General features: G+C 70.1%; 408 protein-coding genes, 9 tRNA genes, 32 pseudogenes and 1 riboswitch (2 of these 450 running past the window's edge). Of the genes and pseudogenes, 300 read left to right on the top strand and 149 right to left on the bottom strand.

Going from position 1 to position 461,373, the window contains the following annotated elements; all coding sequences use genetic code 11:
* Both K9S39_RS34610 and K9S39_RS34615 read left to right on the top strand, forming a co-directional pair.
* Positions 1-488, top strand: partial view of a HelD family protein gene (locus K9S39_RS34610; protein WP_248867250.1) — the 3' end only. Its footprint begins 1,516 nt before the window's first position; only the last 488 of its 2,004 coding nucleotides appear in the window; its start codon lies off the left edge, out of view; it ends in the stop codon at positions 486-488.
* A gap of 25 nt (positions 489-513) precedes the next feature.
* Complete coding sequence (locus K9S39_RS34615; protein ID WP_248867251.1) at positions 514-702, top strand: hypothetical protein; 189 nt, start codon at positions 514-516, stop codon at positions 700-702.
* 652 nt (positions 703-1,354) lie between these two features.
* Here K9S39_RS34615 and K9S39_RS34620 read toward each other — a convergent pair.
* Positions 1,355-1,439 (bottom strand) — tRNA-Leu (locus K9S39_RS34620).
* A 383-nt stretch (positions 1,440-1,822) separates the two neighbouring features.
* Between K9S39_RS34620 and K9S39_RS34625 the strand changes: the two genes are divergently transcribed.
* From K9S39_RS34625 to K9S39_RS34635, 3 genes are all read left to right on the top strand, one after another.
* The gene (locus K9S39_RS34625) at positions 1,823-3,148 is read left to right on the top strand and encodes a M20/M25/M40 family metallo-hydrolase (RefSeq protein WP_248867253.1); all 1,326 of its coding nucleotides are present in this window, start codon (positions 1,823-1,825) and stop codon (positions 3,146-3,148) included.
* A 266-nt stretch (positions 3,149-3,414) separates the two neighbouring features.
* Positions 3,415-3,648: a chaplin gene (locus K9S39_RS34630; protein ID WP_248867254.1), complete on the top strand. Its 234-nt coding sequence runs from the start codon at positions 3,415-3,417 to the stop codon at positions 3,646-3,648.
* 235 nt (positions 3,649-3,883) lie between these two features.
* Positions 3,884-4,801 carry a chaplin gene (locus K9S39_RS34635; protein WP_248867256.1) on the top strand — a complete coding sequence of 306 codons (918 nt, stop codon included), beginning with the start codon at positions 3,884-3,886 and terminating at the stop codon, positions 4,799-4,801.
* Between the two features lie 244 nt (positions 4,802-5,045).
* Here the strand turns inward: K9S39_RS34635 and K9S39_RS34640 are convergent, their stop codons facing one another.
* The gene (locus K9S39_RS34640) at positions 5,046-5,234 is read right to left on the bottom strand and encodes a DUF5703 family protein (protein ID WP_018537156.1); all 189 of its coding nucleotides are present in this window, start codon (positions 5,232-5,234) and stop codon (positions 5,046-5,048) included.
* Between the two features lie 47 nt (positions 5,235-5,281).
* Between K9S39_RS34640 and K9S39_RS34645 the strand changes: the two genes are divergently transcribed.
* Entirely contained in the window at positions 5,282-5,983 is a 702-nt protein-coding gene (locus K9S39_RS34645) for a hypothetical protein (RefSeq protein ID WP_248867257.1), read from the top strand.
* 171 nt (positions 5,984-6,154) lie between these two features.
* On the opposite strand, the gene K9S39_RS34650 is transcribed toward K9S39_RS34645, so the two are convergent.
* On the bottom strand, positions 6,155-8,704 hold the full coding sequence (locus K9S39_RS34650) for a helix-hairpin-helix domain-containing protein (protein WP_248867259.1): 2,550 nt from the start codon (positions 8,702-8,704) through the stop codon (positions 6,155-6,157).
* The gene (locus K9S39_RS34655) at positions 8,701-9,684 is read right to left on the bottom strand and encodes an aldo/keto reductase (protein ID WP_248867260.1); all 984 of its coding nucleotides are present in this window, start codon (positions 9,682-9,684) and stop codon (positions 8,701-8,703) included. Before K9S39_RS34655 ends, K9S39_RS34650 begins: the two co-directional genes overlap by 4 nt.
* Before the next feature lie 127 nt (positions 9,685-9,811).
* Between K9S39_RS34655 and K9S39_RS34660 the strand changes: the two genes are divergently transcribed.
* Both K9S39_RS34660 and K9S39_RS34665 read left to right on the top strand, forming a co-directional pair.
* Positions 9,812-10,876 carry an LLM class F420-dependent oxidoreductase gene (locus K9S39_RS34660; RefSeq protein WP_248867261.1) on the top strand — a complete coding sequence of 355 codons (1,065 nt, stop codon included), beginning with the start codon at positions 9,812-9,814 and terminating at the stop codon, positions 10,874-10,876.
* Positions 10,877-11,491: 615 nt separating this feature from the next.
* A complete protein-coding gene (locus K9S39_RS34665) occupies positions 11,492-12,280 on the top strand; it encodes a ferritin-like domain-containing protein (RefSeq protein ID WP_248867262.1) in 789 nt (262 codons plus the stop codon).
* 91 nt (positions 12,281-12,371) lie between these two features.
* Here the strand turns inward: K9S39_RS34665 and corA are convergent, their stop codons facing one another.
* Positions 12,372-13,364 carry a magnesium/cobalt transporter CorA gene (gene corA, locus K9S39_RS34670; RefSeq protein ID WP_248867263.1) on the bottom strand — a complete coding sequence of 331 codons (993 nt, stop codon included), beginning with the start codon at positions 13,362-13,364 and terminating at the stop codon, positions 12,372-12,374.
* A 59-nt stretch (positions 13,365-13,423) separates the two neighbouring features.
* Here corA and K9S39_RS34675 point away from each other — a divergent pair, with 59 nt between their 5' ends.
* The 4 genes from K9S39_RS34675 to mshC all read left to right on the top strand — a co-directional run bounded on the left by K9S39_RS34675 (position 13,424) and on the right by mshC (position 17,066).
* Positions 13,424-14,122: a histidine phosphatase family protein gene (locus K9S39_RS34675; RefSeq protein WP_248867264.1), complete on the top strand. Its 699-nt coding sequence runs from the start codon at positions 13,424-13,426 to the stop codon at positions 14,120-14,122.
* A gap of 100 nt (positions 14,123-14,222) precedes the next feature.
* Complete coding sequence (locus K9S39_RS34680) at positions 14,223-14,813, top strand: DUF3090 domain-containing protein (protein WP_248867265.1); 591 nt, start codon at positions 14,223-14,225, stop codon at positions 14,811-14,813.
* Positions 14,777-15,715 carry an SCO1664 family protein gene (locus K9S39_RS34685; protein ID WP_248867266.1) on the top strand — a complete coding sequence of 313 codons (939 nt, stop codon included), beginning with the start codon at positions 14,777-14,779 and terminating at the stop codon, positions 15,713-15,715. The genes K9S39_RS34680 and K9S39_RS34685 overlap by 37 nt, the downstream gene beginning before the upstream one ends.
* A 121-nt stretch (positions 15,716-15,836) precedes the next feature.
* A complete protein-coding gene (mshC, locus tag K9S39_RS34690) occupies positions 15,837-17,066 on the top strand; it encodes a cysteine--1-D-myo-inosityl 2-amino-2-deoxy-alpha-D-glucopyranoside ligase (RefSeq protein WP_248867267.1) in 1,230 nt (409 codons plus the stop codon).
* A 493-nt stretch (positions 17,067-17,559) separates the two neighbouring features.
* Here the strand turns inward: mshC and K9S39_RS34695 are convergent, their stop codons facing one another.
* On the bottom strand, positions 17,560-18,516 hold the full coding sequence (locus K9S39_RS34695) for a PAC2 family protein (protein ID WP_319949601.1): 957 nt from the start codon (positions 18,514-18,516) through the stop codon (positions 17,560-17,562).
* 91 nt (positions 18,517-18,607) lie between these two features.
* Between K9S39_RS34695 and K9S39_RS34700 the strand changes: the two are divergent.
* A pseudogene (locus tag K9S39_RS34700) lies at positions 18,608-19,951 on the top strand (enolase C-terminal domain-like protein).
* A 351-nt stretch (positions 19,952-20,302) separates the two neighbouring features.
* On the opposite strand, the gene K9S39_RS34710 reads toward K9S39_RS34700, so the two are convergent.
* From K9S39_RS34710 to K9S39_RS34730, 5 genes are all read right to left on the bottom strand, one after another.
* Entirely contained in the window at positions 20,303-20,974 is a 672-nt protein-coding gene (locus tag K9S39_RS34710) for a FadR/GntR family transcriptional regulator (RefSeq protein ID WP_248867268.1), read from the bottom strand.
* 496 nt (positions 20,975-21,470) lie between these two features.
* Positions 21,471-23,075 (bottom strand): glycerol-3-phosphate dehydrogenase/oxidase, encoded by a 1,605-nt coding sequence (locus K9S39_RS34715; protein WP_248867269.1) that lies wholly within the window; start codon positions 23,073-23,075, stop codon positions 21,471-21,473.
* 12 nt (positions 23,076-23,087) lie between these two features.
* On the bottom strand, positions 23,088-24,638 hold the full coding sequence (gene glpK / locus K9S39_RS34720; protein ID WP_248867270.1) for a glycerol kinase GlpK: 1,551 nt from the start codon (positions 24,636-24,638) through the stop codon (positions 23,088-23,090).
* A gap of 49 nt (positions 24,639-24,687) precedes the next feature.
* Positions 24,688-25,482 (bottom strand): MIP/aquaporin family protein, encoded by a 795-nt coding sequence (locus tag K9S39_RS34725; RefSeq protein ID WP_248867271.1) that lies wholly within the window; start codon positions 25,480-25,482, stop codon positions 24,688-24,690.
* Between the two features lie 227 nt (positions 25,483-25,709).
* The gene (locus K9S39_RS34730; protein ID WP_248867272.1) at positions 25,710-26,474 is read right to left on the bottom strand and encodes an IclR family transcriptional regulator; all 765 of its coding nucleotides are present in this window, start codon (positions 26,472-26,474) and stop codon (positions 25,710-25,712) included.
* Positions 26,475-26,714: 240 nt separating this feature from the next.
* Here K9S39_RS34730 and metH point away from each other — a divergent pair, with 240 nt between their 5' ends.
* The 4 genes from metH (at position 26,715) to K9S39_RS34750 (ending at position 34,897) form a co-directional block, all read left to right on the top strand.
* On the top strand, positions 26,715-30,224 hold the full coding sequence (gene metH, locus K9S39_RS34735) for a methionine synthase (protein ID WP_248867273.1): 3,510 nt from the start codon (positions 26,715-26,717) through the stop codon (positions 30,222-30,224).
* A 248-nt stretch (positions 30,225-30,472) separates the two neighbouring features.
* A complete protein-coding gene (locus tag K9S39_RS34740) occupies positions 30,473-31,174 on the top strand; it encodes an HAD family hydrolase (protein ID WP_248867274.1) in 702 nt (233 codons plus the stop codon).
* A 373-nt stretch (positions 31,175-31,547) separates the two neighbouring features.
* Entirely contained in the window at positions 31,548-33,152 is a 1,605-nt protein-coding gene (locus K9S39_RS34745) for an ABC transporter substrate-binding protein (RefSeq protein WP_248867275.1), read from the top strand.
* A gap of 146 nt (positions 33,153-33,298) precedes the next feature.
* Positions 33,299-34,897, top strand: coding sequence for an ABC transporter substrate-binding protein (locus K9S39_RS34750; protein WP_248867276.1), 1,599 nt, complete (start codon positions 33,299-33,301; stop codon positions 34,895-34,897).
* Between the two features lie 111 nt (positions 34,898-35,008).
* On the opposite strand, the gene K9S39_RS34755 is transcribed toward K9S39_RS34750, so the two are convergent.
* A complete protein-coding gene (locus K9S39_RS34755; protein ID WP_018087782.1) occupies positions 35,009-35,680 on the bottom strand; it encodes a response regulator in 672 nt (223 codons plus the stop codon).
* Between the two features lie 18 nt (positions 35,681-35,698).
* Entirely contained in the window at positions 35,699-36,709 is a 1,011-nt protein-coding gene (locus tag K9S39_RS34760) for a RecB family exonuclease (protein ID WP_283113146.1), read from the bottom strand.
* 246 nt (positions 36,710-36,955) lie between these two features.
* On the opposite strand from K9S39_RS34760, the gene K9S39_RS34765 reads away from it, so the two are divergent.
* The 3 genes from K9S39_RS34765 (at position 36,956) to K9S39_RS34775 (ending at position 40,387) form a co-directional block, all read left to right on the top strand.
* Positions 36,956-38,203: a site-2 protease family protein gene (locus tag K9S39_RS34765; RefSeq protein ID WP_248867277.1), complete on the top strand. Its 1,248-nt coding sequence runs from the start codon at positions 36,956-36,958 to the stop codon at positions 38,201-38,203.
* A gap of 371 nt (positions 38,204-38,574) precedes the next feature.
* Positions 38,575-39,582, top strand: coding sequence for a tRNA (adenine-N1)-methyltransferase (locus K9S39_RS34770; protein WP_248867278.1), 1,008 nt, complete (start codon positions 38,575-38,577; stop codon positions 39,580-39,582).
* Positions 39,583-39,775: 193 nt separating this feature from the next.
* Entirely contained in the window at positions 39,776-40,387 is a 612-nt protein-coding gene (locus tag K9S39_RS34775) for a hypothetical protein (protein ID WP_248867279.1), read from the top strand.
* 88 nt (positions 40,388-40,475) lie between these two features.
* Here the strand turns inward: K9S39_RS34775 and K9S39_RS34780 are convergent, their stop codons facing one another.
* Positions 40,476-40,772 carry a ferredoxin gene (locus K9S39_RS34780; RefSeq protein WP_248867280.1) on the bottom strand — a complete coding sequence of 99 codons (297 nt, stop codon included), beginning with the start codon at positions 40,770-40,772 and terminating at the stop codon, positions 40,476-40,478.
* A 250-nt stretch (positions 40,773-41,022) separates the two neighbouring features.
* Between K9S39_RS34780 and arc the strand changes: the two genes are divergently transcribed.
* The 6 genes and pseudogenes from arc (at position 41,023) to prcA (ending at position 47,397) form a co-directional block, all read left to right on the top strand.
* Positions 41,023-42,789 (top strand): proteasome ATPase, encoded by a 1,767-nt coding sequence (arc, locus tag K9S39_RS34785; protein WP_248867281.1) that lies wholly within the window; start codon positions 41,023-41,025, stop codon positions 42,787-42,789.
* 274 nt (positions 42,790-43,063) lie between these two features.
* Positions 43,064-44,575 carry a depupylase/deamidase Dop gene (gene dop / locus K9S39_RS34790; RefSeq protein ID WP_406708068.1) on the top strand — a complete coding sequence of 504 codons (1,512 nt, stop codon included), beginning with the start codon at positions 43,064-43,066 and terminating at the stop codon, positions 44,573-44,575.
* 187 nt (positions 44,576-44,762) lie between these two features.
* On the top strand, positions 44,763-44,981 hold the full coding sequence (locus K9S39_RS34795) for a ubiquitin-like protein Pup (protein ID WP_136743834.1): 219 nt from the start codon (positions 44,763-44,765) through the stop codon (positions 44,979-44,981).
* Positions 44,982-45,386: 405 nt separating this feature from the next.
* Positions 45,387-45,479: pseudogene (locus tag K9S39_RS42530) on the top strand (endonuclease domain-containing protein); the annotation flags it as partial.
* Between the two features lie 91 nt (positions 45,480-45,570).
* Positions 45,571-46,416, top strand: a complete 846-nt coding sequence (prcB, locus tag K9S39_RS34805) for a proteasome subunit beta (RefSeq protein WP_248867282.1) — start codon at positions 45,571-45,573, stop codon at positions 46,414-46,416.
* Between the two features lie 69 nt (positions 46,417-46,485).
* Positions 46,486-47,397 carry a proteasome subunit alpha gene (gene prcA, locus K9S39_RS34810; protein WP_248867283.1) on the top strand — a complete coding sequence of 304 codons (912 nt, stop codon included), beginning with the start codon at positions 46,486-46,488 and terminating at the stop codon, positions 47,395-47,397.
* A gap of 366 nt (positions 47,398-47,763) precedes the next feature.
* On the opposite strand, the gene K9S39_RS34815 is transcribed toward prcA, so the two are convergent.
* Positions 47,764-48,912, bottom strand: coding sequence for a LacI family DNA-binding transcriptional regulator (locus K9S39_RS34815; RefSeq protein WP_406708069.1), 1,149 nt, complete (start codon positions 48,910-48,912; stop codon positions 47,764-47,766).
* A gap of 103 nt (positions 48,913-49,015) precedes the next feature.
* On the opposite strand from K9S39_RS34815, the gene K9S39_RS34820 reads away from it, so the two are divergent.
* From K9S39_RS34820 to K9S39_RS34870, 11 genes are all read left to right on the top strand, one after another.
* A complete protein-coding gene (locus tag K9S39_RS34820) occupies positions 49,016-50,275 on the top strand; it encodes an MFS transporter (RefSeq protein ID WP_248867286.1) in 1,260 nt (419 codons plus the stop codon).
* A gap of 9 nt (positions 50,276-50,284) precedes the next feature.
* Positions 50,285-51,646: a Pup--protein ligase gene (gene pafA / locus K9S39_RS34825; protein ID WP_248867287.1), complete on the top strand. Its 1,362-nt coding sequence runs from the start codon at positions 50,285-50,287 to the stop codon at positions 51,644-51,646.
* Positions 51,647-51,783: 137 nt separating this feature from the next.
* Complete coding sequence (locus tag K9S39_RS34830) at positions 51,784-52,821, top strand: FKBP-type peptidyl-prolyl cis-trans isomerase (RefSeq protein WP_248867288.1); 1,038 nt, start codon at positions 51,784-51,786, stop codon at positions 52,819-52,821.
* A gap of 57 nt (positions 52,822-52,878) precedes the next feature.
* A complete protein-coding gene (locus K9S39_RS34835) occupies positions 52,879-53,253 on the top strand; it encodes an FKBP-type peptidyl-prolyl cis-trans isomerase (RefSeq protein WP_248867289.1) in 375 nt (124 codons plus the stop codon).
* 135 nt (positions 53,254-53,388) lie between these two features.
* Entirely contained in the window at positions 53,389-54,405 is a 1,017-nt protein-coding gene (locus K9S39_RS34840; protein WP_248867290.1) for a helix-turn-helix transcriptional regulator, read from the top strand.
* A gap of 17 nt (positions 54,406-54,422) precedes the next feature.
* Positions 54,423-55,373: a helix-turn-helix transcriptional regulator gene (locus tag K9S39_RS34845; RefSeq protein WP_248867291.1), complete on the top strand. Its 951-nt coding sequence runs from the start codon at positions 54,423-54,425 to the stop codon at positions 55,371-55,373.
* Positions 55,374-55,464: 91 nt separating this feature from the next.
* On the top strand, positions 55,465-55,710 hold the full coding sequence (locus K9S39_RS34850; protein WP_248867293.1) for a hypothetical protein: 246 nt from the start codon (positions 55,465-55,467) through the stop codon (positions 55,708-55,710).
* A gap of 56 nt (positions 55,711-55,766) precedes the next feature.
* A complete protein-coding gene (locus K9S39_RS34855) occupies positions 55,767-55,970 on the top strand; it encodes a hypothetical protein (RefSeq protein WP_248867294.1) in 204 nt (67 codons plus the stop codon).
* A 222-nt stretch (positions 55,971-56,192) separates the two neighbouring features.
* Entirely contained in the window at positions 56,193-56,495 is a 303-nt protein-coding gene (tatA, locus tag K9S39_RS34860) for a Sec-independent protein translocase subunit TatA (protein ID WP_248867295.1), read from the top strand.
* A gap of 63 nt (positions 56,496-56,558) precedes the next feature.
* Entirely contained in the window at positions 56,559-57,521 is a 963-nt protein-coding gene (gene tatC, locus K9S39_RS34865; protein ID WP_248867296.1) for a twin-arginine translocase subunit TatC, read from the top strand.
* A 206-nt stretch (positions 57,522-57,727) separates the two neighbouring features.
* Complete coding sequence (locus K9S39_RS34870; protein WP_248867297.1) at positions 57,728-60,544, top strand: DEAD/DEAH box helicase; 2,817 nt, start codon at positions 57,728-57,730, stop codon at positions 60,542-60,544.
* 120 nt (positions 60,545-60,664) lie between these two features.
* Here the strand turns inward: K9S39_RS34870 and K9S39_RS34875 are convergent, their stop codons facing one another.
* Together K9S39_RS34875 and K9S39_RS34880 are read right to left on the bottom strand one after the other, a co-directional pair.
* A complete protein-coding gene (locus K9S39_RS34875) occupies positions 60,665-61,522 on the bottom strand; it encodes a siderophore-interacting protein (protein WP_248867298.1) in 858 nt (285 codons plus the stop codon).
* 49 nt (positions 61,523-61,571) lie between these two features.
* Complete coding sequence (locus tag K9S39_RS34880; RefSeq protein WP_248869097.1) at positions 61,572-62,486, bottom strand: 5'-3' exonuclease; 915 nt, start codon at positions 62,484-62,486, stop codon at positions 61,572-61,574.
* Positions 62,487-62,852: 366 nt separating this feature from the next.
* Here K9S39_RS34880 and K9S39_RS34885 point away from each other — a divergent pair, with 366 nt between their 5' ends.
* Together K9S39_RS34885 and K9S39_RS34890 are read left to right on the top strand one after the other, a co-directional pair.
* A complete protein-coding gene (locus tag K9S39_RS34885) occupies positions 62,853-63,287 on the top strand; it encodes a hypothetical protein (RefSeq protein ID WP_248867300.1) in 435 nt (144 codons plus the stop codon).
* A gap of 73 nt (positions 63,288-63,360) precedes the next feature.
* Positions 63,361-64,098, top strand: coding sequence for a helical backbone metal receptor (locus K9S39_RS34890; protein WP_248867302.1), 738 nt, complete (start codon positions 63,361-63,363; stop codon positions 64,096-64,098).
* Positions 64,099-64,165: 67 nt separating this feature from the next.
* Here K9S39_RS34890 and K9S39_RS34895 read toward each other — a convergent pair whose 3' ends face one another.
* Positions 64,166-65,305 carry a TDT family transporter gene (locus K9S39_RS34895; RefSeq protein ID WP_248867303.1) on the bottom strand — a complete coding sequence of 380 codons (1,140 nt, stop codon included), beginning with the start codon at positions 65,303-65,305 and terminating at the stop codon, positions 64,166-64,168.
* A 184-nt stretch (positions 65,306-65,489) separates the two neighbouring features.
* Between K9S39_RS34895 and K9S39_RS34900 the strand changes: the two genes are divergently transcribed.
* On the top strand, positions 65,490-66,377 hold the full coding sequence (locus tag K9S39_RS34900; protein ID WP_248869098.1) for a LysR family transcriptional regulator: 888 nt from the start codon (positions 65,490-65,492) through the stop codon (positions 66,375-66,377).
* Between the two features lie 375 nt (positions 66,378-66,752).
* On the top strand, positions 66,753-67,112 hold the full coding sequence (locus K9S39_RS34905) for an SH3 domain-containing protein (RefSeq protein ID WP_248867305.1): 360 nt from the start codon (positions 66,753-66,755) through the stop codon (positions 67,110-67,112).
* A 6-nt stretch (positions 67,113-67,118) separates the two neighbouring features.
* On the opposite strand, the gene K9S39_RS34910 is transcribed toward K9S39_RS34905, so the two are convergent.
* The 3 genes from K9S39_RS34910 to K9S39_RS34920 all read right to left on the bottom strand — a co-directional run bounded on the left by K9S39_RS34910 (position 67,119) and on the right by K9S39_RS34920 (position 70,432).
* Positions 67,119-67,817, bottom strand: a complete 699-nt coding sequence (locus K9S39_RS34910) for a gamma-glutamyl-gamma-aminobutyrate hydrolase family protein (protein ID WP_248867306.1) — start codon at positions 67,815-67,817, stop codon at positions 67,119-67,121.
* Between the two features lie 241 nt (positions 67,818-68,058).
* On the bottom strand, positions 68,059-69,546 hold the full coding sequence (gene eat / locus K9S39_RS34915) for an ethanolamine permease (protein ID WP_248867307.1): 1,488 nt from the start codon (positions 69,544-69,546) through the stop codon (positions 68,059-68,061).
* A gap of 151 nt (positions 69,547-69,697) precedes the next feature.
* Positions 69,698-70,432, bottom strand: a complete 735-nt coding sequence (locus tag K9S39_RS34920; protein WP_248867308.1) for a FadR/GntR family transcriptional regulator — start codon at positions 70,430-70,432, stop codon at positions 69,698-69,700.
* Positions 70,433-70,505: 73 nt separating this feature from the next.
* On the opposite strand from K9S39_RS34920, the gene K9S39_RS34925 reads away from it, so the two are divergent.
* The 4 genes from K9S39_RS34925 to K9S39_RS34940 all read left to right on the top strand — a co-directional run bounded on the left by K9S39_RS34925 (position 70,506) and on the right by K9S39_RS34940 (position 75,447).
* Positions 70,506-71,873: a glutamine synthetase family protein gene (locus K9S39_RS34925; protein ID WP_248867309.1), complete on the top strand. Its 1,368-nt coding sequence runs from the start codon at positions 70,506-70,508 to the stop codon at positions 71,871-71,873.
* A gap of 11 nt (positions 71,874-71,884) precedes the next feature.
* Complete coding sequence (locus K9S39_RS34930; protein ID WP_248867310.1) at positions 71,885-73,276, top strand: aldehyde dehydrogenase family protein; 1,392 nt, start codon at positions 71,885-71,887, stop codon at positions 73,274-73,276.
* The gene (locus K9S39_RS34935) at positions 73,273-74,073 is read left to right on the top strand and encodes a 3-oxoacyl-ACP reductase (RefSeq protein WP_248867311.1); all 801 of its coding nucleotides are present in this window, start codon (positions 73,273-73,275) and stop codon (positions 74,071-74,073) included. Before K9S39_RS34930 ends, K9S39_RS34935 begins: the two co-directional genes overlap by 4 nt.
* Before the next feature lie 90 nt (positions 74,074-74,163).
* Positions 74,164-75,447, top strand: coding sequence for an HAD family hydrolase (locus tag K9S39_RS34940; protein ID WP_248867312.1), 1,284 nt, complete (start codon positions 74,164-74,166; stop codon positions 75,445-75,447).
* An 82-nt stretch (positions 75,448-75,529) separates the two neighbouring features.
* On the opposite strand, the gene K9S39_RS34945 is transcribed toward K9S39_RS34940, so the two are convergent.
* Positions 75,530-76,786 (bottom strand): amino acid deaminase/aldolase, encoded by a 1,257-nt coding sequence (locus K9S39_RS34945; RefSeq protein ID WP_248867313.1) that lies wholly within the window; start codon positions 76,784-76,786, stop codon positions 75,530-75,532.
* Positions 76,787-77,018: 232 nt separating this feature from the next.
* Between K9S39_RS34945 and K9S39_RS34950 the strand changes: the two genes are divergently transcribed.
* The 4 genes from K9S39_RS34950 to K9S39_RS34965 all read left to right on the top strand — a co-directional run bounded on the left by K9S39_RS34950 (position 77,019) and on the right by K9S39_RS34965 (position 81,411).
* Positions 77,019-78,407 (top strand): hypothetical protein, encoded by a 1,389-nt coding sequence (locus tag K9S39_RS34950; RefSeq protein WP_248867315.1) that lies wholly within the window; start codon positions 77,019-77,021, stop codon positions 78,405-78,407.
* Positions 78,404-79,576 (top strand): type VII secretion-associated serine protease mycosin, encoded by a 1,173-nt coding sequence (gene mycP, locus K9S39_RS34955; RefSeq protein WP_248867317.1) that lies wholly within the window; start codon positions 78,404-78,406, stop codon positions 79,574-79,576. The genes K9S39_RS34950 and mycP overlap by 4 nt, the downstream gene beginning before the upstream one ends.
* 53 nt (positions 79,577-79,629) lie before the next feature.
* Positions 79,630-80,514, top strand: coding sequence for an SseB family protein (locus tag K9S39_RS34960; RefSeq protein ID WP_248867318.1), 885 nt, complete (start codon positions 79,630-79,632; stop codon positions 80,512-80,514).
* A 156-nt stretch (positions 80,515-80,670) separates the two neighbouring features.
* Positions 80,671-81,411, top strand: coding sequence for an MIP family channel protein (locus K9S39_RS34965; protein WP_248867319.1), 741 nt, complete (start codon positions 80,671-80,673; stop codon positions 81,409-81,411).
* Positions 81,412-81,515: 104 nt separating this feature from the next.
* Here the strand turns inward: K9S39_RS34965 and K9S39_RS34970 are convergent, their stop codons facing one another.
* Complete coding sequence (locus tag K9S39_RS34970) at positions 81,516-81,917, bottom strand: DUF1844 domain-containing protein (protein ID WP_248867320.1); 402 nt, start codon at positions 81,915-81,917, stop codon at positions 81,516-81,518.
* Between the two features lie 378 nt (positions 81,918-82,295).
* On the opposite strand from K9S39_RS34970, the gene infC reads away from it, so the two are divergent.
* From infC to K9S39_RS35020, 10 genes are all read left to right on the top strand, one after another.
* Positions 82,296-82,955, top strand: coding sequence for a translation initiation factor IF-3 (infC, locus tag K9S39_RS34975; protein ID WP_248869099.1), 660 nt, complete (start codon positions 82,296-82,298; stop codon positions 82,953-82,955).
* Between the two features lie 123 nt (positions 82,956-83,078).
* Positions 83,079-83,273 (top strand): 50S ribosomal protein L35, encoded by a 195-nt coding sequence (gene rpmI, locus K9S39_RS34980; protein ID WP_030017691.1) that lies wholly within the window; start codon positions 83,079-83,081, stop codon positions 83,271-83,273.
* 104 nt (positions 83,274-83,377) lie between these two features.
* Positions 83,378-83,761, top strand: a complete 384-nt coding sequence (gene rplT / locus K9S39_RS34985; protein WP_248867321.1) for a 50S ribosomal protein L20 — start codon at positions 83,378-83,380, stop codon at positions 83,759-83,761.
* A 106-nt stretch (positions 83,762-83,867) separates the two neighbouring features.
* Positions 83,868-84,722: a TrmH family RNA methyltransferase gene (locus K9S39_RS34990; RefSeq protein WP_248867322.1), complete on the top strand. Its 855-nt coding sequence runs from the start codon at positions 83,868-83,870 to the stop codon at positions 84,720-84,722.
* Positions 84,723-84,804: 82 nt separating this feature from the next.
* Positions 84,805-85,983 carry a sensor histidine kinase gene (locus K9S39_RS34995; protein ID WP_248867323.1) on the top strand — a complete coding sequence of 393 codons (1,179 nt, stop codon included), beginning with the start codon at positions 84,805-84,807 and terminating at the stop codon, positions 85,981-85,983.
* Between the two features lie 190 nt (positions 85,984-86,173).
* A complete protein-coding gene (gene pheS / locus K9S39_RS35000) occupies positions 86,174-87,298 on the top strand; it encodes a phenylalanine--tRNA ligase subunit alpha (RefSeq protein ID WP_248867324.1) in 1,125 nt (374 codons plus the stop codon).
* A complete protein-coding gene (locus K9S39_RS35005) occupies positions 87,298-89,847 on the top strand; it encodes a phenylalanine--tRNA ligase subunit beta (RefSeq protein ID WP_248867325.1) in 2,550 nt (849 codons plus the stop codon). Before pheS ends, K9S39_RS35005 begins: the two co-directional genes overlap by 1 nt.
* Positions 89,848-90,178: 331 nt before the next feature.
* Positions 90,179-91,423 (top strand): PP2C family protein-serine/threonine phosphatase, encoded by a 1,245-nt coding sequence (locus K9S39_RS35010; RefSeq protein ID WP_248867326.1) that lies wholly within the window; start codon positions 90,179-90,181, stop codon positions 91,421-91,423.
* Between the two features lie 192 nt (positions 91,424-91,615).
* Complete coding sequence (locus K9S39_RS35015) at positions 91,616-92,953, top strand: transcriptional regulator (RefSeq protein ID WP_248867327.1); 1,338 nt, start codon at positions 91,616-91,618, stop codon at positions 92,951-92,953.
* A gap of 48 nt (positions 92,954-93,001) precedes the next feature.
* Positions 93,002-93,532, top strand: coding sequence for an NUDIX domain-containing protein (locus K9S39_RS35020; RefSeq protein WP_248867328.1), 531 nt, complete (start codon positions 93,002-93,004; stop codon positions 93,530-93,532).
* A gap of 82 nt (positions 93,533-93,614) precedes the next feature.
* Here K9S39_RS35020 and K9S39_RS35025 read toward each other — a convergent pair whose 3' ends face one another.
* Both K9S39_RS35025 and K9S39_RS35030 read right to left on the bottom strand, forming a co-directional pair.
* Positions 93,615-93,872, bottom strand: a complete 258-nt coding sequence (locus K9S39_RS35025) for a hypothetical protein (protein WP_248867329.1) — start codon at positions 93,870-93,872, stop codon at positions 93,615-93,617.
* A 415-nt stretch (positions 93,873-94,287) separates the two neighbouring features.
* Positions 94,288-95,145, bottom strand: a complete 858-nt coding sequence (locus K9S39_RS35030) for a 3-hydroxybutyryl-CoA dehydrogenase (RefSeq protein ID WP_248867330.1) — start codon at positions 95,143-95,145, stop codon at positions 94,288-94,290.
* A 160-nt stretch (positions 95,146-95,305) separates the two neighbouring features.
* Here K9S39_RS35030 and K9S39_RS35035 point away from each other — a divergent pair, with 160 nt between their 5' ends.
* A complete protein-coding gene (locus tag K9S39_RS35035; protein ID WP_248867332.1) occupies positions 95,306-96,556 on the top strand; it encodes a glycoside hydrolase family 10 protein in 1,251 nt (416 codons plus the stop codon).
* A 70-nt stretch (positions 96,557-96,626) separates the two neighbouring features.
* Here the strand turns inward: K9S39_RS35035 and K9S39_RS35040 are convergent, their stop codons facing one another.
* Together K9S39_RS35040 and K9S39_RS35045 are read right to left on the bottom strand one after the other, a co-directional pair.
* Complete coding sequence (locus K9S39_RS35040) at positions 96,627-96,836, bottom strand: DUF1918 domain-containing protein (RefSeq protein WP_248867334.1); 210 nt, start codon at positions 96,834-96,836, stop codon at positions 96,627-96,629.
* Between the two features lie 352 nt (positions 96,837-97,188).
* A complete protein-coding gene (locus K9S39_RS35045) occupies positions 97,189-98,184 on the bottom strand; it encodes a DMT family transporter (RefSeq protein ID WP_248867335.1) in 996 nt (331 codons plus the stop codon).
* Between K9S39_RS35045 and K9S39_RS35050 the strand changes: the two genes are divergently transcribed.
* From K9S39_RS35050 to K9S39_RS35065, 4 genes are all read left to right on the top strand, one after another.
* A complete protein-coding gene (locus K9S39_RS35050) occupies positions 98,183-99,661 on the top strand; it encodes an aminotransferase-like domain-containing protein (protein ID WP_248867336.1) in 1,479 nt (492 codons plus the stop codon). The two genes, K9S39_RS35045 and K9S39_RS35050, sit on opposite strands and share 2 nt — an antisense overlap.
* Positions 99,662-99,833: 172 nt before the next feature.
* Positions 99,834-100,301 carry a GNAT family N-acetyltransferase gene (locus K9S39_RS35055; protein ID WP_248867337.1) on the top strand — a complete coding sequence of 156 codons (468 nt, stop codon included), beginning with the start codon at positions 99,834-99,836 and terminating at the stop codon, positions 100,299-100,301.
* A gap of 108 nt (positions 100,302-100,409) precedes the next feature.
* On the top strand, positions 100,410-100,979 hold the full coding sequence (locus K9S39_RS35060) for a histidine phosphatase family protein (RefSeq protein ID WP_248867338.1): 570 nt from the start codon (positions 100,410-100,412) through the stop codon (positions 100,977-100,979).
* A gap of 141 nt (positions 100,980-101,120) precedes the next feature.
* Entirely contained in the window at positions 101,121-102,035 is a 915-nt protein-coding gene (locus tag K9S39_RS35065; protein ID WP_248867339.1) for an ICP22 family protein, read from the top strand.
* A gap of 357 nt (positions 102,036-102,392) precedes the next feature.
* Here the strand turns inward: K9S39_RS35065 and K9S39_RS35070 are convergent, their stop codons facing one another.
* A complete protein-coding gene (locus tag K9S39_RS35070; RefSeq protein ID WP_248867340.1) occupies positions 102,393-103,064 on the bottom strand; it encodes a hypothetical protein in 672 nt (223 codons plus the stop codon).
* 102 nt (positions 103,065-103,166) lie between these two features.
* Positions 103,167-103,388, bottom strand: a complete 222-nt coding sequence (locus K9S39_RS35075) for a hypothetical protein (RefSeq protein WP_248867341.1) — start codon at positions 103,386-103,388, stop codon at positions 103,167-103,169.
* A 128-nt stretch (positions 103,389-103,516) separates the two neighbouring features.
* Between K9S39_RS35075 and argC the strand changes: the two genes are divergently transcribed.
* The 6 genes and pseudogenes from argC to secF (K9S39_RS35105) all read left to right on the top strand — a co-directional run.
* Complete coding sequence (gene argC / locus K9S39_RS35080; RefSeq protein ID WP_248867342.1) at positions 103,517-104,545, top strand: N-acetyl-gamma-glutamyl-phosphate reductase; 1,029 nt, start codon at positions 103,517-103,519, stop codon at positions 104,543-104,545.
* An 82-nt stretch (positions 104,546-104,627) separates the two neighbouring features.
* Positions 104,628-105,800: a bifunctional glutamate N-acetyltransferase/amino-acid acetyltransferase ArgJ gene (gene argJ / locus K9S39_RS35085; protein WP_248867343.1), complete on the top strand. Its 1,173-nt coding sequence runs from the start codon at positions 104,628-104,630 to the stop codon at positions 105,798-105,800.
* A complete protein-coding gene (argB, locus tag K9S39_RS35090) occupies positions 105,797-106,729 on the top strand; it encodes an acetylglutamate kinase (RefSeq protein WP_248867344.1) in 933 nt (310 codons plus the stop codon). The genes argJ and argB overlap by 4 nt, the downstream gene beginning before the upstream one ends.
* Complete coding sequence (locus tag K9S39_RS35095) at positions 106,726-107,958, top strand: acetylornithine transaminase (RefSeq protein WP_248867345.1); 1,233 nt, start codon at positions 106,726-106,728, stop codon at positions 107,956-107,958. The genes argB and K9S39_RS35095 overlap by 4 nt, the downstream gene beginning before the upstream one ends.
* Before the next feature lie 8 nt (positions 107,959-107,966).
* Positions 107,967-108,506: an arginine repressor gene (locus tag K9S39_RS35100; RefSeq protein WP_248867346.1), complete on the top strand. Its 540-nt coding sequence runs from the start codon at positions 107,967-107,969 to the stop codon at positions 108,504-108,506.
* Positions 108,507-108,633: 127 nt separating this feature from the next.
* A pseudogene (gene secF, locus K9S39_RS35105) lies at positions 108,634-109,271 on the top strand (protein translocase subunit SecF); the annotation flags it as partial.
* 67 nt (positions 109,272-109,338) lie between these two features.
* On the opposite strand, the gene K9S39_RS35110 reads toward secF (K9S39_RS35105), so the two are convergent.
* A tRNA-Pro gene (locus tag K9S39_RS35110) sits at positions 109,339-109,412 on the bottom strand.
* Positions 109,413-109,633: 221 nt separating this feature from the next.
* Between K9S39_RS35110 and K9S39_RS35115 the strand changes: the two genes are divergently transcribed.
* The 6 genes from K9S39_RS35115 (at position 109,634) to K9S39_RS35140 (ending at position 117,325) form a co-directional block, all read left to right on the top strand.
* On the top strand, positions 109,634-110,014 hold the full coding sequence (locus K9S39_RS35115) for a DUF488 domain-containing protein (RefSeq protein WP_248867347.1): 381 nt from the start codon (positions 109,634-109,636) through the stop codon (positions 110,012-110,014).
* 143 nt (positions 110,015-110,157) lie between these two features.
* On the top strand, positions 110,158-111,351 hold the full coding sequence (locus tag K9S39_RS35120) for an argininosuccinate synthase (protein ID WP_248867348.1): 1,194 nt from the start codon (positions 110,158-110,160) through the stop codon (positions 111,349-111,351).
* A gap of 82 nt (positions 111,352-111,433) precedes the next feature.
* Positions 111,434-112,864 (top strand): argininosuccinate lyase, encoded by a 1,431-nt coding sequence (argH, locus tag K9S39_RS35125; RefSeq protein ID WP_248867350.1) that lies wholly within the window; start codon positions 111,434-111,436, stop codon positions 112,862-112,864.
* A gap of 150 nt (positions 112,865-113,014) precedes the next feature.
* On the top strand, positions 113,015-113,566 hold the full coding sequence (locus tag K9S39_RS35130; protein WP_248867352.1) for a TetR/AcrR family transcriptional regulator: 552 nt from the start codon (positions 113,015-113,017) through the stop codon (positions 113,564-113,566).
* Positions 113,563-115,158 (top strand): MFS transporter, encoded by a 1,596-nt coding sequence (locus K9S39_RS35135; RefSeq protein ID WP_248867353.1) that lies wholly within the window; start codon positions 113,563-113,565, stop codon positions 115,156-115,158. Before K9S39_RS35130 ends, K9S39_RS35135 begins: the two co-directional genes overlap by 4 nt.
* A 124-nt stretch (positions 115,159-115,282) precedes the next feature.
* Positions 115,283-117,325 carry a bifunctional metallophosphatase/5'-nucleotidase gene (locus tag K9S39_RS35140; RefSeq protein ID WP_248867355.1) on the top strand — a complete coding sequence of 681 codons (2,043 nt, stop codon included), beginning with the start codon at positions 115,283-115,285 and terminating at the stop codon, positions 117,323-117,325.
* A 103-nt stretch (positions 117,326-117,428) separates the two neighbouring features.
* Here K9S39_RS35140 and K9S39_RS35145 read toward each other — a convergent pair whose 3' ends face one another.
* Complete coding sequence (locus K9S39_RS35145; RefSeq protein WP_248867356.1) at positions 117,429-118,097, bottom strand: lysophospholipid acyltransferase family protein; 669 nt, start codon at positions 118,095-118,097, stop codon at positions 117,429-117,431.
* A gap of 255 nt (positions 118,098-118,352) precedes the next feature.
* Here K9S39_RS35145 and K9S39_RS35150 point away from each other — a divergent pair, with 255 nt between their 5' ends.
* A complete protein-coding gene (locus K9S39_RS35150) occupies positions 118,353-119,507 on the top strand; it encodes a glycerophosphodiester phosphodiesterase (protein ID WP_248867358.1) in 1,155 nt (384 codons plus the stop codon).
* 220 nt (positions 119,508-119,727) lie between these two features.
* Positions 119,728-120,246, top strand: a complete 519-nt coding sequence (locus K9S39_RS35155) for a GNAT family N-acetyltransferase (RefSeq protein WP_248867359.1) — start codon at positions 119,728-119,730, stop codon at positions 120,244-120,246.
* Positions 120,247-120,356: 110 nt separating this feature from the next.
* On the opposite strand, the gene K9S39_RS35160 is transcribed toward K9S39_RS35155, so the two are convergent.
* Positions 120,357-120,809, bottom strand: coding sequence for a hypothetical protein (locus K9S39_RS35160; protein WP_248867360.1), 453 nt, complete (start codon positions 120,807-120,809; stop codon positions 120,357-120,359).
* Positions 120,802-121,170 (bottom strand): hypothetical protein, encoded by a 369-nt coding sequence (locus K9S39_RS35165; protein WP_248867361.1) that lies wholly within the window; start codon positions 121,168-121,170, stop codon positions 120,802-120,804. Before K9S39_RS35165 ends, K9S39_RS35160 begins: the two co-directional genes overlap by 8 nt.
* 134 nt (positions 121,171-121,304) lie before the next feature.
* Here K9S39_RS35165 and K9S39_RS35170 point away from each other — a divergent pair, with 134 nt between their 5' ends.
* The 9 genes from K9S39_RS35170 to K9S39_RS35210 all read left to right on the top strand — a co-directional run bounded on the left by K9S39_RS35170 (position 121,305) and on the right by K9S39_RS35210 (position 134,337).
* Entirely contained in the window at positions 121,305-121,952 is a 648-nt protein-coding gene (locus K9S39_RS35170) for an HAD-IA family hydrolase (RefSeq protein WP_248867363.1), read from the top strand.
* Positions 121,953-122,371: 419 nt separating this feature from the next.
* Entirely contained in the window at positions 122,372-123,448 is a 1,077-nt protein-coding gene (locus K9S39_RS35175) for a methionine ABC transporter ATP-binding protein (protein ID WP_248867364.1), read from the top strand.
* A complete protein-coding gene (locus K9S39_RS35180) occupies positions 123,445-124,191 on the top strand; it encodes a methionine ABC transporter permease (protein ID WP_248867366.1) in 747 nt (248 codons plus the stop codon). The genes K9S39_RS35175 and K9S39_RS35180 overlap by 4 nt, the downstream gene beginning before the upstream one ends.
* Positions 124,192-124,270: 79 nt before the next feature.
* A complete protein-coding gene (locus tag K9S39_RS35185) occupies positions 124,271-125,152 on the top strand; it encodes a MetQ/NlpA family ABC transporter substrate-binding protein (RefSeq protein WP_248867367.1) in 882 nt (293 codons plus the stop codon).
* 192 nt (positions 125,153-125,344) lie between these two features.
* On the top strand, positions 125,345-125,980 hold the full coding sequence (locus K9S39_RS35190; protein WP_248867368.1) for a GNAT family N-acetyltransferase: 636 nt from the start codon (positions 125,345-125,347) through the stop codon (positions 125,978-125,980).
* A 138-nt stretch (positions 125,981-126,118) separates the two neighbouring features.
* Positions 126,119-127,339, top strand: a complete 1,221-nt coding sequence (gene cbiE / locus K9S39_RS35195) for a precorrin-6y C5,15-methyltransferase (decarboxylating) subunit CbiE (RefSeq protein WP_248867370.1) — start codon at positions 126,119-126,121, stop codon at positions 127,337-127,339.
* A 236-nt stretch (positions 127,340-127,575) separates the two neighbouring features.
* Complete coding sequence (gene cobT, locus K9S39_RS35200) at positions 127,576-131,955, top strand: nicotinate-nucleotide--dimethylbenzimidazole phosphoribosyltransferase (protein ID WP_248867371.1); 4,380 nt, start codon at positions 127,576-127,578, stop codon at positions 131,953-131,955.
* Between the two features lie 193 nt (positions 131,956-132,148).
* Positions 132,149-133,393 carry a uroporphyrinogen-III C-methyltransferase gene (cobA, locus tag K9S39_RS35205; RefSeq protein WP_248867372.1) on the top strand — a complete coding sequence of 415 codons (1,245 nt, stop codon included), beginning with the start codon at positions 132,149-132,151 and terminating at the stop codon, positions 133,391-133,393.
* A gap of 53 nt (positions 133,394-133,446) precedes the next feature.
* Entirely contained in the window at positions 133,447-134,337 is an 891-nt protein-coding gene (locus K9S39_RS35210; protein WP_248867374.1) for a TrmH family RNA methyltransferase, read from the top strand.
* Between the two features lie 469 nt (positions 134,338-134,806).
* Here K9S39_RS35210 and K9S39_RS43170 read toward each other — a convergent pair whose 3' ends face one another.
* Positions 134,807-134,971: a hypothetical protein gene (locus K9S39_RS43170; protein WP_406708071.1), complete on the bottom strand. Its 165-nt coding sequence runs from the start codon at positions 134,969-134,971 to the stop codon at positions 134,807-134,809.
* Between the two features lie 93 nt (positions 134,972-135,064).
* Positions 135,065-135,952, bottom strand: coding sequence for a hypothetical protein (locus K9S39_RS35220; RefSeq protein WP_248867375.1), 888 nt, complete (start codon positions 135,950-135,952; stop codon positions 135,065-135,067).
* Between the two features lie 95 nt (positions 135,953-136,047).
* Between K9S39_RS35220 and K9S39_RS35225 the strand changes: the two genes are divergently transcribed.
* The 6 genes from K9S39_RS35225 (at position 136,048) to K9S39_RS35255 (ending at position 143,593) form a co-directional block, all read left to right on the top strand.
* Complete coding sequence (locus tag K9S39_RS35225) at positions 136,048-137,265, top strand: CapA family protein (protein ID WP_248867377.1); 1,218 nt, start codon at positions 136,048-136,050, stop codon at positions 137,263-137,265.
* Positions 137,266-137,444: 179 nt separating this feature from the next.
* Positions 137,445-139,739: a HAMP domain-containing protein gene (locus K9S39_RS35230; RefSeq protein WP_248869100.1), complete on the top strand. Its 2,295-nt coding sequence runs from the start codon at positions 137,445-137,447 to the stop codon at positions 139,737-139,739.
* A gap of 6 nt (positions 139,740-139,745) precedes the next feature.
* A complete protein-coding gene (pgsB, locus tag K9S39_RS35235; protein ID WP_248867378.1) occupies positions 139,746-141,065 on the top strand; it encodes a poly-gamma-glutamate synthase PgsB in 1,320 nt (439 codons plus the stop codon).
* Positions 141,062-141,544 carry a poly-gamma-glutamate biosynthesis protein PgsC/CapC gene (locus K9S39_RS35240; protein WP_248867379.1) on the top strand — a complete coding sequence of 161 codons (483 nt, stop codon included), beginning with the start codon at positions 141,062-141,064 and terminating at the stop codon, positions 141,542-141,544. Before pgsB ends, K9S39_RS35240 begins: the two co-directional genes overlap by 4 nt.
* Positions 141,545-141,568: 24 nt before the next feature.
* A complete protein-coding gene (locus tag K9S39_RS35245; RefSeq protein ID WP_248867380.1) occupies positions 141,569-142,654 on the top strand; it encodes a C40 family peptidase in 1,086 nt (361 codons plus the stop codon).
* Positions 142,655-142,957: 303 nt separating this feature from the next.
* Entirely contained in the window at positions 142,958-143,593 is a 636-nt protein-coding gene (locus K9S39_RS35255; RefSeq protein WP_248867381.1) for a hypothetical protein, read from the top strand.
* 129 nt (positions 143,594-143,722) lie between these two features.
* Here the strand turns inward: K9S39_RS35255 and K9S39_RS35260 are convergent, their stop codons facing one another.
* The 3 genes and pseudogenes from K9S39_RS35260 to K9S39_RS35270 all read right to left on the bottom strand — a co-directional run bounded on the left by K9S39_RS35260 (position 143,723) and on the right by K9S39_RS35270 (position 146,071).
* Positions 143,723-143,869 (bottom strand): hypothetical protein, encoded by a 147-nt coding sequence (locus K9S39_RS35260; protein ID WP_248867382.1) that lies wholly within the window; start codon positions 143,867-143,869, stop codon positions 143,723-143,725.
* Positions 143,866-144,683, bottom strand: a pseudogene (locus tag K9S39_RS35265) (IS5 family transposase). Before K9S39_RS35265 ends, K9S39_RS35260 begins: the two are co-directional and overlap by 4 nt.
* A gap of 47 nt (positions 144,684-144,730) precedes the next feature.
* Positions 144,731-146,071, bottom strand: a complete 1,341-nt coding sequence (locus tag K9S39_RS35270) for a serine/threonine-protein kinase (protein ID WP_248867383.1) — start codon at positions 146,069-146,071, stop codon at positions 144,731-144,733.
* A 629-nt stretch (positions 146,072-146,700) separates the two neighbouring features.
* Here K9S39_RS35270 and K9S39_RS35275 point away from each other — a divergent pair.
* From K9S39_RS35275 to K9S39_RS35285, 3 genes are all read left to right on the top strand, one after another.
* Positions 146,701-146,907, top strand: coding sequence for a hypothetical protein (locus tag K9S39_RS35275; RefSeq protein WP_248867384.1), 207 nt, complete (start codon positions 146,701-146,703; stop codon positions 146,905-146,907).
* 241 nt (positions 146,908-147,148) lie between these two features.
* Positions 147,149-148,147 carry a phosphotransferase gene (locus K9S39_RS35280; RefSeq protein ID WP_248867385.1) on the top strand — a complete coding sequence of 333 codons (999 nt, stop codon included), beginning with the start codon at positions 147,149-147,151 and terminating at the stop codon, positions 148,145-148,147.
* A 77-nt stretch (positions 148,148-148,224) separates the two neighbouring features.
* Positions 148,225-148,497, top strand: coding sequence for a TFIIB-type zinc ribbon-containing protein (locus K9S39_RS35285; RefSeq protein ID WP_248869101.1), 273 nt, complete (start codon positions 148,225-148,227; stop codon positions 148,495-148,497).
* A 152-nt stretch (positions 148,498-148,649) separates the two neighbouring features.
* Here the strand turns inward: K9S39_RS35285 and K9S39_RS35290 are convergent.
* From K9S39_RS35290 to K9S39_RS35310, 5 genes are all read right to left on the bottom strand, one after another.
* A tRNA-Val gene (locus K9S39_RS35290) sits at positions 148,650-148,721 on the bottom strand.
* Between the two features lie 39 nt (positions 148,722-148,760).
* Positions 148,761-148,832, bottom strand: a tRNA-Val gene (locus tag K9S39_RS35295).
* Positions 148,833-148,857: 25 nt separating this feature from the next.
* Positions 148,858-148,929 (bottom strand) — tRNA-Val (locus K9S39_RS35300).
* A 1-nt stretch (position 148,930) separates the two neighbouring features.
* Positions 148,931-149,004: transfer RNA gene (locus K9S39_RS35305), tRNA-Cys, on the bottom strand.
* Positions 149,005-149,039: 35 nt separating this feature from the next.
* Positions 149,040-149,112: transfer RNA gene (locus K9S39_RS35310), tRNA-Gly, on the bottom strand.
* A 177-nt stretch (positions 149,113-149,289) separates the two neighbouring features.
* On the opposite strand from K9S39_RS35310, the gene K9S39_RS35315 reads away from it, so the two are divergent.
* Genes K9S39_RS35315 through K9S39_RS35325 form a run of 3 tightly spaced genes read left to right on the top strand, consistent with a single transcriptional unit; the run spans position 149,290 to position 152,044 of the window.
* Positions 149,290-150,360, top strand: a complete 1,071-nt coding sequence (locus tag K9S39_RS35315) for a chorismate-binding protein (RefSeq protein WP_248867387.1) — start codon at positions 149,290-149,292, stop codon at positions 150,358-150,360.
* Positions 150,357-151,184, top strand: a complete 828-nt coding sequence (locus K9S39_RS35320) for an aminotransferase class IV (protein WP_248867389.1) — start codon at positions 150,357-150,359, stop codon at positions 151,182-151,184. The genes K9S39_RS35315 and K9S39_RS35320 overlap by 4 nt, the downstream gene beginning before the upstream one ends.
* Positions 151,185-151,216: 32 nt before the next feature.
* Positions 151,217-152,044, top strand: a complete 828-nt coding sequence (locus K9S39_RS35325) for a GNAT family N-acetyltransferase (RefSeq protein WP_248867390.1) — start codon at positions 151,217-151,219, stop codon at positions 152,042-152,044.
* Between the two features lie 86 nt (positions 152,045-152,130).
* Here the strand turns inward: K9S39_RS35325 and K9S39_RS35330 are convergent, their stop codons facing one another.
* Complete coding sequence (locus K9S39_RS35330; RefSeq protein WP_248867391.1) at positions 152,131-152,664, bottom strand: DsbA family protein; 534 nt, start codon at positions 152,662-152,664, stop codon at positions 152,131-152,133.
* 171 nt (positions 152,665-152,835) lie between these two features.
* Between K9S39_RS35330 and K9S39_RS35335 the strand changes: the two genes are divergently transcribed.
* Together K9S39_RS35335 and K9S39_RS35340 are read left to right on the top strand one after the other, a co-directional pair.
* Entirely contained in the window at positions 152,836-153,291 is a 456-nt protein-coding gene (locus K9S39_RS35335; protein ID WP_248867392.1) for a hypothetical protein, read from the top strand.
* Between the two features lie 68 nt (positions 153,292-153,359).
* Complete coding sequence (locus K9S39_RS35340) at positions 153,360-153,515, top strand: hypothetical protein (RefSeq protein WP_248867394.1); 156 nt, start codon at positions 153,360-153,362, stop codon at positions 153,513-153,515.
* 48 nt (positions 153,516-153,563) lie between these two features.
* Here the strand turns inward: K9S39_RS35340 and K9S39_RS35345 are convergent.
* Positions 153,564-154,124: pseudogene (locus K9S39_RS35345) on the bottom strand (CGNR zinc finger domain-containing protein).
* Positions 154,125-154,350: 226 nt separating this feature from the next.
* Positions 154,351-154,764 carry an SsgA family sporulation/cell division regulator gene (locus K9S39_RS35350; RefSeq protein WP_003959770.1) on the bottom strand — a complete coding sequence of 138 codons (414 nt, stop codon included), beginning with the start codon at positions 154,762-154,764 and terminating at the stop codon, positions 154,351-154,353.
* A gap of 190 nt (positions 154,765-154,954) precedes the next feature.
* Between K9S39_RS35350 and K9S39_RS35355 the strand changes: the two genes are divergently transcribed.
* The 4 genes from K9S39_RS35355 to K9S39_RS35370 all read left to right on the top strand — a co-directional run bounded on the left by K9S39_RS35355 (position 154,955) and on the right by K9S39_RS35370 (position 156,225).
* Positions 154,955-155,386: a TIGR02611 family protein gene (locus K9S39_RS35355; RefSeq protein ID WP_248867395.1), complete on the top strand. Its 432-nt coding sequence runs from the start codon at positions 154,955-154,957 to the stop codon at positions 155,384-155,386.
* Positions 155,387-155,439: 53 nt separating this feature from the next.
* Positions 155,440-155,511: transfer RNA gene (locus K9S39_RS35360), tRNA-Val, on the top strand.
* Between the two features lie 66 nt (positions 155,512-155,577).
* A complete protein-coding gene (locus tag K9S39_RS35365; RefSeq protein ID WP_248867397.1) occupies positions 155,578-156,039 on the top strand; it encodes an SRPBCC family protein in 462 nt (153 codons plus the stop codon).
* Positions 156,040-156,153: 114 nt separating this feature from the next.
* Positions 156,154-156,225 (top strand) — tRNA-Val (locus K9S39_RS35370).
* A gap of 195 nt (positions 156,226-156,420) precedes the next feature.
* Here the strand turns inward: K9S39_RS35370 and K9S39_RS35375 are convergent.
* Positions 156,421-157,146 (bottom strand): exonuclease domain-containing protein, encoded by a 726-nt coding sequence (locus tag K9S39_RS35375; RefSeq protein ID WP_248867398.1) that lies wholly within the window; start codon positions 157,144-157,146, stop codon positions 156,421-156,423.
* A 284-nt stretch (positions 157,147-157,430) separates the two neighbouring features.
* On the opposite strand from K9S39_RS35375, the gene K9S39_RS35380 reads away from it, so the two are divergent.
* The 5 genes from K9S39_RS35380 to K9S39_RS35400 all read left to right on the top strand — a co-directional run bounded on the left by K9S39_RS35380 (position 157,431) and on the right by K9S39_RS35400 (position 163,440).
* Positions 157,431-157,997, top strand: a complete 567-nt coding sequence (locus tag K9S39_RS35380; protein WP_248867400.1) for a DUF4365 domain-containing protein — start codon at positions 157,431-157,433, stop codon at positions 157,995-157,997.
* Positions 157,997-159,181: a hypothetical protein gene (locus K9S39_RS35385; protein ID WP_248867401.1), complete on the top strand. Its 1,185-nt coding sequence runs from the start codon at positions 157,997-157,999 to the stop codon at positions 159,179-159,181. Before K9S39_RS35380 ends, K9S39_RS35385 begins: the two co-directional genes overlap by 1 nt.
* Positions 159,182-159,283: 102 nt before the next feature.
* Entirely contained in the window at positions 159,284-161,263 is a 1,980-nt protein-coding gene (gene thrS, locus K9S39_RS35390) for a threonine--tRNA ligase (protein ID WP_248867403.1), read from the top strand.
* Between the two features lie 76 nt (positions 161,264-161,339).
* Positions 161,340-161,897, top strand: a complete 558-nt coding sequence (locus K9S39_RS35395) for an HIT family protein (RefSeq protein WP_248867404.1) — start codon at positions 161,340-161,342, stop codon at positions 161,895-161,897.
* A 424-nt stretch (positions 161,898-162,321) separates the two neighbouring features.
* Positions 162,322-163,440, top strand: coding sequence for a YncE family protein (locus tag K9S39_RS35400; protein WP_248869102.1), 1,119 nt, complete (start codon positions 162,322-162,324; stop codon positions 163,438-163,440).
* Positions 163,441-163,492: 52 nt separating this feature from the next.
* Here K9S39_RS35400 and K9S39_RS35405 read toward each other — a convergent pair whose 3' ends face one another.
* On the bottom strand, positions 163,493-165,172 hold the full coding sequence (locus tag K9S39_RS35405) for a hypothetical protein (RefSeq protein ID WP_248867406.1): 1,680 nt from the start codon (positions 165,170-165,172) through the stop codon (positions 163,493-163,495).
* A 125-nt stretch (positions 165,173-165,297) separates the two neighbouring features.
* Entirely contained in the window at positions 165,298-167,496 is a 2,199-nt protein-coding gene (locus K9S39_RS35410) for an elongation factor G-like protein EF-G2 (protein WP_248867407.1), read from the bottom strand.
* Positions 167,497-167,795: 299 nt separating this feature from the next.
* On the opposite strand from K9S39_RS35410, the gene pgsA reads away from it, so the two are divergent.
* The 15 genes from pgsA to K9S39_RS35485 all read left to right on the top strand — a co-directional run bounded on the left by pgsA (position 167,796) and on the right by K9S39_RS35485 (position 183,651).
* A complete protein-coding gene (gene pgsA, locus K9S39_RS35415; protein WP_248867409.1) occupies positions 167,796-168,452 on the top strand; it encodes a phosphatidylinositol phosphate synthase in 657 nt (218 codons plus the stop codon).
* Positions 168,449-169,408 (top strand): phosphatidylinositol mannoside acyltransferase, encoded by a 960-nt coding sequence (locus K9S39_RS35420; protein WP_248867411.1) that lies wholly within the window; start codon positions 168,449-168,451, stop codon positions 169,406-169,408. Before pgsA ends, K9S39_RS35420 begins: the two co-directional genes overlap by 4 nt.
* Positions 169,405-170,556, top strand: a complete 1,152-nt coding sequence (locus tag K9S39_RS35425) for a glycosyltransferase family 4 protein (RefSeq protein WP_248867412.1) — start codon at positions 169,405-169,407, stop codon at positions 170,554-170,556. Before K9S39_RS35420 ends, K9S39_RS35425 begins: the two co-directional genes overlap by 4 nt.
* Positions 170,557-170,633: 77 nt before the next feature.
* The gene (locus K9S39_RS35430; RefSeq protein ID WP_248867414.1) at positions 170,634-171,179 is read left to right on the top strand and encodes a hypothetical protein; all 546 of its coding nucleotides are present in this window, start codon (positions 170,634-170,636) and stop codon (positions 171,177-171,179) included.
* A gap of 167 nt (positions 171,180-171,346) precedes the next feature.
* The gene (gene pdxS, locus K9S39_RS35435) at positions 171,347-172,258 is read left to right on the top strand and encodes a pyridoxal 5'-phosphate synthase lyase subunit PdxS (protein WP_248867416.1); all 912 of its coding nucleotides are present in this window, start codon (positions 171,347-171,349) and stop codon (positions 172,256-172,258) included.
* A gap of 16 nt (positions 172,259-172,274) precedes the next feature.
* Positions 172,275-172,880 carry a pyridoxal 5'-phosphate synthase glutaminase subunit PdxT gene (gene pdxT, locus K9S39_RS35440; RefSeq protein ID WP_248867418.1) on the top strand — a complete coding sequence of 202 codons (606 nt, stop codon included), beginning with the start codon at positions 172,275-172,277 and terminating at the stop codon, positions 172,878-172,880.
* Positions 172,881-172,998: 118 nt separating this feature from the next.
* Entirely contained in the window at positions 172,999-173,751 is a 753-nt protein-coding gene (locus K9S39_RS35445) for a YebC/PmpR family DNA-binding transcriptional regulator (RefSeq protein WP_248867420.1), read from the top strand.
* A 271-nt stretch (positions 173,752-174,022) separates the two neighbouring features.
* On the top strand, positions 174,023-174,601 hold the full coding sequence (gene ruvC / locus K9S39_RS35450) for a crossover junction endodeoxyribonuclease RuvC (protein ID WP_248867422.1): 579 nt from the start codon (positions 174,023-174,025) through the stop codon (positions 174,599-174,601).
* A complete protein-coding gene (ruvA, locus tag K9S39_RS35455; RefSeq protein WP_248867424.1) occupies positions 174,598-175,218 on the top strand; it encodes a Holliday junction branch migration protein RuvA in 621 nt (206 codons plus the stop codon). The genes ruvC and ruvA overlap by 4 nt, the downstream gene beginning before the upstream one ends.
* A gap of 82 nt (positions 175,219-175,300) precedes the next feature.
* A complete protein-coding gene (gene ruvB / locus K9S39_RS35460) occupies positions 175,301-176,377 on the top strand; it encodes a Holliday junction branch migration DNA helicase RuvB (RefSeq protein ID WP_248867426.1) in 1,077 nt (358 codons plus the stop codon).
* A 162-nt stretch (positions 176,378-176,539) separates the two neighbouring features.
* The gene (gene yajC / locus K9S39_RS35465) at positions 176,540-177,064 is read left to right on the top strand and encodes a preprotein translocase subunit YajC (protein ID WP_248867428.1); all 525 of its coding nucleotides are present in this window, start codon (positions 176,540-176,542) and stop codon (positions 177,062-177,064) included.
* Between the two features lie 151 nt (positions 177,065-177,215).
* Positions 177,216-179,015 carry a protein translocase subunit SecD gene (gene secD, locus K9S39_RS35470; protein WP_248867430.1) on the top strand — a complete coding sequence of 600 codons (1,800 nt, stop codon included), beginning with the start codon at positions 177,216-177,218 and terminating at the stop codon, positions 179,013-179,015.
* A gap of 1 nt (position 179,016) precedes the next feature.
* On the top strand, positions 179,017-180,135 hold the full coding sequence (gene secF / locus K9S39_RS35475; RefSeq protein ID WP_248867432.1) for a protein translocase subunit SecF: 1,119 nt from the start codon (positions 179,017-179,019) through the stop codon (positions 180,133-180,135).
* Entirely contained in the window at positions 180,132-180,680 is a 549-nt protein-coding gene (locus tag K9S39_RS35480; RefSeq protein WP_248867433.1) for an adenine phosphoribosyltransferase, read from the top strand. Before secF (K9S39_RS35475) ends, K9S39_RS35480 begins: the two co-directional genes overlap by 4 nt.
* A gap of 262 nt (positions 180,681-180,942) precedes the next feature.
* Positions 180,943-183,651 (top strand): RelA/SpoT family protein, encoded by a 2,709-nt coding sequence (locus tag K9S39_RS35485; RefSeq protein WP_248867435.1) that lies wholly within the window; start codon positions 180,943-180,945, stop codon positions 183,649-183,651.
* 170 nt (positions 183,652-183,821) lie between these two features.
* Here K9S39_RS35485 and K9S39_RS35490 read toward each other — a convergent pair whose 3' ends face one another.
* Positions 183,822-185,051: a DUF349 domain-containing protein gene (locus K9S39_RS35490; protein ID WP_248867437.1), complete on the bottom strand. Its 1,230-nt coding sequence runs from the start codon at positions 185,049-185,051 to the stop codon at positions 183,822-183,824.
* A 249-nt stretch (positions 185,052-185,300) separates the two neighbouring features.
* Positions 185,301-186,128, bottom strand: a complete 828-nt coding sequence (locus tag K9S39_RS35495; RefSeq protein ID WP_248867438.1) for a peptidylprolyl isomerase — start codon at positions 186,126-186,128, stop codon at positions 185,301-185,303.
* A gap of 197 nt (positions 186,129-186,325) precedes the next feature.
* On the opposite strand from K9S39_RS35495, the gene K9S39_RS35500 reads away from it, so the two are divergent.
* The 4 genes from K9S39_RS35500 to K9S39_RS35515 all read left to right on the top strand — a co-directional run bounded on the left by K9S39_RS35500 (position 186,326) and on the right by K9S39_RS35515 (position 190,605).
* Positions 186,326-187,039, top strand: a complete 714-nt coding sequence (locus K9S39_RS35500; protein ID WP_248867439.1) for an MBL fold metallo-hydrolase — start codon at positions 186,326-186,328, stop codon at positions 187,037-187,039.
* A gap of 11 nt (positions 187,040-187,050) precedes the next feature.
* Positions 187,051-188,313 carry a histidine--tRNA ligase gene (gene hisS / locus K9S39_RS35505; RefSeq protein WP_248867440.1) on the top strand — a complete coding sequence of 421 codons (1,263 nt, stop codon included), beginning with the start codon at positions 187,051-187,053 and terminating at the stop codon, positions 188,311-188,313.
* A 174-nt stretch (positions 188,314-188,487) separates the two neighbouring features.
* The gene (locus K9S39_RS35510) at positions 188,488-189,138 is read left to right on the top strand and encodes a vitamin K epoxide reductase family protein (protein ID WP_248867441.1); all 651 of its coding nucleotides are present in this window, start codon (positions 188,488-188,490) and stop codon (positions 189,136-189,138) included.
* 96 nt (positions 189,139-189,234) lie between these two features.
* On the top strand, positions 189,235-190,605 hold the full coding sequence (locus tag K9S39_RS35515) for a replication-associated recombination protein A (protein ID WP_248869103.1): 1,371 nt from the start codon (positions 189,235-189,237) through the stop codon (positions 190,603-190,605).
* 286 nt (positions 190,606-190,891) lie between these two features.
* Here K9S39_RS35515 and K9S39_RS35520 read toward each other — a convergent pair whose 3' ends face one another.
* Positions 190,892-191,644 (bottom strand): DUF2470 domain-containing protein, encoded by a 753-nt coding sequence (locus tag K9S39_RS35520; protein ID WP_248869104.1) that lies wholly within the window; start codon positions 191,642-191,644, stop codon positions 190,892-190,894.
* Positions 191,645-191,826: 182 nt separating this feature from the next.
* Here K9S39_RS35520 and rpsD point away from each other — a divergent pair, with 182 nt between their 5' ends.
* Positions 191,827-192,438, top strand: coding sequence for a 30S ribosomal protein S4 (gene rpsD / locus K9S39_RS35525; protein WP_248867442.1), 612 nt, complete (start codon positions 191,827-191,829; stop codon positions 192,436-192,438).
* Positions 192,439-192,638: 200 nt separating this feature from the next.
* Here the strand turns inward: rpsD and K9S39_RS35530 are convergent, their stop codons facing one another.
* A complete protein-coding gene (locus K9S39_RS35530; RefSeq protein WP_319949602.1) occupies positions 192,639-193,307 on the bottom strand; it encodes a hypothetical protein in 669 nt (222 codons plus the stop codon).
* Positions 193,308-193,655: 348 nt separating this feature from the next.
* Between K9S39_RS35530 and K9S39_RS35535 the strand changes: the two genes are divergently transcribed.
* The 14 genes from K9S39_RS35535 to nusB all read left to right on the top strand — a co-directional run bounded on the left by K9S39_RS35535 (position 193,656) and on the right by nusB (position 207,526).
* Entirely contained in the window at positions 193,656-194,090 is a 435-nt protein-coding gene (locus K9S39_RS35535) for a DUF948 domain-containing protein (RefSeq protein ID WP_248867443.1), read from the top strand.
* 8 nt (positions 194,091-194,098) lie between these two features.
* Entirely contained in the window at positions 194,099-194,518 is a 420-nt protein-coding gene (locus K9S39_RS35540) for a DUF6167 family protein (RefSeq protein WP_248867444.1), read from the top strand.
* Positions 194,518-197,187, top strand: coding sequence for an alanine--tRNA ligase (alaS, locus tag K9S39_RS35545; protein WP_248867445.1), 2,670 nt, complete (start codon positions 194,518-194,520; stop codon positions 197,185-197,187). The genes K9S39_RS35540 and alaS overlap by 1 nt, the downstream gene beginning before the upstream one ends.
* Before the next feature lie 14 nt (positions 197,188-197,201).
* A complete protein-coding gene (gene ruvX, locus K9S39_RS35550; protein ID WP_248869105.1) occupies positions 197,202-197,666 on the top strand; it encodes a Holliday junction resolvase RuvX in 465 nt (154 codons plus the stop codon).
* Positions 197,667-197,794: 128 nt separating this feature from the next.
* Positions 197,795-199,435 carry an endolytic transglycosylase MltG gene (mltG, locus tag K9S39_RS35555; protein ID WP_248867446.1) on the top strand — a complete coding sequence of 547 codons (1,641 nt, stop codon included), beginning with the start codon at positions 197,795-197,797 and terminating at the stop codon, positions 199,433-199,435.
* Positions 199,436-199,445: 10 nt separating this feature from the next.
* Positions 199,446-200,291: a shikimate dehydrogenase gene (locus tag K9S39_RS35560; protein ID WP_248867447.1), complete on the top strand. Its 846-nt coding sequence runs from the start codon at positions 199,446-199,448 to the stop codon at positions 200,289-200,291.
* 210 nt (positions 200,292-200,501) lie between these two features.
* On the top strand, positions 200,502-201,689 hold the full coding sequence (gene aroC, locus K9S39_RS35565; RefSeq protein WP_248867448.1) for a chorismate synthase: 1,188 nt from the start codon (positions 200,502-200,504) through the stop codon (positions 201,687-201,689).
* A complete protein-coding gene (locus K9S39_RS35570) occupies positions 201,686-202,243 on the top strand; it encodes a shikimate kinase (RefSeq protein WP_248867449.1) in 558 nt (185 codons plus the stop codon). Before aroC ends, K9S39_RS35570 begins: the two co-directional genes overlap by 4 nt.
* Positions 202,240-203,331, top strand: a complete 1,092-nt coding sequence (aroB, locus tag K9S39_RS35575) for a 3-dehydroquinate synthase (RefSeq protein WP_248867450.1) — start codon at positions 202,240-202,242, stop codon at positions 203,329-203,331. The genes K9S39_RS35570 and aroB overlap by 4 nt, the downstream gene beginning before the upstream one ends.
* A 250-nt stretch (positions 203,332-203,581) precedes the next feature.
* On the top strand, positions 203,582-204,022 hold the full coding sequence (gene aroQ / locus K9S39_RS35580) for a type II 3-dehydroquinate dehydratase (RefSeq protein WP_248867451.1): 441 nt from the start codon (positions 203,582-203,584) through the stop codon (positions 204,020-204,022).
* 338 nt (positions 204,023-204,360) lie between these two features.
* Positions 204,361-205,266, top strand: a complete 906-nt coding sequence (locus tag K9S39_RS35585) for a Pro-rich N-terminal domain-containing protein (RefSeq protein WP_248867452.1) — start codon at positions 204,361-204,363, stop codon at positions 205,264-205,266.
* 83 nt (positions 205,267-205,349) lie between these two features.
* The gene (locus tag K9S39_RS35590) at positions 205,350-206,456 is read left to right on the top strand and encodes an aminopeptidase P family protein (RefSeq protein ID WP_248867453.1); all 1,107 of its coding nucleotides are present in this window, start codon (positions 205,350-205,352) and stop codon (positions 206,454-206,456) included.
* Between the two features lie 66 nt (positions 206,457-206,522).
* A complete protein-coding gene (efp, locus tag K9S39_RS35595; RefSeq protein ID WP_248867454.1) occupies positions 206,523-207,089 on the top strand; it encodes an elongation factor P in 567 nt (188 codons plus the stop codon).
* A 2-nt stretch (positions 207,090-207,091) separates the two neighbouring features.
* Positions 207,092-207,526 (top strand): transcription antitermination factor NusB, encoded by a 435-nt coding sequence (gene nusB, locus K9S39_RS35600; RefSeq protein ID WP_248867455.1) that lies wholly within the window; start codon positions 207,092-207,094, stop codon positions 207,524-207,526.
* A 245-nt stretch (positions 207,527-207,771) separates the two neighbouring features.
* Here the strand turns inward: nusB and bldD are convergent, their stop codons facing one another.
* Entirely contained in the window at positions 207,772-208,272 is a 501-nt protein-coding gene (gene bldD / locus K9S39_RS35605; RefSeq protein ID WP_248867456.1) for a transcriptional regulator BldD, read from the bottom strand.
* 221 nt (positions 208,273-208,493) lie between these two features.
* Here bldD and pyrR point away from each other — a divergent pair, with 221 nt between their 5' ends.
* The 14 genes from pyrR (at position 208,494) to K9S39_RS35675 (ending at position 225,135) form a co-directional block, all read left to right on the top strand.
* Positions 208,494-209,084, top strand: coding sequence for a bifunctional pyr operon transcriptional regulator/uracil phosphoribosyltransferase PyrR (gene pyrR / locus K9S39_RS35610; RefSeq protein ID WP_248867457.1), 591 nt, complete (start codon positions 208,494-208,496; stop codon positions 209,082-209,084).
* A gap of 101 nt (positions 209,085-209,185) precedes the next feature.
* Positions 209,186-210,178: an aspartate carbamoyltransferase catalytic subunit gene (locus tag K9S39_RS35615; protein WP_248867458.1), complete on the top strand. Its 993-nt coding sequence runs from the start codon at positions 209,186-209,188 to the stop codon at positions 210,176-210,178.
* Entirely contained in the window at positions 210,175-211,470 is a 1,296-nt protein-coding gene (locus K9S39_RS35620; RefSeq protein ID WP_248867459.1) for a dihydroorotase, read from the top strand. Before K9S39_RS35615 ends, K9S39_RS35620 begins: the two co-directional genes overlap by 4 nt.
* Positions 211,467-212,063 (top strand): PH-like domain-containing protein, encoded by a 597-nt coding sequence (locus tag K9S39_RS35625; RefSeq protein WP_248867460.1) that lies wholly within the window; start codon positions 211,467-211,469, stop codon positions 212,061-212,063. The genes K9S39_RS35620 and K9S39_RS35625 overlap by 4 nt, the downstream gene beginning before the upstream one ends.
* Complete coding sequence (carA, locus tag K9S39_RS35630; RefSeq protein ID WP_248867461.1) at positions 212,060-213,202, top strand: glutamine-hydrolyzing carbamoyl-phosphate synthase small subunit; 1,143 nt, start codon at positions 212,060-212,062, stop codon at positions 213,200-213,202. Before K9S39_RS35625 ends, carA begins: the two co-directional genes overlap by 4 nt.
* Positions 213,195-216,503, top strand: coding sequence for a carbamoyl-phosphate synthase large subunit (gene carB / locus K9S39_RS35635; protein ID WP_248867462.1), 3,309 nt, complete (start codon positions 213,195-213,197; stop codon positions 216,501-216,503). Before carA ends, carB begins: the two co-directional genes overlap by 8 nt.
* 56 nt (positions 216,504-216,559) lie before the next feature.
* Complete coding sequence (locus K9S39_RS35640) at positions 216,560-217,672, top strand: quinone-dependent dihydroorotate dehydrogenase (RefSeq protein WP_248869106.1); 1,113 nt, start codon at positions 216,560-216,562, stop codon at positions 217,670-217,672.
* Positions 217,669-218,517 (top strand): orotidine-5'-phosphate decarboxylase, encoded by an 849-nt coding sequence (gene pyrF / locus K9S39_RS35645; RefSeq protein ID WP_248867463.1) that lies wholly within the window; start codon positions 217,669-217,671, stop codon positions 218,515-218,517. The genes K9S39_RS35640 and pyrF overlap by 4 nt, the downstream gene beginning before the upstream one ends.
* A 216-nt stretch (positions 218,518-218,733) precedes the next feature.
* A complete protein-coding gene (locus tag K9S39_RS35650; RefSeq protein WP_248867464.1) occupies positions 218,734-219,057 on the top strand; it encodes an integration host factor in 324 nt (107 codons plus the stop codon).
* Positions 219,058-219,094: 37 nt separating this feature from the next.
* Positions 219,095-219,712 (top strand): guanylate kinase, encoded by a 618-nt coding sequence (gene gmk, locus K9S39_RS35655; RefSeq protein WP_248867465.1) that lies wholly within the window; start codon positions 219,095-219,097, stop codon positions 219,710-219,712.
* A 70-nt stretch (positions 219,713-219,782) separates the two neighbouring features.
* Entirely contained in the window at positions 219,783-220,055 is a 273-nt protein-coding gene (gene rpoZ, locus K9S39_RS35660; protein WP_005319902.1) for a DNA-directed RNA polymerase subunit omega, read from the top strand.
* A gap of 97 nt (positions 220,056-220,152) precedes the next feature.
* A complete protein-coding gene (coaBC, locus tag K9S39_RS35665) occupies positions 220,153-221,391 on the top strand; it encodes a bifunctional phosphopantothenoylcysteine decarboxylase/phosphopantothenate--cysteine ligase CoaBC (protein ID WP_248867466.1) in 1,239 nt (412 codons plus the stop codon).
* A 265-nt stretch (positions 221,392-221,656) separates the two neighbouring features.
* A complete protein-coding gene (gene metK / locus K9S39_RS35670; RefSeq protein ID WP_248867467.1) occupies positions 221,657-222,865 on the top strand; it encodes a methionine adenosyltransferase in 1,209 nt (402 codons plus the stop codon).
* Positions 222,866-222,996: 131 nt separating this feature from the next.
* On the top strand, positions 222,997-225,135 hold the full coding sequence (locus tag K9S39_RS35675; RefSeq protein WP_248867468.1) for a primosomal protein N': 2,139 nt from the start codon (positions 222,997-222,999) through the stop codon (positions 225,133-225,135).
* A 245-nt stretch (positions 225,136-225,380) separates the two neighbouring features.
* Here K9S39_RS35675 and K9S39_RS35680 read toward each other — a convergent pair whose 3' ends face one another.
* A complete protein-coding gene (locus K9S39_RS35680) occupies positions 225,381-225,929 on the bottom strand; it encodes a hypothetical protein (RefSeq protein WP_248867469.1) in 549 nt (182 codons plus the stop codon).
* A 269-nt stretch (positions 225,930-226,198) separates the two neighbouring features.
* On the opposite strand from K9S39_RS35680, the gene fmt reads away from it, so the two are divergent.
* From fmt to K9S39_RS35725, 9 genes are all read left to right on the top strand, one after another.
* A complete protein-coding gene (gene fmt, locus K9S39_RS35685; protein ID WP_248867470.1) occupies positions 226,199-227,134 on the top strand; it encodes a methionyl-tRNA formyltransferase in 936 nt (311 codons plus the stop codon).
* A gap of 145 nt (positions 227,135-227,279) precedes the next feature.
* Positions 227,280-228,713 (top strand): RsmB/NOP family class I SAM-dependent RNA methyltransferase, encoded by a 1,434-nt coding sequence (locus K9S39_RS35690; protein ID WP_248867471.1) that lies wholly within the window; start codon positions 227,280-227,282, stop codon positions 228,711-228,713.
* A gap of 84 nt (positions 228,714-228,797) precedes the next feature.
* Entirely contained in the window at positions 228,798-229,478 is a 681-nt protein-coding gene (gene rpe / locus K9S39_RS35695) for a ribulose-phosphate 3-epimerase (RefSeq protein WP_248867472.1), read from the top strand.
* Positions 229,479-229,663: 185 nt separating this feature from the next.
* On the top strand, positions 229,664-230,653 hold the full coding sequence (locus tag K9S39_RS35700) for a sugar-binding transcriptional regulator (protein WP_248869107.1): 990 nt from the start codon (positions 229,664-229,666) through the stop codon (positions 230,651-230,653).
* Between the two features lie 196 nt (positions 230,654-230,849).
* A complete protein-coding gene (locus tag K9S39_RS35705; RefSeq protein ID WP_248867473.1) occupies positions 230,850-231,329 on the top strand; it encodes a ribonuclease domain-containing protein in 480 nt (159 codons plus the stop codon).
* Positions 231,326-231,778: a barstar family protein gene (locus tag K9S39_RS35710; protein ID WP_248867474.1), complete on the top strand. Its 453-nt coding sequence runs from the start codon at positions 231,326-231,328 to the stop codon at positions 231,776-231,778. The genes K9S39_RS35705 and K9S39_RS35710 overlap by 4 nt, the downstream gene beginning before the upstream one ends.
* Before the next feature lie 285 nt (positions 231,779-232,063).
* The gene (locus tag K9S39_RS35715) at positions 232,064-233,527 is read left to right on the top strand and encodes a GuaB1 family IMP dehydrogenase-related protein (RefSeq protein WP_248867475.1); all 1,464 of its coding nucleotides are present in this window, start codon (positions 232,064-232,066) and stop codon (positions 233,525-233,527) included.
* Between the two features lie 374 nt (positions 233,528-233,901).
* Complete coding sequence (locus K9S39_RS35720) at positions 233,902-235,368, top strand: amino acid permease (RefSeq protein WP_248867476.1); 1,467 nt, start codon at positions 233,902-233,904, stop codon at positions 235,366-235,368.
* 10 nt (positions 235,369-235,378) lie between these two features.
* Positions 235,379-235,834: an Lrp/AsnC family transcriptional regulator gene (locus K9S39_RS35725; protein WP_248867477.1), complete on the top strand. Its 456-nt coding sequence runs from the start codon at positions 235,379-235,381 to the stop codon at positions 235,832-235,834.
* 32 nt (positions 235,835-235,866) lie between these two features.
* Here the strand turns inward: K9S39_RS35725 and K9S39_RS35730 are convergent, their stop codons facing one another.
* On the bottom strand, positions 235,867-236,154 hold the full coding sequence (locus K9S39_RS35730; protein ID WP_248867478.1) for a hypothetical protein: 288 nt from the start codon (positions 236,152-236,154) through the stop codon (positions 235,867-235,869).
* A 404-nt stretch (positions 236,155-236,558) separates the two neighbouring features.
* On the opposite strand from K9S39_RS35730, the gene K9S39_RS35735 reads away from it, so the two are divergent.
* Positions 236,559-237,539: a carbon-nitrogen hydrolase family protein gene (locus K9S39_RS35735; protein ID WP_248867479.1), complete on the top strand. Its 981-nt coding sequence runs from the start codon at positions 236,559-236,561 to the stop codon at positions 237,537-237,539.
* Between the two features lie 145 nt (positions 237,540-237,684).
* On the top strand, positions 237,685-239,379 hold the full coding sequence (locus K9S39_RS35740; protein WP_248867480.1) for a flavin monoamine oxidase family protein: 1,695 nt from the start codon (positions 237,685-237,687) through the stop codon (positions 239,377-239,379).
* Between the two features lie 164 nt (positions 239,380-239,543).
* Here the strand turns inward: K9S39_RS35740 and K9S39_RS35745 are convergent, their stop codons facing one another.
* The 4 genes and pseudogenes from K9S39_RS35745 to K9S39_RS35760 form a co-directional block, all read right to left on the bottom strand.
* On the bottom strand, positions 239,544-240,299 hold the full coding sequence (locus K9S39_RS35745) for a DUF5995 family protein (protein WP_283113147.1): 756 nt from the start codon (positions 240,297-240,299) through the stop codon (positions 239,544-239,546).
* Between the two features lie 338 nt (positions 240,300-240,637).
* Positions 240,638-240,953, bottom strand: a pseudogene (locus K9S39_RS35750) (nitrate reductase); the annotation flags it as partial.
* Between the two features lies 1 nt (position 240,954).
* Positions 240,955-241,349 (bottom strand): annotated as a pseudogene (locus K9S39_RS35755) (MFS transporter); the annotation flags it as partial.
* A gap of 148 nt (positions 241,350-241,497) precedes the next feature.
* Entirely contained in the window at positions 241,498-242,277 is a 780-nt protein-coding gene (locus tag K9S39_RS35760; RefSeq protein ID WP_248867481.1) for an SDR family oxidoreductase, read from the bottom strand.
* 280 nt (positions 242,278-242,557) lie between these two features.
* A riboswitch (FMN riboswitch) is annotated at positions 242,558-242,688 on the top strand.
* 181 nt (positions 242,689-242,869) lie between these two features.
* Here K9S39_RS35760 and ribD point away from each other — a divergent pair.
* The 10 genes from ribD to K9S39_RS35810 all read left to right on the top strand — a co-directional run bounded on the left by ribD (position 242,870) and on the right by K9S39_RS35810 (position 251,707).
* Positions 242,870-243,964, top strand: coding sequence for a bifunctional diaminohydroxyphosphoribosylaminopyrimidine deaminase/5-amino-6-(5-phosphoribosylamino)uracil reductase RibD (ribD, locus tag K9S39_RS35765; RefSeq protein WP_248869109.1), 1,095 nt, complete (start codon positions 242,870-242,872; stop codon positions 243,962-243,964).
* 1 nt (position 243,965) lies between these two features.
* The gene (locus K9S39_RS35770; RefSeq protein ID WP_248867482.1) at positions 243,966-244,628 is read left to right on the top strand and encodes a riboflavin synthase; all 663 of its coding nucleotides are present in this window, start codon (positions 243,966-243,968) and stop codon (positions 244,626-244,628) included.
* Complete coding sequence (locus K9S39_RS35775; RefSeq protein ID WP_248867483.1) at positions 244,625-245,278, top strand: nicotinamide mononucleotide transporter family protein; 654 nt, start codon at positions 244,625-244,627, stop codon at positions 245,276-245,278. The genes K9S39_RS35770 and K9S39_RS35775 overlap by 4 nt, the downstream gene beginning before the upstream one ends.
* A 151-nt stretch (positions 245,279-245,429) precedes the next feature.
* On the top strand, positions 245,430-246,719 hold the full coding sequence (locus K9S39_RS35780; RefSeq protein ID WP_248867484.1) for a bifunctional 3,4-dihydroxy-2-butanone-4-phosphate synthase/GTP cyclohydrolase II: 1,290 nt from the start codon (positions 245,430-245,432) through the stop codon (positions 246,717-246,719).
* Positions 246,720-246,791: 72 nt separating this feature from the next.
* Positions 246,792-247,277, top strand: a complete 486-nt coding sequence (gene ribH, locus K9S39_RS35785; protein WP_248867485.1) for a 6,7-dimethyl-8-ribityllumazine synthase — start codon at positions 246,792-246,794, stop codon at positions 247,275-247,277.
* A gap of 82 nt (positions 247,278-247,359) precedes the next feature.
* Complete coding sequence (locus tag K9S39_RS35790) at positions 247,360-247,632, top strand: phosphoribosyl-ATP diphosphatase (RefSeq protein ID WP_248867486.1); 273 nt, start codon at positions 247,360-247,362, stop codon at positions 247,630-247,632.
* Positions 247,633-247,689: 57 nt separating this feature from the next.
* The gene (gene hisG, locus K9S39_RS35795) at positions 247,690-248,538 is read left to right on the top strand and encodes an ATP phosphoribosyltransferase (protein WP_248867487.1); all 849 of its coding nucleotides are present in this window, start codon (positions 247,690-247,692) and stop codon (positions 248,536-248,538) included.
* A gap of 41 nt (positions 248,539-248,579) precedes the next feature.
* Positions 248,580-249,044 carry a PH domain-containing protein gene (locus tag K9S39_RS35800; RefSeq protein ID WP_248867488.1) on the top strand — a complete coding sequence of 155 codons (465 nt, stop codon included), beginning with the start codon at positions 248,580-248,582 and terminating at the stop codon, positions 249,042-249,044.
* 165 nt (positions 249,045-249,209) lie between these two features.
* The gene (locus tag K9S39_RS35805) at positions 249,210-250,589 is read left to right on the top strand and encodes a hemolysin family protein (RefSeq protein ID WP_248867489.1); all 1,380 of its coding nucleotides are present in this window, start codon (positions 249,210-249,212) and stop codon (positions 250,587-250,589) included.
* Positions 250,586-251,707 carry a hemolysin family protein gene (locus tag K9S39_RS35810; protein ID WP_248867490.1) on the top strand — a complete coding sequence of 374 codons (1,122 nt, stop codon included), beginning with the start codon at positions 250,586-250,588 and terminating at the stop codon, positions 251,705-251,707. The genes K9S39_RS35805 and K9S39_RS35810 overlap by 4 nt, the downstream gene beginning before the upstream one ends.
* 223 nt (positions 251,708-251,930) lie before the next feature.
* Here the strand turns inward: K9S39_RS35810 and K9S39_RS35815 are convergent, their stop codons facing one another.
* Together K9S39_RS35815 and K9S39_RS35820 are read right to left on the bottom strand one after the other, a co-directional pair.
* Complete coding sequence (locus K9S39_RS35815; RefSeq protein ID WP_248867491.1) at positions 251,931-253,847, bottom strand: AAA family ATPase; 1,917 nt, start codon at positions 253,845-253,847, stop codon at positions 251,931-251,933.
* A 555-nt stretch (positions 253,848-254,402) separates the two neighbouring features.
* The gene (locus tag K9S39_RS35820) at positions 254,403-254,987 is read right to left on the bottom strand and encodes a uridine kinase family protein (protein WP_248867492.1); all 585 of its coding nucleotides are present in this window, start codon (positions 254,985-254,987) and stop codon (positions 254,403-254,405) included.
* A 205-nt stretch (positions 254,988-255,192) separates the two neighbouring features.
* Between K9S39_RS35820 and K9S39_RS35825 the strand changes: the two genes are divergently transcribed.
* Positions 255,193-256,596 (top strand): peptidase C39 family protein, encoded by a 1,404-nt coding sequence (locus K9S39_RS35825; protein ID WP_248867493.1) that lies wholly within the window; start codon positions 255,193-255,195, stop codon positions 256,594-256,596.
* A gap of 4 nt (positions 256,597-256,600) precedes the next feature.
* On the opposite strand, the gene K9S39_RS35830 is transcribed toward K9S39_RS35825, so the two are convergent.
* From K9S39_RS35830 to K9S39_RS35840, 3 genes are all read right to left on the bottom strand, one after another.
* Positions 256,601-257,713 carry a tyrosine-type recombinase/integrase gene (locus tag K9S39_RS35830; protein WP_248867494.1) on the bottom strand — a complete coding sequence of 371 codons (1,113 nt, stop codon included), beginning with the start codon at positions 257,711-257,713 and terminating at the stop codon, positions 256,601-256,603.
* Between the two features lie 401 nt (positions 257,714-258,114).
* Entirely contained in the window at positions 258,115-258,993 is an 879-nt protein-coding gene (locus K9S39_RS35835) for a phosphotransferase enzyme family protein (RefSeq protein ID WP_248867495.1), read from the bottom strand.
* Positions 258,990-260,480, bottom strand: a complete 1,491-nt coding sequence (locus K9S39_RS35840) for a helix-turn-helix domain-containing protein (RefSeq protein ID WP_406708073.1) — start codon at positions 260,478-260,480, stop codon at positions 258,990-258,992. Before K9S39_RS35840 ends, K9S39_RS35835 begins: the two co-directional genes overlap by 4 nt.
* 331 nt (positions 260,481-260,811) lie before the next feature.
* Here K9S39_RS35840 and K9S39_RS35845 point away from each other — a divergent pair, with 331 nt between their 5' ends.
* The 13 genes and pseudogenes from K9S39_RS35845 to K9S39_RS35905 form a co-directional block, all read left to right on the top strand.
* Positions 260,812-261,357, top strand: coding sequence for an ATP-binding protein (locus K9S39_RS35845; RefSeq protein WP_248867497.1), 546 nt, complete (start codon positions 260,812-260,814; stop codon positions 261,355-261,357).
* Positions 261,358-261,588: 231 nt separating this feature from the next.
* Positions 261,589-262,890, top strand: a complete 1,302-nt coding sequence (locus K9S39_RS35850) for a hypothetical protein (RefSeq protein WP_248867498.1) — start codon at positions 261,589-261,591, stop codon at positions 262,888-262,890.
* On the top strand, positions 262,887-263,840 hold the full coding sequence (locus K9S39_RS35855) for a thymidylate synthase (protein WP_248867499.1): 954 nt from the start codon (positions 262,887-262,889) through the stop codon (positions 263,838-263,840). Before K9S39_RS35850 ends, K9S39_RS35855 begins: the two co-directional genes overlap by 4 nt.
* Positions 263,841-263,848: 8 nt before the next feature.
* Positions 263,849-265,567: a carbamoyltransferase family protein gene (locus K9S39_RS35860; protein WP_248867500.1), complete on the top strand. Its 1,719-nt coding sequence runs from the start codon at positions 263,849-263,851 to the stop codon at positions 265,565-265,567.
* Between the two features lie 116 nt (positions 265,568-265,683).
* Positions 265,684-266,616: a hypothetical protein gene (locus K9S39_RS35865; protein WP_248867501.1), complete on the top strand. Its 933-nt coding sequence runs from the start codon at positions 265,684-265,686 to the stop codon at positions 266,614-266,616.
* 96 nt (positions 266,617-266,712) lie between these two features.
* Positions 266,713-267,225, top strand: a complete 513-nt coding sequence (locus tag K9S39_RS35870; protein WP_248867502.1) for a P-loop NTPase family protein — start codon at positions 266,713-266,715, stop codon at positions 267,223-267,225.
* Positions 267,226-267,256: 31 nt separating this feature from the next.
* Entirely contained in the window at positions 267,257-268,099 is an 843-nt protein-coding gene (locus K9S39_RS35875; protein ID WP_248867503.1) for a class I SAM-dependent methyltransferase, read from the top strand.
* Complete coding sequence (locus tag K9S39_RS35880; RefSeq protein WP_248867504.1) at positions 268,096-268,860, top strand: phosphotransferase; 765 nt, start codon at positions 268,096-268,098, stop codon at positions 268,858-268,860. The genes K9S39_RS35875 and K9S39_RS35880 overlap by 4 nt, the downstream gene beginning before the upstream one ends.
* Positions 268,857-269,513, top strand: coding sequence for a histidine phosphatase family protein (locus K9S39_RS35885; protein WP_248867505.1), 657 nt, complete (start codon positions 268,857-268,859; stop codon positions 269,511-269,513). The genes K9S39_RS35880 and K9S39_RS35885 overlap by 4 nt, the downstream gene beginning before the upstream one ends.
* The gene (locus tag K9S39_RS35890; RefSeq protein WP_248867506.1) at positions 269,510-270,349 is read left to right on the top strand and encodes an aminoglycoside phosphotransferase family protein; all 840 of its coding nucleotides are present in this window, start codon (positions 269,510-269,512) and stop codon (positions 270,347-270,349) included. The genes K9S39_RS35885 and K9S39_RS35890 overlap by 4 nt, the downstream gene beginning before the upstream one ends.
* 30 nt (positions 270,350-270,379) lie before the next feature.
* Positions 270,380-271,375 (top strand): NAD-dependent epimerase/dehydratase family protein, encoded by a 996-nt coding sequence (locus K9S39_RS35895; protein WP_248867507.1) that lies wholly within the window; start codon positions 270,380-270,382, stop codon positions 271,373-271,375.
* 27 nt (positions 271,376-271,402) lie between these two features.
* Positions 271,403-272,524: an adenosylhomocysteinase gene (locus K9S39_RS35900; protein WP_248867508.1), complete on the top strand. Its 1,122-nt coding sequence runs from the start codon at positions 271,403-271,405 to the stop codon at positions 272,522-272,524.
* Between the two features lie 5 nt (positions 272,525-272,529).
* Positions 272,530-273,009, top strand: a pseudogene (locus K9S39_RS35905) (NUDIX hydrolase); the annotation flags it as partial.
* 170 nt (positions 273,010-273,179) lie between these two features.
* Here K9S39_RS35905 and K9S39_RS35910 read toward each other — a convergent pair.
* Positions 273,180-273,572, bottom strand: a complete 393-nt coding sequence (locus K9S39_RS35910) for a transposase family protein (protein WP_248869110.1) — start codon at positions 273,570-273,572, stop codon at positions 273,180-273,182.
* 52 nt (positions 273,573-273,624) lie between these two features.
* Here K9S39_RS35910 and K9S39_RS35915 point away from each other — a divergent pair, with 52 nt between their 5' ends.
* Complete coding sequence (locus tag K9S39_RS35915; RefSeq protein WP_454896039.1) at positions 273,625-274,494, top strand: FAD-binding oxidoreductase; 870 nt, start codon at positions 273,625-273,627, stop codon at positions 274,492-274,494.
* Positions 274,455-274,556: a BBE domain-containing protein gene (locus K9S39_RS43175; protein WP_351634878.1), complete on the top strand. Its 102-nt coding sequence runs from the start codon at positions 274,455-274,457 to the stop codon at positions 274,554-274,556. The genes K9S39_RS35915 and K9S39_RS43175 overlap by 40 nt, the downstream gene beginning before the upstream one ends.
* A gap of 115 nt (positions 274,557-274,671) precedes the next feature.
* Here the strand turns inward: K9S39_RS43175 and K9S39_RS35920 are convergent, their stop codons facing one another.
* The gene (locus tag K9S39_RS35920) at positions 274,672-275,094 is read right to left on the bottom strand and encodes a VOC family protein (RefSeq protein ID WP_248867510.1); all 423 of its coding nucleotides are present in this window, start codon (positions 275,092-275,094) and stop codon (positions 274,672-274,674) included.
* A 239-nt stretch (positions 275,095-275,333) separates the two neighbouring features.
* On the opposite strand from K9S39_RS35920, the gene K9S39_RS35925 reads away from it, so the two are divergent.
* Positions 275,334-276,353, top strand: a complete 1,020-nt coding sequence (locus tag K9S39_RS35925; protein ID WP_248867511.1) for an IS110 family transposase — start codon at positions 275,334-275,336, stop codon at positions 276,351-276,353.
* A 17-nt stretch (positions 276,354-276,370) separates the two neighbouring features.
* Here K9S39_RS35925 and K9S39_RS35930 read toward each other — a convergent pair whose 3' ends face one another.
* Entirely contained in the window at positions 276,371-277,072 is a 702-nt protein-coding gene (locus K9S39_RS35930; protein WP_248867512.1) for a class I SAM-dependent methyltransferase, read from the bottom strand.
* A 392-nt stretch (positions 277,073-277,464) separates the two neighbouring features.
* On the opposite strand from K9S39_RS35930, the gene K9S39_RS35935 reads away from it, so the two are divergent.
* The 19 genes from K9S39_RS35935 to K9S39_RS36025 all read left to right on the top strand — a co-directional run bounded on the left by K9S39_RS35935 (position 277,465) and on the right by K9S39_RS36025 (position 297,642).
* Positions 277,465-278,268 (top strand): SDR family NAD(P)-dependent oxidoreductase, encoded by an 804-nt coding sequence (locus K9S39_RS35935; protein WP_248867513.1) that lies wholly within the window; start codon positions 277,465-277,467, stop codon positions 278,266-278,268.
* 487 nt (positions 278,269-278,755) lie between these two features.
* Positions 278,756-279,580: an acyl-CoA dehydrogenase family protein gene (locus K9S39_RS35940; protein ID WP_248867514.1), complete on the top strand. Its 825-nt coding sequence runs from the start codon at positions 278,756-278,758 to the stop codon at positions 279,578-279,580.
* Between the two features lie 107 nt (positions 279,581-279,687).
* Entirely contained in the window at positions 279,688-280,191 is a 504-nt protein-coding gene (locus K9S39_RS35945) for a PhzA/PhzB family protein (protein WP_248867515.1), read from the top strand.
* Positions 280,192-280,329: 138 nt separating this feature from the next.
* Positions 280,330-280,956 carry an isochorismatase family protein gene (locus K9S39_RS35950; protein ID WP_248867516.1) on the top strand — a complete coding sequence of 209 codons (627 nt, stop codon included), beginning with the start codon at positions 280,330-280,332 and terminating at the stop codon, positions 280,954-280,956.
* Positions 280,953-282,872, top strand: a complete 1,920-nt coding sequence (locus tag K9S39_RS35955; RefSeq protein WP_248867517.1) for an anthranilate synthase family protein — start codon at positions 280,953-280,955, stop codon at positions 282,870-282,872. The genes K9S39_RS35950 and K9S39_RS35955 overlap by 4 nt, the downstream gene beginning before the upstream one ends.
* Positions 282,869-283,300, top strand: coding sequence for a hypothetical protein (locus K9S39_RS35960; protein WP_248867518.1), 432 nt, complete (start codon positions 282,869-282,871; stop codon positions 283,298-283,300). Before K9S39_RS35955 ends, K9S39_RS35960 begins: the two co-directional genes overlap by 4 nt.
* Positions 283,293-284,132 carry a PhzF family phenazine biosynthesis protein gene (locus K9S39_RS35965; RefSeq protein WP_248867519.1) on the top strand — a complete coding sequence of 280 codons (840 nt, stop codon included), beginning with the start codon at positions 283,293-283,295 and terminating at the stop codon, positions 284,130-284,132. Before K9S39_RS35960 ends, K9S39_RS35965 begins: the two co-directional genes overlap by 8 nt.
* The gene (phzG, locus tag K9S39_RS35970; RefSeq protein ID WP_248867520.1) at positions 284,125-284,817 is read left to right on the top strand and encodes a phenazine biosynthesis FMN-dependent oxidase PhzG; all 693 of its coding nucleotides are present in this window, start codon (positions 284,125-284,127) and stop codon (positions 284,815-284,817) included. The genes K9S39_RS35965 and phzG overlap by 8 nt, the downstream gene beginning before the upstream one ends.
* Positions 284,818-284,836: 19 nt before the next feature.
* Positions 284,837-285,358, top strand: coding sequence for a flavin reductase family protein (locus K9S39_RS35975; protein WP_248867521.1), 522 nt, complete (start codon positions 284,837-284,839; stop codon positions 285,356-285,358).
* 40 nt (positions 285,359-285,398) lie between these two features.
* Positions 285,399-286,007 carry a flavodoxin family protein gene (locus K9S39_RS35980; RefSeq protein ID WP_248867522.1) on the top strand — a complete coding sequence of 203 codons (609 nt, stop codon included), beginning with the start codon at positions 285,399-285,401 and terminating at the stop codon, positions 286,005-286,007.
* Positions 286,008-286,066: 59 nt separating this feature from the next.
* A complete protein-coding gene (locus K9S39_RS35985) occupies positions 286,067-287,722 on the top strand; it encodes an amino acid adenylation domain-containing protein (protein ID WP_248867523.1) in 1,656 nt (551 codons plus the stop codon).
* Positions 287,719-288,048, top strand: coding sequence for a phosphopantetheine-binding protein (locus K9S39_RS35990; RefSeq protein WP_248867524.1), 330 nt, complete (start codon positions 287,719-287,721; stop codon positions 288,046-288,048). The genes K9S39_RS35985 and K9S39_RS35990 overlap by 4 nt, the downstream gene beginning before the upstream one ends.
* A 5-nt stretch (positions 288,049-288,053) precedes the next feature.
* Entirely contained in the window at positions 288,054-289,103 is a 1,050-nt protein-coding gene (locus tag K9S39_RS35995) for a 3-oxoacyl-[acyl-carrier-protein] synthase III C-terminal domain-containing protein (RefSeq protein WP_248867525.1), read from the top strand.
* Positions 289,104-289,148: 45 nt separating this feature from the next.
* Entirely contained in the window at positions 289,149-290,345 is a 1,197-nt protein-coding gene (locus K9S39_RS36000) for a phenylacetate--CoA ligase family protein (protein WP_248867526.1), read from the top strand.
* Between the two features lie 42 nt (positions 290,346-290,387).
* Positions 290,388-291,920 carry a class I SAM-dependent methyltransferase gene (locus K9S39_RS36005; protein WP_248867527.1) on the top strand — a complete coding sequence of 511 codons (1,533 nt, stop codon included), beginning with the start codon at positions 290,388-290,390 and terminating at the stop codon, positions 291,918-291,920.
* Positions 291,920-293,365, top strand: a complete 1,446-nt coding sequence (locus tag K9S39_RS36010) for an aldehyde dehydrogenase family protein (RefSeq protein ID WP_248867528.1) — start codon at positions 291,920-291,922, stop codon at positions 293,363-293,365. Before K9S39_RS36005 ends, K9S39_RS36010 begins: the two co-directional genes overlap by 1 nt.
* 23 nt (positions 293,366-293,388) lie before the next feature.
* On the top strand, positions 293,389-294,636 hold the full coding sequence (locus K9S39_RS36015; RefSeq protein ID WP_248867529.1) for a 3-deoxy-7-phosphoheptulonate synthase: 1,248 nt from the start codon (positions 293,389-293,391) through the stop codon (positions 294,634-294,636).
* A 178-nt stretch (positions 294,637-294,814) separates the two neighbouring features.
* On the top strand, positions 294,815-296,101 hold the full coding sequence (hemA, locus tag K9S39_RS36020) for a 5-aminolevulinate synthase (protein WP_248867530.1): 1,287 nt from the start codon (positions 294,815-294,817) through the stop codon (positions 296,099-296,101).
* On the top strand, positions 296,101-297,642 hold the full coding sequence (locus K9S39_RS36025; RefSeq protein ID WP_248867531.1) for an AMP-binding protein: 1,542 nt from the start codon (positions 296,101-296,103) through the stop codon (positions 297,640-297,642). The genes hemA and K9S39_RS36025 overlap by 1 nt, the downstream gene beginning before the upstream one ends.
* A 293-nt stretch (positions 297,643-297,935) precedes the next feature.
* Here the strand turns inward: K9S39_RS36025 and K9S39_RS36030 are convergent.
* Positions 297,936-299,047: pseudogene (locus tag K9S39_RS36030) on the bottom strand (transposase); the annotation flags it as partial.
* A gap of 661 nt (positions 299,048-299,708) precedes the next feature.
* Between K9S39_RS36030 and K9S39_RS36035 the strand changes: the two are divergent.
* The 3 genes and pseudogenes from K9S39_RS36035 to K9S39_RS36045 all read left to right on the top strand — a co-directional run.
* Entirely contained in the window at positions 299,709-300,701 is a 993-nt protein-coding gene (locus K9S39_RS36035) for a DUF6192 family protein (RefSeq protein WP_248867532.1), read from the top strand.
* Positions 300,702-300,704: 3 nt separating this feature from the next.
* Entirely contained in the window at positions 300,705-301,205 is a 501-nt protein-coding gene (locus K9S39_RS36040; protein WP_248867533.1) for a hypothetical protein, read from the top strand.
* Between the two features lie 42 nt (positions 301,206-301,247).
* A pseudogene (locus K9S39_RS36045) lies at positions 301,248-301,895 on the top strand (IS5 family transposase); the annotation flags it as partial.
* 2 nt (positions 301,896-301,897) lie between these two features.
* Here K9S39_RS36045 and K9S39_RS36050 read toward each other — a convergent pair.
* Complete coding sequence (locus K9S39_RS36050; protein ID WP_248867534.1) at positions 301,898-303,481, bottom strand: class I adenylate-forming enzyme family protein; 1,584 nt, start codon at positions 303,479-303,481, stop codon at positions 301,898-301,900.
* Positions 303,482-303,872: 391 nt separating this feature from the next.
* Between K9S39_RS36050 and K9S39_RS36055 the strand changes: the two genes are divergently transcribed.
* Positions 303,873-305,003 (top strand): ISAs1 family transposase, encoded by a 1,131-nt coding sequence (locus K9S39_RS36055; RefSeq protein WP_454896049.1) that lies wholly within the window; start codon positions 303,873-303,875, stop codon positions 305,001-305,003.
* Between the two features lie 582 nt (positions 305,004-305,585).
* Here the strand turns inward: K9S39_RS36055 and K9S39_RS36065 are convergent.
* Positions 305,586-306,551 (bottom strand): helix-turn-helix transcriptional regulator, encoded by a 966-nt coding sequence (locus tag K9S39_RS36065; RefSeq protein WP_248867536.1) that lies wholly within the window; start codon positions 306,549-306,551, stop codon positions 305,586-305,588.
* A 96-nt stretch (positions 306,552-306,647) separates the two neighbouring features.
* On the opposite strand from K9S39_RS36065, the gene K9S39_RS36070 reads away from it, so the two are divergent.
* Positions 306,648-307,013: a VOC family protein gene (locus K9S39_RS36070; protein WP_248867537.1), complete on the top strand. Its 366-nt coding sequence runs from the start codon at positions 306,648-306,650 to the stop codon at positions 307,011-307,013.
* Positions 307,014-307,094: 81 nt separating this feature from the next.
* On the opposite strand, the gene K9S39_RS36075 is transcribed toward K9S39_RS36070, so the two are convergent.
* The 3 genes and pseudogenes from K9S39_RS36075 to K9S39_RS36085 all read right to left on the bottom strand — a co-directional run.
* Positions 307,095-308,081, bottom strand: coding sequence for a hypothetical protein (locus tag K9S39_RS36075; RefSeq protein WP_248867538.1), 987 nt, complete (start codon positions 308,079-308,081; stop codon positions 307,095-307,097).
* The gene (locus tag K9S39_RS36080; RefSeq protein ID WP_248869249.1) at positions 308,060-308,494 is read right to left on the bottom strand and encodes a hypothetical protein; all 435 of its coding nucleotides are present in this window, start codon (positions 308,492-308,494) and stop codon (positions 308,060-308,062) included. Before K9S39_RS36080 ends, K9S39_RS36075 begins: the two co-directional genes overlap by 22 nt.
* A gap of 18 nt (positions 308,495-308,512) precedes the next feature.
* Positions 308,513-308,629, bottom strand: a pseudogene (locus K9S39_RS36085) (hypothetical protein); the annotation flags it as partial.
* A 259-nt stretch (positions 308,630-308,888) separates the two neighbouring features.
* Here K9S39_RS36085 and K9S39_RS36090 point away from each other — a divergent pair.
* Positions 308,889-309,233, top strand: coding sequence for a plasmid pRiA4b ORF-3 family protein (locus K9S39_RS36090; RefSeq protein WP_248867539.1), 345 nt, complete (start codon positions 308,889-308,891; stop codon positions 309,231-309,233).
* Between the two features lie 60 nt (positions 309,234-309,293).
* Here the strand turns inward: K9S39_RS36090 and K9S39_RS36095 are convergent, their stop codons facing one another.
* A complete protein-coding gene (locus K9S39_RS36095; protein WP_319949603.1) occupies positions 309,294-310,706 on the bottom strand; it encodes an FAD-binding oxidoreductase in 1,413 nt (470 codons plus the stop codon).
* A gap of 45 nt (positions 310,707-310,751) precedes the next feature.
* On the opposite strand from K9S39_RS36095, the gene K9S39_RS36100 reads away from it, so the two are divergent.
* Both K9S39_RS36100 and K9S39_RS36105 read left to right on the top strand, forming a co-directional pair.
* Positions 310,752-311,765: a helix-turn-helix transcriptional regulator gene (locus K9S39_RS36100; RefSeq protein ID WP_248867540.1), complete on the top strand. Its 1,014-nt coding sequence runs from the start codon at positions 310,752-310,754 to the stop codon at positions 311,763-311,765.
* Positions 311,766-311,868: 103 nt separating this feature from the next.
* Positions 311,869-312,111 (top strand): annotated as a pseudogene (locus K9S39_RS36105) (transposase family protein); the annotation flags it as partial.
* Here the strand turns inward: K9S39_RS36105 and K9S39_RS36110 are convergent.
* The 3 genes and pseudogenes from K9S39_RS36110 to K9S39_RS36120 form a co-directional block, all read right to left on the bottom strand.
* Positions 312,110-312,789, bottom strand: a pseudogene (locus K9S39_RS36110) (transposase family protein); the annotation flags it as partial. The pseudogenes K9S39_RS36105 and K9S39_RS36110 sit on opposite strands and share 2 nt — an antisense overlap.
* Before the next feature lie 445 nt (positions 312,790-313,234).
* Entirely contained in the window at positions 313,235-314,782 is a 1,548-nt protein-coding gene (locus tag K9S39_RS36115) for a DHA2 family efflux MFS transporter permease subunit (protein WP_248867541.1), read from the bottom strand.
* A gap of 82 nt (positions 314,783-314,864) precedes the next feature.
* Positions 314,865-315,977: a ParB/RepB/Spo0J family partition protein gene (locus K9S39_RS36120; RefSeq protein ID WP_248867542.1), complete on the bottom strand. Its 1,113-nt coding sequence runs from the start codon at positions 315,975-315,977 to the stop codon at positions 314,865-314,867.
* A gap of 265 nt (positions 315,978-316,242) precedes the next feature.
* Between K9S39_RS36120 and K9S39_RS36125 the strand changes: the two genes are divergently transcribed.
* The 5 genes from K9S39_RS36125 (at position 316,243) to K9S39_RS36145 (ending at position 320,446) form a co-directional block, all read left to right on the top strand.
* A complete protein-coding gene (locus K9S39_RS36125) occupies positions 316,243-316,449 on the top strand; it encodes a hypothetical protein (RefSeq protein ID WP_454896537.1) in 207 nt (68 codons plus the stop codon).
* A gap of 170 nt (positions 316,450-316,619) precedes the next feature.
* Positions 316,620-317,132 carry a helix-turn-helix domain-containing protein gene (locus K9S39_RS36130; protein WP_248867543.1) on the top strand — a complete coding sequence of 171 codons (513 nt, stop codon included), beginning with the start codon at positions 316,620-316,622 and terminating at the stop codon, positions 317,130-317,132.
* Positions 317,133-317,380: 248 nt separating this feature from the next.
* Positions 317,381-317,881 (top strand): hypothetical protein, encoded by a 501-nt coding sequence (locus tag K9S39_RS36135; protein WP_248867544.1) that lies wholly within the window; start codon positions 317,381-317,383, stop codon positions 317,879-317,881.
* A 122-nt stretch (positions 317,882-318,003) separates the two neighbouring features.
* Positions 318,004-319,191, top strand: coding sequence for an MAB_1171c family putative transporter (locus K9S39_RS36140; protein WP_248867545.1), 1,188 nt, complete (start codon positions 318,004-318,006; stop codon positions 319,189-319,191).
* Between the two features lie 454 nt (positions 319,192-319,645).
* Positions 319,646-320,446 carry a class I SAM-dependent methyltransferase gene (locus tag K9S39_RS36145; RefSeq protein ID WP_109893298.1) on the top strand — a complete coding sequence of 267 codons (801 nt, stop codon included), beginning with the start codon at positions 319,646-319,648 and terminating at the stop codon, positions 320,444-320,446.
* 546 nt (positions 320,447-320,992) lie between these two features.
* On the opposite strand, the gene K9S39_RS36150 is transcribed toward K9S39_RS36145, so the two are convergent.
* Positions 320,993-322,245, bottom strand: a protein-coding gene (locus K9S39_RS36150) for an IS3 family transposase (RefSeq protein WP_248861262.1) whose coding sequence is annotated in 2 segments (ribosomal slippage) — positions 320,993-321,963 and positions 321,963-322,245 — 1,254 coding nt in all. Because the reading frame shifts where the segments join, the coding sequence is not laid out codon by codon here.
* 312 nt (positions 322,246-322,557) lie between these two features.
* Between K9S39_RS36150 and K9S39_RS36155 the strand changes: the two genes are divergently transcribed.
* From K9S39_RS36155 to K9S39_RS36165, 3 genes are all read left to right on the top strand, one after another.
* Entirely contained in the window at positions 322,558-323,115 is a 558-nt protein-coding gene (locus K9S39_RS36155) for an ATP-binding protein (protein WP_248867546.1), read from the top strand.
* Positions 323,116-324,089: 974 nt separating this feature from the next.
* Positions 324,090-324,827, top strand: coding sequence for a tetratricopeptide repeat protein (locus K9S39_RS36160; protein ID WP_248867547.1), 738 nt, complete (start codon positions 324,090-324,092; stop codon positions 324,825-324,827).
* 366 nt (positions 324,828-325,193) lie between these two features.
* On the top strand, positions 325,194-325,442 hold the full coding sequence (locus K9S39_RS36165) for an acyl carrier protein (protein ID WP_248867548.1): 249 nt from the start codon (positions 325,194-325,196) through the stop codon (positions 325,440-325,442).
* A gap of 559 nt (positions 325,443-326,001) precedes the next feature.
* On the opposite strand, the gene K9S39_RS36170 is transcribed toward K9S39_RS36165, so the two are convergent.
* Positions 326,002-326,415, bottom strand: a complete 414-nt coding sequence (locus K9S39_RS36170; RefSeq protein ID WP_248867549.1) for a pyridoxamine 5'-phosphate oxidase family protein — start codon at positions 326,413-326,415, stop codon at positions 326,002-326,004.
* Positions 326,416-326,462: 47 nt separating this feature from the next.
* Between K9S39_RS36170 and K9S39_RS36175 the strand changes: the two genes are divergently transcribed.
* Complete coding sequence (locus K9S39_RS36175) at positions 326,463-326,795, top strand: glycosyltransferase family protein (RefSeq protein ID WP_248867550.1); 333 nt, start codon at positions 326,463-326,465, stop codon at positions 326,793-326,795.
* A 25-nt stretch (positions 326,796-326,820) separates the two neighbouring features.
* Here K9S39_RS36175 and K9S39_RS36180 read toward each other — a convergent pair whose 3' ends face one another.
* Complete coding sequence (locus K9S39_RS36180) at positions 326,821-328,206, bottom strand: helix-turn-helix transcriptional regulator (protein ID WP_248867551.1); 1,386 nt, start codon at positions 328,204-328,206, stop codon at positions 326,821-326,823.
* Positions 328,207-329,312: 1,106 nt separating this feature from the next.
* On the opposite strand from K9S39_RS36180, the gene K9S39_RS36185 reads away from it, so the two are divergent.
* The 9 genes from K9S39_RS36185 (at position 329,313) to K9S39_RS36225 (ending at position 338,641) form a co-directional block, all read left to right on the top strand.
* Entirely contained in the window at positions 329,313-329,567 is a 255-nt protein-coding gene (locus K9S39_RS36185; protein WP_248867552.1) for a hypothetical protein, read from the top strand.
* A 2-nt stretch (positions 329,568-329,569) separates the two neighbouring features.
* A complete protein-coding gene (locus K9S39_RS36190; RefSeq protein ID WP_248867553.1) occupies positions 329,570-330,511 on the top strand; it encodes a hypothetical protein in 942 nt (313 codons plus the stop codon).
* A 52-nt stretch (positions 330,512-330,563) separates the two neighbouring features.
* Positions 330,564-331,661, top strand: coding sequence for a tyrosine-type recombinase/integrase (locus K9S39_RS36195; RefSeq protein WP_248867554.1), 1,098 nt, complete (start codon positions 330,564-330,566; stop codon positions 331,659-331,661).
* 65 nt (positions 331,662-331,726) lie between these two features.
* Entirely contained in the window at positions 331,727-332,830 is a 1,104-nt protein-coding gene (locus K9S39_RS36200) for a tyrosine-type recombinase/integrase (protein ID WP_248861903.1), read from the top strand.
* 15 nt (positions 332,831-332,845) lie between these two features.
* The gene (locus K9S39_RS36205; protein WP_248861904.1) at positions 332,846-333,616 is read left to right on the top strand and encodes a GNAT family N-acetyltransferase; all 771 of its coding nucleotides are present in this window, start codon (positions 332,846-332,848) and stop codon (positions 333,614-333,616) included.
* A gap of 99 nt (positions 333,617-333,715) precedes the next feature.
* On the top strand, positions 333,716-334,066 hold the full coding sequence (locus K9S39_RS36210; RefSeq protein ID WP_248861905.1) for a helix-turn-helix domain-containing protein: 351 nt from the start codon (positions 333,716-333,718) through the stop codon (positions 334,064-334,066).
* A gap of 104 nt (positions 334,067-334,170) precedes the next feature.
* Complete coding sequence (locus K9S39_RS36215; RefSeq protein ID WP_248861906.1) at positions 334,171-336,480, top strand: site-specific integrase; 2,310 nt, start codon at positions 334,171-334,173, stop codon at positions 336,478-336,480.
* Positions 336,481-336,603: 123 nt separating this feature from the next.
* The gene (locus K9S39_RS36220) at positions 336,604-336,927 is read left to right on the top strand and encodes a helix-turn-helix domain-containing protein (protein ID WP_248867555.1); all 324 of its coding nucleotides are present in this window, start codon (positions 336,604-336,606) and stop codon (positions 336,925-336,927) included.
* 346 nt (positions 336,928-337,273) lie between these two features.
* A complete protein-coding gene (locus K9S39_RS36225) occupies positions 337,274-338,641 on the top strand; it encodes a hypothetical protein (protein WP_248867556.1) in 1,368 nt (455 codons plus the stop codon).
* A gap of 29 nt (positions 338,642-338,670) precedes the next feature.
* On the opposite strand, the gene K9S39_RS36230 is transcribed toward K9S39_RS36225, so the two are convergent.
* The 7 genes and pseudogenes from K9S39_RS36230 to K9S39_RS36260 all read right to left on the bottom strand — a co-directional run bounded on the left by K9S39_RS36230 (position 338,671) and on the right by K9S39_RS36260 (position 345,879).
* On the bottom strand, positions 338,671-340,245 hold the full coding sequence (locus tag K9S39_RS36230) for an ATP-binding protein (protein ID WP_248867557.1): 1,575 nt from the start codon (positions 340,243-340,245) through the stop codon (positions 338,671-338,673).
* Between the two features lie 21 nt (positions 340,246-340,266).
* Positions 340,267-340,722 carry a DUF6238 family protein gene (locus tag K9S39_RS36235; RefSeq protein WP_248867558.1) on the bottom strand — a complete coding sequence of 152 codons (456 nt, stop codon included), beginning with the start codon at positions 340,720-340,722 and terminating at the stop codon, positions 340,267-340,269.
* 44 nt (positions 340,723-340,766) lie between these two features.
* A pseudogene (locus K9S39_RS36240) lies at positions 340,767-342,133 on the bottom strand (SCO6880 family protein).
* Positions 342,134-342,236: 103 nt separating this feature from the next.
* On the bottom strand, positions 342,237-343,628 hold the full coding sequence (locus K9S39_RS36245; RefSeq protein ID WP_248867559.1) for an SCO6881 family protein: 1,392 nt from the start codon (positions 343,626-343,628) through the stop codon (positions 342,237-342,239).
* Positions 343,629-343,659: 31 nt separating this feature from the next.
* On the bottom strand, positions 343,660-344,346 hold the full coding sequence (locus tag K9S39_RS36250) for a hypothetical protein (protein ID WP_248867560.1): 687 nt from the start codon (positions 344,344-344,346) through the stop codon (positions 343,660-343,662).
* The gene (locus tag K9S39_RS36255; protein ID WP_248867561.1) at positions 344,346-344,654 is read right to left on the bottom strand and encodes a DUF6112 family protein; all 309 of its coding nucleotides are present in this window, start codon (positions 344,652-344,654) and stop codon (positions 344,346-344,348) included. Before K9S39_RS36255 ends, K9S39_RS36250 begins: the two co-directional genes overlap by 1 nt.
* An 88-nt stretch (positions 344,655-344,742) precedes the next feature.
* Entirely contained in the window at positions 344,743-345,879 is a 1,137-nt protein-coding gene (locus K9S39_RS36260; protein WP_283113149.1) for a C40 family peptidase, read from the bottom strand.
* A gap of 609 nt (positions 345,880-346,488) precedes the next feature.
* On the opposite strand from K9S39_RS36260, the gene K9S39_RS36265 reads away from it, so the two are divergent.
* Entirely contained in the window at positions 346,489-347,238 is a 750-nt protein-coding gene (locus tag K9S39_RS36265; protein ID WP_248867562.1) for a DNA-methyltransferase, read from the top strand.
* 93 nt (positions 347,239-347,331) lie between these two features.
* Here K9S39_RS36265 and K9S39_RS36270 read toward each other — a convergent pair whose 3' ends face one another.
* From K9S39_RS36270 to K9S39_RS36335, 14 genes and pseudogenes are all read right to left on the bottom strand, one after another.
* Entirely contained in the window at positions 347,332-348,249 is a 918-nt protein-coding gene (locus K9S39_RS36270) for a DUF5655 domain-containing protein (RefSeq protein WP_248869113.1), read from the bottom strand.
* 92 nt (positions 348,250-348,341) lie between these two features.
* On the bottom strand, positions 348,342-350,756 hold the full coding sequence (locus K9S39_RS36275) for a tetratricopeptide repeat protein (RefSeq protein WP_248867563.1): 2,415 nt from the start codon (positions 350,754-350,756) through the stop codon (positions 348,342-348,344).
* 59 nt (positions 350,757-350,815) lie between these two features.
* On the bottom strand, positions 350,816-351,292 hold the full coding sequence (locus K9S39_RS36280) for a hypothetical protein (protein ID WP_248867564.1): 477 nt from the start codon (positions 351,290-351,292) through the stop codon (positions 350,816-350,818).
* 306 nt (positions 351,293-351,598) lie between these two features.
* A pseudogene (locus K9S39_RS36285) lies at positions 351,599-351,913 on the bottom strand (transposase); the annotation flags it as partial.
* Positions 351,914-351,980: 67 nt separating this feature from the next.
* Positions 351,981-352,835: an immunity 49 family protein gene (locus tag K9S39_RS36290; RefSeq protein ID WP_248867565.1), complete on the bottom strand. Its 855-nt coding sequence runs from the start codon at positions 352,833-352,835 to the stop codon at positions 351,981-351,983.
* A 17-nt stretch (positions 352,836-352,852) separates the two neighbouring features.
* Positions 352,853-355,642 carry a hypothetical protein gene (locus tag K9S39_RS36295; RefSeq protein WP_248867566.1) on the bottom strand — a complete coding sequence of 930 codons (2,790 nt, stop codon included), beginning with the start codon at positions 355,640-355,642 and terminating at the stop codon, positions 352,853-352,855.
* Positions 355,639-356,079, bottom strand: a complete 441-nt coding sequence (locus tag K9S39_RS36300) for a DUF6507 family protein (protein ID WP_248867567.1) — start codon at positions 356,077-356,079, stop codon at positions 355,639-355,641. Before K9S39_RS36300 ends, K9S39_RS36295 begins: the two co-directional genes overlap by 4 nt.
* 127 nt (positions 356,080-356,206) lie before the next feature.
* Entirely contained in the window at positions 356,207-356,518 is a 312-nt protein-coding gene (locus K9S39_RS36305; protein ID WP_248867568.1) for a pore-forming ESAT-6 family protein, read from the bottom strand.
* A 50-nt stretch (positions 356,519-356,568) separates the two neighbouring features.
* Entirely contained in the window at positions 356,569-356,901 is a 333-nt protein-coding gene (locus K9S39_RS36310; protein ID WP_248867569.1) for a hypothetical protein, read from the bottom strand.
* Positions 356,902-357,088: 187 nt separating this feature from the next.
* Positions 357,089-358,507 carry a DUF6177 family protein gene (locus K9S39_RS36315; RefSeq protein ID WP_248867570.1) on the bottom strand — a complete coding sequence of 473 codons (1,419 nt, stop codon included), beginning with the start codon at positions 358,505-358,507 and terminating at the stop codon, positions 357,089-357,091.
* Between the two features lie 82 nt (positions 358,508-358,589).
* Positions 358,590-362,560: pseudogene (gene eccCa / locus K9S39_RS36320) on the bottom strand (type VII secretion protein EccCa).
* A 35-nt stretch (positions 362,561-362,595) separates the two neighbouring features.
* Positions 362,596-363,774 (bottom strand): MinD/ParA family ATP-binding protein, encoded by a 1,179-nt coding sequence (locus tag K9S39_RS36325; protein ID WP_248867571.1) that lies wholly within the window; start codon positions 363,772-363,774, stop codon positions 362,596-362,598.
* Between the two features lie 62 nt (positions 363,775-363,836).
* Positions 363,837-365,177 (bottom strand): type VII secretion integral membrane protein EccD, encoded by a 1,341-nt coding sequence (eccD, locus tag K9S39_RS36330; protein ID WP_248867572.1) that lies wholly within the window; start codon positions 365,175-365,177, stop codon positions 363,837-363,839.
* Positions 365,178-365,352: 175 nt separating this feature from the next.
* Positions 365,353-365,631 carry a hypothetical protein gene (locus tag K9S39_RS36335; RefSeq protein WP_248869115.1) on the bottom strand — a complete coding sequence of 93 codons (279 nt, stop codon included), beginning with the start codon at positions 365,629-365,631 and terminating at the stop codon, positions 365,353-365,355.
* A gap of 415 nt (positions 365,632-366,046) precedes the next feature.
* On the opposite strand from K9S39_RS36335, the gene K9S39_RS36340 reads away from it, so the two are divergent.
* On the top strand, positions 366,047-366,967 hold the full coding sequence (locus tag K9S39_RS36340; RefSeq protein ID WP_248867573.1) for a phosphorothioated DNA-binding restriction endonuclease: 921 nt from the start codon (positions 366,047-366,049) through the stop codon (positions 366,965-366,967).
* Positions 366,968-367,387: 420 nt separating this feature from the next.
* Here K9S39_RS36340 and K9S39_RS43180 read toward each other — a convergent pair whose 3' ends face one another.
* Positions 367,388-367,561: a helix-turn-helix domain-containing protein gene (locus tag K9S39_RS43180; protein ID WP_406708183.1), complete on the bottom strand. Its 174-nt coding sequence runs from the start codon at positions 367,559-367,561 to the stop codon at positions 367,388-367,390.
* A 388-nt stretch (positions 367,562-367,949) separates the two neighbouring features.
* On the opposite strand from K9S39_RS43180, the pseudogene K9S39_RS36345 reads away from it, so the two are divergent.
* Positions 367,950-368,096, top strand: a pseudogene (locus K9S39_RS36345) (peptidase C39 family protein); the annotation flags it as partial.
* Here K9S39_RS36345 and K9S39_RS36350 read toward each other — a convergent pair.
* From K9S39_RS36350 to K9S39_RS43185, 3 genes are all read right to left on the bottom strand, one after another.
* On the bottom strand, positions 368,044-369,204 hold the full coding sequence (locus tag K9S39_RS36350) for a tyrosine-type recombinase/integrase (RefSeq protein WP_248867574.1): 1,161 nt from the start codon (positions 369,202-369,204) through the stop codon (positions 368,044-368,046). The pseudogene K9S39_RS36345 and the gene K9S39_RS36350 overlap by 53 nt on opposite strands.
* 532 nt (positions 369,205-369,736) lie before the next feature.
* Positions 369,737-371,155: a group II intron reverse transcriptase/maturase gene (gene ltrA / locus K9S39_RS36355; protein WP_248867575.1), complete on the bottom strand. Its 1,419-nt coding sequence runs from the start codon at positions 371,153-371,155 to the stop codon at positions 369,737-369,739.
* A gap of 126 nt (positions 371,156-371,281) precedes the next feature.
* Positions 371,282-371,518 (bottom strand): HNH endonuclease, encoded by a 237-nt coding sequence (locus tag K9S39_RS43185; protein WP_406708074.1) that lies wholly within the window; start codon positions 371,516-371,518, stop codon positions 371,282-371,284.
* A 293-nt stretch (positions 371,519-371,811) separates the two neighbouring features.
* On the opposite strand from K9S39_RS43185, the gene K9S39_RS36360 reads away from it, so the two are divergent.
* A protein-coding gene (locus K9S39_RS36360) for an IS3 family transposase (RefSeq protein WP_248861262.1) occupies positions 371,812-373,064 on the top strand; the annotation gives its coding sequence in 2 pieces (ribosomal slippage) (positions 371,812-372,094 and positions 372,094-373,064; 1,254 coding nt in all).
* Here the strand turns inward: K9S39_RS36360 and K9S39_RS36365 are convergent.
* Complete coding sequence (locus K9S39_RS36365; protein ID WP_248867576.1) at positions 373,048-374,439, bottom strand: reverse transcriptase/maturase family protein; 1,392 nt, start codon at positions 374,437-374,439, stop codon at positions 373,048-373,050. The two genes, K9S39_RS36360 and K9S39_RS36365, sit on opposite strands and share 17 nt — an antisense overlap.
* 1,007 nt (positions 374,440-375,446) lie before the next feature.
* Positions 375,447-376,256, bottom strand: coding sequence for an ISL3 family transposase (locus tag K9S39_RS36370; protein ID WP_248867577.1), 810 nt, complete (start codon positions 376,254-376,256; stop codon positions 375,447-375,449).
* Positions 376,257-376,408: 152 nt separating this feature from the next.
* Here K9S39_RS36370 and K9S39_RS36375 point away from each other — a divergent pair, with 152 nt between their 5' ends.
* Together K9S39_RS36375 and K9S39_RS36380 are read left to right on the top strand one after the other, a co-directional pair.
* Positions 376,409-377,011 carry an alpha/beta fold hydrolase gene (locus tag K9S39_RS36375; protein ID WP_248867578.1) on the top strand — a complete coding sequence of 201 codons (603 nt, stop codon included), beginning with the start codon at positions 376,409-376,411 and terminating at the stop codon, positions 377,009-377,011.
* Positions 377,012-377,087: 76 nt separating this feature from the next.
* A pseudogene (locus K9S39_RS36380) lies at positions 377,088-377,518 on the top strand (VOC family protein).
* 88 nt (positions 377,519-377,606) lie between these two features.
* Here the strand turns inward: K9S39_RS36380 and K9S39_RS36385 are convergent.
* The 5 genes and pseudogenes from K9S39_RS36385 to K9S39_RS36405 all read right to left on the bottom strand — a co-directional run bounded on the left by K9S39_RS36385 (position 377,607) and on the right by K9S39_RS36405 (position 382,034).
* Entirely contained in the window at positions 377,607-378,584 is a 978-nt protein-coding gene (locus K9S39_RS36385; protein WP_248867579.1) for an L-threonylcarbamoyladenylate synthase, read from the bottom strand.
* 184 nt (positions 378,585-378,768) lie between these two features.
* Positions 378,769-378,986: pseudogene (locus tag K9S39_RS36390) on the bottom strand (site-specific integrase); the annotation flags it as partial.
* Positions 378,987-379,018: 32 nt separating this feature from the next.
* Positions 379,019-379,660, bottom strand: a complete 642-nt coding sequence (locus K9S39_RS36395) for a carbonic anhydrase (protein WP_248867580.1) — start codon at positions 379,658-379,660, stop codon at positions 379,019-379,021.
* A gap of 296 nt (positions 379,661-379,956) precedes the next feature.
* Entirely contained in the window at positions 379,957-380,202 is a 246-nt protein-coding gene (locus K9S39_RS36400; protein ID WP_248867581.1) for a hypothetical protein, read from the bottom strand.
* 2 nt (positions 380,203-380,204) lie between these two features.
* Positions 380,205-382,034 carry a chloride channel protein gene (locus K9S39_RS36405; protein ID WP_248867582.1) on the bottom strand — a complete coding sequence of 610 codons (1,830 nt, stop codon included), beginning with the start codon at positions 382,032-382,034 and terminating at the stop codon, positions 380,205-380,207.
* A 103-nt stretch (positions 382,035-382,137) separates the two neighbouring features.
* Between K9S39_RS36405 and K9S39_RS36410 the strand changes: the two genes are divergently transcribed.
* From K9S39_RS36410 to K9S39_RS36420, 3 genes and pseudogenes are all read left to right on the top strand, one after another.
* Positions 382,138-382,659 (top strand): MarR family winged helix-turn-helix transcriptional regulator, encoded by a 522-nt coding sequence (locus K9S39_RS36410; protein WP_248867583.1) that lies wholly within the window; start codon positions 382,138-382,140, stop codon positions 382,657-382,659.
* 37 nt (positions 382,660-382,696) lie between these two features.
* Positions 382,697-383,263, top strand: a pseudogene (locus K9S39_RS36415) (transposase); the annotation flags it as partial.
* Between the two features lie 580 nt (positions 383,264-383,843).
* Positions 383,844-384,869, top strand: coding sequence for an SCO1860 family LAETG-anchored protein (locus K9S39_RS36420; protein ID WP_248867584.1), 1,026 nt, complete (start codon positions 383,844-383,846; stop codon positions 384,867-384,869).
* A gap of 231 nt (positions 384,870-385,100) precedes the next feature.
* Here K9S39_RS36420 and K9S39_RS36425 read toward each other — a convergent pair.
* Together K9S39_RS36425 and K9S39_RS36430 are read right to left on the bottom strand one after the other, a co-directional pair.
* Positions 385,101-385,235, bottom strand: a pseudogene (locus tag K9S39_RS36425) (ISAs1 family transposase); the annotation flags it as partial.
* Positions 385,236-385,656: 421 nt separating this feature from the next.
* Positions 385,657-386,136, bottom strand: a complete 480-nt coding sequence (locus tag K9S39_RS36430) for a hypothetical protein (RefSeq protein WP_248867585.1) — start codon at positions 386,134-386,136, stop codon at positions 385,657-385,659.
* Positions 386,137-386,709: 573 nt separating this feature from the next.
* On the opposite strand from K9S39_RS36430, the gene K9S39_RS36435 reads away from it, so the two are divergent.
* A complete protein-coding gene (locus tag K9S39_RS36435) occupies positions 386,710-387,657 on the top strand; it encodes a recombinase family protein (RefSeq protein ID WP_248867586.1) in 948 nt (315 codons plus the stop codon).
* A gap of 997 nt (positions 387,658-388,654) precedes the next feature.
* On the opposite strand, the gene K9S39_RS36440 is transcribed toward K9S39_RS36435, so the two are convergent.
* Complete coding sequence (locus tag K9S39_RS36440) at positions 388,655-389,239, bottom strand: hypothetical protein (RefSeq protein ID WP_248867587.1); 585 nt, start codon at positions 389,237-389,239, stop codon at positions 388,655-388,657.
* A 157-nt stretch (positions 389,240-389,396) separates the two neighbouring features.
* Between K9S39_RS36440 and K9S39_RS36445 the strand changes: the two genes are divergently transcribed.
* The gene (locus tag K9S39_RS36445; protein WP_248867588.1) at positions 389,397-390,374 is read left to right on the top strand and encodes a helix-turn-helix domain-containing protein; all 978 of its coding nucleotides are present in this window, start codon (positions 389,397-389,399) and stop codon (positions 390,372-390,374) included.
* A gap of 110 nt (positions 390,375-390,484) precedes the next feature.
* On the opposite strand, the pseudogene K9S39_RS36450 reads toward K9S39_RS36445, so the two are convergent.
* Positions 390,485-390,839, bottom strand: a pseudogene (locus K9S39_RS36450) (cytochrome P450); the annotation flags it as partial.
* A gap of 88 nt (positions 390,840-390,927) precedes the next feature.
* Between K9S39_RS36450 and K9S39_RS43190 the strand changes: the two are divergent.
* The 3 genes and pseudogenes from K9S39_RS43190 to K9S39_RS36460 form a co-directional block, all read left to right on the top strand.
* Positions 390,928-390,996 (top strand): annotated as a pseudogene (locus tag K9S39_RS43190) (hypothetical protein); the annotation flags it as partial.
* 35 nt (positions 390,997-391,031) lie between these two features.
* On the top strand, positions 391,032-391,175 hold the full coding sequence (locus K9S39_RS36455; protein ID WP_248867589.1) for a transposase: 144 nt from the start codon (positions 391,032-391,034) through the stop codon (positions 391,173-391,175).
* Between the two features lie 68 nt (positions 391,176-391,243).
* Complete coding sequence (locus tag K9S39_RS36460) at positions 391,244-391,909, top strand: hypothetical protein (RefSeq protein ID WP_248867590.1); 666 nt, start codon at positions 391,244-391,246, stop codon at positions 391,907-391,909.
* A 60-nt stretch (positions 391,910-391,969) separates the two neighbouring features.
* Here K9S39_RS36460 and K9S39_RS36465 read toward each other — a convergent pair.
* Both K9S39_RS36465 and K9S39_RS36470 read right to left on the bottom strand, forming a co-directional pair.
* A pseudogene (locus tag K9S39_RS36465) lies at positions 391,970-392,515 on the bottom strand (IS630 family transposase); the annotation flags it as partial.
* A 117-nt stretch (positions 392,516-392,632) separates the two neighbouring features.
* Positions 392,633-393,364, bottom strand: a complete 732-nt coding sequence (locus K9S39_RS36470) for a group II intron maturase-specific domain-containing protein (protein ID WP_248867591.1) — start codon at positions 393,362-393,364, stop codon at positions 392,633-392,635.
* Between the two features lie 116 nt (positions 393,365-393,480).
* Here K9S39_RS36470 and K9S39_RS36475 point away from each other — a divergent pair, with 116 nt between their 5' ends.
* The 3 genes from K9S39_RS36475 to K9S39_RS36485 all read left to right on the top strand — a co-directional run bounded on the left by K9S39_RS36475 (position 393,481) and on the right by K9S39_RS36485 (position 395,302).
* A complete protein-coding gene (locus K9S39_RS36475; protein ID WP_406708075.1) occupies positions 393,481-393,789 on the top strand; it encodes a transposase in 309 nt (102 codons plus the stop codon).
* A gap of 224 nt (positions 393,790-394,013) precedes the next feature.
* The gene (locus tag K9S39_RS36480) at positions 394,014-394,463 is read left to right on the top strand and encodes an IS3 family transposase (RefSeq protein ID WP_248867592.1); all 450 of its coding nucleotides are present in this window, start codon (positions 394,014-394,016) and stop codon (positions 394,461-394,463) included.
* A gap of 48 nt (positions 394,464-394,511) precedes the next feature.
* Positions 394,512-395,302, top strand: a protein-coding gene (locus K9S39_RS36485; protein WP_406708184.1) for an IS5 family transposase whose coding sequence is annotated in 2 segments (ribosomal slippage) — positions 394,512-394,842 and positions 394,842-395,302 — 792 coding nt in all. Because the reading frame shifts where the segments join, the coding sequence is not laid out codon by codon here.
* Positions 395,303-395,319: 17 nt separating this feature from the next.
* Here the strand turns inward: K9S39_RS36485 and K9S39_RS43415 are convergent.
* A pseudogene (locus tag K9S39_RS43415) lies at positions 395,320-395,563 on the bottom strand (transposase); the annotation flags it as partial.
* Positions 395,564-395,700: 137 nt separating this feature from the next.
* On the opposite strand from K9S39_RS43415, the pseudogene K9S39_RS36495 reads away from it, so the two are divergent.
* From K9S39_RS36495 to K9S39_RS36510, 5 genes and pseudogenes are all read left to right on the top strand, one after another.
* A pseudogene (locus tag K9S39_RS36495) lies at positions 395,701-395,871 on the top strand (IS5/IS1182 family transposase); the annotation flags it as partial.
* 98 nt (positions 395,872-395,969) lie between these two features.
* Positions 395,970-396,080: pseudogene (locus tag K9S39_RS43195) on the top strand (integrase core domain-containing protein); the annotation flags it as partial.
* Between the two features lie 18 nt (positions 396,081-396,098).
* Complete coding sequence (locus tag K9S39_RS36500; RefSeq protein WP_248867594.1) at positions 396,099-396,272, top strand: hypothetical protein; 174 nt, start codon at positions 396,099-396,101, stop codon at positions 396,270-396,272.
* A 22-nt stretch (positions 396,273-396,294) separates the two neighbouring features.
* Positions 396,295-396,498 (top strand): hypothetical protein, encoded by a 204-nt coding sequence (locus K9S39_RS36505; protein WP_248867595.1) that lies wholly within the window; start codon positions 396,295-396,297, stop codon positions 396,496-396,498.
* A 70-nt stretch (positions 396,499-396,568) separates the two neighbouring features.
* Complete coding sequence (locus K9S39_RS36510; RefSeq protein ID WP_319949605.1) at positions 396,569-397,978, top strand: glutamine synthetase family protein; 1,410 nt, start codon at positions 396,569-396,571, stop codon at positions 397,976-397,978.
* Between the two features lie 111 nt (positions 397,979-398,089).
* Here the strand turns inward: K9S39_RS36510 and K9S39_RS36515 are convergent, their stop codons facing one another.
* The 5 genes from K9S39_RS36515 to K9S39_RS36535 all read right to left on the bottom strand — a co-directional run bounded on the left by K9S39_RS36515 (position 398,090) and on the right by K9S39_RS36535 (position 401,782).
* Entirely contained in the window at positions 398,090-398,788 is a 699-nt protein-coding gene (locus tag K9S39_RS36515; protein ID WP_248867596.1) for an HAD family hydrolase, read from the bottom strand.
* 63 nt (positions 398,789-398,851) lie between these two features.
* A complete protein-coding gene (locus K9S39_RS36520; protein ID WP_248867597.1) occupies positions 398,852-399,532 on the bottom strand; it encodes a phosphatase PAP2 family protein in 681 nt (226 codons plus the stop codon).
* A 10-nt stretch (positions 399,533-399,542) separates the two neighbouring features.
* A complete protein-coding gene (locus K9S39_RS36525) occupies positions 399,543-400,478 on the bottom strand; it encodes a M56 family metallopeptidase (RefSeq protein WP_248867598.1) in 936 nt (311 codons plus the stop codon).
* Positions 400,479-400,605: 127 nt separating this feature from the next.
* Positions 400,606-401,223: a DUF5134 domain-containing protein gene (locus tag K9S39_RS36530; RefSeq protein ID WP_248867599.1), complete on the bottom strand. Its 618-nt coding sequence runs from the start codon at positions 401,221-401,223 to the stop codon at positions 400,606-400,608.
* Positions 401,224-401,395: 172 nt separating this feature from the next.
* Complete coding sequence (locus K9S39_RS36535; protein ID WP_248867600.1) at positions 401,396-401,782, bottom strand: VOC family protein; 387 nt, start codon at positions 401,780-401,782, stop codon at positions 401,396-401,398.
* Positions 401,783-402,117: 335 nt separating this feature from the next.
* Here K9S39_RS36535 and K9S39_RS36540 point away from each other — a divergent pair, with 335 nt between their 5' ends.
* Positions 402,118-402,651, top strand: coding sequence for a GNAT family N-acetyltransferase (locus K9S39_RS36540; RefSeq protein WP_248867601.1), 534 nt, complete (start codon positions 402,118-402,120; stop codon positions 402,649-402,651).
* 43 nt (positions 402,652-402,694) lie between these two features.
* On the opposite strand, the gene K9S39_RS36545 is transcribed toward K9S39_RS36540, so the two are convergent.
* Complete coding sequence (locus tag K9S39_RS36545; protein ID WP_248867602.1) at positions 402,695-403,378, bottom strand: glycerophosphodiester phosphodiesterase; 684 nt, start codon at positions 403,376-403,378, stop codon at positions 402,695-402,697.
* Positions 403,379-404,225: 847 nt separating this feature from the next.
* Between K9S39_RS36545 and K9S39_RS36550 the strand changes: the two genes are divergently transcribed.
* From K9S39_RS36550 to K9S39_RS36565, 4 genes and pseudogenes are all read left to right on the top strand, one after another.
* Complete coding sequence (locus K9S39_RS36550) at positions 404,226-405,623, top strand: DUF6421 family protein (RefSeq protein WP_248867603.1); 1,398 nt, start codon at positions 404,226-404,228, stop codon at positions 405,621-405,623.
* A gap of 62 nt (positions 405,624-405,685) precedes the next feature.
* The gene (locus K9S39_RS36555; protein WP_248869116.1) at positions 405,686-406,447 is read left to right on the top strand and encodes an SDR family NAD(P)-dependent oxidoreductase; all 762 of its coding nucleotides are present in this window, start codon (positions 405,686-405,688) and stop codon (positions 406,445-406,447) included.
* On the top strand, positions 406,444-407,514 hold the full coding sequence (locus tag K9S39_RS36560) for a threonine aldolase family protein (protein ID WP_319949606.1): 1,071 nt from the start codon (positions 406,444-406,446) through the stop codon (positions 407,512-407,514). Before K9S39_RS36555 ends, K9S39_RS36560 begins: the two co-directional genes overlap by 4 nt.
* Before the next feature lie 98 nt (positions 407,515-407,612).
* A pseudogene (locus K9S39_RS36565) lies at positions 407,613-408,208 on the top strand (transglutaminase-like domain-containing protein).
* A gap of 94 nt (positions 408,209-408,302) precedes the next feature.
* On the opposite strand, the gene K9S39_RS36570 reads toward K9S39_RS36565, so the two are convergent.
* Together K9S39_RS36570 and K9S39_RS36575 are read right to left on the bottom strand one after the other, a co-directional pair.
* Complete coding sequence (locus tag K9S39_RS36570) at positions 408,303-409,019, bottom strand: lysophospholipid acyltransferase family protein (RefSeq protein WP_248867605.1); 717 nt, start codon at positions 409,017-409,019, stop codon at positions 408,303-408,305.
* Positions 409,020-409,220: 201 nt separating this feature from the next.
* The gene (locus tag K9S39_RS36575; RefSeq protein WP_248867606.1) at positions 409,221-409,646 is read right to left on the bottom strand and encodes a DUF4395 domain-containing protein; all 426 of its coding nucleotides are present in this window, start codon (positions 409,644-409,646) and stop codon (positions 409,221-409,223) included.
* A 178-nt stretch (positions 409,647-409,824) separates the two neighbouring features.
* Here K9S39_RS36575 and K9S39_RS36580 point away from each other — a divergent pair, with 178 nt between their 5' ends.
* The 4 genes from K9S39_RS36580 (at position 409,825) to K9S39_RS36595 (ending at position 413,040) form a co-directional block, all read left to right on the top strand.
* Positions 409,825-410,244 (top strand): TlpA family protein disulfide reductase, encoded by a 420-nt coding sequence (locus K9S39_RS36580; protein ID WP_248867607.1) that lies wholly within the window; start codon positions 409,825-409,827, stop codon positions 410,242-410,244.
* Positions 410,245-410,487: 243 nt separating this feature from the next.
* Positions 410,488-410,997: a flavin reductase family protein gene (locus K9S39_RS36585; protein ID WP_248869117.1), complete on the top strand. Its 510-nt coding sequence runs from the start codon at positions 410,488-410,490 to the stop codon at positions 410,995-410,997.
* Between the two features lie 213 nt (positions 410,998-411,210).
* A complete protein-coding gene (locus K9S39_RS36590) occupies positions 411,211-411,996 on the top strand; it encodes an electron transfer flavoprotein subunit beta/FixA family protein (protein ID WP_248867608.1) in 786 nt (261 codons plus the stop codon).
* Positions 411,997-412,077: 81 nt separating this feature from the next.
* Entirely contained in the window at positions 412,078-413,040 is a 963-nt protein-coding gene (locus K9S39_RS36595) for an electron transfer flavoprotein subunit alpha/FixB family protein (RefSeq protein ID WP_248867609.1), read from the top strand.
* A 102-nt stretch (positions 413,041-413,142) separates the two neighbouring features.
* On the opposite strand, the gene K9S39_RS36600 is transcribed toward K9S39_RS36595, so the two are convergent.
* The gene (locus K9S39_RS36600; protein WP_248867610.1) at positions 413,143-413,661 is read right to left on the bottom strand and encodes a DinB family protein; all 519 of its coding nucleotides are present in this window, start codon (positions 413,659-413,661) and stop codon (positions 413,143-413,145) included.
* 294 nt (positions 413,662-413,955) lie between these two features.
* On the opposite strand from K9S39_RS36600, the gene K9S39_RS36605 reads away from it, so the two are divergent.
* Positions 413,956-415,239, top strand: a complete 1,284-nt coding sequence (locus K9S39_RS36605; RefSeq protein WP_248867611.1) for a DUF6986 family protein — start codon at positions 413,956-413,958, stop codon at positions 415,237-415,239.
* A gap of 658 nt (positions 415,240-415,897) precedes the next feature.
* On the opposite strand, the gene K9S39_RS36610 is transcribed toward K9S39_RS36605, so the two are convergent.
* Positions 415,898-416,938 (bottom strand): LacI family DNA-binding transcriptional regulator, encoded by a 1,041-nt coding sequence (locus K9S39_RS36610; RefSeq protein ID WP_248867612.1) that lies wholly within the window; start codon positions 416,936-416,938, stop codon positions 415,898-415,900.
* 172 nt (positions 416,939-417,110) lie between these two features.
* On the opposite strand from K9S39_RS36610, the gene K9S39_RS36615 reads away from it, so the two are divergent.
* Together K9S39_RS36615 and K9S39_RS36620 are read left to right on the top strand one after the other, a co-directional pair.
* Positions 417,111-418,064 carry an ROK family protein gene (locus K9S39_RS36615; protein WP_248867613.1) on the top strand — a complete coding sequence of 318 codons (954 nt, stop codon included), beginning with the start codon at positions 417,111-417,113 and terminating at the stop codon, positions 418,062-418,064.
* A 488-nt stretch (positions 418,065-418,552) separates the two neighbouring features.
* On the top strand, positions 418,553-420,628 hold the full coding sequence (locus K9S39_RS36620) for a serine/threonine-protein kinase (protein WP_248869118.1): 2,076 nt from the start codon (positions 418,553-418,555) through the stop codon (positions 420,626-420,628).
* A 129-nt stretch (positions 420,629-420,757) separates the two neighbouring features.
* Here the strand turns inward: K9S39_RS36620 and K9S39_RS36625 are convergent.
* Positions 420,758-422,029 (bottom strand): annotated as a pseudogene (locus tag K9S39_RS36625) (glycoside hydrolase family 27 protein); the annotation flags it as partial.
* Between the two features lie 662 nt (positions 422,030-422,691).
* Between K9S39_RS36625 and K9S39_RS36630 the strand changes: the two are divergent.
* On the top strand, positions 422,692-423,726 hold the full coding sequence (locus K9S39_RS36630; RefSeq protein ID WP_248867614.1) for an NUDIX hydrolase: 1,035 nt from the start codon (positions 422,692-422,694) through the stop codon (positions 423,724-423,726).
* Between the two features lie 435 nt (positions 423,727-424,161).
* On the opposite strand, the gene K9S39_RS36635 is transcribed toward K9S39_RS36630, so the two are convergent.
* Complete coding sequence (locus K9S39_RS36635; protein ID WP_248867615.1) at positions 424,162-425,523, bottom strand: dipeptidase; 1,362 nt, start codon at positions 425,521-425,523, stop codon at positions 424,162-424,164.
* Positions 425,524-425,701: 178 nt separating this feature from the next.
* On the opposite strand from K9S39_RS36635, the gene K9S39_RS36640 reads away from it, so the two are divergent.
* The 3 genes from K9S39_RS36640 (at position 425,702) to K9S39_RS36650 (ending at position 429,102) form a co-directional block, all read left to right on the top strand.
* Positions 425,702-426,949, top strand: coding sequence for a geranylgeranyl reductase family protein (locus K9S39_RS36640; protein WP_248867616.1), 1,248 nt, complete (start codon positions 425,702-425,704; stop codon positions 426,947-426,949).
* Positions 426,950-427,150: 201 nt separating this feature from the next.
* The gene (locus K9S39_RS36645; protein ID WP_248867617.1) at positions 427,151-428,440 is read left to right on the top strand and encodes a sensor histidine kinase; all 1,290 of its coding nucleotides are present in this window, start codon (positions 427,151-427,153) and stop codon (positions 428,438-428,440) included.
* Positions 428,437-429,102: a response regulator transcription factor gene (locus K9S39_RS36650; protein WP_248867618.1), complete on the top strand. Its 666-nt coding sequence runs from the start codon at positions 428,437-428,439 to the stop codon at positions 429,100-429,102. The genes K9S39_RS36645 and K9S39_RS36650 overlap by 4 nt, the downstream gene beginning before the upstream one ends.
* Here the strand turns inward: K9S39_RS36650 and K9S39_RS36655 are convergent.
* Together K9S39_RS36655 and K9S39_RS36660 are read right to left on the bottom strand one after the other, a co-directional pair.
* Positions 429,063-429,353, bottom strand: a complete 291-nt coding sequence (locus tag K9S39_RS36655) for a DUF6332 family protein (protein WP_248867619.1) — start codon at positions 429,351-429,353, stop codon at positions 429,063-429,065. The two genes, K9S39_RS36650 and K9S39_RS36655, sit on opposite strands and share 40 nt — an antisense overlap.
* A gap of 208 nt (positions 429,354-429,561) precedes the next feature.
* The gene (locus tag K9S39_RS36660; RefSeq protein WP_248867620.1) at positions 429,562-430,332 is read right to left on the bottom strand and encodes a maleylpyruvate isomerase family mycothiol-dependent enzyme; all 771 of its coding nucleotides are present in this window, start codon (positions 430,330-430,332) and stop codon (positions 429,562-429,564) included.
* A gap of 3 nt (positions 430,333-430,335) precedes the next feature.
* Between K9S39_RS36660 and K9S39_RS36665 the strand changes: the two genes are divergently transcribed.
* Complete coding sequence (locus tag K9S39_RS36665; protein ID WP_248867621.1) at positions 430,336-430,626, top strand: hypothetical protein; 291 nt, start codon at positions 430,336-430,338, stop codon at positions 430,624-430,626.
* Between the two features lie 4 nt (positions 430,627-430,630).
* Here K9S39_RS36665 and K9S39_RS36670 read toward each other — a convergent pair whose 3' ends face one another.
* A complete protein-coding gene (locus K9S39_RS36670) occupies positions 430,631-431,869 on the bottom strand; it encodes an IS110 family RNA-guided transposase (protein ID WP_248867622.1) in 1,239 nt (412 codons plus the stop codon).
* Positions 431,870-432,313: 444 nt separating this feature from the next.
* Here K9S39_RS36670 and K9S39_RS36675 point away from each other — a divergent pair, with 444 nt between their 5' ends.
* Positions 432,314-433,534 carry an ROK family protein gene (locus K9S39_RS36675; protein WP_248867623.1) on the top strand — a complete coding sequence of 407 codons (1,221 nt, stop codon included), beginning with the start codon at positions 432,314-432,316 and terminating at the stop codon, positions 433,532-433,534.
* A 221-nt stretch (positions 433,535-433,755) separates the two neighbouring features.
* Positions 433,756-434,139 (top strand): PPOX class F420-dependent oxidoreductase, encoded by a 384-nt coding sequence (locus K9S39_RS36680; protein WP_248867624.1) that lies wholly within the window; start codon positions 433,756-433,758, stop codon positions 434,137-434,139.
* Between the two features lie 254 nt (positions 434,140-434,393).
* Here the strand turns inward: K9S39_RS36680 and K9S39_RS36685 are convergent.
* Positions 434,394-435,059 (bottom strand): annotated as a pseudogene (locus tag K9S39_RS36685) (phosphotriesterase family protein); the annotation flags it as partial.
* 213 nt (positions 435,060-435,272) lie between these two features.
* Complete coding sequence (locus K9S39_RS36690) at positions 435,273-435,722, bottom strand: hypothetical protein (RefSeq protein WP_248867625.1); 450 nt, start codon at positions 435,720-435,722, stop codon at positions 435,273-435,275.
* Positions 435,723-435,989: 267 nt separating this feature from the next.
* On the opposite strand from K9S39_RS36690, the gene K9S39_RS36695 reads away from it, so the two are divergent.
* The 6 genes from K9S39_RS36695 (at position 435,990) to K9S39_RS36720 (ending at position 443,095) form a co-directional block, all read left to right on the top strand.
* Complete coding sequence (locus K9S39_RS36695) at positions 435,990-436,409, top strand: hypothetical protein (protein ID WP_248867626.1); 420 nt, start codon at positions 435,990-435,992, stop codon at positions 436,407-436,409.
* A 342-nt stretch (positions 436,410-436,751) separates the two neighbouring features.
* A complete protein-coding gene (locus tag K9S39_RS36700) occupies positions 436,752-437,273 on the top strand; it encodes a hypothetical protein (protein ID WP_248867627.1) in 522 nt (173 codons plus the stop codon).
* Positions 437,274-437,523: 250 nt separating this feature from the next.
* Positions 437,524-437,853 carry a hypothetical protein gene (locus K9S39_RS36705; RefSeq protein ID WP_248867628.1) on the top strand — a complete coding sequence of 110 codons (330 nt, stop codon included), beginning with the start codon at positions 437,524-437,526 and terminating at the stop codon, positions 437,851-437,853.
* 19 nt (positions 437,854-437,872) lie between these two features.
* Complete coding sequence (locus K9S39_RS36710; protein WP_248867629.1) at positions 437,873-438,442, top strand: hypothetical protein; 570 nt, start codon at positions 437,873-437,875, stop codon at positions 438,440-438,442.
* Positions 438,442-438,915 carry a hypothetical protein gene (locus tag K9S39_RS36715; protein WP_248867630.1) on the top strand — a complete coding sequence of 158 codons (474 nt, stop codon included), beginning with the start codon at positions 438,442-438,444 and terminating at the stop codon, positions 438,913-438,915. The genes K9S39_RS36710 and K9S39_RS36715 overlap by 1 nt, the downstream gene beginning before the upstream one ends.
* A 58-nt stretch (positions 438,916-438,973) precedes the next feature.
* Positions 438,974-443,095: a golvesin C-terminal-like domain-containing protein gene (locus K9S39_RS36720; RefSeq protein WP_248867631.1), complete on the top strand. Its 4,122-nt coding sequence runs from the start codon at positions 438,974-438,976 to the stop codon at positions 443,093-443,095.
* 53 nt (positions 443,096-443,148) lie between these two features.
* Here the strand turns inward: K9S39_RS36720 and K9S39_RS36725 are convergent, their stop codons facing one another.
* Positions 443,149-443,841 (bottom strand): hypothetical protein, encoded by a 693-nt coding sequence (locus K9S39_RS36725; RefSeq protein WP_248867632.1) that lies wholly within the window; start codon positions 443,839-443,841, stop codon positions 443,149-443,151.
* Positions 443,842-444,194: 353 nt separating this feature from the next.
* Here K9S39_RS36725 and K9S39_RS36730 point away from each other — a divergent pair, with 353 nt between their 5' ends.
* The 9 genes from K9S39_RS36730 (at position 444,195) to K9S39_RS36770 (ending at position 451,233) form a co-directional block, all read left to right on the top strand.
* Positions 444,195-444,665, top strand: coding sequence for a hypothetical protein (locus K9S39_RS36730; RefSeq protein ID WP_248867633.1), 471 nt, complete (start codon positions 444,195-444,197; stop codon positions 444,663-444,665).
* The gene (locus tag K9S39_RS36735; protein WP_248867634.1) at positions 444,643-444,807 is read left to right on the top strand and encodes a hypothetical protein; all 165 of its coding nucleotides are present in this window, start codon (positions 444,643-444,645) and stop codon (positions 444,805-444,807) included. The genes K9S39_RS36730 and K9S39_RS36735 overlap by 23 nt, the downstream gene beginning before the upstream one ends.
* 63 nt (positions 444,808-444,870) lie before the next feature.
* Positions 444,871-445,683 carry an adenine nucleotide alpha hydrolase family protein gene (locus K9S39_RS36740; RefSeq protein ID WP_248867635.1) on the top strand — a complete coding sequence of 271 codons (813 nt, stop codon included), beginning with the start codon at positions 444,871-444,873 and terminating at the stop codon, positions 445,681-445,683.
* A gap of 50 nt (positions 445,684-445,733) precedes the next feature.
* A complete protein-coding gene (locus K9S39_RS36745) occupies positions 445,734-446,939 on the top strand; it encodes a tyrosine-type recombinase/integrase (RefSeq protein WP_248867636.1) in 1,206 nt (401 codons plus the stop codon).
* On the top strand, positions 446,939-447,520 hold the full coding sequence (locus K9S39_RS36750; protein ID WP_248867637.1) for a helix-turn-helix domain-containing protein: 582 nt from the start codon (positions 446,939-446,941) through the stop codon (positions 447,518-447,520). Before K9S39_RS36745 ends, K9S39_RS36750 begins: the two co-directional genes overlap by 1 nt.
* Before the next feature lie 1,125 nt (positions 447,521-448,645).
* On the top strand, positions 448,646-449,854 hold the full coding sequence (locus K9S39_RS36755) for a hypothetical protein (protein WP_248867638.1): 1,209 nt from the start codon (positions 448,646-448,648) through the stop codon (positions 449,852-449,854).
* 238 nt (positions 449,855-450,092) lie between these two features.
* Complete coding sequence (locus K9S39_RS36760; protein WP_248867639.1) at positions 450,093-450,392, top strand: hypothetical protein; 300 nt, start codon at positions 450,093-450,095, stop codon at positions 450,390-450,392.
* A gap of 67 nt (positions 450,393-450,459) precedes the next feature.
* Positions 450,460-450,840 carry a GNAT family N-acetyltransferase gene (locus K9S39_RS36765; RefSeq protein WP_248867640.1) on the top strand — a complete coding sequence of 127 codons (381 nt, stop codon included), beginning with the start codon at positions 450,460-450,462 and terminating at the stop codon, positions 450,838-450,840.
* A gap of 207 nt (positions 450,841-451,047) precedes the next feature.
* Positions 451,048-451,233 (top strand): hypothetical protein, encoded by a 186-nt coding sequence (locus K9S39_RS36770; RefSeq protein ID WP_248867641.1) that lies wholly within the window; start codon positions 451,048-451,050, stop codon positions 451,231-451,233.
* A gap of 68 nt (positions 451,234-451,301) precedes the next feature.
* Here the strand turns inward: K9S39_RS36770 and K9S39_RS36775 are convergent, their stop codons facing one another.
* Genes K9S39_RS36775 through K9S39_RS36790 form a run of 4 tightly spaced genes read right to left on the bottom strand, consistent with a single transcriptional unit; the run spans position 451,302 to position 454,135 of the window.
* On the bottom strand, positions 451,302-451,877 hold the full coding sequence (locus tag K9S39_RS36775; protein ID WP_248867642.1) for a hypothetical protein: 576 nt from the start codon (positions 451,875-451,877) through the stop codon (positions 451,302-451,304).
* Positions 451,874-453,040 carry an MAB_1171c family putative transporter gene (locus K9S39_RS36780; RefSeq protein ID WP_248869119.1) on the bottom strand — a complete coding sequence of 389 codons (1,167 nt, stop codon included), beginning with the start codon at positions 453,038-453,040 and terminating at the stop codon, positions 451,874-451,876. The genes K9S39_RS36775 and K9S39_RS36780 overlap by 4 nt, the downstream gene beginning before the upstream one ends.
* 49 nt (positions 453,041-453,089) lie before the next feature.
* The gene (locus tag K9S39_RS36785; protein WP_248867643.1) at positions 453,090-453,668 is read right to left on the bottom strand and encodes a toxin; all 579 of its coding nucleotides are present in this window, start codon (positions 453,666-453,668) and stop codon (positions 453,090-453,092) included.
* Positions 453,669-453,673: 5 nt separating this feature from the next.
* Positions 453,674-454,135: a hypothetical protein gene (locus K9S39_RS36790; RefSeq protein ID WP_248867644.1), complete on the bottom strand. Its 462-nt coding sequence runs from the start codon at positions 454,133-454,135 to the stop codon at positions 453,674-453,676.
* A 357-nt stretch (positions 454,136-454,492) separates the two neighbouring features.
* Here K9S39_RS36790 and K9S39_RS36795 point away from each other — a divergent pair, with 357 nt between their 5' ends.
* The gene (locus tag K9S39_RS36795) at positions 454,493-454,906 is read left to right on the top strand and encodes a hypothetical protein (protein WP_248867645.1); all 414 of its coding nucleotides are present in this window, start codon (positions 454,493-454,495) and stop codon (positions 454,904-454,906) included.
* Between the two features lie 124 nt (positions 454,907-455,030).
* On the opposite strand, the pseudogene K9S39_RS36800 reads toward K9S39_RS36795, so the two are convergent.
* From K9S39_RS36800 to K9S39_RS36820, 5 genes and pseudogenes are all read right to left on the bottom strand, one after another.
* Positions 455,031-455,204: pseudogene (locus K9S39_RS36800) on the bottom strand (DUF4865 family protein); the annotation flags it as partial.
* A gap of 40 nt (positions 455,205-455,244) precedes the next feature.
* On the bottom strand, positions 455,245-455,643 hold the full coding sequence (locus K9S39_RS36805; protein WP_248865679.1) for a (R)-mandelonitrile lyase: 399 nt from the start codon (positions 455,641-455,643) through the stop codon (positions 455,245-455,247).
* A 240-nt stretch (positions 455,644-455,883) separates the two neighbouring features.
* Positions 455,884-456,456: pseudogene (locus tag K9S39_RS36810) on the bottom strand (TetR/AcrR family transcriptional regulator); the annotation flags it as partial.
* 299 nt (positions 456,457-456,755) lie between these two features.
* Complete coding sequence (locus tag K9S39_RS36815; protein ID WP_248867646.1) at positions 456,756-457,262, bottom strand: ATP-binding protein; 507 nt, start codon at positions 457,260-457,262, stop codon at positions 456,756-456,758.
* 175 nt (positions 457,263-457,437) lie between these two features.
* On the bottom strand, positions 457,438-457,725 hold the full coding sequence (locus K9S39_RS36820; RefSeq protein ID WP_248867647.1) for a hypothetical protein: 288 nt from the start codon (positions 457,723-457,725) through the stop codon (positions 457,438-457,440).
* A 302-nt stretch (positions 457,726-458,027) separates the two neighbouring features.
* Here K9S39_RS36820 and K9S39_RS36825 point away from each other — a divergent pair, with 302 nt between their 5' ends.
* The gene (locus K9S39_RS36825; RefSeq protein ID WP_248869120.1) at positions 458,028-459,125 is read left to right on the top strand and encodes a PLP-dependent cysteine synthase family protein; all 1,098 of its coding nucleotides are present in this window, start codon (positions 458,028-458,030) and stop codon (positions 459,123-459,125) included.
* Between the two features lie 365 nt (positions 459,126-459,490).
* Here K9S39_RS36825 and K9S39_RS36830 read toward each other — a convergent pair whose 3' ends face one another.
* Entirely contained in the window at positions 459,491-459,982 is a 492-nt protein-coding gene (locus K9S39_RS36830) for an SRPBCC family protein (protein WP_248867648.1), read from the bottom strand.
* A 150-nt stretch (positions 459,983-460,132) separates the two neighbouring features.
* Positions 460,133-461,050 carry a DeoR/GlpR family DNA-binding transcription regulator gene (locus tag K9S39_RS36835; protein WP_248867649.1) on the bottom strand — a complete coding sequence of 306 codons (918 nt, stop codon included), beginning with the start codon at positions 461,048-461,050 and terminating at the stop codon, positions 460,133-460,135.
* Positions 461,051-461,343: 293 nt separating this feature from the next.
* On the opposite strand from K9S39_RS36835, the gene K9S39_RS36840 reads away from it, so the two are divergent.
* Positions 461,344-461,373, top strand: partial view of a hypothetical protein gene (locus tag K9S39_RS36840; RefSeq protein ID WP_406708076.1) — the beginning only. The gene runs 2,409 nt beyond the window's last position; 30 of the gene's 2,439 nt are visible here — the first part of the coding sequence; it begins with the start codon at positions 461,344-461,346; the stop codon falls past the right edge of the window.

Genomic DNA, 461,373 nt, shown 5'->3' on the forward strand with positions numbered 1-461,373 from the left:
CGGTGAACCCGCTCAGCTCCTCGTCGCTGCCGGTGATCCGCGACATCTTCCCGGAGGCGGACTGCCTGGAGCTGGTCGAGCGGCACCGGCAGAGCGAGTACCGCTCCCTCGGCATCGTCTGCAAGACGGTCGCGCAGGCGGAGGGGCTGTACCGAATCCTGTCGGCGGCGGGCGAAGACCTGGCCTTCCTCGACTACGAGAGCACGGAGTTCAGCGCCGGCACCGTCATCACCTCGGCGCACATCGCCAAGGGACTGGAATTCGACGCCGTGATCGTCCCGGACGTGGACCACACGAACTACGCCAACGAGATGGACAAGTGCATGCTCTACATCGCCTGCACCAGGGCCATGCACGAACTCCACCTGACCCACGCCGGGCCCCTCTCGCGCTTCTTGGAGTTCACCAAGGAGCCCGGAAGCCGTCCCAGCGTTGTCGACCCCCAGACGGCGGAGATGCCCGATCTCGCGACTGCTGCAGTGGGCTGACTCCGGCAAGGAGGAGCGCCGGCATATGCGTACCCCGTCTCAGGTGATGCTCGGCGAACCCCTGGGGGCAGAAGCGGGCCGCGACGGCCACGTTGACCTGGCCGTCGCCCCTACCGCACCCCCGGACCGCGGGCGCGGCCCGGCGACCGGGGCGGCGACCAGCTGGGCCGAAGTCCGCCCAGGACCGGTCGGTCCGCGGGCTGCCACCTCGTGAACCGCCGGGCCAACTGGCACATCTTCGTGGAGTTATACGGTGGCCGGCCGGTGCTCATGCGCATCGAAGCCGTCGTGGAGCATAGGGGCTGGGCTGTCGTACACGCCGAGGTGACGGAGGGGCCAGGGCGCCGGAATTGTGGCCCATCTCGGTGGGGAACCCCAGCCTGGAGACTCCAGGTGGTCGGGCCGTGAGCACCGAACAACTGCTCCACTCGGCGCACCATCAGGATTCCGTGTGCACACGGTCCGGCTTGGCAGAACCCCCATGTGGCGGTCAGCGCCGTGCCTCCGGTTTCGTTACGCCGCATCCTGGCCTGGACCTGGAGGTATCGCTGCCAGAACGTTAGAGAAACGTGGTGGTTTCAGTGGTAAACACAGGGCGACGGCGCCCCGAGGCGACCATGGTGGTGCCGGAGGAGCCGCCCGAGCTGCTGACAAAGGTGCAGGTCAGGGCCCTGCCCCGCGAGAAAGCAAGTCCCGGACGCACACGATCTTCACATGAACCCGACACGAACCCCCACGCCGCGACTCGGGAGAAACCCCAGGTCAGCGCGCTACTCCGCCGAGAGTTCGCACGCCCATTTCGAATACCTGGTCCACTCCTCATGCCAAAAGCCTGGTCAGCGCACTGACCAGGCTTTTGGCATGAGTGTCCGAGGGGGGACTTGAACCCCCACGCCCGATAAAGGGCACTAGCACCTCAAGCTAGCGCGTCTGCCATTCCGCCACCCGGACAAGGTGTCTGCCGTCCCGGCTGGGCCGTTCCGACGTGGAAAACAATAGCAAACCTTCAGGGGTGGTCGATCACCCGCACTTTCGGCCAGGCACGAGGCCGTGACCAGGGCATGTCGGGAATATTGCGGCCTTGGGCGCAGCGCTCCGGAGGTGGAGGATGGCGGTGGACCCTGCCGCGGTCCGTGCTCCTCGGGGAGCGCGACGCGGCCGTGAACCAAGAGGAGGCACTGTGAGCGAGCTCCGCGAGCGAACCGTCGAAAGGTGCGAGCCCCGCGAATGCGGTACCGAGCGAAGCGAGGTTCTGGCATGAGCGAGCTCCGCGAGCGAACCGTCGAAAGGTGCGAGCCCCGCGAATGCGGTACCGAGCGAAGCGAGGTTCTGGCATGAGCGAGTCGCAGCCGGCCCGTACGATCACCGGCGAGGACGAGGTCGTCGACCTGTGCCGGGACCTGATCAGGATCGACACCAGCAACTACGGCGACCACTCGGGTCCGGGTGAGCGGGCGGCCGCCGAGTATGTCGCGGAGAAGCTCGCCGAGGTCGGCCTGGAGCCGCGGATCTTCGAATCCCACGAGGGCCGCGCTTCGACCATGGCCCGGATCGAGGGCGAGGACCCGTCCCGCCCCGCGCTGCTCATCCACGGGCACACCGACGTCGTACCGGCAAACGCCGCCGACTGGACCCACCACCCCTTCTCCGGCGAGATCGCCGACGGCTGCCTCTGGGGCCGGGGCGCGGTCGACATGAAGGACATGGACGCGATGACGCTGGCCGTCATCCGTGACCGGATGCGCACGGGGCGTAAGCCGCCGCGCGACATCGTGCTGGCGTTCCTCGCCGACGAGGAGGCGGGCGGCACGTACGGCGCGCGCTATCTCGTCGACCACCACCCGGACCTCTTCGAAGGGGTGACCGAGGCGATCAGCGAGGTCGGCGGCTTCTCCTTCACCGTCAACGAGCAGCTGCGGCTCTATCTCGTCGAGACGGCGCAGAAGGGCATGCATTGGATGAAGCTGACCGTGGACGGCTCCGCCGGGCACGGATCGATGATCCACAAGGACAACGCCATCACCGAACTGTCCGAGGCCGTCGGCCGATTGGGGCGGCACGAGTTCCCGGTACGGATGACCAAGACCCTGCGGGCCTTCCTGGACGAGCTCGGGGACGCGCTGGGCACCGAGCTCGACCCGGAGAACATGGACGCCACGCTGGCCAAGCTCGGCGGTATCGCCAAGATGATCGGCGCCACGCTCAGGAACACCGCCAACCCGACGCAGCTGGGCGCCGGTTACAAGGTCAACGTCATCCCCGGGCAGGCGACCGCGCACGTGGACGGTCGCTTCCTGCCGGGGTACGAGGAGGAGTTCCTCGCCGACCTTGACCGGATCCTGGGCCCACGGGTGAAGCGCGAGGACGTGCACACCGACAAGGCGCTGGAGACCACCTTCGACGGCACCCTGGTCGACGCGATGCAGTCGGCGCTGCAGGCCGAGGATCCGATCGCGCGTGCCGTCCCGTACATGCTCTCCGGCGGTACGGACGCCAAGTCCTTCGACGACCTCGGGATCCGCGGCTTCGGCTTCGCGCCGCTGAAGCTGCCGCCGGAGCTGGACTTCGCGGGAATGTTCCACGGTGTGGACGAGCGAGTGCCGGTGGACGGACTGAAGTTCGGGGTGCGAGTACTCGACCGATTCATCGAGGCGAGTTGATGTGAACTGGCGAGCCGATGTGGCCGATGTGGGCTGATATGAGTGATGCGAGCTGATCGGGCTGACCGGAGCTGAGTCGCAGCCGAAGGCGGCGCGGATTTCCTGCTGTTCGCGCCTGCCGTTCGCGCTGCCGATCGTGCCTGCCGTTCGCGCCGACTTCGCCGAAAAGAGTGAACGTGGCGCTGAGCTCGTGGCTTCACCGGCGTTTTCCTCGTTGTCGTATATGCGGTCCGCGGCTGGGACCGCATTGCCAATGAGGAGGAACAATGATCAAGAAGGTCGTCGCTGCTACAGCCGTCGCCGGTGGTGTGGTGCTCGCCGGTGCGGGCCTGGCCGCTGCTGATGCGGGTGCTCAGGGCGCTGCCGTGCATTCCCCGGGAGTCGCCTCCGGCAACGTCGTCCAGGCGCCGGTCGGCGTTCCGATGAACGCCTGCGGCAACACGTCCTCTATCGTTGGGCTGCTGAACCCCGCCTTCGGCAACTACTGCGCAAACCACTGACGTTTGACGCCGTACTCGTATCCGTAAGGGGTTCTGGACACCTCTACCCGTAAGGGCTCTGGCCCGGTCCGGCTCCGGAATGTGTGTCATGCGTTCCGGAGCCTCTGGATATTTTCTGCGGACGGTTGCTTCTCTTCTCCGTGTATCTCTCATGACTCCACGGCGAGTTGTGCTCGCACGCATTCCGTAAAACATCAAGGCAGTTCCGTAAGGCATCAAGGCAGGGGAGGAATTTATGAGACAGGTCGCACGAAAGGGCCTGATCACGATGGCGGCCGCGGGCGGAGTGCTCGCCGCCGTCGGGGGCTACGCGCACGCGGACTCGGGGGCAAGCGGCAGCGCGGCGCATTCACCCGGTGTCGCGTCCGGCAACAACGTCCAGGCGCCGGTCGGCGTAGCGGTCAACGCCTGCGGCAACAGCGTCAACGTCGTCGGACTGCTCAACCCCACATTCGGGAACAAGTGCGCCCATGACAGCGGCGGCAAGCACCGCGGTCCGCAGAGCGGCGACCACCATGACCACCATGGCACGAGCGGCAAGAGTGGCAAGCATCGGAGCGGGCACAGTGGCCACAGCGGGCATCACGGCGCCGCGGCCTCGGGCAGCGCGGTGGATTCGCCCGGTGTCGCGTCCGGCAACAACGTCCAGGCGCCGGTCGGCGTAGCGGTCAACGCCTGCGGCAACAGCGTCGATGTCGTCGGACTGCTCAACCCCACATTCGGGAACGACTGCGGGAGCGACTCGTCGACGCTGCCGCCGACGGGCCCCGACTACCCGCAGCACCCCGGCGGGCACCACCCGCCCAAGGCGGAGCAGCCGGGAGACCCGGAGCAGCCGTCGGCCCCGGACCGGCCGTCGGATTCCGGACAGCCTTCGGCGCCGGAGCACCGCAACGGTCCGGACGCACCGGATGCCCCGGACGCCAGCGGCACTGCGGACACCCCCGGTGCCCCGGGGATGCGGCCGCAGGCCGAGTCCGCGCCGCGCTCCGAGCTCGTCACGACCCCCGGGGGGCCCAAGGCCCAGGCCAAGGGCGGCGAGCAGCTCGCGGACACCGGCGCCGGGACGATCGGATACGCCGTACCGGTGAGCGCCGGGATGCTGCTCGGCGGAGCGGTGCTCTACCGCCGGGCCCGCAGCGCGCGCAGGTGACGGAAGCCGCATAGCGCGCAGCACGCACAACGGAGGCAGTGCACACAACGGAGCGGGCCTCGCCACAACGAGGCACGCTCTGCTGTGCTCACACGGCCTGCTGTGTGCACGCGGTGCTGTGATCACATGGCTCCGGCCTGTGTTCACACGGCCCCGAGCCATGTCCGCACTGTTCTGGGTTGCGCTCACATGGCCCTGAGTCGTGTTCGCGAGGGTTTGAGCCATGTTCGCACCGGCCTGGAGCTCACCACGTGGCCCGGAGCTGTCGGATGATCCGGCGGCGCAGCCGCACCCGTCGGCTGCCGTCCGGGTTGAGGCGCAGTCGGTCCAACTCCCAGTGTCCGTACTCGGCATGGTCGGTCAGCAGGCGTGTGGCAGCCTTCCGGGACACCCCCCGGGGTACATACACATCGCAGAATTCGTATTCCGGCATCGCATCTATTGTGCGGGACCGGCCCTGGTACGGATAGCGTCTGCACTATGTCTGATGCTGCGCAGCCTTCCGCTGCCGAGGTACGTGCCGCCGCCGAGGCGGTCAAAGCCGCACTGGACCGTCACCTCGACGCGGTCGAACGCCGCTCGGGGCAGGACGATCCGGCCGTGTACGCCGCGTTCGACGAGCTCGCCGCGGCGGCTGAGGTGTACGACGAGCTGCTGTACGACACCTACGACGAGGTCACCCCCTTCGAGATCCCCGGAAGCGACACGCTGCCTGCGTACACCGGCCCGGAGGAGCCGAGTGCGCTGAGCGTACTGATCCGGCGCGACTACACGGTCGCCGAACCGCAGCGGCTGCTGCATCAGGCGCAGCGCATCGCCGATCTCGATCCGGACGCCGCCGACGAGGCGGTCGGCAACGGCGTGGTCGGCAACGGCGTCGAGCGGGCCGACGCCGCCGGTGTGGTCGGCAGCAGTGTGCACGCCGCGCTCGGTGTGCTGTTCGGGGAGTTCGAACCGGACGAAATCGCCTCCCGGCACAAGGAGTTCGGGCTGGAGGAGGGAGACTCCACGCTGTGGGTGGCCGCCGCCGACGATCCGGCCGAGCCGGGGGAGTGGCTGTCCACTCCGTTCGACCAGGCGGACCCTGAGCGGGTGGTGTGCCGCTTCGACGTCAGTGCGGTCTTCGACGAGGAGCTCGGCGACGACGATGGTCTGCTGGAGGCGCTCGACAAGGATCGATGATCAACGATCGTTGGATGATCAAGGATCGTTGATGGTGAACTCAAGGGGCGTTGATCAAGTTGTCGGGGCTCTTGTGTCGCCCTCCCGTCGCCTCGTGTGTGCCTCTCTGCCGCCTTGCCTCCTTTCCTATTACGGCAACGAACACGGAGAGTTATTCGTTCCCGAGCTTGGCTACTTTCTGTGATTTTCACTCTGAAGTTGGAGGAGGGTCCGTAGGCGGGTGGTGCGTTCCTTGACGGGCACCTCGGCGACGGCGCGGGGCAGCGCCTGGTCGACGCCCTGGACGACCGACAGATGCCGTTCGCCGCGGCTGAAGGCGGTGTATACCCAGGCGCGGGTCAGGCCGCCCGCGGCGTCGCCGGGCAGGACGACGACCGCGGCGGGCCAGCGCGTCCCGGCTGCCTGATGCGCGGTGAGCGCCCAGCCGTGCCGTACCGCACCGGTGCCGACCTGCTCGCGCGGCACCACGACGGCCGTACCGGCGCAGTCGAGGTGCAGGCCCGCGGCGTCCGCACCGGTGACCGTGCCGGGCAGGGTGCGGCCGGGCGCCGGGGCGTAGGCGACGCGGTCACCGGGGTCGAAACCGCCGAAGCGGCCGGGGCCGGGGTTGAGGCGTTCCTTGAGGGCGGCGTTCAGCGCGCGGGTGCCGGCCGCGCCGCCATGGCCGACCGTGATGACCTGGGTCCGGTCGGCGGGAATGTCCAGTGCCCGGGGTACCGAGTCGGCGACCAGCTGGACGGTGCGGTGCACCGCCTCCCCGGCGTCGCGCACCGGGACGATCACCACCTCCTTGCCGGGGGCCTCGACCTGCCCCAGCTCGCCGATGCCGATGCCCGACACCAGCTCCCCGATCGGCCCGAAGTCCGGGGTGCGGGAGGCGACCTGGGGGCAGAAGCGGGCGGCGAGGAGGTCGGCGAAGAGGCGTCCGGGGCCGGCGGACCACAGCACGCCGGGGTCGCCGCTGAGGACGAGCCGGGTGCCGTCTGCCAGCGACTCGACGAGCATTGCGGCGGTCTCCAGATCCAGCTGTGGCGCGTCCAGCACCACGAGTAGGTCGAGTGAGAGGGCGCCGTCCGCGTCGCGGCCGGGGCCCTCATGGCCGGACAGCAGGCCGGATACGGTTACGGCCGCCGCGCTCGGGTCGTCGGCGCTCAGTGGGTCGGTGCCGACCAGTGGGTCGGTGCCGACGGGAGCGCCCTGAGGTGCGCCCGTGGCCTCGGTGAGATCCGCCGCCAGGCGCCGGCGGCCGTTGTCGCTGTGGGTGGCGCCGAAGGCCCGCAGGCCCAGCGAGCGCGCCGCGGCGATCAGCGCGGCGGGCTCGGCGCGGGCTGCCTCGGCGCCGGTGTGTGCCACCAGGCCGCTGTGGGCGGCGGCCCGGAGCAGCTCCGCAGCCGACGGCGACGGGGCGGCGGCCGCCGCGGCCTCCCAGTCGGCGGACGAGGGCCGGGCGGGGCGGCGGTCGGCGTCGTGGGGCTCGCTGTCGGGGTGGTGGGCTTCCCCGCGCCGGCTCCCCCCGTCGCGGGCGTCCGCGTGCCGGGGCTTCTCGTGTTGCGCCTCCTCGGCGTTGGGGCCGGCAGAGTGGTTCTCTTCGGGGTGTGCCTCCCCGGCGTAGGCGACGGCGTGGTGGCTCTCCTCGCCGTGGCCGTCCGTGTCGGGCGCCTCCGCCGGGCCGTGCTCGCCGGTGTCGGTGTCCGCGTCGGCGGGTGCCGCGTCAACTGGCCCGTCGCCCGCTGCCGCGTCACCTGCTGTCCCGTGACCGCCCGCCGTGTCCTGCTCCGCCGCGTCCGGTGGCTCGAAGGTGTTGAGCAGACGGGCCAGGCCGTCCGCGACGCTCTCCTCGGCCATGGCGAAACGGTCCAGGCCCAGCAGGACCCGGACCGGCTGTTCCTCGTCGTCTTCGTCTTCCGCGGTGGGCTTGGCCTGGCCCGGAACGTCGAGTGCGTCCTGGAAGACCAGTACCGTGCCCTCGGCGATGGCCGTCTGGAGGGCGTCGTCGGGGTCCGGCACGGAGCGCTGGGCGAGCGCCGCGCGCAGCGCCGGCGCCTCCAGGGCGGAGTGCCCCGCGACGGCGGCCTGCTCCAGCAGCCAGTGGACCAGTGCCTGGGCGCGCCGCTCGTCTTCCGGCCCGCAGGCGGGGCCGAGCAGCGCCCGCGCGAAACCGTCGGCCTGCTCCGGGCGCACCCTCGGGACGGCGAGCAGCTGCCACGGGTCGGCGCCCAGCACCTCGGCGGCCTGCTCGCCCAGCACCTCCGTGGCCTTCTCCGCCAGTGCCTCGGGAGCGCCGCCTGCCGCGAGGACCCGTCGTACGCCCTCGATTCCAGGGGCCGTCGCCATGGCGGGGCGGGGGGCGGAAGGGGGCTGGGGACCGGAGGCCCCGGAACGTGCGGCGGTCGGATGGGACGGGCCGGTGGCTGCCCTCGCGCCGTCCTGAGCCGGGCGTGCCGGTCCGCTCTGGGGGCCACCTTCATCGGTGGACGGTGTCTCCTTCCGCGGCCCGGCGGGGGCGGACGGTCTGGCGGCGCGCAGTGCCTCGTTGAAGAACGAGGCGGCCGGACGCTCGCCGCTCTCCACGGCACGCACCGCCGCCGCCAGGGCCGCCGCCGTCGGCGCGGCGGATCCGGCCGCCGCGCCGGAACCGGCCTCGGACGAGCCGCCGTCCGTACTGCGGGGCGCGGCCTCCTGCTCGGGCGGGGTGTCGCCGCCGCGGCGGTCGGTACTCACAGCGTGCTCCAGTCGTGATCGGGATAGTGGTGCACCGGAGCTGACACATCGTCCAGCGCCCGGCGAATCTCGTCAGGAAGACTAAGGGGCTCCACTGACAATGCCGCTCTGAGCTGCTGCGCCGTACGCGCGCCCACGATCGGGGCGGTGACGCCGGGCCGGTCGCGGACCCAGGCGAGGGCGACCTGGAGCGGGGTGGCGGCCAGGCCGTCGGCGGCGGTGGTGACCGCGTCGACGATCCGGCCGGCCGCTTCGTCGAGGTACGGCGCGACGAACGGCGCGAGATGCTCCGAGGCCCCGCGGGAGTCGGCCGGGGTGGCATGCCGGTACTTGCCGGTGAGCACGCCGCGGCCGAGCGGCGAGGACGGCAGCAGACCGACACCGAGGTCGAGGGCCGCGGGCAGCACCTCACGCTCGATGCCGCGCTGGAGGAGGGAGTACTCCATCTGCGCGCTCGCCAGCCGGGTGCGCAGGCCCGGTGCCGCGAGCTGCCAGGTGGCGGCCTTGGCGAGTTGCCAGCCCGAGAAGTTCGACAGGCCCGCATAGCGCGCGCGGCCGCTGGTGATGGCGAGATCGAGGGCCTGGAGCGTCTCCTCCAGCGGTGTGTGCGGGTCGAAGGCGTGCAGCTGCCACAGGTCGACGTAGTCCGTGCCCAGCCGCTCCAGGGAGGCGTCCAGGGCGGCCAGGAGGTGGCGACGGGAGCCGTCGGCGCGGCGGTCCGTCTCCAGGACACTGCCCGCCTTGGTCGCGATGACCAGATCGGCGCGGGGGACCAGCCCCTCGGACAGCCGGCCCAGGAGGTACTCGGCGCCGCCGTCGGCATAGATGTCCGCGGTGTCGACGAGGGTGCCGCCGGCCTCCCAGAACGTCTTGAGCTGGTCGGCGGCTTCCTGCTCGTCCGTGTCACGCGCCCAGTTCAGGGTGCCGAGCCCTAGGCGGGACACGCGAAGACCCGTTCGGCCGAGGTGCCTTTGCTCCATGAGCCCTGAGGTTACGCGCCGCGCGTCAGGATCAGGGGACCTGTGGAAAACCCGCCGATGACGGCCGGCGGCGCCGCGCGCTAGAGTCCCCGCAACAGCGACGTTACTGATGGGTAAGGGGAGCCGTATGAGGCTTGGCATCAACCTCGGCTACTGGGGTGCCGGGATGGACTCCGACAATCTGGCGGTGGCGCAGGAGGCCGACCGCCTCGGCTACGCGGTCTGCTGGGCCGCCGAAGCCTACGGCTCCGACGCTCCCTCGGTGCTCTCCTGGGTCGCCGCCCAGACCGAGCGCATCGACATCGGCTCGGCGATCTTCCAGATCCCGGCGCGTACGCCCGCGATGACCGCGATGACCGCCGCCACGCTGGACTCCCTCTCCGGCGGCCGCTTCCGGCTCGGACTGGGTGTCTCGGGGCCGCAGGTCTCCGAGGGCTGGTACGGCGTCAAGTTCGACAAACCACTGGCGCGCACCCGTGAGTACGTCGACATCGTGCGCAAGGCCATGTCCCGCGAGCGGCTGTCCTACGAGGGGGAGCACTGGACGCTGCCGCTGCCCGGTGGCCCCGGCAAGCCGCTCAAGCTCACCGTGCACCCGCAGCGTGCGCACATCCCGCTCTACATCGCGGCGATCGGCCCGAAGAACCTGGAGCAGACCGGCGAGATCGCCGACGGCGCGCTGCTGATCTTCCCCTCCGCCGACCACCTGGAGGAGACCGCGATCGCCCCGCTCCGGGCGGGCCGCGAGAAGGCCGGGAAGACGATGGACGGGTTCGACGTCTGTCCGACGCTGCCGATCGCCGTGAGCCCTCAGGGCGCGGACCAGGACGTCAGCGCGCTGGCCGACATGTTCCGTCCGTACACCGCGCTGTACGTCGGCGGCATGGGCAGCCGTAAGCAGAACTTCTACAACAGGCTGGCCCAGCGCATGGGCTATGAGAAGGAAGCCGCCGAGATCCAGGACAAGTACCTGTCCGGCGACAAGGACGGCGCGGCCGCCGCGGTCCCCGAGCGACTGATCGACCAGACCACGCTGCTCGGTTCGGTCGAGCGGATCGCCGAGCGGATGCGGGCCTACGCGGAGGCCGGTGTGACCACGCTGACGCTGGCGCCTGCGGGCTTCACGCTGGACGAGCGGATCGCGTCGCTGCGGGCGGGCACGGAGGCGCTGGAGCGGGCGGGGCTGGGGTGACGGGGCGGGGGCGAAATTCCCGCCGGGGACTTCGCCGTCGGCCGCCCGCTCAGGGCCCGTCGCCTGCCCGCTCAGGGCCCGCCGCTTGTCCCGCCAGGGCCCGCCGCCCACCCACGGCTTTGGTTTTTCCCCGCCGCCCACCCCCCCTTCGGGGGGTGGGCGGGTGTAGTGACTCGGGGCGGGCGGGAGGTACGTCGGTGGCGAAGCCACCGACCCGTAGGCGGAGGCCGGTCAGTCAACCAGGCGGAGGCCCGGTCAACCACCCCCGTGACAAGGGGCGTCAACGTGACAGAAGCGTCAACGGCTCCGTAAGCGTCGACGGCCTCGTAGCAGAAGCAACGCAAGAGCCCCGCTCCCGGTAGCAGCAGAAAGCCCGGCGCCGATCAAGCGCCGGGCGGCGGGGCCGAGGAAGCACCGCGGCCGTGGTGGGGGCTCGGGGGTCTTCCCCGCCACGGCCGTCACGCAGCACAACGCCCCGGCGGGCGGGCGGGTTACGCCCGGCCTCCCGGAGGCACGTCGTTCGAACGAATGAATGGGCCCGCTCCCTGGTTGCTCCCGATGCCATACCGCAGTTGACTTCTCGGTTGCAGGTGTGTCCGTTCGGAGGTGGCGCAGATGTTCTCGGCCAGAAGCCTGTTCCAGGAGATCTTCGGCAACGACGAGTCCTACCGGCTGTTCTGTTCCATCGCGGCCAGCGGCGAGGCCCAGGGCGGATGGGAGAACGCCCGGATCGCCGTGCTGCTCCCCGCGTCCCAGCGGGCGCTCGCACCCAAGGTCACCCGGCACGGCGCCGACGAGGACAAGCACGGCCGCATCTTCAACGCCCTGCTGCACAAGCGCGGTCTGACCCCCACCGAGGTCCCCGAGGACACCGACTACACCATGCTGCTGGAGCGGCAGGGCATCGGCCTGGCACACGACAAACTGCGCCGCGACGAGCCGCTCACCGAGTACGACATCATCTCCTACCTCGCGCACAGCCGGGTCACCGAGCAGCGCGCCTCCGAGCAGATGGTGATGCTGAAGACGTGCTTCGGTGACCACCCCGAGGTGGGCAAGGCGGTTCGGATGATCTCCGACGACGAGGACAACCACCTGGCCTACTGCCACGAGGAGCTGCTGCGGCTGGCCCGTGCCGGGCACGGCCGGACCATCCAGGGGCTGCTCCGCGACTGCGCGCTCGCCGAGATCGCCGTCTACCGCGATGTCAGCCTGGCGGTGATGGCCCACATGGGCCGCATCCTGAAGTGGACCGCGGCCAAGTCCGCGGTGCTCGCCGCGGGCATCCGGGCGGTGTACGTCTACGAGCGGCTGGCCGGCTGGCGCCGGATGGTCCGCCTGCGTCTGCCCGAACGCCGGGACGCCCTGGGCGGCCCGGCCTCCTCCGCGCCCGAGTTCGCCTGAGCGGCCCCGTGCCCCGGTGACGTACGACCGAGCCCGGGTGACCCACGACCCGCCCCCGACGTACGACCGGCCTCGGGAAGACCGGTTGGGCTCACAGCCAGCCGCGGCGCTTGAACAGCCGGTACAGCGCCACCTCCAAGAAGGCCATGAACAGCAGGATCGCCGGATAGCCCAAATCCCACCGCAACTCGGGCATCTCGTCGAAGTTCATGCCGTAGACACCGGCGATCAGCGTCGGCACCGCCGCCAGCGCCGCCCACGCCGAGATCTTGCGCATGTCGTCGTTCTGCCGGACGCCCGTCTGCGCCAGATGAGCCGCGAGAATGTCCGAGAGCAGCCGGTCCAGGCCGTCCACCGACTCGCCGGCGCGGGTGAGGTGGTCGCCGACGTCGCGGAAGAACGGCCGGGCACGGTCGTGCACGAACGGCACACCGGGGTTCTGCAGCCGGGCCATCGGCTCCGCCAACGGGCCCGTGGCGCGCCGGAATTCCAGGACCTCGCGCTTGAACGCGTAGATCCGGGCCGCCGTGTTCCTGGTGTCGCCGCGGACGGGGGCGAACACCTCGGCCTCCAACTCCTCGAGGTCCGTCTGGAGTTCGGCGGCGACCTCGATGTAGTGGTCGACCACCGCGTCACTGACCGCGTAGAGCACCGCCGTCGGCCCCTGCCGGAGGATCTCGGGGTGCCGCTCCAGCCGCTGCCGCACCGTGCGCAGCGGGCTCGCCTCGCCGTGTCGGACGGTCACCACGAACGAGTCGCCGACGAAGAGCATCACCTCCGTGGCGGTCACCGTGTCCGCCGCGACGTCGTACGTGATCGGCTTCAGCACCATGAACAGCGAATCGTCGTACACCTCCAGCTTCGGCCGCTGATGGGCGTGGAGAGCGTCCTCGACGGCCAGCGGGTGCAGCCCGAAGTCGCTGCTGACCCGGTCGAACTCCTCCTGCGTCGGCTCGTACATCCCCAGCCACAGGAAGGAACGCCCCTCGGCCCGCGCCGCGGCGAGGGCCTCGGGGAACTCCGCCGGCCCTTCGGTGCGGCGGCCTTCCCGGTAGATCCCGCAGTCCACGATCACATTCGGCATTCTCGCCCGGCGTTCCGACCCCTGCCAGGAATGCGCCCCCGGAACGTAGGCTGACCGGCATGCCCACGCTGATCCTGCTGCGGCACGGCCGCTCCACCGCCAACACCTCCGGCGTCCTCGCGGGACGGACGCCCGGCGTCGCCCTCGACGAGCGGGGGGCCGCCCAGACCGCGGCGCTGCCCGCACGGCTGGCGCGGGTGCCGCTGGCCGCCGCCGTCTCCAGCCCGCTGCGGCGCTGCCAGGACAGCCTGCGCCCGCTGCTGGACGCCCGTCCCGGTCTGCCGCTGTTCACCGAGGACCGGATCAGCGAGTGCGACTACGGTGACTGGGCGGGCCGCAAACTCGCCGAGCTGAACGACGAGCCGCTGATGGAGATCGTCCAGCACCATCCGTCCGCCGCCGCGTTCCCCGGCGGCGAGTCGATGCGCGCCATGCAGGCCCGCGCGGTGGACGCGGTACGGGACTGGAACGCCCGTGTCGAGGCCGAGCACGGCGCCGAGGCGGTCTACCTCATGTGCTCCCACGGCGACATCATCAAATCCCTGGTCGCGGACGCCCTCGGCATCCACCTCGACCTCTTCCAGCGGATCTCCGTCGAGCCCGGTTCGGTGACGGTGATCCGCTACACCCGGCTGCGCCCCTTCCTCGTACGCCTCGGCGACACCGGTGATTTGGGCTCGCTCGCGCCCCGTGAGGACGAGGGCACGGCCGGTGCGGAACGGGACGCGGCCCTCGGCGGTGGTGCGGGAGCACCGTGATCAGCGGGCGCAGTAGGGTGGTGCGACGGCACCGCCCGCCACGCCTCTGCGATCCGCAGTGACCGCAGTGACCCCGCAGTCGAGCAATCGGAGCAGGACGTTGTCCCGTCAGGTGTTCTTCTACGACGCGCCGGACCGCTTCGTGGCCGGTACGGTCGGGCTGCCTGGCCGCCGTAGCTTCTACCTCCAGGCCACCGCGGCCGGCCGTACCACCAGCGTCGCCCTGGAGAAGACCCAGGTCGCGGCCCTCGCCGAGCGGATCGACGAGCTGCTGGACGAGGTGGTACGGCGCAGCGGCGGCAATGCCCCGGTGCCCGCCGTCTCGCCGCCCGAGATGACCGACACCGCGCCGTTGGAATCGCCCGTCGAGGAGGAGTTCCGGGTCGGCACCATGGCGCTGGCCTGGGACGGCGAGGACGAGCGGATGATCGTCGAGGCGCAGGCCCTGGTCGAGCTGGAGGCCGACAGCGACGAGGACCTCGCCGAGGCCGAGGAGCGGCTGCTCCAGGACGACGAGCATGGCCCGCCGATGCTGCGGGTGCGCCTCACCGGCACGATGGCCAGGGCGTTCGCCAAGCGCGCCATGGAAGTCGTCAACGCCGGCCGCCCGCCCTGCCCGCTGTGCAGTCTGCCGCTCGACCCGGAGGGACACGTATGTCCGCGCCAGAACGGATACCGACGGGACGCCTGAGCGCGGTGGACCCCGTTGTCGAGCCCGTGGAGGCAGCCGGGCCGCTGCCGGGGTCCGTGGTGCAGCAGCCGCCGCGGTCCGGTCCGGAGCGGGCCAGGGGGGTGTCGGCCGCGTTTCTCGCCGACGGTGAGCTGACCGTACGCGGCCGGATCCCGGACGCGTCCAATGCCGTGCTCTACTGCACCGTCGAGCACGGCGGCCGCACCACCGCCTGTGTCTACAAGCCGGTCGCCGGCGAGCGCCCGCTGTGGGACTTCCCGGACGGCACGCTCGCCCAGCGCGAGGTCGCCGCGTACGAGATCTCCCGGGCCTGCGGCTGGGACCTGATCCCCGCGACCGTGCTGCGGGACGGCCCGTACGGCACCGGCATGGTCCAGGAGTGGATCGAGGCACCTGACGACAGCGCCGAGGACGAGATCCCCGAGCTGCTGGCCCTGGTGGCGGACGCGGAGCCGGGACCGGGCTGGAAGGCGGTCGGCTTCGCGGAGACCGGCCCGGGCCGCACCGCGCTGCTGGTGCACGCCGACGACCCGCGGTTGCGGCGGCTCGCGGTGCTCGACGCGGTGATCAACAACGGTGACCGCAAGGGCGGCCATCTGCTGCCCGCCGTCGGCGGACGGTTCTTCGCCATCGACCACGGCGTGACCTTCCACGCCGAGGACAAGCTGCGCACGCTCCTGTGGGGGTGGGCGGGGGAGCCGCTGACCGACGAGGCGCTGGAGGTGCTGCGCGGGCTCCAGGAGGCGCTGGAGGACGGCGTGCCGCTCGCCGCCCGACTGGCCGAACTGATCACGGACGCCGAGTTCGAGGCGCTGCGGGCACGGGTGGCCGGGCTGCTGAGGACCGGCCGGCACCCCGAGCCGAGCGGGCAGTGGCCCGCGATCCCCTGGCCGCCGGTCTGATCCCGGAGCGGCCGCCGTACGCGTCCCCTGCACGCCGCGCCGTCCAACGCAAGACCGCCTTTCCGGCCAACACCCCTGGTCCGGTTCGTATACGGAACATGCGTCCGGTTACGCTCAAGGCATGCATGCTTGGCCCGCTTCTGAGGTCCCCGCCCTGCCTGGACAGGGCCGCGACCTGAGCCTCCACGACACCGCGACCGGCGGACGGGTGACCCTCGCCCCCGGTCCCGTCGCCCGTATCTATGTCTGCGGCATCACGCCGTACGACGCCACCCACATGGGGCACGCGGCGACCTACAACGCGTTCGACCTCGTGCAGCGCGTATGGCTCGACACGAAGCGTCAGGTCCACTACGTGCAGAACGTCACCGACGTCGACGATCCGCTGCTGGAGCGGGCCGCCAGGACCGGTGACGACTGGACGGCGCTCGCCGAGCGCGAGACCGCCCTGTTCCGCGAGGACATGACGGCCCTGCGGATGCTGCCGCCCCGCCACTACACAGGCGCCGTCGAGGCGATACCCGGCATCGTCCCCCTGGTGGAGCGGCTGCGGGACGCCGGCGCCGCCTACGAACTCGACGGTGACATCTACTTCTCCGTCGAGTCCGACGCCCATTTCGGCGAGGTCTCCGGACTGGACGCCGCGACGATGCGGCTGCTGTCCGCCGAACGCGGCGGCGACCCCGAGCGGGAGGGCAAGAAGAACCCGCTCGACCCGATGCTGTGGATGGCCGCCCGCGACGGCGAGCCGAGCTGGGACGGCGACTCGCTGGGCCGCGGCCGGCCCGGCTGGCACATCGAGTGCGTCGCCATCGCCCTCGACCACCTCGGCATGGGCTTCGACGTCCAGGGCGGCGGCTCGGACCTCACCTTCCCGCACCACGAGATGGGCGCCTCGCACGCCCAGGCCCTCACCGGCGAGTTCCCGTTCGCCAAGGCGTATGTGCACGCCGGGATGGTGGCCCTGAACGGCGAGAAGATGTCCAAGTCCAAGGGCAACCTGGTCTTCGTCTCCACGGTGCGGCGCGACGGCACCGACCCGGCCGCCATCCGGCTGGCGCTGCTCGCGCACCACTACCGCAGCGACTGGGAGTGGACCGACGTGGTCCTGGACGAGGCGGTGGCCCGGCTGGCGCGGTGGCGTGCCGCGGTCTCCCGGCCTGACGGCCCGTCGGCTGACGCGGTGTTGGAGCAGATCCGTACGGCTCTCGCCGACGACCTGGGCTCCCCGGCCGCGCTCGCCGCAGTGGATGAGTGGGCTGCCGCCCAGGAGGGCGGCGGGGGGTCGGACGAGGGGGCGCCCGGGTTGGTGTCGCGTGCCGTCGACGCGCTGCTGGGGGTTGCGCTCTAACTGTCCGCTGCGCTTTGCCCGCGCCCCGCGTTTTTGGCTGTCCCGCCGTGGGGTTCGCCTGCGGCGGGCCTGCGCCGACGTCTTCGGCTGACCCGCCGCTGCACCTGCGGTGGGCTGTTGCCGCTGCGCGGGGCTGTTCGGCAGCGGTGCCGGACCTCCGGACGCCGTCCTGCGGTCCGGCACCTCCCGAGGGGGTGGGGAAGAAGACCGGTGGGGTGACACGTAGCCGGTCATGTGCACCTCGTGGACGTGACCACAGGCACCCGACAGACGACATGTGCCCCCACCGGCCTCTTTCCCCCGCTGTCGGGAGGGGACGGGCCGCAGGACGGAGTCCCAGGCCCGTCACCGCACTCGAAAAACCCACGCCCGCCGCAGGCGAACCCCCATGGCGGAAAAGCCGAATCGTCGGCTCAGGCTCGCCGCAGGCGAACCCCCACGGCGGGCTGGCCGACAAGGGCGAGCAAACGAGTCGGCCAAGCCGAGCGCAGCGTCAGTCCTCCCCGTCCGGGCTCTCCGGCGCATCGGACGAGCCCGACCCCGCCGTCGGATCCCGTTGTTCACGCGGCGGCCGTGGCCGCCGCGTGCGGCCGTGCTGCGGGTCCCGGCGACGGAGGTAGCGTTCGAATTCGCGGGCGATCGCCTCGCCGGACGCCTCCGGGAGGTCCGCGGTGTCCCGGGCCTCCTCAAGGGACTGGACGTACTCGGCGACCTCGTTGTCCTCGGCCGCCAGTTGGTCGACGCCCAGCTGCCAGGCCCGTGCGTCCTCGCTGAGCTCGCCGAGCGGGATCCGCACGTCGAGGAGGTCCTCCAGGCGGTTGAGCAGGGCGAGGCTGGCCTTGGGGTTGGGCGGCTGGGAGACGTAGTGCGGTACGGCCGCCCACAGGCTCACCGCGGGGACGCCGGCGTGGGTGCACGCCTCCTGGAGGATGCCGGCGATGCCGGTGGGGCCCTCGTAGCGTGACTCCTCCAGCTCCAGCCGGCGCGCCAGATCCGCGTCGGAGGTGACACCGCTGACCGGCACCGGCCGCGTGTGCGGGGTGTCGCCGAGCAGCGAGCCCAGCACCACCAGCATCTCGACGCCCAACTCATGGGCGATGCCCAGGAGTTCGTTGCAGAACGAGCGCCAGCGCATGCTGGGCTCGATGCCGCGGACCAGGACCAGATCGCGTCGGCGGCCCTTCCCGTCCGCGTCGCCGACACGGACGACGGAGAGCCGGGTCGTGGGCCAGGTGATCTTGCGTACCCCGCCGTCCAGGAAGACGGTCGGGCGGTTCACCTGGAAGTCGTAGTAGTCCTCCGCGTCCAGCGCGGCGAAGACCTCGCCCTTCCATTCCCGGTCCAGATGTGCGACTGCGGCGGAGGCGGCGTCGCCGGCGTCGTTCCAGCCTTCGAACGCGGCCACCATGACCGGGTCGATCAGCTCGGGAACCCCTTCGAGCTCGATCACCCAGCGCCTCCTTCCAACCGGTCTGGCCTCCTGGGGGGCGGCCGCCGGCAGCAGTTCCATTACGTGCGTTTCCCAGACTACGGCGTGCGGGGTGCCGGTCCGCAGCCCCTTTACGGGAACCCGCACTGATTCATCCGACGTTCATGGTGGGGGATCGGGGCGAAGTGCGACAGGGGCTGGACGCTGCCTCGTGGGCCGGGGCTATACATCGGATGACCGGGAAAGGTCCGATGTTCTTCCGCATCCTGGGAGCATGCGTATGGCAGCGACCGGCACCGTCACAGGACTCGCCGCCCTGCACCGTGACCTCACCCATGACTCCCAGCTGCGCTGGCTCGGCCCCGAAAAGGGCGTGATGCAGATGGCGGCCGACACCCTCGTCAACGCCGCCTGGGACCTCGCCGCCGCCGTGCGGGGCTGCCCGTCTGGGAGTTCCTGGCCGTGATGAGCCCCGAAGAGCTGGTCCCGCTCGTCGACTTCCGTCATCTCTCCGACGTGCTGACGCCCGCCGAGGCGCTGGCCGTGCTGCCGGCCGCCGAACCCGGCCGGGCCGCGCGCGCCGCCCGTCTCAGGGCCGAGGGCTACCCCGCGTACACCACCACGACCGGCCGGCCCGGCTACGAGGACACCACGCTGGTGCGCCTCGCCAAGGAAGCGGTGGCCGACGGCTTCGGGCAGATCGAGCCGAAGGTGGGCGCCGACCTCGCCGAGGACACCCGGCGGATGCGGCTGGCCCGGGACGCCGTCGGCCCCGGCGTACGGATAGCGGTCGACGCCAACCAGCGCTGGGACGTGGCCGAAGCGGTTCGCTGGACGACCGTGCTCGCGCCGTACACCCCGCACTGGATCGAGGAGCCGACCAGCCCGGACGACGTCCTGGGGCACGCGGCGGTGCGTTCCGGGCAGTCGGTGAGGGGCGCCACGGGTGAGCATGTCGCCGACCGGGTGGTCTTCGAACAGCTGTTGCAGGCGGGGGCGGTGGACTGTGTGCAGATCGACGCGGCGCGGGTGGCCGGGATCAACGAGAACCTGGCGATCCTGCTGCTGGCCGCGAAGTACGGCGTGCCGGTCTGTCCGCATGCCGGCGGGGTGGGGCTGGGCGAGCTGGTGCAGCATCTGTCGATGTTCGACTACGTGGCGTTGTCCGGGAGTTGGGACGAAGGTTCGTCGAATACGTCGACCATCTGCATGAGCACTTCACCGCGCCGTCGTCGTCGAGCGGCGACGGTATCGCACCCCGACCGCGCCCGGCTTCTCCGCCCGGATGAAGCCGGAGTCGATCGCGGCCTTTCGTTTCCCGGACGGGCCGGTGTGGCGCGATCGGATGGCCATCGACGGCCGGCGCGCCACCGGCGACCGGAATACCGCTGACGAACGGGACATCAGTGGCAACCAGCACACCACCTGGCACGGCGAGCAGGAGGTCTCCGCATGACTGCAGCACCGCGGACCGGACACCAGCCGCGCGACATCGAGAAAAATGGGCACCATCGTCACCGGCGGCGGCTCCGGGATCGGGGCGGCCACCGCCGCGCTGCCGCTGGCGCGCGGCGCCCGGGTCCCGGTGAAGGCCGATGTCACCCCCGACGCCGCCGTACGGGCCGCCGTCGAGGAGGCGGTCGGCACGCGGCGGTCTGTGCCGTACTGCTCGCCGCCGCGCTCGCCGGCTGCAACCGCTGCAGCGACACCGCGGGGGCAGAAGCGATCGCGGTGGACGGCGGCTTCGCTGTCTGAGTGGCGGGGGAGGGGAGGGGAGAGCGCCCCGGGCCCGGCTGCCCGGTCGGGATCACAGCGTCGAGCGCAACCACTGCTCCACGCTCGCGATGTGCACCGTCGCCCACGCACGCGCCGCTTCCGCGTCCCGGTCGCGCAGCGCGCCGATGATCGCACGGTGTTCGGTGAGCGTACGAGCGACCGCGTCCTTCTGCGTCAGCCCACGCCAGATCCGGGCCCGGGTGGTCGGCCCGGAGAGGCCGTTGAGCAGCGAGCAGAGTACGGAGTTGCCGGAGGCGGCGACGATCCCGCGGTGGAACTCCAGGTCGCAGGCGACCAGATCTTCGACCGACGGCGCCGGGCCGAGGGCGTCCAACCGCCCCTCCAGGGAGTCCAGTTGGTCCGGTTCGATCCGGGTGGCCGCCATCGCCGTCGCGGCCGGCTCCAGGATCCGTCGGACGGCGAGGAACTCCAGCACTGTGTCGTCGCGGTGGAAGTCCACCACGAAACTCATGGCCTCCAGCAGCAGTTGCGGATCGAGGCTGGTGACGTACGTACCGTCGCCCTGCCGCACGTCCAGGATGCGGATCAGGGAGAGCGCGCGCACGGCCTCGCGCAGGGAGTTGCGGGACAGCCCGAGCTCGGCCGCCAGCTCGCTCTCCCTCGGCAGCCGGTCGCCCGGCCGCAGCGCACCGGAGACGATCATCCCCTTGATCTTCTCGATGGCCTCGTCGGTGACCGCCATGGCCGACCTTCCCGTTCGGACCCGCATCCGCCTGGATATCCGTGCCACCGCACAGACATCCGATGTCTGAGAGACATTATGACCTGTCGCGCCCGCCTCAACCGCTCCATACACGGACCAGTCCTCGTCCGCCCCCAAGCGTGGCCGAGCCAGAGCGCGTCCCGACCGCGCGTGGTGGCGTCCGGCGAGGCCCCGCGTAACCGGCCCGCAGTGCGGTCGCCGCCCGCGTCACCGGCAGCACGATCGCACCGTGACCACCCAGGCCGCCCACTTCGCCGCCCGCCGCCCTCGGCGGTGTGCGGGGCCGGACGGTGCGGGGGGACCGGGCTGGCGCGCACCCTGTACGCGGACACCGCGCACCCCGTACGCGGACACGACGACGGGGCGGCCCGTGTGGACCGCCCCTCGCCTTTCACCAACGGCGTCGTGACCCGCCGTCAGCCGTCCCTCTCCGTCATCTCTCCGGCTCCGTCATCTCTCCGGCCGGTCCGGACGGTCAGCCCTCCAGCATGTCCTTGACCCGGGCGCGCACGTCCTCCGTGGCCAGGCCGCGGATCGTCAGCGTCGTACGGCGGCGCAGCACATCGTCGACCGTCTCGGCCCACTCGTGGTCCCGGGCGTAGGCGACCTGCGCCCAGATCTCCGGGGCGTCCGGGTGGATCCGCTCGGACAGCGCCGGGTCCTCGTTCGCCAGCCGGGCGATGTCGAAGGACAGCGAGCCGTAGTGGGTGGCGAGGTGCCGGGCGGTCTCCGGGGCCATGCGCGGGCCGGGTGTGCCGCCGTCGACCAGCAGCCGGTGCGCGACCGCGTTGGGGTTGGAGATACCGGGCAGCGGGAGCTTCTTCGGCAGACTGGCGATCGGCTCCATGTCGTCGACCAGCGGATGGCCGGGGAGCGCGGCGAGCTTGTTCATGACCGTACGGCCGATGTGCCGGAACGTCGTCCACTTGCCGCCGGCGACCGACAGCATGCCGCCGCTGCCCTCGGTGACGACCGTCTCGCGCTTGGCCTTGGAGGTGTCGCCGGGGCCGCCGGGCAGCACCCGCAGTCCCGCGAAGGAGTAGGTGATCAGGTCGCGGGAGAGCTGCTGGTCGCGGATGGAGAAGGCGGCCTCGTCCAGGATCTGGGCGGTGTCCTTCTCGTTGACCGCGACCTCCGCCGGGTCGCCCTCGTACTCCTCGTCCGTGGTGCCGAGCAGCAGCATGTCCTCCCAGGGGAGGGCGAAGGTGATGCGGTACTTGTCTATCGGGGTGGCCAGCGCGGCCTTCCAGGGGGCGGTGCGCTTGAGCACGAGGTGCGCGCCCTTGGACAGGCGGATGGAGGGGGCCGCGTTCGGGTCCTCCATCTTGCGCAGGTGGTCCACCCACGGGCCGGTGCAGTTGAGCACCAGGCGGGCGTTGACGCCGAACTCCTGGCCGTCCATGCGGTCCTTGAGCTCGGCGCCGGTGACCTGGCCCTGGGTGAAGCGCAGGCCGGTGACCTCGGCGTGGTTGAGGACCGTGGCACCGGCCGCGTCCGCGGCGCGGACGGTCATCAGGGCCATCCGGGAGTCGTTCATCTGGTCGTCGCCGTAGACGGCCACGGCCTTGAGGTTGTCCGTCCGCAGCTCCGGAACGTCGCGTGCCGCCTTGGCCGCCGATATGACGTGGCCGACGCCGTCACCGAACGCGCTCAGCGCGGAGTAGGCGAAGACGCCCGCGCCGAGCTTGGCCGCGCCGTGCGGGCCGCCCTTGTAGACGGGCAGGTAGAAGGTCAGGGGGTTGGCGAGGTGCGGTGCCACCTGGCGGGACACCGCACGCCGCTCGAAGTGATTCTCCGCCACCAGCTTGACCGCTCCGGTCTGCAGGTAGCGCAGACCGCCGTGCAGCAGCTTGGAGGAGGCGGAGGAGGTGGCGCCGGCGAAGTCGCCGGCGTCCACCAGGGCCACCCGCAGTCCGGCCTGCGCGGCGTGCCAGGCAGTGGAGATGCCCAGGATTCCGCCGCCGATCACCAGGAGGTCGTATGTCGCCGTGGAAAGCCGCTCCCGAGTCTCGGCGCGGCTCGGGTTCGAACCGTTGGCCGGGTGCGTCCCGAGTGCCGGGGCGCTCTGCAGGGTGCTCATGATTACTCCTCGTCAGCTCTCATCGTCGATCCAGCCCATGGACCGCTCGACGGCCTTGAGCCAGCTCTTGTACTCGCGGTCACGGGTGTCCGCGTCCATCCGGGGGGTCCATTCGGCGGCCCGGCGCCAGTTGGCACGCAGTTCGTCGGTGCTGGACCAGAAGCCGACGGCCAGTCCGGCCGCGTAGGCAGCGCCGAGGCAGGTCGTCTCGGCGACCATCGGGCGCACCACGGGCGCGTCCAGGAAGTCCGAGATGGTCTGCATCAGCAGATTGTTGGAGGTCATACCGCCGTCGACCTTGAGCGCGGTCAGTTCGACGCCGGAGTCCTTGGTCATGGCGTCGGTGATCTCGCGGGTCTGCCAGGCGGTGGCCTCAAGAACGGCGCGCGCGATGTGCGCCTTGGTGACATAGCGGGTCAGGCCCGCGATGACGCCGCGCGCGTCCGAGCGCCAGTAGGGGGCGAACAGGCCGGAGAAGGCCGGCACGAAGTACGCGCCGCCGTTGTCGTCGACGGTGCTGGCCAGCGTCTCGATCTCGGCCGCGCTGTTGATGAGCCCCATCTGGTCGCGCATCCACTGGACGAGCGAGCCGGTGACGGCGATGGAGCCTTCCAGCGCGTAGACCGGCGTCTGGTCGCCGATGCGGTAGCCGACGGTGGTCAGCAGCCCGTTGTACGAATTGACCGGCTCGTGCCCGGTGTTCATCAGCATGAAGGTGCCGGTGCCGTACGTGGACTTGGCCTCGCCCTGGTCGAAACAGGTCTGCCCGAAGAGCGCGGCCTGCTGGTCGCCCAGCGCCGAGGCGACCGGGACACCGGCCAGGGCGCCCGCGGCGGTGAGGCCGTAGACCTCGGCGGACGACTTGATCTCCGGCAGCAGCGCGGCCGGGATCGCCATGGAGTCCAGGATGCGCTCGTCCCACTCCAGCTTGTGGAGGTTCATGAGCATGGTGCGGGAGGCGTTGGTGACGTCGGTGACGTGGTGGCCGCCGTTGACGCCGCCGGTCAGGTTCCAGATGACCCAGGAGTCCATGGTGCCGAAGAGGATGTCGCCGCGCTCGGCGCGCTCGCGCAGGCCCTCGACGTTGTCCAGCAGCCAGCGGACCTTGGGGCCGGAGAAGTACGAGGCCAGGGGGAGGCCGGTCTCGCGGCGGAAGCGGTCCTGGCCGACGTTGCGGCCGAGCTCCTTGCAGAGCGCGTCGGTGCGGGTGTCCTGCCAGACGATGGCGTTGTAGACCGGCTCCCCGGTGTTCTTGTCCCAGAGCACGGTGGTCTCGCGCTGGTTGGTGATGCCGATGGCCTTGACGTCGGCGGCGGTGATCCCGGCCTTCTCGACGGCGCCGGCCACGACCTGCTGGACGTTGGTCCAGATCTCACTCGCGTCGTGCTCGACCCAGCCCGGCTTCGGGAAGATCTGCTCGTGCTCCTTCTGGTCGACCGACACGATCCGGCCGTCCTTGTCGAAGACGATGCAGCGGCTGGAGGTGGTGCCCTGGTCGATGGCCGCGATGAACGGCCCATGGCCGTGGCCGTGGCCGTGGGAGGTGGTAGGGGTCTCACTCATGATGTGCTCCAAGAAATCTGTACGGGCGGAGTCGGGGCGGTCCGGCGGCTCATGCGAACGCCACCTGGTAGATGCCGCCGGCGAGGGCTCCGCCGATCAGCGGGCCGACGACCGGGATCCATGCGTAACCCCAGTCTGAACCGCCCTTGTTCGGCAGCGGCAGCAGCGCGTGCACGATACGCGGGCCGAGGTCGCGGGCCGGGTTGATGGCGTATCCGGTCGGGCCGCCCAGCGACAGACCGATACCGACCACGACCAGTGCGACGATCAGCGCGCCGCCCCAGCTGACGCCCTTGCCGTCGTCACTCAGGCCGAGATTGAGGATCGCCAGCACGAGCACGATGGTGGCGATGATCTCGGTGGCCAGGTTCTGTGCGACGTTACGGATCTCCGGGCCGGTGGAGAAGATGCCCAGGACCGGTCCGGCCTTGGGCGCGGTCCTCTCGTAGACCATGCCCTCGTGGCCGTTCTGGCGGTGAGCGGCCAGCACCTCGGGGTCGGTCAGATGCGCCCGGAACTGTCCGTAGTACGCGATCCACATCAGGCTCGCGCCGATCATGCCGCCGAGCAGTTCCCCGCCGAAGTAGACGGGTACCTGGCTCCATTCGATCCCGCCCTTGACGGCGAGACCGAGGGTGACGGCGGGGTTGAGGTGCGCGCCGGACTTGGCGGCGATATACGCACCCGAGAGGACGGCGAAGCCCCACCCGAAGGCGATGGCCACCCATCCGGCGTTGAACGCCTTGGAGCGTTTGAATGTGACGGCGGCGACGACGCCACCACCCATCAAGAGCAGTACAGCGGTACCGATGGTCTCGCTGATGAAGATGTCGGAGCTGGACACCGGCGACTCCTTTGTCCTTCGTCCAGGGAAAAGGCGAACCCCGGGTCCCTCCGGCGGTCCGCGCCCTCCGAGAGGGCGGTGGTCGGCCGGCGACAGCCCCACCATAACGAATATTGTCGTTTGGTGTTCGGCAATGCCGACCAACGAACGGCAGTTTTATGTAGCGCCCGGGCGTCGTCAAGGGTTCGGTGGCGAAAAACTTAGGTGAACGGACCGGTTAAATCGGGTCAAAACCGCCCGGCGCCAAGACCCCTCGACACCGCACGGGCGCAATCGCGCACCGCAGCGACGATTTCCGGCCGCAGCTCGCCGTCCTTGCAGACGCGCTCCACGGCCCCGGTGACACCCACCGCGCCCACCGGCATCCGCCGCCGGTCATGGATCGGCGCGGCCACCGAGGCGACGCCGTCCCAGGTCTCCTCGACATCCGCGGCCCAGCCGCGCGCCCGGGTCAGATCCAGCAGCCCCTCGAAGTCCTCCAGCCCGGTCACCGTGCGCGGGGTGAACCCCTCCCGCTCCACCTCGACGACCTCGCTGTGCGCCACCGGGTCGTACGCCGAGAGCACCTTGCCCAGCGCCGTGCTGTGCAGCGGCTGCATCGCCCCGACCTCCAGCACCTGTCGGCTGTCGTCCGGCCGGAAGACGTGGTGCACGATCAGTACGCCCTGCTGGTGCAGTACGCCCAGATAGACGCTCTCGCCACTCGAACGGGCCAGGTCGTCGGTCCACACCAGGGCGCGGGCCCGCAGCTCGTGCACGTCCAGATAGCTGTTGCCCAGCCGCAGCAGCTCCGCGCCCAGCTGGTAGCGGCCGGATGCCACGTCCTGCTCGACGAAGCCCTCCTGCTGGAGCGTGCGCAGGATCCCGTGGGCGGTGCCCTTGGCCAGACCCAGAGAAGAGGAGATGTCGGAGAGTCCCAGCCGCCGCTCCCCTCCGGCGAGCAGCCGCAACATCGCGGCGGCCCGCTCCAGCGACTGGATCGTGCGTGCCATGGGGCAACCTCCGAAGAATGAATGGTTCGACAATGCTGAACGATATCGGCCCATGCCGACTATGGGGAGCGAATGTGAGTACAGCAACGATCATGGATAGTGCATAGGCCCCTGACACCGTCCGGCCGTCCACGCCGTGAAACGGCGACCCCTCGGACCGGACCGGAGGCTACGCTGGCCGGGTGCGTCCTCTGCCGGAGGGCGTAAAGCCGACAGCCGTCGCAACCAGGGAGCAACTCCATGGCCTCGAACACGCCATCGTCCACCAGCACATCCCGCGTCGAATCCCTCCGTGAGGCTCTGGCCTCGCGGGTGGTGGTCGCCGACGGCGCGATGGGCACGATGTTGCAGGCGCAGGACCCGTCGATGGAGGATTTCCAGCAGTTGGAGGGCTGCAACGAGATCCTCAACGTGACCCGGCCCGACATCGTCCGCTCGGTGCATGAGGCGTATTTCGCGGTCGGTGTGGACTGCGTGGAGACGAACACGTTCGGTGCGAACTTCGCGGCGATGGCGGAGTACGACATCCCGGAGCGGGTTTTCGAGCTGTCCGAGTCCGGTGCGCGCATCGCCCGTGAGGTGGCCGATGAGTTCACTGCCTCGACCGGCCAGCAGCGCTACGTCCTGGGCTCGATGGGGCCGGGGACGAAGCTGCCCACCCTCGGCCACGCCCCGTACCGGACCCTGCGCGATGCCTATCAGCAGAACGCCGAGGGCATGATCGCCGGTGGGGCGGACGCGCTGCTGGTGGAGACGACGCAGGACCTGCTGCAGACCAAGGCCGCGATCCTGGGTGCCCGCCGCGCCCTTACGGCCACCGGCACCAACCTCCCGGTGATCTGCTCGGTGACGGTGGAGACGACCGGCACGATGCTGCTGGGGTCGGAGATCGGGGCGGCGCTGACGGCCCTGGAGCCGCTGGGCATCGACATGATCGGCCTGAACTGTGCCACCGGTCCGGCGGAGATGAGTGAGCATCTGCGGTATCTGGCCCGGCATGCCACCGTGCCGCTGTCGTGCATGCCCAACGCGGGCCTGCCGGTCCTGGGCAAGGACGGCGCGCACTACCCGCTGACGGCCGGCGAGCTGTCCGACGCCCAGGAGACCTTCGTCGCCGAATACGGGCTGTCCCTGGTCGGCGGCTGCTGCGGCACCACCCCTGAGCATCTGCGGCAGGTCGTCGAGCGGGTGCGCGGGGTGACGCCGCCTGCGCGTGCGCCGCGTCCCGAGCCGGGCGCCGCCTCCCTCTACCAGACCGTCCCGTTCCGTCAGGACACGTCGTACCTGGCGATCGGTGAGCGGACGAACGCCAACGGGTCGAAGAAATTCCGTGAGGCCATGCTGGAGGGCCGCTGGGACGACTGTGTGGAGATGGCCCGTGACCAGATCCGCGAGGGCGCCCACATGCTCGACCTGTGCGTCGACTATGTCGGCCGGGACGGCGTGGCCGACATGGAGGAGCTGGCCGGCCGCTTCGCCACCGCCTCCACCCTCCCCATCGTGCTGGACTCGACCGAGCTGGACGTGATCCGGGCCGGGCTGGAGAAGCTGGGCGGCCGGGCGGTGATCAACTCCGTCAACTACGAGGACGGCGACGGCCCCGAGTCGCGGTTCGTCAAGGTCACCGCGCTGGCCGCCGAGCACGGCGCCGCGCTGATCGCGCTGACCATCGACGAGGAGGGCCAGGCCCGCACCGCCGAGCACAAGGTCGCCGTCGCCGAGCGGCTCATCGCCGACCTGACGGGGAACTGGGGCATCCGTGAGTCGGACATTCTCATCGACTGTCTGACGTTCACGATCTGCACGGGGCAGGAGGAGTCCCGGGGCGACGGCATCGCCACGATCGAGGCGATCCGGGAGCTGAAGAAGCGCCACCCGGAGGTGCAGACCACGCTGGGCCTGTCGAACATCTCCTTCGGCCTCAACCCGGCCGCCCGTATCGTCCTCAACTCCGTCTTCCTCGACGAGTGCGTCAAGGCCGGCCTGGACTCGGCGATCGTGCACGCCTCGAAGATCCTGCCGATCGCCCGGCTGGAGGAGGAGCAGGTGAAGGCTGCCCTCGACCTGGTCTACGACCGCCGCAGCGAGGGCTACGACCCGCTGCAGAAGCTCATGGAGCTGTTCGAGGGCGCCACCGCCCAGTCCCTCAAGGCCGGGAAGGCCGAGGAACTGGCCGCCCTGCCGCTGGACGAGCGCCTCCAGCGCCGCATCATCGACGGCGAGAAGAACGGCCTGGAGGCCGACCTCGACGAGGCCCTGCAGGACCGCCCCGCCCTGGACATCGTCAACGACACCCTCCTCGGCGGCATGAAGGTGGTCGGTGAGCTCTTCGGGTCCGGGCAGATGCAGCTGCCGTTCGTGCTGCAGTCCGCCGAGGTGATGAAGAGTGCGGTGGCCTATCTGGAGCCGCACATGGATAAGACCGACGATGAGGGCAAGGGCACCATCGTGCTGGCCACCGTCCGCGGCGATGTCCATGACATCGGCAAGAACCTGGTGGACATCATTCTGTCCAACAACGGCTACAACGTCGTCAACCTCGGTATCAAGCAGCCCGTCGCCGCGATCCTGGAGGCTGCGGAGGAGCACAAGGCCGATGTCATCGGGATGTCCGGGCTCCTGGTGAAGTCCACGGTGATCATGAAGGAGAACCTGGAGGAGCTCAACCAGCGCAAGATGGCCGCCGACTTCCCCGTCATCCTGGGCGGTGCCGCCCTGACCCGCGCCTACGTCGAACAGGACCTGCACGAGATCTACGAGGGCGAAGTCCGCTACGCCCGCGACGCGTTCGAGGGCCTGCGGCTGATGGACGCGCTGATCGCCGTCAAACGCGGCGTCCCCGGCGCCGTGCTGCCCGAACTCAAGCAGCGCCGCGTCCCGAAACGCGACACCCCCGTCCTTGAGGTCGACGAGCCCGAGGGTTCGGTCCGCTCCGACGTCGCCGCCGACAACCCCATCCCCGCTCCGCCGTTTTGGGGCACCCGGGTGGTCAAGGGGATCCAGCTGGCCGACTACGCCTCCTGGCTGGACGAGGGCGCGCTGTTCAAGGGCCAGTGGGGGCTCAAGCAGACCCGCACCGGTGACGGACCCACCTACGAGGAGCTGGTGGCCGGCGAGGGCCGCCCCCGGCTGCGCGGCTGGCTGGACAGGCTGCAGACCGACAACCTCCTGCAAGCCGCCGTCGTGCACGGCTACTTCCCGTGCGTGTCCAAGGGCGAGGACCTGATCCTGCTCAACGACGACGGCTCGGAGCGCACCCGCTTCACCTTCCCGCGCCAGCGCCGTGGCCGCCGGCTGTGCCTGGCCGACTTCTTCCGTCCGGAGGAGTCCGGCGAGGTCGATGTCGTGGGTCTGCAGGTCGTCACCGTCGGCTCGAAGATCGGCGCCGCCACCGCCGAGCTCTTCGAGGCCAACGCCTACCGCGACTACCTCGAACTGCACGGCCTGTCCGTGCAGTTGGCCGAGGCGCTGGCCGAGTACTGGCACGCCCGCGTCCGTGCGGAGCTGGGCTTCGGCGGTGAGGATCCGGCGGAGATGGAGGACATGTTCGCGCTCAAGTACCGGGGCGCGCGTTTCTCGCTCGGCTACGGGGCCTGCCCGGACCTGGAGGACCGCGCCAAGATCGCTGATCTTCTGCGGCCGGAGCGGATCGGTGTCCAGCTCTCCGAGGAATTCCAGCTCCACCCCGAACAGTCCACCGACGCCATCGTCATCCACCACCCCGAAGCCAAGTACTTCAACGCACGGTAGGGCGACGGACCGGCCGGGGACGCGGGGCCCGGGAACGACCCCCGCACCCCCGGCGGCAGTCGGGGCGCGCACGGTGACGCCCCGTAGCGGCACGCGCCCCACCCGTAGCCGAGTGAGCCCTCTCACCACGCGATTCGTCACGGACAGAAGTACACTTGTCGGTCCGGTAGCGGCCGGTCGTCCGCCCCACCGCGGGGTGGCGGCCGGCCTTTTCGTCCCTTCGGGGACGCCCCCATGGAGGTGGACGGATGACCAGCAGCATCCCCGCGGTCGGCACCCGTACGGCCGAAGCCGCGACCCTCCAGGCCGTCTTCCTCGACCTGGACGGGACCCTCGTCGACACCGAGGATTTCTGGTGGGAGGCCGAGGCGGAGGTCTTCGCGGACCTGGGCCACCCCCTGGACGACAGCCACCGCGAGGTGGTCGTCGGCGGGCCGATGACCCGCAGTGCCGGTTACCTCCTGGAGGCCACCGGCGCCACCATCGGCCTGGCCGAACTGAGCGCGCTGCTGAACGCACGCTTCCTCGCCCGGATCGGACGCGGCGTCCCGCTGATGCCGGGCGCCCGCCGGCTGCTGGCCGAGCTGGCCGCCCACGAGGTGCCGACCGCCCTGGTCTCCGCCTCGCACCGCGGCATCATCGACGAGATGCTGCACTCGCTGGGCCCGGAGCACTTCCGGCTGACCCTGGCGGGCGACGACCTGCCGCGCACCAAGCCGCATCCGGACCCGTACCTGACGGCCGCCGCACGGCTGGGAGTGGACCCGGCGCGCTGCGCGGTCGTCGAGGACACCCTGACCGGTGTGACGTCGGGCGAGGCGGCGGGCTGCCGGGTCGTCGCGGTGCCGTCGGTGACCCCGATTCCGCCCGCCACGGGCCGTATCATCCGCGACTCCCTCGAAGAAGTCGACGTGCCGTTTCTCCGGGCCCTGATCACGGAAAGCCATTAGATCGTGCACTGAGCGTGTCCGGGGAATACCGACGGAACTCAGGGCAGCGGTCCGCTTATTTTCCGTGACGAATGCGAAGGCTGAATTCCCGCATCACCACGCCGTCGGAGGCACGTGACGTTTCTCACGTGCACGGGTGTCGACAGTGGGCGCAGCGGCTGATCCGAGGATGCTTTCGGCCGGTATCCACGGGGGCAAGTGTCCGGATTGGTGGAACAACGCGCATATCGTTCCGCCGTCCGGATATCGGTCACCGTACTATCGCCCTCCGGTGCCCATATCGATTCAACTCCGTTCTGTCCCGGACCGACTGGCCTTCCCTACTAATGTCGTCGCGAGCAACACCTCTGCGCAGAGAAGGAACCTGCCGACGATGAATCGGAAGACGTTGGTGCTGCCGGCACTGGCCGGCCTCCTCGCCCCCGTCCTGGCTGCCTGTGGCACCACGGGCGGCGCGGGCGAGGGCGGCGATCCCATCGTTGTCGGCATCGCCTCCCGGGTCGAGGCCACCAAGGAAGCGCCCGCCCCGCTCGACCCGGCGCAGGCCTATGACATCGACGCGTGGAACATGCTGCGCGGCACTCTCCAGACGCTGATGCGCCTGCCCAGGACCGGCACCGCGCCGGTGCCCGAGGCGGCCGAGTCCTGCGGCTTCCGCGACACCCAGAACGAGCAGTACCGCTGCACCCTGCGCACCGGCCTGAAGTTCTCCAACGGCAACGCCCTGACCGCGCAGGACGTCAAGTACTCCATCGACCGCATGCTGACCGTCAACTACCGCAACGGCCCGGTCTCCCTGCTCGGCGCCGTCGACAAGGTCGAGGCGCCCAGCGACACCGAAGTGGTCTTCCACCTCAGCACACCGGACGCCACCTTCCCGCAGAAGCTCGCCACGCCCGCCGCGGCCATCGTCGACCGCGAGGCGTACCCGAACAATCGTCTCCACAAGGGCTTCGACGTGGTCGGCTCCGGCCCGTACACGATCAGGACCGAGGTCAGCGAGGACCACATCACCAAAGCGGTCTTCACCAAGAACCCCCACTACAGGGGCGGAATATCGGTGAAGAGCGGAAAGGTCGAGATGCGGTTCTTCGACGACTCCGCCGCGATGGAGAAGGCACTCCGCAAGGGCGAGATCGACCTGATGAACCGCGGCCTGACGCCCGAGCAGATCAAGGGCCTGGAAAACGCCCGCGACCAGCACATCCGCCTCCAGGAAATGCCCGGCCAGGAGATCCGCTACCTCGCCTTCAACACCAAGGACCCGGCAGTCTCCGACAAGGCCGTACGCAAGGCGATCGCCCAGCTCGTCAACCGCTCCGAACTGGTCCGCGAGGTCTACGACAACACCGGCGACCCGCTCTACTCGCTGGTTCCCACCGGCCTCACCGGCCATATCAACTCGTTCTTCACCAAGTACGGGAATCCCAGCGTCGCCGCCGCCCGCAAGACCCTGGAGCAGGCGAACATCACCACCCCGGTTAAGCTGACCCTCGCCTACACCACGAAGCACTACGGCTCCAGCACCGCCAAGGAGTTCCGCGCGTTGCGGAACCAGCTCAACGAGAGCAAGCTGTTCGACATCAGCCTCAAGGGCGTCGACAACTGGCAGCAGTACCGGACCGAGACCTCGGGCGGGAAGTACGCCGCCTACGGCATGGGCTGGTTCGCCGACATCCCGGACGCGGACAACTACATCGCGCCGTTCATCGGCAAGGGGAACTTCCTCAATTCCCCCTACCGCAACACCAAGATCGAGTCCCAGCTGATCCCGACAACCCGCCGACAGACCGACCGCAACGCCGCCGCGTCCGGCTTCAGGCAGGCCCAGGACATCATCGCCGACGACATCCCGCTCCTCCCGCTCTGGCAGGGCCGGACATATGTCGCCGCCCGCGACGATGTCACCGGCGTGGAGTGGGCGCTCAACTCCTCCTCGTCACTGCAGATCTGGGAGCTGAGTCGCGGCGTCTCCTGAGGACACCACGCACCGACCCGCACCGACCCGCATCGCCGCCAACGGGGGAGACGATGCAGCACCACCCGATATCACCACAACCGCCGCGGCGCCCGCGCCGCGGCCCGACCACGCAGTAGCACTGCCCAGATCGTGAGGACCGCGTAGTGAGGAAGCGTGACCAGTGGCTGGCCGCCCCGATCGGAGCAGGGCTGACCATAGCCCTGCTCGCGCTCGCCGGATGCGGCTCGCAGGACCAGGGAGCCGCAGGCAACGGCGAGCCCGTGGTCATGGGAATGACGGACAAGGTCGTGGCCACCGACCCCGCCGCCGGCTACGACCCCGGGTCGTGGCTGCTGTTCAACAATGTCTTCCAGTCGCTGCTGAGCTTCCCCAAGGGCGGCACCAAGCCCGTCCCGGAGGCCGCCAAGAGCTGCTCCTTCAGCGACCGGAAGAGCACCGTCTTCCGCTGCACGCTCAAGGACGGACTGACCTTCAGCAACGGTGACCCACTGACCTCGAAGGACGTCAAGTTCTCCTTCGACCGCACCCGGCGCATCGACGACAAGAACGGCCCCGCCGTGATGCTCGCCGCCCTCGACAGGGTCGAGACACCGGACGCCAAGACCGTCGTCTTCCATCTGAAGACGCCCGACGCCACCTTCCCCATGAAGATCGCCTCGGGCGCCGGCTCCATCGTCAACCACGCCGAATACCCCGCCGACCGGCTGCGCACCGACCACAAGGCCGTCGGCTCCGGCGTCTACACCCTGGAGGAGTACGGCCCGCAGAAGGCCCGGTTCGCCGTCAACCCCTCGTACAAGGGCCCCGCCAAGGCCAAGAACTCCGGGATGACCCTGAAGTTCTTCGACAGCCGCGACAAGCTCAAGAAGGCGGTCCAGACCGGCTCCGTCGACGTCGCCTACCGCGGCCTGTCCACACAGGACATCGCCGCCCTCGACGCCGCCACGCTGCACGAGCAGCACGGCACCGACGTGGTCGAGGGCGAGAGCGCCGAGGTCATGCACCTGGTCTTCAACATGAAGGACCCGGTCGCCGGCGAGCTCGGCGTCCGCAAGGCCATCGCCTACCTCCTGGACCGCGCCACCCTCGTCCGGGACGTCTTCAAGCACACCGCGGTACCGCTGTACTCGATCGTCCCGGCGGGCATCACGGGCCACAACACCGCCTTCTTCGACACCTACGGCGACCGCCCGCAGCCCGACAAGGCCGCCGCCGCACTCCGCGACGCCGGCCAGCGCGGCAAGGTCCGGCTCACCCTGTGGGCCACCCCCGACCGCTACGGTCCCGGCACCGTCCCCGCCGTCCAGGAGATCGCCCAACAGCTCAACCACAGCGGCCTGTTCGACGCCAAGGTGCGCACCGCCGGCACCGACGAGTACGAGAAGGGCATCAAGGACGGCCGCTACGGCGTCTTCGTGAAGGGCTGGATCCCCGACTACCCGGACCCGGACAACTTCACCCAGCCGTTCTTCGGCAAGGACAGCGTGCTGGCCAACCACTACGAATCGCCCAAGATCACCGGCAAGCTGCTGCCCAGGACGGCCGACCAGCCCGACCGCGGCGCCACCAAGAGCACCTTCCGCGAGGTGCAGGACATCGTCGCCCAGGACCTGCCGGTCATCCCGATCTGGCAGGCCAAGCAGTACGCCGTCGCCCGCGACGGGATCTCCGGCCTGGAGTGGACGCTGGACGCCTCGACCGTCTTCCGGTTCTGGGAGATCAGCAAGGCATCCGACGTCTGACCGGACGCTACACACACGGCGGCGGGGCCGGTCCGGGGGATTCCCGGGCCGGCCCCGCCGCCGTCCGCGCCCGGCCGGGACGCTTCCCGGCCGCTTCGGGGCCCGCGCCGCCTACTGCGCGCCCGGACGCACCAGCCCGCTCTCGTACGCGTACACCGCGGCCTGCACCCGGTCGCGCAGCCCCAGCTTCGTCAGCACATGCCCCACATGTGTCTTGACCGTCGTCTCGCTCACGAACAGATCCGCGGCGATCTCCGCATTCGACAGCCCGCGCGCCACCAGCTTCAGCACCTCGACCTCGCGCTCGGTCAGCGTGTGCAGGGTGTCCGGCACCGGCTCCTCACCCGACGGCAGATGCCCCGCGTACTTGTCCAGCAGCCGCCGGGTGATGCTCGGCGCCAGCATCGCCTCACCCGCCGCCACCACGCGGATCGCCTGCACCAGTTCATTGGCCGGCGCGTCCTTCAGCAGAAAGCCGCTCGCCCCCGCGCGCAGCGCCTCCACCACATACTCGTCCAGATCGAACGTCGTCAGCACCAGCACCTTCGCCGGGCCGTCCTTCGCCGGGCCGGTGATCTGCCGGGTCGCCTCGACACCGTCCATCCGGGGCATCCGGATGTCCATCAGCACCACATCGGGCTGCAGCGCCCGAACCTGCTCCAGCGCCTGCAGACCGTCACCGGCCTCCCCGACGACCGCCAGATCCTGCTCGGCCTCCAGGATCATCCGGAATCCGGTACGCAGCAGGGGCTGGTCGTCGACCAGCAGGACACGGATGGCCACGAGCTCTCCTTCGATAGATCACCCCATTCTGCCCTGCTCCCCACCGGCCGTATCCGCCGGGCGGACCGGCAGCGGATACACCGGGGGAGTGCCGCCGAATTCCGGACAGTGCGCCTGGTGATCGCACCAGCCACAGAGCTTCGTCGGCCGCGGCCGCCAGTCACCGGTCTCCGTCGCCCGCTGGATCGCCTCCCACAGCGCCAGCAACTTCCGCTCCACGGCCCGGAGTTCACCCTCGCTCGGGTCGTACGTCAGCAGATCGCCGCTGCCCAGATACACCAGCTGCAACCGCCTGGGCACCACACCCCGCAGCCGCCACATCACCAGCGCGTAGAACTTCATCTGGAACAGGGCACCCTCCGCGTACTGCGGCCGCGGCGCCTTGCCCGTCTTGTAGTCGACGATCCGCACCTCGCCCGTCGGAGCGATGTCCACCCGGTCGATGAAGCCCCGCAGCCGCAGGCCCGAATCCAGCACCGTCTCCACATACAGCTCGCGGTCGGCCGGCTCCAGACGCGTCGGATCCTCCAGCGAGAACCACCGCTCCACCAGCGCCTCGGCCTCCGCCAGCCACGTCCCCAGCCGCGCGCCGTCCGCGTCGTCCGCGAAGAGCTCCGCCAGCTCCGGCCGCTTGGCCAGCAGCTTCTCCCACTCGCCCGGCACCATGGCCCGCGCGCCGGGAGCCGTCCGCTGCACCGTCGGAGCGTCGAAGAGCCGCTCCAGCACCGCATGCACGACCGTCCCCCGCGTCGCCGCCGCGCTCGGCTTCTCCGGCAGCTTGTCGATCACCCGGAAGCGGTACAGCAGCGGGCACTGCATGAAATCGCTCGCCCGCGACGGGGACAGCGCCACCGGCCGCCCGGCCCCGCCCGGACCCTCGCCGCCCTGCGGCCCGCCCGCCGGCCCCTCACCCTCCTGCGGCCCCCGCTGCGGCCCCAACCCGCCGACGGCCCCCCGCGGGCCGCCCGCGCCCGGCCCGCGCCGCTCACTCTGCGCGGTCCCCTCGCCCTTCTCCGTGCTCGATCCCATGCCACAAGACCCTACGGCCCGCCACTGACAACCCCGCCACTGACAACCCCGCCAACACCCGCCCCCAGCTCTCAGGGACCAGGGGGGACCCCCGTCCAGGCCCTCAAGGAGCAGGCGCCCCCATCCGGCCCCCACGGCGGATCCCGGCCGACCGCTCCGCATACCATCGACGTCACACCCCTTCGCCCTGCATGATCGGGAATCACGCCCAACAGGCGCGAAGGCCGTATTCGACGAGGGGACGCCGTGGACGAGAGCGGGAAGCCGCAGGACCCCGAGAAGTCCGTGCAGCCCCAGCCGCCCAAGGACACCGAACAGCACAGGACACCCGAGCCCGGCGCACGGAAAGGCGGCGGCATCCTCATGGGCCGCCCCTTCGGCGTACCGGTCTACGTCGCCCCCAGCTGGTTCCTCGTCGCCGCCCTCATCACCTGGGTCTTCGGCGGCCAGCTGGAACGCATCCTGCCCGAGCTCGGCAGCGCCCGCTACCTCGTCTCACTCTTCTTCGCCGTCGCCTTCTACGCCTCGGTGCTCGTCCACGAGCTCGCGCACACCGTCGCCGCGCTCCGCTTCAAGCTCCCGGTACGCCGCATCCAGCTGCAGTTCTTCGGCGGCGTCTCGGAAATCGAGAAGGAGACCGAGACCCCCGGCCGGGAATTCGTCCTCGCCGTCGTCGGCCCGCTGCTCTCCCTCGCCCTCGCCGGCGTCTTCTACGCCGGCATGCAGGTGGTCGAACCGGACACGGTCCCCGGTGTCCTGGTCGCCGGCCTGATGATCTCCAACCTCATCGTCGCGGCCTTCAACCTGCTGCCCGGCCTCCCTCTGGACGGCGGCCGGATGCTGCGCGCCGTCGTCTGGAAGATCAGCGGCAGACCCATGACCGGCACCGTCGCCGCCGCCTGGGTGGGCCGCGCACTCGCCGTCACCGTCCTCATCGGCCTGCCGCTGCTCACCCACACCGGCGCCCTCGGCAACGCCCGCCCCGAAATCGGCGGCGCCGACTCCCTCACAGACGCCCTGCTCGCCGCGATCCTCGCCGCCATCATCTGGACCGGCGCCGGCAACAGCCTGCGCATGGCCCGGCTCCGCGAACGTCTCCCCGACCTGCGGGCCCGCATCCTCACCCGGCGCGCCGTCCCCGTCGAGACCGACACCCCGCTCTCCGAAGCGCTCCGCCGCGCCAACGACGCCGGCGCCCGCGCCCTCGTCGTCGTCGACCGCCAGGGCGAGCCCACCGCCGTCGTCCGCGAAGCCGCCATCGTCGGCATCCCCGACCACCGCCGCCCCTGGGTCCCCGTCGGCACCCTCGCCCAGGACCTCAAGGACGGCATGCGGGTCTCCGCCGAACTCGCCGGCGAAGACCTCCTGGAATACCTGCGCGCCACCCCCGCCACCGAATACCTCGTCGTCGAGGAAACCGGCGAGATCTACGGCGTACTGTCCACCGCCGACGTCGAGCGGGCCTTCGTATCGGCGATGGCACGTCCCGCCTGACCGCCCCTTCCGCTCCGCCCGTACACCGGTCCGCTGTCCGTACGGTCCGCCTGTCCGGCCTGCCCCTCCGCCGGCCTGTCCGCTTCGCCCGCCCGCTGATCCATAGGCTGGTCCCTCCGCGCCGCCTCTCCGCCGGCCCGCCGGTCCGTGGCCGGGCCCTCCGCCCCACACCGCGTCGTGCAGCGCGGGCTTCGTCCGGCGCACCTCTGGGTAGCCCCCACCTGGGGGAGAACAGCGTTCGATTCGCCCCGGGGGCCGCCGTTCGGCTAGGGGCCGCCGCTCGCCCGGAGGGCCGCCGTCGTGTACGCCCCACAGCCCGCCCCGGCCGCCCGCTGGTCAGTGGCCCCCGCACGGCCCGGTAGGCTGGTCACATGTCCGAACCGACCGGTGCCGCCCGCCGTCGCGGGCCCTTCAAGGTCGGGGACCAGGTCCAGCTCACTGACCCCAAGGGACGCCACTACACCTTCACGCTCGAAGAGGGAAAGAGCTTCCACACCCACAAGGGAGCCTTCCCCCACGACGAGCTGATCGGTGCTCCCGAGGGCAGCGTTGTCCGTACCACCGGGAACGTCGCCTACCTCGCGCTGCGCCCGCTGCTCCCCGACTATGTCCTGTCCATGCCCCGCGGCGCCGCCGTGGTCTACCCCAAGGACGCGGGGCAGATCCTGGCGATGGCCGATATCTTCCCCGGCGCCCGCGTCGTCGAGGCGGGGGTGGGCTCCGGCTCGCTCAGCAGCTTCCTGCTGCGCGCCATCGGCGACCACGGCATGCTGCACTCCTACGAGCGCCGCGCCGACTTCGCCGAGATCGCCACGCAGAACGTCGAGCGCTACTTCGGCGGCCCGCACCCCGCGTGGACGCTGACCGTCGGCGACCTCCAGGACAACCTCTCCGACACCGACGTCGACCGCGTCATCCTCGACATGCTCGCCCCCTGGGAGTGCCTGGAGGCCGTCTCCAAGGCCCTGGTCCCCGGCGGCATCCTCTGCGCCTACGTCGCCACGACCACGCAGCTGGCCCGCACCGTCGAGTCGATCCGCGAACACGGCACCTTCAACGAGCCGTCGGCCTGGGAGACCATGGTCCGCACCTGGCACGTCGAGGGCCTCGCCGTCCGCCCCGACCACCGCATGATCGGCCACACAGGCTTCCTGCTCACCGCCCGGCGCCTCGCCGACGGCGTCGAGCCCCCGCTGAGGCGCCGCCGGCCCGCCAAGGGCGCGTACGGCGAGGACTACGCAGGGCCGGGCGGGCGGGAAAAGGCAGCGCCGGGCGGGCGGGAGCAAGCAGCCCTTGGAGGACCGGAGCAGAAGGCTTCCGGGAAGGCCGGTCCGGCAGCCGCATCCGGTAGCGACGGCGGCTCCGCCGAGCACGGCTGACCGCCCCGGTCCGGCCGCCGAACCACCGGGCGCCGCCGACGAGTTCCGCCCCGGAACCGCCGGCGGCGCCGCTTCGTTTGAAGGTCCGGTAACGGCCCGCGAAACTCCGGTGGGAACGGTTCCGCACCGCCCCCTCCTGTGGAACGATGCTGGCCACTCCCTTCGCCACAGCTCTTCACAGGAGTTACCCCGCGTGCAGCCCTTGGGCCAGGACCTTTCGCACACCCAGCCCCGCCCCATGCACTGGCTCGCCACCGCCACCGCCATCTCGGCGGTCGTCGCGGCCGCGTCCTTCGTCCAGCCCCCTGATGCCACCGCCACGGGCTCGCGCGGCACCGGAGCCTCCTATGAGGCCAGGGCCGCCCAGGGAGGGGCCGTGGCCGCCCCCGACCCGCGCCGTGTGACCTTTCCGGTCGACTGCGGCCCCCACCGCCTCGACGTGGTGAAATCGGCCTCCGGCGACCTCGATCTCGACGGCACGACCGAGACCGTCGCGGTGGTCCGCTGCCACTCCGAGACCGGCACCCCGCCCAGTGGCGTCTACGTCCTCGCGCAGGCGGCCGGAGCCGAGGACACCAAGGCCCCGCCGCGGATCGTGGCGACCCTTGTCGCGCCCTCCCAGAGGCTCAGCGTCGAAAACTTCGCCCTCAAGGGCGACCAGGTTTCCGCGACGCTCCTGGGCTATTCCTCGCTCGACGTCCCGCGCTGCTGCCCCGACGTACGCAGGAGCGTCAAGTGGCAATGGCAGGACGGGAAGTTCGTCCAGAGTGAACTCCCCACCGCCACCAGCACGGGGAGTGCCTGATCCGTCACACGACGTAGGCCTGGTGTGGTCGATTCACGACCACACCACCCCCCCGTGCTCTCCGTACCGCCGCCGACCGGCCGCCCTGCTACTCGGCGTCCGGCCCGTAGACCTCCACCCGGTCCGAGGCCCGGCGGACGTGGATACAGTCGCCGGGGCACTCGTTCGCGGAGTCCCGTACGTCATTGAGCAGTGTCAACGGGACGGGCGTTGTGGCACCCTTGTCCTGCAGTAGCTCGTCATCGGGGCTCTTCACATAGGCCAGGCCGTCGATGTCGAGCTCGAAGACCTCGGGCGCGTACTGCGCGCAGATTCCGTCCCCGGTGCACAGGTCCTGATCGATCCAGACTTCAAGCTCTGGACGGGCTTCATCCTGCGCGCTCATCTCGCCTGCCGTTCCCTACCTACGTGAACCGTTTTTGTTTAAGTGGCGCCAGCCCTGACGGGTGTTGACCGTCTCGACGATACAACCGCTCGCTTTCCGATGTTGTTGGGTGGGTATTCCCTTGGCGTGAGGACGTGCGCAAGGGTGAAGATCGGACACACCCCGACAGTCTTTTCGATCTAGGGGTTTCAACCTGCACCGGCCCAGGTAGGGTCAGGAAGCGTCCAGCTCCTTGGAGGAGGTGAGGACCGTGGCAGCCCACGACGACGACATCAACCGCGGCATCCGGCCGGGGCGGGGGTCTGAAGATCCCGCCGGCCAGGTTGCCTATCTCGAGCAGGAGATCGCCGTCCTGCGACGCAAGCTCGCCGACTCTCCGCGTCACACGAGGATTCTCGAAGAGCGGATCGTCGAGCTGCAGACCAACCTGGCCGGCGTATCGGCACAGAACGAGCGACTCGCCAATACTCTCCGCGAGGCCCGCGACCAGATCGTGGCACTCAAGGAGGAAGTCGACCGGCTCGCACAGCCCCCGGCCGGCTTCGGTGTCTTCCTGCAGGCGAACGAGGACGACACGGTCGACATTTTCACCGGAGGCAGAAAACTCCGGGTCAATGTCAGCCCCAGTGTTGAGACCGAGGACCTCAGGCGCGGCCAAGAGGTCATGCTCAATGAAGCGCTCAATGTGGTTCAGGCCATGGAGTACGAGAGCGCCGGCGACATCGTCACCCTCAAGGAAATCCTTGAGGACGGCGAGCGCGCGCTGGTGATCGGGCACACCGACGAGGAACGGGTGGTGCGGCTCGCCGAGCCCCTGCTGGACACCACCGTCCGCTCCGGCGACGCCCTGCTTCTCGAACCCCGCTCCGGCTACGTCTACGAAGTCATCCCGAAGAGCGAGGTCGAGGAACTCGTCCTCGAAGAGGTCCCGGACATCGACTACACCAAGATCGGCGGTCTGAGCGGTCAGATCGAGCAGATCAGGGACGCGGTCGAGCTCCCGTACCTCTACCCCGACCTCTTCAAGGAACACGAACTCCGCCCGCCCAAGGGCGTCTTGCTCTACGGCCCGCCCGGCTGCGGCAAGACACTCATCGCCAAGGCCGTCGCCAACTCCCTTGCCAAAAAGGTCGCCGAGGTGACCGGGCAGCCCGCGGGGAAGAGCTTCTTCCTCAACATCAAGGGCCCCGAGCTGCTCAACAAATACGTCGGCGAAACGGAACGGCACATCCGCCTGGTATTCCAGCGGGCCAGGGAAAAGGCGAGCGAGGGCACACCCGTCATCGTCTTCTTCGACGAGATGGACTCCCTCTTCCGCACCCGGGGATCCGGCGTCAGCTCGGACGTGGAGAACACCATCGTCCCGCAGCTGCTCTCCGAGATCGACGGCGTGGAGGGTCTGGAAAACGTCATCGTGATCGGCGCCTCCAACCGCGAGGACATGATCGACCCGGCGATCCTGCGCCCCGGCCGTCTCGATGTGAAGATCAAGATCGAGCGTCCGGACGCGGAGGCCGCAAAGGACATCTTCTCGAAGTACCTCACGGAGAAGCTCCCCCTGCACGCAGACGACCTCGCCGAACACGGACAGTCGCGCAACGCAGCGGTCAGCGGGATGATCCAGTCGGTCGTCGAGCAGATGTACGCGGAATCGGAGGAGAATCGCTTCCTGGAGGTCACCTACGCCAATGGTGACAAGGAAGTCCTGTACTTCAAGGATTTCAACTCCGGTGCGATGATCGAGAATATCGTCGGACGTGCGAAGAAGATGGCCATCAAGGCCTTCCTCGAACACAACCAGAAGGGTCTGCGGGTCTCCCACCTCCTCCAGGCATGCGTGGACGAGTTCAAGGAGAACGAGGACCTGCCCAACACCACCAACCCGGACGACTGGGCCCGTATCTCCGGCAAGAAGGGCGAGCGGATCGTCTACATCCGCACGCTGGTCACCGGAAAGCAGGGCGCGGACACCGGTCGCTCCATCGACACCGTGGCGAATACCGGCCAATACCTGTAACGCCGCTCTCCGGCTGCGGATGTCCTGCACGGGGCGTCCGCAGCCGGACGCATTTCCGGGGACGCCGGCCGCCCCCGCGAAGGGCGCGACCGACCAGGGAAAACCGGACTGGAGCAATGACTGTAATGATCTCCCCAGCGCCGCAAAGGCGTTCTAGGCTCTTCGGTACCGCCGCATCACGCTGTGCGGGAGCGGGGATCGCATACGCACCGGAAGCGCAGCGGTACTTGAGCGCCGACCCCATCCCGGGGCGCCGCCGGGCAAGGAGGGCCGCATGACCGTACGGCGAGTAATGGGAATCGAGACGGAGTACGGGATCTCCGTCCCCGGCCACCCGAACGCCAATGCCATGCTCACCTCATCCCAGGTCGTCAACGCCTACGCGGCGGCGATGCACCGGGCACGACGTGCCCGCTGGGACTTCGAGGAGGAGAACCCGCTGCGGGACGCCCGTGGCTTCGACCTCGCCCGTGAGGCCGCCGACTCCAGTCAGCTCACCGATGAGGACATCGGCCTGGCCAACGTGATCCTGACCAACGGGGCCCGGCTCTACGTCGACCACGCACACCCCGAATACAGCGCCCCCGAGGTCACCAACCCCCGCGACGCCGTCCTGTGGGACAAGGCCGGCGAGCGGATCATGGCCGAGGCCGCCGAACGCGCGGCCCAGGTCCCGGGTGCCCAGCCCATCCACCTCTACAAGAACAACACCGACAACAAGGGCGCCTCCTACGGCACGCACGAGAACTACCTGATGAAGCGGGAGACCCCCTTCTCGGACATCGTGCGGCACCTCACGCCGTTCTTCGTCTCCCGCCAGGTCTACGCCGGCGCCGGCCGGGTCGGTCTCGGCCAGGACGGCCACGAGCACGGCTTCCAGATCAGCCAGCGCGCGGACTACTTCGAGGTGGAGGTCGGCCTGGAGACGACCCTCAAGCGCCCGATCATCAACACCCGCGACGAACCGCACGCCGACGCCGAGAAGTACCGCCGGCTGCACGTGATCATCGGTGACGCCAACCTCTCCGAGATCTCGACCTACCTGAAGCTGGGCACCACCTCCCTCGTCCTCTCCATGATCGAGGACGGGTTCATCGCCGTCGACCTCGCCGTCGACCAGCCCGTCCGCACGCTCCACCACGTCTCCCACGACCCCGGCCTGCGACACCTGATCACGCTCCGCAGCGGTCGCACACTCACCGCCGTACAACTCCAGATGGAGTACTTCGAGCTGGCCCGCAAGTACGTCGAGGACCGTTACGGAGCGGATGCGGACGAGCAGACCAAGGACATCCTGACCAGGTGGGAGGACGTGCTCGGACGGCTGGAGAACGACCCGATGAGCCTCTCCGGCGAGCTGGACTGGGTCGCCAAACGGGAGCTCATGGAGGGCTACCGCCGCCGCGACAATCTGGAGTGGGACGCGGCCCGGCTGCACCTCATCGACCTGCAGTACGCCGACGTACGCCCCGACAAGGGCCTCTACAACCGTCTGGCGGCCCGCGGCAAGATGCAGCGGCTGCTCGACGAGCCCGACGTCCAGCGGGCCGAGCACAAGCCCCCGGAGGACACCAGGGCGTACTTCCGCGGCCGCTGCCTGGAGCAGTACGCGGACGACGTCGCGGCCGCCTCATGGGACTCGGTCATCTTCGACCTGCCCGGCCGTGACTCCCTGCAACGGGTCCCCACGCTGGAACCGCTGCGCGGCACCCGCAAGCACGTGAAGGAGCTCCTGGACCGCTGCCGGACGGCGGAGGACCTGGTGAGGACGCTTTCCGGCCGCTGATGAGCGGCCGATTCGCGCCAGATCCGCGGCGATCAGCGGCTGATCGACGGCTGAAAAGGCCGCGGTGCGGGAATCATCGGGGTGACTCCCGGACGTTGCACCAAGTGCAGGGCCGATGTCGGACCCTGCTTGTAGGGTCGGATCTTAAGGTCACATCGAGCGGGGCGAACCGAGCGGGGTGAGGGATATGGCGACCAAGGACAGCGGCGGCGGACAGCAGAAGGCCACGCGTTCCACCGAAGAGGTCGAGGAGCAGACGCAGGACGCGCAGGCTTCGGAGGACCTCAAGGAACGCCAGGAGAAATTGTCGGATGACGTGGACTCGGTCCTGGACGAAATCGATGATGTGCTCGAAGAGAACGCTGAGGATTTCGTGAGGTCCTTCGTTCAGAAGGGTGGTCAGTAGGTCTTTATGCCTTCGTTTCGAAGGTGAGCGGGGGGTGGAGTGGTGGCGGACCGGTCGGAGATGAAGCGCAGCGTGCGGTGCGGTCAGGCCGAGCCGCACGCGGCCTTCGCTCTCACGCGCACGAATCCTGATGGTGTGCGGCACCGTTGCCGTGGTCGCGCCGCTGGGTCCGACCGGAAACGTCAGCGGGCCATGGGAAGAGCAGTCCCGGTTCGATGGGCTGTCCCAGAGGGCTTCAAGCACTGTCAGGGGTGCGGAGACATCAAGCCGCACTCGGAGTGGCATCGAGGGAAAGCCTCGGTTCCGGACGGGTTGGCGTCGCGTTGCAGGGCCTGCCGCGCCGTCGAAGGCCGTGCGGATCACCTGAGGCGGAAGTACGGCATGACAGAAGCCGAGCGTGACGAGATGATCGCCGCCCAAGACGGTCTCTGTGCGATATGCCGCAAGCGTCCGGCCGCCCATGTGGATCACTGCCACACGACGGGTAAGGTCCGAGGCGTACTGTGCTTCAGCTGCAACGCAGCCTTGGGGCAGTTCAAGGATCGGCCCGACGTCATAAGCGGGCCATCACATACCTGGAAGGAAACGCGTGGAAGCCAACTCTCCAAGCACCGGGCGACTCCCAGCAGCCTTCCTGACGCCTGGGTCCTCGTCGTTCATGGACTTTCTCGGCGAGCACTCTCCCGGTCTGCTGCCGGGCAAACGCCCGTTGCCGCCCGTCCAAGGCGCCATCGAGGCGCCGCACGGCACGACGATCGTGGCGGCGTCGTTCCCCGGCGGTGTGGTGCTCGCCGGTGACCGGCGGGCGACGATGGGCAATGTCATCGCGCAGCGCGACATCGAGAAGGTGTTCCCGGCCGACGAGTACTCCGCGGTCGGCATCGCCGGCACCGCTGGGCTGGCCGTCGAGATGGTCAAGCTGTTCCAGCTGGAGCTGGAGCACTTCGAGAAGGTCGAGGGCGCCCAACTTTCCCTGGAGGGCAAGGCGAACCGCCTTTCCACGATGATTCGCGGCAATCTCGGGATGGCCCTGCAGGGCCTGGCCGTGGTGCCGCTGTTCGCCGGGTGGGACGTCGACCGTGAGAAGGGCCGTATCTTCTCGTACGACGTGACCGGCGGGCGCTCCGAGGAGCACGGTTTCGCAGCGACGGGATCCGGTTCGGTCTTCGCGCGTGGGGCGCTCAAGAAGCTCTACCGCGAAGATTTCACGGAGAATCAGGCCGCCACGGCCGTTGTCCAGGCGCTCTACGACGCCGCGGACGACGACTCGGCGACCGGTGGGCCGGATCTGGCGCGGCGGATCTATCCGATCGTGACGGTGATCACCGATGAGGGCTTCAAGAAGCTCACCGAGGCCGAGATCTCGGAGATCGCCCGTGCCGTTCATGAGCACCGCTTCGACCAGCCCGACGGCCCGCGTGCCGCGCTGCTCTGACGGGACGGTTGTTTCGCCATGCGCCCCCAGCCAGTGAGAGAATTTTTGACAGGAAGGGACGGATAGCCGGTGTCGACGCCGTTCTATGTCTCACCCCAGCAGGCCATGGCCGACCGCGCCGAGTACGCCCGCAAGGGCATCGCGCGGGGCCGCAGTGTCGTGGTGCTGCAGTATGCCGACGGCGTGGTCTTCGTCGCCGAGAATCCTTCCCGCGCCCTGCACAAGGTCAGCGAGATCTATGACCGCATCGCTTTCGCGGCGGTCGGCAAATACAACGAGTTCGAGAATCTGCGGATCGGTGGTGTGCGGTATGCCGATTTGCGGGGTTATACCTATGACCGCGAGGACGTGACGGCGCGTGGTCTCGCGAATGTTTACGCGCAGACGCTCGGCACGATTTTCTCCAGCGCCGCCGAGAAGCCGTATGAGGTGGAACTGATCGTTGCCGAGGTCGGCAATGCGCCGGAGGACGATCAAATTTATCGGCTGCCGCATGACGGCTCGATTGTGGATGAGCACGGTTCGGTTGCGGTGGGTGGCAACGCGGATCAGATCAGTAGTTATCTGGACCAGCGTCACCGTGAGGGGATGACGCTGGGCGAGGCGCTGAAGCTGGCCGTCGATTCGCTGTCGCGGGACTCCAATGGCGGTGAGCGCACGCTGACCGCGGAGCATCTTGAGGTGGCGACGCTGGATCGTACGCGGCCGCAGCAGCGGAAGTTCAAGCGGATTCTGGGGCGGCAGCTGTCGCGGTTGCTGGGTGAGCACGCCGGTGCGGAGGCCGAGAAGGGCGCGGAAGGGGACGCCGGGGAGACGGCGGACGCGGGCGAGCCGGCGGGGAACGGTAAGGATGCCGGCAATGGCAAGGATGCCGGTGGTAAGGGGGCGAACGGGAAGGGCGGTTCCGGGGCTTCGGATGGGGATTCCGCGGATTCCGCCGGTTCGTCGGAAGGGTCTGAGGGGTCGGGGACGAAGGACTGAGCATCGCAGGCCGAGTGTCCCGGGCCGAGTGCCCAAGGACTGAGCAGTGTCTCCGGGACCGGTGCCCGGATCGCGCCCCGGTGGGTCATCGCCCGCCGGGGCGCGTGGCGTTGGGGGAGGAGGCCACCCCTCAGGGGTTGGTCGAACGGATCCGCTAGGGGTGGGTGCATGGGGCCCCTGCAGGCCGTCTACGCGGCGGGTGCGGGTGGTATTCCCGTGTGTGAGCGCGTTGTCGACGAGGAGTTGTCGACAAGGTGCGGTCGACGAAGCTGCTCGGAGGGTGCGGTCGACGAGGCGTGGGCGGCAAGGTGTGTGCTGTGTCGAGGGGGCGCTGTCGGGGGTTGGTGAGGCGGTGCCTGGGTGGGCTTATGCCGTGGGGGCGGGGTCGGTGGGCGGTGGGGCGGTGGAGCCGCGGGTGATGAGCTGGACCGGGAGGGTGGGGGCCTCGGCTTGGATGCCGGCCAGTGTGGCCAGCAGGGCCCGCATGCCGGTCTCGCCGAATTCCTCGGCGGGCAGGCGTACGGTCGTCAGCTCCGGTTCGACGGCGACGGCGAGGGCCAGGTCGTCGAATCCGGTGACGGAGACGTCTTCGGGGACCCGCAGGCCCAGTCGGCGGACGGCTTTGCAGGCGCCGGCGGCGATGATGTCGTCGTCGCAGAGCAGAGCGGTGGGGCGAGGGCCGGGGCCGGTCAGTGCGGCGTGCGCGGCGTGCAGTCCGGCGTCGACGCCGAGCGCGGCCGGGTGGTGGCGCAGCAGTGTGCCGGGGGTCTTGTGGAGCGCCTCGGCCAGGGCGTGGGCGCGGAGCCGGAAGGTCCAGGAGTCCACGCCGGCGGTGAGGTGGGTGATCCGGCGGTGGCCGAGGGTGTGCAGGTGGGTGGCCAACTGCCGTACGCCGTCGGCGATATCGAGGTTGACGGTGGCGGTGGCCCGGTCGTCGTCGGGGTCGCTGTCGAGCATCACCAGGGGGAGACCGGCGTCGCGTAGCGCGGTGAGGGAGTCGGCGGCCATGGAGGAGGCGATGACGCCGTCGAGGGTGGCGGAGGCGGAGTCGAAGGGGTCGGGAACCAAAGGGGCCCGCATGGGCCTTCCGCTGTGGGGGGTGGAGGGCGACGGGTGGGCGGGGCCGGTTCCCTCGGGGGAGGGGTAGAGGACGACGCCGAAGCCGTGGGCGGCGGCGATGCGGGCGGCGCCCGTGTAGACGCGGGCGAAGAATTCGGTGGTGAGGGCGGGGACGACGAGGAGCACGGTGCGGGTGCGGCCCATGCGGAGGCTGCGGGCGGCGAGGTTGGGGCGGTAGCCCAGTTCGCGGGCGGCGGTGCGGACCGCGTCGGCCTTGGCGGGGGAGACGCGGCCGCGCCATTTGTCGCCGAGGACAAGAGAGACGGCAGCCTGTGAGACGCCGGCGGCGCGGGCGACGTCCCGGCTGGTGACGCGGGTGGCGGCGGTCGGGCGGGGTGGCTCGCGGTGGGCCGGTGCGCTGGCCTCGTTACTGGTCACCGGTGTGTCACTCCTCATGTTCGGCCGCTGCGGGGTGGACCCGTGGGGTGCACCCATGGTACGTATAACGCCGCAGGTTATACGTATCACTTCGGGGCGGGCCGGACGGAGAGGGGCGGGCATGGCCGCGGGATATGGGGAGCTGCTCAGGACCCGGCATGCGACGCGGCTCCTCGTGGGCACCTTGGTCGGCAGGCTGCCGAACACCACCGCGCCGCTGGCCGTGGTGCTGTTCATCCGTGCCGAGGGCGGCAGCTACGCGCTCGCCGGCGCGCTCGCCGCGGTCTACGGCGTCTGCAACGCCATTGGCCAGCCGCTGCTGGGCCGGGCCGTGGATCTCTACGGCCAGCCGAGGGTGATGCTGCCCGCCGCGGTGCTCTCCGCCCTCGGGATGGCGTTGCTGGCCGCCGTCGGCCTGGATGCGCCGTGGCTTGCGTATCTCGCCATGGTGATCGCCGGTCTCTTCACCCCGCCGCTGGAGGGTGGCCTGCGGGCGCTGTGGCCCGGGGTTCTCAGGCGCGAGGACCGGGTGCATGCGGCGTACGCGCTGGACGCGGTCGCGCAGGAGGTTCTGTTCGCGGTGGGGCCGTTGCTGGTCACGCTGTCCGTGGCGGCCTGGTCGGAGCGGATCGCGGTGCTGGTGATCAATCTGATCGGGGTGCTGGGCGCGCTCTCCGTCGTCGTCTCGAAGCCGTCCCGGCAGTGGCGCAGCGCGCCGCGTGAGGCGCACTGGCTGGGCGCGCTGCGCTCCTCGGGGATGCTGGTGCTGATCGGGTCCTTCTTCTTCGTCGGGCTGGCGTTGGGCTCGATCGCGGTCGCGGCGGTGGCGTACTCGGACGAGCGCGGCGGCAGCATGATCTCCAGCTATCTGCTCTCCGCGCTTGGCGTCGGTGCGTTGGTCGGCGGTCTCGTCTATGGCGCCCGTGAGTGGCCGGGGCGTCCGGAAAGCCGGCTGCGGCTGCTGGTCGCCCTTCTGGCGGTGGGGTATCTGCCGCTGATGCTGGCTCCGGGGGTCGTCGCGATGACGGCGCTGGCGGGCCTCTCCGGTGTGTTCCTGGCGCCGGCGCTGGCCTGTGCGTTCGTGGTGGTGGACCGGCATGCGCCGAAGGGCACGGTGACGGAGGCGTTTTCGTGGCTGGTGACGACGTTCGGTGTCGGTGCGGCGGTGGGCTCCTCGGTGGTGGGACCGGTGCTGGAGTTCGGCGGTCCGGCGGCGGGCTTCGCGGTGGCCGGTGCCGGCGGGGTGGCGGCGCTGCTTGTACTTTTGTCGACGAAGCGATTTCTGGGGGATCCCGTGCGGCGTACGGAGAGTGCCCGCTCGGCGGAAAATGATCGAAACGGGGCCGCCGAACCCGGTTTCAGAGCAGGCCATCAGGCGTAATGTTCAGTCATGGACCGCCGCATTTTCGGGCTGGAGAACGAGTACGGCGTCACGTGCACGTTCAGGGGACAGCGCCGACTGTCGCCTGACGAAGTGGCGCGGTACCTCTTCCGCCGTGTTGTGTCATGGGGCCGCAGCAGCAATGTCTTCCTGCGGAACGGCGCCCGCCTGTACTTGGACGTGGGATCGCATCCGGAATACGCAACCCCCGAGTGCGACAACGTGACCGAACTGGTCACCCACGACAAGTCCGGCGAGCGCATTCTCGAAGGACTGCTCGTCGACGCTGAACGCCGCCTGCACGAGGAGGGAATCGCGGGCGACGTCTATCTCTTCAAGAACAACACCGATTCGGCGGGAAACTCCTACGGCTGTCACGAGAACTACCTCGTCGCCCGTCATGGTGAGTTCTCCCGGCTCGCGGACATCCTCATTCCGTTCCTCGTCACCCGCCAGCTGCTGTGCGGTGCGGGCAAGGTGCTGCAGACGCCGCGGGGCGCCGTCTACTGTGTCAGTCAGCGTGCCGAGCACATCTGGGAGGGGGTCTCCTCGGCGACGACCCGTTCCCGTCCGATCATCAATACCCGCGATGAGCCGCATGCGGACGCCGAGCGTTATCGCCGGCTGCATGTGATCGTCGGTGATTCCAATATGTCCGAGACGACCATGCTGCTGAAGGTCGGGGCCACCGACCTCGTCCTGCGTATGATCGAGGCGGGCACGGTCATGCGTGATCTGACGCTGGAGAATCCGATCCGGGCGATCCGCGAGGTCAGTCATGACACCACCGGCCAGCGCAAGGTGCGGCTGGCCAGCGGGCGGGAGGCATCGGCTCTCGAAGTGCAGCAGGAGTACTACGAAAAGGCCGTCGATTTCTGCGACCGCCGGGGAATCCGGACGGGTACCGTCGAGCGGGTCCTGGAGTTGTGGGGCCGCACCCTTGAGTCGATCCGGGACCAGGAGCTCGACCGTATCGCGACGGAGATCGACTGGGTGATGAAGCATCAGCTCATCGAGCGGTACCGCACGAAGAACAACATCTCCATGTCCCACCCACGAGTGGCGCAGATAGACCTCGCGTATCACGACATTCACCGTCGCCGGGGGCTTTACTACCTGCTGGAGCGGAAGGGCCAAGCGGTACGGATCTGCAACGACTTGAAGATCTTCGAGGGCAAGTCGGTGCCGCCGCAGACCACCCGCGCCCGGCTGCGTGGGGACTTCATCCGGCGGGCGCAGGAACAGCGCCGCGATTTCACCGTCGACTGGGTGCATCTCAAGCTGAACGACCAGGCGCAGCGCACGGTTCTGTGCAAGGACCCGTTCCGTTCGGTCGACGACAGGGTGGAGAAGCTGATCGCCGGGATGTGACCCGCGGGGAATGCGGTGGTGTGCCGGGAGCGTGAATGCTCCCGGCACATTGCTGTGTTGTGGCGGGAAACGCCCGGGGAAACAGGTCGTAGAGTGGCGAGCATCGCCCATCCACCCCCACGAGCCGAGTTGGACAGATGCTGAATTCTCCCGGGGGACACCCCCCGTACCGCTCGTTCACGAAGCGCACCCGTCGTGCCGCCGCCGCGCTGGCCGTGCCCCTTCTGCTGTTCACCGCCGCTTGCGGGACGGAGGACGGCAAGGACTCGGCCGCGAAGGCGGTCGCCACGGTGAAGGGCGACGTCGGGGACAAACCCAAGATCACCGTCAAGAAGAACGCGAAGGCGCCCGACCAGGTGGTCACCACGACCGTCGTCGAGGGCAAGGGCGCCGCCGTGAAGTCCGGCGACAACGTGCGTGTGGACTACGCGGGCCAGACGATGAAGGGCGACAGTTTCGGCAGCAGCTGGGACGTCCAGCCCGGCGCGGACAAGAAGGCCCCCAAGCGGCAGCTGGTCTTCGCGCTCAACGATCAGCTGCCGCAGATGCAGCAGACGCTGCCGGTCCCGGTGAAGGCGCTGCAGGCGCTGGAGGGCAAGAAGGCCGGCAGCCGGGTCGAGGTGGAGGGGACCGCCAAGGCGCTCGTCGGTGAGGTGAACCCGCAGGCGGGCATCAAGCCCGACGACGGCCTGGTGTTCGTCTTCGATATCGCCGGTGCCAAGCATGTCGACAAGAAGGCGATGGCCGAGGGTGAGCAGGCGGCGCCGGAGGAGGGGATGCCGGTGGTGAAGGCCGAGGGGCAGAAGCCCGCGACGATCACCATTCCCAAGGGCCGGAAGGCGCCCACCGAGCTCAAGCAGCAGGTGCTCATCAAGGGCAAGGGCCCCGAGGTGAAGGCCCGTGACGCGCTGGTCGCCCAGTACACCGGCGTGCGGTGGCGGGACGGCAAGAAGTTCGACTCCTCCTGGGACCACGACGGGGCGACCGCCTTCCAGATCGGCACCGGGAGCGTCGTCAAGGGCTGGGACAAGGGGCTGGTCGGCAAGCACGTCGGTGACCGGGTGCTGCTCGCGATCCCCGCGGACCTCGCCTACGGGGACGAGCCCCCGCAGGGCAGCGGTCTCGACAAGGGAGACTCGCTGGTCTTCGTGGTCGACATCGTCGGCACGTTCTGACCTGCATCTGCGAGACTGGCGCGGCAATCGTAAAGATTCGTAAGTAGGAGCACATTCGTGAACATCGACAAGCCCGAGATCGACTTTCCTGAGGGCCCGGCTCCCACCGAGCTGGAGATCGTGGACCTGAAGGAGGGCGACGGGCCGGTCGCCAAGGCGGGAGACATGGTCTCCGTCCACTACGTCGGCGTGTCCTTCAGCAGCGGCGAGGAGTTCGACGCGAGCTGGAACCGCGGCAAGCCGCTGCAGTTCCAGCTGGGCGCCGGCCAGGTCATCCCCGGCTGGGACCAGGGTGTGCAGGGCATGAAGGTCGGCGGCCGCCGCCGGCTGACCATCCCGCCGCACCTGGCGTACGGCGAACGTGGCGCCGGCGGCGGCCGCATCGCGCCGAACGAGACGCTGATCTTCGTCTGCGATCTGGTCTCCGTCTGAGACCACCGCTGACCCGCCGAGGGCCCGTGCCTTTCCGGACTCCGTCCGGAACCGGAGGCATGGGCCCTCGGCTTTTGCCGCGGGCACCCTGAGCGGTACGGTCATCGGTCGGGAGTACAACGAGAAAGGGCGTCGATGGCGATTGCCAAGGCCGAGCGGCTGATGAACCTGGCGCTGTGCCTGCTGGGGACGCGACGCCCGCTGACCAAGCGTGAGCTGCGGTCGTCCATCGAGGCTTACGTCGAGGCCTTCGGGCCGGGCAACCGCGCGGCCTTCGGGCCGGGAAACACCGCGTCGAACAGCGACGACTCCTTCAGCCGCATGTTCGAGCGGGACAAGGAGGATCTGCGCGAACTGGGCCTGGTGATCGAGACCGTCGACGGCATCGACGGCGAGGTCGGCTATGTGGCCCGCCGCGACAGCAACCGTCTCCCCCCGATCACACTGGACGCCGAGGAGGCCGCCGCCCTCGGGCTGGCCGCCAAGATCTGGCAGCAGGCCCGGCTCGCGGGCGCCGCCAGCGGCGCGCTGCAGAAGCTGCGGGCGGCCGGTATGCCGCTGGCCGCCGACGGCGCGGACATGGACGGCGGGCAGCCGCACAGCGCCCTCGAACCCCGCATCCCGGCCCACGAGGCGGCCTTCGAACCGCTGATGCTGGCCTGCCGGGACCGCCGCCCGGTGGTCTTCGACTACCGCAAGTCCAATGCCGCGCGACCCGAGCGGCGGCAGGTCGAACCGTGGATCCTGGAGTGCTGGCGCGGCCACTGGTACGTCGCCGGCTGGGACCGCGAACGCAAGGGGGAGCGGGTCTTCCGGCTCTCCCGGATCACCGGCAAGGTCCGTTCCCGGCAAGGGAGGTTCACCGCGCCGGTGCCCGATCACGTCACCGTCCGCGAAACCGTCGAGAGCTGGGCCGGCGAGACCGCCACCGGCACCGCCAGGATCAGGCTCCGCGCCGACCACGGCTATCCGCTGCGCGCCCGCGCGCTCTCCGTACGGGTGTTGGGCGACGGCTGGGACGAGCTGGAAATCCCCAACGGGCACGGACTCGACGCCTGGCTGGTGGAGTTCGGGCCGGACGTGGTGGTGCTGGAACCCGCCGAGCTGCGGGCCGATGTCGTCGACCGGCTGCGCGCCGTGGCCAAGGGCTGAGAGGGACGAAGACACCCATGGCTACCAACGCGATCGACCAGACCCGCCGGATGCTGTCCCTGGTGACATATCTGCGGGAGCGCCCCGGTGCCCGCGTCGCCGAGGTCGCCCGCGCCTTCGGCATCACCGAGGACGAGCTGATCGCCGACCTCGACGTGCTGCCGATGTGCGGTACCAGCTTCCGGGGCGGCGACCTCCTGGACATCGACACCGACGGCGACCGCATCTGGTGGCACAACCCCGACGACGTCGCCGAACCGCTGCGGCTGGCGGCCGACGAGGCCACCGCGCTGCTGGTCGCGGCCCGCGCCGTGGCCACCCTCCCGGGACTTCGCGAGGGCGACCGGCAGGCCCTGCTGCGGGCCACCGCCAAGCTGGAGGCGGCGGCCGGCGAGGCGGCCGGCGCCAGCTCCCGGCTCTCGGTCACCTTCGAGTCCGAGGGCGGGGTCTTCGCCGACGTGGACCGCGCCATCGCCGAGCGGCGCCGGCTGTGGCTGCGCTACTACTCGCCGGCCCGCGACGAGCTGACCGAGCGCGAGGTGGACCCGATCCGGCTCTTCGCCGTCGGCCACACCTACGTAGAGGCGTGGTGCCGGCTCTCGGAGGCCCGGCGGACCTTCCGGCTGGACCGGGTCGCCGAGATCAAACTGCTGGACGCGCCCGCCGACCCGCCGCCGATCGAGCTGCGTGATCTGTCCGAGGGCCTGGTGCAGCCCGCGGCCGAGGACCCCGAGGTGGCCGTCGAGGTCGGGCCGGGCGGCCGCTGGGTCGCCGAGTACTACCCGCACGACAGCGCCGAGGAACTGCCCGACGGCGGACTGCGCATCACCTTGCGCACCCCCGAGCCGGCCTCACTGCGGCGCCTCGCGCTGCGCCTCGGCAAGGACGGCCGGATCGTCTCGCCGCCGGCACTCGCCGACAGCGCGCGGCAGGCGGCGGCCCAGGCGCTCGCGGCGTACGGCGAGTGAGCGCAGGCGCACCGGGCTCCACGGGTAGGGGCCCGGTCACCGTGGGCACGGATCGCCGTAAGCTCCGATCACCGCAAGGAGGCAGCGAAGGATGACGACCACGATGGCGACGATGACCGCTCCGGTGCTCTTCAAGGCGGCCTGCCCGGTCTGCCGGGGCCGTTTCGAACTGGCCTCGGAGGCCTTCCGGCTGGCGATCGGTGCCAGCAGCCGCACCACCTTCTACTCCTTCACCTGCCCCGACTGCGGCAGTCCGGTGCGCAAGCCGGCCGGCGAGCGGATCGTCGAGCTGCTGACCGACGGCGGGGTGCGGACGCTGCGGCTGCACACCGGCTGAGCCGACCGGCGCGACGTGGAAGGGCTTCCTCCAGGGACGCCCGATAGGCTCGCCCCATGCTCTGGCCCATGATCGCTATCGCCCTCGGCTTCGTCGGCATCGCCGTGCTCGGTGTCCTCGCCGTCCGTGTCTTCGTCGAGGTACGGCGGCTGGCCCGCCAGGTGGGGACGGCATCGGACCGGATCCAGCGGGCCGCACAGGATCTGGAGCGGGCCGCGACGCCGCTCGCCGCCCGCACGTATGAAGCCGGCCGGGACTGACGGCGGCGCCCTGCTGCGGCGGAGATCCGGGAGGTACGCTGCATCAGCGGTGCGGTCCGTGCGGCACGCTGGGCCGCGAGCCGGGGCAGTTCGGAGTATGCACAGGGATTGCCCGGCGTTCACCGCCGACCGTTACGATCGTGGCAGCACCAGGAACGCCAGTCCGACCCCCATTCGGCAGGCACCACAGCAGACGCCGCCCCGGCGAGAAGGTAGTCGCACATGTTCAGCAACCTGAGGCCCATCGAGATCATTCTGATCATCGCCGTCATTGTGCTGCTGTTCGGCGCGAAGAAGCTCCCCGACATGGCGCGTTCGCTCGGTAAGTCGGCGCGCATCCTCAAGAGCGAGGCCAAGGCCATGAAGAAGGAGGGCGGCGAGGCGGACGGCGGTGCCACGACGGGCACCACGTCCGAGGCGCCTTCCGACGCAGCGCAGCAGGCTCCTCGTACGATTCAGGCGGCCCCCGGTGATGTGACCAGCTCGCGCCCCGTGGCCGAGCCGAACACCACCAACAAGGGCTGATCCGAACCGATCCAGTCGCCGACCAGATCGGGAACGGCTGAATGTACGAGACGAGGAAGTGGGTTGCTCAAGTCCGCCCGCAAGCAGCAGGAGAAGGACCCCGAGGGGCGGATGCCGCTCGCGGCGCATCTGCGTGAGCTGCGCAACAGGCTGCTGAAGTCGGTGCTGGCGGTCATGGTCATCACCGCCGTCGCGATGTGGCAGTACGAGCCGCTGGCCCACTTCATCACGGGACCGGTCATCGATGCCGTGGGCTGCCCCAAGGGCACCTCGGCCACCGGGCCGCGGGAGCACCCCTGTGCCGAGATCACCGCGCAGGGTCTGCTGGCACCGTTCACCATCCTGCTCAAGCTGTCCCTCACGGCGGGCGTCGTCGCCGCCAGCCCGGTGTGGCTCTATCAGCTCTGGGCCTTCCTCGCGCCGGGCCTGCACCGGCACGAGAAGAAGTACGCGCTGAGCTTCGTCGCCGCCGGCGTACCGCTCTTCCTCGGCGGCGCCTACCTCGCCTACGCGGTGCTGCCGACCACCGCGGGCGCGCTGGTCGGGCTGACCCCCAGCGAGTGGGCCAACCTCTTCCCGGCCGACGAGTTCCTCGACATCGTGACGCGGATGGTCGTGGTCTTCGGCCTCGCCTTCGAGCTGCCGCTCCTCCTGGTGCTGCTGAACATGGGTGGGGTGATCACCGGCCGCCGGATCCTGGGCTGGTGGCGGTTCATGGTGCTGGGCATCACCATCTTCTCGGCGATCGCGACCCCCACCGGCGATCCGCTGACGATGGGCCTGCTGGCCGCGCCGATCGTCCTGCTGTACTTCGGCGCCGTCGGGATCTGTCTGCTGAACGACCGCCGGCGCAAGCGCAACAACCCGGACGCGGACCTCGATGACGACCAGGCCTCCGAGCTCGATCTGACGCCCCAGGCCGTCGGCGGGGCCGAGCCGGTCTCCTCCGGCCGGATGCTCCCGGAGCAGGCGAGCGGCGAGCCGGCCGACGAGGCGCGGCGGCGCGGCTATGACGACGTGACCTGACCTGGAATGACCCGGCGTGACCGGGTGTCTTCGGCGGCCCCGTGCTCCGCGAGCCGGGGCCGTCGGTCTGTGCGGATACGGAGCGGCGCGTGGCTCGGCGGTGAGCGGCTGTCGTGTGTGCCGAGCGCATCTCGTGGCCTGCAGGGTAACGGACCGCCATAAAGATCCGGTCGTTGTCAGAGGTGACCGGTAGGCTCGTAAGCACGATGACCGAGGACATGTCCCCTGCTGAGCGCTATGCCGCCGCCAAGCTCAGGGCGGCCGAGCAGGCCACCGCACTCGCCCCTTTCCGTGAGATGTACGACTTCGGGCTGGATCCGTTCCAGATCGAGGCGTGCCGGGCACTGGAGGCCGGCAAGGGTGTGCTGGTCGCCGCCCCCACCGGATCCGGTAAGACGATCGTGGGCGAATTCGCCGTCCACCTGGCCCTGCGGCAAGGCCGCAAATGCTTCTACACCACGCCGATCAAGGCCCTGTCCAACCAGAAGTACACCGACCTGGTCAAGCGCTACGGCGCCGAAAGGGTCGGCCTGCTGACCGGCGACAACAGCATCAACTCCGAGGCGCCGGTGGTCGTGATGACCACCGAGGTGCTGCGGAACATGCTCTATGCCGGCTCGCAGACGCTGGCCGGCCTCGGCTATGTGGTCATGGACGAGGTGCACTACCTCTCCGACCGCTTCCGCGGCGCCGTCTGGGAAGAGGTCATCATCCACCTTCCCGATTCGGTCACGCTGGTCTCGCTGTCCGCCACGGTCTCCAACGCCGAGGAGTTCGGTGACTGGCTGGACACGGTCCGTGGCGACACCGAGGTGATCGTCGCCGAGGAACGGCCGGTGCCGCTGTGGCAGCACGTCCTAGCGGGCCGCCGGATATACGACCTCTTCGAGGAGCGGGACGGCCAGCCGGGCGGCCGCCGTGAGGTCAACCCCGACCTGGAGCGGCTGGCCCGGATGGAGAACAGCCGGCCGACGTTCGGCCGGGACAAGCGCCGTGGCCGCACGATGCGGGAGGCGGACCGCGAGCGGGAGCGGCGGCAGCGCAGCCGGATCTGGACGCCCAGCCGGCCCGAGGTCATCGACCGCCTCGACAGCGAGGGGCTGCTGCCCGCCATCACCTTCATCTTCAGCCGTGCCGGCTGCGAGGCGGCCGTCCAGCAGTGCATGGTGTCCGGCCTGCGGCTCAACGACCAGGCGGCCCGGGAGAAGGTCCGACGCATAGTGGAGGCGCGGACGGCCGGCATCCCGGACGACGACCTCCATGTGCTGGGCTACTTCGAGTGGCTGGAGGGCCTGGAGCGGGGCATCGCGGCCCACCACGCCGGCATGCTGCCGACGTTCAAGGAGGTCGTCGAGGAACTCTTCGTCAAGGGGCTCGTCAAGGCCGTCTTCGCGACCGAGACCCTCGCGCTGGGCATCAACATGCCCGCGCGGTCGGTGGTGTTGGAGAAGCTCGTCAAGTGGAACGGCGAGCAGCACGCCGATATCACCCCCGGCGAGTACACCCAGCTCACCGGCCGGGCCGGGCGCCGCGGCATCGACATCGAGGGCCATGCCGTGGTGCTGTGGCAGCGCGGCATGGACCCGGGCGCGCTGGCCGGCCTCGCCGGCACCCGTACGTATCCGCTGCGCTCCTCCTTCAAACCGTCGTACAACATGGCGGTCAACCTCGTCTCGCAGTTCGGCAGGCACCGTTCGCGGGAGCTGCTGGAGATGTCCTTCGCGCAGTTCCAGGCCGACAAGTCGGTGGTCGGGATATCGCGGCAGGTCCAGAAGAACGAGGAGGGCATGGCGGGTTACCGCAGCTCGATGGTCTGCCATCTCGGCGACTTCGAGGAATACTCCCGGCTGCGGCGGGAGTTGAAGGAGCGCGAGACGGAGCTGGCCAAGCAGGGCGCGGCGCAGCGGCGGGTGGCGGCCGCGGCGGCGCTGGAGAAGCTCAAGCCGGGCGATGTCATCCATGTGCCGACGGGGAAGTACGCGGGTCTGGCGCTGGTGCTCGATCCGGGCACGCCCTCCGGGCGGACGAACGGCCATCGCGGCTTCGAGGCGCAGGATGGCCCGCGGCCGCTGGTGCTGACCGCCGAGCGGCAGGTCAAGCGGCTCGCGTCGATCGACTTCCCGGTGCCGGTCACGGCGCTCGAACGGATGCGGATCCCCAAGTCCTTCAACGCCCGCAGCCCGCAGTCGCGGCGCGATCTGGCGTCGGCACTGCGCACCAAGGCCGGCCATCTGGTGCCGTCACGCCATCGCAGGCCGCGCTCCCAGGCGGCCGACGACGGGGAGATCACCCGGCTGCGCAAGGCCATCCGCGCGCACCCCTGCCACGGCTGCGACGAGCGCGAGGACCATGCCCGCTGGGCGGAGCGTTATCACCGTCTGCTGCGTGACAACCGCCAGTTGGAGCGCCGGATCGAGGGCCGGACGAACACCATCGCGCGTACCTTCGACCGGATCTGCGCGCTGCTGACCGAGCTGGACTACCTCGAAGGCGACACCGTCACCGAGGAGGGCCGGCGGCTGGCCCGGCTCTACGGCGAGCTCGATCTGCTGGCGAGCGAATGCCTGCGGGACGGTGTCTGGGAGGGGCTTGGCCCGGCGGAGCTGGCGGCCTGCGCCTCGGCGCTGGTGTACGAGGCGCGTCAGGCGGACGATGTGGTGGCCCCCAAGCTGCCGGCGGGCCGGGCCCGGGAATCGCTGGCGGAGATGGTGCGGATCTGGGGCCGGCTGGACGCCCTGGAGGAGGACCACAAGATCAATCAGGCGGAGGGCGTCGGCCAGCGCGAGCCGGACCTCGGCTTCGCCTGGGCCGCCTACCGCTGGGCCTCCGGTTTCGGCCTCGACGAGGTGCTGGTGGAGGCCGAGATGCCGGCCGGCGACTTCGTCCGCTGGTGCAAGCAGCTGATCGACGTCCTCGGCCAGATAGCGGCGGCGGCCCCGCCGGGCGGCTCGGTGGCGCGGAACGCGCGTAAGGCCGTGGACGGCGTGCTGCGTGGGGTTGTGGCGTATTCGTCGGTGGGGTGAGGGGCGGATGGCCGAGGCGTGCGTCCTCCCCGCCGCCCACCCCGCCTCGGGGGTGGGCGGCGCGGTGGTGCGGTCCGGGCGCCCCCGGAGCCCGGAGGCGGACAGCCCCCGGAGGCCGTCTCAGGCGGCCGCCGCCCGCGTGGTCTCCTGTTCGGCCTCCACCCGCTGGTTCCAGTCCCGCTTGGACGCCTGCCAGCCGTCCTCGTCGTGGCCGGTGCGCCAGTAGCCGGAGATGGACAGGGCCTCACGGGGGACCTCGTGCTCGATCCGCAGCAGGCGGCGCAGCTCCTTCACGAAACCCGCCTCACCGTGGACGAACGCCTGCACCTGCCCTGCCGGGAAGTCAAACGCCCGTACAGCGGCGACCAGTTCACGGCCGACCGGCGCGCCGCCCCGGTACAGCCAGGTGATCTCGGCGTCCGCCGGTGCGTCCAGTTTCTGCCGCTCCTCCGGGCCCGCCACCTCGATGAACGCGTGCACCGGCGCGCCCGGGGGCATCCGGGCGAGGGCGGAAGCGATGGCCGGGAGCGCGCTCTCGTCGCCGGCCAGCAGATGCCAGTCGGCGTCGGCCCGCGGGGCGTACGCGCCGCCGGGGCCGAGGAAGAGCACCTCGTCGCCCGGTTTCGCGGCGGCCGCCCAGGGCCCGGCCAGCCCCTCGTCCCCGTGCACCACGAAGTCGACGGCCAGCTCGCGGGCCGCGGCGTCCCAGGAGCGCACGGTGTACGTACGGGTCCTGGGCCACTGGGCACGCGGGAGGTCGGCGCGGATCCGCGCGATGTCGAACGGCTCGGGGTAGGCCACGCCGGGCAGCGGGAAGACCAGCTTGATGTAGTGGTCGGTGTACTCGCCGGCGGTGAACTCCGCCAGTCCCGCACCGCCCAGCACCACACGGACCATCTGCGGGGTGAGCTGCTCGGTGCGCACCACCTGGGCGCGGTGCAGCGGGCGTTTGTTGCGGGACGGGCGCTCTTCTGCCACGGCGATCTCCCCTGACGTCTTGTAAGTTAGGTGTACCTAACCTAACACTTCACCTCTGGAGTGTGGTGAGCAGCCGCTGCAGGGAGCCGCCCAGGCCCCACTGCACGGCCAGTGCCTCCAGTCGCTCGGGGTCGGCCGGTTCGGCCGGCAGTGCGGGATCGACGTCCGGAACGGGTACGTCGGTGGCCACCCGTACGACCTTGGGGGCGACCTCGATATACGGCCGTGCCTCGGTCAGCCGCCTGCGCTGGGCGGGGGTCAGCTTCGACGCGGGATCGTCGGCGGCGGCCATGATCCCCGCCAGATCGCCGTACGCGTCCAGCAGCTTCGCGGCGGTCTTCTCGCCGATGCCCGGCACGCCCGGCAGGCCGTCGCTGGGGTCGCCGCGCAGCAGCGCCAGATCGGCGTAGCCGGAGCCGTCCACACCGTACTTCTCGCGCAGCAGCGTCCCGTCGGTGATCTGCAGTGTGCCGACGCCCTTGAGGGGATAGAGGATGCGGATGCCGCGCCGGTCGTCGATCAGCTGGAAGAGGTCGCGGTCGCCGGTGACGACGTCCACCGGGCCCGCAGCCCGGCCGGTCAGGGTGCCGATGACGTCGTCGGCCTCATAGCCGGCGGCGCCGATACGGGCGATGCCGAGCGCGTCGAGGACGTCCTCGATCACCGGGACCTGGGGGGAGAGGGTGTCCGGGACCTCCTCCACGTCCGGCTCGGCGGAGCCCTCCGGGGCCTCCTCGGCGACCCGGTGTGCCTTGTAGGAGGGGATCAGATCGACCCGCCACTGGGGGCGCCAGTCGAAGTCCATGCAGGCGACCAGGTCATCGGGATGGTGGTCCTGGACGAGCCGGGCGATGAAGTCCAACAGACCGCGCACCGCGTTCACGGGGGTGCCGTCCGGGGCCCTGACCGAATCCGGTACCCCGAAATAGGCGCGGAAGTAGAGAGAGGCGGTATCGAGGAGCATCAGGCGTCGATTCACATCCCGCATGATGCCGTATGCCCCATACGCCACACAGAGGTGAGCTGCACCATCGTCGTATCGAGCCGAACACGGCGGTCGGGCCCGCACCCGGAGTGGTCCCGGTAGCGGACAGCGGATTCAAAGGATTGGACGAATTCGAGATCAGCGAAGTCGGCACCAGCGCCCCCGCCCCGGCGCCGGGCCGACAGGGCACTCCGCTTCCCGGAAGCCCCGTATGTCCTCCGATGGAGTATCGGGCCCACCGACCGGACGCGTCCGCCTCGCGGCACCACGGGAACGGTGCTTCGCTGCGAGTGCGCCGGTTGTCCCTCGCGGCCACCGTGGCCGCGGCCGGCGCAGGAGACGACCGTGAACGCTGCGCGTATATCCGCCGTCGCCCTGACCGGCGCCGCCGCCCTCGGGCTCGCCGCACCCGTGGCCTCGGCGCAGGTCGCGCCGAATCCGGTGACGGCCGGTCAGCGGGTGAACATCAGCGACGACAGGCAGTGCGACACGGCCCGCGGCGCCAAGGCGGCCTCGACGCTCTTCGGGGCGGTGGCGCTCCGGCCGGGCACCCGCGGGATGGCCGCCGACGCGACGGTCGCCGAGGGCGCGACGCCCGGCCGTTACAAGGTCACCATCGAGTGCGGGCCGGGCGGCGCCCGGTTCACCGAGACCGTCACCGTGCGCAGCGGCAGCGTGCACGGGGTCAACTCGACCCAGGCGGCCGGCGGTCTGGCCCTGCTGGTGCTGGCCGGCGGCGCGGCCTATCTGCTCCGGCGTACCGTCAGCCCGCGGTTCTGAACGGCGCGTCGACCCCGCGGACGGCCCGCCCGGGGCGTTCCCCACCCGGGCGGGCACCGCGTACGGTGGGCGGATGAGCCCTCGTGGCGCCGTCCGGCGCGTGGTGTCCCTGGTGCCGTCCCTGACCGAGGCGGTGGCCGCCTGCGCGCCCGAGCTGCTGGTCGGCGCCACCGACTGGTGCAGCCATCCCGCCGGGCTCGACGTCACCCGTGTCGGCGGCACCAAGAACCCCGACACCGACCGGATCACCGCCCTCGCCCCCGACCTCGTGATCGCCAACGAGGAGGAGAACCGCCCGCAGGATCTCGGGGTGCTGCGGGCCGCGGGCCTCGATGTGCTCGTCACCGAGATCAGGACCCTGGACCAGGCGCTGCGCGAGCTGGCGCGCGTCCTGGTCCGCGGCTGCGGCCTGCCCCGTCCGGACTGGCTGGACGACGCCGAGGCCGCCTGGCGGGAGCTGCCGGCCGGACCGGCGGAGCTGACCGCCGTCGTCCCCGTCTGGCGGCGGCCCTGGATGGTCCTCGGCCGGGACACCTTCGCCGGCGATCTCCTCGCCCGCCTCGGCGTACGGAACCTCTACGCGGGCCATACCGACCGCTACCCCCGCATCCCGATCCAGGAACTGAACACCCGCGGCGCCGACCTCGTCGTCCTCCCGGACGAGCCGTACCGCTTCACCGCGCAGGACGGCCCCGAAGCGTTCCCCGGCCTGCCCGCCGCGCTCGTCAGCGGGCGTCATCTCACCTGGTACGGACCGTCGTTGGTGGCAGCACCGGACGTCCTGGCGGCGGTTGTCGCCGGGGCGCGCTGAGGGCTACTGGCGCGGCGGCTGCGCGGCTACCGGGGCGGAGATTGAGGGGCTACTGGGGGCTGAGGGGCTATCGGGGCGGCGCGAGAAGCCGACCGCGCGTCAGCCCGGTGCCGGTACGCACGGCGGCCACCGCCCAGGCCGTCACCAGGACCGCGAACAGGGCCACCGCGAGCCAGCCGAAGGCGGCCAGCCCGGTGTGCCGGGCCAGGCCCGCCGCGCCGGTGACGCAGGTGCCGACCGGGAAGGTGAAGCCCCACCAGGTCATCGTGAACGGCATCCCGCCCCGGAACGCCCGCACCACCATCGCCGTCGCGAACGCCAGCCACAGCAGCGCGAAGCCCATCACCGGTACGCCGTACAGCACCGCGAACGCCGCCGTCGCGTGCGCATACGAGGCGTCGACGGCCCCCGGGGCGGCGTCCGCGAGGTTGCCCACCGCCGTCGTGGACTGGCCCAGCGGGCCGAGCACCAGGAACAGGGCGGGCGTCAGCGCGAGCGGCGGCGGACCGTGGTGGAACAGCCGCGCCACCACGAGCGGCAGCACCAGCAACGTCGCCAGCAGCGACATCCCGAACATCGCAGAGCAGGCCAGCAGCATCGCCTCCCGCCACTGCTCGCCCGGCAGACGCGGCACCAGCGCCGGGCCGACGGCCGCCGACACCATCGGGGCGACCAGCGGCAGCAGCCAGACCGGTGACGCGCTGCCCGCCTCGATGCGGTGCCGGGTCACCATCAGATACGGGATCGCCGCGGCGGCGGCCAGCCCGACGAGGGTGCCCAGAACCCACAGCACCGCGCCAGTGGCCAGCGCGGCCCGTTCGCCGATCACCTCGCGGCCGACGGAAAGCGTGCCGCCGCCGACCGCGAGCAGCGCCATCGACAGACATCCGTAGAACGGCGCCACCGCCGGATCCAGCAGCTGCCGGCGCGCCTGGTCGCGGTGCCGGATCCAGTGCACGGCCCGCGCGGCCAGCAGCGTCACCAGCATCAGCGCGGACAGCGCCCAGACCACGGCGCAGGCGGGGCGCAGGCCGGGCGCGGTGAGCGGCAGGACCGCCCCGGCGTTGGCGACGATCGCCGTGCCCATCACCGCGGCGTACCAGTTGGGCCCGAGATACCGGACGGAGGAACGGGCGGGGGCCGGGGCGGGATCGGGGCGGCCGGTGGCGGTCAGGGACCGGGAAGGGGCGTGCGCGAGGGATGCCATGGGAGAAGGGTCCTCGCCCCTGACCGGCGCCACCAGGGACGTGGTATCTATGAGGGCATAAGCTGGGTTTATGTCCAGCGTCCCCCACGAAGGCCCCCCTGCCGGCCCTTATGGCGTCCCCCGTGACGGCTCTGACGTCCCTCATGGCCCGACGCCCGAGCCCGGCGTACCGCTGTCGCACCGGGTGCCGGACCTCGGCGCGCTGGAGCTGCTGCTCGCCGTCGCCCGGCTCGGCAGCCTGGGCCGGGCCGCGCGGGCGACCGGGATCACCCAGCCCGCCGCCAGCAGCCGTATCCGTTCCATGGAACGGCAGTTGGGCGTGGCGCTGGTCGAGCGCTCACCGCGCGGATCGCGGCTCACGGACGCCGGCGCGCTGGTCACGGACTGGGCGCGGCGCCTGGTGGAGGCGGCCGAGGCGTTCGACGCGGGCGCACAGGCGCTGCGTGGGCGCCGTGACTCCCGGCTGCGGGTGGCGGCCAGCATGACCATCGCCGAGTACCTGCTGCCCGGCTGGCTGATCGCGCTGCGCGCCCAGCGCCCCGGGACCGCAGTGACACTGCTCGCCGGCAATTCCCGCGCGGTCGCCGAACGGCTGCTCGCGGGCGAGGCGGACCTCGGATTCGTCGAGGGCCTGCAGGTGCCCGCGGGGCTGGACGGCACGGTCATCGGCCATGACCGGCTGATCGTCGTGGCCGCCCCGTCCCATCCCTGGACCCGGCGGCGTACCGGGCTGACCCCGGCCGAACTGGCCGCGACCCCGCTGATCCTGCGCGAGCGCGGTTCGGGCACCCGTCAAGTGCTGGACGCGGCGCTGGCCGGGCACGGCGGCCTCGCCGACCCGCTCCTCGAACTCTCCTCGACCACCGCGGTGAAGGCCGCCGCGGTCAGCGAGGCGGCCCCCTCCGTCCTCAGCGAACTCGCCGTGGGCGAGGAGCTGACCGCCCGCCGGCTGGCGGAGATCCCGGTGCACGGGCTCCGTCTCGGCCGCGAGCTGCGTGCCGTCTGGCCTACGGGACAGCGGCCTGTGGGGCCGGCGAGGGATCTGCTGGGTTTGACGCGGGGGGTGTCCTGACGGGGGAGAGGGGGCGGGCTGACAGGGCTGGCCCCAGGGGTTGAACGAACAGATCCCCTAAGGGGTGGATGTGCCCCTTGCGGGCCACAACGTGGCGGGGGCGGGGTGGTGTTCCCGCGATGCGTGGCGAGTTCGGGGCGGTATTCCGCGTGGAGTGCGGTGGATTCGGGGCCGGGCGGAGCCTCTGCGGACGGGGGCCTGCCGGACCGGCCTCTGCCGTGGGGCGCTGGTGCCCCGTCATGGTTCCGTGTCGCGTGGGGAGTTCACGTTATCCACAGGCGTTGCGCACCGAACCCCTGACTCGATAGCGTGTGCGAATCCTTGCGGATCATCATCGATGCAAAGAGATCAGCAGCAAGCACCAGGGGGATTTCCATGAAGCTGAAGTTTGTCGGGCCCGCCATCGCCTCGGCGGCCTTGATCGGTGCCGCGATGACCGGCGGGACCGCCGCGGCCGCGACGCCGGGGACGACGCATACGGCCGTGACGGCCACGTCCGCGTCGGCCGCGTGCGTCTACGCGGAGGCGCAGGCGAACGTGAAGATCCGCGCGAAGAGAGAGCTGAACAGCACCGCGCGCGGGCTGTTCCTCAAGGGGGCGACGACCTGCATCCGCGACAAGGCCAAGGGGCAGTCCTACAACCTCTGCGGGCGTTCGGGCAATGACTGGATGAAGATCACCTACCGGGGCAAGACCGGCTGGATCCCCGGCGCCTGCGGATCCAGGGAGCTCTGAGGCGGCTCACGCCTCCGGGGACGACCCGCGCGCCGCCGCCACCAGTGCGTCCATAACGCGCGTGTCGTCCCCCGCCTCCGGGTGCCATTGCACGGCCAGCGTGAAGCCGCGCGCATCCGGCAGCTCCAGTGCCTCGATGGTGCCGTCCTCCGCGTAGGCCGAGGCCAGCAGCCCGCTGCCCAGCCGGTCCACCGCCTGGTGGTGGTACGTCGGCACGGAAACCGGCTCCGGCAGGGTCGCACCCAACAGCGTCCCGGGGACCGGCTTGACGTCGTGGTGGTCGAAGACGCCGGGCGGCCCGGCGTGCCCGTCGAGGTGCTGGACGAGGGTGCCGCCCAGCGCCACGTTCAGCAGTTGCATCCCCCGGCAGATGCCCAGCATCGGTACGCCGTCCGCCAACGCGGCCTCGATCAGGGCCAGTTCCCAGGCGTCCCGGTCCAGGGAGGGCGGACCGGTCCGGGGGTGCGGCTCCGCCCCGTACCGCGCCGGGTCCACATCCGCGCCGCCGGCGATCACCAGCCCGTCCAGGCGGGCGACGGCCGCGGCGGCGGTCTGTGGGACACCGGGCGGCAGCAGCGCCGCCAGCCCGCCCGAGCGCTGGACGAGCCGCGGGTATCCGGTGGGCACCAGTGTGGCGGGCAACGTCCAGACGCCCCACTGGGCCTCCTGCTGATACGTGCTGATGCCGATGAGCGGCTGGGACATGCGGTGTGATCCTCCGTGAGTCCAGTGTGGCAAGGCCGGGGCCGGCCGGGGAGTCCGGCCGGCCGTGGCGACGGCGTTGTTCTGTCGTATCGAGGTCGTGTCGGGGGCGCGTCGGGGGGTGCCGAGTTGTGTCGGGGGCGGATCGGGGGTGTGTCGAGCGGTCGGGGTCGCGCCGAGGCGGCATCCAGGCCCGGTCGAGGCGGCATCGAGGTCGCGCATCGGGTGCCGCCCCGGCGCTGTGTCAGTCGCGTGCGAGTTCCGCCTCCGCGGCCGCCAGTGCGGCGAACTCCTCCTCGGGTGCCGCGGCCACCAGCCGGTGCCGCGAGTAGAAGGCGAAGTAGGCGAGCGCCACGACGTACACACCGAGGGCGATGAACGCGGCGTCCTTGTCGACCAGGAACGTCGCCACCAGCGCGGAGCAGGCGAGGACGAACGCGACGGACGAGGTCAGTGTGCCGCCGGGGGTGCGGTAGGGACGGTCCAGGCCGGGCTCGCGGCGGCGCAGCGCGATGTGGGACAGGGCCATGAGGGCGTAGGAGATGGTGGCGCCGAAGACGGCGATGTTCAGCATCCGGGCGCCGTCGCCGGTGGCCGCGGCGAGCCCGAAGCCCAGCGCGCCGGGGACCAGCAGGCCGAGGTAGGGGGCCTTGCGGCGGCTGGTGAGGGAGAGGAAGCGGGGCAGGTAGCCGGCCCGGGAGAGCGCGAACAGCTGCCGCGATCCGGCGAAGATCAGGGAGAAGAAGGAGGCCACCAGGCCCGCGAGTCCGGCGTAGTTGACGATCCGGCTGAGGGTGGTCGGCTCGCCGTCCGGCTGCAGTGCCTGGACCAGCGGATCGCCCACGGACTGGAGTGCGGCGCTGCCGCGCGCTCCGGTCGCGGCGACAAAGGTGATCAGCGCGAGCAGCAGCAGAATGCCCATCGCGGCGGCCATCGCCTTCGGCAGGGAACGGGCCGGGTCCTTGGTCTCCTCGGCGGCCAGCGGTACGCCTTCGATGCCGAGGAAGAACCACATACCGAACGGGAAGGCCGCCCAGATTCCGAGAATGCCGAACGGCAGCCAGGAGTTGGCGCCGAACGCGTCCTCCTTGACCGGGATGTCGTTGAGCCCGTCCACCCGGAAGTCGGTGAGGGCGGCGAGCGCGAAGACGACGATGGCGGCGACCGCTATGGCGGTGACGATCAGGCTGAAGCGCAGTGCCTCGCCCACGCCCCACAGATGGATCCCGATGAAGAGGACGAAGCAGGCCAGATAGACCGGCCAGCTGGAGTGCAGGCCGAAGAGGCCGAGCGATTCGACGTAGTCGCCGATGAAGATGGAGATGGCGGCCGGGGCGAGGACGTACTCGATGAGGATGGCGGTGCCGGTGAGGAAGCCGCCCCAGGTGCCCAGGGCGCGCCGGGCGAAGCCGTAGCCGCCGCCCGCGGTGGGCAGGATCGAGGCCAGCTCCGCCAGCGCGAAGACCAGGCAGGTGTACATCAGGCCCATCAGGACGGCGGCGATGGCCAGGCCGCCGAAGCCGCCCTGCGCCAGTCCGTTGTTCCAGCCCGAGAAGTCGCCGGAGACGACATAGGCGACGCCCAGACCGGTCAGCAGCAACGGTCCCGCGCTGCCGCGGCGCAGGGTCCGCCGCTCCAGGTAGGCGTCGTCGGGCGCCGCGGTGCCGCCCGGGGCGGCGGCGCCCGAGGGCGCGATGGGCGGTGCGGTCTGCGATTCCGTGCTGTCGGCCATGAGCCGCTCCTGCCTCGCCGAAGGGTGTCGGAGTAAAGGTTTGGGGGCATACCTTTGCTCTCCGTGCGCGTCGGCGCAAGACCCGTGCGTAAAAGACTGGTGACGAGACGGGGGAAGGCCCCGTCACGGGGAGGTCTCGTCGCCGGAGGCCTCATTGCGCCGCCGGGGAGGCGAGGAAGCCGCGCAGCAGTGCGGCGGTCCCCCGGCAGTGCTCCCGCATCACCTCGCGGGCGCCGTCCGCGTCGCCCTCCAGGACCGCCTCCACCAGGGCGATGTGCTGGGTCTGGGAATGTTCCAGATTGCGTACCAGCAGCGGAATGCAGTCCAGCAGATCGTTCACGGTCGCCCGCACCGCCGCGTACTGCGCCGCCAGCGACGGTGAGCCGGACAGCTCCGCGAGGGTCAGATGCAGCATGGTGTCCCGCCTGCGGTAATCCCCGAGCGGCGCGTCATGGGTCGCCGCGAGCGCCGACCGCAGCCGGTCGCTCTCCTCGGCGGTCAGGCCGTGCGCCGCGCACAGCCCGGCCGCGCCCACCTCCAGCACCTCCCGGAAGCGCAGCGTGTCCTCCACGTCGATCTTCTCGATCCGGCGCCGCAGCTCGGCCTCGCCCGGCGTCTCCGTACGCACCCGTACGAAGGTGCCGCCGTAGCGCCCGCGCCGGGGCTCCACCAGGCCCTCGTCCTGCAGCACCTTGAGCACCTCCCGCAGCGTGACCCGGCTGATCTGCAGCCGCTCGGCCAACTCCCGCTCCGCGGGCAGCCGTTCACCCTGCGGCACCAGGCCCAGCCGGACGATCTGGAGTATCTGCTCCAGCGCCTCCTCGAAACCGTTGCCGGCCCGCACCGGACGCAGCACCGGTGCCAGACGATCCGCCGCACCGTCCATCGGGACCCCTTCCCAATCAATGGTTCGTGTGCCTACCTTATGCACTCCGGATGCAGTGACAGGAGGCAATACCGTGGCAGACCGCACGCCCCCGCTCTCCGTCGAGGAGCTCAGAGCCCTCGTCGACACCGGGGAGATCGACACTGTCGTCCTCGCCTTCACCGATATGCAAGGCAGGCTCCAGGGCAAGCGGTTCGCCGCCCGCTATTTCCTCGACACGGTCCTGGAGCACGGCACGGAGGGCTGCAACTACCTCCTCGCCGTCGATGTCGACCTCAATACCGTCGACGGCTACCGGATGTCCTCCTGGGAACGCGGCTACGGCGACTTCGCGATGCACGGCGACCCCGCCACACTGCGCCGCACCCCCTGGAACCCGGGCACCGCCCTGATCACCGCCGATCTGGCCTGGCCCGACGGCTCGCCGGTCGTCGCCTCCCCCCGGCAGATCCTGCGCCGCCAGCTGGACCGGCTCGGCGAGCACGGCTGGAGCGCGTACGCCGGCACCGAGCTGGAGTTCATGGTCTTCAAGGACACCTATGAAGACGCCTGGTCGCGCGGCTACCGCCAGCTGACCCCCGCCAACCAGTACAACGGCGACTACTCCGTCCTCGGCACCGGCCGCGTCGAGCCGCTGCTGCGCCGGATCCGCAACGAGATGGGCGCGGCCGGCATGACCGTCGAGTCCGCCAAGGGCGAGTGCAATCTCGGCCAGCACGAGATCGTCTTCGTCTACGACGAGGCGCTCGTCACCTGTGACCAGCACAGCATCTACAAGACCGGCGCCAAGGAAATCGCCGCGCAGGAGGGCATGGCGCTCACCTTCATGGCGAAGTACGACGAGCGCGAGGGCAACTCCTGCCATATCCACCTCTCGCTCCAGGACGAGGACGGCCGACCCGTCCTGGCCGACGACGACGGCCCGTACGGCATGTCGCGGCTCATGCGGCACTTCCTCGCCGGCCAGATCGCCGCGATGCGCGACTTCACGCTCTTCCACGCCCCCAACATCAACTCCTACAAGCGCTTCCGCCCCGGGTCCTTCGCGCCCACCGCCGTCGCCTGGGGCCCGGACAACCGCACCTGCGCGCTCCGGGTGGTCGGCCACGGCCGCTCCCACCGCCTGGAGAACCGCCTGCCCGGCGGCGATGTGAACCCCTACCTCGCGGTCGCCGCCATGGTCGCGGCCGGCCTGTACGGCGTGGAGAACGAGCTGGAACTCCCCGACGCGACCACCGGCAACGCGTATACGGGCGACGCCGCTCACGTACCCACCACCCTGCGCGAGGCCGCCGAGCTGTGGGAGCGCAGCGCGATAGCGCGCGCGGCCTTCGGTGACGAGGTCGTCGACCACTACCGCCACATGGCGCGCGTCGAACAGGACGCCTACGACGCCGCCGTCACGGACTGGGAGCGCTTCCGCTCCTTCGAGCGCATGTAAGGAACCACGCTGTGTCGCATGGTCTGCACGAGCTGAACATCCTCAACCCGGCCACCGAAAACGTGGTCGCCACCGTCCCCACCACCTCCGCCGCCGAGGTCGACGCCGCGGTCCGGTGGGCCGCCGCCGCCCAGGAGACCTGGGCCGCCGTGGCGCCGGGCGACCGGGCCCGGATCCTGCGCCGGTTCGCCGACGTCGTCGACGCCGACATCACGCAGCTCGCCGAACTGGAGCTGCGCGAAGCCGGCCACCCCCTGGGCAACGCCCAATGGGAGGCGGGCAACGTCCGCGATCTGCTGCACTACGCCGCCGGGGGAGTGGAGCGCCTGACCGGCACCCAGATCCCGGTCGCGGGCGGCCTCAACCTCACCGTCCAGGAGCCGCTCGGTGTCGTCGCCGTCATCGCCCCCTGGAACTTCCCCATGCCGATCGCCGCCTGGGGCACCGCCCCCGCGCTCGCGGCCGGCAACGCCGTCCTCCTCAAGCCCGCCGAGACCACCCCGCTCACCGCGCTCCGGCTCGCCGAGCTGGCCTTGGAAGCCGGCGTGCCCGAGGGTCTCTTCCAGGTCCTGCCGGGCGAGGGACCGGTCACCGGCACCGCGCTGGTCGACCACCCCGGCGTCGCCAAGGTCGTCTTCACCGGCTCCACCGCGACCGGCCGCCAGATCGCCGCCCGCTGCGCGGCACTGACCAAGCGGCTGACCCTGGAACTCGGCGGCAAGAGCCCCAACATCGTCTTCGCCGACGCCGACATCGAGGCCGCCGCGGCCGCCGCCCCCGGCTCCTTCCTCGACAACACCGGGCAGGACTGCTGCGCCCGCAGCCGCATCCTCGTCCAGCGTTCCGTGTACGACCGCTTCATGGAGCTGCTGGAGCCCGCCGTCAAGGCGTTCGTGGTGGGCGACCCGGCCGACCCCGCCACCCAGATGGGCCCGCTGATCTCCGCCGCCCAGCGCGAGCGCGTACGGTCCTACGTCCCCGAGGACGCCCCGGCCGCCATCCGCGGCGAGGCCCCCGCCGGCAAGGGCTTCTGGTACCCGGCCACCGTCCTGGAGGGGCGGCCCGAGGACCCTGCGGCCACCGAGGAGATCTTCGGCCCGGTCGCCGTCGCCATCCCCTTCGACGACGAGGCCGACGCGGTCCGGATCGCCAACGCCACCGACTACGGCCTCTCCGGCTCCCTGTGGACCCGCGACGTGGGCCGCGCGATCCGTGTCTCACGGGCCGTCGCGGCGGGCAATCTGTCCGTCAACTCCCATAGCAGCGTGCGGTACTGGACCCCCTTCGGCGGGTTCAAGCAGTCCGGACTCGGCCGCGAACTGGGCCCGGACGCGCTCGCCGCCTTCACCGAGACCAAGAACATCTTCATCAGCACCGAGCCCAGCACGAAGGAGCCCTCGTGACCGATCAGACCGCCGTGTGCCGCCGCCTCGTCGGACGCACCGCCGTGATCACCGGAGCCGGCAGCGGGATCGGCCTGGCCACCGCCCGCCGGCTGGCCTCCGAAGGGGCCGACGTCGTCTGCGCCGACATCGACGACAAGGCCGGCAAGGCCGCCGCCGAAGAGGTCGGCGGCACCTTCGTCCAGGTCGATGTGACCGACTCCGAGCAGGTCGAAGCGCTCTACAAGATCGCCTTCGACACCTACGGCTCGGTCGACATCGCCTTCAACAACGCCGGCATCTCGCCGCCCGACGACGACTCGATCCTCACCACCGGCCTCGACGCCTGGAAGCGCGTCCAGGAGGTCAACCTCACCTCCGTCTACCTGTGCTGCAAGCACGCGCTGCCCTACATGCAGCGCCAGTTCGAGCAGACCGGGCGCGGCGGCTCCATCATCAACACCGCGTCCTTCGTCGCCGTGATGGGTGCCGCCACCTCCCAGATCAGCTACACCGCCTCCAAGGGCGGCGTGCTGTCCATGTCCCGCGAACTGGGCGTGCAGTTCGCCCGGGAGGGCATCCGGGTCAACGCCCTGTGCCCGGGGCCGGTCAACACCCCGCTCCTCAAGGAGCTGTTCGCCAAGGACCCGGAGCGCGCCGCCCGCCGCCTCGTGCACGTCCCGGCCGGCCGGTTCGCCGAGCCCGAGGAGATCGCCTCCGCCGTCGCCTTCCTCGCCAGCGACGACTCCTCCTTCGTGAACGGCGCGGAATTCCTGGTCGACGGCGGTATCGCCGGGGCCTACGTCACTCCGCTCTAGCCCCTCTGTAAGGTCCATGACCAGCACCGGAACCGGCAGTCGTGCCGGTTCCGGTGCGCGTTCCGCCCCCCCATGCGTCAAGGAGGATGCATGCGCGCCAAGCGCACCCTCGTCTCCGGCCTGCTCGCGGCCGCCGCCCTCACGGCCTCGGTGCCCGCCGCCACCGCTGTGCCGACACCTGCCACACCTGTCGCACCGCGCGCCGACTGCCCGCAGCTGTCCGAGAGCCTGCAGTGGTACGGCCACAACCGGGCCAAGCTCCAGAAGATGATCGACGAGCGCGGCAGCTGCTCGGGGAACGGAGGCCCGCGCCCCGTCGCCGTCTTCGACTGGGACAACACCGTCATCAAGAACGACATCTCCGACGCCACACTCGCCTGGGCCCTCAAGCACGACAGGATCCTGCGGCCCAAGAGCTGGAAGGCGACCAGCCCCTGGATAACCGACGCCGCCGACCGGGCCCTGACCAAGGCGTGCGGCACCTCCGTCCCCGTCGGCAAGCCGCTGCCCACCTCGAAGAACGTGGCCTGCACCGACGAGATCTTCGAGCTCCGCGAGACCGCGAAGACCATGGGCGGTGAGAACGCCTTCGCCGGCGAGTGGAACCACCGCCGCACGGTCCCCCAGTACGCCTGGGTCCCGCAGCTGTTCGCCGGCCACCGCCCCGCCACCCTGCGCGCGTTCGCCGCGAAGGCCCGCGCCGAGGCCCTGGCCGCGCCCGTCGGCAGCACCCGGACCGTCGGCACCCACAAGGTCGCCGGTTACATCCGCTACTACGACCAGCAGCGCGACCTCATCCGCACCCTGAAGAAGGCCGGCTTCGACGTCTACATCGTCTCGGCCTCCTCCGAGACAATCGCCGAGGCGTGGTCGGACGGCGTCGGCCTGGACCGCGAGCACACCATCGGCATCCGCAGCATCAGCCGACACGGCCGGCTGACCACCGGCATCCGAGGCTGCGGCGACGTCAAGGACGGCCACGGCGAGGTCCTGCCGTACATGGACGGCAAGCGCTGCTGGATCAATCAGGAGATCTTCAAGATCAAGGGCGCGGAGGCATGGCGCCAGCAGGACCCGGCGCACCGCATCGCGCTGGGCGCCGGTGACGCCGACACCGATGTGACCTTCGTCAACGACGCCACCGGCGCGCACCTCGCCATGAACCGCAACAAGACCGAGCTGATGTGCCGGGCGTACGACAACGCCGACGGCCGCTGGGTGATCAACCCGATGTTCATCGAGCCGCTGCCGCGCAAGTCCGGTGGCTACCCCTGCGCCACCGAGGGCTACACCAACACCGACGGCATCCCCGGCCCGCTCCGCCGCCCCGACGGCACCGTCGTGCCCGACCAGCGGGACCGCGTCCACGGCTGACCCGGACCTCCCCGAAGCTCTTGAGGAGCCGGGGGGACCCCCATCGCCCCGGGCGGGGCCGCACCGGCGCCCTGTGACGCCGTTACAAGAAGGTGCGGCCCTCGCCCCGGTACGTCGGCACGCTCTCCACCACCCGGTCCCCGTCGATCAGCCGCAGCTCCGCGAACCGCTCACACAGCTCGCCGGCCTTCGCATGCCGGAACCACACCTTGTCGCCGATCCGCAGCCCGTCCGCGGCCGGCCCGAGCAGCGGCGTCTGCACCTCGCCCGGCCCTTCCTGCGGGTCGTAGCGCAGCCCCGCCGGCAGATACGGCACCGGCAGCCGGTCACTGCCCGCGGCCCCCGACGCCGGATAGCCGCCGCCCAGCACCGTCACCGTCCCGGGCCCCGGCCGGCGCACCACCGGCTGGGCGAACAGCGCCGCCGGACGCCCGCTGAAGGAACGGAAGTTGTCGAACAGTCGGGGAACGTAGAGCCCCGACCCGGCCGCGATCTCCGTGACCGCCGCCTCCGCCGCCGTGTGCTGCACACTGCCCGTGCCGCCGCCGTTGACGAACTCCAGCCGCGGCACCACCGCCCGCACCGCGCGGACGGCCTCCCAGCGGCGCCGCGCGAGCTCCTTGCGGGCCGCGGCCTGCATCAGCCGGACCGCCCGCGAGAACACCGGCTTCCCGGCGACCTCATCGCCCACGCCCGCCACATGCCCCTCGTACCCCATCAGCCCGACCAGCCGGAATCCGGGCCGCCGCACCACCGTGCGGGCCAGCGCGGCCAGTTGGGCCGGCGCACGCAGCGGCGACCGGCGGGCACCGACCCGGACCTGGCCCCCCATCGTCCGGTAGGAGGTGTCCAGTTCCAGACAGACCCGCACCTCCTCGCCACCGCCGGCCGGCCTGGCCGCGTCGATCAGATCCAGCTGCGCGGGATCGTCGACCATCACCGTCACCGCGGCCGCCAACTGGGGATCGGCGGTCAGCTCCGCGAGTCCGGCCCGGTCCACCGACGGATACGCCAGCAGCACGTCGGTGAAGCCGGAACGCGCCAGCCACAGCGACTCGTCGAGCGTGAAACTCATGATCCCCGCGAAGCCGTCCCGCGCCAGCACCCGCTCCAGCAGAGCCCGGCAGCGCACCGACTTGCTCGCCACCCGGATCGGCTTGCCCTTCGCGCGGCGCACCAGATCGGCCGCGTTGGCGTCAAAAGCCCGCAGGTCGACGACGGCCAGCGGTGCGTCGAGGTGGGCGGTAGCCCGGTTGAGTGAGGTCTCCCCTGCTCGAACGTCGTTGAGAGCTGGGGGACGGGCCCTGTCGCCATCGGTGTCGGGGGTGTACCGGTCCATGGCGGCAGCCTGCCAGACTCGGCTACCACTGGGTAGGGGAAGGATCGCGACAGCGTGATGGGGTACCCCCCGCTCCTTGAGAGTTTGGGGGAGGGTTGGAGCGGTGGCCACACCAGACCGTACAGTGGCTCAACGCCGCAACCAGCAGGTCAACGGCGGGATGTCCGGATACGAACCAGCCTGCCCCGATTGACGATCGGGCCGGGGATCAGCGGCGCGAGGGGGAGCGCGGGTGAGCACCGACGCCGATTACGCGGGCGTGGACCGTGTCCCACCGATACCCCCCCAACCGCCCCAGAGGCCGATCCCCGAGCTCTCAACCGGGTTCGAGCAGGGGAGACCCCCATCGGCCACCCCGCCCGCCGACGACCCGCAGACCACCGTCCTGCGCCCGGTACCGTCCGCCCCCGCCGTCCCCGCGCCCGGCGCCCCTAAGGGCCCCCTGCCGCCCGCCGCCCCGCCGCGTCCCATGGCCCCGCCGCCCGCGCCGCCCCGTCCCCGTACGGAGCCGTCCGCCGGACCGCCGGCCGCGCCACCGGCGCCCACCGTCCCACCTCGGCCCAGGCACCCCGAAGCGCCACCGGCACCTGCCACCCCACCCCAGCCCAGGCGCCCCGACGCATTCCGCGACACCGCCGCCTTCCACCTGGCCAACAGCCAGGCGCTGTGGAACGAGGCCACCGGTCGCGGTACCGGCACCCCGCAGCCGACCCGCAAGCCCGCCTCCGCGGCCCCGTCCGCCGCCCCCGGCGGGGAGCGCCCGCCGCACTCCTCCCGGGACCGGACTCCGCTGCCGTCACAGTCAGTTGGCGTACCCGGCGGTCCGCTGTCGTCCCCGCGCCGGCCGTCCGCGGTACGCCGCCCCCGCGCCCGGGTGGTCGCCGCCGCGGTCTGCCTGGTCCTCGGCATCGGCCTCATCGGCGGTGCGGCGGCCGGGAGTTGGCTCACCGGCGGCTCCGACACCCGCCCCACCCGCCAGGCCACCTTCGCCAAAGGCCGCGACGTCTGGCACAGCACGCCCGTCGACACCCTCTTCCCGCGCACGCTGAACGGCCTCGGCCTCGGCCCCGGGGGCGCCGACCGCACCTGGATCCGGATCGCCGTCGCCCCCGCCGGCGGCTGCGCGGACGCCCTCGGCCCGGAGCTGGCCAAGGCGCTCTCCGCGGCCGGCTGCACCCGCCTGCTGCGCGCCACCTACGCCGACGTCACCCGCACCAGCGTCATCACGGTCGGTGCCCTCGTGACCAAGGGCGACGCGAACGCCATGCTGGCGCTCAACACCCGCTTCAGCACCAAGAACCTGGCCGGCCGCAAGGACCTGATGCCGCTGCCGTACCCCGCGAAAGGCACCCCGGCCGCGGACTTCGGGCCCGCCCAGCGGGCCAGCTGGACCGTCCGGGTGCTCACCGACATCCCCGTGGTCGTCTACGCCGTCTCCGGCTTCGCCGACGGCCGCGAGGTCACCGACCCGCAGCCCGCCGAGGTCGCCGCCCGGCCCGGCAACACCACCGCCGCGGGGGAGTCGGGCCTGGCCCACGACGCCAAGAACATCGCGGACCTCGTCCAGGCGGCCTTCCGGAAGGCGGCCGGCAGCCCCACTCGGACAACGGAGACGCCATGACCAGGGCCCTGCTGCGCGGTGTCGCCGTCGCGCTGGCCTCCGCCACGCTGGCCGTGCTGCCCGCCCTCCCCGCACAGGCGGCCGACGGCATCCGCGGCCAGGAATGGGCCCTGGAGGCGCTGCACGCCGAGGAGGCATGGCGCACGACCAAGGGCGAGGGCATCACCGTCGCCGTCCTGGACACCGGCGTGGACGCCGACCACCCCGACCTCAAGGGCCAGGTGCTGCCCCAGAAGGACCTGATCGGCTTCGGCGCCGAGCCCGGTGATGACTCCTGGGCCGTGCACGGCACCGGCATGGCCAGCATCATCGCCGGTCACGGGCATGGCGCGGGCCGCGAGGACGGCGTCGTCGGGGTCGCCCCCGAGGCCAGGATCCTGCCGGTCCGGGTGATCCTCGAAGACAACGACCCGCAGCGCCAACGGGCCCGCACCGAGAAGGCCGGCGCCCTCGCCGACGGCATCCGCTGGGCCGCCGACCACGGCGCCGACGTGATCAATATGTCGCTGGGCGACGACAGCGAGTCCGCGCACCCCGAGCCGCGCGAGGACGCCGCCATCCAGTACGCCCTCGGCAAGGGCATCCCCGTCGTCGCCTCCGCCGGCAACGGCGGCAAGAAGGGCGACCACGTCTCCTACCCCGCCGCCTACCCGGGCGTCATCGCGGTCACGGCCGTCAACCACCTGGGCACCCGCCCCGCCTTCTCCACCCGCCACTGGTACGCCACGGTCTGCGCACCCGGGGAACAGGTCGTCATGGCCAACCCCGACCGCAGTTACTACAACGGCTGGGGCACCAGCCCCGCCTCCGCCCTCGTCTCCGCCTCCATAGCGCTGATCCGCTCCGCCTACCCCGACCTGAGCCCGGCACAGATCAAGCAGCTGCTCACCAGCACCGCGCAGAACACCCCGGAGGGCGGCCGGGACGACACCTTCGGCGCCGGCCTGGTCGACGCGGCCGCCGCTCTCAAGGCCGCCGAAAACCTCAACCCCACCCGCCAGAAGCCGTCCCCTGCCGGCTACGCCGACCGCTACTTCGGCCCCCGCCCCGCCACGGCACCCGCTGACGAGCTCCCCGTCAACTGGCTCCCCTGGACCGCCGGCACACTCGGACTGGCGCTCCTGGGCACAGCCTTCTTCCTCTGGCGCGCCCGTCCCAGGTATCCCTGACGAACGCCCACCCGGCAACGGAGCAGGCCAAGCGCAACGGATAGGCTCGCGGCGTGGCGCAGAAAAACATCCCCGAACCCGGCTTCTCCGACGACGACGGCTCCGCCGACCCCGCCCTCGCCGCGGCCCTGGCGGCCTACGGCGCGGACCGGACCACCGAGCCCCAGCTGCTGTCGGCGCTGACCGGCGCCCGTCTGCTGGTGCCGGTCGTCGCCGTCCTCGGAGAGACGGAGACCGGCGACGAGGGGGGCCGCGAAGCGTCGAACAAGGGCGGTGGTGGGCGACGTGAAGGGGGGCGTCCCGGAGGGACTCCCGCAGGGGTGGCGGTCGGGCGACGTGAAGGGGGGCGTCCCGGAGGGACTCCCGCAGGGGTGGCGGTCGGGCGACGGGTGGGCGGCTTGCGCCGCGAGAAGACCAGCGACATGGCCGTCCCCACCCTCCAGGCCCCGGACGGCCGCCGCGCCCTGCCCGCGTTCACCTCCATGGAGACGCTGCAACGCTGGCGCCCGGACGCCCGCCCGGTGGCGGTGCCCCTCCGGCAGGCGCTGCTCGCCGCCTCCCACGAGCAGGCCGACACCGTCGTCCTCGACCTGGCGGGACCGGTCACCTACCAGCTCACCGGGGCCGCGCTGCGCGCCCTCGCCGAGGGCCGGGAGAGCGCCGACCCGCTCAACGATCCCGCTGTCACCGACGCGCTGCGCGCCCTGCTCGCCGCCGAGCCGGCCGTCCGTATCGCCCATCTCGCACCGTCCGACGAGACCGACGCCACCCTCGCCCTCGGCCTGGTCCCCGACGCCCCCACCGCCGAGGTCGCCCAGCGGCTGGCCCAGGCGCTGGCCGCCGACGAGGCGCTCCGCGCCCGGCTCGTCCGCGGCCTGGACCTGGCACTCCTCCCGCCCGGTGCCACGCCCCCCGGAACCCCCCTCTTCCACCGCTGACCCCGCCGGGATCGCCACACCGACCCACAACCCCGCAGGTCGAACACCGCGCCGCCGCTCACCGACCCCTCACGGACCGCCTCGCCAACAGGCGCCTTCCTCTCCCTGGGCCCACAATTTCGAGGAGAGCTCAAGATCCATGCGAGGAGAGCCCCCATGTTGGAGACCACGGAGACCCGCACGGTCGTATCCGAATTCCTCGGCACGCTGCTCCTGGTGTTCTTCGGCGTCGGCGCGGTCGTGCTGGCGGGCGAATACATCGCCACCTTCGGCATCGCGCTGGCCTTCGGATTCACCATGCTGGCCCTCGCCTACGCCCTCGGGCCGATCTCGGGATGCCACATCAACCCGGCGGTGACGCTCGGCATGCTGCTGGCCCGCCGTATCACCGTCCGTACGGCCGTCGAGTACTGGATCTCCCAGGTGCTGGGCGCCATCGTCGGCGCCGCACTGCTGTTCCTGGTCGCCAAGCAGGTACCGGGCCTGAAGACCGACGAGAGCTTCGGCTCGAACGGCTGGGGCGACCGCTCGCTGGTGAACCTCAACCTCGGCGGCGCCTTCGTCGCCGAGATCGTGATGACCTTCCTGTTCGTCTTCGTCGTCCTCGGGGTCACGCACAAGGTCGCGGTGATCGGCTTCGACGGGCTGCCGATCGGCTTCGCGCTGGCCACCGTCCATTTCATCGGCGTCCCGCTGGACGGCACCTCCGTGAACCCGGCGCGCAGCATCGGCCCCGCCCTGTTCGCGGGCGGCGCGGCCGTCACCCAGCTGTGGCTGTTCCTCGTCGCACCGCTGATCGGCGGCGCCCTGGCGGCCGTGGTGCACCACCTCACCCACCCGCCGCAGGAGCGCCTCATCGTCGCCGACGACGCCTCGCCCAGCGCGACCCGCTCCTAGCCAGGCGGAGCCCTTGCACAGGGTCCCGGCACTGGACGTCCCCGCATACGGGACGAGCCCCGGCCAACGGCGGCCGGGGCTCGTCCCGTATGCGCGGGGCCGGTTCAGCCGTGGACCGGCCCCGTGAACTTCTCGCCCGGCCCCTGCCCCGGCTCGTCCGGGACCACCGAGGCCTCGCGGAAGGCCAGCTGCAGCGACTTCAGGCCGTCCCGCAGCGGCGCCGCGTGGTACGAGCCGATCTCGGTGGCGCTGGCGGTGACCAGCCCGGCCAGCGCCTGGATGAGCTTGCGCGCCTCGTCCAGGTCCTTGTGCGCCGCGCCCTCCTCGGCGAGCCCGAGGTTGACCGCCGCCGAGCTCATCAGATGCACCGCGACCGTCGTGATCACCTCGACCGCCGGCACCTCCGAGATATCGCGGGTCATGGCGTCGAAGTCCGGGTTCGCGGGGGCCGCCGGGGCCGACGTGCCGGACTGCGGCGCCGGCTGCTGCGGGGTCTGGTCACTCATGTCTTGGGTGCTTCACTTCCTGCCGAGGGGATCGTGTCCACCTTATGGCCCGCCTCGTGGCGCGCTGACGGGCCCCTTCCCCGCGCGTTCGCCCGGCCCGGAACGGGGCCGCAAGGGGAGGGCGGCGTCAGCACAGGAGTGGGTCCTCCCTCTTGACTCGTGTATCCTGGTGTTCCGACCGGCCGGACACGCATGTGACCGGCCCACAAGTGGAGGCTCCGATCTCCCACCCGACCGATCTCGCGGTTGGCGGGTCAATGGTCCGGTTGCGCCCCGCGGAGACTTCGCGGCGGTGCTCCAGAACCACGTGGAGCCCCGCCTGTGTCCCGTCCGGGGCGTTTTGCATGTACCGGCGCGGTTGGTCACAACCAAACAGACATATGCGCGGCAGTCCGCCAGGCCGTCGCGTGGTGCTACCGAGGAGGATCCATCAGCGCCGAGCCCCGCATCAACGACCGGATTCGCGTCCCTGAGGTGCGACTCGTCGGTCCCAGTGGCGAGCAGGTCGGCATTGTGCCGCTTGCCAAGGCCCTGGAGCTTGCGCAGGAGTACGACCTCGACCTGGTCGAGGTGGCGGCGAACGCCCGTCCGCCGGTCTGCAAGCTCATGGACTACGGAAAGTTCAAGTACGAGTCGGCCATGAAGGCCCGTGAGGCGCGCAAGAACCAGGCGCACACGGTCATCAAGGAGATGAAGCTCCGGCCGAAGATCGACCCGCACGACTATGACACCAAGAAGGGTCACGTCGTCCGGTTCCTCAAGCAGGGTGACAAGGTCAAGATCACGATCATGTTCCGTGGTCGCGAGCAGTCCCGCCCCGAGCTGGGCTTCCGACTGCTGCAGCGGCTCGCGGAGGATGTCCAGGAGCTCGGCTTCATCGAGTCGAACCCGAAGCAGGACGGCCGGAACATGATCATGGTCCTCGGTCCGCACAAGAAGAAGACCGAGGCGATGGCCGAGGCCCGTGAGGCGCAGGCCGCCCGCAAGGCGGGGCGTCGCTCCGAGGAGCAGGCCGCCGAGGAGCCCGCCGAGGCGTGATCCCTGGGCGAGAGCCCCGGATTCCGGTCCGGGGCGCCCGTCCCGGACACCAATCGATACATCTGACGCTCCCGTGTACCGGCCCGGCCGGGGGGAGCGCCACTGACGAGGAGAGAACGGCGCATGCCGAAGAACAAGACGCACAGCGGTGCCAGCAAGCGCTTCAAGGTCACTGGTTCCGGCAAGGTGATGCGCGAGCGCGCCGGCAAGCGCCACCTGCTTGAGCACAAGTCGTCCCGTGTGACGCGTCGCCTCACCGGCAACGCCGAGATGGCCCCGGGCGACGCCGCGAAGATCAAGAAGCTTCTCGGCAAGTGAGTCCGGGCGCCCCGCCGACGGCCGGGGCGCAGGACCGGGACCGGGACCCAATCGAACCGGGCCGCGTGACGCACAACCGCGGCCCCGCTACAAGGAGTTAACAAGTGGCACGCGTCAAGCGGGCAGTCAACGCCCACAAGAAGCGCCGGGCGATCCTCGAACAGGCCAGCGGCTACCGCGGCCAGCGTTCTCGCCTCTACCGCAAGGCGAAGGAGCAGGTCACCCACTCCCTCGTCTACAACTACAACGACCGCAAGAAGCGCAAGGGCGACTTCCGTCAGCTGTGGATCCAGCGCATCAACGCCGCTGCCCGCGCCAACGGCATGACCTACAACCGCTTCATCCAGGGTCTGAAGGCCGCCAACGTCGAGGTCGACCGCAAGATCCTCGCCGACCTGGCCGTCAACGACGCCAACGCGTTCGCCGCGCTCGTCGAGGTCGCCCAGAAGGCGCTGCCGAGCGACGTCAACGCCCCGAAGGTCGCCTGAACGCCGGCCTGACGACGTTGTGACGCGGACCCGCAGGCCCTCGGCCTGCGGGTCCGCCGCTTTGTGCACCACCCTTGACGAGACACACAGAAGCGAGCCGCCGCCCATGGGCACCCCCGAGCTGATCTCCCCGCGTTCCCCGCGCGTCTCCGCCGCCCGGCGGCTGGCCCGCCGCCACTTCCGCGGCAGGGAACGCCGGTTCATCGCCGAGGGCCCGCAGGCCGTACGGGAGGCCATCGCCCACCGCGCCGGCGACGGGCCCACGCTCGTCGAGCTGTTCGCGACCGTCGAGGCCGCCGAGCGGCACGCCGAGATCGTCGGGGCCGCCCGCGCCGCCGGGGCGCGGGTGCACCTCGCCGCCGACCGGACCGTCGCCGATATCTCGCAGACCGTCACCCCGCAGGGCCTGCTCGGCGTCTGCCGGTTCCTGGACTCCCCCTTCGAGGAGATCCTCGCCGCCCGCCCGCAGCTGGTCGCGGTGCTCGCGAACGTCCGCGACCCCGGGAACGCCGGTACGGTCCTGCGCTGCGCGGACGCCGCCGGCGCGGACGCCGTGGTGCTGACCGACGCCTCGGTGGATCTCTACAACCCCAAGTCCGTACGGGCCTCGGTCGGTTCGCTCTTCCATCTGCCGGTCGCGGTCGGCGTCCCGGTCGAGCGGGTGGTGGCCGGGCTCCAGGGCGCCGGGGTGCGTATCCTCGCCGCCGACGGCGCCGGCGACCGCGACCTGGACGCGGAGCTGGACGCCGGCTCCATGGGCGGGCCCACCGCCTGGGTCTTCGGCAACGAGGCATGGGGGCTGCCGGAGGAGACCCGTGCGCTGGCGGACGCCGTGGTGCGGGTCCCCATCCACGGCAAGGCCGAGAGCCTCAATCTGGCGACGGCCGCCGCGGTCTGCCTCTACGCCTCGGCCCGCGCCCAGCGCACCACCGGAGGATGCCGCTCCGCGTCACCCGCCTGAGGGGCGTCCCCCGGATCTCCGCGGTACATCCGACCCGAGCTAGTAGTGTGGCGTGCTCGGGGCCCGGAAGGGGGGAACGGGGATGAGTGTGAGGACTTCCGGTAGCACAGTCACTGGTGACAGCCGCCCGTCCGGCGGACCCGTGCGCGGGCCGTCGCCCGTCACCGCCGTGGGTCCGCCCGCGCCCGGCACCGCACCCGGGGCGGGCGGCGGAGTCGATCCCGACGATCTGCCCGACGGCCTGGTCGTCGCCGATGAGACCGGCACGGTGATCTGCTTCAACGCCGCCGCCGCCAGGATCACCGACATCGCCCCCCAGGACGCCCTCGGCCGCCCCCTGGAACACGCCCTGCCGCTGCAGGACATCGAGGGCCGCCGCTGGTGGCGCCTCACCGACCCCTACGGCGGGCTCGCCATCCGCCGCAGCCAGCCCGAACGCAATCTGCTGCTGGGCGGCCGCGAAGTGCTGGTCTCCGCGCGCTACCTCCGCAGCCGCCCCACCGGCCCCGTCCAGCGGCTGGTCATCGCGCTGCGCGGCACCGAGGCCCGGCGCCGTACGGAGCTGAGCCACGCCGAGCTGATCGCCACCGTCGCTCATGAACTGCGCTCGCCGCTGACCTCCGTCAAGGGCTTCACGGCCACCCTGCTCCAGAAGTGGGAGCGCTTCACCGACGACCAGAAGCGGCTGATGCTGGAGACGGTGGACGCCGACGCCAACCGCGTCACCCGGCTGATCGCGGAGCTGCTGGACATCTCCCGTATCGACTCCGGACGGCTGGAGGTACGCCGGCAGCGGGTCGACATGACCGCCGCGGTCCGCCGGCACGTCCAGGCGCAGACCACCGCGGGCCAGCGGCCGGACCGCTTCCTGATCCGGATGCTGGAACCGCTGCCCGATCTGTGGGCGGATCCGGACAAGGTGGACCAGGTGCTGGGCAACCTGCTGGAAAACGCGGTGCGTCACGGCGAGGGAACGGTCACCATCGAGGTGGGGCCCGCGGACTCCCCGCGTGAGCGGGGCTGCTTCGGGACGACCGTCACCGTGAGCGATGAGGGCCCCGGGATCCCGGAGGAATCGATGACCCGTGTCTTCACCCGCTTCTGGCGGGGCAGCAAGCGCGGCGGTACCGGCCTGGGCCTCTACATCGTCAAGGGCATCGTCGAGGCGCACGGCGGCACCATCACCGTCGGACGGGCCCCGGCCGGCGGCGCCGAATTCCGATTCAGCCTGCCTGTCGCGGCCCCGGCCTTCATGGGCTGAGGAGCAGCGGCGGGCGCCCCGGCCAGGGGCACGGGCCCGCCCTGTCGGCCCTCCCCCTTAGACTTGACCTTTGGCACCTTTGGCGCACAAGCATCGCGGGCACTGCGCGGGCTCGGGATCCGGAGTTGTGATCGAAGAGCCGAGGCGAAGCGAACCAGGCCAAGCCAGTCCACCGGAAGCACGGGAAGAGATGTCCGCACCCAATAAGTCGTACGACCCTGTCGAGGTCGAAGCCCTCAAACCGGAAGAGATCGCCCGACGGACCGACGAGGCGCTGGCGGCCGTGGCCGCCGCGGCCGACCTGGCGGAGCTGCGCGAGGTGAAGGTCGCGCACGCCGGCGACCGCTCGCCGCTCGCGCTCGCCAACCGGGAGATCGGCGCCCTGCCCCCGCACGCCAAGGCGGACGCCGGCAAGCGCGTCGGCCAGGCCCGCGGCCGGGTGAACCAGGCGCTCAAGGCCCGCCAGGAGGAGCTGGAGGCGGAGCGCGACGCCCGCGTGCTGGTCGAGGAGGCGGTGGACGTCACGCTGCCGTACGACCGTGTCCCGGCCGGCGCCCGGCACCCGCTGACCACCTTCATGGAGCGGGTCGCGGACGTCTTCGTCGCGATGGGCTACGAGGTCGCCGAGGGCCCCGAGGTCGAGGCCGAGTGGTTCAACTTCGACGCCCTCAACTTCGTGCCCGACCACCCGGCGCGCCAGATGCAGGACACCTTCTTCGTCCAGGGCAACGGCACCAAGGGCGACGAGTCGGGTGTCGTGCTGCGCACGCACACCTCGCCGGTGCAGGCCCGTACCCTCGTCGACCGCGAGCCGCCCGTCTACATCGTCTGCCCGGGGCGGGTCTACCGCACCGACGAGCTGGACGCCACGCACTCCCCGGTCTTCCACCAGATCGAGCTGCTCGCCGTCGACGAGGGCCTGACCATGGCCGATCTCAAGGGCACCCTGGACCACATGGTCCAGGCGCTGTTCGGCCCGGACATGAAGACCCGGCTGCGGCCGAACTACTTCCCGTTCACCGAGCCGTCCGCCGAGATGGACATGGTCTGCTACGTCTGCCGGGGCGAGTCCGTGGGCAACCCCGACCGCCCCTGCCGCACCTGCTCCAGTGAGGGCTGGATCGAGCTGGGCGGCTGCGGAATGGTCAACCCCAAGGTGCTGATCGCCTGTGGTGTCGACCCGGAGAAGTACAGCGGGTTCGCCTTCGGGTTCGGTATCGACCGGATGCTGATGTTCCGGCACAACGTGGAAGACATGCGCGACATGTTCGAGGGCGACGTCCGGTTCACCCGGCCGTTCGGGATGGAGATCTGATGCGGGTCCCGCTTTCTTGGCTGCGGGAGTACGTCGACCTGCCGGCGACTGAGACCGGCCGGGACGTACAGGAAAAGCTCATCGCGGTCGGCCTGGAGGTCGAGACCGTCGAGCGCCTCGGCGAGGGCCTCAAGGGCCCGCTCGTCGTCGGCCAGGTGCTGACCATCGAGGAGCTGGAGGGCTTCCGGAAGCCCATCCGCTTCTGCACGGTGGACGTCGGCCGGGCCAACGGCACCGGCGAGCCGCAGGAGATCGTCTGCGGTGCGCGCAACTTCTCCGTCGGCGACAAGGTCGTCGTGGTGCTCCCCGGCGCCGTGCTGCCCGGCGACTTCAAGATCGCCGCGCGTAAGACGTACGGCAAGGTGTCGCACGGCATGATCTGCTCCGGCGACGAGCTGGGCATGGGCGACGACGGGTCGGACGGCATCATCGTGCTGCCGCCCGAGTACGAGCCCGGCACCGACGCCATCGAGCTGCTGCAGCTCGTCGACGAGGTGCTGGACATCGCCGTCACCCCGGACCGCGGCTACTGCCTGTCGATCCGCGGTGTCGCCCGCGAGACCGCCACCGCCTACGGCCTGCCGCTGCGCGACCCGGCGCTGCTGGACGTGCCGCCGCCGAACGCCACCGGCTACCCGGTCAAGGTCGCCGACCCGATCGGCTGCGACCGCTTCACCGCCCGTACGGTCACCGGCCTCAATCCCGAGGCCCGCTCCCCGATCTGGCTGCGGCGCCGGCTGCAGAAGGCCGGTATGCGCCCGATCTCGCTGCCCGTCGACATCACCAACTATGTGATGCTGGAGCTCGGCCAGCCGCTGCACGCCTACGACCGCACCAGCGTGGCCGGCCCGATCGGCGTCCGCCGCGCCGAGCCGGGCGAGAAGCTGACCACCCTGGACGGCGCCAAGCGCGCCCTGGACGCCGAGGACCTGGTCATCACCGACAACCGCGGCCCCATCGGCCTCGCGGGCGTCATGGGCGGTGCCAACACCGAGATCGCGGGCCCCGTCACCGACCCCGAGACCGGCGCGGTGACATCGGCCGCCGGCGCGGCGGGCCACGGCACCACCGACATCGTGGTGGAGGCCGCGCACTTCGAGGCGCTGTCCATCGCCCGTACGGCCCGCCGGCACAAGCTGTCCTCGGAGGCCGCCAAGCGCTTCGAGCGCGGGGTGGACCCGGAGGCCACGTCCGCCGCCGCACAGCGGACCGTCGATCTGCTGGTGCTGCTCGGCGGGGGCACCGCCGAGGAGGGCGTCACCGAGGTCGTCTCGCCCCGGGGGCCGCGCACCCTCACCATCGCCGCCGACCACCCGGACAAGGTCGCCGGTGTCGCCTACGGCCGGGAGACCGTCGTCCGCCGTCTCCAGCAGGTCGGCTGTGATGTCTACGGGCAGGATGAGCTGGTCGTCACGGTGCCGTCCTGGCGGCCGGACCTGAGCGACCCGAACGACCTGGCGGAGGAGGTCATCCGGCTGGAGGGTTACGAGAACCTCCCGTCGACCCTCCCGCTGCCGCCGGCCGGCCGTGGCCTGACCGAGCGTCAGCGGCTGCACCGCAGGGTCGGCCGGGCGCTCGCCGGCGCCGGGTACGTCGAGACGCTGAACTACCCCTTCACCGGCCCGCACATCCTCGACCAGCTCGGCATCGAGCCGGACGACCCGCGCCGGCTGGCCGTCACCCTCGTCAACCCGCTCAACGACGAGGAGCCCGACCTCCGTACGACGCTGATCCCGGGCCTGCTCGGCGCGCTGCGCCGAAACTACGGCCGGGGCACGCACGACCTCGCGCTCTTCGAGACCGGCCCGGTCTTCCGGCCGACCGGCGACGAGCAGCCGGCCCGTCGGCTGGTTGTCGAACGCCGCCCGAGCGACGACGACATCGCCTCGCTGGACGCCTCCCTCCCGGAGCAGCCGCGCCGCGCCGCCGTGGTGCTCGCCGGGAGCCGCGAACAGGCCGGCTGGTGGGGTGCCGGACACCCCGCGACGTGGGCGGACGCCATCGAGGCGGGCCGTACGGTCGCCCGTGAGGCGGGCGTTGAGCTGATCGTCCGTCAGGACCAGCACGCACCGTTCCACCCGGGCCGGTGCGCGGCGCTGCTCGCCCTCGTCGACGGCGAGGAGGTCCTCGTCGGCAACGCCGGTGAGCTGCACCCGCGCGTCGTCAAGACGCTCGGCCTGCCGGAGCGCACCTGCGCGATGGAGATCGACCTGGACCGTATCGAGCGGGCCGCCGCCGGACCGCAGCGCGCGCCCCGGATCTCGACGTTCCCGGTCGCCACCCAGGACGTCGCGCTGATCGTCGACGACACGGTCCCGGCGGCGGACGTCGAGGCCGCGCTGCGCGACGGCGCGGGTGAACTCCTCGAATCGCTGCGGCTGTTCGACGTCTTCACCGGTGAGCAGGTCGGTGCCGGCAAGAAGTCCCTGGCGTACGCGCTGCGCTTCCGCGCCGCCGACCGCACGCTGACCGCGGAGGAGGCCACGGCCGCCCGTGACGCGGCGGTCGCGGCGGCGGTGGAGCGCACCGGAGCGGTGCTGCGCGGCTAGGGACAAGACCTGGCACCGCCGCATGGCGGCCGGGGTGAGGGCGTGGACGGCGACGAGCCGTTCGCGCCCTCACCCCTTTTCCGCGTGCAGCCGTCTCGTTTCTCCGTGCTGCCGTCCCGGGGCCGTCGGGTGGCGCGGTGATATCCCGCGCGCGGGATCGGCGCCCCCGTACACGATCACTCAATCGGGTGGTAAGGCACGCATCGTGGCGACCCGGACACCCATACACCGTAAGAATCATTCCGGTCGATGCGGCCCCGTTGACCGCGGGAAGCGCCGGGCCGACCGCCCAATGCCCCATGGGGGACCATCGGCTAGAGGGACCATCGGTATGATCCGAACCTGGGCGAGGGGCGGACGATGTGCGGGTGCCGCACGCGCCCGGAGGATCTTTGTCTTCGTTCTGCCCGGCCTCTGGGTGCTCGGGGTGGTGGCCTGGGAACTGTGTCTGCCGACCGACGGACAGCTGCTGCAACTCCTCGCCGCCGCACCGGCCATCGCCTGCGCGGGCACCGGGCGCCGACAGTGTGTGCTGCTCGGCGGGGTGTGCGCGCTGATCGCGCTGGTACCGCTCGGCGAGGCGGCGCCGAGTGCCGGACCCCTCACCCGCGCGATGACCTGCGGCGCGATCCTCGCGGTGATCTGTGCCAGCTATCTGACGGCCGGCCGGCGGCTGCGGCTGGTACGGGAGCTGGAACGTACCCGCGAGGTGGCCGCCGCGGCGCAGCGGGTCGTGCTGCGGCCGCTGCCGCCGCGGATCGACGGGGTGGCGCTGGCCGCCGGCCATCTCTCCGCCAGCGAGGGCGCCGCGGTCGGCGGTGACCTCTACGAGGTCGTCGGGACGCCGCACGGTGTGCGGGCGGTGATCGGCGATGTGCGCGGCCACGGCCTGGAGGCCATAGGCACGGTCGCGGCGATGCTCGGCAGCTTCCGCGAGGTGGCGCACGAGGAGCCCGAACTGGGCGGTGTGCTGCGTCGGCTGGAGCGTTCGCACCAGCGGCATCTGCGGGAACGGGCGCGGGCGGAGCATTCCGTGGCCGGCGGCGGGGAGACGTCCGGCCCGGTGGGCGCGCTCGCGGAGGAATTCGTGACGGTGCTGTTGGTGGAGGTCGCCCGGGACGGCTCCGTCACGGCGCTGAACTGCGGGCACCCGTGGCCGTACCGTATCGGCGGCCGGGCGGTGGCCCCGGTCGCCCCCGCGGATCCGCTGCCGCCGCTAGGGCTCTTCCCGCTGCCCGACGAGCTGACCGCGGTCTGCTGCGGGCAGTTGGGACCGGGGGAGGGGCTGTTTCTGCACACCGACGGCGCGGCCGACGCGCGGGACGCCACGGGCGAGTTCTTCCCGCTGACCCAGGAGCTGCGCAGCAGTGTCGCGGGGCCCACGGCGCGCCCGGTCGCCTCGCCGTCGGGGGTGGTCGAGGACGTACGGAAGGCGCTGCTGCGGCATGCCGACGGGCGGCTGACCGACGATGTCGCGCTGCTGATGCTGTGCAACGACCGGCTGCGGGTGCCGGCCCAGCCGTCGCCGGCCCGGCACGCGGGGCCGGACTGTGTGGAGGCGGGGCGGGCGGATTAGCGCACTCCCGGCCCCCTTCCGTCCTCAACTCCCCTCCGCGGCACGACTGTTCGCGCGCCCCTTCACACCCCGTGTGAAGTGCGGTTCATTACGCTGAACTCACGCGGGCAGCACATCTCGCGGAGTCAGCAAGTCGACACAGGCCATGAGCCACCGGCCCGCACACGGGCCCGGCTCAATCGGGAGGCCGGCATGGAGCCCAACACCCTGCTCGACGCGATCCTCGACGAAGCCGGTATCTCGCACGCCGGTCTCGCCGCGCGCATCAACCAGCTCGGCCGCCGCCGGGGCCTCGCCCTGCGGTACGAACACACCGCGGTGGCCCGCTGGCTGAAAGGGCAACGACCGCGCGGCCAGGTGCCCGATCTGATCTGCGAGATCCTCAGCCAGCGGCTGCACCGCGCCGTCGGACTCGACGACATCGGCCTCAGCCGGCCGGGCCTGCGCCGCGCCCCCGATACCCCGCTCTCCGGCTTCGTCGAGCGCGCCACCGCCCTGTGGCGGTCCGACGAGCAGCAGCGGCCGCATGTCCTGTCCGCGCCCGCACTCACCGGCACCTCGGCGGTCATGCCCGTATGGGAGTGGGAGAACCCTCCCGAGGACTCCGATGTCTCCCGCGACGGGCTGACCCGCGTCGGCATGGCCGACATCGAGATGCTGCGTGCGGCGCGGTCGCACTACGAGCAGATGTACCGGAAGGCGGGTGGTATAGCGACCAGAACACGCATCGTGGGATTCCTCAACACCGAGGCGGCGCCGCTGCTGCGGGGCAGCTACTCCGACGCGACGGGACGTCAGCTCCACCGGGCAACCGGCGGTCTGGTCGCCGTCGCCGGGATCTGCGCGTACGACTCGGACGCTCTCGGGCTGGCCCAGCGCTACTTCCATCAGGCGCTGCGGCTGGCCAAGGCCAGCGGGGACCGGGGCCTGGGCGCCTATGTGATCGCGCTACTGGTCAATCAGTCCCTGTTCCTCCGGGAATACCGCCAGGCGGTCGCCTTCGCGGAGGCGGCGCTGCGGGCCGCGGGCCCGCAGATCACCCCGGCGCTCTCCGCGGACCTCTACGCGATGCAGGCCAAGTCCTACGCCCGGCTCGGGGACGGCGCCGGCGCGCTGGCCTGCATCCGGCGTGCGGAGGCGGCCGCGGAGCGCATCCGGCCGGGGCTGGAGCCCGCCGAGACGGGCTATGTGCAGCCGGGCCTGGTGAACGTACAGGTCGCGGAGGCGCTGCTCAGTCTCGGCGATCTGCGGGCCGCACGGGAGCAGGCGGACGCCGCCGTCGACACCCCCGCACACGACCGGGGCCGGGTCCACCGGCTGGCCATGCTCACCCATATCGAGCTGCGCCAAGGTGATACGGACCGGGCGGTGGCCAATGCCGCGCGGATGACGGAGCGGGCCCGCGGCATGGAGTCGCAACGGCTGCGGGACCGGCTGCGGGCGGTGCGCGAGCATCTGGCGGAGACCGGGAGCTCCGCGACCGACGAGGCCGCCGATCTCATCGACGAGGTGCTGCGCGTTCCCCTCTGACCGGGCTCGTGTCACCTTGCCGGCTCAACAGCGGAAGGTGGCAGTTACGTGCGTTGGAACAATCTCAGCGAAAAGCCCGTCTACGCGAATCCCTGGTTCCGGGTCAATCTCGCCGATGTGGAACTCCCCGACGGCCGTCATCTGGATCACTATCTGATCCGTATGCGGCCGGTCGCCGTGGCCACAGTGGTCAATGAGGCCAATGAGGTGTTGCTGCTGTGGCGGCACCGGTTCATCACGGACACCTGGGGCTGGGAGCTGGCGGCCGGTGTCGTCGAGGACGGCGAGGACCTCGTGGCCGCGGCCGCCCGGGAGATGGAGGAGGAGACCGGGTGGCGGCCCGGTCCCCTCCAGCATCTTCTCTCGGTGGAGCCGTCCAACGGCCTCACCGATGCCCGGCACCATATCTACTGGTCCGACCAGGGTCACTATGTCGGCCTGCCGCAGGACGACTTCGAGTCCGACCGGCGGGAGTGGGTGTCCCTCAAGCTGGTGCCGGACATGGTGGCCCGAGGGGAGGTGCCGGCCGCCAATATGGCCGCGGCCCTGCTGATGCTGCATCACCTCCGGTTGGGCTGACCGGGTTTGTGGCCTGCGGGCCGGTCCGATGAGTCAGGGGCGGAAAGGCCCCGGGGCCTGGCCGGTCCGGCCGTCCGGCGGGTCATCGGCCCATGGCCTGCCACAGTGCCACGACCAGCGCCGCGATCCCTGTGAGCGCGGCAACGGAGGGCAGCGGCCAGCGGCCGTGCTCCAACCGCGTGACGCGGGCCTGCAGTTCGTCCGCGTCACGCACGTGCTGCTCGGAGCGCTGGTCCAGCAGGGCGAGCTGACCGTCGACCCGGGCGGTGCGTACATCGAGGCAGCGCCTCAGCTCCGCTAAGTCGGTGGTCACCGGTTCGGTTTCAGGGTGGGCGGTCACGGTCCGCTCCTCATTCCTCTCGCGAACGATTTCGTTGTCCGTACGCGCATCAGTCAACTGCCCTGCGGCGGAAGGCGGGAGGTGTGCGAGAGGGATATGCGGGTCACCAGAACACACCCCGTGTGAAATGACGCGGAGTGACGGGCGGAGCGGGGCGAGCGGCACTTCGTACGCGGTGTGAATCGGCGCGGCGGCTGCGGGGCCGCGGGGCCGCTCGGCACGTGGCGAGCCCCGACCCGGACTTACGGGGAAGGCGCAGGTCACGCTTCTCCAGGCGAGCCGAGAACCTCCAGGTAGTGCGACCCGCTGTCGCTGCGCGACGCAGCGAGAGCCACCCGGAGCAGCGCCGCTGTCGGTGCTGCTCCGGGTGAATTCGCCCTTGAACAGGGGTGCTTGACGGCGTCGCCGCACTCCCTCAGTACGAGTAGAACCCCGACCCCGACTTCCGCCCCAGCCGCCCCGCGTCCACCATCCGCTGGAGCAGCGGGGGAGCGGCGTACAGCGGCTCCTTGTACTCCTCGTACATCGAGGAGGCGACCGAGGCGATGGTGTCCAGGCCGATCAGGTCGGAGAGCTTGAGCGGGCCCATCGGGTGGGCGCAGCCCAGTTCCATGCCGTTGTCGATGTCCTCACGGCTGGCCATGCCCGACTCGAACATCCGGATCGCGGAGAGCAGATACGGGATCAGCAGCGCGTTGACGACGAAGCCCGAGCGGTCCTGGGCGCGGATCGCGTGCTTGCCCAGCACGTCCTGCACCAGCACCTCGGCGCGCTTGAGGGTCTCCTCGCCGGTGGTCAGCGCGGGGATCAGCTCGACCAGCTTCTGTACCGGCGCCGGGTTGAAGAAGTGGATGCCGATGACCTGGTCCGGACGGGAGGTCGCGACCGCCAGCTTCACCAGCGGGATGGAGGAGGTGTTGGAGGCCAGGATGGCGTCCGGGCGGGTCACCACCTGATCGAGGACCTGGAAGATCTCGGTCTTGACCTGCTCGTTCTCCACCACGGCCTCGATGACGAGATCGCGGTCGGCGAACTCCCCGAGGTCGGTGGTGAAGCTGAGCCGGCCGAGCGTCGCATCGCGATCCGCGACGGTGATCTTGCCTCGGTCGGCGGCCTTGCCCAGGGAGTTGGTCAGGCGGGTACGGCCCAGCTCCAGGGCTTCGCCGGTGGTCTCGGCGACCATGACGTCCAGCCCGGCGCGGGCGCAGACCTCGGCGATGCCGGCGCCCATCTGGCCGCAGCCCACCACTCCGACGCGTTCGATGTCCGTCACCTCGTGCCTTTCGCTGATCTTCAGGACTCGGCGGTGTGCCGTAAGGGTCCGGCGCCCGCCTCGGCCCCGACGTTACTCCGCGCGGTGCTGTGCTCCGGGCGCCGGGGCGGGCATGCTGGCCGTCCAGGACGGGATGAACCGGACAAGCCGGGGGCTTTTGATGCGGCGGATCACACGGCGTGGGTTCTCGGCGGTGGCGCTGGGCGCGGCCTCGTCACTGCTCGGGGCGGATACGGTGGCGGGCGCGGCCGGACCGCCGCCGGACCGGGCGAGCGGGCGTCACCGGCCCCGGCGCGAGCTGCGGGGGATGTGGCTGGCGACGGTCGCCAATCGCGACTGGCCCTCCGCCCCGGGGCTGGCCCCCGGCCGGCAGCAGGAGGAACTGCTGGCCCACCTCGACACGGCCCGGGAGCGCCGGCTGAACGCCGTCTTCTTCCAGGTGCGGCCCACCGCCGACGCCCTGTGGCCCTCCCCGTACGAGCCCTGGGCGCAGTACCTGACCGGCGAGCAGGGCCGACACCCCGGCTGGGACCCGCTCGGCTTCGCGGTCCGCGAGGCGCACCGGCGCGGCCTGGAACTGCACGCCTGGTGCAACCCGTACCGGGTGGCCAACCACACCGATCCCGCCCGGCTGGCACCCGGCCACCCCGCACGCTGGCACCCGGGGTGGGTGATCCCGTACGGCGGCAAGCTCTACTACAACCCCGGGCTGCCGGAGGTCCGTCGCTTCGTCCAGGACGCGATGCTGGACGCGGTGCGGCGCTATCCCGTCGACGGGGTGCACTTCGATGACTACTTCTATCCGTATCCGGTCGCGGGGCAGACCTTCGACGACGATGCGGCGTACGCGGAGTACGGCGCGCAATTCGCGGACCGTGACGGCTGGCGGCGGGACAACATTGACCGGCTGGTGCGGGAGATGCGGTGGCGAACCGCCGGCCGCGGGCGCCGGGTGCGGTTCGGCGTCAGCCCGTTCGCCGTCTGGCGCAACCGCACGACCGACCAGGCGGGCTCGGACACCCACGCCGGGATCCAGACCTACGACGACCTGTACGCCGACACCCGCCGCTGGGTGCGCGAAGGCCGGCTCGACTACATCGCGCCACAGGTCTACTGGCACCTCGGCTTCGCGGCCGCGGACTACGCCACGCTGGTGCCCTGGTGGTCGCGGACCGTGTCGGGCACCGGCGTGGATCTCTATATCGGCGAGGCCCTCTACAAGGCGGGCGACCCGGCGCAGCCGTCCCCTTGGCAGGACCCGGCCGAGCTCTCCCGTCATCTGACCTTCGCCCGCGACTTCCCACAGGTCGGCGGGCATGTGTTCTTCTCGGCGAAGGAGGCGGCCGAGGACCGGGCGGGTGCGCTGGCCAGGGTCGTACATGACCACTACGGCGGCGTGGCGCGGCCGTAGTGGTCGGGGGACCGCCGGCGGACCGGGTCGGTGACTGGGGATTCCCGGACGGAGGCCGGGGGAGGGCCCGCTAGCGGGTGGTGCGGTTGCCAGTGTCCTTGAGGTGCTTGACGACCGAGTCGGGACCGGGAGACATGATCGTCTCGTGCCCGTCCTCGCTGCGGACGCGGTAGGGCGGATCGCCGTGTTCGCCCAGCACCTCGACGATCTCGACCTCGTGGTCATGTTGCCCGACGATCCTGCCGTGCACCACGAGCCGGTCGCCCTTGCTTGCGTGCATCAGTGGTGTCCTCCCGCTTCGGGCGGCCGTGGCACCGGAACGGCCGACAGCGCGGCGGCCGAGCGGTTGAACGGCCAACGGTGTACGGACCAGTGGGACGGCCCGGACGGCTATACGTGCCATCGCGGCAAGTTTACGTCCGGGCGCGGATGTCGCATCCGGTGCGGAGCGGATCGATCGGGAGCAGACCGTGCCGCGACCGCGCGCGGGGCCTGGTGCGGGGGATCCCGGGTCTGTCAGCGGTCCGTCAGCGGTCCGTCAGCTGTCCACCGTCTGTCCGCCGCCGTCCGTCGACCGCCCGCTGTCCGTCGGCCGCTCACCGGCTGTCCGTCAGCTGCCCACCGGCCGCCCGTCAGCCACGGGTCCGCTGGGTGATCGCGATGCACACCAGGACCGCCAGCGCCGCCGTGGGCGCGGCCGGCGGCAGCCGCTCGCCGAGCAGCAGCACGGACCACACCAGTGTCAGCAGCGGCTGGGCGAGCTGGAGCTGGCTGGCCTTGGAGACGCCGATGGCCGCCATCCCCCGGCACCAGACCACCAGGCCGAGGAACTGCGAGCCGACCGCCAGCCACAGCAGGCCGCCGACCGTGTGCGCGGTGAGGCGCAGCGGCTCGGTGGCCAGCGCGACGGCCGCGCCCGACACGGTCAGCGGCAGGGCGAGCATCAGCGCCCAGCCGATCACCTGCCAGCCCGGCATGTGGCGGGCCAGCCGGCCGCCCTCGGTGTAACCGGCCGCGCACACCAGCAGCGCCGCGAACAGGAACAGATCGCCGGAGCTCGGCGTCCCGCCGCTCTGCTGCAGCGCGAAGCCGATGACGACGACGGCGCCGGCCAGCGAGGCGATCCAGAAGGTGCGGGACGGGCGCGCGCCGGTCCGTACGGCCGAGAAAGCGGCGGTCGTCAGCGGCAGCAGGCCGACCACGACGGCCGCGTGCGAAGTGGTGGAGGTCTGCAGGGCGAGGGTGGTCAGCAGCGGGAAGCCGAGTACGACGCCGCCCGCCACCACCGCGATGCCCGCCCAGTGCCGCCGCTCGGGGACAGGGACCCGGAACGCGGCCAGGCAGCCTCCGGCGAGCGCCGCCGCCAGCGCGCTGCGGAGCGTCACCACCGTCCAGGGGCCCATGCCCTCCAGTGCCCAGGCGGTCGCGGGAAAGGTCAGCGAGAAGGAGGCGACGGCGAGCGCGGCGAGGAGGACGCCACGGGCGAGGGGCGCGCCGAGGGTGGCGGGGCCGGCAGGGGTGGCGCGGGTGGCCGGGCCGGCCCCGCGGACATCGGGGCTCTCGGCGTGCTGCTCCGGTGTGCTGACTGCTATCGCGGTCGGTGCGATAGCGCTATCGTTGTCTCTCATGCATGAGCGTAGCAGTGTCGCCGAACTGGCCGCGGTTCTCCGCAAGGGGCTGAACCGCTACTCCCCCGGAGAGAAGCTGCCATCGAGCCGTGCCCTGGTGGAGCAGCACCGGGTGAGCCCGGTGACCGTCTCCCGGGCGCTCGCCGAGCTGGCCGCCGAGGGGCTGGTCGTCACCCGGCCCGGCTCCGGGGCCTTCCGGGCCGAGCCGCGCGGCGAGGCGCCCCGGCCGGTCGACACCTCCTGGCAGGAGATCGCGCTCAGCGCCGAAGCCGCCGGCGACCAGGTGCCGCGCAGCGTCGACGCCTCGGGCGTGCTGGCCACGCTCGCCGCCCCCGCCCCCGGCGTCATCGAACTCAACGGCGGCTATCTGCATCCCGATCTGCAGCCCGAACGCGCACTCGCCGCAGCGCTGGCCCGCGCCGGGCGGCGGCCGGGCGCCTGGGGCCGTCCCCCGGTCGACGGCGTACCGGAACTGCGCGCCTGGTTCGCCCGGGAGATCGGCGGCCCCGGCGGCGCGCTCGCCGCCAGCGACGTCCTGGTCACCGCCGGCGGCCAGAGCGCGCTGACCGCCGCTCTGCGCGCGCTCGCGCCGCCCGGCGCGCCGGTGCTCGTCGAGTCCCCGACCTACCCCGGCATGCTGGCCGCCGCCCGCGCCTCCGGTCTGCGCCCGGTCCCCGTGCCGATGGACACCGACGGCGTCCGCACCGATCTGCTCGCCGATGCCTTCCGGGCCAGCGGCGCGCGGGTCTTCGTGAGCCAGCCGCTGTTCCAGAACCCGACGGGCGCGGTGCTCGCCGGGGAGCGGCGGCGCGAGGTGCTGCGGGTGGCCCGCGCGGCCGGCGCGTTCGTGATCGAGGACGACTTCGCCCGGCGACTGGTCCACGACGACGCGCCCGCGCTCCCCCCGACCCTGATGGCGGACGACCAGGACGGCACCGTCGTCCATGTCTGCTCCCTGACCAAGGCCACCTCGCCCAGCCTGCGGGTGGGCGCCCTGGCCGCCCGGGGCCCGGTCCGCGACCGTCTGCGCGCCATCCAGGTCGTGGACAGCTTCTTCGTGCCGGGCCCGCTCCAGGAAGCCGCCCTGGAATTCGTCGGCTCGCCCGCCTGGGCTCGTCATCTGCGCCTGATCTCCGCCGAGTTGACTGTACGCCGGGACGCCCTCGTCACCGCTCTGCACCGGCAGTTGCCCGCGCTCGTGGGCGGGGGATCCGGGCAGGCCGGTGAGCTGTTCGTGCCACCGGGCGGCTATACGCTCTGGCTCCGGCTGCCGGACGGTGCGGACGAGGAGGCGCTCGCCGGTGCCGCGCTGCGCGCGGGCGTCGCGGTCGCGGCCGGCCGCCCGTATTTCGCCGCCGAGCCGCCCGCTCCGCATCTGCGCCTGAGCTTCGCGGCGGCGTCCGGCGCGGGTGAAGTCACCGAAGGCATCCGCAGGCTCCGCACGGCGTGTGAGGAGCCGGGGGTGCCGACGGGCTGACGACTGCGAGGGGCTGAGGGCTCCACTGGGCTGACGGTTCCGATGGACTGATGGTTTGCGATGGGTTGAGGACGCCCCCTGGGTTGAGGACGGCCGCCTCGGCACCCGGGCCACGGGACGTCGTTCGCCCATCGGTTCGACGCCGCCCCCTCGCTTCTGCCAACCTCCCGGCATGAGCGAACACGCCCTCGACGGCCACGAGATCTCCACCGACCCGGCCCGACTGGACGCGGATCTCGTCCACCACTGGCTGTCCACCGACGCCTACTGGGCCCTCGGCCGCCCCCGTGAACTGCACGACCGCGCCATCGCCGGCTCGCTCAACTTCGGCCTGTACGCGACCGGTTCGGGGCGCCAGGTCGCCTATGCCCGGGTGGTCACCGACCATGCCACCTTCGCCTGGCTCTGCGATGTCTATGTCGCCCGCGAGGACCGGGGCAAGGGTCTGGGCACCGCCCTCGTCGAGGCCGTCGCCGACCATATGACGCCCTGTGGACTGAGCCGGATCACCCTCGCCACCAAGGACGCCCACGGCATCTACGAGAAGATCGGCTTCCGGAGGCTGGTCTCCCCGGAGGAGTGGATGACCCTGGGGCTGATCGATCCGGGCCCCATCGATCCGGGCCCCATCGACGTCTGACCTCGCCCCTTCCGATCCCGCCCATCCGACTCTGACCCTCGCTGCCTCCGCCACGTCCACATCCGACGAGCGTGCTCGCCCGGAGCGCCGGGCTCTTACCATCGGCGAATGAACGTTCGCCTCAAGCTGCTCGCCGCCGCCCGCAGCTCCTCGCTGCTTGAGACCCGGTTCGACGACGACCGCCCGCTCGACGCCGCCGGATGGCATGAGGCCGAGCGCGCCGCCCCCGTTCTGTGCCGGCTCGCCGCCGCCGAGCTGCGCTACTGCTCGCCGTCCGCACGCTGCCGCGAGACCGGGGACGTCCTCGGGCTCGCCCCGCTCGCCCAGCCGGCGCTGCGGGACTGCGACATGGGGCGCTGGCGCGGCCGGACGCTGGGCGAGGTGACCGCCGCCGAGCCGCAGGCGGTGGACGTCTGGCTCGCCGACCCCGGCTCCGCACCGCACGGCGGGGAGTCCTTGCTGGCCTTCGTCACCCGTATCGGCGGCTGGCTGGACACCCGGCCCGCCTACGAGGGAGCCGGACTGCTGGCCGTCGCCGAGCCCGGGGTGGTCCGTGCCGCCCTGCTCTACGCCCTCCAGGCGCCGCCGCACTCGTACTGGCGCATCGACGTCCAGCCGCTGTCCGTGACGACCCTGATCCGGCGGTCCGGGAAGTGGAGCCTCCGGCTGGAAGGGTGAGTCCGGCACCGGCGGGGGACCGGCGCCCGCCACCCGGAAAGCCCAGCCTGAGGTGCGGACGCCGGGCGGGGGCGGTTCGCTCGGGGTATGCAGATACGGCACGCGAAGCACCCACGCCCTGCGAGGCCGACGCGCCACGCGGTGACCCATGCCCTTCGATACGGCTCGGTGGCCGGTGTCCTGGCGGCGTCCGTCACGCTCTCCGGCGCCGCGACCGCGACCACCACGTCCGCCGGGACGGCGCCCGACCCCGCCGCGTCCGGCGCCGCCTCCGTCGACACGAAGCAGGTGATCATCCAGCCGGATCCGGTGGCGCCCGGCGGCGAGTTCTCCGTCTTCGACGGCGGCAACTGCACAGGCGGGACCGGTGAGGCCAGCTTCGAGGGCGCGGGCATCCCGAAGCTGCCGCTGTCCCTGCGGGACAACCGGGTCGGCGGCACCGGCACGGTGCCGCAGAGCACCAAGCCCGGTACCTACACGGTCACCGTCACCTGCGGAAACGGCGGACCCAAGCTGCCCGGCGAGGAATTCGGCCAGCATCAGGGCCGGCCACCTGCCGAAGAGGGCGGCACGGCGTATGGCAACGACACGGCATCCGGCAACGGGCCGGCCGTGTCACAGGAACCAGCCGAGGCCCCGGAAAAGGCGCAGGAAATGGCGCCGGGAGAGGCCCCGGGAAAGGCTCCGGACAAGGCGCTTGAACCGGACGCGGACAAGCCGGCGGACAAGCCCGCAGACCGGCCTGAAGGCGGCGACGCGGAACTTCCCGCAGGCCAGGAAGCCGATATGGGTGCCGATATGGGTGCCGACATGGGCGAGCAACTCGGCGACGGACAGCAGAAGTTCACCGGCACCCTCACGGTCTCGGGCGAGGCGCGCGAGCGGGGTCCGTCCGCGCAGGCCGTCCCCGAGGGCGGTTCCCACACCGGCCTCGGCGGAGGTTCCGGCACCGGGTTGAACACCGGTGTCACGGTGCTCGGCGGCACCCTGCTGGCCGGTGCGCTCGGCTGGGGAGTCGTCGTCTACCGCCGGCGGATGCGCGACGGCCGCGGCTGATCTTGGCGGGAGCGTGGGAGCCGGGGAGCCCAGTCGAAGCTCGGTGGGATCGCGATGGCCGGTCGGATCGCGGTGGCCGGTGGATTGTCAGTGGGGTCCGCTAGCGTGTTCGTAGGCAGTCAGGGGGAGGTGAGGCCGGTGAAAGGCCGTCTGCGGACCCTGCGTTTCGACGCGCGGGAATTCCGGTGGAGCGGAGCGACAGGCGTCCGGCGCGACGCGTCGGACGGCAAGCGGTACCTCCGGCTACGACGGCCGGGTGAGCAGGGTGGACGGGGTCCGGCCGGGGGGACCAGACGATGGTCTCGCTCGGCGGGGGAAGCAGCGCCGGAACGAGGGTGTCCTCGTCGGCGGCGTCGATCAGGAGGTCCACGACGGCCAGAATGCGTCGCAGGCCGGTGTCCGCGGCCGGGCACATACTCCCAGCGTGGTCAGCGCATCGTGGTGTAGCCGTAGCCGCACCCGACGTCCGCGACGATCGCGTCGCGCTCCAGCTTCGCCCCCGCACCCTCCAGCGCGGACAGCTCCGGGACGAGCGCGGCCGCATAACCGGGCCGGAAGAACTTCGCGGTGCCGGCGAACAGCGCCGACGTGTGTTCCTCCCTCCCATCCCATGCCCTCGCCGGTGCGGAACGCCTCCATCAGGCCGTCCTCGGTGGCGTAGACGCCCTGCAGCATGGTGGAGGGACCGGCGGCGTAGCTGGGCTGTTCCGGGTCCGCGAGCACGGCGGCATGCTCGTCGGGCAGCAGGTACACGTCGGTCTCGGGCGGGTAGGTCACATACTCGCCGGCCACCTGGGCGGCGAGCCACTCCCGTACGTAGCGCTCCACGAGCCCGGTCCGGGCGGCGAGCTGCGCGGAGGTGAGCGGACCGGCGCCGGCCAGGGCCTTGTAGAGGCCCAGCCGGTCGCCGAGCGAGGTGCACAGTCCGGCCATCGCGGCTCCGCCGTCGCTGATCATCCGGTCCAGGACATCCCTCACCCGGTCCTGGTCCAGGCCGGCGCCGTGCCGGAGCTCCGCGGACGTCGCCATGGCCCTCGCCTCCTCGTCCTCCTTCTCACCGCAGCAGGACGGGCCGGGCTTCCGCCATACGGGATTCACCGTACGCGGGGGCCAGGTCCGGGCCGGTCGTCCCTAGAGGTTGGTCATCTTGCTGTACGGGCTCGCGATCCGCTGTTCCATCGAACCGAAGTCGACGAGTACCGCGATCCCTTCCTCGACGGCGGTGACCCGCCCGAGGCCGTAGACATCGTGGGAGACCCGGGCCCCTATGGCGAAGTGCTTGTGAGGTGGTGCGACCGGGCTCTTGAAGGGGCTGGTGGGCAGGTGTCGTCTGGAATCCGCTGGCTTTGTCATCAAGGCCAGTATGTGCCCATGCGGCGGAGTGCGTGGCCCGCCGCGAGAACATCGCGGGAGAGCGACCCCCCCGCCGTTGCATAAAACTGCCGCTAACCGTATAGTCATGCCATCAAGGAGGAGGGTCCATGACGGTACGAGCAGCAGTGGCCGGTGCAAGCGGGTACGCGGGGGGTGAAGTCCTGCGTCTGCTTCTGGGGCACCCGGAAGTGGAGATCGGCGCGGTGACCGGGCACTCCAACGCCGGACAGCGCCTGGGCGCCCTGCAGCCGCAGCTGGGCCCGTTGGCCGACCGGGAGCTGCGGCCCACCTCGGCCGAGGCGCTGGCCGGGCACGACGTCGTCTTCCTCGCGCTGCCGCACGGACAGTCCGCGGCCGTCGCCGAGGAGCTCGGGCCCGATGTCCTCGTCGTCGACTGCGGTGCCGACTTCCGGCTCCAGGACGCCGCGGACTGGGAGGCGTTCTACGGCTCGGCCCACGCGGGCACCTGGCCGTACGGCCTCCCCGAGCTGCCCGGCGGCCGCGCCGCGCTGCGCGGCTCCCGGCGTATCGCGGTCCCGGGCTGCTATCCCACCGCCGTCTCGCTCGCCCTCTTCCCCGTCTACGCGGCCGGTCTCGCCGAGCCCGAGGCCGTCATCGTCGCGGCCACCGGCACTTCCGGAGCGGGCAAGGCACTCAAGCCGCATCTGCTGGGGGCCGAGGTGATGGGCTCGATGAGCCCGTACGGCGTCGGCGGCGGGCACCGGCACACCCCGGAGATGATCCAGAATCTGAGCGCGGTCGCGGGCGAGCGGGTGGCGGTCTCCTTCACCCCGACCCTCGCGCCCATGTCGCGCGGCATCCTCGCCACCTGCTCGGCGAAGGCCAGGCCCGGCACGGACGCCGAGGGCGTACGGGCCGCGTACGAGAAGGCGCTGGCCGACGGGCCGTTCGTACGGCTGCTGCCGGAGGGACAGTGGCCGGCGACCGCCGCCGTCCAGGGCTCCAACACCGTCCAGATCCAGGTGGCGCTGGACGCAGCGGCCGGCCGGATCATCGCGATCAGCGCCATCGACAACCTCACCAAGGGGACCGCGGGCGGCGCGGTGCAGAGCATGAACATCGCCCTCGGCCTCCCCGAGGAGACAGGGCTTCCGACGGTCGGGGTGGCGCCGTGACGCGTACGGACAACGGGGATGCCGGACAGGGGCGGCACGGTGCGACCGGCGGGGCCGGCGAAGCGAGCGAGGAGAAGAAGCAGTGAGCGTCACCGCAGCACAGGGATTCACGGCGGCGGGCATCGCCGCCGGGATAAAGGCCCCTCTCCCCAATGGAAGCGGCGGCAACCCGGACCTGGCCCTCGTGGTCAACAACGGGCCCAGGCTGGCCGCCGCCGGCGTCTTCACCGCCAACCGCGTCAAGGCCGCGCCGGTCGTCTGGTCCGAGCAGGTCCTCAAGGGCGGCCGGGTCTCCGCGGTGATCCTCAACTCGGGTGGTGCCAACGCCTGTACGGGCCCGCTCGGCTTCCAGGACACCCACGCCACCGCGGAGAAGGTCGCCGAGGTCCTCGACGGGCACAGCGCCGGTGAGGTGGCGGTCGCCTCCACCGGTCTGATCGGCATCCGGCTCCCGATGGACAAGCTGCTGCCCGGAGTGGAGAAGGCCGCGGCCGAACTGACCGAACACGGCGGTGAGAAGGCCGCCATCGCCATCAAGACCACGGACAGTGTGCACAAGACGGCCCAGGTCACGGTGGACGGCTGGACCGTCGGCGGGATGGCCAAGGGCGCGGGGATGCTCGCACCGGGCCTGGCCACCATGCTCGTGGTGCTGACGACCGACGCCGATCTGCCCTCCGCCGACCTCGACACGGCGCTGCGGGCCGCGACCCGTACCACCTTCGACCGGGTCGACTCCGACGGTTGTATGTCCACCAATGACACCGTCCTGCTGCTCGCGTCCGGGGCCTCCGGCGTGGTGCCCGACAAGGACGCCTTCGCCGAAGCCGTCCGCACGGTCTGCGACGACCTCGCCCGGCAGCTGATCGGGGACGCCGAGGGCGCCAGCAAGGACATCCGCATCGAGGTGATCAACGCCGCCGGTGAGGACGACGCCGTCGAGGTGGGCCGCTCCATCGCCCGGAACAACCTCCTCAAGTGCGCCCTCCACGGCGAGGACCCCAACTGGGGGCGGGTGCTCTCCGCGATCGGCACCACCTCCGCCGTCTTCGAGCCCGACCGGTTGAACGTCGCCATCAACGACGTGTGGGTCTGCAGGAACGGCTCGGTGGGGGAGGACCGGGAGCTGGTGGACATGCGCTACCGGGAGGTGCGGATCACCGCCGACCTCGCCGCCGGCACCGAGTCCGCGGTGATCTGGTCGAACGACCTCACCGCCGACTACGTCCACGAGAACAGCGCGTACAGCTCATGACGGGGACACGTAAGCACACCGCGCTCCCCAAGGCCCGCACCCTCATCGAGGCGCTGCCCTGGCTGACCCGTCATCACGGCAAGACCGTCGTCATCAAGTTCGGCGGCAACGCCATGGTCGACGAGGAGCTCAAGGGCGCCTTCGCCCAGGACGTGGTCTTTCTGCGGCACGCCGGGCTGCGCCCGGTCGTGGTGCACGGCGGCGGTCCGCAGATCAGCGCCCAGCTGGAACTGGTCGGGCTGGAGTCGGAGTTCAAGGGCGGGCTGCGGGTCACCACGCCCGAGGCGATGAACGTCGTACGGATGGTGCTGGCCGGTCAGGTGCAGCGGGAGCTCGTCGGGCTGCTCAACGAGCACGGCCCGTTCGCCGTCGGCATGACCGGCGAGGACGCCCATCTGATGACCGCGACCAAGCACTACGCCGAGATCGACGGTGAGCGGGTGGACATCGGCCGGGTCGGCGAGATCACCGCGATCGACCCCGGCGCGGTGCAGGCGCTGCTGGACGACGGCCGGATCCCGGTCATCTCCTCCATCGCCCGCAGCGGCGACGACGGCGACACCACGTCCGAGGGCTCCGGTGTCTTCAACGTCAACGCCGACACCGCCGCGGCCGCGCTGGCCGCCGCGCTGGGCGCCGAGACGCTGATGGTGCTCACCGACGTCGAGGGCCTCTACGAGGACTGGCCCCACAGCGACGAGGTGATCTCCCGGCTCACCGCCACGGAACTGGAGCAGCTGCTGCCCGACCTGGCCACCGGCATGGTCCCGAAGATGCGGGGCTGTCTGCACGCCGTCCGCCACGGTGTGCACACCGCCCGGGTCATCGACGGGCGGGTCCAGCACTCGATCCTGCTGGAGATCTTCACCGATGAGGGAATCGGCACGATGGTCGTGCCGGACACGAACACGATCGAGGGGGCGACATGACGGACTCGGCGCAGCACGGACCGGTGGACAACGCGGGCCTCACCCGGCGCTGGCAGGGCGCCATGATGGACAACTTCGGCACCCCCCGTATCCCGCTGGTCCGCGGCGAGGGCGTCACGGTCTGGGACGCCGACGGCAAGGCCTATCTCGACTTCCTCGGCGGTATCGCGGTCAACGCCCTCGGCCACGCCCACCCGGCGGTCGTCCGCGCCGTCTCCGACCAGGTCGCCACCCTCGGCCATGTCTCCAACCTCTTCGTCGCCGAGCCCACGGTGTCCCTGGCCGAGCGGCTGCTCACGCTGGCCGGACGCCCCGGCCGGGTCTACTTCGCCAACTCCGGCGCCGAGGCCAACGAGGCCGCCTTCAAGATCGGCCGACTGACCGGGCGTACACATATGGTCTCCACGGCCGGCGGCTTCCACGGCCGCACCATGGGCGCCCTCGCGCTCACCGGACAGCCCGCCAAGCAGGCCCCGTTCGCCCCGCTGCCCGGTGACGTCGACCACGTCCCGTACGGCGATGTCGAAGCGCTGCGCTCCGCCGTCACCACGGCCACCGCCTTCGTCATCGTGGAGCCCGTCCAGGGCGAGAACGGCGTGGTCGTGCCGCCGCCCGGCTATCTCCGGGCCGCCCGCGAGATCACCGCCGCCACCGGCACGCTGCTCGTCCTCGACGAGATCCAGACCGGCGTCGGCCGGACCGGCCACTGGCTGGAGTCCCAGGCACAGGGCATCGAGGCCGACATCGTCACCCTCGCCAAGGGCCTCGGCGGCGGCCTCCCCCTCGGCGCCGCCCTCGCCTTCGGCCCGGCCGCCGACCTGCTCACGCCCGGATCGCACGGCTCGACGTTCAGCGGCAACCCGGTGGTCTGCGCCGGTGCCCTCGCCGTCCTCGACACCATCGCGGCGGACGGCCTCCTCGACCGTGCCAAGCAGGTGGGCGAGCGGCTGCGCGCCGGGATCGAGGCACTGGGGCACCCGTTGGTCGGCCAGGTCCGCGGCGCGGGGCTGCTCCTGGGTATCGTCTTGACCGAGCCCCTCGCGCCGATGGTGCAGCAGGCGGCTCAGGACGCGGGTCTTCTGGTGAACGCGTGCGTGCCGGACGTCATCCGGCTCGCCCCGCCGCTGATCGTCTCGGACGACGAGGCGGACACGTTCCTCCGGAAGCTCCCCGCCGTCCTCGACACCGCCCTCGAAGGGGCCCACGGGGAACAACGATCCGGAGACTGACGACAACGATGAGCCAGGCGCAGGACAACGAGCCGGTGAACGGCGGCCCGGCCGTACCGCAGACCCGCACCGCACGCCACCGCCGGATCGTGGACATCCTCAACCGGCAGCCGGTCCGCTCCCAGAGCCAGCTCGCGAAGCTGCTCGCCGACGACGGACTCTCCGTCACCCAGGCGACGCTCTCCCGGGACCTGGACGAACTGGGTGCGGTGAAGATCCGCAACGTCGGCGGCGAGCTGATCTACGCGGTGCCCAGCGAGGGCGGCGACCGCAAGCCCCGTGCGCCGCTGGGCGAGTCGGCCAAGGAGGAGCGGATGCGCCGCCTCTCCGGCGAACTCCTCATCTCGGCCGAGGCGTCCGCCAACCTCGTTGTCCTGCGCACCCCGCCGGGGGCCGCCCAGTTCCTGGCCTCCGCCATCGACCAGGCCGAACTCCACGACATCCTCGGCACCATCGCGGGCGATGACACCCTGATGCTCATCAGCCGCGACCCGTCGGGCGGCCAGGCGCTGGCCGACCATCTGCTGAGACTGGCGCAGAAGGCGTAGGGAGCGGGGCGGGGCGCCGGCCCCGTCGCTATGCTCGGACGCCGATGGCTTGACGTGGACGCACGTCCTCGGCACCCGACCCCGCACGGAAACGGACCGCGCTGGCCGTCGCCACCTGCGGGATACCGTCCGCGGGTTCGATTTCGGGGTGGTGTTCATCGGCGGCCGGATGATCGGGTACGCCACCACCGCACCCGCCGACGCCGAGCGGGCCCGCACGGCGCTGAGCGACGCCGACTTCCCGCGCGCGGTGGTCAACACCTCGTTCCGGTGGACGTTCGCTCTCGCCGCGGTCGCCGGCATGGCGCACGACGTACTGATCCTCATCGGTGTCTTCACCTGGCTCGGCAAGCCCGTCGACGGGTGTTCCTCGCGGCCCTGCTCACCGTGATCGGCTATTCCGTCAACGACTCCGTCGTCGTCTTCGACCGGGTCCGCGAGCTGTGGGCGAAGGCCCGCCGTACGCCCTTCGAGCGGGTCGCCGACACCGCGCTGCTGCAGACCGTGCCGCGTACCACCAACACCGGCCTCGGCGCGGTCTTCATCCTGGCGGCGCTCGCCGCGCTGGGCGGCGACTCGCTGACGGACCTCGCCGCGGCGCTGTTGATCGGCGTCGCCGTCGGCACCCACTCCTCGATGTTCACCGCGACACCACTGGCCGTCGAGCTGGAGGCGCACCGCACCGCACCGCCGCGACCCGCGGGCCGACGGCCGGGAAGCCGGCCGGCCGTACGGGAGCCCGGCGACACCGGCGCCCGGGTCTGAGGCGGCCGACAACGAAAAACCCGCAGGCCAGGAGGTGAATCTCCTGGCCTGCGGGCTTTGTGCACCGTCGGGACGACAGGATTTGAACCTGCGACCCCTTGACCCCCAGTCAAGTGCGCTACCAAGCTGCGCCACGTCCCGGTGCAAGTGCCGGCCGGAAACTTCCCGGCCGGGGCGTGCACGAAGAAAAATACCCTGTCCTGGGCCATGAATCCAAAGCGGGTCCCCTCCGGGCCGCGTCCGGCCCGGATCCGAGCGGTATCCGGGCGGCGCCCGAGCCGGTTCCGGACCGCATTCGGGCCGCCTCCGGACCGGTTCCCCGCCCTCCGGCAGGCGCCGGGCTTCCGTGCTTCCATGAGGTTGTGGCCGGAAAGTCCCGCGGTGCCGATATCCGGGTGCGCCGGGTGTACGAACCGCCCGAGGCGTCGGACGGCGCCCGGGTCCTGGTCGACCGGCTGTGGCCGCGTGGCCTGGCCAAGGACGACGCCCGGCTCACCGAATGGTGCAAGGACGCGGCCCCCTCGTCCGAGCTGCGCCGCTGGTACGGCCATCGGAGCGAGCTCTTCGACGGTTTCGCGGAGCGCTATCGGGAGGAGCTGTCGCGGGACGCGGCGCGGTCGGCGGCACTGCGGCATCTGCGGGAGCTGGCGGGGGAGGGCCCGCTGACGCTGCTGACCGCGACGAAGGACGCGTCCCTGAGCCATGCGGCGGTGCTGGTCGACGTCCTGCGCGAGGCGCCCTGAGGCGTCGCCCCGAGGCAGTCGTCCTGCTCCCCGTCCCGCTCTCTACCTCCGTCTCTGACCTGCGCTTTCGATGCGGCGTTGACGAAACATACGGTGGAGTGCATACTTATACTCATCAGCGTATGCACCGTAAGGAGAAACCCGTGACCGAGCGCGTCGTACTCGCCTATTCGGGCGGCCTGGACACCTCTGTCTGCATCGGCTGGATCGCCGAGGAGACGGGCGCCGAGGTCATCGCCGTTGCCGTGGACGTCGGCCAGGGCGGCGAGGACCTGGACGTCATCCGTAAGCGCGCGCTCGCCTGCGGCGCCGTCGAGGCCGAGGTCGCCGACGCGAAGGACGAGTTCGCCGACGAGTACTGTCTCCCGGCGATCAAGGCCAATGCGCTGTATATGGACCGCTACCCGCTGGTCTCCGCGCTCTCCCGGCCGACCATCGTCAAGCACCTGGTCGCCGCCGCCAGGAAGCACGGTGCGACGACGGTCGCCCACGGCTGCACCGGCAAGGGCAACGACCAGGTCCGCTTCGAGGCCGGTATCTCCTCCCTCGCCCCCGACCTGAAGTGCATCGCCCCGGTCCGTGACTACGCGATGACCCGGGACAAGGCGATCGCCTTCTGCGAGGAGAAGAACCTGCCGATCGCGACGACCAAGAAGTCGCCGTACTCGATCGACCAGAACGTCTTCGGGCGGGCCGTGGAGACCGGCTTCCTGGAGGACATCTGGAACGCGCCGATCGAGGACGTCTACGAGTACACCCAGAACCCCGCCACCCCGCGCGACGCCGACGAGGTCGTCATCACCTTCGAGGAGGGTGTCCCGGTCGCCCTCGACGGGCGGCCCGTCACCGTGCTGCAGGCCGTCCAGCAGCTCAACGAGCGGGCCGGCGCCCAGGGCATCGGCCGGATCGACATGGTCGAGGACCGGCTGGTCGGCATCAAGTCCCGTGAGGTGTACGAGGCGCCCGGCGCCATCGCGCTGATCACCGCCCACCAGGAGCTGGAGAACGTCACCGTCGAGCGCGAACTGGCCCGCTACAAGCGGCAGGTCGAGCAGCGCTGGGGCGAGCTGGTCTACGACGGCCTGTGGTTCTCGCCGCTCAAGCGGGCCCTGGACGGCTTCATCGACGAGGCCAACCAGCAGGTCAGCGGGGACATCCGGATGACGCTGCACGGCGGCCGCGCCGTCGTCACCGGCCGGAAGTCGGACCGGTCCCTGTACGACTTCAACCTGGCGACGTACGACACCGGCGACACGTTCGACCAGTCCCTCTCGAAGGGCTTCATCGAGCTCTTCGGGATGTCGAGCAAGATCGCGGCCAAGCGTGACCTGGCCTGACCGGTAACGTCCCGTACCACCGCCGCCTCCCCGCCCCTCGGCGGGGAGGCGGCCGTACAAGACCGAGCTTTGAGGAGCAGCAGTGAGCAACGGCAGCAACGGCGACGTCCGGCTCTGGGGCGGCCGCTTCGCCGACGGTCCCGCCGAGGCCCTGGCCCGCCTGTCCGCGTCGGTCCACTTCGACTGGCGGCTGGCCCCGTACGACATCGCCGGCTCCCGTGCCCACGCCCGCGTGCTGCACACGGCGGGCCTGCTCACCGAGGACGAGCTGACGCGGCTGACCGCCGGGCTCGACCAGCTCGAACGGGACGTCGCCGACGGCTCGTTCACCGGCACTGTCGCCGACGAGGATGTGCACACCGCACTGGAGCGCGGACTGCTGGAGCGGCTCGGCCCGGACCTCGGCGGCAAGCTGCGGGCCGGCCGGTCCCGTAACGACCAGGTCGCCACGCTCTTCCGGATGTATCTGCGGGACCATGCGCGGATCATCGGCGGGCTGCTCGCCGACCTCCAGGAGGCGCTGGTCGAGCTGGCCGAGGCGCACCCGGACGTCGCCATGCCGGGCCGCACCCACCTCCAGCACGCCCAGCCGGTGCTCTTCGCCCACCATGTGCTGGCCCATGTGCAGTCGCTGTCGCGGGACGCGGAGCGGCTGCGGCAGTGGGACGAGCGGACGGCCGTGTCGCCGTACGGCTCGGGGGCCCTGGCGGGCTCCTCCCTCGGGCTCGACCCGGAGGCGGTCGCGCGGGACCTCGGCTTCGAGCACGGCTCGGCGGGCAATTCCATCGACGGCACGGCCGCGCGGGACTTCGTCGCGGAATTCGCCTTCATCACGGCGATGATCGGGGTCGACCTCTCCCGTATCGCCGAGGAGGTCATCATCTGGAACACGAAGGAGTTCTCCTTCGTGACCCTGCACGACGCCTTCTCCACCGGCTCGTCGATCATGCCGCAGAAGAAGAATCCGGACATCGCGGAGCTGGCGCGGGGCAAGTCGGGGCGGTTGATCGGCAATCTGACGGGACTGCTGGCGACGCTCAAGGCGCTGCCGCTCGCGTACAACCGAGATCTGCAGGAGGACAAGGAGCCGGTCTTCGACTCCTGCGACCAACTGGAGGTCCTGCTGCCGGCGTTCACCGGGATGATGGCCACGCTGACCGTCAACCGGGAGCGCATGGAAGAGCTGGCCCCCGCCGGGTTCTCGCTCGCGACGGACATCGCGGAGTGGCTGGTCAAGCAGGGGGTGCCGTTCCGGGTGGCGCACGAGGTCGCGGGGGAGTGCGTCAAGGAGTGCGAGGCGCACGGCATCGAGCTGGACCAGCTGACGGATGACCAGTTCGCGAAGATCTCGCCGCATCTGACCCCGGAGGTCCGGATGGTCCTCGACGTCCCCGGAGCGCTCGCCTCGCGCAGTGGCCGGGGCGGCACCGCGCCCTCGGCGGTGGCGGTCCAGCTCGCCGAGGTCCGGGCCGACCTGGCGGCGCAGCAGGAATGGGCGTCGGCCAAGAAGTAGTGCGCGGTACGGACGTGCGGCCTCCACCCCGGGCGGGTGGGGGCCGTTTCCGTATGCCCGCGTCGTCCTGTCGCGCTCCCAGATGCCCGCGCCGCCCTGTCGCACTCCCACGATGAGACAATAGTGTCTCATTCGGCTATCCTGTGTCTCATGGCTGTGGACCGTGAACGGGTACTCAAGGAAGCCGCCGCGCTGCTGACCCGCAGGGCGACGACGTCGATGGACGAGATCGCGCGGGCCGCCGGCATCAGCCGCGCGACCCTGCACCGGCACTTCGCGGGACGGGACGCCCTGATCCGGGCCGTGGAGGACCTCGGCATCGAGCAGTTCACGCAGGCGATGGACACCGCCCGGCTCGACGACGGGGACGCCGCCGACGCGCTGCGCCGGCTGATCGCCGAGGCCGAACCGGTCGCCGGTGTGCTGGCGTTCCTCTTCACCGAGAACCAGCTCTTCGAGGGCGGTGAGGTCAACGCCGGCTGGGCCCGGCTGGACGACCGGCTCGCCGCGCTCTTCCGCCGCGGCCAGGAACAGGGCGACTTCCGTATCGACCTCAGCGCCTCCTGGCTCACCGAGGCGTTCTACGGCCTGCTCGGCGCCGGCGCCTGGGCCGTGCACGAAGGGCGGGTCGCCCGCAACGACCTCAACCACTCGATCGCCGAGCTGCTGCTCGGCGGCATCCGTCGGAGCATGGAGAAATGAGCGAGACCAGGGCGTCAGGACGGGCCGGCTCGGCCCATGTGGACGACCAGCCCCGTCCGGGCCGCTGGCTCGCGCTCTCCGTCCTTGTCCTGGCCGTGCTGCTCGTCGGCGTCGACATCACCGTCCTCGGCCTCGCCACGCCCTTTCTGAGCGAGGATCTGCGCCCCTCGGGGACGCAGCTGTTGTGGATCGGTGACATCTACTCCTTCGTCATCGCCGGACTGCTGGTCTCCATGGGCAGCCTCGGCGACCGGATCGGCCGTAAGAAACTGCTGCTGCTCGGCTCCGTCGCGTTCGGCGCGATGTCGGTGCTGTGTGCCTACGCCACCACCCCGGAGATGATGATCGCCGCCCGCGCCCTGCTCGGTGTGGCCGGTGCGACGCTGATGCCGTCCACCCTCGCGCTGATCCGCAACCTCTTCCACGACCCCCAGGAGCGCAGCCTGGCCGTGGGCATCTGGGGCGCGATGGCGTCGGCCGGCACCGCCGTGGGGCCGGTCCTGGGCGGCTTTCTGCTGGGCCACTTCTGGTGGGGTTCGGTCTTTCTGATCAATCTGCCGGTGATGGCGCTGCTGGTGGCCATCGGCGCCAAGGTGATCCCGGAGTCCCGTAATCCGGATCCCGGTCCCTGGGACATCCCCAGCGTGCTGCTGTCCCTGGTGGGCATCGTCGGCGTCATCTACGCCGTCAAGGAGGCGTCGGTACACGGGTTTCGCTGGGACATCGGCCTGGCGGGTGCCGTCGGTGTGCTCACGCTGATCTGGTTCGTCCGCCGTCAGCTGACCCTGGACTCGCCGCTGCTGAACATGAAGCTCTTCCACCACCGGGGCTTCTCGGGGGCGGTGCTGGCCGATCTGCTGACCATCCTGGGCCTGTCCGGGCTGGTCTTCTTTCTCTCCCAGTTCCTCCAGATGGTGCAGCTGCGCTCGTCGCTGAACGCCGGGCTGGTCGAACTCCCGGCCGCGGTCGGCGCGGTGGCGGCGGGCCTGTCCGCCGGGTATGTCGCCCGGCGGCTGTCCGTACGGATCGTGGTGGCGGGCGGCCTCGCGGTGGTCGGGCTCTCGCTGGTCGGCTGTACGACCCTGGCCGCCGAAACCAGTACCGCCGCGCTGACCGTGATTCTCTTCGTCGTCGGTGTCGGCGCCGGTTTCTCGTTCACCGTCACCGCCGACGTCATCCTCTCCAGCGTCCCCAAGGAAGAGGCGGGCGCCGCCTCCGCGGTCGCCGAGACGGCCTACGAACTCGGCGCCGCGCTCGGCATCGCCCTGCTCGGCTCCATCGTCACCGGCATCTACCGCGGGTTCGCGGCACCGCCCGGCGTGTCCGCCGACGCCGCCGACGCCGCTCGCGAATCGCTGGGCGGCGCCTTCGAAACGGCCGCCGGACTCCCCGCCGGCCAGGGCACGGCGCTGATGCAGGCGGCTCAGGACTCCTTCGTCCGCGGGCTGGACGTCGCGTCCGGCGTGGCCGCGGTGATCCTGCTGGGCGCCGCGGTGGCCGCCTGGTTCCTGCTGCGCGGCCAGGAGCTGGAGTACAGCCCGGAGAAGGCGGTGGCCGGGCGCGAGCCGGAGACCGAGTCCAAGGCCGTCTAGCGGAACACGGCCGGGCCCGTAGCGGGACGCCGCCCGGTGCGAACGAGGGACGGCGCGGGGGCGGGTGCCGGGCCCAGGGCGTGTCCTGCCGACCGGGCAGACGCGCACCCGTAATGATCCACAAGTGCGCGACATCGGACGACGCTCCTTCCTCACCGCGGCGGGGGCACTGGCCACCACGAGCGCCATCGGCAGCGACGCCTACGCCACCGGCCACGCCCGCGACGCGGCCACCGCCGACGAGTACGTCGACGTTCAGCTGCTCAGCATCACCGACCTGCACGGCTACCTCCAGGGAGCCCCGGGCGGCAACTCCGTCCTCACCGGGGCGGGCGGGCGGAAGTACACCGTCGGCGGTGTCGCCTATATGGCCGCACACCTGGAACGCCTGCGGGCCGGTCGCCGCAACTCCCTGTTCTTCACCCCCGGAGATCTCTTCTCCGGCTGGGAGTTCGACACCTCCTCCTTCGCCGACGAGCCCACCATCGAGGCGCTCAACGCCATGGGCCTGGACTTCGCCTCGGCCGGCAACCATGAGTTCGACAAGTCGGTGACGTTCCTCACCTCGCACATGGAAAAGGGCATCCCCTTCCCCACCGTCGGCCGCGACGACTCCTTCACCGACTCCACCGGACGCCGCTTCCCCGGCGCCGCCTTCCCCTACTACAGCGCCAACATGGTGTGGCACGACACCGGCAGGACCGTGCTGCCGCCGTACCACATCGCGTACGTGGACGCCGGGGGCGGCCGCACGCTGCCGATCGGCTTCATCCATCTGACGGCCATCGGCACCGAGACCTTCCCCGGCTCCTACCACCCGGGACTGCGGACCCTGGACGAGCTGGAGACCGCCAACCGCTGCGCCGCCGAACTCACCGGGCGCGGCGTCCGCGCGATCGTGCTGAGCATGCATGACGGCGCGGTCGCCGGCGGCGACTTCACCAGCGGCAGCAACCCCTCCGGCCCCGCCTACGACCTGGCGCTGCGCGTCTCCCCGGACATCGACGCCATCGTGACCGGCCACTGGCACCGCGCCTTCACGATGATGCTGCCCGACCCCGACGGCAACCCCCGCCCGTTCGTCGAAGCCGGCTGCTACGGACAGATCGTCAACGAGATCAATCTGCGCCTGGACCCCCGGACCGGCTCCGTCGTCCGCTCGCTGACCACCGCCACCAACCACCCCAACACCCGGGATGTGACACCCCACCCCGGAGTGCGGTCGATCACCGACTACTGGGCGGGCTACAGCGCCCGGCGCGCCCGTACCCCGCTCGCCAAACAGACCGCCTCCTTCACCCGGCGGCGCAACGCCGCCGGCGAGAGCACCATGGGCGACCTCGTGGCCGACTGGGCGCTCTGGGCGGCACGGCAGCCGCACGAGCCGAAGGACGACCACGACGGCACCGTTCCCCGAGCTCTCGACTCCTCCCCCACTCTCAACTTCGTTCGAGCGGGGGGACCCCCATGCGCAGGGGAGACCCCGACCCCCGCGGAGCTCGCCGTCATCGCGGTCGCGCCGCGCGTCGGATCGGCGATCATCGCCGGGGACCTGGTCCGTGACGAGGCGTCAGGCGGCACCGTGACGCTCGGGCAGGCATGGCACGCGGTCGGCTTCGGCGACCCGCTCATGACGGTCACCGTCACCGGCGCACAGATCCACGACGCGCTGGAGGAACAGTGGGCACCGACCCCCGGCGGCGGCCTGGGCTTCGCACCGCTGGCCGTCTCCGCCAACGTCCGCTACAGCTTCGACGCGGCCGGTCCGGTCGGCCGGCGCGTGGCCCCCGCCGACGTGCTCGTCAACGGCACCGCCCTCGACCCGGAACGCCGCTACCGCCTCGCCGCGCCCTCGTACACCCTCATCAACCAGGACGGCTTCAGCGCCTTCACCGGCTTCACCGCACCGGTCCGACACGCCCGCGACTTCGAGAGCTTCGTCACCTTCGTCCGCGCCCGGCAGCGGCTGACGCCCGCACCGCTGGACCGGGTGGCGGTCAAGAACGCGACGGCGCCCGGCGCCCGGATCGGCACCGTCATCGAACGGCAGCAGCTGCTCCAGGCCGACGGCAGCGCCGTACCCCGGCCGGAGGCGGCGCTGCGTACGGCGTCCGCGGGCGGGCCCGAGGGCCAGCGCGTCTTCAACGGCTTCCGGGTGCCGTGCTGAACCCCGGCCATCACTTGCTGAACCCCGGCCATCAATTGAGGAACCCCGATGGCGAGCAACCACCTCCGCGAGAGCGGCGGCGGTCCAGCCGCAAGGAGAGTGCTCAGGCGGCCCGCGCCTTCGTGGCGTACACGTCGACGTACTCCTGGCCGGACAGCCGCATGACGTCGCTCATCACCTCGTCGGTGACGGCCCGCAGGACATAGCGGTCGCGGTCCATGCCCTCGTAACGGGAGAAGTCCAGCGGTTCACCGAAGCGGATCGTCACCGGGGAGATGCGCGGCATGCCCTTGCCGTTCGGCTGCACCTTGTCGGTGCCGATCAACGCGTACGGGACGACGGGAGCGCCGGTCATCAGGGCCAGGCGGGCGACTCCCGTTCGGCCGCGGTAGAGCCGGCCGTCGGGGGAGCGGGTGCCCTCGGGATAGATGCCGAACACCTTGCCCTCTTCCAGGACGCGGCGGCCGGTCATCAGCGCCGCGACGCCGCCGTGCCCGCCGTCGCGGTCGACGGGGATCATGCCGCCGGTGGAGAAGAACCACGCCATGAGGCGGCCCTTGACGCCCTTGCCCGTGACGTACTCGTCCTTGCCGATGTAGAAGACCTGGCGCTTGACGCACAGCACCATGAACAGCGAGTCGATGAAGGTGACGTGGTTGCCGGCCAGGATCACCGGTCCGCTTCCCGGGATGCGCTCCATACCCTCAACCGTCGGGCGGAAAAGGACACGCATGACGAATCTGAGAATCGCCTTCAGCACAATGCGGGACAACGGGCCCTCCGGGTCGTGGCCGGTCAACGTCGAGTGAGCGCAGAACTCTGCAGCCCAGGACCATACTCGCGGGTTACCCCCGCTCGCACATCAGGTTCACGAGGTCGATACGCAGAATTGACACGCGTTATCACCCTGTTCCCTCCCATGCCGCCGCCCTGCCTCCCGGCGGCGACCGTCCATGCATACGATGCGGTCCGTCCCGTTGACAGGTGCGGGACATGGAAAACCTCAGAACGATCAAGGAGCGCGGGAATGCAGAAGCGGCAGCAGCCGGGACGGCGGACGGTGCTGGGGGCCGCGGCCCTCGGCGCGGGAGCGGCGGTGTTCGGCGGCGCCGGCCACGCGAGCGCGAGCCAGACGAGCGCCGTCGGGCGCGGGGCGGCGGGCCGGGGGCTGCCGGTGCCGCTGGTCGTCGGCCACCGTGGCGCCGCCGGTTACCGCCCGGAGCACACCTTCGGCTCCTACCAGCTCGCCCTCGACATGGGCGCGGACATCATCGAGCAGGACCTCGTCCCGACGAAGGACGGGCATCTGGTCTGCCGGCACGAGAACGACATCACCGCGACCACCGATGTCGCCGACCACCCCGAGTTCGCCGGCCGCAAGACCACCAAGACCGTGGACGGCAAGGACCTCACCGGCTGGTTCACCGAGGACTTCACGCTCGCCGAGCTGAAGACGCTGCGCGCCACGGAGCGCATCCCCGACGTCCGGCAGCGCAACACCCTCTACAACGGCCGCTGGCAGATCCCCACCTTCGACGAGGTCCTGCGCTGGGCCGAGCGCGAGGGCGAAAAGCGCGGCCGCCCGGTGTGGCTCTACATCGAGACCAAGCACCCCACCTACTTCCGCAAGCTCGGCCTCGGCCTGGAGGAGCGGCTGGCGAAGGCGCTGCGCGCCCACGGCCGGCACCGGAAGGGCGCCCCGAACTTCCTGCAGTCCTTCGAGCCCAGCAGCATCCAGCGGCTCGGCGAGCTGGGCCTGCGCTGCCCCAAGGTCGTCCTGCTCGACGAGCCGAGCGTCCGGCCCTGGGACTTTGTCGAGGCCGGTGACACGCGCACCACGGCCGATCTGCTCAAGCCCGAGGGCCTGGAGTGGATCGTTGGCTTCGCCGACGGCATCGGTCCCTGGCTGCCGCAGGTCATCGCGCAGGACGAGAGCGGCAAGCTCGGTGAGCCCACCACGCTCGTCCGCGACGCGCACGCCGAGGGGCTGGCCGTTCACCCGTACACCATGCGGAACGAGAACAGCTTCCTGCCGCTCGACTTCCAGGTCGGCAAGGACCCCGACGCCTACGGTGACGTCTTCGGCGCCCTGAAGGCGTACTTCGCCACCGGCATCGACGGCATCTTCTCCGACAACCCGGACACCGCGCTGCTCGCGGCCGCGGACTTCCGCAAGGGCTGACCGGCCGCCGCTCCCGGCTTCCGGCCCCGGGACCGGCCCCGGCCTCCCCGCATGTCCCGCCAGTGCCTCCGAGTTGGGAATGTCACAGGGGAGCTCGGGGCCGGTCCGTACGCGTTGTCCGGAATGTCCGCGTGGGATGTCCGCCGTGGAGATTGCCGCTGTCGATTTCCGGGGACTCCGGAAACACCGAGAGCGAACCGACAAGGGGAGGCATACGCGCATGGGCACCAGCGTGACCATCTCTGCGGCGACCGACCAGGACGCCGAGCAGATCCTCAAACTCCAGTACCTCTGCTACCAGACGGAGGCCGCGCTGTACGACGACTACGGCATCGAGCCGCTCACCCAGACCCTGGACTCCCTGCGGGCGGAACTGGGCGAGGGCTGCGTCGTGGTCGCCAGGCTCGGCGAGGAGGTGGTCGGATCGGTGCGCGGCACCGTCGACGCGGCCGGCACCGGCGAGATAGCCAAGCTCATCGTGCATCCGCGGATGCAGCGGCACGGCCTGGGCGGACGGCTGCTCGACGCGATCGAGGCGCGGCTGGCGGCGGAACGGTCGGCCAAGCGCTACCGCCTGCGCACCGGACACCGCAGCGAGGGCAATCTGCGGCTGTACCGCGGCCACGGTTACGCACCGGTCGGGACGGAGCAGATCACCCGCAGGCTGAGCATGATCACGCTGGAAAAGGCCGCGCTCGAAGAAGACGTGGCCGCCGGGGCGCTCGTCGCGGGGGCGTAGCGGAGCGGGTGGGGCCCTGCTCTTCACGAGCTCGGGGGGTCCACGCACGCGCATGGGCCCTCCCCCGAGCTCGTGAAGAGCAGGGCAACCCGTCCCATGGCCCTCCCCGGTTACGCCGTACGCGACCGGCGCAGCCAGATCAGCCCGGTGACGGGCAGCAGGACCGGGATGAAGAGATAGCCCTTCCCGTAGTCCGACCACACCGTGGCGTCGGGGAAGGCGGACGACTCGACAAGCGTCCAGGTGCCGATGCCCAGCACCCCGAGGAGCTCCAGGGCGCAGCAGACGAACGCGGCGATGCGGGCGCCCTCACCGCCGCGTACCAGCGAGAAGGTGATGAAGCCGTAGACGGCCGCGGAGACCGCCGAGAGGCTGTACGCCAGCGGGGCCAGGTCGAACTGTGCGACGACCTGGAAGGCGGAGCGGGACGCGGCCGCGACGGTGAAGACGGCGTAGAGGGTGACCAGCAGCCGACCGGGGCCGCTGCCCAGGGAACGCTTCGCGGACGCCGCGGTGCCGTCGGCCGCGGTGGCCGCCTCCGGGGTCGCCGAGGGCTCAGGCACTGCCGCCTCCCCAGATGTCGAAGAGCCGCACTTCCAGCACGGCCAGCACCACGGCGCCCGCCGCGACGGTGGCCGAACCCCAGCGGGTGCGCTCCGAGAGCGACATGAACCCGGTCCCGGGGACGCAGACGGCCGCCCCGAGCAGATAGGCCACGAAGATGGCGGTGCCCTGCTCCGGCGACTGCCCGCGCGCCAACCGCACGACCGCGACGACCAGTTGGACGACGGCGAGCAGCGCCACCACGGCCATGCCGATGAAGTGCCAGTCCTTCGTCGGCTCGTCGCGGTAGGCGGCGAAGCCGCACCAGGCGGCGAGGGCGAGCGCGGTGACCGCGACCGCGATCGTCAGCGCGTCGATCATCGTGACCTCCGGGCGGCGGGGCCGCGCGCCGTGGGGTTGTGGAGCATGGGGCGATGCTAATCGGCTTCCGGTGGCCGCCCGCCGTCGGCCCCACCACGGCACATACGCCCGTCGAGCACGTACGCTCGTCAAGCATGAACATCTCCGCTGAAGCGCTCCTCTTCGACAATGACGGCACCCTGGTCTCCTCCATCGCGTCCGTCGACCGCTGCTGGACGCGGTGGGCGAAGGAGTACGGCGTCACCGCGGAGGACTTCGCGCGGATCCAGCTGCACGGCCGCCCGGCGGTCGAGATCGTCGCCGATCTGCTGCCCCCGGACCGGATACCCGAGGCGCTGGCCCGGATCGAGCAGCTGGAGGTCGAGGACGTCGCGGGCGGGGTCGTCGCGCTGCCCGGCACCCACGCGCTGCTGGCGGACCTGCCCGCCGAGCGGTGGGCCGTGGTCACCTCCGCCACCCGACGGTTGGCCGAGGCGCGGCTGGGCGAGGCCGGGGTGCGGCCGAAGCACCTGATATCCGCCGATGACATCAGCCGTGGCAAGCCCGACCCGGAGCCGTTCCTGCTCGCCGCCGCACGGCTCGGTGTCGACCCGGCCCGCTGCGTCGTCTTCGAGGACGCGCCGGCCGGGCTGGCCGCGGGCCGCGCGGCCGGGATGACCACCGTGGCGTTGACCACAACGCACCGCGCCGGTGAGCTCCACGCGGATGTGGTCGTCCCCGATCTGTCGGCGGTGTCCGGGCAGGCCATCGACGGCACGGTGGAGCTCACCGTCGCGGACTGATCCGCCGTCCACGGACCGGTCAGCCCTGTCTGCTATCCGGACGGGTGTGATCGGCCCGTACGCATGTCTGGTTTACTTGCCGCCATGACCACGACGAGCAGCCGCACCCCTGCGACCGAGGCGACCACGACGCCCGGTGCTCGTTGCCTGTGTCGAATGTGTGACCGCTGAGGGCCCCCGCCTGAGCCTCGCGCCCCGAAGCGAGCACCCTCCCCCAAGCTCTGAAGGGGCAGGGGGACCGCCATGCTGCGCCGTACGTCGGTCCCGACGTCCCGACGCCGACGGCCGCCCCGCGTCACCGGAACCCGGAGCCGGGCCCTGCGCCCGCCGCCGCTCCCCGTTCCCCTCTGCCGCACTCGCAAGAATGCCCCGTGCCCGGCGGGCGAGCCGCCGAGCACTCGACAGTGACGGAATTCCCTGTGATCACCACAACGGGCCTGACCAAGGTCTACCGTTCAGGCGACCGCGAAGTCACCGCCCTGGACGGCGTCGATCTGCACGTCCGCGAGGGCGAGGTGTACGGCGTCCTCGGCCAGAGCGGCGCCGGCAAATCCACCTTGATCCGCTGCCTCAACCTCCTGGAGCGCCCCACCTCCGGCACGGTGACCGTGGCCGGCCAGGATCTCACCGCGCTGGCCGGCGACCAGAAACGCGCCAATGCCGCGCTGCGCGCCGCCCGCAGCCATATCGGCATGGTCTTCCAGCACTTCAACCTGCTGTCCTCGCGCACCGTCCAGGACAACGTCGAACTGCCCCTGGAAATCCTCAAGCTCGACCGCTGCGAGCGCGCCCGCAAGGCCCTGGAACTGCTGGACCTGGTCGGCCTCGCCGACAAGGCCAAGGCGTACCCGGCGCAGCTCTCCGGCGGCCAGAAGCAGCGCGTGGGCATCGCCCGCGCGCTGGCCGGCGACCCCAAGGTGCTGCTCTCCGACGAGGCCACCAGCGCCCTGGACCCGGAGACCACCCGTTCCATCCTGCAGTTGCTGCGCGACCTCAACCGCCGGCTGGGCCTGACCATCGTCCTGATCACCCACGAGATGGACGTCGTCAAGACCATCTGCGACTCGGCCGCGCTGATGAAGAACGGCCACGTCGTCGAACAGGGCACCGTCGCCGAACTGCTGGCCACCCCCGGCTCCGAACTGGCACGGGAGCTGTTCCCGGTCGGCGGCGAGCCCTCGGGCGCGGACCGCACCGTCGTCGACATCACCTTCCACGGCGCGGCCGCCACCCGCCCGGTGATCTCCGAGCTGGCGCGTACCTACAACATCGACATCTCGATCCTCGGCGCCGCCATGGACACCGTCGGCGGCAAGCAGATCGGCCGGATGCGGATCGAACTCCCCGGCCGCTTCGAGGAGAACGTGGTGCCCATCGGCTTCCTGCGGGAGCAGGGTCTGCAGGTCGACGTGGCGGACGCGGCAGACGACGAGCCCGACAACGAACCGGCGGTCCCGGCGCCCGCCGCCGCGCCGCTCAAGGAAGGTGCCAAGTGAGCTGGACCGAGATGCGGCCGCTGCTGCTCGACAACACGCTCGACACCCTCTTCATGGTGTGGTGGTCGGCGTTCTACGCCGTCCTCATCGGCATCCCCGTCGGTGTGCTGCTGCATCTGACCGACCGCGGCGCCATGCTGCAGAACGTCGTGGTGAACAAGGTCCTCGGCGCGATCGTGAACATCGGACGGTCCTTCCCGTTCCTGATCCTGATCGTGGTGCTGATCCCCTTCACCCGGCTCGTCGTCGGCGTCTCCATCGGCCCCACCGGCGCCGTCGTCCCGCTCGCCATCGCCGCCATCCCGTTCTTCGCCCGCCTCGTGGAGGCCGCGCTGCGCGAGGTCGACCACGGCCTCGTGGAGGCCGCCCAGGCGATGGGCGGCGGCACGTGGACCATCGTCTTCAAGGTGCTGCTCCCGCAGGCGCTGCCCGCGCTGGTCGCGGCCGTCACCACCACCGTCATCACGCTGATCGGCTACTCCGCGATCGCCGGCGCGGTCGGCGGCGGCGGCCTCGGCAACCTGGCCTACACCTACGGCTACCAGCAGTACGAGACCTCGCTGATGATCACCACCGTGGTCGAGCTGATCGTCCTGGTCACGCTCGTGCAGCTGCTCGGCGACCTCGTCGTCCGCCGGCTGGCCGGCCGCGGCAGCCGCGGCACGTCCGTTCGTCGCGTCTTCGGCGGTTCGCGCCGCGTACGGACCGAGGAGCCGGCGCCCGCCACCAGCGAGGCCGCCTGACCCCCCTGAGCCACACCCGCATCACCCAGGGCCCGGACCCTTTGCCGGGCGTACACCACACACGCGTCAACGAGCCCGTGTGAACAAGAAAGAGGCACTCTTCGTGCGTAACACCGTCAAGATCGCCGTGGCCGTCGCCGCCGCTTCCGCCGTCGCCCTCGGCGCCGGCGCCTGCAGCGCCCCCTCCGACGCCATCGCCAGCGGCGACAAGGGCGACAAGAACGCCCCGCTCGTCGTCGCCGCCAGCCCCACTCCGCACGGCGCCATCCTCGACTTCGTCAAGAACGAGCTGGCGGACAAGGCGGGCCTGAAGCTGGTCGTCAAGCCGTTCAACGACTACAAGATCCCGAACAAGGTCACCGACGACGGCCAGGTCGACGCCAACTTCTTCCAGCACAAGCCGTTCCTCGACACCTTCAACAAGGAGAACGGCACGCACATCGTGCCCGTCGTGAACGTCCTCATCGAGCCGCTCGGCGTCTACTCCAAGAAGCTCGACAGGCTCTCGGACCTCAAGGCCGGCAGCACCGTCTCCGTTCCCAACGACCCCTCCAACGAGGGCCGGGCACTCAAGCTGCTCGCCGACCAGGGCGTGATCACCCTCAAGCCCGGCGTCGGCGCCGACGCCAAGCTGACCGACGTCAAGGACGACAAGGGCGTCAAGCTCACGGAGCTGGAGGCCGCACAGACCGCACCCCGCATCGACGATGTCGACGCCGCGATCATCAACGGCAACTTCGCCATCGGCGCCAAGCTCAAGCCCTCCGAGGACGCCCTGGCCCTGGAGAACGCCAAGGACAACCCCTACGCCAACTTCCTCGCCGTCAAGAAGGGCAACGAGAACGACCCGCGGATCAAGAAGCTCGCCAAGCTCCTGAACTCCGACGAGGTCAAGAAGTTCCTGCAGGACACGTACAAGGACGGCTCGGTCATCCCGGCCTTCGGACCCGCGAAGAGCTGACGGCCGTTCGACGGCCCCCGTGCCGGGGCCCCGGATCCGCGCACCGTGCGGCCGGGGCCCCCGCGCGTGGCGAACCCGCAGGCAGATGCTGCATGCTGGTGCATTCAAGACGGGTCGGACGACCCGCGAACTCACGGAGAAACGGCCCGTGACGTCCCGGAACACCATGGTCAACGGCGTGGGAGCAGCGGCATGACATCCACCTTTCCGGACATCTCCATCAGCACGGACCGGCTGGTGCTGCGCCCCTTCGAAGAGGCCGATGTGCCCGCCCTCACCGAGATGATGACCGACGAACTCGTCACCGCCTGGACCGATCTGCCGCACCCCTACACCACCGCCGACGCCCGCGCCTGGGCCACCGGCAAGGCCGCCGCGGTCCGTACCGAAGGCCGCGGCATCGCCCTGGCCGTCACCGAATTCCTCACCCAGCGCCTGGTCGGCGCCCTCCACGTCGACCACACCGACTGGCGGGTGCTCAGCACCGAGATCGGCTATGTCATCGCCCCCTGGGCCCGCGGCGAGGGCTATGCCGGCGAATCCGTGCTCGCGGTCGCGCACTGGCTCTTCGAGGACCAGAAGTTCGAGCGTATCGAGCTGCGCACCGCCGCCGACAACACCGCCTCCCACCAGGTCGCCCAGAAGATCGGCTGTATCAGCGAAGGCGTGCTGCGCAACGCCTGGATAGCCCGCAGCCCCACGGAAGACGGCGGCTGGACGGACATCCGGACGGATCTGATCGTGTGGAGCCTGCTGCCCGAGGACCTCGACGGGGTCCCCGGCCGCGCGGCGGACGCCAGCGGGTTCGGCTACCCCGAGTGGAACTGAACAGGTCTCTCTCCGGTCTGGACCTCCCGAGGTAGTCTCGGCCTGCGCACCTCCGCGACCAGCGCGGACCCTTGTCACAGCACCGCGGAGCCCCCACTCGCCCGCGTAACCAACAGCAGCCCCAGGAGACTGACGAGCATGGCCGACCGGGTCACGGTGATCGGATGGGACGGCTCGCCGCTGACCGCCGCCGCCCGCTCCGCCCTGGGCGCTGCGACGCTGGTGGCCGGCGCCGCCCACCACCTCGCACGGCCCGAGATCCCGCCGAACGCCGAACGCGTCCGGCTCGGCAGCCTGTCCCTCGCCGCCCGCCGTATCGCCCGGCACCGCGGCTCCGCGGTCGTCCTCGCCGACGGCGACCCCGGCTTCTTCGGCGTCGTACGCACCCTCCGCGCGCCCGAATTCGGCCTGGAAGTGGAAGTGGTCCCCGCCGTCTCGGCCGTCGCGGCCGCTTTCGCACGGGCCGGCATGCCCTGGGACGACGCCCAGATCGTGGTCGCCCACAGCCGCGATCTGCGCCGCGCGGTGAACGTCTGCCGCGCCCACACCAAGGTCGCGGTTCTCACCGCACCCGGCGCCGGCCCCACCGAACTCGCCCTGCTGCTGCGCGGCGTCCACCGCACGTTCGTCATCTGCGAGGAACTGGGTACCGACCGCGAGCAGGTGACAGTCCTCACATCCGACAAGGCCGCCGACCACGTCTGGCGCGACCCCAATGTCGTGATTGTCGTGGGTGGTTCGCCCGCCGGCGCCGCGGCCCAGGGGACCGGCTGGATCGCCGCCCACGAGGTGGGACATCCGACCGGCCCGCGCGGCTGGGGACTTCCGGCCCGCGCCTACGGCGGCGCCCTCGACGAGGGCGAGTCCGTCCAGCTGCGGACGGCCCAACTGGCCCGTATGGGACCGCGAGTGGGCGATCTGGTCTGGGACATCGGCTGCGGCAGCGGCGCCGCCGCCGTGGAGGCGGCGCGGTTCGGCGCCGCGGTCATCGCGGTGGACGCCGATGACGACGCCTGCGGGCGCACCGCCGCGGTCGCCCGTCGCTACGGCGTACAACTCCAGGTCGTGCACGGGCGCGCGCCGCACATCCTGGAAGACCTGCCCGAGCCGGACGTGGTGCGGATCGGCGGCGGGGGAGCGGCGGTCGTTGACGCCTGCGCGGCCCGCCGCCCGGAACGCATCGTGACCCACGCCGCGACCCGCGACGAGGCCGAATCGATCGGCAAAGCGATGGCCGACGGCGGCTACGACGTCGAGTGCGCGCTCCTGCAGTCCGTCGACCTGGACACCTCGGTCTGGGTCGAACGCGAACGTTCCGTCGTCTTTCTGCTCAGCGGCTATCGCGTTCCTCACCCGTGACCGGTACGGCACCCTGCGGAGGGTAGGCTGGCGGATCGTTGCGCCGCCGTTCCGCGTTCGGCTTCGTGCGCCAATATCCGGAAAATGCCGTGGTTTTGGTCGAAAATGAAGCTCTGGAGAGCGGACGTGCCGCGAGGCGCGCTCGCTCGTTCTAGCTATCGGGGCGTCGGCGCGCCCCGGTCGAGCGCGTCGCACGGGCGGTTGGAAGGAGCACTACCAATGGGCGAGGGGTACGCATGACCGACACCGGCCAGGTCCCGGGCGAGGGACAGCCGGAGAACGCAGGCGGACATCCCGGGCAGCCACAGCCGGCGTCCGTTCCCTTCCCTGCCGACGCCGGACCGATGGAACAGCAGGGCTGCGTCCCCGCTCCCGACGCCTACCCCTACCTCGACCCGGCCGACGGTGCCGCCGAGGACGACGATCTGCTGCTGATGCCGGGTGCCCAGGGCGCCTGGAGCGAGCAGCAGGCACAGCAGCCGCTCCCGCAGCCGCACGAGACCCACCAGCAGGCGCCGGCCCAACCGCCGCAGCAGGGCGTACCGGGACAGGGCGTACCGTTCGCCGCCCCGGGCGCCGGTTTCGCGCCGGTGCCCGCGCAGGGCGGCGACCATGAGAGCGGCGGCCGGGACTCCGGTTCGGTCGACCTCAGCGCCGTCCGCATTCCGCAGCCCGCCGCACCGCCGCAGCAGGAACGTCCGCAGAACGCGCCCGAGGCGCCGGCGCCACCGGAGCCCACCCGCCCGACTGCGCCCGAAGCGCTGGCGCAACCAGACCCCACCCGCCCCACCGTGCCCACCCGGCGCCCGCTGCACATGGGCCCGCCCGTCCCGGACCCGACCGGCGGCGTCGTTCGCTCGCTCGCCGACCGCGGGCCTGCGGGCACGCCCCCGCAGAACGCCGCGCGGCACGCCGGACCACAGGTCACCGGCCCCGAGTACTTCGACACCCCCGCCGAGAGCCCGGCACCCGCCCCGGCCGAGCAGCCCGCCGCCGCCCCGCCGGCCGAGCCGCAGACGGCGCCAGGTCGGCAGCCCCACGCCGAGCAGAACTTCGCCGATGTGGCGTACGCCGAGCAGCCGTCCGCGGCCCCGTCGTACGGTGAGCAGCCCTACGGCGGCCAGGTGTACGCCGAGCAGTCCTACGGCGCCGCGGGCCAGGGCCCGCTGCCGGGCCCGCAGCTCGGTGAGATCCCGTCACAGGTCCCGCCGTGGGGCGAGGCGTCCGCGCAGGCGGTGGCGGCCCCGGTGGCGGAGGCGGCCGATCCCGCTGCGGTGGCGCCGCCCGCCGAGGCCGGTGCCGTGGCCGCGCGCGAGGCGGCTCCTGAGGGCGGGGGAGAGGCGGCTCCGGCCGACCGGCCGGTCGCGTCCGACCAGTCGGCTGCCGTCGGCCGCCCGGACGTGTCCGCTGAGCCGGTGTCGTCCGAGCGGCCGCCCGCGTCCGACAACGCGGTCGCGCCTGCCGGGTCCCAGCCGTCGGCCGCCGGGCCCGTGTCGTCGTCCGCCGCGCCGGGCGTCGCGCTGCCCGTCGAGCAGCCGCAGCCGATGCCGGCTCAGGGCGCTCCGGATGCCGGGGCGGTCGCCGCGGACGCCGTCCAGGAAGGGCAGCGGTCCGCGGCCCCGGTGGAGGCGCGGCCTCAGCACCCGCAGGACGTGGTTCCGGACGCGGCGACGGCAGGTCAGGACGTCCAGCCCGCCCCGGAGGCAGCTCACGAGGCCGCGCCGGACGGTGCCGTCCCCGCCCAGCAGCCCGAGGCCGCCGCCGCGGCTGCGCAGCAGCCCGTGGAGCAGAGCCAGGCCGTCGAGGCCGAGGCGGCGGGGCGGCCTGCCGCGGACCGAGCGGCGCTGCCTCAGACGGCGCAGGCCCAGGCTCCCGCGGAAGCGCAGGCGCAGCCGGCCGTCGCCGACCAGGCCCCGCAGGCCGTCGGCGAGGCCGCTCCGTCTGCCGAGCCGACGCAGCCCGCCCAGGCCGAGGCCATGCCCGGGCGGCCCGTGGAGGCCGTCGAAGGACAGCGCCACCCGGCGGCGCGGGGCGGCGCACCGTCCGTTCCCGTGACCGTCCCGGCGGCCACGGCCATCCCGATGCACGCCGCCGCGCCCCAGGGACCCGTCGCGATGCCCCAGGCCGAGGCCGGCGCACCCGAGGCGCAGGCCGTTGTAGAGCAGCCCGAAGCCCTGCTTCAGGAGGCCGGACAGCCGAAGCCCGGTGCGCCCGTGGACCCCGCCGTGCAGCAGACCGGCGAGGTCCCGGCCCCGGAGGCCACGGCCCAGGGCCCGGTCGCCCCCGGCGAGCAGCAGCCCGTACCGTCCTCCGGCAACGTCGGCGAGGCGAACCATCCGGCCGGCCCGACCGACGCGGTACCCGAGGCACCCCAGGGCGCCGCACCCGGGGCCGCCGAGCCGACTGCCGCACCCCAGCCGGTGCCCGCCCCGGCCGCCAACGCCGAGCAGCCCCGTGCGGACGCCCCCTCCCCCCAGCCCCCGTCCGTCGGGCCCGACGGCGGCCAGGCCGCCGAAGGCGAGCAGCCCCAGGCCGGGCCCCCGGCCGACGGCGCTCCCGCCGAGGCGGCGCCCCATCAGGAGGGCGCAGAACTCGTCCAGCTCGGAGAGGGCCACGAAGACGAGGGCCGCGGAGACGAGATCCACGAAGCCGACGGCCAGTCGGCCGAGGGCCAGGAAACCGCAGGCCAGGAGCACCATCAGCCCCAGGCCACGGACCAGCACGGGCCGGAACACGCGCCCCGGCAGGACGGCGCCGACGCCTCCGAGACGGCAGCGCCTTCCGATGTGGCCGGCACCCCCGTTGCTGCTGCACACCAGGACCAGGACCAGGACGGCCCGGCGGCGGACAACCCCCCGGACGCCGACGGAGCCCCGGCCCAGCCCCCGGCCGCCGGATACGACGACTCCGAGCGCGCCGCCGTGCACCGTGTGATCCGCGAACGCCGCGACATCCGCAACGGTTTCCGCGCCGATCCGATCCCCAACGACGTGCTGCTGCGTGTCCTGGAGGCAGCGCACACCGCCCCCAGCGTCGGCCACTCCCAGCCCTGGGACTTCGTCGTGATCCGCTCGGCCGAGACCCGCGAGAAGATGCACCAGCTCGCCATGCAGCAGCGCGAGGCGTACGCCAAATCGCTGCCCAAAGCGCGGGCCAAGCAGTTCCGCGAGCTGAAGATCGAGGCGATCCTCGAAACGCCGGTGAACATCGTCGTCACCGCCGACTCCACCCGTGGCGGACGGCACACCCTCGGCCGCCACACCCAGCCGCAGATGGCCCCGTACTCCTCCGCGCTGGCGGTCGAGAACCTCTGGCTCGCCGCGCGCGCCGAGGGCCTGGGCGTCGGCTGGGTCAGCTTCTTCGACGAGCGGGAGATGGTCCGCGAACTGGGCCTGCCCGAGCACCTTGAGGTCGTCGCCTATCTCTGTCTCGGTTACGTCGACGAGTTCCCGGACGAGCCCGAGCTGCTGCAGGCCGGCTGGTCCAAGCGCCGCCCGCTGTCCTGGGTCGTCCACGAGGAGACGTACGGCCGCCGCGCGCTGCCCGGCGAGGACCCGCACGACCTGCTCCAGGAGACCCTCCACGGCATCCGCCCGCTGGACGCCAAGGCACTCGGTGAGGCATGGGAGCGCCAGAAACGGATGACCAAGCCCGCCGGGGCGCTGGGCATGCTGGAGATCATCTCCGCGCAGCTGTCCGGGCTGTCCCGTAAGTGCCCGCCGCCCATCCCGGAGCCGGCCGCCGTCGCGATCTTCGCCGGCGACCACGGTGTGCACGCCCAGGGCGTCACCCCCTGGCCCCAGGAGGTCACCGGACAGATGGTCGCCAACTTCCTGGGCGGCGGCGCGGTCTGCAACGCCTTCGCCAACCAGGTCGGCGCCGAGGTCTGCGTCGTCGACGTCGGCGTGGCGGGCGACCTCCCGGCCACCCCGGGACTGCTGCCGCGCAAGATCCGCCCCGGGACCGATGACTTCACCGCGGGCCCGGCGATGACCCAAGAGGACGTGCTGAAGGCCGTCGAGGTCGGCATCGAGACCGCCCGCGACCTGGTCGCGGCCGGCAACAAGGTGCTGCTCACCGGCGAGATGGGCATCGCCAACACCACCACCTCGGCCGCCCTGATCGCCGTCTACACCGGCGCCGACCCGACCGAGGTCACCGGCCGCGGCACCGGCATCAACGACGAGACGCACGCTCGCAAGGTCGATGTCGTCCGCCGCGCCCTGGAACTCCACCAGCCCGACCCGGCCGACCCCGTCGGGGTGCTCGCCGCGGTCGGCGGACTGGAGCACGCGGCCCTCGTCGGCCTGATCCTCGGCGGCGCCTCGCTGCGTACCCCGGTCATCCTCGACGGCGTCAGCCCCGGCGCCGCCGCCCTGGTGGCCCGCGCCATCGCCCCCGAGGCGCTGGCCGCCTGCATCGCCGGCCACCGCAGCGCGGAGCCCGGCCATGTCGCGGCGCTGACCAAGCTGGGCCTGCGCCCGCTCGTCGATCTCGATCTGCGCCTCGGCGAAGGCACCGGCGCGCTGCTCGCGCTCCCCGTGGTGCAGAGCGCCGCCCGCGCCATGCACGAGGTCGCCACCTTCGACTCCGCCGGAGTGACGGAGAAGAGCTGACCGGGGACGGCGGCAGCGGGCCGTCCCCGATGACCCCCGGCCCGCAGCCCCATAGGCTGTGGGCCGGGGCCATAACCTCTCACCAGGGGGCCCGGTGCCTCGCCGGGGGTTCCCGGGGCGTACCACCGCTCACCAGCCGCTCCAGCGCCGCAGCGGCCGATCTCGCACCACCCGCACAAGGAGCCGTACCGCCATGGCTGAGCACGTCGCCGAACACGCCGCCTACCCCGTCGGACTGCGGCTGTCCGGCCGCCGCGTGGTCGTTCTCGGGGCGGGCCAGGTCGCCCAGCGCCGGCTGCCCGCGCTCATCGCCGCCGGCGCCGACGTCCTGCTGATCTCCCCGTCCGCCACCCCCTCCGTCGAGGCGATGGCCGACACCGGCGAGATCCGCTGGGAGCGCCGCCGCTACCGGCCGGGCGATCTCGACGGCGCGTGGTACGCACTGATCTCCACCGACGACCCGGAGGCCAACGCCGTCGCCTCCCAGGAGGCCGAGGACCGCCGGGTGTGGTGCGTACGGTCCGACGACGCCGAGGCGGCCACCGCCTGGACCCCGGCCACCGGCCACAGCGAGGGCGTCACCGTCGCGGTGCTCACCGGCCGCGACCCGCGCCGTTCCGCCGCCGTCCGCGACGCCATCGTCGAGGGCCTGCGGGACGGCAGCATCGCGGCCCCGCACCACCGCACCAGGGCCCAGGGCGTGGCCCTCGTGGGCGGCGGCCCCGGCGACCCGGACCTGATCACCGTCCGCGGCCGCCGCCTCCTCGCCGAGGCCGACGTCGTCATCGCCGACCGCCTGGGCCCCCGCGATCTCCTCGCCGAACTTCCTCCCCACGTCGAGGTGATCGACGCCGCGAAGATCCCCTACGGCCGCTTCATGGCGCAGGAGGCCATCAACAACGCGCTGATCGAGCACGCCAAGGCCGGCAAGGCCGTGGTGCGCCTCAAGGGCGGCGACCCGTTCGTGTTCGGCCGTGGCATGGAAGAGGCCCAGGCGCTCGCCGAGGCCGGTATCCCCTGCACCATCGTGCCCGGCATCTCCAGCACCATCTCCGTCCCCGGTGCCGCCGGCATTCCCGTCACCCACCGCGGCGTCGCCCATGAGTTCACCGTGGTCAGCGGCCATGTCGCCCCCGACGACGAGCGCTCGCTGGTCGACTGGCCGTCGCTCGCCAAGCTGCGCGGCACCCTCGTCGTCCTGATGGGCGTCGAGAACAGCGCCGCCATCGCCGCCAAGCTCATCGAGCACGGCCGCCCCGCCGACACCCCCGCCGCTGTAGTCCAGGAAGGCACCACCGCGACCCAGCGCCGCGTCGACGCCACCCTCGCGACCCTCGGTGAGGCCGTACGGGCCGAGGGCGTCCGTCCCCCGGCGGTCATCGTCATCGGCGACGTCGTCGGGGTCGCGGCCGCCGCCACCGACCGTACCGACAGGTGACCACCCGCCTACGCGGCATGGGAACCTCGACACCGACAAGGCACTATCTCCCCGTGGCAGACATCATCACCGTCGATGACCCGGACGACCCGCGCCTGCGCGACTACACCGGCCTCACCGACGTCGAACTGCGGCGCCGCCGCGAGCCCGCCGAAGGGCTCTTCATCGCCGAGGGCGAGAAGGTCATCCGGCGCGCCCGGCACGCCGGCTACGAGATGCGCTCCATGCTGCTCTCGGCCAAGTGGATCGACGTCATGCGCGATGTCATCGACGAGGTCCCGGCACCGGTCTACGCGGTCAGCCCGGACCTCGCCGAGCGGGTGACGGGCTACCACGTCCACCGCGGTGCCCTGGCCTCCATGCAGCGCAAACCGCTCCCGCACCCCACCGAACTGCTCGGCACCGCCCGCCGCATCGTCGTCATGGAAGCGGTCAACGACCACACCGACATCGGGGCGATGTTGCCTTTGGGTCTCCAAAGGAGTGCAGGTCAGCGCGTCGCCATCTTCGAGGACATCGTTGATCACGCGAATCTGGGGGCTGCCTTCCGCAACGCAGCCGCTCTGGGGGTGGACGCTGTTTTCCTCACGCCACGCTGCGCTGACCCCCTTTACCGGCGGGCCGTGAAGGTGTCGATGGGCGCTGTCTTCCACGTTCCCTGGACCCGGCTGACCTCTTGGCCGAAGGACATCGAGCTGTTCCGTCAGCACGGCTTCGTGACGGCTGCCCTGTGCCTCGGTGAGAAGTCGATCACGATTGACGAACTGTCCGCCCGCCGGTACGAGAAGCTGGCCCTGATGCTCGGCACCGAAGGCGACGGGCTGTCGGTCGACGCCCTACGCGCGGCCGATGAATGGGTCCGGATCCCGATGGCCGCAGGAGTGGACTCCCTCAACGTCGCCGCAGCCTCCGCCGTGGCCTTCTACGCGACGAGGCTCAGGTGAGCCCCGACACCCGATCGGCACGGCGGGTGGCTGCCGCCCGCCGCACTGCGCCTGGTGGCCGAGCGGTCTGCCCGGGGCGCTCGGACCCGCCGCCTCGCCACCGAGGTGGGTGCTCCCGGCGAGGATGCCGATGGCCACAGGAGTGGCCATCGCGATCGTGCCCTCGACGGCGCCCGAGAGGTGCAGTGGGGTCTTCTTCACCGTAAACAGATCTGCCACGGATGTCGCCGCCACGGGCGGCCGCGGCCATGTTCAGCGCGGCGACGACCAGTTCGGCACCGTGGCGGGCGCTGCGACCGCCGGCCGCCGCCATCGTGCACCATCAACGGCGTGGCGCTCGCGGTGTCGTGCAACGTCGCCAGGTACTCCCGCTCACCTGCCCGGCGCGCGGCGGCGACCGACGTCCTCCTGCGCTCCGCGGTCTCCCGCTCGGTCGCGCGGTCGGCAGCGCGGGTCTTGGCCCGGACGATCAGATACGAAGCCTCGACAGCACCGCCTCGACGAGCCGCCGTCCGGTCAGCAGCAGCGCCGATACCTCGGAGGACGAGGCGATGGCGTCGCCCGCGAGATACGCAGCGGTCGTCAGCGCCGTGCCGGTCCCGCCACCGGCCGTCGGGCATCGAGAAGACGACATTCGCGGCATCGACGATGACCAAGGAATCCGAAGAATCCACGGCGTACACCTCCCACGGCCGGGCGGCCCCCGGCGGTCCGTCCGTGGCAGGGCTCAGCTCCAGCGCTTCACCAGCTTGGTCAACGACCGCACCACCTTCCGGATCCGGGTCTCGTCGTCGCGTACCGTCCGGCTGAACTCGACGTGCAGGAACGGCACTTCGGCGGCCGCCGCGGCCCGGCCCTGCACATTGGTCCGCCCGGCCAGCTCGCAGCGCCGCGCCCAGGCCCGGCAGATCCGCAGCTCCTGCTCCCGCATCGCATCGGCGAACGACCGGCCGTCGGCCAGCGCGGCCGTGCCCGCCCCGGTCGAGGCGACGACGTCGAAGCCGGGGGCGGACTTGTCGGCGAAGCCGTGTAGCTGGACGCCGGGAAGCTTGCGGTCGACGAGGGCGCGCACCACGGTGTGGAAGACGGTGTCCGTCCGGTGTGCGACATCCGCCGCATTGCCCCGGCCCGCCGTGCGGTGGGCGCCGGCCAGCACCAGGACACCGCCCGGCGCGGCCCGGACGAGCCGGACGGCCGGCATCTCGCTGCGGGCGTCGGCGACGGGGTGCGGAACCTGGACCGACCACTTCGGTGCGCTGCTCAGCTCGACGTAGACGCGGCCCCAGCCGCGCGCGGGCTGCGCCCCGGTGCGCTCGGCGATCTCGGCGTACCGGCGGCCGGAGGGGCGGTCGGTCAGCTCGGTCAGCGCATAGCCGGCGCGGGCCAGTTCGCGACCGGCGTCGCGTCGCCGGCCGTCGAGCAGCAGGGCGGTGCCCTTGGCCACCGCGGTCCGTTCGCGGTAGCCGGGCGGCCGGTAGTGGCGTCGCTCGTCGAGTCCGGAGGTGAACGCGGTGATGCGGGCTTCCAGGTCGACGGTGGTGGGATGCGGTGTCGTGTGCGTCGGTGGTGCCGTCTCCGCGGGTGGTGTGCCGCAGGCCGAGGCGAGCAATATCAAGGACGTTACGGACAGTCCGAGCTTTATGGTGGTTACCGGAGGTAGCAGGGATTTGGTAAAGAAGAGTCTCATATAGTGATAAGAATAGTGGGGTGATGAACCGTTCCACCCGCTTTCGCCCGTTCCGCCGTGCAGTGCTCGCGCTCACTGTGAGCGCCACCGCCGGCTGTGGGCTTCTCCCCTTGGGCGGAGCGCAGGCGGAGGCGGCGCCGACCGCGTTCACGCTGGCCGCCGGGGGCGACATCCTCATCCACCCGCAACTCACCGGCCAGGCACGGCGGGACGCGGGCGGCACGGAAGACGGCGACACACCTCCGGACTTCACCAGGATTATGGCTGGGGTGGCTCCCGTGCTGCGCCGCGCGGACCTGGCGGTCTGCCACTTCGCACCGGTCGTCGGCGGCCCGAAGGGCCCCTTCCAGAGCTACCCGGATTTCCTCGTACCACCGCAGATCACCACCGCGATCAAGGGCGCCGGATACGACACCTGCTCGACCGCCTCCCAGCACACCCTCGACCACGGCCCGGCCGGTGTCCGGCGGACCCTGGACGCCCTGGACAAGGCCGGACTGCGGCACACCGGCTCGGCGCGCAGCCGGGCCGAGGCCCAACGGCCGCTGATCATGGACGTCAAGGGCGTCAAGGTCGCCCAGCTCTCCTTCGCCTTCGGCTTCAACGGCCGCGAGGTCCCCGAGGACAAGCCCTGGCTGGTCAACCAAACCTCCTTCGCCAGGATCGCCGCCGCCGAGCGCGCGGCCCGCAAGGCCGGCGCCGAGGTGGTCGTCCTCAGTATCCACTGGGGCCGCGAGCACCATCCGGAAGCCTCCGCGCCCCAAGTGGCGTTGGCCCGCCGGATCGCCAAGGAGACCGGTATCGACCTGGTCATCGGCCATCACGCGCATGTCGTCCAGCCGATGGAGAAGGTCAACGGCACCTGGATCGCGTACGGGCTGGGCAATCAGCTCGCCCGGCACGACGTACCGTCCGGGCTCACCGAGGAAGGCGCCATCGGCTGGTTCGAGTTCACCCGGCGCGACAGCGGGGGCTGGGATGTGGCGGCGCGCTTCGTTCCCACCCTCGTGGAGATCCCGCCGGACGACCGGGCCCCGGACGAGGCGGAGCCGGCCCGCGAGCCGGGCGCGCCCAGGGACCACCGGCTGGTCGACGTGGCCGCCGCGCTGCGCGACGACCGGCGGCTGAGCGAGCGGCAACGCGCCCGCTACCAGGTCGCGTTCGAGCGCACCGAGGGGACACTGCTCAACCGCGGCGCGGCCAAGGACGGTCTGCGGCCGCTCACCGAACTGCCCGGCTGAGCGCGCGGCCGCCCGGCTGACGGAGCCCCACTGCACGGGGCCGCTTCCGCACGCCCCCGTCCGGCCGCTGCCTCCGCCCGTACGCCTTCCCGGCACTCACTCTTCGTTCTCCCGAAAGGAATCCCCTGGTGGTCGCTTCGCGCGCGAGGCGGCGGCAAAAGGCCCGCCGCAGGGCCGATATGTCGCTGCTGGGCGGTATCCGCCCGCCGATCGCGGTGCTGTCGGCGCTGCTGCTCGCGCTGGCCGGACTCACCGCCGTCGGACTCGGCGGCTCCCAGGAGAGCGTCCCCAAGGCGGTGTTCACCTCCCAGCAGCACTTCGCCGAGGACGGCGCCATCGCGCTGCGGGCCTCCCTCGACGAGAGCGTCACCGACTTCCAGCGCGCCGCCGCGCTCGCCTCCGCGGGCCCGCCGGCCGACGCCGACCACGTCCTGGACACCCTCGGCAACGTCTACGAGAAGTGGCGCGGCACGGCCGTGGTCGACATCGCCTCCGGGAAGCTGCGCGCGGCCCGCGGCGAATCGCTGCCGCTGGCCGCGATCGACCGTACGAAACTCGCCGATGACGGCGGCCTGGCCCCGCGGATGGTCCGGCTGCGCAACGGCGAGACCCGGCTGCTTTCGCTCGCCCTGCTCTCCTGGGAGGGCCGACCGCAGCAACTCCTCGTCGGCTCCAGCAGTCTGAAGGTCCCCGGGATCAGCCTGGGCGCGTTCCGCTCCATCGCGGTGGTCGACACGAAGGGCACGGTCCTCAGCAGCGACGGCATCCCGGAGCCCGAGCAGGTGCTGACCGACCTCCAGCGCAAGGAGGCCGGCCGGTCCCGGCGCCAGCTGTCGGCGTTCGCCCGCGATGCCGCCGTCAAGGCGGCCCAGCACCCGGCCAAGGCCAAGGAGCTCGGCTCGGGCGGCTTCCCCGGCGTGAGCGGGAGCCTGACCGGCGAGGCCCATGCGGGGGAGCGGGCGGTCGCCGGCTACGCCACCCTCGCCACCACGGACCCCAAGGAGCACTCCACCGCCACGGGCCTCGGGCTGACCGTGGTCGCCATGGTCCCGGTGACCGAGGAGCCCGGTGGTACCGCCGATTCGCTGTTCGGCCTGCTCGCTGCGGCGGCGCTGCTGTTGATCGGCGCGCTGACCGTGGGGCTGCTGCTGGGCACCGTCCAACGGCCGCTGCTCCAGCTGTTCCTGGAGAGCCGCCGCCTCTCCCGCGGCGACCTCGCCCGCCCGGTGCGCGTCCCCCGGCACGGCGAAGCGGCCCGGATCGGCCGCGCACTGGAGAGCCTGCGCGGCCAGCTGCTCGGGGAGCGGCCGGAGCACGCGTCCTTCGCGTCCGGGCCCCCGGACGCGGTGCACCGGCACCGTCCGGCCGCCGGTCCGCGCCGGATCCCGGGCCTTCGCCTACTCGGCAAGACGGGTACCCGCGGCCTGCTGGCCGTCTGCGCCTGTCTGCTGCTGGCCTGGTCCGCGCCCCTGGGCTTTCTGCTCAACCGCACCGACGGCACGGTCACCGTCCCCCAGCAGCTCGTCAACGACCAGCGCGAACGCACCGACACCCTCGCCGACCGGGTGCGCCGCGCACTCAACGAGGGGCACACCGACCTGACGTCGGTGGCCTCGCTCCTCGGCGCGGACACCACGGCGGGCCAGGCCCAAACCCTCCTGCACCGGACCCTGTACGAGCACCACCGCTACCGGTCGCTGTACGTCGTGGACGCCAACGGAGGTGTGCTCAGCCGGGTCGGCGAGGACCCGCGCGCCACTGACGGTGCCGGCCGCGACCGGCAGCTCGCCGTCGTCAACGACCATGGCAAGGAGCCGGTGATCGTCGGCGCTGCATCGGTGCCCGGCCGCAAGGGCGCCACCGTCGTCGGCGAATTCCGTATCGACTTCCTCAACGCGCTGCTCAAGCGGCCCGGCCTGGGCCAGATCCGGTTGGTCGACGCCGACCACCGGGTCATCGGCGGCAACACCGGCTACCGGGCGTTCCAGGACCTGCCCGCCGAGCGGCTGGACCGCCTGGTGACGGCGGTCAACCTCAAGGCCGGCAGCGCGAAACGGGCCGGCGGCATCCTCTCCCGTACGGGCGAGGGCGCCAAGGTCGCCGCGGCCGCTCCGTTCACCGGCGGCGGCGTCGCCGAACCGCTCGGCTGGACGGTGGTCAGCTGGCAGTCCGCGACCCATCTGGACACCCCGGAGTCCATCCGCGAGCACCGCTCCCTGCTGGCCGGTCTGCTCGGGCTGACCGCGGCCGCGGCCTGCCTCGGCTGGCTGCACATCGTCGTCGTACGGCCGCTGCGCGAACTGGCCGGGCAGGCCGAGACGCTGGCCGCCGGCGACCGCCGCACGGTGCTCTACCCCCGCCACCACGACGAGGTCGGCGCGGTCAGCCGCAGCCTGGAGCTGATCCGGCAGCGACTGCCGGCCAGGTCCGCGCCCGCCGGCCGGCCCGCCCCGACCAGCGACCCAAGGAACTGAACGGCCGTGCTCTTTCTCTACCTCGTCCTCGTGGTGTGCTGCGCCGTCCTGCTGGTCGCCGGCGTCATCGAACAGCGCCGGCACTTCGACAACCTCGCCCGCATCCCGACCCGGGTACTGGTCAACGGCATCCGAGGCAAGAGCTCCATCACCCGGCTGTGCGCCGGCGCACTGCGCGGCGGCGACCTGACCACCGTCGCCAAGACCACCGGCACCGCGGCCCGGTTCATCCACCCGGACGCCACCGAGGAGCCCGTCTACCGCAAATTCGGCATCGCCAATGTCGTCGAGCAGATCGGCATCGTGCGGCGGGCCGCCGCCTACCGGCCGGACGCCCTGGTCATCGAGTGCATGGCGGTGATGCCGGCGCTCCAGGAGATCAATCAGAGCAAGCTGATCCGCTCCACCATCGGTGTGCTGTGCAATGTCCGCGAGGACCATCTGGAGGAGATGGGACCGACGCTGGACGATGTGGCCCGCTCGCTGTCCCGCTCGATGCCCGAGGGCGGCATCTGCGTGACGGCCGAGCGGGACCGGTTCGCGATCCTCCAGGAGGAGGCGGACGCCCGTAACTGCCAACTGGTCTACGCCGACCCGGACAGTGTCACCGACGAGGAGCTGCGCGGCTTCAGCTGGTTCACGTTCAAGGAGAACGTCGCCATCGCGCTGACCGTCGCCGAACTCCTCGGCGTGGACCGGCAGACGGCCCTGAAGGGCATGTACGACGCGCCGCCGGACCCGGGAGTGCTGTCGGTGGAGCGGTACCGCACCCCGGACGGCAAGCGGCTGCGGTTCGCCAACGTCTTCGCGGCCAACGACCCCGAGTCCACCACGATGAACATCGAGCAGCTGCTCCAACTGGGCGCGATCCGGCGGCCGTTGAACCTGGTCATCAACTGCCGCCCGGACCGGGTGGAGCGCAACGGCCAGATGGGCCAGCTCGTCCCCGGGCTGGCGCCGGAGAAGGCCTTCCTCATCGGCCAGCCCACCAAGAGCGCCCTGGACGCGATCCCCGCCGAGTGGCGGCACCGCGCGGTGGACCTCGGAGGGGAACGCCGGGAGCCCGGGGAGTTCATGGCCGAGCTCTTCGCCCGGCTCGGCCCCGACTCGTCCCTCGCGGCCATCGGCAACATCCACGGCCAGGGCGAGGCGCTCCTGGAGCAGCTCGCCGAACTGCCGCACGACGGCGGGCCGGGGGACGAAACCGGTGGCACCGGGCCCGCGGACCAGCAGGCCGCCGTCCCTCACCCCACCCCGTACGACCCGCTTGACCCGCTTGACCCGTTCGGCTCGTACGATCCGCACGTCCCAGGAGAACCCCGTTGATCCCCGCCGTCCTGACCCCCGAGATCGCCGCCATCGGTATCGCCCTGGGGCTGCTGTTCTCGCTGGTCTGCTACCTGACGACCAACCTGTCCCCGGGCGGCATGATCACCCCGGGCTGGCTGGCGCTGACCCTGGTCGAGGACCTCCAGCTGGTGTCCATGGTCGTCGGCGTCACCGTTCTGACGTATCTGGCGACCCTGCTGGTCCAGCGCCATGTGATCCTCTACGGCAAGCGGCTGTTCGCCGCCGTCGTGCTGCTCGGTGTGTTCCTGCAGGCGACCCTGCTGTTCATCCTCCAGCGCGAGTTCCCGCTGATGTACTCCAACCAGACCCTGGGCTTCATCGTCCCCGGTCTGATCGCCTACCAGCTGGCCCGTCAGCCCAAGGGCGCCACCCTCCTCGCCACCGGCTCGGTCACCCTCGTCAACTACGTGGTGATCACCGCCGGCATCCTGCTCGGCGCGCTGCCGTCCACCTGATCCCGAGAACGGAGCCGACCCCGCATGACCACCACCGACAAGCGCCGCCGGAACCGCGTACTGCACGCCGCCACGGTGATCGCCCTGCTGGCCGGCAGCGCCGTGCTCACCGTCGCCCTGCGCGAGGAACAGCAGGCCAATACCCCCACCGTCCAGGCTGTCACCGAACCCGGCGCGGCCCCGGCCGACGCCAAGGGCTCGGGCACCCAGGGCGAGCGCTGGGAGCGGCTGAGCAATCCCGCCCGCACGGTGCTGCGCGACGGCGCCGGCAAGGTGCTCGCCACCTTCACCGACGGCGCCCGTACGGCCACCCTGACCGGGCCCAGCCGCAGCTTCACCGAGCCCGCGCACACCGCGTCCCGGATCGTCACCGAGGACTGGGTGCGGCTGATGCCGGAGAAATGGCGGGTCGGCGCCGAGACCGAGCCCTGGTTCACCAAGTGGTTCAAGGAGATGCGCGACAGCACCGCGGACGACGTCTTCGCCATCGCCTTCCAATACGTCGAGGGAGCGCCGGTGAAGAAGGACGCCGCCGGTGTCGCGTACGCGGGCGACGCCAACTTCGGGCCGATCAACCCCAACGGCCGCGTCGGCGCCGATCTCCGGCTGGAACAGTCCGACTTCTACGACTACCTCGGTATCCCGTACACCTTCCGCGACGGCACCCACGTCACCCCCGAAGCCGCCCGGGCTCGTTCCATGGACTGCTCCGGGTTCATTCGTACGGTCTTCGGCTACCGGGCCCGCTTCCCCCTGATGTCGTCCGACACGACCGGCGACGGGCTGCCGCGTACCGCCAACGGCATGGCCCGTTCGAAGACCGGCGTGGACATCATCAAGCTCAAGGGTGCCGCACCGCGCTACGAACGGCCGGCCTCCATCGACCAGTTGCAACCCGGGGACCTGGTTTTCTTCTGGCTCGACGCCCGGACCAAGGACCGCCTCGACCATGTCGGCATCTACCTGGGCCAGGACACCGACGGCCACCGGATCTTCATCTCCAGCCGGGAAGAGGTCAACGGACCCACCATCGGCGACAAGGGCGGCGTTTCCCGCCTCGACGGCAACGGCTTCTACGCCGAACTGCTGCGCAGCGCCAAGCGCCTGTAACCCCCGGACACGCGACGATGCCCGGGCCGGCTCCGCCGAGCCGGTCCGCGCATCTGCAACCAAGCCTGCTGCAGCCGTCGACCGCGGAGTGCCGGTAGACGTAGCCGCCCCGCTCGGTCTTCTTCTGCCTCGCGTGCCTGGCTTGCCGACTGTCCCGACCATGGCCCGCCACCCACCCGTCGAGGAGGTTGGTGGGGCCCTGCCGGTGATAGCGTTGCTCTCTTCTCCGGCGTTTCCGGATGGAGTCCCGTCAGGCACCTCATGACCGACTCGCACCAGCTCCTCCGCGATGCACTCGACGTCTTGGACACTGCCTTTGCACCACGCGCCGAACTGCCGATTTCCGTGGGCGGCTGCACCTACTGCTACCCCGAAAGCGATCTCGAAGCCCTGACCGGCCCCGTACAGGAGATACCGGAGCAACTGATCTCCCACGTCGCGATCGAGGTACCCGACCACTGGGACGACTTCCCCGGCTTGTACCGCAAGTTGGCGCCCCGGATCGTCCGACTCCTCATTGCCGGCGAGCTCACCCACAGCATCGTCGCCTCCCGGCTGCTCGCCGCCGGCTGGCGCAACTGGACCGCGCCGGAGCGCACAGCACTGGAGAACGTCTGGCGCGCCTGGTGGCAGTCGGTCCTGAACACTCATTCGAGCACCGGGCACGTCATCGACGTACTGGAGACGCTCGCGGTCACCGCAGGAACCCTCGCCCCCTGGCTGGCCAGGTGGGCCCGAACCCGCACCGAGTCAGCGGACCTGCACCTCGGCTACGCGCTCGACTGGTGGCTCATCGAGGACGAACTCGCCGACCTCCACTTCGGCTTCCACGACGAGGTGCACGCCACGCCGGAACTGTTGCCATGGCTCCTGTCCTTGGAGGACGGCCGCATCGGTGCCACACATCTGAGGGAAGTCGAGCGCATCTCATACAGCTGAGCAACCTCGTACGGGGGATGCGGCGAGGGCCGTCGCCGTGGTTCGGTCAGGAACAGGACCAGGCGCCGCCGTCGGCTGGGCGCTGGTACGCCGTCAGGTCGCGTAGGTCGGGCATCAGGGTGTCGAGGATCACCAGGTCGAACCACCGGGCGGCGAGAAGCGCCAGTGCTCGGAGCTGGTGCTCGCCCTGATTGCCTGATAGCCCGCCAGCTCCGTGGCCTCCAGCAGCTGTTCGGATGTTGCCGCTGCGTCGAGGACGATCAGAAGGTGTCTCACGTGGCGAGTCTGGCGAGTTTCTTGTAGCAGGTCAGGGTGGCTGCGAGGCCGAGGAAGGCGAGGAAGTGGGAGCCCTTCCGCTCGTACCGGACTGTGCGGCGGCGGCAGCCGATCGGCCAGGCTGTGGACCGCTCGATCTTCCAGCGGTGGCGGCCGAGCCGTTCGCTCGATTCGACCCCTGGGCGTGCGATGCGCGGGACAAGCCCGCGTTCGCGCAGCCGGGCGAGGTGCTCAGCGGAGGAGTGCGCCGTGTCCGCCCGGAGCTTGACCGGGCGGCGGCGTCGCGGTGCTCGGCGGGAGCGGACGGCGGGGATCGAGCGGATCAGCGGCTTCAGGGCCAGGATGTCGTTCGTCTTCGCGGCCGACACCGCGACGACCAGGGGAATGCCCGGGCCTCGGACGACACATGCAGCATGCTGCCCTTCTTGTCGCGGTCGACCGGGTTCGGCCCGGTCAGCGAGCCCCTTTTTCCGCCCGGACCGAGGCGGCGTCAACGATCGCCGAGGTCCAGTCCAGCTCGCCCCGGGCGCCGAGTTCGTCCAGGACCGCGCGGTGCAGCCGGTGCCACAGCCCTGCCCTTGTCCATACGGTGAACCGGCGGTGCGCGGTGGCGGGCGACACCCCGAACGTCTCCGGCAGATGCCGCCACGCGCACCCGCTGGTCAACACGTACACCACCGCCGTGAACACGGCCCGCTCATCGCACGGAGCGGTCCCACCGCCCTGGGGGCGGGGACGTGAACGGCGGCAACAACGGGGCGACCAGCTCCCACAGACCATCAGGAACCAGTCGCTGCGACAGATCAACACCCACAAGGAGCAAGATGCCGCAGCTCACACCATCACCACATGAGACATCCCCTAAGGGACCCCCTGACCCGCGCCCCCGCCCTCGTACACCACAACACCCGCCGCCCGCCCCGCGCCCAGCCCCTGCGCCGGTCCCTGGCAGCCCTGGGCCGCCGCGATGCCCAGCGCCACCAGCAGCGTCACCACCACGAACACGATGACCCGCTGGCGCAGCAGTCTGCGGTCGGGACCGGGGCGGCGCCCGCCCGATGCCGTACGCACCGGGGAACGCGCACCGTTCCGCCCCCCGATCCGCGCCGCCGGGACCCGCCCCGAACCGCGCCCGCCTGTCCGCGGGTTGGTGCCCGGCGCCGAGGCGGGCCCGCCCGGCCGGCCCGTCGCCTCGCGGGACGACGAGGGCCGGGACGACTGCGGACGCGGCACGGGAGTGCCCGAGGGTCGTCGTTCGGTGCGCTGCCGTGCGTACTCGTCGGCCCGCTGCCCGGCCGGCCGGTCCCCCGGGCGGCGCTCCGCGCGCCCCCAACCGCCCCCGGAGCCCGAGCCGTTCTCCAGCGGGCCACCGGACAGACCGTGCGCCTCCCGGGCCGCGATCTCCTTGAGCCGCAACGACAGCGACAAGGTGCTCGGGCGGTCCACCGGGTCCTTGGCCAGACACGACGCGAGCAGCGGCGACAGTGCGTCGGGCACCCCGGCCAGCTGCGCCTCCTCGTGCACCACCCGGTAGAGCATGACTTCCGAACTGCCCTGCCCGAAGGGGGAGTCCGCGGTACAGGCGTACGCGAGCGTGGCGCCCAGGGCGAAGATGTCCGTCGCCGGTGTCACCGCGGCCCCGCGCACCTGCTCCGGCGCGAGAAAGCCCGGCGAGCCGACGGCCGTACCGACATGCGTGAGCGTGCTGGCGCCGGTGGCCCACGCGATACCGAAGTCGATGATCCGCGGCCCCTTGGGGGACAGCAGGATGTTGGACGGCTTCAGGTCGCGGTGGACGACGCCCGCGTCATGGACGGCGAGCAGCCCTTCGGAGAGCGCGGCACCGATGGAGGCGACCTGCGCCGGCGACAGCGGCCCTTCGTCGTTCACCTTGTCGTGCAGCGAGGGGCCGGGCACGTACTGGGTGGCGAACCACGGGCGGTCCGCGTCGAGATCGGCGGCGACCAGCCGGGCGGTACAGCCGCCGCGGATCCGCCGGGCCGCCGACACCTCGCGCGCGAAGCGTGAGCGGAACTCCTGATCCTCCGCCAGATCCGGCCGGATCACCTTCAGGGCCACCCGCTGGCCGCGCTTGTCCGAGCCGAGATAGACCACGCCCATCCCGCCCGCGCCGAGCCGGCGGTGCAGCCGGAACGACCCGACGACACGCGGGTCCTCGCGCCGGAGCCGCATCATCGCCATGTCCGTCCCCTACCTGCGGTGGGGAGGCCCCACTCCGCTGCCAACCGTCTGACGTGGCACAGCTTACGGACTGACGGCCCGCTGTGCGCAGAGGCCGCGCATGCGTCGGCGGCCGGATTGTCAGTGGCCGGTGGCACTCTCGAAGGGCGGCGGGAAGTGGCCCGCCTTTCCGCCCGGGGGCTGGCGTGGGGGGGCCAAGCGTCTGATGTGGACGGGAGATTGACGCGATGAAAGATGATCGGGGCGGGTTGGTCGTGGATGCCGGGGAAAGTGCCGGCGTTCGGGGTGGAATGGAGGGCGGGGTGCACCCAGGGCCGGGGGAGCGGTGTATGGGGGAGCGGCCGAAGTGAGCGAAGTCACCCGGAGGCGGCGCGGCGGCGGCCGATGGAGGGAGCGCCGCCGCGCGCGGCCCGTCTTTTCCGGGGTCTCCCCAGGTGCCGTCCCCCGGCTCTCCACCCAGGGGAGTACGCCGGGCCTCCGCGCGTCATCCTCCCGGAGGCCCGGCAATCCATACGACGGCATGACGCCCGGCGCCCGGCGCGTGCCTAACGTGGTGTTCAAGCGGCGGGCGCAGCACTCGTCCCCCGAGGTCACCCGCCCGCCGCCCCACACACGACAGGAGCGGGACGATGGCGGACACCTCCGGACGGACGGCGCGGGCGCAGGGGCACCCGGTCGCCCCGGCGCTCGGCGGCCACCAGCCGTCCAGCGCCCGCCACCCCCTCGTCGCGGTGGCCATCGTGCTGCCGCTGGCGATCCTTCTGACCGTGGTCTTCGGCGTCTGGGAAGCCGTGATCACACAGGCGTCGTCCGTGGTCGGAATGCTGGGGCGCTGACAGGGCGTCCCGGCTCCGGGAGAGCGGTCCGGGACGGGGACTTCCGGCCGAAAACCCCGTGGGGACGGGGGTGCGGCGGACGGCACGAATGGCCGGGCATCTGGGGAGATGCCCGGCCATCGAGCTTTCCCGGCCGCCGCGCGGGGAAGCCTGCCCGCACCGCGCGTACGATCCAGGCCGGACGGCCCGTATCGGCCACCGCCCGCGCCACCCACGACGCGCGCACGGAATCGGGGGGACCATGACCGCACCACTCCTCGGCCGCCTGGCGGCTCTCTCGGCGGGCCCCGCCCCGGGAGGCGGGCCGACGCCGGAGACGGCCCCCGAAGTGCTCGCCGACCGCCCCGACGGCACGGTCGTCCGCAGCGGCCGGACGGTCGCCAAGGCGCACGCCCCCGGCTGCGACCCGCGCGATCTCGCCGCGCGCCTGGCCATCGCCGCCCACCCGTCGCTGCACGGCATCCTGCTGCCCCCGCTCCCGGTCACCGCCCCCGGCGGCTATCTGACCTGCGCCGAGGACGGCCGCGCGCTGACCCGCTGGCCGTACGGCAGCCCGGTCTCGTCCGAGGACCCGGAGGCCGCGCCATGGGAGGACGCCGCCCGCCTGCTGGCCCGGCTGCACGCCGTGGACGCGTCCCAACTGCCCGGCCCCGTACCGTCGATGCGCGGCCCCGCCAAGGCCGCCCGCGCCCTGTCCCGTCTGCGCACCGCCCTCGCGCAGCATCCACCACGACCGGGCCCCGGATCTCTTTCCGCCGCCGCCGACGCCATCGAGCGCGCCTGGACCCTCCTGCCGCCCTGGGCCCGCGCCGCCGCCCCGCCACCCCTCAGCACGTCCCTCTGCCACGGCGATCTCCACCTCGGCCAGCTCGTCCGGCATCCCGCCGCCGACGGTCCCTGGCTGCTGATAGACCTCGACGACCTGGGCCTGGGCAACCCGTCCTGGGACCTCGCCCGCCCCGCCTCCTGGTTCGCCACCGGCCTGCTCGCCCCGGATCTCTGGTCCCGTTTCCTGTCCGCCTACCGCGCCGCCGGCGGCCGCGCCGTACGCCCCGACGGCGATCCCTGGGCCGACCTGGAGACACCCGCCCGCGCCCTCACCGTGCAGACCGCCGCGCTCGCCGTCGCCAAGGCCGCCACCGCGTCCCGCCCGCTGGACGAGATCGAGTCGGCCGTCGTCGACGCCTGCGCCCGGATGACTTCACTGCCGGAGCAGTTGGCACCCGCCGCCCGGACGTAGGGTGAACACCTCGCCGCCGGAAGGCCGTTCCGGCGGTGCCGCAGTGAGCAGCGACGGATCAGGGGAGTTGAGCGATGATGCAGTGCCCCAAGTGTCACGCACCCATGCATACGTACAACCGCAATGGCGTGCATATCGAGCAGTGCGCCGGCTGCCGGGGAATCTTCCTCGACTACGGGGAGCTGGAGTCTCTGAGCCGCCTGGAGGCGCAGTGGACCCAGCAGGCCCCGCCGCCGCCAGCCCCGCAGGCGTACCCCGCCGCCCCGGCCTGGGGCGCCCCGCACCAGGGCCACCACGGGCACCACGGGCATCACCGCCGCAGCTTCGGCCACATGCTCTTCTCCTCTTGAACGGCGGCCCGAACGGCGACCGGTCGACCGCTCCGGAACGAGGCCCGAACCCGGACCACCAGAGGGCTCGGACGACCACCACGGACCCGGACAACCGCCGGGGGAACAACGACCGAGGGCCGGAGCGATCGCTCCGGCCCTCGGCTGGTGTGTGGACGATACTGGGATTGAACCAGTGACCTCTTCCGTGTCAGGGAAGCGCTCTCCCGCTGAGCTAATCGTCCTCGGGACCACGGATCACAACGATCTCCGTGGGTGCGGCGTGCGCGATACTGGGATTGAACCAGTGACCTCTTCCGTGTCAGGGAAGCGCTCTCCCGCTGAGCTAATCGCGCGGGAGCCCGGAGCGGACCGGGCCGGTGGACGATACTGGGATTGAACCAGTGACCTCTTCCGTGTCAGGGAAGCGCTCTCCCGCTGAGCTAATCGTCCTTGGAGGTGGAGACGGGATTTGAACCCGTGTAGACGGCTTTGCAGGCCGTTGCCTCGCCTCTCGGCCACTCCACCAGGAGTGCAGGGGTTCGGGAAGATCCCCCACATCGAGCGGACGACGAGACTCGAACTCGCGACATCCACCTTGGCAAGGTGGTGCTCTACCAACTGAGCTACGTCCGCAGTTGTCTCTCCCAGACTACGTCCGGGAGCTACCTGTCCTCCGGGGCGCTTCCGCGTCCCGGCGACGTGTTGAACTCTAGCGGATTCCGGGGCCAGTACAAAAACGCGTTTGTGCAGCGTGCTGCGCTGCTCGGTCGGCCCGGGCGGCTGTCGGGCCCCCGCCATAGACTCACTGACGTGCACGACTTCCCTCCCATGGCCCGCTTCGGCGGTCTGATAGCCACCGACCTGCGCGATGTCACCAGCGATCCCGCGGCCCTGGACTCCACGGGCTGGTGGGCGGTGGTCGCCGACTTCGAGGGGGGCGTGGTCTGCGCCCGCTTCGGCGACATCCGCCCGGCCACCGCCGCGGACGGGCCCGCCCCCGGCGGCTGGCACGGCCCGGCACCCGGCGACTGGTCCAGCTCCCTGGACCGCGCCGCCTATACCGCGGGCGTACGACGGATCCGTGAACACATCGCCGACGGCACGGTCTACCAGGTGAACCTCTGCCGGGTGCTGACCGCGCCGCTGCCCGACCCCGGCCGCGCCGATGTGGACGCGCTGTCCGCGGTGCTGGCCCGCGGCAACCCCGCGCCATACGCAGGAACGATCCGGCTGCCCGGTCACGGCGTCGAGGTCGCCACCGCCTCGCCCGAGCTGTATCTGCGCCGCGACGGCCGCACCGTCGAGTCCGGCCCGATCAAGGGGACCGGACGGACCGCCGCGGATCTCACCGAAAAGGACCACGCCGAGAACGTGATGATCGTGGACCTGGTCCGCAACGACCTCGGCCGGGTCTGCGCCACCGGCACGGTGACCGTCCCGGCACTGTGCGCCGTCGAGCCGCACCCCGGCCTGGTCCACCTCGTCTCCACCGTGCGCGGCGAACTGGCCGGGCGGAACCACCGGACGGCCTGGGCGGACCTGCTCGGCGCCACCTTCCCGCCCGGCTCGGTCACCGGCGCCCCCAAGTACAGCGCCCTGAAGATCATCGACGAGCTGGAGACCGCGCCCCGCGGCCCGTACTGCGGCGGCATCGGCTGGGTCGACGCCGACCGCCGCGTCGGCGAGCTCAATGTCGGCATACGGACGTTCTGGATCGACCGCACCGCCCCCGACGGCCCCGTGCTGCGCTTCGGCGCCGGAGCGGGGATCATCTGGGACTCCGATCCCGAGCGGGAATGGGCCGAGACCGAGTTGAAGGCGAGCCGGCTGCTCGCGGTAGCGTCGGGCACGCACGAGGTGAGCGGAGGAAGGCGACGATGAAGATCTGGCTCGACGGGGGACTGCGGGACGCCGACGGCGCCCGGGTCTCGGTCTTCGACCACGGCCTGACGGTCGGCGACGGCGTCTTCGAGACACTCAAGGCCGTCCACGGGCGGGCCTTCGCCCTCACCCGCCATCTGGAGCGGCTCACCACCTCCGCCCGGGGAATGGGACTGCCCGCCCCCGACCTCGACGAGGTACGCGACGGCTGTGCGGCCGTCCTGGACGCCAACCCGATGGCCCTCGGCCGGCTGCGGATCACCTACACCGGCGGCCTCTCACCGCTCGGCTCGGACCGCGGCGACAACGGCACGACCCTGGTCATCGCGCTCAGCGAGACGGCGCCCCGTCCCGACACCACCGCCGCCGTCACCGTCCCCTGGACCCGCAACGAACGCGGCGCGCTCGCCGGCCTGAAGACCACCTCGTACGGCGAGAACGTCGTCGCGCTCTCCCGCGCGCGCGAACTGGGCGCCTCCGAGGCACTGTTCGCCAACACCGTCGGCGCGCTCTGCGAAGGCACCGGCTCCAATGTCTTCGTCGTCCTGGACGGCGAGCTGCACACCCCGCCGCTGTCCTCCGGCTGCCTGGCGGGGATCACCCGCGCCCTCACGGTCACCTGGGCCGGCGCCAAGGAGACCGACCTGCCGCTGGACGTCCTGGAACGGGCCGAGGAGATCTTCCTGACCTCCACCCTGCGCGACATCCAGGCCGTGACCCGGATCGACGGGCGCCAACTCGCCGACAGGCCGGGCCCGGTGACGGCCGAGGCCATGCGGATCTTCGCCGAGCGGTCGGCCGCCGACATCGATCCGCGGTGCTGACGGGCCCGGCCGCGGCCGGGTAGAAAAGCCTGATGACCACTACGCTGCGGCCCACCGGACCGGAAGCACGCCAGGACGGCGGCGGCCGGGCCCGTTCGTACGACGTCTGCGTCAACAGCCGCCGGGTCGGCGGGATACGGCTGGCCACCGACGAGCGGTTCGGGCCGACGGCGGGCCGGATCGAGGCTCTGGAGATCGACCCCGCGGACCGGCGTCGCGGCCGCGCCACGGTCGCCGCGCTCGCCGCCGAGGAGGTGCTGCGCGGCTGGGGCTGCCGACAGATCGAGCTGACCGTCCCGGCCGAGGCCGCGGCCGCCGTGTGCCTGGCCGCCGCGCTGGGCTACACCGAGCGCAGCCGCCTGCTGAGCAAAGAGCTGGGCCCGCCCCCCGAGCTGCCGGACGGCAGCCGCGACCGCACGCTGACCGAGGCGGAGTTCCCGGCCTGGCGCGACGCGGAGCTCGCCGCCTACGTGCCGACGCTGATGAGCAACGGCCTGACCCGTGAACAGGCCGAGCGGGCCGCCGCGTACGGCCCTTCGTTCCTGCCGGACGGCCCGGCCGGGCCCGATCACGCGGTGCGGATCCTGGTACGCGACGGAGTCGACGTCGGCAGCGTCTGGGTCGCGACGCGGCGGCCAGGACAGCCCGGCGGCCATGTCATGGATGTGCGGGTGGACACCGAACACCGTGGGCGCGGCCACGGACGCACCCTGATGCTCGTCGCCGAGCGGGTCTGCCTCGCCGCGGGCCTGCCGGTCCTGGGCCTCAACGTGTACGCCGGCAACGCTCCGGCCCGCCGGCTCTACGACTCGCTGGGCTACCGGCCCTCCGCGTACCTGCTGTGGAAGCCGATCCTGTGACGGGCCACGGCCGGGCGCCCCGGCAGCGCTGAAGCGCCCGCAGCGCCCGGCTCGCCGCCCCGGCCCGGCCGGCCCGCCTCGGTGCCTCAGCCCTGCTCGGCCAGCAGCCGGTCGGCGATCTCCTCGATCCGGGCGCGCAGCCCCTCCTGGTTCCGGCCGCCGTCCAGCCGCTCACCGCCGATCACATACGTCGGGGTGCCGGTCACACCGATCGCCTTGCCCTCCGCCTGGTCCGCGTCGACGATCAGCAGATGCCGCCCGTCGATCAGCGCGGTGTCCACCTCCTCGGCGTCCAGCCCCAGCTCCCCGGCGACCTCCAGCAGCAGCTTCTCGCCGCGCCCGCCCAGCTCCTCGGCCCGCGCCAGCACGGCCTCGATGTACGGCCAGCCCTGCCCCTGGTCGGCGGCCTCCTCGGCGGCCTGGGCCGCGGCATAGGCGTGCTTGTGCTTCTCCAGGGGGAAGTGGCGCAGCCGGATGTCCAAACGGTCGCCGTAGCGCTCGCGCAGCACGCGCAGATCGTCCAGGGCGGTACGACAGTCCGGGCACTGCAGCTCACACCAGACGTCGAGGACGGGGCGGGCGGCAGAGGCGGCGGCGTCGGAGGCGGTGGCGTCGTTCATGGGGGCCAGTCTTCCAGCCCGGCGACCGGCGCCCGAACCGGGACCTGCGGAGGATCCGGTCCCCGAGATGTCCCTGAGCACCTACCGGAACATGGCCCCAGGCGCACCGGACAAGGCACGATGGAGAGGAGCGAAACGCACGCTCGCCCATTTCATCGGCAGGAGGACCGGATGCTGACCTCGACCGTCTGTGCCGCGGTGTCGGCTGCGGGCCTGGGGATTGCCGCGCTGACGGCTTACCGCAAGCGGTTCCTGGCCGCGACCCGCATCGCCGCTTTCTCTCTCATCCCCATCGGCCTGGTGCTGACCGGCGTCATCGACTGGCTCACCGACATCGCCTTCAAGCCTTCGGTCTGGGCCGGCTTCGGCGTGCTCGCACTCTCGGCCGTGCTGTTCACGATCAGCCGGTTCGTCGAGCGCCGCCGGGGGATCGGCGGCCGCAAGGAGCGCAAGGCCACGGCGGCCGGCGGGGCCGACGCGGTGGCCCCGGCCGCCTCCGTACCGTCCCTCGGCGCCGGCCAGCCCGCCGCCCAGCCCGCCGCGAAGGCGAAGGCCAAGGACAAGGGCGGTGCACCCAAGGATGACTTCTCGGACATCGAAGCGATCCTGAAAAAGCACGGGATCTGATGAACTCCCGCTGCTGAAGGGGGAATTGGGCGCACTCCGTCGATCAACTGCGCCATGATGCGCGCGAGATGAACGATGAGTGCGCCCTGGCCGGCGACGACGCCCCGGCCCCCGAAACGCGCGGTTGTCTTTTCGCGCTGTCCCAGCCGCCGCTGATGCTCTTCCTCGGCATCATCGGCTTTCTGCTCCTTCTCGGCGCGGTCCACGATCTCTATATCCTGTGACGCCGGCGTCACGGCGTGTCGCCGCGCCGGACTTCAGCCGTTCGGTCGTCAGCCCGCCGCCTCCCGGCGCCGCGCCCGGTAGGCCGCGACATGCAGCCGGTTGCCGCAGGTGCGGCTGTCGCAGTAGCGCCGGGAGCGATTGCGCGAGACGTCGACGAAGGCACCGGCACTCCGGCGCCTCGCACTACCGCAGCCGCTCCCGCTCCCCGGCGACGACGAGGAAGGCCAGCGCCATCCCGCCGTCCGCGGCCAGATGCTCGGCGACCGAGGCGCCCGGTGCAAGTAGTGGACATGCCAGTCGTAGTGGTCGTGGTCGGTCAGCCGCGGGGTGGTGCCGGCCGACGCGACCAGGAAGTTCAGCAGCTCGGCGGCGGTGCGGTCGTCCTCGGCGGCGAAGACCTCGGCGAAGCGCGCGCGGACGCCCCGTACGGCCGCCAGATCGCCCTCGCAGAGGGTGCTCACATCACCGACGTGGTTGCGCTGCACGAACTCCTGGAGCGCCGTGAGGCCGGTCAGGCTGTCCGGCGCTCCGGGCGCCTCGCCCTCCGGGGCGGTGTTGAGCAGATCGACGACCGCGTCCAGCGCGCACCGGGTGTCATGGGTGATCAACGGTCCGCTCCCTGGCCGGGCGGGAGCGCCGACGGTGCCGCCCCCGCTGTCGTTGCCGAATGTCGCCGACTCTAGCGCCTGGAACAAGCCTCGGCGCCGTCTCCGCGGTGGGTCCGCGGCGACGGCGCCGAAGTGTGCCGTGTGATCTGTGTCGGTCCTGCGCCGTCTCCCCGAGTCGGACGGTGCTGGTGAGCGGGTTGGATGCGTTGGGCGGCTGGGGTGCGTCTCAGCTCTCCGCCAGAATGTGGGAGAGCTCGGTGTCGAGATCGAAATGGCGGTGTTCCGTACCGGGCGGTACGGCCGCGTCGGTCCTCTTGAGGAACGATTCAAGGGCCCGCGCAGGGGCTTCGAGAAGGGCTTCGCCTTCCGGGGAGCTCAGGGCGATGCAGACCACGCCCTGTCCGTGGCTCCGGGACGGCCAGACGCGGACGTCTCCGGTGCCGGTGGGCCGGTGCAGGCCCTCGGCGAGGAGATCGCGGGCGAAAACCCACTCGACGGTTTCCTCGGCTCCGGTGTGGAAGGTGGCATGCACGGCATACGGATCGGCCGTGTCATACCGCAGGCCCGCGGGTACAGGCAGTGAGGACTCGCTCGACACAACGAGGCGCAGGTGCAGCTCGCAGCTGACCGTGGTGTTCATAAGCGCCAGGGCCTTTCGCTCAGTGTGCGCTCGGGGATTCGCACGTCGGCGAAATCGACATGCCACCTACGGTGCCGTTGTAAACCCCTCTGACGGTTTTGGGTGCCTTGAGGTACCTCTTACGGCGGATTGCCGGCTCATCCCCAGCGGCAATTCCGGCGGACGGATCGCGTCCGGTAAGTTGTGCCTTATGAATACGGAGGGTAACGGGGGGTCGGAGGCTGCCGAAGGGGGCGCCGAGACGGACGGGCGGTCGCTCGGTTCGCGTGCGCCGCGCTTCATCAGGCGCTCCCGGCCGCTGCATCTGAGCTGGCAGGTCGGAATCTTCGTCCTCGGTCTCACCGTGGTGACCGTCGGCGTGATCATGCTGCCGCTGCCGGGGCCCGGCTGGCTGGTGATCTTCGCCGGTATGGCGATCTGGGCGTCGGAATTCGTCTGGGCCCAGCTCGTGCTGCGCTGGACCAAGCGGAAGGTGACCGAGGCGGCGCAGCGAGCGCTCGACCCGAAGGTGCGGCGGCGCAACACCGTTCTGACGACCATCGGCGTAGTGATCGTCGCGGTGTTGCTCGCGGTGTATGCGTGGAAGTTCGGTTTCGCGATGCCGTGGAAGGTCGACCAGTGACCTGGAAATGGTCGGAAGCGCCTGCCGACGTGCGGTAATGTTGGCGGCGCGCCGGGCGATTAGCTCAGTGGGAGAGCGCTTCGTTCACACCGAAGAGGTCACTGGTTCGAACCCAGTATCGCCCACTCGCAGAGGGCCCGGAGACGTCAAGTCTCCGGGCCCTCACCGCTGTCAGCGCGCACACTGGGACCATGCCCGACTGGTCACGCCGTCTGCATCACTACCGTTTCCGCAGCGTATGGCTGCTCGATGCGCCGCCCGCCGTCGTCTACGCCGTCCTCGGACGCGGTGAGTCCTATCCCCGGTGGTGGCCGCAGGTGCGTGAGATCACCTCGATCGACGAGCGCTGTGGCACGGCCCGGATCCGGTCGATGCTGCCGTATGACCTGAAGATCGTGGCGAGTGAGCGCGTACGGGACCCGGCTGCGGGGGTGCTGGAGATAACGCTGCGCGGGGACGTGGCCGGCTGGGCGCGCTGGACGATCAAGCCGGGCGGGGGCGGGACACGGGTCGTCTACGAGCAGGAGGTCGAGGTCTGCAAGCCGCTGCTGCGTGGGCTCGCCCTGCCGGGCAGACCGCTGTTCGCCGTCAACCACCGGCTGATGATGCGGGCCGGCCGGCGCGGGCTGGCCGCCTGGCTCGCCCGCGGCTGACGGGGCCGGACGTCCCGGCCCGGCCGTGGGGGGCCGCGGGAACAGGAATTTGATGGAAGGCCCTGGTGGCCTGTATTGTTCTGCTCGTTCGCGAGGGAAACCCCGCCGACACCCGGGCGATTAGCTCAGTGGGAGAGCGCTTCGTTCACACCGAAGAGGTCACTGGTTCGAACCCAGTATCGCCCACCCGATCAAGAACCGGGCCGCCAAAAGGCGGCCCGGTTCTTGTCGTTGAACGGGTTTTGTGTCATTGAGACGTTTTCTGTCGTGGAAATCGCCGAGTTGAAGAGGCGCCGGGTTGAAGGCCGCGCCGAGTGGGAATCCGTTTTCCGTGCCGCTGTCGAAACCGCACCGGCAAAAGGCCGGAATTCTGAGGGGTTATCAGGCGGCGGCGGGAAGTTCCGGACGCAGCGGCCAATGCGGATCGACGGTCTCGGGAGTGCCGCTGCGGGCGAACCATTCCTGGAGCCCGCGGGCCTGGGCGGCGTACCAGATCGCCTGGCGGGTGTGCAGCTCGCCGGGACGCAGCCCCTCCAGCCGGGACGCGAAGCGGTGGCCCAGTGCGCGGACGACCCGCAGCGCGGCGAACGCGTCGGCGGCCGCCTCATGGGCGTCGGACAGCTCGATCTCGTAGTGCGCGCACAGGTCGGTGAGCGTGCGGCGGCCCTTGCGGTAGCGGTCCAGATGTTTGTCCAGGACCCGGGGGTCCAGGACGTACAGCGGATGGACGTCCAGATAGGCGTCGAGGGAAGTGGCGCGATGCCGCTTCAACTCGCGGTCCAGGAGCGTGAGATCGAAGGGGGCGTTCATCACGACCAGCGGCCGGCCGGCCACCGCCTGAGCGGCCAGAGCGCGCGCGACCTCCTCCAGCACCGGCGCCGGCCAGCGGCCGTGCAGCGCGAGATGGTCGGCCGTCAGACCGTGCACCGCCGTCGCGGCCTCGGGGATCTCGACGCCCGGATTGATCAGCCAGCGGGTGACGCGCGGGGCGGAGCGCGGAGTCTCCTGCACGACCAGGGCCGCGGAGACGATGCGGTCCCGCTCGACGTCTATGCCCGTCGTCTCGGTGTCGAAGGAAGCAAGCGGACCCTCATACCAGCTCGGCATCAGCCCAACTCCTCGCACTAGTGCGGCGGATGACGCCGTACGCCACCCGACCTGGTGATACCCGAGCCGACCGGTGGTCGAACCGTCCTTGTTTGCCGACCACTTGACGCGGAGACAACCACAGTGACGGGCCGACGCGATTCCGCGCGGTCCAGCGGTGGCGTCCCCGGACGCCACCGGAAACGGCCGACGGCGCGCGGGGGCAGCGAGGCTCCCGTACGCGGCCGGCCGACTCCCCGTCCTCCAGACGCATCGATCGGCACAGCCCGGAAGGCACCACCGCGATGACGCTCGCGCAGCCCGAACCGGGCGGGTTGTTGCCCCAGCGGACCACCCCGCGGCGCGGCGGACTCGCCACCACCGCCTGCATGGAGACCCTCCAGGTCGGCTATCTGCACGCGATCGCCGCTGCCTCGGGATGCTCGCTGGCGCAGCCCTTCCCGGACAACGGAATCGACTGGCACGTCAGCCACGCCGCGCCCGGCCACACCGTCGACGACGAGGTCACCATCAAGGTGCAGCTCAAATGCACCTACCAGACCGCCCCGCGCCCGCCCGGGGCGACGTTCGCCTTCACTCTCGACAACGAGCACCTGAGGACGCTGGCCCGTACGCCCGTGGCGGTGCACAAGATCCTGGTCGTGATGCTGGTGCCACGGGACCGGAAGGACTGGCTGCGGGCGGGCCACGACCGTCTCGAACTGCGGCACTGCTGCTACTGGATCAACTTGGCCGGCCACAAGGTCAGCGGCCGGCGCAGGACCACTGTGCGGATCCCGACCACGCGGATCTTCGACGACCGCGCGCTCTGCGAGATCATGACGCGGGTCGGGGCGGGAGGGAGACCCTGATGTACCGGCCGACCGATGAATTCGACACGAGGCTCCTGGACCCGGCGGAGGTCGATCCGGCGGTGCTCAGCGCGCTGCTGGCCCGGCACGGCTGGCGGCGCAGGGGTGGGGCCGGGGGCAGCTACGCGCGATGGACACCGCCGGGCGGGGTGGGCGGCACCAGCCTGTTGGTGCCGCACGACCGACGGTTCCCCGACAGCGCGGAGCTGCTGGCCGAGGCGCTGGCGGCGCTGGCTCAGAGCGCGGCGCCCACCGCCCGCGAGGTGCTGGTGGGGCTCGCAATGCCCAGCGACGAGGTGCGCTGGGAGCGCGAGGTCCCGGACGACGGCTCGGGGGCCGCCCTCTGGGTGGCGCAGGAACAGCTGCGCGGCGCCGCGCGCTCGATGCTGATCGCCGGCGCGCTGGGCACCTACGCCAAGGCCGGCTACTACGGCGCCCGGCACAAGCGGCAGGCCGAGGGATTCCTGGGCGAGGTGCTGATCGGCCCGGCAGCGGCGGGCCGGCTGGCCGCGTACGTCCCGGTGCGGGCCGGGCGCGACGCCGTCGCCGGGCTCCAGCGCGCGCTGCACGCGGCCCGCGACGCCACCGACTACCAGCGGGCCACCGGCGGCATGGAGTCCTTCGACGCCGCCGTCGAGCTGGGCGTCTGCCATGAACTCGCGCAGGCCCTGATCGCGCTGGTCCGGGACGTGGAAGGCGTACGGATCGCGGTGGCATGGTCACCGGCCGCCGGCGCCCCGGCCGGCTGCCCCGCCCGCCCCGAACCGGTGGAGTTCTCGCCCGGCGATCTCCCCGCGCTCCAGCGGGCCGCCCAGCGCTACGTACGGGACGAGCCGTCGCTGCCGGTGCGGGTGACCGGCGCGGTCGTACGGCTGCGCAGGGAGCGGCCGGGCGGGCCGGGGACGGTGCGGCTGCGCGTGATCACCGGGGCCGATGTGGTGCAGGTACGGGTCGCCCTGCAAGAGGAGGACTACCGGGTCGCGGCGCATGCCCATCTGGTGGGGCTGCCGATCCGGGTGACCGGGCGGCTGGAGAGCCGGGGCGGCTTCCGCCGGATCACCGGGGGCCACGAGGTCACCCCCGTACAGACCGACGAGGCGGAGCGGGACCGGCTGATGAAGGCGCTCCAGGAGAATCTCGACGTCTTCGAGGAGGCGTGCGGCGGACCGCTGGACGGGGAGTGACCGGGGCCGGGGAAACCGTTTCGCGGTCGGGCGCGGAGGCTCGGTACGATTCGCGTGCGCAGCAATCGCTGACGTGAAAGAGACATGAGTCAGGAGAGACCGGTGTCAGACGTCCGTGTGACCGTCCAACGCGATTCCGAGCGGGAAGAACGCGTGGTGACCACGGGCACTACGGCCGCCGACCTCTTCCAGGGTGAGCGCACTGTCGTCGCCGCGCGGGTGGCCGGGGAGCTGAAGGATCTGGCGTACGAGGTCGCCGACGGCGACGCGGTCGAGCCCGTCGAGATCACCTCCGAGGACGGCCTCGACATCCTGCGGCACTCCACCGCGCATGTGATGGCGCAGGCCGTACAGGAGCTGTTCCCGGAGGCGAAGCTCGGCATCGGCCCGCCCATCAAGGACGGCTTCTACTACGACTTCGACGTCGAGACCCCGTTCCACCCGGACGATCTCAAGCGCATCGAGAAGAAGATGCAGGAGATCCAGAAGCGCGGGCAGAAGTTCTCCCGTCGCGCGGTCAGCGACGACGCCGCCCGCGAGGAGCTGGCGGACGAGCCGTACAAGCTGGAACTGATCGGCCTCAAGGGCTCCGCGGCGGACGCTGCCGAGGGTGCCTCAGCCGAGGTCGGCGCCGGTGAGCTGACGATCTACGACAACCTCGACGCCAAGACCGGCGAGCTGTGTTGGAAGGACCTCTGCCGCGGTCCGCACCTGCCGTCGACCCGCGCCATCCCGGCGTTCAAGCTGATGCGGTCGGCGGCGGCGTACTGGCGCGGCAGCGAGAAGAACCCGCAGCTGCAGCGGATCTACGGCACCGCCTGGCCGACCAAGGACGAGCTCAAGGCACACCTGGAGTTCCTCGCCGAGGCCGAGAAGCGCGACCACCGCAAGCTGGGCGCGGAGCTCGACCTGTTCTCCTTCCCCGAGGAGCTCGGCCCCGGCCTCGCGGTCTTCCACCCCAAGGGCGGCGTCGTCCGCAAGGTGATGGAGGACTACTCCCGCAAGCGCCACGAGGACTCGGGCTATGAGTTCGTGAACTCGCCGCACATCACCAAGCAGGGCCTCTTCGAGACCTCCGGGCATCTGCCGCACTACGGGGACGCCATGTTCCCGGCCATAGAGTTCGACGGGCAGAACTACCGCCTCAAGGCCATGAACTGCCCCATGCACAACCTGATCTTCAAGTCGCGCGGGCGTTCCTACCGTGAACTGCCGCTGCGCTTCTTCGAGTTCGGAACCGTCTACCGGTACGAGAAGTCGGGCGTGGTGCACGGCCTGACCCGCTCGCGCGGCTTCACGCAGGACGACTCGCACATCTACTGCACCAGGGAGCAGATGCCCGAGGAGCTGGACACGCTCCTCACCTTCGTGCTCGACCTGCTGCGCGACTACGGCCTCCACGACTTCGAGCTGGAGCTGTCCACCCGCGACGAGTCGGACAAGTTCATCGGCTCGGACGAGGACTGGGAGGAGGCCACCGAGGCGCTGCGCCAGGCCGCCGAGAAGCAGGGCCTTCCGCTGGTCCCGGACCCGGGCGGGGCGGCGTACTACGGCCCGAAGATCTCCGTGCAGGCGCGCGACGCGATCGGACGGTCCTGGCAGATGTCGACCCTCCAGGTCGACTTCAACCAGCCCCAGCGGTTCGGCCTGGAGTACACCGCCGCGGACGGCTCCAAGCAGCAGCCCGTCATGCTGCACCGCGCCCTGTTCGGCTCCATCGAGCGGTTCTTCGGCGTGCTCCTCGAGCACTACGCGGGCGCCTTCCCGGCGTGGCTGGCCCCGGTGCAGGCCACCTGCATCCCGATCGGCGACGCGCACGTCGCGTACCTGGAGGAGTTCGCCGCCCAGGCGAAGGCCAAGGGGCTGCGGGTCGAGGTGGACTCGTCGTCGGACCGGATGCAGAAGAAGATCAGGAATGCCCAGAAGGCCAAGGTGCCGTTCATGATCCTTGCCGGTGATGAGGACATGGCGCACGGCGCGGTGTCCTTCCGCTACCGGGACGGGTCGCAGGAGAACGGCGTTCCGCGTGACCAGGCGATCGCCAAGCTCCTGGATGTCGTACAGCGCCGCGTCCAGGTGTGATGTGTTCCCCGTCGCTGCGGGGTTTCAGGGGCGGTCCCCTTCGGGGCCGCCCCTCGGCACGTCCCCACCGGGGAATATGCTGACCACCATGACGAGTGAGCCGGAGCAGCAGATCGGAGTCGGGACGCAGGACGCCTTTCAGCGCCTGTGGACGCCCCACCGGATGGCCTACATCCAGGGGGAGAACAAGCCGACCGGCCCGGGGGGCGACGATGGCTGCCCGTTCTGCTCGATCCCGGCCAAGTCGGACGAGGACGGGCTGATCGTCAAGCGGGGCGACCTGGTCTATGCGGTGCTCAACCTGTACCCCTACAACGGCGGCCACCTGATGACCGTCCCGTACCGTCACGTGGCCGACTACACGGACCTGACGGGGCCGGAGACCACCGAGCTCGCCGAGTTGACCAAGCAGGCGATGACAGCGCTCCGTACCGCCTCCGGCGCCCACGGCTTCAATCTGGGCATGAACCAGGGCAGCGTCGCCGGCGCCGGGATCGCGGCCCATCTGCACCAGCACGTCGTACCGCGCTGGGGCGGCGACACCAATTTCATGCCCGTCACGGCGCACACCAAGGTGCTGCCCCAACTCCTCGCCGACACACGGGCGATGCTCGCGGACGCCTGGCCCGAGTAAGGGGCCGTCGGAGCGGGCCCGCGGGGTGATGTACACCCGTACGAACCAGAGAGATCGCCGCTTCTCGCATTCGTTGCCACGCTAAGGGTGTGGTGACCTCCCAAGATCGTTGTGCCGTGCCGCGCGCGGCCGTCCCGTCCGCGGGCGCCGGTGCGCGGCACGCCCCGTCCTGCGCACGGGACTCCTGCGTGAGGTCCCATCCCGGGCAGGCCGGCACGGTGGCCGTGCCGCTCCGGGGCCCTGACGGCCTCCGCCGGCGCGGTCCGCGCACGGTGACGACAACGAAGCTGGTGATGTGATGGGCGTTGACCGCACGCTCCCCCGAACCTCGTTCGGGGAGACCCCCACGCGGGGTCGCGGGAAGGGTGCCGGGACGGCCCGCGCCGGCCGCCGGGCCGGGCTGCTCGCCGCGGCCTGTGCGCTGATGGCGGCGGGATGCGGGGGCGGCGAGACCGACGCGGCGAAGCGGAGCCCGCATCCCGTGCGGTCGTCGCCTGCCCAGGCCGCCGGGCGGGGGCTGCCGGGGATGCCGCCGCCGCTGGACGAGCACGATCTCTACGCGGCGGACCGGCCCAACCAGCTGGCGCCGCAGGTCAGGAAGTTCCCCTCGCGGGTGTATGTGCCGAACACCGGCTCCGACACGGTCAGCGTCATCGACCCGAAGACGTACAAGGTCGTCGAGACGATCCGGGTGGGCGTGCAGCCGCAGCATGTCGTGCCGTCCTGGGACCTGAAGACGCTCTGGGTCAACAACAACCGGGGTCATGACCTCACCCCGATCGATCCCGCCACCGGCAAGCCCGGCCGGCCCGTCGATGTCCATGATCCGTACAACCTCTACTTCACGCCCAACGGGAAGTACGCGGTCGTGATGGCCTCGATGGACAAGCAGCTGGTGTTCCGGGACCCGCACAGCATGAAGATCCGCAAGACCGTGCCGGTCGGCTGTGCGGGCGTCAATCACGCCGACTTCTCGCCGGACGGGCGGTACTTCATCGTCTCCTGCGAGTTCTCCGGCGAACTGCTCAAGGTCGATACGGAGCGGATGAAGGTCATCGGTCAGCAGAAGCTGCCGTTCGAAGGGGCGATGCCGCAGGATGTGAAGATCTCCCCGGACGGCAGGACCTGGTACGTCGCCGACATGATGGCCGACGGGGTGTGGGTCCTCAACGGCGACACCTTCGGCGAGCCGAAGCTGATGCCCACCGGCAGGGGCACCCACGGCCTCTACGTCAGCCGGGACTCCCGGCACATGTATATCTCCAACCGCGGTGAGGGGTCGGTCTCGCTCCTCGACTTCACGACCGGCAAGCTCGTCGACAAATGGCGCATTCCCGGGGGCGGCAGCCCCGACATGGGCGGTGTCTCCGCGGACGGCAAGGTCCTGTGGCTGTCCGGCCGCTATCACTCCGAGGTCTATGCGCTGGACACCCGCACCGGCAAGACCCTGGCGAAGATCCCGGTCGGCGAGGGTCCGCACGGGCTGGCGGTCTATCCGCAGCCGGGGCGGTACTCGCTGGGGCACACCGGGATCTTCCGCTGAGGGCGTCGAGCTCCGTCAGGGGCCGTTTCGGTGCGGCCCCTGACGACCACCGCTAGGCGTTGTACTCGTCCGCCTTGCGCGGCTCCACGCCCTGGATCACACCGCTGAGGACCAGGGAGCGGTTGTCGAAGCGCTCGGTGTCCACGCCGTTCTCCTTCAGCACGCTCATGGCGGCGGCGTGCACCGTCCGCAGGACCGGGGTCGCGGCGCGCAGCGCGTCGTCGGCCATGAAGCGGTGGCGCCAGGGCTTGTCGGCCCAGACATGGCGCAGACCGAACGGCTCGGGGAGGGTGAGCTTGCCGCCGAGGAAGTCCAGGACGGGCGGGAACCACGTCAGCGGCGCCCGCGCGGCGAGGCGGACGACCTCCTGCGTCTCGATGAGCGGGAGGGTCACCTTCTTCGTCTCCCAGAACCGGACGGTCTTGGCGACCTCCTTGGTCTTGGGCTCCGGCTTGCCGGTGAAGAAGGAGTGCACCGGGCCGAGGGCGTGACCGGTCACCTCGATGCGCAGCGTCTCGTGCAGCACCGTGACGGTGATCATCAGGGTGATCACCAGCTGACCGTCCCAGAGGACGAACTGGACGCCCAGGTAGTGGCGGTTGCCGGCGCCGAACTGCTGCTCGTTGCAGATGCGCTCTATCTCGTGCCCGCGGATCTGGTACGCGTCGGTGTCCGTGCCGTCCGGGCGGGAGACGGCGGCGGCCTTCTCACCGACCGGCGAGACGATCCAGTGGCGGACCGACGGCTGCGGGAAGCCGCCGGTGTGCAGCGGGGAGCGCTCCAGCATGCGCAGCCGGTCGTGGATCACGCGGATGACGTCCCAGCTGCGGAAGGGGTGGATCTCCACGCCTTCCCGCGCGGGCTTGAGCTCCTCGGCGAGCTGCCAGCTGCCCCAGCGCGTGCCCATGCCGAGTATGCCCTTGGGGCCGGCGTAGAAGACGACGTTGCTGCGCTGCTCGGCGGAGATTTTGGCGAGATTCTGCCGGAGGGTCTCGGCGGCGACCTGGTTCGGGTCCTGCGGCACCGCCTCGGGGATCTTCGCGGCCACGCCACCGCCCTCCAGCAGGCCCTTCCAGGCCGCCCGCATGGTCACGGCGGCCTGTTCGCAGATCTGCTTGGCCCACCACCAGCCGATCACCGGCGCGATGACCATGGCGCGGGCGTACAGCGGCCAGAAGCCGTTCACCGGCAGCTTGATCATGAAGAACAGGGCGACGCCGGCGAGCACGGTCAGCAGCGCGCCGCCGAGCAGCGAGACGCCGTTGCCCTCACCGTCCTTGGAGAGCATCTTCCGGAGCTGGAAGGCACCCAGCCACAGCAGCACGCCGGGCAGGAACAGCAGCCCGAACAGCACCATCAGCAGCGTCAGCTTGCTGTCCCGCTGCTTGCGGAGGCGGCTGGCGGACAGACAGTGCTCGACGACGGTCTGCGGCTCCGTGCCGAAGGACTGGATGAGCGCCGCGCGCCCGCCGCCGAGCATCCGCACCTGCACGGCGCGCGAGAACGCCTCGCCGAGGTTGGGTGCGAACAGCGACAGCTTCGGTTTCTTGATGTCGGACGTGCCGGATTCGGAGTCGGCCTTGGAGATATCGGAGAGGGGGTTGTCCCGGTAGGCGGCCGAGGCCAGCGCCTGGGTCGCCGCGGTCTCTCCCGCGCCTCCCGAGAGCGGCACCTGCGCCCCCGGGCTGAAGTCGAAGCCGTCTGCCACTACCGCCCCCATCACCGCACGCATCCGATGATGCGGCTCTTTCCCGACTACCGCCCACGGCACACCCGCCGAGCTTGTGACCTCACTCAGCGTACAGCCGCCGGCCGGCCCAAGGGAGTTGAGCCGGACGACGGCTGACGCACCGTCGACTACGAGCCGTTCTCCGCCTCTTCCCGGTACTTGGCGGCGAGCGGCGCCGGCATCGGCTCATGCCGCAGATAGACCCGGTGGAAGCGGCCGGTGCCGTGCGAAAGGGAGCGCAGATCGACGGCGTACCGTCCGATCTCGGTCTCCGGCACCTCCGCGCGGACGAGCGTACGGCCGGCCCCCGACTGCTCGGTGCCCACCACCCGGCCGCGTCGGCCCGACAGATCGCTCATCACCGGGCCGACGAAGTCGTCCGGAACCAGCACACTCACCTCGGCGACCGGTTCGAGGAGATCGATCCGGGCACCGGCGGCGGCCTCGCGCAGCGCCAGCGCGCCCGCCATCTGGAACGCGGCGTCCGAGGAGTCGACCGAGTGCGCCTTGCCGTCCAGCAGGGTCACCCGGATGTCGACGAGCGGGTGCCCGGCGGCGACCCCGCGCGCGGCCTGGGCGCGTACGCCCTTCTCCACGGAGGGGATGAACTGCCGGGGCACCGCGCCGCCCACCACCTTGTCCACGAACTCGATGCCGGAGCCGCCCGGCAGCGGTGCGACCTCGATCTCGCAGATCGCGAACTGGCCGTGGCCGCCGGACTGCTTGACATGCCGTCCGCGTCCCGCGGCGGGGTCGCCGAAGGTCTCCCGCAGCGGCACCTTGTGCTCGACGGTGTCCACCTGGACGCCGTAACGGGTCCGCAGCCGCTCCAGCGCCACATCGACATGCGCCTCGCCCAGGCACCACAGGACCACCTGACGGGTGTCCTGATTGTGCTCCAGACGCATCGTCGGGTCCTCGGCCACCAGGCGGGACAGGCCCTGCGAGAGCTTGTCCTCGTCGGCCTTGCTGTGTGCCCGGATGGCGACCGGGAGCAGCGGTTCCGGCATCGTCCAGGGCTCCATCAGCAGCGGATCGTCCTTGGCCGACAGCGTGTCGCCGGTCTCCGCGCGGGACAGCTTCGCCACACACGCCAGATCGCCGGCGATCGCCTGCGGCAGCGGGCGCTGCTGTTTGCCGAAGGGGGTGGTCAGCGCGCCGACCCGCTCGTCGACGTCATGGTCCTCGTGGCCGCGGTCCTCCAGCCCGTGGCCCGACACATGCACCGTCTCGTCCGGACGCAGGGTGCCGGAGAAGACCCGGACCAGCGAGATCCGGCCCACGTACGGGTCCGAGGAGGTCTTGACCACCTCGGCCGCGAGCGGACCGGCCGGATCGCAGGCCAGCGCCTCCCGGGGGGAACCGTCGGTCCCGGTCACCGCGGGCGCCTCCCGCTCGGCCGGGGTCGGGAAGCCGCCGGTGATCAGCTCCAGGAGCTCGACGGTGCCCAGCCCCTGCTTGGCGCCGTCGACGGCCGGGGCGGCGGCCAGCACGGGGTGGAAGGTGCCCCGGGCGACCGCCGTCTCCAGGTCGCCGACGAGGGTCTTGATGTCGATCTCCTCGCCGCCCAGGTAGCGGTCCATGAGGGACTCGTCCTCGCTCTCGGCGATGATCCCCTCGATGAGGCGGTTACGGGCCTCCTCGATCCTCGGCAGCTCGTCCGCCGTCGGCGGGCGCTCGGTGCGCTCCCCGGAGGAGTAGTCGTAGACCCGCTGGGAGAGCAGGCCGATCAGACCGTGCACCGGGGCATGGCCGTCGGCGCCCGGTGTGCCGTACAGCGGGAGATAGAGGGGGATGATGGATTCCGGGTTCTCGCCGCCGAAGCTGCCGCGGCTCAGTGCGGTGATTTCGTCGAAGTCGGCGCGGGACGCCTCCAGGTGGGTGACGACGAGGGCGCGCGGCATACCGACCGCCGCGCACTCGTCCCAGACCATACGGGTCGAGCCGTCCACCCCGTCCGACGCCGAGACAACGAAGAGGGCCGCGTCCGCGGCACGCAGACCGGCCCTCAACTCCCCGACGAAATCGGCGTATCCGGGGGTGTCCAGCAAATTGATCTTGATGCCGCCCCAGTCGACCGGGACCAGGGACAGCTGTACGGAGCGCTGCTGGCGGTGCTCGATCTCGTCGTAGTCCGAAAGACAGCCGCCCTCCTCGACCCGGCCCGCCCGGTTGACCGCGCCGGACGCCAGCGCGAGCGCCTCGACCAGAGTGGTCTTCCCCGACCCGCTGTGGCCGACCAGCACCACATTCCGCACAGCGGTGGGCCGGTCGGCCGCCGATGCCCTTCCGGCGGCTCCTGGGTGTGTACTCGTCCTGTCGCTCATGTGTCTCGCCTCCAGGTCGACACTTTGCGGTGATTCGAGCTTTCCACCGAGGTCATGATGCGTCCATACATGGCACAACGGACGATCGGTGAGCTTACTGTCGATCTTGCCCCCTCCGGGCTGCGCACGGGCGCTTCAGCGGCCCCCGGGAGCGCCGAGGGGCGCGGGACGGATCCGCCGAGCCGCCGGGTTGCACCTCGCGCCGCGATGCCTTCGCGGTGCCCCCTGGCCGCCTGGCTACGATGGGCCAGCCGGTGGCCCCTTGACCGCACGGCCCATATCGACTCTCCGGGAAGGCCATGCTGAACAAGTACGCGCGTGCGTTCTTCACGCGTGTTCTCACGCCGTTCGCCGCCCTGCTCATCCGAATCGGGGTCAGCCCGGACGTGGTCACCCTCGTCGGGACCGGTGGTGTGGTGGCCGGTGCGCTGATCTTCTACCCGCAGGGCGAGTTCTTCTGGGGCACGATCGTCATCACCCTGTTCGTCTTCTCCGACCTGGTCGACGGCAACATGGCGCGGCAGCTCGGCCGTTCCAGCCGCTGGGGCGCCTTCCTCGACTCCACTCTGGACCGGGTCGCCGACTCGGCGATCTTCGGCGGGCTGGCTCTCTGGTACGCGGGCCGCGGCGACAGCCTGACCCTCTGCGCCATCGCGATCTTCTGCCTCGCCAGCGGCCAGGTCGTCTCGTACACCAAGGCACGCGGCGAGGCCATCGGGCTGCCGGTGAACGTCAACGGCCTGGTGGAGCGCGCCGAGCGGCTCGTCGTCACGCTCGTCGCCTGCGGTTTCTCGGGACTGGCGAAATTCGGCGTGCCCGGCATCCATGTCCTGCTGCCGATCGCCCTGTGGATCGTCGCCATCGGCAGCACCGTCACCCTCGGCCAGCGCGTCGTGACGGTGCGGCGCGAGTCGGCCGAGGCCGACGCCATCGCTCAAGGGGGGAACGGCGCATGAGCCGCAGTCCACGCAGCAACCGCCTGATCGACACCGACCGGCTCGCCGACGCGCTCTACGGGCTCGGCTGGGCCACCGTCAAGAAGCTGCCCGAAGGGGTCGCGGTACGCCTCGGCCGGCAGATCGCCGACATCGCCTGGAAGCGCCGGGGCAAGGGCGTCCGGCGCCTGGAGTCGAACCTCGCCCGGGTCGTCCCGGACGCCTCGTCGCAGCGCCTGGCCGAGCTGTCCCGGGCCGGGATGCGCTCGTACATGCGTTACTGGATGGAGTCCTTCCGGCTGCCGGCCTGGAGCGAGGAACGCGTCAAGGCCGGATTCACCCCCCAGGACATCCACTACCTCACCGACGGCCTGGCGAGCGGCCGCGGCGTCGTCCTCGCGCTGCCCCACATGGGCAACTACGACCTGGCGGGCGTCTGGGCCACCACCAAGCTCGACATCCCCTTCACCACCGTCGCCGAACGCCTCAAGCCGGAAACCCTCTACGACCGGTTCGTCGCCTACCGCGAGGGGCTGGGGATGGAGGTGCTGCCGCACACCGGCGGCGCGGCCTTCGGCACCCTCGCCCGCCGGCTGCGGGCCGGCGGACTGGTCTGCCTCGTCGCCGACCGCGATCTGTCCGCTTCGGGCATCGAGGTCAAGTTCTTCGGCGAGACGACGAAGATGCCCGCCGGACCGGCGATCCTCGCGCTGCAGACCGGGGCGATGCTGCTGCCCGTCACCCTCTGGTACGACGACAGCCCGATCCTGCGGGGCCGGGTCCACCCGGAGATCGAGGTCCCCGAGACCGGCACCCGCGGCGAGAAGGCCGCCGTGATGACCCAGCAGCTCGCCGACGCCTTCGCCTCCGGCATCGCCGACCACCCCCAGGACTGGCACATGCTCCAGCGCCTGTGGCTCGCCGACCTGGAACCGCGCGACGAGACCGGCAGCACGGAAACGGGGCCGACCGCATGAGAATCGGCATCGTCTGCCCGTACGCGTGGGACGTCCCCGGCGGCGTCCAGTTCCACATCCGCGACCTGGCCGAACACCTCGTCCGGCTCGGCCACGAGGTCTCCGTCCTGGCTCCCGCCGACGACGAGACCCCCCTTCCCCCGTACGTCGTCTCCGCCGGCCGGGCCGTCCCCGTCCCCTACAACGGCTCCGTCGCCCGCCTCAACTTCGGCTTCCTCTCCGCCGCCCGGGTACGCCGCTGGCTCCAGAACGGCGCCTTCGACGTCATCCACATTCACGAACCGGCCTCGCCCTCCCTCGGCCTGCTCTCCTGCTGGGCGGCCCAGGGCCCCATCGTGGCGACCTTCCACACCTCCAACCCGCGCTCCCGCGCCATGATCGCCGCCTACCCGATCCTCCAGCCCGCCCTGGAGAAGATCAGCGCCCGCATCGCGGTCAGCGAGTACGCCCGCCGCACCCTCGTCGAACACCTCGGCGGCGACGCGGTGGTCATCCCCAACGGCGTCGACGTCGACTTCTTCGCCCAGGCCGAACCCAACCCGGCCTGGCAGGGAAAGACCATCGGCTTCATCGGCCGCATCGACGAACCCCGCAAGGGCCTGCCCGTCCTGATGAAGGCACTCCCCGCGATCCTCGCCGAGGTGCCCGACGCGCGCCTGCTGGTGGCCGGCCGCGGCGACGAGAACGAGGCCGTCGCCGCCCTCCCCGCCGACCTGCGCTCCCGCGTGGAATTCCTCGGCATGGTCACCGACGAGGACAAGGCCCGCCTGCTGCGCAGCGTCGACCTGTACGTCGCCCCCAACACGGGCGGCGAGTCCTTCGGCATCATCCTCGTCGAGGCCATGTCGGCCGGCGCGCCCGTCCTCGCCAGCGACCTGGACGCGTTCGCCCAGGTCCTGGACCAGGGCGAGGCCGGCGAACTGTTCACCAACGAGGACGCCCACGCCCTGGCCGACGCCGCGGTGCGCCTGCTGAACCACCCCCGACGCCTCACCGAACTGCGCCAACGCGGCAGCAAACACGTACGCCGCTTCGACTGGTCAACGGTGGGCGCCGACATCCTCGCGGTCTACGAGACGGTCACGGCCGGCGCGGCGTCCGTGGCGGCCGATGAGCGGGTGGGGCTGCGGGCGCGGTGGGGGTGGTAGCCGCGCTCGGCAGGCCCGGACCGGTTGCTCCCAACCGGCCCAGGCCGAGCCCGGCGGATCACGTAATGTGACCCGCCGTGACCTCATTCATCTGGATCGTCGCCGCCCTGGTCCTGATCGGTGTCTACCTGAGCTGGACGGCCGGTCGGCTCGACCGGCTGCACACGCGGATCGACGCCGCCCGGGCGGCCCTGGACGCCCAGCTCCTGCGGCGCGCGTCCGTCGCGCAGGAGGTCGGTACGTCGGGCGTCCTCGATCCCGCCGCCTCGATCGTCCTCTACCAGGCCGCGCACGAGGCCCGGCAGGCCGAGGAGGACCACCGCGAGGTGGCCGAGAGCGAGCTGAGCCAGGCGCTCCGCGCGATCTTCGCCGAGGAGGCGCAGCTGGAGGCCGTACGGGAGGCCCCGGGCGGCGAGCAGACGGTCGCCGAGCTCACCGCCGCGGTCCGCCGCGTCCCGATGGCGCGCCGGTTCCACAACGACTCCGTACGGGCCGCGCGCGCCGTCCGCCGGCATCGGCTGGTGCGCTACCTCCGGCTCGCGGGTCATGCGCCGTTCCCGCTGGCCTTCGAGATGGACGACGAGCCGCCGGCTGTGCTGGACGACCGCTCGGCGGGAAACTGACGGTGGCCGCCCCGGTGGCGGGGCGGGACGTCGCCGCCCGGCGGTGACGAGGAGCCGCCGACGGCCCGTAACGAGCCACTGACCTCTAATTGGCCCTTTTCCGGCGTGCCGCACAAACGGTTGTGTGAACCGCGACGTACAACCACCCGCATCGAGTGAGGTCAACCGTGTCCAGCACGCCCACCACGCCCCAGCACCCCGAGACCGGAACCGCGCGCGTCAAGCGCGGAATGGCCGAGCAGCTCAAGGGCGGCGTGATCATGGACGTCGTCACGCCGGAAGAGGCGAAGATCGCCGAGGACGCGGGCGCCGTCGCCGTCATGGCCCTGGAGCGGGTCCCGGCGGACATCCGCAAGGACGGCGGCGTGGCCCGCATGTCCGACCCCGACATGATCGACGGCATCATCAACGCCGTGTCCATCCCGGTGATGGCCAAGTCCCGTATCGGCCACTTCGTCGAGGCCCAGGTCCTGCAGTCGCTCGGCGTCGACTACATCGACGAGTCCGAGGTCCTCACCCCGGCCGACGAGGTCAACCACTCCGACAAGTGGGCCTTCACCACCCCCTTCGTCTGTGGTGCCACCAACCTGGGCGAGGCGCTGCGCCGGATCGCCGAGGGCGCGGCCATGATCCGCTCGAAGGGCGAGGCCGGCACCGGCAACGTCGTCGAGGCGGTCCGTCACCTGCGCCAGATCAAGGGCGAGATCGCCAAGCTGCGCGGCTGCGACCACAACGAGCTGTACGCCGCCGCCAAGGAGCTGCGCGCCCCGTACGAGCTGGTCAAGGAGGTCGCCGAGCTCGGCAAGCTGCCGGTCGTGCTGTTCTCCGCGGGCGGTGTCGCCACCCCGGCCGACGCCGCGCTGATGCGTCAGCTCGGCGCCGAGGGCGTCTTCGTCGGCTCCGGCATCTTCAAGTCCGGTGACCCGGCCAAGCGCGCCGCCGCGATCGTGAAGGCCACCACCTTCTACGACGACCCGAAGGTCATCGCGGATGCCTCGCGCAACCTCGGCGAGGCCATGGTCGGCATCAACTGCGACACCCTCCCCGAGGCCGAGCGCTACGCCAACCGCGGCTGGTAAGGACGTAGGAACACAGATGAGCAACCCCACCATCGGTGTGCTGGCGCTCCAGGGCGACGTCCGCGAGCACCTCACGGCGCTCGCCGAGGCGGACGCCCTGGCCCGGCCGGTACGCCGTCCCGAGGAGCTGGACGGGCTCGACGGCCTGGTCGTTCCGGGCGGCGAGTCCACCACCATGTCCAAGCTGGCGGTCGTCTTCGGCATGCTGGAGCCGCTGCGCGCCTTCGTCCGGGCGGGCAAGCCGGTCTACGGCACCTGCGCCGGCATGATCATGGTCGCGGACAAGCTGCTGGACGCCCGGGAGGACCAGGAGACGCTCGGCGGCATCGACATGATCGTGCGCCGGAACGCCTTCGGGCGGCAGAACGAATCGTTCGAGGCGGCCGTCGAGGTCGCGGGCATCCCGGGCGGACCGGTCGAGGGCGTCTTCATCCGGGCGCCGTGGGTCGAGTCGGTCGGCGCGGAGGCGGAGGTCCTGGCCACGTACGACGGGCACGCGGTGGCCGTCCGGCAAGGTGACGTCCTCGCCACGTCTTTCCACCCGGAGCTGACCGGCGACCACCGGATCCACGCCTTCTTCGTCAATATGGTGCGGTGCGCTGGGGGTACCTCCCAGCGGTAGCTGGGGTAGCTCATCTCGGGGTGGTGGCGGGCGACGGGTGGGCGTACGGCGGTTTGATCGGCTCCCGGTAGGATCTAGACGTTCGTTTCTCAATGGGTTACGCGAAGGAGACAGGCGGATGTCCGGCCACTCTAAATGGGCTACGACGAAGCACAAGAAGGCCGTGATCGATGCCAAGCGCGGCAAGCTCTTCGCGAAGCTGATCAAGAACATCGAGGTCGCGGCCCGTATGGGCGGCGCCGACCCGGACGGTAACCCGACCCTCTACGACGCCATTCAGAAGGCGAAGAAGAGCTCGGTTCCGAACAAGAACATCGACTCGGCGGTCAAGCGCGGTGCGGGCCTGGAGGCCGGTGGCGCCGACTACGAGACCATCATGTACGAGGGGTACGGCCCCAACGGTGTCGCGGTGCTCGTCGAGTGCCTCACCGACAACCGCAACCGTGCCGCCTCGGACGTGCGTGTCGCGATGACCCGCAACGGCGGTTCGATGGCCGACCCGGGCTCGGTGGCGTATCTGTTCAACCGCAAGGGCGTGGTGATCGTCCCGAAGGGCGAGCTGACCGAGGACGACGTCCTGGGCGCGGTCCTGGACGCGGGCGCCGAGGAAGTCAACGACCTCGGTGAGTCCTTCGAGGTGCTCAGCGAGGCCACCGACCTGGTCGCGGTCCGCACCGCCCTCCAGGAGGCCGGTATCGACTACGACTCGGCCGATGCCAACTTCGTCCCGACCATGCAGGTCGAGTTGGAGGAAGAGGGCGCGCGCAAGATCTTCAAGCTGATCGACGCGCTGGAGGACAGCGACGACGTGCAGAACGTCTTCGCCAACTTCGATGTGCCGGACAGCGTCATGGCCAAGGTGGACGCGTAACACAACGCGGCACACTCGATCGCCTCACGGGCCGGCGGGGACACACCCCCGTCGGCCCGTCCGCGTTGCCGGCCGCGTTGTCAGTGCCACCCGATACTGTGCTGAGCAGGGGATCTCCGCTCCCCCCCATGGGGGAAGGGCGGGCCGAAACGGTACGGCAGACGGCAAGTTCGACAGACGGCAAGAACGGCAGGCAGACGGCACGTTCGCCAGGCAGGCATTGCGCCGGACCCGGCGAGTTCGCCGGGCACGGCATGAGGGGAGGGGCACCGTGAAGGTGCTCGGGGTGGACCCGGGGCTGACGCGCTGCGGCATCGGCGTGGTCGAGGGGGTGGCCGGGCGGCCGCTGACGATGCGGGGCGCCGGCGTGGTGCGGACCCCCGCGGACGCCGATATCGCGCACCGTCTCGTCCTGATCGAGCAGGGCATGGAGCGGTGGCTCGACACGCACCGTCCCGAATGCGTCGCCGTGGAACGGGTGTTCAGCCAGCACAACGTGCGTACGGTCATGGGCACCGCCCAGGCCAGTGCGGTCGCCATGCTGTGCGCCGCCCGCCACGGGCTGCCGGTCGCGCTGCACACCCCCAGCGAGGTCAAGGCCGCCGTGACGGGATCGGGCCGGGCCGACAAGGCCCAGGTCGGCGCGATGGTCACGCGGCTGCTGCGGCTGGACGCGCCGCCGAAACCGGCCGACGCCGCCGACGCGCTCGCGCTCGCCATCTGCCACATCTGGCGCGCCCCCGCGATAAACCGCCTCCAGCAGGCGCATGCCGCGGCCCGCCGCGCCGCCCCCGCATCCGTCCCGTCCCCCGGCCCCCGCCGCCGTACCCCCCAGAAGGGCACCCGATGATCGCCTACGTCTCCGGCCCGGTCGCGGCCCTCGCCCCGGACACCGCCGTCGTCGAGGTCGGCGGTGTCGGCATGGCCGTCCAGTGCACCCCGGACACCCTGTCCGGGCTGCGCGTCGGACAGCAGGCCCGGCTCGCCACCTCCCTCGTCGTCCGTGAGGACTCGCTGACGCTGTACGGCTTCGCGGACGACGACGAACGGCAGACGTTCGAACTGCTGCAGACCGCCAGCGGCGTCGGGCCCCGGCTCGCCCAGGCCATGCTGGCCGTGCACTCCCCGGACACCCTGCGCCTCGCCGTCGCCAACGGCGACGAGAAGACCCTCACCGCCGTGCCCGGCATCGGGAAGAAGGGGGCGCAGAAGCTGCTCCTGGAGCTCAAGGACCGCCTCGGCGCACCAGCCGGCACCGGCCGCGCGGGCGTCGCCGCGGCCGCACCGGCCGGCTGGCGCGACCAGCTGCACGCCGCCCTGATCGGCCTCGGCTACGCGGCGCGGGAGGCGGACGAGGCGCTCGACGCGGTCGCCCCGGAGGCCGAGGCGGCCGTCGCCGAAGGCGGGCAGCCGCAGGCGCCGCGGCTCCTCAAGGCCGCACTGCGGAACCTGAACAGGGCGCGATGACCGCCGCCACCGGGGCCCCGCGCCCCCGACCGTACGACCACGCCGGCGGCCCGGCCGCCCCGACCCCGCGAGGCAATCCGCAGTGAACTGGGACGACACCGACGATGCGGCCACCGGCTCCCCCGACCGGCTGGTCGCGGCCGACGCGGACGGCGAGGACTCCGCCGTCGAAGCCGCCCTGCGGCCCAAGGACCTGGAGGAATTCGTCGGCCAGGAGCGGGTGCGCGAACAGCTCGACCTGGTGCTGCGCGCGGCCCGTGCGCGCGGCGCCACCGCCGACCATGTCCTGCTCTCCGGGGCGCCGGGCCTCGGCAAGACGACCCTGTCGATGATCATCGCCGCCGAGATGGGCGCCCCGATCCGCATCACCTCCGGCCCCGCCATCCAGCACGCCGGCGATCTCGCCGCGATCCTCTCCTCCCTCCAGGAGGGCGAGGTCCTCTTCCTCGACGAGATCCACCGGATGTCCCGGCCCGCCGAGGAGATGCTCTACATGGCGATGGAGGACTTCCGCGTCGATGTGATCGTGGGGAAGGGGCCGGGGGCCACCGCCATCCCCCTCGAACTTCCCCCCTTCACCCTGGTCGGTGCCACCACCCGGGCCGGTCTGCTGCCGCCGCCGCTGCGCGACCGCTTCGGCTTCACCGGCCATATGGAGTTCTACGCCCCGCCCGAGCTGGAGCGGGTCGTCCACCGCTCGGCCGGTCTGCTGGACGTCGCCGTGGAGGCGGAGGGCGCCGCCGAGATCGCCGGCCGCTCCCGGGGCACGCCCCGTATCGCCAACCGCCTGCTGCGCCGCGTCCGCGACTACGCCCAGGTCAAGGCCGACGGCGTGATCACCCGCGAGATCGCCTCGCAGGCCCTGGCGGTCTACGAGGTCGACGCCCGCGGCCTGGACCGTCTGGACCGCGCGGTGCTCACCGCGCTGCTCAAGCTCTTCGGCGGCGGCCCGGTGGGGCTGTCCACCCTCGCGGTCGCCGTGGGGGAGGAACGTGAGACGGTGGAGGAGGTCGCCGAGCCGTTCCTGGTACGCGAGGGCCTGCTGGCCCGTACGCCCCGCGGCCGGATCGCGACTCCGGCGGCCTGGGCCCACATGGGCCTGGTCCCGCCCCAGCAGCAGGCGGGCGGAAGCGGACAGCAGGGCCTGTTCGGGCCCTGACGGCGCGGGGACTCGCCCGGTCAGGAACTACGGTGCGATGCTGGGCGTTGTTCCACTGGTGGGGACTCGCTTAGACTCCGCCGATGCCGTCTGCTTGGACCGGCATACCCACCCCCGTATATCAGACCGTGCCTCAGCGGTCGTGCGAAGGAATTCCGTCCCGTGAGCATCATGACTCTCCTCCCCTTCATCGTCCTCATCGGGGCCATGTTCCTGATGACGCGGTCCGCCAAGAAGAAGCAGCAGGCGGCCCAGCGGATGCGGGATGAAATGCAGGCCGGCACCGGCGTCCGGACGATCGGCGGCATGTACGCCACCGTCAAGGAAATCCACGAGGACACCGTCCTCCTGGAGGTCGCCCCGGGCGTGCACGCCATCTACGCCAAGAACGCGATCGGCTCCGTACTCGCGGACGAGGAGTACAACCGCATCCTGGACGGCGCCGAGGGCGCCCTCCACGACGAGCCGGTCGTCCCCGACGACGCCTCCGCCCTGACCGAGGCCTCCAGCGATGAGGCGCCCGCCACGGGTGATCAGGCCGACAAGATCGACCTGGGCAAGGCCGGGGCCGACGCCGACAAGCCCGCCGACGACGCCGATGACGCCGCCGACGACGCCGACGACGCGAAGGCCACGGCGGAGGTCGCCAAGGACGAGAAGAAGGCCGGCGGCGCCGACGCGAAGTAAGTCCGACCATTCGGAACCGCGGCGCGCCCCACGGGCGGTGCGTCGCGGTTCCGGGACGGTCTAGGCTCCGGCGGGGGCACGTCCCCACAACACTTCGTGGCCGCTCGGCAGACACCCGAAGCCGAGTGGTTGGACAGGGAGATACGAGAAGGTGGCAGCACCGAAGAAGGGCCGCAGGGCGCCCGCGAGCCAGGGTCATCCGGGGCGGTCCCTGGTCCTGATCCTGATCGCGATGGTGGCGCTGGTCGGGGCCATGTTCTACACCGGCACCAAGACGCCCCGGCTGGGCATCGACCTGGCCGGCGGGACCAGCTTCACGCTGGCGGCCCAGAACCAGCCGGGCAAGCCCAACGCGATCAACGAGACCAACATGAAGACCGCCGCCGGCATCATGGAGCGGCGCGTCAACGGTCTCGGCGTGTCCGAGTCCGAGGTCCAGACGCAGGGCAGCAACCACATCGTCGTGAACATCCCCAAGGGGACGGACGCGAAGCAGGCCCGGGCGCAGGTAGGCACCACCGCCCAGCTCGGATTCCGCCCGGTGCTGACCACCACCGCGGGCACCAAGTCCCCCGAGCCCTCCCCCAGCCCCTCCAAGGGCGCGAACGGCGAGGACAAGGACAAGAGCGGCACCGATCAGGAGGCCAAGGGCAAGGGCGACCAGGGGGCGAAGGACGGCGACAAGGCGAACGCCTCGTCGACGCCGACGCCCACCGCGGGCGCCACGACCCAGGGCCGCGCCGTCACGGACGCCCTGAAGAAGGCACCCACCGCCAAGCCCACCGCGTCCTCCTCCCCGTCCAAGCCCGCGACGCCTCCGCCGCCCCCGGGCGGCGCCGAGGACATCCCGGCCGCGCTGCAGAAGAAGTTCGCCGCCCTGGACTGCTCCACGAAGGCGTCCCGCGCCGCGGCCGGTCAGCAGGCCGCGAGCTCCAAGCCGACCGACCAGGTCGTGGCCTGCAACGAAGACGGCTCGCAGAAGTATGTGCTCGGCCCGATCGGTGTCGAGGGCACCGACGTCAAGGACGCCCAGGCGGTCTTCGACAGCCAGCAGGGCCAGGGCTGGATCGTCCAGATGGACTTCACCTCCGAGGGCGGCAAGAAGTTCGCTGACATCACCGGCAAGCTCGCCACCAAGGTGCAGCCGCAGAACCAGTTCGCGATCATCCTGGACGGTGCGGTGGTCTCCGACCCGCGCGTCAGCCAGCGGCTCAACGGCGGCAGCGCCACCATCTCCGGCGGCTTCACCCAGCAGTCCGCCGAGGACCTGGCCAACATGCTGTCCTACGGCGCCCTGCCACTCTCCTTCAAGATCGATGACGAGACCACGGTCACCGCGGCGCTCGGCAGCGAGCAGCTGCGTGCCGGTCTGATCGCCGGCGCCATCGGCCTCGCCCTGGTCATCGTCTACCTGGTCGCCTACTACCGGGGGCTGGCCCTGGTCGCCCTGGCGAGCCTCGGTGTCTCGGCGGTCCTGACGTACGCGATCATGACATTGCTCGGCCCGGCCATCGGGTTCGCGCTGAACCTCCCGGCGGTCTGCGGCGCCATCGTCGCCATCGGTATCACCGCCGACTCCTTCATCGTCTACTTCGAACGCATCCGGGACGAGATCCGCGAGGGCCGCACCCTGCGTCCGGCCGTCGAGCGCGGCTGGCCGCGGGCCCGCCGTACGATCCTGGTCTCCGACTTCGTGTCGTTCCTGGCCGCCGCGGTGCTGTTCATCGTCACCGTCGGCAAGGTGAAGGGCTTCGCGTTCACGCTCGGCCTGACCACCGTCCTGGACGTCGTCGTGGTCTTCTTCTTCACCAAGGCGCTGATGACCCTGCTCGCCAAGCGCAAGTTCTTCTACGAGGGCCACTCCTGGTCCGGCCTGGATCCCGAGCGGCTGGGCGCCAAGCCGCCGCTGCGCCGACGCCGCAGCGCCCCCACCCAGACGAAGGAGGCGTGAGGTGTCCAAGCTCGGAAACATCGGCGCCCGGCTCTACCGCGGCGAGGTCGGTTACGACTTCATCGGCAAGCGGAAGATCTGGTACGGCGTCTCGATCCTGATCACCATCACGGCCATCGTCGGCCTGGCGGTGAGTGGCCTGAACAAGGGCATCGAGTTCTCCGGCGGCGCGGTCTTCACCACCCCGAAGACCTCCGTGTCGGTGACGCAGGCGGAGCACATGGCCGAGTCGGTGTCCGGCGGCCACCAGGCCGTCGTGCAGAAGCTCGGCGGCGGCGCGCTGCGCATCCAGATCAGCGACCTGGACACCAAGCAGTCCGTCCCGGTGCAGGAAAAGCTCGCCGAGGAGCTGAAGGTCCCGGCCAAGGACATCAACACCCAGCTGGTCGGCCCGAGCTGGGGTGAGCAGATCGCCGACAAGGCATGGCAGGGCCTGGCCGTCTTCATGCTGCTCGTGGTGCTCTATCTGGCCGTCGCCTTCGAATGGCGGATGGCGCTGGCGGCCCTGATCGCGCTGATCCACGACATCACCATCACCGTCGGCATCTACGCCCTGGTCGGCTTCGAGGTCTCGCCGGGCACGGTCATCGGTCTGCTGACCATCCTCGGTTACTCCCTCTACGACACGGTCGTCGTCTTCGACAGCCTGAAGGAAGCCTCCAAGGACCTCACCAAACAGACCCGCTTCACCTACAGCGAGGTCGCCAACAGGAGCATCAACAGCACCCTGGTGCGCTCCATCAACACCACCGTCGTGGCGCTGCTCCCGGTCGCCGGTCTGCTGTTCGTCGGCGGCGGTGTGCTGGGGGCGGGCATGCTCAACGACATCTCGCTCGCGCTGTTCGTCGGTCTCGCCGCCGGTGCGTACTCCTCGATCTTCATCGCGACCCCGCTGGTCGCCGACTTCAAGGAGCGCGAGCCGCAGATGAAGGCCCTGGCCAAGCGGGTGCTGGCGAAGCGCGCCGCGGCCGCCGCCAAGGGCGCGGCCCAGGAGGAGTCGCCGGAAGCGGTCCCCGTGGGCGCCGATGACGTGGACGCCGGCGACGGCGCCGCGGTCGTGGGCCCCCGGGCCGCGTCCCGTAACCGTGGCCGTGGCCGCCCGTCGGGCAAGCGCCGGTGAGTGCCTCCGCCGAGCTGCGCGAGCTGCTCCTGGACCGGATCACGGACATCCCGGACTACCCGCAGCCGGGCGTGATGTTCAAGGACATCACGCCGCTGCTGGCCGACGCGGCCGCCTTCGGCGCGCTCACCGACGCCTTCGTCGATCTGTGCGCGCGTCATCGGGCGGACAAGGTCGTGGGTCTGGAGGCGCGCGGATTCATCCTCGCCGCTCCGGTGGCGGTGCGCGCGGGCATCGGCTTCGTCCCTGTCCGCAAGGCCGGCAAGCTGCCCGGGGCCACGCTCGGCCAGGCGTACGAGCTGGAGTACGGCACCGCCGAGATCGAGATGCACGCGGATGCGCTGGCCCCGGGCGACCGGGTGCTGGTGATCGACGACGTCCTGGCCACCGGTGGCACCGCCGATGCGTCGCTGCAGCTCATCCGCCGTGCGGGGGCGGAGGTCGCGGGCCTGGCGGTGCTGCTGGAGCTCGGTTTCCTGGCCGGGCGGCAGCGGCTGGAGTCCGGCCTGAAGGGCGCTCCGCTGGAGGCCCTGATCACGGTCTGAGCCGCGCTTTCCGGAGCGCCGCCACGGCCGGACGGCCACCGGCGCTCGAGTGTGCCCGTAGCGCTCCCGCAGTGGGACGACCACCGGCGCTTAAGGGCCGGTGGTCACCTGCGCACCAGGGGCACCAGGAAGAATTCGGGTGCCCCTGGTGCTGTGTCATGTATGGACCGATGGCCGCGGAAGAGTCCGGACGCGGGGGTCGATACCATGGCACCCCGGCCTGTTAGTGGTCCAGGGGTCCGGAACCGCTTGAGGAGTGCTCTTGCCAGACGAGGCCCAGCCGCTCTCCCCCGGACTGCGTCCGGCGGGTTCCACCGCCGCACGCCCGGACGAGCCGAAGCCCGAGAACGCGGCTTCCGCGGACGCGCCGAAGCCCGAGCGGCAGAGCGCGCCCAACGGCACCGCCCGGTCCGGCCCGGCGGCCGGCCGGTCCGCCGCCGCGTCCCCGCCCGGCGTGAACGGCTCCGCTCCGGCCCCCGACACGGCCCCCAAACCGGGCGTCAAGCCGGGCACCAAGCCCAAGCCGGGCGCCAAGCCCAAGCCGGGCGCCAAGCCCCCGGCCGCGTCGAAGCAGGGACCCGCCCCGGCCAAAGCCGACCCGTCCGGCGCCCCGCCCGCCGACCCGCCCGGCGTCGCGGCCCCCAAGCCCCTGCCGCCCGCCCCCGTCGGCCGCTCCGGCTCGCCCAACCGGGTACGGGCCCGCCTCGCCCGGCTCGGAGTGCAGCGCTCCAGCCCGTACAACCCGGTCCTGGAACCGCTGCTGCGGATCGTCCGCAGCAATGACCCCAAGATCGAGGCGGCCACGCTGCGCCAGGTCGAGCGCGCCTACCAGGTCGCCGAGCGCTGGCACCGCGGCCAGAAGCGCAAGAGCGGCGACCCGTACATCACCCACCCCCTCGCGGTGACCACCATCCTCGCCGAGCTGGGCATGGACCCGGCCACCCTGATGGCGGGCCTGCTGCACGACACCGTCGAGGACACGGAGTACGGCCTGGACACCCTGCGCCGCGACTTCGGCGACCAGGTGGCCCTCCTCGTCGACGGCGTCACCAAGCTCGACAAGGTCAAGTTCGGCGAGGCCGCGCAGGCGGAAACGGTTCGCAAGATGGTCGTCGCGATGGCCAAGGACCCGCGCGTCCTGGTCATCAAGCTCGCCGACCGGCTGCACAACATGCGCACCATGCGCTATCTCAAGCGGGAGAAGCAGGAGAAGAAGGCCCGCGAGACCCTGGAGATCTACGCGCCCCTGGCCCACCGCCTGGGCATGAACACCATCAAGTGGGAGCTGGAGGACCTCGCCTTCGCGATCCTCTACCCCAAGATGTACGACGAGATCGTCCGCCTCGTCGCCGAGCGGGCGCCCAAGCGCGACGAGTATCTGGCCATAGTGACCGACGAGGTCCAGGCCGATCTGCGCGCCGCCCGCATCAAGGCCACCGTCACCGGCCGACCGAAGCACTACTACAGCGTCTACCAGAAAATGATCGTCCGCGGCCGGGACTTCGCGGAGATCTACGACCTGGTGGGCATCCGCGTCCTGGTCGACACCGTCCGGGACTGCTACGCCGCTCTCGGCACGGTGCACGCGCGATGGAACCCGGTCCCCGGCCGGTTCAAGGACTACATCGCGATGCCCAAGTTCAACATGTACCAGTCGCTGCACACGACGGTCATCGGGCCCGCGGGCAAGCCCGTCGAGCTGCAGATCCGCACCTTCGACATGCACCGCCGCGCGGAGTACGGCATCGCCGCGCACTGGAAGTACAAGCAGGAGGCGGTGGCCGGTGCCTCCAAGGTGCGGACCGATGTCCCCAAGGGTGCGGGCAAGGGCGGTCAGGACACCGTCAACGACATGGCCTGGCTGCGGCAGCTGCTCGACTGGCAGAAGGAGACCGAGGACCCGGGCGAGTTCCTCGAATCGCTGCGCTTCGACCTCTCCCGCAACGAGGTGTTCGTCTTCACACCGAAGGGCGATGTGATAGCGCTGCCGGCCGGCGCCACCCCCGTGGACTTCGCCTACGCGGTGCACACCGAGGTCGGCCACCGCACGATAGGAGCGCGGGTCAACGGGCGGCTCGTCCCGCTCGAATCGACCCTGGACAACGGCGACTTGGTGGAGGTCTTCACCTCCAAGGCGCCCGGCGCGGGACCGTCCCGCGACTGGCTGGGCTTCGTCAAGTCCCCGCGCGCCCGCAACAAGATCCGCGGCTGGTTCTCCAAGGAGCGCCGCGACGAGGCCATCGAGCAGGGCAAGGACGCCATCGCGCGCGCCATGCGCAAGCAGAACCTGCCGATCCAGCGGATCCTGACCGGCGACTCCCTGGTCACCCTCGCGCACGAGATGCGCTACCCGGACATCTCCTCCCTGTACGCGGCCATCGGCGAGGGCCATGTCGCCGCGCAGGGCGTCGTCCAGAAGCTGGTGCAGGCGCTCGGCGGCCAGGACGAGGCCACCGAGGACATCGCCGAGTCGACGCCGATCCGGCCGCGCTCCAAGCGGCGCTCCAGCGCCGACCCGGGCGTCGTCGTCAAGGGCGTCGACGATGTGTGGGTCAAGCTCGCCCGCTGCTGTACGCCGGTGCCGGGCGACCCCATCATCGGGTTCGTCACCCGCGGCAGCGGCGTATCGGTGCACCGCGCCGACTGCGTGAACGTCGACTCGCTGTCCCGGCAGCCGGAGCGGATCCTGGAGGTCGAGTGGGCGCCCACCCAGTCCTCGGTCTTCCTGGTCGCCATCCAGGTCGAGGCGCTGGACCGCTCCCGCCTGCTGTCGGACGTCACCCGGGTGCTCTCCGACCAGCACGTCAACATCCTGTCCGCGGCCGTCCAGACCTCCCGCGACCGGGTCGCCACCTCACGCTTCACCTTCGAGATGGGCGACCCGAAGCATCTGGGGCATGTGCTGAAGGCGGTACGGGGTGTGGAGGGCGTGTACGACGTCTACCGGGTCACGTCGGCCAGGAGGCCCTGAGGGGCGTACGAAAAGAGGGCCCCGCTACGGAATCCGGAATCCGTACCGGGGCCCTCTTCGTGCCGGGTGCCTCAGCCATCGATGGAGGAACCCCAGCGGCGAGCAACCACCTCCGCGAGAGCGTGGGGGTCCCCCCACGCCTCAAGCGTGGGGAGGTTCAGCCGCAAAAGTCAGCCCCCGAACTCCTCCAGCCCCTTCAGCGCCTGGTCCAGCAGCGCCTTGCGGCCCTCCAGTTCACGGGACAGCTTGTCGGCCTTGGCGTTGTTGCCGGCCGCCCGTGCCGAGTCGATCTGCTTCTGCAGCTTGTCGACGGCGTCCTGCAGCTGGCCGGTCAGCCCCGCGGCACGCGCCCGCGCCTCGGGGTTCGTCCGCCGCCACTCGGTCTCCTCGGCGTCCTGGATGGCGCGCTCGACGGCGTGCATCCGGCCCTCGATCTTCGGGCGGGCGTCCCGCGGCACATGGCCGATGGCCTCCCACCGCTCGTTGATCGAGCGGAGCGCGGCCCGCGCCGCCTTCAGGTCCGAGACGGGCAGCAGCTTCTCGGCCTCGGCGACCAGCTCCTCCTTGCGGGTGAGGTTCTCCCGCTGCTCGGCGTCGCGCTCCGCGAACACCTCGCTGCGCGCCTGGAAGAAGATGTCCTGGGCGCCGCGGAAGCGGTTCCACAGGTCGTCCTCGTGCTCGCGCTGCGCGCGCCCGGCGGCCTTCCACTCCGCCATCAGCTCGCGGTAGCGGGCGGCCGTGGCCCCCCAGTCCGTCGAGTGCGACAGCGACTCGGCCTCGGCGACCAGCTTCTCCTTCGCCTTACGGGACTCCTCGCGCTGCGCGTCCAGCGACGCGAAGTGCGCCTTGCGCCGCTTGGAGAACGCCGAGCGGGCGTGCGAGAAGCGGTGCCACAGCTCGTCGTCCGACTTGCGGTCCAGACGCGGCAGGCTCTTCCAGGTGTCGACCAGCGCACGCAGCCGCTCGCCGGCCGCCCGCCACTGCTCGCTGGCCGCCAGTTCCTCGGCCTCGGCGACCAGCTTCTCCTTGGCCTGCCGGGCCTCGTCGGCCTGTCGGGCCTTTTGCGCCTTGCGTTCCTCGCGGCGCGCCTCGACGGTGCCGACCAGGGCGTCCAGCCGCTTCGTCAGCGCGTCCAGGTCACCCACCGCGTGGTGCTCGTCCACCTGGCGGCGCAGATGGTCGATCGCGGTCATGGCGTCCTTCGCCGACAGGTCGGTGGTCTTGACCCGTCGTTCGAGGAGGCCGATCTCTACGACCAGGCCCTCATACTTGCGCTCGAAGTAGGCGAGGGCCTCCTCGGGGGATCCCGCCTGCCACGATCCGACGACCTTCTCGCCATCGGCGGTACGCACGTACACGGTCCCCGTCTCGTCGACGCGGCCCCATGGGTCGCTGCTCACAGCGCCTCCTCCACATGATGCCGACCGGGGCGTGCGGCCCCCCGGCATCGTCCACAGTTTCTGTCCGGCAGGGCCGCGCCCTGGCCGGTCCGACGGGCTGTCTTGCGGATGCGGGTGCTGCCGTCGGAGCAGGCACCCTACCCAACGCCAATCTAGGCGACCGGCGGTCGGCTGTCCGCATCCGTCACGACCGAAATTCGGCGGTTCGGATACGGGACGGCGGCCGCCGTCCGCCGGGCGGGACGGCGGTCAGGACTTCCGGACCGTCGCCCGGTCGATGACGACGGTGGCGTTCGGCGCGGTGTTGCCGGTCGCCTGGTCGAGCCTCGAACCCGCCTCGGCGATCTTCTTCAGGACGTCCATGCCGCCCGTGATCGTCCCGAACGGCGTGTAGTTCGGGGGCAGTTGGCTGTCCTGGTAGACGAGGAAGAACTGGCTGCCGCCGGAATCGCGGGTCTTCTCGTCCCGCCCGTCGTAGCGGTTGGCCATGGCGACTGTGCCCGCCGGATAGACGTTGCCCTTCAGCCGCGGGTCCTTGAGGTTCTCGTCCGGAATGGTGTAGCCGGGCGTGCCCCGGCCGGTGCCGGACGGGTCGCCGCACTGCAGTACGAAGATGTCCTGGTCGACCAGGCGGTGGCACTTGCTGTGGTCGAGATACCGCTTGCCTGCGAGGAAGGCGAAGGAGTTCACGGTGTGCGGCGCCTTGGCGGCGTCCAGCTTCAGCTCGATCTCCCCGCAGGTCGTCTCCAGCTTCGCGGTGTAGGAGGCGGAGGTGTCGATGGTCATCGCCGGCTCCTTCTTCCAGGTCTCCTTGGACGGGGAGCCCTTGGCCGGCTTGGCGCACGGGTCCGGCACCTTGGTCGGCGTGGGGGCCGCCGCGGTCTGGTCGTCCCGGCCGTCGCCGGCCAGGCCGGCCGTGGCGTACGCGGCGGCGCCGGCGGCCAGCCCGACGGCCAGCACCGACGCGATGATCACGTTGCGGCGTTTGGCCTTGCGCCGGGCCGCCACCCGGCGCTGCTGCTGGCGCTCGAACTTCTCCCGGGCGAGCTGCCGCCGCCGCTGATCGCTGCTGACCACCGGTCGTCTCCCTGTCCTGGCCAGGGGCATCGAAGCGCCTGGCCATCGATCGCTCTGGTCTGCCGTGGCCGTACCGTATACGGGTTCGCCCCGGTGGGAGTCCCGCCGGTAGGCTCTGGAGCTGCTGAGATGTTCCGGGAGCGGCCCACGGGCCGGTCCCACCGACTTTCCGCTCTCCCCGACCTTTAAGGACGAACGTGCTGATTGCCGGGTTCCCCGCCGGGGCCTGGGGGACCAACTGCTATCTGGTCGCCCCCGCCGCCGGTGAGGAGTGCGTGATCATCGACCCGGGCCACCAAGCGGCCCAGGGAGTCGAGGACACGATCAGAAAGCATCGGCTCAAGCCCGTCGCGGTCGTCCTCACCCACGGCCACATCGACCACGTCGCCTCGGTGGTCCCGGTGTGCGGCGCGCATGACGTCCCGGCCTGGATCCACCCCGAGGACCGTTTCATGATGAGCGACCCGGAGAAGGCCCTCGGCCGCTCCATCGGGCAGCAGCTCATGGGCGACCTGACCGTGGGGGAGCCGGACGACGTCAAGGAGCTGACCGACGGCGGCGCTCTGCGACTCGCCGGGATGGAGTTCTCCGTCGCGCACGCCCCGGGCCATACCAAGGGGTCGGTGACGTTCAGGATGCCCGAGCAGGCCGACATTCCGCCGGTCTTCTTCTCGGGCGACCTGCTGTTCGCCGGCTCCATCGGACGCACCGACCTGCCGGGCGGCGACCACGCCGAGATCCTCCGGTCGCTGGAGCGCGTATGCCTCCCGCTGGACGACTCGACCGTGGTCCTGTCCGGCCACGGCCCCCAGACCACCATCGGCCGCGAGCGCGCCACCAATCCCTATCTGCGGGCGGTGGCCGCCGGCCTCGGAGACGGCACGACCGCCGCTCCACGACGAGGAATGTGACGAGACTTTCCGTGACCACCTTCAAGGCACCCAAGGGCACGTACGACCTGCTCCCGCCGGACTCCGCCACCTATCTCGCGGTGCGCGAGGCGATCGCCGCGCCGCTGCGGAACTCCGGGTACGGCTACATCGAGACGCCCGGATTCGAGAACGTCGAGCTGTTCGCGCGCGGCGTCGGGGAGTCCACCGACATCGTGACCAAGGAGATGTACGCCTTCGAGACCAAGGGCGGCGACCAGCTCGCGCTGCGCCCCGAGGGCACCGCGTCCGTCCTGCGGGCGGCGATGGAGGCCAATCTCCACAAGGGCGGCAACCTGCCGGTCAAGCTCTGGTACTCCGGCTCGTACTACCGCTACGAGCGCCCGCAGAAGGGCCGTTACCGCCACTTCTCGCAGGTCGGCGCCGAGGCGATCGGCGCGGAGGACCCGGCGCTGGACGCCGAGCTGATCATCCTGGCCGACCAGGCGTACCGCTCGCTGGGGCTGAGCGACTTCCGCATCCTGCTGAACTCGCTCGGCGACAAGGTGTGCCGCCCCGTCTACCGTGCCGCGCTGCAGGACTTCCTGCGCGGGCTGGAGCTGGACGAGGACACCCGCCGCCGGATCGAGATCAACCCGCTGCGCGTCCTGGACGACAAGCGCGAGTCGGTGCAGGAGCGGCTCGTCGGGGCGCCCATGCTCCGCGACTACCTGTGCGAGGAGTGCAAGGCCTACCACGAGCAGGTGCGCGAGCTGCTGACCGCGGCGGGCGTGGCCTTCGAGGACGACCCGAAGCTGGTGCGCGGCCTGGACTACTACACCCGCACCACCTTCGAGTTCGTCCACGACGGTCTGGGCTCGCAGTCCGCGGTGGGCGGCGGCGGTCGCTACGACGGCCTGTCCGAGATGATCGGCGGCCCCGAACTGCCGTCCGTCGGCTGGGCGCTGGGAGTGGACCGTACGGTGCTCGCGCTGGAGGCGGAGGGCATCAGGCTCGACATCCCCGCCGCCACCTCCGTGTACGCCGTCCCGCTGGGCGAGGAGGCCCGCCGGGTGCTCTTCGGGACGGTCACCGCGCTGCGCAAGGCCGGTGTCGCCACCGACTTCGCGTACGGCGGCAAGGGCCTGAAGAACGCCATGAAGTCGGCCAACCGCTCCGGCGCGCGGCTGGCGCTGGTGGCCGGCGAGCGGGATCTGGCCGAGGGCGTGGTGCAGGTCAAGGACCTGGAGAGCGGTGAGCAGACCCCCGTCGCGCTGGACGCCGCGGTCGAGGAGGTCCGGCGCAGGTTGGGCTGAGGGCCCGGGAAGTGACCGTCCGGGCCCTCGCGTCAATCCCCGGCCCGCGGATCCCTCCGGCTTTACGCGTATCGAACGGTGGGCCGTCGTGGAGTTGGGGCACAATGAAGGGCGCGCCCGCGGTCCTGCGGGTCCGCCCGCCCTCATCTTCCCGGCGACCGACGGAACGGCGATATGACGACGACAGCGGTTGATGACGTGTCCACCGACGACGATCACGACGGTCACGCGAGCGACCCGGGCACCATCGGCGCGGGTCGCGGCTTCGCCCTGCTGCTGGTGATCACCGGCGCGCTGGGCATCCTGGCGGCCTGGATCATCACGCTGGACAAGTTCGAGCTGCTGAAGGACCCGAATTTCAAACCGGCCTGCAGCCTCAACCCGATCATCTCCTGCACCGACATCATGCAGAGCGAGCAGGCGGAGGTCTTCGGCTTCCCGAACCCGATGGCCGGGCTGGTCGGCTTCGGTGTGGTCATCGCGATCGGCATGGCCCTGCTGGCCGGTGCCCGCTTCCGCCGCTGGTACTGGATCGGCCTGAACATCGGCACGCTGCTCGGCGCGGTCTTCTGCATGTGGCTGATGGCGCAGTCGCTGTACGTCATCAACTCGCTGTGCCTGTGGTGCACGCTGACCTGGCTCGTCACCATCCTGATGTTCTGGTACACCACGGTGCACAACATCAAGCACGGCATCATCCCGGCCCCCGCGGGCCTGCGGTCGGCCCTGGTGGAGTTCCACTGGGTCGTGCCGGTGCTCTGGTACGGCGTGATCGGACTGCTGATCCTCACCAAGTGGTGGTCGTACTGGAGCACGCTGATCTAGAGCACGCTGGTCCAGATCCGGACTTCCGGCGCCCCTCGCCCCTGGTCACCACGGTGGCCGGGGGCGTTGTCAGTGGGGTGACATAGGCTCATGAGCGTGGAGCCCGACCTGTTCACCGCCGCCGCCGAAGACCGTCAAGAGAAGGACCCCGCGGGGTCTCCGCTCGCCGTGCGGATGCGTCCGCGCACCCTCGACGAAGTCGTCGGGCAACAGCATCTGCTCAAGCCGGGCTCGCCGCTGCGCCGCCTTGTGGGCGAGGGCGGCGGCGGCCCGGCGGGGCCGTCCTCGGTCTTCCTGTGGGGGCCGCCGGGCATCGGCAAGACGACGCTCGCCTATGTGGTCAGCCAGGCCACGAACAAGCGCTTCGTGGAGCTCTCGGCGATCACCGCGGGCGTCAAGGAGGTCCGGGCGGTCATCGACGGCGCCCGGCGTGCCTCGGGCGGCTTCGGCAAGGAGACCGTCCTCTTCCTCGACGAGATCCACCGCTTCAGCAAGGCCCAGCAGGACTCCCTGCTGCCCGCCGTCGAGAACCGCTGGGTGACGCTGATCGCCGCGACGACCGAGAACCCGTACTTCTCGGTGATCTCCCCCCTGCTCTCCCGCTCCCTCCTGCTGACCCTGGAACCGCTCACCGACGACGATCTGCGCGGTCTGCTGCGCCGCGCGCTGACGGACGCGCGGGGGCTCGCGGGCGCGGTCACCCTCCCCGAGGACACCGAGGCGCATCTGCTGCGCATCGCGGGCGGCGATGCCCGGCGCGCGCTGACGGCCCTGGAGGCGGGCGCCGGCTCCGCGATGGCCAAGGGCGAGGCGGAGGTCACGCTGCAGACGCTGGAGGAGTCCGTCGACCGCGCGGCGGTGAAGTACGATCGGGACGGCGACCAGCACTACGACGTCGCCAGCGCCCTGATCAAGTCCATCCGCGGTTCCGACGTCGATGCCGCGCTGCACTATCTGGCGCGGATGATCGAGGCGGGGGAGGACCCGCGGTTCATCGCCCGTCGGCTGATGATCTCGGCGAGCGAGGACATCGGCCTGGCCGATCCGTCCGCGCTGCAGACCGCGGTCGCGGCCGCGCAGGCGGTGGCGATGATCGGATTCCCGGAGGCCCGGATCACGCTGAGCCAGGCCACCATCGCGCTCGCCCTGGCACCCAAGTCGAACGCCGTGTATCTGGCCGTCGACGCCGCGCTGGCGGACGTCCGCGCCGGCCGGGCCGGTGCCGTCCCGTCCCATCTGCGCGACAGCCACTACAAGGGCGCCCAGCAGCTCGGCCACGGCCAGGGGTACCAGTACCCGCACGACCTGCCGGGCGGTATCGCGGCCCAGCAGTACGCCCCGGACGAGGTGCACGGCAGGCGGTATTACACACCGACGCGGCACGGCGCCGAGGCGCGCTACGCCGATGTCGCGGAGCGGGTCCGGGCCCGGCTGCGGGGGGCGTCGGGCGAGGCGGCGGCCGAGTAGGCGGGCGCCTCGGGCGGGGCCGTTGGCGAGTAGGCGGGGCGCCGGGCGTGAGCCACCGGGGAGTGGGCCGGGCCCGGATTCTCAGGGGCGGCCCGGCCGGGTCGTCAGTGACGACGCCGAGCAGCGGTCCTTCGACCCGATTCGGCCCGGCGGGATTGTCAGTGCCACCCGCTACTGTGCTGAGCAGGGGACTTCCGTTCCCCCATGGGGAAAGCGGGCGCCGAAACGGTACGGCAGCCGCTCGGGCGGTCACCCGCGCACTCATCGCCGCCTTCCCCCCCCCGCCCTACTCCATCGCCGCCTCGAAGAGCACATGCATCGCGCGGCGCAGCTCGGCCACGTCCCGCACCGGCTGCGGGAAGTCGAACCGCGCGTCGAAGGACCGCTGCTCGGCGTCGGTGAAGCGGACCCGCAGTCCGAAGCGGTCCAGGCTCACCGGCACCGCCCGGCCGCGCGCTCCGCAGACCGGCGCACGGTCGCCCAGCAGCGTGCACAGCCCGCGCACCTGGTCGTCGTGCGCCGCGTGCAGATGCTGCAGCAGCTCCGCTTCGTGGGCCACCAGTGGATCGGGCTCCGCGGCGGCGAACTCGTCCGGCTCCACGGAATCGGCGCCCCAGAGGTCGTCCACCGCGCCCTCGCCGACCTCCAGGCGCAGCATCATCCAGGCGGCCCGCCCGTACTGCCCCGGCGCCGGTTCCGGATGCAGTGCCTCCCCGATGCCGAGCAGCTCGCCGACGGGATGCCGCTCCGCGAGCAGCATCGCGGCCTCGGCGCGCTGCTCATTGCGCACCGGGGTCAGCCAGCCGGCCACCCAGGCCCGTCCGCGGATCCGATGGGGCACCGAAACCGGCGCCACATCCGTGATCTCCATCACGGCGGCGAGGTCGTCGTCCTGGGCGTGTGCGGCGGCCCGCGCCGCCGCCGAGGCCCCAGGGACCAGCAATAGCACGTCTCCCTCGGGTGTCACCGTCCGGCAGACGGGCGCCGAGAGGCCGGTCTCGTCGAGGTCCTCGACGCCGGGGATGCTCAGGGACGCCATACCATGGGACTCGACGAGGGTGCGTACGCGCTCAGCGGCCGTGGGCTGCTGGGCGTTTTCCACGGGACGCGGCTGACCCGCCTCGGTGCTCTGGGTACTGGGCAGGGGGATCCCAGGTCGAAACATGCGTTCTCCTCGCGCTAAGGTAAGCCTCACCTAACTTACATGGAGGAACGTTCCACGTGAACCAGTCGCGTCCCAAGGTCAAGAAGTCGCGCGCGCTCGGCATCGCGCTGACCCCCAAGGCCGTCAAGTACTTCGAGGCCCGTCCCTACCCGCCCGGCGAGCACGGCCGTGGCCGCAAGCAGAACAGTGACTACAAGGTCCGTCTGCTGGAGAAGCAGCGTCTGCGCGCGCAGTACGACATCAGCGAGCGCCAGATGGCGCGTGCCTACGACCGCGCTCGGAAGGTCGAAGGCAAGACGGGCGAAGCCCTGATCGTCGAGCTTGAGCGCCGTCTGGACGCGCTCGTCCTGCGTGCGGGTATCGCCCGCACCATCTACCAGGCCCGCCAGATGGTCGTCCACGGCCACATCGCGGTCAACGACCGCAAGGTCGACAAGCCGTCCTTCCGCGTCCGCCCCGGCGACGTCGTGATGGTCCGCGAGCGCAGCCGCGAGAAGCACCCCTTCCAGGTCGCGCGCGAGGGTGGCTACGCCCCCGACGGCGAGACCCCCCGCTACCTGGAGGTCAACCTGCAGGCTCTGGCGTTCCGCCTCGACCGGGACCCGAACCGCAAGGAGATCCCGGTGATCTGCGACGAGCAGCTCGTCGTCGAGTACTACGCCCGCTGAGCACCACAGCAGGCGCAGTACACGCTCAGCCCGCCGTCTCCCCTCCGCCCGCGGACGGGGAGCCGGCGGGTTCGTTCGTGCCGAGCCGGCACGAACGGTGCGTTCGCCGGCCCCACCGCTCACCGTGGTGTCCTCGCGCACACGCCGGACGTCCTCGCACAGCCGCCCCCCGCTCGCCGGCTCGCCCTGGAAGGCCGCCGTCAGCACCAGCTCGACTGCCCCATCAGCACACTGCTGTTGAGCGCGCCGATCCCCTCGTAGCGGGATGGGGGTCCCCTGTTCGAGCGGAGCCGAGAAGCTCGGGGGAGCGCCCCGGCCGGGGTCTCCTCCCGGACCAGCAGCGACTGGACGACCAACTCGGCGACGACATCGGCGAGTTCGGCGGCCCGCAGCTCCGGTCCCGAGCAGGCGTATTCGGCCGCCTCCGGGTCGAACTGTCCGGCGAGGACCGCCGGCCGCGCCCACAGCAGCCGCTCCTGGGGCGTGCACAGCTCATCGGGCGCAGCGGCGGACTCCGCCCACCCGGGAGCTCCAGCGGCCGCCGGCCCGCGGCCGGCACTCGCAGCCCCGGCACCCGGCGCAGCAGCTCCGCGATCAGCTCGGCGCACGCGTCCACCAGATGCTCGTAGCCGTCCACGACGAGCAGGAGTTCGCGTGCGGCGAGATGCTCGCGCCGTTGTGGAGCGGGGCGGCCGGACGGTCTGATCGGTCAGTGCCAGCGCCTCGACGAAGGCGTGCTCCAGGACCTCGGGGTCGCGCAGCGCGGACGGTTCGACCAACCACACCCCATCGGAGAAGCGATCCTGCAAGATCGTGGCGCCGCGCAGCGCGAGCCGGGACTTGCCGACGCCGCCGAGTCCGGTGAGCATCACCAGCCGGTCGGCCGCCAGCTGTCGTGCCGGCGCGGCCAGTTCGTCGTCGCGGCCGATGAACCGGTTGAGCTCCGCGGGCAGATTCCCCGTGCCCGCGGCCGCGCGGAAGAGAAGAGGGGCGGGGCGGCGGATCGGGGCGCGTCATGCGTCGCATGGGGCACGGAAAGTACTCGGCGGTGTGCGGACCGTACAATCACCGCGGCGCCGTCCGCCCGCCTCCTCGCGCGGGGCCGGGGAACGGGGTACGGACGGACAGTCACGGCGCGATAAGGTCAAGGGTGCCGTTCGAGCGGGACAGTCGAGCGGGCCGAGACCAGCCCCAACCAGTCGGAGAGTGGTGCCAGCGTGTCCGGTGGAGAGGTGGCCGGGATCCTCGTGGCCGTCTTCTGGGCGATCCTCGTGTCGTTCCTCGCCCTCGTACTGGTGAGGCTCGCGCAGACGCTCAAGGCGACCACCAAGATGGTGGCCGAGGTGTCCGACCAGGCCGTTCCGCTCCTCGCCGACGCGTCCGCCACCGTCCGCTCCGCGCACACCCAGCTGGCCCGCGTCGACGCCATCGCAGCCGACGTCCAGGAGGTCACCGCCAACGCCTCCGCGCTCTCCTCGACCGTCTCCTCCGCGTTCGGCGGACCGCTGGTCAAGGTCGCGGCCTTCGGCTACGGCGTGCGCCGCGCGATCGGCAAGAAGGGCGCACCCGAGCCGAAGCGCACCGTCGTCGTCGGCCGAACCCTGCCCGGCGCTCGCCGCGGCGGGCGCCGCAACCGTCGCTCCAAGGACTGATCACAGCGATGTTCCGCCGCGCATTCTGGTTCACCACCGGCGCCGCCGCCGGGGTGTGGGCCACCAACAAGGTCCACCGCAAGCTGCGCAAGCTGCAGCCCGACAGCCTCGCCGCGCAGGCCGCGGACAAGGCCGTCGAGGCCGGACACCGGCTGCGTCAATTTGCATTGGACGTACGCACGGGAATGGCGGACCGTGAAGAGCAGCTGCACGACGCCCTCGGCCTCGGCGATGGGGGTCCCCCCGCGCGCGCGGAGTCGAGCGTGGGGGAGGGCGAGGTGCCCGAGCTGCCCGCGCCGCGGACCCCCACGGCGCTCGAAACACCACCGAGAACCACGAGAACTCCCGGACCGACCGGGCTGACCGGACCGACCGGGCTGACCGGACCGACCGGGCTGACCGGACCGACTGGAAATGAGGACCACTGATGGAGTCGGCTGAAATCCGCCGCCGCTGGCTGCGCTTCTTCGAGGAGCGTGGGCACACCGTCGTGCCGTCGGCGTCGCTCATCGCGGACGACCCGACGCTGCTGCTCGTCAACGCGGGCATGGTCCCCTTCAAGCCGTACTTCCTCGGTGAGGTCAAGCCGCCCGCCGCGCGCGCCACCAGCGTCCAGAAGTGCGTCCGTACCCCGGATATCGAAGAGGTCGGCAAGACCACCCGGCACGGCACGTTCTTCCAGATGTGCGGCAACTTCTCCTTCGGCGACTACTTCAAGGAAGGTGCCATCACCTACGCCTGGGAGCTGCTGACCGCGCCCCAGGCCGACGGCGGCTACGGCCTGGACCCGGAGAAGCTCTGGATCACCGTCTATCTCGACGACGACGAGGCCGAGCGGATCTGGCACGAGGTCGTCGGGGTGCCCAAGGAGCGCATCCAGCGCCTGGGCAAGAAGGAGAACTACTGGTCCATGGGCGTCCCGGGCCCCTGCGGCCCGTGCTCCGAGATCAACTACGACCGTGGCCCGGCCTTCGGCGTCGAGGGCGGCCCCGCCGTCAACGACGAGCGGTACGTGGAGATCTGGAACCTGGTCTTCATGCAGTACGAGCGCGGCGCGGGCACCGGCAAGGAGGACTTCGAGATCCTCGGCGAGCTGCCCAGCAAGAACATCGACACCGGCCTCGGTCTCGAGCGCCTGGCGATGATCCTGCAGGACGTCCCGAACATGTACGAGACGGACACCCTGCGCGTGGTCATCGACAAGGCCACCGAGCTGTCCGGCGTCCGCTACGGCGCCTCGGACGCCACCGATGTCTCGCTGCGCGTCGTCGCCGACCACATCCGCACCGCGACGATGCTCGTCGGCGACGGCGTCACCCCCGGCAACGAGGGCCGCGGCTATGTCCTGCGCCGCATCATGCGCCGCGCCATCCGCAATATGCGGCTGCTCGGCGCCACCGGCCTGGTCATCGGGGAGCTGCTGGACGTCGTCATCAAGACGATGGGCCAGCAGTACCCGGAGCTGCTGGAGGACCGCCGGCGCATCGAGACGGTCGCCCTCGCCGAGGAGGCCGCCTTCGTCAAGACGCTCAAGGCCGGCACCAACATCCTCGACGCCGCCGTCACGGACACCAAGGCCGCCGGCGGCACCGTCCTGGCCGGCGACAAGGCGTTCCTGCTCCACGACACCTGGGGCTTCCCCATCGACCTCACCCTCGAAATGGCCGCCGAGCAGGGCCTTTCGGTGGACGAGGACGGCTTCCGGCGGCTGATGAAGGAGCAGCGGGAGCGCGCCAAGGCCGACGCCCAGGCCAAGAAGAGCGGCCACGCCGACCTGTCCGCCTACCGCGAGGTCGCCGACAAGTCCGGCGCCACGGAATTCACCGGTTACCGCGCCACGGAGGGCGAGTCCAGCGTCGTCGGCCTGCTGGTGGGCGGCGTCCCGGCCCCCGCCGCCCACGAGGGCGACGAGATCGAGCTGGTCCTGGACCGCACCCCCTTCTACGCCGAGGGCGGTGGCCAGCTCGCCGACACCGGCCGGATCAAGCTGGACTCCGGCGCCGTCGTCGAGGTCCGCGACGTGCAGCAGCCGGTGCCCGGCGTCACGGTGCACAAGGGCGTCGTCCAGGTCGGTGAGGTGGTGCTCGGCGCCGGCGCCCATGCCGCCATCGACGTCACCCGCCGCCGGGCCATCGCCCGCGCCCACAGCGCCACCCACCTCACACACCAGGCGCTGCGCGACGCCCTCGGCCCGACGGCCGCCCAGGCCGGTTCGGAGAACTCCCCGGGCCGCTTCCGCTTCGACTTCGGCTCGCCGACCGCGGTGCCCGGTACGGTCCTCACCGACGTCGAGCAGAAGATCAACGAGGTGCTCGCCCGCGAGCTCGACGTACACGCCGAGGTCATGAGCATGGACCAGGCCAAGAAGCAGGGCGCCATCGCCGAGTTCGGCGAGAAGTACGGCGACCGGGTGCGCGTGGTCACCATCGGCGACTTCTCCAAGGAGCTGTGCGGCGGTACGCACGTCCACAACACCGCCCAGCTGGGCCTGGTGAAGCTGCTCGGCGAGTCCTCCATCGGCTCCGGCGTCCGCCGCGTCGAGGCCCTGGTCGGCGTCGACGCCTACCGATTCCTGGCCCGTGAGCACACCGTCGTCTCGCAGCTCACCGAGCTGGTCAAGGGCCGCCCGGACGAGCTGCCCGAGAAGATCTCCGGGGTCCTGGCCAAGCTCAAGGACGCCGAGAAGGAGATCGAGAAGTACCGCGCCGAGAAGGTGCTGCAGGCCGCCGCCGGGCTGGCCGCGGAAGCCAAGGACGTGCGGGGCGTGGCCCTGGCCGCCGGCCAGGTCCCGGACGGCACCTCCGCCGACGATCTGCGCAAGCTGGTCCTCGACGTCCGCGGCCGGATCCAGGGCGGCCGCCCCGCCGTGGTGGCGCTCTTCTCCGTCGCCAACGGCCGCCCGGTGACCGTCATCGCCACCAACGAGGCCGCCCGCGAGCGCGGCATCAAGGCCGGCGAACTGGTCCGTACAGCCGCCAAGACGCTCGGCGGAGGCGGCGGCGGCAAGTCGGACGTCGCCCAGGGCGGCGGCCAGAAGGCCGATGCGGTGCCGGAGGCCATCGAGGCCGTCGAGCGGCTCGTCGCCGAGGTGGCCTGAAGCGCGTGAGTGCCATCCGACGCGGCAGAAGGATCGCCGTCGATGTCGGGGACGCCCGGATCGGGGTCGCCTCGTGCGACCCCGACGGGGTCCTCGCCACCCCCGTCGAGACCGTGCCGGGACGTGATGTCCCGGCGGCGCACCGCCGGTTGAAGGCGATCGTCGACGAGTACGAGCCGCTCGAAGTCGTGGTCGGTCTGCCGCGCTCCCTCAGTGGGGGGGAGGGGCCGGCGGCGGCCAAGGTCCGGGCGTTCGCCCAGGAGATGGCCAGGAACATCGCACCCGTCGGGGTCCGCCTCGTCGACGAGCGGATGTCGACGGTCACCGCGACCCAGGGGCTGCGGGCCTCCGGAGTCGGGAGCAAGAAGGGCCGCTCGGTGGTCGACCAGGCGGCCGCGGTCGTCATTCTGCAGAGCGCGCTGGAAACCGAAAGGGTCTCCGGGCAGCCGCCGGGCGAGAGCGTCGAAGTGGTCATCTGATCGCGGTACGGTAACGTTCCGCGCGATGTGGCGGCGGTTCGAACAGCTGCACGTGCAAGCAGAGGCGGATCGGTTCAGCAGAAGCGCTGCCCGTCCGGAGCGCTCCGCCTCTCGGCTCTAGGGGATCGATGACCGAGTATGGCCGGGGCTACGGCTCCGAACCGTGGCATCCCGAGGACCCGCTCTACGGAGACCAGGGTTCCTACGGAGGCCAGGCGCAGCAGGCCCAGTGGGGCGGAGCCCAGTCCGCCCCGTATCCCCAGCAGCACTACGGCGGGGGCTGGGACGGCTCGCAGGGCGGGCAACCGCCGCACGACCCGTACGACCCCTATGGCCCGCAGGCCGATCCGTACAGCGGTGCGGGCACCGACTACTACGGCGCTCAGGACGCTTACGCGCCCCACCCCCAGCGGGTGCAGCAGCAGGCACCACTGCACCCGCAGCAGCATCAGGTGCCGCACCAGCGGTACCCGTCGCAGCAGTACGAGCAGTACGAGACCCCCGTCGAGCCGCAGTTCGACGACACCGCCGGCGATGACTGGCAGGACGGGCCGCAGCCGCGCGAACGGGAGCCGGAGCACCCGTTCTTCGCGGACGATGATGAGGACGACGGCCGTTCCGAGCCCGGATCGCGTGAGCGCCGGTCCGGCCGCGAGCGCCGCGGCAAGAAGAACAAACGACGCAGCGGCCGGGCGTGCCTGGTCATCACCTTGGTGTTCGCCGGGGCCGTCGGGACCGTCGGTTACTTCGGCTATGACTTCTTCATGAGTCACTTCGGACCGGCGCCTGATTACGAGGGGCAGGGGTCCGGTGACGTGCAGGTCGAGATTCCACCGGGCTCAACGATTCTGCAGATGGGCTTGATCCTCAAGAAGGAAGGCGTGGTCAAGAGCGCCGACGCCTTCACCGAGGCGGCCGTCGACAGCAAGAAGGACAAAGTCCTGCAGCCGGGGACCTATTCGCTGCGCAAGAGGATGTCGGCAGCCGCGGCCGTCGAGCTCATGGTGGATCCCAAGAGCCGTAACGGCCTGACGGTCCGCGAGGGTCTCCGCGCCGCCGCGGTCTATGAGCTCATCGACAAGAAGCTCAAGCTCAAGGCGGGCACCACCAAGGGAGTAGCCAAGAGCCAGGCCAAGAATCTCGGACTGCCGTCCTGGGCCAATGACTCCCCGAAGATCAAGGACCCGTTGGAGGGCTTCCTCTATCCCTCGACATACAGCGTCGGCGACGACGCGAAGCCCGCAGACGTCCTCAAGATGATGGTGGGCCGGGCCACCCAGGAGTACGGGAAGTACGACCTGGAGGCGAACGCCCGGAAGCTCCACCTGAAGTCTCCGCTGCAGCTCATCACCGTCGCCAGCCTCACCCAGGCCGAAGGGATGACGCACGACGACTTCCGGAAGATGGCCGCGGTCGTCTACAACCGGCTCGCCCCGGGCAATACCGACACGAACCAGAAGCTCGAATTCGACTCGGCGTTCAACTACCTGAAGAACCAGAGCAAGATCGATATCAGCGCGGACGAGATCCGGTCGTACGACGACCCCTACAACACGTACTTTTACCGGGGCCTGCCGCCCGGCCCGATCGGAAACCCGGGAGCCGACGCGCTGCGGGCGACCATCAACCCGGACACCACCAAGAAGTGGCTCTACTTCATCTCGATAGACCAGAAGAAGACCGACTTCACCACGAATTTCGCCGATCACCAGAAGCTCGTCCGGGAATTCAACAAGCGGCGGCAAGAGCAGCGGCAGAACGGAAACTGAGGACAGGTCCGTGTCGGACAACAAGGCTGTAGGTGGCAAAAAGCGGGCGGCGGTCCTCGGATCACCCATCGCACACTCCCTCTCGCCGGTGCTGCACCGCGCTGCGTACGAGGCTCTGGGCCTGAATGAATGGACGTACGACCGGTTCGACGTCGACGAGGCGGCGCTGCCGGGGTTCCTGGAGAAGCTCGGTCCGGAATGGCGGGGCCTCTCGCTGACGATGCCGCTGAAGCGGGCGGTGATTCCGCTGCTCGACGAGATCAGCGACAGTGCGGCCTCAGTAGAGGCGGTCAACACCGTCCTCTTCGAGGAGAATGGCCGCCGCGTCGGCGACAACACCGACATCCCGGGCATGCTCGCCGCGCTCCGTGAGCGCGGCGTGGGACAGGTCGAACGGGCATCGATCCTGGGGGCCGGCGCCACCGCCTCCTCGGCGCTCGCCGCGCTGCCCCGTATCTGCACCGGTGAGGTGATCGCGTACGTCCGCAGCGCGGCGCGCGCGGACGAGATGAGCGGCTGGGGGGAGCGGCTCGGCGTCACGGTCCGCACCGCACCCTGGGAGGACGCCGCCGAGGCGCTGCGGGCACCGCTGGTCATCGCCACCACACCGGCCGGCACCACGGACGCGCTCGCCGCCGCCGTCCCCGAGCACCCCGGCACGCTCTTCGACGTCCTGTACGAGCCCTGGCCGACGACGCTGGCCACGGCCTGGGCAGCGCACGGCGGCGCGGTGGTCGGCGGCCTCGACCTGCTGGTGCACCAGGCGGTTCTTCAGGTCGAGCAGATGACCGGCCGGGCGCCGGCGCCGCTGGGCGCTATGCGCAAGGCCGGGGAGGCGGCTCTGGCTGCGCGCTGATCGCGCTGAGGACCGGCCGACAGCGGCGAGGCGACCCCGACGCGCCAGCTGCCCGCTGATCGGCTCCGGGCCGCCCCCGCTGCCCGTTTCCGTCGCCACCCACCCCGCGCGCCAGGCGTCCGTACCCTGGACCTGGGACCCGTACCGGTGGCTGCTCGTGGGAGGATCAGGACGAGCATTTCGCATGGCCATGGCTACTGAGGAGCACCGTTGAGCAGGTTGCGCTGGCTGACTGCGGGGGAGTCGCACGGCCCCGCCCTTGTTGCGACGCTGGAGGGGCTTCCCGCCGGCGTGCCGATCACCACTGAGCTGGTGGCGGACCACCTGGCCCGGCGGCGTCTTGGTTATGGCCGTGGTGCGCGGATGAAGTTCGAGCGTGATGAGATCACGTTCCTGGGCGGGGTCCGGCACGGTCTGACGCTGGGCTCCCCGGTGGCGATCATGGTCGGTAACACCGAGTGGCCGAAGTGGGAGCAGGTGATGGCGGCCGACCCGGTGGACGAGGCGGAGCTGGCCGCGCTGGCCCGCAATGCGCCGCTGACCCGCCCCCGCCCCGGGCACGCCGACCTGGCCGGGATGCAGAAGTACGGTTTCGACGAGGCCCGCCCGGTCCTGGAGCGCGCCTCGGCCCGCGAGACCGCCGCCCGCGTCGCCCTCGGCGCCGTCGCCCGTTCCTTTCTGAAGGAGACGGCGGGGATCGAGATCGTCTCGCATGTGGCCGAGCTGGCCGCGGCGAAGGCCCCCTACGGCGTCTACCCCGAGCCGTCCGACGTCGAGAAGCTGGACGCGGATCCGGTGCGCTGTCTGGACGCCGATGCGAGCAAGGCGATGGTCGCCGAGATCGACCAGGCCCACAAGGACGGGGACACGCTGGGCGGTGTGGTCGAGGTGCTGGCGTACGGCGTGCCGGTGGGCCTCGGGTCGCATGTGCACTGGGACCGTCGGCTGGACGCCCGGCTGGCCGCCGCGTTGATGGGTATCCAGGCGATCAAGGGTGTTGAGGTCGGCGATGGCTTTGACCTGGCGCGGGTGCCGGGGTCGAAGGCGCATGACGAGATCGTGGCGACGCGGGAGGGCGGGATCACGCGTGCGTCGGGTCGCTCCGGTGGTACCGAGGGCGGGCTGTCGACCGGTGAACTGCTGCGTGTGCGTGCGGCGATGAAGCCGATCGCGACGGTGCCGCGTGCGCTGGCGACCGTGGATGTGACCACGGGTGAGGCGACGAAGGCGCATCATCAGCGGTCGGATGTGTGCGCGGTGCCGGCCGCCGGGATTGTCGCGGAGGCGATGGTGGCGCTGGTGTTGGCGGATGCGGTGGTGGAGAAGTTCGGCGGCGACAGTGTGCCGGAGACCCGTCGTAATGTGCGGGGCTTCCTCGACAATCTGGCGATCAAATGACGTCCCCCGTCGTCGTACTGATCGGCCCGCCCGGCGCCGGAAAGTCCACGGTGGGCGCGCTGCTCGCCGAGCGGCTGGGCACGGTCTACCGCGACACCGACGCCGATATCGTCGCCACGGCCGGCAAGCCGATTCCGGAGATCTTCATCGACGAGGGCGAGCCGCACTTCCGTGAGCTGGAGCGGGAGGCCGTCCGCACGGCCCTCGAAGGCCATGACGGGGTGCTCTCGCTCGGCGGCGGCGCGATCATGGACGCCGACACCCGCAAACAGCTGACGGGGCTGCCGGTGGTCTTCCTGGACGTCGAACTCGCCGACGCCGTCAAGCGGGTGGGCCTGGACGCCCCCCGCCCGCTGCTCGCCGTCAATCCGCGCAAGCAGTGGCGCGAGCTGATGGAGCGCCGCCGGCCGCTCTACACCGAGGTAGCACGCGCCGTGATCGCCACCGGGGGCCGCACCCCCGCGGAGGTCGTCGACGCGATCCTGGACGCTTTGGAGCCGGGGCGGACCGCGGGCGGCGCCCCGCAGGCCGCCAACAGGGAGGAACAGGCATGACGGAGCAGGCCACCCGTATCCAGGTCGGCGGCACGGCCGGTACCGACCCGTACGAGGTGCTGGTCGGGCGACAGCTGCTCGGCGAACTCCCGGGCCTGATCGGGGAGGGCGCCAAGCGGGTCGCGGTGCTGCACCCGGAGGCGCTGGCCGCCACGGGTGAGGCGCTGCGCGAGGACCTCGCCGGCCAGGGCTACGAGGTGATCGCGGTCCAGCTGCCGAACGCCGAGGAGTCCAAGACCGCCGAGGTCGCCGCGTACTGCTGGAAGGCGCTCGGGCAGACCGGCTTCACCCGCAGCGATGTGATCGTCGGCGTCGGCGGCGGCGCCACCACCGACCTGGCCGGCTTCGTGGCCGCGACCTGGCTGCGCGGGGTGCGCTGGATCGCCGTACCGACCACCGTCCTGGGCATGGTGGACGCGGCGGTCGGCGGCAAGACCGGCATCAACACCGCCGAGGGCAAGAACCTCGTCGGCGCCTTCCACCCGCCGGCCGGCGTCCTGTGCGACCTGGCCGCCCTCGACTCCCTCCCGGTCCACGACTACGTCTCCGGGCTGGCCGAGGTCATCAAGGCCGGCTTCATCGCCGATCCGGCGATCCTCGACCTGATCGAGTCCGACCCGGAGGCCGCCAAGCGCCCGGACGGCGCGCACACCGCCGAGCTGATCGAGCGGGCGATCCGGGTCAAGGCCGAGGTGGTCTCCGCGGACCTCAAGGAGTCCGGTCTGCGGGAGATCCTCAACTACGGCCACACCCTGGCGCACGCCATCGAGAAGAACGAGCGCTACAACTGGCGGCACGGCGCGGCCGTTTCCGTCGGTATGGTCTTCGCCGCCGAACTCGGCCGGATCGCGGGCCGCCTGGACGACGCCACCGCCGACCGGCACCGCGCGGTCCTGGAGTCCGTCGGGCTGCCGCTGACCTACCGCGGCGACCAGTGGCCCAAGCTGCTGGAGACCATGAAGGTCGACAAGAAGTCCCGCGGCGACCGGCTGCGCTTCATCGTCCTCGACGGCCTGGCCAAACCGGCCGTCCTGGAGAGCCCGGACCCGGCGATGCTGCTGGCCGCACACGCGGAGATCGCATCGTGAGCGAGCGGAGCGAGGGAAGCGTCAGAAGGTGCGCGCTTCGCGAATGCGAGGCCGAGCGACGCGTGGGGGTCCCCCCGGCCGAAGACCCCCAGCTACCGCTGGGAGGTGCCCCCAGGGGGAGTTTCGGCATGGGCGACGTGCGCGCTGCCGCCGGGCCGCGGACGACGGCGATGGTCGCACCGCTGCGCCGCGCGGGCGGAGACGGGGGTGCCCCCGGACGCGGTCCGGGGGAGAACGAAAGGGGCACAGCATGACCCGGCGGGTGCTCGTCCTCAACGGTCCCAACCTCGGCCGGCTGGGCTCGCGTGAGCCCGACGTGTACGGCGCCACCTCCTACGCCGGGCTGGTCGAGCAGTGCACCGCGCTCGGCCAGGAGCTGGGTTTCGAAGCGGAGGTCCGGGAGACCAACGACGAAGGGGAGATGGTCCGTTGGCTGCACGAAGCCGCCGACGGATCGATTCCGGTCGTGATCAACCCCGGTGCCTTCACGCACTATTCGTACGCGATGCGGGACGCGGCCGCCCAGCGCACCGCCCCGCTCATCGAGGTGCACATCTCCAACCCGTACGCACGCGAGGAGTTCCGGCACAATTCGGTGATCGCGGCGGTCGCCAGCGGTACGGTCGCCGGCTTCGGCGTCGGCTCGTACCGTCTCGCGCTCCGGGCGCTGGCCGAGGAGCTGGACACGTAGGCCGAAGGCCCTGCTCGCAGGCGGGTGTTCGGACTCGGGCGGCCGGACGGCCGGCGCGCCGGACCGGGCACTCCCCACCGCCTCCGGACGTTTCTCCACCGGGCTCCGGGGGTGGGGACACCACTCGGCGCGAGCTGGCAGAGTACCGTTCGCAGGAGTAGACCCACGCCGACGGCTGTGGAGCGCAACGGCCCTCCCGGGCCGGTCGGTTACCGCACGACGCACCGGGTGGCCCGGGACCACGCCGCCCGGCGCCCGGGGAACCGCCCGGGGGCCGTCTCCAGTGTCAGCTGGGGGAGCACCGCACCACGTCGGCCGCACGAGACGGAGAGCGCCGGATGCAGTACGCAGTGGGGGCTCCGCTGCCATCGCCCCAGGGGAAGGCGCCGGGACGGGCGGAGTACGGTGCCACGATGAGCTGGACCCCCCACCACGGCCGGCCCGTCCCGCCCGGCTCCCCGCCGTCCCCAGCGACCCCGCCCGCCCCGCCGGCTCCCGCCGCGCCCCCCGCCCGGCCCCCCGCTCCCGGCCAGGGCACCCCGGGCGGCGGCTGGATCGGCCCCGCGCCCCAGCAGGCCCCGCCCGCCCCGCACAGCACCGACATCACCGGCCATGTCCAACTGCCGCCGGGCGCCCCGGTGGCACTGCCCAGCCCGCCCGCCGACACCGCCGCGGCGGACGCCGCGCACGCCGCCGTCGCGGTGCTGCTGATCGGCCCGGCGGGCGCCGGCAAGACCAGCGTCGCCCGCCACTGGGCCGACACCCGGCGGGTGCCCACCGCGCACATCAGCCTCGACGACGTCCGCGAATGGGTCCGTTCCGGCTTCGCCGACCCGCAGTCGGGGTGGAACGACAACTCCGAGGCGCAGTACCGCCTCGCTCGCCGCACCTGCGGCTTCGCGGCCCGTAACTTCCTCGCCAACGGCATCTCCTGCATCCTCGACGACGCCGTCTTCCCGGACCGGCCGGTCGTCGGCCTCGGCGGCTGGAAACGCCATGTGGGTCCCGGCCTGCTGCCGATCGTGCTGCTGCCGGGCCTGGAGATCGTCCTGGAGCGCAACGCCCGGCGCACCGGCAACCGCCGGCTGTCCGACGAGGAGGTGGCCCGGATCCACGGCCGGATGGCCGGCTGGTACGGCTCCGGACTGCCGATCATCGACAATTCCCAGCATGATGTCGCCACCACGGTGCGGGTGCTGGACGATGTCGTCGCCCGCAGCATCGCCAGCCCGCCCAGCTGGTAGCCCGACCCGGCGGCGCCGGTGTGCGTCCCCCGGGCGGGGGCTCTCGACCGGCCGCCCGCCAGGTCCGGTCGTACGCTCGGGATATGTCCGAGTTGTACGCGGTCCGACGCACGCGGCTGCGCGACCGCGCAGCCGGGGCCGGAAGCGTCGCCGCACTGATCTCGCGCCCGCCCAACGTCCGCTACCTCACCGGCTGCGCGCCCTCCGGGGCCGCGCTGCTGCTGGGGCCGGGCGAGGACATTCTGATCTGCGGCAGGCCGCTGAGCGGCGACCCGTCCGAAGGACGCCCCGCCGACGACGTACGGGTGTCCGTACTGCCCACCCGTGGCGGTGACCCGGTCGTCGCCGGCGCCGATCTGGCCGCGAAGGCCGGCGCGGACACCCTCGCCGTCGAGGAGCACCACCTCACCGTCAGCCGGCACCGGGCCCTCTCCCAGGTCGCGCCCCGGCTGCGGCTCACCGACCTGGCCTGCGCGGTCGAGGCGCAGCGGCTGGTCAAGGACGACGACGAGATCGCCTGTCTGCGGATCGCCGCCGAGATCACCGATCACGCCCTCGGCGAACTCCTGGAGTCGATCCTCGTCGGCCGCACCGAGCGGCATCTCGCGCTCGAACTGGAGCGCCGGCTCGTCGACCACGGCGCGGACGGCCCGGCTTTCCCCACCTCGGTCGCGGCCGGCCAGAACGCCGGCCGCCCCGGACATCTGCCGACCGACCGGCGGGTGGAGGAGGGCGACTTCCTCAGCGTCGGCCTGGGCGCCAACTACCGCGGCTATCGCTGCGAGATCGGCCGGACCTTCGTCATCGGCACCACCCCGGCGGACTGGCAGATCGAACTGTACGATCTCGTCTTCGCGGCCCAGCGGGCCGGCCGGGAGGCGCTCGCGCCGGGGGTGGAATGCCGCGAAGTGGACCGGGTGACCCGCCATCTGCTGGAAGCGGCGGGGTACCGCGAGGGGCTCGGACCGTGGACCGGGCACGGCGTGGGACTCGAAATCGACGAGGACCCTCAGTTGTCGCCCGCTGCCATGGGTAAACTGGACGCTTGCGTGCCGGTCACCGTCGATCCGGGGGTTCACCTCCCGGGCCGCGGTGGTGTCCGGATCGACGACACACTCGTCGTCCGCTCCGAGGCGGACGGCGGGCCCGAGCTACTCACGATCACGACCAAGGAGCTGCTCGCGCTGTGAGCCGCAGGGTTCACCGCGTACGGCTTCGAGGTACCCACCACCTGCAGTCCAGGAGATTCCGCAACCGTGGCTTCCACGAACGACCTCAAGAACGGCATGGTGCTCAAGCTCGACGGCGGCCAGCTCTGGTCCGTCGTCGAGTTCCAGCACGTCAAGCCCGGCAAGGGCCCCGCCTTCGTCCGCACCAAGCTGAAGAACGTGCTCTCCGGGAAGGTCGTCGACAAGACCTTCAACGCCGGAGTGAAGGTCGAGACGGCCACTGTCGACAAGCGCGACATGCAGTTCTCCTACATGGACGGCGACTACTTCGTCTTCATGGACATGGAGACCTACGACCAGCTGCACGTCGACCGCAAGGCCGTCGGCGACGCCGCGAACTACCTGGTCGAGGGCTTCGAGGCGACCGTCGCACAGCACGAGGGCGAGGTGCTCTACGTCGAGCTGCCCGCCGCGGTCGAGCTGACCGTCAAGGAGACCGAGCCGGGTCTCCAGGGTGACCGTTCCACGGGCGGCACCAAGCCCGCCGAGCTGGAGACCGGCCACTCCATCCAGGTGCCGCTGTTCATCACGACCGGCGAGAAGATCAAGGTCGACACCCGCTCCGGTGACTACCTCGGTCGGGTGAGCAGCTAACTGTGGCCGCCCGCAACAAGGCCCGTAAGCGCGCCTTCCAGATCCTCTTCGAGGCAGATCAGCGCGGCGCCGACGTGCAGTCCGTGCTGGCGGACTGGATGCGACACGCCCGGACCGACCCCCGGCAGCCGCCGGTGCACGAATACACCCTGGAGCTGGTCGAGGGGTACGCGGACCACACCGACCGGATCGACGACCTGATCTCGACCTACTCCGTCGACTGGGCGCTGGACCGGATGCCGGTCGTCGACCGCAACATCCTGCGGCTCTCGGCGTACGAGCTGATCTGGGTGGACGACACGCCGGACGCGGTGGTGATCGACGAGGCGGTGCAGCTCGCCAAGGAGTTCTCCACGGACGAGTCCCCGGCCTTCGTCAACGGCCTCCTGGGCCGCCTCAAGGACCTCAAGCCGAGTCTGCGGCGTGAGGCCGGCTAGACGGACGGCAGAGCGCACGACAGGGCCCGGAGCGACGCTTGGATGCTCCGGGCCCTTCGTATGCCCGCGTATGCCCGCAGGGGGGCGTCCGGGGCCTTGGGGACGATATGCCGTCGGGGACGGGGTGCCTTGCCGCGGCGCGAGTCGCGCCGACCCGACACCGGCTCCGGGCACAGAAGAACCGCCGCCCCGGTGGCCGGAGCGGCGGTACGTTTCTGCAGGTGGTGTACAGATGGCGGGCCGGGTCAGATCTCCTCGTGCGTCACCGCGCGACGGGCGTCCGCGTCCAGCACGCCCCAGCTGATCAGCTGCTCGGTGAGCACCGAGGGCGACTGGTCGTAGATCACCGCGAGGGTGCGCAGATCGTCCTGACGGATCGAGAGGACCTTGCCGTTGTAGTCGCCGCGCTGGCTCTGGATCGTGGCGGCGTAGCGCTGCAGCGGGCCGGCCTTGTCCTGCGGGACATGGGCGAGCCGCTCCAGGTCCAGCACCAGCTTCGGTGGCGGCTCGGCGGCACCGCCGGGGGTCGTGCCCGGCAGGAGCTCCTGCACCGGCACGCCGTAGAAGTCCGCGAGCTCGGCGAGGCGCTGCACGGTCACGGCACGGTCGCCGCGCTCGTAGGACCCGACCACCACGGCCTTCCAACGGCCCTGGGACTTCTCCTCGACACCGTGGAGAGAGAGGCCCTGCTGGGTGCGGATGGCGCGGAGCTTGGCCCCGAGCTGTTTGGCGTATTCGCTGGACATAAAGCTCCCCAGACAGCTGTATCGATATGCGGCTCCGCCGCGGGCTGGTAACTCACTGTGAGGTTACGCAGCGTAATCTGACTTCGTCAAGCCGAATGGGCCAGACCATCGCCCGTCAGGGGTGCGATCCGGTCTCGGGAGGCTCCCTGGTACCCTGAGCCTCGTAATTTCGACGTCCTTTAAAGTCCGTCCCGTGAGGCGGAGAAGGGGGTCCGTTTCGTATGGACGCAAGCAGTTCCGACGCGAGAGATCAACTGCCCGCGCGCCCGGTGCTCGAAGGCCCGGACATCGCGCGGATGCTCACCCGTATCGCCCACGAAATCGTCGAGCGCGCCAAGGGCGCGGACGATGTGGTGCTCCTGGGAATTCCCACCCGCGGTGTGTTCCTCGCCCGGCGGCTGGCCGCCAAGCTGGCGGAGATCACCGGCCGGACGATCCCGGTCGGCTCGCTCGACATCACGATGTACCGCGACGACCTGCGCCTGGGCCCGGCCCGCACGCTCGCCCGTACGGACATCCCCGCCGACGGCATCGAGGGCCGGGTCGTCCTGCTCGTCGACGACGTGCTGTTCTCGGGGCGGACGATCCGCGCCGCGCTGGACGCGCTGAACGACATCGGACGGCCGCGCGCCGTCCAGTTGGCGGTCCTCGTCGACCGCGGCCACCGCGAACTTCCGATCCGCGCCGACTACGTCGGCAAGAACCTCCCCACGTCGCTGCGGGAGACGGTCAAGGTCCAGCTCACCGAGGAGGACGGCCGGGACGCCGTGCTGCTCGGTGTCCGTGAGACCGCCCCGGCCGGCGAGCGCTAGCGCATCAGGTACGGACCCGGTGGCCCGGCGTCATCGGGGGTCGCGCCTCTGCCTGCTCGACGGACATTCCCGTACACCTCCCTCACTCACGGAGACACCGGATGAAGCGTCACCTCATCTCGGCCGCCGACCTCACGCGCGACGACGCCGTTCTGATCCTCGACACCGCCGAGGAGATGGCACGGGTCGCGGACCGGCCGATCAAGAAGCTCCCCACCCTGCGCGGACGCACCGTCGTCAACCTCTTCTTCGAGGACTCGACCCGTACGCGGATCTCCTTCGAGGCCGCGGCGAAGCGGCTCTCCGCCGATGTCATCAACTTCTCCGCCAAGGGGTCGTCGGTGTCCAAGGGCGAGTCGCTCAAGGACACCGCGCTCACCCTGGAGGCGATGGGCGCGGACGCCGTCGTCATCCGGCACCACGACTCCGGCGCCCCGCACCGCCTGGCGACCTCCGGCTGGATCGGCGGCTCCGTGGTCAACGCCGGTGACGGCACCCATGAGCACCCCACCCAGGCGCTGCTGGACGCCTTCACGATGCGCCGCCGGCTGGTCGGCGAGGACGCCGGCCTCGGCCAGGACCTGTCCGGCCGCCGGATCACCGTCGTCGGCGACATCCTGCACAGCCGGGTGGCCCGCTCCAACGTCCATCTGCTGACCACGCTCGGTGCCGAGGTCACCCTGGTCGCGCCGCCGACCCTGGTGCCGTACGGGGTGGAGCGGTGGCCCTGTGAGGTCTCGTACGACCTGGACTCCGTGGTCGCCAAGTCGGACGCGGTGATGATGCTGCGCGTCCAGCGGGAGCGGATGCACGCGGCGTTCTTCCCGACCGAGCGGGAGTACGCGCGGCGCTACGGCCTCGACGGCGACCGGATGGCCCGGATGCCGGAACACGCGGTCGTGATGCACCCCGGCCCGATGAACCGCGGCATGGAGATCACCGCCGAGGTCGCCGATTCGCCGCGCTGCACCGCCGTCGAACAGGTCGCCAACGGTGTCAGCATCCGTATGGCGGTCCTCTATCTGCTTCTGGGCGGCAATGAGCCCGCCGTCACCGCCGCCAGCACGCCCACCGAGGAGAGCAAGCAGTCATGACGAAGATCCTTATCCGCGGGGCGAAGATCCTCGGTGGCGCGCCGCAGGATGTGGTGATCGTCGACGAGACCATCACCGCCGTCGGCACCGACCTCACCGTTTCCAGCGGGGAGGGCGCACAGGTCATCGAGGCGGACGGCAAGATCCTGCTGCCGGGCCTGGTCGATCTGCACACCCATCTGCGGGAGCCGGGCCGCGAGGACTCCGAAACCGTGCTGACCGGCACCAAGGCCGCGGCCGTCGGCGGCTTCACCGCCGTGCACGCGATGGCCAACACCTTCCCCGTCGCCGACACCGCCGGCGTCGTCGAGCAGGTCTGGCGGCTGGGCAAGGAGTCCGGCTACTGCGACGTGCAGCCGGTCGGCGCCGTCACCGTCGGCCTGGAGGGCAAGAAGCTCGCCGAGCTGGGCGCGATGCACGACTCCGCGGCCGGTGTCCGGGTCTTCTCCGACGACGGCAAGTGCGTCGACGACGCCGTCATCATGCGGCGCGCCCTGGAGTATGTGAAGGCGTTCGACGGCGTCGTCGCGCAGCACGCCCAGGAGCCCCGGCTCACCGAGGGCGCCCAGATGAACGAGGGCATCGTCTCCGCCGAGCTGGGACTCGGCGGCTGGCCCGCGGTCGCCGAGGAGTCGATCATCGCCCGCGATGTGCTGCTCGCCGCGCACGTCGGCTCCCGGGTGCACATCTGCCACCTCTCCACCGCCGGTTCCGTCGAGCTGGTCCGCTGGGCCAAGTCCAAGGGCTGGAACGTCACCGCCGAGGTCACCCCGCACCACCTGCTGCTCACCGACGAGCTGGTCCGCAGCTACAACCCGGTCTACAAGGTGAACCCGCCGCTGCGCACCGAAGCCGACGTGCTGGCGCTGCGCGAGGCGCTGGCCGACGGCACCATCGACTGCGTCGCCACCGACCACGCCCCGCACCCGCACGAGGACAAGGACTGCGAGTGGGGCGCCGCGGCCATGGGCATGGTCGGCCTGGAGACCGCGCTCTCCGTCGTCCAGCACACGATGGTCGACAACGGGCTCCTGGACTGGGCCGGTGTCGCCGAGCGGATGTCCTTCCGTCCCGCGCGCATCGGCCGCCTCGAAGGCCACGGACGGCCCATCGCGGCCGGTGAGCCTGCCAACCTCACGCTGGTCGATTCCGCTTACCGTGGAGTGGTGGACCCCGCGGGCTTCGCCTCGCGCAGCCGTAACACCCCCTACGAGGGCCGTGAGCTGCCGGGACGCGTCAGCCACACGTTCCTGCGGGGCCGGGCAACGGTCGTCGACGGGAAGCTGGCGTGACTCCTCCACTCCTCCACCTGGCCGCGGCGCAGCAGTCCGCGCCGGTCACCGACTGGTCCGCGCGGATCGCCTGGACCGTCGGCCTGCTGGTCTTCGTCGTCTTCGTCTACTGGCTGATGCGGGAGGGCTGGAAGTGGCGCGGCAGGCTCCAGGGCGATCTGCCCGAGCTGCCGTCCACCCCCGCCGAACCGGGCGAGCCACAGCTCACGATGACCGGCCGCTACCACGGCTCCACCACCGCGGGGCAGTGGCTGGACCGGATCGTCGCCCGCGGCCTCGGCACCCGTAGCCGAGCCGAACTGTCCCTGACCGACCAGGGCCTGGACGTCGTACGGCCGGGCGCGCAGGACTTCTTCGTGCCGGCCGCCGCACTGCGCGGCGCCCGCCTCGACAAGGGCATCGCCGGCAAGGTCCTGCCCGAGGGCGGCCTGCTGATCGTCACCTGGGCGCACGGGGACAAGGAGATCGACTCCGGATTCCGCTCCGACCGGGCGGGCGAGCACCCGGCCTGGGCCGAGGCCCTCAACAAGCTCGGCACCGCCGAGCACAGCACCAGCACCACCGAGCACAACGAAACGGAAGGCGCACGATGACGACCTCCACCAGGGGGACCGCCAAAATCCCCGCCGTACTCGTCCTGGAGGACGGCCGCACCTTCCGCGGACGTGCCTACGGGGCCGTGGGGGAGACCTTCGGCGAAGCGGTGTTCTCCACCGGCATGACCGGTTATCAGGAGACCCTGACCGACCCGTCGTACCACCGCCAGATCGTCATCATGACCGCCCCGCACATCGGCAACACCGGTGTGAACGACGAGGATTCCGAGTCCCGGCGGATCTGGGTGGCGGGCTATGTCGTCCGCGATCCCGCCCGGCTGGCGTCCAACTGGCGGGCGACGCGCACGCTGGACGACGAACTGGTCGCCCAGCACATCGTCGGCATCAGCGGCGTCGACACCCGCGCGCTCACCCGCCATCTGCGCGAGCGCGGTGCGATGCGGGTCGGCATCTTCTCCGGCGAGGCGCTGCCCGACGCGGGCACCATGCTGGCCAAGGTGCGCCAGGCCCCCGAGATGCAGGGCGCCGACCTCGCCGAGCAGGTCACCACCGAGCAGGCGTACGTCGTCCCCGCCATCGGTACGAAGCAGTTCACCGTCGCCGCGATCGACCTGGGCATCAAGGGCATGACCCCGCACCGGATGGCCGAGCGCGGCATCGAGGTGCACGTCCTGCCGGCCACGGCGACGGTTGAGGACGTGTACGCCGTCAGCCCGGACGGCGTGTTCTTCTCCAACGGCCCCGGCGACCCGGCCACCGCCGACCACGCGGTCTCCGTCATGCGCGGCGTCCTGGAGCGCAGGACCCCGCTCTTCGGCATCTGCTTCGGCAACCAGATCCTGGGCCGCGCGCTGGGCTTCGGCACCTACAAGCTCAAGTACGGCCACCGCGGCATCAACCAGCCCGTCCAGGACCGTACGACGGGCAAGGTCGAGATCACCGCGCAGAACCACGGCTTCGCCGTCGACGCGCCGCTCGACAAGGCCTCCGAGACCCCCTATGGCCGCGCCGAGGTCTCCCACGTCGGCCTCAACGACAACGTGGTGGAGGGGCTGCGCCTCCTCGACCAGCCTGCTTTCAGCGTCCAGTACCACCCCGAAGCGGCGGCGGGCCCGCATGACGCGGCCTACCTGTTCGACCGCTTCGTCTCTCTCATGGAGGGCCAGCGTGCCTAAGCGCACCGATATCCAGTCCGTCCTGGTCATCGGCTCCGGCCCGATCGTCATCGGCCAGGCCGCGGAGTTCGACTACTCCGGCACCCAGGCGTGCCGGGTTCTGAAGGCCGAGGGCCTGCGGGTCATCCTGGTCAACTCCAATCCGGCCACGATCATGACCGACCCGGAGATCGCCGACGCCACCTACGTCGAGCCGATCACCCCGGAGTTCGTCGAGAAGATCATCGCCAAGGAGCGCCCCGACGCGCTGCTGCCCACGCTCGGCGGCCAGACCGCGCTGAACACCGCGATCTCCATGCATGAGCAGGGTGTGCTGGAGAAGTACGGCGTCGAACTCATCGGCGCCAACGTCGCGGCGATCCACAAGGGCGAGGACCGCGACCTCTTCAAGGGCGTGGTCGACGCCGTCAACGCCGGGATCGGCCACGGCGAGTCCGCCCGCTCGGTGATCTGCCACTCCATGGACGAGGTGCTGGCCGGCGTCCAGGAGCTGGGCGGCTACCCGGTCGTCGTCCGTCCGTCCTTCACCATGGGCGGCGCCGGCTCCGGCTTCGCCCATGACGAGCAGGAGCTGCGCCGCATCGCCGGCCAGGGCCTCACGCTCTCCCCGACCACCGAGGTGCTCCTGGAGGAGTCCATCCTCGGCTGGAAGGAGTACGAGCTGGAGCTGATGCGCGACAAGAACGACAACGTCGTGGTCGTCTGCTCCATCGAGAACTTCGACCCGATGGGCGTGCACACCGGTGACTCGATCACCGTCGCTCCGGCGATGACCCTGACCGACCGCGAGTACCAGCGGCTGCGCGACATCGGCATCGCGATCATCCGCGAGGTCGGCGTCGACACCGGCGGCTGCAACATCCAGTTCGCGGTCAACCCCGTCGACGGCCGCATCATCGTCATCGAGATGAACCCGCGGGTCTCGCGCTCCTCCGCGCTCGCCTCCAAGGCCACCGGCTTCCCGATCGCCAAGATCGCGGCCCGGCTGGCGGTCGGCTACACGCTGGACGAGATCCCGAACGACATCACCCAGGAGACCCCGGCGTCCTTCGAGCCGACCCTCGACTACGTCGTCGTGAAGGTGCCGCGCTTCGCGTTCGAGAAGTTCCCGGCCGCCGACGCCACGCTGACCACCACCATGAAGTCGGTCGGCGAGGCGATGGCCATCGGCCGTAACTTCCCCGAGGCGCTCAACAAGGCGCTCCGCTCGGTGGAGAAGAAGGGCAGCCAGTTCGACTTCGTGACCGAGCCCGGCCACAAGCAGGATCTGCTGAAGATCGCCCAGATCCCGACCGACGGCCGGATCAACACCGTGATGCGGGCGATCCGGGCCGGCGCCACCCGACAGGAGATCTTCGACGCCACGAAGATCGACCCGTGGTTCGTCGACCAGCTCTTCCTGATCAAGGAGATCGCGGACGAGCTCGCGGAGGCCGACGAGCTCGACCCCGAGATCCTCGCGGAAGCAAAGCACCACGGCTTCTCCGACGCCCAGATCGCCGCGATCCGCGGGCTGCGCGAGGACGTCGTCCGGGAGGTGCGGCACGCCCTCGGTGTCCGCCCGGTCTACAAGACCGTCGACACCTGCGCCGCCGAGTTCGCCGCCAACACGCCGTACCTCTACTCCTCCTACGACGAGGAGACCGAGGTCGCGCCGCGCGAGCAGCCGGCCGTGATCATCCTCGGCTCCGGCCCCAACCGCATCGGCCAGGGCATCGAGTTCGACTACTCCTGCGTCCACGCCTCGTTCGCGCTCAGCGACGCGGGCTACGAGACGGTGATGGTCAACTGCAACCCGGAGACCGTCTCCACCGACTACGACACCTCCGACCGCCTCTACTTCGAGCCGCTGACGCTCGAAGACGTGCTGGAGATCGTGCACGCCGAGCAGCAGGCGGGCCCGGTCGCCGGTGTCATCGTCCAGCTCGGCGGCCAGACCCCGCTCGGCCTGGCGCAGGCGCTCAAGGACAACGGCGTGCCGATCGTCGGCACCTCGCCCGAGGCGATCGACCTCGCCGAGGAGCGCGGCGCCTTCGGCCGGGTGCTGACCGAGGCCGGTCTGCCGGCCCCCAAGTACGGCACCGCCTTCTCCTTCGAGCAGGCGAAGACGATCGCCGCCGAGATCGGCTACCCGGTCATGGTCCGCCCGTCCTACGTGCTCGGCGGCCGCGGCATGGAGATCGTCTACGACGAGCCGTCGCTGGGCGAGTACCTCACCCGCCACGCCGGCCTCATCGACCAGCACCCGGTCCTCATCGACCGGTTCCTCGACGACGCCATCGAGATCGACGTCGACGCCCTCTACGACGGCACCGAGCTCTACCTCGGCGGCGTCATGGAGCACATCGAGGAAGCCGGCATCCACTCCGGCGACTCCGCCTGCGCACTGCCCCCGATCACCCTCGGCGGCTTCGACATCAAGCGGCTGCGGGTCTCGACGGAGGCCATCGCCAAGGGAGTCGGCGTCCGCGGACTGATCAACATCCAGTTCGCGATGGCCGGCGACATCCTGTACGTCCTGGAGGCCAACCCGCGCGCCTCCCGTACCGTCCCCTTCACCTCGAAGGCGACCGCGGTGCCGCTGGCCAAGGCCGCCGCCCGGATCTCGCTCGGCGCCACCATCGCCGAGCTGCGCGCCGAGGGCATGCTGCCCAAGGCGGGCGACGGCGGCACCCTGCCGCTGGACGCGCCGATCTCCGTCAAGGAAGCCGTCCTGCCCTGGTCGCGGTTCCGCGACGCGTCGGGCCGCGGGGTGGACACCGTCCTCGGCCCGGAGATGCGCTCCACCGGCGAGGTCATGGGCATCGACTCGGTCTTCGGCACCGCCTACGCCAAGTCCCAGTCCGGCGCCTACGGGGCGCTGCCCACCAAGGGACGCGCCTTCGTCTCCGTCGCCAACCGCGACAAGCGCTCGATGATCTTCCCGGCGCGCGAACTGGTCGCGCACGGCTTCGAGCTGCTCGCCACCTCCGGCACCGCCGAGGTGCTGCGCCGCAACGGCATCAACGCCACCGTGGTGCGCAAGCAGTCCGAGGGCGAGGGCCCCAACGGCGAGAAGACCATCGTCCAGCTGATCCACGACGGCCAGGTCGACCTGATCGTCAACACCCCCTACGGCACCGGGGGCCGCCTGGACGGCTACGACATCCGCACGGCCGCGGTCGCCCGCTCCGTGCCCTGCCTGACCACGGTCCAGGCCCTCGCGGCCGCCGTCCAGGGCATCGAGGCGATGAACCGCGGCGACGTGGGCGTCAGATCACTCCAGGAACACGCGGATCACCTGACCGCGGCCCGCGACTAGCGGCCGGCCCACGAGGGGGACACCGGAAGGTGTCCCCCTCTTCCGAGGACACCACCATGTACCAGCTCTTCTTCCATCTGATCTTCAAGCGCACGGACCCCGAGAAGGCGCACCACCTCGCCTTCCGCTGGATCCGGCTGGCCGCCCGTATCCCCGTGCTGCGCACCTTCCTCGCGGCCGTCCTCGCACCCCGCTTCAAGGAGCTGCGCACCGAGGCGCTCGGCCGCCGGATGCACGGCCCCTTCGGGCTGGCCGCGGGATTCGACAAGAACGCGGCCGCGATCGACGGCATGGCCATGCTCGGCTTCGACCATGTCGAGATCGGCACCGTCACCGCCCAGCCCCAGCCCGGCAACCCCAAGAAGCGCCTGTTCCGGCTGGTGCCGGACCGTGCGCTGATCAACCGCATGGGCTTCAACAACGACGGCTCGGCGGCCGTCGCGGCCCGTCTGGCCGCCCGTAACCCGGTCTTCACGACCGTGCTCGGCGTCAACATCGGCAAGACCAAGATCGTGCCGGAGGAGGAGGCGGTGGCCGACTACGTCACCTCCACCGAGCGGCTCGCCCGCCACGCCGACTACCTGGTCGTCAACGTCTCCTCGCCGAACACCCCGGGCCTGCGCGATCTCCAGGCCGTCGAGCATCTGCGGCCGCTGCTGACCGCCGTCCGCGAGGCCGCCGACCGGACGGTCACCGACCGACGCGTCCCGCTCCTCGTCAAGATCGCCCCGGACCTCGCCGACCCGGACATCGACGCCGTCGCCGACCTCGCCCTCGAAGTGGGCCTGGACGGCATCATCGCCACCAACACCACCATCGCCCGCGACGGCCTGGGGCTGACCTCCGGCCCGGCGCTGACCGCCGAGACCGGCGGCCTCTCCGGGGCACCGCTCAAGGCGCGCTCCCTGGAGGTCCTGCGCCGGCTGTACGCCCGCGTGGGCGGCCGGATCACCCTCATCGGGGTCGGCGGCATCGAGAACGCCGAGGACGCCTGGCAGCGCATCCTGGCCGGCGCCACCCTCGTCCAGGGCTACAGCGCCTTCATCTACGAGGGCCCGTTCTGGTGCCGCGCCCTCCACAAGGGACTGGCCGCCCGCCTGCGCGACAGCCCGTACGCCACCCTCGCCGAGGCCGTCGGTGCCTCCGCCCGAGAGGAACGGACCGCATGACCCAGGATCCCTTCGGCGCCCGGCTGCGCCACGCCATGGACACCCGCGGCCCGCTCTGCGTCGGCATCGACCCGCACGCCTCGCTGCTGGCGGACTGGGGCCTGAACGACGATGTCGCGGGCCTGGCCCGCTTCACCCGCACCGTCGTGGAGGCGCTCGGTGAGCAGGTCGCGGTCTTCAAGCCGCAGTCCGCGTTCTTCGAGCGCTTCGGGTCCCAGGGCCTGGCCGTTCTGGAGACCGCCCTGGCCGAGGCCCGCGAGGCCGGCGCGCTGATCCTCATGGACGCCAAGCGCGGCGACATCGGCTCCACCATGGGCGCGTACGCCGACACCTACCTCAACCCGCGCAGCCCGCTGTTCTCCGACGCCGTCACCCTCAGCCCGTACCTGGGCTTCGGGTCGCTGCGTCCGGCGCTCGACGCGGCCGTGCTCAACGGCTGCGGCGTCTTCGTCCTCGCCCTCACCTCCAACCCGGAGGGCCAGGAGGTCCAGCGCGCCGTACGCGCCGACGGTGCGAGCGTGGCCGCGGCAATGCTCCGGCACCTGGCGGCCGAGAACGCCGGCGCCGAGCCGCTGGGCTCCTTCGGCGCGGTCGTCGGCGCCACGCTCGGCGATCTCTCCGCGTTCGATCTGGCGGTCAACGGCCCGCTGCTCGCGCCCGGCATCGGTGCGCAGGGCGCCACCCCCGCCGATCTGCCCACCGTCTTCGGGGACGCGGTCCGCAATGTGGTGCCGAGCGTCAGCCGGGGCGTGCTGCGGCACGGCCCGGACGCCGCAGCTCTGCGCGCCGCGGCGGCCCGTTTCGCCGACGAAGTGCGGACGGCGGTCGGGACGGCGGGAGCCTGAGGGGACTTTGGCCGGTAGTTTGGTCCCGAAATGTCCTGGTCAGCAGAGGCTGACCAGGACTTTTCGTCTGTTCTCGCTGACTCTGGCGCCCTTGCCCGCTAGTCTCCGACGAGAGCACCGCACGTAAGCGCGTTGCTCGTTGCTCCGCAGGTGCGGGGCGACTAGGTTCCACACCGGTCCAATATCCGACAGTTCTACATCCGAGGTGACGTAGGCGTGGCTCTTCCGCCCCTTACCCCTGAACAGCGCGCTGCCGCGCTAGAAAAGGCCGCCGCGGCTCGCCGGGAGCGCGCCGAGGTCAAGAATCGGCTCAAGCACTCCGGCGCCTCCCTGCACGAGGTGATCGAGCAAGGCCAGAAGAACGATGTCATCGGCAAGATGAAGGTCTCCGCCCTCCTGGAGTCCCTGCCCGGCGTCGGGAAGGTCCGCGCCAAGCAGATCATGGATCGCCTCGGGATCTCCGAGAGCCGTCGGGTACGGGGTCTCGGCTCCAACCAGATCGCGGCACTGGAGAGGGAGTTCGGCAGCACCGGTTCCTGATTTTCCGGCACTACCGGGAAGCTGGAATAATCGCTGCATGGCTGCAACATCCCGGGGGACGTCCCCCGCGCCCCCGGACGTCCGTCCGCGACTGACCGTGCTCTCCGGCCCCTCGGGGGTCGGCAAGAGCACGGTTGTCGCACATCTGCGCAAGGTCCACCCCGAGGTCTGGCTCTCGGTGTCGGCCACCACCCGCAAGCCGCGTCCCGGGGAGCGGCACGGCGTCCAGTACTTCTTCGTCGAGGACGAGGAATTCGACAAGCTCATCGCCAACGGCGAATTGCTGGAGTGGGCCGAATTCGCGGGCAACCGCTACGGCACCCCCCGGAAGGCCGTCCTGGACCGCCTGGAGGCGGGAGAGCCGGTCCTGCTGGAGATCGATCTGCAGGGGGCCCGTCAGGTCCGCGAGTCCATGAAGGACGCCTATCTGGTCTTCCTGGCCCCGCCGAGCTGGGACGAGCTGGTCCGCCGGCTCACCGGGCGGGGCACCGAGGCCCCCGAGGTCATCGAGCGACGGCTGGCGACCGCCACGGTCGAACTGGCCGCGGAGACGGAGTTCGATGTGACGCTTGTCAACACCTCCGTCGAGGACGTCAGCCGTGAGCTGCTAGCCTTGATGCTGCGTCGACCTGGGGACCAGGACATCAGCGGTTGATCCCGCGGCTCCCCGGACCGCAGATCTTTTGAGTTCCACCCCGGCTTCATCCCCCTTCGGAAGGTAGAGAGTGTCCTCTTCCATCACCGCACCCGAGGGCATCATCAACCCGCCCATTGATGAGCTTCTCGAAGCAACCGACTCGAAGTACAGCCTCGTGATCTACGCCGCCAAGCGCGCGCGCCAGATCAACGCGTACTACTCGCAGCTCGGCGAGGGCCTGCTCGAATACGTCGGCCCGCTCGTCGACACGCACGTCCACGAGAAGCCCCTGTCGATCGCGCTCCGCGAGATCAACGCGGGTCTGCTGACCTCCGAGGCCATCGAGGGCCCGGCCCAGTAGGCAGCACGGTCACCTCACCACGGCCCGGCAGCGCAGCTGTCGGGCCCGTGGTGTGTCATGGGGACGTACGGACGTACGCGGAGCGTGGGGAGAGGCGATGGACAGGCCCAAGGTCGTGCTGGGCGTCAGTGGCGGGATCGCCGCGTACAAGGCGTGCGAGCTGCTGCGGCGGCTCACCGAGACCGGGCATGACGTACGGGTGGTGCCGACCGCCGCGGCGCTGCACTTCGTCGGCGAGGCCACCTGGTCGGCGCTGTCCGGCCACCCCGCCGCCACCGAGGTCTGGGAATCCGTCCACGAGGTCCCGCACGTCCGCATCGGCCAGTCCGCCGACCTCGTCGTGGTCGCCCCCGCCACCGCCGACCTGCTCGGCAAGGCGGCCCACGGCCTCGCCGACGACCTGCTGACCAACACCCTGCTCACCGCCCGCTGTCCGGTGATCTTCGCGCCCGCGATGCACACCGAGATGTGGGAGCACCCCGCCACCCAGGAGAACGTCGCCACCCTGCGCCGCCGTGGCGCGATCGTCGTCGAGCCCGCGGTCGGCCGCCTGACCGGTGTCGACACCGGCAAGGGCCGCTTCCCCGACCCGGCCGAGATCTTCGAACTGTGCCGCCGCGTGCTGCGGAGAAGCGGCCGGTCCCGCGGTGCGGAAGCCGCCCTGGCCCAGGACCTCACCGGCCGCCATGTCGTGGTCACCGCCGGCGGCACCCGCGAGCCGCTGGACCCGGTGCGCTACCTGGGCAACCGCTCCTCCGGCAAGCAGGGCTACGCGCTCGCCGCCACCGCCGCCGCGCGCGGCGCCCGGGTCACCCTGATCGCCGGCAACACCGCGCTGCCCGAGCCGGTCGGAGTGGACGTGGTCCGCGTCGGTACCGCCGCCCAGCTGCGGGAGGCCGTCCTGAAGGCCGCCGCGGACGCCGACGCGGTGGTCATGGCCGCTGCCGTGGCCGATTTCCGACCGGCCGTCTACGCCACCGGCAAGATCAAGAAGCGGGAGGGGCAGGAGCCGGATCCAGTCACCTTGGTCCGAAATCCGGACATCCTCGCCGAGCTGTCCGCCGAGCGCGCCCGCCCCGGCCAGCTGGTGGTCGGCTTCGCCGCCGAGACCGACGACGTCCTCGCCAACGGGCGCGCCAAGCTCGCCCGCAAGGGCTGTGACCTGCTGGTCGTCAACGAGGTCGGGGAACACAAGGCGTTCGGCTCGGCCGAGAACGAAGCGGTGATCCTCGCCACGGACGGCACCGAGACCCCGGTCCCGTACGGACCCAAGGAAGACCTGGCCGAAACGGTGTGGGACCTCGTCGTCCCCCGCCTCCCGGAGCACCGCCCCTGACCACCGCCCCTGACCACCTCGGCAATCGCCCTGGTCCGCCTCATCGACCCCTTCCATATCGGCGTGCCCTCTTGACCCGACCGGCTTCCGAGGTGATCGTCCTACCGTGTGTCGTCGTGTCCCAGGTCACGCGGGGTCCATAAATCGAGACTGCGTGTCCGAACGTCACATACGACCGATAAACTGGCCGTGGATCGGGCCGAGCGCAGCTCTCGGCCCTTCCGCCAATGATCAGCCAGCAGCCGCTGCAACCCCAGGGAGCGATGTGTCCCGCCGCCTGTTCACCTCGGAGTCCGTGACCGAGGGCCACCCCGACAAGATCGCTGACCAGATCAGCGACACCATCCTCGACGCGCTCCTGAAGGAGGACCCGGCGTCCCGGGTCGCCGTCGAGACGCTGATCACCACCGGCCTGGTCCATGTGGCCGGCGAGGTGACGACCAAGGCGTACGCCGATATCCCCAACCTGGTCCGCAACAAGATCCTGGACATCGGCTACGACTCGTCCAAGAAGGGCTTCGACGGCGCTTCCTGTGGCGTTTCGGTCTCCATCGGTGCACAGTCCCCGGACATCGCCCAGGGTGTGGACACCGCGCACGAGTACCGTGTCGAGGGCGATGACGACGAGCTGGACCGGCAGGGCGCGGGTGACCAGGGCCTGATGTTCGGCTACGCGTGCGATGAGACGCCGGAGCTGATGCCGCTGCCGATCAACCTCGCGCACCGGCTCTCCCGCCGTCTGTCCGAGGTCCGCAAGAACGGGACGATCCCGTACCTGCGTCCGGACGGCAAGACACAGGTCACCATCGAGTACGACGGGCTCAAGGCGGTGCGCCTGGACACCGTCGTGGTCTCCTCGCAGCATGCCTCGGACATCGATCTGGATTCGCTGCTGGCGCCGGACATCAGGGAGTTCGTGGTCGAGCACGTCCTCAACCAGCTGGTGGAGGACGGGATCAAGCTGGACACCGATGGTTACCGGCTGCTGGTGAACCCGACGGGCCGGTTCGAGATCGGCGGTCCGATGGGGGACGCGGGGCTGACCGGACGCAAGATCATCATCGACACGTACGGCGGGATGGCCCGGCACGGTGGTGGTGCGTTCTCGGGCAAGGACCCGTCCAAGGTGGACCGCTCGGCCGCCTACGCCATGCGCTGGGTCGCCAAGAACGTCGTCGCGGCGGGCCTGGCGGCCCGCTGCGAGGTCCAGGTCGCCTACGCGATCGGCAAGGCCGAGCCGGTGGGCCTGTTCGTGGAGACCTTCGGCACCGCCACCGTCGACACCGACAAGATCGAGCAGGCCATCGGTGAGGTCTTCGACCTGCGCCCGGCCGCGATCATCCGCGACCTCGACCTGCTCCGCCCGATCTACGCCGAGACCGCCGCGTACGGCCACTTCGGCCGTGAGCTGGAGGACTTCACCTGGGAGCGCACGGACCGCGTCGAGGCCCTGAAGAAGGCCGCGGGGCTGTAAGCACCGCTCGCAGACACCGTTTCCGGCCCCGTACCGCATGCCGCGGTACGGGGCCGGCGGCGTTTCCGCGCCGTCCTGCGGCCGTGCGCGGGCGGGCGCCGCTGTCAGTGGGGTCTGCTAAGACTGATGCTGTGAGCAGTGAGAACGGGCGGGATCCGGGGGAGCGGGGCGAGCAGCTGGCGCTGATCCGGGAGACCGTGCGGAAGGCGAAGGCGCCACGGGCCAAGCCGCGTACGTGGCGGGGGGCGGCGCTGGCCGGGGAGCTGCCGGTGGCGCGGGTGCTGGTGGACAAGGGCCCGGTGCACCTCGACAAGCTGTGGGATTACGCCGTGCCCGCGGAGATGGACGCCGAGGCGCGGCCCGGAGTGCGGGTGCGGGTGCGGTTCGGGGCGGGCACCGGCAAGGTGCGCGAGGGCCGGCGCGAGGGCGGGGGACTGCTCGACGGGTACATCGTGGAGCGCATCGCCGAGTCCGACTACCGCGGCCCGCTGGCGGCGCTCGCGCAGGTCGTCTCGCCGGAGCCGGTGCTCAGCCCGCCGCTGCTGGCGCTGTGCCGGGCGGTCGCCGAGCGCTACGCCGGTTCGCTCGCCGATGTGCTGCAGCTGGCGATTCCGCCGCGCAACGCGAAGGCCGAGGCGGAGCGGTTCCCGGCGCCGCCGCCACCGCCCGCGGTCCCGGCTCTGGCGAGCTGGACGCGCTATCCGGAGGGGCCCGCGTTCCTGGAGGCGCTGGCGAAGGGGGGAGCGCCGCGCGCCGTGTGGACCGCGCTCCCGGGGCCGCACTGGCCATGGGAGCTGGCCGCCGCGGTGGCGGCGGCCCTGGCGTCCGGGCGGGGCGCCCTGGTCGTGATGCCGGACGGCCGGTCGGCGGCCCGGGTGGACGCGGCCTTGACCGAGCTGGTGGGCTCCGGCCTGCACACGGTGCTGGTGGCGGACTCCGGGCCCGAGGAGCGCTACCGCCGCTGGCTGGCGATACGCCGGGGCGCGGTGCGGGCCGTCGTGGGCACCCGCGCCGCCATGTACGCCCCGGTGGCGGATCTGGGGCTGGTAGCCCTCTGGGACGACGGAAACTCCAGCCACAGCGACACCAACGCCCCCCACCCGCACGCCCGTGACGTCCTCCTGCTCCGGGCCGTGCACGAGAAGGCGGCCTGCCTGCTCGGCGATCTGGGGCGCACGGTCGAGGCCGCCCAGCTCGTGGAGAACGGGTGGGCGCGGCCCCTGGAGGCCACGCGCGAACAGGTGCGCGCTGCCGCGCCGTTGATCCGTACGGTCGACGAGGTGGAGGCCGCCCGCGACGAGGCGGCGCGCGCCGCCCGGCTGCCCTCGCTCGCCTGGCAGACGGCGCGCGCGGGGCTGCAACGGGGGCCGGTGCTGGTGCAGGTCCCGCGCCGCGGTTACGTACCGCGGCTGGCCTGCGAGCGGTGCCGCGAGCCCGCGCGGTGCCGGCACTGCGCCGGGCCCCTGGAGGCACGGAGCAACGACAGCGCGCTGTGCTGCGGTTGGTGCGGACAGCAGGCACCGGACTGGCGCTGCGTGGACTGCGGGAGCACCCGGCTGCGGGCCCGGATCGTCGGCGCGCGGCGCACGGCGGAGGAGCTCGGGCTGGCTTTCCCAGGGGTGCCCGTGCGCACCTCCGGCCGCGATCACATCCTTGACACCGTCCCCGCCCGGCCCGCCCTCGTCGTCTCCACGCCCGGCGCCGAACCGGTCGCGGACGGCGGCTACACGGCCGCGCTGCTGCTCGACGGCTGGGCGCTGCTGGGGCGGCCGGATCTGCGGGCGGGGGAGGAGGCGCTGCGCCGTTGGCTGGGTGCCGCCTCGTTGGTCCGTGGCCAGGAGGAGGGCGGTACGGTCGCGGTGATCGCGGAGCCGACGCTGCGGCCCGTTCAGGCGCTGGTGCGCTGGGATCCGGCCGGTCACGCGGTCCGGGAGCTGGCCGAGCGGGCCGAGCTGGGATTTCCCCCGGTGTCCCGGATGGCCTCGGTCACCGGCCGGATCGAGGATGTCGGCGCACTGCTCGGGGCTGCCGAACTCCCCGAGGGTGCCGAGGTGTTGGGGCCGGTTCCGATACCCGTGCCGGATCCCGGGCGCCCCCGGAGGCCGGGCGACCCTCCGCCGGGCGAGGAGTGGCAGCGTGCGCTCGTACGGGTCCGGCCCGGTCAGGGCGCGGCGCTCGCCGCGGCGCTCAAGGCCGCGCATGCGGCACGGCTGGTCCGACGGGAGGGAGAGCAGGTCCGGGTGCGGATCGATCCGCCCGATCTCGGGTGAGACGCCGATCTCGGGTGAGACCGTCCGACCGAGGCGAAGTCCGGACGCTCGCGGAGCCCGGACGCCACCGAGCCCCGGGCTGCACCGAACCCTGCACGGACCATCGCGGCCGTCGGCCCGCCCCCTCTCGACACGGCGCCGCTCCCGTATGGCCCCGCTCCCGGCATGGCGCCGCCCCGGGACCGTTGTCGGCGGGCGGTCCCGGGGCGTTGGCGAGCGGCGGAGAGGTCCCGCCGGAGTCGGCGTCAGCCGTTGCGGGGGCCGGGGAAGGCGCCGGGACGGGCCTCGTCCCGGTCCCGGGCGGCCGCCGACGGTTGGGTGGGCATGGAGCGGGCGGCGGGCACCGACGGCGTGGTGGGCAGGCCCGCGCCCACGGTCACCGCTCGGGCGGGTGCGTCGGACGAACGGGACGGTGAGTCACCGCTGTCGGCGGCGGGTTGGGCGGCGGCCCGGCGGGCACCGTAACGGCGGTGCACCGCCTGTTTGGTGACGCCCAGCGCCGAGCCCACCGCATCCCAGGAGAACCCCAGCGAACGGTCGAAGTCGACCGCCGCCGTGACAAGTGTCTCGACGCTGTCCCGCAGCTCCTGAGCAAGGCGCACCGTCGGAGCGGGCGCCCGTCCGTAGACGACGAAGCCCGCGGAGGGCCCCGTCCGCCGCGGGCGGTAGACGTTGCCGAGCTGAGCGGTCAGGGTGCGCAGCGCGTCCACCTGCCGGCGGACCCGCTCGATGTCCCGCACCAGGAGATGCAGGCTGGCGCGCGCCTGGGCGTCGTGGGTTGCGTGGTCGGCCATGAGCAAGCCTCTCGAACCGGCGTGGAAAAGGAAAGTGAAAAGGATCGGGCCGCCAAAGCGGCCCGGTATAGGTCAATGCTGCTTGACCAACGCGACAGCAGCGGCTCTGGTCACGGTGTGGGGGCGTACGAGCTTCCGTGCGGGGCGCGGACCCGTTCGTACGCCCCCGGGAGCCACGGCCCAGGCCCCGGTCCGGACAGCGGACTTGTGCCTGAAGCCCCATAGACTGGTGTGTCGTTCCGCTGCGTGTGAGAGGTAGTGCGCCACCCATGAGGCTCGTCTTCGCCGGCACCCCCGAGGTCGCCGTCCCCGCCCTCGATGCCCTGATCGCTTCGGACCGGCACGAGGTGGTGGCCGTAGTGACCCGGCCCGACGCCCCCGCCGGCCGCGGCCGGAAGCTGGTCGCCAGCCCCGTCGCGGAGCGCGCGCAGGAAGCCGGCATCGAGGTGCTCAAGCCCGAGAAGCCGCGGGACGAGAACTTCCTGGCGCGGCTGCGGGAGATCGCGCCGGACTGCTGCCCGGTGGTCGCCTACGGCGCGCTGCTGCCGAAGGCCGCCCTCGACATCCCCGCCAAGGGGTGGGTCAATCTGCACTTCTCGCTGCTGCCCGCATGGCGCGGCGCGGCGCCCGTCCAGCACGCGGTGCTCGCGGGCGACGAGGTGACCGGTGCCTCGACCTTCCGGATCGAGCAGGGGCTGGACTCCGGCCCGGTCTACGGCGTGCTGACCGAGCGGGTCCGGCCCACCGACACCAGCGGCGATCTGCTCACCCGGCTGGCGTTCGCCGGTTCCGGGCTGCTCGTCGCGACGATGGACGGCATCGAGGACGGCACCCTCAAGGAGGTCCCGCAGCCGGCGGAGGGCGTCACCCTCGCGCCGAAGATCGAGGTCGAGGACGCCATGGCGGACTGGACGGCGCCGGCGTTGCGGGTGGACCGGCTGATCCGCGCCTGCGCGCCCGCGCCCGGTGCCTGGACGCTCTTCCGCGGTGAGCGCCTCAAGCTGATGTCCGCCACCTCCGCCGCGGACCGTACCGAAGACCTCGCGCCCGGCGAACTGGCCGTCACCAAGAAGGCGGTGTACGTCGGCACCGGCAGCCACCCGATGGAACTCGTCTGGGTCCAGCCGCAGGGCAAGAAGCCGATGCGGGGCGCCGACTGGGCGCGCGGCGTCCGCATCGAGCACGGCGAGAAGCTGGGCGACTAGGAGCGGTCCGGGGCGGTCTCGGGGCGGCCCCGCCCTGCTCCCTCCCGGGCGCATGCCGTGCCTCCCCCACGCCTGAACCGCGCGGGGGATCCCACGCCGCGTAGGCTGGGACGTACCCTCACCTCGTATCCGGAGCACCTTTTCTGTGAGTCAGCAGCCGCGTCGCCGTCCCCGCAAGTCCTACCGTCGCCCGCAGAAGGACCCGGTCAGGACCCTCGCGTTCGAGGCACTGCGGGCGGTGGACGAGCGGGACGCGTACGCGAATCTCGTGCTGCCGCCGTTGCTGCGCAAGGCGCGTGCGGGCGGCGACTTCGACAGCCGGGACGCGGCGCTGGCGACCGAGCTGGTCTACGGGTCGCTGCGGTGGCAGGGCACCTATGACGCCATCGTCGCCCGGTGTGTGGACCGGCCGCTGAGCGAGGTCGACCCGCCGGTCCTGGACGTGCTGACGCTCGGCGCGCACCAGTTGCTCGGCACCAGGATCCCGACGCATGCCGCGGTCAGTTCGAGCGTGGAGCTGGCCCGGGTCGTGCTGGGTGACGGGCGGGCCAAGTTCGTCAACGCGGTGCTGCGCAAGGTCGCGGCCCACGACCTGGACGGCTGGCTGGCGGCGGTCACCCCGGACTACGACGACGATCCCGAGGAGCACCTCGGCATCGTGCACGCGCACCCACGCTGGATCGTTTCGGCGCTGTGGGACGCCCTCGGCGGCGGCCGGGCCGGCATCGAGGACCTGCTGGAGGCGGACAACGAGCGGCCCGAGGTGACGCTGGTGGCGCGGCCGGGCCGGGCCACCACCGAGGAGCTGCTGGAGGCCGTCGGCGAGGACGGCGCACTGCCGGGCCGCTGGTCCCCGTACGCGGTCCGGCTCGCGGAGGGCGGTGAGCCCGGCGCGCTGGACGCGGTGCGGGAGGGCCGGGCCGGTGTCCAGGACGAGGGCAGCCAGCTGGTCGCGCTCGCGCTGGCGAACGCGCCCGTCGAGGGCCCCGACCGCGTCTGGCTCGACGGTTGCGCGGGCCCCGGCGGCAAGGCGGCCTTGCTGGGCGCGCTCGCGGCGCAGCGGGGCGCGGCCCTGCTGGCGTCGGAGAAGCAGCCGCACCGCGCGCGCCTGGTGGCGCGGGCACTGGACGGCAACCCCGGCCCGTACCAGGTCATCGCCGCCGACGGCACCCGGCCCGCCTGGCGGACCGGCGCCTTCGACCGCGTACTGGTCGATGTGCCCTGCACCGGCCTGGGCGCGTTGCGCCGGCGTCCCGAGGCGCGCTGGCGGCGCCGACCCGAGGACCTGGACGGATTCGCTCCGCTGCAGCGCGAGTTGCTCCGGCGGGCGCTGGCGGCCGCACGGACCGGCGGCGTCGTCGGCTATGCCACCTGCTCGCCGCACCCGGCCGAGACCCGTGCCGTGGTGGACGACGTCCTCAAGGGGCGCGGCGGCCCGGCGGTGGACGCGGAGTGGATCGACGCACGGCCGTTGCTGCCGGGCGTCCCCGCGCTCGGCGACGGGCCGGACGTCCAGCTGTGGCCGCATCTGCACGGCACGGACGCGATGTACCTGGCGCTGCTGCGGCGTACGGGCTGATCCCAGGGGGCGCGGACGTGCCGGGGCGGGCGCCGTGCGCAGCCCGCTTCGGGTCGGCGGAAGGAGCACGCCATACTGGGGGACATGGCCTTGATCAACCCCAGCATCCTGTCCGCCGACTTCGCCCGCCTCGCCGAGGAGGCGAGGGCCGTCGAGGGCGCCGACTGGCTGCACGTCGACGTCATGGACAACCATTTCGTCCCGAACCTCACCCTCGGCCTGCCGGTCGTCGAATCGCTGCGCAAGGCGACGGACACCCCGCTGGATCTGCATCTGATGATCCAGGACCCGGACCGCTGGGCGCCGCAGTACGTCGAGGCCGGGGCCGGGTCGGTGACCTTCCACGCCGAGGCGGCGGCCGCGCCGGTGCGCCTCGCGCGGGAGATCCGGGCGCTGGGCGCGCGGGCGTCGATGGCGCTGAAGCCGGCCACGCCGATCGAGCCGTACGAGGACCTGCTGCCCGAGCTCGACATGCTGCTGATCATGACCGTGGAGCCCGGCTTCGGCGGCCAGGCGTTCCTCGACATCATGCTGCCCAAGATCCGCCGGACCCGGGAGCTGATCTCCCGGCACGGGCTGGAACTGTGGCTCCAGGTGGACGGCGGGGTCTCGGCGTCCACCATCGAGCGGTGCGCGGAGGCCGGCGCCGATGTGTTCGTCGCAGGCTCCGCGGTGTACGGCGCGGACGATCCGGCCAAGGCGGTACGGGATTTGCGCGAAAAGGCGGAAGCGGCCATGGCGAACGGTTGGGGCTGCGCACACTGACCCTTTACCTTCGTCGCGGGTTTTTGTGCCCGCGTCGCAGGTTGTCCCTGCCGCAACCGAGCGTTCACGACTGTCAGCGCGGTCATGGTCCCCGCCGACCTCGGGTTTCTGCAAGGATGAGCAAAGACTCGATCAGATGCGCCAAAGGGGAGTAATTCGTGGTAGCCAGCCGCCCGCAGTCGGGAATGGGCCCTGCCGAGCTGGTGCAGGCCGCGGCCATGGCCCGTCGTTTCTATCTGGAGAGCAAGTCCAAAATCCAGATCGCCGAGGAATTCGGCGTCAGCCGGTTCAAGGTCGCACGGGTACTGGAGACGGCCCTGGAACGTGATCTCGTACGGATCGAGATCCGGGTGCCCTCCGAACTGGACGCCGAACGCTCCGACGCCCTGCGAGCCCGCTACGGCCTGCGGCACGCGGTCGTCGTCGAGTCGCCCGCGGACGCGTCCGAGGACGCCGCCGACCCGGAGAACCTCGGCGAGGTCGCCGCCGACCTCCTGGGCGAGCTCGTCACCGAGGGCGATGTGCTGGGCCTGGCCTGGGGCCGGTCGACGATCCACATGGCGGCCGCGCTGCACCGGCTGCCGCCGTGCACCGTCGTGCAGCTGACCGGTGTGTACGACGCGGGCACCGCCGACCGCGGCTCGGTCGAGGCGGTGCGCCGCGCGGCCGATGTCTCCGGCGGCGAGGCGCATCCGATCTACGCGCCGATGCTGCTGCCCGACCCGGCGACCGCCGCAGCGCTGCGCGGCCAGACCGGGATCGCCCGTGCCTTCGACTACTTCGACAAGGTCACCGTCGCCTGTGTCTCCATCGGCTCCTGGGAGCCGGGCGTCTCGACCGTGTACGACATGCTGTCGGAGGAGGAGCGGGCGCACTACGCCTCGCTCGGTGCCGCTGCCGAGATGTCGGCGCACCTCTTCGACGCCGAGGGCCGCCGCATCGGCCGGGACCTCGGCGAGCGCTGCATCACCGTCGAGGCGGACCGGCTGCGCCGTATCCCCGAGGTCGTCGCGATCGCCGGCGGCCGCCGCAAGGCCGCGGCGATCGGCGCGGTGCTGCGCTCCGGTCTGGTGACGAGCCTGGTGACGGACACCGCCGCCGCCGACCACCTGCTCCTGGAGACCGGCCCCGGACCACGGCCCGCCCTCGACCGGGCGGATCCCGACGGGGTGTGACGGACAGGGTGGGGGTGCGGGTGTAGCTGCGTGCTCCCACCGGGGTGCGTGCCGGCCTGGGGAACCTCAGCGTGAGGCCTGACCCATCGGACGGGCCCTGGCCGGGGGAGGGGGGCCGACGGCACCCTCACCGCCCTTACTCCGCTGCGCGGTCATCGACGCGCAGCGTGGGCGGGGCTGTGACAGCATCGGCGCCATGATGATCCACTCCCGCCCGCGCCGGGCCGTCGCCGTCCTGGGCGCGCTGCTCACCGGGCTGCTGCTCGTGCTGACGGGCTGCGCCACGGGTGGTGACGGCAAGGGGCGTCCGGACGGACCGCGGTCGCCCGGCGGGAGCGTCGCCGGTACGCGGTCGCCCGGCGGGTCCGCCGAGTCAGCCGTACCGGACCGGGCGGCGGGAATGCCGGTCGTCGCGGTCGGTGAGCTGCCCGCCCAGGCGCGGGACACCTTGCGGCACATCGACGCCGGCGGGCCCTTCCCGTACCCGAAGGACGGGGCCGTCTTCGGCAACCACGAACGGCTGCTGCCCCCTCAGCCGCGCGGCTACTACCACGAGTACACGGTCCGTACGCCCGGCTCGCGGGACCGCGGCGCCCGTCGCCTCATCACCGGCGACCGCCACGAGACCTACTACACCGACGACCACTACCGGACTTTCAAGGCGGTGCTCCGATGACGGATTCCGTGCCTTCTGTGCCCCGGCCGCTCGCGGCGGTGCTCGACGGCAGTACGCCGCCGGGCGTCCTGCCCTGGCCCGCGGACCGGCCGGTGACGGACGCGCTGGCCGCCGCGCGGGACGCCGGCTGGAGCGGTGCCGCCCTGGACCTCGAAGGAACCGTGGACAAGGCAGAGTTCATGGAGCGGTGCGCCCGCGCGCTGCGGCTGCCGCAGTGGTTCGGCCGCAATTGGGACGCGCTCGCCGACTGCCTCACCGATCTGTCCTGGTGTCCCGCCGAGGGCGGCCGGCTGCTCGTCGTGAGCGGCTGGCAGGGCTACGCCGCCGCCGTGCCGGACGACTGGAGCGTCGTCGAGAAGGTGCTCGCGGACGCGGTGGGCTACTGGCGCGACAAGGACACCGGCCTGGCCGTGATCATGGCGCGGCAGCGGGCGCGGTCGGGCGGATAGCGGGGGCGCGGCGGCGGCCGGGCCGACCGGCGCGGTGGGGCGACCGGCGTGGCCGCCGGGGCCGACGTGGCCAGGTCCCGTCGGCCGGGTTCCCGTCGGGCTGGTTCCCACCGGGCCGGATTCCGTCGGGCCGCGAAGCCCGCGGGCTTCGCGGCCGTGGTCCGCGGATGCTGCGGGGCACCCCGGCGGCCGTCCCGCCGGCGGCCCCTTGGCGGATCGCACACACGGCTCGCGCTGTGGTCGGACAATCGCATGAGTCCTGGTCAGGGCCCGTATCCTGAAGGTATGCGATTCCTGAACCCGAAGAACGGCGCCCTCGAAGAGAGTTCTTCGGTGCCCTACGACCTGACGTACGACGATGTGTTCATGGTGCCCAGCCGCTCCGCGGTGGGCTCCCGGCAGGGCGTGGATCTGTCCTCGCACGACGGCAGCGGCACCACCATTCCCCTCGTGGTCGCCAACATGACGGCGATCGCCGGGCGCCGCATGGCCGAGACCGTCGCCCGCCGTGGCGGCCTGGTCGTCATTCCGCAGGACATCCCGCTCGACGTCGTCACCGATGTCGTGACCTGGGTCAAGCGCCGGCATCTGGTCCTGGACACGCCGATCGTGCTGTCCCCGGTCTCGACCGTCGCGGACGCCCTCTCGCTGCTGCCCAAGCGGGCGCACGGCGCGGGCATCGTCGTCGAGAGCGGCCGCCCGGTCGGTGTCGTCACCGAGCACGATCTCGCGGGCGTGGACCGCTTCACCCAGGTGTCCGAGGTCATGTCCAAGGATCTGCTGGTCCTGAACGCGGACATCGACCCCCGGGAGGCCTTCAACCGCCTCGACGCCGCCAACCGCAAGCTGGCGCCCGCGGTCGACGCGGACGGCATGCTGGTCGGCGTCCTGACCCGTAAGGGCGCGCTCCGCGCCACCCTCTACACCCCCGCCACCGACGCCCACGGCCGGCTGCGGATCGCGGCCGCCGTCGGGATCAACGGCGATGTGGCCGGCAGGGCCAAGGCGCTGCTGGACGCCGGTGTGGACGCCCTCGTCGTGGACACCGCGCACGGCCACCAGGAGTCCATGATCAGCGCGGTCCAGGCCGTCCGGGCGCTGGACCCGCAGGTCCCGATCGTGGCGGGCAATGTCGTCGCCGCCGAGGGCGTACGCGACCTCATCGAGGCCGGTGCGGACATCATCAAGGTCGGCGTCGGACCGGGCGCCATGTGCACCACCCGGATGATGACCGGGGTCGGCCGTCCGCAGTTCTCCGCGGTGCTGGAGTGCGCCGCCGAGGCCAGGAGGTTCGGCAAGCACGTCTGGGCCGACGGCGGTGTCCGGCACCCCCGCGATGTCGCGATGGCGCTGGCCGCGGGCGCGTCCAACGTCATGATCGGCTCGTGGTTCGCCGGCACGCTGGAGTCGCCGGGCGACCTCCAGCACACCGCGGACGGGCGCCCGTACAAGGAGAGCTTCGGCATGGCCTCCGCGCGCGCCGTGCGCAACCGTACGAGCGACGAGTCGGCCTACGACCGGGCCCGCAAGGGGCTCTTCGAGGAGGGCATCTCCACCTCGCGGATGTTCATCGACCAGGCGCGCCCCGGCGTCGAGGACCTGATCGACTCGATCATCGCGGGTGTGCGCAGCTCGTGCACCTACGCGGGCGCGGGCTCGCTGGAGGAGTTCGCCGAGAAGGCCGTCGTCGGTGTGCAGAGCGCCGCCGGTTACGCCGAGGGCAAGCCGCTGCACGACAGCTGGCACTGAGGCGCCGGAGCCGCCCCCGGCTCCGTCCACGCCGCTGACCGGCCCCGCACCGAATCGGTGCGGGGCCGGTCGCGTATGCGGCAGCGGCGGTGTCCACCCCTTGGGACACCGCGCCGGCGACGGCACGATCGGTCGTCCGAGTGCAACGAACCACCGCCTGCCGCGCCGGTGCGCAACGATCAGCTGTGGTTGCGCAAGGAACCCGCATTACGGCAGGTCAGGGACGGGCCGTAGGGTCATGCGCTAGTACGTGGAGTGGCGGCGACCGCCTGCTCGGCGGTCGCCTGCTGTGGGTTGTGTGAAGTGTGCTGCCCATGTGCCGATCGCCGCGGTCGCCCGTCATACGACCGGCAGCGATGAAGGAGCCCACCCCAGTGTTGGATCATGGCGCAGCCCCACCCGCAGGGGACACCAGGCCGCCCGCCCCCGGAGGCCCCGGTTCCCGGCTGATGCGCCGTAAGCCGGTCGAGCGGCTGGTGGCCGAGGGCGGCCAGGGTGCGGGCGGTATGCTCCGCCGCTCGATGGGCGTATGGCAGCTGACCATGATCAGCATCGGTGCGACGCTCGGCACCGGCATCTTCGTGGTGCTCGGCGAGGCGGTGCCGGAGGCGGGGCCCGCGGTCATCATCTCGTTCGTCCTCGCGGGCATCACCGCCCTGTTCTCCGCGCTGTCGTACGCGGAGCTGGCCGGCTCCATCCCGGTCTCCGGCTCGTCCTACTCGTACACCTACGCCACCCTCGGCGAGCTGGTCGCCTGGGTCTGCGGATGGTGTCTGATCCTGGAGTACGGCGTCTCGGTCGCGGCCGTCGCCGTCGGCTGGGGTGAGTATCTGAACGAATTCCTCGGCGGCACCCTCGGGTTCACCATCCCCGACGCGCTGTCCCAGCCGCCCGGTGACGGCGGCATCTTCAATTTCCCGGCCCTGCTGGTCGTGATGCTGGCGATGGTGTTCCTGCTGGGCGGCGCCAGGGAGAGCGCCCGCGCCAACACCATCATGGTGGTCGTCAAGATCGCTGCGCTGCTGCTGTTCTGCGGAGTGGCCGTGCAGGGCGTGCGGTCGGGGAACTACGCCAACTTCATGCCGCTGGGCATCGCGGGCGTCAGCGGTGCCGGCGCGACCCTGTTCTTCTCCTACATCGGCTTCGACGCGGCCTCCACGGCCGGTGAGGAGGCCAAGAACCCGCAGCGCGACCTGCCACGCGCGATCATGCTCTCGCTGGTGATCGTCACCGCGCTGTACTGCCTGGTCGCGGCCATCGCCGTGGGCGCGATGCCCTGGCAGAGGTTCGACGGCACGGAGGCCGCGCTGGCCGGGATCATGAAGGACGTCACGGGCCAGGGATTCTGGGCCGTGCTGCTCGCCTTCGGTGCGGTCATCGCCATCGCCAGCGTCGTGCTGACCGTGCTCTACGGCCAGACCCGTATCCTCTTCGCGATGTCCCGGGACGGGCTGGTGCCGAAGACGTTCTCCAAGGTGCACCCGAAGAGCGGAGTGCCGCGCGTCAACACCGTGATCGTCTCGCTGTTCTGCGCGGTGCTGGCCGCGGTGGTGCCGCTCGGCAAGCTGGCCGACGCCACCAGTATCGGCACCCTCTTCGCCTTCGCACTGGTCAATGTGGCGGTGATCGTGCTGCGCCGCACCCGGCCGGAGATGCCGCGCTCCTTCCGCACACCGCTCTCCCCGCTGTTCCCGGCGATCGGCTTTCTGCTCTGCGTCTACATGATGGGCAGCCTCGACCTCGTGACCTGGGTGGTCTTCGGTGTCTGGATGGCCATCGGCCTTGTGGTCTACTTCGGATACGGCATGCGCCGATCCCGATTGGCCTCAGCAGAGAAGTGATCCACCCGCAGTGCGACTGAACGATCTCGACGAACGCATCGTCCACGCCCTCGCCGAGGACGCCCGCCGCAGCTATGCGGACATCGGCCAGGAAGTCGGTCTGTCCGCACCGGCCGTCAAACGCCGGGTGGACCGGCTGCGGGCCGACGGCGCCATCACCGGCTTCACCGTACGGGTCGATCCGGCGGCGCTCGGCTGGGAGACCGAGGGGTTCATCGAGCTCTACTGCAGCCGGAACACCTCGCCCGAGGCGATCCACCGCGGTCTGTCGCGCTACCCGGAAGTGGCGTCCGCCTCCACCGTCACCGGTGAGGCGGACGCCATCGTCCAGGTCTTCGCCTCGGACATGCGGCATTTCGAGCGGGTGCTGGAGCGGATAGCGGGCGAGCCGTTCGTCGAGCGGACGAAGTCCGTGCTGGTGCTCTCGCCACTGCTGCGGCGGTTCGGGTCGGGGGCGCCGCGTTAGGGCCTGATCCACCGGACATCCCCGGGGTGCGTTCATGAGCCGAGTCCGGGGGGAAGCCGGGGCGGGGTGCCCCGCGTCCCTGCGATGCGCAGCGGCGAGGTGGCGATCCGCCTGCCGTCCGGGGGCCCGACCAGCTCGTCATCGGAGTGTCCCGCCGAGATGAAGACGCCCTCGGAACCGTCCGCCAGGACATGGGTGCTCAGCTGGGCGCCGCGGGCGATCAGGGCCGAAGCGCGGCGGCTGGTGGAGGCTGCGCACGGTGTGCCCGCCCCGTCCGCCCCTGCCGAACCGGCCCGGCTGGCCCGGGTGTTCACCGTCAACGCCAACGATCTCCTGGTCACAGCCGTCGGCCCGCGCCTCGTCGCCCGTGCCGCACGGGAGACGCCAATGCGGTTCACCGCCGCCCCCCTCGGCTGGAACGCGGAGGTTCGCCCGGCATTCCGGACGCTTCTCACTGTGCCGTCGGCACCCCCGCCCGCACATCACGCCGCGATTTGGCATGCTGTAGCTGCGCCGTCACACCACGGGTCGATGCCGTGACGATCACGGCGGCCGCCCCGCCCCCGGCCGACCTGCACGGACGCCGGGCGCAACGAATCGCCGCCGAGTCCCTTGAACGCGCAATGAATCCTCCGCGGGCACGCAACGGTGGCGCCTTGTCCGGGATCGGCGGCGGCCCGTACCGTCAATGCGTCCCGCCCGAACCGTTCCGCCGAGGGGTCCCATGTCGTCGCTGCGCACCGCCCTGCTCCAGAGTTCAGGACGGCCCGGCGACGTGGAATACAACCTGAAGGTGCTGGCCTGGGCCGCCGGGGACGCGGCCGGGTCCGGCGCCGGGCTGCTGGTCTGCCCCGAGCTGTTCCTCACCGGTTATGCGATCGGCTCAGGCGTCAGCGAACTCGCGGAACCGGCCGACGGCGAGAGCGCGGACGAGGTGGCCCGGATCGCCGTCGAGCACGGCATCGCGATCCTCTATGGATACCCGGAGCGTGCCCGGCAGGAAGAGAGCGCTTCGGACGGCGGCAGCGCCGCGGACGGCGGCAGCGCCGCGGACGGCGGCAGCGCCGCGGACGGCGGCAGCGCCGCGGACGGCGGCAGCGCCGCGGACGGCGGCAGCGCCGCGGACGGCGGCAGCGCCGCGAACGCCGAGAGCACCACGTACGACGAGACCACCGCCACCACCCCCGTCTACAACTCCGCGCAGCTCATCGGCCCCGACGGCGCCCGCCTCGCGAACTACCGCAAGACGCATCTCTTCGGCTGCTTCGAGCGCGAGTGGTTCACGCCCGGCGACATCCCCGTCGTGCAGGCCCTGCTGGACGGCGTCCGCATCGGCATCATGATCTGCTACGACGTCGAATTCCCCGAGAACGTCCGGGCGCACGCCCTGGCCGGTACCGATCTGCTGCTGGTGCCCACCGCGCAGATGCACCCCTTCCAGTTCGTCGCCGAGTCCGTCATCCCGGTGCGCGCCTTCGAAAACCAGATGTATGTCGCGTACGTCAACCGGGTCGGTGCGGAGGGCGAGTTCGAGTTCGTCGGTCTCAGCTGTCTGGCGGGCCCGGACGGTGTGGTACGCACCCGCGCCGGCCGCGCCGAGCAGATGGTGACGGCCGATGTCGACGCCGCCTTCCTGAAGGAGTCACGGGCGGACAACCCGTATCTGCACGACCGACGGGCGGAACTGTACGGCTCGCTGATGTGATCTGATCCGCCCCCGCCTTCCGGCCACCCGCCCGTCCGCTCCGCCCCGTGACTCACCCCTGCCTGCGCTGCCCCCGCCTCTCCTGATCCCCCCTGCCCTGCCCCGCCCCGTTCTGCCCTGCTCTGCCCGCAAGGAGTCGTACCCGATGACGTCCACGGTGCCCACCGCCGCCGCCCACCACGAGGATGTCCAGCCGCCGATCACCATGTTCGGCCCGGACTTCCCGTACGCCTACGACGACTTCCTCGCCCACCCGGCGGGCCTCGGCCAGGTCCCCGCGGTCGAGCACGGCAAGGAGGTCGCGGTCATCGGCGGCGGACTCTCCGGCATCATCACCGCCTACGAGCTGATGAAGATGGGCCTCAAGCCCGTCGTCTACGAGGCGGACCGGATAGGCGGCCGGCTGCGCACCGTCGGCTTCGAGGGCTGCGACCCTTCCCTGACCGCCGAGATGGGCGCGATGCGCTTCCCGCCCAGCTCCACCGCCCTCCAGCACTACATCGACCTGGTGGGCCTGAAGACCAAGCCGTTCCCCAACCCGCTGGCGCCCGACACCCCTTCGACCGTCGTCGACCTCAAGGGAGAGTCGCACTACGCCCGCACCGTGGACGACCTCCCCGAGGTCTACCACCAGGTCATGGATGCCTGGAACGCCTGCCTCGAAGAGGGCGCGGACTTCTCCGACATGAACCGGGCGATCCGCGAGCGCGACGTACCGCGGATCCGTGAGATCTGGTCCCGCCTGGTCGAGAAGCTCGACAACCAGACCTTCTACGGGTACCTCTGCGACTCGACCGCGTTCCGCTCCTTCCGCCACCGGGAGGTCTTCGGGCAGGTCGGCTTCGGCACCGGCGGCTGGGACACCGACTTCCCCAACTCCATCCTGGAGATCCTCCGCGTCGTCTACACCGAGGCCGACGACCACCACCGCGGCATCATCGGCGGCAGCCAGCAGCTTCCGCTGCGCCTCTGGGAGCGCGAGCCGGAGAAGATCGTCCACTGGGCGCCGGGCACTTCGCTCGCCTCGCTGCACGACGGCGCCCCGCGTCCGGCCGTCACCCGGCTCCACCGGACGGCCGGCAACCGGATCACCGTCACGGACGCCGACGGCGATATCCGCACCTATGAGGCGGCCGTCTTCACCGCGCAGTCCTGGATGCTGCTGTCGAAGATCGCCTGTGACGACTCGCTGTTCCCCATCGACCACTGGACGGCGATCGAGCGCACCCACTACATGGAGTCCTCCAAGCTCTTCGTGCCGGTGGACCGGCCGTTCTGGCTGGACACCGACGAGGAGACCGGCCGGGACGTGATGAGCATGACGCTCACCGACCGGATGACCCGCGGTACGTATCTGCTCGACAACGGACCGGACGAGCCGGCCGTCATCTGCCTCTCGTACACCTGGTGCGACGACAGCCTCAAGTGGCTGCCACTGAACGCCAACGAGCGGATGGAGGTCATGCTGAAGTCGCTGTCGGAGATCTATCCGAAGGTCGACATCCGCAAGCACATCATCGGCAACCCGGTCACCGTGTCCTGGGAGAACGAGCCCTATTTCATGGGCGCGTTCAAGGCCAATCTGCCCGGTCACTACCGCTACCAGCGCCGGCTGTTCACCCACTTCGTGCAGGACCGGCTGCCCGAGGACAAGCGCGGCATCTTCCTCGCCGGCGACGACATCTCGTGGACGGCGGGCTGGGCCGAGGGGGCCGTGCAGACCGCGCTGAACGCCGTATGGGGTGTGATGCACCACTTCGGCGGGAGTACGGACGCCACCAACCCGGGCCCCGGTGATGTGTACGACGAGATCGCGCCGGTCGAGCTCCCGGAGGACTGACGGGGAGGGCCGGCGGAGCGGCGGGCCCGTTGGCGGAGGCTGCCGACGGGCCCCGCCCGCCGTGCGTCAGTGCCGACGGGCCCCGCTTCCGCCATGCGGCGCGCCGGCGGGCACCGCCTGCCCCGCCGTGCGTCATGCCTGCGGCCCCGCCTGCCCCCCGTGCGTCAGTTCAGCGGGGTGAGCAGGCACCGTCCGACCAGGCCCACCCCCGCGTCCAGCCGCTCGGTGAACTCCTCGACCACCTCCGGCAGCCGACGCACGCCCCACAGCATCCGGGCCGCGGCCCAGGCGCCGTCCCTGGCCCTCTCCAGGCTCCAGGAACCGGCGAGATGGGTGAGCGGATCGGCGATGTCCAGCACGTCCGGGCCGGGCATCAGACTCTCCCTGATCCGCTCCTCAAGGCCCGTCAGGACGTCCCCGACGCGGTCGAAATCCCCTTCCAGGGACGGCGGTTCACAGTCCAGGGCCCGGCAGGTGTCCACCACCGCGAGCGTCAGGTCGTGCCCGATGTGCGCATTGATACCGGCCAGCGCGAACTGCAGCGGACGGATGCCCGGATGGCGGCGCAGCTGGAAGAGCGGCCGCCAGCAGGCCGGCGGCCGCAGCCCCGCGGCCGCGGCGTCCACCGCGCCGAAGTAGCGCCGCGCGAACCGGATGTCCAGCTCGCCGGCGGCCGTCGGATCGTGGAAGGCACCGTCACCGATGCGCCGCGCCACTGTCTCGGTGACGCTCAGATAGACCCGGTTGAAGACGGCCACCCCGTCGTCGGCGTCCAGAGCGGCGTCCAGCGCCCGCATCCTCGCCAGCACCCCCGCCACACCCGTGACCGTCGCGGGCTCCGCGCCACCGGCGGGCGCTGCCTCCGACTCCCCGGTCCGGTCCTGTCCGCCGTGCCCGTCGTGCTGCTGAATCGTGGTCATTCGCTCAGCGTGGCATCCGGTCCGCGTATATCGACGGCTGTTGTCCGGCGATGACCGGATCGGGGTAATGAACGGCGCGCCTGTTGTGGCTATTCGGTGGAGCCGTGGAGAGCGGCAACGGCTTGAGAAACGCATAATTTCGGCGCGGCGAGGACAGTTGCCTGGGAACAGCCGGGTTCAACACGGTGCCGAATTCCGGGGGTTGACGCACGTTGCCGTATGGTGACGTATGTCGCGCGTGTCCTGGCGACGTGCGGTGATGTACGGCGACGTGCGTCAAGGTGTTCCGGATAGTGGCCCGCGGAAATCCGTCGCAATGGTCGAAGAAATACCGGTCGGCTCTTCTCCGGGGCACCCGTCGTTTCGTCGTACGACGCGGTTCCCTCGGCCAAGAGCGGAGGCTGCGTCTTGAGATGCGCGGGGGCCGGCGCGCGCGGCACGTGGTAGCCGGAGAGCACCACTTTTCGTGCCCAGCGCGATCCTGCTCGGCTCGAAGTTGTCGCTGATCCGCGGGCTGACGCCGCCGATTCCGATGATGACGCCCGCGGCCACCGGCACGAGATTCAGCGGATTTTGCAGATCCACCTTGTTGTGCACCTGGATCTGGGCACCGTGCAGGCCGATCCTGCCGTACAGGATGACGGTGATGCCGCCGCGCCGCCATGACCGGCAGGGCGCCGACGACGGCCGGCACGCCGCCCGCCCGTACCGTCCGCACCGCGCCGAAGCGGGCCACCACCTTGTCACCGGCCAGCCGGGCGGCCGCCATCGTGCAGGCGAAGGCGGTGGTCGTGGCGGCCGCCAGGCCCGCTCCGGTACCCAGGACGTCCCGGAGACAGACCGCCGACCAGTCCAGCCCGGCGCCCTCCGCGAAGATCGCGCAGAACCCGACCGCGCCGATGAGCAGGGCTTCGGCGGCAGTGCGAAGCGTGGCGGCGGGTGTTCCTCGGGCGCGCCGCGCAGATCGAGTACGCCCTGGCAGGCGAGCGCGCCCAGAGCAGTCAGGGCCAGGGCGGCGCCGCCCAGATGGAGCCGGGCGTCCGTTCCGCGACCGGCTGGTGAGGGCCGACAGCAACTGCTCTGAACCAAGGGCGGGTTGGGTGCGGGAAGGTGGGAACAGGCTGGATCTGGATTTCGACACACGCCGGATCTGGATCCCGACCGCCGCGCACGGGCATCGCCCGCCCCGGACGCCCCGTCACCCCCGCGCCTCCCCCGGGATCCGCTCCGCCAGGAACTCGGCATAGGTCCGCGTCCCGTCGGCGTGCTCGGGCGTGAGATTCTCGCCCCGCCGGAACGCCGCAAACGACGGGCCCGGCAGCCACAGCGGCAGCAGCAGCCGGCGCCGCCCGCCGGCCTTCAGGGTGGCCCGTGCGAGATCCCCGAAGTCCAGCACCTCCGGCCCGCCCATGTCCGGGACCCGGCCGGCCGGCTCGCCGACCGCCAATTCGGCCAGCCGGTCGGCCACTTCACGCACATCGACCGGCTGCGCCCGTACGCCCGGCAGCACCGGCAGCACCGGAGAGCGGGCGCCGGCCTTGATCACACGGAGCACCAGATCGTGGAACTGCGTGGTCCGCAGTACTGTCCAGCCCAGCCCCGACTCCTCGATCGCCCCCTCCACCGCGAGCTTGGCGCGGTAGTAGCGCAGCGGGATCCGGTCCACGCCGACGATCGAGATATAGACGAGATGCGGGACATGCGCCGCCTTCGCCGCCGCGATGAGCCGGCCGGCCGCGTCCGTGTCGCCTCCGGTCGGCGTCGTGGCACAGTGCACGATCGCGTCCACGCCGGCGACCGCCGCGTCGAGCCCGGTGCCGTCGCGCAGATCGACCGCGTACACCCGCAGCCGGGGCCGCTCGGTGCCGGTGTGCGGGCGCCGGCTCAGTGACCGGACGTCATGGCCGGCGTCGAGCAGCCGGTCGATCAGGGGCCGCCCGAGTGTGCCCGTACCGCCGGTCACCAGAATTGTCGCCATCACGGATCAGTCCTTGGGGGAGAGAAGGGGAGTGCTCTTGTGCGGTTGTTCGGTGCGGGGTTCTTGGTGTGTAGTGCTTCGTCGGGGTGGGTGCTCGTGGGGGCAATCGAGGTGGGTGGGTCCCGTCCTGCGTCCGTCGTGCGTCCTTTCGTTATGACGAAGCACGCGTCCCGGCTGTGACACCCCCGACGCGCCGGGGGCTGTGAGGCAGCCCACAGGCTTCGCTCGCATGGGCGACGACCGGACATGGCAGACTGAAGCCGTACTGACATAAGAGCAGCAGCGCACTCCGGGGTCGGTGTAATTCCGAACCGGCGGTAACAGTCCGCGACCCGTCCGCAGCCAGCGGCCGGTTGAGCAGGTGAAATTCCTGCACCGACGGTGAAAGTCCGGATGGGAGGCAGTGCGCGGCGGGCGAGCTTCGGTACACCGCCGTCGGCGGCGCGTCCGGTCGTTCCCGGGCGGCCCGTTTTCCGGTCGCGGTGTTCCCGTGGCTCCGTTTCCGCTTCTGTCGTTCAGACAGCCCCGGAGTCCGTGCCCTGAGAGGCAGGAGGACCCGGTGGCCACCCCAGCCCCCGATGAGACCGCGGCGATGCGCCGGGCCATTGAGCTGGCCGCGCGCGGCCTCGGGCACACCAGCCCGAACCCCGTGGTCGGCTGTGTCGTCCTGGACTCCGCAGGCCGTACCGTCGGCGAGGGCTGGCACCGGCGCGCCGGCGGGCCGCACGCCGAGATCCACGCCCTGCGCGCGGCCGGCGAGCGGGCCCGGGGCGGCACCGCCGTCGTCTCGCTGGAACCCTGCAACCACACCGGCCGCACCGGCCCCTGCGCCCGGGCGCTGATCGACGCCGGGATCGCCCGCGTCGTCTACGCCGTCCCCGACCCCACCCCTTCCGCCACCGGCGGCGCGGTGACCCTGGCCGAGGCCGGGGTCGATGTCGAGGGCGGGCTGCTGGCCGACGAGGCCGCCGCGGGCAACGAAGCCTGGCTGACCTCCGTCCTGCGCCGCCGCCCCTTCGTGCTGTGGAAGTACGCCGCCAGCCTCGACGGCCGGATCGCCGCCGCGGACGGCACCAGCCGCTGGATCTCGTCACCCGAGTCGCGCGCCGATGTGCACCGGCTCCGGGCCGCCGCGGACGCCGTCATCGTCGGCTCCGGCACCGCCCGCGCCGACGACCCGCAGCTCGGTGCCCGGATCGGCGGACTCTCGGACGACGAGATCAGCCAGCCGCTGCGGGTCGTCGTCGACACCGGCGCCACCGCCGTCAAGGCCGGCGCCCGGGTCCTGGACGGCACCGCGCCCGTCCTCATCGCCGTCGCCGAGGACGCCGACACCAGCCACCTCGACGGGCTCGCCCCCCTCGTCCGGCTGCCGCGCGCCGCCATCGGGCCCGGCCTGCACATCCCCGCACTGCTCCAGGTCCTCCACGAGCGCGAGGTGCGCTCCCTACTGCTCGAAGGCGGGCCCACGCTCGCCGGGGCCTTCCTCGCCGCCGGCGCCGTCGACAAGGTCGTCGGCTATCTCGCGCCGGTGCTGCTCGGCGCCGGCCCGGCCGCCCTCGGCGACGCCGGGATCGGCACCATCGCCGAGGCCTTGCGGCTCGATGTGACCGACACCGCGCGGCTCGGCCCCGATCTGCGCATCACCGCCACTCCCATTCGCCACGCCCTCCCCGAGGAGAAGTGAAGTGTTCACCGGAATCGTCGAAGAACTGGGTGAGGTCGTCGCCGTCGAGGACCTCGGCGACAGCCCCCCCGCTCACGCTGGAGGTACCCCCACCCGGTTCCGACTGCGGGGCCCCCTCGTCACCGAAGACGCCAAGCACGGAGACTCGATCGCCGTCAACGGTGTCTGTCTGACCGTCGTGGACACCGCCGAGGGTGAATTCACCGCGGATGTGATGGCCGAGACGCTCCGGCGCTCCAGCCTCGGTGCGCTGGCCGCCGGGTCGCGGGTCAACCTGGAGCGCCCGATGGCGCTGGGCGGCCGGCTCGGCGGGCACCTCGTCCAGGGCCATGTCGACGGCACCGGCACGATCACGGAGCGGACACCCGGCGAACACTGGGAGATCGTCAAGGTCGCCCTGCCCCCGCATCTCGCCCGTTACGTCGTCGAGAAGGGCTCCATCACCGTCGACGGTGTCAGCCTCACGGTCGTCGACGCCGCGGACGACTACTTCACCATCAGCCTCATCCCCACCACCCTCGACCTGACCACGCTGGGCATCAAGAAGGCCGGCGACCCGGTCAACCTCGAGGTCGATGTGCTCGCCAAGTACGTCGAGCGGCTGCTGGGCCGGGGCGCAGACGACCGCGACGACATCGAGGCGGCCAAGGAGACGGCCCGGTGAGCGCTCTCGACTGGCTGAACGGCGAGGCGGTCACGGCCTTCGGACAGCACGTCATCTGGTCCGACATGATCGGCAACACCATCGGCCTGGCCGCCCTGGCCCTCGGCTGGCGGCGCTCCATCTGGACCTGGCCCGCCCAGTTCCTCTCCGGCGTCATCCTCGTCGCCGCCTACGCCTCCGCCCACCTCAGCGGTGGCGTCGGCAAACAGCTGCTGGTCATCGGCGTGGCGGTGTGGGGCTGGCGGCAGTGGCAGCGCGGCCGTCGGCAGGCGCAGGACGGCTCGATAGCCGTCCGCTTCGCGAGCTGGCGGGAGCGCGGCCTGCTGCTGGGGGCCACGGCCCTCGGCACCGCCGCCGTCGGCACCCTCTTCACCCTGGTCCCGAAGCTGTCCTGGAACCCCTGGCCGGACGCCTACATCTTCGTCGGCACGCTCGCCGCGATGGTCGCCCAAGCGCGCGGTCTGGTCGAGTTCTGGTTCGCCTGGCTGCTGGTCGATCTGGTCGGCGTCCCGCTCGCCTTCAGCAGCGGGCTCGCCTTCTCCGGCCTCGTCTACGTCGTCTATCTCGCCCTCGTCGTGTGGGGCATGCGCGACTGGTGGCTGCGCTCGCGCCGCGTGGGCCGCCCCGTCCTGGAAGGAGCACTCTCGTGAGCGACGCACGCGCGGCCGTCGGGCCGCGGACAGTTGGGGGTACCGCCCAGGCCCTTGAGGCACTGGGAGAGAAAGCAGCACCTCTGCGCCGAGCGGGCGGAGATGGGGGCGCCCCCGGGCGAAGCCTGGGGGAGAACAAAGGGGCAGGCGCATGACCGCACTGCAGAGCTGGTACGACGCGGAGAGCACCGAGGACCTCACGCTCGACCCCGTCGAGCAGGCCGTCGCCGAGATCGCCGCGGGCCGCCCCGTCGTCGTGGTGGACGACGAGAACCGCGAGAACGAGGGCGACCTCGTCATCGCGGCGGAGATGGCCACCCCCGAGATCGTCGCGTTCATGATGAGCGAGTGCCGGGGGCTGATCTGCGCGCCCATGGAGGGCCCGGAGCTGGACCGGCTCGAACTTCCGCAGATGGTCGAGAACAACACCGAGTCGATGCGGACCGCCTTCACGGTCTCCGTCGACGCCACCGCCGCGCACGGCGTCAGCACCGGCATCTCCGCCGCCGACCGCGCCACCACGCTCCGGCTGCTCGCCTCCGGCGCGTCCGTCCCCGGCGACTTCGTGCGCCCCGGCCATATCTTCCCGCTGCGTGCCAGGCCCGGCGGTGTGCTGGTCCGCAACGGCCACACCGAGGCCGGTGTCGACCTCGCCCGGCTCGCCGGACTGCGGCCGGCCGCCGCCATCGTGGAGATCGCCGGCGAGGACGGCACCATGCTGCGGCTGCCCGAGCTGGTGCCGTTCGCCCGTAAGCACGGCCTGACGATCATCTCCATCGAGGATCTGATCGCCCACCGGCAGCGGTCCGCCCCCACCGTCCGCCGCGAGGCCGAGACCCGGCTGCCCACCGCACACGGCGAGTTCACCGCGTACGGTTACCGCTCCACCGCCGACGGCGTCGAGCACATCGCACTGGTCTCCGGCGACCTCGGCGACGGCGAGGACGTCCTGGTCCGGGTCCACTCCGAGTGCCTGACCGGCGATATCTTCCACTCGCTGCGCTGCGACTGCGGCCCCCAGCTGGAGGCGTCGCTGGAGCGGATCACCGAGGCCGGCCGTGGCGTGGTGATCTACCTGCGCGGCCACGAAGGACGCGGTATCGGCCTGCTGTCCAAGCTGCGCGCCTACGAACTCCAGGAACGCGGCCGCGACACCCTCGACGCCAACCTGGAGCTGGGGCTGCCCGCCGACTCCCGCGACTACGCCGCGGGCGCGCAGATGCTGCGGGACCTCGGCGTGCGCTCGCTGCGCCTGATGACCAACAACCCTGATAAGACCGCCGCCCTGGTGCGGTACGGCCTGCAGGTCACCGGCCGTGAGCCGATGCCCGTCCAGGCCGGCGAACACAACCTCCGGTATCTGCGCACCAAGCGGGACCGGATGGGACACGACCTGCCCTGGCTGGACGGCGACCGCGCGTCCGCCTGCGACCACCAGTAGCCGGTATGCAGAGTCGGCACAGCACCGTCAACCATCACCTGTACGTCAACCATCACCTGTACGAGGAGAACCGTGAGCGGCAAGGGCGCACCCGAACTGACCGTGAAGAACTGTGGCGACCTGCGGGTGGCCGTGATCGCCGCGCAGTGGCACGAGAAGGTGATGGACGGCCTGGTGGACGGCGCGCTGCGCGCCCTCGCCGAGCTCGGCATCGACGAGCCGACGCTGCTTCGGGTGCCCGGTACCTTCGAGCTGCCGGTCCTCGCCAAGGTCCTGGCCGGCCGCGGCTATGACGCGGTCGTCGCCCTGGGCGTGGTGATCAGGGGCGGCACCCCGCACTTCGACTATGTCTGCCAGGGCGTCACCCAGGGCCTGACCCAGGTCGCGGTGGACACCGGCGTACCGGTCGGCTTCGGCGTACTGACCTGCGACACCGAGGAGCAGGCCGTGGACCGTGCGGGCCTGGAGGGCTCCGCCGAGGACAAGGGCCACGAAGCGGTCACCGCCGCGATCGCCACCGCCGCCACCCTGCGGACGGTGTCCGAGCCCTGGCGCTAGGCGCCCGCCCGTCGCCCGCCGCCACCCTTCAGCCGAGGCGCTGCGCGCCGCTGCAACTCAACCGCGTAGGGTAGTCACCATCATGTCCAAGAAGACGTTCGAGGAGCTGTTCTCCGAGCTCCAGCAGAAGGCCGCCACCGGCGACCCGGCCACCTCCCGCACCGCCGAGCTGGTGCAGGCCGGTGTCCATACGATCGGCAAGAAGGTCGTCGAAGAGGCCGCCGAGGTCTGGATGGCCGCGGAGTACGAGTCCCACGAGGCCGCCGCGGAGGAGATCTCCCAGCTTCTCTACCACCTTCAGGTGATGATGGTCGCCAAGGGGATCTCCCTCGACGACGTCTACGCCCACCTCTGATCCCGCCTCCCGGCACTCTCACCCCAACACTCTTCGGCCGTAAAGGAATTCGCTCTCATGCTGCGCATCGCTGTCCCCAACAAGGGTTCACTGTCCGAGCCTGCGTCGGCGATGCTCCATGAGGCCGGCTACCGCCAGCGCAAGGACCGCAGGGAACTGGTCCTCGTCGACGCCGAGAACGAGGTCGAGTTCTTCTTCCTGCGCCCCCGCGACATCGCGGTCTACGTCGGCTCCGGCAAGCTCGACATCGGGATCACCGGCCGTGACCTGCTGCTGGACTCCGGAGCCGACGCCGAGGAGATCCTGCAGCTCGGCTTCGCCGACTCGACGTTCCGCTACGCGACCCGCCCGGGCACCGCGAAGGACGTCACCGAGTTCGGCGGCATGACGGTCGCCACCTCGTTCGCCGGCCTGGTCACCCAGCACCTCGCCGACAACGGCGTGGACGCCTCCGTCGTGCACCTCGACGGCGCCGTGGAGACCGCCATCCAGCTCGGCGTCGCCGAGATCATCGCGGATGTCGTGGAGACCGGCACCACCCTGCGCAACGCGGGCCTGGAGACCATCGGCGACCCGATCCTCCGGTCCGAGGCCGTGGTCGTCCGCGGTACCGGCGCCCCGGACGACGACCCGAAGGTGCGCCAGTTCCTGCGCCGTATGCAGGGCGTCCTGGTGGCCCGCCGCTACGTGATGATGGACTACGACATCCGTGTGGAGCACGTCGAGAAGGCCGTCGCGCTCACCCCGGGCCTGGAGTCGCCGACCGTCTCCCCGCTGCACCACGAAGGCTGGGTCGCGGTCCGCTCGATGGTTCCGTCCAAGGACGCCCAGCGCATCATGGACGAGCTCTACGACCTCGGCGCCCGCGCGATCCTGACCACCGGCATCCACGCCTGCCGGCTCTGACCGGCCACCACCCACCCCTACGTACGACGGAAGACCACGACGTGTCCGCGGCACCCCAGCCCCCTGTGACCGGCCTCCCGGTGACGTTCCGGCCGACCCGCACCCGGGTCGTCCTCCTCACCGTCGGCATCGCCCAGCTCGCCGTCCTCACGGCGATCGCGCTGGCACTGCCGAAGCTGAGCGGCGGCGAGCGGATCAGCTTCGCGCTCACCGGAGTGCTGGTGCTGGCCGTCCTCCTGCTGCTGAGCCGCCCCAAGGTGGTCGCGCGGCAAGAGGGCGTCACGGTCGTCAATCTCACCGCCAAGCGCGAACTCGCCTGGGCACAGATCATCCGTGTCAATCTCCGGGCCGGCGACCCCTGGGTCCATCTCGACCTGGCCGACGGCACCAGCCTCCCCGCGATGGGCATCCAGCCCGGCATCGGCAGGGAGCAGGCCCTCCGGGACGCCCGCGCGCTGCGTGACCTCGCCGAGAAACACGGTGCCGTCGAACACACGGCCCGGTGAGCCTGCCCTAATCCCGTTCCCGCTGACTACCCTGTTCCCCGGAGCGCGCCGAGCGCCCGGCCCCTCAGTGGGACAACTGCGACCCGAGGAGTGACTCCCTCCGGCAATGGACGGATCGTCCTGTAGTACCTGCGCCGCCCCTCCGCATACGATGGGGGCGGCGGCATGACCGGCCCCCTGATCCTGCTTGCGGCGGCATTTGTCCTGATTCTGGCCAACGGCTTCTTCGTGGCCGCGGAGTTCGGACTCGTCACCGTCGAAAAGGCGGACGCCGAACGGGCCGCGGCCGACGGCGACCGCCGCGCCCGCACCGTCGTCTCCGCGCTGCGTGAACTCTCCTTCCAGCTCTCCGGCACGCAACTCGGCATCACGATCACCTCCTTGGTGGTCGGTATGCTCGCCGAGCCCGCGCTGGCCCAGCTGCTCTCCGGCCCGCTGCTCGCCGTCGGCCTCCCCAAGGGAGCGGTCCCCGGCGTCGCCGTCGCGATAGGCATGCTGTTGGCCTCCGCCGTCCAGATGGTCATCGGCGAGCTGGTGCCCAAGAACTGGGCGGTCTCCAAGCCGCTGCAGGTCGCACGGTTCGTCGCCGGCCCGCAGCACGCCTTCTCCCGGTTCTTCCGCCCGGTGATCACCCTGCTGAACACCGTCGCCAACCGCCTCGTCCGCTTCCTGGGCGTGGAGCCGACCGATGAGCTGGCCTCCGCCCGCACCCCCGGCGAGCTGGTCTCGCTCGCCCGCCACTCCGCGCAGGCCGGCGCGATCGAGCAGAACACCGCGGACCTCTTCGTCCGCACCCTCTCGCTCGGCGGCCTGACCACGGAGAACGTCATGACGCCCCGCGTACGGGTCAGTGCCCTGCAGGCGTCCGCGACCGCCGAGGACGTCGTCAACCTCACCCGCGCCACCGGACTCTCCCGCTTTCCTGTCTACCGCACCCGGATCGACGAGATCGTCGGTATGGTCCACCTCAAGGACGCGCTGGCCGTCCCGGCGCACGAGCGGCTGCGCACCCCGGCCGGCCGGATCGCCATGCCGCCGCTCCTGGTCCCCGAGACGCTGCCCGTCCAGCCGCTGCTGGAGCGGCTCCGCAGCGAACAGCCGATAGCGGTCGTCGTCGACGAATACGGCGGCACCGCCGGTGTGGTCACCCTGGAGGACATCGTCGAGGAACTCGTCGGCGAGGTCCGCGACGAGCACGACGGGGTGGACCTGCCCGAACTGGGCCAGGCCCCGGCCGAGGACGGCCGCCCCGCCTGGGACGCCGACGGCGGCTGCCGGGTGGACACCCTGCGGCGGATCGGCCTGGCGGCCCCCGACGGCCCGTACGAGACGGTGGCGGGACTGGTGGCCCACATACTCGGCAGGATCCCGGCCCCCGGTGACACCGCCGAACTCGACGGCTGGCGGCTGCGGGTGCGGCTGGTGTCCCACCACCGCGCCGAGCGGATAAGGATCGTCCGGACGGTGGCCGCCGGGGCGGCGATCCCGGTCCCTCCCGAAGCGCCCCGCGAACCCATCGTGGCCGGTGCGGAGGTGGCCCGGTGACCCTGGCCCAGCTCCTGTTCGCCATCCTCCTCGTGCTCGCCAACGGCTTCTTCGTGGGTGCCGAGTTCGCCCTGGTCTCGGTGCGCCGCAGCCAGATCGAACCACTGGCGACGGAAGGCTCCAAACGGGCCCGGCAGGTCCTGCACGGTCTGCAGAACCTGCCGCAGATGATGGCCGCCGCCCAGTTCGGCATCACCGTCTGCTCGTTGACGCTCGGCGCGGTCGCCGAACCGACCGTCGCCCACCTCCTGGAGCCGGTCTTCCACGCGGTGCACCTCCCCGGGGCGCTGATCCATCCCCTCGGGTATGTCATAGCCCTCGCCGTGGTGGTCTTCCTCCACCTCGTCATCGGCGAAATGGTCCCCAAGAACCTCGCGATGGCGGCCCCCGAGAAGACCGCCCTGTGGTTCAGCCCCACCCTGGTCGCCTTCGCGCGGCTGTGCCGTCCCGTCACCGCGCTGCTCGGCGCCTGCGCCCACGGCGTGCTCCGGCTCTTCCGCGTCGAGCCCAAGGACGAGGTGGCGGCGGTCTTCACCAGCGAGCAGCTCACCCATCTCGTCGAGGACGCCGGCCAGGCGGGCCTGCTCGCCCCGGCCGAACAGGAGCGGCTGTCCGACGCGCTGGAGCTCGGCAGCCGGCCCGTCACCGATGTCCTCCTCGACCCGGCGGGACTGGTCACCATCGATCCGACGGTGACGCCCCGCCAGGTGGAAGAGTTGACCGTACGGACCGGCTACTCCCGTTTCCCGGTCTGCACGGCCGGCGGCGCCTATATGGGCTATCTGCACGTCAAGGACGTCCTGGACCTGGAGGAGCGGGACCGCGCGGTGCCACAGCGGGTGTGGCACCCGATGGCGACGCTCCGCGCCGAGCTGCCCCTGGACGACGCCCTGACGGCGATGCGCCGGGCCGCCTCCCATCTGGCGGCGGTCGCCGACGCGACCGGGCGGGTGCTGGGCCTGGTGGCGCTGGAGGACGTACTGGAGATGCTGGTGGGCGAGGTCCGCGACCCCGCCCACCGCACCAGGCCGGCCGGCCGCCGCGGACGGGCGCTGGCGGCGGACCACCTCACCGAACCGAGAGGAGAACTACCGGCGGAGGACCGGGCGCTGGCTTAGGGGAACGTCGCCGGGGCGTTGTCAGGGGCGTGCTTAACGCTTCGTGCTTACGGGTGTGCCCCCTCTGGGAACACCGCGCCGGGCCCCGCCGCGTTGGGGCCTGCAAGGGGCCCCTCCGCCCCCTGGGGGATCTGTTCGACCACCCCTAGGGGAAGCGCCGCCCACCCCATAGGGCAGCATTCTCCACCTCTTAGGGGGAGCACCCCCGTCCTCCGCTCCCGTCCTAAAGATCCAGCCCCTTGGGCGGCGGCCCCTGCGGGTCCGGCCCGCGGCCGGAGAGGACCTCGCCGTACGCCTGCATCAGATCGGGCAGCCGAAGCGTGGCGAGATCGTCGCGGGTCGGGGTGCCGCGCCAGGTGGACAGTCGCAGATCCCGGTAGGCGCAGCTCTTCTCGTACAGGGTGCGCAGGAAACGACCGTTGCCGAGTTCGTCGATCCACCCCTGTTCGACGACATGGCCGCTGATGCTGCACAGCTCGTCGCGGGCCTCCTCGTCCCAGCGGTCGCCGTTCTCGGCGGCCAGCACCTCACCGATCGCGGTCAGCTCCAGCGGCCGGTAGCTGGGGAAGTCGACGCGGGTGGTGAAGCGGGAGGACAGGCCGGGGTTGGCGGCCAGCAGCCGGTCCATGCCCTCCGGATAACCGGCCAGGATGACGACCAGCCGGTCGCGGTTGTCCTCGGCGCGCTTGAGCAGCACCTGAAGGGCCTCGTCGCCGTACGCGTCGCCCTTGCTGTAGCCGGAGTTGGACAGGCTGTACGCCTCGTCGACGAACAGCACCCCGCCCAGCGCCGAGTCGATCAGCTCATTCGCCTTGACCGCGGTCTGGCCGAGGAACTCGCCCACCAGATCGGCCCGTTGGGCCTCCACGAGATGGTCGCCGCCGAGCAGTCCCAGGGCGTAGAAGACCCGCCCGAGTATGCGGGCCACGGTCGTCTTGCCGGTGCCCGACGGCCCGGAGAAGACGAAGTGCCGCTTGGGCGGCTGCACCGGCAGGCCCTGGCTCGCGCGCAGCCGTGCCATCCGCAGCTGCGCGGACAGCGCCCGTACCTGCCGTTTGACCGGCTCCATGCCGACCATCCGCTCCAGCTCCGCCAGCGCCTTCTCCAGCAGCACCGGATCGGAGGGCCCGGCGGGCAGCCGCTCGGCGCCGCGCGGGCCCGGTGCGGCGGTCTTGCGCCGGGCCGTGGTGCCGGCCCCGGCCGCCGTACCGTCCACCTCGCCGCCCGGGTCGCCGTGCGGCCCGTCGGGATCGCCGGTCGCCAGCAGCTCACGGCCGTCGACCGGGTCGAGCGGGGCGAGCGGATCCAGATCGCCGCCGGCCTCCTGGCCGAAGCCGGAGGCGGAGACCGTCGCCAGATCGGCGCCCTCGTCCAGGCCGTCCCCCTCGGCGATGGCGGCGAGCCGGGCGGCGGTGTCCATGAACGCCGGGTCGACGCGGTGCACCGCGCGGTAGAGGGGCAGCGCCGCGGCGCTGCGCCCGGTGCCCTCGTGGGCGCGGGCGAGCCAGTAGCGCAGCTCCTTGCGCTGCGGCTGCTCGCTGCGGCAGCGCATCAGCGCCGCGGACAGCAGCGGCTCGGCCTGCCCGTACATCTCCAGCCGCACCCGGGCCATCCCGCCGAACAGCCCGGCCTCGATGCCCAGGACCGGGTCGCCCAGCAGTGGCTCGGTGTGCCGTACGAGCTGATCCCAGTCCTTGACGAGATAGGCGCGGCAGGCGTGCAGAAAACGGACCTGCGGATCGGTGTCCACCGGCGGGCAGCCGGCCAACGCCTGGTCCAGCTCGGCGACATGGCGGCCGTCCAGCCAGTGGGAGGCGTGTGCGAGCAGCAGATCGCGGCCGGTCTCCAGTACCGGCTGCACCCACCAGCCGAGCCAGTACCAGGAGTTGAGGGTGCGCCGGTGGCGGCTGCGCTGCTCACCGAAGCGGTCGCGGTGCCGGTGCATCCGCAGCAGCGCGGTGGAGGTGTCGATGCGCAGTGCGTGCAGTCCGAGCCAGGCGTCGGCCATCGCCGGATCGAGTCGTACCGCGGCCCGGAACTCCTCCTCGGCCTGCGGGTAGGCGCCCACGGTGTAGGCGTCGACCGCGCGCAGCCAGGCGAGTTCGGCCGGGGCGGGCGAGCCTTGTGTGCCGAATTCCATCCCGTCCCCCCACAAAACGTCCCCCCGTGGTGTGCCGCCGGACGCGTGCCGGGCCGTGGCCTCCCGAACCGGCGGACGGCGGACGGGAGTTGGCCGCCGTCGCGCACCTCGGTCGGTGTCCTCCGGTGGCACGGACTCGCATCGTACCTGCGGAAACGGTACGGGCCGAAGAGGGCCGTACGGGGGAGATGACGAGGGCGGGTGAGGGCGGGACGCGGACGGGAGGGTGCGGGGGAGGGGGACGGCGCGAGGCCGGGACGCCGGGAAACGGCCGGGAAGCCTCAGCTGGACGGCGCGAAGAATGCGGTGACCCAGGGTGAGGGAAGGGCGGCGCGGGACGCGGCGGAAGGGGCGAATCGCACAGAACGAAGCCCCCGATCACGGGGGAACAACCGGGGGCTTCGCATCTGCGGGCGGTCCGTAGAACCGCACATTGAGAACGTAAGTCCTGTACGCCCCCCAGGTCAAGCCGAGTTGGGACAGTCGGCGGGTCCCTGTCGGCGGGATCCGGCGCGGCGGCCGCGGTCCGCTACGGAGGGTGAGATCCGGGGCGGTTCAGGGTGGCAAAGGAGGCCCCACGTGTACCTCGTATCCCGCCTGTCCCTGGTGCACCAGGAAATCGGCGTACGGGCGGGAAGGGTCCTCCGCGAAGTGCGTCAGCTCCGCCGGGATCCAGCCATCCCAGAAGGCGGAGAGCCCCGGACCATCCCTGAGTTGACCCCTTTCCCATGAGTGCTCGCTCGTCAGTTCCATCCACAGCAGGCACGCCAGATACGGTCGCAGGGACCGGCGGCCCGTACCGACGCCCTCCACCAGCACCACCGGCGCGGGCGGCACGACCCGCTGTTCCGTGAACGCCCGGTGCACCCAGTCATAGACCCCGTACCGCGCGTCCTCGCCCCGGGACAGCGGCTCCAGCACCTGCGCCCGGAACCGGTCGCTCCAGGCGAACAGCTCCTCATGGGTGGCGAGGTCATCGGTGTGCACCACCGGCGCACCGTCGAGGGCGTGCGCCAGCAGTTCGGCGAAGGTGGTCTTGCCGGACCCCGCGTGCCCGTCGATCGCGATCAGCCGCACCGGCCCGCAGGACGGCGGCAGGGCCCGCAACCGGGCGGCGAGCGAGGTCGGATCAGGGGCCATCACACCAGCGTATGACAGTGGTCCACACCAATAATGTGGCGCGACACGGGAATACTGTTGCCGCGAGGCGCGCCGAACCGCTGGCCGAAGGGTGAGCGGAGCGGTGATAGTTGAGCCACGCCCGACCGCCCCGTACCCGCGCACCCGCTGACCCGGCCCGCATCCTCGTACCCGATCGCACGCATCCGACTGGGGGACTCTCACGATGACCAGCTCCGCGCCCCGGCGCACCGTCCTGGCGGCAGCGCTCGCCGTCGCGGCGGGCGCTGCCACCCCCTTGGCGATGGCCGCCGACACCTCCCGCGGGGCTGCCGGGGGCACCGGCGCCCCGCCTGAAAACACCACCCCGGGCGCTTCCGTGCGCCGGTCGAAGAGCTACGTGGACTATCACGCCTGGACCACCGCGACCGACTGGAGCCGGGGCACCGGCAAGGGCACCGCCGTCGTGGACGGCCCGCGCCCCGGTGTCTGCATCGCTCGCCCCGTCGGCACCGTCGACTACCAAGACCCGCACACCCACAAGACCACCACCTGGGAGTACGCCACCTGGACCTCCCCGGTGCACCGGCTGAAGCCCCCCGCCACCGAGGCCGTCGCCTCCTGGAACGCGCACGCCCCGGCCGGCACCTGGATCGCCGTCGAGCTGCGCGGCACCTACAGCGACGGCGGTCGCACTCCGTGGTACGTGATGGGCCGCTGGGCCGCCGGGGACGGGGACATCCGCCGCACCTCGGTCGACGACCAGAAGGACGGCAGGAGCAGCATCTCCACCGACACCCTCGCCGTCGACGACCCGGCGAGCGGCCTGCGCCTGGTCTCGTACCAGCTGCGGCTGACCCTCCACCGCAAGCCGGGCAGCGGGCTCACCCCCACCGTCTGGCGGCTGGGCGCGATGGGCTCGGACGTCCCGGACCGCTTCGAGGTGCCGGCCTCCGAGCCGGGTGTCGGCGCCGGCTGCGAACTGGCCGTCCCCCGCTACTCCCAGGAGATCCACAAGGGCCAGTACCCGGAGTACGACAACGGCGGCGAAGCCTGGTGCAGCCCCACCTCGTCCCAGATGATCATCGAGTACTGGGGCCGCGCGCCCACCCCCGAGGACCTCGCCTGGGTCAACCCCGACTACGCCGACCCACAGGTCTGCCACGCCGCCCGCTTCACCTACGACTACCAGTACGAGGGCTGCGGCAACTGGCCCTTCAACGCCGCCTACGCCGCGACGTACCGGGGCCTCCAGGGCGTGGTCACCCGGCTGAACTCGCTGAGCGAAGCCGAGGCCCTCGTCCACGCCGGGATTCCGCTCATCACCTCCCAGTCCTTCGTGAAGGGGGAGCTGGACGGCGCGGGATACGGCACGCCCGGCCACATCATGACCGTCATCGGCTTCACCGGGAACGGCGACGTCATCGCCAACGATCCGAACTCGCCGACCAATGAGGCGGTCCGGCACGTCTACAAGCGGCGGCAGTTCGAGAACATCTGGCTGCGGACGAAGCGCTACGACGAAAAAGGCCAGGTCACAAGCGGTACGGGGGGCGTCTGCTACCTCTACTTCCCGGTGAAGTCAGCACCAAGTCAGCACCGCGTCCTGCGGGAGCTGGGGATCCTGTAGCGGATCAAGCCGCCAGGCCCACCGACAGCTCCTCTGGCAGGTAGCCCTCGAAGGTCGCCGCCACCACCTGACGGCAGCGCTCGCGGCCGTCCTGGGTGAGGTGACCGTAGCGGTCGACCGTGACCTTGATGGACCGGTGCCCCAGCCACCGGGACACCTCGTGAATGGACACTCCATTCGTCAAGGTCACGGTCGCCCATTTATGCCTCAGGTCATGAGGCTTGTATTCCCTGAGCCCCAGCCGCTTGATGGTCCGATCCCAGGAAGCGCGGACAAGCCCTGGATACGTCATCCCTCCCTGCTGGTTCAGAATGGGGAACCGATCAGCGAAGGCAGCGAAGTATTCCGGTACCGGTACGTCGCGCCATTCACCCTCTTTCCGGTGCTTCAAGGGCGCGTATCGCGCCACGTAGGGTCCGTCCCTACCCCGATACCGGACGACCTGGCGCCGCAGGCGTAGCATGCCGTCCTGAAAATCCTCGGGAAAAACGCCAAGTGATTCGCCGATACGCAGACCGCCGCAAGCCATCAGCCACACAGTAGGTTCCAAGCGCGGTCCGATGGTGTGCGCTATAGCCTTGATCTCTTCGAGACTCGGAAGGCTCCGCTCATCGACCGGAACCACCGAGTTATCAGGCTTCTCCGCTTCCTTGACCGGGTTGTTGGCTATGCGCTTATGGCGCACGGCATGGGAGAATAGCGACGACAGCGCGATGCTGCGTGCGTCGATCGTATTGGGCTTGGCCCCGCCCTTCGCCCACCGAGCGTACAGCTCCTCCACGTCGGCTGCCGTGACCTGAGCGATCGTCTTGCGGCCCAGGTGCGGCAGGACGTGGAGCCGCAGGATGCGCTCGTATGACTCAAGGGTGCCGTCCGACATAACCACCGCATTGAGCCAGTCATCCGCATAGCGGCGCAGGGGCACTTTTCCAGCGGTCGGGTCGACGTATGTGTTCTCGCGTTTGTCGTTCTCAACCTTGGTGGCGAAGTCCACCGCGTCCTTCTTGCGGTCGAATGACTTCTGGCGCTGCTGAGCGCTACGCCCGCCGGGCTCGCGGTAGCGAACAACCCAACGCTTTCCGGGTGCATCAGCGCCCTTGTCCAGGACCGTAGCCAAAACCACACCAATCCATCCGAGCGTTCCCGACGGGTCTTCCCGGCAGGGTGTGTTGTTGTAGCTCGGAATTCCGGCCGCGCCAAATCTGGGCTGCGGGGGAGATTTTTGCTACGTGGCCCCCGTCAGGGGACTTCGACTGCAGCATTGACGAGGTCTCGTGGGCCGGCCGCCACGTGCCAGCTCACAGCCAGAGCGGGCTGAAACCTCGCGACTGACTCGCGCGTTGCTCCCTGAGGAGTGAGGCGATGAAGTACTTCGAGGCCGAGTCGGTGAGTTGAGATTCCAGGAGCTCTGATTCGCCTCCGACTGCGCTACTGGTGGGTCGGTGGTCCTGAATGCGTGGATTTGACCTCACAGCGTGATTCCGGCTCCCCGAGGGCTGGCCCCTGTCGGCGCGGAGGTCAGTGGATGGCCCAGCTCTTTGTACGGTCGCCGCGTTTCAGGGTGTCCAGTCGGAAGGTGAGCTGGGCAGCCGCCTCCGGGTCGCCCACGTCGGCGCGGCGGATGAAGGAGCCGAGCGTGTGGAGGTCCCGTAGCTCGGTGAGGACGGAGAGCCCTGGCCAGTCAGTGAGGTCGTAGCCGTATGCGTCGGAGAAGGCGCGCAGCTGGGCCGTGGTGCGACCGAAGCGGACGCCCTGGAAGGTGTTGGCCAGGTCGGTCTCCCGGGGGCCGATCGCCGCTTCGTCCCAGTCGCCGAGCCTGGCGACGGTACCGTCCCAGAGCGTGTTGCCTGGGTAGGCGTCACCGTGGACCAATCCCTGGCCGAGGGGGAAGTCGAGCCGCGCGTAGGTGTCCAGGAGTTCGTCGGAGCGGGCCAGTATCCACTCGCGATCGCTGGGCGCAAGGACGGTGCTGAACTCGACGACAGGGCGCAGAGTCAGATGGGGGCGATAGGCGGGCAGGTCGATAGGGGGCTCAGGGAGCCGATGCAGCAGGTTGAGCAGGCGGCCAAGATGTTCCGGGCCAGGGGGCGTACCGTCGGGCTGCGGGTAGTGCCGCCACAGGGTGATCACGTATCCGTGGACGTCCAAGGGCTGCGATACGTCGAGCGACTCGGTGACCTCAAGCCCCTGGCCGGCCAGCCAGCGGGTGAGGCCGATGGCTCGTTGAAGCGAGGCACGCTGCTCGACCCGGCTGACTCGGACAACGGCGTCGGCATGGGGCAGGAAATAGACGAAGGTGGCATGGGTACGCAGGGGTGAGATGCCGCGTGCCGAAAGCCCCCAGACCTTGCAGGCTCGTTGAGCGGCGCCTTGGGGCGTAAGAGATGTCGTGGTCATCGCTCCGACCGTAGCGCGCCCGTGCCGTCGATGACTTGGTAGCCGTGAATGAGGTCCGCCAGCTGCCCGATGGTCCGGTTGCCCTTGAGGTCGGTTCGGCGCACGAGACTGCTGAGCCGATCCATGGCGCTGCCGAGCTGGCGGATGCGCATCTGCGGGGGCAGGTCCAGTACATGCTGGAGGGCGGTTGTCGCCCCGGCGGGGTCCCCCTGGAGGATGCCCGTGGTGATCAGATCGATATGAGCCAGAGCCTCATCCCCGTACGAGCGTTCTTCTCTCGGTCCGCTGCGATAGGCCGCAATGGCCTCGGTGGAGTGCTGGTGGGCTTCCTCGTACTTCCCGAGGAGCGTGTAAGTGCCGCCGAGGTAGTAATCCTGCTTCGCGAGGGGAAAGGTCAGCAGGCCGCCGAACTGCTCGACCTCGTCATGGAGCGGGGTCTCTTCCCTGGCCTGCCGCATCCGGTCGATCGCGGCCAGTGACAGTTCGCGATCGCCGATTCGGGCTGCCGCACGAGCTTCGATCGCGGCGATACGGATACGGGCCTCGCCGGCCGGAGCGAGCTCGGCAGCGTGCTCCGTCAGCTTCAGCGCCATCCGATTCTGCGGCGACCACTCGGTGATCAGCGCGGCCGTGCCAGTAGTCCACGCCCGCAGCCCCGTGTGATCCGCCTGCTCGGCGCACGCGCGCGCGGTCCGGATCTGCGCCATCGCGGATGCCTGTTCGCCGAGGTTCTGCGAGGCGTGCGCGAGCAGCAGACACGCCGTCCCCGCGAGCATGAACAGCTCGCGGCTCTGCTGGGGGCGCTGGCGGCCTTGCAGGCGCTCGAAGAGATCATCCCGTACTGCAACGAGCTCGGTGAACAGCGGGAGCAGAGGTGCGTGGACGTAGTCGGTGGCGATGCGGGCGAGAGTGAATCCGAACTGCTCAAGCTCGTCTGCGCTGACGTTGCTGGACGACATGAACTCAGCGAATGCGCTGGACGATTGTGCCGCCCCGGTGGCGAGCGAGCGCAAGTGATCGGCTTCTTCACGGTCGGGCTCCGGTGCCTCGCGCACAGGCGCACTGCCGGGAGCGAGCGGACGGAGTTCGACGGGCACATCCAGAGCGTTCAGGAATGCCTGGGTCTTGTCGAGGCGGGTGAGACGCCGGGCTCCGGATTCGAGCTGGGAGAGGTAGCCCTGGCTGAGGCCGGTGAGGCGAGCGAGGTCGTCTTGCCGCAACCTGGCGAGTTGCCGTAGGAGACGGCTCACCTGCCCGAAGTCCAGTACCCGGAGGGCTTCTTGGATCCCAGGATTCGACCAGACCCGAGTTGGGATGGAGGGCAGCTCGGGCGTTGTCGAAGATGGGACGCCTCGTGCGCACGCCCCACACAGTTCCCGTTCGTCTGGGTTGTAGCGGCTGAGGCGACACCCGCACTTCAGGCAACGACGCTCACCGCTCACTGCCCCTCCCGACCTCGGTCGACTGACGTGGACGCTGATGTTCATGCTGGCATTGCAGTTGCCATATTGCAGCCAACTTCCTTTATCACTCCGGTGATATGCGGTCTCCCATGCGCGGTGGCAGCGTGAGCCGCAAGCCGTTGCCGAGACGAATTGTCCTCGGCGTGGCAGGGACCTTGGGAGGTATGTCCATGACGGCGAACCACCAGATCGCGTTCCGCAATCTCCGCAGGGAGTCGTCGGTTGCTGAGGCCCGGCACCGTGTTGGCGTGGATCCGCATAACGCGACCATGTGTCAGCAGTATCCCTTCGCCCAGGCCCGAGGCTTCGCAGATCGAGCTGCCGCTCCGCTGCCGGTGCTGATGGAGACGGCCCGATGAACTCGCTAGAGATCTTCGGCTGGCATGGCGGCTGCCGCGGAGCCCTTGATGGACCCTGGCGGGTGGCCTACGGGGCCGGCATGAATAACGCCGCCCTGGCCATGGAAGCCGTCATCGAGCACGCCGAGCTGCAATCGAGGATTTCACTGTCCTCCGACGACCTGGCCCCCCGTCGGGCCCGAGCATTCACCCGGACGAAGCTCGCCGAGTGGGGCCTGGACGCTCTCGCCGATCGTGTACTGCTGATCGTCAGCGAACTCGTCACGAACGCACGTCGCCACGGCAGGACCAAACCCGAGGGCCTGTTGGAGGAGATAACCCTGACGATCTCCTTCCACAGCGGAGTCGTTGGGATCGAGCTGGACGACAACTCCGGCCAGCTCCCCGTACCGCGCAAGGGGCCGGTCGGTGCACTTGATGGCCGGGGCCTGCGCCTCGTAGCCGCTGAGGCGGATTCCTGGATCTCGCACCTCAAACCGGACGGCACCGGTAAGCGGGTCCTTGCCTTCCTGCGCTGGCCATCGACGCCGCCGGCCGTCTGACCGTAGCCAGCTCTCACCACTCCACGCGTCCGATCAGATCCTGGAGCTGTTTGTCATGCCCGTACACTCACCGCCTGCTCTGCTGTCCCTCCTGACACCGAGGGAAACCGAGGTCCTGGGCCTTGTCGTCGATGGCCCGAGGAACAGTGAGATCGAGCGTGTTCCGCGGGATCTCCTCCGGGTACTCGACACGCCGCGCGAGTCGGAGCCCTTCGTCGCAGGGAGCCTGCTGTGAGCGTCTCGAAGAGGAGTGCCCTCGGCCTCGTCCGGACTTCAGTGGGGGAGCAGACCGTCTGGGCGCTCGTCGGGGAAGCCTCCCTGCGGCACATAACGGCTGCCCGCATCACCACGCTGGAGCTTGAGGCTCTACCTGTTGACCGAGCAGAGGCGAGCCGGCACGTCGCCGAGGTCATGTCTGCCCTGGAGGCGTACAGCTCACGACGCGCCGAGACGCCGGGTGGTGCCTCGTGGCTATACGTGCAGCACGTTCCCGTACGGCGCCTGATCACACAGCTGGTGCGGAAGCTCCTGGCACTGAGCGCCTGGAGTGAGTTCGCCGAGGCCCCGGGCCCGGTGACGCTTGCCCCATACGAGGGGTTGCTCGGGCTGCGGGACAGCAGTTCACGCGAGTACCGCGCCTACACCGTCACCTGGTCAGGTGTCGCGTACATCCTCGGTGCGCGGGCGCCGCATACCACGGTGAACGTCCAGCACGGTGCGTGGATGCCCGAGTCGGTAGCCTGGCCTGCCCTCCACAGCCGTCACATCGTTGTGATGGGCGACCGCGATGTCGCTCCGGCGAGGGCATGGGTTCGCCACCCCAAGGCGGAGATCCACGTTCTGGGGCAGCCGCGCTTCGATGCGCTAGCTGGCCTCGGACGCGAAGCACAGCGTCGCTATCTCCAGAAGCTGCTCGGCGCTGGCAACGAGCGGGGTCCGGAGCGGATCGCGGTATGGGCCTGCCAGCCGTTCGGCCCCGATCGCCTGCGGGCTCAGGCGGACATCATCCTCGAAGGAGTGTGGAAGACCCAGAGCAGCTGGGGCCTGGTCGTTGCCCCGCACCCGGCCCAAGGGAACCACGCCTTCGACCACTTACTGCGGCGAGACGTAAGGCCGCTGGTGGCCGTGGCCGACCCGCGCGTTGGAGCGCGCGGCTGCCTGGCAGGGGCGGACGCGGTGGTGAGTGTGTCCTCGACGTGCGGCATCGAAGCCGTACTCCTCGACGTGCCCGTCGTCGAACTGGATCGCCCCGGTGACCGCACGCTCGGTCTTGCCGAGCACGCCATCGCGCATCGCTGCCGTACGGCTGCCGACGTTACGGAGGCGCTCGACCTCGTGAGCCGGGGGAGTGCCCGAGTGCCGGCAGAAGCGTGCGATGCGGTGTGCCGCTGGCGAGGCCACAGCGCTGGCGACATCGCCCAGCTCATCATCCGCCAGGCCGAAGTCGGCATCTCGCACGCCGACCCAACCGACCACGATGCCCGCGGCGCCACGTTCGGCCTGCTCCGGGGTGAGGGAGCCACCATCCGATGACAAACCTGACCGCCGACAGCGTCGCCGAACTCTTCACCATGGCCGTCACGTTGGCCAAGAGCGGGGAGAAGGTCAGCCCGCGCGGGATGGCTACTCGCGAGGTCCTCGATCTCAACATGCGCCTGACTCAGCCCCGGGCACGGCTCCTGTACGCGCCGCCCGCCCGCATCTTGAACCCCGCCTTCGCGGTGGCCGAGACCGTCTGGCACCTTTCCGGCTCCGACGCCCCATGGATCTTCGACTACAACGCGCGGCTGCGGCAGTACACCGACGACGGGATCCTGCGCGGCGCCTATGGGCCCAGGATGCGGAACTGGGGCGGGGAGGTCGACCAGCTCCACCGTGTCGTCGAGATCCTCAAGGATGACCCCGACTCCCGGAGAGCGACCATCCAGCTCTACGACCCGGCTCGCGACGCCGCGGGCCACAAAGACGTCCCCTGCACACTCGGCTTCCGCTTCCACGTACGCGGCGGACGTCTGCACATGTCGACCACGATGCGCGGCCAGGACGTGTGGATCGGCATGCCGTACGACGTGTTCTTCTTCACCACGCTCCACGAGCTGGTCGCCGGATGGCTGGACATCGGCCTGGGCGACTACCACCACCATGTCGACTCTCTGCACATCTACGAGCGCGACATCGACAAGGCTGATGCGCTGACCGACGTGGCGGCGAGTCCGGTGATGCCTGAACTGTCCACGCCATGGGAGGGGTTCGAGACGCTCCTCGATCAGGTTGAAGCCCGTGATGAAACGGGGCACCCGGGCTGGGATGCCATGGCGGAGGTAATACGCAGCTACCAGTTGTGGAAGGGCGGCCAGCGCGAGCAGGCGTGGCGTATCGCCGACGCCATCGATGGTCCGCTCGGAGAAGCCCTGACCGCCTGGTACACCGAGCTGACCCGCCGCATCAGCAGCACGCCGGCATCAGCAGCGGGGACGAGGTGACGGCCGCCATGGACCACGTTCCGTCCGTTGTCCTGGGCGTGTGCTCCTTCACCCACGATTCCGCCGCTGCGCTCCTCATTGACGGCGAGCTGGTGGGCTTCGTCGAGGAGGAACGCCTGTCCCAGCGGAAACACACGCGTGAGTACCCCCGCCACGCCATCGGATGGCTGCTGGACGAGGCTGGCATCACGCCAGGTGACGTCGATGCCGTCGCGTACAACTTCCAGCCCATCCGCTACCTCGCCGAGACCCCCGCCGCCTTGCGGATGACTTCGTCGGGGATGACCCGCTCACGTGCCTTGCCGCGTGCGGCGGGGTTCGCCAAGGTCGCCATGCGCACTCGGCGTCGCCTGCAGGTCCTTGCTTGGTACTTCCCCGGTGCCCAGGTCACCCCGGTACTGCACCACCGCGCGCATCAGCTTGCGGCGTTCACAGCATCGGGCTGGGACGAGTCGGCAGTTCTCGTCGTCGACAGTCTCGGTGAGCGGCAGACCACCACCATCGCCCACGCCCACCAGGGCGTTCGTCCGCGGGTGCGCATGCTGGACGCGCTGATGGACCCGGCTTCGCTGGGCTATGTGTACGGGGCGGTCACTGAGTACCTCGGCTGGCGGCGCGGCGACGAAGAGGGCACCGTCATGGCTCTCGCGGCGCTTGGCGACCCCGCCCGGTTCCGGGACCTCTTCAGCCGTGCAGTCCGCACAACAGCCACCGGCTTCGCCGTGGATCCGGCGTACTTCCTGCCCCGCGTGCTTGCCTCCGGCTATCCGCGCATTGCGCCTCGGTTCGTCGATGAGACCTGCCCGCCCCGGCACCCGGGCGAGCCGGTTCAGGAGATCCACCAGGACCTGGCCGCCGCCCTCCAAGAGCGCACCGAGCAGATCATGGTGCACCTCGCGCGGCGAGCCCGCGTAGTGAGTGGCTCGCGCCGGCTGTGCGTGGGTGGCGGTGTGGCCACCAACTGCGTCAGCATTGGACGGATCGTCGAGTCCGGCGTCTTCGACGAGGTCTTCGTCCCACCGGCCCCCGGCGACGCCGGCACGGCGATCGGCGCAGCGGTCGCCGTGCACACCGACAGCGGCAGTCGACGGCCCCTCACCGGGATCGCTCGTACCTGCTACCTCGGCCCGTCCTTTCCGGAGCCGGTGCTGCACCTCACCCCGTGGCCCGGACTGAAGCAGAAGATCCTCGGCGCGGACGCCGCGGAGTTTCTCGCGGACCAGTTGGCCCACGGGATGATCGTGGGGCTCTTCCAGGGCCGCGTCGAGGCCGGCCCCCGTGCCCTCGGGAACCGTTCGATTCTCGCTTCGCCCCTCGAAGCCGGGGTGGTCGAGCGGCTGAACGCCACGGTGAAGTTCCGCGAGCCCTTCCGCCCGTTCGCACCCATGGTCGCCGCCGCCTGTGCCGGTGAGTTCTTCACCCTCGGTCAGGACGCGCCGTACATGTCCATGGCCTCCCAGGTGACCAACGCCGCCCGCGAGCGCCTCCCCGCGATCGTCCACGCCAACGGCACCGCCCGCCTCCAGACCGTCACCGCGACACAGAACCCGTTCATGCACGAGGTCCTGGAGGCGTTCGCTCGCCGTACGGGAGTCCCGGTCCTGATCAACACCTCCCTCAACGTCAAGGGAAAACCCATCTGCGGCACCCCGGAGATGGCGTTGGACTGCTTCGCGAACTCCGGGCTGGACGCCCTGCTGCTCGAAGGGCGGTGGATCACCAAGTGAAGATCGGATACAGCTTCTGGGGCTTCCTCGGAAACGGGGTCACCGACACCCCAGACGGAGGCCGCAGCCACCGCCGGCCGCTAATCGACGCGCTTCTCAGGCGTGGTCACGACATCGTGTTTCTGCAGGCTGACCGCGATCGGCTCGAATCGGGCGACGCTCTCGGCGGCGTGTACACCTTCGACGCCGGCATCCCGGACATCGACGCGTTGTTCCTCGAATGGCGCTGGCCCATCGAGGGGCGCAACACCACCGCCTGCGGCACCGGAGGCCACACCTGTGATCTCCACCGTCAGGCGGAGCTGCTCCAGCACTACACCGTTCGACGCCGTACCCCCACCGTGATCTGGGACAAAGACCGGCAACTGCGCGAGGACAGCATCTGGCGGCGGATCCGGAACGTCGAGGTGTGCGAGGCCGCCCTCATGCCCACCCCCGGTGCCCACCGCCTGCTCTTCCCGGTTGACGATGCGCTCCTGGACGGCGCCGACCCCCTAGCCCTGGCCAGCGAGGACCGGAAGACGCCGCTCGGTTACGTCGGCAACCAGTACGACCGCGACGACGAGTTCGACCGCTTCTTCGCTCCAGCCGCCGCCCGCTTCGAGCACCGGGTGGGTGGCAAGTGGACCAGTACCGAGCGCTGGCCACACGTCACCTTCCTCGGCCGAATCCCATTCAACGCCGTCTCCCGGCTCTACCGCAGCACACTGGCCACGGTCCTGCTCCTGCCCGAGCGGTACGCCGCGGCCGGACAGATGACGCAGCGGATCTTCGAAGCCGTCCTCGCCGGATGCCTGCCGCTGGCGCCGGTCGGCATCCGGCACGTCGAGCGAATCGTCCCCGAGGACTTGGTGGTCAAGACGGGCGGCCAAGTGATCCGGCGGATCGATGACCTCCAGAAGACCGCGGGCAGCCGGCAGCACGCCGAACTGATCTCGGAGTGCATCGGTCGGCTGGAGCTGTTCCGGCTCAGCCACCAGGTCAAGGCGCTGGAGTCCGTGCTGAAGATGGCCACCGCCGCCGCGCTGTCAAGGCAGGGGGCCGCGTGATGAACCGCCTCGCTCGGGCCGGCAGGCCCAGATCATCCGTATGTGTTCCGGCGGCCGGGCCGTCCGGGCACCCGAGCACCTCTAGGCTGGAGCACCATGAAGAAGGTCGCCATCGTCGGCTGCGGAGGCAGCGGCAAGTCGGATCTTGCCCGCAAGCTGGCCAAGATCCTGGATGCTCCGGTGACGCATCTGGATGCCGCGTTCTACGACGACGAGTGGAACGCCCTGCCCATGGAGAAATTTGCCGAGATGCAGCGCGGCCTGGTCGCGCAGCCGACGTGGATCATCGACGGCAACTACAACTCCACGCTGCAGGTCCGGCTCGAAGCCTGCGACACCGTGGTGCTGATGGACGTCTCGACACCGGCGGCACTGTGGGGGATCGTCTCCCGGCAGATCAGGCACGGCGCCGGGCACAAGGGCAACGGGGTGCACAACCGCATCACCTGGGGCGTGATCAAGTACGTGGCGACGTACCGGCGCAAGATGCGACCGCGGGTCATGGCCAAGACCGAGGAGTTCGCCGCCGGGCACGCCGAAGTGGTGCTCCTCACCAGCCGCCGGCACACGCGACGCTGGCTGCAGCAGGTCGCCGCACAGCACACCTGAGCACTCCGCGCCCCGAGCGGGGGTGCGGCTCGTGATCACCAACCCCTTTCTCGACCCCGACCGCCAGGGCGAGCTGTACGGCAATGCCACCCGGCTGGCCAGCCGCTCCAGCGCCCTGATGCGGGCCAAGACCGCAGGTCGTTTCGTTCCAGAGGTCATCGTCCAGCTGGCCCAGGCGCACCGAGCCGGGGCCGATCGCCGTCTCGGTCTGGTAGCGGACATCGGATGCGGTCGGGGCACCAGCAGCCGCGTCCTGGCCAAGCAGCTGAAGCCGCAGCAGCTCGTGGGTATCGACGCTTCTCCTGCCCTCCTGGCCGCTGCCCGCAGTCGTGCCGGCCACTACCCCGGAACCCAAGTGGCGTTCCTTCAAGGGGACTTCCACCAGCTTCCCCTGCCCGATGATTCGTGTGAGCTGGCCGTTGCAGCGTTCTGCCTGTACCACTCACTCGACCCCGGGCGGGCCATTGTGGAAATCGCCCGCTCCCTGGCCCCTGGCGGGCTCGCCGTGCTGGTCACCAAGGCGCTCGACAGTTACAGAGAGATGGATGCCCTGGTCGCCGGGCCCCTTGACCCGCGCGCCGAGCGGCACGAGAGCCTCTACGCCACCGCGCACGGAGGCAACCTCGCCGACATGGCGCAGTGGGCCATGGACTTGGTGGCGGTCGAGCGCGAGGAGCACCGCTTCGAGTTCTCCGGCCTTGACCACGCCGCCGAGTACCTCGCCACCAACCCCAAGTACGACCTCGCACCCGGCCTGTACGGCAACCCCGGCGCCCTGGCCGCCGCGCTGCACGAGTGGCACCCGGACAAGCCGATCACCACCACCTCGGTCATCACCTATCTCGTGGCCCGGCCGCATGGAGGTCGGACGTGAAGCTCTTCCACTTCAGCAAGCACTACGAGACCCCCGCGAAGGCAGCCGCCGCAGCCTGCCACTACGGATGGCTCGCTACCCATGCGAAGCCGCTGCGGCAGCCGGGGCTAACGGTAGTCGGGCCGACCAGCCTGACCTTCGAGCACATCGACGGTCGTCATGCGCAGAAGGAGGACCTGCTGCCGCTTGCGGCCCTCCTGGGCGATGCGCACGGTGCTGCCTGGGCAACTGACCTGCACCGAGCACAGCTGGACATGCCGCACGAACTCGGGAACGGCAGCCTCCTCGCGGATTTCCGCTCCTGCCGGGAAGTAGCCCTGCGCAGCCGGCTGGAGCAGGGTTTTCTCCCCGACACAGGCGCCCTGCACGCGATGCTGACGCTGCTGGAGCGCTCCACTGACGGGCCGGCCGCCTTCTACAAGGACAGCAACCCGCGGAACTTCCTGCTCACCCAGGACGGCACGATCTTCAGCGTCGACACCGACGACCTGACCCTCGCGCCCTTCGGATACGACCTGGCCAAGCTGATCACGACGCTGATCATGACGCACGGCCCGATCGACCCACCCGACATCGATGCAGCCCTGAACAGCTACAACCACGCCGCCGCCAGTCACGACGCCCAGCTAGGTGCGACGAGCCGAGAGTGCCTCGGCGACTTCCTCGCACTGCATGCCGTACTGACCGCGCCGTACGCCGGGCGCAACGGTTACCGCTACGGCTGGCTGCATCAGCACCAACCAACCCAAGGCTCCTCATGATCACCACAGAACTCGTCTTCGTCCGCCACGGCGAGGCCCGGTGCAACGCTGACGGCCGCGTCGGCGGTCCCGCAACCTGCACAGGGCTCACCCACCTCGGATACCTCCAGGTCGAGAGGGCTGCAGCCCTCCTGGCCACCGAGCACCGAGCCCAGCCCTTCACCGCGCTCTACGCCGGCCCCCGACTGCGCCTCCAGCAGAGCGGACAGATCCTCGGGCACGCCCTCGGCCTGGAGCCCCTCGTAGAACCCGGCCTCGATGGACCCGTTCACGGCGAGGCTGACGGCAAGCCCTGGCACTACGTGAAGACCGCAGCCAACGGCGGACCACATGCCCACCCAGACCAACCGTGGGCCGCCGGATCCGACACCTGGAACGGCTACCTCCAGCGAGCCGAAGCGTTCCTCCACGACCTCATCAACCGCCACGAAGGCGACCGCGTATTGTTCGCCGCCCACGGCGAGACGATCCTCGCCGCACACGCCCTCCTACTCGGACTCGGGTCGATGACGGAAGCCGGCTTCACGGTCTCCCACGCCTCCGTCACCCGCTGGCAGCACCACCGAAACCGGCTCGGCCAGCGCCGCTGGATGCTCGACCGGCACAACGACACCGCCCACCTCGCCGCATTACCAACGGGAGCGACGCCGTGAGCAGCACGGCTGACGCCGACCCGCGCATCGAACTCGCGCGCCAAACGGTCGGATCTGTCAGCATCGTCGCCGACCCGACGCTTCCGCCCCACCTCCTGCAGCTCGTCGACACCCGGGGCAACACCTACTTCGCAAAGCAGCACGCAAGCCAGGCCCGCTACGTTCAAGAGACGCACGCATATCTGTCCTGGAGGGTCCATCTCCAGGACCGCGCCCCCGAGTTAGTCGACCGCCAGGACTCGACGCACATCCTCCTGCTCACCGCGGTGCCCGGTCGGAGCGGTGACGCACTGCTCCCTGGTTCGGACGACGAGGAGAAGGCGCACCACGACGCCGGAGTTGCCCTTCGCGCTCTTCATCACGCGACGAACCGGCGTAGCACCGGAGCCGTAGGAAGCGCGCTCGCAGATCGTCTCCGCAGCTGGGTTGCCAGGGCCGACAGCACGGACCTCCTTTCGGGCGCCGAGCGGAAGCTCCTCCTGCAGATCGCGGACGAGCTGGCCGGCACCTGCATGGACAGCGCCGTCTGCCACCTCGACTACCAACCCAGGAACTGGCGCGTCGGAGACGGCTTCTGGACCCTCGACTTCGAGCACATGCGACGCGACGCCCGCATCCGGGACTTCTCCCGCCTTGAGTTCCGCCACTGGCAGCAGGCCCCTCGACTGCGCGAGGCGTTCTTCACCGGATACGGCAGTCCTCCCTCGGACACCGAACGACGGCTACTGGAGCGCTTCGGCGCCATCGAAGCCATCACCGCACTCGTCCGCGGTCACGACAAGGGCGACGCCGTCCTGAGCGCCCACGGCCGCACCGTCCTGTCCCAACTGAACTGATCACTGGCCACCCCACCTATGGAGAGTTCCGTGTCAGACAGCCCCTCCTCCGCGACCGCATCGAGCCCTCGGCGCGCGCTGGTGACCGGCGCGGCCGGCTTCATCGGATCCCACCTCGCCCACGCTCTGCTCCAGACAGGAACCACCGTCATCGGCGTCGATCGCCGCGACCCCGCAAGAGACCAGACGGCCGCCGCCAACATGGCCCCATTGCGCGGCCTCCCGGGCTACATGCACATCACCGCCGACCTCCTCACCTGCGCGATCGATCCGCTCCTCATCGACGCAGACGTGATCTTTCACCTGGCCGGCATTCCCGGCGTACGGCCCTCGTGGGGACCGCAATTCGGCGAGTACGTCAACTCCAACATCCTCGCCACCCAGCGGCTCATGGACGCCGCCACCCGCATGCGGGTCCCGCGGCTCGTCGTGGCCTCCTCCTCCAGCGTCTACGGCCCCACCAACGGCGGCCCCAGCGTCGAAGGCGATCACCCCCGCCCGGCCTCCCCGTACGCGGTCACCAAGCTCGCCGAGGAACAGCTCTGCCTCGCCCACGCCTCCCGAGCCGACTACCCCACCAGCGTCATCGCCCTGCGCTACTTCACGGTCTACGGCCCCCGCCAGCGCCCCGACATGTTCACCCACCGCGCCCTCCATGCCGCCATGACCGGGCAGCCGCTGCGGCTGTACGGAGACGGTCACCAGCGTCGCGACTTCACGTACATCGACGATGCCGTCGCCGCGACCATCTCCGCTGCGGGCGCCCCCATCTACACAGGCATCGTCAATGTCGGCGGCGGAGCCAACGCCTCCCTGATCGACGTCATCAACATCGCCAACAACCTCGTCGGCCGAGAAATCCAGATCCACGCCGACAACGCCCGCAACGGAGACGTACAGACCACCCGCGCCGACCCCCGCCGCGCCCAGGCCGTACTCGGCTGGCAGCCCACGGTCGACCTGCCCACCGGCATGCGCGCACAGATGCGAGCCCTGACCCAGCCCTCGTACCGGACTGCCGCCTGACCACTGCGCGACGACAGAGGAGTTGCCGTGGAGAGCCCAGAGAAAGCCCGGCTGGACGCCTTCTTCCGACGAATCACCGAGCGCTTCCCCGCTGCCGGTCAGGCCACCTCGTTGATCATTACGCACCTGCTCCCCGAACGCCCGGCGTTCCTGCGCGCGATGGCCCGCACGACCACGGTCGCCGCCGTTCTTCCCAAACCCAAGTCCGTGACCGAGGAGGCCCTGGCAGAGGTCCGCCGCTCATACGTGGTCCACGCCCTCACCCGTGAACTGTTCGCCGATCCGACCAGCGCCCTGAAGTACCTCGAAGACACCGCGCCCTGTCGTGACGTTGTCGTCCTCGACATCGGCGGCTACTACGCCCCCAGCCTCGACACCATGGTCGACAAATTCTCCGGCCGCATCCTGGGAGTCGTCGAGGACACCGAAAACGGTCACCAGCGATACGAAGCGCTCGGCCAACTGCCCTGCCCCGTGTTCTCCGTGGCCCGCTCACCGCTCAAGGACTGCGAGGACCACCTCGTCGGGCGGTCCATCGTCTTCTCCACGGAAGCCCTCGTCCGCACCCGAGGCGACATCCTTGCCAGCCGCGATGCCTGCGTCATCGGATTCGGCAAAGTCGGCCGCAGCGTCGCCCAGACCCTGCGAGCCCACGACCTGCGCGTAGTCGTCTACGACAACGATCCCGTCAAGCAGGTGCAAGCCCACGCCCAGGGCTTCCGTACCACCGCCTCCTGCACGGAAGCGATCCACGAGGCCGGACTCGTGCTGTGCGCCACCGGCAACCTGGCCCTGCGGCAGAGCGACTTCGCAGCCCTGCACAATGGCGCGTACCTCGCTTCGGTCACCTCCTCCGAGGACGAACTCGAACTCGATGCGCTCGACGACCTCTACCGGCGTACCCCAGTCGGGGATCAGCTGACTCGCTACGACGTGACCGGCCACTACTTCTACGTGCTCGCCAACGGCAACGCCGTCAACTTCCTGCACGGTGCGGCTGTCGGCACATACATCCACCTTGTCCAGGCCGAGATACTCGCCGCCACATCCGCCCTCAGCCGGGGCACGCACGCCCCGATCCTCCACGAGATGTCCGCAGACGCCCGCCAGGCCATCGCCAGAGCCTGGCTCGACCACTTCGCCGGGTGATCCACATGCCCCCGTCCCGCAGCCATATCCACAACACGACTGAGGCGTACCTCGGGCGTCACCCCGAGGAGCGGGAAGCGCTCGTGCCTCTCCTGAACGCCCTGACGCGCCCGGAGGGCCCGACCAGCCGTGAGACCTACCCCGGCCACGTCACCTGCAGCGCCATCGTGATCGACGGGCACGACCAGGTGCTGCACATCCACCACAAGATCCTCGACAAGGACCTCGCGCCCGGTGGGCACACCGAGCCTGCCGACACGGCTCTTCCCAACGTCGCCCTGCGCGAACTCCAAGAGGAAGCCGGCATTCCGCCCAAGGTCGTGGTGCCGCTCTTGGGATACGAAGGCATTCCGCTCGATATCGACGTACACGACATCGCTGCCAACACCGACAAGGGCGAACCGGCGCACCAGCACTACGACTTCCGCTTCGCTTTCCGGCTCCTCGGCAAGCAGAAGATCCACCTCCACGCCGAGGAAATCACGAACTACCGATGGCCGGCGGGCAGGTCGACGCCCTCGCCGAGGACCTGGGCGTTGGTCAGGATGCCGCGGCTGGCGGCGATGAAGCGGTCCTGGATCTGGTGGCGTTGGTCTGCCAAATCCCGTGCCGATCACCAGAATCCGAAAAGATCACTAAACCTGCAGCACAACCCCTACCGCCAACCGAGCACCATGAAAGCCCCATCCCACAACCGCACTTCACCACAGCCACAGAGTCCGGGAATGACCACTACACCCCCAGACCACAGCTCCACATACCCAGTGATCACCTCCGGATTTGGCACTGTCCCCGTCAGATCCGCCAGCCCGCCCGGACACACGGCGTTGATGACGCGGCGGATCGTTGCGGTGCTCGGCGCGAGGCGCACGTTCAGCGAGGCCACCAACCGGGCACCGAGCCGGGCGCGGGTCTGCTGCGGGGCATGGGCGGCCCACTGTCCGATCGCCGCGAACGAGCGGGCGCCCGCCACCACCGCAGAGGCGGCGACCAGCAGCACGGCCGGGAACGGATGACGTCTGCTCGCCGGTGACGCGGGTGGAAGCATCACGATCACAGCGAGCGACGGACGCTTACTGGGAAAGGCTCAGTGGAAGGACGTGGTGGCGCGGACGGTTCCGCACGGCCTCGCCCCGCTCAGCGGCTCCGCCCCGCACACCGGGGTGGCGGGCTACACGCTGGGCGGCGGAATCGGCCTGCTGGGCCGCGAGTTCGGCTACGCGGCGGACCGGGTACGCTCGCTCGACGTCGTCACCGCCGACGGCGCCCTGCGTCACGTGACCGGCACGAGCGACCCCGACCTGTACTGGGCGCTGCTGGGCGGCCGGGACAACTTCGGCATCGTCACCGCCCTTGAGATGGAACTGCTGCCCGTCGCCCGGCTCTACGGCGGCGGGATCTACTACGACGCGGACGACGCCGAGGCCCTCTTCGGCTTCTTCCGCGAGTGGACAGCGAGCGCGCCGGAGTCGGTCACCGCCTCGATCGGCATGATCGAATACCCGCCGATCCCGGTCTTCCCCGAGGCGCTGCGCGGTCGGCACGTGGTGCACGTCCGCTTCGCCAGCACCGACCTGGCGGGCGGTTCCGAACTGACCCGTCCCTGGCTGGAGGTGGCGACGCCGGTCCTTGAGCACCTCGGCGAGATCGGCTACGACGAGGTCGGCTCCATCTACCGCGAGCCCGACTTCGCCCACTCCTACTTCGGCAACAACGTGCTGCTCGACGAGCTGACCCCGGCCGCGCTCGACGCCGTGCGCGAACTGGCGGGCAAGACCGCGCCGGTGGGCTGCATCGTCGACCTGCGGCACCTCGGCGGGGCCATGGCGCGCCCGCCGCGTACGCCGAACGCCGTGCCGTTTCGTGAGGCGCAGTACATCCTGCGCATCCTCTCCGGGCTCGATGGCAACGAGGAGGAGTCACGGATCAGGTGTACGACAAGGCCACCCTGCGGCGCCTTGCCGAGCTGAAGCGGACCTACGACCCGGGCAACCTCTTCCGCCGCAACCAGAACATCCGGCCACTGGTGTAACCGGCCCTGCCCTGCGACCGGCCGGTGCTCGGCCGCGGCGACCGTGCGGCGGCCGAGCACCGGCGCGTGCGGCGGGGCGAGGGGCCCTGGCAGGCTCCGGCCCGTCGGCCCGGTGTCAGCCGCCGGCCGGGGAGGCGAGAGCGACGCTGTTGCCGTCCGGGTCGGCCACCCGCGCCACCCGTTCCCCCCAGGGCATGTCCACCGGCTCGCCAAGCACGGGCACGCCCGCGTTGCGCAGCCGCTCCAGGGCCTGGTCGACGTCCTCGACGAAGACGAACATCTCGTACGGCCCGCCCGGCTCCCGTGGCTCCGTGGCGGCGGAGACGGCGAGCTCCGCGCCGTCCCGGTGGAGGCCGACGAAGGCGGGCTCGCCCGTGGGCGGGTGCTGGACGAGACGGGTGAAGCCGAGCCGTTCGTAGAAGGCCGCGGTCCGCGCCACGTGGTGCGCGGACAGGAGCGGAAAGGCCCGCAGCGGCCGTGGCGCCGCCGTGCCCCCGGACGCCCCCTCCGGCTCCGCGGCGGCCGTACGGGTGCTCATTAGAGGACCATCCCTTCTGCAGCCCTCACGGGTAGGGTTGTGACCTCTCGGTCCCGGTGGGGTACGGCCAGTGTCGCGAGCTGCTCGACGGCCATCATGAGTTCCGCCGGCCCTGCCGGGCCCGAGGCCGTCTGACCGGCTTCAGGGACACGCCCCTTCGAGGGCCGATTAATGAGCTCCCGGCAGACGTCCTCACTACCGAGCAGGTGCTCCGCGCACGACACAGGAGTACTTCTTTCGTGTTCATCGGATGGGACTGGGCGACCGAGACCCATGACGTGACGGTCATGGACGCCTCCGGCAAGCGCGTCGACCGGTGGGAACTGGCCCACACCGAGGAGGGGTTCGCCAAGACCCTTGCCCGGCTGCGCCGGCACGGCACCCCGGCGGATCTGCCGGTGGCGATCGAGACCACCCGCGGCCTGGCCGTGGACCGGCTGCTGGCCGCCGGGCACCCGGTGGTGCCGGTGCGCCCCAACGCCTTCCACGCGATGCGGCCGCGCTGGGGTGCCTCCAAGGCCAAGACCGATGCGGGCGACAGCATGAAGCTCGCCGACTCCCTGCGCACTGACGGCCACCTGCTGCCCCGCCCGGAGCCCACCGAGCAGGCCACCCTCGCTCTCCAGGCCCTCACCCGGACCCGCGCCGACCATGTCGAAGCGCGCGTCGCCGCCGTCAACCAGCTCGCCGCGCTGCTGGACGAGCACTGGCCCGGCGGCAAGGCCGTCTTCGCCAGTCTCGACAGCGACATCGCGCTTGCCTTCCTGGAGCGGTACCCCACCCCGGCCTCCGCGGCCAAGCTCACCGCCACACGCCTCAAAGCCTGGTGCAAGCGCCGCCACTACTCCGGCAAGAAGCCCGGTAGCGTCCTGATCGAGCGTCTGCGCGCCGCACCGAAGGCGGCCTCCCGCCTCGGTGAAGCCGTCGTCGAACAGCTCGTCCGCGTCCAGGTCCAGCTCGTGCAGGGCATACGCGCCACCATCCGCGCGCTGGACAAGGCCATCACCACAGCCACCGAGACGCACCCCTACGCGCCGCTGTCCGCCACCATGCCCCGCACCGGCAAGGTCAGCTGGGCCACAAAGATCTACAACGACGCCCGGGCCCGCAAGAAGCGCCCCCACGCCACCCGCATCCTGGCCCGCGCCTGGCTCCGCGTGATGCGGGCCTGCTGGCGCGACGGGGCCTGCTACGACCCGGTCATCCACCAGGCCAACGGCAAGATCAACACGACTGCCGACACGCCTCTGGCGGCATAGAGGTTGACCCAGGAAACTCATGCCGGGACCCGGTCCGCGTAGACCTTCCACACCGGCAGCCGGGTGCGGCCCTTCTCGTCCAGCTCGGGGCGCTTGCCGGTGCGCTCGAAGAACTCCTTGACCGGTCCCGCGACCCCGGCGTACACGGAGAGCGCCAGCTGGGTGACGGACCAGCCCGCCTCGCCAAGCACCCCGCGCACCTCCTCCTCCGACACTGACAGCGGCGCTGGCATGCCGCCGGGCACGTCGGCGAAGCACAGCATGCTCAGCCGGGCACCCGGGCGGGTGGCGCGGTGCAGGGCGGCGGCGTAGCGGGCGCGTTCGGGAGCGCCCAGGGTGTGGAAGAGGGCGCTGTCGAGGACGGAGTCGAAGCGGCCCTCGTAGCCGTCGAGCCGGGTGGCGTCGGCGACGGCGAAGGTGATGTCGAGGCCACGGGCCCGTATTTCGGCCTGGGCGATGGCCGCGGAGGCGGCGTCGACGGCGGTGACGTGGTGGCCGCGCCCCGCGAGGTGCACGGCGTTGTCCCCCGGTCCGCAGCCGATGTCGAGGACCTCGCCGCTGAAGCGTCCCTCCCGTTCCATGGCGACGACATCGGGCTGCGGCTCCCCGATGTCCCAGGGCACACCCTTGATGTGGGCGCCGGGCAGCAGGTCGCCGCCGGTGTAGACGGCGTTGAAGTCGGCGGTGGTGAAGTCGTAGCGCTGTTCGGTGGTACTCACGCGGATCTCCTCGAGTCGGTGCGGTGCGCTGGAACACCGGATTCCGGCGCTGTCCGGCGCCCCCATGCAGCCAGGTGCATTCCCAGGAGTATTGCCATGGCCCGTACGCCGGGGGGAAGGACGTAAGGAGCCGGTCGGCGAAAGCGGTGGGTGTCAAGAGCCCGGGACTGCTGTCCGACCGCGGAAATTCCGCGGTCGGACAGCAGGAAGATTTCTCCGGAAACCCCTTCAAGCTGCGGCTTCGCATCCCCGGACAGCGTCCTTCGGAATCCCTTCCGGTCCGCCGTGGACAATCCAGAAGGAAGTCGTGGTGAATGAATTCCGGCGCCGGGCGAGGTGATCCCGCCGGGCCGGGAAATTTCGCACTGGCCGATGGCGAAAGGAGAGCAACAGTGTCCGGCAGGGTCTGGTTCATCACCGGGACGTCCCGCGGGTTCGGCAGGATCTGGGCGCGGGCCGCGCTTGCGCGGGGCGACCGCGTCGCCGCCACCGCCCGGGACGTCGCGAGCCTGGCGGACCTCGTCACCGAGTTCGGCGACGCGGTGCTGCCGGTGCGACTCGACGTCGCCGACAAGCATCAGGTGACCAAGGCGGTCGCCACAGCACGGGAGGCGTTCGGCCGCATCGACGTGGTCGTGAACAACGCGGGCTACGGGCTGTTCGGGCCGGTCGAGGACGTCACCGAGGAGCAGGCCAGGGCCCAGCTGGACACGAACTTCTTCGGCACGCTCTGGGTCACGCAGGCGGTGCTGCCCGTCCTGCGGGAGCAGGGCAGCGGCCACCTGCTTCAGGTGTCGAGTATCGCCGGCATTGCCTCCTGGCCGATGCTGGGCCTCTACCACGCCTCCAAGTGGGCGGTCGAGGGCCTGACGGACGCCCTCGCGCAGGAGGTGGCGCCCTTCGGGATCCATGTGACGCTGCTGGAACCCGGCCCGTACCGCACCGATTGGCGCGGCAGTTCGGCCGTGTGGGCAAAGGCCGCACCGCCCTACGCCGAGCGCGCCCACGCCCCGTCGGCCCCCGGCGACCCGGAGGCCACCGCCGGCCCGCTGATGGAGCTGGTCGACGCCGAACGGCCCCCGCTGCGTGCCTTCCTCGGCGCCTCGGCCCTGGAGACCGCCCGCGCCGTGTACGAGGACCGGCTGCACACCTGGGAGCTGTGGGACCCCGTTGCCAAGGCCGCCCAGGGCAACTGACCGCCGCAGACCGCCCGTGATCCGGGCGCAAGGCCCTGTCGAGAGGAACCCGCCATGCTGACCACCGACACGCTGCCCAGTGCAGCCACACCACCGCCCCCGCCGCGGTCCGCCGAGCAGTCCGCGCCCCCGGCCGCCCCGCTGCCGGAGGGCGAACTCCTCGCCCGGGCCGAGGCATTGGTCCCGACGCTCTGGGAGGACGCGGACGAGACCGACCGCGGGCGGCGGCTGACCGACCACGGCATCGACGCCATCACCGGACAGGGTCTGATGCGCCTGCTGACCCCGCCCCGGCTCGGCGGCCACGGCACCGGAGTCCGCACGCTCCTTGACGTGGCGACCACGCTCGGCCGCGGCTGCCCGAGCGCGGCCTGGGTCACGGGCGTGCTCAACGTGGGCAACTTCGTCGCCTCGCTCTTCCCCGAAGCCGCCCAGGACGACGTGTGGGGGGGACGATCCCGACGCCCGTACCGCCCAGGTCCTTGGGATGCCCGCGAAGGGCGTCGAGCCCTGCGCGGACGGCGTCGTCGTCACCGGCCAGTGGGCCTACATGTCCGGCTCGCTGCACGCCGAATGGGTCGGAGTGCTGCTGGCCCGCGGGCCCGAGGACGGCGCGCCCGGGGTGCACTTCGCCCTGCTGCCGCGCCAGGAGCTGGGGCTGGAGGACACCTGGCACTTCGCCGGCATGCGCGGCACCGGCAGCAACACCGTCACCGCCGACCGGGTGTTCGTGCCCCGGCACCGGCTGCGGCCCTACCTGCCGGTGCTGAACGGCGAGCTGACGCCCGAGGACGCGGCCACCCCGTACCGGAACAGCCTCACCGGGATCTTCTCGCTCGGCCTCCTCGGCTCCCTCATCGGGGCTGCCGATGCGGCCCTGGAATACGTACGCGGGAAGGTGCCCACGCGCCCCGCGGCCGGCTCCACCTATCCCAGCCAGGCCGAATCCCCGACCACCCGGCTCCACCTGGCCGAGGCCGCCACCAAGATCGACTCGGCGAGGATGCACGCGCAGCGGCTCGCCGACACCGTCGATGCCTGCGCCTCACAGGGCCGCACCGCCGACACGCTCATCCGGGCCCGGGCCCGGATGGAGTCCACGCACGTGGCCGAGCTGTGCCGGGAAGCGGTCGACCTGCTGCTCACCACGTACGGCTCCTCCGCCTTCCACGAGGCGAATCCGCTGCAACGCATCTGGCGGGACGTTCACGTCGGCAGCCGGCACGCCGGATTCGGCATGGGCATCCCGCAGCAGGTGTACGGCCACGCGCTGGTCGGCAAGGACCCGCGCGAGATCAGCCTCCTGGTCTGAGCCGCGCCGCGCGCCCGGTGCGCACCCGCCCGCGCCCCGCGCACGAACCCGCATCACCGCCACGCACCTGCTCACGTTCGCAACCCACCGACAGCGGAAGGACACGCATGTCTGCCAGCCACGCCACCACCGCCCGCCCGGGCGATGTGCCCACCGACCCGGACGCACTGCGTGCGCACAACCGCGCCATCGTCGACCAGTACATGAACACGCGCGGGCAGGACCGGCTCCGCCGCCACCTGCTCTTCACCGAGGACGGCGTCGGCGGGCTGTGGACCACGGACACCTGCGAGCCGATCACCATCAACGGCCGGGACCGGCTCGGCGAGCACGCCGTCTGGTCGCTCAAGTGCTTTCCGGACTGGGCCTGGATCAACATCGAGATCTTCGACACCCAGGACCCGAACCGCTTCTGGGTCGAGTGCGACGGCGAGGGCACGATCCGCTTCGACGGCTATCCGGAAGGTCACTACCGCAACCACTTCCTCCATTCGTTCACCTTCGAGGGCGGAAAGATCAAGATCCAGCGCGAGTTCATGAACGTCTGCGCACAGTTCCGCGCCCTGGGCATCGAGGTTCCCGTCGTGAAACGGGCCGGCATTCCCACCTGACGCACCGCACCGACGGCGGGGCCCGGGCCCGCTTCCCCTCGCCGGGCCCGCCGCTGCCCACGGCCCCGCCCCCCGTCCTGCCCCCTGCACGGCGCTCGCACCGCCCTGTCCTCGCCCTGCACGCGAAGGAGTCGTCCGATGACGGCCGGCCTGCCGACCATCCCGTCCTATCCGCTCCCGGCGCAGGAGACGCTGCCCGGCAACACCGCCCGCTGGCGCCCGTCCGCGGACCGGGCCGTGCTCCTGGTCCACGACATGCAGCGGTACTTCCTCGCCGCCTTCCCCGACCCCCTCCGCTCCGAGCTGGTGCACAATGCCGCGCAGCTGCGCAAGCGTGCCGCGGCCGCCGAAGTGCCCGTCGCCTACACCGCCCAGCCCGGCGGCATGGACGCCCAACAGCGCGGCCTGCTCCGGGACTTCTGGGGGCCCGGCATGCGCACCGACCCGGAGGACCGGGACGTGGTCCCCGAACTGGCGCCCGAGCAGGGCGACTGGGAGTTCACCAAGCTCCGCTACAGCGCCTTCTTCCGCTCCGGCCTGCTGGCGCGGATGCGGCAGGCGGGACGCGACCAGCTGGTGCTGTGCGGCGTGTACGCGCACGTCGGCGTCCTCGCCACCGCCCTGGAGGCCTACCAGCACGACATTCAGCCCTTCCTCGCCGCCGACGCGCTCGGTGACTTCACCGAGGCCGACCACCGCCTCGCCCTCGACTACGCGGCCCGCCGCTGCGGGGTCGTCCTCCCGTCCGCGGAGGTGTTCGCATGAGCCCGCAGCCGCTCACGCCGGCGGGCCCGGACACCGACCTCCTCGACCGCATCCTCGCCGCCACCGGCCCGCAGTCCGGCAACGCACCCGCGTTCGCGCTGCTGCACCGCCCCGACAGCGGCCCGCGCGGCACCGTCGACGTGCTCACCGGCACCGTGACTTTCCCCGCCGTGCTCGCCGACGTCCCGCTCGGCACGGACCGGCCGGCCGCTGCCCCGGCCCACGACGTACTCGTCCTCATGCCCTACCGGCAGCTCGCCGAACGAGGCTTCGCCGCTCCCGACGACGGCGCCCCGCTGATCGCCATGGCCGCCGAGGAACAGGCCGTGCTGCCACTGGCCGACGTGCTCGAGCGCATCCCCGAAACCCCGGTGGCCCTCACTGGCGGCGGCTTCGACACCGACGACGAGACCTACGCGGACACCGTCCGCCGGGTCGTGGCCGACGAGATCGGTACCGGGGCCGGCTCCAACTTCGTCGTCCGGCGCAGCTACGAGGCAGCCGTCGACGGCTGCCCGCCGCGCGCCGCGCTCACCCTCTTCCGGCGGCTCCTTGAGCGGGAGGAGGGCGCCTACTGGACGTTCGTGATCTGCACCGGGGAGCGCACCTTCGTCGGGGCCACCCCGGAGCGCCATGTGTCGCTCGGCGGCGGCACGGCCGTGATGAACCCCATCAGCGGCACCTACCGCTATCCGCCGACCGGACCCACACTGCGCGGCGTCACCGACTTCCTCGCCGACGGCAAGGAGGCCGACGAGTTGTACATGGTCGTCGACGAGGAACTGAAGATGATGGGCCGGATCTGCCCCTCCGGCGGCAGGGTCGTCGGCCCGTACCTGAAGGAGATGGCCCGACTCGCCCACACCGAGTACTTCATCGAGGGCCGCACCGACCGTGACGTGCGGGACATCCTGCGCGAGACGATGTTCGCGCCGACCGTCACCGGCAGCCCGCTGGAGAGCGCGGCCCGGGTGATCAGCCGGTACGAGCCGCAGGGCCGGGGCTACTACAGCGGGGTCGCCGCCCTCATCGGCCGCGACGCCAACGGCGAACGCTCCCTCGACTCCGCCCTGCTGATCCGTACTGCGGACATCGCGGCCGACGGGCGGATGCGGATCGGGGTGGGCGCCACCCTGGTGCGGCACTCCGACCCCGAGTCCGAGGTCGCCGAGACCAAGGCCAAGGCCGCGGGGCTGCTCAGCGCCTTCGAGCAGGGCGGGAACGCCCGCTTCAGCACGCACCCCGAGGTACTGGCGGCGCTGCACGCCCGCAACACCCGCATCGCCGACTTCTGGCTGCGCGACTCCGGCCGCACCTTCCCCGAGGTGGGCTGTCTGACCGGCCTGAACACCCTGGTCGTGGACGCCGAGGACACCTTCACGGCCATGATCGGCCAGCAGCTGTCCGCGCTGGGCCTGGACGTGACCGTCCGCCGCTTCGACGAGCCGTACGACGTCGCGGCACACGACCTTGTCGTCCTGGGCCCCGGGCCCGGCGACCCCTGCGACGGGGACGATCCGCGCATCGCCCAGCTGCGCACGGCGGTGGACCGGCTGCTCGCCGAGCGGCGGCCCTTCCTCGCCGTGTGCCTCAGCCACCAGGTGCTCAGCCGGCGGCTCGGCCTTGAGCTGGAGCGCAGACAGGTCCCCAACCAGGGGGTGCAGCTGGAGATCGACCTCTACGGCAGCCGCGAACGCGTCGGCTTCTACAACACCTTTGCCGCCCACAGCAGCGAGGAGAAGCTGGAGGCGGACGGGATCGGTCTGGTCGAGGTCAGCCGGGACCCGGACACCCACGAGGTGCACGGGTTGCGCGGCCCGCACTTCGCCGGCATGCAGTTCCACGCCGAATCGGTGCTCACCATCGACGGCCCGCGCATCGCGGCCGAGGTGATCCGCCGGGTGGTGGGCCGATGAGAGCCGACATCGCCTGGTGGGATCTGGACGGCACGGCGCAGACCGTCGACTCGCTCACCGCGCACCTGCGCGGCGGCGCGGCGGCGGCCTGGGACCGGGTGCCCGGTCTGCTCGGCAAGGTCTGGATCGCCGACCGGCGCACGAACCGGTGGGGCGCGGTGATGCTCTGGGCGGACCGGCGCCCGGCCCTCGCGGAGCTGCCTGCGAACCACGCGGCCCGGCTGCTCGGCGGCCCGCCCACGCACCGCGACGGCTTCGACATCGAGGCGGTGGCTGGCGGTGCCCTCGCCCCGGCCCGCGTCGCCCCGGCCGCGGGCGGTACGCCGGTCGAGCCGTCCGCCTCGACCGTGGCGCCCCCGCCGCTTCCGGACGCCGGGCCCGCCCCTGCGCACCGTCCTCCGTATCCAGGGAGCCCCCGTCATGCATGACTACCTCGTCGTGGACGCCTTCACGCGCACCCCGCTCAAGGGCAATCCCGTCGCCGTCTTCCTCGAGAGCGCGGACCTGAGCGCCGAGGTGATGCAGGCGGTCGCGCGGGAGATGAACCTCTCCGAGACCACCTTCGTCCTGCCGCCCGAGGGCGAGGCCGACGCACGCGTCCGGATCTTCACGCCGGTGAACGAACTCCCGTTTGCCGGACACCCGTTGCTCGGTACCGCCGTCGCGCTCGGCCTGGTCCGCAAGGCGGACCGGCTGCGGCTGGAGACGGCCATGGGCACGGTCCCCTTCGAGCTGTCCCCGGAGGCGAGTGACGGTTCCGTGCTGGCCTGGATGCGGCAGCCGGTGCCCGAGTGGCGGCCGTACGAGCACGCGACGGAACTCCTGTCGGCGCTCGGCGTGGCGGAGTCCACTGCCCCCGTGGAGATCTACCGGAACGGCCCCCGGCACGTGTTCGTCGGCCTGGAGAGCGTCGACGCCCTGTCGGCGCTCCGCCCCGACCACCGCGCTCTGTCCGCCTTCCCCGACATGGCGGCCAACTGCTTCGCCGGGCAGGGAACCGCCTGGCGCAGCCGGATGTTCTCGCCGGCGTACGGCGTCGTCGAGGACGCGGCGACGGGCTCGGCGGCGGGTCCGCTCGCCGTCCATCTGGCACGGCACGGGCTCGCGCCCTGGGGCCGGGAGACCGGCATCCTGCAGGGCGTCGAGATGGGCCGGACCTCGCTGATGCGCGCGCTCGCCGAGGGACGGGGCGAGCGGGTCGCGTCGGTGCGGGTCGGCGGGCACGGGGTGCTCGTGGCGGACGGAGTGCTGCATGTCTGACCTGACCGGCTTCCAGCCCGCCCCGCCCGCAGGGCGGGACCAGCTGGGTGACGCCGCCCGGTTCGAGTCGCTGACCGGCGAGGAGCACCTCGCCTTCCCCGAGTACGAGGAGCCGCCGCCGGAGCCGCTCGGCCTGGCCGCGCGCTGGCTCGAGGCGGCCACGGCCCGCGGGGTGCGGGAGCCGCGCTCGCTCGCCCTGGCCACCGCGGACGCCGACGGCCGCCCCTCCAACCGGATCGTCACGGTCGGCCGACTCGACGCCCGTGGACTGGCGTTCACCACCCACAGCACCAGCAGGAAAGGCCGCGAGCTGGCCATGAACGGCTGGGCCTCCGGCGTGCTGTACTGGCGCGAGACCTCACAGCAGCTCGTTCTCTCCGGCCCGGTACGGAAGGTGACCCCCGCCGAGTGCGACGCGCTGTGGCAGGCGCGGCCGGTGCCGCTGCACTCCATGACGGCCGCATCCCGGCAGAGCGAACCACTGCCGGAGGTGTCGGCCCTGCGCGAGCGGGCCCGCGCACTGGGAGTCCCCGGTCTGCCGCTGCCCCGTCCGGACCGCTTCGCCGGCTACCTCCTTGAGCCCGCGGAGGTGGAGTTCTGGCTGGCACGCCCGGACCGGCTGCACTGCCGTCTGCACTACGTCCGCGACGGCGCCCGCTGGCATGTCGGCCGGCTCCAGCCCTGACCGACCAGGAGGAACAGCCGTGGAAGCAGCGGACTTCACCCGGGCGATGGCCCGGGTCCCAGGACCGGTGACGGTGGTGACCACCGTCGACGCCGCGGGCACCCGCAGCGGCTTCACCGCCAGTTCGTTCAGCTCCGTCTCGCTGGACCCGCCGCTGGTGCTGGTCTGCCTGGACCGGGCGGCGAGCACCCACGCGGCCTTCGCGGCGGCGGACCGCTTTCTCGTCAACGTGCTGGCGGAGGGTCAGGAGGCCATCGCGCTGCGCTTCGCCGCGTCCGGCATCGACCGCTTTGCCGCGGGGGACCTGAAGCCCTGCGAGGCCGGGCTGCCAGGGCTGCCGGACGCCTGCGCACGGGTGGCGTGCACGCTGCACGCCCTGGTCGAGGCGGGGGACCACAGCATCCTCGTCGGGCGGGTCGAGCAGGCCCACACCAGGGACCGGCCGCCGCTCGTCCACTGTGACCGCACCTTCTCCCGGCCGGTGCCGGTGGCCCGGCCCGATGAAGAACTCCTGAGCGCACTTCATCTCACCGAATGGTGAATTCCTGGACTACACCGGTGACCACCGAGGAGTCAGCACCGTGCACACCGACGTCAGAATTTCCGTCATCTACTATTCCTTCACTGGAACCGTCGCCGAGATTGCCCGGGAAATGGCCGAGACCGCGGAGAAAGAAGGCGCCGAGGTCCGGCTGCGGAAGGTCCCCGACGCCGCTTCCGCGACCGGCAAGGCGGCCGCACCGGCCGGCGCCGCACCCGCAGGGGACACCGTGGAGGCGCCCGTGGCCTGCGTGGACGACCTGCTGTGGGCGGACGGCGTGCTGCTTGGCTCACCCACCCGATTCGGCAACATCGCAGGCCCGCTGAAATCTTTTCTCGATTCGCTCGGTGGAGCCTGGCGGAAACAGCAGCTGGCCGACAAGGTGTACAGCGGATTCACCGCGACGAGCAGTCTGCACGGCGGCCAGGAATCCACGCTGCTGGCGCTTACGACGTCCTTCCACCATTTCGGTGGCGTCGTCGTCGCGCCCGGATACACCAGCCCGGAGAAATTCGCCGACGGAAATCCGTACGGCACCGCGCACTGCGACGAGGGCCGGACCCGCCCGGTTGACGACACCACCCGGACCGCGGCCCGGATCCAGGCCGCCCGCGTCGTGCGCTTCGCACGCGCCGTCACCGCGGCCTGACCACCCCGGTGTCCGTACACCCGACCCACCCGCCCACGCATCACAGGAGGTGTTCCCGCATGACAGCGCCGCTCGCTCCGCCACCCGCGGAGCACGACACACCCCAGGAGCGCCCCGGCCGGCCCGCCGTGCCGCAACAGTCCGCCGCCCGGCAGGTGTCCGCCCGGACTCTGACCGATGCTTTCGCCGACAGCCTCGCCGCGAACGCTGACGGCAGCGCGATCACCGCCGACGGCGCATCCGTCAGCTACCGCGATCTCGACACCTGGGCCCGCGCCATCGCCAGGCTGCTCCGCTCGCACGGCATCGGCCGCGGCGACCGGGTGGCCCTGCGGATGCCGCCGGGCGCAACCGCCCTCGCGTCGATGCTCGGCATCCTGTGGGCCGGTGCCGCCTATGTGCCGCTGGACATCCGCAACCCGCCGTCCCGTAACCGCTTCATCCTTCAGGACGCCGGTGCCGCCGCCTTTCTCGGCGACCCGGACGGCTGCCGGCCCGGCGACGTGCCTGTGCTCGGCGAGGAGCGACTGCACGCCCTGCGGGACACCCCGGCCCCGCACCATCCCGAGCCGCTGACCTGCGCGGAGCTTGGCCCGCACGACACCGCGTACGTGATCTACACCTCCGGCACGACGGGGAAGCCGAAGGGCGTCCCCATCCACCACGGCGCAGTGACGGCGCTGCTGGCGGGCGCGGCCCAGAGGTTCGCGTTCACCACCGAGGACAGCTGGCTGCTGTTCCACTCCATCGCTTTCGACGTGTCCGTCTGGGAGATCTGGGGCGCCTTCGCGACCGGCGGCAGGCTCGTGGTGCTGCCGCACTGGACGGCGCGTTCCCCGCAGGGAGTGCTGCGGGTCGTCGAGGAGGAGCGGATCTCCGTCCTTGGCCAGACTCCGACCGCTTTCGGTACGTTCGCGGCCGCGGCGCTCGCCGCGGACGCCGCCCTGCTGGCCCTGCGCTACGTCGTCTTCGCGGGCGAGAAGCTGCTCCCGGGCACCCTGCGAGCCTGGGCCGGACGGTACGGCCTGGGACACCCGGCGCTGGTGAACATGTACGGGATCACCGAAACCACCGTGCACTCCACCTACCACGAGCTGACCGCCGCCGACCTGGCCGGTGCCGACTCCGTCATCGGCCATCCGCTACCCGGCTTCACCCACCGGGTGCTCACCGACGCCGGAGACGAGGCCGCGCCCGGCGAGCAGGGGCTGCTGTGGCTGGCTGGCCCGCAGGTCAGCAAGGGCTATCTGCACCGGCCGGACCTCAACGCCGAGCGCTTTCGGACCCTGGAGTCACCCAAGGACGGTCTGCTGCGCCGCTACTACTGCTCCGGCGATCTGGTCTCCCGCCGTCCCGACGGCGTTCTCGTCTACCACGGGCGCGAGGACCTCCAGGTCAAACTGCGCGGCCATCGCATCGAGCTGAGCGACATCGAGGCCGCTGTCCGGACCCACGAACAGGTCGTGGACGCCGTGGTGTGGCTGCGCCGCTTCGGCCCCGGCGACGAGCGGCTGGTGTGCGCCTACGCCACCACCGGCGAGGGCGTACGGATACCGGCCAGAGAACTGCGCGAGCACGTCAAACGGCTACTGCCTTCCTACATGTGGCCCGCCGTCCACCAGCGGCTGCCCGATCTGCCGCGCACTGTCAACGGAAAGCTCGACCGGGACGCGGTGTCCCGGCGCTTTGACGAGGAAAGGGAACATCGCTCATGACCACCTCTCCCGTGCACCGCACGACCACGACCGCCACGGCCCCCGCGGCCGGGAACGCCGACCCGGTCGACGAGGCCGAGCGGCTGACCGTCGAGTGGGCCGCCCGTGTCCTGGAGGACCCGGAGGCCTGCGCCGAGGACAACTTCCTGGACCTCGGCGGGCATTCGCTCCTCGCGCTCCGCATGTGCCGGTACGCCAAGGAGCGGTTCGGCGTCGAGTATGACCTGATGGTGCTCTTCGAGGCCGACCTCGCCACGGCGGCTCGCGACCTCGTGTCCCGCGCCGGGAACGCGGCTACCGGGACGGCCACGGACGGCGAGGGGTGAGCGCCATGACTCCGCCACGGACCGCGACCCCGCCTGCCGCCGTGCAGTGCGGCATCGCGGCCTTCGGCCTCGCCTTCGGCGAGGACCGGGACGTGGCCGCCACTGCGGCCGACTACGTCGACAACCCCGAGCGGGTCGTCAACTGGGGCTTCCGCACCTATCACCGCGCCCCGGACGACGTGCACGCCACCGGCCTCGCACACGCCGCCGCCCAGCGGGCGCTGGACCGGCTCGGCCTCGCCGCCGAGGATCTCGACCTCGTCGTCGTCGCCAACTCCGACCTGCCGGAGTACGCCTACCGCGACGGAGCCGCCGCGCTCGCCCGCGAGCTGGGCATCGAGCGCACCCAGACCCTGCTGCTCACCGAGGGCTGCGGCGCGGGCGTCCACGGGCTGTACTACGTGGCCTCCACGATGGCAATGCAGCCCGAGGTGGAGACGGCGCTGTTCGTCGCCGTGAACCGGGTCAGCGAGTACCACCGCAATCGGATGAACGTCTTCAGCGCGGTGCTCAGCGACGGCGCCGCCGCTGTCGTCCTGCGCCGCGGACACGGTGCCAATCAGTGGCTCGCCACCGAGCAGTTCACCGAACCAGAACACTGCGATCTGCTGCGGGTGGACTTCGGCGGGACGGTCAACCCGGTGCCGCCCGAGGGCTGGTCGAGCCGCGAGGCCCCTGGCGGGCACGAGTCCGTACGCCGCCAGTTCGGCGATGATCCGGTGGTGCTCCAGCGCTTCCTCACCAACCGTTACGCGCGGCTGCTGGAGGTCGTCGACGGGGCCTGCCGTCGGGCCGGCCTCCAGCGGCGGGACATCGACCACCTCATCTACCTCAACGACAGCGCGGCCAGCATCGATGCCGTGGCGGAGCCGCTGGGCGTGCCGCTGAGCCGTACCAACGCCGCGCTCGCCCCCGGCCACGGCCACATGGGCGCCGCCGACCAGCTGGTGTCGCTCGCCCAGCAGCTGGAGCGCGGCGAGATCGCGTCCGGGGACGTCGTCGCCCTGTGCGGCATCTCGACCGACCGCTGGAGCGCCACCCTTGTCCGCGCCTAGCGCGGCCGGGCAGGCCCGGCCCTTCCACTCTTCCGGGAGACAGACATGACCAAGCTCATATCCGAAGCAGCCGACGCCCCAGATACCCCGACTGCCCCCGGCGGGGACCCGGCAGCCCGTACACCCCGTGCGCCTCAGGAGGGCGACGTCCCGGGCTCCGGTCTGCTGGACCTGCCCCCGCAGGCGCAGCCCGACCCCGATGCCTATGTCCGGGCCGCCATGGAGTGGCACTTCAGCTCCGAGACCGGCTCCCGGTACTGGCTGGAGCGCGCCCGTACCCTCGGCTTCGACCCGCGTACCGAGGTCCGCACCCACGAGGACCTGCGGCTGTTCCCGAACGTCGCCGCCGAGCTGCGGGACGTTCCCGCCGCCGACCTGATCCCCCGCGGCTACGGGCCGCGCCCGGATGTCGTCGGCATCTTTGAGAGCGGCGGCACCACCGGCGCCCCCAAGCGGGTGGTCCTGATGCGTGACTGGTTCGAGCGGATGCTCGCTGCCTCCAACGCCAATCTGGACGCGCATGGCTTCCCGCGCGGGGCGGACTGGCTCGGCATCGCCCCCTCGGGGCCGCATATCGTCGGCGAGTTCTTCCGCCGCTCAGCCGCCACGCACGGCCGGTACGGCTTCTCGATCGACCTGGACCCGCGCTGGGTGAAGAAACTCATTGCGCTCGGCCGCGTCAGGGAGGCCGGAGAATACGCCGAACACGTACTGGACCAGGCCGAGTTCGTACTCAGATCGCAGGAGATCGGGGTGCTCACGATCACCCCGTCGCTGATGGAGAGGCTCGCCCAGCGTGACGATCTGGTGGAGCTGGTGAACGAGAAGGTGCGGGCCATCCGCTGGGGCGGCACCCAGCTTGACCCGGATTCGCGGTACCTGTACCGGACGGAGGTGTTTCCCGAGGTCGACCTGTGCGGCAACTACGGCAGCACGATGATGCTCGGCGTCGCCGGCGAACGGCCCGGGCTGCCGGACGACGGGCCCTGCGTTTTCGACCCGCTCAGCCCGTACGTCACCTTCTCCGTCGTCGACCCGGACAGCGGGCGGCCCGTCGCCTACGGCGAACGCGGCCAGGTGCTGGTGCACCACGTCAGCAAGTCCTTCCTGCTGCCCAACAACCTGGAGCGGGACCTGGCCACCCGAGTCGAGGCGCCGCAGGGCCGGGCGGGCGACTCCGTTGCCGACATCGCGCCGGTCGCGACCTTCGAGAACGAGGCCGTCATCGAGGGCGTCTACTGACCGCCCGTTCGCCCACCCCGCCGCATCCCAGGAGCGAAACGCATGATCTCCGAAACCCGGACCAGTACCACCCGCGAGCGGATCGCGGACCTCCTGATCCAGCACGAGCAGGTCTCCCGCGCCCTCGTCCTCCCGGCCACCGGCACCGCACCCGGAGCCGGCACCACTGCCTTCGTGGTCCCCGCCGGGGATGCCGACGGCGCCGGGCGCGCGGGCGCGGAGGAACAGGTCGAGGACTGGCAGCAGCTCTACGACCGGCTCTACGAGGACGCCGAACCGGGCCCCTGGGGTGACAATTTCGTGGGCTGGAACAGCAGTTACGACCGACGTCCGATCGACCGGGACGAGATGCGCCAGTGGCGGTCCCGTACCGTCGAGCGCATCCGGGACTTGCGGCCGCGCCGGGTGCTGGAGATCGGCGCCGGCAGCGGTCTGCTGCTCTCCCGGCTCGCCCGCGACTGCGTGTCCTACTGGGCCACCGACCTGTCCCCCGTGGCCGTCGACGACCTCGCCCGGCACGTCGCGGACGACCCGGCGCTGGCGGACCGGGTCACGCTGCGTGCCCAGCCCGCCGACCGCGTGGACGGACTCCCCACCGGCTACTTCGACACCGTCGTCATCAACTCCGTCGTCCAGCTCTTCCCCTCCGGCGACTACCTCACCACCGTCGTCAACCGGGCGTTGACCCTGCTGGCCCCCGGCGGGCACGTCTTCCTGGGCGACATCCGCGACCCCAGGAGCCTGAGCTGCCTGCACACGATTGTCGCGGTGGGCCGCCCGACCGCCAGGGACGCCGCATACGTCTTGCGCACGGCGCGCCGGACGCGGGCGCGTGAGGAGGAACTCTTCGTCCACCCCGACTACTTCGCCCGCCTGGCCCACTCCCACCCGGAGCTGGCCGGGGCCGACCTCCGGCTCAAGCGCGGCGACTACCACAATGAGCTGTCCCGGCACCGCTACGACGTCGTGCTGCACAAGACCGGCGACGATCGGTTCACCGCGGTCGCCGACTGCGCCGAGCTGCGCTGGGGGAGCGACGCCGAGGACACGGGCGAGCTGGTGGAGCGGATGCGGGGCGCAGAGCTGCCCGTCCGGGTCACCGGCATCCCCAATGCGCGCCTCGCGGGCGAGTTCGCGGCCTGCCGGGCGCTGGAGGCGGGCGCGGGGCTGGAGCGGGCCAGGGAACTGCTCGCCCACCCCGAACGGCCCGACGCCGTCGACCCGCACACCCTGGATCTGCTCGCCGAGCGCGCCGGACTGCACGTCGCCCTCACCCCCGCACAGGGCGATCCGGCATGCTTCGAGGCGGTGTTCACGGATGCGGGAGCCCACACGGATCCCGGTGACGGCATGGGCGCCGGCGCACCCGCGCTGACCGGCACCTACCGCCCCGAGCAGCTCGCCGACGAGCCCGGAAGCGGCTCGCTCACCGAGATACCGGCAGCTGTGCACCGTGCCGAAGCCTTCGCAGCCCGCGTGCACGACTGGCTGCGTGAGCGGCTCCCCGCCGACGAGCTGCCCACCGCCGTGGTCCCCGTCGGGACGCTGCCCCCGCTGCCGGAAGGAAGCCACTGATGTCGCTACCCGCAACCGCCCCTGCCCTCGCTGCCCAGTCTGCCCGCCCGCCGCGGGACGCCGTCCCGTCCCGCACCCTGTACGCGCTCGACGCGCTCGGGGCACGCGGCACCTACCGGGCCCGCACACGCCGTACCGTCACCGACGCCACCGGTCAGGAGCTGGCCGAACTCAGCCTGGTGCCACCGCTGTTCATCCACCGCACCATGGTGGCCCTGCGCCGCGCCGAGCCGCCGGAGGCCGACGAGCGGGCGGCACTGCTGCACCGTGCTGCCCGGCTCTTCGCCACCGGCGAGGTCGCGGGCCTGTCCCCGGCCGCGTACGAGGAGGCGGCGAGCCGGGCTGGCGGTATCCCGGTGTCCATCGTGCGCCGGGCCACGGCCACAACCGCTGAACGGCTGCGCCGCGCGTACGAGAGCGTCCAGTACGCCCGTCCCGCCGGTACGGTGAACGGCTGGCAGGACCCGCTGACCCGGACCGGGCGCGGCACCTGGACCCGGCGCGGCGAGGTATTCGCCGTGCACGCGGCCGGAAACCACCCGGGCACCCACAGCATCTGGCCGGAGGCGCTCGCGCTCGGCTACCGGGTGGCCGTGCGGCCCTCGCGCCGGGAACCGTTCACCCCACACCGGCTGGTCTCCGCACTGCGTGCCGCAGGCTTCGGCGACAACCAGGTCGCCCTGCTCCCCACCGAGCACCAGCACGCGGACGCGCTGCGCCGCGGCGCCGACCTGTCGCTGGTCTACGGCGGCGCGGGCATCGTCGAGCAATACGCCGGTGACCCGGCTGTGCGGGTGCAGGGCCCCGGCCGGTCCAAGATTCTGATCACTGCCGACACCGACTGGCGCGCGCACCTCGACACCCTCGTCGACTCCGTCAGCGGGCACGGCGGCACCGGCTGCGTGAACACCACCGCCGTGTTCGTCGAGGGCGATGCGGGCGAGCTGGCTGCCGCCCTTGCCGAGCGGCTCGCTGTCCTGCCCTCACTGCCGCCCTGCGACGACCGGGCCGTGCTGCCGGTCCAGCCTGCAGCAACTGCGCGGGCCGTGGCGGCCCACCTGCTGCGTACAGCAGCCGGCACCCGGGCCTGGCTCGGCGGCGAAGGCGTGGCGGATGAGCTGGGCGACGGCAGCGCCGTACTGCGCCCGGCAGTCCACCAGCTGCCCCGGGCAGACGCCCCGCAGGCCGCAGTCGAACTGCCCTTTCCCTGTGTCTGGGTAGCCCCGTGGCGCAGGACGGACGGGGTCGCGCCGCTGCGGGACAGCCTCGTACTCGCCGCCGTCACCCGGGACGAGGAGCTGGTGGGACGGCTGGTCGCGGAGCCGAGTATCAGCAACGTCTTCGTCGGCGGTGGCCACCCCACCCATCTGAAGGAGCACGGCCTCCCGCACGACGGCTACCTCTCCGAGTTCCTCATGCGCAGCAAGTCCGTCATCCGTAACTGACCCGCACCCGAAGGAACATCGCCATGACTCCCACCGGGCCCCCTCCGACCGTCACCGCCGCCATCAGTTCCCGCCCGTACGCCGCTCAGCAGCCGGAGTGGCCGGACCCCGCACAGGTGCGTGAGGTTACCGACCTTCTGCGCGACCTGCCACCGCTGGTGTCCCCCGCCGAGACCGCTCGGGTACGCGCGCGCCTGGCCGAGGCCGCCACCGGCAACGCGCTGCTGCTCCAAGGCGGCCACTGTGCCGAGGAGTTCGGTGCCCGGGCGCTGCGCGAGGCCACCGCCAACGCCGTCCTGCTGCGTCAGATGGCCACCGTGCTCTCCTACGGGACGACCCTGCCCGTGCTGCCCGTCGGCCGGATGGCCGGCCAGTACGCCAAGCCACGCTCGCGCCCCACCGAGACCCGCGAGGGCATGGAGCTGCCCTCCTACCGGGGTGACGCCGTGAACGCGGCCGGATTCAGCGCCAGAGAGCGACGGCCCGCCCCCCGGCGCATGGTCACCGCCTACTACCAGTCCGCAGAGGTGCTGCACCGTATCCGCGCAGGTAACGCCGTACGGCCGGACGTCCCGGGGGCGACCGAGGCGGCAGTGGAGGGCCCGGTCGAGGACCTGTACGTCAGCCACGAGGCGCTGCTGCTCGACTACGAGCGTGCCCTGGTCCGTACTGACCCTGCCACGGGCGGTCGCTACGCCTCCTCCGGCCACCTGCTGTGGATCGGCGAACGTACCCGGCAAGTCGACGGCGCCCACGTCGAGTTCGCGGCCGGAGTGGACAACCCGGTGGCCGTCAAGGTCGGCCCGACGGCGACCCCGGACGAACTCCTGGCCCTGGCCGCCGCCCTCGACCCCGGTATGCGGCCCGGTCGGCTCACCTTCGTCAGCAGGATGGGCGCCGACCGCATCCGCGAGGTGCTGCCGGAACTCGTCGGCAAGGTCGCCGCCTCCGGCTCCCCAGCCCTGTGGGTGTGCGACCCGATGCATGGCAACACCCGCACCACCGAGGACGGGGCCAAGACACGCTGGATGTCCGACATCACGGACGAGGTCCGGGCATTCATCGCCGTTCACCGGGCGATCGGCACGCATCCCGGCGGCCTGCACCTGGAGCTGACAGCGGATGACGTCACCGAGTGCCTGGGCGGCTCCACCCCGGTGCGACCGGAAGATCTCGATCGTCACTACACCAGCGTCTGCGACCCACGGCTGAACCGCGGTCAGTCCCTGGACCTGGCCTTCTTTGCCGCGCACCTCTGGGGCACGCACTAAGCGGTGGGACGGCATCGAGACCTACCTGATCACCGGGATGGCCAACGCCGCATCCGAAGGCAACAACCGCTTCATCAAGCTCGAAGCACGCAACGCCTATCGAAATATATCTAGCGTTTCCAGCAAGCACTCACTGACCCAACCATTCATGCAACTGCTACGTCGAGAAGGCGAGTAAATGAACGCACACCTGGCTCCATACCTGAACGGGGAAATCGCTGGCGATCTTGCTGAAAGAAAGCGCGAATTCCTGGAGATCGGGCGTTGTTCCGGAAGCTACCCCATGGCCACGGCGCGGCGCGATGGGGTCGGTTCGGAAATAAGTGTCTGGTGCAGCAACGACTATCTGGGAATGGGCCAGAACCGTCAGGCCATCGTGGCCATGAAGGCCGCCATCGACACCCACGGCGTAGGCTCCGGCGGTTCCCGGAACATCGGTGGGACCAACCACTACCACGTGTCTCTCGAAAATGAACTGGCGGACCTGCACGGTAAGGAAGCCGCGCTCCTGTTCACCTCGGGCTACACGGCCAACGAAGGCTCGCTCACCGTGCTGGCGGCGATGCCCAGGGACACCGTCGTGTTCTCCGACGCGAAGAACCACGCCTCGATTATCGATGGCCTCCGGCACAGCGGCGCGAAGAAGCACATCTTCCGGCACAACGACGTCGTCCACCTGGAAGAACTGCTCGCGGCCGCTCCCGCCGACTGCCCGAAGCTCATCGTCGCGGAGTCGGTCTACTCCATGTCGGGCAACGTGGCGCCGCTCGCCGAGATTGCCGACCTTGCGGACAAGTACGGGGCCACGACCTTCATCGACGAGGTCCACGCGGTCGGCATGTACGGCCCGCAGGGCGCCGGCATCGCCGCTCAGGAAGGCATCGCCGACCGTTTCACGGTCGTGATGGGCACCTTGGCAAAGGGTTTCGGAACGGTCGGCGGCTACATTGCGGGTCCTGCGGCCCTGGTGGACGCGGTGCGGACCTACGCGCGCTCGTTTGTCTTCACGACCTCGCTGCCGCCTGCGGTCGCGGCCGCTTCGCAGGCGTCGGTTCAGTACCTGCGGTCCTCCGATGTCGAGCGGAAGCTGCTTTTGGAGAATGCGCGGCTGCTGCACAGCCTTCTGATCGAGGCCGATATCCCGTTCCTTTCCACGGACTCCCACATCGTTTCGGCCTTCGTCGGCGATGACGACATGTGCAAGCGGGCGTCCCAGATGCTGTTCGAGAAGTACGGGATCTACGTCCAGTCCATCAACGCCCCGAGCGTGCCCGCGGGCGAGGAGATCCTGCGGATCGCTCCGTCCGCCGTGCACGATCAGAGCGATGTCGAGAAGTTCGCCCGCGCCCTTCAGGAGATCTGGAAGCAACTGAACATCCCGACCGCGAGTGCCCGGGAATGGTCCACGTCCGGACTCCGCAGCGGCGGCGCCGACACCACCGCGAAAGACGGACAGCCGGCCTGATGACCATGTCAGTTGCCGGCGTGCTGGCCGACACGGCGGCGCAGCGACCAGCCCACTCTGCCCTGATCTACGAGGGCGAGCACATCACCTACGGGTGGTTGTGGGAACAGGCGCGTCGCTACGCCGCCGTGCTGCGAGCCAACGGGGTACGGCCAGGAGACCGGGTCGCCGTGCTCCTGACCGACACCCCGCAGTTTCCCGTGGTGTACTTCGGCGTGCTGACGGCCGGCGCCGTCGCGGTTCCGCTGAATGCCTTGTCCACGGCGGCGGAGATCGAGCACGTACTGACCGATGCCGACGTCGGCTTTCTGGTGTGCGCCGCCGCGCTGCTCGATCAGGCGAAAGAGGCGGCGGCGCCGCTCGGCACAACACTCCTCACCATCGGGCCCGGCCCTGCGGGCACGGTCGACCTGGAGCACGCGGCACAGGAGACAGCGCCGGTCGAGACGTCCGCGGTGCGGGATCCCGACGATGTCGCCGTCGTGTTCTACACCTCCGGCACCACGGGTGAGCCGAAAGGCGTCATGCTCACCCACCGGAATATTCGGTACAACGTCGAAAGGATGGTCACCACTCCATACGCGTTCCGGAGTGACGACGTATTGCTCGGGTGCCTGCCGCTGGCACACGGCTTCGGCCAGATCTGCGGCATGCTGACCGGCTTCCGCGCCGGCATATCCATCGTCATGATGCCGAAGTTCTCCGGGCGGGAGGCCTTGGCGCTGATGGCGGAACACCGGTGCACAGTGTTCATGGGCGTTCCAACCATGTATGTCAAGATGCTCGAATCGGTGGCCCAGGGAGAGCCGGTTCCTCAGCTCGACCGCGTGTACAGCGGGGGATCGGCGCTTTCAGTCAAAACCCTCAACAACATCCGAAGCACCTTCAGATGCCCAGTGTACGAGGGCTACGGGATGACCGAGACCACGTGCAGCGTGGCCTATCACTACCCCGGCCTGACGTTTCGGTCCGGAACGGTCGGGGCGCCGATCACCGGCATCACCGTCGGTATCGCCCGGACGAACTCCGACCGCATCGATCTCCTGCCTGCCGGTGAGGTGGGCGAGATCGTGGTGAGCGGTCCGACCGTCATGGCCGGATATCTCGGCCGCCCGGATATGACCGCTGAAGTAATGACCGACGGATGGTTCCGCACGGGCGATCTCGGCATGCTGGACGGCGACGATTACCTCTCTGTGGTGGGCCGTAAGAAGGACTTGATCCTCCGTGGCGGCTACAACATCTATCCACGCGAAATCGAGGAGATCCTCGCCGGGCACCCATCCGTGGCGCAGGTGGCGGTGATCGGCATTCCACACCCCGAGCTCGGCGAGGAGGTGTGTGCGGTTGTGGTGCCTGCCAGGCCGGGGGCCCTCATTTCCGGCTCGCGTCAGGAAATCATCGAATGGAGCAAGCAGCGTCTCGCCGCATACAAATACCCGCGCCGAGTCGAGTTCATTGACGCTCTCCCGGTGGGTAGCAGCGGAAAAATTCTCAAGCGCGTACTCGTCTCGCGATACGGGCCAGCCGTCGGCGCATAGTTGCAAACTCGGCGGATTCAAGCGGTGAGAGCACCGTGAGATACTGATCATTTTGCTCTGCTCTTGTTGCCCCAGTGAGGTTTTCTCAATGAAGATCACTTCCAGTGGCCGTTGAGTACGAGGGCGGCGCGGGCTATGTCACCGATGCGGCAGGGGCTCACGGTGATGTGTTTGAGCGTGCGCCAGCGTTCCTTGAGCTCGGCGGCGGTACGCTCGCCGAGGGCCAGGGCTGTTGCAAAGTCCCTTGATCGTGGCGTAGTTGCTGGTCACGGGGCGATGCCGAGGAGGTCGAGGGGGCGGGTGAAGGGTTCATAGTGCTTGATCATTCTGAAGAAGTGCTCGATGTCGAATCTTCTGAGGAACGCCTGCCAGGCCAGGTCCGTCTCCGCGGGGGTGGCTGTGGGCTGTGACCACCACAGCCACAGGGGCTTGGGGTCGCCGCCGCTGGGCAGGTGGTCGACCTGGAGGCGGATTACGGTGCCCTCGATGACGGGGAGCCTGCCGGGGTGGTCCCGCCAGGCGGCACGCTGTTGCAGTTCGGGGTGGAGCCGGTCCCAGCTCTGGGCGTGGGCGGTGCCGTAGCGGGTGGTGACGGTCTTCGTCTCCGCGTGGGGGCGCCCCAGTTCCTGGCGTCCTTGAAGATGGACTCGCCGCCGTGCCGGGGCGGGTGACCACCGCGGGGATGGGCCCGGTAGTACTTCTCGCGGGAGGGTGCCGGGCGGCGCATGACCCGGTCCGAGCGCAGGCGCCCGAGGAGTTCGACGGGCAGGTCGGACAGCAGCCAGGCCAGACGCATCACGTCGTAGCCGGCGTCGAGCACGATCCAGATGGGCGGGTCGCCCTCGTTCCACTGGCCCGCCGTGATCAGGCGCTCGACCAGGTCCCGCACCTGGGCGGCGGTCACGGCGGCGAGGTCATCGCCCGGCCGCAGCCGCACGGCGTCCAGGGGCGCGGTCCACGAGGAACGGCCCGTCTCCAGCGCGACGATCCACGAGCAGGGCCAGCCCGGAATCATCAGGTGCTTGTTCTCGCCCCGCCCGTAGGTGTGACAGAACGAGCGGGCGTCGCTGGTGGCAGCGTCGGGCCGCAGCCACGGCGAGACGTCCACGGCCAGGACCAGACGGCCGTCGGCCGCCCGCGGCACCGAGGCCAGCACCCGCCGCAGCCGGGCGGCCTCGACCCGGCCCCGGTTGAGACCGCCGTACAACGCGCCGTGCCCACGCCGGTGTTCGGGCGCGAGAGCCAGTCCGACCAGGGTCTTCACCGGCCCGTCCGCGCACAGCAGGGCATCGGTCAGCTCGAACAGGGCATCCGCACGGCCGGTCAATGCGTCGTAGAAGTCCGCCCGGAAGCGGGACAGTTGCGCGATCGCTTCCTGCGGGACCCCGGTACACGGCAGACTCATCCTCACGGCCTTCCCGCTGAGCGGTGCATCCGTGACGGAGCACAGCATCAGCGGAAGGCCGTTCCCACGTGGCTTGATCTGGGCAAACCCCACTCAGTCCCTGTTTTTGATCCCTGTTCCGAGGGAGTGAGGGCGGGGATGATCGGTGTGTGAGTTCGGGTTCGGTGGGGCGGGGTACGCGGCGGCGGTACTGCCCGGAGTGCGGTGATCCGTTGCCGGAGTCGAAGGCGCCGAGTGCGGTGTTCTGCTCGGCAAAGTGCAGGTCGCGACGATGGCGGGCATTGGACGGGGCTCGCCGTCGCACGGCTGCTCTCCAGCGGGGCGAGCGGGCGGATTGCGGTGTGTGCGGGGAGAGTTGGACGGTCGGGGTGGAGCATCCGGCCGGCACTCGGTACTGCTCGGCGAAGTGCCGGACGCGGGCTTGGCGGGATCGGGAGGCGTCACGGAACGACGTCTCTGTGATGCCTTAGCCGAACGGCGCGAATGAGGGCATCCGGCTTGTTGGGGGCATTGGGGACAGAGGCCGAGTGCTCCGCGCCGGTGGTTTACGCCCTGCCGGTTTCTGTCACGTGAGCGTCACGCTGAGGCTGTGACCTGGGCTGGATCTTCTTCCGCCCCGTCCGAAGGGGCGGGATCCGGGCCTGGAGAGGGGTGATGCGCCATGGCCGACATGGTGGGAAACGTCAGGCGGGAGCGGTATGAGCAGATCGTGGCCGAGGGCCGTGATCTGACTGAGCAGCTCACCAAGTGCCAATTCGCTTTGGGCGACCGGGCGTTGGAGATCGAACCGATGCGTGAGCAGGGGATTCAGCCCCCGCGGGAGACCACGTTCACGGTGGATGAATCGCTGACGATGTTCGCAGCCGACATCGGAGTCTCGCTGTCGGCGGTGGACAAGTGGCGGTGGACCGCCTCACGCTGGCCGGCCGAGCACCGCAGGGCGCGGGTGTCGTTCACGGTCCACCGGATCCTGGCGCACATCGAGGACGAGGACGAGCGGTTCGCCATGATCGACGATCCGCCGGTCGGTGAACGGACAGGTCGCCGCGCGTGGACCCCGGACGCCGCGAAGCGGCGGGTGGGACACCGGGTGGAACGTCCGGTCACTGTCGTCGAGAAGGCCCAGGCGGTCACGGACCTGACCCGGGACGAGTCGGTGGCGGCGGTGACCGGTGATCTGCTCAGGCGTCCCGACCTGACCGCGCGGATGCCGGCCGAGGAGCGGGTGCGGGTGGTCGAGGAGTTCACCCGCGACGAGGACGTCGCCTCGCAGGTGACCACGGGCCTGCTGCGGCGCCCCGCGGTCGCCCGGCAGGTGATGCGGGACGACACGGCCCGTTTCTCCGTGAACCGGGCCCAGTTCGACAACTCCGAGAAGGTCCGCCACGAGATCCGCGAGCGGACCCCGGCGGTCCGTGCGATCGAGCACACCATGGAATACCTGGACCTGGTCGCCTCCTGCCACCAGTTCGTGGCCTCGCTGGGACGGCTGGTGCCCCGCCTGCGCGGGCAGAAGTTCACCGACGACGAGCGCGAGGCCCTGCGCAGGGGCATCGCGAAGGTCCGCACCGCCTCCGACTGGCTGGAGGCCGCCGTCGACAGCGGCGAGTTCACCCGGGATGAGCAGCTCGCCTCTCTCCTCAAGGGCGAGTAGGCGATGGACAAGCCGGCCAGCAAGCGCACCGCGCAGACCCCGGTCCCCTCCACCAAGAAGACCCCGGCCAAGCCGTCCGGCCGACGCAAGAAGCCCAAGCTCCTGGCCGCGCTCCCCGCGGGCGAGTACTACGGCGACCTGGTCCGCGCCGCTTTGATGGAAGCCGCCCCGTCGGGGCTGAAGACCCGGCACCTGGTCGCCGCGACCCGGCTCAATCCCTGGCAGGTCACCCGCGGACTGGCGCACATCAAGGACGTCGCCGCGGCCGAGCACCTGACCCCGATCACCTGGACGTTCCGCGAGGGATTCCGCTTCTCCGATGAGCCCGCGGACTGGATCGCCTACGAGAAGAAGCAGTTCCGGCAGATCCTCAACCGGCTCACCCGCGTCATCACCGGCACTCTCGACCCGCACCTGGCCCGCTATCCCGAGGACGAGTGGGCCCAGATCGCCGTCGCCCAGCTGACCGGGGTCTGCGCGACCCTCGCCCAGCTCTCGAAGTAGCCATTCCCGCTTGTTTTCTGCCCGGTTCCGAGGTCCATCACGATGCGTCGCCGTCGATACCCTTCCGACACCAAGCCCGCCGAGTGGGCCTTGCTCGAACCCGTGTTGCCCACCCCGGCCTGTCAGACCAAGACCGGCGGGCATCCCTGGAAGTGGCCCCGTCGCGAGATCGTCGATGCGATTCGCTACATCGTCGACAACGGGGCCAAGTGGAGGGCACTTCCGGCTGACTTCCCTCCTTGGGAGACGGTTTACGGGTTCTTCTGGGGCTGGCAGCGGGCCGGGTTCGTCACCTTCATCCGCGACCAGCTGCGGTGACGCATCCGCACCAACCTGGGGCGATGCCCCCACCCCGTCACGATGATCGTCGATTCCTAGTCCGTCAAAGGCGCGGAGACCGTGGGCAAGGACAGCCGCGGCTGGGACGAAGCGAAAAGGATCAACGGCAGGAAGCGCCACATAGCCGTGGACACGAAGGGCCTGCCCGTGATGGTCATGGTCACCCCGGCCGACATCCAGGACCGTGACGCCGTCCGCGACCTGCTGTTCCGTCTCCACCTCACCCAGCCCCAGCTCATCCAGGTCTGGGCCGACCGCGGCTATGCCGGCACTCTCGTCAACTGGGCCGACCAACGGCTGAAGGTCACTCTGCGACCCGTCTCCCGGCCCAAGGGCGCCAAGGGCTTCGTCAATCAGACGTATTGCGATCGAAGGAGCACCCTGTCGGGCTTGCCGATGCTATTCATCGGCAGAGCACTCAAGAAGCTTATCTTCTCGGGCGCGTGAATCGAGGAAAGTGCCGCAGTAATTCTGGCGCGGATGTCTTCTGCGTCGACTGCCTCGTTCGGATCGCATTCAACTGCGGCGTGAATGTGCTCGCCGCCATCCTCGTCCCGCACGCCGTAGACGGCCGCGTGTCGGACGCCCGGGTGGGAAAGGATTTCCGCCTCGACGACTGTGGGGTGCACCTTAACGCCGTCAACCTTGATGACGTCCGCCACCCGACCCACCAGGGTCAGATATCCTCGGTCGTCGAAAAAACCGATATCTCCGGTGAAGTACCAGCCGTCCCGAAGGGCTCGCGCAGTCAACTCCGGGTCGCCGGTGTAGCCGTCCATCAACTGAGGCGAGCGGACGCGGATCTCCCCGATTTCCCCTACTGCCAATTGCTCGCCCGAGTCCGAGTTGCAGACAACGACCTCCACACCAGGGTAGGGCCGCCCGACGGTAGCCGCAAGTTCCGGGTCGCCGTGCTCCGAAGGCGTCAGGGTCGTAATTTGATAGCTCTCGCCCGATGCATACCACTGCACCATGACAGGGCCGAAAGTTCTAAAAGCCTGTTTCGTTCGAACGGGCGCCGCCGGGCTGCCGCCGTAGACAATCCGCTTCAGCGAAGACAAACCAGCGGCTTCCACGGCGGCACGATCGCGAATTCCTCGCTCATGCAGATAGTCGATGAGCTGGAACACGTGCGTCGTCGCCATGAACGTCCACGAGACCTCCTTCTTCGCGGAGACGGTCTGTACGAATTTCTCTGCATCGAAACTCTCGTGCAGGTAGATCGCTCCACCCAAGATGAAGGCCGCGTCCGCCATTGGGGCACCAGCGTGGCTCAGAGGGGTCGACAACAGGACCGACGCACAGCCGGATTCATGCCCAAGATCCATAAACGCGCGTAGTACGCCTTCCCATGCTCGGGCCGAGGACCGGATGCCCTTGGGCCGTCCCGTGCTGCCGCTCGAGAAGCTGATGAAGACTAGCGCATCCGGATCCCACGACGCGGCGTCCGGCGGGGCGGGGACATCGAGCGAGCTGACCTCATTGCATTCCCCGTGGTGAAGGCGCGTCACCGGGATCCCGGTGCCGTCGGCAAGTTCCAATGCCCGCTCCGAATTTTCGGCATCAGCGTAGATGGTAACCGCTTCGGTGTCGCGCAAGATCTGGATTTGCTGATCCAGGGGGAGGACCGCTGCGTTGGTACCAGGATTAGTGGTTCGCAAGTAGCAAACAGCGCCACCAAGCAGATATGTCGCATACCGCACGGTGAGCATCTCAGGGCTGTTGGGCTCGACCAGGATCGCTACCACATCCCCTTTGCCTACTCCGCAATTGTGTAGCGCAAGGAACGATTCAGTCACGGACTGAAGCAGATCACCGCCGGAGAATGCTTCGCCGCGCCAATAAGCGACATCGCGATCCGGCTCGGTCGCGAACAGTGAGAGGATCTCCGAGACATAACTTGGACTTGCACTCCACCAATTCTCCGGAAAACTCACGGGACCATCCTTTGATTACGGAAGTTATAACGATGTCGTTCTATTAGCAAGGCTGCGGAGTTGCTGATCTTTAACTGCGGGCTTGATGCGGGATGAGGGATTTCGAGTCCGGTCCCGGCCAGGAATCCAACGAGGAGGTGTTCCCGATTCTTCACGTACCGCAGAGCCTTGTCGATCGCGTCGCACAGCTCGGTAATCGAACGGAACGCGCGGTTGGCGGTCTTGCAAGGCGGTTGCAAAGTCCGCGTGATCGTTTAGATGCGCTGGTCACGGCGGTGTGACGATGTGGGGTGGGCGGGCATCGCGGGGCATCGAAGCTCCGTTGTGGAGGTGACCTTCCCAAGTCGCCTTCGCCCAACGGAGCTTCGATGTGCCGCCAGTCTGCCCCGGTATGCCTCGTCAAGTCACCCTTGCTGGTGGGTGTTCGGGACTGTCGCTGGCTAAGGGGCTGGTCAGACTGCCGCGGCCCGCGTCACCGGCGAGCAGACGTCATCCGTTCGCGGCCGTGCTGCTGGTCGCCGCCTCTGCGGTGGTGGCGGGCGCCCGCTCGTTCGCGGCGATCGGACAGTGGGCCGCCCATGCCCCGCAGCAGACCCGCGCCCGGCTCGGTGCCCGGTTGGTGGCCTCGCTGAACGTGCGCCTCGCGCCGAGCACCGCAACGATCCGCCGCGTCATCAACGCCGTGTGTCCGGGCGGGCTGGCGGATCTGACGGGGACAGCTCCGCAGGGGGAGGAGGCGGTGGCCGTGGACGGCAAGAGCGCTCGCGGTTCGAGGCACGGCGACACCCCGGCCGCGCATCTGCTCGCGGCGATGACCAGCAACGGCCGCACCCTCACCCAGCTGCGGGTACCGGACAGGACGAACGAGATCACCTGCTTCGCCGCCCTGCTGGCCCCCTACGACCTGACCGGCATCACCGTGACGGCCGACGCCCGGCACACTCAGCATGACCACGCCCTCTACCCGGTCGGGACGAAGAGAGCGCACTACGCGTTCACCGTGAAGAAGAACCAGTCCACCCTCTACGAACAGCTGCACACGCTGCCCTGGCACAAGGCCACCGCGAAGTTCTACGACCGCACCCGCGGCCACGGCCGCCTGGAGACCCGCGTGGTGCAGGCGCTGACCGTCACCGATCTCGGCGTCAGCTTCCCGCACGCCGCCCAGGCCGCGAAGATCGTGCGGCACCGCACCTCGACGCGGACCGGCAAACGCACCCGCGAGACCGTCTACGTGATCACCGATCTGACCAGCCGCCAGGCGTCGCCGGAGACGATCGCCCGACTGGTCCGGTCGCAGTGGGTGATCGAGAACCGGCTCCACTTCGCCCGCGACGTCACCTTCGACGAGGACCGCTCCCAAGTCCGCACCAGACACGGCCCGGAGAACATGGCCACCCTGCGCAACCTCGCGATCAACAAGCTCCGCGCGCACGGTCACGCCAACATCGCCGCCGGCCTGCGCGAGATGTCCTATGAACCCTTCCCCCGCCCCCTCGACCTCCTCGGCATCGCCCCGTGACCAGCAACTACGCCACGATCAAGGGACTTTGCAACAGCCCTGGCAGTCCGCCAGAGTATCGCTGTATCACTGGCGCTCACGAAAGACCGTTGCAGGCTGCCGTCCAGGTGCGGAAATTCCGCAGTTGGAATTCCAGCGGCGTCCGTAGACATGCCCTGCCGCTGTCGTGGTAAGTGGGGGGCAAGCAGAACGTGCCGCGAGGAACTCACGGTTGGAAGAAGGGGGATTTCTGTGCCCGGAAAGGTCTGGTTCATCACCGGGACATCCCGGGGTTCGGCCGAGTGTGGGCTGAGGCCGCCCTGACGCGCGGCGACCGTGTCGCCGCTACCGCGCGCAGCACCGCTCCCCTGCAGGACCTGGACGTCACCGAGGAGCAGGCGCGGGCCGAATTCGAGACCAACTTCTTCGGCGCTTCGGGTCGTGCGAGCCGTCCTGCCGATTCTGCGGGCCCAGCGCTGCGGGCACATCGTGCAGCTCTCCAGCGTCGCCGGGCTCGCCTCTTGGCCCATGCTCGGCCTATACCACGCCACCTAGTTGTACTGACCGGGCACGTTGATTGAGAACAGGGGACCTGATCGGCAATCACGATGTGGGGGTTGAGTGTCTGTCAGCCAGGTCCCTGGCGAGCTGACTGATGCGTGCGCGGGCCGTCTCAGGGGCGAGCACCTCGATGTGGTCGCCGAACTGAAGAAGCTGACGCACCGACTCGATGCCGGGGTAGCGCACGACGACGACGCACGAGCCTTTTTCCGCATCGGAGACATGGTGGATGCGGGTGCCGAGGATGCGCCGCGCCAGGTCGAGACCCTTTTCCGGCAGGCGGATGGTCACGCTCACGCGATCTTGCTCCTCAGTGCGTTTCTTCAACTCGACCCATCTGGTGCGGAGGGTTTCGCCTGGTTGGAGCACGGCTGGTGCGTCTAGCTGTTCGAAGGCCGACAGTCGTTCCAGAGTGAGCAGCCGGCTGTCGCCCTGGTCATCGGCGACGAGATACCAGCGACCTGATTTCGCCACGATCCCGTACGGGTCGACCACCCGTGTCGAGGCCTGGCTCTCGGCGCTGCGCCGGTACAGGATTCGAAGGCGTCGCCGGTGTCGCAGGGTCGAGGCCAGATCCGATACTTCGACCGCTGCCTCGGGGGCAGCAAACCACGCGGTGCTGTCGACAAGCACAAGATCAGCCAGCCGCAGCGGGCTCGGCGACTCAGGTGCTGCAGCCTGGCGGGCGGCGATCTTGCGCTCGGCCGACTCCCACACCGCAGTTAGGCCCATTCGCTCACGTAGTGCGCTGTCCAAGCCGGCCACGGATAGGGCCTCCAGTTCTGGTGGTTCCAGATGGGATGCGCTGAGCCGTGCGCTGGGGAGCAGGACGATCCCGCCGTTCCGCCCACGTTCGGCATAGACGGGCACGCCCGCTGTCGATAGCGCCTCGACGTCCCGCAGCACAGTCCGCCGGGACACCTCAAGACGCGCGGCGAGCTCCGTGGTAGTGAGCCGCTGACGGGTCTGCAGGAGCAGCAGGAGATGCAGGAGCCTTGAAGCCTTCATGCTTACCCATGTTCTCAGAAAAGGTGACAGGTTCCGTCGCGATTGGGTGATCCACTGGGTGCTGGACCGAGAAATCAACGAGTTGAGGAGCACTCCATGCCCGCACCGAACCTGTTCCTGATCGGCGTCCGCGACGCCGAGGCCGCCACCGCCTTCTACAGCGACCTGTTCGAGATCGAACCGACCTTCACCAGTCCCCACTACGTAGCCTTCGAAGCTGCCCCCGGTGTCCTGTTCGCACTGTGGACGGGCTACAGCGAGCACGCGGTCCTGAGCCTCCCTCGTACGACAGAGATCGGACTCATGGTGCCGGGGCCATCGGAGGCGATTGACGAGATCTTCACGAGGTGGGCCTCGAAGGGGGTCCACGTTGTGCAGGAGCCGCATGATGCTGTCTTCGGCCGCACGTTCGTGATTACGGACCCTGACGGCAACCTCATCCGAGTCTCCCCGGTCGACTGACCTGCACTATCCCTCCCCGCATATCTCCAAGCTGAAGGGCCGGCCACACACCATGGCCGGCCTTTCAGCCTGTCTAGGAGCTCAGAAATGTCGCATTCGAACGCGGCCCTCACCCCGCGCCACCGGCTGAAATGGGACGCCGGCGCGACCGGCCATGATCCGTTTCTGGAGCTTCACGTCCATGACACGGCCCTCGTTCATCCCGGAGCTGTAGGGCGTGGTGATGCCGTGGACCACCGCGTCCTGGTCCTCGCATAGGCCCTTCGCCAGGCCCGCCAGGGTGGGATGTCCACAGGTGGCGAGCCGGTCGAGCCAGCCGGGCAGTGCGGTGGCATCGTGTTGGTCGAGCATGGTGGCGAACTCGCGGACCAGGTCGTGGACATGGGCCAGTTCCGGGCAGTTGCCGAACAGCGATCGCAGCCGTTCCTGGGCGTCCAAGTGTCGGCGTTCGGGTGGGGCGATGATCGATCGGGCGATCTGGAGGGGTGAGGGTGCACGGGGCGGCGGGGTCGGCGTGCCGTCTGTCTCGCGCCAGGGTGCGACGGCGACTTTGACGCGCTGGTAATGGCCGCGGTAGCCCTTGGCTGCCAGCTCCTGGTGCAGGATCTTGGCGCTGTGTTCACCCTCGTCCCAGCGTTGCCGCAGGTAGTCGAGGTAGGCCGAGAGGGCTGTGGGCGGGCGGAGCCGGGGACGCCGGACCACTTCCTGCCAGTTGGTGGCGCGGGCGTACTTGCGCACGGTCTTTCGATCCAGACCGAGTTCACAGGCGATCGCACTGATACTGCGGCCCGTTCCGGTGTGCTCGTGGACGGCCTCGAACAGGCGCTTCGCGTGCCGCCCGGCCCGGGTCGTCTCCAGCGACTCCCTGTCCTCCGTGGCGGGCTGGGGCTCCTCGTGCTCGACGGGCGGCAGGACAGCGGCCGCCAGACAGGCGCGGTGCGCGGCCGCGACGTCCTGGACCCGCTGCGACAGGCCCTGCCAGATGTGGAGGCGATCGCTGACCTGCAGTGCTTCCGGGGCTCCATCGGTGATCCCCTGGCGGTAGGTCAGGGAGCCGTCCCGGCACACGATCTGGACGCCGGGATGCTCATGCAGCCATGCAGCCAGGGCGGGGCATCCCGCCCTTCCCACAAGGTGATCGACAGCCGGGTGTCTCCGTCGACGAGCAGGGTGCCGTACACCTCTGCGTACAGCGCGAAGTCGTCCACCCCCAGCACCCGCGGCGTCGCCATGGTCGGCAAGGGCATCCGCATCAGCTGGAACACCACGCTGGTACGCGAGAGTGGCGCGTTCAGCAGACCCAGAAGCCGAGCCCCGCCCCGACCGGCCAGCAGGACACCGGCCGTCTCGACCAGGTTCTGCAACAACGGGGTACGGCGCTGGTAGCGAACCGTGAGCCCGTCGGCCTGCTCGGCGAACGTGACCTTCACACAGGCCGAATTCTCGCAGTACAAGCGGCGCACGCTCAGCTCAATGCGCACCGGCCGACCGCCGATCGCCCTGTCAGCAGGACGGCGTACGTAGCAGCTGTGCACCCAGTCGCTAGTGACACCGCAGCCCGTACACCGAGCAGGCTCGTCGCGCGTACGGGCCTGAACGATCACGATAGGGCCCATCGCGTCGATGGAGGCGACCGTAACACCTGACAAATGCGGGAGCAGAGAAGGGAGTTCAGCAACACACAACAGGAGGATGCCCACTGCCAGGAGGTACCCGTCCCGCGTCGCCGTGGTGATCTCTGCCTACGAGAATCTTGCCAGGGCCACTTCAAGGAGTACGCGGACAACCGGTATCGGGGAACAGTCATTCCCACTCCGTGGGATCACCCGCCGATGACGACGAGACGCGCGCTCAACGAGACCTGTGGAGAGCCCGTTGCACAGTAATGGGCACGGCGGGTTCGGGAGGCGGCTCAGGGAAACGGGCTGGTCGCGAGACCAGCACCGCGCCCTGAGCCGACCTTACGACTGGGTCCACCCCATCGAGGTGGAGAAGGCCCTGCCCCGGGACCCAGGAGTGGCCTACCCCCGCTGCCTGACCGGCCGCCGAGCCTGCCCGCCAGAGGACTGCGGCGGCCCATGGGGCTACGCGAACTTCATCGAGGCCATCACCGACCCCAGGCATGAGGAGCACGACAAACTCCTGGAATGGGTGGGCGGCGCCTTCGACCCCAGCCGATTCGACGCCGAGGACATCAACAAGCGCCTCACCGTCCCATAGCCAGCAGCGGAACTTCCGCGGCGCAACACTAGACGCGACGCCGCGACGGTCCGAGGACCGTCAGATTAGGTCTGCGTCCGAGTCGTTCGGTGGCGCAGGCGCCAGGATCGGGTGGTTGGCGTACAGGACGCCGCGCGGATCATAGCGTGCCGTGATCTCGCCGAGGCGATCGGCATCTGCTGGTGTGAAGGCGGTCCGCACCTGATCCGGCTCGAGAGGACCGAAAGTGAAGTTCAGCGAGAGCCCGAGCCGGTGGAGTGCGAAAGGTGCGAGCAGCTCGTCCTGGACCTGGGACACCCCGCTGGGATCGCCATCGTGGAGCAGGGACAACACACCCACGGAGTACTGGGCCGACCGATGGCCCACGGCGTTTGGAACATTCGGGGTGCGCGCCAGAGCGCCCCCGAGGTGTCGCACCCCGACGGTGCACCCGCCTGGTGTGGTGCCAGCTCGATGGGCGAGTGCGGTCAGGGCGCGCGGATCGAGGTCGTCGACCAGCACACTCTTCCCCCGGTAGGCCGCCGGCCGGTCCGGTTCGTCTGAGACCGCCCCGGACTGCATGTAGGGAAGGGTGCGCAGCGTGTTCCGCAGCTGCGATCCGGCGCGGAGCAGCGGCTCGACGAGACGTCGTCCCTGTTCTTCCGGTCCGGCGAAGCTGACCTGAAGTTGGACCACCTGACGCCCTCGCACGTCCGCTGGGATCATGGGTAGGTCCGGGAAGGGGATCACCACCACCGCCGAGGTCATCGCCTCCGGTACCGACCTGGTCCACATGGTCCAGGCGGTGAGCACCTCGGGGGATTTCGCGAGGTCAAACATCAGGCTGCCGCCGTAGAGCTCTGCGACGGGCATGAGGTCGATCTCCATGCCGGTCACGACGGCGAGGTTGCCGCCACCTCCGCGCAGTGCCCAGAACAGGTCAGGTTCGTCCTCTGGGCTCACCTGCCGGATCTTGCCGTCGGCGGTCACCGCCTCGAATCGCGTCACGTGGTCGGCTGAGTAGCCGTAGCGTCGGGCGAGCAGCCCGACGCCCCCGCCCAGGGTGTAAGCGACCGCGCCGACCGTGGGGAGGCTACCCGACAGCGGCGCTAGCCCGTGTGGTGCCGCCTGCTCGATGACATCCTGCCACGTCGCCCCGGCCGGGACCCACGCCCTACGAGTCGCGGCGTCGACCCTCACCTCACGCATGCACCCCGTATCGATGAGTAGGCCCCCGTCGAGAGCACGCGTGCGCCCATGCCCGGTGGCCTGGACCGCCACCTGCATCCCGTGATCGGCGGCGAAGGCTACGGCCCGAGAGACATCCTCGGCGCACCTCGCCTCGAGCACAACCGCCGGGTGATGCGGGGCAAGGAGCTGGGCACCTGCCCTGTCTTCCGGGGCTTGAGTACTGCTGCATACAGTTCCGTCCACATACTGGTCGAGGGCCTGAATGTCGGTCTTGGTGATCTCCATGGCTGCGACACTAGACATCCTTCCGGACGTTAGACGTCCGGAATTAGTGGCAGTCTGAACTCCATGATGGACGAACCTCGACGGCGCGACCTGCCCGAGCGGATGCTGCGTCTGCTCGGCCTGCTGCAGACGCGACGGACCTGGACGGGCGCCGAACTGGCTCAGCGGCTGCAAGTGACCGAGCGAACGGTGCGCCGCGACATCGACCGGTTGCGGGCCCTCGACTACGCGGTAACCGGAACCACAGGAACGTCGGGCGGGTACCGGCTTGCAGCCGGGAGCAGCATGCCGCCCCTGTCGCTCGAGGACGACGAGGTCGTCGCGGTGGCTGTTGGGCTCGCCATAGCCAGCCAGGGTAGCGTTAGTGGGATCGAGGACGCCTCGCTCACGGCCCTGGCCAAGCTTGAGCGGATCTTCCCGGCGCGTCTACGCCCGCAACTGGCTGCGATCTCCCGCGCCACTAGCGCCGCACCCGGCGATTACGCAGCACACGTCGACCCGGCCACGCTGGCCGTGCTGGCCGCCTGCTGCCACGAGCACGAGAGCGTCCGCTTCGACTACCGCGACCGCACCGGACGCCGCAGCACTCGGGGGGCCGAGCCGCACAGTCTCGTCATCCTCCGCGGATTGTGGTACCTCGTGGCATATGACCACGATCGCGAGGACTGGCGTATCTTCCGCATCGATCGGATCAACACTCCCCTTCGCGCCCACCGACCTGCCGAACGACGGGACCTGCCGACCACCGATGCTGTCAGCTTCGTCAGGCGCTCACTGGCAGCTGCCTCCTATCGCTACACGGCGCGACTAACCGTGGACCTATCGGCAGCAGACGTCCGGGCAGGCATCCTCGCCCCGATCCCCGGCGAGATCGACGACCTCGGCCCCGGCCGGTGCCGGATCCGCCTCACGGCCGAGTCTCCGGAGCTGGTCACCCAGTACATCGTGCTCGTCGCCACCATCGGAGCCGAGTTCATCGTGGACGCACCCCCGGACATCAAGGATCGTCTGCACCGGCTCGGAACGCGACTGGGTCGGACCCGGTCGCATGATCGAGCGACGCTGTCGGCGCGGTGACCACCACAGCTGCGGTGCCGCGGGCGACGGGTGTGTCAAGTTAACGGGTCTGGCCCGTAGTCGGTGGTGACGGCCAGTAGCCATCAGCGATCATGATGTTGTGGTGGATGTCAACTCGCTTGTGAAGACGGTGTTTTCGGGACTGTCGGCATTGCTCGTCGAGGACGTGGCGGACGGCGAGGACGCAGTCGTGGTCACAGCTCGCACGCTGGACGCGGCGGTGCCGTGTCCAGCGTGCGGGGCGCTGACTGCGAGGGTGCACGGGTATCACCGCCGGACGGTGGCGGACGTGCCGGTCGACGGTCGGCAGGTTGTCGTCCGCCTGCGGGTACGGCGGCTGGTCTGCGGATGACCTTGTTGTAGGTCTGCTGGACCTCGGTCAGCTCGCCTCCCGCTGGCTTCTTGTGCGGGTGGCGGAAGCCGTCGCCGGCGTTCTCGTAGCCCAGGTCGACGAGGGACGGTATGTCCAGCTCGGCGGCGATTCGGTTGAGGGCGTCGACCAGACCGTGGTGACGGGCCCAGGTGGTGTCGTGCTCTCGGCCCGGGCGGACCGGTGAGATCCAGATCGGCCAGCCGTCCGGGGTGGAGATGACCTGCACGTTCCCGCCATGGTGCTTGTGTTTTCCGGACCACCACAGGTCTGCGCCGTTGGGGCCGGGGGCGGCGACGCGGTCGGTGCGGATGACGGTGCCGTCGAGGTTCAGATGTGTCAGCCCGGCCGCCTTCGCGCGTTCCAGCGCAGTCGCAAGGTCCGGCGCCCCGGCCGCCAGAACGGTCAGTCCCTCATGGAGGTAGCGGTATGCGGTGGAGGCCGACAGGCCGTTGTCGCGGGCGAGTTGGGAAAGGCGGGTGTTGTCGATGAACCAGCGCAGGACGAGCACTGCCTGCCGGAAGCAGCCCAGCGCCCTCCTGCCCCCCTGCGGTTTCCGGCCGCGATGCGGTGGTCACGCAGGAGCCGGGCCAGGTGCTCGGCGGTGGACCGCTTCACATCGAGCACCGTGGTGTATGTGACACTGGTCGACACGTGAGGGCCCTCGGTCAGAACAATCCGTCGCAAGATCGTTCCTACCAGGGGCCTTACGCCTGCCCGGTCTTGGGGACCGCACGGGCCGCGGCAGTCTGACCAGCCCCTTAGCCAGCGACAGTCCCGAACACCCCGCCAGCAAGGGTGACTTGACGAGGCATACCGGGGCAGACTGGCGGCACATCGAAGCTCCGTTGGGCGAAGGCGACTTGGGAAGGTCACCTCCACAACGGAGCTTCGATGTCCCGCGATGCCCGCCCACCCCACATCGTCACACCGCCGTGACCAGCGCATCTACACGATCACGCGGACTTTGCAACCGCCCTGCCAATGTTCCGGCCCGATCCGCCGAACTCCCCTATTCCACCGGCTGTTTCCAGCCTCTTTCCCGGGTGCTGTCAGCGGGCTCCCGGTGTCGTCGCGCACGCCGCCGGGAGCCGGACGTTCAACGGCCGCCGGCGCTGGGCTCCGCGGTCCCGGTCCTGGCTTCCGCCTCATCGGTGGAGGCAGTGGTGGCCCCGGCCGCAGAGGTGTCCGCGACCCGGGGCCGGGAGCGCATCACCAGACAGGCGGCCGAACCGAGCAGCAGCACAGCGACGGGCAGCAGCAGTACGCTGCCGGCCGCGTCCGCAAGGCCGCCGTGCAGGGCGGGCGCGGCCTCGCCGGGCGCGAGTTCGGAGCCGGCCGAGGTTTCGGATCCCGGTAGTTCGGCCGCGATCCGCATCTGGAGCAGGACACCGACCGCCGCACTGCCGACGACACAGCCCACCTGACGCAGCTGGTTGTAGATGCCGGAGGCGGCACCCATCAGCTCGGGCCGGACGCCGCTGGTCGCCACGTGCGCGAGCGGCGCGAACGAGGCGCCCGAGCCGAGACCCATGACGAACAGCGCAAGACCCAGCCACCAGGTACTCGCCCCCGATTCCATGGCCGTCGCGAGCATCACAAGACCCAGCGCGAACACCAGGAAGCCGCCGAGCACCACCCACTTGCCGCCGAACCGATCCGAGAGCATGCCCGCGAATGGCCCGGCCGCGCCGCTGGCCACCGCCGCCGGTAGCATCAGCGCCCCCGCCTGCTGCGGCGAGAGCTCCATCACCGACTGCAGATACAGCATGATCGGCAGGGACATGCCGGTGACGGCGAAGCCGACGCAGGCCGCTGCCACGACGGCCGCGCTGAAGTTCCGCTGCCGGAAGAGCCCGAGCGGCATCAGCGGCTCGCGGGTGTTGCGGCGCTGCCAGACCACGAAGGCGATCAGCAGCAGCACGCCGGCCGCCAGAATGACCGGGACGGTCACGGGCCCGGCGACCGAGCCCCAGGCGTAGTGTTGACCGTTCTGCAGCCCGAACACCAGGGTGAGCAAGCCGAGTCCGGAGAGCACCGTGCCCAGCGCGTCGAAGCGGCGGCCGACCCGCTGCCGGTTGTCCGGCAGCAGGAACACCGTCATGACGAGACCGGCGAGGCCGACCGGCACATTCACCAGGAAGATCCACTCCCAGCCGTGCGAGCCCACCAGGAACCCGCCGAGCAGCGGCCCGACAGCCGAGGCCAGACCAGCGACCGCGCCCCACACACCCAGCGCGGCACCGATGCGGTGCGGCGGGAACAGCGTGGTCACGAGCGCCATCGTCTGCGGCGCCATCATCGCCGCGCCGAATCCCTGCGCGGCCCGAGCCACGATCAGCATCTCGGCGCTTCCGGCGGCCCCGCACCAGAGCGAGGCCGCCGTGAAGACCACCATTCCGGCCTGGAACATCTGCTTGCGCCCCAGCCGGTCCCCGAGCCTCCCGGAGACCAGCAGCGGAACGGCGTAGGTGAGGAGGTAAACGCTGTTCACCCAGGCCATCTGGTTCAGATCGGCGTCCAGGTCGGCCAGCATGCCGGGGATGGCGACATTGACGATCGTCATGTCCATCATGATCAGAAAAAAACCGACGCAGACCGGCACGAGGGCCGCCCACGGGTTCACTTGCTTCTCGGGAGTCGTCATGACTGCTTCCTCATCGATCGAGGCCTTGCCACTCGTACGGAGTTCGGGGGATACAGGGTTCGGGGAAGTCGGGGACGGGTGGTCACTCGGTGGCGAGGATCTCGAGGTCGCGGGCGATGGCCTCCCACGAGGCGGCGGTGGCCCGGGCCACCGCCGCTATCCGCGTCGCCTGGTGGGCCGGTACGCGCCGTACGATCTCTGCCTCGCCCCGGCTGATGACGTGCGTCTCCAGCCATCGCACCACCGCGCGCGCCTCGTTGCTGTAGCGCACAGCCGGGTCCCGACGGAGCGACTCCAGTACGGTGCCGAGCTCGATGGGCTGCGCTCGAGCAGTACGAGGACGCCGGCGCAGCCCCGGCGAACTGCCTCCGGTTGCCGACGCGTTCACCGTCCCCGGGCCGTGCGTCGCCGCGGCGCCCACCGTCGTCCGCACGGCGCAGGCGGACACCTGCGCGGCTGCCGAGGCAGACGCGGGGGCAGGGGCAGCGGCCACGGCGCCCGGGGGCAGCGGGTTCTCGCCGCGGCGCCACCGCTCCCGCACATCCCGGGCCGTCTCCACGGAAACCCCGGCCGCACCGGCGATCTCCCGGAGCGGCACGTCCCCGCCCCGCTGTAAGAGCACGTCCCAGCAGCGCAGCCGCCCCTCGGCCGGGTTCAGCGCCCGGGCCTTGCCGTCGCTGCCGATTCGGACCCCGCCCCCGGCCTCCGCCTGACCGCCGCTTCCGGCCGCGCGGGAGCGGCGCAGAACGCCGACCGTCTTGTCGGACAGTCCCGTCCGTACGGCAATGGTCCGGTCGGACCACTGGGGATGGCTGCGAAGGATCCAGCGGGCCGCATCCTTCCGGTCGGCGAGGGTCAGCGGCAGCCCGTGCCGGATGTTCGCCTCGACGGTGTGCAGAAAGGCCTCTGCCTCCGTGCCGTCGAACCAGACGACGTCGATGGTCTCCCGGCCCTGGCGGCGGGCAGCGTGCAGCCGGTGCGTGCCGTCGACCACCCGCATGCTCGGGCGATGCACGACGATCGGCGGCAGCGAATCGGCAGCCTCGGCCAGCACCGCCACATGTTCCTGGTCGACGCCAGAGCGCCTGGGTGAGGCCCCGTCCAGCAGGTCGTCCACCGGTACGGGCACCGTGCCCGGGGAGTGCGGCCGCGCCACGGCGTCTGCACCGGGGGCGGCAACGGTATCGACAGCCATTTCTTCTCCTTCGGTCAGGAACGCAGATCAAGGTTGTGCCGTTGGCAGAGAGTTGGCATGCCGGAGGGACGGCGCAGAATCCGCGCGGGTCCGCCCGGTCTGCTCCGCTACGGCATGGCCTGAATGTCGGTCACCAGATCGGCCTGTGCCTACCCGAGGCGGGTCACCCGGGTACGGCGGTGGTCAGCGACCACGCGACGGCTTCGCCGCGCAGCGCGGCGATGACGTACTGCTGGTATGAGAGGGTCTTATCAAGTTGTTGGTTGTGCTGGTCGGTGGCCGTGAGATGATCTTCGGGGTGATCGTCTCGGGGAGGGGCCTGTCCGTGGATGCCGCAGTGCCGTCGTACCGGGGCTACCGGTATCCGGGCGAGGTGATCGCGCACTGCGTGTGGCTGTACCACCGGTTCCCGCTGAGCCTGCGGGACGTCGAAGAGCTCATGCTCGAGCGCGGTCTGATCCTCATCGGGTAACTCCAGCCACCCCACAGCACTTCAGCCTGCCCCAACTCACCCGCCACACCCACAACTTGACAAGGCCCCCTCTTGAGGTTCGCCCCCATGGGTGAAGACCATAGACAGGACAGACCACTGTTGCAACAAGCTGCGCCTGTGTTGCAAGATACTGCAAGATGATGAGGAGGATGATGCACGCTAACCAGCCGGCCGCCGGGGAAGCATCACAGTCGTTCCTCGACCACCAGGCCCATGCGGCGAAGGCCGCGATCGCTGTGCGGCTGCGGCACGTCCGGCAGCACCACCCGGAGGGCCCTTTCAGCCTGGCCAAACTCGCCGAGTTGTCCGGGGTCTCCAAGCGCACACTGGCCTCGGCGGAGTCCGCCGAGGGGACGAACCTCACTATCGAGACTTTGGTGAAGGTCGCTCACAGTCTCGGCATCCAGCGCTGCGCCTATTTCCTTGACGAGCATGTATTCCAGCAGATCAATAATGAGTTGGAGGCGCTCAAGGGGCTGAATCGGCAAAAGTTTCAGGGGCTCACCCTGCGAACGTCTCACCCGACCCCCCATCACACCGATGCCGATCAGCTCTCGCAGCTTCTGAGCGGGATCATCGACGCCGCGGCCCAGGCTCGCGATACCCTGCACGGCGCACCGCTGACTGAAAACGAGGTGAAGAGTCGTTCCAGCGGTGCGTAGATATCTGTGCGAGACAGTTGACTCTCTGGGCCCTACGGCGCTGGCGGTCCTGGGAACTTGGACAGGGCCGGGTTTCTTCCAGCGTCGCGAGACGTCGCGCCACGTTTCCGGAATGCCGTATCAGGTGCGGTGGGAGGGAGCAGATTCCGGTACTCGCTCCAAAGAACAGACCGACAGAAGGCTGGTTCTGAAGCATGCACCGAGTAGACGTTTTCTACAGGTGTCCAATTGGGGAGCAAGGTTACGCTATGACCGCACGGCAGACCCGCAAGCGGTGCCAGGCGTTCGTCAACACACTCGAACTGCCCAGACCGTTCTCCGTGGATGCACTTGTCTGCGAGTTATCCGCGCGTCGAGGCCGACCAATCCGGATTCACACCGTGCCGATCAGCGCCGCGACCAACGCATGCGGCCTGTGGGTCTCCACCGACGTCAGCGATGACATCTACGTCGAGAAGAAGACCACCCAGTTCCACCAGGAACACATCATTCTCCACGAGATCGGCCATATCCTGTGGAATCACAGTATCACCGACCAGGAAACCCACAGTGCACTCAGCACGCTCTTCCCCAACCTCAGCCCAGATATGGTCGGTCGACTCCTAGCGCGCACCAACTACACCACTGAGCAAGAGCAGGAAGCTGAGCTCATGGCTAGTCTGATCCACGCCACCGCGAAGAAACTCGTTCGCCCGCTGTCGACCGGAGTGTGCGGCGAAATCGAAGCCGCCCTGGGAATTCGCAGGTAGGAGACATAGGCAATCATTCTCTCTGCGAGCTGGGTTCCCGTGTGGAACTCCCCAGCGCACTTCCCCCACGTGATCATTAACGGCCGACGTTACATGAACTAAGACCGCATTGGGATACAAGGATGCCTGAGCTGATCCGCTTGGTATTGCTCTACTTATGCTGGGTGGTTGTTATCGTCCGCGTTTCTGCTTTGCGGTCGAGGGAACAACGTCCGCTATGGTTTGCGCTGCTCATGCTGGCCCTAGGCATGACAATGCTGCAGGAACCAGCAAAACGAGCAGTCCAACACCTCACTGATCTTCCGCATATCGCAAATCTGGTGTCGAGCCTCATGGCGGTCGGAGTTGCGACTACCATCTTGACATTCGTCGCACGAGCCTACCTGGCAGGCAGGTCGCCCCGCACCCCGTTCAGACGGTCCCATTTAATCTCCTGCGGAATGACGCTCGGGATCATGATCGTAATGTTCTCGATCGTCACGATCCAACGAATTCCCACGAGGGACCGATTCCTCCCCATTCCCGGAACATTCACAGTACACAGCATCTACTGGGCAACCTACCTGACGTACATGCTGATCGTCACCGGCATCACGTCGGCCCTGCTCGCCATAATCCTGTGGACGGTCCGCTCGCGGCTTGTACGAATACCGGTAACCCTTCTGGCGATCGCCACCAGTGCATTCATGGTCTTTCTCGGTAGCCGAGTAGTAGCCGTATTCACCTACTCGACCAAGCCCATTGAGTACGGCACATACATATCATCGGCCCACACCGTAGGCGTCGCCCTGGGCTGCTCGATAGCAGCTTTCACACCTATAATTCAAGGATTTGCTTCATGGCGCAAGGCCAATACGCTTTATCCCATGTGGAAGGCCTTGTGCACCGCCCTACCGCATATTGCGCTCTATCCTCCCCGCTCTCGACTCGTCGACGCGCTCCTGCCGCACGACAGTCAGTTGCGGCTGCACCGCCGACTCGTCGAGATCCGTGACGGACTACTGATCATGCGCGGCTGGGCCAGCCCGGTCGACATCGAACGCATACTGGCAGTGATGGCCGAAGAGGAGGTCCCCCGTGACCAATCCGAGGCCGTGGTGACAGCGTGCTGGCTCAAGGTGGCGTTGGCGGCACACCAGGCAGGCCTGCCACATGCACAGCACACACTCGACCTAGCCCGCCAAGGCGGGAGCGATGGGGATTCCGAACTCGACTGGCTCCGTAAAGTAGCCAACGTCTGGTCGACACCCCTGGTAGAGCGCTGTGTGTCCGCAGTCAACACTCACCGCCCACAAGGAGAAAGGGCCTGAGGGGGCATGGACCGTCCTGGTGTCAGCCCCCGCTTGGTGACCCATCCGTCCACAGCCCGCGAACGATCACGCCGGTCAACCCCACTTGAACTGGGCTGGTAACACCGATGACCTGCGTCAGACTGTCATCGGTACCCGGTGCGAGGTGAGGCCAGGCAGGGCGCGCCCGTACGGCCGTTGATACTCCGTCACAACAGCCACTGTCCTCCCCGGCCCTGCCGACAAGCCCTGGCGTCGCACTGCCTTATGGACTCACCGCGTGCACGAGTGCCGCCGTTCCGCGCCGGGCCGTTGATGCACCGGGCAGGGGTCATGAAGTATCGTGACGGCGCTGGCAGTACCGAACCGTCAGGTCCCCGCGATCGCGGCGTGCCCTCGTGCCGCCGGGCGAGGCACCGGCCGTCGGGGCCCAGCCCGCCGGCACACCACTGAGGACGAGGACGCCGACACACTCATGAACGCGCAATTAAGGACCGATGCGTACAGCACGGGCCCGTTCAGCATGGACGAGCTCACCGAGCGGGACCGGCTGCTGCTCTTGGAGCAGACCAAGGACCCCGCAACGATCCACGCCCTGGAGTCGCTTCCCCTGCTCGAGACGTGGCGATGCCTCGAGATCGGCGCCGGTGCAGGATCGATCGCCCACTGGCTCGGCGAGAGGTGCCCACAGGGCCACGTCATCGCCGCCGACATCGACACCCGGAACCTGGATCCACACCGTTCACCCAACGTCGAGGGCCAGGAAGTCGACATCTCCACGCACACGTTCGCCCCGTCCTCCTTCGACCTGATCCACGCACGGGCCGTTCTCTGCCACCTCCCAGCCCGGGACGAGATCCTCGCGCGCGCCCTCGAGTGGCTCGCCCCCGGCGGCTGGCTGCTCGTGGAAGACGTCTACACCCTCCCCGTGGGCTCCAGCCCCTACACGGCCATGAACCACTACGCCGCGGCCGCCCGCCACGCCGCACAGGCACGGGGCGCAGACATGCAATGGGGCAGCAAAATCCCCGGCATCCTGGCCACACTCGGATTCGGCAACGTCACCGCAGAATCCCAGCTCCGCCTCGTGGGCACGGGTGGAGCCCTGGATGACCTCTGGCGCATCAATCTCCAGCAGGCCGGAAGGCATCTCGTCCGCGACGGGCACCTCGCCCAGAATGACCTCGACGCATGCCTGGCACTCCTCGACGACCCGAACTTCACCGACATCCGGTACATCGGCATCACCGCCAGGGGCCAAAAACTCCCGGCGTAGCCCGCGGGACATGAGGTGGCAGGAGGTAACTGATCAGTACGAGCCGAGGACGCTCTGGTTGATGCGGCAGCGGCTCGCATCGCACTGAGCAGGAGGCTGCGGGTGGGGCAGATATCCACACCGACGCCGTAGAACTTCGCGACCGCTGCGAACGCCGCGGTGACCTGACCGCTGGAGGGGTAGCAGACCGTGGACATGCGGTCGAACTGCCACCTGTGGGTGACCCCGCCCATCGTGTGTACCACTTGGCCGAGAGCCTGGACCAGGTGCGGGAAATCCTCCCGCTCAGCCAGGGCCGCCCGCCAGCGGCCCGAATACGGCAGGGCATCGGCCAGCAGGTGGGCATGTTCACCAACGCCCCACTCCACAGGCGGAATTGGCGGCTCCAGTCAGTCGAACTGGAGCTCCTCGACCGATTGAAGCCCTCACCACCGGGTGAGAACAATCAAGACTCCGGGGTGGCAGGGCATGGGCGCCCTCCTCGCCTACAAGGTCGCCCGCAATCTCCTGAGCTTGTTCTGAACCGCCCCGGGTTCGGTAGAGAGCTCAGATGGTGGTTGTGACCTGGGGTTTCGTGGTTGCTTGGTAGTGGCTGGCTTCGTATTCGGCGGGCGGGATGTGGCCGAGCTCACCGTGGAGGCGGCTGTGGTTGTACCAGTCGACCCACTCGGCGGTGGCCAGCTCGACCTGCGACAGCGTCTTCCACGGCCGCCGGGGCTTGATCACCTCGGTCTTGAACAGGCCGATCGTGGACTCCATGAGCGCGTTGTCATACGCGTCCCCGACTGAGCCGATCGAGGCTGCGATGCCGGCCGCGTCCAGGTGCTCGGCGAGCGTGAACGATGTGTACTGCGAGCCCGCGTCGGAGTGGTGTATCAGCTCTCCTGCGCCGGGTCGGTGGCCGTCGCGGTCGCGCTGCCACAGTGCCATCTCCAGTGCGTCCAGGACGAGTTGGGTGTGTTTGGTGGTGGCTGCGGCCCAGCCGACGATGCGGCGGGAGAAGGTGTCCACGACGAAGGCGACGTAGACGGTGCCACTCCAGGCGGCCACGTGGGTGAAGTCCGCGACCCAGGTGCGGTTCGGGGCCTTCGCGACGAAGTCGCGGTCGAGCAGGTCCGGCGCCCGCGCGGCCGTCGGCTCCGGGATGGTGGTGATGACCTTCTTGCCGCGGACGGCGCCGGCGATGCCCAGCTCGCGCATCAGCCGCTCGACGGTGCAGCGGGCCACCGCGTGGCCCTGGCGGTGCAGTTGCCGCCAGACCTTCCGGGCACCATAGACACGGTAGTTGGCCTCGTAGGCCTCGGTGATCAGCTCCTTTGTCACCTCGTCGCGCACCGCGCGGGCGGAGGGCTTCTCCTGACGCTTCTTCGCCGCGTAGTAGGTGGAGGGGGCGATGCTGACACCGTGCGCGGACAGCACGGTGCAGATCGGCTCGACGCCGCCGAAGCGGTCCCGGTGCTCGTCGACGAACGCTACGAGCGTGTGTGTGGCCGGTCGAGCTCGGCCGCGAAGAAAGTCGACGCGGCCTTGAGGATCTCGTTCGCCCGCTTCAGCTCGGCGATCTCCTTCTTCAGGGCCTTGATCTGTGCGGCCTCCTCGGTGGTCGTCCCTGGCTGCCTGCCCGAGTCGATCTCGTCCTGCTTGACCCATTTGCGCAGCGTCTCGCGTGAGCCGATGCCCAGCTTCTGCATCACCGCGTTCATCGCGGCGGTCTCGGTCGGGTAGTCACCGCGGATCTCCGCGACCATGCGCACCGCACGCTTGCGGAGCTCGGGCGGGTAGGAGGAGGGACGTGCCATGACTCTGATCCTTACATGGAATCGAGCCTCCACATCACCCGGGGCGGTTCATTCCGCTTTGGCGGACACCATCGGTGTGGTGGTCAGGCCGCGAGTGCGGTCTCGTATTCGGCTGGACTGCGGTAGCCGAGGCTTCTTCTTCCCCATGCTCTCCATGATGGACATCCTCCCGGGGCAGAACCCCTAATCTCGGATGTCCGTCAAAGCGGATCAAGCCCAGTCCATCCAGCGGGTACCGCACGAGGAGTAGCCAGACGTTGCCTCAGCGACAGTGCGACGGCCGATACGGCGACCGCGCAGCTTTCGGGCTATGTGCACCGCGCCCACGATGCCGTTCTGGCCGACGCTGTTGCGCATGCCTTCGAAGGGCAGAGCGCATTGGTCCTCGTCTCCGGTGCGTCATCGACCGGGAAGACCCGCGCATGTTGGGAGGCTGTGCAGCCTCTGGCCGCCGAGAACTGGCTTCTATGGCATCCGTTCGATCCGACCCATGCGGAGGCTGCACTCAGTGACCTGGAGCGGGTTGGTCCGCGTACCGTGGTGTGGCTGAACGAGGCTCAGCGCTACTTCGGGGACGAACGTTTTGGGGAGCGCATCGCTGCCGCCCTGCACACATTGTTGACGGATCCGATGCGTGCGCCAGTCCTCGTGTTGGGAACGCTCTGGCCGGAGTACACCGCGCGCTACACCGCCATGCCGGACCCGGGCTCGCTGGATACGTTCGCGCGGACCCGTGAACTCTTGGCCGGTCGTATCGTGACGGTCCCGGATCGATTTGATGCGGCCGCGCTGGATGAAGCTCGACGGCTCGCGGACGGGGCGACACCTTCCTGGCAAGTGCCCTGGCGCGAGTCACAGACGGACAGGTGACCCAAGATCTCGCCGGAGCCCCCGAACTGCTGCGTCGGTATCTCGGCGCCAGTCCGGCCGCTCGGAGCTTGCTCCACGCTGCCATAGACGCCCGCCGACTGGGGGCATGCCTGAATCTTCCGCTGACCTTCCTCGTTCAGGGGGCCGAGGATTATTTGTCGGATGCAGAGTGGGACTCGCTGACCGAGGACTGGGCGGAACGGGCCCTCGCCGAAGTCACTAGCCCAGTGCACGGCCATCTTGCTCCCCTGAGGCAGGTATGCCCCCGTTCTCAACGGGGGCATACGCAACAGGCAACTGCACCCGTTCCCTCCAGCCCGCAGCCCGTCTACCGGCTTGCGGACTACATCGAGCAGCATGGTCGGCACGATCGTTGGAAGCTTTGCCCGCCGGAGCCATTCTGGCGGGCAGCCCACGACTGCCTACACCATGACGACGATCTCATTCAGCTCGCGCGGGCTGCCGAAGAGCGGTGGCGGCTGAAGTGGGCGACCAGGCTGTACACGCGAGTTGCTGCAGCGCGGCCAAAGGCCACCGCAGCGCTTGTGGCCATCCGTACGTGGATGCGGGACTGGCAGGGGGCCGAGAGGTTCGCTCTCACTGCGAGTGAAGCCGGCGACATGCTGCCCCTGCATGCCCTGGTTCTTGCCCGAGAACGTAGCGGAGATTCGGCTGCCGCAGAGACTCTGGCGCGGAGCGCGGCCGGGAGAGGCGAATTCGAGGCCGCGCGTCGTCTGGCTGATCGCCGACGCGCTAAGGGCGACCGTACTGGTGCGGAGAGACTAACTGCACTTGTGGGTGGGGAAGAGTCTGAGCCCGTCGAGGTCAATGGAGTCCGTCCGAATCCAAAGGACAAAGCACGCGACCGCGCCGAGGCAGCATTGTTCGTGGAGCTCCTAGCGACCGGGGCCGATAGCAGTGTTACCGAGCATCTAGCGCGCCAAGCCGCGGAACGAGGTCATCTCCTACCTCTGATGCTGCTGGTTGACTTGCGGCAAGAGGCAGGAGACCTTGCCGCGGCGGAAGATCTGGCCTTGGCGGTGCCTCCCGAGGCCCGCCAACTTCCCTTACAACGTTTGGTCGATCTCCGTGAAGATGCGGGGGACCGCCAGGGCGCTGAGAGAATCGCCCTTGCCACGCTCGACACTCCCCCGTCAGTCCTGCCCTCGTTGCTCGTCCAACGCCGAGAAGGAGCAGGAGATTACGAGGGTGCCGAACGCCTGGCTCATCAGGCAGCGCGCGTCGGAGACCCCACTGCCCTCGCAATGCTGATCGATGTCCGGCAGAGGTCAGGTGATCACGACGCAGCGGAGCGGTGTGCCCGAGAAGCGCCCCATTCCATTCGAGTAGCCGTGACCATGATGCTGGCGCAAAAGTATGGCGAAGGCGGAGAAGCCGATCGGGCAGAGCGTCTGCTTCAGACCTGCGGGAATGCTGATCCCAATCTGATCCTGCTGGCTGCGACTTGGCGGTGGGAGGCAGGCGACCTGGCAGGTGCTGAGCGCGTTCTGCTGGAGGCAATCGAGCGTCGTAATGCGGTAGCGATCCGCCTGCTGGCTGAACTACGAGAGCAGTCTGGGCAGACGGAGGCGGCTCGGCGCCTGTATCGGGAGGCGGCAGACGCCGGTAGCGCCACCGTCTGGCTTTCAGGTCTATCCAAGGAACAAATCCGTTGGCCTGGAAGCTTGGCTTATCCGAAGACGTGGCTATAGGGCCTAGAAGCTGACGGCTCACCCGCTGGGTCCTGGGGCGGCGATATCTCCCATTCCTAGGCAGTGTCCGATGGGTCGCGGGACTGTTGCGTCAGTGTCGTTCCCAGGGCCGGTCCGGAGGGTCAAGGCATTCCGAACGAGCCTCACCCCCCAGACCCAGTACCACCTGACATCTGCCCGGTACGCGAGCCCGGTGCACCGCCGGGCGCAGTGTGCCGGCGACGCGTGGTGGAGCTGAGTGCTGGTCGTCCGCTGGCCCCGGCGGAGTTCGGGTGGGACTGCGGGCGCCGGTCGTGTCTGAGGCGACGTCGGCCTGAGCGAGTGCTACCCAGGAGCCTCCAGTACCGGCCATGAGGAGAGTGTGGGGTGTCCAGCATCGAGGACCGAGTAAAGAAGATCACATCCGAGCGTCTGGGTGCCGACATCAGCGAGTGCACGAACAGCGCCTCGTTCATCGTCGACCTTGGAGCGAACCCGGAGGAGAACGAAGACCTCGACGAGCTCTACCTGGAGCTGGCGGAGGAGTTCGAGGTCGAGTTCCCCGAAGACGCCGCCGAGAAGATCACGACGGTCGGTGCGGCGATCGACTACCTGAAGCAGCAGGGTGCTCGGTGAATGCTCGTCCCTCGGCCCCGGCAGGCCGCTGACCCCGGCCGCTGGCCCCTAGGTTTCCCCGGCACCGGCCGGCCCGGCACTGCAGAGGCGGTGTGGGGTCACCGGGTGTCCGGTCCCTTCGGGACAGGGGTGGCCTGGCTGAACGTGCCTGAGTGATACGGCTCGTGAGCCACCCTGCACACGTGCTTCCCCGTCTGCGGCCACAGCGCCTCTCGCGCAACCTGACACGGAGGCCCACGCGTGTCGCCTGTGGGGTCCGCTCCAACGCAGCGGACCCCTGTGGGTCGGGTTCAGGCTGTCGGGCCCATGGCCAGGGGCTGAACAGTTACCGGCTCACTGGCAAGGTCCGTAGACCACCCGTGATCCGTTCCCCGTTCGTCGACAGCATCACGCACGGTGCGTGCACACGCAGTCCTGGTAGGCGCCGGGGCAGTTGTTCCGCTTAGGCTGGCCTCATCGGTCGGCTCGGCGGAGCTGTACTCGGAGCGTGGCGCCGGCGATCGGGCATGGGGATGCCGCCGTCTGCGGCGGACTACCAGCACTCCGGTGGTCGTGGCGGTCACCAGCCTGGTGGTCTCGCCGTGCCCATAGCCTTGGTGACCCTGATCTCGATGACTACGCGTTCAGGGTTGGGCCGTGGCTGCTTGTATCGCTGGGCGTAGCGCGCTTCGGCGTCTGCGACCGATTGCAGGTCGTCTCTGATGACAGCGGTTCCCTCCAGCGTCGACCAACGACGTCCCTCGGCCTGGCTGACCGCGACGGCGACGTCCGGCCCGCCGGCGAGGACGTTGCGCACCTTTTTGCTGGTGCGGCTGCTGATGACGCGGGCAATGCGAGTCTCCGGGTCGTACGTCACTCCGACCGGGACGAGGTGCGGGGTGCCGTCGGGCCGCGGTGTGCTGAGGAAGCAGATGCGGCGTTCCTGCCAGAAATCCAGCTCGGTGTCGGACTGTGAAGGACGTGGTGCTGCCATACGGCCATCTTGCCTGGCAGCGCCCACGCGGTTGACCAAGGGGCAGCGTGCGCGACTTACTGTGGCGCAGGGAAGAGCGTCTGGGACTCCAGCTCGATGATCTCGAAATTGTGGGCCGGCAGGGACCCCCGGACTACCCTGCCTACCGTCGTCAGCTTGGGCTGTACGGATTTGCGGCAGAAGGGCTGGAGACCTTCCGAAACCTGGACCAAGGGCCGCTCGAATGCGCCGAAGACGTCGAGTCGCTGCGTTTCATCGAGCATTCGCACTACGTGAGGATGCTGCCCGTGGTCGACAGCGGCGTCGCCGTGGACACCCCCGAGGACCTCGTCCGTGCGTGCTTTCTCCTGGAACAGGAACAGCCCAGGTCCGTCCTCTGAGACGACGGACCTGGGCTTGGTGGGATCAGATCTCGTCGACCGGGTGCCAGATGTACGGCACGTTCTTCGGGTCGGCTTGGTACTCGTCGCGGTGTATCTCCTCCAGCACCTCGATGCGTCGGCGCAGTTGGGCGACCAGGCCCTGGACGCGTTCGACCGCCTCGATGGAATCGGCCGGGAGGATGGCCCGGGTGAGGACTTTGTACTCGTCCTTGGCGCCGTCTACGTGGATGGCCTGGGGCATGCGGACGATGATGGTGTAGGGCTCGACCTCGGCGATGCCCCAGCGATCGTCGTCCTGCCGCGTCGCCCAGATGACTGTCCGCGTGGACGGGGAGTAGGCAAGCCGGGAGTCGTGTCCGATGAACTTGCTGAGGATGGGCAGCTCCGCGCGGTCGTCTCCCGCCAGCGCCATGGCTTCGTCCGCTGAGGCGACGGTGATGTGTTGGGAGAGGCGGCGGGCGATACGGCGGCGGAGCGCCTGGCCGGCGTCAGACGCCGTGGGCAGTGGCGCGAGGGGATGGCCGGCGTCCGTGCCGCAGGCTTCAGCGCCGTCCTCGCCGCGGGTCCAGGTGATGACCGTCAGGCGGCAGTCTGGGAGGCTCGCGGGGTAAAGGACATGGCTGACAAGTTCGGCGGTCTCCCAGTTCATCGCCGGGATCGTCATGCGATAGGTCGCGCCGTCCCGGTTCTCGGCGATCTCGGTGCTGGAGTCCCAGATCTTGCGGACCTCGTCGTCCTCGCGCAGCTCGTTGATCAGCTGGGCGAGTTCGGGGTTGTCCGGGTGCCGGGGAATGGCGAACTTGAGCAGCTTGATGTACTCGGCCGCGTGACGGGCCCAGTCGTGGAACTGAGTGCGGGCCTCGCGAGAGAGCAGGGCCCAGCGCATGAGGTTGGGCTTGTCCTCCAGTACCCAGGGCCACCACTCTGCCATTGCGGCGTTATAGCCGATGACGTTCCAGGTGGCGTCGGTCAGGTACGTGGGGCTGGGCATCTGCTTGTCGATGAGCAGCTGCAGCGCGCGGCGGGTGGGGGAGTCGCCGGCGGGCGACGGGCTGGCGATGGCGCCGCCGTGGCCGTAGAGGACCAGGGCTTGCAGTTCGTCGCGGCCCAGCATGAGGACCTTGCCGAGCCCCTCGCACAGCTGGCGATCCAGACGGACCGTGGCGCCGTTCTCCAGGTCGCGGTACCAGCGTGTGGAGCGGTGCAGGGCGGATGCGACGTCCTTCTGGGTGAGCGGCTTGCCCAGCCGTTCACTCGCGGCGGCTCTCCACGCCCGCAGCAGACCAGCCAGCCCCATCAGCTGGCCGGGGGTGAGCGGCGAGGCGTCGTCGCGCTCTGCCGATGCCGTATTGCGGCTCAGGAGCATTTTCTCGTCTCCATGCTTGAGTCCGCCGTCGGCGATGCTCATTCGAAACCTCTCTGACTTCACTTGGCGTGCCTGCGGTGACGCCCCGAGCGCGGGCACGGAAAAGGGGGCCGGCCACTGGCAGGCCCCCACATAGATCTTTTGTCCCCATCGACGATACGTAACTCATAATTGATCTTGGCTCCTCCTCTTGATCGAATATCGAGGAATCGTGAGCCAGGCCACAAGAATCGCCGAGATTGATTCAACTTCTGACTTTGCCGCCCAGGGCAAGCCGTAATCTACGGGCGTGATCCGGACATTACTGGCGGAAAATTATTTCCCCTCCGGGTGAGGGGCAATAAATTGCCTCTCCCTCTTTTCTTGCTTGTGTCGACCCTGCGACCAAGTGGCAAACGTCAAGCTGATTCGGCCTCGTGCGGCTGAATCGCCTTGTATGTCAGGTGAGTTGGAGGGGGCTTTGGTGCCTGGAGGGCTTCTTCGGCCTCCTGTCGTCTATGTCCATTTGTGTGGGTTTGTCGACGCGTTGACTAGGGTCAAAGGGCCGGGCTTAAATCCTCTAAGAGCGCTGCTTTGGACTATCGCTTGTGGCGCTGAGCAGTGAGGAGAGTCGAAGTGAATGGTGCGCCGAGGAGAATCTTCGAAGTCCTGCGCGCTACTCCACGCATAGTGGTGGCGACTCTTTGCACAGTGGCGGATCCCACCTCTCTCCCGCCGACAGCAGGGGACCGCTAGAAGCTCGAACATCTCGCCGTTTGCACGGTGCAGAGGTTCAGGAGTGGATCTTGCGAGGGTGTCCGCATATGTTGCTGGTCGCTCGGCGAAGCCGCCGGGCCGCACTAGCCGCGAGGGAGGACTCAGGAGTACCCCCCCGCGCCAAGTGCGCGCAGTTCTAGGGGAAATGGAACCGGCGCCCAGGAGTTAGCAGCTCCTGAGCGCCGGACCGCCACCCCGAAGGGCGCGGATTCATAACTGGAGCGGGTCGGCTGGCCTTTTCGACGAGAACGGCCGCCCCGTCCCACCTACGATTAAGGGATTCTTGCATGCCCAAGTACCGGAGCGAAAGTGCGCTCCTGGAGCAGACGCCCAAGGCTGATGTATCTGCAATCGGCGTTCGCCAATACCGTCTTGCCCGCCTGCTTGCAGACATGGTGCCCGGAGCAGCCACCGTCCGCGTCTCGCAGCACCAGCCCGGCCAGAATTGGCCCAGCCTCTACGCCCGTGCGTACGACGCCGGGCGGCAGCTCATATCCCTTAACCGAGCCCAGCGTGTGACGGTCGCTCGCTGGGTGATCCGTGCTCACCCAGACGTGCACTGGGACGAGACGTACGACCTCGACCTGGCCACCGGCACCCTCCGTCGCGCTGCCGCTGCACACACCTCAACGGGCGGGGGCCGCTGATCATGGCCAGGATCCGCACCTTCAAGCCCGAATTCTTCACCAGCGAGTCGCTCGCCGAGGTGAGCGTTCATGCTGAGCGGACCTTCGCCGGCCTCTTCACCCTGGCCGACGATCACGGCCGCTACCGCGACCATCCGGCCATCATCGCCGGCCGGCTCTGGCCGCTGCGCGCCGAGCACACCGCGGTGCACGTCGAGGACGACCTCCAGCAGCTGGCCGATGCGGGGCTGATCTGCCGGTACACCGGCTGCAACGGCCGCCAGTACCTCCACATCGTCACCTGGTTCGAGCACCAGAAGATCGACAAGCCGTCGCAGACCCGCATCCCGGCCTGCCCGGACCACCACGCCACTCAACGCTGCGGGGGCTGCAAGGGCACCTGCACCGTGTTCACCGAAGGTCAGGCGAACACTCCCCGAGGACTCCCCGAAGCCTCGGCGAAGGCTCCCCGAACCCTCGACCGGCCGTCGAAGACCCCCGTGACGCCTCCCGCCACGCGATCCGTGAGTACGAGCGCCCAGCAGGCGACGCTCGACGGCACCGTCGATGCGCCCAAGCGAACTGCGAAGAAAACCGCAGGTCACAAGCCTGTCAGGGAGGACTCCCCGAAGGCTCCCCGAAACCTCCCCGAGGGCTCGGCGCCTGGATCTAGGATCTTGGATCCTGGATCTACTAATCCTTCGGGGCGCACAGCGCCCGCAGCCACACCCTCCCCGCAGGATCTCGTCGGCGAGTACGTCGCTGCTTGCCAAGAGCGTCCACCGGGTGACGTGATCGGCCACCTCGGGCGCATCGTCAAAAAGCTTCTGGGCGAGGGCATCTCGCCGGTGTCTGTAGGCCGCCGAGTTCGTTCGGGGCCGGGGCGGTGGGAGTGGGCTGCAGGCCAGGTGGCATGGGATGTCCGGCCTGGGCGACGAAGTTTGATGGTTCGTCGGAATTCCTGAAGCTCTGCCAGTAATCTCGACTTAGTCGTTGTCTCGATGAACTGAGTGGCCCATGGCACTGGCAGTCGTCCGGAACATCTCCTCGGCTCGTGCACTGCCGACGCAGCGCGACATCGAGGACTTCGAGCAAGAGATCGTTGATCAGTTTGCCTTGTCCATGGCCGCGGCCAACCTCACCGACAGCCACATCGGTAATGCGCGGGCGGCCATTTTCGAGTTCGCGCGGACTCTGAACGGCCCGCTGTGGACTGCGTCGTGCGACGACGCCGACCGCTTCCTGACGGGGCTGCGGCTGGAGGGCCGGGCCCACAGCACGCGGGTCGGCAAGGCCGGGATGCTGGCCTACTTCTACGACTTCGTGATCAGCCGGTACCAGGGCGACATCCACGCCTTGACCGGCTCCGTGGTCCAGCAGCCGATCGACGAGTACAACCGCCCCAGCAGCCCGGTCTTCGCGAACGTGCGGATCCCGCCCTCCGACGCGGAAGTCGACCAGCTCTTCGGGCAGTGGCGGACGTCGGTTTCCGAGGCCCGCAAGTACCTGCCGGCCGCCCGGAACTACTTCGCGGCCTCGCTGTGGCGCCGCTTGGGGCTGCGGATCAACGAGGCACGCATGCTCGACATCCGCGACTGGCGCCCTGACCTGGGCACGTTCGGCAAGCTCCACGTCCGCCACGGCAAAGGCAGCCGTGGCCGGGGGCCCAAGCCACGGCTCGTCCCGGCGATCAACGGCGCTGACCGCCTCATCGACTGGTGGCTCACCGACGTACGCCACCAGTTTGGACCCGACTGGTCCCACCCCGACGCCCCGCTGCTGCCCAGCGAACGGCACGACGAGCTCACCGGGCACTGCACGCGGATCAACCACAGTTCCCTGCGGGCCGGCCTGGCAAGCGCCACCGAACTGTGGCTGCCGGCCTGGGCGGGAAGGCTCACGCCCCATGTCCTGCGGCACTACTGCGCCTCCTCGCTCTACGGGGACGGGATGGATCTGAAGGCCCTGCAAGAACTCCTCGGACACGAGTGGCTGTCCACGACCACCCGCTACATCAAGCCTCGGGAATTGCATCTAACGGGCGAGAAACCGCAGGTCGCCAGTTCACGGCAAGAGGTTGAGGGACTCCAACGCTACTACCAACTAACAGCCTGATCAGGGAAGTTGCCCACACCATCCCATCTGATGCATGATCTGCCCTCCAGAAGGGAGGGTCTGGAGTGGTGCATCAGCGCAAGGTGGCCCTGGCTGGGGCAGCTCATCTGGAGCTCGTTTCCGGGGTCGTCCAGTTGCGTCCTGAGGACGCGATGTTCGACGCGATGCTGCGGGGTTGGCGGGCTCAGCAGAAGTCGCGGGGGCTGCAGGACGAGACGGTTGACGACCGGGAACGGCTGGTCCGCCGGTTCTTCGAGTTCACGAATGAGTACCCGTGGCAGTGGACACCGGGTCACATGGATGAGTGGTCGGCCTCGTTGACTGGTGAGAAGCATCTGGCGCCGTCCACGATCCGCAGCTACCAGGGCGATGTTCGCCTGTTCACCGAGTTTCTCATCGATGCCCGCTACGGATGGGGGCCAGCTTGCGAGGAAGCCTTCGGCACCGGGCCGGTGGCGATCGCTCATGAGTGGAACACCCTCCCGCACCTGCAGGACTATGAGGGTGACCCGGAGGCGAGGCCGTTCACCCGCGAAGAGCTGCAGCGTTTCCTCGACTACGCCGACGACCAGGTCGATCGTGCCGTGAAGTCCAAGCGCAAGGGAGCCCTCGCTGCCTACCGCGACGCCACCCTCTTCAAGGTCATCTACGGCTGGGGACTTCGGCGGACCGAGACGTCCAAGCTGGATGTGGTCGACTTCGGGCGAAACCCGAAGGCTCCGCAGTTCGGCCGGTACGGCACGCTCAACGTCCGCTACGGCAAAGCGAAGAAGGGCCAGCCGCCACGGCGCCGGAACGTGCTGTCGGTGATGGACTGGGCCGTCGACGCGGTCGCCGACTACGTCGAGAACGTCCGGCCGCGATTCGGGTTCCCCGATCATCCGGCTCTCTGGATCACCGAACGCGGGGGACGCCTCCAGCCCGGTTCCATCAACGACCGCTTCGAGGCATACAGGGATGCCCTAAAACTCCCAAAAGATCTAGTTCCGCACTCAATCAGACATTCTTACGTCACGCATCTGACCGAGGACGGGGTCGACCGGCGCTTCATCCAGCAGCAAGTCGGCCACGAGTGTGACAGCTCCACGGCCATCTACACGCACGTCAGCGACGACTTCGTGAACACTGCCCTGAGCAAGGCCCTGGCCCCGGCGTTCGCCGGCGTCTGACGAGGAAGGACCGACATGAACGAAGCAGTCAAAACCGAGGTTCTAGCGGAACTCGACACGCTGCGGCGCGTGAGCGGTGTCGTCGCCGGCCACGCCGACCTGGTGCGCGAGTACTCGGCGGATGGCTCGGAGTGCCGGATCGTCTTCGCCGACCTGGCGGACGGCGAGGTCGTGGAACTGGTCCGCGGAGAGCGGGAGCTCGCCCGGTCCGGCGGCTACACCCTGGAGTGGAAAGTCTACGGCCACGACAGGCAGCAGGGCCTGGCTGCCGCGCTCGAAGCAGCGGGCTTCGAGCCCGACGAGGAGGAGCAGGTGCTGATGCTCCCGGTCGCCGAGGCATCATCGGCCCTCTTCGACACCTCGGGCTACGAGGTGCGGCAGGTGACCGATGGCGCCGAGCTCGACGACTACGCCGAGATCTCCCGCCAGATCGGTCGGCGTAACGCGGACGAGGAGCATCGGCAGCTGGCTCCGCTGCTCGAAGAGCAGCCTGACGCGATGAGCGTGCACATCGCCTGTGCCCAGGGCGAGCCGGTCTCCTGCGGACGGGTCTACTTCCAGGCTGGCAGCCCGTTCGCCGAGCTGGCGGGCGCCCGGACCAAGACGACCCACCGTCGACAGGGCTTCTTCACTGCAGTGGTCGGCTCCCGGCTGCGGCAGGCCAGGGAACGCGGCTGCAGGCTGCTGGTCACCGATGCGCTGCCCACCTCCGAACCAATCCTGCGCAAGCGCGGCTTCGAGGTGGTCACCTTCACCCGGCCGTACATCTTCGAGCCGGACAACTGAGCGCCTTGGTGCGCCGTCCGGAAGACGCGGCCCCGGCGGAAGTCGGCTCGGAGGACCGGGCCCGGGACTCGCGGGCCGACGAGAGGGAGGAACTCGATCATGGTCGCCAAGCTCGACTACCGCTGGCACCTACGCAAGGTGATGGCGGACCGCGGGATGTTCTCCACCACCGACCTCATCCCGCCGCTGAAGGAACGCGGCATCTCGCTGTCGTCAAGCCAGGTCTACCGGCTCGTGGTCGAGCGGCCCGAACGGCTGAGCCTGAAGATCCTCATGGCCCTGCTCGACATCCTGGATTGCACGATGGACGACCTCATCGAGCCGATCGCCGCGGCTGGCACAGTGAGGAAGCCGAAGAAGGCCGCCGCGGGCGGCAGCGAGACACCCGCAGAGGGGCTCGGCGGCCTGCGCCCAAAGCGAGCCAGGATCAGGGGTGTTGACCACCCGTGACTGCCCCGGACCATGACAGCCGCGCTGTCACCGACCCAATCAGCCTGGCCACTGACCTGATCACGCGAGTTGAGAAGGAACTTGGCCCCGAGACGATCCGGGCTGTGGTCACCGCAGTCGCCGGCGGACGGGCCAAGTCCCGCATGCTCGCCGCCGCGCTGGCCCGCCGCCCAGCGGTCTTGAACGACGGCCGGTCCCCGGCCCCCCGGGCCGTCGGCGACCTGCTTATCGCCCTACGCAAGGCCGGGGCCCAGGCGACCTCGCCACCGGTCTGCGCCGAGTGCGGCAAACACCTGCGCACGCTCCAACGCCGCGGCCAGGACTGGTACTGCGGAGTCTGCGGGCCCACTACGTTCGAACCCTGCACCGGTTGCGGAAAGACCCGACGCGTCTCCACACGAGACCGGGCCGGGAGACCACGCTGCGTGAGGTGTCGCGACATCGACGGACGGGACCCCCTTGCGGTGATTCGCGGCGTGATCGCCGGACTGGACCCGCATGCCGACCCGGACGTGGTCGCCGACGTGGTCCGCCACTCGGCACTGCGGCCCGCCAACCAGCAGAAGATCGCCTGGGCTCTGGAGGCCGACCCCTCGCTGCTGACCGGCAACGGACACCTCGCGCCGTTCCCCGTGATCCTGCGGCTGATCGACCGGCTCATCGACGCCGGAGTCGCCGGGATCGTCCGGCCTGCCTGTCCCCGCTGCCACAGAGCCGTACGCATCAGCAAGCCCCTCGACGGCCAGCGGGTCTGCCGCAACTGCATCGCCAAGTCCCGCGTCGAGGAATGCGCACGCTGCGGCACCCGCCGTGACCCGGCCACGCGAGACGACCAGGGGCGACCGCTGTGTCCGAACTGCCTGATCACAGACCCGACCAACCTGGAAACCTGCATCGTCTGTGGCCGGCGGCGCCTGGTGAACACGCGGACTCCCGACGGGCCGATCTGCCCCACCTGCCGCCCGCTGCCGACGCTGGTCTGCTCGATCTGCGGCCGCACCGCCCCCTGCACCCTTTCCCGCCTGACCGATCGGCCCCGTTGCGGCGCCTGCGATCAACGTGAAGCCCGCTGCACCGGCTGCGGCTCCTTCCGCCGCGTCCACTCCGGCACCCCTCAGGAACCTGTCTGCGGCCCGTGCACGAAACCGGACGCCGAACTCTGGCGCCCCTGTCCTGTCTGCGGTCAAGCAGAACGACTACGTGCCCCAGGTCCTTGCCGCCGTTGTGTCCTCAAGCATCGGCTCGACGAACTCCTCGTCGGCCCGTCTGGCGCCGTCGCCCCGAAGCTACGAGCCTTGCACGAGGCCCTGGCCAGCACCGAACGGGCGGCAACAGCGATCCACTGGCTGTCCGGCGGCATTGTCTCCACCGTCCTGTCCGACCTGGGATCCGGCCGCCGACCACTGACACACGAGGCCCTGGATGAGCTTCCGGACGGCAAGGTCGTCGAACACATCCGCAGCGTCCTCGTGGCCGCCGGCGCCTTGCCCTCGCGAGACGAGCAGATGATCCGACTCGAACGCGTGGTGAGCGATCTCATCAGCTCCCACTCCACCGCCGAAGGGCGCCAGATCCTCCACCGATACGCGACCTGGCATCTGGTGCGGCGTCTTCGCCACCGCACCAGCGGCGAAGACGTCACTCATGAACAGCTCGTCGTCGTCCGCCAGCACCTCCGGGCAGCTGTCATCCTCCTGGGCTGGCTCGCCGAGCAGGGCCTGACCATCGCCACCTGCCGCCAGGCTGACCTCGAACGGTGGTTGACCAGCGATGACGCCCGCCTTCGCCAGGAGGCTGGGCACTTCGTCCGCTGGGCCCTCGCACGGAAGATCGCCAGCGACCTCAGCTTCCCCGCCGTGAAATGGACCGGCCCCTCCCGGCCCATGGACGACGAGGCCCGCTGGGCCACCGCCCGTCGTCTGCTGCACGACGACTCCATCCGCACCGAAGACCGCCTGGCCGGGCTGCTGTTGCTCCTCTATGCCCAGTGGCCCTCGGCGATCTCCCGGCTGACTGTCGACCACATCGAGGAGACAGGCGGAGCGGTCCGCATCCGCCTCGGCGACGTTCCCATCGACCTGCCCGAACCTGTCGCTGACCTGGCCCTTCAGCAGGTCGCAGTTCGCCGCAGCCATGCCGTTCTTCCCCGCACAGCCTCGCCCTGGCTCTTCCCCGGCGGCCAGCCCGGCCGTCCGATCAGTGCCTGGGCGATGGGAGAACGACTCCGCAAGCTCGGCATCCGTCTCGCCCAGACCCGCTCGACTGCCCTGTTCCAGCTCGCCACCGAGCTGCCCGCCGCGATCCTCGCCCGCACCCTCGGCATCCACATCACCGTCGCCGTCAAGTGGCAGCGGGCTGCCGCCGGAGACTGGGGCGCCTACGCAGCCGAGGTCAGCCGGAGGAACGGCTCGTGAGGCAGGCATTCCGAGAGTTCCAATACCCGAGTGCACCATTACATGTGCACAGCGATCACGTCGAGCGCGCCTGGGTGAGTGCGAACGAGCGGCTCGAAGCGCGCTTGGGAGAGGTGTGAACCCGTGCAGTGGAACCTGCGGCTGAAGGCCGCCGAGCGCGGCATCTGGAAGTCGACCGAGATGCGGCGTCTGCTGGCCGAGGCCGGGTTGGAGATCAGCGCGGGCAAGATGTCGGCGCTGTGGACAGGCACACCGACCTCGATCCGCCTGGACGACCTGGACGTGATCTGCGCGGTCCTGGACTGCGACCCGACCGCGCTACTGATCCGCGAACCGGAGAAGGTCGCCGCCCGCCGGCCGCCCGAGCAGGAGACGGCCACAGCCTCCAATGCGGGTCCGGTCGTCGCCCCGCGGTTCGGCCGTCCACGCTCGCAGCCGCCGCTATGAGCACCCCACCGCCCCCGAAGTGCGCTGCATGCCGGGTCAACCGCGTCGCCTGGACCAAGCCGCGGATGGACTTCTGCTACAGCTGTCTGCCCGGCGGCCCGTTCGTCCCGCCGCCGTGCAGGGCCTGTGGCGGGGCGGACTACTTCAGCCAGGGACGGTGCACTCGCTGCCACCCCGGAGCCCCGCTTCACGTCGGCTCCTGCCGGGGCTGTCTGGCCTGGGGCGTCTACCGCTCGAACAGCTGGCAGTGCTGGAGCTGCCGTTGGTGGTTCACCCACTATCCCGTCGACACATGCGAGTTCTGCGGACGCGAGAGCCGGATCAACGGCCAGGGCGCCTGCCGACTGTGCTGGGAGAACGCCCGCCTTCATCAGCAGCCCGGCCGGGCCCCAACCTTCAGACCGCCAACCAGTACGGACAGCAGCTCTTCTTCGCCAACCTCCAGTACGACAAGACCGGAGCCGCCCGGCGCCGTGCCGCCCGTGCCCGGGAACTGCACCAGAAGCGGCCACCAGCAGTTCCCGAGACCATCACCGGCACGCGCCAGATGCTGCTGTTCCGTATGCCACCTGGCCACGGGGCCATCAAGAACCGTGCGCTGACGGGCGATTCGCGGCTGCTGCGTTACTGCGAGCCCGTCCTGCGCGAGCACGCCGAGCGACACGCGTGGACGCGGCGCCAGACCAACAGCGTCGTCCACACGCTCAAGCTGCTGGACGCCCTGCAGGACTGGCCGGGCGCGAAGATCCTGGTCAGCGACGTCACCGCCAGCATCCGGTACGGCGGCACCCAGACCTCGACGCTGGAGATCCTCGCCGCCGCCGGCCTCCTGGTCGACGACCGGACCACGGCCGTCGAGCGGTACTTCGCGAAGAAGACCACCGGTCTGCCGCAAGAGATGATCGGGCAACTGCAGCTGTGGTTCGACGTCATGCTCAAGGGCAGTGCCACCGTTCCGCGGCGACGTCCCCGCCACGAGCAGACGATCCATCTCCATATCCAGGGCATGGCCCCGATCTGGCGACGATGGGCGGAGCAGGGACATACCTCGCTCGCCGAGATCAGCCGGCAGGACTTCGTCGAGGCGTTGCCGGCCGAGGGAGCCAACCGAGTCTTCGCTGACCAGGGCCTGCGCTCGGTCTTCGCCGTCCTCAAGTCCCGCAAGAAGGTCTTCACCAACCCCACCAGAGGTGTCGCCATAGCCCGGAGCAACACCACCGTCCCCACGCCCCTGGACACGGCGAAGATCCGTGACGCGCTCAACTCGCCCGAGCCAGCCGTGGCCCTGGCCGTCGCGCTGGCCGCCTTCCACGGGCTGACCAGTCCGCAACTCGCTGCGATCCAGCTCACGGACATCAGCGACGGCAAACTCACCCTCGGTGAGAAGACCATCCCGCTCGCCGGGCCGGTCCTGACCCGCCTTACTGCCTACCTCGACCACCGAGCACGGACCTGGCCCAGCACCCTCAATCCCCACCTGATCGTGAACCGCAAGACCGCCCCGCGGACCACGCCGACCAGCAGGCTCTATGCCTGGCGCAACCTTGGCGTGACGCCCCAGGCCCTCCGTGAAGACCGCATACTCCAGGAGATCTTCGCGACTGGCGGCGATGTCCGCCGCATTTGCGACTTCTTCGGCATCGGAATCGACGCAGCCATGCGCTACACCCTGGTCCTCACGCAGGCCGACCCCGAGGGCGACTCCGCGCAGTAGCCGACAGGAACTCAGGACCTCACCTAGACTCATCGCTGCACCTCCCGGACCCGAAGAGGCAGCAGAGGGGCTTCAGTTTTTGTGAACTCGGCGCCTTTGGCGTGCATGCGGGCGTCCGTATCGAACCGTTCGCGCTCGCGCGGGTGGAGGAGATGTTGGGTAATGAATGACCTGCCTGCGACCTTCCATAGGCCCCGGCCCTTGGTGAGGGCGGACACGGCCTGGGTCTCGACGCCGGTTAGTCCCAGCAGGGCGGCGGCGGAGGTGAGTTGGTCGGCTTCCTGGCGGTAGATGATCCGGGTCGAGCAGTCGGTGAGCAGACCCTCGGCCAGCGCCCGGCCGCGGGAGCCGGCATCGCCCGCGGTCAGCAGGTCGCTCAGACGGTGGATCACCATGAGGTTCGCGATGCCAAGGCCGCGGCTGAGCTTCCACTGGCTCTGCATGCGCTCCAGCAGGGCGACGTGCCGCATGACGCGCCATGCCTCGTCGTAGATCACCCAGCGCCGTCCGCCGGTGGGGTCGGCGAGCGCGGACTCCATCCACGCCGAGGCGCAGGTCATCGCCAGGACCAGCGCGGTGTCGTCGCCGGCCCCGCCCAGACGTGAGAGGTCGATGGACAGCATCGGCGCGCTCGGGTCGAAGGTGACGGTGCTGGGGGAGTCGAACATGCCGGCCAGGTCGCCGTGCACGAGCCGGCGGAGTGCGTGGGCGAGGTCTTCGGCGGCGTGTCCGAGGCGGCCGGTCAGCTCGCCGAGCGCGCAGTCGAGGCGTTCGGGGGAGCCGAGGACGTGTGCGACGTCGCCCAGCAGTGGGGTGGTGCCGTTCGCCTCGGCGTGGGCGACGGTCTGGTCGAGGGCGACGTCGAGAGCGGTGTGTTCCATCGGGTGCAGGTCCCGCCGCAGGACGGTTTTCGCGAGGGAGCCGAGGAGGAGAAGGCGGCGCTTGCGGACCTCGCCTTCCCAGTCCTCCTCTGCGACGCCGTGCGGCCTGGCGGGTGCGTCCAGGGGGTTGAGCCGTCCGGGCAGGCCGGGGCCGAGGGCGATGGTCTGGCCGCCCAGCTCCTGGGCGACGACGGTCCACTCGCCCTTCGGGTCGCAGGGGACGTAGATGCGGTAGCCGAAGGCCACGGCGCGCAGGGCGAGGGACTTGGCCAGGGCGGACTTGCCCATGCCGATGATTCCGGCGAGCAGGATGTTCGGATTGGTGAAGCCGTCGAGGCGGCCGTACAGCGCGAACGGGTCGTAGGTGAAGGCTGCTTCGGCGTGGACGTCGCGGCCGATGTAGATGCCTTGCGCGCCGAGGCCGCCCTCGGCGAGGAAAGGGTATGCGCCGGACGCCGTCGCCGTGGTCATGCGGTGGGCGGGGAGCTTCAGACGGCCGCCGCGGGCGGAGGCTGGGCCGGGTCGGCCGACGGCGGGGTAGGTGGCCCGCAGCTCGGGGTCGATGCCAGGTTCGGCACGCCGGTCTTCGGGACGCGCGGCATGGCGGGCCTTGTCGCGGGCGGCGGCGAACTGGTCACGGGCCGCGCGGGCAGTGCGGCGGTCGCTTTTGCGGGGGACAAAGAGCGGGCTGGCGCTGGCGCGGTCGCGGGTGTGGGTGGACATGACGGTGGTGCTCCAACAGGGTCAGTGGCGGGTCAGGCCGGTGAACGGGTCGCGCAGGTCGGCCGGGGTGTGGTCACGGCGGACGTGGGCGGCGGTGGCCAGGTGGCGCTGGCAGATGGTGAGTTCGGGCGCGCCTTCAGGGAGCCGGGCCCGGCACGCCTCCCGCTCCGGACGACGGCCGGTGCCGGGGTGAGCGGCTGCGTGGTAGGCGTCGTGGAGGTGCTCGGCGGCCTGCCACAGGCGGATCCGGCAGGCCCGCAGGTGATCGCCCTCGGCCTTGGCCGCCGGAGTGGTGCGTGTGGTGTGGGTGTCGAGGAGGCCGTAGAGGGCGGTGAGGTGGGCGTGGAGGGTGTCCAGCTCGGTGCGGTGTGCGGCCACGGGCTGGGCGGGGAGGTTGATCGCCCGGTGGAAGTCGAGCGCCGCGGTGGCGAACGGGACGAAGTCCTCCGCCGGGTCGGGCAGGGGATCGGTCGGCATGGAAAGGGGCCCTTCGGATTGAGCGCGGTGGTGGAGCTGGTGCGCTAGGGGCGGGCCAGCGGGAGGGCAGCGGTGGTGAAGGCTTCGGCTTGCTGCCAGGTCAGCAGCCGCAGATCGAGGAGGGCGGAGACCGCGGCCGTCTCGATCGCCGCACAGGCAGCGTTGAGCTGCTCGTCGGTGTCGGCGCTGACGGTGAGCAGGCCGGTCAGGGCGACGTCGGCGTGGCCGGCGATCAGCTGGCGCTCGCGCTGCTTGATGTCGGCGTACTCGACCGAGTCCTCCTCGGAGTCGACCTGTCCCTTGCGCTGCCGCTCGGCGGCGTCCGCGATCACGGTGGCCTTCTTGCGCTGCACGTCCTTGAGTGCGGCGTCCAGTCCCTTGGGTGCGTAGGTCAGGGAGAGGGTGCGGCGTACCCCGGAGGTGAACAGGAGCTGGTGCAGGAAGCCGGGGCTGGTTTCGATGCGGGGCCAGTTCTCGATCCAGTACGTGGCGTGGCGGGCCGAGTCGGTCTGGATCCGGTCGGCTTTCTCCACTAGGACGACCGGGCCGGCAGCCGCCGGATCGGCCTGCGGACGGCCGGCCTCGGACCACTGATCCAGCGCGGCCGATGCCTTGGGGGCGTAGGCGGTGCGGATCACTGCGGCGATCTCGCTCGCCCCCAGCCAGCCGGTGGGCATGAGGCCGGAGTTGCGGGCGGCCTGGTCGAAGGTGGAGGTCAGCTGGGTCAGGACGGCGAAGGCGCCGGTGAGTCCGCCGCCGGCCTGGTTGATCAGGCGCCGGGCGGCCTTGAGATCGAGCGCGAGCGCGACGTATGCCTCTAGCGGTTGAGCGCATCGCCGGAGTCGGGCACGGTCCGCTCCAGCACCTGGACGCGAGCGATGTGACCGGTACGGGAAAGGGCGGCCAGGGTGCGGCCCCAGCCTGCGACGTTGCTGGTCTGGGTGGCCGGATCCAGCAGGGCGAAGGCGCGGGAGGACACCTTCACCACGGCGGTCAGGGTGCCGTGGTGCGGGTCGTGCACCGCACCGAACTGGCTGTCGGGCGAGGTGGCCACCCGCAGAGAGGCGGCCGTGCCGGGCAGGTGGAGCAGGCCCTCGCGCCGAGGGCGGCGGGAGGGACGGGCCAGCCAGATGAGCTGGCCCTTGAAATGCCGCAGCGCATAGCGCAGCGCGATGGGTGCCCAGTCCGCGAGGGACCGCCCGCGGTGGCGGATGAAGACCGCCGCCAGGATGACGGCCCACAGCGGGATGAGCTTCAGTGCCCCGGTGACGCCGGCGCGCATCAGCACTGTGAGCAGGGCGAGGCCGGTGAGGGTGACGACGACGAGCTGGGCGACGGAGAGGCCGAGCAGTACACCGCGGCGTGAGCGGTGGGGGAACTTCACGGTGGCCGGGCCGTCAGGCGTGGACATGTCGGGATGCATGGCAAAGCCGTCCTTGGAACGTGGAGAGAAAGAAGTTGGGGACGGGGTGGGAGGCCGAGAGCGGCGGCCTCCCACCCCTGTCAGGTGAGGGCTACGAGCCCGATCCGCCCGGTGGCTTGGGGTAGATCCACCGCTGGGGCGTGGAGCCGCCTTGCGGAGGGGGCCCACTCGCTGGAGGCGGCCCGCTGGGCCGTGGCCTCGGTGGATCCATCCGCGTACTCGCCGCGGCCGAGCCGCCCTGGGGCGTGGGCCCAGACGAGACCGGCGCCGAAGCTGCTGCCGCGCCCGAGGTGGCCCCCTGTCCGGGGCGCTGGATCAGGGGCTGGCCGCGGTCGCCGTCCGTGGGAGGCCGCTGGATCAGCGCCCGCCCCTTGTCGCCGGTGGCGTTGGGATCCTCGCCGTAGCGGAAGCGGGTCTGCTTCGGCTTGCCGCCGCCCGAGCCACCGGTCGGATCAATGCCGGAGGCGACACCGCCGGTGCCCTGACCCGGCACCTTCGACGGACCCTGCGGAGCAGGCGTCCCGGTGCCGGCCTGCATGGCGAGCTGGGCTGCGGTCTTGGCAGCCCCTGCTGCCACCGTCATACCGGCGACACCGGTGCGGTGCAGATCATCGTGTCCACCACCGTCGGCCGCCCAGTGGATGAACTTGTAGGTGGCATACGGGCAGAGCATCACCAGGACCATCACGACGATGCCCGCAATCGCATCCGACACAGCGCTCAGCCCGTCGTGCGAGTCGGTCTTGCCCATGGCCGAGACGCCCAGCAAGAACACGATCGTCATCAGCAGTTTGCTGACGACCAGGGTGGCCGTGGCCTCAACCCAACCGCGGCGCCAGCGCCGGGCTACCTCCCAGCCCCCGCCGGCCCCGGCGAAGACGGCCAGCGTGACCAGGACCAGGATGCCGACCTTGCGGGCCACCATCACGGCCCAGTACAAGAACGCCCCGATCGCGCAGCCGAGCGCGATGATCGCGGGGACACCCCAGCCCAGGCCATACATCGCCCCCAGCTCGTTGACCTTGATGATGCGGCGGACCGCGTCATCGACGGAACTGTTGGCGGCCTTGAACAGACCGGCACTGAGCGCGTCCACCACGGTGATGGCGACAGTGGTGCAGGCGATGGCGGCGAAGGCGAAGAAGACGCCCACCATGGTCCCGAACGCGGCTTGGGCGAGGGCGCGTTCGTCCCTGCGCCAGGCAGCACGGGTGAGCTGGAGGCAGAATGTGCCTACCGTCAGGATCAATCCGATCGGCAGCAGCAGCTCGTAGTTGTTGCGGAACCACTCGGCGTTCAGGTCGATGGCGGTGGTCTTGTCGACCGCCTTGGACGCGAGGTCGGCGGCCGACTGGGCCACCTCGCCCATCGACTTGGCGATCCAGGCACCGATGCCGTCGGTGACCGCCTCGCCGGTGGAGCTGACGACGCCGCCGACGGCATCGCAGACCTTGTTCATCAAGGGAAGGTCGCAGGCTCCCATCAGGGCACCTCCTTATCCGGGATCAGGGCGGTCATGGCGCGGCGTTGGGGAAGACGGCGGCCAGCGCGCAGTTCTGGTGCGGCCGGCATTGGACGGCGAGGGTCATCGAGCGGGCCTCGGCTCCGGCTCCCGAGCCCTTCCAGGCGAGGGTCTGGTTGCCGGTGACCGTGACGGCGTAGAGGTACGCCTCGGTGATCGCACCGGGATCCTGGGCCAGCGCGGTCTTGAACGCCTGCGGGAAGTGGCCCTCGCCGACTTCCGCGCTGGCGTGCTGGCGGTTGTCGTGCATCCGCGACCACAGCACCGGGCTGGGCACCTGGTCGGTGACGGACTTCCAGTCGGCGTACTTCTTCTCGCCGGTCATCCACCGCTTCAGCCCGGCCAGATGCTCGGCCTGGGAGAAGGCGCGGGTGTCGTACGTCCACAGGACCTTCGTGGCCGCCTTGGCGAACGTGATCGGATCGCTCGTCTTCGGAGGAGCCGCGACAGCCACGCCCTTGTCGTCAGTTGCTTCGGGTGAGGGCGACGACTGAGCTGACGTCGGCGGTGGGGAAGGCTTCGCGGAGGCCGGGCTGTCCGTACGGTTCAGATACGCGACCAGACCGGCGATTGCCAGCAGCACCGCGAGGATGATGCCGCCGAGCAGCGAACGCCGCAGGACCGAGGTCGGTGCTCCATGCGTGCGTTCCTCGGGATTGCGGAGACGTTTCTTCGGCATCAGTGCACCTGCGTTCCCATGGCGGAGAAGAAGGCGACGATGCCGTTGGCCGCACCCAGTAGCAGGGCGCATCCGGCGGCGATGGCCGTGCCCTTCTTGCCGTTCTGCTCTGCCTGGTGGCCGCCGCTGTGGTGGCCCCAGGCCCAGACGACCGCGGAGATGACCAGGGCGCCGACCGCGGCGATGATGCCGAACAGGTTGATGCTGCCCATCACGTTCTTCAGGACATCGAGACCGGGAAGCCCGCCCTGCTTCGGCGTGACGCCGGGGTTGTAAGCCAGGTACTGGGCGTGCTCAATGAGCTTCATTTCAACTCCAGTTTGATTCTGGGCGCGCAGAGGCCCATGGGCGCGAAGACCCGGAGGGATGGGGAAGGGAGGGGGGAGAAGAGGCCGGTCAGACGACTCGGCGGGCGGCGAGGACGTCCGGCCGCCAGGAAGCGAGGGTCGAGATCTTGACCACGTCGCCGGTCTTGGGGGCCTGCAGGATCAGGCCCTGGCCGATGAACATCCCGACGTGTTCCGGCCGGGCGGCACTGCCGCGGGTGAAGAGCAGATCACCGGGCTTGAGCGCATCGACGCTGACTGACTTGCCCTCGGTGACCTGCGTGTACGTGGTCCGGGAGATCGAGACCCCACCGGCCTGGTACGACGCCTGCATCAGCGACGAGCAGTCACACCGGCCCATCGGATCCTGGCCGTGCGGAGCAGAGCAGCTGCCACCCCACTGGTACGCAGTGCCGAGCTGCCCCAGACCCCAACGGATCGCCGTCCGCACCGCCTTGGGCGCATCAGCTGGGATCTTGTAGCCCTTGGGGACGGACCCGGCCGGAATCGGACCGAACCCGCTCCCATCACCACCGGTCCCGCACCCACCAGAGGAAGCCTGCAAGGTGGCGTCCTTGCTGTCGTCCTTGCCGGAACTGCCCTTGTTCGGGAGGTCCTTGGCGATGGCCTTCTGGAGAGCGGTGGCCAAGGGTTCCCACTTGGCGTAGGCGTCCGGAAAGCCGCTCGCCTGGACCGCCTGCGCGGCCTGGGCGACGGTCATCGATTGCCAGCCCGAGACCTTCAGCAGCCCCTCGTAAAACTTTGTCGAGGCATGCACCGGATCCCGGACCTGCGCCGCGGTGCCCCATCCCTGGCTGGGCCGTTGCTGGAACAGGCCGAGAGAATCCCGGTCGCCGTAGTCCAAGTTCCGCAGCCCCGACTCCTGCAAAGCAGTCGCCAGCGCGACGATCTGCCCACGTACGGGAACCTTCATCGCCACGCCAGTGGCCTGGATCGTCTTGGCGTTCGGTATCTGCTCCGTGGGGTTATCCAGCCCCGGAACGGATACCGAGCCCTTGCCGCCGCCCTTGAGGATCGACTCCACCTGCTTGGCCATGGCCTTGGCGTCCACCGCACCGGCGCCACCACTGGCTTCGCCGCAGGCTGCCTGGGCGTTGCTGGCGCCGGCCACGGCGACGGCGATGGGTGCGATCAGCAGCGCCGGGGCGAGGACGACGCCCCCGGCTATCGCAGCGGTCTTCTTCACAGCCGGCCACCCGACGCTCGACGTATCCGGATGTCTGGCTCGGGGGAGGGGCGCGCCTGGGCATGCTGCATCAGCAGCTCCTAACTCGTAGGCAGCGCGGTGCCGGCGTTCTCGTCGAAAAGGCCACCGGCACCACGCCGGTTAAGAAATCGAAAGTCCCCGAAGGGAGGGCCGCGCTTCGGAGCTGCTAACTCCGAAGCGCCGACCCCTTTATCGCAATGCGGCAGCAAGCCGCGCTCGTAATCTCAGACACCACACGGTGAATTCCTCTCCCTCGCATCCGAGAGTTGTTGTTTCACGGGTGCCGAGCGGGCCGCCGATTGGACGAGACAACACGCATTAGCACAGCTCAACAGGGCCGGGGCTAGGGCCCGTCCTGCGAACACGCCGAGACTGTAGAGGCAAAAGCGCGGCCACCCCAAACGAGCCGATCATGAAAAGGACAGTCAAGATCACGTCATTAGGTGTCGCCGCAGAAATGGCGTTAACCTCTGGTCCACTGCTCGTCCCAGGCAGCCGCCTATGCAGTTTCCTGGGCAGCGCTGGCACGCATATCCCGTTCCGCGGATGCGTGCACATGGCCGTCTTCCGGAAAGAGAGATCCGCCGAATGTCGTCGTACACCCTGCACCGAGGCGATGCGCTCACCGTCCTCAAGTCCCTCCCGGACGAGAGCGTCGATGCCGTCATCACCGACCCGCCCTACAACTCCGGCGGACGCACCAGCTCCGAACGCACCGCCCGCACCGCACGGGCGAAGTACACCAGCGGCGACGCCCGCCACGACCTCGCCAACTTTCCCGGCGAAAACCGCGACCAGCGCTCCTACCGCGCCTGGCTGACCGAACTGCTCACCGAGGCATACCGCGCCAGCCGCGAACACGCCGTCGTCATGGTCTTCTCCGACTGGAGGCAGGACCCCACCACGTCCGATGCTCTGCAGATGGCCGGCTGGACCTGGCACGGGAAGATGCCGTGGATCAAGCCGGCCTCACGGCCCCGCAAGGGCGGCCCGAAGCAGGACTCCGAGTTCATCCTCTGGGGCGTCAAGGGCACCCTCGACAACACCCGGGACCTCTACCTGCCCGGCCACTTCATCGCTTCCCAGCCCCGCAAGGACCGTGTCCACATCACCCAGAAACCCATCGAGATCATGCAGCAGCTCGTCCAGGTCTGCCCGTCCGGCGGCACCGTCCTCGACCCCTTCACCGGCTCCGGAGCCACCGGCATCGCCGCACTGAAGGAAGGCCGTAACTTCGTCGGCGTCGAGCTCTCCGACCATTACGCTGGCATCGCCGAACAGCGCCTTCGCAGTGTCCTGACCCAGGACGACTTCGCACTCGCCGGGCCCGAGGAATGAGAGCGGCGCGTCCCAGCAGACCGGGGCAGAACGCAGAACAAGGGCGGTTGCGTCACCGAAATCCGATGACGCAACCGCCCTTGACTCTCTCGATCAGCCCGCTTCGACGCTCTGCCGGATGAGGTCACCGGCTCGCGCGAGATCCTGGCGCGATCTGATCCGTACCTCGACGCCGTCCTTGATTCCCAGGCAGCCCAGGCCGCGGACGTCCCGGGAGAAGCCCTCCTCCAGCTCCACGGCATCCGGATCCAGCTTCAGGTTGACCACGAGCAACCGGTTCCGCGGCTGGACGCGCACCGTGGCGACATTCTTGATCCGCCGGTACGCGATGTAGTGCAACTGCGGCTCCTTCTGCACACCCTCGTGCGACAGGAGCACCTCGTCGAGATCTGCGTACAGATCCTGAAGATCCTGCGGCGACTCGTCCAGGTACTGCTGCACCGACTTCGGCGAAACCGCACTGGAGACTTGGGACGCGATGGGAGCCTTTCCCCGAGCCGGAGCCGCGGCGCCGGCAACGGAGGCTACCAGCCGCAAGGTCAGCACATCGTCGAACACCCGATAGCTCACCAAGTCGATACGGCGGCCGATCATCTCGATCGCCACCGTGTCATGGTGCGTGAAGTCCCCAGCGACGCAGACGAGCCGGGGGTTGCTCCAGTCGATGGCCTCGGCCACCTCGGCGCCGAGCTTCTCCTTGACCAAGCTCTCGAATTCATGGTGGTGGTCATGGATCCACGACAGGTATGACAGCGCTTGATTCGTGACGTTCTGGTCGCGGGAGCGTTTGTACTCCACGATGACCGGCGTCCCGTTCTCATCCAAACCCAGAGAGTCGATCCGGCCCCGGTGCCGGCCCGTCGCATACTCGCTCGCCAGGAAGCGGATGCCGAGCATCGTCTCCATATTGGCCTCGATCAGCGTCTGCAACTGCCGCTCCAGCGCAACGGACGAGCCCGGAATCTCCGTGGCCTGTCCGCCGCTCACCTTGAACGCCTTCAAGTTGTTCATACGCCTCCCCGACTCCACCTCGATCACCGCGAACGAACAATCGAGACTACGAGGCATTTATTCCGGAAGGACAATCTCGGAGCCAATGAGCATCACGCCCCGGCTTTCTGCGCCTGGCCGCCGGCCTTGCCACGCCAGTAGGCGAGGTTGCGTCGCGCAGCGAGGGTGGTGGGATGGTCTCTGCCCAGCACTCGCGCTCGGTCCGATAGCAGTTCAGCGAAGGCGGCAGCGGCCCCGGATGCGTCCCCCGCCTTGCCACGCCAGGAGGCAAGGATGCCCCGGATGTTGAGGGTGTCGGGGTGGTCATTGCCCAGCACCCGCATCATGTGCTCCAGCAGTTCCTCGGCTGAAGCGGCAGCCCCGGCCGCATCCCCGGCCTTCCCACACCAGTAGGCACAGTTGGCCCACGTTGCGAGTGTATGGGGGTGGTTTTCGCTCAGCACTCGCGCTCGGTCCGATAGCAGTTCAGCGAAAGCAGCAGCGGCCCCGGCCGCATCCCCCGCCATGCCACGACAGTAAGCAAGGTTGTGTCGCGTCGTGAGGGTGCTGGGGTGGTTTTCGCCCAGCCTCCGCACTCGGTCGGCCAACAGTTCGGCGAAAGCGGCGGCGGCCCCGGACGCGTTCCCCGCCTGGCCACGCCACCGAGCGAGGCTGATTTCGGTGGTGAGGGTGTCGGGGTGGTCTTCGCCCAATACTCGTACCCGGTCGGTCAGCAGTTTGGCGCAATCGGCGGCAGCGCCTGCGGCATCCCCCGTTTCCCCACGCCAGCGGGCGACGTTGTGCCGGGTGGTGAGGGTGTGGGGGTGGTCTTCGCCCAATACCCTCACTCGGTCGGTCAGCAGTTCGGCGAAGGTAGCGGCAGCCCCTGCGGCATCGCCCGCCGCCCCACGCCAGTAGGCAAGGTTGTGCCGGGTGGTGAGGGTGTCGGGGTGGTCTCCGCCCAGCACCCGCATCATCTGCTCCAGCACTTCCTCGATGGAAGCGGCGGCCCCGGCCACATCCCCTGTCTCCCCACACCAGCGGGCGAGGTAACCCCGGGCGGCGAGCGTGTTGGGGTGGTCGGGACCGAGGTGGTGGTGGGCGGCTTCGGCCAGGTACTGGAAGTGGTCGCGAGCTGCGGCTACCTGGCCAACTTGCCCGTAGCTGTTGCCGGTGCGGTACAGCGCCTCGTGCGTGTTCGGCCGATACATCGCCACTTCAGAGTGGGTGGTGAGGGCCGTGGTGTTGGCCCGGAGAGCCTGTGCGACGGCGGGGTCCCGTTCGATCTCGGGCCAGGCAGCCATGAGGGCGTCGGCAGCGGTGCGGGCGTGCTGCTCGTGCTCGGCGGGAGTGAGGGCGTCGCGGGTGGCGCGTTGGATGAGTTGGTGGACACGGATAGCCTGATGGGGGGTGGCGGGAGTGTGGTCGATGAGGCTGAGCCGATGCAGGGCGCGCAGGGCTCGTACCGCATCCCGGAGGGAGACCGGTTCCCCTTCTCTAGTGAGGCCCTGGCCGGTTTGGGTGCGGTGCTGGGCGAGGTGGGCGAGGGCGGGTCGGCTGGTCAGGACTGCGTGGGGAATGCCGTTGGGGTCGAGCATTGCGGCTAGGTGGAGCATGGGGCGGGCCAGACCGACAGGGTTGAGGGCGTCGGCGTGGTCGATGGACAGGGACCATGCGGCGGCGACAGGAATGGCCTGGTCGTCGGGGAGCCGGTCGGGCGCGGTGTCGGCGAGCATGGTGGTGCGACCGGAGAGCAGTTCGCGGTAGGCGGCCACGCTCTCACCCGAGTCGATGAGGTAAGCGGCGGCCTGGGCGAGGGCAAGGGGCAGATAGCTCAGGTCACGGGCTAGGGCGGTGATCTGGCCGACAGGTTCGTGGCGGCCGCGGGCTGCCAGGGATGCGGTGAGGTAGGCGACGGCTTCGGCCTCGGTGAACAGCCCGACCTCGATCCGGCGACGGCCTTCACCGGTCAGAGCGGCATCGCGTCGGCGGGTGGTGACCAAGGTTCGGCCATACCGGCTGGGGGGAGGCCACAGGCCGCGTAGGTCGTCGGGGTCGGCGACGTCGTCCAGGATGATCAGCCACCGGCATGGTTTCGCCCCGGCCTTGGGCGTCAGCCAGGCCAGAAAGGTCCCCGCGGCCTGCTCGGCATCGCCTGGGTCGGCTTGGCACAGTTCGACGCCGGCCTGCGCGTAGCTGTTCACGACGGGCGTGCGGGCACTCGCGGTGATCCAGACCAGGACGTCGAGGCTGCCGCCGGCCCAGCAGGTACGGGCATAGTCGGCGGCGAGCTGGGTCTTGCCCACGCCGCCCATGCCGGTCAAGACCTGCCCCAGTACGGCCGAGTCGCCGCCGTCGACCGCCGCCCGCAGCCGTTGTGCCTCCGCGCGGTGCTGGAAGGACTGCGCCCGGGACGGGATCGCGCCGACCTGGTGCGGCCAGGCTGCTGGCTCGCGTGGCGCAGCGTGGTAAACGACCTGACCGACGCTGGCGATCGCCACGCTGTGGTGGGCGGCGTGAGCGGTCACGCTGCTCGGCGTACTGGTGCCCGCGAGGGGTAAGAGGGGGCTTGGGGTAGCCGGTCTGTTCAGCCCTGCGACGGATCCGGCGCCGGAGGGTGGCTGATGCGCGCACCTCCGTGGATGACTCCGCCCGCGATCGACCCACCCTCGGCGTAGATGTCCACGTAGCCGCCCGCAGCCAGTCCGCCGTCGCCCGCCGATACCCCGCCGTCGGGGGTGTACTGGGCCAGCAAGTCACGCAGTTCCTCGCAGGCCCGGACACGCTCGGTGCCGTCCAGGCCCTCCAGCAGGCCCTCGAAGCGGGCCTGCCACGCCGCCTCCTGGCGAATGCGCACCTGCTCCGCCCCCCTCTCCTCTGCTGCCTCCAGCTCGCCAGCAGCCTGGTCCAGGCGCTCCAACTCGGCCCGCTCGCGCTGCTCGTCTCCCTGGCCGAACCAGCGTGCCACCGCCTGCCGCAGCCCGGTCCACGCCTCCGTCCCCGCAGCCTGTACCACTGCCGCCCCGCCCGCCGCGGCCAGCGCCGCCAACGCCTCCTCTAGCATCCCCGCTCTCCCCTCCCCAAGACGATCTCCGCAGCACGGTAGCGCCGCATTCAGTGCACGCGCACTGTCGTGAGGGAAACACGCGCCACGACCACTGCCAGTTGCGGCCCGCGGCGCACCTCGGCCTTCCGCCCGGGCTTCAGTCCTCCCAGTCGTCGTCGCGGTCGCTGGTGTGGGCGTGCCGGTCGCGCAGCGGCGCAGGGGCTTCGGTGGCCACCGTCGCCATTAGCCGGGGGCTCCGCCAACTCAGCCGCCAGATGAACCGCTCAGTCAGTCACACCTGTGACTGATTCCCAATCGTGTTCGTCAAGCCGCTGGCGGGCTTGAACGTCCTGCGCTGACTGCACTGGGCTGGGGTGGCTGGGGAGTCCAGTGGCGTTGATCCCGGATGAGAGCCCAAAGGACATCGAGGCGGCGGCGAGCGAGGGCGAGGACTGCCTGCTTGTGGCTCTTGCCCTGGGCTTTCTTACGGTCGTAGAAGGTCTTCGAGGTGGGACAGAAGCGTGCGGCGATCTGGGCAGACAGGTAGAAGACGCGAAGAAGACGGCGGTGGTACCGGTAGGGCCGCCGCATGTTCCCGCTGATGCGGCCTGAGTCCCGTGGGACTGGCGCAAGGTCCGCGTCAATTGGTCCGTCTCGGGCAGCCGACAAAACCGCCGAACCCGCACGAACGACCTCGGAGGCGCTTCTACGCGTCGAATTCGCCTTCCCAGCCGAATTCAAGCAGTGCCTGGGGGAGGTAGTCGGTCTCGACCTCGACCGGGATGCCGTTGGCCTTCGCCAGGCAGGCGATCGCCAGCGGAGCGAGGGCTACGACCCCCTGGATGTTCTGGGCGCGGTCCTCGTCGGCGGTCCAGTACTCCTTGTGCCAGCGGACGGCGTCGGCCAGGGCCTCGTTGAAGCCGGCGGCGTCGTTGCGCAGGTAGCGGTAGAGCATCATGATCGGTGGGTAGCGGAGCTTGGTCATCGTCTCCGCGTCGACGACGCGGGCGTGCTCGGCAGCACTCAGGTCCACGGCGCGCACCAGGTGCGTGCGCAGGTCGTCCCGGCGGAGCCAGAAGCTCTGGAGGGTCTCCACCCAGGCGTAGGTGTACTCGTCCAGGTCGCCGCCGAAGTCGCGCAGCAGGGACACCGGGATCCGGGCCAGCATGTCGAGGCGGGTTGCTTCACGGCAGATGACCGCGAGGTAGAAGGCGTTGAGCCAGTTGTTCGCGTTGAGGTAGGTCTGCGGTCCGGTGGCGGCGAGGTGGCGCTCCTCCTGGCGGATCTTGCAGGTGACCGTTTCCTGGTCGGAAGCGGCGGCGGCGAAGACGGCCGAGTGCACCTGCATGGCCAGCAGCCAGGACTCCCAGGTCTCCAACATGACGGCACCGGGGTCCCCGACACAGCGGACGAGGGCGACGTTCAGCGACCTCATGACCGCGCCCGACCTGGAGTTGTGCGAGGTCTCGATCTCCTCCAACGAATAGGACAGCGACCCCTCCATGACGGGAACCACCGCTGCCATCTCGTCCTTCTCATAGTCCTGGCGCGGCACGATCACGGACACTGTCTCCCCTGTCAGATCTTGAAAAATTCGAGGACGGCCCCAGCGTACTTACTGCCGCCGTCCGTGGCTTTCACCATGGCGTATTCCAGGCTCTTGCTATCCAAGGCTTTCGTGAGCTCATCGGCAAGGTCCGCGTTCGTCCATACCTTGCCCGAGGCATCGGTCACCTTCAGGTTCGGCCGGCGCTCCATCTCGGCGATGATGGTCCGCAGGTACGGCTCGGTGCCCTGCTTCACCATGAAGCCCTCGGCCGGACCGACGCCCTTGCGCCAGAGGAGGCTGGAAGATGGCGCCTTCGCCTCGATGATCATCAACTTGCCGTCCGGACGGCGGTACAGCTGGTCGAACATGTTGGCGCCGTTGGGCGTCTTCGGCAGCGGCTGCTCCACCGAGCCGGGGAACCTCTCCGGGACGACGTGCAGCCGCGCCGCGTCCTCGCCCAGGCGTTCCGAGAACGAGGTGTTGTTGGAGGTGTTCTCGCCCCACCGCGGGGTCATGTGCGCGTCGAAACGCTCCTGCGCCTTCGCCAGCTCGTTGAGCGTATCGGCGGTGGGCGAAGCCTTGTGCAGGCGCTCGGCGTTGGCGAGTTCCACGGAAGCCTTGCGGTCCTTGGCGACGTCGTCGAGGTGGTCGATCGCGGGTAGGGTCTCGTCGCGGACGAATGGATCACGGCCGAACTTGGTCTCGGAGCCGGCGGACGGAAGGCTGTTCTTGGCGATCCAGGATCCGTCGCTGTCCTTCGCCAGGATCGGCAGCTCGACGTCGTCGATCTTGGTGTGGATGCTGAGACGGTGCCCGTCCGACCGGTAGTACTCGTTGAACCAGGTCTTGTCGGGATCGTTCGCCTTCTGCACGAACTCGTCCTGCTTGGCCTTGACCTGCTCGGGCGTCATCTGCTGCCCGGAAGCGGGGTGCGTCGGCTGGCCGTCGTGACCGCCCGCCGGGGCCGTCCCGTCACCCGCACGGGCCGCGTCGTCACCGAAGCCTGGGATGGCGTCGAAGCCGCCGGGTCCGTGGCCGCCCAGCGGGTTGTGGGTGCCGCCGGTGCTCGGGGTGTCCGGGTGGGTGCCGCCTCCGCCCGGAGCGTCGGTGCCGTGGGTGGTCGGGGAGTTGGTGTGGCCGCCGCGGGGGGTCTGGTTCAGGTCGTTGCGCGGCATGTTGTCCGGGGCGTGGCCGCCGGGGGTGCCGTGGTCGTCGGCGCGGCCCCTGGGGCTGTGATCGCCCGGCCTGGTGTCGCCGTGGCCCGCGTTGTCGCCCGTATGGGCCGGACCGGAGTGCTCCGAGCCGACGCGTGTGAAGTCGTCGCCCCGTCCGCCGACGCCGGCCGGGACCCGCTGCTCCTGGTGAGCCGGGGTCTCGATTCGTGGGTTGTCCGCGCCTGTGGCGGGTGAGGCGGGGTTCTCCTTGTGGGCGTCTTCGGCGCGCTGGAAGAGGCTGCCGTCCTCGTTGTAGAGGTCGCCTCTGGCGGTCATGTACTTCCCGCTGCTCGGGTCCTTCACCGTGTCCGGCGGGAAGGTGACCGTGTCCTTGGGCAGTTCGATGCTGCCGTCTGGGTTTTTGGTGGCCCCTTCCGGGATGGGAGCGTCCTTGGGCAGCTGGATCGTGCCGTCCGGCATCTCGACGGCGCCTTCGGGCGGGCTGTAGGCGCCATCGGAGATCTTCGGGATCTCGACGTGGCCGAGGCCCTTGAGATGGGCCATCACGTCGCCGACCTTCGACACGCCCGCGCCTGCGCCTTTGAAGACGTAGGCCATCGGGTCGACGGCGCTGCCCACCTTGCTGACGGCGGAGAGGCCCTTGGCCATCGCGGCGGCCTTGCCCGTGCCCTGCACGGCGGCACCACCGCCGCGGGTGAAGACAGCGGTCACGACGTTGAAGGTGACCGCGCCGGCGGCACGGGAGCCGTTCGATTCCCACTGGTCCCAGGCTACGAGAGCCTTGCCGGTGTCTCTCACCGCAGTACGCGAGTCCCGCAGCCAGGAGGGGAGCATGTTGCCCGGCAGCATCCAGTAGGCAGTGCCCAAACCGGGGATCGTGGTGATCGTGGCTGCGGTGGAGAGTTTGGCCAGACTTTTCCACGCCTCGCCGGCGGCATCCCCGCCGTGCCCGCCGAACAGGGTGTAGATGCCGTCGATGGTGCCCCCCACGCCGTCGACGATAAAGCCCTTGCCGAAGTCGTAGGCGTGCTCCCACACCTGCCACCAGGAAACGGATTCCTCGACCGCGTCGCCCCAGGGCAGGCTCTTGGATTGCTTGAGGGCTTCGGCGTCGTAGCCGTAGCCGTTCTTGTGGGAGGCGTCGATCGCGTGGAGCGCCTTGCCGTTGACCAGGGCGACGATCTTGGCGTGGCAGTCGCGTTCGGCTTCCTGGAACGCGGCCCAGACCTCGGCGATCTTGTTGCGGCGATTGAGGTTCTCCTCGATCAGGTCGCCGTCCTCGCGCCAGTCGTCGTCGGCGGCTTCCTTGTCGCGGAAGGCGGCGGCCTCCTGTCTGAGCTGCTCAAGCTGCTTGACCAGTGGAGTGATCTCTCGGGCGTAGGTGTTCAGAGCCTTGGCGATGACCTGCATGTCATCGCTCAGGTCGTGCGCCTTGTCTGCCACCGGTTTGGTGACGGCGAACAGCTGCTCTGCCTCGGGTGCCTTGTAGAAGGCGGACAGTCCGCCGAAGGACTTGTGGACGTCCGAGCCGGCGGTGTGGACCGTGGAGCCGCCGCGGGACAGTGCCTTCGCCTTGGTTTCGAGAAGGTCCAGATTCCCGGTGAAGACCGGTACCTCGGCCGGATCGACCGGCGCGTTGCTCACTGCTTCTTCCCCCCGAAGTCCTTGAGAGCCTCCACCCGCACGGTACGGGCGGCGTTCTGGGCGTTCTTGGCCGCCTCCAGATCGCCCTGGACGTACTCATTGGTGGCTTTGGCCGCGCCCAGGACGGCGGCCTGGCAACGATCGGCCATCGCCTTGAAATCCGTCCTGCGCTTCTTCGCCGCGTACTCGGCCAGCGCCGCGCCGACCGGCCCCACCGATGTCTTCTGCGACACCCACTTCGGAGCCGTCTGCGGCACCACCGGCCCGTGCGGACGCACCGCGGCCTGCGAGCCCGGCACCGCCGTACCCGCCGCCGCAGCCGCCTCCTGCATGTCCGTGAGCAGGGTGGTGAGGGCCTTCCCAAGATCTTCGGCATGTGTGCCGACGACCTTCAACTGGCCCTGCACACCCTGCGGCTGAATGTCCCACGACGCCATGAACGCCCCCTGCAAACCCTCTCTGTCACACCGCCGCCACGACTGCGTGACGCCGGTCCCCCCAGCGGCCGGCAACCCGTCGGCGCACCGCGGAGGACTGCTTCTCCTGCTGGTGCGCTGGGCTGGCTCAGCCGATGTTGTCGACCGCGGACTTCGCGCGTGCCAGCGTCTGGTGCGCGGTCGCGTCGTTCTTCTCCAGCGTCGTCTTCAGCAGCTGGATGATGCTCCGCACCTCCTGCGAGGCGCGGTTCCAGCGCATTTCCTTGCCGTGGTACTCCTCCGCGACACCATCCGCCGCGAAGTCCGCCATCGCTGCCTTCACCTGCGCGTCACGCGCCGCCATCACCTGCTCCAGACGGCCGATCATCGCCTGGATGTTGCCCTGCGCCTCCGCCGAGGCACCCGAGTCGTACGAACGCCGGTCCATGCCAGCAGCCATCACAATCACTCCCCGCCAAGACTTTGAGTACGTGCGCCGCAAAGCGGCTGTCAGCGGCCCGAGAAGCGGGCCGCGTCGAAGTTAGCGGCCGACATCTGCGACCGCGCGTTATCGGCCTGCTCCTGGACGCCCGAGCTGAACGCCGACTCCATGCCCGACTGACCGCCCACAATCGCGGCCAGCGCGCTGTCCAGCGCCGTGGTGATCTCGTCCGCGCGCGACTTGAAGGAGTCGAAGGCCGCCTTGCCCGAACCGTTAAACTTGCCCTCCAACGGCTGCGCTGCCTGTACCAACTGGTGGATCAACGTCCCCAGCTCCGTGCTCGACCCCTGCGACTTCGACCTCAGGGTTGCAAGCGTCTGCGCTCCCATATCGAACTTCATCGGGTTCCCCCACCGGACTTGACGATCAAATGTACGGTCATGCCTATCAACTGCGGATCATTGCTGCAATCCGCATTCCCAATGCTATGACGAAGGTGTGACAGCGGCTCAGTGTCGTCTGCGTCCCCTGGCCACCGCGCTGTGTTTGGTACGGAGGCCACAGGTCGGCCCCCCGGTCCGGGAGCTCTCAGGCGCCTTTCAGATGTCGCATTAGGCGCTCGAAGTCCTGCCAGCCCGACAGGTCCAACGGGTCGCCCGGCAGCGGGTAGTACATCGCAGGGCGGGTTTTCGGGCCGAGGGGGACAGGCGGCTGGGACAGCGGCGTGTTCCGGGCGCGGTCGCCGGGTATCTGACGGACCTCCTCCGCGCCGAGCACGAAGGCCAGCGGGACACCGGGTCCCTCGAAGCGGGGCGGCACCGCCAGGTCCCGGCGGGCTTTGCGGACCTGGACGAGCATCGACACAAGGCGGTGGCGGGTGGCGAGCACCTCCGCGGCCCTGGGCAAGGAGTCCACCGGCGGCTCCTCGTCGGGGCCGTAGCCGAACATCAGCGTGACGTACTTCTCCACGCCCGCCTTCGTCCGGCTGACGCGCACCGTGGCAAGGCCCGGCTTCTCCGGGCTGCCGACTACCACGAACCAGGTCGGCTCGGGCGCCCTCTCGTAGGCGATGTCGGTCATCTGGCGCAGTGACCAGGGGAGGTTGGCGGGCTCGGCGGTACCCCAGCCGGCCGGGGGCTCGCCGGTCAGTTCGCGCCATATCGACTCCAGTGCGCCGCCAAGGACCAGACGCTCGTCTGCGGGGTGGGCCGTGCGGAACGTCACAGCGAGCTGACGCTCTCCGGTGTCCGTGACTTCCTGGTAGGAGGCGGCCACCGGGGTGCGGGGGTCGTCAGCGGTCGCGTCGGCCGCCGCTACCGGTGCGAACATGCCGTCCTGCCAGCGCAGTACGGCTCCGGACTGTCCGTCGTAGTAGCCGTCCCGCTCGTCGCGTACGACCCAGCGGCAGGGCCAGTTGCTCAGGCTGTGGAGTACGGCCGGGGAGAGTGTGGTTCCCGGTGGGGTGACGATCTGCAGGCCCAGTTCGGCGCCTGCGGCGGTGCGGAATGCGTCCTGGAGCCAGGCTGTCATGGCGACCACCGGGCGGTCCTGGATGATGACGGCGACCTTGTCGGTGAGAACGTCGACGGCGGGCTGGTCGGCGGCGGGCGTGGGCGCGATGCTCATACCGTCGGTCTTCACCACGGCCAGGGACTGCGCGGCCTGTGGCGGCCAGGCGGAGCCATCGGCCAAAGCGGCCAGCCGGGCCGCGAAGGTACCCGCGAGGCGTTCGGCTTCTTCGACACCGGTGGTGGCGCGGGCCTCGGTCCACCAGTACGGAACCGGCGGCTCCGTGGCTCCCAGCAGTCGCTTGGCCTCGCCGGCGACTTGCACGAGCAGTGGTGACTCGACGGATACCAGTGGTCGGCCCTCGTCGTCGCACAGGCGCATGACGGCACCTTCGCCTGCGGTGTCGACCAGCTTGTCGGGGCCTCCGGAGAGCAGGCCCGCGAGCATGGTCGATGGGCCGGGCATGCGCTGGGTGAGGGCGATGACGTCCTTGGTCATGGGTCGTCGGTCCTTCGTCGTTCGTGGCATGGAAGCCGTACGTGTCGTGAAGCTGGCGTGTGCGGAAGCGGTCGCCAGTGGGTCACTGCGGGGAGAACACAGTCTGGATCAGGCGGTTGGGCGTGCCCCTGCGGATGAGGACACCGCGGCCCGGCGGCTGCTGGGAGGCGTACACCCCGGGGAACAGCTGGCCTTCGCCGCGGTCACCTGCCATGAGGAGGGCTGAGGATCCCGTCTCGCGCAGGCCCTGGACGAGGGGTTCGTAGATGCCGCGGGAGGCGCCTGCGACGCGGCGCGTCAGGACGAAGTGCAGGCCGATGTCGACCGCGGAGGGGATGTAGGGCAGGAAGGGGGCCAGGGGTTCCTGGCCGGCGGTGGTGAGCACGTCGTAGTCGTCGACGAGGACGACGATCCGCGGTCCGCCGCCCCAACTGCCCTGCTCCAGATCCTGGAGGCCGGCGGCATCATCGGGCAGCCGCTGCTCCAGCACGGTGGCGATACCGGTGGCTAGGCCCGCGCACAGCTTGGCGTTGTACGCGTAGCCGCCGTTGAACTCCTTGGGGATCGCGCCGCGCAGGCTTCGTCGGGGGTCCATGACGGCGAAGACCAGCTCGTCCTCGCTGTAACGCTCGATGAGGGCGTGGGCGATGGTCTTAAGGAGGTTGGTCTTGCCGCATTCGCTGTCGCCCATGATCAGCAGATGCTGGTCATGCTGGAACAGGTCGAGCAGCACGGGTTCGAGCCTCGTTTGGTCCAGGCCGATTGGTACTCGCTGGGGTTCGGCGGCTGGGCCTGGCAGGAGGTGGGGCTCCAGGACGTGTGGCAGCACGCGTACCGGCTGGGCGACCTCGCCGCTCCAGGTGGCGCGAACCGTCTTGGCTGCTCGCTCCAGGACCGCGCCGAGGTCTGCGGTGTCGGCGAGGGAGTCCGTGCGGGGAAGTGCGACCTGCGCGAAGAGTTTGCTGTCAGTCAGGACGCGGCCGGGCTCGTCGGGCGAGAGGGTCTTGGCGAGGTTGTGGTCGATGCTGGATTCACTGGGGTCGTTGAGCCGTAGCTCGATTCGGGTGCCGAAGTTCGACTGGACGGCGATACGGACGTCGTTCCAGCGGAGCATGCTCGCGACGACGTGGATGCCGTAACCGCTGCCGCGTTTGAGGATGTCGGCGATGTCGTCGTCGAGGTCCTCGAAGTCGTCGCGCAGTGCGCCGAAGCCGTCGATGACGAGGACGATCTCGGCGCCAGCTGCGGCAGCCGGCCCGCGGCGTGGAGGGTACGCAGCTGCTCGACGGAGTCGATGCCGTGCTGGCGGAAGAGGTCCTCCCGGGCGGCGAGCATGGTGCGTACTTCGTCGACGGTGCGGGCGGCGCGTTCGCGGTCGGCGCGGCCTGCGATGCCGCCGACGTGTGGCAGCCCCGACAGGGCAGCCAGTCCTCCGCCGACCAGATCGAGGCCGTAGACACCGACCTCCTGCGGGGTATGGGTCAGCGCGAGGGAGAGGACGAGGGTGCGCAGGAGGGTGGTCTTGCCGGACTGGGGGCCGCCGATGACGGCGGCGTGGCCGCCCGCCACTGTCAGGTCGAGGTACCACTGGCCCTGCCACTGCCTGGCCGGATCGTCGAGCAGACCGAGCGGGACCTCCAGCGGGCCGCGCCGCTGGGAGAGTTGGACACCGCGCGGGCCGACGTCCAGGGGGCCTGCGACCGTGTCCAGGGCTATCGCATCGGGCAGCGGGGGTAGCCAGATGCGGCGCACCGGACCGGCAGCGTGGGTCAGCTGCTCGACCATGACGCCCAGCTCGGTCGGCCCCATCTCGCGGCGCCGCACCGTAGGCTCCTGCGCGTGCGCATCCTCCTCCGCGGAACGGGTGTTGAGGGCGTCATAGGGGAGAGCGAGCGGCCCGCTGTCCTCGTCCTCCGGGCGTTGCACGGGGCCGCGGTAGGCGCCCGAGACATAGCTTGCCTTGAAGCGGTCGTAGTGGCTGGTGTCGACCTTGAGGTAGCCGAATCCCGGCAGGGGCGGCAGGTGGAAGGCGTCCGTGGTGTCCAGGACCGTACGGGATTCATCGGCGGAGAAAGTCCGCAGGCCCAGCCGGTAGGACAGGTAGGTGTCCAGACCCTTGAGCTTGCCGCCCTCGATGCGCTGACTGGACAGCAGCAGATGCACCCCAATCGAGCGGCCGATACGACCAATGGACAAAAACAGGTCGATGAAGTCCGGCTTGGCGGTGAGCAGCTCGCCGAACTCGTCGATGACGACGAACAGATGCGGCAGCGCCTCCAGATCGGGACGTTTCTCGGCGCGTAGCGCGGCGTAGTCACCGATGTCGGCGATGTTGCCCGCGTCCTTGAGGACCTGCTGGCGGCGCTTGACCTCACCGGCCAGCGAGGCGTGGACGCGCTCGACCAGGCCGGCCTGGTTCTCCAGGTTGGTGATGACACCGGCGACGTGCGGCAGGTCGGCGAATGGCGCGAAGGTCGCACCGCCCTTGTAGTCGATGAGGACCAGGGCGAGATCCCCGGGCGGGTGGGTGGCCACCAGGGCGAGGACGAGGGTGCGCAGGAGTTCCGACTTCCCGGAGCCGGTTGCGCCCACACACAGGCCATGCGGGCCCATGCCGAGCTCGGAGGACTCCTTCAGGTCCAGCAACACCGGCTCGTGGGAGTCGTTGATGCCGATGGGGACGCGCAGGAAGGCACGTTCGCCGCGCGGCGCCCACAGGCGCGACACGTCAAGCTGCGCCATGTCGTCGATGCCGAGCAGCTCGGCGAAGTCGACCGGTCCGGTCAGGGGGGCGTCCGCCAGCGACTCGGCGGACAGACGCAGCGGCGCCAGCATCCGGGCCAGGCCCTCGGCGAACGCGGTGCCGACCTCATCCACGGTGCCGTGGGCGCTGACCGGCTCCTGCTCGCGCAGGTCCTCGATGACCACCTTGTCGCCGTCGACGGTGATCCGGACGCTGATCTGCCCTGGCTCTTGGACCCGCTGTTCGAGCAGGTGCAGGACACTGACCCCCATCTCCCGTAGCCCGACCGCCTCGTCGGGACGCGGCAGGTCCACGGCGTCTTCTCCGTGGCCGTCGGCGACCACGAGCAGCCGGGACGTCATCGACAGCGCGTCATTGCCGGACAGGCCACGCCGCACCTCGGCCGCATAGGAGGCACGGCGGCGCAGTTCAGGGCCGAGCTGCCGGGCCAGCTGGGGCGCGGAGGGGGCGATACGGCGGGCGGCGACGGGCCCGTCGAACTGCTCTGTGTCGAGCAGATGCGGCATCCACTTGGCCCACTCCCATTCCGTGAGCCGATCCCCAGGCACCGCGAGCCCCACTGCCACGTCATCGGGGGCATGCAGGGCAGCAGCCTGGATGAGCAAGGCGCGCACAACGCGCAGACAGTCCTCGCGAGGGCCGATGACGCTGACATTGCCGACGCGGTCAAGCGGAACGGTAAGGGGGAGTTCGGTTCCGGTGCGGAAGCGCGCCATCAGCGCCGACGCCTCATTGAGCATGAAACGGTCAGGCGGAGTAAGAACTGACGACCCCTGCTCGGCGATCTGCAGATCCCGTACGGGCATCTCGCCAGTACCGACCCGCACACGCAGGAAGTCGCCATCGACCCGGCGGCGCTCCCATAGGCGAGCCGGATCACGCACGATGTCATAGAGAGCGGGAGGCGGCGGGTTGAGGACATCGGCGCGCTCGCGCCGCTCGCGTTCCTCGGCAGCGAGCTCCTCGCGCAAGTCCTCTAGATAGGCGAGGTACGCCTCGCGTTGGGTGCGGCGGGTGCGCTGGGCCTTGCCGCGCTGCGAGAAGACGAGGACGACGGAGCCGATGACGGTGACGACGAGGATGATCGCGCCGAGCGCGGCGAACTGACTGTTGCGCACTACCGTCATCATCACCACGGACGACATGACACCGGCGACCGGCAGCAGCGACATCGCGATGTTGCCCGCCTTCCCCTCGGGGAGGTTGGGCGGGGCCTCGATGACGCGCGCCTCGGAGGCGGCCGGAGGACGGGTGGTCCGGGCCGGGCGGTGTATCAGTCGGGTACTCATCGTCGTCCGTCATTCACGATCGGGCTCGGCATCGGTCAGTGACGCTTCTGGGAGAGGGAGAGCTGGAAAACGTCCGCGGCGAGGCGGGCAGCGGCTTCCCTGGTCGGGTGAGCCAGCAACTCCGTATGGACTGCGCCACCGGCCGCCAAATGCCGGTCATACGGCAGAACCTGGACGCTTGCCCCGGTGGACTTGAGCCCCTGGGCAGCTGCGTCAAGATCGAGCCCGGAGTTGGGCACCAATTCGGTGAGCACGACGACCGTGCCGGCGATCACATGCCGGGGGAGCCCCTGCATCCACTGCAGCACCGCATACGTACTGGTGACGCCCTCCGGCGTGGCGGGCGCGGTCAGAACACGGCCATGCGCGGCGGCGAGCGCGACCCGCGCGACCTCGGCGGGCAACGTCTCGCAGTCGATGATCATCACACCGAAGTAGCGGCGCAGCGCCACCACGGCCCGCTCATACGCCCGACTGTCCAGCATCACACCGATCTGCCCCTGGCTCGCAGGCAGCAACCAGGCATTGTCGGGAAGCTGGACGAGATAGCCGGTGACATCGAGCAGCGACATGTCCGCCTTGACGATGTCCGCGATATCGCTGGTCGTCCAGCGCCGGCTCCCGGCGCCGAGCCGCAGCGGCAGCGAGCCGAGCGCCGGATCGGCCTCCAAGAACAGGACCGGATCCTGCCGGTAGTGCGCATACGTGGTTCCCAGCAGCGCGGCAACAGTCGACTTGCCGGACCCGCCCCGGATGGAGGTGATGGCGATCTGCCGACCCGTCGTCACCGGCTGCTGCAGCACCGCAGCGGTGCGGGTGATCTCGGCGACCTCGCGCGCGGCTGACGAGGAGAGCGTACGGCGCAGGGCACGTGTGGCACGCGCCGCGAAGGACTCGCCGTGCCGCGGCTTGCTGCGTAGCGCACCCGCCAGGCCCTCGTCCACCACAGGGCGGGAGCCGGGAGCGCTCTGGGGCTGAGGACCCGGGGCATACGCGGCCGGGGCCTGCTGCTCCTGCCCCTGATACGGGTAGCCGGCCTGCTGTGGCGCGCCACCGCCATGTGCGGCGTCCGGCGTCTGGGTGCCCTGCGAAGACAGCTCCGGACGCGACGCGGAGGCGCTGTAAGCCTGCCCACTGGGGCCCTGAGCCCCCTGCTGGGCGCCGCTCCTCAGGTCGCGCAGCACATCACCCTGCCAGCCGTCTCCGTTCGGCATACCCGCTCCTCACCCCCAACCTGCTGCCCCGCCCGGAGCGCCGGCACATCGACTCAGAACTGTCAGAACTGGTTGAGCAACTGCCCATACACACCGAACACACCAAAGGCGAGCGGGAAGAGCCCCACCATGCCGACGGACTCGACCAGATCGCCCATGCGCCGCAGCCGCACCTGCACATGCTCGGGCACCTGCACCGCCAAAACGACCAACGGCAGCACCGCGGCCGCACACAGCACAGCCAGCGGTCCGACACCCTCCGCATGCTCCGTCCACCACATCACCAGGCGCACCACAAGGCACGCCGCGGCAGCCAAGAGCGCAACAACCTCAGCGACCAGCGGGAACGCTCGCGCTCTCGACACCAGCACCACGACAACGAGCGCCGCCAGCACCACGGTCCATACGGTCGGCGTCTCGGCCAGCGTGAGCAGCCAGCCAGCGCCGGCTGCCGATACCGCAGTGACGATCGTCGAGAGGGCAAGGCCGCGGTGCGTCGCCGCAAGCGCAGTGCCCACCTGGTGACGGCTGACAGAGACGCCGCCCGAGCGGCTGTCATCGAGCGCGGTGAGCCCCGACGCCATCAGAGCCAGCCGCGGCAGCACACCGAGCACCACCAAAGAGAAGACCGCCATCACGGCACCGAGCCGGGCCGGATCCCCCTGAACCGCGGCAACCGCCTGCCACACAATGGCGAACACGGCAGTGGTCACCGCACCAACCAGCCCACCCTTGCCCAGCGGAGAGAAGTACCCAAGGAACACAAGCGCCACGACCAGCGCGCCCGCCACGGCAGCGAGCCGCGCGGTGCCCGGCCAGCCGAACGCATCGGCAGCCGTCCACGCCGCCAGAACACCAAGCCCGCCAGCAGCGACCAAGAGCGCGGTCGCCAGCCCCCGATTTCCCTTCCCAACCTTGGCGACGAGCGCACCGGCCGCCAGGAGCACAGGCGATACAGCTGACAGCGCACCGACCAGGGCGCCCAGCGGGAACTCACGGCGGCCGAGCAGCGCGGCGATCACGGCGAAGGCGACGGTCGCCACCCCCGCACTGGCCCGGCGCGCAGCAGGACGCCAGCGCCAAGCCCGCAAGTCGAGGTCGTCAGCCACCTGGTCCGTGACGTCGTGCACAACGGGAGCCGGCGGCGCAGAATGCGTCGTCACGAGCCGGAGCACAGCGCCGTCAGATATCCCCGCTGACGCCAGCGTGCTGTCGTGCGGCAGGACAGATCCGTCAGACGTCATCAACTGCCGAGCTACCGGCCGCGATCCGGTCCGATCACCCAGCAACGGCAGGACATCTGGAATCAGCTGCCCTATCGGCGTATCGGAGAGCAGGACGACATCGGCCCGGCGCCGCTCGCCGACCAACGTCACTCGGCTCAGTTGCGCCCGGGAACTCACTGCTCTACTCACCACTTACCGGAACCTATCATCGCGGTGTTGACGAACTCCTTGGCCAAGCTGGACATGCTTCCACCCTGGCCCCGGGTCAGGGAACCCTCTTCCCGCCACGGGGAGCTCTTCGCGCATTCCCCAGGAATGCCGCACACTCTGTCCGAATCCGATCCGCGAACTTCTAGGATTTCGCCGACCTCGTCGGTTGCTCGTACTGCTGCACCTGACGCTGCTGCCTCTCCTGCTCAGCCTTCTGCGTCGCCAGCGTGTGCTGTAGGAACGACCACCCCACGCACCCCGCGCACAGGACAGCCGTGATCGCGATCCCCGCGAAAACCTTCCCCAGCCGCTCGTCCGCAGTGCGACGCCCCCGCTGTGCACCGAACAACAGGGCATCCCGCAACCTGCGTCGGCGAACTGCCACCGACTCCAGCAGCTGACTGTCGTAATCCCGCACCATTTCCTCGCCCGTCACCTCAGTCGCCCGCCGCCTCAGCCACGGCGGATGAACCCTGACCACCGGTGGCCACGCGTCGACCGTCACCCCGAGGTCTCCAGCATGATGGCGCACTTTCGAGTCTTCCGCCGCGCAGTCGGCTCGCCGAGCACACGGTCCTCCCGGGACAGCGGCCAGTTGATCGCTCCGCCCCACACGCGGAAGCTGTCGGCTACGGCCTGGCCACAGATCCCGCGCAGGGACGTCCTGCCTTGTCCCGCTGCGCATTATGCGTGGCGTGAGTAACGGCCTCGACCAGTACGACCTCCATCCAGCACTCTGCCGCCAGACCATCAACTCCTCGTGGGCATCTGTTCCTGTCTCGGCTGGTCAACCAAAGGTGATGCGACGGCCGTAATGAGAACTACCCTTGCGGCTTATGGATTGGCTTGATCGGGTAGCGAAGCTGAGACGGTGGACGAACAACGACGTCCGGGCTCCGCACAAGCCGTTGCTGCTGCTGTACGCCCTCGGCAGCTATCAACGGGATGCCGACAGCGAACTGCGGTACAGCGCGGTTGAGGATGAGCTCAAGCGATTGCTTGCCGAGTACGGACCATCGCACCCGACGACGCCCGCATACCCCTTCCACCACCTCGCCAGCGATGGAGTGTGGGAGGTCAGGACCGACCAGGGGCCGGGGAGCCCCGGCAGCGGAGTCCGGGTCCTTCGCTCCAGCGGAGCCATCGGCCGGCTTGCGCCCGGCCTGCGGGCTGCGCTCGCAGTCGAGCCGTCGCTGCTGGGTCGGCTCGTCAGAGTGCTGCTGGACACCCACTTCCCGCCGTCCCTGCACGTGGATCTGTGCGAAGCCGTCGGTCTCGACATGGAGCTTGCCGAGACCGGGGCCGTTAACGGCGCGGAGGTCGCAGCCCGACGGCAACGTGATCGACGGATGCGTGAACTCATACTCACCGCCTATGAGTTCCAGTGTGCGTTCTGTGGTTACGACGGGGCGCTCGGCGCAAGCACGGTCGGGCTGGAGGCCGCGCATGTGCGCTGGTGGTCACACGACGGGCCGGACGAGGTCGACAACGGCCTGTGCCTGTGCTCGCTGCACCACAAGCTCTTCGACAAAGGGGTCATGGGCCTCGGAGGCGACCACCGCATCCTTGTCTCCCAACGTTTCGTTGGCCGTAGCTCGGCCAGCCGACAGCACGTGCTTGCCCTCGCTGGCCGGCCGGTCATCGGCCCGCAGCCGGGCGTCCCACCGGTCGCGAGACAACACCGCGAGTGGCACGTTCGGCAGGTCTTCCACGGCAAACCCCGGACACCCGTGGGCAGGCCCGTGCACCCCACGTGACAGGAGGTTCACCATGCCTGAGCGGACGGCAGCACATGCCGGTTCGCACGAGATCGTGGACCACGTCACAACGCTCTGACCTGCGTCATCAAGCAGCTGATAGCCGCACCAGCCAACACGATCACCCCACGATTCGTGGCACCGGTCTCAGGCCCGGATTCCGCCAGGGCGATGGGGCGATCAAGACGTTCCCAACGGGCTGTCGATCACGCTGGCGACGCAGTTTTCCGGGGACTTCCTGGGGACTTTTCGGGGACTTTCAAGCCTGTCCCGGGGACTTTTCGGGGCCTTCCCGCCGGGTAAGCAGGGAAGGCCCTGACAGCGCTGAAAGAAGCAAACGCGCTGGTCAGGGCCTGTTTCCTCAGCACTCGATGATGTTCACCGCGAGCCCGCCCCGCGCCGTCTCCTTGTACTTGACGTTCATGCGGCCTCTCGTTCGCGGCAGTTGTTCTCCATCCATCGATTTATCTCGCTCGGCAGGAATCGTAGCTGTTGCCCCACACGGAAGCTGGGGATGGCCTCCTTCTCGTGATTGTCGTAAACCCAGGAGACGGGCTTCCCGAGAAAGTCTGCCAGGGTCGGCACGGTCCACATCGGTTGGTTCACAGCGATCCATTTCCGTAGGTAGGGAGTGCGACACGATAAGGACGCATTCCGGCCGTACCAAACGGCTCCGCAGACCACTGCCGGCACTCGCGGGTCGTCATGGTGACTCCTGGGGGGGCAACCCACCAGAGTTGTCCGCTGGCGCGTTGTGAGGAGCGGGCGTGTCCGGCCGCGGCGTGTCGGCGCACGCACGCCCGTCAACGCCGAAACTCAGCACCGATTCAGCACAACGCCCCCGACCGGACCGGAATGGACGGCAGCGGAAGTCAGCACGAACTCAGCACGGCCCAGCTTGTGCTCGTTCGGAGCGAACCAGCGCAAGCCGTTGACCTGCACGTTTGCCACCCCGTCCCGCGTCTGCTAATGCCCCGCATCCCAGTTCGAGAACATCTGGCTGCGGACGAAGCGCTACGATGAAAAAGGCCAGGTCACGAGCGGTACGGGAGGCGTCTGCTACCTCTACTTCCCGGCTAAGCCAGCACCAACTCAGCACCGCGCACTCGCGGAGCTGGGAATCCGCTGAGCATGTGTACCCCGAAGGTGGCCTCGATGACCTGACGGCAGCGGTCACTGCCGTCGAGGGTGAGATGGCCGTACCGGTCCACCGTGATCTTGATCGAGCTGTGGCCCATCCACCGCGACACCTCGTGGATGGGCACACCGTTGCTCAGGGTCACGGTGGCCCATTTGTGCCGGAGGTCGTGCGGGTTGTAGTCGGGAAGGCCGAGGCGTTTCAGTGCCCGGTCCCAGGACTTACGGAAAAGATCCCGGTAGGTCATGCCTCCAGCCTGATTCCGAATGGGCAGCCTTTCGGCAATCGGCTCCAGGGCGGCGGGCGCCGGTATATCGCGCCATTCGCCCTCTTTTCGATGCTTCAAGGGAGCGTAGAGGGCAACGTACTTGCCTGAGGAATTCTTGATACGCACAACCTGCCGCCGGCAACGCAACGTGCCGTCGACGATGTCCTCTGGAAAGACTCCCAGCGACTCGCCGATACGCAATCCACAGCACGCCATGAGCCACACAGCAGGCTCCAGGCGTGGTCCAATCTCTTTGGCCAAGGCTGAAATCTCGTCGAAGCTGGGAAGCGTCCTCTCATCCACTTGCATGACGGGGTTGGCAGGCTTCTCAGCCTGCTTGACCGGATTCTCGCGGATCCTCTTGTGACGAGCCGCGTGAGAGAACATCCCCGACAGAGCAATGCGACGGGAATCTATCGTGTTGGGCATCGCGCCCTGCCGACGCCAGAGCGCGTACAGCTCCTCCACGTCGGCCGCAGTGACCTGGGAGATGGCCTTCTTACCCAGCCGGGGGAGGACGTGAAGACGCATGATGCGCTCGTAGGACTCCTCCGTGCCGGCCGCCATGGGCTTCAGAGCGAGCCAGTCGGCCGCATAGCGCCGCACCGACACCTTGCCGGCAGAAGGATCGACGTAGCTGTTCTCCCGTTTGTCGTTCTCCATCTTGGTGGCGAAATCCACCGCGTCCTTCTTGCGGTCGAACGACTTCTCACGCTGCCGAGCGCTACGCCCACCGGGCTCCCGGTACCGAACGAGCCATCGCTTGCCGGGCGCACCAACGCCTTTGTCTACTACCGTCGCCAAATCCGTGCCAATCCGTCCGAGCGTCACCGACGAGTCTTCCCGCCAGGGTGTGTAGTTGTAGCTCGGAATTCCGGCCGCGCCAAATGTGGGCTCGGGTTGATGATTTGGCTACGCGGCAACTTGAATGCCCTCGCTGGGCATCGCTCCATGCTCCGAAGGTTGCGCCGGGTCTTCCATCACCCCGTCGCAGAGCACGGCGCCGGTTTCAGGTATCTTTCCGACGGACTCGACCTTCAGTCTCCTGGGAATTAGGGTTCAGGCAATTCAGCTTTCACCGTGTCACGCGGGTCCCTCGATACCCCGTCTCCGATACCTGAGCCCGGTCACCGATTTCCTGGCATTCTCTGGTCCCTTCTCCGTTTCCGGATGAGGTAAGCCATCAGACCCAAGAATCTCCCTCCAAATTCTTCCCGACTGAATCGGGGATACGACAGTGAGGTCGACCCGGAGCGCGGTGCTGGCCTCGCGGCCAGCCCGTTTCTCCGGGTCGCCTCCCGAACCCGGCGTGCACCGCTAAGCGCACCGGGCTCTCCACAAGTCCCGTGGGTTTGTGTTCACCTCATGCTGTGCTCGGCCACGGTGTCGGGATGCGTGTTCCCCGGTAGTAGTAGCGCTTGGCGCTTACCCTTGCCGGGTCGAACAACTCCACTCCATCCGCGGCGGGCCAGATGCCGTAGCGTCGGCGTAGTACCTTCCAAGGAACACGCCTGTGCTTGCGCTCCTGCCATCTGACGATCTCCTTCCAGAGATAGGCCCTCAGATAGCTGAATGTCGCATTCGAGCATCCGTACTTGAAGTACGCGGTCCATCCCCGCAGCATCCGATTGAGCTGATGCAGCAGGTCTTCGAGCGGCAGGTTCGTGCTCCGCCGGCAGATCGTCTTCACCTTGGCCATGACGGCCACCAGGGCCTTCTTGGCCGGATAGACGTAGACGTACTGCTTGCCGGTGCCTCGTTTCCGGTGGCGCTGGATGCGCCAGCCGAGGAAATCAAGACCCTCGTCGACGTGGGTGATCAGAGTCTTCTCCGGAGAGAGGCGCAGGCCCATCGTGGACAAGACCCCTGCGAGCTCTTCCCGCAGGGCTTCGGCGTGCGCCTCGGTGCCCGAAACGAGCAAGCACCAGTCGTCTGCATACCGCACAAGGCGGTAGTTCGGCAGACCTTGTCGGCGTCGCTTGGCCCTTCCATACGGGCTGGCTCCGGGCCCACCTGGCCCTTGGGCGACATGGTCGTCCAAGACCGAGAGAGCCACGTTGCTCAGCAACGGGGAGAGAATCGATCCCTGCGGAGTTCCGGCATCGGTATCCACCAGCGTGCCGTCCTCATCGAGGATGCCCGCCTTCAGAAACGCCTTCACCAGAGCCAGGATGCGTTTGTCTCCGATACGTTCCCGCACCCGGTCCATAAGGGCAGAGTGTGAGATTTCGTCGAAGCAGGCTTTGATGTCACCCTCAACAACCCACTCGTATGAGCGGGATGCGAAATGGTGCACCTCGGCCACTGCATCGTGAGCCCGGCGGTTCGGACGGAACCCGTAGGAGCACGGGCGAAAATCCGTCTCGAAAATTGGCTCCAACACCAGTTTCAAGGACGCCTGGGCCACCCGGTCACGGATGGTCGCGATCCCCAGATAGCGGACCTTGCCGCCAGCCTTGGGAATCGCGCGTCGTCGCGCCGGAAGGGGACGGAAGGTGCGGGCCTTGAGATCTTCCCGCAGTTCCTTCAGAAACCCCTCCAGCCCACGCTCGGACTCAATGTAGTAGGCGGTTTCCCCGTCTACCCCTGCCGTGCGCGTGCCCTTGTTGTTCCGCACCCGATCCCAGGAAACCAGCAGAAAGCCTGGGTCGGCAACGAGGTTGTGCAGATCATCGAACCTGCGATGAGGGTCGTCATTGGCCCAACGGTGCAGCTTGGTCTGGATCTCCAGTACCCGGCGTTCCGCCTTGAGTAAGGCGTATTCCAGTTCGTCGGTATTCACCAACGTCCTCCCGGCATTCCAGTGTCCGTACTGCTGACTTGCTGGCCCCGTGAAGTAGGCCGCCGGCGAGGTGCCCCAGCGGGGTCCTTTTCCGACGGCCCCTTCCCGAACCGGGCATGCGACTTATCACCGCACCCGGCTCTCCAGTGCCCAATTCCGCGAGCCCTGCCGGTCGGTGCGTCCATTGTGGATTTCACCGTGGCAGTCGCGGCAGACTACGAGGGTCTTGCGGCGACGTGATGCCATCCGCTGTGCCCACTCAGGCTGTTCAGCCTGATCCCGGGTAGGGAGATCTTCCAAACGTCGAATGTGATGCACTTCGACGTCTGTATGCGCTCGGCAGAGCTCGCAGCGACTGGACATGAGCCGGTCGATGAGCTCCGCTGGTCGCTGTCTCCATACAGCCGGGAGTTCGTCTCTGAGGATTACCCTCGTGGTCCTGCGCGCCAGAGGTACCCCGCCCCAACGGGCGACCAGCGGTCTCTTTCCGGCACGTTCGACTGTGACCTGTAGCCCTCTGCGAGGACCTCCAGGAGTTTGCCAAGTCGCCCGGAAACGGTTCCAGATCTTATTGACGCTGAGCTTGTTCTTGTGCCCCAGCGTCTTGAACCGCCCCGGGTGATGTGGAGGCTCGATTCCATGTAAGGATCAGAGTCATGGCACGTCCCTCCTCCTACCCGCCCGAGCTCCGCAAGCGTGCGGTGCGCATGGTCGCGGAGATCCGCGGTGACTACCCGACCGAGACCGCCGCGATGAACGCGGTGATGCAGAAGCTGGGCATCGGCTCACGCGAGACGCTGCGCAAATGGGTCAAGCAGGACGAGATCGACTCGGGCAGGCAGCCAGGGACGACCACCGAGGAGGCCGCACAGATCAAGGCCCTGAAGAAGGAGATCGCCGAGCTGAAGCGGGCGAACGAGATCCTCAAGGCCGCGTCGACTTTCTTCGCGGCCGAGCTCGACCGGCCACACACACGCTCGTAGCGTTCGTCGACGAGCACCGGGACCGCTTCGGCGGCGTCGAGCCGATCTGCACCGTGCTGTCCGCGCACGGTGTCAGCATCGCCCCCTCCACCTACTACGCGGCGAAGAAGCGTCAGGAGAAGCCCTCCGCCCGCGCGGTGCGCGACGAGGTGACAAAGGAGCTGATCACCGAGGCCTACGAGGCCAACTACCGTGTCTATGGTGCCCGGAAGGTCTGGCGGCAACTGCACCGCCAGGGCCACGCGGTGGCCCGCTGCACCGTCGAGCGGCTGATGCGCGAGCTGGGCATCGCCGGCGCCGTCCGCGGCAAGAAGGTCATCACCACCATCCCGGAGCCGACGGCCGCGCGGGCGCCGGACCTGCTCGACCGCGACTTCGTCGCGAAGGCCCCGAACCGCACCTGGGTCGCGGACTTCACCCACGTGGCCGCCTGGAGTGGCACCGTCTACGTCGCCTTCGTCGTGGACACCTTCTCCCGCCGCATCGTCGGCTGGGCCGCAGCCACCACCAAACACACCCAACTCGTCCTGGACGCACTGGAGATGGCACTGTGGCAGCGCGACCGCGACGGCCACCGACCCGGCGCAGGAGAGCTGATACACCACTCCGACGCGGGCTCGCAGTACACATCGTTCACGCTCGCCGAGCACCTGGACGCGGCCGGCATCGCAGCCTCGATCGGCTCAGTCGGGGACGCGTATGACAACGCGCTCATGGAGTCCACGATCGGCCTGTTCAAGACCGAGGTGATCAAGCCCCGGCGGCCGTGGAAGACGCTGTCGCAGGTCGAGCTGGCCACCGCCGAGTGGGTCGACTGGTACAACCACAGCCGCCTCCACGGTGAGCTCGGCCACATCCCGCCCGCCGAATACGAAGCCAGCCACTACCAAGCAACCACGAAACCCCAGGTCACAACCACCATCTGAGCTCTCTACCGAACCCGGGGCGGTTCATCTTGCCCAGAGACCGTTCCATGACGTACCTCAGCGAGCCGAGGCGGTGCCGGTTGTAGGCCAGCTGGTAATACTCTGCGATTCCCCGGAACTCCGCCTGGTACCGCGCCACGATCTGAAAGTTCGAGTCGTGGACACGTTCCAGTTTGGCGGCCGGTTTGCCGCGTCGCATGTAGGGCTTGCGCTTGGCGCGCACGACATCCATTGGCACCTTCAAGCCGATCTGTCCGTTGATGGACCTATGGCCGTGTCGGTTGCGTTTGGCGTCGTTGTGGTGGACCACGATCTCGTAGCCGAGGAAACGAGCGGCTCGTGTCCGCCCATGGGTGATCAAGGTCTTCCGATCAGAGAGTTCCAGCTTCAAATGATTCCGCAGGAATCTCCCGATCAGTCCCTTGATGTTCTCGGCTTCCTGCCTCGTCCCGGAGAATCCGAGCAGCCAATCGTCCGCATAGCGGACGTAGTGCAGCCGCCGGAAACCTGAATCGTTTGGGTCACGCGAGGGAAGTCGTTGCAGCTGATGGCGCAACTGCCGTGCTTCCTCCCGCCGTCCGCGCTTCTCCAGTTTCCAAGCTGCCTTGTGTATCCGCATGTACGGCAGATACGGCTTGCGTCGGGCGCCCCGGTTGAAGACAGGCAAGAGCGTTGTCTCGACGTACTTGTCCAAGCGGTCCAGGTAGATGTTGGAGAGCAGTGGGCTCAGAACACCCCCTTGTGGCGCACCACTCAGTGTTTCGTGATAGCGCCATTCCTCCAAGTATCCAGCCTGGAATAGCCCGTCGATCAACCGTAGAAAACGGTTGTCGTGAATGTCTTCGGCTAAGATGGAGCGCAGTACCCCATGATCCAGCCGGTCGAAACACTGGGAGATGTCTCCCTCGACGAACCACGTTACCCCGCCCCACGACTCGGAAACTTCCGCGAGTGCTGTGTGACAGCCCTTCCCTGGCCTGAAACCATGGGACCGATCGGAGAACTGCGGCTCGTAATACGCCTCCAGCAGAGAGCGGATCACTTCTTGCAGCAGCTTGTCCGACCACGAAGGCAGACCCAGAGGCCGGCGCTTCCCTGGTGTTCCTTTCTTCTCGATGTATACGCGCCGAACCGGGGTCCACCGATACCGCTCATGTCGCAAAGCATCGATGATCGTCTGAATTTTCTTCAGACTCATACCATCCACGGTCTCTTGGTTAGAACCGGGTGTCATAGAGCCATCGTTGCGGTAGATCTTGCCGTAGGCCCGCAAATACAACTCCGGGTTGAACAGGTGCCGGTACAGTCTCTCCAGTGGAAATCCTCTCTTGCCGCGTTCGTGGATGATCTCCATCAGGGCTTCGGCTCTCTGCATTACGCGTACCTTGCCTCTCCGGATATCGTGGACACCTGTGCCACTTGGCCCTGTAAGCGGCTCTCCCGCTCTCCTCGGTGGGGCGTTACTCCCACGACTACTATTGACACTCCGTCACCATAGGGCTCGCGCCCCTTAGGTGATCCCGAATTCCTCTTGCATTGGACGTATCGAGCGTGACGTAGGCGGCCTGTCCGTTCCCTTGAGTGAGCTCGTTGCTCACCGTCCACCAGCCGGAAGGGTTGGGGCGAAGCAAAGGGGATTCGCCTGATGCTGATGACTCCGCTCCGGGCGTTGTATGTCGGAGGATGCACATTTCCATCCCTGGGAACTTGGCTTCAAACAGTTTGGTCTTCGCCATATCACACGGACTTTGCGCGGCAGCGCCATAAACGCCTTCACAACGCTCCACGCTTTCCCGCCATGCTGTTGTCCCCTCGCGCTTTCGCGTCCAGGTAAGGCGGGTAGTCCAGAGGCTTCTCCTTCCGAACCTCTACTCTCTGCGAGAGTGATCCAACGCCGAGTTAGACGGCGCAACTTCGCCATGTGCGGACCTCTCGTCCGCTCCGACTACTACGGGGCCTCCGCCCCATCCCGCACCTTCGACGGACGACGCATCTATCCCACAGCTCCGAATGGCTTTCGGATCGCGGGAGCGATGCGGGATGGTTCCCGTGTTCACGGTGAATCGATCGATCAGTCCGGCATCCAGCTTTGCCCCGGCAGCATCGCCACGGTTACGCCGCAGGCTTTCGCCGTGGCCTCCCCACCGACACGCCAAGTCAGCTACGGAGTCATCCTGCCAAATCGGCAGACTGTGCACTGCAACCCGGCCCATATCCACCAGATTTGAGCCGGTGCCACGCTTACGGAGCTTTACCACTGATTCCTCTCGTATGCCCTCTGATCTCGCTCGCCGGACCCGGCCCGTCTGGCAGTTCCGAGCCGTCCCGGCTTTGTCAGCGCTGCTTCCCGCCCTTCCCGGCGTCTCCCGGGTCGGACTGCGCTCAGCTCCCACCAGGCTGCTGCGACAGCCTGGCGAGGAGGTCTTGCACCTCCTTCGATTCACCGCGCCTCACGGCGCACAGGCGCCTCATGGCGCACTGGAAGCGGTCAGCGACCTGGAGAGCTGTCGGTGCCCCGGTTCTGGCGCCTTCAGCAAAGAACGGGGCACGATCGCGGCAGATCACCTCGATCTCCGGTCGTTCGCTGAGCCAGGCTGCGAGCGTCTCTGCTTCTCGGTCAGGCAACAGGTCCACGGGGCGGCCGGTCTCGACGTCGACCAGCACGGTTCCGTAGACCTGGCCCTTGCGCATGGCGTATTCGTCGACGCCGACTACCCGCGGAGTCCGCGGCTGTGGCTCCGGGAGGGCGTCGACCAGCCGCAACACCGTGCTGCGGCTGACCGAGATCCCGAAGACGTCCGCGATGCGGGCGCCGGCCCGGCCGGCGAGAGCGAGGCCGACCTCGGCCAGTGCCGACCGCAGCCGTTCGGTCCACCGGCTGTAGCGGCGGGTCAGCCCCGGGACCTGCTTGGCGAACGTTCGCCGTTCGCATGAGGGATCCGTGCAGGCGAACCGCCGGACGTGCAGACACAGCACCACCCACCGCCCCGCGCTCGGAAGGTCGGCAGGAAACCGCAGGTAGGAGCCGTGCACCCGGCTCGACCAGGCTCCACAGTCCGGACACAATGCGCCAGCTGACCGGCATCTGATCCCAATGCGGATCGCCTCGCCATGGTCTTCCGCCGACACCACCGCGACCTCTGGAGCCGACAGGAACAACAGCTCCTCCAGCTGGAGCATGACCTCGTTCACGGCCCAGAACTGTCAGCCACAACATGCTCTTGGACGGCTGTTTTCGGGCGACCTCCTCAGAGCCATCGCCAAGATCAACAGTCACGCAGAGTGTGCGCTTCACAGGAATTGATCCAGAACCACTACTCGTGAATAAAGCCACCGTCTCCGTCTTGGACGCTCTGGACCTTGACCGTGCTCACGTGGTGGGCATGTCCCTGGGCAGCACCCTTGCCCAGTTGTTGCTGTTGGGCCATCCCGAGCGACTGCGGAGCGCCACGCTGATGGGCGCCCGTGCCCTGGGCACCTTCGCTCCCGGCCCGGACACGCCGGACCTGCCCGGCCCCGACCGCCGGGTGTTCCGCGTGTTCGAGCAGATGGGCCAGGAACGCGACCGGGAGGCGGAGATCGCTTGGCGGGTGGAGAACTGGCGGCTGTTCAACGGGGATGTGCTGGCCTTCGATCCGGAGGAGTTCCGCCGGATCGAGGAAAGAGCGATCGACCACAGCGGCTGCCACGAATTCCCCGTCACTCACTCCCGCCTGTCCCCGACGGGGCTTGACCGCGCGGCCGAACTGGGCAAGGCCAGCACACCAGCCCTGGTCATCGAGGGCCCCGAGGACCCTATCAACCCTCCGCCGCACGCCCGTTACCTGGCCGGTCTCATCCCCAACACCCAGCTGGTGACCGTCCCGGGCATGGGACACGCGCTCAGCTCCGCGGTCCTCACACCCGTGACCGAGGCAATCCTCGCCCACACCACACACCACCACTGACCGGTACCGGCCGCGACGGGCCGGGCCGACGCAGAAACACCTCACAGCTCACGGGCCATCAGAAGGGAAAACCATCATGACGAGCACGACCGCAGGTACGGGTACGCCTTCGATCTACCCCACCCTGCTGTGTTGGGACGCCCGCGCCGATCTCCGGCAGCTCACCGAGGCGTTCGGCTTCACCCGGGCACGGTGTACGAAAGCAAGAAGGGCACGGTCATGCAGGCCGAACTCTCCTACGGCAACGGCACGGTGATGCTGGCCTCGAAGGGACAGCGTGGCCGGGGTGCCGTCGGAGAAGCGCTGGCCGACGCGGGGCCGGCATCCCTGTACATCGTCGTCGAGGACGTCGCCGCCCACTTCGAACGCGCCGAGCGCGCCAGCGTCGAAATCCTTGTGCCCCTGAAGGAGACCTACGGGGCCCCGACCTATGTCGCCCGCGATGGGGAAGGCAACATCTGGACCTTCGGCACGTACATACCGGGGGCTCAGCCGACGGCCGACTGAGCTCTGCCCGCCCCTGTCGAAGATCTGCTCACTGTGACGCGCATCCGGTAGGCGCTTGGGCAGGAACATCGAACGGCGTCGGTGGTGGTTACTCGGAGGGCCGGGGCCCTGCGGCGCGGCGGAGCCGGTTGGCGATCGCGAGTCCCAGCCCCTCCTCCACCGGCAAGGACGCGACGATGAGGTCGCACCCCTGCTGGTCGAGCTCGCGCAGGAACCCGTACAGCCCGTGCGCGTAGGCGGCCATCGAATCGGGGACCGCCACCACGGCGTGCGCCTTCACCGGAGCGTCGGCGAAGGAGGGGGGAAGAAAGACGCCCACCTGGTGCCCTAGATCCTGCGCGAGCTCCGCTTCGGCGACGACCTTCTCGGGCTCGACGAGGACGACCCGCGCACGCGGCGCGTAGTGGGACGGGTGCTGGCCCGGCACCCGGACGCGGCTGGTCGAGTGGACCGCAAGCGGGCACCCCAGCACTGCTTCCAGATCCTCGCGCGTCACCCCGCCGGGCCGAAGGACGCTCAAGGTGTCGCCCGTGGCGTCGACGATGGTCGACTCGACGCCGACCTCGCAGGGTCCGCCGTCCAGCACGAAGTCGACGGCATCACCGAGCTCCGCACGGACGTGGTGCGCCGTTGTGGGGCTGACCGAGCCGAAGCGGTTGGCGGACGGGGCCGCGACACCGCCGCCGAAGGCCGCCAGCAGCGCGAGTGCGACGGGGTGGTCGGGCACGCGCACGGCCACCGTCTCCAGGCCACCGGTCGCCTCCAGGGGCACCCGGCGACCGCGCCGCAGGACCAGCGTCAGTGGCCCCGGCCAGAAACGTTCGGCCAACAGACGCGCACTTGTGGGCACGTTCCAGGCCCAGTCGCCCAGGTGCTCCGCGCCGCCGATGTGGACGATCAGCGGGTGGGAGGGCGGGCGCCCCTTGACCTGGAAGACGCGCGCGACCGCGGCGGAGTCCTCGGCGTCGGCGCCCAGACCGTAAACGGTTTCGGTCGGGAAGGCCACCAGACCCCCGGCGCGCAGCACACCGGCCGCCTTCTCGATGTCACTGGTTCTTGCCCTCACCCTCGCAATCCTCTCACTGTTCCGCTCTCCACATTCCGTGGTCTCGTCTGCGCATAACGACGAACCAAGGCCGACGGCACCGCGTGAGCGAAGGCCACATGAAAGCCGTCCCGGCGGCACCGGGAACACCGCCAGGACAGCCCAGCTCAGCGCAATACCCGCAGGCCCTACCCCGGCTGGCCGCTCACCGCCGCGCATCGCCTGGTGCGAGCCGACTGGCAACCCCGGCGATCGCCTCCGGCGACGGCTTGAAGTAGCGGCGGACGTTCTCCGCCTTCTTATGCAGCCAGGCGCCCTGCTCTCCGAGATGGGTCAGCCAATGTGCCGCAACTCATGCAGGTCCCAGCCCGTTCCGGGCCCGCGCACCGCGGTCTGCTCGTCCAGCAGCGCGCGGGCCTGCCCCTACGATAGGCGGGCGGCCGACAGCGGGTTTTTCACCGTGCGGAGGCGGCAACCCTGCTCAGGCCATGAGAGGCGACCAGCTGCGCACTGCCGTCGGCCAGCCGGTAGGACAGACCCGCCACGGCAAGGCGACCGGCGGCCACCCGCTCGGCCAGGACGCGGGAGCGGTCCAGCAACAGGTCGACGGTGTGCCGGATGTGCTCGTGGAGAATCTCCTCGGCTTGGCCGCGTCCGGCGGCGCGGGCCGCCAGCACACTCGGCGTCACCCGCTCGACGACGTTACGGACGAAGCCGGCCGGCGCCCTGCCGCCGTCGGCGGCGGCGCAGGCAGCCGCGATGGCCCCGCACGAGTCATGGCCCAAGACCACAACCAGCGGGCAGTCCAGCACGCTCACCCCATACTCGATGCTGCCCAGCACCTCCGAACCGACCACATGCCCGGCCGTGCGGACCACGAACAGATCACCCAGTCCCCGGTCGAAGATGATCTCGGCGGCCAGCCGGGAATCGGAGCACCCGAACAGCACCGCGAAGGGACTCTGAGCCGGTGCGGTCTCGGCGCGGCGTGCAGCGTCCTGGTTGGGGTGCTCCAGCAAGCCGGTGACGAACCGCTGGTTGCCGTCCAGCAGCATCTCGAAGGCATCATCGGGAGTCGGCGTCAGTATCTCAGTCATGGCCGCAGGCTACGGCCGGCCCAGGCCAGGTCCACGGACGGCGGCCGTCCGCACCTCCGCTGGCGGCACACCCAGACGCCGGGCGATGTCGCCCTCGACCCGCCTCCTCAGCGCACTGCGGAGCTGCTCGCCCCACAACGGCACGCCCGCACCGCCTGGCCATGCGCCAGCCTCTTCGTCCCACGACGCCGTCACACACAACCCAACGATGCCCCGCGGGACAAGGGTGTACGCCGCGGGAGTGGATCTGCCGGGGACGGTGACGTCCATGTGACGCCGAAACCAGCTGGGCCGGGTCAGGCGACCTGTCCGAAGCCGGCAGCAGCCGGGTCCTGCTCGCGCAGCGAGTTGAAGTCCACATCGAGCTTCGTGTCGTATGCCTCGGGCTGGATGCCGAGGTCGCATGCCGGCGAAGGAGCGTTGCACCCCACCTTGCTCCGTATCGTCGGCGCCGGACCCGTGCGCGGGAGAGCGACGAGCGACGGAGCGCCGATCACCTGCCGGTGTCCGCCGCGCGAGGCGGACACCGGTGGAGCCGTCATGGTCAGACGGGCTGCGGAGTGGCGGCGGGGCCATGGTGGAGGGCGGTCAGGGCAGCCTCGTGGGTGACCCAGCCCAGGAGGCGCGTGCGGCTCTCGTCAAGGACAGGGAGACCGGTGCCTTCGGCCGTGGCGAGGGCGTCGAGCGTTTCGGGGAGCGGGGTGGCCGCGGTGACGGTTTTGGGGAGGTGGGCGATGGCGGCCACGGTGGTGGCGTCGCAGGTCCCGTAGGCCATGGTTTCGGCGACGCTGCGGGCGGTGGCGGTGCCCAGGTAGGTGCCGCCGGTGTCGAGGACCGGGAGGACTCCGTGCGGGGCTCGGGCGAGGGCCTCGGCGGCCTCGTCCAGCGGTGTGGTGGCCGTGAGGGGCGTGGGAACGGGATTCATCACGGTGCCGGTGGTGATGCCGGCCAGCGGCGCGCCGGGCGGGGTCTCGTCGAGGTCGATGCCGCGGCGGCGCAGCTTGAGGGAGTAGATGGTGTCGCCGGTCAGGGCCCGGCTGACTCCGGTGGCCAGGACGATCGCGGTCATCAACGGGAGGATGATCGAGTACTCGCCGGTGAGCTCGAACATGATGATGACGGCCGTGATGGGCGCGCGGGCGGCCCCGGCGAAGACGGCACCCATGCCGATCAGCCCGTAGGCGCCGACCGGGCCGGTGATGCCAGGGGCGAGGTGGTGGGCGGCCGCCCCGTACGCGGCGCCCAGCATGGTGCCGATGAACAGCGAGGGCGCGAAGACCCCGCCGGAGCCGCCGATGCCGATGGTCAGGCTGGTCGCGACGATCTTGGCGACGAGCAGCAGGATGAGGAAGCCGATGACGTATCTGCCCTCGATGGCGTTCTCCAGGACCGGGTAGCCGACGCCGTACATCTGCGGCAGGACCAGGAGCAGGGCGCCGAGCAGCAGTCCGCCGACCGCGGGGCGGGCCCACTCGGGCCAGCGCCAGGCGAAATCGCAGGCGTCCTCGATCCAGTACAGGATGCGGGTGAAAGCGACGCCGACCGCGCCCGCGATGACGCCGAGCAGGGCGAAGAGCAGGTACTCGCTCAGGTGGTGAACGGTGAACGGGGGCAGCTGCAGGAACGGCGTGTTGCCGAAGGCCGCCCGGCCGATCACCGACGAAGTGACCGAGGCGAGGACGACCATGCCGAACGCCTCGGCGGTGAAGGCCCGCAGGATCAGCTCCATCGAGAAGAAGACCCCGGCGAGCGGTGCATTGAAGGTGGCGGCGATGCCGCCGGCGGCGCCGCCGGCGACCAGGATGCGCATCCGGTCCTCGGTGACCTTGCTGACGCGGCCCAGCGTGGAGCCGAGGGCCGAGCCGATCTGCACGATCGGGCCCTCGCGGCCGACCGAGCCGCCGCCGCCGATGCACAGCGCGGAGGCCAGTGATTTCACGACGGCGACCTGGGGCGCGATGACCCCGCCCTTCCGGGCGACGGCGTACATGACCTCCGGTACGCCGTGGCCGCGGGCCTCGCGGGCGAAACGCTGCACCAGTGGCCCGTAGGCGAGGCCGGCGAGGACCGGGGCGAACAGCACGAACCAGTGGCCGAGCCACGGGACGTGCGGGTTGGCGGCGTGACCCGCGTCGGCGTAGTCGGCGTGGCCGGACAGCAGGCCGGTGAACGTCTCGATCAGCCAGCGGAAGGCGATCGCCCCGAGTCCGGCGCCGGCTCCCACGACCAGGGCCAGGACGAGGAGGCCGCCCTTGGCCTCGCGGAGGGCGGGCAGGGCGGCGGGTATGCCGCGGCGGGCCCGCAGCGGGGCGAGGGGAGGCGTCGGGGAGCTGGGTTGGGACCCTGGGGATGCGGGTTGAGACCGGTTCACCATGTTTGCATTATGCAAGACCCTATTTTGCTGTGTGCAACTGATGATCGATCCTTGAGGCAGCGGCCCGCAGTACAGGGGCGCGTAAGGAGGTAGAAAAGTGCACATGCCCAAGCGCGCACCCATCGCGGCCCATCCACACTCCACAGACGACGACGCGCCGTCCGACGCCGCCGACGAGGTCGTCACCGCGGTCCTCACCGCATCCCGTCTCCTGGTGGCGGTCTCCGCCCGGTCGCTGGCCTCCGTCGAGGACACCCTGACGCTGCCCCAGTTCCGCATGCTGGTCGTCCTCGACAGCCGAGGCCCGATGAACATCTCCCGCCTCGGCGAGCACCTGGACGTCATCCCGTCCACGGCCATGCGCATGGTCGACCGCCTGGTGGCCGCCGGCATGCTGCAGCGCGAACCGAGCCCCGCCAACCGCCGCGAGACCCTCATCAGCCTCACCGGCGCCGGGCGCCGCGTGGTCCACGAGGCCACCGAACGGCGCCGGGCCGAGATCGCCCGCATCGTCGACGCCATGCCCCCCGCCCAGCGCGCCGGCCTCGTCAAAGCCCTGCAGGCATTCAGCGACGCCGGCGGCGAGCCGCTCGCCCGGGAGCCGCACACCGGCGCCGGCTGGTAACGGCACGAGGATGGCGCAGCGCGGAACGCGCCATCGCATGGCCGGATTCCTCGGGCGCGAGGGGCTGGGCGGTGGCCGTCAGACGGCGGCCGCTGACCTGTACGGCCACGGCGGGCGTCTGCGTACCACTGGGTGTGACCTGCCCGTGGAGATCCTGGGGCGGCTGCGCTCGGACCGCGTGATGCGTCGTCCCGCGACACGGACGACCGCGCTGCCGCAGGGCGGGAGGATCCCCAAGCACGGCCCGGAGTTCCGCCTGGCCAAGCCGCAGACCTGGGGCGAGCCGGACGAGGCCACCGTGCAGGCCACCGAACGCTACGGACTGGCCCGCACCATGGCCTGGGACCACATCCATCCCCGGCTGCGGCACCTGTCCGCCTGGATCGACGACCAGGGCGAACTCCCCGTGCTCAACGGCACGTTGATCCGGCTCGGAGTCGACCACCTGCCCGGCGACGCCACCCCCGTTCCGGTCTGGCTGTGGTCCTCCAAGACCGGCCTGACCGGCACGGACGTCGACATCCGTTGGCAGGCATTCTTGCGCCGCTTCGACCTGGAACACACCTTCCGCATGATCAAGCAGACGCTCGGCACCGGGGCGCCATTCCGCGCCCTGGCGGCCACCACGATCCCCGCGTCGAGCCCTCGAAGTACAAGAGTGTCAGTGGAGCGGAGCCTGGCAGGCCGGGCAGAAGCCGGGCATGACGAAGGCGCGCCCCCGCCCGCCGGCCCGAAGGCCAGCAGACAGGGAGGGGGAGGGGGCGCGGGCGGGGCTGGGTGATTCGCCGGCCCGCGCCGATCGCGGATCCGCAGGCACGGGGGAACCTTCGGACCCACAACCCTGCCGATGACCAGTCGGCACACCCTCTTCTGCGTGACCGACTACTGGCGTGTTACAGGGCCGGAAGGCCGGTGAACATCTTGGGTTCTGGCCCTGCCGCGGGCATCCCGCCCATCGCTCACCGGATCACAGCTTCTACCGGCCGAAGCCAATCCACATTAACGAGCTGGCGCGGCAGAAGTTTCGGAGACTCGATTGAAACCACGCGTGGGAGTGAAGTCCTGTCGGATCGTCGCACTGCGGTGATCCGTGCGACATCATTCACGGGCCGAAGCCGTCGGCGAACGCGCTGTCCGCGATTCCGTGATGTCGGCGGCTCCATCTCTCTGTGGGGGTTTCTCAGTTGCACACGAATGTATTTGGCCTGCCCGTACGCCCAGCAGCTCTCCTGGGCGCCTCAGCTATCGTGGTCGGCGGCGCACTCGCTGCCAGCCCGGCCTACGCCACGCCGGCGGACGAGCACGCCGGCTCCACCGGCAAGGCGACCGCCGTCGTTGCCCGCGCCGACCTCAACGTCTCCGTGAAGGACGTCGGCGACGTTGCGGTTAAGAAGTCTCTCAACGACGTGAGCGCGCCCGGGGATGCTGAGGAGACTCTGCTCACTGCGGAGGTGAACGGCGCGAACAAGGGTCGGCCCGTGAAGCTGGTCGAGGCCAAGGTCGCGCACTCCAGTGCCAAGGCGAACGCGCAGCGGTCGGTGGGCGAGGCCAAGCTCGTCGGAGTGCGGGCCTACGCGCCTGGGCTGTCTGTCAATCCGCTGCTGAGCGCCGACGTCCTGAAGGCCACGGCCTCCTGTGTGGCGGGTGAGAAGCCGGTCGCCAAGGCCGCACTGGCCGACAACGTGGCTGTCCTCGGCAAGCCGGTGGTCCTCAACGGGCCGGGCGACCAGCACGTCGAGGTGCCCGGCGTCGGCATGGTCGACCTTGTCCTGGAGGATGCGACCACGACGGACAGCACGGGGGCGGCCACCGCGCTTCGGCTGAAGTACACCGTGACGCCGGCCAAGCTGGGCGTGGCGAAGGCGTCCGGTGAGATCGTGCTCGCCGAGGCCACCTGCGCGATGCCGCACAACTCCGGTGCGTCCAGCGGTGGTTCGGGGAGCGATGGCGACTCCGACGATGGTGGTGCGGGCGAGGGCGGCGCGACCGACGACCAGTCTCCTGGTGGGTCCGCGGCTTCGAACGGTGCGGAGGGCGGTGACTCTGCGGGCAACCAGCCCGGCACGCAGACCGGTGACGACGGCGAGAACCTTGCCGAGACCGGTGGCAGCCCCACCACCGCCGTCATCGGCGGTCTGGGTGCGGCTCTCGTCCTCGGCGGTGGGGCGATCTACATGATCCGTCGCCGCAGCACGACTCAAGGCAGCTGAGCGAGGCAGCCACTCGTAGCCACCCGGGGCCGTCGGATAGCGCTGCGGACGCCCCCAGGACTCCCCGGGCCTCACAAAGCGCCCCGCCCTGCCGTAGCAGGACGGGGCGCGGTGGTGCGCGGATCCGCAGGCACGGGGGAACCTTCGGATCCGCGGACGCCGATGTTGGCACCCCTCCCAGGGGCGATGAGGACCCCAGGGCCCCGGCGTTTGCCTCGGATGCCCGGTTGATCATGTGATGCTGTAGCGGGCGAGGACGCGGTGGCGTTCGGTGTGGGCTCGGCGTCCGGCGGCGGTGTTGACGTACCCGGCGAGCTTGAGCGCGCCGCGGACCAGGTCGCGGACGGCGGCGAGCACGGCCGGTGTAGGGGGATCACCGAGATAAGCTCAAAAGGGCGACAGCGGCCAAGATCATTTACCCACGTACAGCCCGATTCGCCACTGGCGGTCCCCGCACACGGCCGTTGAACTCCCCACTGGCGGACAGCCGGAAACGCACGGTGACTGCGGATGGCCCGGTGGGCTCCTCACCCGCAGCGCAGCCCCGAGCGCCTCGCGCAGCTGACGGCCCGACTCCCGCGACTGGGCTCCAGAGCGCCCTGGTAGCGGCCCACTCCTGGTGGTGCGGGAGTGCGCTCAGGAATCAGCCCCGCTCACCTGACGGGGCAGCCCGGGCCGTCCGGGCCGGGGCAGGAACCGCCGTTGTGTTCCAGCCGGTTACGAAGCCGGGGTGCGGCGCGGCCGGGCACCCGGCCCGGTGCCGCACCCCGGCGCCGTCAGCCGTCGGTCACAGTGCGCGCAGGTAGTACTTGGTGCGGAACCCTCTGCCGGTCGAGCAGTCCAAGGTGGACCGGGTGTTCGTGTAGGTGAAGCCGGACGGCACCGTACAGGCCCACAGGCGGGTCTTCGGGGTCTTCAGGTAGTACTTGGTGCGGAACCCTCTGCCGGTCGAGCAATCTAAGGTGGACCGGGTGTTCGTGTAGGTGAAGCCGGACGCGGTCGTACACGCCCACAGGCCGTCCGTGGGCGGCTGCACGTAGTACTGGGTTCTGAAACCGCTGGTGGAGCAGTTCAGCGTGGAGCGGGTGTTCGTGTACACATAGCCGGACGGAACCGTGCAGGACCAGAAGGCGGCGGCAGCGGCGCCCGACGAGGCGTCGGCCGCTGCGGCGTCCGGCGCGGCCGCAGCGGGGGCGACGGCGGCGCCGAGCAGAGCGAAGGCGCCCACGGTACCGGGCAGCAGCATCCGCAGTTTCGATCGCACCATGAGGTGAGCACTCCTATTGGTCGTCCCACAGGCAGAACAACGGGTGGGGGGCTCGGCCGGGGTCTGGCCCATCGCCCCGGCCGCCGCATCGTGCGCGCTCCGGAATAGTGTCAGTAGGGGTCCCGGGCGGCAACGCCGCCGACCAAGCGCCGCAATGATCCAGCCGTCTGAGGCCCAAGGTCCCTGGGCTTGGAGGACAACGTGCCCGCGCTGGTGGCCGTGTTGCTCGTGGCCTGGCCGGCGGCGCTGTTCCGGCTCGTGCCGGTCGTGCTGCCACTGCCAACACGGCGGGGCGACGCGAGGTCCGGGTGGAGCAACCCGGGCCATCAGCCGTGACGCCTTCGCGTACCCGCTCCGCCCGTCGCCGGGCCCGGTACGCGGCCTGCCTGCAGTTGTGGTCGGGTAGCCGGAGATCATTGCTGATCTCCGGCCCCCTCAGAACCGGACGTGCAGCGTTAACCGCATCCGGCTCAAGCAAGCCCCGAGCACGAACACCCTCGGTGAGACCGATCCGAGATCCGTCACGTTCAGCTACATGTCGGTTGGTTCGCTGTTCGTTAACGGCACCCCGAATTGGAGAAGGCGCTGAAGCTGGCGTACGAGATCAAGGGGGCCGCCCCCGATCAGGAGGTCATCCTCACCGTCCACGAGCTCAAGCGCCTCGCCCGCAACGCCGCAGAGCTGATGATCCTGTCCAACCAGCTCCAGACCGCCGGTGTCCAGCTCGAACTCCTCACCGGCCCCCTCATCGGCATCTACGACCCCAACGGCATGGGCGCAATGTTCTTCGCCGTCCTCGCCGTCGCCGCCCAGCTCGACCGCAACTACATCCGCGAGAAGACTCTGGAGGGCCAGCACGCCGCCGCGAACAAGGGCAACCACGGCGGGCGGCCGAAGGTCATCGACGACGACATGCTGCTGTTCGCCCGCGCGCTCAAGGACAAGGGCGTACCCGTCCCCGAAATCGCCAAGAAGTTGACGATCAAGACTGGGAAGAACGCCGGACAGCGTCCCTCCGTCGCCTCCGTCTACCGAGCGCTCGCGGACGCCGAGGAGGCCGACGCACCAGCCGGGCCGGAGATCGGCGCTCCGCGCCGGCCGACGCGGGTGGACCTCACCGGCCCCGGCAGCGGCACCGACCGGGAGCTGATGGAACGGCTGACCCGGCAAGCTCTCACCGGGGACAACCAGGTCTTGGTCGACCTCGTCCGGCAGGCGAAGGACGGCACGAACAGCGCCGTGCTGGCCGATCTGGGCTGCCGGGGCGAAGACGGCTCGAACGATGTCGTGGCGGAGCTGCTGGCGCAGGCCCGGAAGGGGGGGAGTCGAATGATCCCGCCGCACCCCACGAACTGGACCGTGTGCGTTGTTGCTACGGACAGGACTCCTCGGACTTCACAGCCGTCAAAGACACTGGCTGCCCCGTCAGCTCGGCTCCAGCTGCGGGTTTTTGGCTGCATACCTTCCAGTTCGACTCGACCAAGACGTTGCGGTCCTGACCGGAAGCATCTGTCACTGTGATGCTGGTGGAGGGATCGAGGGCAACCCGTGCGACCTTGACCGACTTGCCCTGGAAGTCGGGCATCTTCCCGGCTGCTTCGGTCGGCTCTCTTTGATCTTTCTCCGGGCACGTCTCATCGAGCTTGACAACCCCGAGACCAATTTCAGTGTCAGTCGCCCGCCTGCCCGGCCCTGGTGTCTGGAAGCAGACCTTCCACTCCCGGTCGAGTACCTGGTTCCTGCCGCGGCCGAGTGAGTTATGCGACGCCAGCGCGTAGAAGCCAGCGGCTTGAGCGGCGTCCTGGGCGCTCTGTAGCCCTTTGCCGACAAGGTTGGGAAGATCCGCCGTCTTTGCCCTTCGGTGGTGGCCGGCGTTGTTGGCGGCGAGGATTCAGTTTTCGGTGGGGCTTCCTTGGAGCCGTCGTCCCCACACGCGGTGAGCGACAGAAGAGCAAAGGAGCTGAGTAGTGCGGTGACGGCATGGCGACGCATGTGGTGATGGTGTCGATCGCACCGACCTCCGCCTGCCACACCCCCGCGTTGCCCCACGCCACGACGTGGCTGTTCGGCTGTATTCCGACGGGGGTGAGCGTCGCCGCGCCGTGGGCGCGCACCGCGCTGCCGATCAGGTTCAGGTGCCGCAGCCGGGCGCGCTCGGCCTCGTCGGGCCGGAAACAGGGCGCGGGCGGGCTTCGACGACGGCTTCAAGGTGGATGACCTGCGCGAGGGCGAGCACACGATCGGCGACACGTGGTCCGCCATCGCGGAGCGCCTGGTCGCGGGGTCCGGCCCGATCGACGATGCGGTGCGGGCTCACACGCGGGAGCTGCATCCGTTGCCAGGGCGGTGTGAGTTCGATGAGTCCGGGTGGGTCCGGATGAGTCCGGGAGAACCAGTAGCGGTGCGTGATGCGCAGGACCGCGCGATGAGGCCGCCCCGGTGCCGGCATCCGGAGCGGCCTCGTGCAGGACGCGTCATGCCCTCCGCATCAGGCGCGGCGCGTCACGCTCCGGTTATCTCAGCAGTTGACGATGGAGCGGACCGGGTCCCAGCTGCCGTTGGCGTCCCAGCTGTGGGCCGGGGGCGTCCGGTAGATCAGCGAGCCGCTGGGGTTGTACATGCGGGCCACCGTGCCGGTGGTCTGGTTGTTGTCCCAGGAGCCCCTGCCGCCCCAGGTGCTGAAGTAGTAGCGCTTGCAGGTGTACATGTCGACAGTGTCGCCCGAGAAGTTCGTGCTGCGGTAGGCGCACATGTGCTTGTAGTCGGCGCCGCCGCCCGCGCACGGGTTGTAGTACGGCGCGGCACCGGCCTCGGCGGCCAGGTCACGTGGGTTCTTCTCGCCGGGTACGGTCAGGTAGACCATGCCGCCGTCCAACTGGATCCGGTCGGGCGCCACCTGCTTGCCGCCCATGGTGTCCAGGTATCTCTTCACCTTCTCCTGGAGTGCGTCGGCCTGGCTCGCCGACAATCCGGCGGCCCGCGCCTGGGCCGTGAACCCGGCAGTCGTCGCCTCCTGGCCGGCCGAGGCCGGTCCGGCAGTCATGAGTGCCCCGAACAGTAAGAGCAGGCCGGCGGTCAGCAGCGCCGTAATCCTGGATCTCATGGACGTGTCTCCTCGTCGTTGCCGTGTGATGGCCGTGCGGTGACCGCGGGGTCCGCGGTGTCCGGCAGTCTCCTGGGGTTGGCCGACGGTGTCATTGACGATGCGTGCACCGTTCTTGTCACTATGAGCACGACATGGGGCATATGGCGGGAGGCATGTGATAAATCGACTCGTATTACGCACCCAGGATCTCCCTCAGCGGGAGCGGTTCGACGGCTGGCTCGACCTGATCGACCGCGGCCTGACACCGGCCTGGCTGACCACGTCCCACGCGTCGGACTTCCGCGCGACCGCCTCGCTGCTGACGCTGGGCCCGGCGCGGTTCTCCGCACTGTCGCTCCCGCCCCTGCGGGCGGAGCGTGGCTGGTCGCTGATCCGCCGCGGCGATCCGGAGCTGTGGCAGCTGATGCTGGTCGTCAGCGGAGAAGTGGGGGTCGAACAGCACGGGAGGCGGGCGCTCGTGCGGCCCGGCGAGCTGGTGGTCTACGACACCTCGCATCCTTACCGGTCGCGGACGTTCACGAACCGGGGCGGCACGGAGGTCGCCCTGCTCCATCTGCCCCGGCACGAGGCCCCGTTGCCCGACCGGGCCGTCCGGGCCCTGACCGCCCGACCGATCCCCACCGGGGCCGGGGCGGGAGCACTGCTCGGCCGCTACCTGGAGCAGCTCGCCGGACAGACCGGTGACGACTGGCCGGAACCCGACGCGGCCCGGCTCGGCTCGGCGGCCCGGGACCTCGCGATCGTCCTGCTGAGCGGGCTGGCCCGAGTGGACGGGCTGCTCGCCCCGGAGACGCGGGACACGGCCCTCCGGCTGCGGGTGGAGGGGTTCATAGCGGACAACCTGGCATCCGGCTGGCTCACCCCAGGAACCATCGCGGAGGCGCACGGCATCTCGGTCCGCCGTCTGCACCAGCTGTTCCACCAGGAGGGCCGTTCCGTCGCAGCGCTGGTGCGGTCCTCGCGGCTGGAGCGCTGCCGGGCCGACCTGGAGGAGCCGGGCCTCGCCCATCTGCCGGTGGCCGCCGTCGGCGCCCGCTGGGGGTTCCCGGACGCCGCCGTGTTCAGCCGGGCGTTCAAGGACACCTACGGGCGTCCGCCGGGTGCCTACCGCCGGCACGCACTGGGCACCTGACTGTCAGCGGCGTCCCGTACTCCGTCAGCACGGTGGCGGGGACGGCGTACCAGCAGCGGCCGCCCGGGGGCCGAGGCGAGTCCGGCGGCCGCCGCCGGGAAGGATCCCCCTCACCACGCCACCGGCAACGCCAGCGGATACCGCCAGATCGACGTCGTGTTCCAGCGCACCTCCTCGGCCGGAACGGCCAGCCGCAACTCCGGGAACCGGGACAGCACGCTCCCCAGGGCCACCTGGAGTTGCATCGCCGCGAGCGGAGCGCCGAGGCAATGGTGCGAGCCCCAGCCGAACGTCATATGAGGCGGCGCCTTCCAGGTCAGGTCGAGTTCGTTGGAGCGCTCGAATTCGCGCTCGTCCCGGTTGGCGGTCGATCAGATACGAGACATGCACGATATCACCGGCCTTGATCGTGACGCTCAGCTCCACATCCTCCATGGCAACTCGCGGAATGCCCATCCCCTTACGGAGCACCGCCATGCCCCCTAGGCCGTTTCGTTCAGATCATCTGATCGTTGATTTGGGTGTGCCGTTGACTGACGCGCAGTGGGCGCGGATGGAGCCGTTGCTCCCGGACCCGACACCGAAGAGGGGCGCCCGGTGGCGGGATCACCGCGAGGTGATCGATGCGAACGCATTCAAGTTCCAGACCGGATCGCAGTGGTCCACCTGCCCGAGAAGTACGGCAACTGGCGAGGCATCTACAACCGGCTGCGGATGTGGGCCGTCGACGGCACGTGGGAGCGGGTGTTCTCGGCACCGGTCACCCGCGCTAACAGGTCCTCATCCGGCGCAGCCCTGTGAGCTCACCGAAAACTGCGACGGGAAAAATGGGTTGGGGACGGCCTCTATTCTTCACTTAACATGTCCGCATGAAGATCAACCGGATTGCGGCTGTCGTGGCCGCCGCCACGATTGCCCCTTCCCTCTTTCTTGCCGCCCCTGCCCTCGCCGCTGACACTCTCGCCAACAACACCCCGCGGACCGGCGCATCCGCACCGGCCGCCGTGACCGAGGAGATGCCCGTGGTGATGCGCTTCCACGACATGCCAAGCACCTTTACGGCGGGTGGTGACTGGTCGCAGTTCTCGCTTTCGATGGAGAACGGCAACGACTACCCAATCAGCGACTTCTGGGCCTACCTCGTGTTCCGCACGAGCCACTCCACGCAGGAGCAACTCAAGCCCGGCGACGCCGAACTTGAGTACTTCGCGGGCGGAGAATGGCACCCCGTGGTGCTCCAGTTCGACGACCACCGTTTCTCCGCCCACGTCTGCCCGCAGGCGAACCCCATTCCCAGCGACGACCCGAACTACCCCGAGTTCCGGAACTGTCCCGCGCGAATTGACACGGTGAAGCCAGGCGAGAATCACACCCTCAAGCTCCGGATGCGCTTCGCCGCGAGCGCGCCCGCGACCCGAGGCATGGTGATGGCGAACGACTACGTCAGCCACCCGAACAGCGACCTGCCGACGGTCTCCACCCCCAACAAGCACCGCTTCACTATTCTCCCCGCCGAGAAGGCCGTACAGCCGTAAGGTACAGCCAGCAAGCTGCGTACTCAGGCGTGTTGGGAAGCCACGACAACGCTAAGTGCGCTAGTGACGTGAGTCAGAGATTCGGTGGCAGTAGGCGGCGACTTTGTCGAGGATCTCGTCGGCGGTTTTGGTCCAGATGAACGGCCGTGGTTGGTCGTTCCAGTCGGCGAGCCAGGCTCGGATGTCGCGTTCGAGGGCCTGGACGGAATGGTGGACGCTGCGCTTGAGCTTCTTCTGCGTGAGTTCGGCGAACCACCGCTCGACCAGGTTCAGCCAGGACGCACTTGTCGGCGTGAAGTGCAGGTGGAAGCGCGGGTGCGCCAGTAGCCACTTCCTGACTGCGGGCGTCTTGTGGGTCGCGTAGTTGTCGAGGATCAGATGCACGCCGAGACCGGCCGGAACCTCCTTGTCGAGCGTGGCGAGGAACTTCTCGAACTCCACGGCCCGGTGCCGGCGGTGTAGGGATCCGATGACTTTTCCGGTTGCCACCTCCAGGGCGGCGAACAGGGTGGTGGTGCCGGCCCGGACGTAGTCGTGGCTGCGGCGTTCGGGGACGCCGGGCATCATCGGCAGCACCGGCTGGGACCGGTCCAGGGCCTGGATCTGTTGGGTCGGGGACGGGGCGCCGTGCGGCCTCTCGGCTGTCGGTTTCCCCGTCCCCGCCCGCCGAACCCGGCGTGCGGGTCATCCCCGCACCGGGCTCTCCACGTGATCCGATGGGTTTCAGCTGACGAGTTCGGAGACGTGCCCGACGAACGCCGCGTCGTCGTGACCGGTCCGGCGGAAACGAGCTCCGGCCGGGTCGACCTCGTCGATGTTGAACGGCGTGGCGATCTGCGCTCCGCGGTAGCGGTAACGCTCCACGTGCATCTTCGCCGGGTTGTAGAGGACCAGGCCGTCCTCGCAGATCCGGTCGGCTCCGTAGTAGCGCCGCCGGATCTGTTTCCAGGCCATGTGGGGGTGCTTGCGGCGGATCCAGTAGATCACCCGCCACCAGGCATACCAGCCCAGGTAGGCGAAGGTTCTCTTCGATGCGCCGTAGCGGAAGTACGCAGCCCAGCCCCGCAGGATCGGGTTGATTTTCCGCAGCACGTCCAGCAACCGGAGCGAGACAGCTCCTGCTCCTGTGGCCTCCTTGATCTTGTGCATCACTCGCGCCAAGGCGTCCTTGGACGGGATCGTCAGCACCACCTGACGACCGTCACCTCTGCGCCTGCGCTGGATGCGAAAGCCGAGGAAGACGAAACCCTCGTCGATGTGTGTGAGGTGTGTCTTTTCAACCGAGAGGGTCATCTTCAGCCTGTTGGCCAGCAGCTCGCCGATCTCCGTGCGGATGGTCTCGGCGTCGGACCGGGTGCCGGAGACCAGCACCACAAAATCGTCGGCGAAACGCACCAGCCGGAAGTTCGGCAGCCCCTTGCGACGACGGTGCTGCCGCCGCCATCCAGGGCTCATGTCCCCTTCCCAGATCCGGGCGAAGTGCCGGTCCAGGACGGACAGATAGATGTTGGGCTTGATCCGGTTTGACGGACATCCGAGATCAGGGGTTCAGCCCCGAGAGGATGTCCATCATGGAGAGCATGGGGAAGAAGAAGCCTCGCCGTCGCCGCTCGTTCACGCCGGAGTTCAAGGCCGAGATCGTCGAGCTGTGCCGACGCGGTGACCGCTCGGTCGGTCAGATCGCCAAGGACTTCGACCTGACGGAGACCGCGGTGCGGGACTGGGTGAAGCAGGCCGAGGTCGACGCAGGCGAGCGCGACGGCCTGACCAGCAGCGAACGCGAGGAACTTGCCGCGCTACGGCGGGAGAACCGCCGCTTGCGCGAGGACGTCGACATCCTCAAGCGTGCCACGGCTTTCTTCGCGTCAATGCCAAAGTGAGGGACGTCGGCGTGCTGGTGGTGCGAGAGTGGCAGGACCGGCGGGGTTGGCTCGCTTCTTTGCTGCCCCGTTTTTCGGTGGCTTGTCCTTGATGTGCCGCCCCGCCGGCCCGGTGTCCCTGCGGGTGGCTTGATAGGAGCGTGTCCCGCGAGCTCGATTGAGGCGTGCCCCCGCGGTGGACCGGCCAAGTTCCTCACTCGTCCCGGTGCTGCGGAGGCATGTGCATGAAGGTTGTGGGTGTCGACGGTCACAAGAAGACCCACACGAGGTCGCGCGGCACCTACGGAGCCCCGCGCGTGCACGCCGTGCTCAACCGGGAGGGCTCCGGGTGCGGTCGCCGCCGCGTCGCCAGGCTGATGCGGGCGGCCGGGCTCCAGGGCCGGCACCGCCGCCGAAGGCACCTGACGACGATCCCCGATCCCAGGGCCGCTACCCGGCCGGACCTCATCGTCCGGGACTTCCAGCCCGACCCCACCGAGCTGGATGCCCGCTGGTGCGGCGACATCACCTACATCCCGACTGAGGAGGGCTGGCTCTACCTGGCCACTGTCATCGACATCGCCTCCCGCCGCGTGGTCGGCTGGGCGACGGCCGACCATCTGCGGGCCGATCTGGTCGCCAATGCCCTCAGAGCTCGTAACAGGATCTTGCTGAGGTGTCCTGGTCGGGCGTGACCGATGTGATGATCCGGCCGTTCGCGTCGTGTGACGACTCGGCCGTGGATCGTGGACGACGACTTGTGGGCGCGGATCGAACCGCTGCTCCCGCCCTGGCCGGCGCGGTCACCGGGGCCGAAGCCGGTGGACGACCGACTGTGCCTGCAAGGCATCTTGTACGTCCTGCACCAGGACATCGCCTGGCAACTCCTGCCCCTGGAGCTGGGGTTCGGCTCCGGACAGACGTGCTGGCGGCGCCTGGACCGCTGGCAGAAGGCCGGAGTCTTCGAGCAACTGCACCGCCTCCTGCTCGCCGAACTGAACGCGGCCGGCGAACTCGACTGGAGTCGCGCGTGCGTGGACGGCTCCCACGTTCGCGCGAAAAAAGGGGAGTCGCGACCGGTCCGTCGCCTGTCGACCGGCGGAAAACGGGCAGCAAACACCACCTGATCTGCGACGGCAAGGGCACCCCGCTGCGCGTCATCACGACCGCCGCCAACGTCAACGACATCACCCAGACTCTCCACCTCATCGATGGCATCCCGCCCGTCGCCGGACGGCCCGGCCGGCCTCGACGCCGCCCCGAGTCCGTCCTGGGCGACAAGGCGTACGACTCCCGAGCCGTCCGCCGTGAACTGCGCAAACGCCGGATCATGCCGATGATCTCCTGTAAGGGCGCCCCGAACATCAAGGGCCTGGGCAAGCTCCGCTACGTCGTCGAGCAGACCTTCGCCCTGCTCCACCAGTTCAAACGCCTCGCTGTCCGATGGGAACGGCGCCTCGAACTCCACGACGCCTTCCTCTCGTTGGCCTGCAGCCTCATCTGCTGGAGACGGCTCAACAAGGCCGGATCATGATCGCGTTACGAGCTCTTGGTGCGTCGTTCCAGGTAGGCGCGGGTACGTCCGTCCCAGCGTATGTGCGTCATGACGATGCGGTAGAGGGCGGCGTTGGCCTGCCGGTTGCCGCCGCGGTTGAAGGGGCGGCGCTGGGTCTTTCCGAAGAATTGTTCGACAGGGCTCGCCACGCAGCGCGGCGAAGGTTGCCTCGCTGGTGATCCGGTCGGGGTTGTCGCCCGCGGCGATGAGGAGGGCCGCGGCGCTGTCGGGCCCGATGCCGAGGAGTACGGCCTTGAGCTGGTTCGTCGCCTGGGTGCGGGCCTTGACCGCCGGTTCCTTGGCCAGTCTCCGAGTGCCTCTATTTACGGGATGGTTCGTTCGTATTTGGCGTTAGCGCCGAATCCCACGTCCATCCTCAACGGCCACGTCCACGGAGGCGGCCCCACGCTGACAAGGGCTACGACTACGACCACCTGCGCAGGTGGCTCCGCAAGCGTGGCATCCGCCCTCGCCTCGCCCGGAAGGGCATCGAGTCCTCCACGCGGCTGGGCCGACATCGTTGGGTGGTTGAGCGAACCGTGCCCTACGGCGGCTGGCCGACGTAATCACATGCATCGAGGTTCGCGCCCTCGCGCGGCGGGACGCGGCCCTCAACATCACCAGCACCAAAAGAAACGGCGTCGAAATACATGTCCGACTACCCCGAGAACGGTTCGACTCGCTGGCCCATGCCCGCGAGTGGTTCGCCACGTTCATCGCGTACTACAACCACGAGCACCGGCATTCGGGCATCGCCTGGCACACACCGGCCAGCGTGCACTTCGGCACCGCCGAGGAGGTCCGCGACCAGCGGACCGTCACCCTCGCCGAGGCATACGCCCGCCACTCCGAACGCTTCGGCCGCCACCCCCGACCACCCCGGATACCCCAGCAGGCATGGATCAACGACCCGGCCAAGTGCAGGGAACCCGCACCACAAATCTCATAGCGTCACGACTGTCTCACTGGACTTGAAATCTTCCGCCCTGCTGTTCTGCCTGCCGCAGTCCCACCCCGTCTCTCTGGAGACCTTCAACTACGCGCCCGTCGCCCTGCTCGTGGTGCTCGCGCTGGCCACCGTCTGGTGGGCGGTGGCCGGCCGGCGCTCGTACGAGATCCCGGCGCACCGCGGCGGCGACCGCGAACTGGCCAAGCTGGAACAGGAGATCGTCTGATGACGGCGGCATCCGGTCCGCTCGGCCTCGACGAGCTGCGGGCCGAGGTCGCGGCGGCCGTATCGACACCGTGCGCGCGGCGGTCACCGACGCGCAGGGCCGCCTCAAGGGCAAGCTCTACGACGCCGGTCACTTCCTCGACCGGATCGCGGGCGGCGGCGCCGAGATGTGCGCCTACGTCCTGGCGACCGATGTCGAGATGCGCCCGCTGGACGGCTTCGGGCTCAGCTCCTGGTCGACCGGCTACCAGGACCTGTGCGTCCGGCCGGATCTGGGCACGCTGCGGCGGCTGCCCTGGCTGCCCGGCACCGCGTTGGTGCACGCCGACGCGGTGGACCACGCGGGCCGCCCGGTCGAGATGGCGCCCCGGCAGCTGCTGCGCCGCGCCCTGGACCGGCTGGCCGGGCTGGGGCTGGCCGTCAAGGCGGGACTGGAGACCGAGTTCGTGGTCTACCAGGGCAGTTACGAGGAGGCCGCCGCTGCCGGTCACCAGGGCCTGCGCCCCCTCACCCAGGAGAACCTCGACTACGCGCTGGACCACCAGCCGGCCCAGGACGCCTATATGCGGGATCTGGCCAGAGCGCTGGCCGGTGCGGGTCTGCCGGTGGAGGCCGTCAAGACCGAGTCCGCGCCCGGCCAGGTGGAGGTCACCTTCCCGTACGGTGACGCGCTGGCGGCCTGCGACGGGCATCTGCTCTTCAAGCACGCGGCACGCACCGTCGGTGCCCGCGCCGGACTGGCCCCGACCTTCATGGCCGCCCCCGAGACCGGCCTGGCCAACGGCCTGCACCTGCATATCTCGCTGTGGCGGGACGACCGCCCGGTGCTGGCGGACCCAGAAGTCGGGCCCGGAGCGGTTTCCGAAACGGGTCCCGGAGCCGACGCCGAAACCAGCCCGGGAAGGGAAGCCGAAGCCGGTCCCGACGCCGGTCCCGCAGGCGTCGTCCCCGGTCATGGCCCCGCGTGGCCCTCCCCGCTCGCCCGCCACGCGATCGCCGGACTGCGCACCGGCCTTCCGGAGCTCGCCCCGCTCTACGCCCCGACCCCCAACTCCTACAAGCGGTTCCAGCCCGACTCCTTCGCGCCGACCGGTCTCACCTGGGGCATCGACAACCGCACCTGCGCCGTACGGGTCGTCGGCCACGGCGACGGGCTGCATCTGGAGGTCCGGGTGCCGGGCGCCGACGCCAACCCGTACCTGGCCCTGGCCGCCGCGCTGGCCGCCGCCACCGACGGCATCCGGGCCGGACTGGAGCCCCCCGCCCCGCACACCGGCAACGCCTACCGGGCCCAGGATACGCCCCGGCTCCCCGCCACCCTGGACGAGGCGCTCGTCGCCTTCGGCCACAGCGCGGCGGCGCAGCAGGCGTTCGGTCCCGAGGTGGTGGAGCACTACACCCACCTCGGACGGATCGAGCGGGACGTCCAGCGGCGCACGGTCACCGACGCCGAGCGGCGGCGATGGTTCTCCCGGGCGTGAGGGGGCCCTGACGGTCCGCCGGCTCCGGAGGTGGAGGTCCGGCGCCCCGGGCCGGTCCTCCGTACCCCGCGACAAGGCGTCGCTGCTTCTCGGCTGACCCGTCGCCGCCGCTCAGCCCAGCAGATCCAGTACCGGCCGCAGCCCGTCCGGCCGCCGGTCCACCGGCAGATGCTCCACGGGCATATAGGCGCAGCCCAGCGCCGTGGCACCGCCGTCCGCCGTCCGGTCGTCGCCCACCATCAGGACCTCGGACGGGGCGAGCCCCAACCCCTCGCAGGCCAGGGCGAAAAGCTCCGGGTCCGGCTTCTGAACGCCGTGTTCGTAGGACAGCACACAGCTGTCCACATAGCGGTCCAGGCCGTGGGCACGCAGCACCGGCCGCAGATCCCAGCCGATGTTGCTGAGCACACCGATACGGATACCGCGCCGGTGCAGTTCCGCCAGGACATCGGCGGTGTCCGGGTACGGGTGCCAGGCCGCCGCCGTCATATGGCGTTCGTAGAGGGCGTCGTACAACTCGGGCCGGGGGAGCGGGACTTGCCGGGACAGCGCGGTGTAGACCTCCCGGTGGCATGCCGCGTCGCGGTCGCGGATCTCCCACAGACCGGCCAGCTCGGCGGGGATCTCGACGGGCCGGGACCCGCCGGGCAGCGCTCCGGCCCGCTCCAGTTCGCCCGCCCGGCGGACGATCTCGGCCTCGTCCATGGCGGTGCCGGTCGCGGCAAGGACGGCCCGCAGCCAGGTCTCGGCCGGCTCGATACGCAGCAGCGTCCCGGAGAAGTCGAAGAGCACACCCTTGATCGTGGTCATGCGATCATCGTGACGCGAGTGGGGCGCCCCTGTCTCGTACTCGGCGTGCGGCCGTCCGTCCCGTCAGCGGTGGCCGCCCGGGTGCTGCGGGCCCGAAGCCGCCACCCGTCGCCCATACGCCGTGTACCCGTACGCCGCCCCCGCGACCACCGCGCCGCCCAGCAACCAGCCGCCGACGACATCCGACGGCCAGTGGACGCCCAGGAATACCCGGGTGAAGCCGACCCCGGCGGCCGAGACCGCGACCATCGTGCCGGCCGTCCACCGCCACCACGGCCTTGCGCCGTGCAGCCTCAGCAGCCACAGCGCCAGCGCGCCCGCGACCAGCACCGACATCGCGTGTCCCGAGGGGAAGGCCGCATAGCGCGCGGTGTCCACGGGATCCGGCCACACGGGACGGCCCCGGCCGACCACCGCCTTCAGCCCCTGCTGCAGCGCCGTACCGGCGAGCGCGGTGGCCGCCACCCAGATCCCGAGCAGCCGTTCACCACGCCGTACGAGCCACCACACCGCCCCCGCGAGCAGCGCGCGCATCGTCCACGGGTCCCACACCCAGTCACTGAGTACCCGGTTGCCCCGCGTCCATCGGGGCGCGGCGACGGCCGCCCGGTGCAGCCCACCGCTGACCGCCGCGTCCAGGGACATCAGCGGACTCCAGCGGGCGACGACGAGGACGAGGAGAAGCAAGGCGAGAGCGCTGGTCAGGGCAGCGATTTGGCGATGGCCGAGCCGCGCCGGAGCCACCGCCGTCGCCCTACGCGAGCGCGCTCAGCCCCGGCACGAACGTCACCAGCAGTGGCACCGCCGGGAGCAGCGCCGCATAGGCCGTCATCCGCAGTCGGCGGGCCGGGGTGAAGCGGGGTGCGGGTGCCAGCAGGCGGTTCACGCGCCGGGGGACCTCGGCGAGTTGGGTGGGGCAGGGGCCGAACACCCCACGGTCCTCGTTGAGCTCGACGAGCGCGAGGGCGATCGTCAGCCGGCCGAAGCGGCGTGAGGCCACATCGTCGGCGGCGAGTTCGACCAGCCGGTGCACCTGGTCGCGGAAGGCGGCGAAGACCGGGATCTGCGGGAAGCCGACGGCCAGCGCCGAGGCGCAGTGGAGCAGCAGGTCGTGCCGGGCGCGGGCGTGCCCCTGCTCATGGGCGATCAGCGCATCGAGCTGACGGCCTTTGAGCCTCCGCAAGGCCGCAGTGGTGACGACCAGTTGGGGCGAACCGCTGTGCAGCCGCCACGCCCGGGGGCGGTCGTCCTCCAGGAGGACCAGTCGTTCCTTCGAGGGCTCCTCACCGGGAAGTGCCGGGGAACGCCGCAGGAGGTCGGCCCGGCGCTGACGTCGCCGGGCACGGGCGGCCCGCACCTCACGGGTCAGTACGACGGCCGTCCAGGCACCGCCGCCCGCCAGCAGGAGGGCCAGCACCCCTGCCCACGGCCCGTACTCCTGGAGCGCGTAGGCGTCGACGACGACCGGCGGGGCGAACCTGAACACCGGACTGCGGACGGCCTCCCAGGCGGCGGCCGCGCTCAGCGACATCGCGAGAACACAGCACAACAGCACACCGGCGACCACGCACTGCCACACCCAGAGAGCGAGAACCGGCTCGCGATCGGGCCAGTCGGCACGGGCCATCAGTCGCGGCGCCATGGCCGCGGCCAACACGCCGAGAATCATCAGCGCGACGGGGACCATCATGCCGCCAGCCTATGAGCGCCCGGCTACCACTGGGTACGGCCACGCACGCGAAGTGATGTACGACACCCTCATGCGAGGCGTGAACCGCTCAAGCGGGCGAGGGCCCCGGGGCGGCGCCCGCACCGGCTCAGAGCACCAGCAGCATCGCGAACATCCCGATGCCCATCGCCAGCCGGCTCGCGCGCAGCACTTCCGGCCGTCGCGCGGTGCCGCTCCCGCTGGGTGCCACGGCTGTCGCCGACAGCGCACCCGTCGCCCTTGTCACCGTCGTGCTGGTCGTCGCGGTCGTCGCCGACGAGTCCGCCGATGCCAGCCGGATGCCGGTGGCGATGATGAACAGGCTGTAGTAGCCGAGCAGCAGGCCGGTCAGCAGGGGCACCCCGCCGGGCGCGGTGCCCCCGGCGTGTGCGGCGTGACCGGCGGGGCCCGCGGCCGGAGTGCCGGTCATCGTCAGTGCCATATAGACCATCGCCGCCGACCCCACCACAAGGTGCAGATGGCGGTAGGCCAGGGCCCACAGACTGGCCACCCCGAAGACCGCGACGTACAGCCAGGGCGACCACGACGGCGGGGCCACGACGGTCGCGGGCACCGCCATCACCGCCATGCCCAGCCCCATCAGCCCCTCCCCGCGCGCCTCCACCCGCTGCCCGGCGGTGCCGGGGCGGGCCCGTGCCAGGTAGTACCCGCCCGTCGCCGCAGACAACAGCATCAGCAGCCAGCCGACCCACGGCGGTCCGTGCACGGAGCACCCCCACGCGCTCACCGTACGGCCGCGGCAGGCCACAGCCGTACGGGACCCAGATCCCGTACGACGGCAGATTGCCCCGCGCATGCCGGGCACACGGGAGCGCACGGGCGCAACGGGGGAGCGCACACGGAGAAGCGCGGAGGGCCGGTGAGCGTGCGGGCGTCCGTCAGGGCCGGTAGCGCAGGGGATGGTCGGCGGGGACCTCGGTCACGGCGATCCGGTGACCGTCCGGGTCGGCGATCCACATTTCGATCAGCCCCCAGGGCTCCCGCACCGGCGGCCGCAGTACTTCCACACCCCGGGCCAGCAGTTCCTCGTGCGCCGCCGCCGCGTCCGCCACCTGGAGCCACAACTGGAGCGTGCGGCCCGAGGGCTCCGTGGAGCGCCCGGAGACTTCCAGGAAGCCACCGCCCAGGAAGTAGACCGTGCCGCGCTCGGGCCCCGTACCGAATTCCCGGTAGATCTCCAGTCCCAGCGCTTCGCCGTAGAAGGCACGCGACCGCTCCGGATCGGTCGGCCGCACCAGGACCCTGCTGCTCAGTACCTGCACCATGCGACGGACCCTATGTCGCCGTCCCGCACGGGCGGCGGTGCCGGGTGGGATCGCGCGCCGTGTCGCCCAAGGGGCGGAGCGCGGGGCGCAGTCCACGGAGCGAAAGGCCCTGACATGAAGGCCACACCACTTGTTAGCCTCCGTTCCGGCCCCATACCCGCCATAACGGCATCCCGTCACAACGGAATCCCGGTCTTCACGACATCCCAGCCATCACAACACCCGCTGTGACGGCCTGGGCTATTCCGTCATGACGCCATGGGGCCTGCGTCGTGCTTCCCCTTCCCTTCTTCCCATTGCCTTTCACTTCCACCGCCGAGAGGACCCCACGCACCATGCCCACCAGCGAGCTGACCTTCCGCACCGCCACCGTCGCCGACATACCCGGGCTCGTCGAGCTCGTCGAGTCGGCGTACCGCGGGGACAGCAGCCGGGCCGGCTGGACGACGGAGGCGGATCTGCTGGAGGGGCAGCGCACCGACCCGGACGGTGTGGCAGCCGTGGTGCGCAACGAGGCGGGCCGGCTGCTGATAGCCGAGCGCGACGGCGAGCTGATCGCCTGCTGCCAGCTCGAACACCGCGGTGACCACGCCTACTTCGGGATGTTCGCGGTCCGCCCGACGCTCCAGGGCGGCGGCCTCGGCAAGACGATCATCGCCGAGGCGGAGCGCACCGCGCTGGCCGCCTGGGGCACGCGCGAGATGCGGATGACCGTCATCCGGCAACGCGAGGAACTGATCGCCTGGTACGAACGCCGCGGCTACCGGCGTACCGGGGAGCTCAGCCCGTTCCCGTACGGGGACGAGCGATTCGGCATCCCGCAGCGCGCTGACCTGGAGTTCGAACTGCTGGTGAAGCCGCTCGGGTAGGGCGGGCCCTCGCCCGCTCGGGCAGGCCGAGCCCTCGCTCACCTCACGCCGTAAAGCGCACCGCCCGCCGGATCTCCGGCAGATCGGTCACCACTCCGTCCAGGCCGAGGCCGCGCACCAGCCGGAGGTGATCGTGGGTGTTGACCGTCCAGCCCAGCACCTTGAGATGTGCGGCGTGCGCGCGCTCGACCAGTTCGAGGGTGAGCCTGCGGATGTTCAGCGAGACCATGGTCGCGCCCACGGCCTGGGCGCGGTCGACGATGTCGGCGCCATAGCGGTCGCCGACCAGGGCGGTGCGCACACCGGGCAGCAGGGTGCGGATCGCGGCCAGCGCCTCGTCGTGGAAGGAGATCACATCGACCCGGCCGGTCAGATCGCGTGCCCGCATCACCGCCGCCAGTGTCTGCGCGGCCGCCACGTCCTTGATCTCCGCCTGCAGCGGCGCACGGACCGCCTCGACGACCTCCTCGAAGACGGGGATCCGCTCGCCCCGCCCGGCGTCCAGCTCGCGCAGCTCGGCGAGGGTGCGTTCGGCGATCGGGCCGACGCCGTCGGTCGTCCGGTCCACATCCGCGTCGTGCATCACCACGAGGGCGCCGTCCTTGCTCAGATGCAGATCCAGTTCGATGACGTCGAGGCCCTCGCGTTCGGCGCGCACGAAGGAGCGCAGAGTGTTCTCCGGCTCCACGCCCATGACCCCGCGGTGGCCGATGGTGAGAAGGGACAAGGCTGCCTCGTTTCTGTCGGCTCGGTGATCTGTCGATTGTCGACAAACGGCTGCACGGTGAAACGGCGCACAGCCTAACGGGCCCTTGACGCGGCGAACCGGTCGCCGCACGGGACCGCCGGTGTGTCCAGTACGGGTACCCGCCACATTCGCGGATCAGGCCGGATCACCCGTGTGTGGGCGCGTCCGGCTCCGCGCTGACGATGTGCGCTCTCCGCTCCGGGGCCGTATCTCTTGCCTCCATACCTGTCTCCTGCCTCTCCCTATACCTGTTCCTTGCCTCTCAAGACCTGACGGGCCGTCAACGGGGCATCCGGCTGACTTGTATAGCTTGTATAGGGAGTTCGACGGCAGGCGGCCCCGGAATGAAGCCCTCGCACCTGCCCGCCGTTCCTTCCGCGGCTGCGGCCCCGCCGGGTGGACGGGATTCGACCGGATCGGGGCCGTTGAACGCCGCTCCCCGACGTGGTAAGGCGCACGGGGCCTCCGCGCCGCCTTCGGCGCACGTGATCACACGGGCCGTGACCGCTCCGCATCACCACGGGTCGTGACCGCCCTGGGACTGTGGCGTGGCACACGCCACACGAATGCAGTACGCGCCGACGCCGGTGACCCAGGGTCCCCGTCCCCGGATGGTCCATAGCTCTCTCCCGCGGCCGCGGTTCTGCAGGAAGCGCGAGAAGTGTTGGCGGCAGTGATAGGAAATGGCGCCTGCCCGTCCAGCGACAGGAAAAACACGCGTGACAATGGGGTGTGGGCAAAACAATTTTCACCGACCCCCCTTGAGTGGGCGATCCTCGGGTGGTTACCGTGGTCTCACAACACGATCTACCGCCGGAGGGCAGTCATGACGGAAATTCTTTCGCCTGTGGGTGTCCCAGGAGGCACCACGACCGCGGAACGTGTGGTCGAGCATCCGGCGTGGCCCGTGCTCAAGGACGCCGTCGAGACCATCCGTCCGTGGCAGTCCAAGGACGGATCGATCGACCTGGCTGCGGAGGGCGCGCCGCGTGCCGATGCCGTACGCCGTGAGGTCGAGCGGATGATAACGGCCGTCGCGGAGCTCGCCCCGCTGCTCCCGCACGACGCCGCCTACCACGAGGCGCTCGCCGCCGACCTGCGCCGCTGGGCCGACGACGGCTTCGGCGTACCGGACTTCCTCGACTCGCTGCTCGCCTTCCAGCCCGCCCAGCAGCGCGCCGACGGTCTCCAGCACCTCGTCCTGTTCCCCATGTACACCCAGAACGGCAACCCGGACCGCAACTTCGAGGCCGTCGTCCTGCGCATGGTCTGGCCGGACTGGCTCGCCGAACTGGAGCGGACGCGCTACGACAACCCGCTCTTCTGCGGCATCGCCTTCGAGGACTTCACGGCGGGCTACGACACCAACTCCGCGGTGCTGTTCCCGGAGACCATCGCGGTACGCGAGGCCCCCGAACGGTTCACCTGGGGCGGCATCTTCTGCGACCGCGAGGCCGCCCGCTTCCGCCGGGTCAGCGAGGCCGCCGTCAAGACGCTCGGCCTCGACATCCCGTCGGACATCCGCGAGATGCTCGCCGACCAGGACCGTTGCCAGCAGGCGTTCGTCCTGTGGGACATGGTGCACGACCGCACTCACAGCCACGGCGACCTGCCGTTCGACCCGTTCATGATCAAGCAGCGCCAGCCGTTCTGGATGTACGGACTGGAGGAGCTGCGCTGTGACCTCACCGCCTTCAAGGAGGCGGTCAAGCTGGAGGCGGAGGGCTACCCCCAGGCCCGTGACGTCCAGTTCGCGGTGATCTTCGACCGGATGTTCCGGTTCCCCGTCACCGGCGACCGGGTGCGCAATTATGACGGCCTCGGCGGACAGCTGCTCTTCGCGTACCTGCACAAGCACGACGTCGTACGCTGGACGGACAACACTCTGCACATCGACTGGGAGCGTGCGCCCAAGGTCACCAACCAGCTGTGCGGCGAGATCGAAAAGCTGTACCGCGACGGCATCGACCGGCCCAAGCTGGTCCACTGGTTCGCCGCGTACGACCTCGTCTCGACCTATCTCGCACCGCACCCGGGTTCGGTCTGGGCCAAGGGCCCCGACGCCCTCGACCTGGACCAGCCGCCGCGCAAGCTCGTGGACGACGTGCTTCCGGACGAGTTCCCCCTGAGCATGTTCTACGAGGCGCTCCGCAAGAAGCTGCGTACGGTGATCGCCTCCACCAAGGGCATCACGGCCGACAGCGACACCCTGGCGGCGGCGTGAGGACCGACGCGAGCACCACCCAGCAGACGGCCGTCCAGGAGCAGGACGAGGAGGCGACGAAGATGGTTACTTCGACGGGCGGCAAGGGGCCGCTGGAGGGCGCGGTCGTCGCGGTGGCCGGAGCGGCCGGCCCGGCCGGCCGGGCCACGCTGCTGCGGCTGGCCGAAGCGGGGGCCGTCGTGGTCGGCTCGGACGCCCATCCGGAGCGGCTCGCGGAAGCGGTGGACGCGGCCCGTTACGCCCATGGCGGCGCCACGGTCATAGGGGAGACGGTGGATCTCCTGGACCTGGACCAGGCCCGTGAGTGGGCGGCCCGCACGGAGAAGGAATTCGGCCGGATCGACGGTCTGGTGCACCTCGTGGGCGGCTGGCGCGGCTCGGCGACCTTCGGGGAGACCGACATCTCCGACTGGGACACACTGCACAAGCTGCTGATCCGCACCGTCCAGCACACCTCGCTCGCCTTCCACGAACCTCTCCAGCGCAGCGGCAACGGCCGCTATGTGCTGATCAGCGCGGCCGGCGCGAGCAAACCCACGGCCGGGAACGCCGCCTATGCCGCTTCCAAGGCCGCGGCCGAGGCATGGACGCTGGCGCTGGCGGACGCGTTCCGCAAGGAGGGGGGCGAGGAGGGGCCACGCGCAGCGGCTGCGATCCTGATCGTGAAGGCGCTCGTCAACGACCAGATGCGCGCCGAGCGACCGAATGCCAAGTTCGCGGGCTTCACGGACGTCACGGAGCTGGCCGAGGCCATCGCCGGGGTTTGGAACAGGCCCGCCCAGGAAGTGAATGGAAAGCGTCTGTGGCTGACCCCCGAGCCGTGACCGGAGAGAAAACCGACGCCCGGCAGCACCATGACCCCCAGGTACGCGGCTTCGCGAGCGACAACTACGCGGGCGCCCACCCGGAGATCCTCGCCGCGCTCGCCCTCGCCAACGGCGGCCACCAAGTCGCCTACGGCGAGGACGACTACACCGCGCACCTCCAGCGGGTCATCCGCAGCCACTTCGGGCAGAGCGCCGAGGCGTTCCCGGTCTTCAACGGCACCGGTGCCAATGTCGTCGCGCTCCAGGCGGTCACCGACCGCTGGGGCGCGGTGATCGCCGCCGACACCGCACATATCCACGTCGACGAGTGCGGCGCGCCCGAGCGGGTCGGCGGGCTCAAACTGCTCACCGTACCGACCGAGGACGGCAAGCTCACCCCCGAGCTGATCGACCGCGAGGCGTACGGCTGGGACGACGAGCACCGTGCCATGCCGCAGGTCGTCTCGCTCGCCCAGAGCACCGAGCTCGGCACCGTCTACACGCCCGACGAGATCCGCGCCATCTGCGAACACGCCCATGAGCGCGGCATGCTGGTGCATCTCGACGGCGCGCGGATAGCCAACGCCGCCGCCACGCTCGACGTCCCGATGCGCGCCTTCACCAACGCCGTCGGGGTCGACATCCTCTCCTACGGCGGCACGAAGAACGGCGCGGTCTTCGGCGAGGCCGTGGTCGTCGTCAATCCCGACGCGGTCCGCGCGATGAAGCATCTGCGCAAGCTGTCCATGCAGCTGGCCTCCAAGATGCGCTTCGTCTCCGTCCAGCTGGAGGCCCTCCTGGCCAAGGACCTGTGGCTGCGCAACGCCCGGCACGCCAACACCATGGCGCAGCGCCTGGCCGACGGCGTACGGAAGATCGACGGCGTCGAGATCCTCTACCCCGTGCAGTCCAACGCGGTCTTCGCCCGCCTGCCGCACGACGTGAGCGAGCGTCTCCAGAAGCGCTACCGCTTCTACTTCTGGGACGAACAGGCCGGCGATGTCCGCTGGATGTGCTCGTTCGACACGACGGAGGGGGACGTGGACGGGTTCCTTGAGGCGTTGCGGGAGGAGATGGGCCGCTGAGGCCCCACCCGCTGACGCCGACTGTGAGTGTGAATATCTATGCGCCCGACTGAAAAATCATTGACCTTCGGTCGGGCGCATGGCTACGCTCCTCGCTCATGGAGCTGACCCAGAACACCCCGGAAATATCCGCGTATTTGGCGTCGAGCGAAGCTATCGACCATGAACATCCGCGCGTCCGGGCCGTCGCCGCGGCGCTGCGTGTCGATGCACCCGATGCATACGCATACGCGAAGACTGCCTTCGAGTTCGTTCGCGACGCCATTCCGCACTCGTACGACACCGGTGACCCGAGGGTCACCTGGTGTGCCTCGGACGTGCTGGAGCAGTGCACCGTTATCTGCTACGCCAAGGCCCATGCGCTGGTCGCCCTGTTGAGGGCGGAGGGGATTCCCGCCGCGCTGTGCTACCAGAAATTCGAGGTCGTGCACGGGCTGATCGCCGTCCGGCTCCCGGGGGAGGAGCGCTGGGTGCGGCAGGATCCGCGGGGGAACAAGGCCGGTGTCGATGCGCAGTTCCGGACCGATCGGGAGCAGCTCGCCTTCCCGGTCCGTCCTGAGTTCAATGAAGAGGACTGGCCGGTGCTATTTGCTGAACCGCACCCCGTCGTGCTCCCCTGCTTCCAGGAGGCCGTCGACGGGCCCATCTCTGGCGGACGCTCCCCACCACACTCCGAGGAACGGCACCCCCGTGACCCGCCACGCATGTCTCCGACGAGGTGCGCCGCTCGCACCCCGCTTCGGCAGGCACGCGGCTCGTACGGCCGCCGGTGAGGAGGTCCGGGGCCCTCAGGCGGGTGCGCCGGGAGGCGCTGGGGCGGTGCCGCCGAGGTGGGCCGGCATCCACCAGGTGTCATCGGGACCTTTGGGGCGTACGGGGTACGCGCGCTGCGCCGCCTCCAAGAGGTCCTGCACCCGGGCCCGCAGCCGGTCGGTGATCTTCTCGGCCTGCTCGGCCGGGTCGGCCGCCATCGGCTCGCCCACCCGGATCGTGATCGGGAAGTGATTGCGGCCCAGATCGCGCTTGTGGCCCTTGGTCCACAGCCGCTGGGTGCCCCACAGCGCCACCGGCAGCAGCGGCACGCCAGCCTCCTGCGCCAGCCGCGCCGCACCTGACTTGAAGTTCTTGAGGGTGAACGACTCGGAGATCGTCGCCTCGGGGAAGACGCCGATGATTTCGCCCGAACGCAGCGCGGACAGCGCGTGCTTATAGGCATGCATGCCCTGTGCGCGGTCCACGGGAATGTGCTTCATCGCGCGCATCAGCGGCCCCGACACCTTGTGCCGGAAAACCGCTTCCTTCGCCATGAAGCGCACCAGCCGCTTGGCCGGCCGCGCCGTCAGACCGGCGAAGACGAAGTCCAGATACCCGATGTGATTGCTCACCAGAACCGCACCGCCTCGGCGCGGAATATGGTCCGTACCCGCTATGTCGAATTTCAGGTCCAGCGCCTTGAAGACGGTGCGGGCGGCACCGATCACCGGCGGATAGACGAACTCAGGCATGGCGGGGGACCTCTCCTCTGTGCCCGGGGAGGGTTCTCCCGGCGGAAACCTACGCGGCCGTAAGCGTGCGGCTCCGGGAGATCGTGCCCGATCACGGGCCCGGCGGCCAGTGCACAGGCCGCCAGGACCGGGAGATTCTCGTCACGTAGGGCTCATATAAGGCTCACTTAAGGCTTACGTGCAACTCCTGTCGCGTTGACCTCACCCGCTCGCCCGCCGCAGCAGCACATACACCTCGCATCCGAGGCAGTATCCGAACACGGCATTGAGAAAGGCCGCCGCGAGCGCGCAGCCGGTGGCCGCGAGCCCCAGCCATTCCGGCCCCGCGAAATAGCCCACCAGCCCGATCATCGTGAAGACCAGCCCGACGCCCTGGGCGAAGCGCGGCGGCGCGGCATCCTCGAACGCGGTCGGCGGCGCCAGCCGCGGGCGCACCGCCACCTTGAACAGCCAGGCGTACGGCGACCGCTGGACACCGGCCCCCGCCCCGACGGCGAAGACCAGCGCCTGGAACGCCAGCAGCCACCCGCTCCCACTGATCAGTACGGCGGCCAGCACGACGCTCGTCAGCGCCGCCCCGAACCTCGGGCCCCGTACGTCGATACCGTCCGTGTCCTTGTCACTCATGCCGAAGCCTCGCTCCGCTCGGCCTCGCACTCGCGAGGCACGCACCTTTCCATGATTCTCCTCCAGCCTCCGGCCGGGGGACCCCCGTGCTGCGCTCGCTCATGGCTTCACTCTTCCGCAATCCGGGCCGCCGCCAACCCCGGGAATTCTTTCGGTCCCGTGAACGCTGCATCCGGAGATGACCGGACTCATGGTGTGTATCGCGGTGCTGGCGGCGGCAAGCGTCTTCGGCGTGCTGTGGCGGCGCCGCGACGGGAGGCTGAAGGTGCGAGGGCGGGACGACGGAGCGCGGCTGGGGGCCGCCGAGATCGGCGCGGAACTGGGGGAGCGGGCCACCCTCGTGCAGTTCTCCAGCGCCTTCTGCCAGCCCTGCCGCGCCACCCGGCGCACCCTTGCCGAGGTCGCGCGGATGGTGGACGGGGTGGTGCATGTCGAGATCGACGCCGAGGCCCGTCTGGAGCTCGTACGGAGCCTCAACATCCTGCGTACGCCCACGGTCCTGGTGCTCGACGCGGACGGCACGATCGTGCGGCGCGCCGCCGGTCAGCCACGCAAGGCGGACGTCATCGCCGCATTGGGCGCCGCGGTCCCTGACTGATCTCCCATCCGTGATTGATCTCCCAGATGGCGGGCGCCACTTGACGCTGTGGGTCACGCATCGTCACTCTGACGTTATGCGGCCTGGAACCCTTCTGTACGGACGCGCGCATGTCGACCTTCTGAGGACCGCCGGCGCGCGTTGTCCAAGCGTGTGAGCAGCGACGACATCAGCACCGCCGGCGGCCGCACCGCTGTCGGCGTGCCCGCCCGGCCTCGTACTCCACACCAGAAGGACAACTCCATGACGGCCGCCTCGCCCGACCTCGGCACTCCGCGCACCGCCGGCCCCGATCTCCTGCGCTCCGTCTTCCGGCAGCACGCCGCGGGCGTCGCCGTGATCACCGCGCACGGCTCCCGCCCCGTCGGCTTCACCGCCACGTCCCTCACCTCCGTCGCCGCGGAGCCGCCGCTGCTCTCGTTCGGCATCGGCACCGGCTCCTCCAGCTGGCCGGCCGTCGCCGAGGCCGAGCACGTCGGCGTCCACATACTCGGCGAGCACCAACGGGAGCTGGCCGCCACCTTCGCCCGCAGCGGCGCGGACCGCTTCGGCCCCGCCACCTCCTGGCGCACCGGCCCCGAGGGCGTGCCCCTGCTGGACGGGGTGCTGGCCTGGCTGGTCTGCAAGGTCGTGACGCGGGTTCCGGCCGGTGATCACCGGATCGTGCTCGCCCAGCCGGTCATCGGCGACCCCACCGGGCCGGGCCGGCCGCTCCTCTATCACCAGGGACGCTTCAACGCGTTGCGGGACTGACGGGTTCCCGTACGGCCTCGTCGTTCCCCGGTCGGGTCCGTTGGCAAGGTCACATTTCGTCAGCCTTGATTCAGGGCACCAGACTGGATGTACTGGTGGGTAACATGAGCGTCGGCGCGGGGGAACCGCAACCGACCGGGAGCCGCCCCAACAGGCGCCTATGCTGCCAGCACAAGGCAGTTCTGAAGAGACGAAGCAGGTAGGAGAGCCGGCGTGAGCTTGAGGATCGTTGTCTGTGTGAAGTACGTGCCCGACGCCACCGGCGACCGGCACTTCGCCGAGGACCTGACCGTCGACCGCGACGACGTGGACGGCCTCCTGTCGGAGCTCGACGAGTACGCCGTCGAGCAGGCCCTGCAGATCAAGGAAGCGGCCGACGACGCGGAGATCACGGTCCTGACCGTCGGTCCCGAGGACGCCAACGACGCGCTCCGCAAGGCGCTGTCGATGGGCGCCGACAAGGGTGTGCACGTCGAGGACGACGACCTGCACGGCACCGACGCGCTGGGCACCTCGCTCGTGCTGGCCAAGGCCATCGAGAAGACCGGCTACGACCTGGTCGTCTGCGGTATGGCCTCCACCGACGGCGGCATGGGCGTGCTGCCCGCGCTGCTCGCCGAGCGGCTGAACGTCCCCCAGGTGACCCAGCTCTCCGAGGTCGCCGTTGCCGACGGCAAGGTCACCGGCCGCCGTGACGGTGACACCGCCACCGAGCAGCTGGAGGCCGCGCTGCCGGCCGTCGTGTCCGTGACCGACCAGTCGGGCGAGGCGCGCTACCCGTCCTTCAAGGGCATCATGGCCGCGAAGAAGAAGCCGGTGGAGTCCCTGGAGCTGGACGACCTGGACGTCGAGGCGGACGAGGTCGGCCTGGAGGGCGCCTGGACCGCCGTCGACGAGGCGACCGAGCGCCCGGCCCGTACGGCGGGCACGATCGTCAAGGACGAGGGCGAGGGCGGCAAGCAGCTCGCCGAGTTCCTCGCGGGTCAGAAGTTCATCTGACGCAGCCTCACGGGCCGGACGTTCCGCCACGGCCCGTCCGCACCTCAACCGCCCTCATTCTTCCCGCAGGAGTGTCACCCCATGGCTGAAGTCCTTGTCTACGTCGACCACGTGGACGGCGCCGTCCGCAAGCCCACCCTCGAACTTCTCACCCTCGCCCGCCGCGTCGGCGAGCCGGTGGCCGTCCACCTCGGTGCGAACGCGGAGGACGCCGCCAAGGTCCTCGGCGAGCACGGCGCCGTCAAGGTCCTGACCGCCGACGCGCCCGAGTTCGCCGAGTACCTCGTCGCCCCCAAGGTCGACGCGCTGCAGTCCGCCTACGACGCGGTCTCCCCGGCCGCCGTGCTGCTGCCGTCCTCCACGGAGGGCAAGGAGATCGCGGCCCGTCTCGCGGTCCGCATCGGCTCCGGCATCATCACCGACGCCGTCGACCTGGAGGCCGGCGACGAGGGCCCGGTGGCGACGCAGTCCGTCTTCGCGGCGTCCTTCACCACCAAGTCCCGTGTCACCAAGGGCACCCCGGTCATCACCGTCAAGCCCAACTCCGCCGCCCCGGAGGCCGCGCCGGCCGCCGGTACGGTCGAGCAGCTCGCGGTGACCGTCGCCGAGTCCTCCAAGGGCACCAAGATCGTCTTGCGTACCCCGCGCGAGTCGACCGGCCGCCCGGAGCTGACCGAGGCCGCGATCGTGGTCTCCGGTGGCCGCGGGGTCAACGGCGCCGAGAACTTCCCGGTCATCGAGGCGCTCGCCGACTCGCTCGGCGCGGCCGTCGGCGCCTCCCGTGCCGCGGTGGACGCCGGCTGGTACCCGCACACCAGCCAGGTCGGCCAGACCGGTAAGTCGGTCTCGCCGCAGCTCTACATCGCGGCGGGCATCTCCGGCGCGATCCAGCACCGTGCCGGTATGCAGACCTCGAAGACCATCGTCGCCATCAACAAGGACGCCGAGGCGCCGATCTTCGACCTGGTCGACTACGGCGTGGTCGGCGACCTGTTCGACGTCGTTCCGGCGCTCACCGAAGCGGTCAAGGCCCGCAAGGGCTGAGGCCGTTGGGCTCCTGGGCAGCCGGGCCCGCAGTGGCATGAGGCCCCGTACGCACCACGCGTACGGGGCCTCGTGCCGTGCTGGGCCGGCCGTGCTGGCTGGTCAGTCTTCGGTCGCGCCGTCGATCCGCTCGCGCAGCAGGTCCGCGTGGCCGTTGTGCCGGGCGTACTCCTCGATCATGTGGACGTAGATCCAGCGCAGGTTCAGCGTGCGGCCACGGCTGCTCTGGAAGGTCGCGTCCAGGTCGCCGTCCACCACCGCCGCGTCGCAGCGTTCGATCTCCGAGCGGAACGCGTCGAAGGCCGCCCTGGCTCCCGCAGGATCGACGTCGTCGAAATCCGCGTCCACGTTCTCGTCGGTGATGTAGCGGCTCTCGATCCGCTCGCCGGCGAAGCGCTGCCGGAACCAGGCGCGCTCGACGTCCGTCATGTGGCGTACCAGGCCCAGCAGGGTGAGGCTGGACGGCGGGGCGCTCGCCTCGGCCAGCTGGTCCGGGGCGAGCCCGGCGCACTTGGCGAGCAGGGTGTCGCGGTGCCAGTCGAGCCAGCCCTGCAGCATTTCCCGCTCGCCGGCTACCGTCGGGAGTTCTCGGCGCTCAATAGAGGGTGCGATCCACGTCATGAGGGCGAGTCTGACGGCCTTGATCGCGGCGCGCCACGGAGTTATGCGGGTTGCGGCCCCGGGCCCCGGGCCCCGTGACCTGCGTCCTCGCGCGCGAGAGGGGTGTTGACCTCGCCACCCGGCACGGTTAACTTCGCTATACGGATTGTTGATTCCGTTGCACGGAAAACGTGAGCGCAACAGTCGCAACAAATCGCGGATGTGGCCAAGAGGCCGCGGAGGCGGCAACAGATCGCGGAAGCGGCAACAGGAAGAGCGCCCGAAGGCCGGGCGGACGCACCAGGAGGGTGTCGGATGGGGCAGCAGGAGACCGTGGCGACGAGCCTCGCGCACACCGTACGCGAGGGAATCGGCGCCGCTCTCGCCGAGGTCGACGCCGATCTGGCGCGGCGCTACCCGGGCGACCCCGGTACCCGCCAGCCGGTCCACACCGTCTACGTTCCCGGCGATGTCTTCGCCGCGGACACCCTTCGCTCCTGGGGCGACCAGGCCCTCGCCGCCCTCGACGCACACGCCCCCGACGCCGGCGCGCTCGCCACCGTCCTCGGCATCTCCGACGAACTCGCCGGACCCGTCTACGACCGCGTCCGCGCCAAGCTGGAGCGCGAGCCGATCGAAGACCTGCGCGTCGACTTCGAGGACGGCTACGGCCCCCGCCCGGACGCTGAGGAGGACGAGGCCGCCGCCCGCGCCGCCGCACGGGTCGCCGCCGCGTTCCAGGACGGCACCGCCGCCCCGTACATGGGCATCCGGATGAAGTGCATGGAGGCCGCCGTCCGCGACCGCGGCATCCGCACCCTCGACATCTTCCTCACCGGCCTGATGGAGGCCGGCGGCCTGCCCGACGGACTGGTACTGACGCTCCCCAAGGTCACCTACGCCGAGCAGGTCACCGCGATGGTCCGGCTGCTGGAGGCGTTCGAGAAGGCCCACGGCCTGGAGAGCGGCCGGATCGGCTTCGAGATCCAGATCGAGACCACCCAGTCGATCCTGGGTGCCGACGGCCGTGCCACCGTCGCCCGCATGATCGAGGCCGCGGAGGGGCGCGCCACGTCCCTGCACTACGGCACCTTCGACTACAGCGCCTCCTGCGGCGTCAGCGCCGCCCACCAGTCGCTGGACCACCCGGTGGCCGACCACGCCAAGGCCGTGATGCAGGTGGCCGCGGCGGGTACCGGCGTGCGGCTGTCCGACGGCTCGACCAATGTCCTGCCCGTCGGCGCCACCGCCCAGGTCCACGACGCCTGGCGGCTGCACCACGGCCTCGTCCGCCGGTCGCTGGCCCGTGCGTACTACCAGGGCTGGGACATGCACCCGGGCCACCTGCCCACCCGGTACGCGGCGGTCTACGCCTTCTACCGCGAGGGCCTGGAGCAGGCCGCCGCCCGGCTCGCGGCCTATGTCGCCAAGGCCGGCGGCGACGTCATGGACGAGCCCGCCACCGCCAAGGCGCTCAGCGGCTATTTGCTGCGCGGCCTCGACTGCGGGGCCGTCGACAGCGCCGAGGTCGAAGGGCTCACCGGACTGGGGCGTGCGGAACTGGATGCGCTGGCGGGGCGGCCTTCGAATGTGGGCTGAGGGCTGAGGGCGGGGGTGGGGATCTGAGGGTTGGGGATCTGAGGGGGAGGACACGCCGCCCACGCGCCTTTTCCCGGCCGCTCACCCAGTCCTTTCCCCGTCGCCCGCCCGGGCCTTATTTGTTTTCCCCGCCGCCCACCCCCCTTCGGGGGGTGGGCGGGTGTAGTGGCGCGGTTCTACGGGTGTGGTGGTACGGATTCAAGGCTGCAGTCGTGCGGTTCAAGGCTCTCGTCGTGCGGTTGTAGCGGCGTCAGGCCGTGCACCGTGGGGGCGGAGAGTGCGGTGAAGCCGATGGACGGGCCTTCGCCTGCGCCGCCGCGCCGGCCGTCCGCCGCCGCGTTCCCCGCCGCCTCCGGGGAAGCGGGCGCTCTGCGCGGGTCGGTGGTGGGAGCTGGTCGGCGGCGTTGTCAGTGGCGCGTGCGAGCATGGCTGTGGGTGGAGATCAGCACCGCAGCGGGGGGATCCGATGAGGTCAGGACGGGGGGCTGCCGCAAGGCAGTTGACGGTATGGAGGCGGTCGGCTCGATCGGTCGTCAGCCGTACAGTGCGGAGCATCGGCCGTACGGTCCGGAGCGTGAGCCGTACGGTCCGGGGCGTCGGGCGGAGCGTCCGGGGCATGGGCTGCCGCACGGCCGAAGTCGTGCGGCGTATGGTCCGATCAGCTCTCGTGCGGGCGGATCTCGCCCGAGCCGCGGGCGATCAGACGGGTCGGGAGCTCCACCCGGCGCGGTGGTTCGGTGGCGCCCTCCAGGCGGCGGAAGAGGAGCCCGGCGGCCGTACGGCCCAGGCGGGCGGCGTCCTGGGCGACGACGGTGATCGCCGGGCGGACGAGATCGGCCAGCTCGAAGTCGTCGAAGCCCACCAGCGCGACGGGACGCGGGAGTTCGCGGAGGACGCGTACGACGGTGACGGTGACGCGGTTGTTCCCCGCGAAGAGCGCGGTGACCGGCTCGGGACGGTCCAGCATGGCCGTGGCGGCGGCTCGTACGCGGGCGGGATCGGTCGGGCCCAGCGACACCCAGGAGTCGTCGACGGGCAGTCCGGCGGCGGCCATCGCGGCGCGATAGCCGCGCAGCCGCTCCATCGCGGTGTGGATCCTCGGCTGGTCGCCGAGGAAACCGATCCGGCGGTGGCCGTGCGCGATGAGATGGGCGACCGCCTCCTGGGCGCCGCCGAAGCTGTCGGAGAGCACGACATCCGCGTCGATCCGGCCGGCCGGGCGGTCCACGAAGACGGTCGCGACACCGGCCGCGATCTCCGGCTCCAGGTAGCGGTGGTCATCGCCGGCCGGGATGACGACCAGCCCGTCCACCCGCCGGGCGCACAGCGCGAGCACCAACTCCTGTTCGCGGGCCGGGTCCTCGGCGCTGGAGCCATTGATCAGCAGCGCTCCGTGACGGCGTGCGACCTCCTCGACGGCACGGCTCAGCGGCCCGTAGAACGGGTCGGCGAGATCCTCCAGCACCAGTCCGATGCTCGCCGTACGGCCCTTGCGCAGGATCCGGGCCGAGTCGTTACGGCGGAATCCCAGTGCGGTGATGGCTTCCTGGACGCGGCGTTCGGTGTCCGGTGTGACGCCCGGCTCGCCGTTGACCACCCGCGAGACCGTCTTGAGGCCGACCCCGGCGCGCGACGCCACATCCTTCATCGTGGGCCGGCTGCCATAGCGGCGGGAGGTGCCCCGGGCGGTGTCGGTCACGGTGCGCGGTCCTGTTTCTGTCGACGTCGGGCGGGGCGGCTGCGATCGGGTGCGGCTGTGGCTGTGGCGTCGAGCATAGCCTCTAGACAACGTTGTCAACTGACGGAAGACTGGCCTTCTCACGCCGGGCCGACACCCCCCGGCCCCGGGCCCACCAGGAGATTCCATACCGATGCAGACGTACCTCAGCGCAGCTCTGGACATTGGCGGCACCAAGATCGCCGGCGCTCTGGTGGACGCACACGGCAGGCTGGTCGTACGGGTCGCGCGGCCCACCCCCGCCGACAAGGACGGGGCGACGGTGATGCGCGCGGTGGCCGGGGTGGTCGCCGAACTGGCCGCGGCGCCCGAGTGGGACAGAGTGGCGGCCGTCGGCATCGGCAGTGCGGGTCCGGTGGACGCCTCGGCCGGCACCGTCAGCCCGGTCAACATTCCCGGCTGGCGTGACTTCCCGCTGGTGGCGGCGGTGCGGACGCTCGTCGGGGAGCGTCCGGTGGTGCTGGTCGGTGACGGCGTCGCGATGACAGCTGCCGAGCACTGGCAGGGCGCCGCGCGCGGCCATGCCAACGCGCTGTGCCTGGTGGTCTCCACCGGGGTCGGCGGCGGACTGGTCCTCAACGGCCGGCTGCACCCGGGCCCCACCGGAAACGCCGGCCACATCGGGCACATAAGCGTCGACCTCGACGGTGACCCGTGCCCGTGCGGCGCCCGCGGCTGCGTCGAGCGGATCGCCAGCGGCCCCAATATCGCCCGCCGGGCGCTGGCGAACGGCTGGCGGCCGGGCCCCGACGGGGACACCAGTGCCGCCGCCGTCGCCGCCTCGGCGCACACCGGGGACCCGCTCGCCATCCGTTCCTTCGAACGGGCCGCCCAGGCGCTGGCGGCCGGGATCGCCGCCACCGCGACGCTGGTCGAGATCGATATCGCGGTCATCGGCGGGGGAGTCGCGGGCGCCGGAGATCTCCTCTTCACCCCGTTGCGTTCGGCCCTGCGTGACTACGCGACGCTGTCGTTCGTGGCGGACCTGAGAGTCGTACCAGCTCAAATGGGGACGGACGCCGGAGTGGTGGGCGCCGCGGCCGCCGCGCAACAGTCCCGTCTCGATGCCTTCGTCCCGGTGCCCTGACGCCCCCGACCGACCCCGCGCGACCTTAGGCTGTTGCCGACCACGGCACACGGGCAGCGGTACGGGTATCGAGGGGATCGGCGACGGTGACACCGGGGGAGCGTGACCAGCGGGGGGCGGACGAGGTGCGTGGGGCGAGCGGAGGGGACGGTCCCGGGGAGGCGGGCGGCGCGCCTGCGGCCTCGGCGTCACCGGCACAGGACGGCCCGCCGTCGCAAGGTGCTCCGCAAGGTGGTACGTCGGAGGACAGCCCTCCGCGGAACAGCCCTCCGCCGAACAACGCGTCGCAGAACAGCGCTCCGCAGGGCGGTGACGCGAACGCTGCCGCTGGCGCGGGTGAGGCCGGTGGTGCGCCAGGTACCCCCAGCGCCCCGAGAACCCCCAGTGCGGCTGCCGCGAGCGGCCCCAAGCGGGGCAATGACGCCGATCTGACCGGGTGGCTGCTCGGCGGCCGGTACCGCGTGACCGGCCGGATCGGCCGCGGCGGTATGGGCGTGGTCTGCCGCGCCGTCGACGAGGTGCTCGGCCGCGAGGTCGCGCTGAAGGTCCTGCGCGCCTATACCGACGCCTCCGCCCCGGAGCTCGCCGATCTGCGTACCCGTATGCAGCGTGAAGCGCGGGCCGCGGCCCGTATCCGGCACTCCGGCGTGATCACCGTCCATGACGTCATCGACGAGGACGGACGGCCGGTCATCGTCATGGAGCTGGTGGACGGCCCCTCGCTGGACGACGCCATCGCGCAGGGCGGCGCCCTCGAACCCCGGGAGATCGCCCGTATCGGCGCCCGCGTCATGGACGCGTTGGCCGCCGCTCACCACGTGGGCGTGCTGCACCGCGATGTGAAGCCGGGCAATGTGCTGCTGGACGGCTGGGGGCACCGACCAGGCCGTTCAGACTCTGGGGGAGGCCGGGTGGTGCTGACCGACTTCGGCATCGCCAGCATCGAGGCCCCGGGCGACGGCGCCACCACGAACATCACCCGCAGCGGCGAACTGGTCGGCTCGCTCGACTATCTGCCGCCCGAGCGGGCCCAGGGCCAGGACCCGACGCCCGCCTCGGACATCTGGTCGCTGGGAATGACGCTGTATGCGGCCGTGGAGGGCGGCGGTGCGCCGTTCCGTCGTACGTCGGTGTGGTCGACGCTCACCGCGATCGTCACCGAGCCGCTGCCCGAGCCGCAACGTGCCGGGCCGCTGGCCCCCGTCCTGCACGCCCTGATGGCCAAGAATCCGGCCGACCGGCCGTCCGCCGCCCAGGCGCGGAGGCTGCTGGAGGCGGTGGCCGAGGGCCGGGATACGCAGGTGGCGCCGACGCCCGGCACGCCGTATCTGCCCACCGCGACTGATCTCCGCGCGGTCACCCCGCCGCATCCGCCGCAGGAGATCGGGCAGCCAGGGGGCGGCCGGCAGGGGGTGGGCCATCCGGGGGCGGCCGCTCAGCCGCCCGGCGCCCAGGCGGCAGCGGCGGCCGGTGCCGCGCCCGACGGTCCGGTCAACGCGGGCGTGCCCCCGGCCAGTTGGCTGTCCGGGCCGGGTCCCCAGGGTGCACCGGCGCCCCGGCAGACCCCGCCCGCCCAGCACAACGCGCCGGGTGGTGAGCACAACACCCCGCCCGCGGCCACTCCAAGCTCCCCCAGCTCCCGCAACTCACCCCACGCGCATATCTCCCCCAACTCCCCCAGCTCTCCCGACTTTCCGGCAAACGCCCCCGCCTCCGGCCCCCTCCACGACCCGCCCGGCGTGGTGAGCGGCCCGGCCGTGGGCAGTACGGGCCCCCGTCCGTACCTCGGGGTCCCGTCCGAGCGGGACACCGCACGGCTGCCGGCCCGCCGTCGGCGTCGTGTGGCGCTGGCCGTCGCGGCGGTGCTCGCCGTGCTCGCGACCGGCGGCGGGGTGACGTACGCACTGGTCGGCGGGGACCCCGGCGGCGCCGTCGCGGAGGGCGGACGGCATGCCCCGGAGCCACCCGAGAGCCCGTCCAGGGCCGGCCGGCCCAGCGCATCGGCCGGCACGGACGACGACAAGGATGCGGGCAAGGGCAAGGAGAGCCCGTCACCCTCCGCATCGCAGCAGCCGTCGGGCGACGCGACCTCGAACGACCCCAAGCCCGGTGGCGCGGGCGGGAGTTCGGGCGAGCAGGACGGCGGCACGGACGCGGGTGGCACCACGGGCGGCGCGGACGGTGGCTCCTCCGGTGGTTCGGACGGCGGCACCGGTACGTCCGGTGGCGGCAGCGGCGGCACCGGCTCGGGGGGCAGTGGCGGCGGCGACCCCAGCCCGAGCACGTCGTGTGTGGACATCGGCGGCGGTAGGACCAACTGCGATGTGTGGCGCACCGCCACCTCGTACACCGCGTCCTTTCAGCAGGCCGGCACGCTGAACATGGGCACCAACTATTTCTACTGCCAGGCGAAGCTCGGCCGTCGCGAGACGTACGGGAAGTGGACGAACGTCTGGTGGGCCAAGACCGATGACGACAGCGGCAACTCCGGTGTCTACATCAGCGTCGTCTACATCACCGGCGGCGAGAACGACCAGCCGGTCCCCGGGCTGCCTACCTGCTGAACGACGCTTGGCGCGGTGCCTGCCGAACGACATCGGTGCCCGCTGAGAGACGGGTGGGCGCGCGCCGGGACGCGGGCCCACCCGTCGCACGGGGGCATCGCCAGGCGTGGGGGAGCCGGCTCAGCGCGAGGCGGCGACCCGGTAGACGACGGTGCCGTGAGCCGGCACCGTCGCGGAGATGGTGCCTGTGGTGTGGTGGTCGCGGTGCTCCCACAGGTCGCGCAGGCGGTAGCCGTCGGCCTGGGGAAGGCCCGCGTCCTTGGCAGTGGTGGTGATGCGCTGCGGCTGGCCGGTCTCGTTGAACAGCGCGACCGCGCGGTCACCGTTCGCCAGTTCCTTGACGATCGTCCAGCGGCCGGATGCGGAGCGGAGCACCGTCGCCTGCTTGCCCAGTGCGTCCTGATCCAGGGCGATGACGTCCTCGTTGCCCAGGATCTCGAACGTCTCCGGGCCCGCCTCGCGCAGATCGGAGCCGATGAGCAGCGGCGCGGACATCATCGACCACAGCGAGAAGTGGCTGCGGTATTCGGTGTCCGTCATTCCGCCGTTGCCGACCTCCAGCATGTCCGGGTCGTTCCAGTGCCCGGGGCCCGCGTACGGCGCCAGCGGCAGATTCTGCTTCAGGATCGCGAGCATGCTGGACCAGCTGTCGTCGATGTCGCCGGTTGTGCGCCACAGGTGCCCTACGTCCGACGCCCATTCCCAGGGCTTGTTCTCGCCCCATTCGCAGATGCTGTAGACGAGGGGCCGCCCGGTGGCCTGGAGCGCGTCGCGCATGGTGCGATACCGCTGCTTCGCGTCCACACCCTGGTTGTTGCAGTTGTCGTACTTGAGGTAGTCCACGCCCCAATCGGCGAACTGCTGGGCGTCGGACTTCTCATGCCCGAGGCTGCCCGGGAATCCGTTCTCATTGCAGGTCTTGGTGCCTGCGCTCGTATAGATGCCGAACTTCAGGCCCTTGGAGTGGACATAGTCGGCGACGGACTTGATGCCGTTCGGGAAGCGCCCGGGATCGGGTACGAGCTTGCCGTTTTTGTCCCGTTCGGGCAGCGCCCAGCAGTCGTCGAGATTGACGTACTGATAGCCCGCGTTCTTGAGGCCCTTGCTGATGAAGAGATCGGCAATGCCTTTGACCATCGCCTCGTTGAACTCCGCTCGGCAGTGTGTGGAGTTCCAGTTGTTGAATCCCATCGGCGGCGTTTCGGCGAGCCCGTCGGGAAGCCGTGGCGCGTGGGTGATGCCGGTGGTGCGGGCCGTACGTGATACGTCCGGGGCGTCGGGAGTACGGGCAGCGGCGGGCGGGGCGGTCATCCCCGCCGTACAGAGCAGTGCGGCGGACAGTACTCCGACGATTCCTCGCTGATCTCGCCGGTGGGTGGTGCGGATGTGAACGCGCATCATTCGCGTCCTCCGTCCTCGCGAGAGGTGGGGGTTGGGGGGCGGGGTGTATCGGTCAGTTGCCTGTCACTTGGCCGTGGTCGGTGAGCGGTTACGGTAGGGCTTGTTGGAGTCTGTTGGAAGAGGTGCGTGACGGTTGCTCCGTCGTACGCCAAGCCCCATGGCTGGCCCTGCCGTTCGGGGTGGCATCCCGGTAGGACCGTGCACCGTGTCCGGTTCTGTTGTTTTGGGGGATGCCGCCGCGCTCGCCGCGCACAAAACAGGCGATCCGGCAATAATGACGAGGACTTCTTCAGCGACCACCCGCAGTTCTCGCCACCGGCCCGCCGGTGACCGTCCGATGAGCCGCCGTCATATGCGTTCTCCGCGTCCCCTCGCCGCCCGGAAGGGCCGTATCGGAAGGTCCGTATGTGGTGGGGGTTTCGGTACTGGAGGGGCTGGGGAGCGCTTGTTTGCCGGGGTTTCGCGGCGGGGGATGAGACGACCGGCATCCTCCCCGTGGTGTTTCACGCGATCGGTGCGTCCACGGGGGCCGTGAAGCCCCCTGGCCGGACCGGCAGCCGAATATGCGCCGTTCCCGGCCGCGCGCGAGGCCCGTGGCCCCGAGCGTTTCCGTGGCAGGGTGTTGCGGGCAACTCACCTGGGTCTAGGGAAGAGGGGAAACCGTGATCGTCTGGCTGAACGGCACGTTCGGTGCGGGCAAGACCACTGCGGCTCATGAATTGCTCGACCTGCTTCCCGGAAGCACGCTCTACGACCCCGAACTCCTCGGCCACGGGCTGCGGTTGATGCTGCCCGCCAAGCGGCTGGAGGAGATCGACGACTATCAGGACCTGCCGTCCTGGCGGCGGATGGTCGTCGACACCGCCGCCGCGCTGCTCACCGAGGTACCGGGCCCCCTGGTCACGCCGATGACCCTGCTGCGGCAGGAGTACCGCGACGAGATCTTCGGCTCCCTCGCCGCCCGCCGGATTCCGGTACGGCATGTCCTGCTCCACGCGGAGGAAACGATCCTGCGTGCGCGAATAGCAGGACGCGAGGAAGTACCCGGGAACCCCGAGGCCAATGAGTCGGTACGCCGGTGGTGCCTGGAGCACCTCGGCCCGTACGCCGGTGCGCTCGACTGGATCAGGGGGGACGCGCATGTCGTGGACACCAGCCGGCTGACGCCGCGGCAGACCGCGGAGCAGGTCGCCGAGGCGGTACGGACCGGGGCCGGCTCCTGCGACATCGTGCAGACCCCCGAACCGAGCGCGGAGACCCTCGCTGCCGGCGTCCTGCTCTTCGACGACCAGGACCGGGTGCTGCTCGTCGACCCCACGTACAAGGCCGGCTGGGAATTCCCCGGCGGCATCGTGGAGCCCGGCGAGAGGCCCGCCCACGCCGGGGTACGCGAGGTCGCCGAGGAGCTGGGCATTCAGCTGACGCGCGCGCCCCGGCTGCTGGTACTGGACTGGGAAGCACCCAAACCGCCCGGCTTCGGCGGCCTCCGGCTGCTCTTCGACGGCGGCAGGCTGACCGGCGACCGGATCCGGCAGCTGCTGCTGCCCGGCGCGGAGCTGCGCGAATGGCGCTTCGTCACCGAGGCCGAGGCCGAGCAGATGCTGCCACCGGTGCGCTGGAACCGACTGCGCTGGGCGCTGCGCGCCCGGGAACAGGGGTGGCCCGTGCATCTGGAAGCGGGGGTTCCCGTGGGGTAGCCGCTGCGCTTTGCCTGAGCCCCACGTTTTTGGCTGTCCCGCCATGGCACCTGCGGTGGACTGTTGCCGCTGCGCGGGGCTGTTCGGCAGCGGTGCCGGACCTCCGGACTCCGTCCTGCGGACCGGCACCTCACGAGGGAGGTGGGGAAATGACCGGTGGGGACACGTAGTCGGTCATGTGCGCCTTGTGGTCGCGATCACAGACACATGACAGATGACATGTGCCCCACCGGCCTCTTTCCTCCCACCGTCGGGAGGGGCCGCTCCGCAGGACGGAGTCCGGAGGAGCGGCACCGCACCCGAAAGACCTACGCCCGCCGCAGGCGCACCCCCACGGCGGGGAAGCCGAAATCCGGGCAGGCCCGCCGCAGGCGCACCCCACGGCGGGAAAGCCGAAAACGGCGAGCACCAAGTCGGCCACCGCCAAGCGCAGCGTCAGGCCGAGCGCAGCGCATACCGCTGGAGGAACAGCGACTCCGTAAGCGACAGCCGCTCCAGCTCCTCCGGTGAGACGCTCTCGTTGACCGCGTGGATCTGGGCTTCCGGCTCGCTGAGCCCGATCAGCAGGATCTCCGCGTCCGGGTAGAGCCCGGCCAGTGTGTTGCACAGCGGGATCGAGCCGCCCATGCCGGCCGTCTGCATCTCCACGCCGTCGTACGCCTCACGCAGCGCGGCCGCCATCGACGCATACGCAGGGCTGTCGGTGTCCGCACGGAACGGCTGCCCCTGGCCGACCTGTTCGACCGAGACCCGCGCGCCCCAGGGAGCGGCGCTCTCCAGATGGGCGGCCAGCAGTTTCGTCGCCTCGACGGCGTCCTCGCCCGGCGGCACCCGCAGGCTGACCAGCGCCCGCGCGCCCGCGTGCACGGACGGGGTGGCGCCGACCACCGGCGGGCAGTCGATGCCGAGCACGGTGACGGCCGGACGCGCCCAGAGCCGGTCCGCGATCGAACCGCCGCCGAGCAGCCCGACGCCGTCCAGGACCTTGGCATCCTTGCGGAAGTCCTCCTCCGGGTACTGCAGGCCCTCCCAGGTAGCGTCCGCGGCCAGCCCGTTCACGCTCGTCGAACCGTCCTCGGCGCGCAGCGAGTCCAGGATCCGGATCAGCGCAGCCAGCGCGTCGGGTGCCGCGCCACCGAACTGCCCGGAGTGCAGATTGCCCGCCAGCGTGTCCACCTGCACCCGCACCAGCGTCATCCCGCGCAGCGTCGCGGTCACCGTCGGCAGTCCGACCCGGAAGTTGCCGGCGTCGCCGATGACGATCGCGTCGGCGGCCAGCAGCTCGGGGTGCGCCTCGGCGTACCGCTCCAGGCCGCCGGTGCCCTGTTCCTCCGAACCCTCCACTATCACCTTGACGTTGACCGGGACGCCGCCGTGCTCCTTCAGTGCGCGCAGCGCCGTCAGATGCATGATCAGACCGCCCTTGCAGTCGGCGGCCCCGCGGCCGTACCAGCGGCCGTCGCGCTCCGTCAGCTCGAACGGCGGCGAGACCCAGGCGGCCTCGTCCAACGGCGGCTGTACGTCGTAGTGCGCGTACAGCAGAACCGTCGGCGCGCCCTCCGGGCCGGACAGAAAGCCGTACACGGACTGGGTGCCGTCCGGGGTGTCCAGCAGTGCGACGTCCTGAAAGCCCTCCGCCTCCAGCGCGTCGACGACCCAACGGGCGGCCGCCTCGCACTCGCTCTTGGGGAACTGCTCCGGGTCCGCGACCGACTTGAAGGCCACCAGCTCGGCGAGCTCGGTCCTGGCGCGGGGCTGCAGAGCGGCGACGGTGCGCGCGAGCGGGCTGTCAGACATGGAACGCTCCTTGTGGGCGCGACGTTGATGACGTAGGGCCGTCCGGCCTCGTGAGCCGGACGGGCCGGACGTACGGGTACGAGTGCCCCCGATCTTCCCACAGGCGGTCCGCGCGACGGCGGCCCGTAGGATGCGGGCGGTACGCGCAGGCAGCCATCGAACGGGAGCAGACGCACAGGTGAGCAGCGAGCGGGCAGCCGAGGACAACGAGCAGGCAGCCGACGACCGCCGGCGGGTGTGGGACGTCGTGGTGGTGGGCGCGGGGCCCGCCGGCGCCTCCGCCGCCCAGGCCGCGGCGAGTACGGGGCGCCGGGTGCTGCTTCTGGAGAAAGCGGAACTGCCGCGGTACAAGACCTGCGGCGGCGGCATCATCGGCCCCTCACGGGACGCGCTGCCGCCCGGCTTCGAACTGCCGCTGCGTGACCGCGTCCATGCCGTGACGTTCTCGCTGAACGGCCGGCTGACCCGCACCCGCCGTTCCAAGAACATGCTCTTCGGGCTGATCAGCCGGCCCGAGTTCGACGCCGGGCTCGTCGAGTCGGCGAAGGACGCGGGCGCGACGGTCCGTACGGGCGTCACGGTCTCGCGGGTGGAGCAGCACGGCGCCGAGGTCCCGGACCGGCGGACCGTCGCCGTGGTGCTGGGCGACGGCGAAGTGGTGCTGGCGCGCGCCGTGGTGGGCGCGGACGGCAGCGCCGGCCGGATAGGCGCACATGTGGGAGTCAAGCTCGACCAGGTCGACCTCGGCCTGGAGGCGGAGATCCCGGTGCCCGCGACGGTCGCGGAGGACTGGGCGGGCCGGGTGCTCATCGACTGGGGTCCACTGCCCGGCAGCTACGGCTGGGTCTTCCCCAAGGGCGACACCCTCACCGTCGGTGTCATCTCCGGACGCGGCGAGGGCGCGGCGACCAAGCGCTATCTGGACGCCTTCATCGGGCGGCTGGGCCTTGCGGGCTTTGAACCGAGCATCTCCTCGGGGCATCTGACGCGCTGCCGCTCCGATGACTCCCCGCTGTCGCGTGGCCGGGTGCTGGTGTGCGGCGACGCGGCGGGGCTGCTGGAGCCCTGGACGCGGGAGGGCATCTCGTTCGCGCTGCGTTCCGGACGGCTCGCGGGGGAGTGGGCGGTCCGCGTCGCGGAGGCGCATGACGCGGTGGACGCGCGCCGCCAGGCCCTGAACTACGCCTTCGCCATCAAGGCGGGCCTCGGTGTGGAGATGGGTGTGGGGCGGCGGATGCTGAGTGTCTTCTCCCGGCGGCCCGGTCTGATGCACGCCGCGGTCACGGGCTTCCGGCCCGCCTGGCACGCTTTCGCGAAGATCACCCGGGGTACGACGACGCTGGGCGAGCTGGTGCGTACGCATGCCGTGGCGCGGCGGGCGCTGGAGGCGTTCGACCGGGCGGGAGGGGCCGGGGCGCGGGGGTGAGGGCCCGGGGGCGAGGGGCCGGGAGTGTGGGGGCGCTCGTGGGCGGCGTTCGCTGGTGAGGGACGTTCGCTCGTGACGGCGTTCCGCGCATGGGGCGTTCCGCTCATGAGGGAGCCCGCCCCGCGCTACTCCCGTAGGAGTACCTCCGGTCACTGCGCCGGGCTGACGCCGCCCGTCCCGCCGCGGTCTAGCGTTACCGGCATGGACAACGCACGGCCGCCGTGGGCGCGGCGCTGCCTCGGTCCGGTCTGGGCGCGGGGGCTGTCGCCCGCCGGTGAGGAACCGAAGAGCTGGGCGGGCACCCGGCTGCCCTGGCTCTCGACACTCGCGGTGACGGCCTTCGTCATGGCCGGCTCCCACTTCGCCGGACGAGGCCAGCTGGACCGCGTCCCGCTCGATTCCTTCGCGCGGGCCCTGCTGTTCATCGGCGCGGCCCTGCTGCTCTTCCGGCACCGCTACCCGCGGACCGTCGCCATCGGCACCGCCGCCTCCGCCGCCGTCTATTTCGCGGCCGGCTATCCGTACGGGCCGATTTTCCTCACCATCGCGCTCGGCACCTTCGCGGCGATCGTCGCCGGGTACCGCACGGTCGCCTGGTGTGCGATCGGCGGGCTGTGGGCCAGTCATATCCTCGTCGCCCACTGGCTCTACCGCTGGCTGCCGCCGTACAAGAGCGCCCCCTGGGGGCAGGAGCTGTTCATCCCCGCCCTGGTGGTGGCCGTGGTGGCCGTCTCGGAGCTGGCGCGGGTGCGTCGCGAGCAGCTCGCCAAGGTCCGCGCCGAACGGGCCGCCGCCGAACAGCGCAGGGCCGACGAGGAGCGGCTGCGGATCGCCCGTGAACTGCACGATGTCCTCGCGCACAGCATCTCCGTCATCAACGTCCAGGCGGGCGTGGGCCTGGCCCTGCTGGACAGCGACCCCGGGCAGGCGCGTACCGCGCTGACGACCATCAAGGCCGCGAGCAAGGAAGCGCTCGGCGAGGTCCGGCAGGTCCTCGACACACTGCGCACGCGCGGCGACGCCCCGCGCTCCCCGGCCCCCGGCCTGGAACGGCTGACCGAACTCACCGAGCAGGCCGGGGGAGCGGGCCTCGCGGTGGAGGTCGCCACCAAGGGCGCCCACACCACCCTGCCGCCCGGCGCCGACCTCGCCGCCTTCCGGATCGTCCAGGAAGCGCTCACCAACATCGTCCGGCACTCCGGCTCGCGCACCGCACGCGTCCTTCTGCGCTACACGCCCGCGGAGCTGGAGATCCGGATCGACGACGACGGGCCGTCGACCTCTGACACGGGGGAGCTGACCGGCGGCGGCAACGGACTGGTGGGGATGCGGGAGCGGGCCGCCGCGCTCGGGGGCACCGTCGAGGCGGGCCCGCGCGAGGACGGCGGCTTCCGGGTCCTGGGGCGTATCCCGCTGGCCGGGGCGGAGGACAACGGACGGGCCGCCGGTGCCGGTACGGTGACCCCGGCCGCCACCGAGGAGGAGTCGTGATCCAAGTACTGCTCGCCGACGACCAGCTGCTGGTCCGGGCCGGGTTCAAGGTGCTGCTGGACGCTCAGCCCGACATCGAGGTGGTCGGCGAGGCAGCCGACGGGCAGGAGGCGCTGGCCGCGGTCCGTGCGCACCGTCCGGACGTCGTCCTGATGGACATCCGGATGCCGGTGATGGACGGTCTGGTCGCCACCCGACGGATCACCGAGGACCCGCGGCTGTCCGGCGTCAAGGTCGTCATGCTGACCACCTTCGAACTGGACGAGTATGTCTTCGAGGCGATCCGTTCCGGCGCCTCGGGGTTCCTCGTCAAGGACACCGAACCGGAGGAGCTGCTGCGGGCCGTGCGTGCGGTCGTCGGCGGCGACGCGCTGCTGTCGCCCGGTGTCACCCGTCGGCTGATCGCGGAGTTCGCGGCCCGCTCGAAGGAACCGGCCGCGGCCGACGCGCTGTCCGAACTGACCGAGCGGGAGCGCGAGGTGATGGCGCTGGTCGGCATCGGGCTCTCCAACGAGGAGATCGCCCGCCGGCTGGTCGTCAGCCCGCTGACCGCCAAGACGCATGTCAGCCGGACGATGGTGAAACTGGGCGCCCGCGACCGCGCGCAACTGGTCGTGCTGGCCTACGAGTCGGGGTTGGTACGGCCGGGCTGGCTGGGCTGACGCCCCGGCAGGCCCGGCCGGCGATGCCGCCGCAGCACCCACCACACCCGGACGACGAACACCGCCAGCCCGAGGCAGCCGCTCGCCGTCAGCCAGGGGCCTTCCCAGGCCGCCCGCGGCAACTCCGCCCACAGCACCGGGCTGCCCAGACCGAGGAACACGATGACGCCCATGAACACGGCGCTGACCAGAGCGAACACGATCTCGATCGTGATGGCGTCCCGCTCGTCCTGAGTACGTGTGGGTGACATGGGGCGATTCTGCCAGCTGTCGCCCGGTTGCTGGGAGGAGGCTCCGTCGCACTGCCGACGCCAACGGCATCGGCAGTGCGACGGAGCCGCCCGGGGCATCGCGGGCGGGACTCGTCCCCGCCTCGTCCGCACCCGCCCGCGAGCTTCCCCGCCCGCAGCCCGGTCCGCAGCCCCGTCCGCCACCGCGGCTCCGGTGCTCAGCCGGTACTCAGATCCCTGATCGCTCCCGCCACAGCTCAACCAGCGTGTCATCGCCGCTGATCTTCACTCCGTCCCAGGGCAGGCGGTTCCACAGCGCGAGATACACGTCCTCGGCCGGGCCTTCCATCGTGCAGTCCGCCGTTGCTCCGGGCTCCGGCAGGTCGGTGCCGGCCGCTGGACCGGCCGTACGGACGGTGCGCGGCGGTGCGTCGGAGAGATACACGGTCCAGTCCGCGCCGGGCGTATCCGTCGCGCGCAGCCGTAGAGTCCGAGGCTGGTCCGTACGGACGCGACTCTTGTTCCGGGCGTGGAAGCCCGTCAGGAGTTCGTCGATTCCGTCGGCGGCGAATGCGGACGGCAGGGGCGTGAGCGAGGCGCCGGCGGCCTGCTGTGCGTCCACGCGGTGCACCGACGCCTCATGGGCCTGGCGGCGCGCCCAGAAAGCCAGCGGGGAGGGCGCGGGGAGGAACGCCCAGGCGGTGAGGTCCTGCGGGGCGGTGTGCAGCGCCACCACGAGGCGGTGGTGGCCGTCCCGGAACCAGGGCACCAGCTCCTCGTCGGTCAGCTCCGGAGCGTCCGGGAACCGGCGGGGCTGCTCGACTCCCTCGATCACAATCTCCGTCGCCCAGCGGTGGACTCGCCCTATGTGGGTGACGAGGTCCCGCATCTGCCATTCCGGGCAGGCCGGAATCCGGGCATCGGGCCCGGCTTCTTCCGCGGCGTTGGCGAGCAACGCCCCGTCCAGTCGCAGCGTTTCGACGAACTCAGTGATCTCCATGCCTTGAGTGTGCCAGCCGCCACCGACAACGGCCCGAAGCGGGCCCGTGCGGCCGCCCCGGCGCCGGTCATGCGCCTTGACGGCGGGGACGCGGGCGCCCCCTCCGGCGAGGACGACGCCGTCCGCGACGGAGCATGCGGTGAGCGCGAGGCGCGGCCGGACGAGTGCGGGTCAGGGGGAATGCCGCACACAGGGGGAATGCCGTACATGGGGGATTCCGTATATGGGGTGCGTATCCGGTGGTGGACGGCCCGACGGGTGGTGACGGCCCCGAAAGACATCTCACGTGCCTAACAAGTCAAGCCGCGACGGCCAGGTCCGCTGGGAAGGAGGTGAACGCGTGATGCTCGTCAAAGAGCTGCCGGGTCTGCAGGCAGTGGTGGAGCTGGCCGAGCAGCCGGTTGAACAGATGCCGCTGGGCCTGGGCATGCCAGTCTCCCGCCGCACGTCGGCGGCGGTAGTGCGCGTCGGCGCCGGGCGAACTCCGCAGCGCGGAGAAGGCCCACAGGAATCCCGCCGTGATCAGGCGGTCGTTCTTGATGTGCCGCCGTCCGACGAACTTCTTCTTGCCCGAGGCTCGGGTGATGGGGGCTGATCCGGCGTATGCCTTCAAGGCGCGGGCGTCGGTGAAGCGGTCGCGGTCGTCTCCGGTCTCGGCGAGCACCCGGGCGCCGAGTTGGACGCCGAGGCCGGGGAAGCTGAGCAGCACGTCAGCGTCCGGGTGCTGGAGAAAAGACTCCTCCACCGCCTCGGCCAACTCGTCCGTAGCCCGGCAAGCGGCGTCCAGCTGGACGACGAGGGCGGCGAGTTGGTGTCCCATCGCGTCTTCGACGGCCTGTGGCTGGCGGGCGTAGTCGCCGCGGAATATCTCCCGCAGGCGCCGTGCCTCGGCCTCGATACCCCGGCTGCGGCCCGCGCGGCGGAGTGCGGCCTGCAGCTGCGCGATCGACAGCTTCGCCGCGCGGGCCGGGGTCGGGGCCGCGGTCAGGACGGCGCGGGCTTCTGGGCGGGCGAGGCCGTACTGCTTGCCCATGAAGGCGTCCAGGGCAGCCGGGAAGTAGGTCCGCAGCAGCGAGCGGACCTGGTTGACCAGCTGCTGGCGGTTCCAGACGGCGTCCTGCTGAGCGCGGGCGAGCACGGTGATCGCGCGGGCCAGGTCGCTGTCAGCGGGCAGCGGCCGGTGGGCGTCCATGTCCGTGCGCAGGATGTTCGCCAGGATCAGGGCGTCGCCGGGGTCGGACTTCTTGCGCGAGACGCTGTGCCTGTCGCGGTAGCGGGTGGCGGACAGCGGGTTGACCGCGTAGATCCGGCGGGTTCCGGTGCGCAGGGTGGCCACGAGCAGGCCATGGCTGGTCTCGATGGCCACCGGTATCGGGTCCTCGGGGGTGTCGCCGTACTCGGCGAGCAGTTCCAGCAGCATCCGGTAGCCGGCGGCGTCGTCGGTGATCCGCCGCTTGGCGAGCTGTGTGCCGGCCTCGTCGACCAGGGTGACGTCATGGTGTCGTTCGGCCCAGTCGATCCCGCAGTACACGTTCAATCTCTGCTCCTTGCCCTATGCGTTTGTGCAGGTGACAAGCCTGTGTGGGCCACGCGGCGACCTAATTCCAGGACTCGCGGGTCCGCCATCTCACCAGCCGTTCGTGACGCCAGCGCCTCGCAGGGGCCCCGATCTCGGACAGAGCTCGAAGGCTCGGGACAACAAGGAGAGGTCACCCTGCGACGGGCTCGCACCACGAAGATCAATGTTCGGCACGGGTGGATGAGTTCCGCAGCGGCCCGAAGACGCCGGGCGCCACCGGTCTTTCGTGAGGCCTCGACGGGCCCGGACCACACAGGAGTCTGCCCGGCGCCCACGCGGCCGCTACGGATCCCCACCACTTCGACAGTCCAGCAGCCCCGTTCGGGCTGGTCTGGAACCACCTACTCACGAATTAGGACCTCCCCATTTTATTTAACATCGGTACAAAGTCAGAATAGAGACGTGACCCAGACTCGGACAACCAGGCTGGAGCGGGGCCGTGGCGCCCTCGGACCCGCACTGGAGCTCGTACACACCGGACGCGCGCCCACCCGCGCCGTCCTCACCTCGGAACTCGGCGTGACCCGCGCGACCGCCGGGGCGGTGGCCGCCGAGCTCGAAGCGCTCGGACTGATCACCGTCGACTCCCGGCCGACCGCCTCCGCCGGCTCCCAAGGGCGCCCCTCCCACCGGCTGTTCGTCGACGAGAACGGCCCCGTCGTGCTCGCCGCACAGATCCACGCAGACGGGTTCCGCGTCGCCCTGGTCGGCCTCGGCGGCCGCATCGCGGCGACCGCGACCGGCCGCGGCACCATCTCCGCCGACCCGGCGCACGTCCTCGCCGACGCCGTCGCCGCCGGCTCGGCCCTGCTGCGCCAGACCGGCCGGCGCTGCCTCGGCGCCGGCCTCGCGGTACCCTCCGCCGTCGCCGAACCGGACGGCGAGGCCCTCAACCCGCTGCACCTCGCCTGGCCTTCGGGCGCCCCGGTACGCGCGATCTTCCAGGAGGCACTCGCCGAGGCCGGGATCCCCGGGGTGACCGGGACGATCGGCTTCACCGGCAACGATGTCAACCTCATGGCGCTCGCCGAACACCGGCACGGCGCCGGCCGGGGCGCCCGCGACCTGCTGTGTGTGGCTTCCGGTCACCGCGGCGTCGGCGGGGCGCTGGTGCTCGACGGCCGCTTGCACAGCGGCAGTTCGGGCCTGGCCCTGGAGGTCGGCCATCTCGCGGTCAACCCCGAGGGCGCGCCCTGCCACTGCGGCAGCCGCGGCTGCCTGGACGTCGAGGCGGACCCGCTCGCCTTCCTCGGCGCCGCGGGGCGGGAACCGGGCCCCGAGGTCTCACTGCTCCAGCAGGCCGCCGACCTGCTCCGGAACGAGTACGCCGACCCGGGGGTACGCGCCGCCGCCGACCTCCTCATCGACCGGCTCGGGCTCGGCATCGCGGGTCTCGTCAACATCCTCAACCCTGACCGCATCATCCTCGGCGGCCTGCACCGCGCCCTCCTGGAGGCCGACCCGGAGCGGCTGCGGGCGGTGGTCGCGGAGCGCAGCCTGTGGGGGCGCAGCGGTGGGGTGCCGATCCTGCCGTGCAGCCTCGACCACAACAGCCTGGTCGGCGCTGCGGAGCTGGCCTGGCAGCCGGTGCTGGACGATCCGCTTCTCGTCGTCGAGCGGTAGGCGAAGGTAGGCGGAGGTGGGCGAGGGCGGTGGGCGGCAGGCGGTGGATGTGCGGTAGGTGGTGGATGAGTGCTGGTGCGCGGGCCGGGCCGCCGCCGGTGACGGGGGAGCGGCGCACGAAGGCACAACCGGGCGTCCATCGGCAACCGGGCGTCTGCCGCCAACGGACGTCCACCGGCAACCAGCGGCCATACGGCACGGCCACGGCCTAGGCTGCGCCCATGATTCCCGACGCGATCGCCCGCAGCCCGTACGTCAGCCTGGTCACCTACCGTAGGAACGGCACCCCGGTGGCCACCCCCGTATGGGCGGTGGCCGAAGAGGACGAGCTGTTGGTGTGGACGCGGGACGACAGCTGGAAGGTGAAGCGGCTGCGCAGCGACACGCGGGTGACAGTCACCCCGTGCGATGTGCGCGGCCGGATCGCAGAGGGCGCGCGGACCGTCGAGGGCACCGCCCGGTTCCTGGAGGGCGCCGCCGGGCTCGGCCGCGTCCGTAAGGCGATGGCCGGCAAATACGGGCTGCGGTTCCGGCTGATGGACACGGGAGGCGCGCTGCTGCGCCGGGGGCGGCGGCCGCATGTGGGGATCTCCGTGACTTTGTGACCGGGGCGTTTTGCGACCGGAGCGCCTTGCGGTCGTGGCGCCTTGTGACCGGATTGCCTTGCGGTAGTGGCGCCTTGTGGCCGGATCGCCTTGTAACCGGGCGTGCTGTGACCGGCCGTCATCCGGGGCACCCCGCCACTCTGCGCGCACGCTGTCACCCTGCGCACGTCGTCACCTCGTGCACGCCGCCACCGGGCGGCAACGGGGGCCCAGGCGGCGCAGAAGGTGCGGCATACCGGGGCCTCCGTTCACAGCACGGTCAGGTCCGGCGAACGGTTGAGGTGCCCGAGGATCACCCGGCCTGGTGGGATGCCCAACTCCCCGCAGAGCAGGTCGAGGACGTCCAGGGCCCCGGTGCCCAGCTCCAGGTGGACGCCGATGACGGCGCCGGTGGCATGGTGCGCCTCGGCGGCCGCGGCCATGGTGTGCCGGGCATGCCCGTCCAGGCCGTGGAAACCCCCGGCGACCTTGATCATCCCAGCCCGGGGCCCGCCGCTGCCGCCGATCCCCTCGGTCAGCTCGGCCACGAACAGCCCGGCAAGATCCGCGTGGACCCGCTCCAGCACCTCGGGAGCGTAGTGCGCGGCCTGGTGCAGGCCGGTAGCGGCGACGATCCCTATCCCGGACTCCCGTGCCAGCCGGGGCAGTTCGGCGATGCCGCGGCCCATGCCGTAGGGCGTCCACTGGACCACCGCCGCGCCGCCGGCCGCGCGGAACGCGGCCAGCTCGGCGGCCGCGGGCCCGGCCTCGTCGAGCTCCTGGCCCGGGAGTTGGGGGCTGCGGAGGAACAGATGGTCGTGTGCGTCGCAGATGCCGAGGTCGGCGGGGGCGATATCGCCGAGGACGGTACGGATGGCGGGGCCGGTGGGATGGGTGGCGGGGCCGGATGTTCCGATGGCGGGTCGTGGCGCGCGCACCATCGGGGGTGAGGCGGTACGCCTGCCCGTCCGCGTACCGCACCTCCACCCCGTCCGGGAGCTGCGGGCGGCGCACCTTCCACCCGGCCTCGTACGACTCCCGCGGATTGTCCTCGAACCAGCCGCACGGCTCGCAGGCCAACAACAGGTTGTGCGCCTGGTTGATCCAGGGCTCCCGCGCCCCGCCCATGCCCCGGTCGACGCGGTGGTGGATCGTCAGCCGGTGCAGGGGAGCCACAGCGCACACAGCGCTCGCCGTCGCGCTGGTAGACGAGGTCCTTCACCGTGTCGGTGGGGCCGGTGCGTCGTCGGGCCACGATCGGTCTCCGTCCTGCCCGGCCGCCGGCCGCGGGGTGCGGCCACGGGGAGCGGCGGGGCGGGCGACGGGAGAGTGGACGGCGCCTGGGGCTTACGTCGCGTCCTCGTCGGACGCGCGCGCCAGGGCGTCTGGTTGCCCCACGCCACGAGGTGGCTGTTCGGCTGGATGCCGACGTGGTTGACCGTGGCGGCGCCGTGGACCCGCACGGTGCTGTCGATCAGGTTCAAGTGCCGCAGCCGGGCACACTTGGCCTCGGCGGGTCCGTGGGCGGAGACGAGGGCGGCGGCATCGTCCAGGCGCGGCAGGACGAGCCGCAGGGTCTCGCGCACCACGGGCTCCGGCGCCATCCGGTCGAGGATACCGCGAGCCCACCACGGCCTGACCCGCTGGCACCGCCCGCCCTTCACCCGGCGGGCGGTGCGTCCCACCTTGCGCCCGGCAAGCCCCGTGCCGACAGGGGCTCCGCCGCCGACCGCGGCGAGTGCCACACCCGTCACACCCGCCCCAGCAACGCGAAACAGCGTGAAGCAACGTGCTCTTACGCGTGCGCGCGCGTCGAGACCGCCTGAAACCGCTCAAAACCTCGTCCGCTCATCCCTGGAGGACCTGTTCCGATGACCTCTCCGACGACCGTCGATGACCTGGCCGTGGCGCACGTGACCGTCACGCTTGACCAGTGGGAGCGGCCCGTCGTGGTGCTGCCCGACGACGTCGCCGCGCGGCTGGCCGTCTCCTCCCGCACGGACGTGAGGGACTACGGCTACTGTCACTTCGAGTCCCGCCGCTTCGACGCCGACACGTACGAGGCACGCGTCATCCGGACGGTGTTCGAGGCCGTTCTCGCCGCACACCCCGACAAGCAAGGTCTTGGCCAGTACGAGCGGTTCGGCACCGGATACTTCTACGGCTGGGTCGTCGGCGCCTCTGGCTGGGACTCGACCGTGCGTACCTGGCGGGACTACGACGCCACCAAGGGCCTGCCCGTCGACGGCATCCACCTGCATCACGACGGCAGCAGCCACTTCGGTTCGTGAAGTCCGGGCGCCCGTTCCGGCGGGCGCTCACCATCCCGCCGCCCCTAGCTGGGGGTCGGGTGTCGGCCACCTTGCACAGTCCCCGCATGCAGCAAAGCCCCGCTCCTAAAGTCGCTTTGACCGCGTGCTGGGGCAATCCGACGAGCTGAAGCCCCGAGAAGCTGACGGCCTGGCGCTCCCGGTCCTGGTCCCGGGACGCCTGGGCCAGGAGGCGCGGGAAAGCCCCCCCCGGCACGGCTGATGCGATTGTCGTAAATCCCGTCGCTGGTACGGCTGTTCGAGATACTGTGCCCCGGCCATCCACCAGTGGCACAACTACATAGCAAAGAGGGGGAATGCCACATGTTGTGCTCGAAGAACGCCTTACGCACAGGGGTCATAGCCACCGCCGCGGCAGTCACCGCGCTGCTCGCACCGCAGGCCAGCGCCGCTGACGTCCCGGTAGTCCCGGTCGCCAAGAACGCCAACGCCCAGACCAAGGCCATCGCGCGGGCGAACCCGCAGATCGTGTCGGCCGCTGCCACCGTGTGCGGCTCCGGATACGAACTCAGCCGGGCCACCCCACTGCCCAAAGGCATCGATCCGGCTAAACGACACGCCACCTTGTTCAGCTATACCAAGGGCGGCAACGACTACGGCTGCTCCATCATGGACAACAACCTCGGCGCGGCACGGCACATGAAGCTGAAGGTCTGCAACTGGCAGGGAACCGCGTGCGACACCGACGAAGGCAACTTCAGCCAGTACGCCGGCCCGGTCTACACCTCCAATCCGGTGTGCGCCCCGGTGACCGGTCAGATGTGGTTCACCGACGGAACGCTGAACGTCAACTACCGGAGTGAGTATGAGTACCTGTGCAACTAAGACGACCAGAATCGCCATAGCTTTCACAGCCTCCGCCCTGCTTGCCTCCTGCGGGTCTGCGGAAACTACGGGCGCCGGCCAGAAGCCGCAGGCGCCCTCTGCCTCTGAGACGCCGGCGCAGTCGGGAACACCCACCCCCGCACCGACAGCCACCCCCTCCGCCGACCCGCTTGCCGAGAAACGCGCGGCGGAAGAGGAACGCCGCAGCACCAGCGGGGCCACCGGCGATGCGGTACAGAAGAACACGAGTGTGCCGGGCCCAAGCGACTACCAGTTCGGGACGGTCGACTTCCGCAAGGGAAACGGTGACGTCCTGGTCTACAAGCCCCGGAAAGCCGGAGGCCGGATCACGGTGCCCGTCACCATCACCAACAACGGCCCCAAGCGCGCCTTCTACACCGTGACCGTCACGGTCACCGCGCCCGGCGGCATCTCCTTCATGAAGACGATCCAGACCTCCACCACCGGCGTCTACCCCGCGACGACGTGGCCGCAGGAGATCACCATCACCGAAAAAACCGACGCCCCGGCGAAGAACTACACCATCAAGAGCGTCGACGTGCAGCGCGACGAGCGCTGACCTCACAAGAAGGAATCACGTGAAGAAGTCCATACCCGCTGTCCTGCTCGCCTCCGCCGCCCTCGTGGTGGGCTTCACCGCCCCCACCGCGTCTGCCGCCGACCCGGCCCCCGGCGGGGGCAAGATGGTCGCTGTCGAGGGCGCCAAGAGCCTGTCCGTCGACATGGACACGGTCTCCAAGTCCGCAAAGATGAAGAACACCAAGACCATCCTGGAGAGCAACCCCCAGATGGCCGCGGCCTCCGCCAACGTGTGCGGCTCCGGCTACACCATCTCCACCGGCGCGTCGCGTTACGGGATCTACGGCACCACCTACACGTGGACCAACGGCACCGAAACAGGCGACTCCTACTACGACAAGCCGATCTGCGCCGTCTTCTTCAACGACACCGGCTACACCCGCTACATGGGCATTCGGCTGAAGGACAACTACACCGCCACCCCGGACGTCGAAGACTTCGGCGCCTACCGCTCCTACGCCGGGCCCGTCTACCAGAAGAAGGGCTACTGCGGCCGGGCGTACTCCTACATGGAAGTCGGCGGGAAGGCCGTCGTTGACAACTACCTCGGCGTAGGCTCCTGCAACTGATGACGCCTTCGCGCATGCCGCGCCCGGTACTCCTGCGCACGGCACTGCTGGCTGCCGCGCTGGCCTCGGGATGCTCCAGCAGCCAGGAGGCCCCCCGCCCCGCTCCGTCGGCGAGTATCAGCGTCACCTCCCAGCCCCCCTCGCCCGAGGCGGCGGAAGAACCGTCCGCGGTCATCAGCTACGCGGGGAAGACGAAGATCGTCACCGTGGGGGACGTGGAGATCCGCGCCACCGCCAATGAGGCGGGCATCAATGTCGCCTGCAACGTCACCAACACCTCCGACGAGGCCACGAACATCAAGGTCACGGTCAGCGTGGGGGACGGGGACGAGTGGGTGACAACGAACAACTTCGAGTTCCGTCAGGTCAGCGCAGGCAAGTCCGCATCACAAACCACGCTGATGGCGACGTCGTATGCGGATGACCTGCCGGAGGACCCGAAGGTGTACATCGACTCTGTCCAGCACTACTGAGATCAGAGGATACGTGAGACACAAACGATTAAGAGCCTCGGCGGCTGTTGCTGCCGCCATGGCGCTCACCACAACACTGATAGGTACCGCGCAAGCAGACGAGCCCAAGCCGCCCAAAGACGCGGCACAGGGCTGGGATACCCAGGAGCAGAAAAAGAGGAATCCCCCCAAGCCTGCGAGCATTCCCGGCAAGGAGCGCTCCACCGTCCTCGGGAAGGACTACAAGTCCTCCAAGGACACCGCTGTCACCACCAGCGGCGACGGGAGCGGCTTCCATCTCCTGGCCGCAGACGCCAAGGACGGCTATACGTTCACCACCGTCGCCACCCTGCGGGAAGACGGCTTCGCCTCCGACACGTGGATCGGAAACCACTGTGTGACCGCCTCGGGGAAGTACGCGGCCGTCGCCTACGCGCCGCGCATGTTCACCAACAAGCCCGAGCTGATGGTGCGCGGCGCGTTCACCGCCCTCGTCAACCTCGGCAGCGGCAAGGTCACCAAGCTGCCGTTCTCCGCCTCGCTGGCCTACTTCAGCCCCGGCTGCGGCAACAGCGATGACGTGGTGTTCTCCCAGTTAACCCACGACGGGGACAAGGAACAGAAGACGCGCCTGATCACCGTCGACGCGGCGACGGGCAAGGAGAAATACAAGAGCACGCATCGCGGGCAGGTCACCTCCGCCGTCCCGACGAGCAACGGAATCGTCGCCGCACACGGCAACGAGCAGGTCCGGATCAACAAGGCCAAAGAAGCCGAGCTGGCCCGGACCCGCACCGTACCGTTCGAGATCAAGGCCGATGCCGAAGGCGGCGTCACCTTCATCGACCGCGACCTGGACAAGTCCGCCAAGAAGACACCGAAGTCCTACGCCCAGCACCTCGGCGCACAGAAAGTGAAGGCGGGCAAGAAGACGAAGCCCGCCACCCTCGCCGAAGGCTCCCTGGAGGCATGGGACCTGGCGCGCAGCTCGCGGGGCGAGGTGTTCATCACGGGCAAGGCGACGAGCAAGGCGAAAGCCGAGCATGTCCACAACCCCGGCAAGATCACCAAGGGTGCGCTGATCTCCAGCCACGGCGCCTCCGCACTGACCACGGCCTGGGCTGACGGCAAGACCACCGTCATCGACCCCGAGGACGCCGACAGCTCGCGCACCGTACGGACCACACTGCGTGTGCTGGGCACGGGGAAGACCGCAACCCTCGATGTCGCGCCGGGAGCCGACCGGATCGGCGGCTCCACAGCCGCCGGCCAGGGAGCGGCGAAGTCTCCTGTCCTCCCCGGCGGGAAGAAATCCCTGAAGGGCTCCGCAGGCTCCGGGATGTCGACCCAGACGGTGCGCACCCAGGCCACCGCAGGATGGGAACCCAAGCCCGGGTCCCCGAACAGCCCCATTGAAGGCGCTTCTGAGCGGACCTGCTCGGTGGAGCGGAACAATCCGATGCTCCAGGCGTTCCAGCCCACCCCCCGCCAGGTGGAGTGGGCCGCAGACCAGGCCGTCGTCAACAAGCTCGACTTCTACCGCAAGGCCGGATGGAAGAAGAACGACATCGGCGGATACAGCCCCGGTGGCCTCTTCCCGGCCCCGGTACTCGCGGGAGACCCCTCGGGGGCACTGGAGAGTGAGGACGGGGCCAACGACAAGTGGCACATCCCCGCACAGGTCCTGCTGGGCATCACCGCGCAGGAATCCAACATGTGGCAGGCCACCCGATTCGCCGTCCCGGGCGTCACCGCGAACTCCCTCATCGGCAACTATTACGGCATCGACTACAGCCCCTCCGGCTCCCAGACCGATCCGTGGCACATCAACTGGTTCGACGCCGACTGCGGCTACGGGATCACCCAGGTCACTGACGGCATGCGCCTTCCCGGCCGGGACCAGACCACCACGTCACAGCTCGCACAGAATGCCGTAGCGGTCGACTACACGGCCAACATCGCCGCAGGCGTACAGATCCTCTCCGAGAAGTGGGACCAGACCTACAAGGCCGGAATGAAGGTCAACGGCGGCCACCCCCAGTGGATCGAGAACTGGTTCTACGCCTTGTGGGCCTACAACTCCGGATTCTGGGACAAGGACCCCGACGGCGGAACGGCCCACACCGGACTGGGGTGGACCAACAACCCGGCCGACCCCCTGTGGAAAGCCAACCGCACTCCGTTCCTGGAGAACGCCGACGGCGAGAACGACTACTCCCACGCCGCGCACCCGCAGGACTGGCCCTACCAGGAAAAGGTCATCGGCTGGGCGGCCCGCCCGATCTCAGCCCTGTTCGCGCCCGGAGACTTCCAGGCCGGATATCGCCCCGCCTGGTGGAACAGCGAAAGCAACCGCGCCAACGCCAAACCGCCCGTCGACCTGTTCTGCGCGGCATCCAACAACTGCGATCCGTCCAAGATCGGCGACAACGACTCCAACGACCCTGGCCAGGGCGCATGCACCCTCGATGCCCGCGCCAAGGGCGACCACCAACTGCACTGCTGGGTCAACCAGCCCGCACAGTGGAAAGACTGCGACACGTTCGCGCAGTGCGGTAACGCCGTCCACCGGTTCAACACCTCCTACCCGGAGCAACCGGACGGAACGGCCTACCCGCCGAAGTGCTCCACGGGCCTGCCCTCGGGAAGCCTGGTCGTGGACAATCTTCCCAACGGATCACAACCAGCAGGATCAGCAGGACGAAGCTGCGGAACAGTGTCCTCGAACGGAACGTTCAAGTTCACCTACGCCCCGTGGGACTCGCTGATGCAGGACGATGACGGCATCACCCACACCGTCACCACCTATCCAGGCAAGATCGACACTCACCAGGTCGGCGCCGGGTACGGAAATCACTTCTACTTCACCCACACCCGCAACCCGCAGCCCGGCACACCCGACGCCAAGCGGATGTTCATCACTGGGAAGTGGACACTGAACCAGTCCAACATCGGTTGGGCGCGGGTCTTCGTGCACATGCCCGACCACGGCGCGCACACCCGGCAGGCCGCCTACGAAGTTGGCGGATCGAACTCGACCAGTACGACCCGCGTTGTGCCGCAGCGCACACGCGAGAACCGCTGGGTGAGCCTGGGCGCGTTCAACTTCGCCGGCACCCCGACCGTCTCCCTGAGCAACTTCACCGGAGACGGAACCGGCTCCGAAGACATCGCCTGGGACGCCGTAGCCTTCCAAAAGCTCCCCGGAAAGCCGCGGCACCAGATCGTCTCCATGGGCGACTCCTTCTCCTCCGGTGCATCCGAGGGGAACGCCGACTACTTCCCGGAGACCAACTACCGGAACAAGAACAGTGAGTTCACCCGCAACGCCTGCCACCGGTCCTACAAGGCGTGGTCCCGGCAGGCCAAGGCGCCAGGGTTCTCGTCCTCCATCGGTGAGATGGAAGACCTGTACAACCCGAACATGGACCACCATCTGATCGCCTGCTCCGGAGCCAGAACGCAGAACGTCCTGGACACACCGCAGGGAAACAGTGGTGAGCTTCCACAGATGCAACAGGGCTATCTGGACCAGAACACCACGCTGGTCACGATGTCGATTGGCGGAAACGATTCACTATTCGCCACTGTGATCCAGGCGTGTCTGGTCGGTTTGGCCACAGGGAACTGTAAGAACTCAGTCCTTACAGCGGATCATGTCAGGGGCGAACCTGCTGGAAAGTACGATGGGCAGGTGGGCAAACCTTTCGAGGTCGCTGTTCCCGAGCTGATGCAAAAGGTCGTCCGTCCGGATATCGTCAAAACGATCAAGGCGATTCATGAGAAAGCGCCGAACGCCAAGATTGAACTCATGGGGTACCCGCGCCTGATCGAAGGCGACGGTGACTGCCTCCGGAAGCTCGGGATCGCTGGGTTGTCCAAGGAATCTGCGGCATGGCTCGCAACCGTTGCGGACGATCTCACCGTGCAGATGGATGCAGCGGCTGCGGACGCACGCCCTTCCGGCATCGATGTGCGCTTCACCAATCCGATGAGCGAGTTTGCCGGCAAGGGGATCTGTGGTGACCCGGAGTCCATTCACGGACTCGTCGTCAAGCTGACAGACAGCGATAATCCGGCTATCGACTGGCCCATCCTCAACATCTACGGCCTGTCGGCACAGTCTTTCCATCCGAAGATCAGCGGTGCCCGGCTCTACGCCAATGCGCTGGAAGGCACTATGGACGGATGGGGGTTGTGAGGTAAAACAAGAACAGTGAATGGGGCCCCGCAGTCAGCGGGGCCCCATTCGCGTTAAGTGGCCTTGAAGTAGTTTCCTCCATGCAAGGTCCATATGTAAATAGTTCCATGATCTTCCCGGAGTTCTTCGATCGACTTGTTGCTGTACCGGCGAGTAATTTCACTCCATAGGGACTTCTTTGAAAGGTGCATGGACGCTGGGCGGCCTCTGTCATCCCAACTCAGTGATTCGCTTATACTCAATTCGTAGCTGGTGGAGAGGCTGGGTCGGTAGCCACTGGAGCGGGTTTCTTTATTTTTCCCGTAGTAGTCAAAAATGTCATCTATGGAGCTTTGCGTCCATTCTGTGACGCCGGCACTGCGTACATCCTTGACGACCTGTACGGGGCGTTTCTTGGAGGAGAAGATGATGTATGCGTTTATTCCGCAGATCATCGACTGCTTTTTCGGGGGATTCGGGTCGAACAGGTGGCTGTTCCCGCGTGTATCCGAGCAAGTGTCGGCGGTCACCACGCTCAGCGGGCGCAGCCACGGCACGCCGCTCTCGATCTCCCGGACGCGGTCATGCAGGGTTCTTTTCGTCTGGTCCCTGAGCTTTTGCACCTCGGTGGAGGTGGCTATCTTCCTCAGCTCACGCTTCGACGGCCCACCCGCCGAGCACGCGGACACAGCAAGGACCAGGCATACGAACAAGAGGGACCAGAGCTTCTTGGCCGCCCCTTTGACCGTTCGGGCGATCTTCCTCATGCGTGATCAACTTCCTTCCGGTCGAGTCAACTACTCAGCCCTAAAGGGCAAGGCCGTGAAGCTATGGGTTGGGTGTGGTTGAGCTGTGGATTGGCCGGACATGAGGAGCGGAGCCCCGGTAGAACTGGCAGTCGACGAAGACAAGCCGTTCACAAAGACCGGAGGCTCCGCTGGCCGGACAGTTTGCCATCACGCGGGTCGTCACGGTGGCCGAAGGGCTCTTCGCGCCGGGCCATCTGGGCGAGTTGACCAGGATCGTGCCGTCAGGTGGAGCCATTGCGACGCCTGCTGCCCCATTTCGGGTGTTGGCGGGGAGCAACCGCCGACGCAGACCCGAACCGCAAGGGACTCTCGTGCAGTCCGTCGCACTCTTCGACATGCCCGCGTCCGCGATGGTCACCCCCGCACTGCCGCCGGGCCCCGTCGACCCCGGCCGCACCTATCTCCAGTACGGAGAGGCCGACCGCTGGAGTTACCTGGGCACCCATCAGCCGTCATGGCTGGAGCGCCCCGAGTTCGGCGGCAGCACGACCGTGCCGCTGTGCGTGTCGCACCGCCGCCTTGCCGGTCGCCGACGCCTCCCGCTCCTGCCCGACAACGCCCGCAACCGGACCAGCCTCGCCGCCGCGTGGCTGCGGATGCTCGAACTCGGCCACGCCCCGCGCACCACACCGGTCGACGAGCCCGAGGGCTGCACGCACCCGATGCACGGGCGTCCACCACGGCTACCCCGGCAGCGAGCACCGGTGGGCCCTGGTCTGTCTGCTGTGCGAGGTCGACATCGACCCGTACTACAGCCACATGCGGGACCGGAAGGGCGATAACCCCGCGCCGCCGCGCCGCCACAAGGGCTGCAAGTACGCCGGGCCCGGCAAGGCCGCGGGGCGCGCCGCCCGCTACGTGGCCCTCGGCATCGCCATCCCCGCATGGGACAAGGACGCCCGCGCCGCGCTCGCGGCGGCCTGACGCCCCGCCGGGGCGCGACGCAGACCGCCGCGCCCCGGCACCCTCCTTCCTGCCGAGGATCCCGTGAGCGCTCAACTGGCCCTGCTCGCCGACTCCGCCCCCGCCCCGAAGGCGAAGCGCGTCCGCCGCATCCACCCGTCCGTCCCTGACGTGCCGGCCACGACCGTCCCGGCCGCGCTGCTCCGCGCCGCCGACTGGATTCTCCTGAACTCCAGCGGTGGAAAGGACAGTCAGGCGATGGCCTCCCACGTCCGCGACCTGGCTGCCAAGCTCGGCCTGCTGCACCGCGTCGTGATCGTGCATGCGGACCTCGGGGACATCGAGGGGGAGGACACCCGCAAGCTCGCCGAGGAGCAGGCCCGGCGCCTCGGCGAGCGCTTCGAGGTGGTCAAGGCCGAGGGCGGCGACCTCCTGGCGCACGCCGTCGCGAGGTTCTTCAAGCTGAAGGCGAAGGCGGAGAAGGAGGCCCGCGAGGAGGGCCGCGACCCGGCGACGGCGAAGGCCGCCCCGGCCTGGCCTTCATCCGCAGCTAGGTGGTGCACGAGTGATTTGAAGCGGGGCCCGATCCGGAAGCTGATGACGCGGCCCGTCGCCGAATCGGCGGGCCTGGGACGCCCGGTGCGCATCCTGAACTGCATGGGCCAGCGGGCTGCCGAGAGCGCGCCGCGCGCGAAGCGCCTCTGGGCAATGTTGCACAGGCTGCATCAGCGGCTCCGCTGTGAAGTGCCTGGACAGTACCGCTTTCGATGGCAGCTCGCGTCGAATGGTCCCTCGAAGGGGTGGTTGGTTGTCGGATCCGACCTGCGGGATCTCTGCCGCTGGTGTACTCCCCGCATCGGTGGTGCAGCGAGTGCATCACGTGGCAGGTGTGGCTGATCACTGCCGGTCGCGGAGGGTGACGGATGGGTCGGGGGAGTTCTGGCAGTGTGACGGCCATTCCCGGAGTCGCGCGGTTGCACGTCGTCGAGGGCATCTCGATGCTGAGGCCGCACGCTGCGGTCTTCGACAAGACACTGAAGGGCTTCGAGGATCATCAGCGAGCTCGCCATCTCTCGAGCGGAACGATCAAGGGGCGTACGCGCATTGCCCGCCAGGTCCAGGCGTTTTCCGACGGCTATCCGTGGGAGCCGGCCTGGAATCACGCCATGTTCGACCGGTGGTCGGCGATGCTGGCGGACCAGGTGGCCACGTCGACACTGCGGGGTTACCAGAGCGATCTGTCGCTCTACCTCACCTATTTGAGCGATCCGGCCTACGAGTGGCCGCAGGTCTGCATGGAGACGTTCGGCATGTTCGCCGGCTTCGCCCTGCGGGACCTCAACGCGGTCCGGCACGCCCAGGAGTACATCGGGCAGCCGAGTGGGAACCGGCCGCTGTCTCGGCCGGAGATCAAGAAGCTCTTTGGGCAGATGGACCCGGAGATCAAGCGGCTCAGGGCGGCCGGGCACAAGGGCGCCCTCGCGGCGGCCCGGGACTTGGCGATGCTGACCACGATGTATGCCTGGGGCCTGCGGCGACGAGAAACCGCTCGGCTGGAGACGCACGACTGGCGGCGCCAGGCCAAGCTGCCCGAGTTCGGCGACTACGCGGGACTGGCGGTCCGTTGGGGCAAAGCAGCCGGCCCAGGGATGCCGCCGAAACGACGCATGGTGATCTCGGTCTGGCCATGGGCAGTGCAGACCGTCCGTCTCTACATGGAGCACATCCGCCCGCTGTTCTATGCCGATCGCCCGGACGACGGTGTGATGTTCCCCACCGAGCGCGACGAGATGATCTCTGAGCGGGCGGTCAACCAGCGCTTCCAGCACTGGCGCGAGCTCGCCGAACTCCCGGACTGTCTCGGCCCGCACTGCCTGCGGCACACCTACGTCACCAGGCTGATCGAGGCGGGTTACGACGGTCAGTTCGTGACCGAACAAGTCGGACATTCTCATGCGGCGACCACCGCGATCTATACGGCTCTCAGCAGCGACTTCAAGAACCTCAAGGTCCGGGAGTTCCTCGACGCGGCGGAGGAGGCCCAGTTGGCGGCCGCGTTCGCGCGGGCGGACGCCGAGGCCGACATGGACGACGACTTCAGTGACCAGACGGCCGACGAGCTCGTCGGAACCGGTCAGACGAGGAGGACGTGATGGCCGCGGTTCCCGCTGGCGACAACCCGCAGGAGAGGCAGGGACTGGAAGCCCTTCAGCCCCGTTACGAGTGGCGGCTCCAGGAGTTGATGGCTGTTCGCAAGGATTGGTACAGCACCACCAAACTGGGGCCTGAGCTGCGGAAGTACGGCTTCGAGATGGACCGCAGCAGCATCTACCGGCTGGTGAAGACCAAGCAGCCGCCGAAGATGCCGTTGGAGTTGATCCTCGCCCTCTGCAAAATCCTCAAGTGCAAGTTCGAGGACCTGGTCGTCGAAGTGGAGCCCGCAACCGAGGCTCAGGAACCGAAGCCCAAGGGCCCGTGGTTCCCGACATGTCGCTGCTGGCCACGGACTTTTTCGACGCCGAAGGCTGACGGTGAGCCGGAAAGAACGCGGCATCTGTCAGGGCTGCGGCAGGGACCGAATGATCGTCCTGAAATCGAAGCATCTCTGCTACACCTGCTACCAGAAGAGCCGGCCGTCGGAAGTCTGCTGCCGCTGCGGACGCTCGGGCATCATTGTCTTCCACGACGCTCGCGGGCCGTGGTGCCAGCCTCGCCGGGAGAAAGACCGGGCTGAGCCGTGCTTGGTTTGCGGGCGGGTCGGCAAAGTCGCAGAGCGACGCGAGGGCCAGCCGGTCTGCCGTCGTTGCTGGCAGCGCGAACACAGAGTCCCGCGGCCATGTCATGTCTGCGGCCGCACCATGAAGGCCACGAAGAATACCCCGACGGGCCGGATGTGTTACACCTGCCACCGCAAGACGCTTGCCCAAGGAGGCCTGCTGCGTCTGCGGCCGTGTGGTCGTCGCCTCCGCCCACACCGACGAGGGCGCTTGGTGCGACACCTGTCGCAAGAAGGCGATCGCGGAACCGTGTTCCCTCTGCGGCGTCACTCGGCGGATCACCGCTCGCGATGACGGGCGACCGGTCTGCAGTGCTTGCTATCAGCGTCTGAACCGCGACAACCGGCTTCGGCGCGAGTGCATCGACTGCGGCGAGGTGAAAGCCGCCGACCGGATCACGGAAGACGGGGCCCTCTGCGAGAAGTGCAACAACCGGCGGGCGCCCGTCGTCCTCTGCCCGCGCTGCGGCAAGCGGCGCAAGGTTGGCGTTCCTAAGTTCCGGCATCTGCCGGGCCTGCATCCAGCAGATGCGGCCTCGCGAGGAATGCCGAGTCTGCAGCCGGCTCATGGCGGTCTCCTTCCGCGACGACGAGGGCCAGCCTTGGTGCGACGGCTGCCGCCGCCAGGACCGAGCGGAACCATGCAGCGGCTGCGGAATCATGAAGATCGTCAGTGCCCGCGATGCCCGCGGACCGTGGTGCATGACCTGCTGGCAGCACGCCCGCCCTGGGCCCACCTGCCGCGACTGCGGCCAGAGCCCCTCGATGCCGGCGACACGCTGGGACGACACCCCGCGATGCGTGTCGTGCTACGGAGCCTCGAGCGTCCCTTGCACCCGCTGCGGCACCCTCGCCAAGGCCGAGCGACGCTGGCCGGAAGGACCGGTCTGCCTTCCCTGCGTCGACGCGGTTCGCTTCACCCACGCCGAATGCCACCGATGCGGCCAGCTGGCCGGCGTCTTCCGCCAGGAGAAGGATGGACCGATCTGCCCCGAGTGCGCCGGAGTCACCTTCACCTACCGCTGCCCAACCTGCAGTGCCATGGGCCGACTTCTCCACGGTCAGTGCCCGCGCTGCCGGGCAATGCAGGAACTCGACGAGACGTTCGCCGCCCCAGATGGCCGCCGCTCGGCCCAGCTTGCTCCGCTGGCCGAAGTTCTCGAGCAGTACGACAACCCCTACTCGCTGGTTTGGTACTTACGCCGCCCAGGAGGCCAGCTCATCCGGGCGATGGCCAGCGGCCACCTGGAGTGTTCGCACGAGACCCTGGACACGCTCCGCCAGACACCGTCCGTCCATCAGTTGCGCGGGCTGTTGGTGCTGGCCGAAGTCCTGAAGCCACGCGAGGAACAACTCGCTCAGTTCAAACGGGACGTCAAGGTCTGTCTCGACGAGATCAAGGACCCTCGGGAACGGTCCGTCCTCGCCCGGTATGCCCGATGGCACCTCATGCCCCTCGCCCACCACCGGCTTGAGCGATCCGGCTTCAGCCGCTTCCAGCGCGAACAGCTCCGCCGAAAACTCACCGCGGCACGTCAGCTACTTGAGTACATCCACCGCCGCGGCCGCACCCTCGACACCGTCACCCAAGCGATCGTCGATCGCTGGCTGACTGCCAACAGGCAACTGCAGAACTACGCCCGACCGTTCCTCATCTGGGCTGCCAACTGCCACTTAGCGCCCGAGAACGTCGCCATCGCCACCGCGACCAAGACCGTCGACCGATCCATCATGACCGACGCCGACCGCATCATCACCGCACTCAACCTGGAGACCGACGAGTCCTTGCAGATCCTCGACCGCGTCGCAGGATGCCTCGTGCTGCAATACGGACAGATGGCCGACCGGCTGGTCAACCTCACCATCGACCAGGTCCTTTCCCACCCCGAAGAACCCGGCGTCCTCGGCCTTCAGCTCGGCCGAGATCCGCTCTGGCTACGGCCCCGCTTATCAGCCCTACTCCACCAGCTGATCAACGAACGTCGCCCTCTCGCAGCACCACTCCGAACTCGCGAGACGCCATACCTTTTCCCCGGCCTTCGTCCCGACCGACCGATGACCTCCCACACGTTGCAACAACGGCTGACCCGCCTCGGCATTCCAACCGTCAGCAAGGCCCGCAACGGCGCCTGGCTCGCCATGGTCGGGGCCGTCCACTGGAAGATGCTCGCCGACCTTCTCGGCATCGCCGACGGCACAGCACACCACTGGCACAAGCTCAACGGCGGAGACCGCGCCAGCTACGTCGCCAGCCGGCTCAAAGCCGCCCAGACACCTACCGAACCCGAATAGCCAACAAGACCTCCTTGACGGGCTAAGACCGCGTCACACACGGTGAGCACGCTCCAGGGCATTCGGTGCCTCCCAATATTGCTGGCCACCAGCAGCCGCTGTCGAGATCGACCGCCCGACCAGCAATGGCAAGAGGCACGTCACGACGTGGAGGCCGATCCACGGGTGGACGGACGCGGAGGTCTGGAAGGAGGTCGCGCGTAGCGGCCTGCCGTACCAGGAGGCGTACGACTGGGGCATGAGCCGCCTCAGCTGCAGTTTCTGCGTTTTGGGGTGTGAGGCGGACGTCGTCCTCGCCGCGCGGCTGCGCCCGAAGAAGGCCGCCCAATACGTCACCGTCGAGAAGAAGGTCGGCGCCGACTTCAAGAACGGCTTGTCGATGAGGGAGATCGTCGAGCGCGCCAAGGCGCCGGACGCCGAACACGGCGAACTGCCGCGGCCCCCACGCGGCACCGCGCTTTCCCGCTACGTCGGCAAAAAGGCCACCCGCAAGTACCTCGCTTGCGTCGACCAAGGACGCCTCGACCTCGCGGCCTGACCACCCCGTTCCGCCCAGGGCCGGAGAGCAACCGGCCCCGCAGACCCGAACCTGAAAGGCCCGCTCCGTGCGCGCCGCCACCATGCCCGCGCCCGTCCTCGTCTGCGAGACCGACGACAACGAGACGTGGCTGCTGCTGCGCCTCGGCGACAGGTTCGTCGGCTACCTGGACGTTATCGACTGCGGCGACGAGCTGTGGGTTATGGAGGTGGGTGTCCACCCCGACCACCGTGGCCACGGGCACGGCACACGGCTGCTGAAGGCCCTGCTCGATGGGAACCCCGGCTCGCAGATCGCCCTCTCGTGCGGCTCGTTCGCACCGGGCCATGTGTGGCGCCGCGCCCCGGAGGGCCTGACTGACCCGGTGCTTGCCGCCTGGTACGCGCGGCACGGCTTCCGCCTGGAACCCGACGACGAGGACGGCCGCCGCATGGTGCGCCTGCCCTGACACCCGGGTAGCGCTTCCCCTGCGCCGTACGGATGAGCTGATGCTGCCAGCCCCGAGAGCGCCGCAACGACGAGACTCCGGTTAGCCGGGGCCTCGTCGTTTACGGCCCCTGCCAGCTGCGTGGCGAAGGCCCCGGATCAGGCCCGGACCTGCAGGATGCAGGGAGCGGAATCAGCCATTGCCAGTGGCATGCCGTACTTTTCGGCCATGCAGATACGATCCGTGCTGTCCGCCGCCCTCGCCGCGGTGGTGGCAGCCACGACCCTGACGGCCATGGGCAGCCCCGCCCAGGCCGCCAGCCAAGCGCAGACCTGCTCTCGACAGGTCGCCGTACGCGAGAGCACCAGCGAGATCACGCGCTTGTACGACGTGACGGTGCGCCTGCCTCACTGAGCGGCAGCACCTTGAACGGCGAGAGCCCCGGACGGTTGTCCGGGGCTCTGCGCTTGTTCGGCGCGGCGTCAGGCCAGCAGAAAGGCGGCGGCGGTCGCAGCTCCCAGCGAGGCACCGGCCACAGTCTGGGCGACGGAATGGTAGGTGAGTGCCACCCGGGACCAGCACACTGCCGCCGTGAGGGTGTAGGCGAGCAGCCACCATGGGGAGTGGACGACGGCCAGCAGCGCGGGGACGGCGGAGGCGACCGCGCTGTCCACGCTGATTTTCCAGACGGTGTTCACCGTCAGCAGCACAACGGTCATGGCCCACAGGGCGAGCATGGCGACGAGGATGCCGGTCGGTGCGTGGCCGAGCACCATGGCGAGCGATCCGAGGCCGATCGACGCCAGGATGACGAAGAAGATCGGGGCCCGCTTCGTGCGGTCCACCACGTGCCGGTCACCCCAAGTGCCGCGTTTGCGCTCCCACTCGATGTAACCCGCCGGGATGAGCCCGGCGCACAGTGCACCGAGCAGGCCCCAGGGGATGCCGGTCCAGTCACCGGCGGCCGCCAGGCCGATGCCGACCATGCCGACCACGAGAACGTTGCGGGGCTGGAGAACATCGGTGACGGTCCGGGCCGTAGTGGCGTCGCTCGTCATGAGGCTGTCCCCGCGGCGGCGAGCAGGCTTTGCGCCTGGGCAGGGCTGCTCTTCTTGTACGCTCTGGCCACTCGGCGGAGCCATGCGACCGCTCCGTCCTGGTCCGTGGCCGCGGGCTGCTCGAACGCCGCGACCGGGCCCGCGGGCGCCCCTCCCGCCTTGGCTGCGAGCGCGGCCTTGATCCAGTACGCCTGAGCGACGGCACCGTGGGCGGCCTTCTCCCTGGCGGCCGCCATCAGGTTGTCGGGGACGTGATGACGCAGTTTCTCGACGGCGTCGGCGACATCGTGGATCCACCGGTCGAGCCGGAGCTCGGCGTCCATGTCACGGCGGGTCAACTCGCGGTACCGGGAGCGCGGCGGCTCCATCGGGATGGTGGGGAAGGCGGTCATCAGCTCGCGCCACATCGGGTACAGGCGCGCGAGGGCCCACCAGGCGTGGGCGCGGCGGAGGCCCTTCTCCGAGGCTGGGACCGATACCCCGAGCGCGAACAGCACGAAGAGGAGAAGCTGCATCGCCTCGGTGGAGGACTCGATCTTGTGGGCGACGGCGTAGCTGGGTTGGTCGGCGAGCCAGACCCACATGGCCAGCATGCGACCGAAGGAGTAGAAGACGCCGAGGACCATGGCGAAGGCCATCATGCCCAAGCCGACACGCAGCAGCCTGCGTTCCTCACGGCGGAACGCGCCGGCCCACTGGTAGAGGCAGATGGCGGATGCGGAGCCCAGGTAGACGTAGAAAACGGTCATGTAGGCGGTGGCGCCCCACTGCCCGGCGTGATCGCTGACGAAGCGGTCGCTCGGTACCGACCGGTCGACGACCGTGAAGAACATGATCGTCATCAGGGCGAAGCTGGCGAGGGCCGTCTTGGTGGCTACGCGTTGGATGACGCGGGCTACTCGTACGGCGCGGGCCATCTCGCCGTCAGCGGGGTACTGCCCGTACACGGCGACGATGTAATACATGATCGCCAAGATCGCTGCGCCAGCCGAGTAGTGCTTGAGCAGGATCGAGGCGTCGGTGATCGAGCTGTTGTTGAGCCCGATTCGTACGACCTCGGTCTTGGTCCACAGGGCGATGGAGAAGCCCAGGAAGCAGCCCCAGAGGGATCTTCGGCGGGCGTCGGAACCGCCGAGCGCGCGCCAGATGGCGACGGCGGTCATCAGGGCGGCTACGAGGTAGCCGGCTATGTCGAGCACGGGGGTCCTTGAGTTACGAGCGGCGGAAGAGGTTGCGAAGGCGGCGTCCTGGTCGGTAACTGCCGCCGGCGGGCCGGGAGAGGGTGTCGTCCAGGCGGCCGAGCATGTCGTCGCTTGGCACGTCGCGGGCCATGCGGGGGATGAGAGAGGCGCCGAGTTCGGCGATCTTCTCCTCGACGGTGCGGTAGTTGGCACGTGCCTGCACGGTGGCCTCACCGGCCATGACGCGCTTGATCAGGCCCGGTCCGAAGACGGGCAACAGTGCTTGGAGTTCCTCGGGGCTGAGCTGAGTGCCGTGGTCGAACCACTCGTGGACCAGCTCGTGCAACATGACGTGCTCGGTCAAGTAGGCCGACGGGCGCTTGCGGTAGAGGACGATGCTGAGGTGGGTGTCCTTGATCCTCAACCCGCACGCCGTGCTCACGGTGATCATCGAATCAGGGATGGGCTGCATGATGATCCGGCGGCCGCGGGCCTTCTCCATGTTCATCCGCAACTGCTCTACTGAGAACGGGTTGGGGATCGGAAGGTCTGCCAGGCCGGTCTTGCACCGCTCCTGCACCTCGCTCAGAGACGGCTCGGAAGAAGGCACGCGCGTCATGTCCGCGGTTCCGCCGGAGGTTCCTGCGTCTCCTGACGCGCCTTCTCCAAGAGGTCGAGTGCGAAGTTGAGGAGGTCGGGCGAGAGCCCCTCTTCGGTGATGCCCCGCCCGGCGATTCCGCTGATGCCGCCGGCTCGCTTGTCGGCCAGGAAGCGGAGCCCGGCGGAGACTTCCGCCTCGACCTGCGATTCCGGTTTGAAGAAGCGCCAGTCGCAGTCGAAGCCCATTCCCAGGGCTTGCAGAGTCTCGTCCCTGACCTCGGTGAGCTGGCCTTTGCGGAGCTTGCCGAAGTAGCTGTGAGACAAGGCGCCGCCGCGGGCCTCCACGATTCGGCAGAACTCGCGGTCGCTCGGGGTGCCGTCGGGGAACGACTCCTTAAGCAGGTAGTTGATCTTCTCCTGCAAGGTGCGTGGCTCATCATTCTCGCCGGCGCTCATCTCCGCCCCCAGGCTACTCATGTCCGATTTTGCGTTGTTTTCTTGTCATGGCTTCGCCACTCTAATCCACGCTGTTAGGCAGGAGTTTGTCCCTCCTGTCTACTTCCCGACCTCGTGATTCGCCCGACTCTCATCTGGCTTGCGTAAACACTCTACGCCACTGTTAACTCCATGACACACAGGGCCGCCTGTAGGGGTAGTGCGGCCGGATTTCGCCGTGCCCTGAAGCTGCGCACGGGACTGCCCGGCTCGGGGGAGCGGGCAGCCCCGTGCGTCTACTCGACGCGGTGGAGTGATGGACGAGTGACGATCTCCGACGCAGTGCCTCTGCTCTGGGCCTCCGGTCTGCGGCCTCCCGCGGCCGGAGGGAACTCCGCCGTGCCGCAGGTTCTTGGTGCGGTGAACTCCCTTGAGTTCCGGGTTGGCCCCGAGCATGGTCCCGCCCAAGCGATGCGCCGCTCCCGCCGGTTCGCCGCGATGGTGCTGCCGGCACTGCTCGGCGAGCTGCCGGAAGCCGCGGCCATCGCCGAGTCGGTGCTCGCGGTGCTCACGGAGCTGGTCGACGTCACCGCGCGGCATCGCGCGAGCGTTGACCTGGCGGGTCGGATCTCATACGACGGGGCCCACGTCCTGCTCACCGTCGGGGAGATGAACCGGGCCTTGCCGGATCCGGAGGTGGAGCCGGGCCTGTTCATCGTGCACCGCTCGGTCGACGACATCGGCCAGTACCGCGGCGACGAAGGCGGTCACGTGACCTGGGCGTCCGTGCCGGTTCGGTTGAGCATCCCATAGCCCTATGTGGCCCGGCGTTTACGCTCACTTGCCGTTTTGGGAAAGGGCGCCCTCCATTCGTCGAGGATGCCGCACGCCCAAGAGTCGGGGTGTCTCCGCAGGTGACAGTGCTGCGGTGATTCACGGGCGCGTACTGATTGACCGGTGAGCCGTCGACCCCGCGCTCGCGGATGCCGTACGCCTTGAGGCCGAGCCCTTCGAAATCGTCCAGGAGATGCCCCTTGGACTTCACACGGTTCCGGATGATCTCCATGTCGTAGTCGGCGGGCAGGGGGATCGCGTATTGCATGGCGTGCATGGTGGGCTCCGTGGGAGGGGAAGGGCTGGTGCGGTGCTCGTTACGTGCCGGGGTACTCCTCCGCGCCGACCAACTCCTCCCACTCGGTCGTGGTGCCGTCGGCGGCGGCCTCGACCGTGGCCAGGTGGGTCATGAAGGTGTCCGGCGCCGCGCCGTGCCAGTGCCGCTCACCTGGCGCGATCCAGACCGTGTCTCCGGCGTGTATCGGCTCGACGGCGCCGCCCGCGCGCTGCACCAGTCCGGCACCCTCGGTGACATGCAGGATCTGGCCGTGTGGATGCGTATGCCGGGCAGTGTGCGCGCCGGGGGCGAAATGGACGCTGAACATCCGGAGGCGGGAGGGCGAGGGCGGCGCGGCGATCTCGTCGAGCCATACGGTGCCGGTGAAGTGGGCCGCGGGGCCCGCCTGGCTCGCGGGGCGTTCCCGGGTGATGTGCATGCGGGCGTGAACTCCTCTAATTGCGCGGTGTCTTCGGGAGCCCCGAGTGGTCGGGTGAATGGCTGGCGATCGGCCGGGTGATGGTCAGTCGGTGCCATCTGGGGCAGGCGCGGCATCCGGGGCGGGCGGGGTCGACCTACCGGGCGCGGCATCCGGGGTGGGCGCGGTCGACGTACCGTGCGAGGTTGACGCACCGGGCGCGTGCCACGTCGCACCGGGCGCGGTGGACGTACCGGACGCGGCCTGCGCCGCCAGCAGCGACAGCGCCCCGCGTACCGCCGCGTCGAACGGCGCGGTGTCATCGGCCGCGCGGGCGAGCACATAGCCGCCCTGGACGACCGCGGCGACGGTCGCGGCGGTGGCCTCCGGATCCAGCGCCGGAGCCAGTTCGCCGCGCCGCTGCCCCTCGGCGAGCACCTCGGTGATCCGGCCCTGGAGCCACCCGAACATCTCGTCCAGCGGCCGCCGCAGCTCCGGGCTCTGTACGACATCGCGATCCTGCGTCATCCGGCCGATGGGGCAGCCGCGCAACACCCGCCGCTCACGCAGGAGATAGGCCGCGACCCGGTCGTACGCCGTCCCCGGGCCGGACAGACAGGTCTCCGCGGTCTCCTTCATGCTCTCCGCGGTGCGCCGGATCGCCGCCAGCGCGAGATCCGACTTGCCCGCGAAGTGGTGGTACATGCTGCCCTGGCCGACGCCCGCGCGCTCCAGGATCGCCTTGGGGCTGGTGCCGACGTATCCCCGCTCCCACAGGAGCTCCTGGGTGCTCTCGACGAGTCGTTCCTGAGTGCTCATAAGGGCACCGTACATACTAGTAGTTACAGAGATCAAGCGCGGTGCGCCACGGAAGGTCAGGGCGATCCACGGGCTAGGCGGCCACGACCCGGCAAGCGCGACCCGGCGGCAAGCCCCGGCCCCGCCGGCCGTCCGTCCTGGAGGAGCACTTCGGCCCCGGCCTCAAGGGGGCGGCCTGACCGCCACCGGGGCGATCCCCCGCCGGATCGCCACCGGGGCGATCCCCCGCCGGATCGCCACCGGGGCGATCCCCCGCCATCGAGTGGCACAAGGATCTGCTCCACCGCACAGCGCCGGCCCCGGACACCCAGGACTCAGCCGGCGCTCGCGCTCCGCATCCGGGTGCGGGAGCCGGGCGTCATGCGGGCCGCCTCCATCGGCATGGTGTCCCAGCACGCGGGCACCTGGCGGGCCTCGTCAAGCGCGGGGACGAGAACCGGCAAGGTGAACCACACCACCTTGCCGGTACCGTTCGGGCGGACTCCCCAGCTCTGGCTGAGCGCCGCGATCAGTGACAGGCCGCGCCCGCTGGTCTCCCAGGTGTCGACGGTCCGGATCCGCGGCAGTGTCGGATCCAGATCGTGCACCGAGATCGTCAACTGATCGAGCAGGGCGCAGAGTTCGAGGGTGCACTGTTTGCTGGGGCGGGCGTGCCGGTGGACGTTCGCGAGCAGTTCGGTCACGCCGAGCATCGCCGGATCGATCAGGGGGTCGAGATGCCAGTACCGCAGTTGCGCGGAGACGATTCTGCGCACATGCCGGATGCGGGCCGGAAGGGCCTGGAGCTCCACCGTGCAGTGTGTGCTGGGCTGCCTGATCACGACCGCGACTCCCTGATGAGGCCGGGCGCCCCTGATGCCTCGCAGGGGCGAAGATCGGATCCAGCGATGCGACTGACACCGCAGCGTCACCGCTGGTGAACCCTCAGTGATACAAGTCAAGGGTCCGCCCGCGGGTGCCGTCTCGCAACCGCACCGCCCCGGCCGCGGCGGGGAGTCAGGGGCGTGGTGGACGCGCCGCCTGGACGGCCTTCAGGAAGAGTTCCGGGGCCCCGAGGGTGAGCGAGTAACGGTGGCCGTTGATCGTGGCGAGTGCCCGGTCCCGCGCCGCGAACAGCGGTTTGTGCGCCTGTACCGCCTGCAGCGGCGCACTGTCGATCTCGGTGCCGTAGCTCGTCAACAGGGCCAGCCGGCCGTCCCGGATGACGACCTGTCCGGCGCGGGTCAGGGACCGCAGCCATCGCTCGATCCGTACGCCGGTCGCGTTGAATTCCGGCTCCGCCATGGCCACCACCTCCTCGGTACATCGGGCAGGTGCCCTCCACCGCCCCTTGGTGGGAGTGTGCCCGCACGGCGCCCCCGACGCCAGTGCTCTCCGGGGCACGTGGCGCGCAACAGCCGCCTCCCAGGCCCGCCTTGGGGTACCTCAAAGTGATGTTTATGCAGGTGAGAAGCGTGCGTCGGCTGGTTATAGTCGGTAGCGGCCCGGCCTTCCGCACGGGCCTCGAAACCATGAGGAGCGCGCCGGTGAGCACCGCACAGCAGCCGCAGAGCCGGCCGGACCGCGACATGGCGGCCCCGGCACCGATGCCGATCGTCGACGTCGACCGCACCGATCCGGAATACCGGAGCTGGCTCAAGGAAGCCGTCCGCAAGGTCCAGGCGGACGCCAACCGCACCGCCGACACCCATCTGCTGCGCTTCCCGCTGCCCGAGGACTGGGGCATCGACCTCTATCTCAAGGACGAGTCGACGCATCCCACCGGCAGTCTCAAGCACCGCCTGGCCCGGTCGCTCTTCCTCTACGGGCTGTGCAACGGCTGGATCCGCCCCGGCAAGCCCGTCATCGAGTCCTCCAGCGGCTCCACGGCCGTCTCCGAGGCGTACTTCGCGTCGCTGATCGGGGTGCCTTTCATCGCCGTGATGCCGGCGACCACGAGCCGCGAGAAGACCCGGCTGATCGAGTTCCACGGCGGCAGCTGCCATCTGGTGCAGGACCCGCGGACCGTCTACGAGGTCTCCGCCCGGCTCGCCGCGGAGTCCGGCGGTCACTACATGGACCAGTTCACGTATGCCGAACGGGCGACGGACTGGCGCGGCAACAACAACATCGCCGAGTCGATCTACCAGCAGCTGCGGCTGGAGCGCTATCCCGAGCCCGCCTGGATCGTGGCCACCGCGGGTACCGGCGGCACCTCCGCCACCATCGCCCGCTACGTCCACTACATGCAGTACGACACCCGCGTCTGCGTCCCCGACCCGGAGAACTCCTGCTTCTTCGACGGCTGGCTCACCGGCGACGCCACGACCCACTGCGTCACCGCCTCCCGCATCGAGGGCATCGGACGGCCACGGATGGAACCGAGCTTCGTGCCCGGCGCGATCGACCGGATGATGAAGGTCCCGGACGCCGCGAGCGTGGCCGCGGTACGCGCCCTGGAGACGGCGATCGGGCGGAAGGCGGGCGGCTCGACCGGCACCGGGCTGTGGAGCGCGCTGAAGATCGTCTCGGAGATGGTCGCCGAAGGCCGCACGGGCTCCCTCGTGACCCTGCTCTGCGACCCGGGTGACCGCTACCTGGACAAGTACTACTCCGACGAGTGGCTGGCGGCCCAAGGGCTGGACATCGCGCCCTATGCGCGGACCATCGAGACGTTTCTCGGGACGGGGGTCTGGGGGGACTGAGCGGGGCGCCGGCGGGGGCTCTTCCTGGCGGGGCTTTCCGCGTGGAGGCGCGTCCTCGCGGGGGGCTGCCCTGGTGGTGGCGCGTCCTGGTGGGGGTGTTCCGCCCCGCCTGTCCCGGTGGGGGCATGTTTCCCTCTCCCGGTCCGTCCCAGCGCGGGCGGTCCGTCCCACCGCGGGTCTGTTCCGGCGGCGGACTCTTTTTGCGGCATTGCCGTCACGGGAATACTTCCCGGTCCCCGGCGTTGTGGCCTGCAAGGGGGGTTCGCAACCCTTAACGGTTTTGTTCGCGTAACCCTTAAGGGTTGGATGCGCCCCTTGCAGGCCACAACAGGCAGGCCCGGTGTCGTATTCCTCCGCGCACCACGCTATCGGTCAACGTTCGGGAGGCGACCGGCAATTCGGCGATCCAGGGCCCGCATTGACTTCTGGAAGGCGCGGTCCAGGCCTGGCCGGGCCAGTGTCAGCGTCCAGCGGAACGGTGTCGGGCCGTCCATGGCGAATGTCCACCGCACCCGGGCCCCGGTGCCGGACGGCGTCAGCCGCCAGTCCTCCAACAGGGCGTGCAGGCCAGGGGCGTTGGTGGTGTCGACGCGGTAGGCGTAGTACTCGTCCGGCTCGGCGGCGAGCACCGTCTCGGTGAAGCGGCCGCCGCCCGTCAGCCGCACCTCGCGGCGCTTGCCGCCGTCCGTCGCAGCCGACCGCGACACGCCCGTGAACCAGCGGGACCAGCCCTCGACATCCTCCGCCAGCGCGGCGAAGACCGCCTGCGGCGGCGCGGCGATCTCCGCGGCGAACACCAGCCGCAGCGGGGCGGATTCGACGAAGTCGAGCTCTACTGGGCGGAGTCGGCGTGCCATGGGACGGGCCCCCTACGGGAACGGCGGTCGGCCTGCGCCGTACACCATAGCTGGCGGGCCGTCAGGTGTCTGCGTACGTCGGCTCAGATGTCTGTCGTGTGACGGCTCAGGTGTCCGTGTGCGCCGGTTCAGAGGGCGGCGCGCACGGGCTCAGAGGTCGGCGTGCACCGGTTCAGCGGCCCGCGCCGCCGTATCGGGGCGTGCGGCCGTAGCGGTTCGTGCGGCCGGATCGGCGGCGTCCGGCTGCTCGCCGGCGACCACCAGCTCCGGCGGCAGCTCCGCGAACGCCGCGCGCGCCTCCGGGGTCAGCCCGGCATCCGTCACCAGCACGTCCACCTCGTCCAGCGAGGCGAACGAACTCAGGCCGACCGTACCCCACTTGGTGTGGTCGGCGACCACCACCACCCGTCGCGCGGACCGTACGAAATGCCGGTTGGTCTCCGCCTCCGCCAGATTCGGCGTCGACAGCCCCGCCTCCACCGATATGCCGTGCACCCCGAGGAAGAGCACATCGAAGTGCAGCGACCGGATCGCGGCATCCGCCACCGGGCCCACCAGGGTGTCCGAGGGCGTACGCACCCCGCCCGTCAGTACGATGGTCGCGGCCCCCGGCCGCGGCCCCGCACCGCCGCTCGCGGCCGCTCGCTGCGCGGTGTAGAACACATCGGCCACCCGCACCGAGTTCGTCACGACCGTCAGATCCGGGACATCCAGCAGCTGCTGCGCCAGCGCGAACGCGGTGGTGCCGCCCGCCAGCGCGACGGCGCTGCCCGGCGCCGCCATCTCGGCCGCGGCCTTGGCGATGGCCTCCTTGGCGCTCAGCTCCAGCGCCGACTTCGCCTCAAAACCCGGCTCGTGCGCGCTCGGCTCACTGACCGGCACCGCGCCGCCGTGCACCTTCTCCACCGCGCCCTGGCGGGCCAGCGAGTCCAGATCGCGACGGACCGTCATATCCGACACGCCGAGCTTGCGGGTGAGCTCATTGACCCGCACCCCGCCGCGCCGCCTGACCTCGTCGAGAATCAGGGCGCGCCGCTGTTCCGCGAGGAGATTCTGGTTGTCGGTCACCCCGGCCCGTCCCTTCCGCCCGGCTCGCCGTCTCGGGTCGTCCGCGCCGTCTGCCGCCTTGCGATCACTGGTTTCTCTCATCCTCGCACGAGGTACCGACAGCGGGCCGGGTGCCGGTGCTCCGCGGCGGCCGGGTGGCACATACGCACACAACCCGGGCCGGATGGATGCGCTCCCGCCGGAAAGAGAGAATCCTGGGGGCACCGCACCGCACGGCGCCACACGGACACCGGGGGAGACCAGTGGAGACCGCGGAACCGACACCGCACGCCCGCTCAACGGGCCACGAAACAGTGTCAGCTGAGTCACCGACAGCCGCTCCG

Source organism: Streptomyces halobius (genome assembly GCF_023277745.1).
GTDB classification, from domain to species: Bacteria; Actinomycetota; Actinomycetes; order Streptomycetales; family Streptomycetaceae; genus Streptomyces; species Streptomyces halobius.

Excerpts from the sequence above, each read along its gene's own strand:
- cobA (WP_248867372.1), top strand. The coding sequence starts at position 132,149 with ATGGCTGAGCACGTCGCCGAACACGCCGCCTACCCCGTCGGACTGCGG.
- pafA (WP_248867287.1), top strand. The coding sequence starts at position 50,285 with ATGGACCGCCGCATTTTCGGGCTGGAGAACGAGTACGGCGTCACGTGC.
- K9S39_RS35005 (WP_248867325.1), top strand. The coding sequence starts at position 87,298 with ATGCGGGTCCCGCTTTCTTGGCTGCGGGAGTACGTCGACCTGCCGGCG.
- mltG (WP_248867446.1), top strand. The coding sequence starts at position 197,795 with ATGACCGAGTATGGCCGGGGCTACGGCTCCGAACCGTGGCATCCCGAG.
- K9S39_RS36250 (WP_248867560.1), bottom strand. The coding sequence starts at position 344,346 with ATGCCGAAGAAACGTCTCCGCAATCCCGAGGAACGCACGCATGGAGCA.
- K9S39_RS35405 (WP_248867406.1), bottom strand. The coding sequence starts at position 165,172 with ATGCGTGCGGTGATGGGGGCGGTAGTGGCAGACGGCTTCGACTTCAGC.
- K9S39_RS34910 (WP_248867306.1), bottom strand. The coding sequence starts at position 67,817 with ATGTCCCAGCCGCTCATCGGCATCAGCACGTATCAGCAGGAGGCCCAG.
- K9S39_RS34945 (WP_248867313.1), bottom strand. The coding sequence starts at position 76,786 with ATGGACCGGTACACCCCCGACACCGATGGCGACAGGGCCCGTCCCCCA.
- K9S39_RS35035 (WP_248867332.1), top strand. The coding sequence starts at position 95,306 with ATGCGGCGGATCACACGGCGTGGGTTCTCGGCGGTGGCGCTGGGCGCG.
- K9S39_RS36135 (WP_248867544.1), top strand. The coding sequence starts at position 317,381 with ATGACCGCACGGCAGACCCGCAAGCGGTGCCAGGCGTTCGTCAACACA.
- K9S39_RS35060 (WP_248867338.1), top strand. The coding sequence starts at position 100,410 with ATGAACGTTCGCCTCAAGCTGCTCGCCGCCGCCCGCAGCTCCTCGCTG.
- K9S39_RS35410 (WP_248867407.1), bottom strand. The coding sequence starts at position 167,496 with ATGAGCGACAGGACGAGTACACACCCAGGAGCCGCCGGAAGGGCATCG.
- K9S39_RS35740 (WP_248867480.1), top strand. The coding sequence starts at position 237,685 with ATGACGTCCACGGTGCCCACCGCCGCCGCCCACCACGAGGATGTCCAG.
- K9S39_RS35045 (WP_248867335.1), bottom strand. The coding sequence starts at position 98,184 with ATGAGAGACAACGATAGCGCTATCGCACCGACCGCGATAGCAGTCAGC.
- tatA (WP_248867295.1), top strand. The coding sequence starts at position 56,193 with ATGTTCAGCAACCTGAGGCCCATCGAGATCATTCTGATCATCGCCGTC.
- K9S39_RS36005 (WP_248867527.1), top strand. The coding sequence starts at position 290,388 with ATGATCTCCGAAACCCGGACCAGTACCACCCGCGAGCGGATCGCGGAC.
- K9S39_RS36265 (WP_248867562.1), top strand. The coding sequence starts at position 346,489 with ATGTCGTCGTACACCCTGCACCGAGGCGATGCGCTCACCGTCCTCAAG.
- K9S39_RS36210 (WP_248861905.1), top strand. The coding sequence starts at position 333,716 with ATGGTCGCCAAGCTCGACTACCGCTGGCACCTACGCAAGGTGATGGCG.
- K9S39_RS35945 (WP_248867515.1), top strand. The coding sequence starts at position 279,688 with ATGTCTGCCAGCCACGCCACCACCGCCCGCCCGGGCGATGTGCCCACC.
- K9S39_RS36095 (WP_319949603.1), bottom strand. The coding sequence starts at position 310,706 with ATGTCTAGTGTCGCAGCCATGGAGATCACCAAGACCGACATTCAGGCC.
- K9S39_RS34970 (WP_248867320.1), bottom strand. The coding sequence starts at position 81,917 with ATGAGTGACCAGACCCCGCAGCAGCCGGCGCCGCAGTCCGGCACGTCG.
- K9S39_RS35510 (WP_248867441.1), top strand. The coding sequence starts at position 188,488 with ATGACGACGACAGCGGTTGATGACGTGTCCACCGACGACGATCACGAC.
- K9S39_RS36245 (WP_248867559.1), bottom strand. The coding sequence starts at position 343,628 with ATGGGAGCCTGCGACCTTCCCTTGATGAACAAGGTCTGCGATGCCGTC.
- K9S39_RS35640 (WP_248869106.1), top strand. The coding sequence starts at position 216,560 with ATGTACCAGCTCTTCTTCCATCTGATCTTCAAGCGCACGGACCCCGAG.
- K9S39_RS36600 (WP_248867610.1), bottom strand. The coding sequence starts at position 413,661 with ATGACGTGGATCGCACCCTCTATTGAGCGCCGAGAACTCCCGACGGTA.
- ruvA (WP_248867424.1), top strand. The coding sequence starts at position 174,598 with ATGATCGCCTACGTCTCCGGCCCGGTCGCGGCCCTCGCCCCGGACACC.
- K9S39_RS35940 (WP_248867514.1), top strand. The coding sequence starts at position 278,756 with ATGCCCGCGAAGGGCGTCGAGCCCTGCGCGGACGGCGTCGTCGTCACC.
- K9S39_RS36195 (WP_248867554.1), top strand. The coding sequence starts at position 330,564 with ATGGCACTGGCAGTCGTCCGGAACATCTCCTCGGCTCGTGCACTGCCG.
- K9S39_RS35620 (WP_248867459.1), top strand. The coding sequence starts at position 210,175 with ATGACGAAGATCCTTATCCGCGGGGCGAAGATCCTCGGTGGCGCGCCG.
- K9S39_RS35270 (WP_248867383.1), bottom strand. The coding sequence starts at position 146,071 with ATGGCGATGATGCGGCTCCGGCGCGAGGACCCGCGTGTCGTCGGGTCG.
- K9S39_RS36115 (WP_248867541.1), bottom strand. The coding sequence starts at position 314,782 with ATGACGACTCCCGAGAAGCAAGTGAACCCGTGGGCGGCCCTCGTGCCG.
- K9S39_RS36755 (WP_248867638.1), top strand. The coding sequence starts at position 448,646 with ATGCAGGAACTCGACGAGACGTTCGCCGCCCCAGATGGCCGCCGCTCG.
- K9S39_RS34740 (WP_248867274.1), top strand. The coding sequence starts at position 30,473 with ATGACCAGCAGCATCCCCGCGGTCGGCACCCGTACGGCCGAAGCCGCG.
- K9S39_RS35760 (WP_248867481.1), bottom strand. The coding sequence starts at position 242,277 with ATGGCGACAATTCTGGTGACCGGCGGTACGGGCACACTCGGGCGGCCC.
- K9S39_RS34730 (WP_248867272.1), bottom strand. The coding sequence starts at position 26,474 with ATGGCACGCACGATCCAGTCGCTGGAGCGGGCCGCCGCGATGTTGCGG.
- K9S39_RS34685 (WP_248867266.1), top strand. The coding sequence starts at position 14,777 with ATGTCCGCGCCAGAACGGATACCGACGGGACGCCTGAGCGCGGTGGAC.
- K9S39_RS36470 (WP_248867591.1), bottom strand. The coding sequence starts at position 393,364 with ATGAGCCCTGGATGGCGGCGGCAGCACCGTCGTCGCAAGGGGCTGCCG.
- K9S39_RS35325 (WP_248867390.1), top strand. The coding sequence starts at position 151,217 with ATGACCACTACGCTGCGGCCCACCGGACCGGAAGCACGCCAGGACGGC.
- K9S39_RS36405 (WP_248867582.1), bottom strand. The coding sequence starts at position 382,034 with ATGGTGAACCGGTCTCAACCCGCATCCCCAGGGTCCCAACCCAGCTCC.
- K9S39_RS34635 (WP_248867256.1), top strand. The coding sequence starts at position 3,884 with ATGAGACAGGTCGCACGAAAGGGCCTGATCACGATGGCGGCCGCGGGC.
- K9S39_RS35995 (WP_248867525.1), top strand. The coding sequence starts at position 288,054 with ATGACTCCGCCACGGACCGCGACCCCGCCTGCCGCCGTGCAGTGCGGC.
- K9S39_RS34830 (WP_248867288.1), top strand. The coding sequence starts at position 51,784 with ATGCTGAATTCTCCCGGGGGACACCCCCCGTACCGCTCGTTCACGAAG.
- rpe (WP_248867472.1), top strand. The coding sequence starts at position 228,798 with ATGGCCTTGATCAACCCCAGCATCCTGTCCGCCGACTTCGCCCGCCTC.
- K9S39_RS35520 (WP_248869104.1), bottom strand. The coding sequence starts at position 191,644 with ATGGCGTCCCTGAGCATCCCCGGCGTCGAGGACCTCGACGAGACCGGC.
- K9S39_RS43185 (WP_406708074.1), bottom strand. The coding sequence starts at position 371,518 with ATGTCCAGTCGCTGCGAGCTCTGCCGAGCGCATACAGACGTCGAAGTG.
- K9S39_RS35540 (WP_248867444.1), top strand. The coding sequence starts at position 194,099 with ATGTTCCGCCGCGCATTCTGGTTCACCACCGGCGCCGCCGCCGGGGTG.
- K9S39_RS35375 (WP_248867398.1), bottom strand. The coding sequence starts at position 157,146 with ATGCCGAGCTGGTATGAGGGTCCGCTTGCTTCCTTCGACACCGAGACG.
- K9S39_RS36205 (WP_248861904.1), top strand. The coding sequence starts at position 332,846 with ATGAACGAAGCAGTCAAAACCGAGGTTCTAGCGGAACTCGACACGCTG.
- K9S39_RS36570 (WP_248867605.1), bottom strand. The coding sequence starts at position 409,019 with ATGCCTGAGTTCGTCTATCCGCCGGTGATCGGTGCCGCCCGCACCGTC.
- K9S39_RS35190 (WP_248867368.1), top strand. The coding sequence starts at position 125,345 with ATGACATCCACCTTTCCGGACATCTCCATCAGCACGGACCGGCTGGTG.
- K9S39_RS35095 (WP_248867345.1), top strand. The coding sequence starts at position 106,726 with ATGACGGACTCGGCGCAGCACGGACCGGTGGACAACGCGGGCCTCACC.
- K9S39_RS36720 (WP_248867631.1), top strand. The coding sequence starts at position 438,974 with ATGGCGCTCACCACAACACTGATAGGTACCGCGCAAGCAGACGAGCCC.
- K9S39_RS34660 (WP_248867261.1), top strand. The coding sequence starts at position 9,812 with ATGAGGCTTGGCATCAACCTCGGCTACTGGGGTGCCGGGATGGACTCC.
- argB (WP_248867344.1), top strand. The coding sequence starts at position 105,797 with ATGACGGGGACACGTAAGCACACCGCGCTCCCCAAGGCCCGCACCCTC.
- K9S39_RS36635 (WP_248867615.1), bottom strand. The coding sequence starts at position 425,523 with ATGTCTGACAGCCCGCTCGCGCGCACCGTCGCCGCTCTGCAGCCCCGC.
- K9S39_RS35230 (WP_248869100.1), top strand. The coding sequence starts at position 137,445 with ATGTCGCTGCTGGGCGGTATCCGCCCGCCGATCGCGGTGCTGTCGGCG.
- K9S39_RS36535 (WP_248867600.1), bottom strand. The coding sequence starts at position 401,782 with ATGGTGCAGGTACTGAGCAGCAGGGTCCTGGTGCGGCCGACCGATCCG.
- K9S39_RS35320 (WP_248867389.1), top strand. The coding sequence starts at position 150,357 with ATGAAGATCTGGCTCGACGGGGGACTGCGGGACGCCGACGGCGCCCGG.
- K9S39_RS35100 (WP_248867346.1), top strand. The coding sequence starts at position 107,967 with ATGAGCCAGGCGCAGGACAACGAGCCGGTGAACGGCGGCCCGGCCGTA.
- K9S39_RS35910 (WP_248869110.1), bottom strand. The coding sequence starts at position 273,572 with ATGCTTCCACCCGCGTCACCGGCGAGCAGACGTCATCCGTTCCCGGCC.
- K9S39_RS34965 (WP_248867319.1), top strand. The coding sequence starts at position 80,671 with ATGTTGGAGACCACGGAGACCCGCACGGTCGTATCCGAATTCCTCGGC.
- K9S39_RS34665 (WP_248867262.1), top strand. The coding sequence starts at position 11,492 with ATGTTCTCGGCCAGAAGCCTGTTCCAGGAGATCTTCGGCAACGACGAG.
- K9S39_RS34645 (WP_248867257.1), top strand. The coding sequence starts at position 5,282 with ATGTCTGATGCTGCGCAGCCTTCCGCTGCCGAGGTACGTGCCGCCGCC.
- K9S39_RS36820 (WP_248867647.1), bottom strand. The coding sequence starts at position 457,725 with ATGGCGGAGCCGGAATTCAACGCGACCGGCGTACGGATCGAGCGATGG.
- K9S39_RS35170 (WP_248867363.1), top strand. The coding sequence starts at position 121,305 with ATGAACATCTCCGCTGAAGCGCTCCTCTTCGACAATGACGGCACCCTG.
- K9S39_RS34895 (WP_248867303.1), bottom strand. The coding sequence starts at position 65,305 with ATGGCATCCCTCGCGCACGCCCCTTCCCGGTCCCTGACCGCCACCGGC.
- K9S39_RS34845 (WP_248867291.1), top strand. The coding sequence starts at position 54,423 with ATGGCTACCAACGCGATCGACCAGACCCGCCGGATGCTGTCCCTGGTG.
- K9S39_RS36805 (WP_248865679.1), bottom strand. The coding sequence starts at position 455,643 with ATGCACATCACCCGGGAACGCCCCGCGAGCCAGGCGGGCCCCGCGGCC.
- K9S39_RS34640 (WP_018537156.1), bottom strand. The coding sequence starts at position 5,234 with ATGCCGGAATACGAATTCTGCGATGTGTATGTACCCCGGGGGGTGTCC.
- K9S39_RS36230 (WP_248867557.1), bottom strand. The coding sequence starts at position 340,245 with ATGTCCACCCACACCCGCGACCGCGCCAGCGCCAGCCCGCTCTTTGTC.
- K9S39_RS36620 (WP_248869118.1), top strand. The coding sequence starts at position 418,553 with ATGGGCGTGGTCTGCCGCGCCGTCGACGAGGTGCTCGGCCGCGAGGTC.
- K9S39_RS36160 (WP_248867547.1), top strand. The coding sequence starts at position 324,090 with ATGCTGCTGGTTGACTTGCGGCAAGAGGCAGGAGACCTTGCCGCGGCG.
- K9S39_RS36255 (WP_248867561.1), bottom strand. The coding sequence starts at position 344,654 with ATGAAGCTCATTGAGCACGCCCAGTACCTGGCTTACAACCCCGGCGTC.
- K9S39_RS35245 (WP_248867380.1), top strand. The coding sequence starts at position 141,569 with ATGACCACCACCGACAAGCGCCGCCGGAACCGCGTACTGCACGCCGCC.
- K9S39_RS36130 (WP_248867543.1), top strand. The coding sequence starts at position 316,620 with ATGATGCACGCTAACCAGCCGGCCGCCGGGGAAGCATCACAGTCGTTC.
- K9S39_RS36335 (WP_248869115.1), bottom strand. The coding sequence starts at position 365,631 with ATGGTGCGGGATTACGACAGTCAGCTGCTGGAGTCGGTGGCAGTTCGC.
- pheS (WP_248867324.1), top strand. The coding sequence starts at position 86,174 with ATGTCCGCACCCAATAAGTCGTACGACCCTGTCGAGGTCGAAGCCCTC.
- K9S39_RS34905 (WP_248867305.1), top strand. The coding sequence starts at position 66,753 with ATGAAGCTGAAGTTTGTCGGGCCCGCCATCGCCTCGGCGGCCTTGATC.
- K9S39_RS36830 (WP_248867648.1), bottom strand. The coding sequence starts at position 459,982 with ATGGCACGCCGACTCCGCCCAGTAGAGCTCGACTTCGTCGAATCCGCC.
- K9S39_RS36645 (WP_248867617.1), top strand. The coding sequence starts at position 427,151 with ATGGACAACGCACGGCCGCCGTGGGCGCGGCGCTGCCTCGGTCCGGTC.
- K9S39_RS36310 (WP_248867569.1), bottom strand. The coding sequence starts at position 356,901 with ATGAAGTTCGATATGGGAGCGCAGACGCTTGCAACCCTGAGGTCGAAG.
- K9S39_RS35780 (WP_248867484.1), top strand. The coding sequence starts at position 245,430 with ATGACCGCACTGCAGAGCTGGTACGACGCGGAGAGCACCGAGGACCTC.
- K9S39_RS36185 (WP_248867552.1), top strand. The coding sequence starts at position 329,313 with ATGGTGCCCGGAGCAGCCACCGTCCGCGTCTCGCAGCACCAGCCCGGC.
- K9S39_RS34770 (WP_248867278.1), top strand. The coding sequence starts at position 38,575 with ATGTCCGAACCGACCGGTGCCGCCCGCCGTCGCGGGCCCTTCAAGGTC.
- K9S39_RS35790 (WP_248867486.1), top strand. The coding sequence starts at position 247,360 with ATGTCCAAGAAGACGTTCGAGGAGCTGTTCTCCGAGCTCCAGCAGAAG.
- phzG (WP_248867520.1), top strand. The coding sequence starts at position 284,125 with ATGTCTGACCTGACCGGCTTCCAGCCCGCCCCGCCCGCAGGGCGGGAC.
- K9S39_RS35615 (WP_248867458.1), top strand. The coding sequence starts at position 209,186 with ATGAAGCGTCACCTCATCTCGGCCGCCGACCTCACGCGCGACGACGCC.
- K9S39_RS34840 (WP_248867290.1), top strand. The coding sequence starts at position 53,389 with ATGGCGATTGCCAAGGCCGAGCGGCTGATGAACCTGGCGCTGTGCCTG.
- K9S39_RS35530 (WP_319949602.1), bottom strand. The coding sequence starts at position 193,307 with ATGCTCACCGGACTCGGCGGCGTCGGCAAGTCCCGGCTCGCGCTGCGC.
- K9S39_RS35585 (WP_248867452.1), top strand. The coding sequence starts at position 204,361 with ATGCAGTACGCAGTGGGGGCTCCGCTGCCATCGCCCCAGGGGAAGGCG.
- dop (WP_406708068.1), top strand. The coding sequence starts at position 43,064 with ATGACCGTACGGCGAGTAATGGGAATCGAGACGGAGTACGGGATCTCC.
- K9S39_RS35820 (WP_248867492.1), bottom strand. The coding sequence starts at position 254,987 with ATGGCCCCTGATCCGACCTCGCTCGCCGCCCGGTTGCGGGCCCTGCCG.
- K9S39_RS36595 (WP_248867609.1), top strand. The coding sequence starts at position 412,078 with ATGGCTGAAGTCCTTGTCTACGTCGACCACGTGGACGGCGCCGTCCGC.
- K9S39_RS35340 (WP_248867394.1), top strand. The coding sequence starts at position 153,360 with ATGAACGATGAGTGCGCCCTGGCCGGCGACGACGCCCCGGCCCCCGAA.
- K9S39_RS36700 (WP_248867627.1), top strand. The coding sequence starts at position 436,752 with ATGTTGTGCTCGAAGAACGCCTTACGCACAGGGGTCATAGCCACCGCC.
- K9S39_RS43180 (WP_406708183.1), bottom strand. The coding sequence starts at position 367,561 with ATGTGGACCGTGCCGACCCTGGCAGACTTTCTCGGGAAGCCCGTCTCC.
- K9S39_RS35225 (WP_248867377.1), top strand. The coding sequence starts at position 136,048 with ATGAACCGTTCCACCCGCTTTCGCCCGTTCCGCCGTGCAGTGCTCGCG.
- K9S39_RS36750 (WP_248867637.1), top strand. The coding sequence starts at position 446,939 with ATGGCCGCGGTTCCCGCTGGCGACAACCCGCAGGAGAGGCAGGGACTG.
- K9S39_RS36770 (WP_248867641.1), top strand. The coding sequence starts at position 451,048 with ATGCAGATACGATCCGTGCTGTCCGCCGCCCTCGCCGCGGTGGTGGCA.
- K9S39_RS36365 (WP_248867576.1), bottom strand. The coding sequence starts at position 374,439 with ATGCAGAGAGCCGAAGCCCTGATGGAGATCATCCACGAACGCGGCAAG.
- K9S39_RS35745 (WP_283113147.1), bottom strand. The coding sequence starts at position 240,299 with ATGACCACGATTCAGCAGCACGACGGGCACGGCGGACAGGACCGGACC.
- K9S39_RS36825 (WP_248869120.1), top strand. The coding sequence starts at position 458,028 with ATGCCGATCGTCGACGTCGACCGCACCGATCCGGAATACCGGAGCTGG.
- K9S39_RS36065 (WP_248867536.1), bottom strand. The coding sequence starts at position 306,551 with ATGAAGGCTTCAAGGCTCCTGCATCTCCTGCTGCTCCTGCAGACCCGT.
- K9S39_RS34715 (WP_248867269.1), bottom strand. The coding sequence starts at position 23,075 with ATGAGCACCCTGCAGAGCGCCCCGGCACTCGGGACGCACCCGGCCAAC.
- K9S39_RS36180 (WP_248867551.1), bottom strand. The coding sequence starts at position 328,206 with ATGAGCATCGCCGACGGCGGACTCAAGCATGGAGACGAGAAAATGCTC.
- K9S39_RS36400 (WP_248867581.1), bottom strand. The coding sequence starts at position 380,202 with ATGACGGCTCCACCGGTGTCCGCCTCGCGCGGCGGACACCGGCAGGTG.
- K9S39_RS35805 (WP_248867489.1), top strand. The coding sequence starts at position 249,210 with ATGACCGGCCCCCTGATCCTGCTTGCGGCGGCATTTGTCCTGATTCTG.
- K9S39_RS35155 (WP_248867359.1), top strand. The coding sequence starts at position 119,728 with ATGGGCACCAGCGTGACCATCTCTGCGGCGACCGACCAGGACGCCGAG.
- K9S39_RS36460 (WP_248867590.1), top strand. The coding sequence starts at position 391,244 with ATGAAGATCAACCGGATTGCGGCTGTCGTGGCCGCCGCCACGATTGCC.
- K9S39_RS36190 (WP_248867553.1), top strand. The coding sequence starts at position 329,570 with ATGGCCAGGATCCGCACCTTCAAGCCCGAATTCTTCACCAGCGAGTCG.
- K9S39_RS35285 (WP_248869101.1), top strand. The coding sequence starts at position 148,225 with ATGCAGTGCCCCAAGTGTCACGCACCCATGCATACGTACAACCGCAAT.
- K9S39_RS35330 (WP_248867391.1), bottom strand. The coding sequence starts at position 152,664 with ATGAACGACGCCACCGCCTCCGACGCCGCCGCCTCTGCCGCCCGCCCC.
- K9S39_RS36010 (WP_248867528.1), top strand. The coding sequence starts at position 291,920 with ATGTCGCTACCCGCAACCGCCCCTGCCCTCGCTGCCCAGTCTGCCCGC.
- K9S39_RS35815 (WP_248867491.1), bottom strand. The coding sequence starts at position 253,847 with ATGGAATTCGGCACACAAGGCTCGCCCGCCCCGGCCGAACTCGCCTGG.
- K9S39_RS36070 (WP_248867537.1), top strand. The coding sequence starts at position 306,648 with ATGCCCGCACCGAACCTGTTCCTGATCGGCGTCCGCGACGCCGAGGCC.
- K9S39_RS36055 (WP_454896049.1), top strand. The coding sequence starts at position 303,873 with ATGCCTCGTCAAGTCACCCTTGCTGGTGGGTGTTCGGGACTGTCGCTG.
- gmk (WP_248867465.1), top strand. The coding sequence starts at position 219,095 with ATGGCTGCAACATCCCGGGGGACGTCCCCCGCGCCCCCGGACGTCCGT.
- K9S39_RS35055 (WP_248867337.1), top strand. The coding sequence starts at position 99,834 with ATGAGCGAACACGCCCTCGACGGCCACGAGATCTCCACCGACCCGGCC.
- K9S39_RS35420 (WP_248867411.1), top strand. The coding sequence starts at position 168,449 with ATGAGCCGCAGTCCACGCAGCAACCGCCTGATCGACACCGACCGGCTC.
- K9S39_RS36280 (WP_248867564.1), bottom strand. The coding sequence starts at position 351,292 with ATGCTAGAGGAGGCGTTGGCGGCGCTGGCCGCGGCGGGCGGGGCGGCA.
- K9S39_RS35385 (WP_248867401.1), top strand. The coding sequence starts at position 157,997 with ATGTACCGGCCGACCGATGAATTCGACACGAGGCTCCTGGACCCGGCG.
- K9S39_RS36315 (WP_248867570.1), bottom strand. The coding sequence starts at position 358,507 with ATGACCAAGGACGTCATCGCCCTCACCCAGCGCATGCCCGGCCCATCG.
- K9S39_RS35985 (WP_248867523.1), top strand. The coding sequence starts at position 286,067 with ATGACAGCGCCGCTCGCTCCGCCACCCGCGGAGCACGACACACCCCAG.
- K9S39_RS36100 (WP_248867540.1), top strand. The coding sequence starts at position 310,752 with ATGATGGACGAACCTCGACGGCGCGACCTGCCCGAGCGGATGCTGCGT.
- K9S39_RS35845 (WP_248867497.1), top strand. The coding sequence starts at position 260,812 with ATGAACTCGCTAGAGATCTTCGGCTGGCATGGCGGCTGCCGCGGAGCC.
- ribD (WP_248869109.1), top strand. The coding sequence starts at position 242,870 with ATGCGCCGGGCCATTGAGCTGGCCGCGCGCGGCCTCGGGCACACCAGC.
- K9S39_RS35280 (WP_248867385.1), top strand. The coding sequence starts at position 147,149 with ATGACCGCACCACTCCTCGGCCGCCTGGCGGCTCTCTCGGCGGGCCCC.
- K9S39_RS35275 (WP_248867384.1), top strand. The coding sequence starts at position 146,701 with ATGGCGGACACCTCCGGACGGACGGCGCGGGCGCAGGGGCACCCGGTC.
- argC (WP_248867342.1), top strand. The coding sequence starts at position 103,517 with ATGACGGTACGAGCAGCAGTGGCCGGTGCAAGCGGGTACGCGGGGGGT.
- K9S39_RS36430 (WP_248867585.1), bottom strand. The coding sequence starts at position 386,136 with ATGGTGCGATCGAAACTGCGGATGCTGCTGCCCGGTACCGTGGGCGCC.
- K9S39_RS43170 (WP_406708071.1), bottom strand. The coding sequence starts at position 134,971 with ATGTCGTCTTCTCGATGCCCGACGGCCGGTGGCGGGACCGGCACGGCG.
- pdxT (WP_248867418.1), top strand. The coding sequence starts at position 172,275 with ATGAGCAACCCCACCATCGGTGTGCTGGCGCTCCAGGGCGACGTCCGC.
- K9S39_RS36440 (WP_248867587.1), bottom strand. The coding sequence starts at position 389,239 with ATGAGATCCAGGATTACGGCGCTGCTGACCGCCGGCCTGCTCTTACTG.
- K9S39_RS36270 (WP_248869113.1), bottom strand. The coding sequence starts at position 348,249 with ATGAACAACTTGAAGGCGTTCAAGGTGAGCGGCGGACAGGCCACGGAG.
- K9S39_RS36120 (WP_248867542.1), bottom strand. The coding sequence starts at position 315,977 with ATGGCTGTCGATACCGTTGCCGCCCCCGGTGCAGACGCCGTGGCGCGG.
- K9S39_RS35590 (WP_248867453.1), top strand. The coding sequence starts at position 205,350 with ATGTCCGAGTTGTACGCGGTCCGACGCACGCGGCTGCGCGACCGCGCA.
- K9S39_RS36715 (WP_248867630.1), top strand. The coding sequence starts at position 438,442 with ATGACGCCTTCGCGCATGCCGCGCCCGGTACTCCTGCGCACGGCACTG.
- K9S39_RS36300 (WP_248867567.1), bottom strand. The coding sequence starts at position 356,079 with ATGGCGTCGTGGGACATTCAGCCGCAGGGTGTGCAGGGCCAGTTGAAG.
- K9S39_RS36395 (WP_248867580.1), bottom strand. The coding sequence starts at position 379,660 with ATGACTGAGATACTGACGCCGACTCCCGATGATGCCTTCGAGATGCTG.
- K9S39_RS35010 (WP_248867326.1), top strand. The coding sequence starts at position 90,179 with ATGATCCGAACCTGGGCGAGGGGCGGACGATGTGCGGGTGCCGCACGC.
- K9S39_RS35130 (WP_248867352.1), top strand. The coding sequence starts at position 113,015 with ATGGCTGTGGACCGTGAACGGGTACTCAAGGAAGCCGCCGCGCTGCTG.
- K9S39_RS36690 (WP_248867625.1), bottom strand. The coding sequence starts at position 435,722 with ATGGCGCCGGAGCCCGTGGTGCGCGAGACCCTGCGGCTCGTCCTGCCG.
- K9S39_RS36605 (WP_248867611.1), top strand. The coding sequence starts at position 413,956 with ATGGGGCAGCAGGAGACCGTGGCGACGAGCCTCGCGCACACCGTACGC.
- K9S39_RS36235 (WP_248867558.1), bottom strand. The coding sequence starts at position 340,722 with ATGCCGACCGATCCCCTGCCCGACCCGGCGGAGGACTTCGTCCCGTTC.
- K9S39_RS34675 (WP_248867264.1), top strand. The coding sequence starts at position 13,424 with ATGCCCACGCTGATCCTGCTGCGGCACGGCCGCTCCACCGCCAACACC.
- K9S39_RS36040 (WP_248867533.1), top strand. The coding sequence starts at position 300,705 with ATGGACAAGCCGGCCAGCAAGCGCACCGCGCAGACCCCGGTCCCCTCC.
- K9S39_RS35855 (WP_248867499.1), top strand. The coding sequence starts at position 262,887 with ATGACAAACCTGACCGCCGACAGCGTCGCCGAACTCTTCACCATGGCC.
- K9S39_RS34990 (WP_248867322.1), top strand. The coding sequence starts at position 83,868 with ATGGGCACCCCCGAGCTGATCTCCCCGCGTTCCCCGCGCGTCTCCGCC.
- K9S39_RS35570 (WP_248867449.1), top strand. The coding sequence starts at position 201,686 with ATGACGTCCCCCGTCGTCGTACTGATCGGCCCGCCCGGCGCCGGAAAG.
- aroB (WP_248867450.1), top strand. The coding sequence starts at position 202,240 with ATGACGGAGCAGGCCACCCGTATCCAGGTCGGCGGCACGGCCGGTACC.
- K9S39_RS36035 (WP_248867532.1), top strand. The coding sequence starts at position 299,709 with ATGGCCGACATGGTGGGAAACGTCAGGCGGGAGCGGTATGAGCAGATC.
- K9S39_RS36575 (WP_248867606.1), bottom strand. The coding sequence starts at position 409,646 with ATGAGTGACAAGGACACGGACGGTATCGACGTACGGGGCCCGAGGTTC.
- K9S39_RS36550 (WP_248867603.1), top strand. The coding sequence starts at position 404,226 with ATGACGGAAATTCTTTCGCCTGTGGGTGTCCCAGGAGGCACCACGACC.
- K9S39_RS36615 (WP_248867613.1), top strand. The coding sequence starts at position 417,111 with ATGCAGACGTACCTCAGCGCAGCTCTGGACATTGGCGGCACCAAGATC.
- K9S39_RS36780 (WP_248869119.1), bottom strand. The coding sequence starts at position 453,040 with ATGACCGCCGTCGCCATCTGGCGCGCGCTCGGCGGTTCCGACGCCCGC.
- K9S39_RS36410 (WP_248867583.1), top strand. The coding sequence starts at position 382,138 with ATGCCCAAGCGCGCACCCATCGCGGCCCATCCACACTCCACAGACGAC.
- K9S39_RS36555 (WP_248869116.1), top strand. The coding sequence starts at position 405,686 with ATGGTTACTTCGACGGGCGGCAAGGGGCCGCTGGAGGGCGCGGTCGTC.
- K9S39_RS34820 (WP_248867286.1), top strand. The coding sequence starts at position 49,016 with ATGGCCGCGGGATATGGGGAGCTGCTCAGGACCCGGCATGCGACGCGG.
- K9S39_RS36655 (WP_248867619.1), bottom strand. The coding sequence starts at position 429,353 with ATGTCACCCACACGTACTCAGGACGAGCGGGACGCCATCACGATCGAG.
- eat (WP_248867307.1), bottom strand. The coding sequence starts at position 69,546 with ATGGCCGACAGCACGGAATCGCAGACCGCACCGCCCATCGCGCCCTCG.
- K9S39_RS34745 (WP_248867275.1), top strand. The coding sequence starts at position 31,548 with ATGAATCGGAAGACGTTGGTGCTGCCGGCACTGGCCGGCCTCCTCGCC.
- K9S39_RS35425 (WP_248867412.1), top strand. The coding sequence starts at position 169,405 with ATGAGAATCGGCATCGTCTGCCCGTACGCGTGGGACGTCCCCGGCGGC.
- K9S39_RS35075 (WP_248867341.1), bottom strand. The coding sequence starts at position 103,388 with ATGACAAAGCCAGCGGATTCCAGACGACACCTGCCCACCAGCCCCTTC.
- K9S39_RS35870 (WP_248867502.1), top strand. The coding sequence starts at position 266,713 with ATGAAGAAGGTCGCCATCGTCGGCTGCGGAGGCAGCGGCAAGTCGGAT.
- K9S39_RS34920 (WP_248867308.1), bottom strand. The coding sequence starts at position 70,432 with ATGGACGGTGCGGCGGATCGTCTGGCACCGGTGCTGCGTCCGGTGCGG.
- aroQ (WP_248867451.1), top strand. The coding sequence starts at position 203,582 with ATGACCCGGCGGGTGCTCGTCCTCAACGGTCCCAACCTCGGCCGGCTG.
- K9S39_RS35715 (WP_248867475.1), top strand. The coding sequence starts at position 232,064 with ATGCGATTCCTGAACCCGAAGAACGGCGCCCTCGAAGAGAGTTCTTCG.
- K9S39_RS36725 (WP_248867632.1), bottom strand. The coding sequence starts at position 443,841 with ATGAGGAAGATCGCCCGAACGGTCAAAGGGGCGGCCAAGAAGCTCTGG.
- K9S39_RS35990 (WP_248867524.1), top strand. The coding sequence starts at position 287,719 with ATGACCACCTCTCCCGTGCACCGCACGACCACGACCGCCACGGCCCCC.
- K9S39_RS34760 (WP_283113146.1), bottom strand. The coding sequence starts at position 36,709 with ATGGGATCGAGCACGGAGAAGGGCGAGGGGACCGCGCAGAGTGAGCGG.
- K9S39_RS35680 (WP_248867469.1), bottom strand. The coding sequence starts at position 225,929 with ATGGCCGACCACGCAACCCACGACGCCCAGGCGCGCGCCAGCCTGCAT.
- K9S39_RS34870 (WP_248867297.1), top strand. The coding sequence starts at position 57,728 with ATGACCGAGGACATGTCCCCTGCTGAGCGCTATGCCGCCGCCAAGCTC.
- K9S39_RS34850 (WP_248867293.1), top strand. The coding sequence starts at position 55,465 with ATGACGACCACGATGGCGACGATGACCGCTCCGGTGCTCTTCAAGGCG.
- K9S39_RS34615 (WP_248867251.1), top strand. The coding sequence starts at position 514 with ATGCGTACCCCGTCTCAGGTGATGCTCGGCGAACCCCTGGGGGCAGAA.
- K9S39_RS35050 (WP_248867336.1), top strand. The coding sequence starts at position 98,183 with ATGCATGAGCGTAGCAGTGTCGCCGAACTGGCCGCGGTTCTCCGCAAG.
- K9S39_RS36015 (WP_248867529.1), top strand. The coding sequence starts at position 293,389 with ATGACTCCCACCGGGCCCCCTCCGACCGTCACCGCCGCCATCAGTTCC.
- K9S39_RS34625 (WP_248867253.1), top strand. The coding sequence starts at position 1,823 with ATGAGCGAGTCGCAGCCGGCCCGTACGATCACCGGCGAGGACGAGGTC.
- cbiE (WP_248867370.1), top strand. The coding sequence starts at position 126,119 with ATGGCCGACCGGGTCACGGTGATCGGATGGGACGGCTCGCCGCTGACC.
- K9S39_RS35965 (WP_248867519.1), top strand. The coding sequence starts at position 283,293 with ATGCATGACTACCTCGTCGTGGACGCCTTCACGCGCACCCCGCTCAAG.
- K9S39_RS34880 (WP_248869097.1), bottom strand. The coding sequence starts at position 62,486 with ATGCTCCTCGATACCGCCTCTCTCTACTTCCGCGCCTATTTCGGGGTA.
- K9S39_RS35395 (WP_248867404.1), top strand. The coding sequence starts at position 161,340 with ATGCTGACCACCATGACGAGTGAGCCGGAGCAGCAGATCGGAGTCGGG.
- mycP (WP_248867317.1), top strand. The coding sequence starts at position 78,404 with ATGACCAGGGCCCTGCTGCGCGGTGTCGCCGTCGCGCTGGCCTCCGCC.
- K9S39_RS35860 (WP_248867500.1), top strand. The coding sequence starts at position 263,849 with ATGGACCACGTTCCGTCCGTTGTCCTGGGCGTGTGCTCCTTCACCCAC.
- K9S39_RS34780 (WP_248867280.1), bottom strand. The coding sequence starts at position 40,772 with ATGAGCGCGCAGGATGAAGCCCGTCCAGAGCTTGAAGTCTGGATCGAT.
- K9S39_RS35015 (WP_248867327.1), top strand. The coding sequence starts at position 91,616 with ATGGAGCCCAACACCCTGCTCGACGCGATCCTCGACGAAGCCGGTATC.
- glpK (WP_248867270.1), bottom strand. The coding sequence starts at position 24,638 with ATGAGTGAGACCCCTACCACCTCCCACGGCCACGGCCACGGCCATGGG.
- corA (WP_248867263.1), bottom strand. The coding sequence starts at position 13,364 with ATGCCGAATGTGATCGTGGACTGCGGGATCTACCGGGAAGGCCGCCGC.
- bldD (WP_248867456.1), bottom strand. The coding sequence starts at position 208,272 with ATGTCCAGCGAATACGCCAAACAGCTCGGGGCCAAGCTCCGCGCCATC.
- K9S39_RS35165 (WP_248867361.1), bottom strand. The coding sequence starts at position 121,170 with ATGATCGACGCGCTGACGATCGCGGTCGCGGTCACCGCGCTCGCCCTC.
- K9S39_RS35950 (WP_248867516.1), top strand. The coding sequence starts at position 280,330 with ATGACGGCCGGCCTGCCGACCATCCCGTCCTATCCGCTCCCGGCGCAG.
- cobT (WP_248867371.1), top strand. The coding sequence starts at position 127,576 with ATGACCGACACCGGCCAGGTCCCGGGCGAGGGACAGCCGGAGAACGCA.
- hisG (WP_248867487.1), top strand. The coding sequence starts at position 247,690 with ATGCTGCGCATCGCTGTCCCCAACAAGGGTTCACTGTCCGAGCCTGCG.
- K9S39_RS36790 (WP_248867644.1), bottom strand. The coding sequence starts at position 454,135 with ATGAGTAGCCTGGGGGCGGAGATGAGCGCCGGCGAGAATGATGAGCCA.
- K9S39_RS35885 (WP_248867505.1), top strand. The coding sequence starts at position 268,857 with ATGATCACCACAGAACTCGTCTTCGTCCGCCACGGCGAGGCCCGGTGC.
- K9S39_RS34795 (WP_136743834.1), top strand. The coding sequence starts at position 44,763 with ATGGCGACCAAGGACAGCGGCGGCGGACAGCAGAAGGCCACGCGTTCC.
- K9S39_RS36735 (WP_248867634.1), top strand. The coding sequence starts at position 444,643 with ATGCGGGACCGGAAGGGCGATAACCCCGCGCCGCCGCGCCGCCACAAG.
- K9S39_RS35920 (WP_248867510.1), bottom strand. The coding sequence starts at position 275,094 with ATGAGCACCCGTACGGCCGCCGCGGAGCCGGAGGGGGCGTCCGGGGGC.
- K9S39_RS36170 (WP_248867549.1), bottom strand. The coding sequence starts at position 326,415 with ATGGCAGCACCACGTCCTTCACAGTCCGACACCGAGCTGGATTTCTGG.
- K9S39_RS35705 (WP_248867473.1), top strand. The coding sequence starts at position 230,850 with ATGATGATCCACTCCCGCCCGCGCCGGGCCGTCGCCGTCCTGGGCGCG.
- K9S39_RS34890 (WP_248867302.1), top strand. The coding sequence starts at position 63,361 with ATGAGCCCTCGTGGCGCCGTCCGGCGCGTGGTGTCCCTGGTGCCGTCC.
- K9S39_RS36660 (WP_248867620.1), bottom strand. The coding sequence starts at position 430,332 with ATGGAGATCACTGAGTTCGTCGAAACGCTGCGACTGGACGGGGCGTTG.
- metH (WP_248867273.1), top strand. The coding sequence starts at position 26,715 with ATGGCCTCGAACACGCCATCGTCCACCAGCACATCCCGCGTCGAATCC.
- K9S39_RS35335 (WP_248867392.1), top strand. The coding sequence starts at position 152,836 with ATGCTGACCTCGACCGTCTGTGCCGCGGTGTCGGCTGCGGGCCTGGGG.
- K9S39_RS35735 (WP_248867479.1), top strand. The coding sequence starts at position 236,559 with ATGTCGTCGCTGCGCACCGCCCTGCTCCAGAGTTCAGGACGGCCCGGC.
- K9S39_RS35400 (WP_248869102.1), top strand. The coding sequence starts at position 162,322 with ATGGCGGCGGGATGCGGGGGCGGCGAGACCGACGCGGCGAAGCGGAGC.
- K9S39_RS35955 (WP_248867517.1), top strand. The coding sequence starts at position 280,953 with ATGAGCCCGCAGCCGCTCACGCCGGCGGGCCCGGACACCGACCTCCTC.
- K9S39_RS34855 (WP_248867294.1), top strand. The coding sequence starts at position 55,767 with ATGCTCTGGCCCATGATCGCTATCGCCCTCGGCTTCGTCGGCATCGCC.
- K9S39_RS36680 (WP_248867624.1), top strand. The coding sequence starts at position 433,756 with ATGATTCCCGACGCGATCGCCCGCAGCCCGTACGTCAGCCTGGTCACC.
- K9S39_RS36540 (WP_248867601.1), top strand. The coding sequence starts at position 402,118 with ATGCCCACCAGCGAGCTGACCTTCCGCACCGCCACCGTCGCCGACATA.
- K9S39_RS34655 (WP_248867260.1), bottom strand. The coding sequence starts at position 9,684 with ATGGAGCAAAGGCACCTCGGCCGAACGGGTCTTCGCGTGTCCCGCCTA.
- K9S39_RS34815 (WP_406708069.1), bottom strand. The coding sequence starts at position 48,912 with ATGAGGAGTGACACACCGGTGACCAGTAACGAGGCCAGCGCACCGGCC.
- K9S39_RS34995 (WP_248867323.1), top strand. The coding sequence starts at position 84,805 with ATGAGTGTGAGGACTTCCGGTAGCACAGTCACTGGTGACAGCCGCCCG.
- pyrF (WP_248867463.1), top strand. The coding sequence starts at position 217,669 with ATGACCCAGGATCCCTTCGGCGCCCGGCTGCGCCACGCCATGGACACC.
- K9S39_RS35840 (WP_406708073.1), bottom strand. The coding sequence starts at position 260,480 with ATGAACATCAGCGTCCACGTCAGTCGACCGAGGTCGGGAGGGGCAGTG.
- K9S39_RS36145 (WP_109893298.1), top strand. The coding sequence starts at position 319,646 with ATGAACGCGCAATTAAGGACCGATGCGTACAGCACGGGCCCGTTCAGC.
- K9S39_RS35040 (WP_248867334.1), bottom strand. The coding sequence starts at position 96,836 with ATGCACGCAAGCAAGGGCGACCGGCTCGTGGTGCACGGCAGGATCGTC.
- K9S39_RS34630 (WP_248867254.1), top strand. The coding sequence starts at position 3,415 with ATGATCAAGAAGGTCGTCGCTGCTACAGCCGTCGCCGGTGGTGTGGTG.
- pyrR (WP_248867457.1), top strand. The coding sequence starts at position 208,494 with ATGGACGCAAGCAGTTCCGACGCGAGAGATCAACTGCCCGCGCGCCCG.
- K9S39_RS36325 (WP_248867571.1), bottom strand. The coding sequence starts at position 363,774 with ATGCCGAACGGAGACGGCTGGCAGGGTGATGTGCTGCGCGACCTGAGG.
- K9S39_RS35135 (WP_248867353.1), top strand. The coding sequence starts at position 113,563 with ATGAGCGAGACCAGGGCGTCAGGACGGGCCGGCTCGGCCCATGTGGAC.
- K9S39_RS35710 (WP_248867474.1), top strand. The coding sequence starts at position 231,326 with ATGACGGATTCCGTGCCTTCTGTGCCCCGGCCGCTCGCGGCGGTGCTC.
- K9S39_RS36025 (WP_248867531.1), top strand. The coding sequence starts at position 296,101 with ATGACCATGTCAGTTGCCGGCGTGCTGGCCGACACGGCGGCGCAGCGA.
- K9S39_RS35380 (WP_248867400.1), top strand. The coding sequence starts at position 157,431 with ATGACGCTCGCGCAGCCCGAACCGGGCGGGTTGTTGCCCCAGCGGACC.
- K9S39_RS35355 (WP_248867395.1), top strand. The coding sequence starts at position 154,955 with ATGAATACGGAGGGTAACGGGGGGTCGGAGGCTGCCGAAGGGGGCGCC.
- pgsA (WP_248867409.1), top strand. The coding sequence starts at position 167,796 with ATGCTGAACAAGTACGCGCGTGCGTTCTTCACGCGTGTTCTCACGCCG.
- K9S39_RS34940 (WP_248867312.1), top strand. The coding sequence starts at position 74,164 with ATGCGCGCCAAGCGCACCCTCGTCTCCGGCCTGCTCGCGGCCGCCGCC.
- K9S39_RS36480 (WP_248867592.1), top strand. The coding sequence starts at position 394,014 with ATGAAGGTTGTGGGTGTCGACGGTCACAAGAAGACCCACACGAGGTCG.
- K9S39_RS35835 (WP_248867495.1), bottom strand. The coding sequence starts at position 258,993 with ATGACCACGACATCTCTTACGCCCCAAGGCGCCGCTCAACGAGCCTGC.
- K9S39_RS36760 (WP_248867639.1), top strand. The coding sequence starts at position 450,093 with ATGAGCCGCCTCAGCTGCAGTTTCTGCGTTTTGGGGTGTGAGGCGGAC.
- K9S39_RS36140 (WP_248867545.1), top strand. The coding sequence starts at position 318,004 with ATGCCTGAGCTGATCCGCTTGGTATTGCTCTACTTATGCTGGGTGGTT.
- alaS (WP_248867445.1), top strand. The coding sequence starts at position 194,518 with ATGGAGTCGGCTGAAATCCGCCGCCGCTGGCTGCGCTTCTTCGAGGAG.
- K9S39_RS35960 (WP_248867518.1), top strand. The coding sequence starts at position 282,869 with ATGAGAGCCGACATCGCCTGGTGGGATCTGGACGGCACGGCGCAGACC.
- K9S39_RS35825 (WP_248867493.1), top strand. The coding sequence starts at position 255,193 with ATGACCAGCTCCGCGCCCCGGCGCACCGTCCTGGCGGCAGCGCTCGCC.
- K9S39_RS35445 (WP_248867420.1), top strand. The coding sequence starts at position 172,999 with ATGTCCGGCCACTCTAAATGGGCTACGACGAAGCACAAGAAGGCCGTG.
- K9S39_RS36775 (WP_248867642.1), bottom strand. The coding sequence starts at position 451,877 with ATGACGAGCGACGCCACTACGGCCCGGACCGTCACCGATGTTCTCCAG.
- K9S39_RS35150 (WP_248867358.1), top strand. The coding sequence starts at position 118,353 with ATGCAGAAGCGGCAGCAGCCGGGACGGCGGACGGTGCTGGGGGCCGCG.
- K9S39_RS35700 (WP_248869107.1), top strand. The coding sequence starts at position 229,664 with ATGGGCCCTGCCGAGCTGGTGCAGGCCGCGGCCATGGCCCGTCGTTTC.
- carA (WP_248867461.1), top strand. The coding sequence starts at position 212,060 with ATGACGACCTCCACCAGGGGGACCGCCAAAATCCCCGCCGTACTCGTC.
- K9S39_RS34710 (WP_248867268.1), bottom strand. The coding sequence starts at position 20,974 with ATGGCGGTCACCGACGAGGCCATCGAGAAGATCAAGGGGATGATCGTC.
- hemA (WP_248867530.1), top strand. The coding sequence starts at position 294,815 with ATGAACGCACACCTGGCTCCATACCTGAACGGGGAAATCGCTGGCGAT.
- K9S39_RS36585 (WP_248869117.1), top strand. The coding sequence starts at position 410,488 with ATGACGGCCGCCTCGCCCGACCTCGGCACTCCGCGCACCGCCGGCCCC.
- fmt (WP_248867470.1), top strand. The coding sequence starts at position 226,199 with ATGAGGCTCGTCTTCGCCGGCACCCCCGAGGTCGCCGTCCCCGCCCTC.
- K9S39_RS36000 (WP_248867526.1), top strand. The coding sequence starts at position 289,149 with ATGACCAAGCTCATATCCGAAGCAGCCGACGCCCCAGATACCCCGACT.
- K9S39_RS36695 (WP_248867626.1), top strand. The coding sequence starts at position 435,990 with ATGACCTCTCCGACGACCGTCGATGACCTGGCCGTGGCGCACGTGACC.
- K9S39_RS35070 (WP_248867340.1), bottom strand. The coding sequence starts at position 103,064 with ATGGCGACGTCCGCGGAGCTCCGGCACGGCGCCGGCCTGGACCAGGAC.
- K9S39_RS36475 (WP_406708075.1), top strand. The coding sequence starts at position 393,481 with ATGGAGAGCATGGGGAAGAAGAAGCCTCGCCGTCGCCGCTCGTTCACG.
- coaBC (WP_248867466.1), top strand. The coding sequence starts at position 220,153 with ATGGACAGGCCCAAGGTCGTGCTGGGCGTCAGTGGCGGGATCGCCGCG.
- K9S39_RS36305 (WP_248867568.1), bottom strand. The coding sequence starts at position 356,518 with ATGGCTGCTGGCATGGACCGGCGTTCGTACGACTCGGGTGCCTCGGCG.
- mshC (WP_248867267.1), top strand. The coding sequence starts at position 15,837 with ATGCATGCTTGGCCCGCTTCTGAGGTCCCCGCCCTGCCTGGACAGGGC.
- K9S39_RS35350 (WP_003959770.1), bottom strand. The coding sequence starts at position 154,764 with ATGAACACCACGGTCAGCTGCGAGCTGCACCTGCGCCTCGTTGTGTCG.
- K9S39_RS35365 (WP_248867397.1), top strand. The coding sequence starts at position 155,578 with ATGCCCGACTGGTCACGCCGTCTGCATCACTACCGTTTCCGCAGCGTA.
- rpmI (WP_030017691.1), top strand. The coding sequence starts at position 83,079 with ATGCCGAAGAACAAGACGCACAGCGGTGCCAGCAAGCGCTTCAAGGTC.
- K9S39_RS36340 (WP_248867573.1), top strand. The coding sequence starts at position 366,047 with ATGGATTGGCTTGATCGGGTAGCGAAGCTGAGACGGTGGACGAACAAC.
- K9S39_RS36515 (WP_248867596.1), bottom strand. The coding sequence starts at position 398,788 with ATGACCACGATCAAGGGTGTGCTCTTCGACTTCTCCGGGACGCTGCTG.
- K9S39_RS36580 (WP_248867607.1), top strand. The coding sequence starts at position 409,825 with ATGACCGGACTCATGGTGTGTATCGCGGTGCTGGCGGCGGCAAGCGTC.
- K9S39_RS36525 (WP_248867598.1), bottom strand. The coding sequence starts at position 400,478 with ATGATGGTCCCCGTCGCGCTGATGATTCTCGGCGTGTTGGCCGCGGCC.